This window comes from Pollutimonas sp. M17 (assembly GCF_025836975.1).
Taxonomy (GTDB): domain Bacteria; phylum Pseudomonadota; class Gammaproteobacteria; order Burkholderiales; family Burkholderiaceae_B.
The window spans coordinates 1,459,747-1,914,713 of record NZ_CP107548.1; the positions used below are offsets into that span (position 1 = coordinate 1,459,747).

Annotated in this window: 411 protein-coding genes, 5 tRNA genes, 6 pseudogenes, 2 riboswitches and 1 other annotated feature (2 of these 425 only partly in view); of the genes and pseudogenes, 240 read left to right on the forward strand and 182 right to left on the reverse strand. The window is 63.3% G+C overall.

What is annotated here, in order from left to right:
• Window positions 1–484: the start of an FMN-binding glutamate synthase family protein gene (locus tag OEG81_RS07000; protein WP_264132001.1), read on the reverse strand. Its footprint begins 1,211 nt before the window's first position; the window shows 484 of its 1,695 coding nt (coding positions 1–484); its start codon is at window positions 482–484; the stop codon falls past the left edge of the window.
• Between the two features lie 152 nt (window positions 485–636).
• Here OEG81_RS07000 and sugE point away from each other — a divergent pair, with 152 nt between their 5' ends.
• The gene (gene sugE / locus OEG81_RS07005; RefSeq protein WP_264132512.1) at window positions 637–951 is read left to right on the forward strand and encodes a quaternary ammonium compound efflux SMR transporter SugE; all 315 of its coding nucleotides are present in this window, start codon (window positions 637–639) and stop codon (window positions 949–951) included.
• 74 nt (window positions 952–1,025) lie between these two features.
• Window positions 1,026–1,403, forward strand: a complete 378-nt coding sequence (locus OEG81_RS07010; RefSeq protein WP_264132514.1) for a GNAT family N-acetyltransferase — start codon at window positions 1,026–1,028, stop codon at window positions 1,401–1,403.
• A 9-nt stretch (window positions 1,404–1,412) separates the two neighbouring features.
• Here the strand turns inward: OEG81_RS07010 and leuB are convergent, their stop codons facing one another.
• The 4 genes from leuB to OEG81_RS07030 are packed head-to-tail and all read right to left on the reverse strand — an operon-like array spanning window position 1,413 to window position 5,559.
• Entirely contained in the window at window positions 1,413–2,489 is a 1,077-nt protein-coding gene (leuB, locus tag OEG81_RS07015) for a 3-isopropylmalate dehydrogenase (RefSeq protein ID WP_264132003.1), read from the reverse strand.
• Between the two features lie 47 nt (window positions 2,490–2,536).
• Window positions 2,537–3,136 carry a 3-isopropylmalate dehydratase small subunit gene (gene leuD, locus OEG81_RS07020; protein ID WP_264132004.1) on the reverse strand — a complete coding sequence of 200 codons (600 nt, stop codon included), beginning with the start codon at window positions 3,134–3,136 and terminating at the stop codon, window positions 2,537–2,539.
• A 3-nt stretch (window positions 3,137–3,139) separates the two neighbouring features.
• On the reverse strand, window positions 3,140–4,564 hold the full coding sequence (gene leuC / locus OEG81_RS07025) for a 3-isopropylmalate dehydratase large subunit (RefSeq protein ID WP_264132005.1): 1,425 nt from the start codon (window positions 4,562–4,564) through the stop codon (window positions 3,140–3,142).
• Window positions 4,565–4,587: 23 nt separating this feature from the next.
• A complete protein-coding gene (locus OEG81_RS07030; protein ID WP_264132006.1) occupies window positions 4,588–5,559 on the reverse strand; it encodes a Bug family tripartite tricarboxylate transporter substrate binding protein in 972 nt (323 codons plus the stop codon).
• A gap of 121 nt (window positions 5,560–5,680) precedes the next feature.
• On the opposite strand from OEG81_RS07030, the gene gcvA reads away from it, so the two are divergent.
• On the forward strand, window positions 5,681–6,607 hold the full coding sequence (gcvA, locus tag OEG81_RS07035; protein WP_264132007.1) for a transcriptional regulator GcvA: 927 nt from the start codon (window positions 5,681–5,683) through the stop codon (window positions 6,605–6,607).
• Window positions 6,608–6,622: 15 nt separating this feature from the next.
• On the opposite strand, the gene OEG81_RS07040 is transcribed toward gcvA, so the two are convergent.
• Together OEG81_RS07040 and OEG81_RS07045 are read right to left on the reverse strand one after the other, a co-directional pair.
• The gene (locus OEG81_RS07040; RefSeq protein ID WP_264132008.1) at window positions 6,623–7,528 is read right to left on the reverse strand and encodes a DMT family transporter; all 906 of its coding nucleotides are present in this window, start codon (window positions 7,526–7,528) and stop codon (window positions 6,623–6,625) included.
• Between the two features lie 78 nt (window positions 7,529–7,606).
• Window positions 7,607–7,691: transfer RNA gene (locus OEG81_RS07045), tRNA-Leu, on the reverse strand.
• A 117-nt stretch (window positions 7,692–7,808) separates the two neighbouring features.
• On the opposite strand from OEG81_RS07045, the gene OEG81_RS07050 reads away from it, so the two are divergent.
• The gene (locus OEG81_RS07050) at window positions 7,809–10,703 is read left to right on the forward strand and encodes an autotransporter domain-containing protein (protein ID WP_264132009.1); all 2,895 of its coding nucleotides are present in this window, start codon (window positions 7,809–7,811) and stop codon (window positions 10,701–10,703) included.
• A 117-nt stretch (window positions 10,704–10,820) separates the two neighbouring features.
• Here the strand turns inward: OEG81_RS07050 and OEG81_RS07055 are convergent.
• A tRNA-Leu gene (locus OEG81_RS07055) sits at window positions 10,821–10,905 on the reverse strand.
• Window positions 10,906–11,006: 101 nt separating this feature from the next.
• Between OEG81_RS07055 and rnr the strand changes: the two genes are divergently transcribed.
• The 11 genes from rnr (at window position 11,007) to OEG81_RS07110 (ending at window position 22,589) form a co-directional block, all read left to right on the forward strand.
• Entirely contained in the window at window positions 11,007–13,448 is a 2,442-nt protein-coding gene (gene rnr, locus OEG81_RS07060; protein ID WP_264132011.1) for a ribonuclease R, read from the forward strand.
• Window positions 13,449–13,521: 73 nt separating this feature from the next.
• Complete coding sequence (gene rlmB / locus OEG81_RS07065; protein ID WP_264132012.1) at window positions 13,522–14,268, forward strand: 23S rRNA (guanosine(2251)-2'-O)-methyltransferase RlmB; 747 nt, start codon at window positions 13,522–13,524, stop codon at window positions 14,266–14,268.
• Between the two features lie 95 nt (window positions 14,269–14,363).
• On the forward strand, window positions 14,364–15,593 hold the full coding sequence (locus tag OEG81_RS07070; RefSeq protein ID WP_264132013.1) for a cystathionine gamma-synthase family protein: 1,230 nt from the start codon (window positions 14,364–14,366) through the stop codon (window positions 15,591–15,593).
• Between the two features lie 341 nt (window positions 15,594–15,934).
• Complete coding sequence (locus OEG81_RS07075; protein ID WP_017523731.1) at window positions 15,935–16,207, forward strand: HU family DNA-binding protein; 273 nt, start codon at window positions 15,935–15,937, stop codon at window positions 16,205–16,207.
• 117 nt (window positions 16,208–16,324) lie between these two features.
• A tRNA-Val gene (locus tag OEG81_RS07080) sits at window positions 16,325–16,400 on the forward strand.
• A 200-nt stretch (window positions 16,401–16,600) separates the two neighbouring features.
• Window positions 16,601–17,437: an energy transducer TonB gene (locus tag OEG81_RS07085; protein ID WP_264132015.1), complete on the forward strand. Its 837-nt coding sequence runs from the start codon at window positions 16,601–16,603 to the stop codon at window positions 17,435–17,437.
• A 10-nt stretch (window positions 17,438–17,447) separates the two neighbouring features.
• Entirely contained in the window at window positions 17,448–18,335 is an 888-nt protein-coding gene (locus tag OEG81_RS07090) for a MotA/TolQ/ExbB proton channel family protein (RefSeq protein WP_264132016.1), read from the forward strand.
• Window positions 18,335–18,826: an ExbD/TolR family protein gene (locus OEG81_RS07095; protein ID WP_264132017.1), complete on the forward strand. Its 492-nt coding sequence runs from the start codon at window positions 18,335–18,337 to the stop codon at window positions 18,824–18,826. Before OEG81_RS07090 ends, OEG81_RS07095 begins: the two co-directional genes overlap by 1 nt.
• A gap of 121 nt (window positions 18,827–18,947) precedes the next feature.
• Window positions 18,948–19,622, forward strand: a complete 675-nt coding sequence (locus tag OEG81_RS07100; protein ID WP_264132018.1) for a response regulator transcription factor — start codon at window positions 18,948–18,950, stop codon at window positions 19,620–19,622.
• The gene (locus OEG81_RS07105) at window positions 19,612–20,697 is read left to right on the forward strand and encodes a sensor histidine kinase (protein ID WP_264132019.1); all 1,086 of its coding nucleotides are present in this window, start codon (window positions 19,612–19,614) and stop codon (window positions 20,695–20,697) included. The genes OEG81_RS07100 and OEG81_RS07105 overlap by 11 nt, the downstream gene beginning before the upstream one ends.
• A complete protein-coding gene (locus OEG81_RS07110) occupies window positions 20,694–22,589 on the forward strand; it encodes a potassium transporter Kup (RefSeq protein ID WP_264132020.1) in 1,896 nt (631 codons plus the stop codon). Before OEG81_RS07105 ends, OEG81_RS07110 begins: the two co-directional genes overlap by 4 nt.
• Before the next feature lie 61 nt (window positions 22,590–22,650).
• On the opposite strand, the gene OEG81_RS07115 is transcribed toward OEG81_RS07110, so the two are convergent.
• The 7 genes from OEG81_RS07115 to OEG81_RS07145 form a co-directional block, all read right to left on the reverse strand.
• Complete coding sequence (locus OEG81_RS07115) at window positions 22,651–23,211, reverse strand: hypothetical protein (RefSeq protein WP_264132021.1); 561 nt, start codon at window positions 23,209–23,211, stop codon at window positions 22,651–22,653.
• Window positions 23,212–23,345: 134 nt separating this feature from the next.
• Window positions 23,346–23,744 (reverse strand): monovalent cation/H(+) antiporter subunit G, encoded by a 399-nt coding sequence (mnhG, locus tag OEG81_RS07120; RefSeq protein WP_264132022.1) that lies wholly within the window; start codon window positions 23,742–23,744, stop codon window positions 23,346–23,348.
• A complete protein-coding gene (locus OEG81_RS07125) occupies window positions 23,741–24,022 on the reverse strand; it encodes a K+/H+ antiporter subunit F (protein WP_264132023.1) in 282 nt (93 codons plus the stop codon). The genes mnhG and OEG81_RS07125 overlap by 4 nt, the downstream gene beginning before the upstream one ends.
• Complete coding sequence (locus OEG81_RS07130) at window positions 24,019–24,513, reverse strand: Na+/H+ antiporter subunit E (protein WP_264132025.1); 495 nt, start codon at window positions 24,511–24,513, stop codon at window positions 24,019–24,021. The genes OEG81_RS07125 and OEG81_RS07130 overlap by 4 nt, the downstream gene beginning before the upstream one ends.
• Complete coding sequence (locus tag OEG81_RS07135; protein ID WP_412034133.1) at window positions 24,510–26,135, reverse strand: monovalent cation/H+ antiporter subunit D; 1,626 nt, start codon at window positions 26,133–26,135, stop codon at window positions 24,510–24,512. The genes OEG81_RS07130 and OEG81_RS07135 overlap by 4 nt, the downstream gene beginning before the upstream one ends.
• An 8-nt stretch (window positions 26,136–26,143) precedes the next feature.
• Complete coding sequence (locus OEG81_RS07140) at window positions 26,144–26,488, reverse strand: Na+/H+ antiporter subunit C (protein ID WP_264132028.1); 345 nt, start codon at window positions 26,486–26,488, stop codon at window positions 26,144–26,146.
• Window positions 26,488–29,412 carry a monovalent cation/H+ antiporter subunit A gene (locus OEG81_RS07145; protein ID WP_264132029.1) on the reverse strand — a complete coding sequence of 975 codons (2,925 nt, stop codon included), beginning with the start codon at window positions 29,410–29,412 and terminating at the stop codon, window positions 26,488–26,490. The genes OEG81_RS07140 and OEG81_RS07145 overlap by 1 nt, the downstream gene beginning before the upstream one ends.
• Window positions 29,413–29,668: 256 nt before the next feature.
• Between OEG81_RS07145 and hemN the strand changes: the two genes are divergently transcribed.
• Window positions 29,669–31,096, forward strand: coding sequence for an oxygen-independent coproporphyrinogen III oxidase (hemN, locus tag OEG81_RS07150; RefSeq protein WP_264132030.1), 1,428 nt, complete (start codon window positions 29,669–29,671; stop codon window positions 31,094–31,096).
• Here the strand turns inward: hemN and OEG81_RS07155 are convergent.
• Window positions 31,089–31,487 (reverse strand): YbaN family protein, encoded by a 399-nt coding sequence (locus tag OEG81_RS07155; RefSeq protein WP_264132031.1) that lies wholly within the window; start codon window positions 31,485–31,487, stop codon window positions 31,089–31,091. The genes hemN and OEG81_RS07155 overlap by 8 nt on opposite strands.
• Window positions 31,488–31,558: 71 nt before the next feature.
• Here OEG81_RS07155 and OEG81_RS07160 point away from each other — a divergent pair, with 71 nt between their 5' ends.
• Complete coding sequence (locus OEG81_RS07160) at window positions 31,559–32,239, forward strand: Crp/Fnr family transcriptional regulator (protein ID WP_264132032.1); 681 nt, start codon at window positions 31,559–31,561, stop codon at window positions 32,237–32,239.
• Here the strand turns inward: OEG81_RS07160 and OEG81_RS07165 are convergent.
• Both OEG81_RS07165 and OEG81_RS07170 read right to left on the reverse strand, forming a co-directional pair.
• Window positions 32,230–33,546, reverse strand: coding sequence for a hypothetical protein (locus OEG81_RS07165; RefSeq protein ID WP_264132034.1), 1,317 nt, complete (start codon window positions 33,544–33,546; stop codon window positions 32,230–32,232). The genes OEG81_RS07160 and OEG81_RS07165 overlap by 10 nt on opposite strands.
• Window positions 33,546–33,779: a DUF2249 domain-containing protein gene (locus OEG81_RS07170; protein ID WP_264132035.1), complete on the reverse strand. Its 234-nt coding sequence runs from the start codon at window positions 33,777–33,779 to the stop codon at window positions 33,546–33,548. The genes OEG81_RS07165 and OEG81_RS07170 overlap by 1 nt, the downstream gene beginning before the upstream one ends.
• 144 nt (window positions 33,780–33,923) lie before the next feature.
• On the opposite strand from OEG81_RS07170, the gene OEG81_RS07175 reads away from it, so the two are divergent.
• The 6 genes from OEG81_RS07175 (at window position 33,924) to OEG81_RS07200 (ending at window position 38,778) form a co-directional block, all read left to right on the forward strand.
• Window positions 33,924–35,162: an NAD(P)H-dependent flavin oxidoreductase gene (locus tag OEG81_RS07175; RefSeq protein WP_264132515.1), complete on the forward strand. Its 1,239-nt coding sequence runs from the start codon at window positions 33,924–33,926 to the stop codon at window positions 35,160–35,162.
• 19 nt (window positions 35,163–35,181) lie between these two features.
• Complete coding sequence (gene ubiU / locus OEG81_RS07180) at window positions 35,182–36,219, forward strand: ubiquinone anaerobic biosynthesis protein UbiU (protein ID WP_264132036.1); 1,038 nt, start codon at window positions 35,182–35,184, stop codon at window positions 36,217–36,219.
• Between the two features lie 58 nt (window positions 36,220–36,277).
• Complete coding sequence (gene ubiV, locus OEG81_RS07185; RefSeq protein ID WP_264132037.1) at window positions 36,278–37,165, forward strand: ubiquinone anaerobic biosynthesis protein UbiV; 888 nt, start codon at window positions 36,278–36,280, stop codon at window positions 37,163–37,165.
• Between the two features lie 15 nt (window positions 37,166–37,180).
• Entirely contained in the window at window positions 37,181–37,798 is a 618-nt protein-coding gene (gene trhA / locus OEG81_RS07190) for a PAQR family membrane homeostasis protein TrhA (protein ID WP_264132038.1), read from the forward strand.
• Window positions 37,799–37,820: 22 nt separating this feature from the next.
• Window positions 37,821–38,303, forward strand: a complete 483-nt coding sequence (ubiT, locus tag OEG81_RS07195; protein WP_264132039.1) for a ubiquinone anaerobic biosynthesis accessory factor UbiT — start codon at window positions 37,821–37,823, stop codon at window positions 38,301–38,303.
• A 76-nt stretch (window positions 38,304–38,379) separates the two neighbouring features.
• Complete coding sequence (locus OEG81_RS07200; protein WP_264132040.1) at window positions 38,380–38,778, forward strand: putative zinc-binding protein; 399 nt, start codon at window positions 38,380–38,382, stop codon at window positions 38,776–38,778.
• A gap of 63 nt (window positions 38,779–38,841) precedes the next feature.
• Here OEG81_RS07200 and OEG81_RS07205 read toward each other — a convergent pair whose 3' ends face one another.
• The 7 genes from OEG81_RS07205 to OEG81_RS07235 all read right to left on the reverse strand — a co-directional run bounded on the left by OEG81_RS07205 (window position 38,842) and on the right by OEG81_RS07235 (window position 47,299).
• On the reverse strand, window positions 38,842–39,561 hold the full coding sequence (locus OEG81_RS07205) for an anaerobic ribonucleoside-triphosphate reductase activating protein (RefSeq protein ID WP_264132041.1): 720 nt from the start codon (window positions 39,559–39,561) through the stop codon (window positions 38,842–38,844).
• A gap of 16 nt (window positions 39,562–39,577) precedes the next feature.
• Entirely contained in the window at window positions 39,578–39,772 is a 195-nt protein-coding gene (gene nrdD, locus OEG81_RS07210) for an anaerobic ribonucleoside-triphosphate reductase (RefSeq protein WP_264132042.1), read from the reverse strand.
• Between the two features lie 58 nt (window positions 39,773–39,830).
• Window positions 39,831–41,531: a ribonucleoside triphosphate reductase gene (locus tag OEG81_RS07215; RefSeq protein ID WP_264132043.1), complete on the reverse strand. Its 1,701-nt coding sequence runs from the start codon at window positions 41,529–41,531 to the stop codon at window positions 39,831–39,833.
• A gap of 225 nt (window positions 41,532–41,756) precedes the next feature.
• Entirely contained in the window at window positions 41,757–42,020 is a 264-nt protein-coding gene (locus OEG81_RS07220; protein WP_264132044.1) for a DUF2249 domain-containing protein, read from the reverse strand.
• Between the two features lie 94 nt (window positions 42,021–42,114).
• Window positions 42,115–43,263 (reverse strand): YbfB/YjiJ family MFS transporter, encoded by a 1,149-nt coding sequence (locus tag OEG81_RS07225; RefSeq protein WP_264132045.1) that lies wholly within the window; start codon window positions 43,261–43,263, stop codon window positions 42,115–42,117.
• Window positions 43,260–45,602, reverse strand: coding sequence for an ATP-dependent DNA helicase (locus OEG81_RS07230; protein ID WP_264132047.1), 2,343 nt, complete (start codon window positions 45,600–45,602; stop codon window positions 43,260–43,262). Before OEG81_RS07230 ends, OEG81_RS07225 begins: the two co-directional genes overlap by 4 nt.
• Window positions 45,599–47,299, reverse strand: a complete 1,701-nt coding sequence (locus OEG81_RS07235; RefSeq protein ID WP_264132048.1) for a VRR-NUC domain-containing protein — start codon at window positions 47,297–47,299, stop codon at window positions 45,599–45,601. Before OEG81_RS07235 ends, OEG81_RS07230 begins: the two co-directional genes overlap by 4 nt.
• Before the next feature lie 223 nt (window positions 47,300–47,522).
• Here OEG81_RS07235 and OEG81_RS07240 point away from each other — a divergent pair, with 223 nt between their 5' ends.
• Window positions 47,523–47,723: a CsbD family protein gene (locus tag OEG81_RS07240; RefSeq protein WP_264132050.1), complete on the forward strand. Its 201-nt coding sequence runs from the start codon at window positions 47,523–47,525 to the stop codon at window positions 47,721–47,723.
• 59 nt (window positions 47,724–47,782) lie between these two features.
• A complete protein-coding gene (locus OEG81_RS07245; protein ID WP_264132051.1) occupies window positions 47,783–47,947 on the forward strand; it encodes a DUF1328 domain-containing protein in 165 nt (54 codons plus the stop codon).
• Window positions 47,948–48,029: 82 nt separating this feature from the next.
• On the opposite strand, the gene OEG81_RS07250 is transcribed toward OEG81_RS07245, so the two are convergent.
• A complete protein-coding gene (locus OEG81_RS07250; protein ID WP_264132052.1) occupies window positions 48,030–48,332 on the reverse strand; it encodes a HigA family addiction module antitoxin in 303 nt (100 codons plus the stop codon).
• Window positions 48,333–48,345: 13 nt separating this feature from the next.
• Window positions 48,346–48,624: a type II toxin-antitoxin system RelE/ParE family toxin gene (locus tag OEG81_RS07255; RefSeq protein ID WP_264132053.1), complete on the reverse strand. Its 279-nt coding sequence runs from the start codon at window positions 48,622–48,624 to the stop codon at window positions 48,346–48,348.
• A gap of 171 nt (window positions 48,625–48,795) precedes the next feature.
• On the opposite strand from OEG81_RS07255, the gene OEG81_RS07260 reads away from it, so the two are divergent.
• Window positions 48,796–49,284 carry a flagellar protein FlhE gene (locus OEG81_RS07260; RefSeq protein WP_264132054.1) on the forward strand — a complete coding sequence of 163 codons (489 nt, stop codon included), beginning with the start codon at window positions 48,796–48,798 and terminating at the stop codon, window positions 49,282–49,284.
• A 152-nt stretch (window positions 49,285–49,436) separates the two neighbouring features.
• Here OEG81_RS07260 and OEG81_RS07265 read toward each other — a convergent pair whose 3' ends face one another.
• Both OEG81_RS07265 and OEG81_RS07270 read right to left on the reverse strand, forming a co-directional pair.
• Window positions 49,437–50,144 (reverse strand): haloacid dehalogenase type II, encoded by a 708-nt coding sequence (locus OEG81_RS07265; protein WP_264132518.1) that lies wholly within the window; start codon window positions 50,142–50,144, stop codon window positions 49,437–49,439.
• Between the two features lie 67 nt (window positions 50,145–50,211).
• Window positions 50,212–51,654, reverse strand: coding sequence for a sodium:solute symporter family protein (locus OEG81_RS07270; protein WP_264132055.1), 1,443 nt, complete (start codon window positions 51,652–51,654; stop codon window positions 50,212–50,214).
• Between the two features lie 102 nt (window positions 51,655–51,756).
• A riboswitch (TPP riboswitch) is annotated at window positions 51,757–51,866 on the reverse strand.
• 120 nt (window positions 51,867–51,986) lie between these two features.
• A riboswitch (TPP riboswitch) is annotated at window positions 51,987–52,089 on the forward strand.
• A gap of 51 nt (window positions 52,090–52,140) precedes the next feature.
• On the opposite strand from OEG81_RS07270, the gene OEG81_RS07275 reads away from it, so the two are divergent.
• Together OEG81_RS07275 and OEG81_RS07280 are read left to right on the forward strand one after the other, a co-directional pair.
• Window positions 52,141–52,923 carry a 3-oxoacyl-ACP reductase gene (locus OEG81_RS07275; protein WP_264132056.1) on the forward strand — a complete coding sequence of 261 codons (783 nt, stop codon included), beginning with the start codon at window positions 52,141–52,143 and terminating at the stop codon, window positions 52,921–52,923.
• A 12-nt stretch (window positions 52,924–52,935) separates the two neighbouring features.
• Window positions 52,936–54,267: an LLM class flavin-dependent oxidoreductase gene (locus OEG81_RS07280; RefSeq protein WP_264132058.1), complete on the forward strand. Its 1,332-nt coding sequence runs from the start codon at window positions 52,936–52,938 to the stop codon at window positions 54,265–54,267.
• Between the two features lie 54 nt (window positions 54,268–54,321).
• On the opposite strand, the gene OEG81_RS07285 is transcribed toward OEG81_RS07280, so the two are convergent.
• The 10 genes and pseudogenes from OEG81_RS07285 to OEG81_RS07330 form a co-directional block, all read right to left on the reverse strand.
• The gene (locus tag OEG81_RS07285) at window positions 54,322–55,122 is read right to left on the reverse strand and encodes a MetQ/NlpA family ABC transporter substrate-binding protein (RefSeq protein ID WP_264132059.1); all 801 of its coding nucleotides are present in this window, start codon (window positions 55,120–55,122) and stop codon (window positions 54,322–54,324) included.
• A 50-nt stretch (window positions 55,123–55,172) separates the two neighbouring features.
• Window positions 55,173–55,826: a methionine ABC transporter permease gene (locus OEG81_RS07290; protein ID WP_264132060.1), complete on the reverse strand. Its 654-nt coding sequence runs from the start codon at window positions 55,824–55,826 to the stop codon at window positions 55,173–55,175.
• Window positions 55,807–56,865 carry a methionine ABC transporter ATP-binding protein gene (locus OEG81_RS07295; RefSeq protein WP_264132061.1) on the reverse strand — a complete coding sequence of 353 codons (1,059 nt, stop codon included), beginning with the start codon at window positions 56,863–56,865 and terminating at the stop codon, window positions 55,807–55,809. The genes OEG81_RS07290 and OEG81_RS07295 overlap by 20 nt, the downstream gene beginning before the upstream one ends.
• A 521-nt stretch (window positions 56,866–57,386) precedes the next feature.
• Window positions 57,387–57,632 carry a DUF2274 domain-containing protein gene (locus OEG81_RS07300; RefSeq protein WP_264132062.1) on the reverse strand — a complete coding sequence of 82 codons (246 nt, stop codon included), beginning with the start codon at window positions 57,630–57,632 and terminating at the stop codon, window positions 57,387–57,389.
• Window positions 57,629–57,904 (reverse strand): annotated as a pseudogene (locus OEG81_RS07305) (TrbI/VirB10 family protein); the annotation flags it as partial. The pseudogene OEG81_RS07305 and the gene OEG81_RS07300, both read right to left, overlap by 4 nt.
• A 199-nt stretch (window positions 57,905–58,103) precedes the next feature.
• Window positions 58,104–58,844 carry an SDR family oxidoreductase gene (locus tag OEG81_RS07310; RefSeq protein ID WP_264132063.1) on the reverse strand — a complete coding sequence of 247 codons (741 nt, stop codon included), beginning with the start codon at window positions 58,842–58,844 and terminating at the stop codon, window positions 58,104–58,106.
• A gap of 31 nt (window positions 58,845–58,875) precedes the next feature.
• The gene (locus OEG81_RS07315; RefSeq protein ID WP_264132064.1) at window positions 58,876–59,529 is read right to left on the reverse strand and encodes a flavodoxin family protein; all 654 of its coding nucleotides are present in this window, start codon (window positions 59,527–59,529) and stop codon (window positions 58,876–58,878) included.
• A gap of 29 nt (window positions 59,530–59,558) precedes the next feature.
• Window positions 59,559–60,473 (reverse strand): SDR family oxidoreductase, encoded by a 915-nt coding sequence (locus tag OEG81_RS07320; protein WP_264132065.1) that lies wholly within the window; start codon window positions 60,471–60,473, stop codon window positions 59,559–59,561.
• A 15-nt stretch (window positions 60,474–60,488) separates the two neighbouring features.
• Complete coding sequence (locus OEG81_RS07325; protein ID WP_264132066.1) at window positions 60,489–61,409, reverse strand: NADP-dependent oxidoreductase; 921 nt, start codon at window positions 61,407–61,409, stop codon at window positions 60,489–60,491.
• A 25-nt stretch (window positions 61,410–61,434) separates the two neighbouring features.
• Window positions 61,435–61,881, reverse strand: a complete 447-nt coding sequence (locus OEG81_RS07330; RefSeq protein WP_264132067.1) for an ester cyclase — start codon at window positions 61,879–61,881, stop codon at window positions 61,435–61,437.
• Window positions 61,882–61,975: 94 nt separating this feature from the next.
• Here OEG81_RS07330 and OEG81_RS07335 point away from each other — a divergent pair, with 94 nt between their 5' ends.
• Window positions 61,976–62,887, forward strand: a complete 912-nt coding sequence (locus tag OEG81_RS07335) for a LysR family transcriptional regulator (protein WP_264132068.1) — start codon at window positions 61,976–61,978, stop codon at window positions 62,885–62,887.
• Between the two features lie 213 nt (window positions 62,888–63,100).
• Here the strand turns inward: OEG81_RS07335 and OEG81_RS18150 are convergent.
• Window positions 63,101–63,316 (reverse strand): annotated as a pseudogene (locus tag OEG81_RS18150) (DUF3363 domain-containing protein); the annotation flags it as partial.
• Between the two features lie 301 nt (window positions 63,317–63,617).
• Here OEG81_RS18150 and OEG81_RS07345 point away from each other — a divergent pair.
• The 5 genes and pseudogenes from OEG81_RS07345 to OEG81_RS07365 all read left to right on the forward strand — a co-directional run.
• Window positions 63,618–63,822: pseudogene (locus OEG81_RS07345) on the forward strand (DUF3363 domain-containing protein); the annotation flags it as partial.
• A 157-nt stretch (window positions 63,823–63,979) separates the two neighbouring features.
• Window positions 63,980–65,216, forward strand: a pseudogene (locus tag OEG81_RS07350) (IS3 family transposase).
• Window positions 64,258–64,374: a sequence feature (AL1L pseudoknot), on the forward strand. (Overlaps the previous pseudogene by 117 nt.)
• Before the next feature lie 134 nt (window positions 65,217–65,350).
• A complete protein-coding gene (gene drt3a, locus OEG81_RS07355) occupies window positions 65,351–66,634 on the forward strand; it encodes an antiviral reverse transcriptase Drt3a (RefSeq protein WP_014861253.1) in 1,284 nt (427 codons plus the stop codon).
• 9 nt (window positions 66,635–66,643) lie between these two features.
• Window positions 66,644–68,599 carry an antiviral reverse transcriptase Drt3b gene (gene drt3b / locus OEG81_RS07360; RefSeq protein WP_014861254.1) on the forward strand — a complete coding sequence of 652 codons (1,956 nt, stop codon included), beginning with the start codon at window positions 66,644–66,646 and terminating at the stop codon, window positions 68,597–68,599.
• 346 nt (window positions 68,600–68,945) lie between these two features.
• Entirely contained in the window at window positions 68,946–69,308 is a 363-nt protein-coding gene (locus OEG81_RS07365; RefSeq protein WP_264130851.1) for a hypothetical protein, read from the forward strand.
• A 1-nt stretch (window position 69,309) separates the two neighbouring features.
• Here the strand turns inward: OEG81_RS07365 and tnpC are convergent, their stop codons facing one another.
• The 13 genes from tnpC to OEG81_RS07430 form a co-directional block, all read right to left on the reverse strand.
• Window positions 69,310–70,902, reverse strand: a complete 1,593-nt coding sequence (gene tnpC / locus OEG81_RS07370) for an IS66 family transposase (protein ID WP_264130850.1) — start codon at window positions 70,900–70,902, stop codon at window positions 69,310–69,312.
• Window positions 70,903–70,993: 91 nt separating this feature from the next.
• Window positions 70,994–71,338, reverse strand: a complete 345-nt coding sequence (gene tnpB, locus OEG81_RS07375) for an IS66 family insertion sequence element accessory protein TnpB (RefSeq protein WP_264130849.1) — start codon at window positions 71,336–71,338, stop codon at window positions 70,994–70,996.
• Complete coding sequence (gene tnpA, locus OEG81_RS07380; protein WP_264130848.1) at window positions 71,335–71,733, reverse strand: IS66-like element accessory protein TnpA; 399 nt, start codon at window positions 71,731–71,733, stop codon at window positions 71,335–71,337. The genes tnpB and tnpA overlap by 4 nt, the downstream gene beginning before the upstream one ends.
• 64 nt (window positions 71,734–71,797) lie before the next feature.
• Window positions 71,798–72,253, reverse strand: coding sequence for a JAB domain-containing protein (locus OEG81_RS07385; protein ID WP_317135376.1), 456 nt, complete (start codon window positions 72,251–72,253; stop codon window positions 71,798–71,800).
• Window positions 72,254–72,587: 334 nt separating this feature from the next.
• Window positions 72,588–73,754: a PDDEXK nuclease domain-containing protein gene (locus tag OEG81_RS07390; RefSeq protein ID WP_264132069.1), complete on the reverse strand. Its 1,167-nt coding sequence runs from the start codon at window positions 73,752–73,754 to the stop codon at window positions 72,588–72,590.
• A complete protein-coding gene (locus tag OEG81_RS07395) occupies window positions 73,751–74,950 on the reverse strand; it encodes a tyrosine-type recombinase/integrase (protein WP_264132070.1) in 1,200 nt (399 codons plus the stop codon). The genes OEG81_RS07390 and OEG81_RS07395 overlap by 4 nt, the downstream gene beginning before the upstream one ends.
• Window positions 74,951–75,161: 211 nt before the next feature.
• Window positions 75,162–76,562, reverse strand: coding sequence for a saccharopine dehydrogenase family protein (locus OEG81_RS07400; protein WP_264132071.1), 1,401 nt, complete (start codon window positions 76,560–76,562; stop codon window positions 75,162–75,164).
• A gap of 39 nt (window positions 76,563–76,601) precedes the next feature.
• Window positions 76,602–77,705 (reverse strand): carboxynorspermidine decarboxylase, encoded by a 1,104-nt coding sequence (locus OEG81_RS07405; RefSeq protein ID WP_264132072.1) that lies wholly within the window; start codon window positions 77,703–77,705, stop codon window positions 76,602–76,604.
• Between the two features lie 6 nt (window positions 77,706–77,711).
• Window positions 77,712–78,095, reverse strand: coding sequence for a helix-turn-helix transcriptional regulator (locus OEG81_RS07410; RefSeq protein ID WP_264132073.1), 384 nt, complete (start codon window positions 78,093–78,095; stop codon window positions 77,712–77,714).
• Window positions 78,096–78,433: 338 nt separating this feature from the next.
• Entirely contained in the window at window positions 78,434–80,380 is a 1,947-nt protein-coding gene (locus OEG81_RS07415; protein WP_264132075.1) for a PhoX family protein, read from the reverse strand.
• A 43-nt stretch (window positions 80,381–80,423) separates the two neighbouring features.
• The gene (locus OEG81_RS07420; RefSeq protein ID WP_264132077.1) at window positions 80,424–81,149 is read right to left on the reverse strand and encodes an RraA family protein; all 726 of its coding nucleotides are present in this window, start codon (window positions 81,147–81,149) and stop codon (window positions 80,424–80,426) included.
• A 28-nt stretch (window positions 81,150–81,177) separates the two neighbouring features.
• The gene (locus OEG81_RS07425; RefSeq protein ID WP_264132078.1) at window positions 81,178–81,894 is read right to left on the reverse strand and encodes a PIG-L deacetylase family protein; all 717 of its coding nucleotides are present in this window, start codon (window positions 81,892–81,894) and stop codon (window positions 81,178–81,180) included.
• 167 nt (window positions 81,895–82,061) lie between these two features.
• Window positions 82,062–82,967, reverse strand: a complete 906-nt coding sequence (locus OEG81_RS07430; protein ID WP_317135377.1) for a tripartite tricarboxylate transporter substrate binding protein — start codon at window positions 82,965–82,967, stop codon at window positions 82,062–82,064.
• A gap of 103 nt (window positions 82,968–83,070) precedes the next feature.
• Between OEG81_RS07430 and OEG81_RS07435 the strand changes: the two genes are divergently transcribed.
• The 3 genes from OEG81_RS07435 to OEG81_RS07445 are packed head-to-tail and all read left to right on the forward strand — an operon-like array spanning window position 83,071 to window position 84,854.
• A complete protein-coding gene (locus tag OEG81_RS07435) occupies window positions 83,071–84,003 on the forward strand; it encodes a LysR family transcriptional regulator (RefSeq protein ID WP_264132079.1) in 933 nt (310 codons plus the stop codon).
• Window positions 84,004–84,057: 54 nt separating this feature from the next.
• Complete coding sequence (locus tag OEG81_RS07440; RefSeq protein WP_264132080.1) at window positions 84,058–84,270, forward strand: DUF2945 domain-containing protein; 213 nt, start codon at window positions 84,058–84,060, stop codon at window positions 84,268–84,270.
• A gap of 2 nt (window positions 84,271–84,272) precedes the next feature.
• Window positions 84,273–84,854, forward strand: a complete 582-nt coding sequence (locus OEG81_RS07445) for a DUF488 family protein (protein WP_264132081.1) — start codon at window positions 84,273–84,275, stop codon at window positions 84,852–84,854.
• Here the strand turns inward: OEG81_RS07445 and OEG81_RS07450 are convergent.
• Window positions 84,818–85,732 carry a LysR family transcriptional regulator gene (locus tag OEG81_RS07450; RefSeq protein WP_264132082.1) on the reverse strand — a complete coding sequence of 305 codons (915 nt, stop codon included), beginning with the start codon at window positions 85,730–85,732 and terminating at the stop codon, window positions 84,818–84,820. The two genes, OEG81_RS07445 and OEG81_RS07450, sit on opposite strands and share 37 nt — an antisense overlap.
• A 132-nt stretch (window positions 85,733–85,864) precedes the next feature.
• Here OEG81_RS07450 and OEG81_RS07455 point away from each other — a divergent pair, with 132 nt between their 5' ends.
• The 5 genes from OEG81_RS07455 (at window position 85,865) to OEG81_RS07475 (ending at window position 90,648) form a co-directional block, all read left to right on the forward strand.
• Window positions 85,865–86,866, forward strand: coding sequence for a hydroxyacid dehydrogenase (locus tag OEG81_RS07455; protein WP_264132083.1), 1,002 nt, complete (start codon window positions 85,865–85,867; stop codon window positions 86,864–86,866).
• Window positions 86,856–87,548 (forward strand): RraA family protein, encoded by a 693-nt coding sequence (locus tag OEG81_RS07460; RefSeq protein WP_264132084.1) that lies wholly within the window; start codon window positions 86,856–86,858, stop codon window positions 87,546–87,548. Before OEG81_RS07455 ends, OEG81_RS07460 begins: the two co-directional genes overlap by 11 nt.
• A 78-nt stretch (window positions 87,549–87,626) precedes the next feature.
• The gene (locus OEG81_RS07465) at window positions 87,627–88,607 is read left to right on the forward strand and encodes a Bug family tripartite tricarboxylate transporter substrate binding protein (protein ID WP_264132085.1); all 981 of its coding nucleotides are present in this window, start codon (window positions 87,627–87,629) and stop codon (window positions 88,605–88,607) included.
• Window positions 88,608–88,615: 8 nt separating this feature from the next.
• Window positions 88,616–89,815, forward strand: coding sequence for a CaiB/BaiF CoA transferase family protein (locus OEG81_RS07470; RefSeq protein ID WP_264132086.1), 1,200 nt, complete (start codon window positions 88,616–88,618; stop codon window positions 89,813–89,815).
• Window positions 89,812–90,648 (forward strand): citryl-CoA lyase, encoded by an 837-nt coding sequence (locus OEG81_RS07475; protein WP_264132087.1) that lies wholly within the window; start codon window positions 89,812–89,814, stop codon window positions 90,646–90,648. Before OEG81_RS07470 ends, OEG81_RS07475 begins: the two co-directional genes overlap by 4 nt.
• 8 nt (window positions 90,649–90,656) lie before the next feature.
• Here OEG81_RS07475 and OEG81_RS07480 read toward each other — a convergent pair whose 3' ends face one another.
• Window positions 90,657–91,526: a LysR substrate-binding domain-containing protein gene (locus OEG81_RS07480; protein ID WP_264132088.1), complete on the reverse strand. Its 870-nt coding sequence runs from the start codon at window positions 91,524–91,526 to the stop codon at window positions 90,657–90,659.
• A gap of 154 nt (window positions 91,527–91,680) precedes the next feature.
• On the opposite strand from OEG81_RS07480, the gene OEG81_RS07485 reads away from it, so the two are divergent.
• Window positions 91,681–92,838 (forward strand): acyl-CoA dehydrogenase family protein, encoded by a 1,158-nt coding sequence (locus OEG81_RS07485; RefSeq protein WP_264132089.1) that lies wholly within the window; start codon window positions 91,681–91,683, stop codon window positions 92,836–92,838.
• 859 nt (window positions 92,839–93,697) lie between these two features.
• Here OEG81_RS07485 and OEG81_RS07490 read toward each other — a convergent pair.
• The 5 genes from OEG81_RS07490 to OEG81_RS07510 all read right to left on the reverse strand — a co-directional run bounded on the left by OEG81_RS07490 (window position 93,698) and on the right by OEG81_RS07510 (window position 100,773).
• On the reverse strand, window positions 93,698–94,699 hold the full coding sequence (locus OEG81_RS07490) for a Bug family tripartite tricarboxylate transporter substrate binding protein (RefSeq protein ID WP_264132090.1): 1,002 nt from the start codon (window positions 94,697–94,699) through the stop codon (window positions 93,698–93,700).
• A gap of 48 nt (window positions 94,700–94,747) precedes the next feature.
• Window positions 94,748–96,856 carry an acetate--CoA ligase family protein gene (locus OEG81_RS07495; RefSeq protein ID WP_264132091.1) on the reverse strand — a complete coding sequence of 703 codons (2,109 nt, stop codon included), beginning with the start codon at window positions 96,854–96,856 and terminating at the stop codon, window positions 94,748–94,750.
• Window positions 96,857–96,897: 41 nt separating this feature from the next.
• Window positions 96,898–98,241, reverse strand: coding sequence for an MmgE/PrpD family protein (locus OEG81_RS07500; protein ID WP_264132092.1), 1,344 nt, complete (start codon window positions 98,239–98,241; stop codon window positions 96,898–96,900).
• A 100-nt stretch (window positions 98,242–98,341) separates the two neighbouring features.
• Window positions 98,342–99,235: a LysR family transcriptional regulator gene (locus OEG81_RS07505; RefSeq protein ID WP_264132093.1), complete on the reverse strand. Its 894-nt coding sequence runs from the start codon at window positions 99,233–99,235 to the stop codon at window positions 98,342–98,344.
• Window positions 99,236–99,312: 77 nt separating this feature from the next.
• Complete coding sequence (locus tag OEG81_RS07510) at window positions 99,313–100,773, reverse strand: PLP-dependent aminotransferase family protein (protein WP_264132094.1); 1,461 nt, start codon at window positions 100,771–100,773, stop codon at window positions 99,313–99,315.
• 265 nt (window positions 100,774–101,038) lie between these two features.
• On the opposite strand from OEG81_RS07510, the gene OEG81_RS07515 reads away from it, so the two are divergent.
• Complete coding sequence (locus OEG81_RS07515) at window positions 101,039–101,359, forward strand: DUF1127 domain-containing protein (RefSeq protein ID WP_264132095.1); 321 nt, start codon at window positions 101,039–101,041, stop codon at window positions 101,357–101,359.
• A gap of 55 nt (window positions 101,360–101,414) precedes the next feature.
• On the opposite strand, the gene OEG81_RS07520 is transcribed toward OEG81_RS07515, so the two are convergent.
• Window positions 101,415–101,490, reverse strand: a tRNA-Ala gene (locus tag OEG81_RS07520).
• Between the two features lie 182 nt (window positions 101,491–101,672).
• Between OEG81_RS07520 and argG the strand changes: the two genes are divergently transcribed.
• Together argG and OEG81_RS07530 are read left to right on the forward strand one after the other, a co-directional pair.
• A complete protein-coding gene (argG, locus tag OEG81_RS07525) occupies window positions 101,673–103,010 on the forward strand; it encodes an argininosuccinate synthase (protein WP_264132096.1) in 1,338 nt (445 codons plus the stop codon).
• 64 nt (window positions 103,011–103,074) lie between these two features.
• Window positions 103,075–103,833, forward strand: coding sequence for an IclR family transcriptional regulator (locus OEG81_RS07530; protein WP_264132097.1), 759 nt, complete (start codon window positions 103,075–103,077; stop codon window positions 103,831–103,833).
• Between the two features lie 44 nt (window positions 103,834–103,877).
• Here OEG81_RS07530 and OEG81_RS07535 read toward each other — a convergent pair whose 3' ends face one another.
• From OEG81_RS07535 to argF, 5 genes are all read right to left on the reverse strand, one after another.
• Complete coding sequence (locus OEG81_RS07535; protein ID WP_264132098.1) at window positions 103,878–105,044, reverse strand: acyl-CoA dehydrogenase family protein; 1,167 nt, start codon at window positions 105,042–105,044, stop codon at window positions 103,878–103,880.
• Window positions 105,041–106,276 carry a CaiB/BaiF CoA transferase family protein gene (locus OEG81_RS07540; RefSeq protein ID WP_264132099.1) on the reverse strand — a complete coding sequence of 412 codons (1,236 nt, stop codon included), beginning with the start codon at window positions 106,274–106,276 and terminating at the stop codon, window positions 105,041–105,043. The genes OEG81_RS07535 and OEG81_RS07540 overlap by 4 nt, the downstream gene beginning before the upstream one ends.
• Window positions 106,273–107,172: a Bug family tripartite tricarboxylate transporter substrate binding protein gene (locus OEG81_RS07545; RefSeq protein ID WP_264132520.1), complete on the reverse strand. Its 900-nt coding sequence runs from the start codon at window positions 107,170–107,172 to the stop codon at window positions 106,273–106,275. The genes OEG81_RS07540 and OEG81_RS07545 overlap by 4 nt, the downstream gene beginning before the upstream one ends.
• A 163-nt stretch (window positions 107,173–107,335) precedes the next feature.
• Window positions 107,336–107,716: a cupin domain-containing protein gene (locus OEG81_RS07550; protein ID WP_264132100.1), complete on the reverse strand. Its 381-nt coding sequence runs from the start codon at window positions 107,714–107,716 to the stop codon at window positions 107,336–107,338.
• A 199-nt stretch (window positions 107,717–107,915) separates the two neighbouring features.
• Entirely contained in the window at window positions 107,916–108,860 is a 945-nt protein-coding gene (argF, locus tag OEG81_RS07555) for an ornithine carbamoyltransferase (RefSeq protein WP_264132101.1), read from the reverse strand.
• A gap of 202 nt (window positions 108,861–109,062) precedes the next feature.
• On the opposite strand from argF, the gene OEG81_RS07560 reads away from it, so the two are divergent.
• On the forward strand, window positions 109,063–109,371 hold the full coding sequence (locus tag OEG81_RS07560) for a DUF3579 domain-containing protein (protein WP_264132102.1): 309 nt from the start codon (window positions 109,063–109,065) through the stop codon (window positions 109,369–109,371).
• An 82-nt stretch (window positions 109,372–109,453) separates the two neighbouring features.
• Here the strand turns inward: OEG81_RS07560 and OEG81_RS07565 are convergent, their stop codons facing one another.
• The 10 genes from OEG81_RS07565 to OEG81_RS07610 form a co-directional block, all read right to left on the reverse strand.
• Window positions 109,454–110,413 carry a 2-hydroxyacid dehydrogenase gene (locus OEG81_RS07565; protein WP_264132103.1) on the reverse strand — a complete coding sequence of 320 codons (960 nt, stop codon included), beginning with the start codon at window positions 110,411–110,413 and terminating at the stop codon, window positions 109,454–109,456.
• A gap of 145 nt (window positions 110,414–110,558) precedes the next feature.
• The gene (gene rpsT, locus OEG81_RS07570) at window positions 110,559–110,822 is read right to left on the reverse strand and encodes a 30S ribosomal protein S20 (RefSeq protein ID WP_264132104.1); all 264 of its coding nucleotides are present in this window, start codon (window positions 110,820–110,822) and stop codon (window positions 110,559–110,561) included.
• Between the two features lie 56 nt (window positions 110,823–110,878).
• Window positions 110,879–112,435: a murein biosynthesis integral membrane protein MurJ gene (murJ, locus tag OEG81_RS07575; protein WP_264132106.1), complete on the reverse strand. Its 1,557-nt coding sequence runs from the start codon at window positions 112,433–112,435 to the stop codon at window positions 110,879–110,881.
• A gap of 12 nt (window positions 112,436–112,447) precedes the next feature.
• Window positions 112,448–113,206, reverse strand: a complete 759-nt coding sequence (locus tag OEG81_RS07580; protein ID WP_264132107.1) for a 3-hydroxyacyl-CoA dehydrogenase — start codon at window positions 113,204–113,206, stop codon at window positions 112,448–112,450.
• 106 nt (window positions 113,207–113,312) lie between these two features.
• Window positions 113,313–113,969 carry an adenylate kinase gene (gene adk / locus OEG81_RS07585; protein ID WP_264132108.1) on the reverse strand — a complete coding sequence of 219 codons (657 nt, stop codon included), beginning with the start codon at window positions 113,967–113,969 and terminating at the stop codon, window positions 113,313–113,315.
• 104 nt (window positions 113,970–114,073) lie between these two features.
• Window positions 114,074–114,838, reverse strand: coding sequence for a 3-deoxy-manno-octulosonate cytidylyltransferase (gene kdsB / locus OEG81_RS07590; RefSeq protein ID WP_264132109.1), 765 nt, complete (start codon window positions 114,836–114,838; stop codon window positions 114,074–114,076).
• The gene (locus tag OEG81_RS07595) at window positions 114,835–115,047 is read right to left on the reverse strand and encodes a Trm112 family protein (protein ID WP_264132110.1); all 213 of its coding nucleotides are present in this window, start codon (window positions 115,045–115,047) and stop codon (window positions 114,835–114,837) included. The genes kdsB and OEG81_RS07595 overlap by 4 nt, the downstream gene beginning before the upstream one ends.
• Before the next feature lie 37 nt (window positions 115,048–115,084).
• Entirely contained in the window at window positions 115,085–116,167 is a 1,083-nt protein-coding gene (gene lpxK, locus OEG81_RS07600) for a tetraacyldisaccharide 4'-kinase (RefSeq protein WP_264132111.1), read from the reverse strand.
• Window positions 116,164–116,574 (reverse strand): ExbD/TolR family protein, encoded by a 411-nt coding sequence (locus OEG81_RS07605; protein WP_264132112.1) that lies wholly within the window; start codon window positions 116,572–116,574, stop codon window positions 116,164–116,166. Before OEG81_RS07605 ends, lpxK begins: the two co-directional genes overlap by 4 nt.
• Window positions 116,571–117,179: a MotA/TolQ/ExbB proton channel family protein gene (locus OEG81_RS07610; protein ID WP_264132114.1), complete on the reverse strand. Its 609-nt coding sequence runs from the start codon at window positions 117,177–117,179 to the stop codon at window positions 116,571–116,573. The genes OEG81_RS07605 and OEG81_RS07610 overlap by 4 nt, the downstream gene beginning before the upstream one ends.
• Before the next feature lie 514 nt (window positions 117,180–117,693).
• Between OEG81_RS07610 and xseA the strand changes: the two genes are divergently transcribed.
• The 3 genes from xseA to pcaF all read left to right on the forward strand — a co-directional run bounded on the left by xseA (window position 117,694) and on the right by pcaF (window position 121,132).
• Window positions 117,694–119,043, forward strand: a complete 1,350-nt coding sequence (gene xseA / locus OEG81_RS07615) for an exodeoxyribonuclease VII large subunit (RefSeq protein WP_264132115.1) — start codon at window positions 117,694–117,696, stop codon at window positions 119,041–119,043.
• Between the two features lie 83 nt (window positions 119,044–119,126).
• Window positions 119,127–119,705 (forward strand): superoxide dismutase [Fe], encoded by a 579-nt coding sequence (sodB, locus tag OEG81_RS07620; protein ID WP_264132116.1) that lies wholly within the window; start codon window positions 119,127–119,129, stop codon window positions 119,703–119,705.
• 221 nt (window positions 119,706–119,926) lie between these two features.
• On the forward strand, window positions 119,927–121,132 hold the full coding sequence (gene pcaF, locus OEG81_RS07625) for a 3-oxoadipyl-CoA thiolase (protein WP_264132117.1): 1,206 nt from the start codon (window positions 119,927–119,929) through the stop codon (window positions 121,130–121,132).
• 75 nt (window positions 121,133–121,207) lie between these two features.
• Here the strand turns inward: pcaF and OEG81_RS07630 are convergent, their stop codons facing one another.
• Window positions 121,208–121,576 carry a DUF192 domain-containing protein gene (locus OEG81_RS07630; protein ID WP_264132118.1) on the reverse strand — a complete coding sequence of 123 codons (369 nt, stop codon included), beginning with the start codon at window positions 121,574–121,576 and terminating at the stop codon, window positions 121,208–121,210.
• Between the two features lie 141 nt (window positions 121,577–121,717).
• Window positions 121,718–121,963 (reverse strand): cold-shock protein, encoded by a 246-nt coding sequence (locus tag OEG81_RS07635; protein ID WP_264132119.1) that lies wholly within the window; start codon window positions 121,961–121,963, stop codon window positions 121,718–121,720.
• 162 nt (window positions 121,964–122,125) lie between these two features.
• Here OEG81_RS07635 and clpS point away from each other — a divergent pair, with 162 nt between their 5' ends.
• The 11 genes from clpS to OEG81_RS07690 all read left to right on the forward strand — a co-directional run bounded on the left by clpS (window position 122,126) and on the right by OEG81_RS07690 (window position 137,539).
• Complete coding sequence (gene clpS / locus OEG81_RS07640) at window positions 122,126–122,449, forward strand: ATP-dependent Clp protease adapter ClpS (RefSeq protein WP_264132120.1); 324 nt, start codon at window positions 122,126–122,128, stop codon at window positions 122,447–122,449.
• 199 nt (window positions 122,450–122,648) lie between these two features.
• Window positions 122,649–124,970: an ATP-dependent Clp protease ATP-binding subunit ClpA gene (gene clpA, locus OEG81_RS07645; protein WP_264132121.1), complete on the forward strand. Its 2,322-nt coding sequence runs from the start codon at window positions 122,649–122,651 to the stop codon at window positions 124,968–124,970.
• Between the two features lie 15 nt (window positions 124,971–124,985).
• Window positions 124,986–126,260, forward strand: a complete 1,275-nt coding sequence (locus OEG81_RS07650; RefSeq protein WP_264132123.1) for a paraquat-inducible protein A — start codon at window positions 124,986–124,988, stop codon at window positions 126,258–126,260.
• Window positions 126,257–127,951 (forward strand): intermembrane transport protein PqiB, encoded by a 1,695-nt coding sequence (locus OEG81_RS07655; RefSeq protein ID WP_264132124.1) that lies wholly within the window; start codon window positions 126,257–126,259, stop codon window positions 127,949–127,951. Before OEG81_RS07650 ends, OEG81_RS07655 begins: the two co-directional genes overlap by 4 nt.
• 18 nt (window positions 127,952–127,969) lie before the next feature.
• The gene (locus OEG81_RS07660; protein WP_264132125.1) at window positions 127,970–128,614 is read left to right on the forward strand and encodes a membrane integrity-associated transporter subunit PqiC; all 645 of its coding nucleotides are present in this window, start codon (window positions 127,970–127,972) and stop codon (window positions 128,612–128,614) included.
• A 134-nt stretch (window positions 128,615–128,748) separates the two neighbouring features.
• A complete protein-coding gene (putA, locus tag OEG81_RS07665) occupies window positions 128,749–132,564 on the forward strand; it encodes a trifunctional transcriptional regulator/proline dehydrogenase/L-glutamate gamma-semialdehyde dehydrogenase (RefSeq protein WP_264132126.1) in 3,816 nt (1,271 codons plus the stop codon).
• Window positions 132,565–132,691: 127 nt separating this feature from the next.
• Window positions 132,692–133,849, forward strand: a complete 1,158-nt coding sequence (locus OEG81_RS07670) for a branched-chain amino acid ABC transporter substrate-binding protein (protein WP_264132127.1) — start codon at window positions 132,692–132,694, stop codon at window positions 133,847–133,849.
• Window positions 133,850–133,906: 57 nt separating this feature from the next.
• Entirely contained in the window at window positions 133,907–134,839 is a 933-nt protein-coding gene (locus OEG81_RS07675; protein ID WP_264132128.1) for a branched-chain amino acid ABC transporter permease, read from the forward strand.
• Window positions 134,836–135,927, forward strand: a complete 1,092-nt coding sequence (locus OEG81_RS07680) for an ABC transporter permease subunit (RefSeq protein WP_264132129.1) — start codon at window positions 134,836–134,838, stop codon at window positions 135,925–135,927. The genes OEG81_RS07675 and OEG81_RS07680 overlap by 4 nt, the downstream gene beginning before the upstream one ends.
• On the forward strand, window positions 135,924–136,808 hold the full coding sequence (locus OEG81_RS07685) for an ABC transporter ATP-binding protein (RefSeq protein ID WP_412034120.1): 885 nt from the start codon (window positions 135,924–135,926) through the stop codon (window positions 136,806–136,808). The genes OEG81_RS07680 and OEG81_RS07685 overlap by 4 nt, the downstream gene beginning before the upstream one ends.
• Complete coding sequence (locus tag OEG81_RS07690; RefSeq protein WP_264132130.1) at window positions 136,805–137,539, forward strand: ABC transporter ATP-binding protein; 735 nt, start codon at window positions 136,805–136,807, stop codon at window positions 137,537–137,539. The genes OEG81_RS07685 and OEG81_RS07690 overlap by 4 nt, the downstream gene beginning before the upstream one ends.
• A 643-nt stretch (window positions 137,540–138,182) precedes the next feature.
• Here the strand turns inward: OEG81_RS07690 and dut are convergent.
• The 5 genes from dut to OEG81_RS07715 all read right to left on the reverse strand — a co-directional run bounded on the left by dut (window position 138,183) and on the right by OEG81_RS07715 (window position 144,382).
• Window positions 138,183–138,632 (reverse strand): dUTP diphosphatase, encoded by a 450-nt coding sequence (dut, locus tag OEG81_RS07695; RefSeq protein ID WP_264132131.1) that lies wholly within the window; start codon window positions 138,630–138,632, stop codon window positions 138,183–138,185.
• A 187-nt stretch (window positions 138,633–138,819) separates the two neighbouring features.
• The gene (gene coaBC, locus OEG81_RS07700; RefSeq protein ID WP_264132523.1) at window positions 138,820–140,028 is read right to left on the reverse strand and encodes a bifunctional phosphopantothenoylcysteine decarboxylase/phosphopantothenate--cysteine ligase CoaBC; all 1,209 of its coding nucleotides are present in this window, start codon (window positions 140,026–140,028) and stop codon (window positions 138,820–138,822) included.
• A gap of 29 nt (window positions 140,029–140,057) precedes the next feature.
• Entirely contained in the window at window positions 140,058–140,594 is a 537-nt protein-coding gene (lspA, locus tag OEG81_RS07705) for a signal peptidase II (RefSeq protein ID WP_264132132.1), read from the reverse strand.
• Window positions 140,587–143,427: an isoleucine--tRNA ligase gene (ileS, locus tag OEG81_RS07710; RefSeq protein ID WP_264132134.1), complete on the reverse strand. Its 2,841-nt coding sequence runs from the start codon at window positions 143,425–143,427 to the stop codon at window positions 140,587–140,589. The genes lspA and ileS overlap by 8 nt, the downstream gene beginning before the upstream one ends.
• On the reverse strand, window positions 143,417–144,382 hold the full coding sequence (locus tag OEG81_RS07715) for a bifunctional riboflavin kinase/FAD synthetase (RefSeq protein WP_264132135.1): 966 nt from the start codon (window positions 144,380–144,382) through the stop codon (window positions 143,417–143,419). Before OEG81_RS07715 ends, ileS begins: the two co-directional genes overlap by 11 nt.
• Before the next feature lie 110 nt (window positions 144,383–144,492).
• Here OEG81_RS07715 and purN point away from each other — a divergent pair, with 110 nt between their 5' ends.
• The 4 genes from purN to OEG81_RS07735 all read left to right on the forward strand — a co-directional run bounded on the left by purN (window position 144,493) and on the right by OEG81_RS07735 (window position 150,340).
• Entirely contained in the window at window positions 144,493–145,119 is a 627-nt protein-coding gene (purN, locus tag OEG81_RS07720) for a phosphoribosylglycinamide formyltransferase (protein ID WP_412034134.1), read from the forward strand.
• Between the two features lie 239 nt (window positions 145,120–145,358).
• Window positions 145,359–146,651, forward strand: a complete 1,293-nt coding sequence (locus OEG81_RS07725; RefSeq protein WP_264132524.1) for an RsmB/NOP family class I SAM-dependent RNA methyltransferase — start codon at window positions 145,359–145,361, stop codon at window positions 146,649–146,651.
• A 204-nt stretch (window positions 146,652–146,855) separates the two neighbouring features.
• On the forward strand, window positions 146,856–148,064 hold the full coding sequence (locus tag OEG81_RS07730) for a fatty acid desaturase (RefSeq protein ID WP_264132138.1): 1,209 nt from the start codon (window positions 146,856–146,858) through the stop codon (window positions 148,062–148,064).
• Complete coding sequence (locus OEG81_RS07735; protein WP_264132139.1) at window positions 148,061–150,340, forward strand: UvrD-helicase domain-containing protein; 2,280 nt, start codon at window positions 148,061–148,063, stop codon at window positions 150,338–150,340. Before OEG81_RS07730 ends, OEG81_RS07735 begins: the two co-directional genes overlap by 4 nt.
• Window positions 150,341–151,077: 737 nt before the next feature.
• Here the strand turns inward: OEG81_RS07735 and OEG81_RS07740 are convergent.
• Genes OEG81_RS07740 through OEG81_RS07765 form a run of 6 tightly spaced genes read right to left on the reverse strand, consistent with a single transcriptional unit; the run spans window position 151,078 to window position 155,768 of the window.
• The gene (locus tag OEG81_RS07740) at window positions 151,078–151,854 is read right to left on the reverse strand and encodes an ABC transporter permease (protein ID WP_264132140.1); all 777 of its coding nucleotides are present in this window, start codon (window positions 151,852–151,854) and stop codon (window positions 151,078–151,080) included.
• Window positions 151,855–151,876: 22 nt separating this feature from the next.
• Window positions 151,877–153,079: an ABC transporter substrate-binding protein gene (locus OEG81_RS07745; protein ID WP_264132141.1), complete on the reverse strand. Its 1,203-nt coding sequence runs from the start codon at window positions 153,077–153,079 to the stop codon at window positions 151,877–151,879.
• A gap of 5 nt (window positions 153,080–153,084) precedes the next feature.
• Complete coding sequence (locus OEG81_RS07750) at window positions 153,085–153,906, reverse strand: ABC transporter ATP-binding protein (RefSeq protein ID WP_264132142.1); 822 nt, start codon at window positions 153,904–153,906, stop codon at window positions 153,085–153,087.
• A gap of 9 nt (window positions 153,907–153,915) precedes the next feature.
• Complete coding sequence (locus OEG81_RS07755) at window positions 153,916–154,083, reverse strand: rubredoxin (protein WP_264132143.1); 168 nt, start codon at window positions 154,081–154,083, stop codon at window positions 153,916–153,918.
• Complete coding sequence (locus tag OEG81_RS07760) at window positions 154,083–155,207, reverse strand: acyl-CoA dehydrogenase family protein (RefSeq protein ID WP_264132144.1); 1,125 nt, start codon at window positions 155,205–155,207, stop codon at window positions 154,083–154,085. The genes OEG81_RS07755 and OEG81_RS07760 overlap by 1 nt, the downstream gene beginning before the upstream one ends.
• An 18-nt stretch (window positions 155,208–155,225) precedes the next feature.
• The gene (locus tag OEG81_RS07765) at window positions 155,226–155,768 is read right to left on the reverse strand and encodes a carboxymuconolactone decarboxylase family protein (protein ID WP_264132145.1); all 543 of its coding nucleotides are present in this window, start codon (window positions 155,766–155,768) and stop codon (window positions 155,226–155,228) included.
• 198 nt (window positions 155,769–155,966) lie between these two features.
• Between OEG81_RS07765 and OEG81_RS07770 the strand changes: the two genes are divergently transcribed.
• Window positions 155,967–156,260, forward strand: coding sequence for a DUF1330 domain-containing protein (locus tag OEG81_RS07770; RefSeq protein ID WP_264132146.1), 294 nt, complete (start codon window positions 155,967–155,969; stop codon window positions 156,258–156,260).
• A gap of 18 nt (window positions 156,261–156,278) precedes the next feature.
• On the opposite strand, the gene OEG81_RS07775 is transcribed toward OEG81_RS07770, so the two are convergent.
• The 7 genes from OEG81_RS07775 to OEG81_RS07805 all read right to left on the reverse strand — a co-directional run bounded on the left by OEG81_RS07775 (window position 156,279) and on the right by OEG81_RS07805 (window position 163,612).
• Entirely contained in the window at window positions 156,279–158,210 is a 1,932-nt protein-coding gene (locus OEG81_RS07775) for an ABC-F family ATP-binding cassette domain-containing protein (protein ID WP_264132147.1), read from the reverse strand.
• Complete coding sequence (prmB, locus tag OEG81_RS07780) at window positions 158,207–159,103, reverse strand: 50S ribosomal protein L3 N(5)-glutamine methyltransferase (RefSeq protein WP_264132148.1); 897 nt, start codon at window positions 159,101–159,103, stop codon at window positions 158,207–158,209. Before prmB ends, OEG81_RS07775 begins: the two co-directional genes overlap by 4 nt.
• A gap of 11 nt (window positions 159,104–159,114) precedes the next feature.
• Window positions 159,115–160,257 carry a succinyl-diaminopimelate desuccinylase gene (gene dapE / locus OEG81_RS07785; protein WP_264132149.1) on the reverse strand — a complete coding sequence of 381 codons (1,143 nt, stop codon included), beginning with the start codon at window positions 160,255–160,257 and terminating at the stop codon, window positions 159,115–159,117.
• Window positions 160,257–161,078 (reverse strand): 2,3,4,5-tetrahydropyridine-2,6-dicarboxylate N-succinyltransferase, encoded by an 822-nt coding sequence (gene dapD, locus OEG81_RS07790; RefSeq protein WP_264132150.1) that lies wholly within the window; start codon window positions 161,076–161,078, stop codon window positions 160,257–160,259. The genes dapE and dapD overlap by 1 nt, the downstream gene beginning before the upstream one ends.
• A 90-nt stretch (window positions 161,079–161,168) precedes the next feature.
• Window positions 161,169–162,362 (reverse strand): succinyldiaminopimelate transaminase, encoded by a 1,194-nt coding sequence (dapC, locus tag OEG81_RS07795; RefSeq protein ID WP_264132151.1) that lies wholly within the window; start codon window positions 162,360–162,362, stop codon window positions 161,169–161,171.
• A 168-nt stretch (window positions 162,363–162,530) separates the two neighbouring features.
• Window positions 162,531–162,615 (reverse strand) — tRNA-Leu (locus OEG81_RS07800).
• A 118-nt stretch (window positions 162,616–162,733) separates the two neighbouring features.
• Window positions 162,734–163,612 (reverse strand): lipid A biosynthesis lauroyl acyltransferase, encoded by an 879-nt coding sequence (locus OEG81_RS07805; protein ID WP_264132152.1) that lies wholly within the window; start codon window positions 163,610–163,612, stop codon window positions 162,734–162,736.
• A 214-nt stretch (window positions 163,613–163,826) separates the two neighbouring features.
• On the opposite strand from OEG81_RS07805, the gene tig reads away from it, so the two are divergent.
• The 4 genes from tig to lon all read left to right on the forward strand — a co-directional run bounded on the left by tig (window position 163,827) and on the right by lon (window position 169,827).
• Window positions 163,827–165,137 (forward strand): trigger factor, encoded by a 1,311-nt coding sequence (gene tig / locus OEG81_RS07810; protein ID WP_264132153.1) that lies wholly within the window; start codon window positions 163,827–163,829, stop codon window positions 165,135–165,137.
• A complete protein-coding gene (gene clpP / locus OEG81_RS07815) occupies window positions 165,138–165,794 on the forward strand; it encodes an ATP-dependent Clp endopeptidase proteolytic subunit ClpP (RefSeq protein ID WP_264132154.1) in 657 nt (218 codons plus the stop codon). It begins immediately after the preceding gene.
• A 94-nt stretch (window positions 165,795–165,888) separates the two neighbouring features.
• A complete protein-coding gene (gene clpX / locus OEG81_RS07820) occupies window positions 165,889–167,199 on the forward strand; it encodes an ATP-dependent Clp protease ATP-binding subunit ClpX (RefSeq protein WP_264132155.1) in 1,311 nt (436 codons plus the stop codon).
• A 153-nt stretch (window positions 167,200–167,352) separates the two neighbouring features.
• A complete protein-coding gene (lon, locus tag OEG81_RS07825; protein ID WP_264132156.1) occupies window positions 167,353–169,827 on the forward strand; it encodes an endopeptidase La in 2,475 nt (824 codons plus the stop codon).
• Window positions 169,828–170,598: 771 nt separating this feature from the next.
• Here lon and lexA read toward each other — a convergent pair.
• Window positions 170,599–171,261, reverse strand: coding sequence for a transcriptional repressor LexA (gene lexA, locus OEG81_RS07830; RefSeq protein ID WP_264132157.1), 663 nt, complete (start codon window positions 171,259–171,261; stop codon window positions 170,599–170,601).
• A gap of 64 nt (window positions 171,262–171,325) precedes the next feature.
• Window positions 171,326–172,528, reverse strand: coding sequence for an amino acid aminotransferase (locus tag OEG81_RS07835; protein ID WP_264132158.1), 1,203 nt, complete (start codon window positions 172,526–172,528; stop codon window positions 171,326–171,328).
• Between the two features lie 77 nt (window positions 172,529–172,605).
• Between OEG81_RS07835 and uvrB the strand changes: the two genes are divergently transcribed.
• From uvrB to OEG81_RS07885, 10 genes are all read left to right on the forward strand, one after another.
• Complete coding sequence (uvrB, locus tag OEG81_RS07840) at window positions 172,606–174,630, forward strand: excinuclease ABC subunit UvrB (RefSeq protein WP_264132159.1); 2,025 nt, start codon at window positions 172,606–172,608, stop codon at window positions 174,628–174,630.
• Window positions 174,631–175,035: 405 nt separating this feature from the next.
• Window positions 175,036–175,527, forward strand: coding sequence for a low molecular weight protein-tyrosine-phosphatase (locus OEG81_RS07845; protein WP_264132526.1), 492 nt, complete (start codon window positions 175,036–175,038; stop codon window positions 175,525–175,527).
• Window positions 175,528–175,705: 178 nt separating this feature from the next.
• The gene (iscR, locus tag OEG81_RS07850; protein WP_264132161.1) at window positions 175,706–176,212 is read left to right on the forward strand and encodes a Fe-S cluster assembly transcriptional regulator IscR; all 507 of its coding nucleotides are present in this window, start codon (window positions 175,706–175,708) and stop codon (window positions 176,210–176,212) included.
• A gap of 19 nt (window positions 176,213–176,231) precedes the next feature.
• Window positions 176,232–177,443 (forward strand): IscS subfamily cysteine desulfurase, encoded by a 1,212-nt coding sequence (locus OEG81_RS07855; RefSeq protein WP_264132162.1) that lies wholly within the window; start codon window positions 176,232–176,234, stop codon window positions 177,441–177,443.
• Between the two features lie 53 nt (window positions 177,444–177,496).
• Window positions 177,497–177,880, forward strand: coding sequence for a Fe-S cluster assembly scaffold IscU (gene iscU / locus OEG81_RS07860; protein WP_264132163.1), 384 nt, complete (start codon window positions 177,497–177,499; stop codon window positions 177,878–177,880).
• A 2-nt stretch (window positions 177,881–177,882) separates the two neighbouring features.
• Window positions 177,883–178,206, forward strand: a complete 324-nt coding sequence (gene iscA, locus OEG81_RS07865; RefSeq protein WP_264132165.1) for an iron-sulfur cluster assembly protein IscA — start codon at window positions 177,883–177,885, stop codon at window positions 178,204–178,206.
• Window positions 178,207–178,833: 627 nt separating this feature from the next.
• Entirely contained in the window at window positions 178,834–183,810 is a 4,977-nt protein-coding gene (locus tag OEG81_RS07870; protein ID WP_264132167.1) for an autotransporter domain-containing protein, read from the forward strand.
• 299 nt (window positions 183,811–184,109) lie between these two features.
• Window positions 184,110–189,269, forward strand: coding sequence for an autotransporter outer membrane beta-barrel domain-containing protein (locus OEG81_RS07875; RefSeq protein WP_264132169.1), 5,160 nt, complete (start codon window positions 184,110–184,112; stop codon window positions 189,267–189,269).
• A gap of 252 nt (window positions 189,270–189,521) precedes the next feature.
• A complete protein-coding gene (locus OEG81_RS07880) occupies window positions 189,522–190,400 on the forward strand; it encodes a methylglyoxal synthase (RefSeq protein WP_264132170.1) in 879 nt (292 codons plus the stop codon).
• 188 nt (window positions 190,401–190,588) lie between these two features.
• On the forward strand, window positions 190,589–193,402 hold the full coding sequence (locus tag OEG81_RS07885; protein ID WP_264132171.1) for an autotransporter domain-containing protein: 2,814 nt from the start codon (window positions 190,589–190,591) through the stop codon (window positions 193,400–193,402).
• 48 nt (window positions 193,403–193,450) lie between these two features.
• On the opposite strand, the gene lysS is transcribed toward OEG81_RS07885, so the two are convergent.
• The 3 genes from lysS to prfB form a co-directional block, all read right to left on the reverse strand.
• On the reverse strand, window positions 193,451–194,971 hold the full coding sequence (gene lysS / locus OEG81_RS07890; RefSeq protein WP_264132172.1) for a lysine--tRNA ligase: 1,521 nt from the start codon (window positions 194,969–194,971) through the stop codon (window positions 193,451–193,453).
• Between the two features lie 12 nt (window positions 194,972–194,983).
• Window positions 194,984–195,736: an SDR family oxidoreductase gene (locus OEG81_RS07895; RefSeq protein ID WP_264132173.1), complete on the reverse strand. Its 753-nt coding sequence runs from the start codon at window positions 195,734–195,736 to the stop codon at window positions 194,984–194,986.
• A gap of 2 nt (window positions 195,737–195,738) precedes the next feature.
• Window positions 195,739–196,843 (reverse strand): peptide chain release factor 2 gene (prfB, locus tag OEG81_RS07900; protein WP_264132174.1). Its coding sequence is split into 2 segments (ribosomal slippage): window positions 195,739–196,761 and window positions 196,763–196,843, totalling 1,104 coding nucleotides; the frame shifts between segments, so codons are not numbered across the junction.
• A gap of 355 nt (window positions 196,844–197,198) precedes the next feature.
• Between prfB and OEG81_RS07905 the strand changes: the two genes are divergently transcribed.
• Window positions 197,199–198,254: a tellurite resistance/C4-dicarboxylate transporter family protein gene (locus OEG81_RS07905; RefSeq protein ID WP_264132528.1), complete on the forward strand. Its 1,056-nt coding sequence runs from the start codon at window positions 197,199–197,201 to the stop codon at window positions 198,252–198,254.
• Window positions 198,255–199,235: 981 nt separating this feature from the next.
• On the opposite strand, the gene OEG81_RS07910 is transcribed toward OEG81_RS07905, so the two are convergent.
• The 4 genes from OEG81_RS07910 to OEG81_RS07925 all read right to left on the reverse strand — a co-directional run bounded on the left by OEG81_RS07910 (window position 199,236) and on the right by OEG81_RS07925 (window position 204,003).
• A complete protein-coding gene (locus OEG81_RS07910) occupies window positions 199,236–200,516 on the reverse strand; it encodes a TRAP transporter large permease (RefSeq protein ID WP_264132175.1) in 1,281 nt (426 codons plus the stop codon).
• Entirely contained in the window at window positions 200,513–201,058 is a 546-nt protein-coding gene (locus tag OEG81_RS07915) for a TRAP transporter small permease (protein WP_264132176.1), read from the reverse strand. Before OEG81_RS07915 ends, OEG81_RS07910 begins: the two co-directional genes overlap by 4 nt.
• A gap of 59 nt (window positions 201,059–201,117) precedes the next feature.
• Window positions 201,118–202,119 carry a TRAP transporter substrate-binding protein gene (locus tag OEG81_RS07920; protein ID WP_264132177.1) on the reverse strand — a complete coding sequence of 334 codons (1,002 nt, stop codon included), beginning with the start codon at window positions 202,117–202,119 and terminating at the stop codon, window positions 201,118–201,120.
• A gap of 159 nt (window positions 202,120–202,278) precedes the next feature.
• The gene (locus OEG81_RS07925) at window positions 202,279–204,003 is read right to left on the reverse strand and encodes a methyl-accepting chemotaxis protein (protein WP_264132178.1); all 1,725 of its coding nucleotides are present in this window, start codon (window positions 204,001–204,003) and stop codon (window positions 202,279–202,281) included.
• 211 nt (window positions 204,004–204,214) lie between these two features.
• Between OEG81_RS07925 and OEG81_RS07930 the strand changes: the two genes are divergently transcribed.
• Window positions 204,215–205,471 carry a metallophosphoesterase family protein gene (locus OEG81_RS07930; RefSeq protein ID WP_264132179.1) on the forward strand — a complete coding sequence of 419 codons (1,257 nt, stop codon included), beginning with the start codon at window positions 204,215–204,217 and terminating at the stop codon, window positions 205,469–205,471.
• 6 nt (window positions 205,472–205,477) lie between these two features.
• Window positions 205,478–209,002, forward strand: coding sequence for an ATP-binding protein (locus tag OEG81_RS07935; RefSeq protein WP_264132180.1), 3,525 nt, complete (start codon window positions 205,478–205,480; stop codon window positions 209,000–209,002).
• 7 nt (window positions 209,003–209,009) lie between these two features.
• Here the strand turns inward: OEG81_RS07935 and OEG81_RS07940 are convergent, their stop codons facing one another.
• Window positions 209,010–209,582 carry a hemerythrin domain-containing protein gene (locus OEG81_RS07940; RefSeq protein ID WP_264132181.1) on the reverse strand — a complete coding sequence of 191 codons (573 nt, stop codon included), beginning with the start codon at window positions 209,580–209,582 and terminating at the stop codon, window positions 209,010–209,012.
• Between the two features lie 100 nt (window positions 209,583–209,682).
• On the opposite strand from OEG81_RS07940, the gene OEG81_RS07945 reads away from it, so the two are divergent.
• From OEG81_RS07945 to OEG81_RS07970, 6 genes are all read left to right on the forward strand, one after another.
• Window positions 209,683–210,285, forward strand: coding sequence for a peroxidase-related enzyme (locus OEG81_RS07945; protein WP_264132182.1), 603 nt, complete (start codon window positions 209,683–209,685; stop codon window positions 210,283–210,285).
• A gap of 108 nt (window positions 210,286–210,393) precedes the next feature.
• Window positions 210,394–211,173, forward strand: coding sequence for an ABC transporter ATP-binding protein (locus tag OEG81_RS07950; protein ID WP_264132183.1), 780 nt, complete (start codon window positions 210,394–210,396; stop codon window positions 211,171–211,173).
• The gene (locus tag OEG81_RS07955; protein ID WP_264132184.1) at window positions 211,170–212,165 is read left to right on the forward strand and encodes an ABC transporter substrate-binding protein; all 996 of its coding nucleotides are present in this window, start codon (window positions 211,170–211,172) and stop codon (window positions 212,163–212,165) included. Before OEG81_RS07950 ends, OEG81_RS07955 begins: the two co-directional genes overlap by 4 nt.
• Before the next feature lie 119 nt (window positions 212,166–212,284).
• Window positions 212,285–213,058, forward strand: a complete 774-nt coding sequence (locus OEG81_RS07960) for an ABC transporter permease (protein ID WP_264132185.1) — start codon at window positions 212,285–212,287, stop codon at window positions 213,056–213,058.
• 16 nt (window positions 213,059–213,074) lie between these two features.
• Window positions 213,075–213,911: a transporter substrate-binding domain-containing protein gene (locus OEG81_RS07965; RefSeq protein WP_264132186.1), complete on the forward strand. Its 837-nt coding sequence runs from the start codon at window positions 213,075–213,077 to the stop codon at window positions 213,909–213,911.
• A 66-nt stretch (window positions 213,912–213,977) separates the two neighbouring features.
• Window positions 213,978–214,667, forward strand: a complete 690-nt coding sequence (locus OEG81_RS07970) for an aspartate/glutamate racemase family protein (protein WP_264132187.1) — start codon at window positions 213,978–213,980, stop codon at window positions 214,665–214,667.
• A gap of 28 nt (window positions 214,668–214,695) precedes the next feature.
• Here the strand turns inward: OEG81_RS07970 and epsC are convergent, their stop codons facing one another.
• Complete coding sequence (gene epsC / locus OEG81_RS07975) at window positions 214,696–215,628, reverse strand: serine O-acetyltransferase EpsC (RefSeq protein WP_264132188.1); 933 nt, start codon at window positions 215,626–215,628, stop codon at window positions 214,696–214,698.
• A gap of 123 nt (window positions 215,629–215,751) precedes the next feature.
• Between epsC and OEG81_RS07980 the strand changes: the two genes are divergently transcribed.
• On the forward strand, window positions 215,752–215,967 hold the full coding sequence (locus tag OEG81_RS07980; protein WP_264132189.1) for a putative signal transducing protein: 216 nt from the start codon (window positions 215,752–215,754) through the stop codon (window positions 215,965–215,967).
• Window positions 215,968–216,036: 69 nt separating this feature from the next.
• Window positions 216,037–216,948, forward strand: coding sequence for a DMT family transporter (locus OEG81_RS07985; RefSeq protein ID WP_264132190.1), 912 nt, complete (start codon window positions 216,037–216,039; stop codon window positions 216,946–216,948).
• On the opposite strand, the gene OEG81_RS07990 is transcribed toward OEG81_RS07985, so the two are convergent.
• Entirely contained in the window at window positions 216,879–217,601 is a 723-nt protein-coding gene (locus OEG81_RS07990) for a winged helix-turn-helix transcriptional regulator (protein ID WP_264132191.1), read from the reverse strand. The genes OEG81_RS07985 and OEG81_RS07990 overlap by 70 nt on opposite strands.
• 162 nt (window positions 217,602–217,763) lie before the next feature.
• On the opposite strand from OEG81_RS07990, the pseudogene OEG81_RS07995 reads away from it, so the two are divergent.
• From OEG81_RS07995 to OEG81_RS08005, 3 genes and pseudogenes are all read left to right on the forward strand, one after another.
• Window positions 217,764–218,153 (forward strand): annotated as a pseudogene (locus OEG81_RS07995) (YybH family protein); the annotation flags it as partial.
• Between the two features lie 15 nt (window positions 218,154–218,168).
• Entirely contained in the window at window positions 218,169–218,714 is a 546-nt protein-coding gene (locus tag OEG81_RS08000) for a VOC family protein (RefSeq protein ID WP_317135381.1), read from the forward strand.
• Between the two features lie 90 nt (window positions 218,715–218,804).
• On the forward strand, window positions 218,805–219,725 hold the full coding sequence (locus tag OEG81_RS08005; protein WP_264132193.1) for a DMT family transporter: 921 nt from the start codon (window positions 218,805–218,807) through the stop codon (window positions 219,723–219,725).
• Window positions 219,726–219,811: 86 nt separating this feature from the next.
• On the opposite strand, the gene recJ is transcribed toward OEG81_RS08005, so the two are convergent.
• A complete protein-coding gene (recJ, locus tag OEG81_RS08010; protein ID WP_264132194.1) occupies window positions 219,812–221,560 on the reverse strand; it encodes a single-stranded-DNA-specific exonuclease RecJ in 1,749 nt (582 codons plus the stop codon).
• Entirely contained in the window at window positions 221,506–222,447 is a 942-nt protein-coding gene (locus OEG81_RS08015; protein WP_264132195.1) for a hypothetical protein, read from the reverse strand. The genes recJ and OEG81_RS08015 overlap by 55 nt, the downstream gene beginning before the upstream one ends.
• Window positions 222,448–222,487: 40 nt before the next feature.
• On the opposite strand from OEG81_RS08015, the gene OEG81_RS08020 reads away from it, so the two are divergent.
• From OEG81_RS08020 to OEG81_RS08030, 3 genes are read left to right on the forward strand one after another with little or no spacing between them, the layout of a single operon-like run.
• Window positions 222,488–223,759 (forward strand): lipoprotein-releasing ABC transporter permease subunit, encoded by a 1,272-nt coding sequence (locus tag OEG81_RS08020; RefSeq protein ID WP_264132196.1) that lies wholly within the window; start codon window positions 222,488–222,490, stop codon window positions 223,757–223,759.
• The gene (gene lolD / locus OEG81_RS08025; protein WP_264132198.1) at window positions 223,752–224,468 is read left to right on the forward strand and encodes a lipoprotein-releasing ABC transporter ATP-binding protein LolD; all 717 of its coding nucleotides are present in this window, start codon (window positions 223,752–223,754) and stop codon (window positions 224,466–224,468) included. The genes OEG81_RS08020 and lolD overlap by 8 nt, the downstream gene beginning before the upstream one ends.
• 44 nt (window positions 224,469–224,512) lie before the next feature.
• Window positions 224,513–225,337 carry a TatD family hydrolase gene (locus OEG81_RS08030; protein WP_264132200.1) on the forward strand — a complete coding sequence of 275 codons (825 nt, stop codon included), beginning with the start codon at window positions 224,513–224,515 and terminating at the stop codon, window positions 225,335–225,337.
• Here the strand turns inward: OEG81_RS08030 and OEG81_RS08035 are convergent.
• The 3 genes from OEG81_RS08035 to OEG81_RS08045 are packed head-to-tail and all read right to left on the reverse strand — an operon-like array spanning window position 225,330 to window position 228,056.
• Window positions 225,330–226,301, reverse strand: a complete 972-nt coding sequence (locus OEG81_RS08035; RefSeq protein ID WP_264132201.1) for a Bug family tripartite tricarboxylate transporter substrate binding protein — start codon at window positions 226,299–226,301, stop codon at window positions 225,330–225,332. The two genes, OEG81_RS08030 and OEG81_RS08035, sit on opposite strands and share 8 nt — an antisense overlap.
• A gap of 22 nt (window positions 226,302–226,323) precedes the next feature.
• Window positions 226,324–226,794 carry a DUF3237 domain-containing protein gene (locus OEG81_RS08040; protein ID WP_264132202.1) on the reverse strand — a complete coding sequence of 157 codons (471 nt, stop codon included), beginning with the start codon at window positions 226,792–226,794 and terminating at the stop codon, window positions 226,324–226,326.
• 5 nt (window positions 226,795–226,799) lie between these two features.
• Window positions 226,800–228,056 carry a flavin-dependent oxidoreductase gene (locus tag OEG81_RS08045; protein ID WP_264132203.1) on the reverse strand — a complete coding sequence of 419 codons (1,257 nt, stop codon included), beginning with the start codon at window positions 228,054–228,056 and terminating at the stop codon, window positions 226,800–226,802.
• Window positions 228,057–228,316: 260 nt separating this feature from the next.
• Between OEG81_RS08045 and OEG81_RS08050 the strand changes: the two genes are divergently transcribed.
• From OEG81_RS08050 to guaB, 11 genes are all read left to right on the forward strand, one after another.
• On the forward strand, window positions 228,317–228,814 hold the full coding sequence (locus tag OEG81_RS08050) for a MarR family winged helix-turn-helix transcriptional regulator (RefSeq protein WP_264132204.1): 498 nt from the start codon (window positions 228,317–228,319) through the stop codon (window positions 228,812–228,814).
• 155 nt (window positions 228,815–228,969) lie between these two features.
• Window positions 228,970–231,480: a DNA internalization-related competence protein ComEC/Rec2 gene (locus tag OEG81_RS08055; RefSeq protein ID WP_317135378.1), complete on the forward strand. Its 2,511-nt coding sequence runs from the start codon at window positions 228,970–228,972 to the stop codon at window positions 231,478–231,480.
• Between the two features lie 132 nt (window positions 231,481–231,612).
• The gene (locus OEG81_RS08060; protein ID WP_264132205.1) at window positions 231,613–232,845 is read left to right on the forward strand and encodes a 3-methyl-2-oxobutanoate dehydrogenase (2-methylpropanoyl-transferring) subunit alpha; all 1,233 of its coding nucleotides are present in this window, start codon (window positions 231,613–231,615) and stop codon (window positions 232,843–232,845) included.
• A gap of 2 nt (window positions 232,846–232,847) precedes the next feature.
• Complete coding sequence (locus OEG81_RS08065) at window positions 232,848–233,936, forward strand: alpha-ketoacid dehydrogenase subunit beta (RefSeq protein WP_264132206.1); 1,089 nt, start codon at window positions 232,848–232,850, stop codon at window positions 233,934–233,936.
• A gap of 2 nt (window positions 233,937–233,938) precedes the next feature.
• Window positions 233,939–235,333 (forward strand): dihydrolipoamide acetyltransferase family protein, encoded by a 1,395-nt coding sequence (locus OEG81_RS08070; protein WP_264132208.1) that lies wholly within the window; start codon window positions 233,939–233,941, stop codon window positions 235,331–235,333.
• Between the two features lie 9 nt (window positions 235,334–235,342).
• A complete protein-coding gene (gene lpdA, locus OEG81_RS08075) occupies window positions 235,343–236,737 on the forward strand; it encodes a dihydrolipoyl dehydrogenase (RefSeq protein WP_264132209.1) in 1,395 nt (464 codons plus the stop codon).
• Window positions 236,738–236,808: 71 nt separating this feature from the next.
• Window positions 236,809–237,765: an alpha/beta fold hydrolase gene (locus OEG81_RS08080; protein ID WP_264132210.1), complete on the forward strand. Its 957-nt coding sequence runs from the start codon at window positions 236,809–236,811 to the stop codon at window positions 237,763–237,765.
• A gap of 32 nt (window positions 237,766–237,797) precedes the next feature.
• Window positions 237,798–238,628 (forward strand): 3',5'-nucleoside bisphosphate phosphatase, encoded by an 831-nt coding sequence (locus OEG81_RS08085; RefSeq protein WP_264132533.1) that lies wholly within the window; start codon window positions 237,798–237,800, stop codon window positions 238,626–238,628.
• Between the two features lie 55 nt (window positions 238,629–238,683).
• Entirely contained in the window at window positions 238,684–239,241 is a 558-nt protein-coding gene (gene greB, locus OEG81_RS08090; protein WP_264132211.1) for a transcription elongation factor GreB, read from the forward strand.
• Between the two features lie 81 nt (window positions 239,242–239,322).
• Window positions 239,323–243,378, forward strand: coding sequence for a phosphoribosylformylglycinamidine synthase (gene purL / locus OEG81_RS08095; protein WP_264132213.1), 4,056 nt, complete (start codon window positions 239,323–239,325; stop codon window positions 243,376–243,378).
• A gap of 97 nt (window positions 243,379–243,475) precedes the next feature.
• Window positions 243,476–244,936, forward strand: coding sequence for an IMP dehydrogenase (gene guaB / locus OEG81_RS08100; protein ID WP_264132214.1), 1,461 nt, complete (start codon window positions 243,476–243,478; stop codon window positions 244,934–244,936).
• Window positions 244,937–244,989: 53 nt separating this feature from the next.
• On the opposite strand, the gene OEG81_RS08105 is transcribed toward guaB, so the two are convergent.
• From OEG81_RS08105 to OEG81_RS08115, 3 genes are read right to left on the reverse strand one after another with little or no spacing between them, the layout of a single operon-like run.
• Window positions 244,990–245,463 (reverse strand): GNAT family N-acetyltransferase, encoded by a 474-nt coding sequence (locus OEG81_RS08105; protein WP_264132215.1) that lies wholly within the window; start codon window positions 245,461–245,463, stop codon window positions 244,990–244,992.
• A gap of 59 nt (window positions 245,464–245,522) precedes the next feature.
• Entirely contained in the window at window positions 245,523–246,311 is a 789-nt protein-coding gene (locus OEG81_RS08110; RefSeq protein WP_264132216.1) for an alpha/beta fold hydrolase, read from the reverse strand.
• A gap of 42 nt (window positions 246,312–246,353) precedes the next feature.
• On the reverse strand, window positions 246,354–247,538 hold the full coding sequence (locus OEG81_RS08115) for a YbfB/YjiJ family MFS transporter (protein ID WP_264132217.1): 1,185 nt from the start codon (window positions 247,536–247,538) through the stop codon (window positions 246,354–246,356).
• 109 nt (window positions 247,539–247,647) lie between these two features.
• Between OEG81_RS08115 and guaA the strand changes: the two genes are divergently transcribed.
• The 3 genes from guaA (at window position 247,648) to OEG81_RS08135 (ending at window position 250,364) form a co-directional block, all read left to right on the forward strand.
• Window positions 247,648–249,234 (forward strand): glutamine-hydrolyzing GMP synthase, encoded by a 1,587-nt coding sequence (guaA, locus tag OEG81_RS08120; protein WP_264132218.1) that lies wholly within the window; start codon window positions 247,648–247,650, stop codon window positions 249,232–249,234.
• A gap of 459 nt (window positions 249,235–249,693) precedes the next feature.
• Window positions 249,694–249,942, forward strand: a complete 249-nt coding sequence (locus OEG81_RS08130; RefSeq protein ID WP_264132219.1) for a FitA-like ribbon-helix-helix domain-containing protein — start codon at window positions 249,694–249,696, stop codon at window positions 249,940–249,942.
• Window positions 249,939–250,364: a type II toxin-antitoxin system VapC family toxin gene (locus OEG81_RS08135; protein ID WP_264132220.1), complete on the forward strand. Its 426-nt coding sequence runs from the start codon at window positions 249,939–249,941 to the stop codon at window positions 250,362–250,364. Before OEG81_RS08130 ends, OEG81_RS08135 begins: the two co-directional genes overlap by 4 nt.
• Window positions 250,365–250,490: 126 nt before the next feature.
• Here OEG81_RS08135 and OEG81_RS08140 read toward each other — a convergent pair whose 3' ends face one another.
• On the reverse strand, window positions 250,491–252,008 hold the full coding sequence (locus OEG81_RS08140; protein ID WP_264132221.1) for an FAD-dependent oxidoreductase: 1,518 nt from the start codon (window positions 252,006–252,008) through the stop codon (window positions 250,491–250,493).
• A 44-nt stretch (window positions 252,009–252,052) separates the two neighbouring features.
• Here OEG81_RS08140 and OEG81_RS08145 point away from each other — a divergent pair, with 44 nt between their 5' ends.
• On the forward strand, window positions 252,053–252,556 hold the full coding sequence (locus OEG81_RS08145) for a MarR family winged helix-turn-helix transcriptional regulator (RefSeq protein WP_264132222.1): 504 nt from the start codon (window positions 252,053–252,055) through the stop codon (window positions 252,554–252,556).
• A gap of 110 nt (window positions 252,557–252,666) precedes the next feature.
• A complete protein-coding gene (locus OEG81_RS08150) occupies window positions 252,667–253,434 on the forward strand; it encodes a DUF72 domain-containing protein (protein WP_264132223.1) in 768 nt (255 codons plus the stop codon).
• Between the two features lie 81 nt (window positions 253,435–253,515).
• On the opposite strand, the gene OEG81_RS08155 is transcribed toward OEG81_RS08150, so the two are convergent.
• Entirely contained in the window at window positions 253,516–254,322 is an 807-nt protein-coding gene (locus OEG81_RS08155; RefSeq protein ID WP_264132224.1) for a DUF72 domain-containing protein, read from the reverse strand.
• A 191-nt stretch (window positions 254,323–254,513) separates the two neighbouring features.
• Between OEG81_RS08155 and OEG81_RS08160 the strand changes: the two genes are divergently transcribed.
• The gene (locus OEG81_RS08160; RefSeq protein ID WP_412034121.1) at window positions 254,514–255,287 is read left to right on the forward strand and encodes a transporter substrate-binding domain-containing protein; all 774 of its coding nucleotides are present in this window, start codon (window positions 254,514–254,516) and stop codon (window positions 255,285–255,287) included.
• 30 nt (window positions 255,288–255,317) lie between these two features.
• Here OEG81_RS08160 and OEG81_RS08165 read toward each other — a convergent pair whose 3' ends face one another.
• From OEG81_RS08165 to OEG81_RS08180, 4 genes are read right to left on the reverse strand one after another with little or no spacing between them, the layout of a single operon-like run.
• The gene (locus OEG81_RS08165; protein ID WP_264132225.1) at window positions 255,318–255,827 is read right to left on the reverse strand and encodes a MaoC family dehydratase; all 510 of its coding nucleotides are present in this window, start codon (window positions 255,825–255,827) and stop codon (window positions 255,318–255,320) included.
• Complete coding sequence (locus OEG81_RS08170; protein ID WP_264132226.1) at window positions 255,824–256,762, reverse strand: SDR family NAD(P)-dependent oxidoreductase; 939 nt, start codon at window positions 256,760–256,762, stop codon at window positions 255,824–255,826. The genes OEG81_RS08165 and OEG81_RS08170 overlap by 4 nt, the downstream gene beginning before the upstream one ends.
• A 23-nt stretch (window positions 256,763–256,785) precedes the next feature.
• Entirely contained in the window at window positions 256,786–258,042 is a 1,257-nt protein-coding gene (locus OEG81_RS08175) for a CaiB/BaiF CoA transferase family protein (RefSeq protein WP_264132227.1), read from the reverse strand.
• A gap of 12 nt (window positions 258,043–258,054) precedes the next feature.
• Window positions 258,055–259,032: a Bug family tripartite tricarboxylate transporter substrate binding protein gene (locus OEG81_RS08180; RefSeq protein ID WP_264132228.1), complete on the reverse strand. Its 978-nt coding sequence runs from the start codon at window positions 259,030–259,032 to the stop codon at window positions 258,055–258,057.
• Window positions 259,033–259,129: 97 nt separating this feature from the next.
• Here OEG81_RS08180 and OEG81_RS08185 point away from each other — a divergent pair, with 97 nt between their 5' ends.
• Together OEG81_RS08185 and OEG81_RS08190 are read left to right on the forward strand one after the other, a co-directional pair.
• Window positions 259,130–260,065 carry a LysR family transcriptional regulator gene (locus OEG81_RS08185; protein ID WP_264132229.1) on the forward strand — a complete coding sequence of 312 codons (936 nt, stop codon included), beginning with the start codon at window positions 259,130–259,132 and terminating at the stop codon, window positions 260,063–260,065.
• Window positions 260,066–260,154: 89 nt separating this feature from the next.
• Window positions 260,155–260,526, forward strand: coding sequence for a hypothetical protein (locus OEG81_RS08190; protein ID WP_264132231.1), 372 nt, complete (start codon window positions 260,155–260,157; stop codon window positions 260,524–260,526).
• A 19-nt stretch (window positions 260,527–260,545) separates the two neighbouring features.
• Here OEG81_RS08190 and OEG81_RS08195 read toward each other — a convergent pair whose 3' ends face one another.
• Window positions 260,546–261,526 (reverse strand): Bug family tripartite tricarboxylate transporter substrate binding protein, encoded by a 981-nt coding sequence (locus OEG81_RS08195; RefSeq protein WP_264132232.1) that lies wholly within the window; start codon window positions 261,524–261,526, stop codon window positions 260,546–260,548.
• A 194-nt stretch (window positions 261,527–261,720) separates the two neighbouring features.
• Between OEG81_RS08195 and OEG81_RS08200 the strand changes: the two genes are divergently transcribed.
• The 5 genes from OEG81_RS08200 (at window position 261,721) to OEG81_RS08220 (ending at window position 269,851) form a co-directional block, all read left to right on the forward strand.
• Window positions 261,721–262,662 carry a LysR family transcriptional regulator gene (locus OEG81_RS08200; protein ID WP_264132233.1) on the forward strand — a complete coding sequence of 314 codons (942 nt, stop codon included), beginning with the start codon at window positions 261,721–261,723 and terminating at the stop codon, window positions 262,660–262,662.
• A gap of 147 nt (window positions 262,663–262,809) precedes the next feature.
• A complete protein-coding gene (locus tag OEG81_RS08205; protein ID WP_264132234.1) occupies window positions 262,810–266,154 on the forward strand; it encodes an acetate--CoA ligase family protein in 3,345 nt (1,114 codons plus the stop codon).
• A gap of 15 nt (window positions 266,155–266,169) precedes the next feature.
• Window positions 266,170–267,354: an acetyl-CoA C-acyltransferase family protein gene (locus tag OEG81_RS08210; RefSeq protein WP_264132235.1), complete on the forward strand. Its 1,185-nt coding sequence runs from the start codon at window positions 266,170–266,172 to the stop codon at window positions 267,352–267,354.
• Between the two features lie 91 nt (window positions 267,355–267,445).
• A complete protein-coding gene (locus tag OEG81_RS08215; RefSeq protein ID WP_264132236.1) occupies window positions 267,446–268,324 on the forward strand; it encodes an SDR family NAD(P)-dependent oxidoreductase in 879 nt (292 codons plus the stop codon).
• A 57-nt stretch (window positions 268,325–268,381) separates the two neighbouring features.
• Entirely contained in the window at window positions 268,382–269,851 is a 1,470-nt protein-coding gene (locus tag OEG81_RS08220) for a M20 family metallopeptidase (RefSeq protein ID WP_264132237.1), read from the forward strand.
• Between the two features lie 22 nt (window positions 269,852–269,873).
• On the opposite strand, the gene OEG81_RS08225 is transcribed toward OEG81_RS08220, so the two are convergent.
• Both OEG81_RS08225 and OEG81_RS08230 read right to left on the reverse strand, forming a co-directional pair.
• The gene (locus OEG81_RS08225) at window positions 269,874–270,719 is read right to left on the reverse strand and encodes an aldo/keto reductase (RefSeq protein WP_264132238.1); all 846 of its coding nucleotides are present in this window, start codon (window positions 270,717–270,719) and stop codon (window positions 269,874–269,876) included.
• Between the two features lie 72 nt (window positions 270,720–270,791).
• A complete protein-coding gene (locus tag OEG81_RS08230; protein ID WP_264132239.1) occupies window positions 270,792–271,664 on the reverse strand; it encodes a DUF72 domain-containing protein in 873 nt (290 codons plus the stop codon).
• Between the two features lie 116 nt (window positions 271,665–271,780).
• Here OEG81_RS08230 and OEG81_RS08235 point away from each other — a divergent pair, with 116 nt between their 5' ends.
• Complete coding sequence (locus OEG81_RS08235; protein ID WP_264132240.1) at window positions 271,781–272,470, forward strand: type 1 glutamine amidotransferase domain-containing protein; 690 nt, start codon at window positions 271,781–271,783, stop codon at window positions 272,468–272,470.
• On the opposite strand, the gene OEG81_RS08240 is transcribed toward OEG81_RS08235, so the two are convergent.
• From OEG81_RS08240 to OEG81_RS08260, 5 genes are all read right to left on the reverse strand, one after another.
• On the reverse strand, window positions 272,467–273,576 hold the full coding sequence (locus OEG81_RS08240) for an amino acid ABC transporter permease (protein WP_264132242.1): 1,110 nt from the start codon (window positions 273,574–273,576) through the stop codon (window positions 272,467–272,469). The genes OEG81_RS08235 and OEG81_RS08240 overlap by 4 nt on opposite strands.
• A 3-nt stretch (window positions 273,577–273,579) precedes the next feature.
• Window positions 273,580–274,758, reverse strand: coding sequence for an amino acid ABC transporter permease (locus tag OEG81_RS08245; RefSeq protein WP_264132243.1), 1,179 nt, complete (start codon window positions 274,756–274,758; stop codon window positions 273,580–273,582).
• A gap of 65 nt (window positions 274,759–274,823) precedes the next feature.
• A complete protein-coding gene (locus OEG81_RS08250) occupies window positions 274,824–275,852 on the reverse strand; it encodes an amino acid ABC transporter substrate-binding protein (RefSeq protein ID WP_264132244.1) in 1,029 nt (342 codons plus the stop codon).
• Window positions 275,853–275,986: 134 nt separating this feature from the next.
• Complete coding sequence (locus OEG81_RS08255) at window positions 275,987–276,718, reverse strand: hypothetical protein (protein ID WP_412034122.1); 732 nt, start codon at window positions 276,716–276,718, stop codon at window positions 275,987–275,989.
• 172 nt (window positions 276,719–276,890) lie between these two features.
• Complete coding sequence (locus tag OEG81_RS08260; protein ID WP_264132245.1) at window positions 276,891–277,340, reverse strand: Lrp/AsnC family transcriptional regulator; 450 nt, start codon at window positions 277,338–277,340, stop codon at window positions 276,891–276,893.
• 134 nt (window positions 277,341–277,474) lie between these two features.
• Here OEG81_RS08260 and OEG81_RS08265 point away from each other — a divergent pair, with 134 nt between their 5' ends.
• Window positions 277,475–278,452, forward strand: a complete 978-nt coding sequence (locus OEG81_RS08265) for a DMT family transporter (RefSeq protein ID WP_264132246.1) — start codon at window positions 277,475–277,477, stop codon at window positions 278,450–278,452.
• Here the strand turns inward: OEG81_RS08265 and OEG81_RS08270 are convergent.
• Window positions 278,360–279,577 (reverse strand): MFS transporter, encoded by a 1,218-nt coding sequence (locus OEG81_RS08270; RefSeq protein WP_264132247.1) that lies wholly within the window; start codon window positions 279,575–279,577, stop codon window positions 278,360–278,362. The genes OEG81_RS08265 and OEG81_RS08270 overlap by 93 nt on opposite strands.
• A 56-nt stretch (window positions 279,578–279,633) precedes the next feature.
• Here OEG81_RS08270 and OEG81_RS08275 point away from each other — a divergent pair, with 56 nt between their 5' ends.
• The 4 genes from OEG81_RS08275 (at window position 279,634) to OEG81_RS08290 (ending at window position 283,143) form a co-directional block, all read left to right on the forward strand.
• Entirely contained in the window at window positions 279,634–280,035 is a 402-nt protein-coding gene (locus tag OEG81_RS08275) for a CidA/LrgA family protein (protein WP_264132248.1), read from the forward strand.
• The gene (locus tag OEG81_RS08280; protein WP_264132249.1) at window positions 280,032–280,757 is read left to right on the forward strand and encodes an LrgB family protein; all 726 of its coding nucleotides are present in this window, start codon (window positions 280,032–280,034) and stop codon (window positions 280,755–280,757) included. The genes OEG81_RS08275 and OEG81_RS08280 overlap by 4 nt, the downstream gene beginning before the upstream one ends.
• 151 nt (window positions 280,758–280,908) lie before the next feature.
• Window positions 280,909–282,570 carry an acyl-CoA synthetase gene (locus OEG81_RS08285; protein WP_264132250.1) on the forward strand — a complete coding sequence of 554 codons (1,662 nt, stop codon included), beginning with the start codon at window positions 280,909–280,911 and terminating at the stop codon, window positions 282,568–282,570.
• 90 nt (window positions 282,571–282,660) lie between these two features.
• Window positions 282,661–283,143, forward strand: a complete 483-nt coding sequence (locus tag OEG81_RS08290; RefSeq protein ID WP_264132251.1) for a YajQ family cyclic di-GMP-binding protein — start codon at window positions 282,661–282,663, stop codon at window positions 283,141–283,143.
• Window positions 283,144–283,198: 55 nt separating this feature from the next.
• On the opposite strand, the gene OEG81_RS08295 is transcribed toward OEG81_RS08290, so the two are convergent.
• Both OEG81_RS08295 and OEG81_RS08300 read right to left on the reverse strand, forming a co-directional pair.
• Complete coding sequence (locus tag OEG81_RS08295; protein ID WP_264132252.1) at window positions 283,199–283,960, reverse strand: ABC transporter permease; 762 nt, start codon at window positions 283,958–283,960, stop codon at window positions 283,199–283,201.
• Window positions 283,957–284,886 carry an ABC transporter ATP-binding protein gene (locus tag OEG81_RS08300; RefSeq protein WP_264132253.1) on the reverse strand — a complete coding sequence of 310 codons (930 nt, stop codon included), beginning with the start codon at window positions 284,884–284,886 and terminating at the stop codon, window positions 283,957–283,959. The genes OEG81_RS08295 and OEG81_RS08300 overlap by 4 nt, the downstream gene beginning before the upstream one ends.
• Before the next feature lie 97 nt (window positions 284,887–284,983).
• On the opposite strand from OEG81_RS08300, the gene OEG81_RS08305 reads away from it, so the two are divergent.
• Window positions 284,984–286,510 (forward strand): NAD(P)H-hydrate dehydratase, encoded by a 1,527-nt coding sequence (locus OEG81_RS08305; protein WP_264132254.1) that lies wholly within the window; start codon window positions 284,984–284,986, stop codon window positions 286,508–286,510.
• On the opposite strand, the gene OEG81_RS08310 is transcribed toward OEG81_RS08305, so the two are convergent.
• The gene (locus OEG81_RS08310; RefSeq protein WP_264132255.1) at window positions 286,473–287,309 is read right to left on the reverse strand and encodes a universal stress protein; all 837 of its coding nucleotides are present in this window, start codon (window positions 287,307–287,309) and stop codon (window positions 286,473–286,475) included. The two genes, OEG81_RS08305 and OEG81_RS08310, sit on opposite strands and share 38 nt — an antisense overlap.
• 214 nt (window positions 287,310–287,523) lie before the next feature.
• Between OEG81_RS08310 and OEG81_RS08315 the strand changes: the two genes are divergently transcribed.
• From OEG81_RS08315 to OEG81_RS08335, 5 genes are all read left to right on the forward strand, one after another.
• The gene (locus OEG81_RS08315; RefSeq protein WP_264132256.1) at window positions 287,524–288,372 is read left to right on the forward strand and encodes an HAD family hydrolase; all 849 of its coding nucleotides are present in this window, start codon (window positions 287,524–287,526) and stop codon (window positions 288,370–288,372) included.
• A 7-nt stretch (window positions 288,373–288,379) separates the two neighbouring features.
• Window positions 288,380–288,910 (forward strand): tRNA adenosine(34) deaminase TadA, encoded by a 531-nt coding sequence (gene tadA, locus OEG81_RS08320; RefSeq protein WP_412034123.1) that lies wholly within the window; start codon window positions 288,380–288,382, stop codon window positions 288,908–288,910.
• 65 nt (window positions 288,911–288,975) lie between these two features.
• Window positions 288,976–289,944, forward strand: coding sequence for an LD-carboxypeptidase (locus OEG81_RS08325; protein ID WP_264132257.1), 969 nt, complete (start codon window positions 288,976–288,978; stop codon window positions 289,942–289,944).
• A gap of 57 nt (window positions 289,945–290,001) precedes the next feature.
• The gene (locus OEG81_RS08330) at window positions 290,002–291,603 is read left to right on the forward strand and encodes an ABC-F family ATPase (protein ID WP_264132258.1); all 1,602 of its coding nucleotides are present in this window, start codon (window positions 290,002–290,004) and stop codon (window positions 291,601–291,603) included.
• Window positions 291,604–291,615: 12 nt separating this feature from the next.
• Window positions 291,616–292,251, forward strand: a complete 636-nt coding sequence (locus OEG81_RS08335) for an IMPACT family protein (RefSeq protein WP_264132259.1) — start codon at window positions 291,616–291,618, stop codon at window positions 292,249–292,251.
• 75 nt (window positions 292,252–292,326) lie between these two features.
• On the opposite strand, the gene trxA is transcribed toward OEG81_RS08335, so the two are convergent.
• Together trxA and OEG81_RS08345 are read right to left on the reverse strand one after the other, a co-directional pair.
• Window positions 292,327–292,698 (reverse strand): thioredoxin, encoded by a 372-nt coding sequence (gene trxA / locus OEG81_RS08340; protein WP_264132260.1) that lies wholly within the window; start codon window positions 292,696–292,698, stop codon window positions 292,327–292,329.
• 114 nt (window positions 292,699–292,812) lie between these two features.
• Window positions 292,813–294,105, reverse strand: a complete 1,293-nt coding sequence (locus OEG81_RS08345) for an NCS2 family permease (protein WP_264132261.1) — start codon at window positions 294,103–294,105, stop codon at window positions 292,813–292,815.
• 98 nt (window positions 294,106–294,203) lie between these two features.
• Here OEG81_RS08345 and tsaD point away from each other — a divergent pair, with 98 nt between their 5' ends.
• Window positions 294,204–295,274: a tRNA (adenosine(37)-N6)-threonylcarbamoyltransferase complex transferase subunit TsaD gene (gene tsaD, locus OEG81_RS08350; protein ID WP_264132262.1), complete on the forward strand. Its 1,071-nt coding sequence runs from the start codon at window positions 294,204–294,206 to the stop codon at window positions 295,272–295,274.
• A 56-nt stretch (window positions 295,275–295,330) separates the two neighbouring features.
• Here tsaD and plsY read toward each other — a convergent pair whose 3' ends face one another.
• On the reverse strand, window positions 295,331–295,972 hold the full coding sequence (gene plsY / locus OEG81_RS08355) for a glycerol-3-phosphate 1-O-acyltransferase PlsY (protein ID WP_264132263.1): 642 nt from the start codon (window positions 295,970–295,972) through the stop codon (window positions 295,331–295,333).
• A gap of 107 nt (window positions 295,973–296,079) precedes the next feature.
• Between plsY and surE the strand changes: the two genes are divergently transcribed.
• From surE to OEG81_RS08380, 5 genes are all read left to right on the forward strand, one after another.
• Window positions 296,080–296,838, forward strand: a complete 759-nt coding sequence (gene surE / locus OEG81_RS08360; RefSeq protein ID WP_264132264.1) for a 5'/3'-nucleotidase SurE — start codon at window positions 296,080–296,082, stop codon at window positions 296,836–296,838.
• A complete protein-coding gene (locus OEG81_RS08365) occupies window positions 296,823–297,641 on the forward strand; it encodes a protein-L-isoaspartate(D-aspartate) O-methyltransferase (RefSeq protein ID WP_264132266.1) in 819 nt (272 codons plus the stop codon). The genes surE and OEG81_RS08365 overlap by 16 nt, the downstream gene beginning before the upstream one ends.
• A 17-nt stretch (window positions 297,642–297,658) precedes the next feature.
• Window positions 297,659–298,438 (forward strand): peptidoglycan DD-metalloendopeptidase family protein, encoded by a 780-nt coding sequence (locus tag OEG81_RS08370; protein ID WP_264132267.1) that lies wholly within the window; start codon window positions 297,659–297,661, stop codon window positions 298,436–298,438.
• A complete protein-coding gene (locus OEG81_RS08375; protein ID WP_264132268.1) occupies window positions 298,435–299,223 on the forward strand; it encodes a 3'-5' exonuclease in 789 nt (262 codons plus the stop codon). Before OEG81_RS08370 ends, OEG81_RS08375 begins: the two co-directional genes overlap by 4 nt.
• A 110-nt stretch (window positions 299,224–299,333) precedes the next feature.
• Window positions 299,334–299,960, forward strand: coding sequence for a hypothetical protein (locus OEG81_RS08380; protein WP_264132269.1), 627 nt, complete (start codon window positions 299,334–299,336; stop codon window positions 299,958–299,960).
• Between the two features lie 72 nt (window positions 299,961–300,032).
• Here OEG81_RS08380 and OEG81_RS08385 read toward each other — a convergent pair whose 3' ends face one another.
• Window positions 300,033–300,737, reverse strand: coding sequence for a 2OG-Fe(II) oxygenase (locus OEG81_RS08385; protein WP_412034135.1), 705 nt, complete (start codon window positions 300,735–300,737; stop codon window positions 300,033–300,035).
• Window positions 300,738–301,013: 276 nt separating this feature from the next.
• On the opposite strand from OEG81_RS08385, the gene rlmD reads away from it, so the two are divergent.
• Window positions 301,014–302,327, forward strand: a complete 1,314-nt coding sequence (gene rlmD, locus OEG81_RS08390; RefSeq protein ID WP_264132271.1) for a 23S rRNA (uracil(1939)-C(5))-methyltransferase RlmD — start codon at window positions 301,014–301,016, stop codon at window positions 302,325–302,327.
• A gap of 92 nt (window positions 302,328–302,419) precedes the next feature.
• Here rlmD and argH read toward each other — a convergent pair whose 3' ends face one another.
• A complete protein-coding gene (gene argH, locus OEG81_RS08395; protein ID WP_264132272.1) occupies window positions 302,420–303,844 on the reverse strand; it encodes an argininosuccinate lyase in 1,425 nt (474 codons plus the stop codon).
• Window positions 303,845–303,918: 74 nt separating this feature from the next.
• On the opposite strand from argH, the gene OEG81_RS08400 reads away from it, so the two are divergent.
• The 3 genes from OEG81_RS08400 (at window position 303,919) to OEG81_RS08410 (ending at window position 306,230) form a co-directional block, all read left to right on the forward strand.
• Window positions 303,919–305,229 carry a mechanosensitive ion channel family protein gene (locus OEG81_RS08400; protein WP_412034124.1) on the forward strand — a complete coding sequence of 437 codons (1,311 nt, stop codon included), beginning with the start codon at window positions 303,919–303,921 and terminating at the stop codon, window positions 305,227–305,229.
• 67 nt (window positions 305,230–305,296) lie between these two features.
• Complete coding sequence (locus tag OEG81_RS08405) at window positions 305,297–305,635, forward strand: P-II family nitrogen regulator (protein ID WP_180069597.1); 339 nt, start codon at window positions 305,297–305,299, stop codon at window positions 305,633–305,635.
• Between the two features lie 52 nt (window positions 305,636–305,687).
• Entirely contained in the window at window positions 305,688–306,230 is a 543-nt protein-coding gene (locus tag OEG81_RS08410; RefSeq protein WP_264132273.1) for a YaeQ family protein, read from the forward strand.
• Window positions 306,231–307,017: 787 nt separating this feature from the next.
• On the opposite strand, the gene OEG81_RS08415 is transcribed toward OEG81_RS08410, so the two are convergent.
• Window positions 307,018–307,614: a chorismate--pyruvate lyase family protein gene (locus OEG81_RS08415; protein ID WP_264132274.1), complete on the reverse strand. Its 597-nt coding sequence runs from the start codon at window positions 307,612–307,614 to the stop codon at window positions 307,018–307,020.
• 36 nt (window positions 307,615–307,650) lie between these two features.
• Here OEG81_RS08415 and OEG81_RS08420 point away from each other — a divergent pair, with 36 nt between their 5' ends.
• Window positions 307,651–308,385 (forward strand): pseudouridine synthase, encoded by a 735-nt coding sequence (locus OEG81_RS08420; RefSeq protein ID WP_264132275.1) that lies wholly within the window; start codon window positions 307,651–307,653, stop codon window positions 308,383–308,385.
• 48 nt (window positions 308,386–308,433) lie between these two features.
• On the opposite strand, the gene OEG81_RS08425 is transcribed toward OEG81_RS08420, so the two are convergent.
• Window positions 308,434–309,288, reverse strand: a complete 855-nt coding sequence (locus OEG81_RS08425; RefSeq protein WP_264132276.1) for a 23S rRNA (adenine(2030)-N(6))-methyltransferase RlmJ — start codon at window positions 309,286–309,288, stop codon at window positions 308,434–308,436.
• Window positions 309,289–309,364: 76 nt separating this feature from the next.
• Entirely contained in the window at window positions 309,365–310,123 is a 759-nt protein-coding gene (ugpQ, locus tag OEG81_RS08430) for a glycerophosphodiester phosphodiesterase (RefSeq protein ID WP_264132278.1), read from the reverse strand.
• 211 nt (window positions 310,124–310,334) lie between these two features.
• Between ugpQ and OEG81_RS08435 the strand changes: the two genes are divergently transcribed.
• Window positions 310,335–312,302, forward strand: coding sequence for a SurA N-terminal domain-containing protein (locus OEG81_RS08435; protein ID WP_264132279.1), 1,968 nt, complete (start codon window positions 310,335–310,337; stop codon window positions 312,300–312,302).
• Between the two features lie 60 nt (window positions 312,303–312,362).
• On the opposite strand, the gene OEG81_RS08440 is transcribed toward OEG81_RS08435, so the two are convergent.
• The gene (locus OEG81_RS08440; protein WP_264132280.1) at window positions 312,363–313,007 is read right to left on the reverse strand and encodes an arylesterase; all 645 of its coding nucleotides are present in this window, start codon (window positions 313,005–313,007) and stop codon (window positions 312,363–312,365) included.
• Here OEG81_RS08440 and OEG81_RS08445 point away from each other — a divergent pair.
• Window positions 313,006–313,683 carry an ABC transporter ATP-binding protein gene (locus OEG81_RS08445; protein ID WP_264132281.1) on the forward strand — a complete coding sequence of 226 codons (678 nt, stop codon included), beginning with the start codon at window positions 313,006–313,008 and terminating at the stop codon, window positions 313,681–313,683. The two genes, OEG81_RS08440 and OEG81_RS08445, sit on opposite strands and share 2 nt — an antisense overlap.
• Here the strand turns inward: OEG81_RS08445 and OEG81_RS08450 are convergent, their stop codons facing one another.
• From OEG81_RS08450 to OEG81_RS08460, 3 genes are read right to left on the reverse strand one after another with little or no spacing between them, the layout of a single operon-like run.
• Entirely contained in the window at window positions 313,684–314,985 is a 1,302-nt protein-coding gene (locus OEG81_RS08450; RefSeq protein WP_264132282.1) for a TRAP transporter large permease, read from the reverse strand.
• Window positions 314,978–315,484: a TRAP transporter small permease gene (locus OEG81_RS08455; RefSeq protein WP_264132283.1), complete on the reverse strand. Its 507-nt coding sequence runs from the start codon at window positions 315,482–315,484 to the stop codon at window positions 314,978–314,980. Before OEG81_RS08455 ends, OEG81_RS08450 begins: the two co-directional genes overlap by 8 nt.
• Before the next feature lie 3 nt (window positions 315,485–315,487).
• On the reverse strand, window positions 315,488–316,465 hold the full coding sequence (locus tag OEG81_RS08460; RefSeq protein ID WP_264132284.1) for a TRAP transporter substrate-binding protein: 978 nt from the start codon (window positions 316,463–316,465) through the stop codon (window positions 315,488–315,490).
• A gap of 271 nt (window positions 316,466–316,736) precedes the next feature.
• Between OEG81_RS08460 and OEG81_RS08465 the strand changes: the two genes are divergently transcribed.
• The 4 genes from OEG81_RS08465 (at window position 316,737) to OEG81_RS08480 (ending at window position 322,425) form a co-directional block, all read left to right on the forward strand.
• Window positions 316,737–320,369: a hydantoinase B/oxoprolinase family protein gene (locus OEG81_RS08465; protein ID WP_264132285.1), complete on the forward strand. Its 3,633-nt coding sequence runs from the start codon at window positions 316,737–316,739 to the stop codon at window positions 320,367–320,369.
• Window positions 320,370–320,498: 129 nt separating this feature from the next.
• Complete coding sequence (locus OEG81_RS08470; protein WP_264132287.1) at window positions 320,499–321,335, forward strand: peptidoglycan DD-metalloendopeptidase family protein; 837 nt, start codon at window positions 320,499–320,501, stop codon at window positions 321,333–321,335.
• A 65-nt stretch (window positions 321,336–321,400) separates the two neighbouring features.
• Window positions 321,401–322,075, forward strand: a complete 675-nt coding sequence (locus tag OEG81_RS08475; RefSeq protein WP_264132288.1) for an AzlC family ABC transporter permease — start codon at window positions 321,401–321,403, stop codon at window positions 322,073–322,075.
• Window positions 322,076–322,086: 11 nt separating this feature from the next.
• On the forward strand, window positions 322,087–322,425 hold the full coding sequence (locus OEG81_RS08480) for an AzlD domain-containing protein (protein WP_264132289.1): 339 nt from the start codon (window positions 322,087–322,089) through the stop codon (window positions 322,423–322,425).
• Between the two features lie 5 nt (window positions 322,426–322,430).
• Here OEG81_RS08480 and OEG81_RS08485 read toward each other — a convergent pair whose 3' ends face one another.
• The 6 genes from OEG81_RS08485 to xth all read right to left on the reverse strand — a co-directional run bounded on the left by OEG81_RS08485 (window position 322,431) and on the right by xth (window position 327,691).
• The gene (locus OEG81_RS08485) at window positions 322,431–324,701 is read right to left on the reverse strand and encodes a RelA/SpoT family protein (protein ID WP_264132290.1); all 2,271 of its coding nucleotides are present in this window, start codon (window positions 324,699–324,701) and stop codon (window positions 322,431–322,433) included.
• A gap of 18 nt (window positions 324,702–324,719) precedes the next feature.
• Complete coding sequence (gene rpoZ, locus OEG81_RS08490; protein ID WP_264132291.1) at window positions 324,720–324,923, reverse strand: DNA-directed RNA polymerase subunit omega; 204 nt, start codon at window positions 324,921–324,923, stop codon at window positions 324,720–324,722.
• Window positions 324,924–324,953: 30 nt separating this feature from the next.
• A complete protein-coding gene (gmk, locus tag OEG81_RS08495) occupies window positions 324,954–325,589 on the reverse strand; it encodes a guanylate kinase (protein WP_264132292.1) in 636 nt (211 codons plus the stop codon).
• Between the two features lie 113 nt (window positions 325,590–325,702).
• Entirely contained in the window at window positions 325,703–326,056 is a 354-nt protein-coding gene (locus OEG81_RS08500) for a hypothetical protein (RefSeq protein WP_264132293.1), read from the reverse strand.
• Window positions 326,025–326,624 carry a class I SAM-dependent methyltransferase gene (locus OEG81_RS08505; RefSeq protein ID WP_264132542.1) on the reverse strand — a complete coding sequence of 200 codons (600 nt, stop codon included), beginning with the start codon at window positions 326,622–326,624 and terminating at the stop codon, window positions 326,025–326,027. Before OEG81_RS08505 ends, OEG81_RS08500 begins: the two co-directional genes overlap by 32 nt.
• Before the next feature lie 269 nt (window positions 326,625–326,893).
• The gene (gene xth / locus OEG81_RS08510) at window positions 326,894–327,691 is read right to left on the reverse strand and encodes an exodeoxyribonuclease III (protein WP_264132294.1); all 798 of its coding nucleotides are present in this window, start codon (window positions 327,689–327,691) and stop codon (window positions 326,894–326,896) included.
• Window positions 327,692–327,809: 118 nt separating this feature from the next.
• On the opposite strand from xth, the gene OEG81_RS08515 reads away from it, so the two are divergent.
• The 11 genes from OEG81_RS08515 to OEG81_RS08565 all read left to right on the forward strand — a co-directional run bounded on the left by OEG81_RS08515 (window position 327,810) and on the right by OEG81_RS08565 (window position 337,128).
• Window positions 327,810–327,956, forward strand: a complete 147-nt coding sequence (locus tag OEG81_RS08515; RefSeq protein WP_264132295.1) for a hypothetical protein — start codon at window positions 327,810–327,812, stop codon at window positions 327,954–327,956.
• A 140-nt stretch (window positions 327,957–328,096) separates the two neighbouring features.
• Complete coding sequence (locus tag OEG81_RS08520) at window positions 328,097–329,278, forward strand: acetyl-CoA C-acyltransferase family protein (protein ID WP_264132296.1); 1,182 nt, start codon at window positions 328,097–328,099, stop codon at window positions 329,276–329,278.
• Complete coding sequence (locus tag OEG81_RS08525) at window positions 329,271–330,041, forward strand: spermidine synthase (protein ID WP_264132297.1); 771 nt, start codon at window positions 329,271–329,273, stop codon at window positions 330,039–330,041. The genes OEG81_RS08520 and OEG81_RS08525 overlap by 8 nt, the downstream gene beginning before the upstream one ends.
• Window positions 330,042–330,190: 149 nt before the next feature.
• Complete coding sequence (locus OEG81_RS08530; protein ID WP_264132298.1) at window positions 330,191–331,159, forward strand: ABC transporter substrate-binding protein; 969 nt, start codon at window positions 330,191–330,193, stop codon at window positions 331,157–331,159.
• A 171-nt stretch (window positions 331,160–331,330) separates the two neighbouring features.
• Window positions 331,331–332,224, forward strand: coding sequence for an ABC transporter permease (locus tag OEG81_RS08535; RefSeq protein WP_264132299.1), 894 nt, complete (start codon window positions 331,331–331,333; stop codon window positions 332,222–332,224).
• Window position 332,225: 1 nt separating this feature from the next.
• Window positions 332,226–333,020: an ABC transporter ATP-binding protein gene (locus OEG81_RS08540; RefSeq protein WP_264132300.1), complete on the forward strand. Its 795-nt coding sequence runs from the start codon at window positions 332,226–332,228 to the stop codon at window positions 333,018–333,020.
• Window positions 333,021–333,080: 60 nt separating this feature from the next.
• Window positions 333,081–333,842 carry an endonuclease/exonuclease/phosphatase family protein gene (locus tag OEG81_RS08545; protein WP_264132302.1) on the forward strand — a complete coding sequence of 254 codons (762 nt, stop codon included), beginning with the start codon at window positions 333,081–333,083 and terminating at the stop codon, window positions 333,840–333,842.
• Window positions 333,839–335,053 (forward strand): cardiolipin synthase ClsB, encoded by a 1,215-nt coding sequence (gene clsB, locus OEG81_RS08550; protein WP_264132303.1) that lies wholly within the window; start codon window positions 333,839–333,841, stop codon window positions 335,051–335,053. The genes OEG81_RS08545 and clsB overlap by 4 nt, the downstream gene beginning before the upstream one ends.
• The gene (locus OEG81_RS08555) at window positions 335,050–336,057 is read left to right on the forward strand and encodes a lysylphosphatidylglycerol synthase domain-containing protein (protein ID WP_264132304.1); all 1,008 of its coding nucleotides are present in this window, start codon (window positions 335,050–335,052) and stop codon (window positions 336,055–336,057) included. The genes clsB and OEG81_RS08555 overlap by 4 nt, the downstream gene beginning before the upstream one ends.
• A 139-nt stretch (window positions 336,058–336,196) precedes the next feature.
• Window positions 336,197–336,532: a DUF883 family protein gene (locus OEG81_RS08560; RefSeq protein ID WP_264132305.1), complete on the forward strand. Its 336-nt coding sequence runs from the start codon at window positions 336,197–336,199 to the stop codon at window positions 336,530–336,532.
• 17 nt (window positions 336,533–336,549) lie between these two features.
• Window positions 336,550–337,128 (forward strand): hypothetical protein, encoded by a 579-nt coding sequence (locus OEG81_RS08565; RefSeq protein ID WP_264132306.1) that lies wholly within the window; start codon window positions 336,550–336,552, stop codon window positions 337,126–337,128.
• A 90-nt stretch (window positions 337,129–337,218) separates the two neighbouring features.
• Here OEG81_RS08565 and OEG81_RS08570 read toward each other — a convergent pair whose 3' ends face one another.
• A complete protein-coding gene (locus OEG81_RS08570) occupies window positions 337,219–337,539 on the reverse strand; it encodes a BON domain-containing protein (protein ID WP_264132308.1) in 321 nt (106 codons plus the stop codon).
• A gap of 246 nt (window positions 337,540–337,785) precedes the next feature.
• Between OEG81_RS08570 and OEG81_RS08575 the strand changes: the two genes are divergently transcribed.
• The 6 genes from OEG81_RS08575 to OEG81_RS08600 all read left to right on the forward strand — a co-directional run bounded on the left by OEG81_RS08575 (window position 337,786) and on the right by OEG81_RS08600 (window position 346,815).
• A complete protein-coding gene (locus tag OEG81_RS08575; protein WP_264132310.1) occupies window positions 337,786–339,045 on the forward strand; it encodes an efflux RND transporter periplasmic adaptor subunit in 1,260 nt (419 codons plus the stop codon).
• 66 nt (window positions 339,046–339,111) lie between these two features.
• Window positions 339,112–342,321, forward strand: coding sequence for an efflux RND transporter permease subunit (locus OEG81_RS08580; RefSeq protein WP_264132311.1), 3,210 nt, complete (start codon window positions 339,112–339,114; stop codon window positions 342,319–342,321).
• Window positions 342,314–343,849 carry an efflux transporter outer membrane subunit gene (locus OEG81_RS08585; protein ID WP_264132313.1) on the forward strand — a complete coding sequence of 512 codons (1,536 nt, stop codon included), beginning with the start codon at window positions 342,314–342,316 and terminating at the stop codon, window positions 343,847–343,849. The genes OEG81_RS08580 and OEG81_RS08585 overlap by 8 nt, the downstream gene beginning before the upstream one ends.
• Before the next feature lie 57 nt (window positions 343,850–343,906).
• A complete protein-coding gene (locus OEG81_RS08590) occupies window positions 343,907–344,626 on the forward strand; it encodes a pyridoxine 5'-phosphate synthase (RefSeq protein ID WP_264132314.1) in 720 nt (239 codons plus the stop codon).
• Between the two features lie 2 nt (window positions 344,627–344,628).
• Window positions 344,629–345,207: a nitroreductase gene (locus OEG81_RS08595; protein WP_412034125.1), complete on the forward strand. Its 579-nt coding sequence runs from the start codon at window positions 344,629–344,631 to the stop codon at window positions 345,205–345,207.
• A gap of 168 nt (window positions 345,208–345,375) precedes the next feature.
• Window positions 345,376–346,815, forward strand: coding sequence for a dihydrolipoyl dehydrogenase (locus OEG81_RS08600; RefSeq protein ID WP_264132318.1), 1,440 nt, complete (start codon window positions 345,376–345,378; stop codon window positions 346,813–346,815).
• A 522-nt stretch (window positions 346,816–347,337) separates the two neighbouring features.
• Here the strand turns inward: OEG81_RS08600 and OEG81_RS08605 are convergent.
• From OEG81_RS08605 to OEG81_RS08625, 5 genes are read right to left on the reverse strand one after another with little or no spacing between them, the layout of a single operon-like run.
• Window positions 347,338–347,937 (reverse strand): SCO family protein, encoded by a 600-nt coding sequence (locus tag OEG81_RS08605; protein WP_264132319.1) that lies wholly within the window; start codon window positions 347,935–347,937, stop codon window positions 347,338–347,340.
• Between the two features lie 45 nt (window positions 347,938–347,982).
• Entirely contained in the window at window positions 347,983–350,064 is a 2,082-nt protein-coding gene (locus OEG81_RS08610) for a M3 family metallopeptidase (protein ID WP_264132320.1), read from the reverse strand.
• Between the two features lie 8 nt (window positions 350,065–350,072).
• Window positions 350,073–350,972 carry a bifunctional methylenetetrahydrofolate dehydrogenase/methenyltetrahydrofolate cyclohydrolase FolD gene (gene folD, locus OEG81_RS08615; RefSeq protein WP_264132321.1) on the reverse strand — a complete coding sequence of 300 codons (900 nt, stop codon included), beginning with the start codon at window positions 350,970–350,972 and terminating at the stop codon, window positions 350,073–350,075.
• On the reverse strand, window positions 350,969–351,592 hold the full coding sequence (locus OEG81_RS08620) for a response regulator transcription factor (RefSeq protein WP_264132322.1): 624 nt from the start codon (window positions 351,590–351,592) through the stop codon (window positions 350,969–350,971). Before OEG81_RS08620 ends, folD begins: the two co-directional genes overlap by 4 nt.
• A complete protein-coding gene (locus OEG81_RS08625; RefSeq protein ID WP_264132323.1) occupies window positions 351,589–353,346 on the reverse strand; it encodes a PAS domain-containing sensor histidine kinase in 1,758 nt (585 codons plus the stop codon). The genes OEG81_RS08620 and OEG81_RS08625 overlap by 4 nt, the downstream gene beginning before the upstream one ends.
• A 258-nt stretch (window positions 353,347–353,604) precedes the next feature.
• Between OEG81_RS08625 and aceE the strand changes: the two genes are divergently transcribed.
• From aceE to purF, 7 genes are all read left to right on the forward strand, one after another.
• The gene (aceE, locus tag OEG81_RS08630; protein ID WP_264132324.1) at window positions 353,605–356,316 is read left to right on the forward strand and encodes a pyruvate dehydrogenase (acetyl-transferring), homodimeric type; all 2,712 of its coding nucleotides are present in this window, start codon (window positions 353,605–353,607) and stop codon (window positions 356,314–356,316) included.
• A gap of 15 nt (window positions 356,317–356,331) precedes the next feature.
• Window positions 356,332–358,056, forward strand: a complete 1,725-nt coding sequence (gene aceF / locus OEG81_RS08635) for a dihydrolipoyllysine-residue acetyltransferase (RefSeq protein WP_264132325.1) — start codon at window positions 356,332–356,334, stop codon at window positions 358,054–358,056.
• Window positions 358,057–358,065: 9 nt separating this feature from the next.
• On the forward strand, window positions 358,066–359,868 hold the full coding sequence (gene lpdA / locus OEG81_RS08640; protein WP_264132326.1) for a dihydrolipoyl dehydrogenase: 1,803 nt from the start codon (window positions 358,066–358,068) through the stop codon (window positions 359,866–359,868).
• Window positions 359,869–359,961: 93 nt separating this feature from the next.
• Window positions 359,962–361,368, forward strand: coding sequence for a bifunctional tetrahydrofolate synthase/dihydrofolate synthase (folC, locus tag OEG81_RS08645; protein WP_264132327.1), 1,407 nt, complete (start codon window positions 359,962–359,964; stop codon window positions 361,366–361,368).
• 51 nt (window positions 361,369–361,419) lie between these two features.
• A complete protein-coding gene (locus OEG81_RS08650) occupies window positions 361,420–362,247 on the forward strand; it encodes an SPOR domain-containing protein (RefSeq protein ID WP_264132329.1) in 828 nt (275 codons plus the stop codon).
• Entirely contained in the window at window positions 362,244–362,732 is a 489-nt protein-coding gene (locus tag OEG81_RS08655) for a CvpA family protein (RefSeq protein WP_264132330.1), read from the forward strand. The genes OEG81_RS08650 and OEG81_RS08655 overlap by 4 nt, the downstream gene beginning before the upstream one ends.
• A 27-nt stretch (window positions 362,733–362,759) precedes the next feature.
• A complete protein-coding gene (gene purF / locus OEG81_RS08660; protein ID WP_264132331.1) occupies window positions 362,760–364,259 on the forward strand; it encodes an amidophosphoribosyltransferase in 1,500 nt (499 codons plus the stop codon).
• 59 nt (window positions 364,260–364,318) lie between these two features.
• Here the strand turns inward: purF and OEG81_RS08665 are convergent, their stop codons facing one another.
• The 4 genes from OEG81_RS08665 to map form a co-directional block, all read right to left on the reverse strand.
• Entirely contained in the window at window positions 364,319–364,804 is a 486-nt protein-coding gene (locus tag OEG81_RS08665) for a disulfide bond formation protein B (RefSeq protein ID WP_264132333.1), read from the reverse strand.
• Between the two features lie 68 nt (window positions 364,805–364,872).
• Entirely contained in the window at window positions 364,873–365,565 is a 693-nt protein-coding gene (locus OEG81_RS08670) for a MarC family protein (RefSeq protein WP_264132334.1), read from the reverse strand.
• A gap of 22 nt (window positions 365,566–365,587) precedes the next feature.
• Window positions 365,588–368,173, reverse strand: coding sequence for a [protein-PII] uridylyltransferase (locus tag OEG81_RS08675; RefSeq protein WP_264132544.1), 2,586 nt, complete (start codon window positions 368,171–368,173; stop codon window positions 365,588–365,590).
• 20 nt (window positions 368,174–368,193) lie between these two features.
• On the reverse strand, window positions 368,194–369,000 hold the full coding sequence (gene map / locus OEG81_RS08680) for a type I methionyl aminopeptidase (RefSeq protein ID WP_264132335.1): 807 nt from the start codon (window positions 368,998–369,000) through the stop codon (window positions 368,194–368,196).
• Window positions 369,001–369,419: 419 nt separating this feature from the next.
• Here map and rpsB point away from each other — a divergent pair, with 419 nt between their 5' ends.
• From rpsB to OEG81_RS08770, 18 genes are all read left to right on the forward strand, one after another.
• Window positions 369,420–370,172 (forward strand): 30S ribosomal protein S2, encoded by a 753-nt coding sequence (rpsB, locus tag OEG81_RS08685; RefSeq protein WP_264132336.1) that lies wholly within the window; start codon window positions 369,420–369,422, stop codon window positions 370,170–370,172.
• Between the two features lie 116 nt (window positions 370,173–370,288).
• Window positions 370,289–371,167, forward strand: coding sequence for a translation elongation factor Ts (tsf, locus tag OEG81_RS08690; protein WP_264132337.1), 879 nt, complete (start codon window positions 370,289–370,291; stop codon window positions 371,165–371,167).
• 93 nt (window positions 371,168–371,260) lie between these two features.
• Window positions 371,261–371,977 (forward strand): UMP kinase, encoded by a 717-nt coding sequence (pyrH, locus tag OEG81_RS08695; protein WP_264132338.1) that lies wholly within the window; start codon window positions 371,261–371,263, stop codon window positions 371,975–371,977.
• 14 nt (window positions 371,978–371,991) lie between these two features.
• Entirely contained in the window at window positions 371,992–372,552 is a 561-nt protein-coding gene (frr, locus tag OEG81_RS08700) for a ribosome recycling factor (RefSeq protein WP_264132340.1), read from the forward strand.
• A 32-nt stretch (window positions 372,553–372,584) separates the two neighbouring features.
• A complete protein-coding gene (gene uppS, locus OEG81_RS08705; protein ID WP_264132341.1) occupies window positions 372,585–373,343 on the forward strand; it encodes a polyprenyl diphosphate synthase in 759 nt (252 codons plus the stop codon).
• Between the two features lie 24 nt (window positions 373,344–373,367).
• The gene (locus OEG81_RS08710; RefSeq protein ID WP_264132342.1) at window positions 373,368–374,231 is read left to right on the forward strand and encodes a phosphatidate cytidylyltransferase; all 864 of its coding nucleotides are present in this window, start codon (window positions 373,368–373,370) and stop codon (window positions 374,229–374,231) included.
• Window positions 374,228–375,430, forward strand: a complete 1,203-nt coding sequence (ispC, locus tag OEG81_RS08715) for a 1-deoxy-D-xylulose-5-phosphate reductoisomerase (RefSeq protein ID WP_264132343.1) — start codon at window positions 374,228–374,230, stop codon at window positions 375,428–375,430. The genes OEG81_RS08710 and ispC overlap by 4 nt, the downstream gene beginning before the upstream one ends.
• A gap of 22 nt (window positions 375,431–375,452) precedes the next feature.
• Window positions 375,453–376,787, forward strand: coding sequence for an RIP metalloprotease RseP (rseP, locus tag OEG81_RS08720; protein ID WP_264132344.1), 1,335 nt, complete (start codon window positions 375,453–375,455; stop codon window positions 376,785–376,787).
• 53 nt (window positions 376,788–376,840) lie between these two features.
• Window positions 376,841–379,183 carry an outer membrane protein assembly factor BamA gene (gene bamA, locus OEG81_RS08725; RefSeq protein ID WP_264132345.1) on the forward strand — a complete coding sequence of 781 codons (2,343 nt, stop codon included), beginning with the start codon at window positions 376,841–376,843 and terminating at the stop codon, window positions 379,181–379,183.
• A gap of 64 nt (window positions 379,184–379,247) precedes the next feature.
• Window positions 379,248–379,802, forward strand: a complete 555-nt coding sequence (locus OEG81_RS08730) for an OmpH family outer membrane protein (RefSeq protein ID WP_264132346.1) — start codon at window positions 379,248–379,250, stop codon at window positions 379,800–379,802.
• Window positions 379,803–379,808: 6 nt separating this feature from the next.
• A complete protein-coding gene (gene lpxD / locus OEG81_RS08735) occupies window positions 379,809–380,912 on the forward strand; it encodes a UDP-3-O-(3-hydroxymyristoyl)glucosamine N-acyltransferase (protein ID WP_264132347.1) in 1,104 nt (367 codons plus the stop codon).
• Between the two features lie 37 nt (window positions 380,913–380,949).
• On the forward strand, window positions 380,950–381,402 hold the full coding sequence (gene fabZ / locus OEG81_RS08740) for a 3-hydroxyacyl-ACP dehydratase FabZ (RefSeq protein ID WP_264132349.1): 453 nt from the start codon (window positions 380,950–380,952) through the stop codon (window positions 381,400–381,402).
• Between the two features lie 2 nt (window positions 381,403–381,404).
• Entirely contained in the window at window positions 381,405–382,199 is a 795-nt protein-coding gene (gene lpxA / locus OEG81_RS08745; protein WP_264132350.1) for an acyl-ACP--UDP-N-acetylglucosamine O-acyltransferase, read from the forward strand.
• Window positions 382,196–383,479, forward strand: a complete 1,284-nt coding sequence (lpxB, locus tag OEG81_RS08750) for a lipid-A-disaccharide synthase (protein ID WP_264132351.1) — start codon at window positions 382,196–382,198, stop codon at window positions 383,477–383,479. The genes lpxA and lpxB overlap by 4 nt, the downstream gene beginning before the upstream one ends.
• Window positions 383,466–384,080: a ribonuclease HII gene (gene rnhB / locus OEG81_RS08755; protein WP_264132352.1), complete on the forward strand. Its 615-nt coding sequence runs from the start codon at window positions 383,466–383,468 to the stop codon at window positions 384,078–384,080. The genes lpxB and rnhB overlap by 14 nt, the downstream gene beginning before the upstream one ends.
• A gap of 99 nt (window positions 384,081–384,179) precedes the next feature.
• On the forward strand, window positions 384,180–384,980 hold the full coding sequence (locus tag OEG81_RS08760) for a TrmH family RNA methyltransferase (RefSeq protein ID WP_264132353.1): 801 nt from the start codon (window positions 384,180–384,182) through the stop codon (window positions 384,978–384,980).
• A gap of 313 nt (window positions 384,981–385,293) precedes the next feature.
• Window positions 385,294–386,061 (forward strand): hypothetical protein, encoded by a 768-nt coding sequence (locus OEG81_RS08765; RefSeq protein ID WP_264132354.1) that lies wholly within the window; start codon window positions 385,294–385,296, stop codon window positions 386,059–386,061.
• Complete coding sequence (locus tag OEG81_RS08770) at window positions 386,054–388,177, forward strand: UvrD-helicase domain-containing protein (protein WP_264132355.1); 2,124 nt, start codon at window positions 386,054–386,056, stop codon at window positions 388,175–388,177. The genes OEG81_RS08765 and OEG81_RS08770 overlap by 8 nt, the downstream gene beginning before the upstream one ends.
• 91 nt (window positions 388,178–388,268) lie before the next feature.
• Here the strand turns inward: OEG81_RS08770 and OEG81_RS08775 are convergent, their stop codons facing one another.
• Window positions 388,269–389,102, reverse strand: a complete 834-nt coding sequence (locus OEG81_RS08775) for a pyruvate, water dikinase regulatory protein (RefSeq protein ID WP_264132357.1) — start codon at window positions 389,100–389,102, stop codon at window positions 388,269–388,271.
• A 176-nt stretch (window positions 389,103–389,278) separates the two neighbouring features.
• Here OEG81_RS08775 and ppsA point away from each other — a divergent pair, with 176 nt between their 5' ends.
• From ppsA to OEG81_RS08790, 3 genes are all read left to right on the forward strand, one after another.
• A complete protein-coding gene (ppsA, locus tag OEG81_RS08780) occupies window positions 389,279–391,642 on the forward strand; it encodes a phosphoenolpyruvate synthase (protein ID WP_264132358.1) in 2,364 nt (787 codons plus the stop codon).
• A 169-nt stretch (window positions 391,643–391,811) separates the two neighbouring features.
• Window positions 391,812–393,131, forward strand: coding sequence for an NAD(P)/FAD-dependent oxidoreductase (locus OEG81_RS08785; protein ID WP_264132359.1), 1,320 nt, complete (start codon window positions 391,812–391,814; stop codon window positions 393,129–393,131).
• Between the two features lie 114 nt (window positions 393,132–393,245).
• Window positions 393,246–393,953 (forward strand): methylated-DNA--[protein]-cysteine S-methyltransferase, encoded by a 708-nt coding sequence (locus OEG81_RS08790; protein WP_264132360.1) that lies wholly within the window; start codon window positions 393,246–393,248, stop codon window positions 393,951–393,953.
• A 20-nt stretch (window positions 393,954–393,973) separates the two neighbouring features.
• Here the strand turns inward: OEG81_RS08790 and smpB are convergent, their stop codons facing one another.
• Window positions 393,974–394,438: an SsrA-binding protein SmpB gene (smpB, locus tag OEG81_RS08795; protein ID WP_264132361.1), complete on the reverse strand. Its 465-nt coding sequence runs from the start codon at window positions 394,436–394,438 to the stop codon at window positions 393,974–393,976.
• A gap of 57 nt (window positions 394,439–394,495) precedes the next feature.
• Between smpB and OEG81_RS08800 the strand changes: the two genes are divergently transcribed.
• From OEG81_RS08800 to mmsB, 5 genes are all read left to right on the forward strand, one after another.
• Window positions 394,496–394,930 carry a type II toxin-antitoxin system RatA family toxin gene (locus OEG81_RS08800; RefSeq protein WP_264132363.1) on the forward strand — a complete coding sequence of 145 codons (435 nt, stop codon included), beginning with the start codon at window positions 394,496–394,498 and terminating at the stop codon, window positions 394,928–394,930.
• Complete coding sequence (locus OEG81_RS08805; RefSeq protein ID WP_264132364.1) at window positions 394,920–395,282, forward strand: RnfH family protein; 363 nt, start codon at window positions 394,920–394,922, stop codon at window positions 395,280–395,282. The genes OEG81_RS08800 and OEG81_RS08805 overlap by 11 nt, the downstream gene beginning before the upstream one ends.
• Before the next feature lie 119 nt (window positions 395,283–395,401).
• Entirely contained in the window at window positions 395,402–396,556 is a 1,155-nt protein-coding gene (locus tag OEG81_RS08810; RefSeq protein ID WP_264132365.1) for an acyl-CoA dehydrogenase family protein, read from the forward strand.
• Window positions 396,553–397,689, forward strand: coding sequence for an enoyl-CoA hydratase/isomerase family protein (locus OEG81_RS08815; protein ID WP_264132366.1), 1,137 nt, complete (start codon window positions 396,553–396,555; stop codon window positions 397,687–397,689). Before OEG81_RS08810 ends, OEG81_RS08815 begins: the two co-directional genes overlap by 4 nt.
• Window positions 397,690–397,726: 37 nt before the next feature.
• The gene (gene mmsB, locus OEG81_RS08820; RefSeq protein WP_264132367.1) at window positions 397,727–398,611 is read left to right on the forward strand and encodes a 3-hydroxyisobutyrate dehydrogenase; all 885 of its coding nucleotides are present in this window, start codon (window positions 397,727–397,729) and stop codon (window positions 398,609–398,611) included.
• Window positions 398,612–398,671: 60 nt separating this feature from the next.
• Here the strand turns inward: mmsB and OEG81_RS08825 are convergent, their stop codons facing one another.
• The gene (locus tag OEG81_RS08825) at window positions 398,672–399,643 is read right to left on the reverse strand and encodes a YgfZ/GcvT domain-containing protein (protein WP_264132369.1); all 972 of its coding nucleotides are present in this window, start codon (window positions 399,641–399,643) and stop codon (window positions 398,672–398,674) included.
• Window positions 399,644–399,792: 149 nt separating this feature from the next.
• Between OEG81_RS08825 and mltG the strand changes: the two genes are divergently transcribed.
• From mltG to OEG81_RS08850, 5 genes are all read left to right on the forward strand, one after another.
• Entirely contained in the window at window positions 399,793–400,803 is a 1,011-nt protein-coding gene (gene mltG, locus OEG81_RS08830; protein WP_264132370.1) for an endolytic transglycosylase MltG, read from the forward strand.
• A 97-nt stretch (window positions 400,804–400,900) separates the two neighbouring features.
• Entirely contained in the window at window positions 400,901–401,560 is a 660-nt protein-coding gene (tmk, locus tag OEG81_RS08835) for a dTMP kinase (protein ID WP_264132371.1), read from the forward strand.
• Entirely contained in the window at window positions 401,557–402,609 is a 1,053-nt protein-coding gene (holB, locus tag OEG81_RS08840; RefSeq protein ID WP_264132373.1) for a DNA polymerase III subunit delta', read from the forward strand. The genes tmk and holB overlap by 4 nt, the downstream gene beginning before the upstream one ends.
• A 94-nt stretch (window positions 402,610–402,703) precedes the next feature.
• Window positions 402,704–403,468, forward strand: coding sequence for a TatD family hydrolase (locus OEG81_RS08845; RefSeq protein WP_264132374.1), 765 nt, complete (start codon window positions 402,704–402,706; stop codon window positions 403,466–403,468).
• A gap of 188 nt (window positions 403,469–403,656) precedes the next feature.
• Window positions 403,657–404,550 carry an ankyrin repeat domain-containing protein gene (locus OEG81_RS08850; RefSeq protein WP_264132375.1) on the forward strand — a complete coding sequence of 298 codons (894 nt, stop codon included), beginning with the start codon at window positions 403,657–403,659 and terminating at the stop codon, window positions 404,548–404,550.
• Window positions 404,551–404,625: 75 nt separating this feature from the next.
• Here OEG81_RS08850 and OEG81_RS08855 read toward each other — a convergent pair whose 3' ends face one another.
• Genes OEG81_RS08855 through OEG81_RS08870 form a run of 4 tightly spaced genes read right to left on the reverse strand, consistent with a single transcriptional unit; the run spans window position 404,626 to window position 407,229 of the window.
• Window positions 404,626–405,429, reverse strand: coding sequence for an RsiV family protein (locus OEG81_RS08855; protein WP_264132376.1), 804 nt, complete (start codon window positions 405,427–405,429; stop codon window positions 404,626–404,628).
• On the reverse strand, window positions 405,426–406,124 hold the full coding sequence (locus OEG81_RS08860) for a glutathione binding-like protein (protein ID WP_264132377.1): 699 nt from the start codon (window positions 406,122–406,124) through the stop codon (window positions 405,426–405,428). Before OEG81_RS08860 ends, OEG81_RS08855 begins: the two co-directional genes overlap by 4 nt.
• A 12-nt stretch (window positions 406,125–406,136) precedes the next feature.
• The gene (locus tag OEG81_RS08865; protein ID WP_264132546.1) at window positions 406,137–406,637 is read right to left on the reverse strand and encodes a glutathione peroxidase; all 501 of its coding nucleotides are present in this window, start codon (window positions 406,635–406,637) and stop codon (window positions 406,137–406,139) included.
• Window positions 406,638–406,665: 28 nt separating this feature from the next.
• Complete coding sequence (locus OEG81_RS08870) at window positions 406,666–407,229, reverse strand: peroxiredoxin (protein ID WP_264132378.1); 564 nt, start codon at window positions 407,227–407,229, stop codon at window positions 406,666–406,668.
• A gap of 156 nt (window positions 407,230–407,385) precedes the next feature.
• Here OEG81_RS08870 and arsC point away from each other — a divergent pair, with 156 nt between their 5' ends.
• Window positions 407,386–407,730, forward strand: coding sequence for an arsenate reductase (glutaredoxin) (gene arsC / locus OEG81_RS08875; protein WP_264132379.1), 345 nt, complete (start codon window positions 407,386–407,388; stop codon window positions 407,728–407,730).
• Window positions 407,731–407,802: 72 nt separating this feature from the next.
• On the forward strand, window positions 407,803–408,672 hold the full coding sequence (locus OEG81_RS08880; protein ID WP_264132381.1) for a DMT family transporter: 870 nt from the start codon (window positions 407,803–407,805) through the stop codon (window positions 408,670–408,672).
• A gap of 48 nt (window positions 408,673–408,720) precedes the next feature.
• On the opposite strand, the gene OEG81_RS08885 is transcribed toward OEG81_RS08880, so the two are convergent.
• The 4 genes from OEG81_RS08885 to OEG81_RS08900 form a co-directional block, all read right to left on the reverse strand.
• The gene (locus OEG81_RS08885; RefSeq protein WP_264132382.1) at window positions 408,721–409,788 is read right to left on the reverse strand and encodes a sulfate/molybdate ABC transporter ATP-binding protein; all 1,068 of its coding nucleotides are present in this window, start codon (window positions 409,786–409,788) and stop codon (window positions 408,721–408,723) included.
• 2 nt (window positions 409,789–409,790) lie between these two features.
• Entirely contained in the window at window positions 409,791–410,759 is a 969-nt protein-coding gene (cysW, locus tag OEG81_RS08890) for a sulfate ABC transporter permease subunit CysW (protein ID WP_264132384.1), read from the reverse strand.
• 2 nt (window positions 410,760–410,761) lie between these two features.
• The gene (cysT, locus tag OEG81_RS08895; RefSeq protein WP_264132385.1) at window positions 410,762–411,625 is read right to left on the reverse strand and encodes a sulfate ABC transporter permease subunit CysT; all 864 of its coding nucleotides are present in this window, start codon (window positions 411,623–411,625) and stop codon (window positions 410,762–410,764) included.
• Window positions 411,626–411,703: 78 nt separating this feature from the next.
• A complete protein-coding gene (locus OEG81_RS08900) occupies window positions 411,704–412,714 on the reverse strand; it encodes a sulfate ABC transporter substrate-binding protein (RefSeq protein WP_264132386.1) in 1,011 nt (336 codons plus the stop codon).
• A gap of 235 nt (window positions 412,715–412,949) precedes the next feature.
• Here OEG81_RS08900 and OEG81_RS08905 point away from each other — a divergent pair, with 235 nt between their 5' ends.
• The 4 genes from OEG81_RS08905 to OEG81_RS08920 all read left to right on the forward strand — a co-directional run bounded on the left by OEG81_RS08905 (window position 412,950) and on the right by OEG81_RS08920 (window position 417,561).
• On the forward strand, window positions 412,950–413,387 hold the full coding sequence (locus tag OEG81_RS08905; protein WP_264132387.1) for an MbcA/ParS/Xre antitoxin family protein: 438 nt from the start codon (window positions 412,950–412,952) through the stop codon (window positions 413,385–413,387).
• Complete coding sequence (locus OEG81_RS08910; protein WP_264132389.1) at window positions 413,388–414,110, forward strand: RES family NAD+ phosphorylase; 723 nt, start codon at window positions 413,388–413,390, stop codon at window positions 414,108–414,110.
• Between the two features lie 31 nt (window positions 414,111–414,141).
• Window positions 414,142–415,485 (forward strand): NAD(P)H-dependent oxidoreductase, encoded by a 1,344-nt coding sequence (locus tag OEG81_RS08915; RefSeq protein ID WP_264132390.1) that lies wholly within the window; start codon window positions 414,142–414,144, stop codon window positions 415,483–415,485.
• A gap of 102 nt (window positions 415,486–415,587) precedes the next feature.
• On the forward strand, window positions 415,588–417,561 hold the full coding sequence (locus tag OEG81_RS08920; protein WP_264132391.1) for a PIG-L family deacetylase: 1,974 nt from the start codon (window positions 415,588–415,590) through the stop codon (window positions 417,559–417,561).
• Here OEG81_RS08920 and OEG81_RS08925 read toward each other — a convergent pair.
• Window positions 417,558–418,337: a PRC-barrel domain-containing protein gene (locus tag OEG81_RS08925; protein WP_264132392.1), complete on the reverse strand. Its 780-nt coding sequence runs from the start codon at window positions 418,335–418,337 to the stop codon at window positions 417,558–417,560. The two genes, OEG81_RS08920 and OEG81_RS08925, sit on opposite strands and share 4 nt — an antisense overlap.
• Window positions 418,338–418,497: 160 nt before the next feature.
• Here OEG81_RS08925 and OEG81_RS08930 point away from each other — a divergent pair, with 160 nt between their 5' ends.
• The 5 genes from OEG81_RS08930 (at window position 418,498) to cueR (ending at window position 423,894) form a co-directional block, all read left to right on the forward strand.
• Window positions 418,498–419,922, forward strand: coding sequence for a cytochrome ubiquinol oxidase subunit I (locus tag OEG81_RS08930; protein ID WP_264132393.1), 1,425 nt, complete (start codon window positions 418,498–418,500; stop codon window positions 419,920–419,922).
• A 5-nt stretch (window positions 419,923–419,927) separates the two neighbouring features.
• Window positions 419,928–420,935, forward strand: a complete 1,008-nt coding sequence (gene cydB, locus OEG81_RS08935) for a cytochrome d ubiquinol oxidase subunit II (protein ID WP_264132395.1) — start codon at window positions 419,928–419,930, stop codon at window positions 420,933–420,935.
• Window positions 420,935–421,081 (forward strand): DUF2474 domain-containing protein, encoded by a 147-nt coding sequence (locus tag OEG81_RS08940; RefSeq protein ID WP_264132396.1) that lies wholly within the window; start codon window positions 420,935–420,937, stop codon window positions 421,079–421,081. The genes cydB and OEG81_RS08940 overlap by 1 nt, the downstream gene beginning before the upstream one ends.
• Window positions 421,082–421,198: 117 nt before the next feature.
• On the forward strand, window positions 421,199–423,487 hold the full coding sequence (locus OEG81_RS08945) for a heavy metal translocating P-type ATPase (RefSeq protein WP_264132397.1): 2,289 nt from the start codon (window positions 421,199–421,201) through the stop codon (window positions 423,485–423,487).
• Window positions 423,484–423,894: a Cu(I)-responsive transcriptional regulator gene (gene cueR, locus OEG81_RS08950; RefSeq protein WP_264132398.1), complete on the forward strand. Its 411-nt coding sequence runs from the start codon at window positions 423,484–423,486 to the stop codon at window positions 423,892–423,894. Before OEG81_RS08945 ends, cueR begins: the two co-directional genes overlap by 4 nt.
• Here the strand turns inward: cueR and OEG81_RS08955 are convergent.
• The 4 genes from OEG81_RS08955 to OEG81_RS08970 all read right to left on the reverse strand — a co-directional run bounded on the left by OEG81_RS08955 (window position 423,891) and on the right by OEG81_RS08970 (window position 427,598).
• Window positions 423,891–424,973: a glycosyltransferase family 4 protein gene (locus OEG81_RS08955; RefSeq protein WP_264132399.1), complete on the reverse strand. Its 1,083-nt coding sequence runs from the start codon at window positions 424,971–424,973 to the stop codon at window positions 423,891–423,893. The two genes, cueR and OEG81_RS08955, sit on opposite strands and share 4 nt — an antisense overlap.
• A 5-nt stretch (window positions 424,974–424,978) precedes the next feature.
• On the reverse strand, window positions 424,979–425,797 hold the full coding sequence (locus OEG81_RS08960; protein WP_264132400.1) for a UDP-2,3-diacylglucosamine diphosphatase: 819 nt from the start codon (window positions 425,795–425,797) through the stop codon (window positions 424,979–424,981).
• Between the two features lie 132 nt (window positions 425,798–425,929).
• On the reverse strand, window positions 425,930–427,213 hold the full coding sequence (locus OEG81_RS08965) for an arsenic transporter (RefSeq protein ID WP_264132403.1): 1,284 nt from the start codon (window positions 427,211–427,213) through the stop codon (window positions 425,930–425,932).
• A 94-nt stretch (window positions 427,214–427,307) separates the two neighbouring features.
• Entirely contained in the window at window positions 427,308–427,598 is a 291-nt protein-coding gene (locus OEG81_RS08970; RefSeq protein ID WP_264132406.1) for a hypothetical protein, read from the reverse strand.
• Between the two features lie 233 nt (window positions 427,599–427,831).
• Between OEG81_RS08970 and OEG81_RS08975 the strand changes: the two genes are divergently transcribed.
• Window positions 427,832–429,070, forward strand: coding sequence for a PQQ-dependent sugar dehydrogenase (locus tag OEG81_RS08975; RefSeq protein WP_412034126.1), 1,239 nt, complete (start codon window positions 427,832–427,834; stop codon window positions 429,068–429,070).
• Window positions 429,057–429,401, forward strand: coding sequence for a c-type cytochrome (locus OEG81_RS08980; RefSeq protein WP_264132408.1), 345 nt, complete (start codon window positions 429,057–429,059; stop codon window positions 429,399–429,401). The genes OEG81_RS08975 and OEG81_RS08980 overlap by 14 nt, the downstream gene beginning before the upstream one ends.
• 44 nt (window positions 429,402–429,445) lie before the next feature.
• Here OEG81_RS08980 and azu read toward each other — a convergent pair whose 3' ends face one another.
• Window positions 429,446–429,895: an azurin gene (azu, locus tag OEG81_RS08985; RefSeq protein ID WP_264132409.1), complete on the reverse strand. Its 450-nt coding sequence runs from the start codon at window positions 429,893–429,895 to the stop codon at window positions 429,446–429,448.
• A 184-nt stretch (window positions 429,896–430,079) separates the two neighbouring features.
• Between azu and OEG81_RS08990 the strand changes: the two genes are divergently transcribed.
• From OEG81_RS08990 to OEG81_RS09000, 3 genes and pseudogenes are all read left to right on the forward strand, one after another.
• Window positions 430,080–430,955: a pirin family protein gene (locus tag OEG81_RS08990; protein ID WP_264132411.1), complete on the forward strand. Its 876-nt coding sequence runs from the start codon at window positions 430,080–430,082 to the stop codon at window positions 430,953–430,955.
• 23 nt (window positions 430,956–430,978) lie between these two features.
• A pseudogene (locus OEG81_RS18155) lies at window positions 430,979–431,314 on the forward strand (c-type cytochrome); the annotation flags it as partial.
• A 54-nt stretch (window positions 431,315–431,368) separates the two neighbouring features.
• Window positions 431,369–432,583 (forward strand): c-type cytochrome, encoded by a 1,215-nt coding sequence (locus tag OEG81_RS09000; RefSeq protein WP_412034136.1) that lies wholly within the window; start codon window positions 431,369–431,371, stop codon window positions 432,581–432,583.
• A 22-nt stretch (window positions 432,584–432,605) separates the two neighbouring features.
• Here the strand turns inward: OEG81_RS09000 and OEG81_RS09005 are convergent, their stop codons facing one another.
• Both OEG81_RS09005 and OEG81_RS09010 read right to left on the reverse strand, forming a co-directional pair.
• Window positions 432,606–432,938 (reverse strand): chaperone modulator CbpM, encoded by a 333-nt coding sequence (locus OEG81_RS09005; RefSeq protein WP_264132413.1) that lies wholly within the window; start codon window positions 432,936–432,938, stop codon window positions 432,606–432,608.
• The gene (locus OEG81_RS09010; RefSeq protein WP_264132414.1) at window positions 432,935–433,882 is read right to left on the reverse strand and encodes a DnaJ C-terminal domain-containing protein; all 948 of its coding nucleotides are present in this window, start codon (window positions 433,880–433,882) and stop codon (window positions 432,935–432,937) included. The genes OEG81_RS09005 and OEG81_RS09010 overlap by 4 nt, the downstream gene beginning before the upstream one ends.
• Window positions 433,883–434,061: 179 nt before the next feature.
• On the opposite strand from OEG81_RS09010, the gene OEG81_RS09015 reads away from it, so the two are divergent.
• On the forward strand, window positions 434,062–435,054 hold the full coding sequence (locus tag OEG81_RS09015) for an SDR family oxidoreductase (protein ID WP_264132415.1): 993 nt from the start codon (window positions 434,062–434,064) through the stop codon (window positions 435,052–435,054).
• 105 nt (window positions 435,055–435,159) lie between these two features.
• Complete coding sequence (locus tag OEG81_RS09020) at window positions 435,160–436,659, forward strand: catalase (RefSeq protein WP_264132416.1); 1,500 nt, start codon at window positions 435,160–435,162, stop codon at window positions 436,657–436,659.
• Between the two features lie 309 nt (window positions 436,660–436,968).
• Here the strand turns inward: OEG81_RS09020 and OEG81_RS09030 are convergent, their stop codons facing one another.
• Entirely contained in the window at window positions 436,969–437,838 is an 870-nt protein-coding gene (locus tag OEG81_RS09030) for a pirin family protein (RefSeq protein ID WP_264132417.1), read from the reverse strand.
• A gap of 286 nt (window positions 437,839–438,124) precedes the next feature.
• Between OEG81_RS09030 and OEG81_RS09035 the strand changes: the two genes are divergently transcribed.
• The 17 genes from OEG81_RS09035 to OEG81_RS09115 form a co-directional block, all read left to right on the forward strand.
• A complete protein-coding gene (locus OEG81_RS09035; RefSeq protein ID WP_264132418.1) occupies window positions 438,125–438,913 on the forward strand; it encodes a gluconate 2-dehydrogenase subunit 3 family protein in 789 nt (262 codons plus the stop codon).
• Window positions 438,914–438,923: 10 nt separating this feature from the next.
• On the forward strand, window positions 438,924–440,687 hold the full coding sequence (locus OEG81_RS09040; protein ID WP_264132419.1) for a GMC family oxidoreductase: 1,764 nt from the start codon (window positions 438,924–438,926) through the stop codon (window positions 440,685–440,687).
• A gap of 70 nt (window positions 440,688–440,757) precedes the next feature.
• Entirely contained in the window at window positions 440,758–441,978 is a 1,221-nt protein-coding gene (locus OEG81_RS09045; RefSeq protein ID WP_264132420.1) for a c-type cytochrome, read from the forward strand.
• Window positions 441,979–441,987: 9 nt separating this feature from the next.
• Window positions 441,988–442,638, forward strand: a complete 651-nt coding sequence (locus OEG81_RS09050) for a cytochrome c3 family protein (RefSeq protein WP_264132421.1) — start codon at window positions 441,988–441,990, stop codon at window positions 442,636–442,638.
• Between the two features lie 13 nt (window positions 442,639–442,651).
• Window positions 442,652–445,675 (forward strand): 4Fe-4S dicluster domain-containing protein, encoded by a 3,024-nt coding sequence (locus OEG81_RS09055; protein WP_264132423.1) that lies wholly within the window; start codon window positions 442,652–442,654, stop codon window positions 445,673–445,675.
• Complete coding sequence (gene nrfD / locus OEG81_RS09060) at window positions 445,668–447,074, forward strand: NrfD/PsrC family molybdoenzyme membrane anchor subunit (protein ID WP_264132425.1); 1,407 nt, start codon at window positions 445,668–445,670, stop codon at window positions 447,072–447,074. The genes OEG81_RS09055 and nrfD overlap by 8 nt, the downstream gene beginning before the upstream one ends.
• Entirely contained in the window at window positions 447,071–447,616 is a 546-nt protein-coding gene (locus OEG81_RS09065) for a DUF3341 domain-containing protein (RefSeq protein WP_264132427.1), read from the forward strand. The genes nrfD and OEG81_RS09065 overlap by 4 nt, the downstream gene beginning before the upstream one ends.
• Window positions 447,613–448,248: a c-type cytochrome gene (locus OEG81_RS09070; protein ID WP_264132429.1), complete on the forward strand. Its 636-nt coding sequence runs from the start codon at window positions 447,613–447,615 to the stop codon at window positions 448,246–448,248. The genes OEG81_RS09065 and OEG81_RS09070 overlap by 4 nt, the downstream gene beginning before the upstream one ends.
• Window positions 448,245–449,354: a hypothetical protein gene (locus tag OEG81_RS09075; protein ID WP_264132430.1), complete on the forward strand. Its 1,110-nt coding sequence runs from the start codon at window positions 448,245–448,247 to the stop codon at window positions 449,352–449,354. The genes OEG81_RS09070 and OEG81_RS09075 overlap by 4 nt, the downstream gene beginning before the upstream one ends.
• Window positions 449,351–449,740 carry a hypothetical protein gene (locus tag OEG81_RS09080; RefSeq protein ID WP_264132431.1) on the forward strand — a complete coding sequence of 130 codons (390 nt, stop codon included), beginning with the start codon at window positions 449,351–449,353 and terminating at the stop codon, window positions 449,738–449,740. The genes OEG81_RS09075 and OEG81_RS09080 overlap by 4 nt, the downstream gene beginning before the upstream one ends.
• Complete coding sequence (locus tag OEG81_RS09085) at window positions 449,737–450,507, forward strand: SCO family protein (protein WP_264132432.1); 771 nt, start codon at window positions 449,737–449,739, stop codon at window positions 450,505–450,507. The genes OEG81_RS09080 and OEG81_RS09085 overlap by 4 nt, the downstream gene beginning before the upstream one ends.
• On the forward strand, window positions 450,504–451,457 hold the full coding sequence (coxB, locus tag OEG81_RS09090; protein WP_264132433.1) for a cytochrome c oxidase subunit II: 954 nt from the start codon (window positions 450,504–450,506) through the stop codon (window positions 451,455–451,457). The genes OEG81_RS09085 and coxB overlap by 4 nt, the downstream gene beginning before the upstream one ends.
• Window positions 451,454–453,091, forward strand: a complete 1,638-nt coding sequence (ctaD, locus tag OEG81_RS09095; RefSeq protein ID WP_264132434.1) for a cytochrome c oxidase subunit I — start codon at window positions 451,454–451,456, stop codon at window positions 453,089–453,091. Before coxB ends, ctaD begins: the two co-directional genes overlap by 4 nt.
• A gap of 5 nt (window positions 453,092–453,096) precedes the next feature.
• Window positions 453,097–453,735 carry a cytochrome c oxidase subunit 3 gene (locus tag OEG81_RS09100; RefSeq protein ID WP_264132435.1) on the forward strand — a complete coding sequence of 213 codons (639 nt, stop codon included), beginning with the start codon at window positions 453,097–453,099 and terminating at the stop codon, window positions 453,733–453,735.
• Window positions 453,736–453,787: 52 nt separating this feature from the next.
• Window positions 453,788–454,111, forward strand: a complete 324-nt coding sequence (locus OEG81_RS09105) for a cytochrome C oxidase subunit IV family protein (RefSeq protein WP_264132437.1) — start codon at window positions 453,788–453,790, stop codon at window positions 454,109–454,111.
• Between the two features lie 74 nt (window positions 454,112–454,185).
• Window positions 454,186–454,905 (forward strand): response regulator transcription factor, encoded by a 720-nt coding sequence (locus OEG81_RS09110; protein WP_264132548.1) that lies wholly within the window; start codon window positions 454,186–454,188, stop codon window positions 454,903–454,905.
• On the forward strand, window positions 454,902–454,967 hold the 5' portion of the coding sequence (locus OEG81_RS09115; protein ID WP_264132438.1) for a sensor histidine kinase. The gene runs 1,347 nt beyond the window's last position; 66 of the gene's 1,413 nt are visible here — the first part of the coding sequence; the start codon lies at window positions 454,902–454,904; the stop codon falls past the right edge of the window. The genes OEG81_RS09110 and OEG81_RS09115 overlap by 4 nt, the downstream gene beginning before the upstream one ends.

Below are 454,967 nucleotides of genomic sequence, written 5' to 3' on the forward strand. Positions count from 1 at the left end.
ATATGTTCAGTGCCGACAGGCTGTAGGGTTGCGTGCAGTCCGGCCCGCCGACCATGACGCGAAAGTCGCTGGTCTCGGGGTGGGCGGGTTCCATCGAATGGTTGATCCACTCGTAGTCGGTACGGTAGACATCGCCTTGTGTGCCGAAGGGGCGCTTGTCGATCTGGCGCTTGGCGCGCTGATACACCAGCGAACGGTCCACGCGCGAGAAGGGCAGCGAGGTCGTGTCGTCCTCGAAGAAGTATTGCCGCATCTCGGGGCGTATGAACTCGAAGAGAAAGCGCAGGTTGCCGATTACCGGGTAATTGCGCCGGATGGCGTGCCGGGTTTGCCGCAGGTCCAGGATGCCCAGCGCGGTCAGGGCGGCGAACAGGGCGGCGGCCAGCAGCCACCAGGCATCGGCAGCCATGCCCATGACGAGAAAAACCAGGGTCCCCAGTATGACCAGATAAAAGGCGGTATAGCGTGTCAGCAGGCGGTCCATGCGTTTCCTTTGTTTCAGAGTGTTGCTCCGTTCGATAGCCACAATGGTAAAATGCTTACCCTTCCAACAGCAAGGACGACCTTGCCGCTTAGGCGCCGCCAAGCGAACATGCAAGGGGACGGCCCCTGTCGGAGAATCCTATGTCGACATCCATGTCCTGGCTGATCCTGCTTGTCGCGGGCCTTTTTGAAACAGGCTGGGCCATCGGCCTGAAGTACACCGAAGGTTTCACCCGATTCTGGCCCAGCGCGGGTACATTGCTGGCCATGCTGATCAGCGTGGTGATGCTGGGCATCGCCATGAAGCAGTTGCCGGTGGGCTCGGCCTACGCCGTTTGGGTGGGGATAGGCGCCGTGGGAACGGTTATATTGGGAATCGTTCTGTTCGGCGATTCAGCCAGTCTTCCCCGATTGGTCAGCGTCGGCTTCATTATCCTGGGGATCATCGGCCTGAAGCTGGCCGGCTGAAACAAGGGGGCATTCCATTGAGTCAGAAAATCAAGGTCGTCGTGAGCGATTGGGTGTCGTGTCGGCACGACGCCATGGCCATACGGCACGAGGTCTTCGTAGTGGAGCAGCATGTGCCCCCTGAACTCGAAATGGACGACCATGACCCACACTGCATGCATGCCGTGGCTTATGACGAGCGGGGCAGGGCGCTGGGAACCGGCCGCTTGCTGCCCGATGCGCATATCGGCAGGATGGCGGTCCGGGCGGACTGCCGCGGGGCCGGAATCGGCTCGATGCTGCTGGCGGCCCTGGTTGAAGAGGCCAGGCGCCGCCATTACATGGAAGTGGTGCTTTCCGCGCAACTGCATGCCCAGGATTTCTACGCCCGACACGGTTTCGTGCCGGAGGGAAGCATCTATATGGATGCGGGCATCGAGCACGTAACCATGCGGCGCGCCCTGACCGCCTGAGCCCTTGCTCTAATCGCCGCCGGCTATGGCCGCGGCCACCGCATCGCCCATTTCCGACGTCCCTACCTGCCTGCATCCGGGCTGGGCGATGTCGGCCGTGCGGTAGCCGTCGGCCAGCACCTTGCGCACGGCGCGCTCGACGCGGTCGGCCTGGTCGGGCTGGTTGAGCGAGTATCGCAGCATCATGCCCATGGAAAGTATCGAGGCGATCGGATTGGCCAGGTTGCGGCCGGCGATATCCGGCGCGGTGCCGTGCACGGGCTCATACAGGCCTTTTTGATCGAGCGCCAGCGAGGCCGACGGCAGCATGCCGATGGAACCGGTCAGCATCGCGGCGGCGTCCGACAGGATGTCGCCGAAGATATTGCCGGTCACCATGACGTCGAACTGGCGGGGAGCCCGCATGAGCATCATCGCCGCGGCGTCCACGAACAGATGCGTCAGTTCGACGTCCGGGTACTGACTGGACACGCGCGTGACCACCTCGCGCCACAATTGCCCGGTTTCCAGGACATTGGCCTTGTCCACCGAGCAGACCTTGCCGCGGCGCTTGCGCGCCGTCTGGAACGCGACATGCGCGATGCGCTCGACTTCGGACTCCGAATAGCGCATGGTGTTATAGCCTTCGCGCTCTCCGGAGGGCAGTGTGTGGATGCCGCGCGGTTCGCCGAAGTAGATGTCGCCGGTCAGTTCGCGCAATATCATCAGATCCAGCCCCTCCACGATTTCCGGCTTCAGGCTGGATGCCCCCGCCAGTTCGGGAAACAGGAAGGCAGGGCGGAAATTGGCGAACAGCCCCAGCTTTTTGCGCAGGCGCAGCAGGCTCGCCCCGGGCCGCATGGCGTAAGGGATGGTCTCGTCGCCCGGGACGCCGGCCGCGCCGAACAGGATGGCGTCCGCGGCGCCGGCGATCTCGGCGGTTTCGGCGGGCAGCGGGTCGCCCGCGGCGTCTATGCCCGCCTGGCCTATGGGCGCTTCGATCAGCTCCAGCGCCGTATCCCGGCCCAGGACTGCGCGCAATACCTTTACGGCTTCGGTTGTCACTTCTTTGCCTATGCCGTCGCCTGGCAGGACCGCGATTTTCATTGAATGTTCCTCAAGATTGAACAGTGGGTGGCTTGTCGTGCCCGCCGCTATGGATGCGTGGCGGCGTAGCGTTGTTCGAACGCGGCGATCTGATCGGCCTTTTGCAAGGTGTAGTCCAGCTCGTTCAGGCCTTCGATCAGGCATTTCTTCGAAAAGGCGTCGATGTCGAAGCTATGGGTGGCGCCGTCGGGAGCCGTGACGGTCTGGGCGGGAAGATCCACAATCGCGCGTGCGCCCGGCTTGGCCTGCGCCATTTCCAGCAGCCGGGCGACAGCCTGGGCGGGCAGCACCACCGGCAGCAGGCCGTTCTTGAGCGCATTGGAGAAGAAGATGTCGCCGAAGCTGGGCGCGATCACGGCGCGAAAGCCATAGTCGTGCAAAGCCCATACGGCATGCTCTCGCGAGGAACCGCAGCCGAAGTTTTCTTGAGCGACCACGATGCGGGCCTGGCGGTAGGCTTGCTGGTTCAGCACGAATTCCGGATTCTCCCTGCCTTCTTTATCGAAGCGCAGATCGCGGAACAGGAACTGGCCGAAATCGTCCGAGCGCGGCTTTTGCAGGTAGCGTGCGGGAACGACCTGGTCGGTATCCACATTGGCGCGAGCAACGGGCAGCATCGCGGCGTCGAGATGGGGAAAGGGTTCCATGTTTCAGCTCCTGGCTGGAAGTTGCCGGACGTCGACCAGATGGCCGGCGATCGCCGCGGCGGCCGCCATGGCGGGGCTCATCAGATGGGTGCGCGCGCCCGGGCCCTGGCGTCCGACGAAGTTGCGGTTCGACGTCGAGGCGCAGCGCTGTTGCGGCGCCACCAGGTCGCCATTGGTGGCCAGGCACATGGAGCAGCCGGCATGGCGCCAGTCGAATCCGGCATCGCGAAATATCTTGTCCAGCCCTTCGCGCTCGGCCTGCGCCTTGACCAGGCCCGAGCCCGGAACGACCCAGGCCTGGACGCCCTTGGCGACATGGCGTCCCTCGGCCACCGCGGCCGCGCTGCGCAGGTCTTCGATGCGGCCGTTGGTACAGGAGCCGATGAAGACCCGGTCGACGGCGATATCCGTCAGGGGAGTGCCGGGCTTCAGGCCCATATAGGCCAGGGTGCGCGCCATGGCATCGCGCCGCCGGGGATCTTGCGCGGCGCTGGGGTCGGGCACGCGCCCCGAGATGGGCAAGGCGTCTTCGGGGCTGTTGCCCCAGGTGACCATGGGGCCGATTTCATCGGCGTGCAGGACGACTTCCCGATCGAACCGGGCACCGGGATCGCTGGGCAGGGTGCGCCAGCCGGCCACGGCGGCGTCCCAATCGGCGCCCTGCGGGGCGTAGGGGCGGCCCTTGAGCCAGGCGAAGGTGGTTTCGTCCGGAGCGATCATGCCGGCGCGCGCGCCGGCTTCGATCGACATATTGCAGACGGTCAGCCGCCCTTCCATCGACAGGGCCGTGATCGCGGAGCCGGCATACTCGATGACGTGCCCGGTGGCTCCTGCGGCGCCGATGCGGCTGATGATCGCCAGGATGATGTCTTTCGCCGTGACGCCGTCGGCAAGGCGCCCGTCTATGCTTACCCGCAAGGTGGCGGGCTTGTTCTGCCAGATCGATTGCGTTGCCAGCACGTGGGCGACCTCGGAAGCGCCGATTCCGAAAGCCAGTGCGCCCAGTGCGCCATGGGTGGAGGTGTGGCTGTCGCCGCAGACGATCAGCGAGCCGGGCAGGCTGAGGCCCTGCTCCGGCCCGACGACATGGACGATGCCCTGGCGCGGGTCGTCCAGCCCGAAGTACTCGATGCCCGCCCCGGTGCTGTCCTGGCGCAGCGCGTCGACCATGGCCCGTTTTTCCGGGTCGGCGATATCGGCCAGGTCGCGGCTGCCGGTCGGCACGTAATGGTCCGGCGTCGCGAACGCGCGCTGCGGGGCGCGCAGCGGCAAGCCTTGCTGGCGCAGCATTTCGAAGGCGGGCGCCGAGCCGTCCTGGACCAGGTGGCGGTCCACATACAGCAGGCTCTGGCCGTCTTCACGGCGCAGTATTTCATGGCGCGCCCAGATCTTCTCGAACAGGCTGCGGGGCGGAGGAGTCGTCTGCATGATGTCTACGGTATGGTGGGGGTTCAGTCCAGCTTGGCGCCCGACAGTTTCACGATGCTTTCATAGCGCTTGGTTTCGGAAGCCATGAAGGCGGCGAATTCTTCGGGGGTGCCGCCGCCCACTTCCGCGCCATAGTCGGCCATGAGGGTCTGCACTCTCTTGTCCGACTTGAGCACTTCATTGGCTTCGCGGTTGAGCCGCTCGATGATGGGGCGCGGCGTGCCGGCGGGCGCCATCAGGCCATACCAGGACGAGGCATATATGGGCATGCCCAATTCGTCAAAAGTCGGGACGTCGGGCAGCGCGGGGTTGCGCTTTTTTGATGCCACGGCCAGGGCCCTGAGCTTGCCTCCGGCGATCAGCGGCAGACAGGTGGTGGTGTCGAGCATCAGTGAAATCTGGCCCGCCATCAGGTCGGCTTCGGCCGGCGCCGTGCCTTTGTAGGGCACGTGAACGATGTCGATCTTCGCGGTGCTCATGAACTGCACCGCGGCCAGGTGCTGCGAGGATCCGACCCCTCCCGATCCGTAGTTCAGCTTGCCGGGATTGGCCTTGGCGTAGTCCACGACGTCCTGCACGCTCTTGAAGGGCGATGCGGTGGGAACGACCAGGATATTGGGCACCGACGACACGAACATGATGGGCGCGAAATCCTTGACGGGATCGAAGCCCAGCTTGGAATAGAGGTGGACGTTGACGGCATTGGGGCTGATCGAGCCCATCAGCAGGTTGTAGCCGTCGGGTTCGCTGCGTGCGGCGATCGCCGTGCCGATGTTGCCGCCGGCGCCGGCCTTGTTGTCCACCACGATGGACTGGCCCAGCCGTTTGGCCAGGGGTTCGGCCAGCATGCGGCCCATGGTGTCCACGCCGCCGCCCGGTGGCCAGGGCACATACATGCGGATGGCATGGTCGGGATAGTCTTGCGCCTGAACGGCGCAAGTGAAGGTGCCGCAGGCTAGCAGTATTCCGGCCAGCCAAGTATGTATCTTATTCATGATGGAAGTCTCCTTGGGTCTTGTAATAGTTCTGCCCGGCCATTCTTGAATAAAAGGAGACCCCTGGCAAACACAATTAAGGCATAATAAGCATGAGTAAAACTCATGCCTGGGCTGTCTTATGCGTCGTTTGCCTCCCTTGAATGCTTTGCGCGCTTTTGAAGCTTCCGCGCGCAACACCAGTTTTACCCGCGCCGCCCAGGAACTTTGTGTGACCCAGGGCGCGGTCAGCCGCCACGTCGGCGCGCTGGAGGACTGGCTGAAGATCAAACTGTTCGAACGCGGGCGCTATGGGATAGAGCTCACCGTCCAGGGCTCCGTGTATTTCCGCACGATCAAGAATGCGCTGGACCAGATCGAGTACGGCAGCCAGCAGCTGCGCCAGCGTCCGGATGAAAACCGGCTGCGCATCAAATTGCCGCCGACCTTCGCGATACGCTGGCTGGTGCCGCGGCTCGCCCGCTTCCACGCCTTGCATCCGGGCATCGACGTCCAGATCACCACCTCGCACCAGCGCGCCGATTTCGATCGGGAGGACGTGGACGTCAGCATCCATTCCGAAGCTCATCATCCCGGCGATTCGGCCGGTACGCGGTATCTTTATCTGTTTGGCGAAACCCTGCTGCCGGTCTGCGCTCCCGGCCTGCTCGGCAGGGAGCCGGCGCTGTCCGAACCCGGCGACCTGGCGGGCCATGTCCTGCTGTGCTCGATGAATCGCCCCATGGACTGGCCGACCTGGCTGGAGGCGGCGGATGTCGGACATATCGATGGCAACAGCGGACTGAAATTCGAGAATGCCGCGCTGGCCTACCAGGCGGCCACGGACCAGTTGGGCGTGATGGTGGCGCAGCTTGCCTTCGTCAATGACGACCTTGCTTCCGGACGCCTGGTGGCGCCTTTCGGCTTGCGGGTGGCCACCCCGGGTGCTTATTATCTGGCGTACCGCGCCGACGTCCCCAAGCCGGCCCGCATCCAGACATTCGAAGACTGGATACTCGCGGAAGCCGATGCCATGAGCCGCCAGTTCGCGGACGAGAAGGGCGGTTAGCCGCGCCTGGAAGCCCTACCGGCCGGTTGTCCGGGGCTTGCGGCGCGGCTTGAGCTCGCTGACGACGACGCTGACGACGATCAAGGCTCCACCCAGCAGGGCCAGGCCGGGAAGGCGTTCGCCCGCGATGCGCCCGACGATGCCGGCCCATACGGGTTCGCCCGCATAGATGACGGTGGCCCGGGTGGGCGCGACCGACTTTTGCGCCCAATTTATGGTCAGCTGGATCAGGGCGCTGGCGACGCCCATTCCCATCGCCAGGCCAATCAGCAGCCAGGAAAAGGCGGGCAGCGCTTCTCCGGTTGCCGGCATCAGCAGAAAGGATATCAAGGCGGTCACGGCAAGCTGCACGACCGTGACCCGCCGGCTGTCCACCGAGCCTGCAAAATGGCCGATGAGGATGATTTCGACGGCGATGGACAGCGCGCCGATCAGCGTCAGGAATTCCCCCAGGCTGAACGCCACCTGGCCGGCCTGGGGGCCGGCCAGCAGGATCAATCCCGTAAAGGCCAATGCAATGCCGACCCAGCTCATGACCAGCGGACGGCGCTTCAGCACGCCCCATTGAAGCAGGGGAACAATCGGAACGTACAGCGCGGTGATGAAGGCGGACTTGCTGCTCGAAATCGTTTGCAATCCATAGGTCTGGAGTGCGTAGCCGAAGAAAATGGTGACGCCGATGGCCGAGCCGGCCCACAACTCGCGGCGCGTCAGTCCCCGCATGACCTTGCGGGAAAAAACCGCCGCCAGCAACGCCGCCGAGGCGAATCGCAGCCCCACAAAAAACAGGGGGCCGCTGACGGTGAGCGCCTGCTGGACCGCCAGGAAGGTGCCGCCCCAGATCATGGTGATGGCAATCAGGGCCAGCTCCTGGCGGCTGATGGCAGGCTTGTTTTGGGCTAGCTGGGTGACCGTTTCCATGAAGGGCGCCGTAAATACAAAAAACCTCGTAATCCGGCGGATTACGAGGTTTCTCGAGGGCTTTCCGTAAAAAGCCTATGGTGCCCAGGAGAGGACTCGAACCTCCACACCTTGCGGCACATGGACCTGAACCATGCGCGTCTACCAATTCCGCCACCTGGGCACGACGAGGGCGAATCATACACCAAATATGCGCGCCGCACATAGCTCTTACTGGCTATATGTTTCCAAATGTATTGCATCCATAATGTGCGTCAATTTTCAACGATGAGCAGCCGCCATGACAAAACGCAGCTTTACCCTCCGTGCTGTTTTTACCGCGCTGGCCTGTGCCGGGCTTGCGGCATCTCCGGCGCAGGCCGTAAACATAAACAACGATTACCTGGACGCCTATTACGGCGGCATTCTGGGCAATTACTACGACAGCGGCGATACCATGCCCAATGTCGCGGCTATATTTCTCGACTATCAAGGGCATGGGCCCGAGCAATGGTGTACCGGCACCTTGATCAATTCGCGGGTGATATTGACGGCGGCGCATTGCGTTGCCAATGACAATGCAGAGACGATGCATTCGGGGATAGGGGGCCTGGAGGTCCGCTTTTCCCCCACGCCCGCCACGGCGTCCAGTCCTTACGATCGCCGTGTGCGTGACATCGTCTTTCACAGCGACTACTTCACCGATGACGATCGGGATATTGCCCTAATCTCGCTGGATCGCCCGGTGCATGGTCTGGATCTGGTGCAACTGGCTCCCAAGGGGTATGTGGTCGACAAAGAGACGCTCGCCACTATCGTCGGCTATGGCCTGGCGGGAACCGGAACGAATCCCGGAAGGCCTTCGGGCGGCAGCGGCATCCCCGTGCTGGACGGCTACAACGATGCCAAGCGGCGTATTGCGGTCACGCGGATCGGGGGCGTCCGGGCGGAAGGGGACATCATTGTCGCGGAGTTCCGGGATCCCGCTCGGCCGGACGAATACAACCAGTATCACCTTGATAGTCCGGTGCCGGTTAACCAGGGCGAGCCCGAGGGCGGCGACAGCGGCGGACCGCTCTTTATTGAAACGGCTTCCGGCTGGTTGCAGATCGGCACCGTCATGCGGGGCGGTGGCGGCGCATATGGCAATGCGGGGTACGGCTCTTCGGACGATTGGACCTTCGTGCCTTTCTATTCGGACTGGATCATGGGGAATTTGACAGCTTTGCTCGATGGCGGCGTCGAATCGGCCCGGGTCAACCCTTCGGCACCGGGGGTGCCACTACGTTGGAGCGATGCCGCCGCCTGGAGCGGAGCCAAGGTGCCGGGCAACCAGTCCGGCACGGTAGACGGCGCGACGGGCTTGTGGAATACCGGCACCTATTACAACGTTGCCCTGGACAGCGCCACGCACTTGCAGGTGGACCAGAACGCCAGCGTGGATGCCGTCAGCATCGATCACGCCGATGCAAGATTGGACGTGCTCACCGGCCAGGAACTGTACACGGTGCTGAACACGGATGTGCTGGCGGGCGAATTGCGGGTCGACGGCGGGCTGGACAGCGACGCCCTGAACCTGAAGGGCGGCCGCTTGTCGGGGACCGGCACGATCAAGGTCGCCGACGGCCTGCTCCAGACGGGCGGCGTGCTGGCGCCGGGTGCATCACCCGGAACACTGACAGTCATCGGCGATCTGAGCCAGGCGGCCGGCGCCCGGTTCGAGGCGGACATCGACGGGCCGGGCATCGCCAGCGGCGCGGGCAACCATGACCGCGTTCTGGTGTCGGGCACCTATACGGCGGGCGGAACCATCGCTCCGATTCTGCGGGGCATCACGGGCTCGGCCAACAATACGTTCACGCCTTCGCTTGGCCAGGGTTTCCAGGTGGTGTCCGCCGCCGGAGGCGTCAAGGGCAGCTATGCGGCGCTGGAGCAGCCGGTTGGCGGCCTTCCGGCGGGCACGCGTTTCGATACGGTCTATGGTGGCACGTCCGTCACCCTGTATGCAACGCCGTCGGCCTACGGCAACCTGGCCGCGGCGGGCGTGGATGACAACCATAACCGGCGCGAGCTGGGCAGGGCGCTGGACGCGGCGCGGCCCCAGGCCGGCGTGCGGGCGGCCGATGCCGGAATCAAACAGCTTTACGACGGACTGGCGCCCCAGACGGCCGGGAACCTGCCTGTGGCCATGGACCAGCTTGGCGGCGTGGGCTATGCGCAATTGATCCAGGCTGGATTCGAGAACAGCAAGTTCCTGGTGGAGCAGACCGAACTGGCCCTGGCCGCGCAACGCCGCGGCGATGCCTTGATGCCGCCGTCGCGCTCGATGGCCGGTCTCGAGGCACGGGCGGGGGCGGAGCCCTCCAATCCGGAGCGCCGGGCATGGGCGACGGCCATAGGGCGGATGTCGTCGCAAAAGGCCGACAACGGCGGCTACAAGACGACGGATACGCTGGCGGGCTTGATCGGAGGCGTGCAGCAGCGCCTGGACTCGGGCACCACCGTCGGCTATTCACTGGGCTATGCGCACGGCGGGCCCGACGTGAAAAGCGGCATGGGCAGCGGCCGCACGGACAATGCGCAACTGATGGTGTATGCAAGCCACGCCCTGGATTCCGGTTATTTCATGCAGGGCACCTTCGGCGCGGGTCTGGGCCGCAGCAAAGTGGCCCGCCACGTCGCCGTGACGGGGGCCAGCCACAACGGCGGCATGAACACGCGCAATGTCGCGGCGTCGGCCACGTTCGGCTGGGCCAGCGGCAAGGCGGACGAGCCGCGATTCGAACTGACGGCCGGCATGCGCTACATGGCTCATCATTACCAGGGATTCAGCGACAGCGGCTCGCGCGCGGCCAGTGCGCTGGACGTCAGCGGCGGCACCCTGCAGTCGATGGCGGCGACGCTGGGCGCGGCGGCCACGGTGCCGTTCAGCGCCGGGTCCGTCGATTGGCGCGCCTCGGCATGGGCCAATGTCGGGCATGAATTCGCCGACCGCCATGCCACGATGCGGGCACGCCTGCTGAATGTCTCGTACGAACAGCGCAGCGGGGATATCGGGCGCGACCGGCTGGCCGCGGGGCTGTCCCTGTCGGGCCAGATGTCCAGGCGCACGGTCCTCAGCCTGGGCGTGTCCGGCGAGCTTGCAAAAAACTGGAAGGCGGCCGGCGCAACGCTGGGCCTGCAGGTCGCGTTTTAAGCGGCCATGGCGCGGGCCGCCGCCCGCGCCATGGCAGGGATGGCGCCTGCAAAGCCCGTTGCAAAAGCAAAAAACCCAGCTAAACGTGCGCTTAGCTGGATTTTCTGTATTTAGCGATGGTGCCCAGGAGAGGACTCGAACCTCCACACCTTGCGGCACATGGACCTGAACCATGCGCGTCTACCAATTCCGCCACCTGGGCATAAAGTGTATGCTATCGCTTTACCGGTACTGCTGTTGCGTTAGCCACATCTTTAAGAGGCGCAAAGTATAGCGTACTTTTTAAATTTATGGAAATCACCTTTGATCAAACGATCTAAAAACGACACCAACAACAAAGAAACCGCCGCTGGCCAGCACGAGCTGCCCCCGGATTTCGATCCGGACGTGCCCAGTCGGGAAGTCATACTGCAGCACCTGCGTTCTTCTGAAACGCCCATCGACCCCAAGGGTCTGGCCAAGGCATTGGGGGCATCGCTGCCGTTGTCCGTCGGGTTCGACCGCCGCCTGAAGGCCATGGAGCGCGACGGGCAGATTTTTTTCAATCCGCAAGGTCAGTTGTTGTTGAATAGCAAGCTGGATTTCATCGCCGGGAAAGTGCAGGGCCATCGCGACGGCTTCGGTTTTCTGTTGCGCGACGACGGCGGCCCCGATCTGTTCCTGTCTCCGCGCGAGATGCTCAAGGTCTTGCACGGCGATCGTGTGCTGGCCAAGCCCGACGGCGAGTACCGCGGCAAGCCCGAAGCCACCATCGTCGAGGTGGTCGAGCGGCGCACGAACAAGCTGGTGGGGCGCTTTCTTAAAGAGCGCGGCGCCTTCATCGTGGTGCCCGAAGACCAGCGCATCAAGCATGACATCATCATCCAGGCATCGGATACGTCCGGCGCCGAGCACGGACAGGTCGTCACCGTGGAAATCGTTCAGCAACCGACCCGCCACACGCAGCCCCTGGGCAGAGTGGTCGAGGTCCTGGGCGAAATCGACGACCCGGGCATGGAGATCGAGATCGCGGTGCGCAAGTTCGATGTGCCGCACGAGTTTTCCGACGCCGCGCTGCAACAGGCCGCCAAAGTTCCGTCCACCGTCAAGCCGGCCGAGCTGAAAGGGCGCGTCGACCTGCGCGATGTGCCTTTCGTGACCATCGACGGCGAGGATGCCCGCGACTTCGACGATGCCGTATTCTGCATGCCGGTCGACCTGGGCACCGAGAAGCGCAAGAAGCCCGGCTGGCGGTTGTTGGTCGCCATCGCGGACGTCAGCCACTATGTTCAGCCGGGCGATGCCCTGGATGAAGATGCGCTCGATCGCGGCACCAGCGTTTATTTTCCGCGCCGTGTCATTCCCATGCTGCCCGAAGCGCTGTCCAACGGCATCTGCTCGCTGAATCCGGACACCGACAGGCTGGTCCTGATCTGCGACATGGCCATTGCGGCCAGCGGCGCCAAGGCCGGCGGCATCAGCGCCTACCAGTTCTACGAAGCGGTCATCCATTCGCATGCGCGCACCACGTACAACGATGTCTGGGCCGCCCTGCAGCAGCCGACGGGTCCGGCCGCGCAGTCCATGCAAGCCGTTTTGCCGCACATACAGAATCTGTACGAGCTTTACCAGCTGTTTGCCGAAGCGCGCGTAAAGCGCGGCGCCATCGATTTCGACACGGTCGAGACCCGCATCGTCTGCAATCCCCTGGGCAAGATCGAGCGCATCGAGGCCTATAGCCGCAACGATGCACACAAGCTGATCGAAGAATGCATGCTGGCCGCCAACACCTGCGCCGCCGAATTCATGACGCGCAACAAGCGCCTGGGGCTTTACCGGGTGCACGAGGGGCCCACGCCGGAGAAGCTCAAGTCCCTGCGCGACTACCTGCGCAATCTGGGCCTGACGCTGGACGGCGGCGACGATCCGTCGACCACCGATTATGCGCGCCTGATCAAGGCGGCCCGGAACCGGCCCGACTTCGAGATCATCCAGACCATGTGCCTGCGGTCCTTGCAGCAGGCCATCTACAGCCCCGAACAGGTCGGCCATTTTGGCTTGTCCTACGAACACTACGCGCACTTCACCTCGCCCATACGCCGCTACCCCGATCTGCTGACGCATCGCGTCATAAAGGGCGTCCTGCTCGGCAAGCGCTATCTGCCCGCCCTGGCCGATGTCAGCGGCGTCGCGGCCTTGCCCAAGAACGAGCGCGAACACGCGGTATGGGAAAAACTGGGCCTGCTGCTCTCGGCGCGCGAACGCCGCGCCGACGATGCCTCGCGCGATGTCGAGGCATGGCTGAAATGCTGGTTCGTCAAGGAACACGTGGGCGAGGTATTCAGCGGGCGGGTCACCGGCGTGGCCACGTTCGGCATATTCATTACGCTCGATACCCTGTTCGTGGAAGGCATGGTGCACGTGTCCGAGCTGGGCTCCGATTACTTCCAGTACAACGAGGCCATGAACGAACTGCGCGGCGAACGCACCGGCATCCGCTATCGCCTCACCGATGCGGTGCAGGTGCAGGTTTCCCGCGTCGACCTCGAGGCGCGCCGAATCGAATTCCGCCTGGTAAAGGGCACCGGATTCAAGGCGCTCAAGGCTTCCATCGAGCCCGAGGCCACCACCGAACGCAAGGTCAAGCGCGCGGCCCCGGCCAAGCCGGCCGCCTTGAAGGGCACGACCTCGCGCCAGCGCAGGGCCGCCGCCAAGCGCGGCGCCAAGTCCGAGACACCCAAGAAGTCGGGGCGCGGCCGTCGCTGACGGCCGGGGTTAAAATCCCTGCATCGGGCGCGTATGCCGAACCGCGCCCGGCTACCCAACTCTAAGGAAAATCATGTCGTCTCATCAGGTCCTCGCCGGCTTCCATGCGGTGGTTGCCCGCCTGCGCTATGCGCCGGACTCCATCAAGGAACTCTATGCCGAGGCATCGCGGCGCGACAAGCGCATGCAGGCCTTGATCGAGCAGGCGCAGGCCGCCGGGATCCGCGTTCATCCCGTGTCCGTCGACCGGCTGGACGGCCTGGCGCGCGGCACGCGCCATCAGGGCGTGGTGGCGCTGGCCCAGGCGCGCGAACTCGCGGTCGACGTGAATGAAGTGCTGGACGTGCTTGAAGACAGGGCCGAGCCGGCGCTATTGCTCATTCTCGACGGCGTGACCGATCCGCACAACCTGGGTGCATGCCTGCGCACGGCCGACGCCGCCGGCGTGCATGCGGTCATTGCCCCCCGCGACAGGGCGGTGGGGCTGAACAGCACCGTGCAGAGGGTGGCCTGCGGCGCCGCCGAAACAGTGCCGTATATCATGGTCACGAATCTTGCGCGTGCCATGCGCCAGCTGAAGGAACGCGACGTCTGGCTGGTGGGCACCGATGACCAGGCCGGCGCGAGCATGCACCAGGTGGATGCGCGGCGCGCCATGGCGTGGGTCATGGGCGCGGAAGGCGAGGGGATGCGCCGCCTCACCCGGGAGACGTGCGACGAACTGGTGGCCATTCCCATGCGGGGTTCGGTAGAGAGCCTGAACGTCAGCGTCGCCAGCGCAGTGTGCCTGTACGAGGCGGTGCGTCAACGGCAGCCGTAGAGCCGGCAAGGGCATGCTTGCCGGCCTCCGCGGCCAATGCCTGCCTTTGCGCTTCTCCCTTTTTCTTTCACTCAAATCATCGTTGTCCCGACACCATGGCTAATAACGGTTTTACCACCACCATCGTCCATTCCGACCGCCGCTCCGCGGTGGAGCACGGCGCCATCCACAAGCCCATGCATCCCTCGTCCGAATACGCATTCGCCGATTCGCGCGAGCTGGCGGCGGTGTTCCAGGGCAAGGCGGGTTTCACGTACGCGCGGCAGGGCACGCCGACCACCGCCGCATTGGAATCGAAGATCACTCAAATGGAAGAGGGTGAAGGCACGGTCAGTTTCGCCACGGGCATGGCGGCGCTGGCAGCCACCTTTTTTACCTTGCTCAAGGCCGGCGACCACCTGATCAGCAGCCAGCACATTTTCGGCAATACCAACAGCCTGCTCGGTACGCTGGCCGACCTGGGCGTGCAGGTAACGATGGTCGACGCAACGGATGCGCGCAACGTCGTGGCCGCCTTGCGGCCCGAAACCAAGATGGTGTTCACCGAATCGCTGGCCAATCCGGGCACCCAGATTGCCGACCTGAAGACCATCGGCGATTGGTGCCGCAAGGAAAACCTGGTGTATGTCGTCGACCATACCCTGGTCACGCCTTTGCTTTGCACGGGCAAAAGCGTGGGCGCTGCGCTGGTCGTCAATTCCTTGTCCAAGCACATAGGCGGACACGGCAATGCCTTGGGCGGCGCCGTGACCAGCACCGGTTTGTATGACTGGTCCGGCTATGCCAATATCGCCGAACCCTACCGCAAGGGCAAGCCGACTACATGGGGATTGACGCAGATAAAGAAGAAGGGGTTGCGCGACATGGGCGGCACGCTGTCGTCCGAGGCGGCGCACCGCCTGGCGGCCGGCGCCGAAACGCTTTCATTGCGAATGGACAAGATATGCGCGAATGCGCTGGCGCTGGCGCAGGCCTTGAGCGCTCATCCCAAGGTCGCCAAGGTCCATTACCCCGGCCTGCCCGGCCATGAGCAGCATGCGCGCGCCACGCAGCTGTTCGGCAAGCGCTACGGCGGGCTGATGGGCATAGAGCTGATCGATGAGATCGACGTGTTCGATTTCCTGAATCGCCTCAAGGTGCTGGCCCTGGCCACGCACCTGGGCGACAACCGCACGCTGGTCCTGCCGATGGCGCATACCATCTATTACGAGATGGGCCCTGAGCGCCGTGCCCTGATGGGGATTTCCGACAACTTCCTGCGCGTCTCGATAGGCATCGAAGACGCCGAAGACCTGATCGGCGATTTTGAGCAGGCCCTGGAATAGCCGGGTAGCGGCCGGCGGTTTTACCATAAATATGGCTGGGCCGAAATGCCTTTCAAAAAAGCATTGTAAATTTCCATCATGTTGGCCTGTGCAGGTAAAAAGTGAGTAACTATGCGGGTTTTGAGAGCTTTTTTGCTTGACAGGCCTGGCGTTCAAAGGCTTAATACGCGTTAGCCAGCCGCGTGCGTGTATTGTTTTGAATACGCCACATGGTTGCGCCGCATAGTCCTATGCGGGTAATACGACCAGCGCCGATCACCGTGCCTCGTATATTTTCATCAAGCGCCAAGCCAGTCTTTCAGACGACGCTTGGCTACAATAATTTTTAGGGGTAATCCTTAATGAACAAAACAGAGCTTATCGAACACATTTCCACCAAAGCCGATTTGTCCAAGGCCGATGCCGGCCGCGCACTCGAAGCCTTTATCGGCGCCGTCAAAACTACACTAAAAAAGAAAGGCTCGGTAACCTTGGTGGGCTTTGGAACGTTCGCCGTATCCGAGCGCGCTGCGCGCACCGGCCGCAACCCCCGCACGGGCGAAGCCATCAAGATCAAGAAAGCACGCGTGCCCAAGTTCCGTCCGGGCAAGGCACTGAAAGACGCCGTCAACTAAGACAGTCTTTGTTGCAACGCAAGACGCGCTGGGATATAATTTTTTTCTTATCGCGTTTTGCAGCAAGTGTAGTGGCCCCAGGGTTGCAGGCAATGAAAATTGCCAGCCCGAAAAAATGGGTGCTTAGCTCAGCTGGTAGAGCGGCGCCCTTACAAGGCGTAGGTCGGCGGTTCGAACCCGTCAGCACCCACCACTAAAACTGCAGATCGAAAAGCCGCTTAAAGTCTTAAGCGGCTTTTTTATTTGTCCGGCGTTCCGATCAGTTTTTTTCACGGCATGGTTGCAATGTTTATTGCGAATAGTTCGCATTATTGTTAATATCCTAGCCTTGTCTGAGAAACAGCCGTTTGTGCACGATACTGACGCTGTACAACTTTTTTGATTGCTGGATTCATGCCGCGTTCTCGTGTTCAACCGAAACTTCGCCCCGCCTTGATCAAGGCGGTGGGGGCTACTGCCGCAGTGGGCCTGCATCTTGCAGTATTGGGGGCGATATTGACTGCTCCTCCCGCCAAGCCTGAAATCGACATGCCTGAAACGGTTGAGGTGCGTTTCGTCGAGATTGCCGATGAGATTGTCGAGGCGGCTCCAGCCGTCGAGCCCGTTGAAGAGGTCATACCGGAACCTGTGCCCGAGCCGCCGCCTGAACCGGAGCCGGAGCCTGAACCCGAGGTCATACCCGAGCCCGAACCCCTGGTCGAGCCTGAACCGGAGCCCGAGCCCGAACCGGTCGTCGAGGAGCCCGAGCCGGAAAGCATTACCCCGGAGCCTCCTCCGGAACCCAAGCCGGAACCGAAACCAGAGCCCAAGCCTAAACCCAAGCCGAAGCCCAAACCCAAACCCAAGCCGGTGGTCAAGCCCGAGCCTGTACAGCCTCCGGCGGCGCCTGAGGGCAGGGCAGCCGCTCCGGCCGTGCCCAAGGCGCCGCCCGCGCCCGTGGATCCGGATCGGCCGCGCCTGATCGGCAAGGTCGACTATCTGGGCAAGCGGCCCAGCCCCGTTTATCCGCGGATTTCCGAGAGGCGCGGCGAGCAGGGACGTGTCGTGGTGCGTGTATTGATTTCCCCCCAGGGAAGTGTGGTGAGTGTAACGGTGCGTTCGTCGTCGGGTTACGAGCGGCTGGACGAGGCGGCGGTGAAGGCAGCCCGATCCGCGCGCTTCAAGCCTTACACAGAAAACGGCATTGCATACCAGGCCATGGCCGACATCCCTTTTGATTTCGTTTTATAGGACGCAATGAATGTTCGATCTAGTTAATAGCGCAATGCATGTGCTGGCACAGCTTGGCGAGGCCGCTCCCGCTGTGCAGTCGGGTGCGACCGCCGCAGCGGCGGCGGCCGACGTGGCGGCGGCGCCGGGGCTTGCCGCCGCCACGTCCGCCGTCGACGTCGCCCAGGGCGGAGGCATGCTGCATTTCATTTCGCAAAGCGACGTCGTCGGAAAATCGCTGTTCGGCATTCTGGTGCTGATGTCGCTGATCAGCTGGTACCTGATTTTCGTCAAGTGCTTCATCAACTGGCGCATCAGCAGCCGCTCGAAGAAGTTCCTGAACGAGTTCTGGGCGGCCAGCTCGCTGGAACAGGTCGAGAATGAAATCGCCACGCATGGCGCGAACGAACCTTTCGCGCACGTGGCCAGCCACGCCATCCATGCCAGTAACCATCATGCCAAGTATGGCGCGCTGAAGCTGGAGGAAAAGGGCTCCACCGGCGCCTTCGTGACGCGTACCATCCGCAAGGTCATCGACGAGGAAACAGCGCGCCTGGAAAACGGCCTGACGGTGCTGGCCTCCATCGGCTCCACAGCGCCGTTCGTGGGCCTGTTCGGCACGGTCTGGGGCGTGTACCATGCGCTGATCGGCATCGCGCTGTCGGACGGCGTCACGGTCAATCGCATCGCCGGCCCGGTGGGCGAAGCGCTGATCATGACCGGCCTGGGGCTGGCCGTGGCCATACCCGCCGTGTTGGCGTATAACGGCTTCGTGCGCGGCAACCGGGTTTACCTCGCCCGCCTGGATGCCTTCGCCCACGATTTATATACTTTCCTTTCAACCGGCCAGCAGGCGTACGAATCGACCGGCAAGGTGCGCCGCGTGACGCTCGCCGCCGCCAAGGCTAAAGGTGAATAATGGCTTTCGGCAGCTTCGACAACAATAAAGGGGTCAGCCATACGGTCTCCGAGATCAACATGGTGCCTCTGATCGACGTGATGCTGGTCTTGCTGGTGATCTTCATCATCACCGCGCCTCTGCTCAGCCATTCGATCAAGATCAATGTGCCGCAGGCCAGCGCCCAGCCGGTCGATCAGGAGCCCAAGGTCATCGACTTGGCCGTGGACGCGCAGGGGCAGATGTACTGGAACGAGGTGGCGGTCAACGCCGAGCAACTGACGCAGAAGTTCGCGGCCGAATCGGCGCTCGATCCCCAGCCCGAACTGCGTATCCGGGCCGATCTGAACACGCGTTACGAAGTCCTAGCCCAGGTCATGAGCAGCGCCAAGGCCGCCGGCCTGAAGCGTCTGGGCTTCATCACGCGCCCGGGATCCGACACCGCTCCCGCTCCGGCGGGGGATGCGGCGCCGGGCAGCGCGCCGCAATCCGCCGAGGCGCCGTCCCAGTGATCCGACGGGGCGGGGCAAGGCCCGCCCCATTGAAATCAGCCCGTCGTCAGGGTTGTAACCGCGGCGTCCAATATGGCGCCCGATCATAACAATCAGGCCCGCTTCGATATAGAATCACACCATGCGAGTTCTAGTTATCGAAGACGACACTACTCTTGGGCACGCCCTGCAGGAATTCCTGGTCGAGCAGGGGTATGCGGTCGACTGGCTTGCCGATGGCGACAAGGCATTGGGCGCCATCGCCGGGCAAAGCTACGATCTGCTGCTGCTCGATCTGAATCTGCCGGGGCAAAGCGGCCTTGAGATCCTGCGCAAGCTGCGCGCCGGAAACGAGCAGGTTCCAGTCCTTATCCTGACGGCGCGCGACGGCGTGGAAGACCGTGTGGCGGGGCTGGACGCCGGCGCCGACGATTACGTGACCAAGCCGTTCGAACTGGCCGAGCTGGCCGCGCGCGTGCGTGCCTTCGGCCGCCGCCGTGCCGGCCAGGCCCAGCCCTTCATCGAGGCCGGACCATTGCTGTTCGACTCCGTCGGCCGCGAGGTGCGCGTCAACGGCGAACGCCTGTCGCTGTCCGTGCGCGAGCTTTCCGTACTGGAAATGCTCATGGCCCGGGCCGGCCGCGTGGTCACCAAGCGCCAGATCGTCAACTCGCTTTCGGCATGGGATGCCGACTTCAGCGAGAACGCGGTCGAAGTCTATGTCTACCGCCTGCGCAAGCGGCTCGAGGGCACCGGCGCGGGGATACAAACGGTGCGCGGCTTCGGCTATCTCCTAGACGTGGAAAGTGCTGCGTAGATTCTGGACGGCATGGCTGCCGTCGGGCTCCCTGGCCCGCCACCTGGTTCTGCGCCTGTTTCCGGCCGTGGTCGTGCTGGTCGTCCTGGACCTGAGCGCCACCTGGGTCATGACGCGCAAGATGACCATGGAAACGTGGCTGCTGCGCGATATCTTCTGGACGATGGTGATCAGCCAGGTCCTGCTGGTGTCCGTATTCGCGTGGGTGCTGATCTCGGGCGTCCGCTCGGGGCTGGCTTCGATCAACCGCCTCTCACAGGAGATCAGCCAGCGCAGCATTGAAGACTTGCAGCCGCTGGACATGGCGGGCCTGCCGACCGAAGTCGCCCCCCTGGTCACTCATTTCAATGACCTGCTTTTGCGCCTGGACGATTCCATGCAGGCCCAGAAGCGTTTCATCGGGCATGCGGCGCACCAGATACGCACGCCCCTGACAGGCCTGAAGCTGGAGCTGGAGCTGATGCTGACGCGTCCGCTGCCCGACGATGTGAGGGAGCGCGCGGAGCGGATCAAGTCGGTCACCGACCGCATGATACGCTTGGGCCAGCAGTTGCTGGTGCTGGCGCGCGCCGATTCATCGACCCGGCCGCAGGACAGCTTCATGCGCGTGGACTTGTGCGAATGGGCGCGCGTGAGCGGGGCGGAATGGATACCCGCGGCCCGCAGCCGCCATATCGAAATACAGCTCATCGCGCCGGACGAGCCGGTATGGGTCGACGTGGATTCCCTGCTGCTCGAAGAGCTGCTGAGCAATCTGATCGACAATGCGCTTCGATACGGCGTGGGCGCCACGACCATCAAGCTGCAGGTGGCGGCCAATCCGCCATCGCTATCCATCGAGGACAATGGCCCGGGCATCGATCCCGAGGACAGCGAACGCGTATTCGAGGCCTTTTACCGCTCGCCGCGTGCCAGCGCCGAGGGGTCGGGACTGGGGCTGGCCATCGTACGCGAGATTGCGCGGGCGCACGGAGCCTGGTGGAATCTTTCCAGCCGTCCGGATTTTCCGGGTACCCGCATCACCGTGGTTTTTCCGGGGCCGCGCATAGGCGCCAAACTAAGCAGACAGGAATGAAGGCCGAGCACCAGGAACTATCCTCTTCGCATTCCTCGTCGCATGCGGGCCTTTGGCTGGGCGCGCTGGGCGTGGTCTACGGGGATATCGGCACCAGCCCCCTGTATACGGTGCGCGCCGCGCTTTCGCGCATGCCCTCGCAGGGCGCCGCGGACATCCTGGGCCTGCTTTCCCTGCTGTTCTGGATGCTGATGATCGTCGTGTCGCTGAAGTACGTGACCATCATCCTCAAGGCGGACAACCGGGGCGAGGGCGGCACCCTGGCGTTGATGGAACTGGCCCTGCGCGGCAAATCGGGCAAGACGCGCTGGCGCCTGATGTTCCTGGGCCTGATCGGCGCCTGCCTGTTCTACGGCGACAGCATGATCACGCCGGCCATATCGGTCCTTTCGGCGATCGAGGGGATCAGCATTGTGTCGCATCGCTTCGACGATTGGGTGGTGCCCATCGCCGTGGCGGTGCTGGGCGTATTGTTCGCGGTGCAGTCGCGCGGCACGGGCGCAATGGGGAAGCTTTTCGGCCCCATCATGCTGGCCTGGTTCGCCACGCTGGGCGTGCTGGGCGCATGGCGCATCGTGCTCGAGCCTTCCGTGCTGCAGGCGCTGGATCCACGGTGGGCCTGGGCGTTCATCGGAGCCGCGCCATGGGAGACTTTCTTGCTGCTCGGCGCCATCGTGCTGGCGCTGACCGGCGCGGAAACACTGTATGCCGATATGGGGCATTTCGGCCGCAAGGCCATACGGCGCGCCTGGTTCGGCGCGGTGCTGCCGGCGCTGGTCCTGTGTTATTTCGGGCAGGGAGCGCTGCTGCTGGCCGACCCCTCGGCGGTCAAGAATCCCTTCTTCCTGATGGCGCCGGCCTGGGGGCTGGCGCCGCTGGTCGGCCTGGCCACCGTGGCCACCATCATCGCCTCGCAGTCGGTGATTTCGGGCGCGTTTTCGGTGACCCGCCAGGCCGTGCAACTGGGGTTCTGGCCCCGCATGGTCATTTTGCATACGTCGGCGCAGGAAGAGGGCCAGATCTACCTGCCGCGCGTGAATCTGCTTCTTTTCATGGCCGTGCTGATTCTGGTGCTGTCCTTCGGTTCCTCCGATGGATTGGCCCACGCCTACGGCTTCGCCGTGACGGGAACCATGCTGATGACATCCCTGCTGGCCTTTGCGGTCCTGCCAGGCGAGACCACAGGTCCGCGGCGCCTGGCCTGGCTGGGGCTGGTCAGCGGCTTTTTGCTGATGGACGTCCTGCTGTTCTCCTCGAACGCCCTGAAGCTGTTCGACGGCGGATGGGTGCCCCTGCTGGTGGGCGGGGCCTTGCTGATGCTGATGGTCACCTGGAAGCAGGGCCGCGAAGCCATGCATGCGAAGCTGGCGGGCGACCATCAGCCGCTGAAGTCTTTCATGGAGTCCCTGGAGGACTATCCACCCACGCGTGTACCGGGCACCGCGGTGTTCATGAGCATGATCGTCAATACCGTGCCGCCCGCCTTGCTACACAATCTGAAGCACAACAAGGTGCTGCACGAGCAGGCTGTGTTCCTGACCGTCGAAAGCGCCGATGTGCCCTACGTCCCGTTTTCAGAGCGCTTCCAACTGGAACGAATGAGCCGGACCAGCTGGCAGGCGGTCGCGCGCTGGGGGTTCAAGCAGGAGCCCAACGTTCCGCAAGCGCTGGAGCAGATCGCTACGGCGCATCCGGAAATCAATCTGGACCCGATGCAGACATCTTATTTCCTGTCCCGCCAGACCGTGATCGTGGTGCGCAAGCTGCCGTTTCACCAAGCCTGGCGCAGGCGCCTGTTTGCCTTCATGGCCCGCAATGCCAGCCGCAGCACGCGTTTTTATCGCATACCGCCCAACCGCGTGGTTGAAATGGGCATGCAGATGGAACTGTAGAACGTGGCAGGCCGCGCGCCGGCCATGAGGCCGGCGGCGCGAAGGGATGAAGCGGACCGTGTTATTGCGTGGTGCCGGGAACCGGCGTAACGGTGGTGCCTGGAGCGGCGGGCGCCGTGGGCGCCAGGGACGGAGCCGGCACGGTGGCCGGCGGATTGGGAGTCAGGCCGGGGGCCGGAGTTACTGGCGGGGCGGCCGGCGTTGTGGCGGGTACGGGCGTACCTGGGATCGTGATGGTCGTTTCCCGCAGGACGCCGCCGGCGCCCACGCTGCCTTCCACCCTGGTGTCCTGGCCGGACATCTGCAGCATGCAGTCCTGGCGCTCGGCCACCGGCAAGGCCTGGCATCGGGATACCTGGTTCTGCTGATAGGACTCGTTGGCGTTGGTCAGGCGGTTGCGGCGCGATTCGTCGCGCGCCGCGCCGGCTTCCCGCAGGCAGGTGGCCTTGTCCTGATTGGTTTGCCCCATGTTGCAGCGCTCGACGTCCAGCTTGTAGCGGGCTTCGATATCCGCGTTGGTCCCGGTGCCGGCAGCCATGGCCATCGTTGCGGCCAGGCACATGCCGGCAAGGCTTGCGGACGCCAAAAGGCGGGGAACAGATGTCGATCGAGTAAGCATCATATACATACTCCTTTTCTTTGGAACATGGATCCGCCTGGACGGCGGAGCCTGTAAAGGAAGTATATAAGGGCTGGCAAGGGGCGGTGTAAGTGAACGTTTCCCGCCTTGCGGGGCCTGCGCCCGTTCCCGGCCTGCTAGCCCCGGGGCGCGTCGGGCTTGCGGTCTTCTGCTCGAGGCGCCGCGGCCGCGCCGGCGTCTTCTTGCGGGGCCTGCACCGCCGCTGCGGAGGGCTTCTGGCGCTTGATGGCGGCGCGCATCAGCAGCATGGCCGTCACGGGCGAGGTGATCACCAGGAAGACTGTGATGAGGATCTGATGCACCACATAGCGTTCTTCCACCGTGGAGGACACCAGGATGGACGCCAGCAGCACGCCGAACACGCCCAGGGTGTTGCCCAGGGTGGGCGCGTGGATGCGGGTGTAGAAGGTGGGCAGGCGCAGCAGGCCCAGCGAGCCGGTCAGGGTAAGGAAGCCGCTGGCTACCAACAGAAGGGCGACGGGGATGGCGACCCAGGCGGGCAAGGCGTCGATCATGGCTCGATGACCTCGCCGCGCAGCAGGAACTTGGCCATGGCGACCGATCCGACGAAGCCGAACAGGCTGATGAGCAGGGCGATGTCGAAATACAGCGTCGAACCGAACTGCAGCCCCAGCACCAGCAGGATCAGCATGCCGTTGATGTACATGGTGTCCAGCGCCAGCACGCGGTCGGTGGAGGCGGGCCCGCGCAGCAGGCGCAGGGCGGCGAAGGCCAGGCTTACCACGAAGCATCCGAGCGCGAACGTGGCGGCCCAATAGACAAGGCTGTTCATTCGAAAATCTCCATCAGGGGGCATTCATAGCGTTGTTGTATGGTGTGGAACCATTCGGCTTCGTCCTTCAGGTCGAGCACGTGCAAGGTCAGCAGGTCGTCGGCCTCGGAATAATCCGACCACACGGTTCCGGGGGTGTAGGTGACGATGCAGGCCAGGGCCGCCAGGCCGTGCGGGTCGCGTATGCGCAGCGGGATCTTCAGGAATCCCGGTGTGGCGCCGGCGCGCCGCCCCAGCCAGATCAGCCGCGCCACGGCAATGTTCGACCTGGTGATGTCGATGGCCACATGCCCGATGAGCCGCAGGATGGTCAGCGGATGCTTGGGAATGGATCGCAAGGGGCGCAATCTGGAGGCGGCCAGCGCCCAGCCCAGCAGGGCGGCCAGCAGGATCCCCAGCGCGATGTTGCCCGCGGACAGCGTATCGTTCAGCAGCAGCCACAGTATCAGCAACACCAACGGCATGACGAAAGGGGCCAGATAGCGCTTCATTGGGGGGCTCCCGGTTCGACCGCGCGGCTGGAGCTTTGCGTCAGCACGGCATTGATGTACGAGGAAGGGCGGTCGAGGTAGCTTGCGGTTTGCCCCATGTAATGCATGACGGGGCCGGCCCAGAAAGCCAGGGCGACGCAGGTCAGGATCAGCACGCCCACGGGCGCGGCTTCGTTCACGCGCAGCCGTGGCGTGATGGTTTCCTCGGAACTCCAGAACAGGCGTATGCCGGTGCGGCCCAGCGCAATGATGCCCGCCAGTCCCGAAAGCAGCACGGCGGCCACCAGAGACCAGGCCGCCACCGACGGTGTATCGGTGCTGGAGGTCTGCAGCGCCGCCGACAGCAGGGAGAACTTGGCGACGAAGCCCGAAAGCGGCGGCAGGCCGGTGATGAGCAATGCGCAGGCGATGAAGGACATGCCCAGGAAGGCCATGGCGGCCGGAATGGCCACCCCCACCACGTCGTCGGACCGGTCCGCCGATTCGGGATCTTCGAGATCGAAGGCTTCCAGGCTGACCGCCAGCAGGTCGGCGCCGAAGGTCTGGGTGCGCTCCACCATTTCCAGCAGCATGAACAAGGCGCCCAGCGCCAGCACGGAGCTGATCAGGTAGAACAGGGCGGGGCCGGTCAGCACGACGCCGGGCATGCCCAGGGCCGCCAGCAGCGTTCCGGAGGACATGATGATGCAGTAGCCGGCCTGGCGCTCGGCCTGCGGCGCGGCCAGGATGCCCACGGTGCCGAATATCAGGGTGGCCATGCCCAGTGGAAACATCCATTCGCCGCCGAAGGCGGCCGGAGCGCCCGTGGGCAGCAGCAGGGAGCCTATGCGCAGCAGGGCATAGATGCCGACCTTGGTCATGACGGCGAACACCGCGCCCACGGGCGCGCAGGCATTGGCATAGGCGGCCGGCAGCCAGAAATTGAGGGGCCAGGCGGCGGCCTTGATAAGGAAGGCGATGCCCAGTATGGCCGCCCCCGATTCGAACAGTATCCGCTCCGAACCGGTCAGCTGGCCCGCCCTGAGGGCCAGATCGGCCATGTTCAGCGTCCCCGTGATCCCGTAGATCAGGGCCATCGCGATGAGCAGCAGGAAGGAGGCCACCAGGTTGACCACGATGTAGTGCAGTCCGGCGGCCACCCGGGCCTTGCCCGATCCGTGCAGCATCAGGCCGTAGGAGGCGGCCAGCAGCACTTCGAAGAAGACGAACAGATTGAACAGGTCGCCGGTCAGGAAGGCGCCGTTCAGGCCCATCAGCAGGAACTGGAACAGCGGATGGAAATGCACCCCTGCGCGATCCCAGCGCGCCGTGGCGTAGATCCAGGTGGCGGCGCCCAGTACCGAGGTCAGCAGCAGCATGATGGTCGACAGGCGGTCGACCACGGCCACGATGCCGAAGGGCGCCGGCCAGTCGCCCAGCAGGTAGACGCCCACGCCGTCGGGCCAATTGCTGGGCAGGTAGCCCGCCGACAGGCTGAGCAGGGTGATGGCACAGTAGATCTGGGCCGCAATGGACAGGAAGCCCATGGCAAGCCGCAGATGCCGCTGCGTGTCGTTCAGCAGCAGCATGGCCGCGCCGAACATCAGCGGCACGGCCACTGGAAGAATGGGAAGATGCTGCATCCATCCGTTCACGGGCGGGCCTCCTGTCCGTCGACGTGGTCGGTATCGGAAAGCCCGCGCGAGGCCAGGAGCACGACCAGGAACAGCGCGGTCGTGGCAAAGCCGATGACGATGGCGGTCAGGACCAGCGCCTGCGGCAGCGGGTCGGCATAATGGCTCGCATCGGCGGCCCAGTCGGTATTGATCACGGGCGGCGCATCCAGGGTGATCCGGCCCATGCCGAATATGAACAGGTTGACGGCATAGGAGATCAGGGAAAGGCCCATGATCACCTGGAAGGTGCGCGGGCGCAGAAGCAGCCAGATGCCGGAGCCGGCGAGCACGCCGATGGCCAGGGCAAGCACGATTTCCATTAAGCGGCTCCTTTTTCGTTGGCGGGGGCGATGGCCGCCGGTTTCCGGTACAGCCGCAGCGATTGGTGGGCCAGCGCGACCAGCATCAGCACGGTGGCTCCGACCACCAGCATGTAGACGCCGATGTCGAACAGCAGCACGGTGGACAGGTGGACGTGGCCGATGACGGGAAGGACCAGGTCCAGGCTGTTGGCGGCCAGGAAGGGCTTGGCCGCCCACCAGACCGACATGGCGGCGGTGCCCGCGGCCAGCAGGCCCATGGCGATCCAGTACTGCGGATGGATGCGGGGCCGCGCTTCGACCCAGATGACGCCGCCGACCATGTATTGCAGGATGATGGCGGTGGCCATGATCAGCCCGCCGACGAATCCGCCGCCCGGCAGGTTGTGCCCGCGTATCAGGAAATACAGGGAGATCAGGGCGGCCATGGGCAGCAGCAGGCGCACGAGCACGGCGGGCACTTTCATGACGCCGTCCGGAATCGGCGCCTTGGGGTCGGGGTCGGCGAAGGTGTCCAGCAGCCGGTTGGCCGGCAGCGGACGCTGACGCGCCTTGGGCAGGGTCATGCTTTCGGGCGGCGGCCGGAAGCGGCGCAGCAGCGCGTAGACCGTCAGGGCCACGATGCCCAGGACGGTGATCTCGCCGAAGGTATCGAAGCCGCGGAAGTCGACCAGGATGACGTTGACCACATTGGCCCCGCCGCCCAGCGGCAGCGATTGCTCGACGAAGAAGGACGAGATGCCCCGGGGATGATGGCGGGTCAGCACGGCGTACGCGATGGCCGAAAGCCCCGCGCCGGCGATGACGGCGATGATCAGGTCGCGGAAGCGGCGCACGTAGGCGCGCACGGTGCTGGTCAGCGGCGGCGGTTCGTCGTCTCCGGCCACGCGTGGAGGCAGCCAGCGCAGGCCCAGCAGGATCAGCACCATGGTGACGACCTCGACCGCCAGCTGCGTGAGCGCCAGGTCGGGGGCGGAGAGCCAGGCGAAGGTCAGCGCGGTCACCAGGCCGGCGCCGCCCGTGAGCAGCAGCGATACGGGGCGGTGGTACTTGGCCTGGCGGGCGGCGCCGATGGCGCAGGCGCCGCCGGCCAGCCACATCAACGCAAAGAAGGGGTCGATGGGCGTGGCGATCTGCGGGTCCAGCCATTTGCCGGGCAGCAGCGGCAGCATCGCCACGAAGAAGGTGAGCAGGACCACCAGCAGCAATTGGGGTTGCAGGCGGGGCGACCGCGTCCAGTCGAGCACGAAGGCGGACGCGGTGTCCAGCGCTTCCAGCAGGAGCTCGAAGCTGCGGCGCCCGTCGAAGCGGTAGATGAGAGGCGCCTTGCCCGGACGGCTGCGGTGTCGGTGCCGCAACAGCCAGAGCAGGCAGATGCCGCCGCCCAGGGCCAGGAAGCTCATGGCCAGCGGCAGATTGAAGCCGTGCCAGATGCGCAGGTCGTAGACCGGCGTGGCTTCTCCCAGGATGGCCAGGGCGGCGTTATGCAGGAAGGGCCCCAGGGTGAAGCTGGGCAGCATGCCCACGACCAGGCAGGTCAGGACCAGGATGGCGCTGGGTATCAGCATGCGCAATGGCGGCTCGTGGGGCGCGCGAGGCAGGTCGCGCGGCGCGGGCCCGAAGAAAACCTGCATCACGAAGCGCAGCGAATAGGCCACGCTGAATGCGCTGGCAATGACGGCGGCGACGGGCAGGCCGACCCGGTTGAACCAGCTCCCGCTGACGAACACGGTTTCGGCAAAGAACATTTCTTTCGAGATGAAGCCGTTGAGCAGGGGCACGCCGGCCATGGAGGCGGCCGCCACGACGGCCAGCGTGGCGGTGATGGGCATGCTTCGGTACAGGCCCGACAGGCGGCTGAGATCGCGCGTGCCCGTTTCGTGGTCCACGATGCCCGCCGCCATGAAAAGCGAGGCTTTGAAGGTGGCATGGTTGATCATGTGGAACACGGCGGCGACCAGCGCCAGCCGGCTGTTCATGCCCAGCAGCAGCGTGATCAGGCCCAGGTGGCTGATGGTCGAATACGCCAGCACTCCCTTCATGTCCATCTGGAAGGTGGCCGCGTAGGCGCCCAGCACCAGCGAACAGAGTCCGGCACCGCCGATGATCCAGGTCCATTCGTCGGTGCCCGCCATGACGGGCCAGAACCGCGCCAGCAGGAATACGCCCGCCTTGACCATGGTGGCCGAGTGCAGATAGGCGGACACCGGCGTGGGCGCCGCCATGGCGTTGGGCAGCCATACGTGGAAAGGGAATTGCGCGCTTTTGGTCAGGGCGCCCAGCGCGACCAGCACCAGTATGGTCGTGTACCACGGGTGGTTGCGGATGACGTCGCCCGAGGACAGCACGGTATCCATGTCGTAGCTGCCCACGACATGGCCCAGCATCAGCACTCCGCCCAGCAGGCACAGGCCACCCGCGCCGGTGATGGTCAGGGACATGCGGGCGCCACGCCGGGCGTCCACCCGATGGTGCCAGTAGGCAATGAGCATGAAGGACGACAGGCTGGTCAGTTCCCAGAACACGACGAGCTGGATCAGGTTGCCCGACAGCACCACGCCCAGCATGGAACCCATGAAGGCCAGGAAGAAAGAGAAAAAGCGGGGAACAGGATCTTGCGGCGAAAGATAGTAGCGTGCGTACAGCACGATGAGCGCGCCCATGGTCGTGATGATCATGGAAAACAGCCACGAGTAGCCATCCATGCGCAAACTGAAATCGACCCCCTGCTCGGGCAGCCACGGCACGACCGCCTTGACGACATGGCCGTCGAGCACATGCGGAAACTGGGTAAACACGAGGACGGCGCAGACGACGGCGACGAATCCGGCCAGCCAGGCCTCGAGCTTGCGTGCATTCGACGGCAGCAGCGCAGCGATGATGCTGCCTGCGAAAGGCAGGGCAAGTATGAAGAATAACGACATCGAGGACGGTTGGGTTGAAATGGGTGAATCCAGCCTTAATAATACGATATGTTTTGTTCAGCTTTGAGAAAGCTTGTGCCAGATTGGCGTTGCACGCCTTTTGGGGTATCGGGCATTTGCTTGACCTAGGTCAAAAAAGATAAAGGCGTCCGGTTTCACAATAGGACATTCAAGCATAGTCTGCATGCGGCGCGCCGTACAGGCAACGTCCGCAGCGGTTTTTTTTGACGCTAACAGGCCCATATCGGAGAAAGACATGGACAGCAGCATTCCAGTCGCCAGCCATGATACGGTTTCTTTTCCGGACATCGAGATTTCCGAGGCCTTGATCCGGCGTTTCGATCATTCGGGACCTCGCTACACGTCCTATCCCACCGCCGATCGCTTCCGCTCCGGCTTCGATGAGCATGCCTACCTGGGCTATCTGGCGCAGCGGACCGGCGCGCAGCCTGGAACGAATCCGCCGCTGTCGGTTTACGTGCACCTGCCTTTTTGCGAGTCCCTCTGTTATTTCTGCGCCTGCAACAAGGTCATCACGCAGGATCATGGCCGGGCGGCCCAGTATCTCGACTACCTGGACAAGGAGATGGACCTGGTGGCTGGCCAACTGGGGCCGGATCGCAAGACGGCCCAGCTGCATCTGGGCGGCGGCACCCCCACATTTCTGAGCGCCGCCGAGCTGACCGGGCTCATGGCGTCCTTGCGCCGGCATTTCGAATTCACGCCGGATGCCGAATTGGGGGTCGAGATCGACCCGCGAACGGTGAACGAGGGAACGCTGTCCATGCTGGCCGGGCTGGGCTTCAATCGGACCAGCTTCGGGGTGCAGGATTTCGACCCGGCCGTGCAGGCGGCCGTCAACCGCATCCAGCCTCTGGAAATGGTGGAGAAGGCGCTGAGCGCCAGCCGCAAGGCGGGGTTCCAGTCGGTCAACACCGACCTGATCTACGGCCTGCCCAAGCAGACCCTGGCCAGCTTCGACCGCACGCTGGATCACGTGATACGACTGTTTCCGGACCGCATCGCACTGTACAACTACGCCCACCTGCCCAGCCGGTTCAAGGCACAGCGGCTTATTTCGGCCGGCGACCTGCCCAGCGCCGAAGAGCGCCTGCAGATATTCCTGATGTCCACGCGGCGGCTGCTGGAAGCGGGCTATGTATACATCGGCCTCGATCACTTCGCCAAGCCGGACGACGAACTGAACCTGGCGCGCCGCGACGGAAGCCTGCATCGCAATTTCCAGGGCTACACCACGCGCGCGGAGTGCGACCTGATCGGACTGGGCGTTTCGGCCATCGGCAAGGTGGGCAACTCGTACAGCCAGTCGGTGCGCAGCGTGAACGCCTATTACCAGATACTGGACGAAGGCAGGCTGCCCATTGAAAAGGGCTTTGAACTGAGTCTGGACGATGTCTTGCGCCGCGACGTCATCATGACCCTGATGTGCAGCATGCCGCTGGATTTCAGCGTGCTTGGCCGGACCTATGGCATCGACTTCACGGACTATTTCGAACCCGAGCTGCAAAGGCTGCAGACATTCAAGGATGCCGGCCTGCTGCGGATCGACGACAAGGGCATCGGCGTCACGCCTAAGGGCCGTCTGTTCGTGCGGGCCATGGGCATGGTCTTCGATAAATTCCTGGGCCAGCCCACGGTGTCGACGTACTCCAAGCTTATTTAGCCGGGTCGTCGGGGCCGGCCAGCGCATCGCTTGCGCGCAGGGTCTTCATGCGCAACAGATACACCGTAACGCAGATGCCGGGAATCAGAAGCAGCAGGCGCACCCAGGGCAGGGGCACATGCCAGGCGGAAAAGGCCAGTGTGGCCCACAGGAAGACCAGGGTAATGACCTTGGCGCGCATGGGGATGCCCCGGCCGGTTTGTATGCCTATCAGGTAGGGTCCCAGTATGCGGTGTCCGGTCAGCCAGCGGTGCATGCGTTCGGAGCCGCGTATATAGCAGGCCGACGCCAGCAGCAGGAAGGGCGTGGTGGGCAGCAGGGGCAGGAACAGCCCCAGCACGGCAAGGATCAACGCCAGGGTACCGGCGATGTTGAACAGGATTTTGATCACATGTTTTTTGAGTGGGGTAGCCGCCGCGTTTGCGCGGCGCCACAACAATATCGATACGGGATTCTAGCAATATGACGAGCGGCAAGACGCGTACCCAGGATTTCCTGGCCAGGCTACCCCTGTTCAACGAGCTGAGCGCTCATGAACTCGACAACCTGGCTTCCGGCACGACCGAAGTCCAGGTCGCGCGGGGCGAAATGGTTTTTCACCGGGGCGAGCCTTGCGTGGGGCTGCACACCGTGGTCTACGGGCAGGTCAAGCTGATGTTCGTGTCGCCGGGCGGAAGCGAGAAGGTCGTTCGGCTGATCGGCCCCGGCGACAGCTTCGGCGAAGCGCTGATGTTCATGGAAAAGGCCTACATCGTGTCGGCCCAGGCCCTTGCCGACACCTTGCTGCTGCATGTCGGCAAGGCAGTCATCTTTCATGAACTGGGTCGGCATCCGGGTTTTGCGCGCAAGATGCTGGCGGGCCTGAGCCAGCGCCTGCATAGCCTGATGGGCGACGTCGAGGCCTATTCCCTGCGGTCAGGCACCCAGCGCGTCATCGGCTATCTGCTGAAGGACGAGCAATGCAAGGACGGCCATCACTTCCGCCTGGAAACCAGCAAGACGGTGATCGCTTCGCGGCTGAACCTCACGCCGGAGCATTTCTCGCGCATCTTGCACGACTTGTGCGCCCATGAGCTGATCCGGGTCAAGGGCCGCGAAGTCACCGTCCTGGACGTTGCCCGGCTGGGCTCCTATCAGGGCTGAGGCAGTTCAGCCAGCGCCAGTGCAATCTGTTTTCGGGCCCGCAGATAAAAGCCCAGGGCCCGGGCCATGTTGAACAGCAGCCAGGCCGCCGATACGGCCAGCGCCAGGCCGGCGGCATGCGAGAACAGGGCGGGCAGCAGGCTGGCCGATAGAAGCAGCAGCAGGGCGATCAGATGAGCCCAGTACTGCCGCGCGGCGATGGCATCGGGAATGAAATCCTTCACCTTGGGCACGACGCGCAGCGCGATGGCCAGGTCTTTCTGCGCGTGATACCAAAGCAGGAAGGGGATGATCTTGTACAGCATGCCGTTGACGGCGGACCAGCCGAAACCCACGATGAATAGCAGCCCGAGACTGACGGAAAAATCCTTCGCGCCCGCCGCCTGGGCCAGCCAGACCGGTCCGCAGGCGGCCAGGGACAGCATGGCGGTGTGCCAGAATAGAGTCGTGGCATCGGCCTTGGGCCTTTTGCGCGTCCAGAGCAGCCGCAAGGTGACGATGGCATAGGCGGTGTAGGCCGCCAGCATGGCGGCGCCTATGGCCAGGTCGATTTCCATGCGCATGGCCGGTGGCGCCAGGGTATTGGCCATATAGGCCGCGAGCAGCACGAAGATCACGGGCGCCAGCCAGCGCGTCAAGGGCTTGGGATAGATTTCAGTCACCTGGAAAATGGGAATGACCTGATAGGCCATGCCGATGATCAGCAGGCCCACCCAGCCCAGCAGTCCCCACGCTCCATGCGCATTGGTGAGTACCCGGGAAAACGGCAAAGGCCAGGCGAAGCCCGCGGCCAGCATGGCGCCCAGGGCCGCGGCGGCCAGCAGCGCCGCAAGCGCCAGCCGGGTGGTGGCGAGGATCTCGGTCGAACCCTTGGTGGCCAGCCTGCGGTATTTCCATAGACCGCCCGCACAGGCGGCCAGGAAGCAGCCCAGTGCGGCGCAGAGCAGGGTCAGCGCCAGCGCGAACATCCAGGGACGGAAGGAAAGAAAGGCGGCGGCCAGCGCCAGCGTGCCCAGGTTCAGCAAGGCATGCACGGCGATGGAGGTCGCCCTGGGCGCCAGTACGCTCACACCTGTCGCGACGGGCAGTATCTGCATCAAGGCGCCCGCCATGGCATTGGCCAGGACGCCCAGTGTGAACAGGTGCGTCAATGCCAAGGCATGCCCCGTCCAGCGCGATGACAGCGCGGACGGCCCGGACCAGAGCAGCAGTGCGGCGGCCAGCAGGACGAACAGCGGCGCGGTGAACAGGAAGCGCAAAGGGACGCCGGGCGCGGGGGACTGCTGAAATGACAGGGCGCGCTGCATCAGTCTTTATGCCAGATAAGGATTTCGTATCGATGACGATCGTCGATGCGGGTGGTGTAATCGTAACGGTTGTTGCGCAGGATGCCGTACAGCGGATGCGGCTCGCGGTCGATGAGCATGCGCAGCCGGGCGCCGGCCGCAAGAACGGACAAGGCGTCCAGCACGCGCTCCAGCGGCTCTGGGGGCTCCAGTCCGCAAACGTCCAGAACGATTTCTTCCTTGCTGTTTTCCATAAGCATCACCCTACACATATACAGGCCTGCCGGGCGGCATAACCTCATTGCGAACGCTGTATTTTTACATTCGGGTAAACGCCGGAACCTTGATATTTATTAAGGAAGCTGCTGGCTTTTGCCTACATAGTGGCATCTGCGTTCATACGCCGTTATTTTCAAGCAAGGACGATTATTGTGTTGCAGACCGCATTGGAACGACTCAAGTTGAAAGGCAAGGCGCTGTTGCCTATTGTGCAGGGAGGCATGGGGGTTGGCGTGTCGGCCCACAGGCTGGCGGGCACGGTCGCTTCGCTGGGCGCGATGGGCACGATTTCCAGCGTCGATCTGCGCCGCCATCATCCCGACCTCATGGTGCAGACGGGCCGTTCGCGCAACAAGGAGCTGATCGATTCGGCCAATCTCGTCGCGCTCGACCGCGAGGTCAAGGCCGCCCACAAAATGGCTGCGGGCAAGGGCCTGGTGGCGGTCAATGTCATGCGGGCCGTGTCCGAGTATACCTCGTACGTGCGCCAGGCCTGCGAAAGCGAGGCGGACGCCGTCGTGGTGGGCGCGGGCCTGCCCCTGGACCTGCCCGAATTGACCAGCGGCTTTTCCAAGGTGGCGATCATTCCCATCTTGTCGGACGTGCGCGGCATCGGGCTGATCCTGAAAAAATGGATGCGCAAGAACCGCCTGCCGGATGCCATCGTCATCGAGAACCCCAAGTACGCGGCGGGCCACCTTGGCGCGCCGACCGCCGACAGCCTGGACAATCCTAATTTCGCCTTTGCGAATGTGCTGGAAGGCACGCTGGAGCTCTTCAAGGAACTGGATATCGAAAAAGAGAACATTCCCCTGATCACCGGCGGCGGCATTCACAGCCACGAGCAGGTCGTCAAGCTGATGGGCATGGGGGCCAGCGCGGTTCAATGCGGTTCGCCTTTCGCTGTAACAGAGGAAGGCGACGCGCATCCCAACTTCAAGAAGGTTCTGGTCGAGGCCAAGCCCGAAGACATCGTGACCTTCATGAGCGTCGCCGGCCTGCCGGCCCGCGCGGTGCGCACGCCCTGGCTGGCCAATTACCTGGAAAAGGAAGAGAAGCTGCAACGCATCGCCAAGAAGCGCCCCTGCACGGTGGGCTTCGATTGCCTGGCCGCTTGCGGCCTGCGCGACGGCATCAGCAAGCACGGACAGTTCTGCATCGACACGCAGCTGGCGTTCGCGCTGGCCGGCGACATCAAGCGCGGCCTGTTTTTCCGGGGCTCGGAAAAGCTGCCATTCGGCAACGCCATACGTCCCGTGCGCGAGCTGCTCGACTATCTGCTCAATGGCATCCGCCCCGCGCTGAACGCGGTCGCGGCGCCCACCGTGCGGGCCGCCGACGCCTTGCTTCCCGCCTGAACCGTCCAGCAGGATTTTCATGACTTTCTCCACGCCCACGATGCCAGGGGCGGCGCCCGCCGTCGAACTGGTTTGTCCGGCCGGCAGCCTGCCGGCCCTGAAGGCCGCCGTCGACAACGGCGCCGACTGCGTCTACCTGGGGTTCCGCGATGCGACCAATGCGCGCAACTTCGCCGGCCTGAATTTCGATGAGGCCGCCATCGCCGAAGGCATACGCTATGCGCATGAAAAGGGACGCAAGGTATTCCTGGCCTTGAATACCTATGCGCAGCCGCGCGCCTGGCAAGAGTGGCGAGTCGCGGTGGACCGCGCGGCGGATTCGGGTGTCGACGCCATGATCGTCGCCGATCCCGGCCTGATGGCCTACGCCAGCCGCCGGCATCCGCAATTGCGCCTGCACCTGTCGGTGCAGGGATCGGCCACCAACTACGAGGCCATCAATTTCTATCGCGAGAACTTCGGGGTGGTGCGCGCCGTGCTGCCCCGCGTGCTGTCGCTGGCCCAGGTCGAGCAGGTCACGGAAAACACGCCGGTCGAGATCGAGGTATTCGGTTTCGGCAGCCTGTGCGTCATGGTGGAGGGCCGCTGCGCCCTGTCGTCCTATGTGACCGGCGAATCGCCCAACACGCACGGCGTGTGCTCCCCCGCCAAGTCGGTGCGCTGGCAGCAGACTCCCGACGGCCTGGAGTCGCGCCTGAACGGCGTGCTCATCGACCGCTATGCCGACGGCGAGAATGCCGGCTATCCCACCCTGTGCAAGGGCCGCTTCGACGTGGCCGAGGAAAACTACTACGCCATCGAGGAGCCCACCAGCCTGAATACGCTGGAGCTCCTGCCCAGGCTGATGCAGATGGGCGTCCGGGCCATCAAGATAGAAGGGCGGCAGCGCAGCCCGGCCTACGTCGCCCAGGTGACGCGCGTATGGCGCGACGCCATCGACCAATGCCTGGCCAGCCAGCAGCGCTATTCCGTCAAGCCGGCATGGATGGCCGAATTGAACAAGGTGGCCGAGGGACAGCAGCACACCCTGGGCGCCTATCACCGTCCATGGAAATGAATAGGCCGAAGGCTGGAGGGACGGCCGTGGTCAACCGCAACACCGAAGTGGCAATACTATGAAAATCGCGTTGGGTCCCATTCAATACTACTGGTCGCGCGTGACGACGATGCAGTTCTATGAGTCCGTGAGCGATGCGCCGGTGGACATCGTCTACCTGGGCGAAACGGTGTGTTCGCGCCGGCACGAACTGCGCCTTCCGGACTGGCTGGAGATCGCGCGGATGCTGGCCGACGCCGGCAAGGAAGTCGTGCTGTCCACGCAGGTGCTGCTGGAGTCCGGGCAAGACCTGGCCACCATGCGCAAGATTGCCGCCAACGGCGACTTCCAGGTCGAGGCCAACGACATGGGGGCGGTGCATTGCCTCGAGGGCAGGCCGTTCGTGGCCGGCCCCTACCTCAACGTCTACAGCCGGCCTACGCTGGAGATTCTTGCGGAACTGGGCGCGCGGCGATGGGTGATGCCGCTGGAAATGGGGCGCGAGGGACTGGAGCAGTTGCAGCAGGATAGGCCCGGCGGAATGCAAACCGAGGTATTCGCCTATGGGCGCATGCCGCTGGCGTTTTCGGCCCGTTGCTTTACGGCCCGGCACCGCAATATTCCCAAGGACAACTGCCAATACGTGTGCATGGATCACCCCGACGGCTTGTTGCTGCGGACTCGAGAAAGCCAGCCCTTCCTGGTGCTGAACGGCATACAGACGCAGTCGGCGCTCGTCTACAACCTGGTGAACGAGTTGACGGACATGCGCGGCCTGGGGGTCGACGTCTTGCGCATCAGCCCGCAATCGGAGCATACCGTGCGGATAGCGGAACTGTTCCGGAAGGTGGTGGACGGGGCGCTTGCGGGGCCGGAGGCATTCCAGGAAATGCTGCCCCTGATGCCCGCCGGGCCCTGTAATGGATACTGGCACGGCAGGCCGGGGCTGGAACAGCTCGTGGCATAAGGGCGGGATACCTTCATGCATTATGGCGAACGGTTCAACAGCATCAGCCACCTGGCCGGCGCCGGCCTGGCCGTTGTGGGCGGCGTGCTGCTGATCGTCATGGCGGCCCGGTTGGGCGACCCATGGAAGGTCGTCAGCTTCAGCATCTACGGGGCCATGCTGCTCTGCCTGTATCTGGCGTCCACCCTGTATCACAGCCTGCGCGGCCGCGCGAAGAGAATCTGGTGCAAGTTCGATCATTGCGCCATCTACCTGTTGATCGCGGGCAGCTATACCCCCTTCACGCTGGTCAGCTTGCGCGGAGCCTGGGGCTGGTCGCTGTTCGGCACGGTATGGGGCCTGGCGATCCTGGGCATCATCCAGGAAATATGGCTGGCCAAAGGGCTGCGCATACTGTCCCTGCTCATTTACGTGCTGATGGGCTGGCTGGCGGTCGTCGCCGCCGTGCCGCTCGTCGATGCGCTGGGCTGGGAAGGCTTCCTGTGGCTGGCGGCGGGCGGCCTGATCTATACCGTGGGCATCGCGTTCTACGCCACCGACGAGAAATGGCGCTACGGCCACGGCGTATGGCATCTGTTCGTACTGGGCGGCAGCGCCTGCCATTACTTCACTGTCGCGGCCTACGTGGCTTGACGCCCGGGACGCAGGGAAATTTATGACATCCGGCAATTATCTTCTTCCAGCCCCCTTGGGCAAAATTCTTTCGCGTTTGCCCGCCTATCCCGGCTCGCTGATCTTCGCCGCGGGGCTGAACCTGGCCCTGGCGCCGCACTTGCCGGCCGATACCTTGCGCATGCTGCAGGGCAGGGCCTTGCGCATACGGCCGCGCGATGCCGGCGTGGCTTTCGACTTCATGTGGACGGACGGCCGGTTCAAGGCCATCGCTCCGGTGGCCGCGCCGTCCCTGACGATTGCCGCGAACGTGCACGACTTCTATCTGCTGATGCAGCGCAAGGAAGATCCCGACACCTTGTTCTTCAGCCGCCGCCTGAGCATGGAGGGCGATACCGAACTGGGCCTGCTGGTGAAGAATACGCTGGACGCCCTGGATATGTCGGTATTCGCGCCCAGCCACATGGCGCCGGCGCGGCTCTTCGGCCGCGAGCGGGTCCGGCGGGGACCCGGAACAGCGGCCTGAAACCGGGTGGGGCCCGTCTTGGGCCTGCGGCCCCGCTCTTGCTGTCAACAGGCCCGGGCATGCGGAGGTGAAGAAAATGATTCATGACAGAAGGAAGCTGCCGCTGGTCTATTCCTGTTCGGGATGCTCCAGCGCAGCGCAACTGGCCAACCATGTGGCGGTGCAGCTGGATCGACGCGGCCTGGCCGAGATGTCATGCATCGCCGGTGTTGGCGGCGATGTGCCGTCGCTGCTGAAAACCGCGCATTCCGGGCGGCCCATGGTCGTGATCGATGGCTGCCCTCTGGAGTGCGCCAGGAAATCCCTGGAGCGACACGGCATCGTTCCCGATGAGCATGTGCAGCTGGGCCGGGAAGGCGTCAGAAAACGCTATCACGAGGACTTCGATCCGCAGCAGGCGGAACAGCTCATCCGCAAGGTGGCGGGCACCATCGAAGAGCGAGGCCTGTACTCCGACAAGCAGGCCCTGGCCTAGCGTAAAGCCGCATGGGCCGCGGCGACTGTCCGGCGGGAGCGCGACTGCGGCGCGATGCGCGCCTTAGCTTCGTCGCAGGATGAAAGCAGGAAACAGCGAAGCCACATCGTCCAGCAATTGGTCGCTGGGATAGCCCGGCTGCGCGGACGTGTTCAAGGCCGGATTGTCGCAGCCCTGGCTGCGGAAAACCTGCAGGGTGTAGTTGCGCACGCCCATGTCCGCCAATGCCCGCGCCATCTGTTTTACCTCGTGTTCAGGCAGCAGCGCCGGATGCAGCGTGCTGCGGCATTCGTACTCCACGCCGCTGGCCAGTACGGCGTGCAAGCTGGCCAGGGCGGGCGCGCCGCTGCCGGTCACTTGCGTGATGCGGGCATAGTCGGCAAAGCCGGCCTTGATGTCCAGCCCCACCCAGTCCAGCAGCGGCAAGATGTCGGCCAGACGCCGGGGATGGGTGCCGCCGCTGTGCAGGCCTATCTTGTAGCCCAGCGCACGCGCCTGGACTATGGCCTCGGGCAGGCCGGGGTCCATGGTGGGCTCGCCGCCGCTGAACACCACGGCATCGATCAGGCCCACGCGGCGGCGCAGCAGGGCAAGCACGTCCTCCCACGGCAAGGGGCTGTGCGCCGTGCGCTCCTGCAGATGCGGGTTGTGGCAGTAGCCGCAGCGCCAGGGGCAGCCCTGCACGAACACCACCGCCGCCAATTGACCGGGGTAGTCCGTAGCGGTGAACGGCGTCACGCCGCCCACCTTCAGGCTGTGGCGGCGCTCCGCCTGTTCAGGCACGGCAACGTCCGGCGGTTCAGGCCGCAAGCCGGGCCTCGCGTTCGCTGAAATACTTGCGCTCGTGGAACTCGCCCTTCTTGCCGATGTTGAACGACGACATGGGGCGGTGATAGCCCATGACGCGCGTCCAGATTTCGCAGGGCTGGCGTTCGTCGTCGGAAAGGGCCGGGGTGGCGGTCGATGCCATGGTGTGTTGTGCAAAGGATGTCATGCTGGTTTCTCCTGGAGTGGTGTTGAAAATGGATAATGGCTTCTCGATGCCGATAGCCTCAAGCGGCCTGGCGCAGCTTTCGCGCCAGGATTTCTTCGTCGCATTTGGGGCAGAATTCATGGCTGCCGCCCAGGTAGCCGTGAACCGGGCAAATGGAAAAGGTCGGCGTTACGGTGATGTAGGGCAGCTTGAAGCGTCCCAGAGCGCGCTGCACCAGGGCGCGGCAGGCGGCGGCGCTGGACAGCGGCTCGGTCATGTACAGATGCAGCACCGTGCCGCCGGTGTATTTGCGTTGCAGTTCGTCCTGGCGCTCCAGCGCCTCGAAAGGATCGTCGGTGCAGCCCACCGGCAGTTGCGACGAGTTGGTGTAGTAGGGCATGTCCGCCGTGCCCGCTTGCAGTATGCCGGGGCAGCGCTTGCGGTCTTCCTTGGCGAAGCGATAGGTGGTGCCTTCGGCGGGCGTCGCTTCCAGGTTGTACATGTGACCGGTCTCTTCCTGGAATTCCAGCATGCGTGCGCGCACGTGATCCAGCAGGCGCAGGGCGAAGGCATGGCCCCAGGGCGTCGTGATGTCGTGGCCGTCGTGAGTGAAGTTGCGGATCATTTCATTGATGCCGTTCACACCCAGCGTCGAGAAATGATTGCGCAGCGTGCCCAGGTAGCGCCGGGTATAGGGAAACAGGCCGTCGTCCATCAGGCGCTGGATGACCTGCCGCTTGATCTCCAGGCTGTCCTTGCCCAGTTCCAGTAGTTCGTCCAGCCGGCGCAGCAGCGCCGCCTCGTCGCCGGCATGCAGATAGCCCAGCCGTGCGCAGTTGATCGTGACCACGCCCAGCGAGCCGGTTTGCTCGGCTGATCCGAACAGGCCGTTGCCGCGCTTGAGCAGCTCGCGCAGATCCAATTGCAGGCGGCAGCACATGGACCGGATCATGTTGGGCTTGAGCTCGGAGTTGATGAAGTTCTGGAAATAAGGCAGCCCGTACTTGGCCGTCATCTCGAACAGCAGCTCCGCGTTCGGGCTGTGCCAGTCGAAATCGGCGGTGATGTTGTAGGTGGGAATCGGAAACGTGAACACGCGGCCCTTGGCGTCGCCGGCCATCATGATTTCGATGTAGGCGCGATTGATCATGTCCATTTCCGCTTGCAGCTCGCCATAGGTGAACGGCATTTCCTGGCCGCCGATCAGCGGCGTCTGTTCGCGCAGGTCCTCGGGGCAGATCCAGTCGAAGGTCAAATTGGTGAAGGGCGTCTGCGTCCCCCAGCGCGACGGCACGTTCAGGTTGTAGATGAGTTCCTGTACGTATTGCTTGACGTCGGCATAGCTCAAGGCGTCCTTGCGCACGAAGGGCGCCATATAGGTGTCGAAGGAGCTGAAGGCCTGGGCGCCGGCCCATTCGTTTTGCAGCGTACCCAGAAAATTCACGATCTGGCCGACCGCGCTGGACATATGCCTGGGCGGGCTGGATTCCACCTTGCCCGGTATGCCGTTCAGGCCTTCGTTCAGCAGGGTGCGCAGCGACCATCCGGCGCAATAGCCCGACAGCATGTCCAGGTCGTGGATGTGCAGGTCGGCATCGCGGTGGGCCTGGCCTACGGCGGGCGGGTAGACGTGGTCCAGCCAGTAGTTGGCAATGACCTTGCCCGATACGTTCAAGATCAGGCCGCCCAGCGAGTAGCCCTGGTTGGCATTGGCGTTTACGCGCCAGTCGACCCGCTCCAGGTATTCATTGATCGAGGACTCGACGTCGATATGCGTCATGCTGGCTCCGTTTCGCTATATATTGTGGTGAAACGAAGGATATTTACTATATATGGTGGTGGTCAAGCATTGGGGCGGATTATTTTGGAATAGCTTGATGCAGGTTAAATGGAAGGCGCCATGCCGGCGACAGCCGGCATGGCGCCCAAAAAATGCATGATCGATGCTTGCGGCTTCAAGGCTCGCTTATCGGTGCGAGCGGTCTCCGATGGCGTCGACGGGACACTATCCGAGTATCTGGAAATCGATCACGATTTCGCCCGGCTGGCGCGATACGTAATCGATCTTGATCTGATCGCCGAAGTGGCCTTGAAGCTGCTGTAGCAATGGCAGCGGATCGTGGTCATTGCAAAAGCGCATGGTTTCGCCAGGGTGGAGCGCGGACAGCGCGCCGAAGATGGCGGCATGGCGGAAGCGCTTGGCGACGCCGCGCGCGTCGAAGGGATGCACGCCTTCGGAAAACACAGGAATGGGGGAATCAATTGACACGATCAAGTCCTTGTAAAGAGTGGAGGTCGTGTTTTGATTATAGGTAGCCGTCGCGCCGATCCGGCTCAGAACCACATTGCCAATAAGGTTGAGTTCATTGGCTTCGCAGGGGTTTCTGGGTAAGCGCGATCGCTGCGCCCAGTATCAGCATGGCGGCGGAAACAGCCAGGCCGGTCGAGAGCGAACCGGAAAGATCGCTGATCCATCCGGCCGCCACCGGACCGACGGCCTGCCCGATGGCGAAGAGGCTGGTCGCCACCGCCAGCGAGCTTCCCCAGGCGGCCTTGGGCAGATTGGTCTTGACGAAGCCGGTGGCCGCCGACGGCACCATGAAGACGCTGGAGCCCACCAGCGCGGCGGATAGCCATGCGCCCGCGATGCTGGGCACAATCAAGGGCAGCGCCGCGCCGGCGGCCAGCACGATCATGGACGCGGCCATGGGCAGGCCGTCGCGCCGGCCATTGAAGACCCGCGCCCAGATCAGCGGCGCCAGCAGCGTCATGATGCCCAGCAGGCTCCACATGATCGAGGTGGCGGCGGCGATCGACAGTGCTTGTATGTGGCTTTGGCGCAGCCAGGCCACGATGAAGGTCATGTAGGCGATGTAGCCCAGGCCGAACAGGAAGTAGGCGGTGAATTCGGGCACGCAGGGACGCCAGGGCCAGGCGGCCGTGGCGCCGCTGGCGGAAGGTTCGGCAATGGTCCGCATGGCCGCCACGGCGGCCAGCGACAGGGGGATGCACACTCCGCCCGATCCTATCCATGCCCAGGGCCAGGCGGCCGGGCCGGCGTAATCGAACAGCCAGGGCAGCAGGGCGCCGGTGGCCAGCATGCCTATGCCCCCGCCGCTGAAGAAGATGACGATGGCACGGGTGCCCAGCACGCCGGACAGCACGCCTCCGCAGATGAAGGCGCCCGCCGCGCCGAAGCCCGCCAGGAAGCGATACAGGGTCAACAGCTGGAAGTCGTGCGTCAGGCCGTTGGCCAGCAGGGCCAGCGTGGTCAGCGCCAGGCCGGCGACGAACAGCCTGCGGTTGCCGATGCGTGCGACGAAATAGATGGTCAGCAGCGCGCCCAGCAGATACCCCAGTGCATTGGCGGTATTCAGCCAGCCGGCCTGGGCGTAGTTCAGCTCCAGGTCGGTTTTCATGGCCGGCAGGATCAGCGCATAGCCGAACCGCGCAAAGCCCACTGCCACGGCCGCGCCGCCTGAAAGCGCCCACGGTATCATTGCCGGTTTCATCGATGTTCGCCGCTGGGGCTTCCGTTGTCGTTGCCGTATTCTACCCGCCACCAGGCGGGGAGCAGCGCCCTTATCCGGGGTTGTCCGTAGCGGTCGTCGATGAGATGCACAACGCCCCGATCCTCGTGGCTGCGTATCACCCGTCCGGCGGCCTGTATGACTTTCTGGATGCCGGGGTACAGATAGGCATAGTCGTAGCCGCGCCGCGCGCCGAAGGCGCCGTCCATGCATTGTTTTATCTGCTCGTTCACGGAGTTGACCTGAGGCAGCCCCAGCGTCGAGATGAAGGCGCCGATCAGCCGGCTTCCGGGAAGGTCGATGCCTTCGGAGAACGCGCCGCCCAGAACGGCGAAGCCGATGCCCCGGCCATCCGGGGCGAAGCGCTCCAGGAAATGCTCCCTGCCGCGCTCGTCCATTCCGCGCGATTGCCGCCATACCGGAATGTCCGGGCAAAGCCGGACGAATGCGTCGGCCGCCTGCTGCATGTAATCGAAGCTGCTGAAGTAGCTCAGGTAATTGCCGGGCCGCTTCCGGTACTGGGTTTGCATGAGGCGGGCGATGGGGGCCAGGGATCGCGCCCGCTGCGCGTAGCGCGTGGATATGCCGGCGGCGACGCGGACCTCAAGCTGGTCCGGCCGGAACGGGGATTCCACGTCCACCCATGCGGTGTCTTCGGGCAGCCCCAGCGTATCCCGGTAGAAGGCCCAGGGACTCAGGGTGGCCGAGAACAGCGCCGTGGCGCGGCTGGCGGCATAGCGCTGTTCCAGGAAAGGCGCCGGGATCAGGTTGCGTATGCAGAACAGGGCATCTTGCCCCCCAAGGCCTTCAGCGGCGCCATCTCTTGCCTTGGCCTTGGGGCTGCCCGCCAGCGTGATGTCGAAGACGGAGTGGCTGCCAAACGATTCCGCCATCCGGAGAAAATGCAGGATGTCGAAATGCAATCCTTGCAGCGCGCCGTCGGCGTCTTCAGGGTGATCGGCAAAATGCTCCGTCAGCGCGCCGCTAGTCCGCAAGAGCGCCGCCAGGAATTTCGGCGGCAGGCCGGTGTAGGCCTGGTAGGCGGCTTCCTGATCGCGGAAGGTTTCGCTCCACTGCCTGAGCAGGCTGCCCAGGGCCTTCTTCAGGGCGGAAGGCGAGGCGCGCTGAACGTCGCGCAGCCGGGCTTGCGAGAGCTCGGCGCTGTACATGGCGCGGGCCCTTTCAAGCAGGTTGTGGGCTTCATCGGCCAGTACGCCGACCCGCCATTCGCGGGCCACGGTCAGGCCGTGCAGCAGGGCGGAGGTGTCGAAGTAGTAGTTGTAGTCGCCCACGATGACGTCGCTCCATTGCGCCAGGTCCATGCCCAGCCAGTAAGGGCAGATCTGGTGGCGCAAGGCTGTTTCCCTGAGCCGCACCTTGTCCATCCGGGCGGTGTCTAGGGCATCCCGGCGCGCGGCGGGCAGCTTGTCGTAGAAGGCCCTGGCCAGCGGACATGAGGCGCCATGGCAGGCTTTATCGGGATGCTCGCAGGCTTTTTCTTTGGCGGTCAGTTCCAGCACGCGCAGGAAGGGCCGGACCGCTGCCGGGCCTGAACCGGCCAAGGCGTCCAGTGCATCGAGGGCCAGTTGCCGGCCCGATGTCTTGGCCGTCAGGAAGAACACCTTGTCCAGTTTGTTGCGGGGACAGGCCTTGAGCATGGGAAAGAGCGCGCCCACCGTCTTGCCGATGCCGGTGGGCGCCTGGGCCAGCAGGCTGCGCTCCTGCAGCGCGGCCTTGTATATCGTGACGGCCAGCTGCCGCTGGCCAGGCCGGAAATCGGCGTAAGGAAAAGCCAGCGCCTCCAGGGCCTGGTCTCGATGGTTACGGTGCAGCAGCTCTTGTTCGGCCCAGTCCGCGAAGCTGTCGCATAACTGCCGGAAATGCGTTTCCAGCGCCGTGGCCTCGCAGGTTTCGACAAACAGTGTTTCGCTGCGCTTCGTAATATCGAAATACACCAGCGCAACGCGGATCGCGGGCAAGGCCAGCGCCCGGCATTGCAGATGCGCGTAGATCTTCGCCTGCGCCCAATGCAGTGCGCGATGATTGTCGGGCATGGCGTCCAGCGGGCCGCGATGCGTCTTGATTTCCTCGAGCTGATTGAGGACGGGATCGTAGCCGTCGGCCCGGCCGCGCACCAGCAGATTGCGGTATTCGCGGCTCAAGGTGATTTCGGCCAGATAGGATGAAGCCCGCCGCGCCCTCACCGCCGCGTGGCCTTCGATGCCTTCCAGGCCGGTCGGCGATGGCGTGAAGCGCAAGTCCAGGTCGCCGCGCTTGGCGGTGAACTCGCAGAGCTCTCGCACGGCGACGGCGTAGCTCATGCCGCGTCCCGGCGTACGTAGCAGACATCGACCGGCAGGCCGTGAGCGCCGCAGTAGTCCAGCCATCGCAACTGGTTGTCCTGCAAACGGTCGCCGGGGCCTTTGACTTCTATCATGCGATAGCGCCGTTCGTCGGGCCAGAACTGGATCAGGTCGGGCAGCCCCGAGCGGTTGGCGCGCACATCGGCCAGCAGGCGATGGAAAGCCGCTTTCAAATGCATGGCCGGCATGCAGTCCATCGCCAGGTCCAGCAAGGAGGCGCAGAGCACGTTCCAGGCCACAAAAGGCGATTGGATGCCGGCCTTGTCCGCGAAGTTGCGGCGTATGGTCTCGCGGTATCGCCCGGTATCCAGCTGCTCCAGGCAGGTGTCGAAATGCGCGCGGCGGCGTTCGTGAAATCCGTCCAGCATCAGGTCGGCCGGACCTTGCTGGAAGGGATGGAAGAAGGCGCCTGGCACGGCGGCGAAAACGGCATCCCAGCACAGCAGCCCGAACAGGGAATTGATCAGTGTGTTTTCCACATAGTAGACGGGGGCGTTGCTGGCGGCCAGGTGGTGGCGGACTTCCTCTTCCACCCGTATGGCCGGCCAGGGCGCGGGCAGTGCAAGGTCGATGCGGCGGATATTGTTTTTCTTGCGCACGGGCGCAGCGGCCTGGCCGCATTGCCGGCGCAGGCGCGGCAGCATGCGCAACAGCGCCTGTTGTTCGGCTTCTGTACCGGGCGCCTGCAGCGCCGCTGCGGCCAGGGTGAGCGCCGCATCGGCCTGGCCGCTCAGTTCCAGCACCCTGATGCGTCGGCTGCGCGCCTCGGCGTGGCTGCTGCGCGTGTAGCAGGCCAGCGCGCCGGCCCAGTCGCGCCGGCCTTCTTGGTGGCGGCCGATACGGTACAGCAGTTTTCCGCGCCGGCCTTCCAGCCAATGGTTGGCATAAGGTGCCGCCGGAACGGCATGAAAGATGTCGGCGGGATCGTCCGCGCCGGCAAGGGCTTCCAGGCGCTCCCTGCATTGATGCAGGTGCAGGTAGTCGTCGATCTCCTGGCGGCTCTGGAAGGCACGCGCCGAGTCGGGGAAGTCGACCCGTTCGTAGACGAACAGGCCGAGGTCGGACAGCACGAATTCGGTCCAGTCTTGCCTTAGATTGCCGAAGAACATCAGCCGCAGGCGATCGCACAAGGGCCGTATGTTTATCTTGTAAATCCGCTCGCCGAGCGGCTCGCCGTCTGGGTCGCCCGTCGCGGAGGCGACGGCCTCCCATTGTTCGAGCGTGAGCGCGTCCGGGTAATGGGGACGCAGGCATTCCAGCTGTTCAGGCTTGCCGGCGCGGCGGGCGCCCAGGTCGGCAAGCGCGTTGCCGAACAAAACCTCGAGTTGGGCTTTGGTGAACAAGCCGAACAGTTCATCCAGCGCAAGCCGCGGCGCCTCCTCTATCCAGCCATTGCGCACAAGCGCCTGCGCGGCCTGTTCGGTATTGCCGATTTCGCGGTAGCGCAGCTTGCCGGCCCGGAACAGACAGCCTTTGCGCATGGTCATGCGCACCAGCAAGCCGCGCGATGCCTGCGGAAGCGCCAGGAAATCGCGCATGAAACCTTGCTCGTCGGCCAGCATCAGGTCGTTGTAGCGCAAGGAGACCCAACGCAGGACGGTTTCGAAGTTGTCCAGGTAATACCAGGGGTTTTCCGGCGGTGAATCAGGGGGCATGGACGGGCGCGATGATGATATGGATACTGGATTTATATACAGTTTATCAGCTTCGCGCGCTCCCCGGTCCTGTTACAGCCCTGCCTTATTGTTAAGCGGATGTTGCGGCCGCCCGCAGGGTGCCCCGGGCGGGCCAACGCCCGGTTACATTTCGCCGTTGTTCGCTGTTGACCGGCTTTTGAAGAAGGGGCTAGGGTAGAGGCGACCATACAAGGAGAACTCGATGAATAAAGATACTCTGGAAGGCCAATGGAAACAGTTGTCGGGCAAGGCCAAGGCGGCCTGGGGCGACCTGACCGACGATGATTTGGCGAAAGTGAACGGAAATGCCGAGCAACTGGCGGGCTTGGTGCAAGAAAAATACGGACGCACGCGTGAAGAAGCGGAACGCGAAGTCAAGGAATTCTTCGATAAAAACCGCTGACGCGGCGTTATAGGGCATCCGAAGATCAACATCAAAAACAGCAAAAAGGGGAAGTCACCATGCTTTATTACGCCGTCGTATTTTTTGTGATCGCAATCATTGCAGCTGTTCTGGGTTTCGGCGGCATTGCCGCCGGTGCCGCGTCGATCGCGCAAATACTTTTCTTTATTTTTATCGTGCTGGCGGTGCTTGCGCTGCTCAATGGCTTGTTCCGCCGACGATAAGTCCAGTGCTGCCTGACCGCCAGGTCAGGTTGTTTGGCCCGCAGGCTTCACGGCTTGCGGGCCTTTTTTATGCCGATGCAGATCAGGCATGTTCCAGCGGCTGGATCTGTTTTGCGATCAGCTTGGCGACTTTCGCTTCCGTGTTCTTCAGGTCGTAGGTTTGCTGAAGGTTCAGCCACGAACTTGCATCTCCGCCGAAAAGTGCGGCTAGCCGCAGCGCGGTATCGGGCGTGATGCCTCGGCGCTCCCGAACTATTTCATTCATGCGAGTAGCGGGGACGTGCAGCATGGCGGACAAGGCGTTGACGCTCATGCCGAGCGGCGCTAGATATTCCTCTCGTAGAATTTCGCCCGGGTGAACCGGACGCATGCCATTCTTGGACATAATCAACTCCATTTCAGTGGTAATCGACGATCTCGACGCCATCAGGTCCTTCCATGGTCCAAACGAAGCAAATGCGCCATTGGTCGTTGATTCGGATGCTGTGTTGTCCGATCCGATTGCCTTTGAGCGCTTCCAGTCGATTGCCTGGCGGCGAACGCAGAAAAATAAGCGTGTTTGCGCTATCGAGCATTTGCAGCTTTCGTTCCGCGATACTTTTGATATTTGCTAACCGGGCCACATGCCGGCCTTCAAAAAGGGCTTGAGTGTCAGCGCATCGAAAACTTTTGATCATCTTGGAGAATTATATCGCTTAACGTTAAACGTTAAAGTTGACAAGGGCTGGTCCCAGCTTCAGGCATGCATTCTTTACTCGCGTCGGCCATTTTATTTGCCGGCGCACTTCGTCGGTGGATCAGGTATGCTTTTTGTCCATGGCATTTGATTTTTCCTGGATGCGTTTCCTATGATCCGACCGGCTCTTGATCCGCGCCGCTCTTTCCTGTTGCCGGCATTGACGACAATGGTGGCGCTTGGCTGCGCGCCCGCCGCCTGGGCGGGGGATTTTTCCTGGACGCGGGACGAGGTCAGTTCCGCCATCAATCATGCCGATAGCGATGTTGTCGTTGTCTATGAGGCGCCGGGCGGGTCCGCCAAGCGGGGAAGCCGGCAAGCAGGCGGGTTGCCGCGGGGGAAGGACCGCGCGGCAAGGCCTGGAATCACACGGGTCTATGCGGGCCGGTCTTATCACGGGGACGCCATCGTTCATACTTCATTGTGCTGGAACGGTACCCAGCGCTGTGTTCCCGTGACGGGAAGCAGCGTGACGACGTCCGCATTCAATGGGCTGGACCCGACCAGGCCCATCTACCTGGTGCACAAGGCAATGGGCAAGGGGCCTTTGCCCACGCCCATATACGTCAAGGGCACTGTGATCGTCTGGTTCGGTCCCTGAGTGCACGCAGGCGTCATTGGCATGACGTCCTGCTTGGCGCCTGGCCGTCGGTGGTGTGACCCGTCCAAAGCGGCGTTTGCCCACGTACTACGCTCCCCGGCCCAGCATCAAGGCATCGATGCATTGCCGGTATTTTCAGTCGCCTCCGGCCGTCAGCATCCAGCCCGCGAAGCCAAGTCATTGAAGTCGCTGGCGACGATGTTCCAATCGCCTGCGGGCGCCAGGTCCATGGTCTGCCCGGGGCCATGCTCGGTGGGCCGGGGAATGAACGCCGTGGCCAGGCCGCATTCGTGCGCGCCGGCCAGATCGTTGTTGTGCGCGGCGGCCATGCATACCTGGGCCGGTTCGAGCCCAAGGACTTCCGCCAGGCGGAGATACGCTTGCGGAGCCGGCTTGTAGGCTTGCGTTACTTCGGCGCCCAGTATGGCGTCCCAGGGGATGCCGGCGCGCTTGGCGATGCCGACCATCAGCGCGATATTGCCATTGGATGCCGGCGCAATAATGTACTTGGCCTTCAGCCGCGTCAGGCCGGCGACGACGTCAGGCCACGGATCCAGCCTGTGCCAGGCCATATTGAGCCAGGCCAGATCGGACTCCTGGATGGCCTTGATGTCGACGCGCATCTGCGCCAGGACATATTCCAGGTTCTCGCGATGGAGCACGTCCAGACGGACGTAGGGGCGGTCGCCCGCGCGGCAGGCCTGCATGGCGGGCTGGTAGCGGCTGCGCCAGGCGTCGGCGAATTCCAGCGGATCCAGCCCGGTCAGGCCATTGCGTTCAAAGAATATCGCCGCGTCCCGCGCAACGCCGGAACGCCAGTCCACGACCGTGCCGAAGACGTCGAAACAAAAGGCTTTTATCTGATCCACGCATTGGCTCCTTTATAGGGCGGGCCGCGTCCGGCCGCTCGACACGTTTTACCACGCATCAATCATCCAGGCTGCGTATGGCCTTGCCCAGGCGGCTGAAATCGAAGAGGGATGGGCCGGGCCTGAGCTTGAGCATGGCGAGGGAGACGATGGCCGGAACCAGTGCGGCCAGCAGAAAGGATTCCAGCAGATATTCCGGCTTGGCGCCGGGGGCGGGAAACAGCGATATCCCCGCCAGCAGGCCGCAGACGGTACTGACCATGGCTCCCCGACCCTGGTGGCGGCGGTTGAACAGGCCGAAAAATACCGGGAAGGCGGCCGCCGAGCAGAACAGATCGGCCAGCAGGAACAGGTAAAGCACGCTGTAGCCTTGCGCCGCCGCGACGACCACTGGAATGGCCAGCAGGAAGATCAGCCAGCGCGACAACCCCATCAGCGTGCTTTTCGGCACGCCGGGCGCCAGGCGGCGCACGTCCACCGCGATGATGCTCGATACCGCGCTGATGACCGTGTCGGCGGTGCTCATGACCAGGGCCAGGCCCAGGGGAATCAGGGCGATGGCGAACCAGAGCGGGATTGTGGGCATGACGACGCTGAACAGGGCAACGGAGCCGTCGCCCTGGTGTCCCAGTCCGACGAAGGCCAGGCCGAACAGGCCCATCACGAAAATCACCGGCGCGGCCAGCAGCCCGCCGGTCAGGAAGCCCCGGCGCATGCTGCGCGTGTCGCGCGCCGAATAGACGCGTTGCCAGTTGCCCTGGTGGAACAGGCCCGTCAACAGGATGGCGACGAAAAACGTCAATCCAGCCTTGACCCCCACGGGGTCGGTCAGATTGAGCAGTTGCGGGGCTTTTTCCTGGAGCCCCGCCATGACCGGCCCGATGCCGCCGCTCGCCTGCCAGCCCAGGACCACCAGCACCAGCAGCAGCGGGACGATGACGGCCATCTGAACCTTGTCGGTGAAGATGGAGGCCCGCAGGCCGCCGTACGAGGTATAGAGCAGGGTGGAGCCCATGACGATGGCGGCGGTCACCCACAGCGGTACGGGCGCCAGCAGGCCGACCAGCTTGCCGATGGCCGTGATTTCCGCCGTCAGGGCGATGAACATGTAGAACAGCATGATGAGCAGTGTCAGGCCATACATGGGCCTGCCATAGCGCAGGACGACGAATTCTGTGAGGGTGTGGCCTTGCGGAATGAGTTCGCGCATGCGCCGGCCCAGCGGGATCATCAGGAAGCGCGGGGAAAGCGCGCCTATGGCGTAGCCGACGACGGCGGCGAGCCCGCCCCAGGTGGCCGCTTGCGCGGGCGAGAACAGGATCCAGGCGCCCAGTGTGCTGGCCAGCAGCGTCATCATGGTGGCGATGGAGCTCTGGCTGTTGCGTGCGATCACATAATCTTCAAGGCTGCCGCGATCGCGCCGGGAGTACAACACGCCAAGAATGGCAAAGACGGCCGAGAAAAGCAGCAGCCACAATATCGTCGAGGTACTTGTCAGCATTTCCATCCCCATGAGCCCGGCGTGGCCGGACGAAACAAAATCGCCTGGCGCATTGCATTGCAAGGCCGCGCGTGATGATCGAAAAAAGGGAAGGACGGCAAGACATGAATTGATTTCCTTCCCTTCGCCGGCATTACCCGGATCAGGTTCAAAGGGTTACCGCGACCATACGCGGAATCTCAGCCCGTTATCGGACTCCCCTAGGAACAGGCGCAAAGCTTAGGGTGGCCGCGCATGTTTGTCAATGGCCGAGCATGCATGGCGGCGGGCTCGCGATCCGGTGGGGCTAGACCCGACGCTGTCCGGATGCGGTGTTTCTGTGCTAACGTTGCAGCCACGACACGGGGTGCTTGGGCCGCATAGGTTCAAGCTGAGATAAAACCCGTCGAACCTGCCCCAGTTAATACTGGCGAAGGGATGTCAGCCCCGTGCCAGCGGCGCCACGCCGCGCGACCATGCCTTTGCCGCTTTGAAGAAAGGTATGCCATGAGCAATCCCCGCGCAGCGCTTCCCATAGCCAATCAAATCGTCCTGGTCACCGGCGGCGGCCGGGGCCTGGGCCGCCATCTTGTGCAATCCTTCCTGCGCGAAGGGGCGCGGGTCGTCATCAATTACCTGAACAGCGCCGAGGCGGCCAACGCGCTGGCCGCGCAGACTTCCGATCGCGCGATGGCCGTGCAAGCCGACGTTTCCGACCCGGTGGCGGTCGGGGCGATGATGGCTGCCGCCCGCACACGTTTTGGCCATCCCGTCACTACCGTCGTGAACAACGCCTTGCCGGCGTTCTCGTTCAATGGCGATGCCCGGCCGCATGCCGATACGCTTGCCTGGGAGGACATGAGCCGGCAATTCCAGGGCATCGTCCGCGGCGCCCTGAATACCACGCAGGCCGCCTTGCCGGGCATGCGCGAGGCGGGGTTCGGCCGCGTCATCAACGTCGGCACCAACCTGTTCCAGAATCCGGTGGTTCCCTATCATGACTATACGGCGGCCAAGGCCGCCTTGCTCTCCCTGACGCGCACGCTGTCGCAGGACCTGGGGCCTCTGGGCATTACCGTCAATATGATCTCGGGCGGCTTGCTGCGCACCACCGACGCCTCGTCCGCCACGCCGGAGGCTGTCTTCGACCTGATCGCGTCCAGCACGCCGCTGCGGCGGGTAACGACGCCGGCCGAATTCGCCGACGCCGCCCTGTTCTTCGCTTCGCCCTGGTCCCGGTCCGTGACGGGCCAGAACCTGGTGGTCGACGGCGGCCTGGTCAAGAACTAGGACGGCGCCGCAATGAGCACAGGACAAGCACGCCGGGACGACTCCGGAAAGCGCACGCTGCACCTCAATCTGTTCATCTTCGCCTGCGGTCATCATCGGGCCGCGTGGAGGCATCCCGATTCCAGTGTCGAGCGGCTGGGCGACATCGCTTACTTCGAAGAGCTGGCCCGGACGGCGGAGCGCGGCAAGCTGGACGCCGTTTTCTTTGCGGACGGGCAATCGGCGGACAATGTCGCCGACGGTCCCCGCTGGTTTCTGGAGCCCCTGACCACCCTGGCGGCCATGAGCCGGGCCACCGAAAGGATAGGCCTGATCAGCACGGTTTCCAGCACCTTCTATACGCCCTTCCATGCGGCGCGGCTGGTCGCGTCGCTGGACCACATCTCGAAGGGACGAATCGGCTGGAACGTCGTGACGTCGATGTTCGATGCCGAGGCGCGCAACCATGGCTACGACGCCATGCCGGGTCATGACTGGCGCTACGCCAGGGCCGAGGAATTCATACGGACGGTGCTGGGGCTGTGGGACTCCTGGGGCGAGGACGCGCTGCTGCATGACCGCAAGGGCGCCTACGCCGACCCGGCGGCGATACATTCCATCCATCACAAGGGCGAGCATTTCCGCGTGGACGGGCCGCTGACCGTGCCGCGTCCGCCGCAGGGTCATCCCGTCCTGTTCCAGGCGGGCGCGTCGGACCAGGGCAGGGATCTTGCAGCGCGGCGCGCCGAGGCCATCTATGCCGTGGCCTACGACCTGCCCGCGGCTCAGGAATATTATCGGGACATCAAGCGGCGCGTGCGCGAGGCGGGCCGCGGCGATCCCGTGCCCATCATGCCGGGCCTGGTGGCCTATGTGGGATCGACCGATCAGGAAGCCCGAGCCAAGCAGCGGGAGCTGGACGAGCTGCTGCCCAGCGCCGACGCGCTCAGGCAATTGGGCATGTATGTGGGCCGGGATTGCACGGCCTGGGAGCTGGACGCGCCCGTGCCGGCCTTGCCGCCGCTGGAGCAGTTTTCAGGCCCCAAGGGGCGTTATGCCACGATACTGCGCATCATCGAAACGGAGCAGCCGACGGTGCGCCAGCTATTGGGGCGGCTGGCCGCCGGTGGGGGGCATTGCACCATGGTGGGCACGCCCGAGCGCATCGCCGACGAGATGGAGCGCTGGCTCATGAACGAAGGCGCCGACGGGTTCAACCTGATGCCGCCCTCATTGCCCGGCGGCATCGACGACTTCGTGGACCACGTCGTCCCCGTCCTGCAGCGGCGCGGCCTGTTTCGCAGGAATTACGAATCAAGCACCTTGCGCGGCCATCTGGGCCTGCCCCGACCGGCCGTGCCCTGATCGCAGGGACCGGGCGCGCGCCTTGCTCCGGACGGGGCCGGCTCTGCGCCTTGCCTACCAGGAAGCGATCACCGAATTCTTGAAGGTATCGGTCACGAACTTCTTGGTTTCGGGCGAGTGGTAGGCTTTCACCAGCTTGGCCACCCAGGCCTGGTCCTTGTCTTCGCTGCGGACGGCGATGATGTTGGCATAAGGGCCTTTGGCGTCTTCGATGGCGATGGCGTCGGTCACCGGGTTCAGGCCGGCCGAGGCGGCATAGTTGCCATTGACCGCCGCGGCGTCCAGGTCGGACAGCGAGCGGGGCAGTTGGGCGGCATCCAGTTCCACGATGTTCAGTTTCTTCGGGTTCTCGACGATGTCCAGCGGAGTCGCCTTCAGGCCCGCATCGGCCTTGAGCTTCAGGATGCCTTGCGATTGCAGCACCAGCAGGGCGCGGCCGCCATTGGTCGGATCGTTCGGTATGCCGACGCGGGCGCCGTCCTTCAGCTCGTCCAGGCTCTTGACCTTCTTGGAATAGATGCCCATGGGAAAGGTAATGGTGTAGCCGACGCTGGCCAGCTTGTAGCCGCGGTCCTTGATCTGCGCATCCAGGTAGGGCAGGTGCTGGTAGCTGTTGCCGTCCAGGTCGTCGGCGGCCAGGGCCGCGTTGGGCTGCACGTAATCGCTGAATTCCACGACCTCGATCTTCAGCCCGTCCTTGGCGGCGATGTCCTTGACGAACTCCAGGATCTGGGCGTGCGGGCCGGCGGTGACGCCGATCTTGTAGGTCTTGTCCTGTGCTAGGGCGGGCGACCCGGCCAGGCCGGCCGCCAGGCCCAGGCCGGCGACGAGTTGCAATAGTTGACGACGCTTCATTCTTCTTCCTTTGAAAAAATACCCACGGGTATGTGCAGGCCGGCTCGCGGCTAGCGGTGACTTAAACGACGCACCAGGGCATCGCCCAGGGTTTGCATCAGTTGAACAAAAACAATCAGGATCAGGACGACCAGCGCCATGACTTCGGGCAGGAAGCGCTGGTAGCCGTAGCGGATTCCCAGGTCGCCCAGGCCGCCGCCGCCCACCGCTCCGGCCATGGCCGAATAGCCGACCAGGCTGACCAGGGTGATGGTCAGGCCGGCCACGATGCCCGGGAAGGCTTCCGGCACCAGGACCTTGTAGACGATCTGCCAGGTGGTCGCGCCCATGGCCTGCGCCGCCTCGACCAGCCCGCGATCGACTTCGCGCAGGGCGGTTTCGACCAGCCGCGCCACGAAGGGGGCGGCCGCGATCGTCAGCGGAACGATGGCGGCCGCCGTGCCTATGGATGTGCCGACGATGAGCCGCGTGAACGGAATGATGGCCACCAGCAGGATGATGAAGGGCGTGGAACGCACGGCATTGACCACGATGCCCAGGCCGCGGTTCAGGCTGAGCACCGGAAGCACTCCCTTGCGGTCGGTCAGGTGCAGCAGGATGCCCATGGGCACGCCCACCAGCGAGCCCACGAGGCCGGAGATGCCCACCATCACCAGCGTTTCGACGAACGACTTGATAAACAGGTCAATCAGCTGCGATGACATGATTCATTTCCTCTACCGTTACCCCGCGCGAGCGCATATAGGCTTTCGCCTGTTCCATTTTTTCTTCATCGCCCCTGGCCAGTATGGCCAGCGAGCCGAAGGCCTGCTCCTGGATTTCATCGATCTGGCCGTGCAGTATGTTGAAGTCCAGCCCGAAGCGGCGCACCACCTCGGACAGCAGCGGCTCTTCCACGCCCGTGCCGGTGAATGCCAGGCGCAGAAGGTGGTCCCGGCCTTCGCCCTCGCGCGTCTGCGCAAGTCGTGCGCGCACCCGCTGGAGCACGCCCTTGGGCAACTCCTGTGAAATCACGTCGCCTATCATGGCTCGCGTCACCGGATGCCGCGGCGCCCGGAACACGTCGATCACGGCTCCGTGCTCGATGACTTCACCGGCCTCCATGACCGCCATGCGGTCGCAGATCAGCTTGATCACCTCCATCTGGTGCGTGATCAGGACGATGGTCAGGCCCAGTTCCCGGTTGATCTTCCTCAGGAGTTCCAGGATGGACTTGGTGGTTTCCGGGTCCAGCGCGGAGGTGGCCTCGTCGGAAAGCAGGACCTTGGGATTGTTGGCCAGGGCGCGGGCGATGCCCACGCGCTGCTTTTGCCCGCCGCTGATCTGCGCCGGATAGCGGTCGGCCAGCGCCGTCAGGTCGACCAGCTCCAGCAGTTGCCGGACTTTGCGGTCTATCTCCGCTTTGCCGACGCCCGCCAGTTCCAGGGGCAGGGCGATGTTGCCGTAGACGGTCCTGGACGAGAGCAGGTTGAAATGCTGGAAGATCATGCCGATATGGCGGCGCGCTTCGCGCAAGCTGGCCGCGTTCAGCGAGGTCATGTCCTGGCCGTCCAGAACGATGCGGCCGCTGGTCGGGCGGTTCAGCAGGTTCAGCGTGCGGACCAGTGTGCTCTTGCCGGCGCCGCTGCGTCCGATGATGCCGAAGACTTCTCCCTTTCGTATTGAAATACTGACATTGCGTATCGCATCGACCGGGCCGGAAGGGCCGTCGAAACGCTGGGAAACTGCATGTATCTCTATCATGGAAATGAACAAAAAAGCAGCAGATCGGAAGTCGAACAACCGATCTGCTGCCGTAGATTTGGAGGGTTCAAGCAATTTTACGCGGCCACCCACATATGGGTGAAGTAATTTTTATGCTGTTTTATATTACCGTAAGAAATAAGTGGAGTGCCTCCTGGGCGGTATGATTTCCAGACCATGGCGGGGCCGGGCTACAGGCTCGTGCAGCGAGGGATGAACAGCCATCAAAAAAGTTCTAGCGTCAAGTCCTTCGTGCAAATCACGCAGGGCTTGAAACCGTATATGGGAAAGTAGGTTAGCTCTTTTTCAGGCCACTTCGCAGAAGTGTTGCCTCGTGGGCTAGGAGCCACATAGGAGCGTCGGGGGAAAAAGCCGCATCGCACTGTGTCGTGCTGGATTGCCGAGGAACGGCGGGTTTGTCGTTTCATCGTAGCCCAAGAAGCTTGGCGGCATCCAGCCAAAATGAAGGACGCGCAGCCTGGGGCTGCGCGTTCGATGGCTGCCGTTGGATTGCGACGCCATCATGCCGGCTTCGATGGCGCGCTCCGGGTTGCCGTGCCTTTCCTGAACCCCCGATCCCTCGCCATGAACGCCTCCAGCATGTGCGGGATCAGCGTGGCGGCATCGACTGTCTCGCCATATGCCTGCGCGTGCAGCGAGGCGTAGCGGTCGAGGTCGGCTTTCAGGCTGGCCGGGCAGGCAAAGGTCAGCTTGACGTTCTCGGTCTTGGGCAGCGGCCCGAGCCGCAGTTTCTTGGTCGCGCTCATTGCGAAGCTCCCCGATTGAAGAACAGAGGCTGGTAGGGCCGCAGCACCAGATCCCGGTTGACGATGATCCGCACCGGCAGGCCTGGCCGCTCGGTCAGCGTCGGCTGGATGTTCATGTTGCGCCGGGTGATCTCCTGGCCGACCTGATTGATGCTGTCCTGGGCGCTGACGCGCCCGGCGACGAAGATGCGGTTGCCATCCTGGCGGTTCTCCGGCGCGGCCAGCTCGGTGCTGACGCCCAGCAGCGTCGTCAGCACAGCACCGGCCGCGACAGACGTCTTCCTGACCAACGATGGTTCCAAACTCGTCAAGCGGCTGCAGACTCAGGCGCAACAGGCACTGGCGCCGCTCATCGAGCAGCTCAGTGCGTCAGATCGGCAGCTCCTTCAGGAGCTGCTTCAGCGGATGCTCGAAACCCGCAGGGGTTGATGGCCAGATGTCTCGGTGCATCGCGATCGGCCGGGTCAGGGCTCAGGCGAATCCGCCGTTGACCCGAACAACTTGGGAGTTCACCCACGCGCCGTCCGTCCCAACCAGGAAAGAGACTGCGTTGGCGATGTCCACCGGCTGGCCCAGACGCTCCATAGGAGACATCTTGGCCAGCATCGCGATCTGATCCTCGGTCTTGCCGTTGAAGAACAACTCCGTGGCGACAGGTCCCGGAGCAATCGCATTCACCGTGATGTTGCGACCACGCAGTTCATTGGCAAGCACGTGCACCAGACCTTCAACGGCGGACTTGGACGCAATGTACGGCCCATAGCCCGGCGTGGCCTTGGCGATGACGCTGGTGGACAGGGCCACGATGCGCCCCCCGTCGCCAAGCACTTCAGCGGCCTTGGCCAAAACGAGGAATGTGCCCCGCACGTTCGCCATCATCAGCCTGTCCAGCACAGCCACGTTGTCCGTCTTGATCGGTGCGAGATCCATGATGCCAGCATTGCTGACCACCGCATCCAGTCGGCCGAACGCTTGCTGGACCGATGAGAACAACCTTGTCACATCGTCGGCATCAGCGACGTTGCCCTGGACTGCAATGGCAGTGCCGCCTTTCGCCTGAATCTCTGCCACTACGGCATCGGCCTGCGGCTTGTTGTTGACGTAACCGATGGCGACGGCAAAACCATCGGCTGCGAGCCGCAGCGCAATGTCCTTGCCAATACCGCGGGATGCGCCCGTCACGATGGCTGCTTTACTGGGTTTGGTACTCATGTCATAGCTCTTGGTAGCAGTTGGAATGGTGTCAGGCGGTCGCCGGCGGCGGCAGCGAGCCGGATCTTTCGGTCCCATCAGCCGCAGTGAGACGAGTTGCTTGTCGGGTTATGCCGCTTCGGTCCAGCACGATGTCCGCGATATGACGACCGAAGCGGATGGCTGTGCCAAAGTCCTGAGGGTCTAGCTGGCCAGGCTGAGGCGAGGGGCTGATGTTCTGCCCCATCACTCCGAGGTTCGAGCCCAACCGATTGGTGCCGTCGGGTTGCCGCGGCAGTCCGTCGTAGCCGATCCAGATCATGCCGTGCTGCGCGGCAAGGACGTTGAGGTACATGAGCGTCAGCAGCTTGTCGCCGCTAGGGCTGTTGCTGATGGTCATGCCGGCGGCGAACTTGTTCCGCCACTTCTGCTGGAACCAAATCGGCGCCGTTGCGTCCGCGAAGGCTTTGAACTGCGCCGCCGGACCACCCATGAACGTTGGGGTTGCGAAAACCACGGCCGGGGACAGCGTGATCGCGTCAAGAATCCCATCGTTGGCCCAGCGGCCCGCCTGAATGTCTCGACCCTCGATACGAAGCAACTGCGCCTCGACGCCACTGGCTTCCACCACGCCTTTGGCCGCTGCTTCCACGATCTGCAGCGTGGAGCCAGACTGCGAGAAATAGATGAATGTGATCGGATTCATAGGAATGGAGGCGACAGCGGCTGATGGAGTTACGGCATCTGGCGAGGCGCCGGTGGGGCGAGGTCTTCCAGACCCATCTGGCGCAGGAAGGCGACCTGCTTTTCGTGGTACACCGCGTCGATCGCTTCGGTGCCCTTGCGCTGGCCGTCAATGACTACGCGGAAGGGACGTTGGCCGCGTGGCATGGCCAGCACATCGACAGCGGCTTGGCCGACTGCCGAAACATCCAACGCGTCACCGTTGGCCGCATCAATCGCATTGAGCCGATCACCCAAGCTCGCGATCCGATCAGGCAAATCACCATACTGCTGCTCGATCGCGAGGTACTCAGGAGCGTTGGAGTGTGCGAAGTGCTCGGTTCCAGAGGTGAAGGCACCCGGGACCAGGATCACGCTTTCGATGCCAAAGGGTCGCACCTCCATGCCCATGATCTCGGCTATTGCGTCGCCTGCGGCCTTGCTGGCGATATAAGGGCCAAGGAACGGTTCGTGCAGGCGAGCGGTCGTGCTGCCTACATACATCAGGAGGCCATATCCCTGACGACGCATTGCCGGCAGAACTGCGCGATTGACGCGCAGCCAGGAGAGTGCATTGGTGTCGATGATGCGTGCAGCTTGTTCAACAGAGAACGCCTCGGTGATGCCGGTCATCAGCATGCCGGCGTTGTTTACCACGACATCGAGGCGGCCCTGCTTGGCGAGAATCTGATTGACCGCAGCTTGACAGGCGACCTCGGACAGCACATCAAGTTCGACGACGTCCAAGGAAAGATTTTCCTTTCGCGCGACTTCCAGCAACGCATCGGTTCGTTCGCGATTCGTCTGCTGAATCTCGCGCATGCTGGCGTAGACTTGGTGCCCGGCACGCGCCAGCGACAAGGCGACCGCCCGGCCGATGCCAGATCCCGCTCCTGTTACCAGCACCACTTGCTTGTTCTGTTTCATGACGAACTCCGGGAATCACTTGCTCAGGCGCACGAGAACCTTGCCGCGTGCGTGTCCGGTGGCCAGTTTCTCCAGCGCCGAACGTGCTTCATCTAGCGGGAAGATCGAGTCGGTGATGATCTGGAGGTGCCCGGCTTGGAACTGTCGGACGGCTTCCGGCAGATAGGGTGTTGCGCTTGCGAAGAACACGAACTCACCCGCCTGTTCGCCCCTGGGCTTGATGCCGAACTCCACGAGGCTCGCGATACGTCCGCCGGCACGGAGCACCGACCAAGACTTCTCAAGCGTCTCGCCGCCGATCGTGTCGAGCACGAGGTCGATGTCGCGCACCTGGGTGAAGTCCTCCGTGCGGTAGTCGATGACTTCATCCGCCCCGAGGCTCTTCGCCAATTCGACGTTCCTGGCCGACGCCGTGGCGATGACATGGGCGCCCGCATGGTGGGCCTGCTGGACGGCCATGCTGCCGACGCCTCCCGCTGCAGCATGGATCAGAACCCGCTGCCCGCGCTGAAGCTGACCGACGTCAAAGAGACCCTGCCTTGCCGTGCCGAATGCGGTCGGCAAGGCCGCCGCCTGTTCGAAGCTCATCTCTGCCGGAAGGACGCAGAGGTCCGATGCCTCGATCACCACGGTCCTGCCGAACGCGCCACCCGCACTCGGCGCAGTGCGGCCGAACACGCGATCTCCGGGCCTGATGTTCGTCACCTTCGCGCCGACTGCATCGACCACACCGCTGAAATCGGTGCCCGGAACGTACGGAAAGTCGACCGGAAACACTTGCTGCATGTATCCGGCGATGATCTTCAAATCCAGCGGGTTCGCGCCCGCGACTTCGACGCACACAAGGGCGTCGTTCGGCCCCAGGTCACGTGAACCGATTTCGCCGACCGTGATGAGATCGGCGCCACCGAAGGCTTTGAGAAGTGCTGCTTTCATGGGATGCCTCATTGAATTGAGTTGATCAGGCTTGCTTTGGAAACTGGCCAAGCTGGAGGAAAAGGCCGAACCAGTCCTCCATGTGCCAGGTCGTGGTGATGCGCTTTCCATCGAGCGTGTGGAACTCGTGGAGACGGAAGCTCACCTTCTTTCCGGTGGGCGCGATGCCGAAGATTTCGCCCTGATGCGTGCCGCTGATCTCGGCGCGAACGCCGATCCTGCCGGGCTCCTGGATCATGTCGTGGACGGTGATGCGAACGTCCGAGAATGCCTGCGCGACCCCTTGGATGATGGGCTTGACGCCGTCCGGGCCGGCACCCTGCCCGGGGGCCAGCGGGATGTCGTCCCACGATGGAGCGAGGACGTCATCGACCAGATCGGGGTTCTTGTCGCTGAACGCCTTATAGAAGGTTTCCACGGCCTGGCGTTCAGTACGAAGTCGTTCGGAGACTTCGGTGTTGGAGGTACTCATTGCTTTTCGCTTCCAGTTGTTGTCGGTGGTGGAATTCTGGGGATGGCAGTAAAATCCGTCCAACAAATAGCCTATATATGTATTTATTCGTCATATGGATTTTCATGGCATCGATCTGAACCTGCTGGTGGCTTTCGACGCCCTGATGAACGAGCGGAACGTGACTCGCGCTGCGACCCAGGTCGGCGTAAGTCAGCCGGCGATGAGTGCAGCGCTTTCCAGGTTGCGCAAGCTCTTCGGCGACCCGCTGTTCTTACGCAGCGCCGATGGCCTGCTACCTACAGCGCGTGCACGCGACTTGTCCGGGCCTATCGCCCAAGCGTTGGGACAGATCGAGTCCACGCTCGTGAAGAAGCCCAAGTTCCTGCCCGAGAAGGCTTCGCTGACTTTCAAACTGGGACTTTCTGACTATCCAGCCTTCGTGCTGCTGCCTTCACTGCTGCAGGCCCTTGGCGAAAAGGCGCCAGGCGTGTCATTGAATGTGCATGCTTTCAACGACAGAGACCACGCGGTCGATCTGTTGGATGCGGGTGCCATTGATGCGGCCATCGGCGTGCCGCCCACACATGCTGATGGCCGAATACTGATGCAGCCTGTTCTTCGAGACGAATTCGTCACGATCGTCGCCAATGACCATCCGGCGGCCAGGCGCGGGATGAGCATGAAGAACTACCTGGAGTTGCCGCACGTCCTCGTGTCTCCCGAAGGCGAGTTGTACGGGATCGTGGATCAGGCGCTTGCGCAACAGGGCAAGAAGCGCAAGCTCGCGCTGACGTTGCCGCAGATGTTTGCGGTGCCGGCCATCGTGGCCCAAACGAGCATGACGGCTACCGTCATGAAGCGAGTCGCCCTTCACTCGCCGGTCGGCCGCAGGTTGGTGCTATTTCCGCCTCCAGTCGCATTGCCTGAAATCGCATTCGACCTGATTTGGCATCGGCGCAGTGACTCTCATCCCGCACAGCTTTGGTTCAGAGGATTTATCGCAGAGCATGCTGCATCGCTGTGACCAGTTTGCCTCTGATCGTCGCGTCACCACGCACGAGCGCACGCATCGTGATTCAACGCAAAAGTGGATCCGTAATCGGATTGTGCCCGGTGCCGCTGATCTGGGCAAACACGCGCTGTTCTAGCGATATTGAGGTTTGAGCGGCCCGCTAATCATCACCCTGATCCCAGTACCCAATTAGCAGATAAGCGGCTCCCGATGTCGTCCCCACTCCTACGGTGCCGCGCTCCCACGGATCGTCACAGCGAGCTGCTGTCCTAGCTGCTGCCCGATCACCGTCTTCCACGACACCAGCGAGAAACCCATGCCGTCGCCGAACATCGCTTAACGGCCGCTGACGAGCACGACGCTGCGTCGGTAGATGCTGGCCACGCGCTGGCCGTCCACAACGGCGCGATGCGCCAAGCCGCTTTCGGCGGCAATGTCCTTCAGATATGCGACTTCGCCTCGCAGCAGACCGAAGCCGGAGTCGATGTAGATGGAAAAGATGTTGAGGAAATGGTCGATGACCGAAACGTCGTTCATTGCTGGTCCTACGCCGAAACGCTTCTTCCGTCGAAGCTGGTCAGGATCAGCGGCAGGTCAGCCACGCTTGGTATTCCTCCGGCCCGGCCTTTCCCGAGAGAAATGGCGCAGGTCGGCCTGGACCACCCGGACGCATCACTCCTCGTCATGCACGCCACTGCGACACCACGCGTGTAGCACATGCAACTGCACCGGGTCGGCAACCGCCGACCAGAACATGCCGACTGTCGATGGCGTCTACCGCACCGATCATCAACTAGCTCGCGCGACGTCAGGCCGCGCCCGACCGCGGCCCGCGTGAGGTGGTTGCCGTGCACGTGCGCCGGCTCGATGCCCTGCGCCGCGCCGACATCGTGCAGTGCGAGGTCGAAGGTGTCTGGCAAGTGCCTGACGACTTGGCCGACCAGGGGAACGAATTATTCAAACGCTGAATGAGCAGTGTATGCCCGGCATCGCTTCGAGAGCCAGGTCCACGCCACGCGGGTGGTTGCCGACTGGACCGCCTTTTACAACCAGCTGAATCAAACCGGGTTTTGAGGAGGCTCTAATTCTTGAGAGAATGGAGCCATGAGCAAGAACAACAAGTTTTCCCCTGAAGTACGTGAACGCGCGGTGCGCCTGGTCCAGGCGCATCGTGATGAGTACCGGTCGCTGTGGGCGGCAGTCGAGTCTATTGCACCGAAGATCGGCTGCACCCCAACGACCCTACTGGATTGGATTAAGCGATCGGAAGTCAACAACGGGACCCGTCCCGGCGTGACGACAGAAGAGCGCGAGCGCCTCAAGGCGTTAGAGAAGGAGAACCGTGAATTGCGGCGGGCCAACGAGATTCTGAAGTCGGCCAGCGCTTTTTTCGCCCAGGCGGCGCTCGACCGCGAACTGAAGAAGTAAACGCCTATCTCGATCAGCACCGGGATCTGTACGGGGTCGAGCCGATCTGCAAGGTATTGCAGGTCGCTCCGTCAGCTTACAGGCGCTACGCCGCCCGGTGTCGGCAACCACAACTGCGTAGTCAGCGAGCCCAGAAGGACGAACAACTGCGCCCCCAGATCTATCGAGTCTGGGAGCAGAACTTTCGTGGCTACGGAGCCCGCAAAGTCTGGAAGCAGATGAATCGCGAGAGCATTCGCGTGGCGCGCTGTACGGTCGAACGTCTGATGGGCGACTTAGGCATTGAAGGGGTGCGTCGTGGCAAGCGGGTGCGCACCACAGTGCCCGATAGCGCAGCGGCCTGTCCGCAAGATCTGGTACGGCGCCAGTTCGAGGCAGATCGTCCAAACCGGCTCTGGGTAGCGGATTTCACCTACGTTTCCACTTGGCAAGGATGGCTGTATGTGGCCTTTATTATTGACGCTTATGCCAAACGGATTGTCGGCTGGCGCGCCTCCAGCAGCATGACGACGGACTTCGTTCTGGATGCGCTTGAGCAAGCTGTATACGACCGTCGCCCCAGTCAGGCAGACGGCCTGATTCACCATTCGGATCGCGGGTCGCCCAATACGTGTCCATTCGCTATTCCGAGCGCCTAGGTGAAGCCGGCATTAACCCTTCCGTCGGCAACACTGGAAGTGCATACGACAACGCCCTCGCTGAAACAATCAACGGTCTATACAAAACGGAAGTGATTCACCGCAGGGCACCTTGGAAGACCAAGGCTGCCGTGGAGCTGGCCACGTTGGAATGGGTGTCTTGGTTCAACCACCAGCGCTTGCTCGGATCGATCGGTGATATCCCGCCAGCCGAGGCCGAAGAGCGTTACTATCGACAACTTGCAGCACCGGCTGCGGAACCTGTTTTACTTTAACCAAACAGCCTCCGCGATTCCCGGTGTGATTCACGCTATTGATTTTCGCGATGAAGTGACATCGGCTTATGAGACACGGGCATCCGTACTAGGCTGCATTTTTGATTAACGATTTGAAGTAAGGGGAGGAGTAGATGTCGAGGTCATCTTCATTCGATCAATCTTTTTGTATCAAGACGCTTGAACGCGTGCTATGGAAGAGAGATTTCCTCGGGGTTCCTGCTGCTGGTCAAGCTGCCTTGCGAGACCAGCTCCTCAGTCAAGCACTTATATCTGCCATTTCCCATTTTGATCCCCCATCCGCACCTCTGACAGGCTTTCCTCTTAAAGGGAAAACTGTTTATCGCTTGGCCAGACATCAAGACGAGCTGGTGGAGCGAAAACTTCGACTGAACTTAAAGAGGTGTACTTCACTAGCCGTGGATGGGCGATCTCAGATCGTCAAAAACCTCAAGCTCCTTTTAGAAGAAGGAGTTCCCTATCGGGTTTATCGTCTGGATATTCGATCATTCTTCGAGTCTTTCCAGAAGGATCATGTCCTTGATGCTGTTACCAGCATCAAGAATTTGAGTCCGCATAGCAGAAAACTAATCGAGTCTCTGCTTAACGCCCATGCTGCAATTGGAGGCCGTGGCGTACCAAGGGGGCTGTCTATTAGTGCTGTCCTATCGGAAATTTTGATGCGGGATTTCGATCAGAAGGTACGCTGGGCCAGCAATACATTTTACTACTCTCGCTATGTCGATGACATAATTATTGTCTCGTCGGCAAGAGAGGAGGAGAAAGATTTTCTGCGTGATTTGTGCACTTGGCTTCCTCCCGGACTTGAATTAAATCCAGATAAGAAAAATATTGTCGCAGCGGCGGCCAGGGTGGAAAAGGAAAGTTCCGCAATCGCGCCAAACCTCCTTCAGTTCGACTATCTTGGGTATCAGTTTTTGGTCAAAAATCCCACGAAACAGGAAGCGGGAAAAACGAAGGATGGGGAGCTTTATCGAAAAGTCCACGTGGATATTGCAAGGAAAAAGATCAAACGAATGAAAACAAGAATTGTTCGATCATTTCTAAGCTATGCCAAGTCGAATGACTGGGGATTACTCCGTGATCGCGTAGCATTTTTGACGCAGAATTTCAGCGTTTACAACCCGAAAGCTGGCGGGAAGAAAATCGCTGGAATATATCATAGCTATCCATTGGTATCAGAAGGTGCTGCCGGTCTGAAGGAATTGGATAGATTTCTGAGAAATGCAGTGCTCTCGAAAAATGGCCGAGTTTTTCCGATAACGAATGCAATGCTTTCTGCGCATCAGAAACGTCAATTGCTAACGCGAAGTTTTGCAAAGGGGCACAGTAGCCGCAGCTTCGTTCACTTCTCGGCGACAAGAATATCTCAGATCCAGAGCTGCTGGATTTACTAGGGCGATAAAATGAAGAAAAATAGAATTCGTCGCAGCGACTACAACAGGGTTCTTATTACTGAGACTACCCCATTTGAAACCCCAATCGTTTTTTCAAATGATGGTCTCTATGATCAGATTGCCGCCCTAGATAGCGTCGGACACGTGCAACGTGCCGTCATCAAATCTCTGGTTTTGTATGAGGGGGTCAGTAAACCACCAAACTCGACCATACCATATACATATAAAATCAAGAAGGACTCAAAGAGCTTTCGGCGTCTTGCTCTATTGCATCCAGCTTCTCAATGGAAAGCCAGGATCTTCTATGAAAAATATGAGCAACTAATAATTCATTATTGCTCAATAAGTCCGGCATCTATCCGCGCGCCAAAAACGGTTGCAAGCAGCTTTTATTCAAAAAGCTCCTGGGAAAATATTAATAAATACAAAACCGGCTCCATCGCTCTCGATGGTCTCGATAGATATGCCAAGCATGCGCCCTCATTTTTTTCGTATCGAGGATATGACCGTCTGTATAAATTCTTCAACTCGAGAGATTATCTTGCACTGGAGAAGAGGTTTTCTTTTTTAAAGACGCTTGATGTCACAAAATGTTTTGACAGTATCTATACACACTGCCTTTCCTGGGCAGTTAAGGATAAGCCCTTCACAAAATCGCATGTCTCTGTCTCCTCGACCTTTGCCCAAGAGTTTGATGGGGTCATTCGTCACGGGAATCATAATGAAACCAATGGAATCCCAATAGGGCCTGAGGTGAGCCGGGTATTTGCTGAGATACTATTTCAGGAAATTGATAGAAGGGTAATTCAATCGCTAGCGGATTTAAAATTCAAGCAGGACTATGAATTTCGACGCTACGTAGATGATGTTTTTATATTTGCTCGAAATGAGTCCATTGCGAATAGAATTCATGATAAGTATGCAGACGTTCTAATTGATTTCAATCTTCATACAAATACAGCAAAGTCAACATGCATAGGGAGGCCGTTCTCCTCATCCAAGGCAAGGCTTGTCTATGATGCTGGGCAACAAGCCAATTCATTTTTTGACAAGTTTCTGGATCAAACTGGGATGGGGGTGCTCAGCCCCAGAGAAATTCATAACACGTGGAAATTAACCAAAAGCTACATTGATTCAGTGAAGGCTCTATGTCATTCAAATGACGCGACCTACGATGAGATTGCCTCGTTCTTAATTTCAGTAATTACTGAGCGAGTCAAGAGGCTGGTGAATCATGATGATCCCTCTGATGCCATCCAAGATAGTGGATATGTTGATGCGTTTGTTGTGCTGCTCGATGTGTTGTTCTTCCTTTACAGTGTTGCTCCCTCGGTTGGTGCGTCGTACAAACTTAGTACATCCTTGATTTTGGCCGCACGATTCAGCAAGAAACATCTATCCGCCGGATATCCAACCGTACACCAAAAGATTTTCGATCTAACCTGCTCTTTACTGCATGATCAATGTGGCATGAAACATGCCAGCGATATTGAAGGATTTGTACATCTTGAATCATTTAATATCGCGCTAGCAACGCGGGAGCTGGGGGATAATCACCTGTTGCCACCAGAGATTATTGATGAGCTTTTTGTTAGTGCGGGAAAATTGACATACTTTACCATTGTTGCCTCTCTGTTCTATGTGCGAGATTCCAACATGTACCAAGGGTTGCGAAAGAAGCTTTTGGATGCGGCAGTGGAAAAACTATCCGATCTTTCTGATATTTTGATGAATAGCGAAAAAGCCCACCTCCTACTCGATCTCCTTTCGTGCCCCTACGTGCCTGATAAGCAAAAGACCACTTGGATAAAAAGCCTATTTAAAATCCTTCAATTTACCCAGCCCAGCAAAGCGGATTTTCAGGTATTTTTGGCAGGTATTAGTACAAGCCATGCGCAAGTGGATTGGAAGGATATTGATCTCCTCAATTCTTTAGAGAAGAAGGAGCTGAAGCAGGCGTATTAGGTTACACTTCCCCTCGAAGGAAGGGTGTCCCCTCATCTTCTACTGGTTCACCAGTGGCTGAAGCCGGTTCTCGCAAGGGCGCCATTCAGCATCGACTCATGCGTATGGTCAGCAATGGCAGGAAGTACGGGGCGGTGCTTGAGCGGTGCAGAAGTCGCTTCGGTGACTTTTGCATCCACACACTCAGTGGGGCCCCTTCCTTCACCTCCATTTGTCGAAGCAAAAAGGGGCCGAAGCCCCAGGATCAGATGTAATGCTCCGGCCTGTACCGTCTTGACCGCGCGGGCTCAACAATCCATTCACAATTAAAATCGGCCTTCACCTCTTACCGACATTTAGGCCTGATATGGATCATGAGACCATCAATCGCAATTTAATTATCATTTTGCCCAAGCAACCGGCGTTAGACTGGATCATAAGCGTTGATCCGCAACCGATTCAAGGACTGACGCTGGAGGAATTGCGCCAGGAGCAAGAGGTCTATTTGTTAGCAGGTGGAACGGTCAACACCCCAGAGCAAGCCGAACAGTGGGCGTTGCAGCGCTTTAGCAATCTGTTCGCTACGTTTTTGCACGGTTGGTTTACTGACGATTCGCTATGGCCTAAGCGCCGAACCCGTAAAATGTTCAAGGAATGGTTTGAGGTGCAATACCACTCGACGATTTGGGATTTGTCGACAGACCCTCTTGAACACGAGTCGTGGGACTGATCTATTGCGTTGAGGCGCTGGGCAGGTTCACATTCCAGGGCAACAATTCGTCGACTTGATTGACCGGATGGTCAGCAATCACGGTCAAGACATGACGCAGATACGCCTGGGGATTGATGTCGTTTAACTTGGCTGTGCCAAGTAGGCTGTACATGGTGGCGGCGCGTTCACCGCCCGCGTCGGATCCCAGGAACAGGTAGTTTTTCCTGCCCAGGGCTACCCCGCGCAGCGCCCGCTCGGCGGTGTTGTTATCAATCTCGATGCGGCCATCGTCCAGATAACGCACCAGTGCCTGCCACTGGTTCATGGCATAAGTGATGGCGTCAGCCGTATTCGATTTGCGTGAGAGGGTCGCCAACTGCTCGCGCAACCAGTCATGCAGCGCGAAGACGATGGGTTTGGCGTGTTCCTGGCGAGCCCTTCGCCGTACGTCCGCTGGGCTACCGCGGATGCTGGACTCAATCTTGTAGAGTGCGGCGATCCGATCAAGCACGTGCGTCGTAATGGGCGTGGCACTTTTAACGTGGATGTCGTAGAACTTACGTCGGGCGTGCGCCCAGCATCCGGCCTCTAGCACACGGCCTGTTTCATAAATCTTGTCGTATCCGGCAAACGCATCGGCCTGTAGGATACCGATATAATCCTTCAGGTGCGTTTGCGGGTGGATGCCGCGCCGATCAGGCGAGTAACGTATCCACATGGCCGGCGCCGTCGTGTCGCCACTGGGACGATCATCGCGGGCATAGACCCACAGGCGCGCCTGACGTGTCTTACCGGTTCCCGGCGCAAGTACGTTGATCGGCGTATCGTCAGTATGCAGTTTGTCGGCACTAAAGATGTGGCGCCGTAGCGCCTCCAGTAAGGGGCGCAGCAATTGGTGCACCCCACCGACCCAGTCACCGACAGTGCTCTCACTTAAACTCACGTTCTCGCGCTCGTAGATCTGGCACTGGCGATATAGCGGCTGATGGTCCAGATATTTGCTGACCATGACATGGCTCAGTAGCCCCGGCCCCGCGAAGCTGCGGACAAGGGGGCGGCTGGGCGCGGGCGCTTGCGCCATCCGCTCGCAACAGCTGCACGCCAGGCGTGGGCGCACATGGCGAATGATTCTAAAGCTGGCCGGCACGTGCTCCAGCACGTTGCTCACGTCCTCGCCCAAGCGTGTCCACGCGCCGCCGCAATCGGGGCAGGCTGGCTCGCTCGGAAGATGTTCGTGCACGTCGCACGGCAAGTGCTCGGGTAATGGCCGACGCTGCGGGGCCGGGCGCGAGGCAGGTGCCTGGGCCGATTCGACCCTTTGCGCGCGTTCGCCCTGGTTGATGTGCAACTCTTCGAGCTCAAGCTGCAATTGATCGATCTGCGCACTGAGCTTCTCGGACTTCTGGCCGAACAGCGCGCGCCGTAGTTTATCGAGCAACAGGGTCAGACGAGCAATTTCTTGCTTATCGCCCTGCTTATCCTGACGCAGGGCTTCGCGCTCTTCCTGCCACGCCGCGCGCTCTTGCTCGAAGGCATCGATCTGGGCAGATTTGGCCGACAGCAACGCCTTCAGGGCATCGATATTGTCGGGCAGTTGGGCGCGGTTGAACATGGCCGTTATTATACTAAATAACGACTATTTTCTCTATGAATAAAAGGCTGAAAGACCAATAAAAATGCGGCTCTCAAGCGTTTTATTAACGCTAGGCCTGAGTCGGTTTATGCGTGCGAGCGGGCCGACGCCAGTCGATCCCCTCGAGCAGCATCGATAGCTGCGCGGAGGTCAGATGCACGGCCCCTGATTCGGCGCTGGGCCACACGAAATGACCGTGTTCCAAGCGCTTTGCCAGCAGACACATGCCGTCGCCACTCCACCACAGCACCTTGATGCGATCGCCCTTGCGCCCACGAAAGACAAATACGTGGCCGCTGAAGGGGTCTTCAAGCAGCGTGGCCTGGACCGTTGTCGCCAGGCCATCGAAGCCACGACGCATATCGGTCGCACCGGCTGCCAGCCAGACCCGGGTTCCTGCCGGTAAGCCGATCATTCTCGTAGCGCCTGAATGAGGCAGCGTAACGTAGACAAGTCCGCTGCGCCATGGATCACGACACGCGCGGCTGGGAAGATCAGTTCGACGCCAGAGATCGCCGGCCTATCTTGCCCGTCAATTATCTTGGCCGGTTGGCGCGGTGCGGATACCGGTGGCGCCGCTATCTGCACCGGCAGCAGCAACGGCCCTTGGCTAATTGGCCCGAAGTCGCCACGCCGATACTGCCAGCGCCAATTGTGCAATTGGTTGGCATTGATGCCGTGCGCCAGCGCAACCCGTGCAATGGACGCACCACCCGCCATCGATTCCTGCACCACCTGACGTTTGTATCCGACCGGATAGCGGCGCCGAGGGCTCGCAGAAGAACTCATTACCGAAAGAGAATCGCTCATTGAAATACGTGTACATCTGAAAAAATACATGGACACGTATCTTGATGAGATTTAACCGAGACTTCTAGACGGTACAGGGCGGGCCGTTACGGCCCAGCGCCTCCTTGAGCCGTTGGGTCAGCGCCCGGTCGGCAGCGCTTGGCTCCGGGTTCCCGCTCGGATGGTTGTGGCTGACGATCACCGCTGCCGCATTGAGCCGCAGAGCCTCTTTGACCACTTCGCGCGGATACACCGAAGCACCGTCGATGGTGCCGTGGAACATCTCCCGGTATTCGATCAGCCGATGGCGCGTGTCCATGAACAGCAACGCGAATACCTCATGCTCGAAGCCGGCCAGCTTGGTGCGCAGGTACTCCTTGACTGCCGCCGGAGAAGTGAACTCGGCACCGCGCTGCATCTTCCGGTCGATCACGTGGCGCGCCGCTTCCAGAATGTCGTCGGCCGACGCCGGCAGATAGCGCCCGTGTGCGTCGCGCACCAACAGCGAAAAATCGGATGAGGAAAAGGACAGTTGCGACATGATCGTACTCCGGTTGCTCGGGCGGAATTGCCCGGAACCGTGGCCAGCACGGCGCAGCGCAAGCAGTCAGGGATCGAAGACGGCTGACAGGCCGAAAGCGTGCGAGCACGCGCAGTCATTGACGGCGAGAACGCCGTGATACGGTGAAGGGAACAGCAAGACCGCCTATACCCCACTCAGCCACACACCCGCCGTTGGCAAGTGCGCAGCACGCGCAGGCCCGGATCAACGATCCAGGCCGAAGGCGTCAGGGATCAGCGCCGAATGGCTGTGATTCGGCACGAAGAACGGGGCGCAGCCCGCGAGCCCGACGGCGGTACGCCGGGACGCACGACTATGGCTTGTCGTCCTTGAGGGAAAGCGCTCCGCGCGATTCGAGCAGGCGCCGCGTCTTCTCCAACTCTTTTTGCAGCAACTCGGCATCCGGCAGTACCGTCCGATAGTTGGCTGCCATCACCTTGGTCGGCAAGCCATCTAGCGCATACCGCGCCAGGGCATGGCCTTTGTCTGCGCACAGGATCAGGCCCACCGGCGGATTCTCATCCGCATAGGCCCAATGCTCCTTGGCATAGTTGCAATACATATGCATCTGGCCCACGTCAGCATGGGTCAGACTGCCTAGCTTCAGGTCGATGATGACCAGGCAGCGCAGCTTCCGATGAAAGAACAGCAGATCCACCCGATACCAGGTCTGGTCGATGCGCAACCGGCGCTGCCGCCCGACGAAGGTGAAGCCTTCACCCAGCTCCAGCAGGAAGTCTTCCAGCCGCTGAATCAAGGCCGCTTCCAGGTCGGATTCCGAATACTCGTCCTTGAGGTCGAGGAACTCCAACACATACGGGTCTTTGATCGCATCGTTGGGCGTGACGGCATCCTCGGGCTTGGCCACCGAACCCTTAACCAGCATCGCCGCCTTGTCCTTGGACAAGGCCGTGCGTTCATAAAACTGGCTTCCAATCTGCCGATCGAGCTGGCGGACGCTCCAGCCGCCGCGCAGCGCCTCGGTCTCGTAGAACTGACGGGCATGGTCATCCTTGACCGACAGCAGCCGGACATAGGCCGACCACGGCAGGGTGAAGACCTGGGCCAGTTCGGAGAGGTCGAATTTCCGAGACACTGTCTCGGAATTCTCTATGGGCAGTCGGGTTCCAGATTTCCGAGACAGTGTCTCGGAAATTGCCGCAAGGGGGTAAGCGACGAAAAAGCGCCGCATGTTTTCCAAGTTGTCCGGACTGAACCCGCGCCCAAATCGCTCCGTCAGATCGGCGGACAAGCGTTCCATCAACTGCTCGCCGTAACCGGCCCGCCGCCTGCCTTTCTGCTCGGCCTCGACGATCCGGCGGCCAATCTCCCAATAGCTGGCCGTCATCAGCGCATTGACACTGCGCGCCGCTGCCTGGCGCGCTGCATCCAGCAGCTCCACGATGCCGCCGTGGATGCCGGCATAGCCAGCCGGTAAGACGGTGCGTTTCCCCGCTGCCACAGACGTCTTCCTTGTCATGCTGTCACCTCCATAGAACGTGATGCCCCGGTAATCGCCAGCCGCCGATTCGCCACCAATTCGGCGGCATCCCGCACCGGTTTGTCCTCGGTATGAACATAGTGCATAAACATCGCCACGGTCTTGTGACCTGTGAGCTTCATGCCCACCTTGGTCGGCACGCCCGAGTTGGCAATATCGGTCGTCGCCCGGTGGCGGATGCCATGCGTACCAACGTGAGGCACGCCAGCAGCCTTGAGCACGCGCGTCCAGCCTCCGTAGTGCTCACCGTGGGTCATGTGCCGGGTCGGATCGTTCGGCGACGGCAGGACGTAGGGGCAACCTTTCCGGCGCGGCGCGGTGGACAACAGTCGATAGGCTTCCTCGCTCATGGGCTTGGAGATACCGCCGGTCTTGCTGTCGGGCCAGACGACGCGGCGCTTTTCCAGATCAATCCAGCCCCATTCCAGTGGGCAGATTTCGGAGCGGCGGGCGGCAAACTCGAATTGCAGGCGGATCGCCAGCGGGATAACGTAGTTTTCCAGTCCTTCTGCCTCCAGGTGTTCCAGGTGGCGGAAGATCCGCACCAGTTCGTCGTCCACGATGAGTCGGGTTTCATTGCCGGGCGGGTACATCGGTACATGGCGGCACGGATTCGTGCCGTCAGGGCGTAGCCCCCACACTTCGGCCAGGTTGAACATCTTGCGCAGCACGCCAAAGGTGCGATTCGCCTCGGCCTGCTTGTAGGCCAGCTTCTTCATCAGCGCAGCCACGTCCGGGCGCTTCACGTCCTGCACCTTCATCCGGCCCATGATCGGGATGATGCAGCGGTCAATCACGCCCTGATAGCCGCGTTGTGTGCTGGGCTTGTTGCGCTGCTTGGAGTAGTCCTCCATGAAGGTGTAGCAATACTCCTTCATGGTCGGCGCCTTGCGGGCGGCATTCTTGGCCGCGCTGGGGTCGCCGCCCCGGCGAACCTCGGCCAGCCACTCCTGCGCCATGACGCGGGCCTGCTCGACGGTCAGTTCGCCGTATCGCCCCAGGGCGGGCTTGCGGCGCTCGCCGGCGTTTGTGCGGTACTGGAGCATGAACACCTTGCGGCCCGCCGGGGTGATCTTGCACAGGAAGCCAGGCACCACGGTATCCCGCAGTTCGACGGCCTTGTCTTGGGGTTGTGCCGCATCGACTGCGGACTTGGTGAGCTTGATCTTCGCCATGATGACTCCTCGGAAAGCCCGGTTTCCAAGAGCCGCATGGGAGCCACGCGAGGGGAAGCCGGGTCAAGTTTCGGAAAGCACCGGCATATGTTGAACTCGCCTAAGTGATTGATAAACCTGCTGTATCGAGCCTTGGCGTAGTCCAGCAAAATGCGATGCTGGAGTCATCGTGAAACAAAAAAAGCCCCAGGCTGAGCTGGGGCGGCATCGTTCAGGAGACATTGCGGGTCACGGCCATCTGGCCGCCGCCGGCCAGCGGCGGCTTGGCGAACGGCCTTTCCTTGCCCACCGCGCGTCCGGCCTTGGCGTAGTAGCCGGCGGGCGCCTTGTCGCTGCGCCTGGCCGATTCCGTAGACGTCGCGGCGGATTCTTCCCTGGGGTTCAGCACACGGTCGTCCTGTCCATCGCGTACACGGGTCACCAGACCCATGCGGTTCATCAGCTCGATGAAGGGCCGGGGGTCGAGCTCCTCGACGTTGGCCATGTGCCCGACGTCCCACACGCCGTCCGCGATCAGCATGGCCGCCGCAACCACGGGTACGCCGGCGGTGTAGGAAATGGCCTGGCTGCCGACTTCATCGTAGCTTTCCTTGTGGTCGCAGATGTTGTAGATGAGGACTTCCCGCGGCTTGCCGTTTTTCGTGCCTTTGACCAGGTCGCCTATGCAGGTCTTGCCCGTGTAGCCGGGGGCCAGCGAGGCGGGATCGGGCAGCACGGCCTTGACGACCTTGAGCGGCACGACTTCCAGGCCTTCGGCGGTAAGCACGGGTTTTTCAGAAAGCAGGCCCAGGTTCTTCAGCACCGTGAAGACATTGATGTAATGATCGCCGAAGCCCATCCAGAAGCGGATGTTGGGCACGCCCAGGTGCCTGGACATGGAATGCAGCTCGTCGTGGCCGGTCAGGTAGGTGGTGTTCTTGCCAACGACCGGCATGTCCCATTCCTGGCGGCGCTCGAACATGGCGTTGGCCTTCCATTGGCTTTTCTCCCAGGACCAGACCGTCGAGGTGAACTCGCGGAAGTTGATTTCCGGGTCGAAGTTGGTGGCGAAGTAGCGGCCGTGGCTGCCCGCGTTGATGTCGATGATGTCGATCGAGTCGACCTTGTCGAAATAGGTGTCCAGGGCGAAGCGCCCATAGGCATTGACCACGCCGGGGTCGAAGCCGGCGCCCAGTATCGCGGTGACGCCGGCCTGCCGGCAGGCCTCGCGGCGCTTCCACTCATAGTTGCCGTACCAGGGCGGCGCTTCGCAAACCTTGGCGGGGTCTTCGTGGATGGCGGTATCCAGGTAGGCGGCGCCGGTCTCTATGCAGGCCGTCATGACGGACATATTCAGGAAGGGCGAGCCGACATTGATGACGATCTGGCTGCCGGTGGAGCGGATCAGGGCTTTGGTGGCTTCGACGTCCAGGGCATCCAGCTCGTGAGCCTGCAAGCGGCCAGGACCACACTGGCTGTCTTTTTCCTTGACGGACGCAATAATCGCCTGGCATTTTTCAAGCGTGCGCGAGGCAATGTGAATGTCGCCCAGCAAAACATTGTTCTGGGCGCATTTATGTGCCGCCACATGGGCCACGCCGCCGGCGCCGATGATAAGGACATTGCGTTTCATTGGATAATCCCCTAATTCGTGAAAACAAGAGCAGTGCTGTCAGGACAGACTGTTGACGTAGTCGTCAAAGGAAAATTCGCGCACGGCGCGCACGGAGCCATCGGCTTCCCTGACGGCGATCGACGGCATGTGGACGCCGTTGAACCAGTTTTTCTTGACCATGGTGTAGGCCGCGGCGTCGCGGATCGAGATGCGGTCGCCCACTTGCAGGGGTTCGGCAAAACGGGCCTCGCCGAATATGTCGCCCGCCAGGCAGGTCTTGCCGCACACCATGTAGTGATGGTCGCCTGTTTCATCCCCCATGGGCGCGGTCTCGCGGTAGATGAGCAGATCCAGCATATGAGCCTCGGTGGAACTGTCGACCACGGCCAGGTGCTTGCCGTTGAAGCCCACGTCCAGCACGCTGACTTCCAGGGTCGTGCTGTGGCGCACCGCCGCCTCGCCCGGTTCCAGATAGACCTGCACGCCATGGTCCTGCGCGAAGCGGCGCAGGCGCTCGCAGAATGCATCCACGGGGTAGCCCGGCGCGGTAAAGCTGATGCCGCCACCCAGGCTGACCCATTTCAGCCGCTTGAAAATAGTGCCATAGCGCTGCTCGGCCTGGGTGAGCAATTCGTCGAAGCGCGCAAAATCGTTGTTTTCGCAATTGTTGTGGATCATGACGCCGTCCAGCTGATCCAGGATCGGCACGATGCGTTCGGGGTCGCCCTCGCCAAGACGGCTGTGAGCCCGGGCGGGATCGGCCAGGTCGAAACCGGCGCAACTGATGCCGGGATTGAGGCGCAGCCCGATGGGCTTGCCCTGTGCGAACGAGGCGAAGCGCTGCAACTGGCTGACCGAATTGAAAATGATCTTGTCGCAGTGCGCCACGACTTCTTCGATTTCGTGGTCGGCGAAGGCGACGCTGTAGGCATGGGTTTCGCCGCCGAATCTCTGGTGGCCCAGCTTGACCTCGTAAAGCGAGGAGGATGTGGTGCCATCCATGTGCCGGCGCATCAGGTCGAATACCGACCAGGTGGCAAAGCATTTGAGGGCCAGCAGTACCTTGGCGCCCGAATGCTCGCGTATGTGGTCTATGGTTTCGAGGTTGCGCAGCAGGGCGGGCTTGTCGATGAGATAGTAAGGGGTGGGTATGGTGTGCATCGTTGATCAGGTGGCCGGCAGGCTGCTGGAGCCGGAGGGTTCAAGGTTGATGTCTTTGTGCATTGCGCCACCTTTCTTGCCCAGCCGCTCGATGAGCAGGGGAGGGCGGTTTGGAAACGTGGCCATGATCTGCAAGGTGCCTCCGACGCTTTCTATGTAGTGCTGCAAGGTGGAAACCAGCATGTCGTCCTGCTTTTCGATCCGGGAAACCGTTCCCTGACCGACACCCAACGCATGCGCAAGGTCTTCTTGCGTATGCATCGTGGCTTTGCGCAGGTCTTTCAGCGTGGCCACTTTGGCGATGAGCGGGGCAACGCTTCCGTTCATGTCGATTTGCTTGGGTTCATTGCCAGCGGCTGCCGTTTTCGCCTTGTTGGGCTTCTTGGGCATGTTCAGTCCTTTGCCTGGTTGACCGGGGCGGGTGAATATCTGCATCGAAACGATACAGGGATATGTGTTGAATGTTATATGGTTTTAAATGAATATGCAAACTGATGCATATTTATTGGGCCCAAAGAAAGCAAGGGGCCGGCGCCTGGCATGCAGGGATACCGCGGTCGAGGTCGACATCGATGAAAGCGTGAAGCCATTGCGCAAGGCGCTGCGCAAGCGCTTGGGGCAGTCGCATGTACCCGGGCGGCTTGAAGGCTTGCTACAAGATCAAGGCTGCCGGGTTGGGGTGAATAGCGGCCTTCCCTCAACTCGGGGAAGGCCGCAGTCATTGGCGTTCAGCCGCCGATGACGCCGCCGTCGTCCCTGGTGATGATGACGGTGGCCGAGCGCGGTATTGAATTGCCGCCGTCGGGCCAGTGGCTATCTCCGGCCTCGCCCGGGTGCTGGATGTTGATGAACATCGTCTTGCTGTCGGGGGTGAAGGCGATGCCGGTCACCTCGCATTCCTTCGGACCCACGAAGAAGCGGCGTATCTCCTTGCTGGCGGGGTCGGCGCACAGCATCTGGTTGTTGCCCTGGCCTTCGTATTCGCCGCTATTGCTGTACTTGCCGTCGGTCTGTATCCACAAGCGGCCCGCGCTATCGAAGGCCAAGCCGTCGGGGCTGTTGAAGGTATTGTCGGCCGTGATATTGGCCGAGCCCGATTTCAGGTCCTTGCGGTCCGTGTATTTGACCGGGTTGCCGGCCAGCACGAAGATGTCCCACTCGAAGGCCGTGGCGGCGGCGTCGCCGCCGGCCTCGCGCCAGCGGACGATCTGGCCGTAGATGTTCGCGGGCCGCGGGTTGGCCGCATCGGGCGCCTTGCGTTTGTCGTTGTTGGTCAAGGCCACGTATACCTCGCCGCTGCCCGGATGCACGCTGACCCACTCGGGGCGATCCATCTTGGTGGCGCCCACCGCATCGGCGGCAAGGCGGGTATTGACCAGCACGTCGGCCTGGCTGGTGAAGCCGGCGTCGGCGGCCAGCGCGGCATTGGCGGCCTTGTCCAGAAGTATCCATTCCCCGGTGCCCATGAAGTCGCCGGCGGCCGCGCCATCGTTGAACCTGGCGACGTACAGCTTGCCGGCGTCCAGCAGGTCCGCATTGGCGCCGCCTTCCTGGTAGACACCGTCCGACACGAACTTGTAGATGTAGTCGTCGCGCTGGTCGTCGCCCATATAGATGGCCACCCGCTTGTCGGCGGTCAGCCGATAGGCCGCATTCTCGTGCTTGATGCGTCCCAGGGCGGTGCGCTTCCTGGGCGTGGATGCCGGATCGAAAGGATCGATTTCGACGATCCAGCCATAGCGGTTGGCTTCATTGGGCTCTTTGGCGTAATCGAAGCGGGCTTCGAATTCTTCCCAGCGATACTCGCTGCCCTGGGCCGAAAGGCCGTAGCGCTTCTGCGCAGCGCTACGCGTATCCTCGCCCGACGTGGTGCCGAAATAGTTGTTGAAGTTTTCTTCGCAGGCCAGATAGGTATTCCAGGGCGTCCAGCCATTGCCGCAGTTGTTGAACGTGCCCAGTACCCGCGTGCCGCTGGGATCGGCCTGGGTCTTGAGCAGATCGCTCCCCGCCGCCGGGCCGGTCAGTTCCATGGGAGTCGAAGCGGTGATGCGGCGGTTGTAGCGCGAATCCAGCGCTATCTCCCACTGGCCGGCCTCGTTGCGCAGGATGTGGATGACCGAGACGCCATGGGCATTCATCGCCTTGCGGGCTTTGTCGGCCGTCCAGGGCTCGGTGCCATTCGGGCCGAACAGCCAGGTATAGGCGCCCTTGTCGACGGTGGTGTATTCGTGGTTCATGACCAGCAGGCCTTCCGTACTGCTGCCGTCGATGGGAAAGAAATGGATGCCGTCATGGTTGTCGCCGACCTGCCGCGCTTGCGCGTCGGCGCCATCGCCGCCATCGGTTTTCCAGGCGGCATCGCCGGCGAAGAGCGGCGTGCCCCACGGGGCAAAGACCGTGGCGGTGTAGCCCGCCGCGATCTTCAGCGTATCGCCGGTGGAGATCGGGATGGCATTGAAGCCCAGCAGCGCCGACGCGCCTTGCCGACGGTCGTGGCCATTGCCTTTGGCGCAGGCGCTTAAAGGCCCGCCCAGGAACATCGCGGCGGACAGGCCCAGGCCTGACTTCAGAAAGCCGCGCCGGCTGTATGCGCGCTGGACGACGGCTTGGAAATGTTCGTTCGCCGACGTGTTGCTCGGCAGGTCTTCGGAATCGGCGGGACAGGGCTTTTGCACGGATACTCTCCAGTAAATGGCAAAAACCCCAAGTGTTCTCGCTTCATGTTGCGGGAGTATGAAACACGCCGGCGGCCCTGAACTGTTCCACGGCCTCGTCCAGGCTGGAACCGGCGGGCAATGCGCCGGAGGCCTTCAGCGCGCCTTCCAGCCAGCCGTATACCAGCCGCCCTTCGGTGATGTCCTGCATGCGCCGCTGCTCAGCGCGGATTTTTTCCTCCGCGGCCTCGATGAGGCGCGGCGCATCGTCCCGGGGGACGATCACGACGCCGTCGTCATCACCCACCACCAGGTCTCCGGGCGCGACGCTGACGCCGCCGGCCGAAATGGGATGGCCGATGCGGCCGCTTTGGGTCCGGGTGGGTCCATTGGGATTGGATGCGCAGGCAAACACGGCCATGGACCCCTGGCGCAGCGTTGCGACGTCGCGCACGGCGCCGTCGATGACGATGCCGGCGATGCCGGCCGCGGCGGCATGGGCGCACATCAGTTCGCCCATGAGGGCGGACGTGGTATCGGCCTTGCCGTCGATGACCAGCACGTCGCCGGGTCGGGCCAGCACCAGTGCGGCGTGGATCATGAGGTTGTCGCCCGGCCTGACTTCCACGGTAAAAGCGGGGCCGCACAAGCGCATGCCGTGGGCCACCGCGCGTATGCGTCCGTCCAGCGCGCCGCGCCGGCCCGCGACATCGGCAAGAATGGAGGCGGGTATGTCTTTGCTGCGCGACAGCGCCGCGGGGTTGACGCGTGCATAGCGGCTGTTGATCATGACTGGCTTTCCTTACGTATCAACGATATCAAAGCAACTCGTCCGTAACCCGGGGGTATACGGTCTGATAGGCTTCAGCGTACTTGATCTTGCGCCCCGAGTTGCGTGCGGCCTGGGCGCCGCGCTGCAAGCCGGCCCGCGTGTAGTATTCCCACAAATGCTCTTGCGCGTCCATGATCTGGAACGCCTGGTATTTCTTGTCCCAGACCGTGGATATGTCCAGGTAAAGCTGCGGCTTCCACTCGCATTGCTCGGGCTGGTGGGGTTCGAACAGGAAGACGGGCGGTGCGCCCAGAACCGGGACGGACGGGGTGTGTCCGTGCGCCTGGGCGATGATGCGGGCCTCCATCGCAAGATGATTGGCCAGCGGATGGTCGAAGTTGTAGGGGTCCTTGAACGAGTGCGTCAGCACGAACTCGGGCCTCAATTCCCGGTACACGCCGGCGATATGGAGCAAGGCGTCGTCATTCACCCTCAAGGGGTAGTCGCCGCAATCCATGAAGGAAATACTGGCGCCCAGGATCCCCGCCGCCTGCTCCGACTCTTGCTTGCGTGCCGCCTTGACGCGTTCCAGCGTCATGCCGGGCTGCTTCCACAGCTTGGCCGATTCGCCGCGCTCGCCGAACGACAGGCAAAGGATGTGCACATTCCAGCCGCGTTCCGCGTAAAGAGCGATTGCGCCGCCCGCCCGCCAGACGAAGTCGGCGGAATGGGCGCTGATGACAAGGGCGTTTCGTTGAGTCACTTTTCTACCTCTGTGATGCTATGCCGCGAAGCCGTGGGCCAAGGCCGCGGCTTCGCTTTTTTGACGTTGACCGGAACCGGAACAACACATTAGTCGGCGTGAATGTTTCCTTCCTTGATGACTTGCGTCAGGGTGCCGGTTTCCTTGTCCAGGAAAGCGCGGAAGGCCTAGGGCGTGCCGGGCAGCTCCTGGGCGCCCAGCTTGGCCAGGCTGGCCTTGACCTCGGGATCGCCCAGCGCGCTGTTCAGGGCGGCATTCAATTTGCCGACGATGGCGTCGGGTGTGCCGGCCGGCGCGACGATGCCCCACCACACAGTGGCTTCGAGATCGGTCAGGCCTTGGGCGCTGGCGGTCTTGAGTCCGGGAAGCAGGGGCGTGCCCTTGGCATTGAGCACGGCCAGCGCGCGCAATTTGCCCGCCTGGATGTGCGACACCACCTCCAGCGGATTGATGGACATGAAGGACAGGCGGCCGCCCAGCAGGTCGGTGATGGCGGGCGAACCGCCTTTGTAGGGAACGTGCAGGGCCTTGAATTTGCCCGCGCGCAGCAGCAGCTCGCTGGCCAGGTGGCCCGAGCTGCCGACGCCGGCCGTGCCGAAGGTCAGGTCTTCGGGATGGCTGCGGCCGTACTCGACCAGGTCCTGCAGGTTCTTGAAGGGGGAGTCCTGGTTGACGACGACCACCAGCGGCGCTTCGCCGATCCTGCCGACGGCCGCAAAGGCGGTGGCCGGGTCGAAGGTCAGCTTGGAATACAGCGCCTTGTTGGCGGTCAGCGTGTTGGACGCGGTGTAGAGGGTATAGCCATCGGGCTTGGCATTGGCCACATACGCCATGCCGATATTCGTGCCGGCGCCGGGCTTGTTGTCGACGACGAAGGACTGGCCCAGTTCGTCCGACATTTTCTTCGTGACGAGCCGGGTGACGATGTCCACGCCGCCGCCCGGGGAGTAGGGCACCACGATGGTGATGGGATGGTCGGGGTATGCGGCATCCGCGGCCTGCGCGGCGGTTGCGGCGCAAAGGCCCAGGGCTATGGCCAGCGGGAATGCGCGGCGGATAATGGGTAGTTGCATGAGGTCTCTCTCCATAAGGGTGGTAGGCCGCATTGTCGCGTCGGGGTTTCTATACCGTCCAATACTATTAAAATCTTCTACTTATTCGATTTCGAGATAAGACATGGATTTCAGACAGCTGCGGTATTTTGTCGCGGTGGCGCAAGAGCTCAGTTTCAGCCGTGCCGCGGAACTGCTGCACATGAGCCAGCCGCCCCTCAGCCAGCAGATCAAATTGCTGGAGGAGGATCTGGGCGTGCTGCTTTTCGAGCGGACGCGGCGCGTGGTCAAGCTGACCCATGCCGGCACGCTGTTCTACGAATGCGCCCGGGAGATCCTGGATCAATATGCGGCGGTGCGCGAGTTGTGCGCCCTGACCAAGGACGGCCAGGCCGGGAAGCTGCGTGTGGCCTTCACCGCTTCGGTGCCGATGTTCGAAGCGTTTCCGCGCCTGCTGCAGGACTTTCGCCGCCTCTATCCGCGCATCGAGATGGACCTGCGCCACATGTCCACCGGCGAGCAATTGCAAGCCCTGAATGCCAATGAGCTGGACCTGGGCTTCCTGCGCCCCTCGTCCAGCTTCGAGACGCCTCCCGCGCTGATCGCCCAGGACCTCTGGCACGACGAATTGATGCTGGCGGTGGGCCAGGATCATCCGCAGGCGCACCCGGACGTTGCGACCAGCCTGTATGACCTGGCCGACGAAGACTTCATCCTTTTCCCGCAAGCCCTGGGCTGCGGATTGTTCGAGCATATTTCAACCTTGACCGCGCAGGCCGGGTTCGCTCCGAACATCGTGCAGGAAGTGCGCGAGAACAGCACCACGCTGGCGCTGGTCGCGGCCGGATTGGGCGTATCCATCGTGCCCAGCATCTACACGCATACCAAACCGCCCGGCGTGGTGTTCAAGCCCCTACACGGCGCGCCGACGCAATCGCGCATCGTGATGGCCTGTTCCAGAGAGAATCCCAACGCCTCGCTGGCGCTGTTCCTGGCTCATGTCCGGGCGACGCCCGGCGAGGGCGGAAGCGCGGAGGCAGGTTTCGCAGTACAGTAATTGAAGGGACGTCGGGAAGAGCGGACGATCCATCATTGCGAAGCGAGGTTCATCATGACGATCAAATTCAAGGTCGGAGACCATGTGCGCTGGAATTCCGAGGCGGGCCATGTCAGCGGGACTATCACCAAGGTCCATGAAAAGGACACCGATTACAAGGGGCATGTCCGGCATGCCAGTCCGGACGATCCCCAGTACGAAATAAAAAGCGACAAGACTGACCACGTCGCGATGCACAAGGGATCGGCGCTGAGCAGGGTGCGCTGATCATGGCGGAGACCGCCAAGCGTCATACCGCGCCGGCCTCGGGCGTGGAAACCATCTGGACGGTGGGCCACTCGACGCATCCCATTGACGAGTTTGTCGCGATAATGGCCTCCTACGGCATAGAAACCATCGTCGACATACGCAGCCATCCCGGTTCGCGCAAGTATCCCCAGTTCGGTAAAGAGGCGTTGGCCTCGTCGCTGCGGGAGCACGGCATCGCTTATTGCTGGCTGCGCGCGCTGGGCGGCCGGCGCAAGGCGGCCGCGGACTCGCCCAACACCGCCTGGCGCAATGCCTCGTTTCGCGGGTATGCCGACTACATGTCCACGCCCGAATTCAAGCAGGGGATGGACGAGCTGCTTCATCTGGCCGGCGGATCGCGTACGGCGCTGATGTGCGCCGAGGCCGTCTGGTGGCGCTGCCATCGATCGATGGTGGCGGACGCGCTATGCGTGCAGGGCATCCAGGTATTGCATATCATGGACGCCGGCCATGCCGTCGAGCACCCCATGACCGCGCCCGCGCGGATTGAAAACGGACGCCTGACCTATTCGCCGCCAAGGGGCAGTTTGCCACTCTTGTGATGCTGGTTCAGTAATTCGATGATCCGCTGGGTGGCCGGGGTCAGCGCACCGTGCGGATAAGTGATGCCCAGCTTTCGGGTCATGGTGGTTGCCTTGAGCCTGACCTCTTTCAACAGTCCGCGGGTTTTTGGATGATCCAGCGTGAGTTTCGACAGGAAGCAAAGAAGCTCCGTGCTGGCGATCAGGTCGTGGATCGAAGGCAGTGTGTTGGCTTCGATGTGAGTGGTGGGCTTGGGCAGCTTGCTGGCGACAAACACCTTGTCCAGCCATTTCCGGCTTTCGACCGGCGGGGTGGGCAGTATCCAGTGATAGCGCAGCAGATCTTTCAGGCCGACGGAAGGCAGGGCGAAAATCGGATGATTCCTGCTCGCCGCCACCACGACGGTATCGTCGATGAAGCCCTGGTTGACGAACTCGTCGTCGCTGGACGTTACTCCGACGATCATGTCCAGCCGTTCCTGGCGAATGGCTTCCTTGAGTTCGTGATTGGTGCCTATGGTGATGTCCAGCGAGACATTGGGCGCATCGCGCAGAGCCAGCGCGCAGACAATGGGCAGAAGGTAGTCCGCCGTGATGGGTCCGCAGCCTATGCGCACCCTGCCCGCCGACCCGGCAATGAAGTCCTTCATGTCGTTCAAGTACCGATCATTGGTTTCCCGTATCTTCTTCGCGCGCAGGTAGAACTCCTTGCCCACGGCCGTCAATGCCAGGCCGCGCCCCTTTCGTTCAAACAGCGCCGCACCCAGTTCGCGTTCGAGGCGCTGGATGCATTTCGTGAGCGCCGGCTGGCTGCGATGGAGGGCCTCTGAAGCCTGTCCGAGATGCCCGATTTCCGCAATCGCTTCGAAATAGCGCAAGTCGCGGAACTCGATATTCAAACCATTCCTCATAGTTATCATTTAATCAAAATAAGCGAATAGACGTTTATATCACGATCGCTTTTAATTCAAGCGTCCGGGCGGTGCGCTTCAGGGGAATCCGCCAGTGTTGGAATACTGTTGAATCACGCCATGACATACACCGTATTTATTACCGCACGCAGGCTTGGAGCAGAAGGCCAGGCCATGCTGGATCGGGAGGGTTGCCGCAGCCTCTTCCTGGAAGGGGCGGGCGACGCCACAGAAGTCGAAGCGATCATGGCAAGAGAGAAAATCGATGCCGTCATTTCCCGTACCGTGGCGCTTTCAGAACACGCCATCGCGGCCTGTCCCGGTCTGAAAGTGGTGTCCAAACATGGCGTCGGCGTCAGCAATATCGATGTGGCGGCCTGTTCTGCGCGCGGCATTCCGGTTTTCGTTACGCCCGGCGCGAACGCCCAGTCGGTGGCCGAGCTGACGTTGGGGCTGATGCTTGCCGCGGCGCGCGGCATTGCGCACATGGATGGCGAGATTCGGGCGGAGCGCTGGACGCGCCTGCAGAATGGTGTGGAGCTCAAGGGCAAGACCTTGGGTCTGGTGGGCTTCGGGCAGATTGGACGGCTGGTTGCAAAATTCTGCCAGGCTTTGGGCATGAGGGTGTCTGTTTACGATCCCTATGCGGGCGCCGATGCGCAGCAGGATGGTGTCGAACGGGTCGACGATCTGGACACGCTGTTGCGCCGATCCAATGTCCTGAGCCTGCATATCCCGCTCACTCCGGCCACGCGCGCGCTGATCGGCGTGCCCGAACTGGCCAAATTGCCGGCGGGAGCCATTGTGATCAATACGGCGCGTGGCGAGGTGGTGGATGAAGCCGCGCTGGTCGAGGCCCTGGAAAGCGGTCGGCTTGGCGCGGCCGGCCTGGATACCACCGTGGACGAGCCTCTTGGACTCGACAGCCCGCTGCGCCGCATGAGCAATGTCGTACTGACGCCTCACGTGGGCGGTTCGACCGATGCGGCACTGGCGGCCATGGCCACGGCTGCGGCGCGAAATGTGCTCGACTATTTGCGGCACAAGGCCCTGCCCGAAGACAGGGTCGTCAATCTTGACGATTTGAAAAACGGAACTCAGGGAGAAACCGATGTCCGCTGATGGAAGCTGGCCGCCCGGCTACAGCATCAATGAAATGCCCCGCACATTGACCCCCGCGCTGATCGACGCCTTCCGCGACATTCCGGTTGCGGTGGCGGGCGATTGCATGGGCCGGTCGCTGGGCGCCGTGGGCTTGCAGGCCTATCATCGGAACCTGCATCTGGGCCTGTGCGGCCCGGCACTGACCGTGCAGGTCCGGCCCGGCGACAACCTGATGATACACAAGGCGTTCATGATGGCGCAGCCGGGCGACATCATCGTGATCGACGGCGGAGGCGACCTGACGCAGGCGTTGATCGGCGGCCTGATGCGCACCACGGCGATGACCCGGAAAATCGGCGGTTTCGTCATCGATGGGGCCATACGCGACCTGGTGGAATGGGCGGACGGGAAGGTGCCCGTCTTCGCCAAGGGACACACCCACCGAGGTCCCAGCAAGGAAGGACCGGGCCGCATCAATTGCGCGATCGCCTGCGCCGGCCTGGTGGTCCAGCCCGGCGACCTGGTCATGGGGGATGCGGATGGCGTCATCTGCGTGCCCGCCGCCGACGCGCCGGCGCTGCTGCCTCGCGTACATGCCCATCTTCAGCGGGAGCAGGCGATCCGCCTGTCCAACGAGCAGGGCACGTCGGATCCGGAACGGTTCAATGCAGTACTGCGGGCCAAGGGCCTGCCTGTCTAGGGTCCGCGGGCCCTGTGTTGTCACTTCCCGTTTTAACCATCGCCATGTCGTCAAGAACATGGAATCCAAGGAGACATAATGATCAAGCTTCATAAATTTGCGGCCACCGCCACGGTGATGTTGGGCATGCTTGCCGCCGTGCCCGTTTCCCATGCGGCCGATGCCTATCCGTCGCAACCCCTGAAACTGCTGGTGCCTTTCCCGCCCGGCGGCGGCACCGACACCATGGCGCGCTTTGTCGCCAACGCGCTTACCGAAGAATTCAAGTGGAATGTCGTTGTGGAGAACCGCCCGGGAGCGGGCGGCACGGTCGGCCTGGGCGTGTTGTCCCGCTCCGCGCCCAATGGCTACAACATCGCGCTTGGGCAGACCTCCAATCTGTCCATCAACCCCTATCTGTACAGCAATATTTCCTACGATGTCGCCAAGGACTTTGCGCCCGTCGTGTCGGTGGCCGCCCAGCCCATGGTGCTGATCGTGGGCGCCGACAAACCGTATAAAAGCGTGAAGGAGCTGGTGGCTTATGCCAAGGCGAATCCCGGCAAGCTGACCATAGGCAATGCGGGCACCGGCACCGTGGGCGACATTACCGGCCGCTTCTTTGCGCACGAAGCCGGCATCGAGGTCCTGCATGTGCCCTACAAAGGCGCGGCGCCGGCCATGAACGATCTGCTGGGAGGCCAGGTGGATGCCTTCTTCGCGTCCGCGCCGACGGTGATGTCGCAGCAGGACAATCCCAGGATCCGCGCCCTGGCCATCACCACGCTGAAATCTATTCCCCAATTGCCCAAGGTGCCGCCGCTGGCCGATACACTGGCCGGCTTCGAAGCGGCTTCCAAGACGGGGCTGATCATGCCCGCGGGCACGCCCAAGGAGATGGTAGAGGCCGTCAACAAGGCGGTGAACAAGGTGCTCGGGACCGACAAGCTGCGCAACAACATCATGGATGAAGGCAATGTGGTGCTGGGCGGCTCGGTGCAGGAGTTTGCCGATGTGATCTCCGGCGATTCGGCCAAATGGTCCAAGATCATCCGCGACGCCAACATCCAGATCAAGTAAGCAGCGCCATGCCGGGACCACTCAAGCATATCCGCGTGCTCGACCTGACGAATGTGCTGGCCGGCCCTTTTTGCTGCCATCAGCTGGCATTGATGGGGGCCGAGGTCATCAAGGTCGAGACGCCCGGCTCCGGGGACCTGGCCCGCCAGCTTGGCGCCGACGCCGAGCTGAACGGCCGGCTCATGGGCCTGTCCTTCCTGGCCCAGAACGCCGGCAAGCGGTCCATCACGGTCAATCTGAAAAGCGCCAAGGGCAAGGCGCTGTTTCTGCGGCTTGTGGAAACCGCCGACGTGGTGGTCGAGAATTTCAGGCCGGGCGTCATGGAAAGACTGGGATTGGGTTTCGAAACGCTGTGCCGGCATCAGCCCAGACTGGTCTATTGCGCGATCTCCGGTTTCGGCCAGGAAGGCCCGCTTAAAGGCCTGCCGGCCTACGATCAGATCATCCAGGGAATGTCGGGCGTCATGAGCATCACGGGAGATCCGGATACCGCGCCTTATCGTGTCGGCTATCCCATAGGAGACACCATAGGCGGCATGACGGCGGCATTTGCCGTGGCCGCCGAACTGGCCGATACGTCCCGACAGGAAGCGCGTTTCATCGATGTCTCCATGCTGGAATCGGTCATTGCGACGATGGGGTGGGTGGTATCGAACTACCTTAACGCGGCCCATGTCCCGGCTCCCATGGGCAATGAAAATTTTACGGCCAGCCCTTCGGGTACCTTCGCGACGGCCGAGGGCTTGCTCAATATCGCGGCGAACAAGCAGGAACAGTTCGAAGCCTTGTGCAAAGCCGTGGGCCGGCCTGAACTGATCGTCGACAGCCGTTTTTCGCGACGGCAGGCGCGCTTGCAGAATCGCGCGGCCTTGAAGGCGCAGTTGGAGGAGGCTTTGTCGGCTCGTCCTGCCGCCGATTGGTGGCCGCTGCTGACGGAACAAGGCATACCCTCGGGCCCGGTCTATACGGTTCCCGAGATACTGGCGCATCCGCAGATTCGGGATCGCGGAATGATAGGACGGTTCACCCGGGCGCCTGGGGTGGACCGGGATGTACAGGTTGTGCGCAGCGGTTTCAAAGTGGATGGGCATGCGCCGTCGGTGGATGAACCGCCGCCGCTGCTGGGCCAGGATACCGATGAACTGCTGTGCCAGTTGGGCTATACGGGCGATGAAATCGCCGCCATGAAAAAAGAGGGAGCGGTATGAGCGATACAAGCATGGATGATGGGTTCGCAAGCAGCAACTGGTGGCGTACCCGCATTTCGGACATCAAGCCGGGCAGCATTCGCTACCATGGCTACGCCGTCCAGGATCTGATCGGCAACATCGGCTTTGCCGAGATGATCTGGCTGATGCTGCGCGGCGAACTGCCGGCGCGGGGCCAGGGGGCGTTACTGGAAGCCGCGCTCATGTCGGCGGTCGATCATGGGCCGCAGGCGCCCAGCATCGCCATCTCGCGCATGGCCATGACCTGCGGCGTAAGCTTGAACAATGCTATGGGTTCGGCGGTGAATGTCTTGGGCGATGTGCACGGCGGAGCGGGCGAGCAGGCGGTCGGACTGTACAAGGACATTGCCGCCGCCATCGATGCGGGCGTCGAAGAACAGGCGGCGGTGAGCCAGGGGCTCGATGCTTTCATAGCGGATCATGGAAAGTATGTTTCCGGTTTCGGGCACCGTTTTCATCCCATCGATCCGCGCGCGGTCCGGCTGCTGGAACTGGTCGACCAGGCGGTTGCGGACGGGGTGGTGACGGGCCGCTACGCCGCGATCGCCAGGGCCGTGGAAAAAGAATTGCAGGCGCGCAAGAACAAGACCATACCGATGAACATCGATGGCGCCACGGCGGTCATCTACGCCGAGCTGGATTTTCCGCCGGCCCTGGCGCGCGGCTTGTTCTGCCTGTCGCGCTCCGTCGGCATCCTGGCCCATGCCTGGGAACAGGCCGAGCAGGGTGGGCGAAACAAGGGACCCATTCCGCGCCAGTACCTGCCGGCCTACGACGGCCATCCGCCGCGCGAGTTTCCGCGAGAAAACTAAACCGGGGCCTAGGCTATCGCTTCCAGAATCCAGTTCCGGAACAGACTGACCTTGCGGGAATAGCGCTGCAGCGCGGGGCGAACCAGGTAATGTCCTTTGGTCCCGTGCTGGGGGCTGGCGAACGGGCGCAGCAGCAGGCCGGTGTCCAGCTCCGTTTTCAGCAAGGGGATCTGTCCTATGGCCAGGCCCAGGCCATCCATGGCGGCCTGCCAGGTCAGGACCGAGGTACTGAAGCTCATGCGTTTCGCCTTGTCGGCCTTGTTCTTCAGATTCTGGAATTCAAGCCAGTCGTCCCAGTCGTTTCGGCGGTAGTGGGAAACCAGCAGCGGACCTTTCAGGAGCAAACTCGGATCGTCCCGCGCGCCCGCTACCCCGGCCAGGTATCCGGGCGAGCATACCGGTTCCAGTTCGTCATTGAACAATAGGTCGACCTCGGTTCCAGGCCACTGCCCATCGCCATATTGAATCGCCACATCGACGGCATCCCGGTCAAAATCGACGTCGGGAACGGCGTTGCTGACAAGGATCTCGATGTCGGGGTGCAGATTCCTGAACTGCACCAGATGGGGAATCAGCCACTTCGCCGTGAACGTGGTGTAGGTGCGCACGCGCAGCGCGCTTTGGGTGCCTTGTTTCATGGCTTTGCCCGTCGCCTCGGACAAGGTCTTGAATGCCGGGACCACGTCTTTCGCATAGCGCTGCCCGGTCGGGGTCAGGCTTATGCCTCGGCTTTCTCGCTTGATCAGCGCCGTACCGATGTACTTTTCCAGCGTCGCGATCTGCCGGCTGACCGCCGACTGGGTGACGTGCAGTTCCCTGGCCGCCGCGCTCAGGTTCTTGTGGCGGGCCACGGTCTCGAACACGCGCAGGGGATTCATAGGAGGCAGTTGCGGCAGCATCGTGGGCGGCGCCTTCAAGGAGAGCAAGCTGGAAAGATATGATTTTTAATCATATCACTGAACCAATAAGGAAGTATTCATCCCCGCGGTCTTTCTTTACTATCGATCCATTCATCAAGAACCAGGGATAGTCATGGATTTTCAACTGAATGAAGAGCACAGCGCCTTTGCCGATTCGGTAAGCCGTTTTGCACGGCAAGAATTGGCGCCGGGGGCGCTAGCCCGCGCGCATTCCACGGAGCATCCCTGGGATGCCGCCAGATTGATCGCCGACAATGGCTTGCTGGGCATTGCCTTCTCCGAAAAAGACGGCGGCCAGGGCGGGACCTTGATGCATGCCGTCCTTGCCATACAGCAAGTGGCCTTGTCTTGCCCCAAAAGTGCCGACATTGTCCAGGCGGGCAATTTCGGCCCCATACGCACCTTTGTGGAGTATGCCAGCGAAGAACAGAAGGAGCGCTTCCTTCCCGATCTTCTTGGCGGAAGAAAGCTGATCGCCCTGGGCATGACCGAGCCTGATGCCGGTTCCGCCGTCACCCAGCTCAAGACCAGCGCCCGCCAGGACGGCGGCGATTACCTGATCAACGGCAGCAAGATATTTTCCACCAATAGCCCCGAGGCGGATCTGTTCCTGATCTATGTGCGGTTCGGGCCGGGATTGGAGGGAATAGGGTCTGTGCTGATCGAGCGGGGGACGCCGGGCTTCACCATAGGCGAACCCGCCGGCTTCATGAACGGCGAACAGTGGTGCCAGCTGTATTTCGAGGATGCGCGTATTCCCGCCAGCAATCTCTTGTTGGGGCCGGGTGGGTTCAAGAAACAGATATCCGGGTTCAACGTCGAGCGCCTGGGCAATGCATCCCGCTCGCTCGCGTTGGGACGCTACGCTTTCAATCTGGCTCGCGAACATGCCTCCACCAGAAAGCAGTTCAATAAAGAGCTTTGCGAGTTCCAGGGCATTCAATGGAAATTCGCCGACATGTGGATGCAATTGGAATCCGCCCAGTTGATGCTGTACCGCGCCGCGCTGGAAGGCGAGCATGGATTGCCCTCGGCGCAAAGCACGGCCATGGCCAAGCTGGCATGCAACCAGGCCGGCTGGTTCGTGGCCAACGAGGCCTTGCAGGTGATGGGCGGCATGGGTTTCAGCCAGGAAGTGCTGGTGGAATACTGTGTGCGCCGCATCCGGGGCTGGATGATCGCGGGCGGCTCGATCGAGATACTGAAGAATCGCATTGCGGAAGGCGTGTTCGGGCGTTCGTTCTCGCAGTATCCGCCCAAGGCTGCCTGATCAAAGCCTATCAAGGCGGGACCAGTCATCACTTTCAAAAACAGACGGCCTTGCTTACCGCAAGGCCGTTTGCCTTTATGCTTGGCGACCGATGTTGTATTAGGTTCGCCGAGCCGGCGGGCAGCGCCTTGGCGCATTTCCGGTTCAGGTGTTTACCGCTATATGGCTTGTAGGCGTGTGGCTATGATCTGTGGGGGTTAGCTTATACAACCGGCGCAGCCGGTGGGCCGGGGCCGTGCTCGGATCGCTGCGCCCCTTCGGGGTCCCCTTGCAGCCGCTTTGCGCCGGGGGTCGGGTGCGAACTCGCCAGCCATCAGCCGCCTGTGGGCTGATGGCTGGCTCAAACATACGCACCCTCTTACGCCCCCGGCGCAAAACGGCTGCGGCGGCTTGCTCAAACCTCGCCCAGCCCCGGCCCACCGGCTGCGCCTTGGCAGCATAGTTAATGATGAACTCCGTCAGAGCTATAGACACTGTTGGAGATGAATCATTTGCTGAGATCGGAAGGTTCCGGTCCGCGCGGTAGGCGCGCGAGGCCGGGACGGCGCAAGAGTCATTCCAGCAGCACAGAGCGCCACACAAAAAGGCCAAGCACCTAAACCGCCCCGGCGGCGCCTCTAACGTAAAACACTGCAGCGGGACGGGTGGCGGGGGCCTGCCGCGGCGACTTTCGGGGCCGAGCAAGCCGTCGGCGAACGCAGCCCGAAGGGGCGTAGGAAGCCAGGCGTAGCGGCGTTCGGCGCGCAGGGCGCCGAACCGGGCACGAGGAGCAAGGCCGGCTCCCGCCACCCGTCCCGCGTCAGAGAATACCTTGCACAGAGCTTGTCCCGTAGCCCACAGCACCTGAACCGAAAATGCCTTAGTCCAGCGAGATGTTCATCGACTTGACCAGCTTGCCCCATTTCTCTGTTTCTTTGTCTGTAAAGGCTTTGAACTCCGCCGGGGTTCCGCCTATCGGTTCCGCGCCTTCGTTCATCAGCTTGGCTTTCACGCCCGGTTCATGGATCAGGCTATCGATATCGCGGCTGATTTTATTGACGATGGCGTCGGGCGTGCCTTTGGGGGCAAAGAAGCCGAACCATGCGCCCAGCGCGAAGTCGGGATAGCCCGCTTCCTTCATGGACGGGATGTCGGGCAGGGCGGGCGAGCGGCTGGCGGTCGAAACGGCCAGCGGCAGCAGGGCGCCGGACTTGATGTGGCCCTTGACGGACGGCAGCGTGGCAAACATGAATTGCACCCGGCCCGCGATGACGTCGGTCAATGCGCCCGCGCCCTTGTAGGGCACATGCGTAATGGGCAGGCCGGTGCTGCGGGACAGAAGTTCGCAGGACAGGTGCGCGGCGGTGCCTACCCCCGTCGATGCGCAGTTATATTTTTCGGGCTCTTTCTTGATGGCGGCGATCAGCTCTTGCACCGACTTGATATTGAGCGAGGGCGATACGACCAGGACATTGGGCACGTCGGCCACGAGCGTCAGGGGGATCAGGTCGGTTTGCGGGTTGTGGCCCAGCTTGCTGTACAGCGACGGGTTGATCGCTATCGGCCCGATGGAATTGATCAGTATGGTGTAGCCGTCCGGCTTGGAGTTGATGGCGTCGCGGGTTCCGATGTTGCCGCCCGCGCCGGGGCGGTTTTCCACGACGACGCTTTGGCCCCATTTCTTGGTCAGGCCGTGGCTGATCTCGCGGGCCAGGATGTCGGTGGTGCCGCCGGCTGTAAAAGCCACGATGACCTTGACGGGCTGGGTGGGCCAGTCGTCGGCCGCAGCGGCACTCTGGCCGACGCAGGCGGCCAGTGAGAACAGGCCGATGGCCAGTGCCGACCGTATCGGTTTTGCGGGATTGAAAGCGAAGGACTTCATTTGGGTCTCCTTGTGTTGTTTATGATCTTCAAGTGTTGATGCCTGGCGTCAGTCTTTCAATCGAATGACGCCGTCGACGGCGATGACTCGTTCGGCTTGCACGAACAGGGGGTTGATTTCCGCTTCGGTGACCGGTTGCCCGGGCACGCAGGCAAGTCGCGAGATATTGACGATGGCCTGGGCCAGCCCATCGACGTCCCCTTTGGGCAGTCCGCGGTATCCGTTTATGAGCTTGCAGTGCTGGACTTCCTTGATCATGGCGTGCGCCTCGCTCAAGCCGACGGGGGCAAGGCGGATGGCATAGTCCGGCATCAGTTCGGCCGCGATGCCACCCGTGCTCAGCAGTACGGTGGGACCGACCAGAGGATCATGCCGATAACCCAGCATGAGTTCGATCAAATGGCCTTCCATCTTCTGCACCAGAACACCGTCGATCTTCGCCTGCGGCCTGTGGCCTTGAACGGATTGCAGAAGCTCGGGCACGGCTTTTTTCAGTTCGGCATCGGTCTTGATGTTGACCTTGACGCCGCCCACATCGGTCTTGTGCAGAATGTCGCGCGACACGACTTTGAGCACCAGCGGATAGGAAATGGCATGCTGCAGGTGCGCTGGCTGCAACAGCTGGCTTGCCGCGCTTTGTATACCCAAGGCGGCAAAGGCGCGTATCGATTCCACTTCCGTGAAGTTGCCCGACCCGGGGCAATCGGCGGGCAGGTCGGCACTGCCGCTGGGCAGGTCGGTCTGTTCGATGACGGGCTTGAAGAAAGCGGCGAGCGCATCGGCACAGGCCTCCGGCGTGCGGAATGCCGCAATGCCATGCTGCTGCAGCAGCTTCAATGACTCGTTCGCCTCCGGCGCCAGGAATACCGCCAGCGGCTTGGCATCCGGCTTGGCCGATTCAATCAAGGGCTTGACCGCCAACTGCGGATGAAACTGGGCCGAGGAGCCGACCACGCTAAGCACGGCATCGCACCAGTCCGAAAGCAACAGTTGTTCGAGCAGGTCTTTGTATTGTTCGCTGGTGGCCGCCAGGGTCAGGTCGATGACCGGAGTCTGCCGGATGTTCAATCCTCGGGCGGCCATGTGCCGCAGGAATTCCAGCGGGGGCGTGGCCGCTTCGATATTTCTAAGCCCAAGGCTATCGACGACGGAAGCGGCGCCGCCGCCTGTGGTCGTAATGACAGCGACCCGGGCGGCTTGCATGGAGCGGCTTCCAGGGCGCGCCGCCGCATAGCGGCTGGCCAGGGGCGCCGCTTCGAACAGGGTTTCAAGCATCTCGATGCGCATGACGCCCATGGCATCGAAGTAGGCATCGACAGCGGCGTTGTTTCCGGCAATGGCGCCGGTATGCGATTGGGCCAGGGCATCGCCTTGTTCGGATCGCCCCAGCTTGTAGGCGATGACCGGCTTGCCCGCCTGGCGCGCCCGCCGCAGCGCGGCGGTCAGCGTGCCTGTGTCACGCAGCGTTTCAAGGAAAAGCAGGATGACATGGGTTTGCGGGTCGTCGACCAGCGCGTCCACGACTTCGCCCACGGAAATATCGCTTTCATTGCCGACCGATACGGACTTGGCGAAGCCGAATCCGCGCGCGGCCGCCCGCGACAGCAGCGAACCCATCATGGACCCGCTTTGCGATACCAGGCTGATGCTGCCCTGGATCAGTGACTCCATTTCGAATACCGCATTCACGGACAGGACGCCGCCGGTATGCGCGTTGGCCGTGCCGATGCTGTTCGGGCCCAGAATACGGATGCCCAGCTTCTTGGCCTCGGCGACCAGTTGCTCCTGGCGGGCCTGGCCTTCGGCGCCAGCCTCGGCAAAGCCGTCGGAGTATATCGTGGCGACCCGAATCCCTTTCTCGGCGCATTCCTTCAACGCCCCGATCACGTGCTTGCCGGGAATCATGATGAAGGCATGGTCGATCGCGTGCGGAACCTGGGCCACGGAGGGATAAGCCTTTACTCCCAGGATTTCCGTGGCGGCCGGATTGATGGGGTAGATGGATCCTGTGTATCCATGCTGCCGCATGAAGCGCAAGGGCCTGGATGTGTTCTTTTTTTGATCGCTGGATGCGCCTATAAGCGCAATCGATCGCGGGGTCAGCAGGGCATCCGCAAACGTGGCGGTGCTGGCAGGGGGCTTGGCTAGCGTTGACATGGATCTAAGCTTGGTAGAAGGTTGACGGCGCGTGGGTGTGCTTACGAATTCAGGGCCAGATCCTGGACGGCCAAGGCATCCAGATTCCAGACTTGCCGTTGAAGCTGCTCGGCGCGTACGCCGCCAATGACTGGAATAGTCAGTTCATTGAATTTATCGATCAGTTCGGCATCGCTCAGTGGCGCTTCGGGGTCGCCTTTTCTATACGGTGAAAAATGTTCCAGGGAGTTGCCGTTGTCCAGGAGCAGGGCAAGCCGGGCCGCCCGCTGTCCCGGAAAACGGGCGGTAAGCGCCGCGTCGGACGTCAAGGCAAGCTTTTTCATGAGCTGGCGTATGGATTTGTCGCCCAGCCGTTCGGCATCAAAGGCATTGAGCCGGACCGAGCCATGGCGCAGGGCGTGCGAGACCACATACGGCAGGCTGAACTTGCACTCGAAAACGGTCTTGGGATGAAAGTTTCCTGTCACGTCCAGCGCGGTCTGATAGCTTGCAACCCGGATCTCCTTGATTTGCTCGGGGCGGATGGCATGCTTGTTTCGCAGTTCGATGGCGGCATCGATGGCCGCGAAGGTGTGTCCGCAGCAGGCGTGATTCTTCTGGGTGATGCGGGTAATGTTGTAGTCCTTGCCCAGACCCTCGACCGCGATGCGCCAGTCGGGCTTGTCGGCCAGGGCGGCGCCAAAGCCCACCTCGCCTTCAAGAATGTCGGGGACCCCGGTAACGCCGCTGGCCGCCGCCATGCCGGATCGAACGCCCACCGCCGCGGCGTGGCCGGCATGCAGCGCCTTGGTCATGGCGTCGGAGCGGAAGGCTTGCTGCAAGCCCGAAGCGAAGGTCGTCGCCGTGGCGATGGCGTGCCGCATGACGGCGGCGTCGCCCGGTGCGTGGATGGCGGCCACGGCCGCCGCGGCGCCCATGCAGCCCACCGTTCCGGTGGTGTGGAAGTATTTGTAATGGGCCGGCTGTATGGCGGCGCCGATGCGCGTGGATATCTCGTAGCCCACGACAATGGCGTGCAGCAGCGCCTTGCCCGATGCGCCTGTGGATTCCGCCGCGGCCAGCGCGGCTGAAATGACCGGGCATCCAGGATGATAGACCGCGTCCCGATAGATATCGTCGAATTCGACGGCGTGGGAAACGCTGCCGTTTATCCAGGCGGCGGTGGCGGGCAGGGTGGTGGTCTGGTAGCCAGGCAGGCTTGCGCGGCCCAGGCCCAGTTCCTCTTTGTGGGCGCGAACCAGCTCGATGCCGGGCGACACGCGGGTCCCGGGATACAGGGCGGCCAGCCAATCCAGGAATGCTCGTTTTGCATGATGGAGAACTTGGTCGGGCAGTTCGCCCACCGTGTCTTTTGCGCCATAACCGGCTAGGGTCTCTAATAGCATCGTGCCACCTGCGCCTTGCGAAAGGAAACAATGGCCTTACTGTATTGGAGTTGCTCGCGGCGTTGTTTGAAAAAACGAGAAAGCTTCTTTCTTGAATTGGCTACGTTGGTTTTTGCAGCATGCACTGGACCAGGGCGGTGGCGGCGGGATTCCTGCTTGTCTTGTCGTTGGTACACAGAAAGAACTGGCGCTGCGCCCAATCGTCCTTCAGGCGCAGCAGCTTCAGGTTCATTTGCTGCAGGTAGTTCTGCGCGATCCGTTCCGGAACGACCCCTATCCCCAGGCCTTCCCGTATCATCTGGCAGCGCGTCTCGAAGTTGGAGACCTGCAGCTTGACGTTCGGCGGCCTGGACAGCGCCGAACCCACATGCATCAGGAACTGGTCCAGCGAATGCCTGGGAAAATAACCCAGCAAATCGTACTCCAGGGCTTCTTCCAGGTAGAGTTCAGCGCGCGCCGCAAGTGCATGGTTGCTGGGCACGACCAGCCCCACGCGATCGGTCCGGTACAAATGGGATATGACGCCGGTCGCCGGCTGCTCCGCATGATAGACGCCGATGTCGGCCAGATGTTCGGCCACGCAGCGGGGCGTGTCGTAGCTATGGCTTTCCACCAGATCGATGCTGGTGTTCTTGTGCTGCTTCAGAAAGCGGGCAATGTCGTTGGGCAGGAATTGCAGTATGGACGAGGGGTTGGACATCAGCCGTATCTTGGCGCTTCCGTGGCTGTCGTAGTCGTTGACGGCTTCTTCCGTCAGCTTGATGTTGCGCACGATGGACTTGGCGTTCTGGTACAGCACGGTACCCACTGGCGTCGGTTCCACGCCCCGGCCATGGCGCTGCAGCAATGTCTTGCCCAGGTAGCTTTCCAGCTCGGCGATACGCCGGCTGATGGCCGACGTAACCAGGTTCTCGCGCAGGCTGGCTTTTGAAAGGCTTTTTTCTTCGACGGCGGCGATGAAGGCTTCCAGCGCGGCGATATCTAGTTTTTTCATGGGTGGATCAAGATCCTGTCTCTATTCTTGTAGTGATCGCGCAATCATACCGGCCGCGAGCGTAGCGGGTGGATCGGCTAGGCGTATCTTATCGCGGGCTTGGCGCTTGTCTTGTCAAAGCCTTCCATGGCAAGCAGTTCTCGCAAGGCGGAACCCATGCACTGGATGGCCCACTCGATGCGCGGGGTCAGCGCTATGGCATGGCTTAGACGCATGCAATTCCGATACTTTCCCGCCGCCGAGAAAATGTTTCCATGCGCGATGACGATGCCGTGTTCTTTCAGCATGGGATCTAGCTTGTGCGTATCGATGGTTTCGGGCAGCTCTATCCACAAGGTGAATCCGCCCTGTGGCTGGCTGATCCGGGTTTCCTCGGGGAAGTGGCGCCGGACCCAGTCCGTCATGATGTCGCGATGGCGCTGGTATTGCCGACGCATCCTGCGCAGATGCGGCGCATAGTGTCCTTTGCGCAGGAATTCGGCGATGGCGATCTGCGGCAGCGGCGCCGTTGGACCCGAACTGGTGTATTTCATGCGCAGCACTTTGTCGAAGTAGCGGCCGGGTGCGATCCAGCCCACCCGCAGGCCGGGCGCCAAGGTCTTGGAAAACGAGCTGCACAACAGTACCCGGCCATCCTCGTCCAGAGCCTTGAGCGTGCGCGGCCGCGGCCATCCGTATGACAGGTCGCCGTAGATGTCGTCTTCTATGATGGGCACGTCGAACCGCTGCGCGAGCCGGATCAGGCCCAGCTTGCGGCTTTCGGGCATGGTGTAGCCTAGTGGATTGTTGGCGTTGGGGATGACCTGGATGGCCTTGACCGGCCAGCGTTCAAGTGCGAGTTCCAGCGCCTCGAGACTGATGCCCAGAATGGGATCCGAGGGGATTTCCACCACCTGTACCCCGGCTTCCTTGAGTATCTGCATCATGCCGTGGTAGCTGGGCGAAGCGATGGCCATGATTTCACCCGGCGCGCACAAGGCCCTGATTGCGCAGGACAGGGCTTCCTGGCATCCCGTGGTTACGATCAGTTCGTCGGGAGTGAACCGGCAGCCCGCGTCCACTGCCAAGCGGCATAGCTGTTCGCGCAAGGCGGGGACGCCCTGCATGTCGTTGTAGTGAAGACTGGCAATACCGGCATGGCGGCCTTCCCGGGCCAACGCCGCCAGCAGCGGCTTCAGGCTGGGGCTTTCCACATCGGGCATGCCCCGGCCCAATTGTATGGTTTGCCCGTCGCGCTCCAGTTCCAGCAGATCCTGGACCTGCCCCCACTCCGAAATATCCATGGGCCGCAAGGATGGCTTGCCCATCTTGGGAAGTTCGGGAAGGCGCCGGCTTTGCGGCACATACCAGCCCGACCGCGGGCGAGCCTCGACCAGGCTCGAGGTTTCCAGCCATCGATAGGCTTGCTGCACCGTGGTCAGGCTGACACCGTGTTCCAGGCTGAGCGTTCGCACGGAGGGCAGACGGGTGCCGGCTGCGTACAGGCCTTGCTCTATCCGGCTGCCGAGGATTTCAGCCAGTTCCAGGTAGCGGCTCATGTTCAGCTGTCCTTGCCGCGCGTGGCGGCTTCATGATTTTGACCACTGTACTGACTAATCTGTATGGATAAAAGATACAGATTACGGGAAATCACGGGATATTAAGCCCAATTCACCATACTGTATTTAAAAAAACATGAATTTCTGAATATTCAATACAGAAGGGATACCTGCCAAGATATCTCTGCGAGCCCATGGGGGCCCTCATTGCCCAACGGCCCACCATGCTGCTGGCTTCGCCGTACCCGGCTCAAGCATGGCCAGCATGAGGCCGGTCATCATGAACAGTCCTTTTTATGTGGTCACGGCCATGGCCTTGGAAATACTTATCCTGGAGAACAAGATGGGGCGTATGCTGCGCCGGATGGCGCAATGCTTGGCCTATTTGCATAGGTGCCGCTGGGAACGCCGCCAGTGCCTGCATGTGCTGGAATTGGAGGATTATCTGCTGGATGATATTGGACTGACGCGCTATCAGGTCGCCTGCAGGCTGCGGGAGGTACAGGGGCTTTTGCACGGCTTCCAGGACCTGAGCGGCGCCCGTGATGGACGGCGGCCTGATTGGTTCCATGGCGGCTTCTGGTAGCGTCGCGCAAGGCTAAAAAAAAATCCCAACCGGAACCCGGTCGGGATATTTCTGATGGTGGAGAAGAGGAGGATCGAACTCCCGACCTCTGCATTGCGAACGCAGCGCTCTCCCAGCTGAGCTACTCCCCCAACACGAATTATTTTAACAAAACCGAAGGCCGAAGTGGGAAGCGGCGTGCATTTTTTATATGCAAGCCGTTCAAATAGGGAATTGCCAAGACGTTGCGCCCGGGGCAAAAGCCGGGCTGCGGTTGGCGTCAGGGATATAATGCCGGGTTAGTCGAATTCATTTCCAAGGCCTTAGACCACCCATGACAACCATTCTAGAAAACGTCCCAACCGGCCATAAGGTCGGTATCGCTTTTTCCGGCGGGCTGGATACCAGCGCCGCCTTGCTCTGGATGCGCAACAAGGGCGCGATTCCCTACGCCTACACGGCGAATCTGGGCCAGCCCGATGAATCCGACTACGATGTGATCCCGCGCCGCGCCAAGGAATACGGCGCCAAGGAAGCGCGCCTCATCGATTGCCGCCAGCAGCTGGTCGCGGAGGGGATTGCCGCCTTGCAATGCGGCGCCTTCCATATCTCGACCGCGGGCGTCACCTACTTCAATACCACGCCCATAGGGCGAGCCGTGACGGGCACCATGCTGGTCGCCGCCATGAAGGAAGACGACGTCAATATCTGGGGCGACGGCAGCACTTTCAAGGGCAACGATATCGAGCGCTTCTATCGCTATGGCCTGTTGACCAATCCCGAGCTGAAAATCTACAAGCCCTGGCTGGATCAGGTCTTCATCGACGAGTTGGGCGGGCGCTCCGAGATGTCCGAATACATGCGCCAGGCCGGTTTCGACTACAAGATGTCGGCCGAGAAAGCCTATTCCACCGACTCCAACATGCTGGGCGCCACCCACGAGGCCAAGGATCTGGAGCACCTGAATTCCGGCATCAAGATCGTCCAGCCCATCATGGGCGTGGCTTTCTGGCGCGACGATGTCCAGGTCAAGAGCGAAGAGGTCACGGTCCGCTTCGAGGAAGGCCGGCCCGTGGCGCTGAACGGCGTGGAATTCAGCGATAGCGTCGAGCTGCTGCTGGAAGCCAACCGCATCGGCGGCCGCCACGGCCTGGGCATGAGCGACCAGATCGAGAACCGCATCATCGAAGCCAAAAGCCGCGGCATCTACGAGGCGCCGGGACTGGCCTTGCTGCATATCGCCTACGAGCGCCTGGTGACCGGCATCCACAACGAAGACACCATCGAGCAATACCGCATGAACGGCCTGAAGCTGGGCCGCCTGCTGTACCAGGGGCGCTGGTTCGACCCGCAATCCATCATGCTGCGCGAAACGGCCCAGCGCTGGGTCGCGCGCGCGATCACCGGCGAAGTCGCCATCGAGCTGCGCCGCGGCAACGATTATTCCATCCTGGACACCCGCTCGGCCAATCTGACCTACAAGCCCGAGCGCCTGACCATGGAAAAGGGCGAATCCACCTTCTCGCCGCGCGACCGCATCGGACAGCTCACCATGCGCAACCTGGACATCGTCGATACGCGTGAAAAGCTGTTCACTTATGTCCAGACCGGCCTGCTGGCGCCCGCCGGTGGCTCGGCCCTGCCGCAATTGAAAGACAAGAGCGACAAGTAAGGACGGCGGGGCGGCCTATAGGCCGCCCGCTTGACTTTGCGCAATGGTCGACCGCTAAGAAATCATGGCCTCCAGAAATCCGGACTCCAACGTCAAGACGGCACTGCGAGTCATCGAAATCATCGAGATCTTCGCGCGCGAGGCCAAGCCGCTGGCCCTGTCCGAGATCGCGCGCCATCTGGACGCGCCGGTCTCCAGCTGCCTGGCTTTGCTGCGCACCTTGACGAGCCTGGGTTATCTCTATGAGGCGGGGCGCAGGCAGGGCTATTACCCCACCGGACGCCTTCTGGCCATGGCCCAGCGCATTTCGCGGGCCGATCCGATACTGGAGCGGGTGCTGCCCAGCCTTGAAGAATTGCGGGACACCACCTCGGAAACGGTGGTGCTGGGCAAGCTGGACCTGAACAACCGCGTGGTGTACCTGGAGGTCCTGGCTTCGCCGCATCCCATCAGTTATGTGGGGGTGGCCGGCTCCCAGCGCGACGTCCATGCCAATTCGCTGGGCAGGGCCTTGCTGTCGACCATGGATGCCGAGGAAAGGCTCAAGCTGCTGTCCGGTGGCCCCTTGCAGAAATATAACGAGCGCACACTGGTCACGCCCGACGCGGTCGAGGCCGACATCCAGGCTTCCCTGGACCGAGGATGGTTTGCCAACCTTGGGGAAACCATGGAGGACGTCGGCGCTATCGCCTGGCCGGTAAGGGTGTCGGGCAACGCCTATGCCATCTCCATCGCCGGCCCCTTGTATCGCATCGAAGTCGACATCGAGGACAAGGCCAAGAAACTGCGCGCGGCCTGCCGCTTCATAGAACAAAGCCTATAAGGCGGCTAGCCTTCATCCGGAGTCGGCCCCGGGGCCAGGCCCGGTCAGTAGGATTTGGGCAGGCCCAGCACCTTTTCCGCGATGAAGCACATGATCAGCTGCGGACTGACGGGCGCGATGCGGGGAATGAAGCTTTCGCGCAGATAGCGTTCCACATGGTATTCCTTGGCATAGCCCATGCCGCCCAGCGTCAGCACGGCGGTCTGGCAGGCATTGAAAGCGGCTTCCCCGGCCAGGTATTTGGCGGTATTGGCGAACTCGCCGCAGGGCATGTCGCTGTCGTAGAGATAGGCGGCTTTCTTGACCATGAGATCGGCCGCTTCCAGCTGCATCCATGCCTGCGCCAGCGGATGCTGTATGCCCTGGTTCTGGCCGATGGCGCGGCCGAAGACAATACGCTCTTTGGCGTATTCGGCGGCGTGGGCCAGCGCGCAGCGGCCCAGCCCGACGGCCTCGGATGCGATCAGTATGCGTTCCGGATTCAAGCCGTGCAGGATGTATTCGAAGCCCTTGCCTTCCTCGCCGATGCGGTCTTCGACGGGAATGCGCAGGCCGTCGATGAACAGCATATTGGAATCGACCGACTTCCTGCCCATTTTTTCGATTTCCCGCACTTCCACTTTTGCGCGGTCCAGGTCGGTGTAGAACAGCGACAGGCCCTGGGTCGGCTTCTTCACCTCGGACAAGGGCGTGGTGCGTGCCAGAAGCAGCATCTTGTCGGCCACCTGGGCGGTCGATATCCATATTTTTCGGCCATGCACGATATAGCTGTCGCCCTCGCGCAGCGCGCGGGTGGAAAGCTTGGTCGTATCCAGGCCGGCATCGGGCTCGGTGACCGCGAAGCAGGCTTTCTGTTCGCCTTTGATCAGGGGCGGCAGTGCGCGCGCCCGCTGTTCGGGCGTGCCGAAAACCACCACGGGATTCAGTCCGAAGATGTTCATGTGGACAGCCGAAGCGCCCGAGAAGCCCGCGCCGGAGCGGGAAATGGCCTGCATCATCAGCGCGGCTTCCGACATGCCCAGGCCCGATCCGCCGTATTCCTCCGGCATGGCGATGCCCAGCCATCCCGCCTGCGCCAGATCGCGATGGAAATCATGGGGGTATTGCCCGTCGCGGTCGCGCTCCAGCCAGTAGTCGTCGGTGTAATGGCTGCACAGGCTTTCGACGCCTTCGAGCAGCGCCTTGTGTTCATCCGATAATACGAAGCTCATGGTGTTTCCTCGTCCTGCTGTTTTGTCTGTATGCCGGTCTGCTTGAGGACGCTGTCGACGAGCTCCTGGCGCAGGCCTGCCTCGTGCAGGATTTCCTGAGTGTGTTCTCCCAGGCGCGGCGCATGGCGCCGTATACTCAAGGGGGTCTTGGAATAGCTCCCTACGGGCGCCGGGGTGCGCATGGCGCCTTCCGAGGGGTGCTGCAGTGGCTGCAGCATATCCACCTGCCGCAAATGCGGGTCGTCGATGAGATCGTCCACGCTGTAGAGCGGCGCCGCCGGTATGTCGGCCTTGCCCAAGGCCTGCAGCCAGTATTCGCTAGTGTTGTCCGCAAGAATGCCGGCCACCAGGCTATATGCTTCGTCGATGTGCCGGGCTCTTGCCGTGTGGGTGATGAAGCGCGGGTCGGCCTGCAAATCCGGCCGGCCTATCAGCTGGAAGAAGCGCGACCAATGCTTGTCGTTGTAGATCAGGACGCTGATGTAGCCATTGGCGGTGGCATAGGGCCGGCGATGATGGACGAGCAGGCGGGCGTAGCCGGTGGGCCCCGCCGGCGGCTCAAAGGTCTGGCCGCCCAGGTGGTCGCCCAGCACCAGTTGGGCCATGGCCTCGAACATGGGTATTTCGATAGCCTGGCCCTGGCCCGAAGCGCGCGCGCGCAGGACGCCCGCGAGCATGGCGATGGCCACGTGCATGCCGACGGCGCGGTCGGCGAGCGTCAGCGGCGCGTAGCGCGGGACATCTCCGGAGTTCAATTGATAGAGCGCGGGGATGCCGGTCATTCCCTGGATCAGGTCGTCGTAGGCGGGCTTGCCCGCATAGGGCCCGCGATTGCCGAAGCCATAAGCCCCCACGTAGACAATGCGGGGGTTGGCTTGGGCTACGGCGTCATAGTCCAGGCCAAGGCGGGCCATGGCCTGGGGGCGGGTGTTGTAGAGCAGGACGTCGGCGGTCCTGGCCAGCTCCAGACAGGCCTCCCGGCCGTCGGCCGTTTTCAGGTCTAGGGCGGCCGAACGCTTGTTGCGGTTCAAGTGCAGGTAGATGGCGCCCATGCCGGGATTGCGCATGGGCCCGACCGCGCGCATGTTGTCGCCCGAGGGTGATTCCACCTTGATGACGTCGGCGCCCAGATCGCCGAGAATCTGCGTGGCGTAGGGCCCCATCACCACCGAGCTCAGGTCGAGTATCCGGATGCCATCCAGGGGGCCGGTACATGCGCGCTTCTCCGTCATTGCTGGGCGATTCCCGCTGCCTTGATCCATTTTCCCCAAAGGGCGTATTGGTCTTTGACGAAGGCGGCGAATTCCTCGGGCGTGCCGCTGAAGGCATCGAAGCCCAATTGTGCGAGACGAGCCTTGGTTGCAGGGGTGCTGACGATCTTGTTGATGGCGGTATTCAATATTTTGACCACGTCGGGCGGCATGCCCGCGGGTCCGAAATAGCCGTTCCAGGAGTTGATGTCGAAGTCGGGCATGCCGGCTTCTTCCATGGACGGCAGGTCGGGCACCAGTTCGCTGCGCTTGGCCGTGGATACGGCCATGGCGTGCAGGCGGCCCGACTTCACGAAAGGCATGCCGGACGTGAAATCGGTGAACATGAAATCGACCTGCCCGCCGACCAGGTCGGTCAGGGCTTGCGGCGTGCCTTTGTAGGGCACGTGAAGCAGTTTCAGGCCGGCCTGTACGCCGAAGGTGGCGCCCGCGACGATGCCGGTGCTGTTGCCGGAAGCATAGGTGACCGTGTCGGGATTGCTCTTGGCGTATTTCATGAGCTCTTGCACGGTCTTATAGGGCCGGCTGGGATTGGTGACCAGCAGGAAGGGCAGGTTGCCGCCGCGCGCGATGGGCGTGAAGTCCTTGATCGGATCGTAGCTGACGTTTTTCATCAGCCACGGAGCGGCCGAGTGGGACGTGTTGGTGGTGACGAAAAGCGTGTAGCCGTCCGGCTTGGCCTTGGCGACATAGTTGGCCGCGATGGTGGCATTGGCCCCGGGCTTGTTTTCGACGATGACGGGCTGGCCCAGCAGTGTGCTCAGTTCCTCGGCGAAGATCCGCCCCACGGCGTCGGTGCCCGACCCGGCCGGGAACGGCACGATCAGGCTGATGGGTTTTTCGGGGTAGGCCGCCATGGCCGTTGTGCTGAAAGCGGCCAGGCCCAGCAGTGCGCCGGCAATCAGCTTTTTGTGCGGGGCTGTGCCGGCCAGGGTGGAAAAACGCCCCTGTCTGTTGATTGTCTTCATGCTTGTCTCCTTTGGTCCGGTATCGATCCGGCCATGTTGTATTGAAGGTTGGTCAGCGTATGACCCGTGATGGGTCTTCTTCGTAAGGCGGTGAATAGATGACCAGCAGCCGGGCGGGCTCATCGCTGGTGACGGTGAATACATGCCGCTTGTCGGGCGGGAAGTAGCAGCAGTCGCCGGCCTGCATTTCGCCGCGTTCGCCCTCCACCTCGACGACGGCCGAACCCGACAGCAGATAGCAGATCTGTTCGATGCCCGGATGGGCATGGGGGAGGGCGCCCTGGTTCTTTTCTATGGTGCCGAGCAGCACTTCCACGTGCCGGGCGCCCACCGTATCCCGGCTGATCAGCCGCCGGTTGACGGTGCCGCTATGGTTGGCTGGGGAATAGCCCGCGACATCCGATTCACTGATGATCCAAGAAGGTTTTTGCATTCGATAAATTTCCTGTGTGTGCAAATAATTTTACATACATAAATAAATGGCGCAAGGCGGGACTTGCCCTAATACCGGCCGAAGGCCGGGGCGGGAGCAGGACAGCAAGGAGGCAAGCGGCTTTATGCAAGCCGGGATGAAAAAAGCCGTTTCCTGCTTCAGGCAGGAAACGGCTTCTGGATTGCTCGGCGGCGGCTGGCTAGGCGGACAGCTGTCCCAGCAGCAGGAACTCCATCAATGCCTTTTGCACATGCAGGCGGTTTTCCGCTTCGTCCCAGACGACGCTTTGCGGGCCGTCGATGACGTCGCCGGTGACTTCCTCGCCGCGATGGGCGGGCAGGCAATGCATGAAGAGGGCGTCGGGGTCGGCGGCCGCCATCATTTCGGCATCGACGCGCCAATCGGCGAACGCCTTGCGCCGCTCTTCGTTTTCAGCTTCGTAGCCCATGCTGGTCCAGACGTCGGTGGTGACCAGATGCGCGCCCTGGCAGGCCTGCATGGGATCGGAGAACTCGCGCAAAATGCCGGCGGCCGGCTGGCCTATGCGCTCGGGATCCAGCTGATACCCGGCGGGCCCGGATACATGCAGGCGGAAATCGAGCATTTCAGCCGCCTGGAGCCACGTATAGGCCATGTTGTTGGCATCCCCTATCCAGGCCACCGTTTTGCCCGCTATGGGGCCCTGGTGCTCTATAAAGGTGAAGATATCGGCCAGGATCTGGCAGGGATGGTATTCGTTGGTCAGTCCATTGATGACGGGCACGCGCGAGTGCGCGGCGAAGCGTTCGATGCGTGTCTGCTCGAAAGTGCGGATCATGACCAGATCCACCATGCGGGAGATCACGCGGGCGGTGTCTTCGATGGGTTCGGAGCGGCCCAGCTGCGAGTCGCCGGTGGTAAGATGTATGACCGAACCGCCAAGCTGGTACATCCCCGCCTCGAACGAAACGCGCGTGCGCGTGCTGGCCTTTTCAAAGACCATGGCCAGGTTCCGGTCGTGCAAGGTGTGGTGGGGCTCGTAGCGCTTGAATTTATTCTTGATGAGCCGGGCGCGATCCAGCACATACTGGATTTCGGTTTTGGATAAGTCGCGAAATTGCAGAAAATGCCGTAATGGGCCAGTTTGTGGTGTGGCGTCGGACATAGTAAGCCTTGTGTAAAAGAGCCATCTTACCTTGTCGGGTGGCCGTCGGCAAAGTAAGCGGCCGTCTGGAAACAGCCTGCCGGCGCGGAAACCCGGGCGCCGTGACGGGCGAGCGGGCCGCCGGGGAAGCTATCATATACAATTCGCGGCGCAGGGAATGCTTGGTATGCCTGAAAGGGCGACGATTTGTCCGCGGAAGTCTATGACCCATCTTGTACAGCAACTTGTTATTCACGGCCTTACGCTCGATGGCCAGCGATTCCGGCCCAGCGATTGGGCCGAGCGCCTGGCGGGCGTGATGTCGCAGTTCCGGCCGGCCGGCTCCACCGGCGGCCATCTCACCTATTCCCCTTATGTCGTCCCCGTCGTGCTCGATGGCGTGCGCTGCGTCGTGGTCGACCAGCGTCTGCGCCAGCTGGAGCCCCTGGCCTGGAAGTTCGTGTGCGATTTTGCCGCCGACAATAAATTGCGGACCAGCGAGCAGGAAACGCCAACCCTTCGCCGCCCCTGAAAAGGCGGTTTTTTTATGGGCCGGCAGCCAGGCCCTCAAGGAAGCCCTTAAGGCACTGCCTTGCCGGCCCGTTGGGCCGGGCTTACAGGGCCGGCACCGGGGTAATCAGCTTGCCTGTAGTGGCGTAGGCGTCTACGTTGTCCAGCACCAGATTCAACATGTCCAGCCGCGTTTCATTGGTGGCGCTGGCGATGTGGGGCAGGATCACCACATTGTCCAGCGTCTTCAGCGCGTCGGGCACGGTGGGTTCCGCCTCGTAGACGTCCAGGCCCGCTCCGCCCAGTTCGCCGCTGACCAGCGCCTCGACCATGGCCTGTTCGTCGATGACCGAGCCGCGCGAGATGTTGATGATGACCCCCTGGGGACCGAGCGCCCGCAGTATTTCCCGGTCGATCAGCTTCCGTGTCGAAGCGCCGCCCACTGTGGCAATGATCAGGAAGTCGGACCAGGCCGCCAGCTCCTTCAGGGATGGCTCGTAGCCCAGCTGGACGTCATCGCGCTGGCGCCGGTTGTGGTAGCGGACTTCCATGTCGAAGCCGGTGGCGCGCTGGGCAATGGCCATGCCTATGCGCCCCAGTCCGACGATGCCCAGCTTCTTGTGGCTGACTTTGCTGCCCAGCGGGAACGCGACGTCGCTGCCCCATAGGCTGGCCCGGACATAGCGCTCGGCCTGGCCGAGCTTGCGCGCGGTGGCCAGCAGCAGGCCGAAGGCGAGATCCGCCACGCAGTCATTCAGGACGTCGGGTGTGTTGCTGACCTGTATGCCTTTTTGCTGGGCATGCTTTACGTCGATGGCATCGTAGCCCACGCCCTGGCTGCAGATTGCCCGGAGCCTGGGCAACTGGTCGATCAGGTCGGCGCGGGTAGGCGTCATGGCGCTGGTGACCAGCACGACAATCTCGTCTTTTCTTGCATCGATGACGGCCTGCGCGTCGGGAGCCTTCCAAAGTTCGATGACGTCGAAGTGCTTGGCCAGGCGCTCCTGGGTGTGGGGAAATGGAAAGGGCAGAAGCTGCAGCAGGGCGGGTTTCTGTGAACTCATTGATGTCTCGGTCTCTTCCTGGTTATAGGGTGCGGGATGCAGACCGAACTATACCTCAGGACAAAAAAAACGGGACGCTGTTGCGTCCCGTTTTGCGCGGCGGCCTGTGCCTGCCGGTATTCTTTGCCTTAAACCATCGCAGTAATCAGGCTAGTGCTTTAACTGCTGCGGCAAGGCGGCTTTTATGGCGAGCAGCCTTGTTTTTGTGGATGATGTTCTTGTCGGCAACGCGATCGATGATGCTAGTGGTTTTCTGGAAAACTTCAGTAGCGGCTGCTTTGTCGCCGGCTTCGATGGCTTGGCGCACGCGTTTGATCGAGGTGCGAAGCATGGAGCGCAGGCTGGAATTGTGCTTGTTGCGCTCAACCGATTGACGGGCGCGCTTGCGGGCTTGGGCGGTATTGGCCATTTGGGTGTCTATCCGTGTATCTGTATGGTTTATTCGGCAAAGACAGCTATTCTATATTACTTGCCACGGCGTGTAAAGTCGGATGGCCGGAAACCGAACACGGCGAGCATGCCGAAATAGACCGCCATGCTGCCCAGCAAAACCCCGCCCAGCCACAGTATGCGCATGCCCGGCCGTGCGCCCAGGGCAACCCAGTCCAGCGCCTGCCCGGCCCATCCCAGCACAGCGGACATGGCCAGCAGCGCAGGCAGCATGCGCAGGGCGAATTTCAGCCATCCGGGCCTGGGCCGATAGAGCTTGCGGCGTTGTAACAAAACGACCAGGCACAGCGCGTTCACGCTGGCTCCGAGCCCGATGGACAGGGCGAGCCCCGCATGGGCGAAGTACGGCACCAGCACCAGATTGAAGCACTGGGTCAGGACGAGCACGAAGATGGCGATTCTTACCGGCGTGCGGATGTCCTGCTTGGCATAGAAGCCGGGCGCCAGGATCTTTATCGCCAGCAGGCCGATCAGGCCCACGGAATACGCCATCACGGCCAGGCGGGTCTGGGCGACATCCGGGCCGCCGAAGGCGCCGTAGTTGAAAAGCGTGGCGACCAGCCCGTCGGACAGCAGCGCCATCCCCAGCGCGGCGGGCAAGCCCAGCAGCAGGACCAGGCGCAAGCCCCAGTCCAGCAGGGCGCTGTAGCCCGAATGGTCCTGGCGCGCATGCGCGGCCGACAAACTGGGCAGCAGCACGGTGCCCAGCGCCACGCCCAGCAGCGCGGTGGGGAATTCCATCAGGCGGTCCGCGAACGACAGCCAGGTAACGCTGCCGGGGCGCAGCCAGGTGGCGATATTGGTATTGATCAGCAAAGACAGCTGCGCCACGGAAACGCCCACGATGGCGGGCAGCATCTGGCGCAGGATGCGCTTTACGGTGGGATCGTTCCAGGCCTGGCCGATGCGCGCCGAATAGCGCGGAAGCAGACCCAGCCTGGCCAGCGCAAACCACTGCACCAGCAGTTGCGCCAGGCCGCCCAGCATCACGCCGGCGGCCAGGGCGTAGATGGGGGTGTCGAAATAGGCCACCAGGAACAGGCTGGCGCCTATCATGGCCAGGTTCAGCAGCACCGGCGTGAACGCCGGTATGGCAAAACGGCTCCAGGTGTTCAGCACGCCCGAGGCGAAGGCGACCAGCGACATGCAGACGATGTAGGGAAACATCAGGCGCGTCATCCAGACGGCGGCTTCGAACTCGGTTTGCCGCTCGGCCGTCCGCATGCCGCTGGCCATGGCGGTGACCACCCATGGCGCGCCGGCGATGCCGGCCAGCGTGACCAGGGCCAGCGCGGCCGTGAGCAGCAGGGCGACCCGATCGAGCAGCACTCGCACTTCCTCGGCGCTGCGCGTGTTGCGCGCCTGCCCCAATATGGGTACGAAGGCCTGGGAGAAAGCGCCCTCGGCGAACAGCCGGCGCAACAGGTTGGGGATGCGAAAGGCGACCCAGAAGGCGTCGGTCAGCGCTCCGGCGCCGAAGGCGCCGGCGATCAGCACGTCGCGCGCCAGGCCCGTTATGCGGGAGAGCAGAGTAAAGCTGCTGACGGTGGCGGCCGACTTGAGCAGGCTCATGGCATCGGCCGGCTATCTCGGACCCATGCGGATGGCGCCGTCCAGACGTATGGTTTCGCCGTTGAGCATTTCGTTCGTGATGATGCTGTTCACCAGCTTGGCATAGTCTTCGGGCCGTCCCAGGCGCGCCGGGAAGGGAATGCTGGCGGCCAGCGAGTCCTGCACCTCCTGAGGCATGCCGAAGATCATGGGCGTGCCGAAAATGCCAGGGGCGATGGTCACGCAGCGTATGCCCGTCTTGGACAGGTCACGGGCAATGGGCAAGGTCATGCCGACCACGCCCGCCTTCGAGGCCGCATAGGCGGCCTGTCCGATCTGGCCGTCGTAGGCGGCGACCGAGGCGGTGTTGATCAGCACGCCGCGCTCGCCCGTGGGTTCGGGCGTATTCTCGCTCATGGCCGCCGCGGCGAGCCGCGACATATTGAAGGTGCCGACCAGATTGATCATGACCACTTTCTGGAACAGGTCCAGGGCGTGCGGGCCGTTCTTGCCGACTGTCCGCGAAGCGGGGGCGACACCGGCGCAATTGATCAGGCCGAACAGTGCGCCGGCCTTCAGGGCGGCGGCCACGGCGGCCTGGCCGTCGGCTTCCCGGGTGACGTCGCAATGCACATAGGTCTGTCCGAGTTCTTGCGCCAGCTGTTCGCCGGCCTCGTCCTGCACATCGGCCAGGACGACTTTCGCGCCCTCGGACACCAGCATGCGGGCGGTGCCCGCGCCCAGGCCGGACGCGCCACCGGTAACGATGAACACCTTGTTCTTGATTTCCATGTCTGTCTCTAAGTAGGGCCGGTGATCGATCTCTAGGGGAAGGAATCGGCCTGGGATGGCGGCAGGCTTCGAGAAGGGAACGCGAGGCCTGCCGTACAGCTCACTTTCAGGCCTCGAGCGCCTGGAATACGCGTTCTTTTATTTCGTCGACCGAGCCCAGCCCCGACAACTGGCGGTAGGCAGGCGCATCGGGGGCGCCGGATTCCGCCCAGCTGGAGTAGTAGTCCACCAGGGGGCGCGTCTGGTCGCGGTACACCGACAGGCGGTGTTTTACCGTTTCTTCGCGGTCGTCGTCGCGCTGCACCAGCGGTTCGCCGGTCACGTCGTCCTGGTCCGGCGTACGGGGAGGATTGAACTTGGTGTGATAGCTGCGCCCGCTGGCCGGATGCACCCTGCGTCCGCTCATGCGCTCGATGATGTTCTCTTCGGGCACGACGATTTCCACCACGAAGTCCAGCGGGATCCTTGCGTCTTTCAGGGCGTCCGCCTGCGGAATGGTGCGCGGGAAGCCATCGAAAAGGTAGCCGTCCTTGCAATCGGCCTGCTTCAGGCGATCCTGCACCAGGCCGATGATGATGTCGTCGGAGACCAGGCCGCCGCTGTCCATGATCTTCTTGGCCTCAAGGCCCAGCGGTGTCTGGGCCTTGACCGCGGCGCGCAACATGTCGCCGGTGGAAATCTGGGGGATGCCGAATTTTTCGGTGATGAATGCCGCCTGGGTTCCTTTACCGGCGCCGGGTGGGCCGAGCAGAATCAGTCGCATGAATTCCTCCTGGAGTTTTGTGTTTTTCTAACTTTTTCCGATTATGCCGCAATGCAGCAATTTCTGCACGCCATGGAGCCGGAATCAGCGAATTCGAAGTCGATTTATAACCTATTTATGACGATCTCGCGTACCCGGTCCAGGTCCTCCTGAGTGTCCACTCCCATGGCCGGATGGCCTTCGGTGACACGGACGGCAATTGAAAAACCATTCTCCAGGGCGCGCAGCTGCTCGAGCGATTCGAACGATTCGAGCGGACCGACGGGCAGATCCGGAAATCGAGCCAGAAATCCCGCGCGATAGGCATACAGGCCAATGTGATGCAAGGCGGGCAGGCCGGACGCCAGCTCGCGGGAGCCGTCGGCCAGGGCATCGCGGGCCCAGGGAACGGGGGCGCGCGAAAAATACAGCGCCCGTCCGTTCAGCGCGCAAACGACTTTGACCGCGCTGGGGTTGAACAACGTGTCCGCGTCACGGATGGGGGTGGCGCAGGTGGCGATGGCGGCGTCGGGCGCCTCGTCCAGCAAGCGGGCAACCTGGTTGATCTGTTCGGGGTCGATCAGCGGCTCGTCGCCCTGCACATTGACCACGATGGCTTCAGGCGCCAGCCCCAGCTGGCCGGCGACTTCGGCCAGCCGGTCGGTGCCGGTGGCGTGGTCGGCGCGGGTCAGCAGGGCTTCGAAGCCGTGCTCCAGCACGGTCTGTCTTATGAGCGCGTCGTCGGTGGCCACCACCACGCGGCTGGCCTGCGAACGGGCCGCCTGGGCGGCGGTGCGTATCACCATGGGCTGGCCGCCGATATCGAGCAAGGGCTTGCCGGGCAGGCGTGTCGAGGCCGCGCGCGCCGGAATGACGGCAATGAAGCTCATGCGTTCGCTTGGGTGCTGGCGGGAGGTGTGTTCCTGGCGGGCTCGGCGGGCAGTTCGCGCGCTTCACTTTCCAGCATGACGGGAATACCGTCGCGGATGGGGAAGGCCAGCTTGTCCGCCCGGCAGATCAGTTCCTGCTGTTCGCGGTCATGGCGCAAAGAACCTTTGCACAAGGGGCAGACCAGAATTTCAAGCAGGCGGGATTCCATGCACGGCTCCAGAAATCGAAATGAATAAAGACAGAGTTTAATCCCTGGGAGCCTGCTCGGCCACGGCCTTCTTGTGGCGGGCGATCATGCGCAGCATGTCATTGGCCAGGTCGATCCATTCCGGGTCGGAAAAAACGGGCGACACATGCACCGACCACAGCCTGTCGTCGTTGAAGCGCATGCACTTGACCGCGTCCTTGGCGGTCACGAGGATGGGGTGGGCAGGCAGCGCGGAGAATGGCGAAGTGCCGTAGGCGTGGTGGTCGGGCAGGGCGACCGCGTGGGCCAAGTCCAGGCCGCCGGCCCGCAGCATGGAAAAAAAGCGCTGGGGCTGGCCGATGGCGGCCACCGCGCTGACCCGTCCATCTCCGTATTCCCTCAGCCAGGACGCCCAGTCCAGCGCGAGGCCCGTGGCCAGGTGCACCGCCTTGGCGGGGACGAGGCTCATGGTCAGTTGACGGGCGGGGCTGTCGACGGCAGCGGGGCCGGATTGGCCGGCGGACAGGTTGGTAATCAGGAAGTCCACGTATTTCAGCCGGCTGGCCGGTTCGCGCAGCGGCCCGGCGGGCAGCACGCGCCCGTTGCCGATGCCTCGGCCGTCCTGCACCGCGATTTCGAGGTCGCGGCCCAGCGCCAGGTGCTGCAAACCGTCATCCGCGATGATGACGTCGACCTCGGGGTAGTCGCGCCGCAGCCGCTTCACGGCCAGGGCGCGGTTGGGATGCACGGCGACCGGCGCTTGCGTAAGCTGGGCGATCAGGGCGGGCTCGTCGCCATAGCGGGCCGGGTCCAGTGTGCCGCGGCCGGATCGGGCCCGTTCGCCGACGTCGGCTCCGTAGCCGCGGCTGATGATGCCCGGGTGCCAGCCGCGGTCCCGCAATGCCTGCGCCAGGGCGATGGTGACCGGCGTCTTGCCGGTGCCTCCGACATAGAGGTTGCCGACCACCGCCACGGGCAGCGGGCAGTGGTAGATCCGTTCCGGGTGTTTTTCATAGCGCAGGCGCTTGCGCGCGACGGCGGCTCGCACCACCCAGGACAACGGCAGCATCAGCGTGCTGAACAGGCCTTTTCTGCGCCAGGCGCCGTGCAGGACGCTCTCGAGGAGGGCGGGCGCTTTCAACGCGGGCTCTGTGTGGCGAAATTGACGCGCTCGAGTCCGGCCAGACGGGCCGCCTCCATGACGCGCACGACCGATTCATGCGTGGACTGGGCGTCGGCGTTGATGACCAGCACCGCGTCCTTGCGGCCGCCGGCCGCGGCGGCCAGCGCCTGCGCGATGTCCTCCGCGGTGCCGCCGGACAGCAGCTGGCCATTCAGCGCATAGATGCCTTCCTGGCTCACCGCCACGTTCAGGGCGTCCGCGTCCAGCGCGTCGGCCCGCGCTTCGGGCAGGGCAAGCTTCATCTGGTTGAAACGGGTGAACGAGGTCGTGGCGGCGAGAAAGATCAGGATGACCAGCAGCACGTCGATCAGCGGGATCAGGTTGATTTCCGGCTCGTCGCCGGCCTGCCGGCTGCGGAAATTCATTGCCCGGCTCCCCGGTCTATCATGCGATTGAGCGCGCCAGCCTCGCGTTCCATGCGGTGCAGGAAGTGATCCACCTTGGAGCGGAAGTAGCGGTGAAAGATCAGGGCGGGGATGGCGATGATGATGCCGAAGCCCGTGTTGTACAAGGCAATGGAAATGCCCCGGGCCAACAGGGCCGGATCGCCCCCCGCCGGTGTGTACGAGGCGAAGATCTCTATCATGCCGACCACGGTGCCGAACAGGCCCATCAGCGGCGCGACGACCGCAATGGTGGCCAGGGCGGGCAGATAGCGGTTCAGGCGGTGGGCCACGTCCTTGCCGACGTCCTCGATGGCCGCCATGCGGTAGGCGGCGGATTCGTCGCGGTTCATGAGGACTTCGGCCAGCACCCGGCCCAGGGGCGAATTGCCGGCCAGGCGGACGATGGCTTCGGGCTTATCGTTTTTTTGCCTCAGCAGCTCCAGCACCTGCCCGGGCAGGCGCGACGGGAAAACCAGTCCGGCGCGCAGCGACAGGAAGCGCTCTATGATCAGTGCCAGGCCGAGAACGGACGTGGCGATCAGCAGCCATATGGGCCACCCGGCGGCATGAATGAGTTCGAGCACTGTCTTCTCCACTCGCAGGAAGGTTGTTTAACCAAGTTCGCATTCTACAATTTCGAGGGACTTCGCCGACACTATAATCGTTCACCGGAAAATGCCGCCCGCGGGCTTTGAGCGCATGAGTGGAACCGGATCGCACGCAATGGCGGGCGGTTCGGTGTGGTGTTCCACCAAGAATGGCTGATGGTCGGCGCTGCGGCCGGCCGCGCCCCGCAAACGTAACCATACCTTCATAATTGTGCGGAAATCGGCATGGAGCATGGCTTTCGCGAGGGTATCCACAGAAACTGTGGATAATTCTGTGTACAAGTTCTCCGACATGCGCTATTTACCGGCTCTCGAGGTTCAGTGGCTAATTTGCGCTCAAGGGCCTAATATTCATTATCTATATATTTATCAATAAGTTAGGGTGCTGTTTTAAAGCGGTGTTTGATCTGTGGCTTGAATTGGGTTGATATTTCATCGATTTGACAGGATGATTTTCTCTGTGGAAAGAAATCACTAAAGGAAGGTGGTCATGCAGTCGAATGGGGCGTTCGCGGCAAGCGACGGGGTATGGACGGTAAGCCAGCTCAACCGCAGGGTGGGCGCGCTGCTGGAAGGCAATTTTTCGCGCATCTGGGTGCGCGGCGAGATATCCAACTTTACCCAGGCCGCATCGGGCCATTGGTATTTCTCCGTGAAGGACGAGGGCGCCGCCGTGCGGGCCATCATGTTCCGGGGGCGTGCACAGGCGGTGGGTTTCGTGCCCAGGCCGGGCGAAAAGTTCGAGTTCCGGGTCAATGTGACGCTGTACGAACCGCGCGGCGATTATCAATTGCAGGTCGAAAGCATGCGCCGCGCGGGGCGCGGCGATCTGCACGAGGCGTTTCTGGCGCTCAAGGAGAAGCTTGCCGCGGAAGGGCTCTTCGATCCGGGCCGCAAGCGCGACATCAATCCCATGCCGGGGGCGGTGGGCGTGGTCACTTCCCTGGCGGCGGCGGCCCTGCGCGACGTGTTGTCGGCGCTGGCCAGGCGCGCACCCCATGTATCCGTCGTGATTTATCCCGCAGCGGTGCAGGGGCTGGATGCCGCCGGAAAGTTGAATCAGGCCCTGGAGCAGGCCATCGCGCGGCGCGAGGTCGATACCATTCTTCTGGTTCGGGGCGGCGGCAGCCTGGAAGACCTTTGGAGCTTCAACGACGAGGCGCTGGCGCGCACCATCGCCCGCAGCGCCATTCCCGTCATCAGCGGAGTGGGGCACGAGACCGATTTCACGATTGCCGATTTCGTGGCCGACCTGCGCGCGCCCACGCCCACGGCGGCGGCGGAGCTTTGCTGCCGCAGCCGGGACAATTGCGTCAAGCAGCTGGGCGGCCTGAGCGCGACGCTGGCCGCCCAGCAGCGCCGCCTTCTGGAGCGCTGCGCCTTGCGCCTGGACCGGGCGGTCGCATTGCTGGTGTCGCCGCAACAGCGTCTGCGCCAGCAGAACGAGCGCCTGCAGGCCTTGAAGGGCAGGCTGGCACGGGCGGCCGCCCATCCTCATGAGCGTCATGCCGCCCGGCTGGCGGCCGCGCGGGTGCGCCTGGCACATGCCCAGCCCCGGCTGGACGGCTTGCGCGGCCAGCTCGACCGCAGGCAGCAGCAACTGGCCGATGCCGCCGTCCGCCAGATCGAGCGCAGGCGGCAGCGGCTGGACGCCGCAACGCAGACGCTGCAAGCCTTGAGTCCCCGCAACATACTGGATCGCGGCTACGCCATCGTCCGCAAGGAAAGCGGGGATATCGTGAAAAATGCGTTAGACTTGAGTGTTGGCGATCAGCTTAATGTTGAGCTTGGCCGGGGCAGGCTGCAGGTGGGTGTTCTACAGGCACATGGCTTGCTCTGAGCGCCAGGGTTCAACGTTTACCTATGCGCTAAAACGTGCTTCTCATCGGCACCCCGACTGGTTTTTTTTGAAGGAAATCGAACATGGCTTTCACGCTTCCCCCGCTTCCGTACGCACTCGACGCTTTGGCTCCGACCATCTCCAAGGAAACGCTCGAATTCCACTACGGCAAGCATCATCAAGCTTACGTCACCAACCTGAACAACCTGATCGCCGGCACGGAATTCGAATCGGCTTCCCTGGAAGACATCATCAAGAAGTCGTCGGGGGGCATCTTCAACAATGCGGCCCAGGTCTGGAATCACACCTTCTACTGGAGCAGCATGTCGCCCAACGGCGGCGGCGAACCCACCGGCGCCCTGCTGACGGCCATCAATGCCAAATGGGGCAGTGTTGCGGCCTTCAAGGAAGCCTTCAACAAATCGGCCGCCGGCAACTTCGGTTCGGGCTGGACCTGGCTGGTCAAGAAGCCCGATGGCTCGCTCGACATCGTCAACACCAGCAACGCCGCCACGCCCCTGACCACGTCCGACGTACCCCTGATGACCTGTGACGTCTGGGAACACGCCTATTACATCGACTATCGCAACGCGCGTCCCAAGTATCTGGAAAGCTTCTGGAATCTGGTCAACTGGGAATTCGCCGCATCCAACCTGGGTTGATCGCCCAGGCCGGCACAGGCCCTGTTGTCCCCGCCCCGGCAGTGCCGGGGTTTTTTTTCGTCGCGGGCCAAGAAAAACATAGGCGGCCACGGCGTGGACAGCTTGCGCCCGATGCGCGGGAATTGTGGCTGAATGCGCTAAGATAAGTTCACTGGGTGGCCGCTGACGGCGGCCGCCGCCTTTTCGGGATCCCGCTTTTTTCATTCCTTCCAGGTTCGACCATGACGACTGACGCTTTTATCTGCGATGCGATTCGCACCCCTTTCGGCCGCTACGGCGGCGCGCTGGCGCCCGTGCGCACCGATGACCTGGCCGCCATTCCCCTGAAGGCCCTGATGCAGCGCAATCCGGATGTGGACTGGACCAGGCTGGACGATGCGCTGTTCGGCTGCGCCAACCAGGCCGGCGAAGACAATCGCAACGTGGCGCGCATGGCGACCCTGCTTGCGGGCCTGCCCATCGATGTGCCGGGCGCAACCATCAATCGTCTGTGCGGATCGGGCCTGGACGCCATCGGCTCGGCCGCGCGCGCCATCCGTGCCGGCGATGCGCAATTCGTTCTGGCCGGCGGCGTGGAAAGCATGAGCCGCGCCCCCTTCGTCATGGGCAAGGCCGAAACCGCGTTTTCGCGCAATGCCGCCATTTTCGACACCACCATAGGCTGGCGCTTCATCAACAAGCAGCTCAAGGCGCAGTACGGCGTCGACTCCATGCCCGAGACGGCCGAGAATGTCGCCGACCAGTACAAGGTCTCCCGCGCCGACCAGGATGCTTTTGCGCTGGCCAGCCAGACCAAGACCGCAGCCGCTCAGAAGGCCGGATTCTTCCAGTCTGAAATCACGCCGGTCTCTATTCCGCAGCGCAAGGGCGATCCGGTGGTGGTGGACACCGACGAGCATCCCCGCGAAACGACGCTGGAGGCCCTGGCGCGCTTGAAACCCATCGTTCGGCCCAATGGCACGGTTACGGCCGGCAATGCCTCCGGTGTCAACGACGGCGCCTGCGCCTTGCTGGTCGCATCCGAATCCATGGCCCGCGAACAAGGCCTGACGCCGCGCGCGCGGGTCGTCGCCATGGCCACCGCGGGTGTGGAGCCGCGCATCATGGGCATAGGCCCCGCGCCAGCCTCGCAAAAAGTCTTGGCGCTGGCCGGTCTTTCCATAGCCCAGATGGACGTCATCGAATTGAACGAAGCCTTCGCATCCCAGGGCCTGGCCGTATTGCGCCTGCTGGGCTTGCAGGACGACGATCCGCGCGTGAACCCGAACGGCGGGGCGATTTCCCTGGGCCATCCCCTTGGCGCCAGCGGCGCCCGCCTGGCGCTGACCGCTGTGAACCAGTTGCACCAGACCGGCGGCCGCTACGCGCTTTGCACGATGTGCATCGGGGTGGGGCAGGGGATTGCCGTGATTCTGGAGCGCGTATAGATATAGAGGGCCTGCAGGCGCGCCGCCTGGCCGCGCCTCTTGCCGGGGCGCTCGGGATGCTTGTGCTTGCGGGCCCTAAGGACGCGGCAAGCCGCGGATGACGGCGCCCGCCTTGATGGAATGCGCACGGAACCAGCCTTGCTGCATTTCGAGCGCATACAGCATGGGCGCTTTCGGGCAGTGCGAATCCAGCGTGTTCGGCTGCATGTCGGCGATGTTCACGATGGCGCCCCCGGAGTCGATGAAGGCGATCGACAGGGGCAGGGGCGTGTTTTTCATCCAGAAGCAGGTGGCGGTCGGGCTGTCGAACACGAACAGCATGCCATGATTCTCGGGCAGCGATGCCCGGTTCATCAGGCCGTAAGAGCGGCTGGCATCGGTGGCCGCCACCTCGGCCTGGACCTTGTGACCCTCTATGGACAACTGGGCGGTGGGCAGCAGCATGGCCTGCCCCCGGGCTGCAAGGGGCAGGGCGGCCGCCAGCAGGAGGCAGGCGCGAAAAAAAACAGGGCTGAAAAGCCCTGTAGATCGAAACGATTTATGCATTGTTATTAACGATGGAACCAACGCCGAGGCGGCTTTGGCTCAGGCAGCCGTGATATTGAGTGCTTGTTTGCCTTTTGGTCCTTGTGCGATTTCAAAAGCGACTTTCTGGCCTTCTTTCAGGGTCTTGAAGCCGTTCATTTGGATAGATGAAAAGTGCGCGAATAGGTCTTCGCCCCCATTGTCGGGGGTAATAAATCCGAAACCCTTGGCATCGTTGAACCATTTGACGGTTCCTGTCAACTTTTGTGTATCCCCAGGCATGGAGGTTGCGGTTGAATCAGACATGCGGACTGCCTCTCGACTATAGTGTTAGATTGAAACTTGACTACAAGGTTTACCTTTAGCCTTTGGATTCTGGCATGCAGCATACTTCCAAGCACTCAGAATACTACGATAATGCGCAATTTACCCTAACATAGTCAACTATGGAAACCACTAGTATCTGCCATGGCTACACAAATCGAAAACCAACGCGACACGGTTCTTGATCGCCAGCCCGCCAAGCTGGCTCCTCCCCCCATGTACCAGGTCGTCCTGCTGAATGATGACTACACCCCGATGGAGTTCGTGGTCAACGTCCTGCAGCGTATTTTCGGTAAATCCGAGGAGGAAGCCGCCCGCATCATGCTCAAGGTGCACCATGAAGGCAGGGGCGTCTGCGGCGTCTATCCGCGCGACATCGCCGCCACCCGGGTCGAGATGGTCCGACAGCTTGCCCATGCCCGCCAGCATCCTTTGCAATGCGTGATGGAGCCGGCGCCCGACGCTTAGCCGCAACGCCTTCCGGCCTTATTTTACGGGCCGATTCGCGGCGCAAAAAAATACGGGTATAGTAAGGTTGACGATGGTGCTGAGGCTATCTGGTAACACCAAGATGACTCTTTTATTAATGTTGATACGCAAGGTCGATTTAGTCATAGAATAGGATTTATCGAATTGTTTGTCCGCTCCGATATGTGATGGAGGAAGCGTGATCTCCGAAGAACTTGAAGTCAGCCTGCACATGGCCTTTGTCGAGGCCCGCACTGCACGACACGAATTTATTACCGTAGAGCATCTGCTGCTCTCGCTGCTCGACAACGCCGCCGCCGCCGAGGTGTTGCGCGCCTGCTCCGCCAACATCGACGTCCTGCGCCAGGAACTGCGTAAATTCATCAGCGAGAACACACCGGTTTTCCCCGGTGAAGACGAAGTCGACACCCAGCCCACCCTGGGCTTCCAGCGCGTCATCCAGCGCGCCATCATGCATGTGTCCTCGGGTAATTCCAACCGTAATTCAGTCACCGGCGCCAATGTGCTGGTGGCCATGTACGGCGAGAAAGACTCCCATGCCGTCTATTTCCTGCAGCAGCAGGGCGTTACCCGCCTGGACGTGGTCAATTACCTTTCGCACGGCATCACCAAGGCCGCCGAAGAAGCGCCGGCCGAACCGGTCCGGGCCCAGGCGCCCGAAGTCGAGCCCAAGTCCGACCAGCAGAAGTCGCCGCTCGAACTGTATGCAACCGACCTGAACTCCGAGGCGCGCCAGGGGCGCATCGATCCCCTGATCGGCCGCGAGCACGAGGTCGAACGGGTCATACAGGTGCTTTGCCGCCGCCGCAAGAACAATCCCCTGCTGGTGGGCGAGGCGGGCGTGGGCAAGACGGCCATCGCCGAGGGCCTGGCCTGGCGCATCACCCAAAGCGACGTGCCCGAGATCCTGGCCGACGCCGAGGTCTATGCGCTCGATATGGGCGCCTTGCTGGCCGGCACCAAGTACCGCGGCGATTTCGAGCAGCGCCTGAAGGGCGTGCTCAAGACGCTCAAGGACAACCGCAACGCCATACTCTTCATCGACGAGATCCATACCCTCATTGGGGCGGGTTCCGCCTCGGGCGGAACGCTGGACGCGTCCAACCTGCTCAAGCCGGCGCTGTCCTCCGGCCAGCTCAAGTGCCTGGGCGCCACCACCTACACCGAGTACCGGGGTATCTTCGAGAAAGATCATGCCCTGTCGCGCCGCTTCCAGAAAATCGACGTGGCCGAGCCCACGGTCCAGCAGACCATACAGATATTGCGCGGACTGAAGGGCCACTTCGAGGCCCACCACGGCGTGCGGTATTCGTCGGCCGCCATCACGGCCGCCGCAGAGCTGTCGGCGCGCCACATCAACGACCGCTTCCTTCCGGACAAGGCCATCGACGTCATTGATGAGGCCGGCGCCGCCCAGCGCCTGCTGCCGCGTTCGCGCCAGAAGAAAATCATCGGCAAGGCCGAAGTCCAGGCCACCGTGGCCAAGATCGCCCGCATACCGCCGCAAAGCGTGTCCAACGACGACCGCAACAAGCTTGCCACGCTCGAACGAGACCTGAAAACCGTGGTCTTCGGTCAGGATCCGGCCATCGAGGCCCTTGCGGCTGCCATCAAGATGGCCCGTTCCGGCCTGGGCCGGCCCGACAAACCCATCGGTTCATTCCTGTTCTCGGGCCCGACCGGCGTCGGAAAGACCGAAGTCGCGCGGCAGCTGGCTTTCGTGCTGGGGGTCGAGCTGCTGCGTTTCGACATGTCCGAATACATGGAACGCCATACGGTGTCGCGCCTGATCGGCGCGCCTCCGGGCTACGTCGGCTTCGATCAGGGCGGCCTGCTTACCGAAGCCGTCAGCAAGCAGCCGCATTGCGTGCTGCTGCTCGACGAAATCGAAAAGGCGCACCCCGACGTCTACAACATCCTGCTGCAGGTCATGGATCACGGCACCCTGACCGACAACAACGGGCGCAAATCCGATTTCCGCAACGTCATCCTGGTCATGACCACCAACGCCGGCGCCGAGGCGCTCAATCGCAGCACGATCGGTTTCGCGGCACCGCCCAAGACCGGCGACGAAATGGCCGACATCAAGCGGCTGTTCACGCCCGAATTCCGCAATCGGCTCGACGCCATCATCGGCTTCACGCCGCTGTCGCGCGATGTCATCCTGCGGGTGGTCGACAAGTTCCTCATGCAGCTTGAAGACCAGCTGCACGAAAAGCGGGTCGATGTGGTGTTCTCGCAGGCGCTGCGCGATCACCTGGCCAAAGAAGGCTTCGATCCGGCCATGGGGGCACGCCCCATGCAGCGGCTCATCCAGGACACCATACGGCGTGCCCTGGCCGACGAGCTTCTGTTCGGGCGCCTGGTCGACGGCGGCCATGTCGAAGTCGATCTGGATCACGACGGCAAGGTTCAGCTGGCTTTTTCAGACAAGTCCGGCAAGCCGGGCGGCGCCAGGCAGGCCTCGCCGTCCCATCCGGAACCCGAGCTTGTCGACTAGAGCTCCGGGGCGCTGATGGCGGACGCCCCGGTCGTCGCCTGCCGGCACTGCGCGACGCTGCATGAGCGCGTGCCGATAGAGCCCGGCGCGGTGGCCATGTGCAGGCGCTGCGGCTATGCGCTGTTCCGCAACAGCATGATTTCACCCGATGGCTGGATTGCCCTGACGGCGACGGCCCTGATCGTTTTCGCGATCGCCAATTATTTCCCCATCGCCCGCCTGAACATCCAGGGCATGAGCATCCAGGCGTCGCTGCCCGGGGCCCTCTACCTGACCTGGCAGGAAGGGCACCGGGTTCTGGCGATCATGACGGGGCTGTTCGGATTCTGGCTGCCGCTGACGCAGCTGTTCGTCCTGCTTTGGGCATTGATGGCGGTACGGGCGCGCCGCCTGCCGGCCGATTTCCGCCATGGCATGCGTCTGCTGCGCCACGTGGAGCCCTGGAGCATGGTGCCGGTGCTGATGCTGGGCATACTCGTGGCCATCGTCAAGTTCGCCGGACTTGCCACCATACAGCCGGAGCCCGCCATCTGGGCCTTCGCGCTCCTGGCTTTTCTGATCACCGCACTGAGCAGGCTGACCGCCCATCGGCTGTGGCGCCACGCCGAAGATGCCGGGCTGGTGCCCAATGCCGCAATCGATCCGTCGGCGGGCGGTCCCGTGGCGTCCTGCGAATCCTGCGGCTTCGTCCAAAGCCTGCCATCCGCGTCCTCGCCGGTCCCTTGCGAGCGCTGCGGGGCGCGTATCCATTTTCGCAAGCCGGATTCGTTTTCCCGCGTTTGGGCGCTGGTGATCGCCGCATCGATCATCTACATTCCCGCCAACGTGCTGCCCGTCATGCGCGTGCGCACCGCAACCAGCGACGGCGCGCACACGATATTGGGCGGGGTTATCGAGCTGTGGAGGCTGGGCTCCTGGGATCTGGCCGTGATCGTATTCATTGCCAGCGTCGTCGTTCCCATGACCAAGTTGCTGGCCTTGATGGTGCTTATGGTAAAACACCACTGGCGGGGCAGCGTGGTTCAGCGCCAGCGCACACGGCTCTACGAGCTGATTGAGTTCATCGGCCAATGGTCCATGCTCGACGTGTTCGTGGTGATCCTGATGACGGCCATGGCCAATTTTCCCGGAATATCGCAGGTCATAGCCGGCCCCGGCGCGGCAAGCTTCGGCGTGGTGGTCATCCTTACCATGCTGGCCACCATGAGCTACGATCCGCGCTGCGGATGGGACAGGCGGGCCGGGCGCAGGGCCAACCCGCCTGGGCACAGGTTAAAGAGAAACGCATGACAGATCCGTCTACAACGTCGAAGTCCAACGAGGATGGCAAGGCCGGCGGCGATGATGCCGGGCTCACCGCAGGGCGCGGGGCGCCGCTCCAGCCTCATGTCCGGCCCCGGCGGGAAAGAAGGATTTCCTGGATATGGCTGGTTCCGCTGGTCGCGGCGCTGGTGGGCGCCTCGCTGCTGGTGCGCAACTGGCTGCATACAGGGCCCACCATCACCATCAGCTTCGAGTCGGCCGAGGGGCTGGAGGTGGGCCAGACCAAGATCCGCTACAAGGATGTGGTCATCGGCGTGGTATCCGGCATCAAGGTATCGTCCGACCGCTCAAAGGTATTGGTCAGCGCGGACTTGAACCGCGAGGGATCCGAATACATTACCCAGAAGGGCAGCCGTTTCTGGGTCGTGCGTCCACGCCTGGGGCTTAGCGGCGTGTCCGGCCTGGGTACGCTGCTGTCGGGCGCCTACATAAGCGTGGACGCGGCCGAATCCAGCAACGGCGACGACCCGGTGTACGCGTTCGAAGGGCTGGAAAAGCCGCCTGAGATCACCAGCGGCCGGCCCGGCACGCGCTACACGCTGTATTCAGCCGATCTGGGCTCGCTGGAGATCGGCTCGCCGGTCTATTTCCGACGCATACAGGTCGGCCGCGTCATCGGCTACGATCTGGACAAGGATGGAAAATCCGTCAACATACAGATATTCATCGACGCGCCGAACGACAAATTCGTTACGTCCGATACGCGCTTCTGGAATGCCAGCGGCATCAACCTGTCGCTGGACGCCGATGGTTTCAATGTGCAGACGGGTTCGCTGGTTTCCGTGGTGGCCGGCGGCGTGGCCTTCGCGTCCGTCAACGAAGCCAATACGGAGCCGGCCAAGGCGGACAGCCGCTACGCGCTGGGGGCAACGCGGGTCGAAGCCATGGCCGATCCGGACGGCCCCCCGTTCCCCATCGAGCTGCATTTCCATCAGTCGGTGCGCGGCCTGAAAGTGGGTGCACCGGTCGACTTCCGCGGGCTGGAACTGGGCAAGGTGGTCGACATCGACCTGGAGTTCAACCAGAAGACCAAGCGCTTCTACGCCCTGGTCAAGGCCGAGCTGTATCCCTTGCGCTTCGGCGCGGTGTACGACAACCTGATGAAACTCGATTCGGACGCCGATTACCCCGGCGCCGTCCTGCTGGCGCCCCTGGTCAAGCATGGCTTGCGCGGGCAGATACGCGCCGCCAACCTGCTGACCGGCCAGCAATACGTGGCCCTGGATTTCTTCCCCGATGCCGAGTCGGCCGACTTCGACGCCAAACAGGTGCCGGTGGTGCTGCCCACCATTGCCGGTAGCTTCGACCGCCTGCAGCAGCAGATCAGCAGCATCGTGGGCAAGCTGGACGCCATCCCCTTCGAAGGCATAGGCAAGGACCTGCGCTCCAGCCTGACGTCCATGACCAAGCTTCTGAAGCGCTTCGAGGGCGAACTGACCCCGCAGGCGACCACCATGCTGAAGACGGCGCAGAAATCGCTTGAACGCATCGACCGCGTGCTGGCCGAGGACTCCCCCTTGAGCTCGAATGTGGAGCGTACGCTGGGTGAGATCAACGCTGCGGCCAAGTCCTTGCGGGCCTTGTCCGACTACCTGCGCACGAACCCTTCGGCGCTGGTCCGCGGGCGGGCCCCTGATGCCTTGCCGGTCAGCCCATAGCCCCCTCCGGAGACAACCATGCATGGCTTGAAGACAACGGCGATTTTCCTGATGGCGGGCCTGCTTGGCGCCTGCGCATCCAGCAAGCCCAGCCAGTATTACACCTTGCTGCCGCCCCCCGCGACCAGCCAGGCGGTGCCGGAGCAGGCCCACGACCGTCCGAAGTTCGCCATCAGCGTCGAGCCGGTCCAAGTGCCGGAGCAGGTGGATCGGCCGCAGATCGTCGTCAGCGATCCGAATTCCACCCAGGTCGTGCCGCTTAACGGCTCCTTGTGGGCTTCGCCCGTGGCAGACGAGTTGCGCAATGCGCTGTTCGATGGCATCACCCGCCGTCTCGGCGTGCTGGACGTGGCGCTTGCCGGCGCGCCCGATACGCTGCCGGTATGGCGCATCGGCGTGCGTGTGCAGCGCTTCGATTCCCTGTATGGCGAGCGCGCCTTGATCGACGCCACCTGGCGCCTTTCGCCCGTTCACCAGCCGGGCAAGAAGACCCGCTTGTGCCGCGCCGAGGCCCGCGCCGCCGTGGGAGAGGGCATGTCGGCCTTGGTCGCCGGCCACCAGGCGGCCGTCGACCGGCTGGCCGCCGCCATCGCGGGCCAGCTGAACGGAACCGAACCAACGAATTCCGATGGGTTGCTCTTTAAAGGTTGTACCTTTTATTGATATTTTAATTAGGGGTTAACCTTAGTGTAAAAAAGGTGCAACCTGTGTAGTATTCCATACCGCTGGGTATCGGCGCGGCCTTGTATTGAGGCCTGGCCGGTTCCGGATGGTGGCACAGGAATACGGACACACATATGGCAACAACCACATTGGGCGTCAAGGTCGACGAATCCTTGCGCGAACGCTTGAAAACCACGGCGGCCAAGCTTGGCTGCACCCCTCACTGGCTACATAAGCAGGCCCTGCTGGCTTATGTCGAAGCCATAGAGCGGGGGCAGATGCCGGCCGAGATCGCGCATTTCGGCCAGGGCGACGGCGAAGCCGAAGCGGGAGAGCTTCCCGCGCCGGACGCCCCGCCGCCGTTCTATGAGTTCGCCCAGGACGTTCAGCCGCAGTCCGTGCTGCGCGCCGCCATCACGTCGGCCTACCGGCGCCCCGAAACCGAATGCGTGCCCTTGCTGATCGATCAGGCGCGCTGCGCGCAGCCGCAGGAAGTACATGCGCTGGCCCGCCGCCTGGTGGAAACCCTGCGCGGAAGACGCAAGGCGGGCGGGGTCGAAAGCCTGATCCAGGAATTTTCCCTGTCGAGCCAGGAGGGAGTCGCCCTGATGTGCCTGGCCGAGGCGCTGCTGCGCATACCCGACCGGGCCACGCGCGACGCGCTGATCCGCGACAAGATCAGCCATGGCGACTGGCGTTCGCACATGGGAGAGTCGCCCTCGCTGTTCGTCAATGCGGCCACCTGGGGCCTGATGCTCACGGGCAAGCTGGTCAGCGTCAACAGCGAGCAGTCCTTGTCCAGGGCTTTGACCCGGTTGATCGGCAAGGGCGGTGAACCGCTGATTCGCAAGGGCGTGAACATCGCCATGCGCATGATGGGCGAGCAGTTCGTGGCGGGCCAGACCATTTCATCGGCGATCGCCAACAGCCGCAAGCTCGAGGAAAAAGGCTTTCGCTATTCTTACGACATGCTGGGCGAAGCGGCCACCACGTCCGAGGACGCCGACCGCTATTACGCCTCGTATGTCCAGGCCATACATGCCATAGGCAAAGCCTCGCAGGGCCGCGGCATCTACGAAGGGCCCGGTATTTCGATCAAGCTTTCGGCCTTGCATCCGCGCTATTCCCGCGCGCAGCACGACAGGGTGATGGCCGAACTGCTGCCGCGCACCACAGAGCTGGCCAGGCTGGCCCGCAGCTACGACATCGGACTGAATATCGATGCGGAGGAGGCCGACCGGCTGGAGATTTCACTGGATATCCTGGAAGCCTTGTGCTTCGACCGCGAACTGTCGGGATGGAACGGCATCGGCTTCGTGGTCCAGGGCTATCAGAAGCGCGCGCCTTTCGTTATCGATTATGTCATCGACCTGGCCCAGCGCAGCGGCCACCGTCTGATGCTGCGCCTGGTCAAGGGCGCCTACTGGGACAGCGAGATCAAGCGGGCCCAGGTGGACGGGCTGGAAGGCTATCCCGTGTATACCCGCAAGGTTTATACCGATGTCGCCTACCTGGCATGCGCGCGGAAGTTGCTGGCGGCGCCCCAGGCCGTGTATCCGCAGTTCGCCACGCATAACGCCCAGACGCTGTCGGCCATCTATCACATGGCGGGCCGCAATTATTATCCCGGCCAGTACGAGTTCCAGTGCCTGCATGGCATGGGCGAGCCCCTGTACGAGCTGGTGACCGGGCCGCTGTCGCAGGGCAGGCTGAACCGTCCCTGCCGCATCTATGCGCCGGTGGGCACGCATGAAACCCTGCTGGCCTACCTGGTTCGCCGATTGCTTGAAAACGGCGCCAACACGTCCTTTGTGAACCAGATCGGGGATGAGGAAATACCCGTCGAGGTCCTGGTCGCCGATCCGGTGCAGGCCGCCGAGCGCATCCAGCCCTTGGGCGCTCCGCATGACAAGATACCCCTGCCGCGCGATCTGTACCGGCATGCCGATGGCCGGCCGAATTCCGCCGGCATCGATCTTAGCAACGAGCATCGCCTGGGTTCGCTGGCGGCGGCGCTGCTGAGCGGCGTGAGCCGCGACTGGTGCGCCTTTCCAATGCTGGCCGATGGCGGTTTCGTGTGGGACGACGCACGTGCCGCGGCCGTGCGCAATCCTTCGGATCGCCGCGATGTGGTGGGGCAGGTGATCGAGGCGACCGAGGCCGATGTGGCGGCGGCCCTGGCGGCGGCCGAGCATGCCGCGCCCATCTGGGCGGCAACGCCGGTGGCCGAGCGCGCGCAATGCCTGGTCCGCGCGGCGCGGATGCTCGAAGACGAAATGCAGCCCTTGCTGGGGCTGATCGTGCGCGAGGCGGGCAAGTCGCTCCCCAACGCGATCGCCGAGGTGCGCGAAGCGGTGGATTTCCTGCGCTACTACGCCGCGCAGATCGAGCGCTCATTTTCCAACGACACCCATCGCCCGCTGGGGCCGGTGCTGTGCATCAGTCCGTGGAACTTCCCTCTGGCCATCTTTACCGGACAGGTGGCCGCGGCCCTGGCCGCCGGCAACACGGTGCTGGCCAAGCCCGCCGAGCAGACCAGCCTGATCGCGGCGGCGGCCGTATCCGTTCTTCACAGGGCCGGCGTGCCCGCCGGCGCAGTCCAGTTGCTTCCGGGCCGCGGTGAAACCGTGGGTGCGGCGCTGGTGGCCAGCCCTGCGGTGCGCGGGGTGATGTTTACGGGGTCGACCGACGTGGCGCTGCTCATATCCCGCACACTGGCCGAGCGGCTGGACGACGCCGGACACCCCATACCGCTCATTGCGGAAACCGGCGGCCAGAATGCCATGGTGGTGGACTCCTCCGCCCTGGCCGAGCAGGTGGTGTTCGATGTGCTGGCATCGGCCTTCGATTCGGCCGGCCAGCGCTGCTCCGCGCTGCGTCTGCTTTGCGTTCAGGAAGATTGCGCCGATCGCGTGCTGACCATGTTGCGCGGGGCCATGCGCGAACTGCGCACCGGCAGGACCGATGTGCTGGCGACCGACGTCGGGCCGGTCATCGATGCCGAGGCACAGGCCGGCATACAGGCGCATATCAAGGCCATGCGCGAGGCGGGGCACAAGGTCGACCAGCTCGGCCTGGACGCCGCCTGCGCGCACGGCTATTTCGTGCCGCCGACCCTCATCGAACTCAGCGCCGTGTCCGAACTGAAAAAGGAAGTATTCGGTCCGGTGCTCCACGTCGTGCGCTACAAGCGCCAGGAGCTGGATGCGCTGGTCGATGCCGTGAATGCAACGGGCTACGGACTGACCTTCGGCGTGCACACCCGGCTGGATGAAACGGTGGCGCGCGTGTCCGAACGGATACAGGCCGGGAACATCTACGTGAACCGGAATATCGTCGGCGCGGTCGTCGGCGTCCAGCCCTTTGGCGGCGAGGGCCTGTCGGGCACGGGGCCCAAGGCGGGCGGTCCCCTGTATCTGCTGCGCCTGCTGTCGCGGCGGCCGGCCGGTCTGCCCGAGGGCTGCGAAATCGATGGCGGGCGCGCTGCGGCTAAGGCGCTGCCGGGCCCTACGGGCGAAAGCAATCTTTATCGCGTCAAGCCTCGCGGCACCGTCTTGTGCGTGCCCATGACCGGCGCGGGCGCGCATGCGCAATGGCAGGCCTGCCTCGATACGGGCAATGGCATGGTGGTCGTCGGCGACGGCGCGGGGCGGGCGTTCTTCGCCGGCCTGGACGCCGCTGCGAAGGCATCCATACGTCTTGCCGGGCCAGAAGAAATCGATGGCGGCGATTATGACGCCGTGCTTTTCGAGGGCGACAGCGATGCCCTGCGTGAACTGAATCGCAGCGTGGCCGGTCGCAATGGACCCATCGTTCCGGTTCAGGGCCTGAGCAGCGACGAGCTTGCGTCGGGCGCGGCCTATCGCCTGGAGCCTTTGCTTCGCGAGGTCTCGGTCTGCGTGAATACGGCGGCGGCCGGCGGCAATGCCAGCCTGATGATGGTGGGCTGAGCGGCCGCGCCGGAATCAATGGTTTTTCAGGGTTACGACCAATTATCGCTTGGTTGTGCTTTTGGTTTAATGCGGGGTGCAACCCGCGCTCGGGGATATTCGTATTCCCATCCACAAGGAGATAAACATGCAGTCCACCAAAGGATTCAAACTACTGGCCGCAACGGCCTCCGTCCTGGCAGGCTTCGCCTTAAGCCCGGCGCAGGCCGCCGACACCACGGTCAAGCTTGGTTTTGCCGCGCCGCTCACGGGCCCGCAGTCGCATTATGGCGAGGACATGAAAAATGGCCTGACCCTTGCGCTGGAAGAAGCCAATAAACAGAACATCCAGCTCGATGGCAAGACCGCCAAGTTCGAACTGGTGACGCGCGACGACCAGGCCGACCCCCGCACCGCCGTGCAGGTGGCGCAGCAGATCGTCGATGAAGGCGTGCAAGGCATATTGGGCCATTTCAATTCCGGCACCACCATTCCCGCTTCGCGCGTCTATAACGACGCGGGCCTGCCGCAGATCGCCATGGCGACCTCGCCCGAATACACTCAGCAGAACTACGACACCACCTTCCGCATGATGACCAGCGACACGCAGCAGGGCGCGGCGGCGGGTGAATTCATCGTCAAGGACCTGAAGGCCAAGACCGTGGCGCTGATCGACGATCGCACCGCCTACGGCCAGGGCCTGGCGGACCAGGTGGCCAAGGCTGTCGAAGCCAACGGCGGCAAGGTCATCGCGCGCGAATACACCACCGACAAGGCCAACGACTTCACGTCCATCCTGACCAACATCAAGTCCAAGGCGCCCGATGCCATCTTCTTTGGCGGCCTGGACGCGCAATCGGGCCCGATGCGCCGCCAGATGGTCACGCTGGGCATCAAGGCCCCGCTGGTCTCGGGTGAAATGACCCGCAGCGACACTTTCCTGAAACTGGCCGGCGATGCCGCCAACGGCACCTACGCCTCGCTGGCCGGCGTGCCACTGAAGCAGATGGCCGCGGGTGAAAAATTCGAAGCCGACTACAAGGCCCGCTTCAAGGTCGAGCCCGGCGTCTATGCGCCTTACGCCTATGACGGCGCATGGAACATGATCACCGCCATGAAGGAAGCCGGATCGGCCAAGCCCGAGTCCTACCTGCCCAAGCTGGCCTCCTTGCAGCGCACCGGCGCCACCAGCCAGAACATCGCCTATGACAAGAACGGCGACCTGAAGGAAATTTCCGTCACCATTTACGAAGTCAAGAACGGTAAATGGGAAATGGTCAAGACCATGGTCAGCAAGGCCAACTAAGCCTTGCCGGTTGTTCACGGGCCGGCCTCGGCCGGCCCAAGCTGCGAGTCCTAAAACATGGATATTCTTCTACAACAATTGGTCAACGGCGTCACCGTGGGCAGCGTGTATGCCCTGGTCGCCCTTGGCTACACCATGGTTTATGGGATCATAGGCCTGATCAATTTCGCCCATGGCGACGTCGTGATGGTGGGCGCCATGGTCGCGACCACGCTGGTGGTGACGCTCATCGGCGCGGATCCGGGCAGCCTGTCGGCCTGGCTGGCCGTGTCGGCCGCCTTGCTGCTGGCCATACCCGTCTGCATGGCGCTGGGCTGGATCGCCGAGCGCTTCGCCTATCGGCCACTGCGCCGCGCGCCGCGCCTGGCCGCGCTGATCACCGCCATCGGCGTGTCCATCATCATCCAGAACATCGCGATGATGGTCTGGGGACGCAACTATCTTAGCTTTCCGCACATCATCGAACCGAATATCTTTCAGCTGGGCGGCGCGCGCATCAGCTTGCTGCAGGTCATCATCATCCTGTCGGCGACCGCCATCATGGCCGGGCTGCTGCTGGTGGTGCACCGCACCCGCCTGGGCACCGCCATGCGCGCCACGGCGCAGAACCGCGAAGTGGCCGGCCTGATGGGCGTCAACATCAATACCGTGATCTCCGCCGCCTTCCTGATCGGCTCGGCGCTGGCCGCGGTGGCCGGCGTCATGATCACCACCTATTACGGAGTGGCCCAATACACCATGGGCTTCATGCTGGGCCTGAAAGCCTTTACGGCGGCCGTGCTGGGCGGCATCGGCAACCTGGGCGGGGCCATGCTGGGCGGCCTGCTGCTGGGCGTGATCGAATCGCTGGGCGCGGGCTATATCGGCGACCTGACCAACGGTGTTTTCGGCAGCAACTATCAAGATGTGTTTTCCTTTATTGTGCTTATCCTGGTCCTGGTGTTCCGTCCGTCGGGGCTTTTGGGCGAACGGGTAGGGGACCGCGCATGAGTCATTCCACTGTTTCCCGTCAAGGCGGCATTTCGCTCAAAGTGTGGCTGGGCATCGCCTTGTGCGGCCTGGTGCTGGCCGTGCTGCCCTTCGTGCTGGGCATGGCCGGCCAAAGCTGGGTGCGCACGCTGAACTTCGCCCTGCTGTACGTAATGCTGGCCCTGGGCCTGAACGTCGTCGTCGGCTTCGCGGGCCTGCTCGATCTGGGCTATATCGCTTTCTATGCCGTGGGCGCCTATGTTTGGGCCTTGCTGGCGTCTCCGCACTTCGGCCTGCACCTGCCGTTCTGGGTGGTGCTGCCCCTGGGTGTGCTGCTGGCCGCCTTCTTCGGCGCCATGCTGGGCGCGCCCACCCTGAAGCTGCGGGGCGACTACCTGGCCATCGTGACCCTGGGGTTCGGCGAAATCGTGCGCATCTTCATGAACAACCTGGATGCGCCCGTCAACATCACCAACGGTCCGCAAGGCATAAACCGCATCGATACCTTCTCCATCGGCGAGTTCGCCTTCGGGCGCTCGCAGTCGCTGTTCGGCTTCCGCATCACCGGGCCTGAAAAATATTATTATCTGCTCTTGCTGCTGACCATCATCATCGTCGTCATCTGCGTGCGCCTGCAGAACTCGCGCATAGGCCGTGCCTGGGAAGCCGTGCGCGAGGACGAGGTCGCGGCCAAGGCCATGGGCATCAATACGCGCAACATCAAGCTGCTGGCCTTTTCGATGGGCGCCAGCTTCGGCGGCGTGGCGGGCGCCATGTTCGCTTCCATGCAGGGTTTCGTCAGTCCCGAGAGCTTCAGCCTGACCGAATCCATCATGGTGCTGTGCATGGTGGTGCTGGGCGGCATGGGGCATATACCGGGCGTCATACTGGGCGCCATCATTCTTTCCGTCTTTCCGGAGCTGCTGCGGGCGGTGGTCGTGCCGGCGCAGCAGACCCTGTTCGGCGACGTGATCCTGGACCCTGAAGGCATACGCATGCTGCTCTTCGGCTTTGCGCTGGTGCTGGTCATGATCTTCCGTCCCGCCGGCCTATGGCCGTCGGCCACGCGACGGCGCGAACTCACCGCCTCCAAGGAGGGCCAGGCATGATACAGGCCAACGTGAACACCGACGCGCGCTCCATGCCCGAGCTGTTGCTGGTGGCGAACAAGCTCAGCAAACGCTTCGGCGGCTTGCAAGCCTTGTCGGATGTCAGCTTTTCCATTTGCAAGGGCGATATCTACGGTCTGATCGGACCGAACGGGGCGGGCAAGACCACGCTGTTCAATGTGCTGACCAGCCTGTATGTGCCTGAATCGGGCACATGCAATTTCATGGGACATCAGCTTACGCGCCTGAAGCCGCATGAAATCGCCATCGTCGGCTTGGCGCGCACCTTCCAGAACATACGCCTGTTCGGCAGTCTCAGCGCCATCGAGAACGTGATGATAGGGCGCCATATCCGCACTCGTGCGGGCGTGTACGGCGCCATCACGCGCAACAAGGCGACGCGCGACGAAGAGGCCGCGATCGAGCGTCGCGCGCACGAGCTGCTCGAGTACGTGGGCATCGGCGAACGGGCCAACGATGTGGCCAGTTCGCTGCCGTATGGCGATCAGCGCCGCTTGGAGATCGCCCGGGCGCTGGCCACCGATCCCGCCCTGCTGGCCCTGGACGAACCGGCGGCCGGCATGAACGCGTCGGAAACCGTGGTGCTGCGCCGCCTGATCGAGAAGATCCGCGACGACGGGGTCACGGTGCTGCTGATCGAGCACGACATGAAGCTGGTCATGGGCTTGTGCAATCGCGTGCTGGTGCTGGAATACGGCAAGGTGCTGGCCGAGGGCAAGCCGGCCGAGGTCCAGCGCAATCCCAAGGTCATCGAGGCTTATCTTGGCGCAGGCGCGGCGGAGCATACGCCCGCCGCGCCCGCGGGGCGCATTGCGGATCAGGCGCCGGCCGCGGGCGACAAGGACGGGGAGCTTTCATGAGCAATACAAATGATTTGCTGGAAATACGCCAGCTGGAAGTCGCCTATGGCGGCATTCGCGCGGTGCGCGGCATGGACCTGCGGGTGGAGCGCGGCGAACTGGTCAGCCTGATCGGCGCGAACGGGGCGGGCAAAAGCACGACCTTGCGAGCGATCTGCGGACTGGTGCCCATTGCCGGCGGCGATATCCTTTACGAAGGCAAGTCGATTGCCGGATCGCCTTCCTATATGCTGGTGCGCGAGGGCCTGGTGATGGTGCCTGAAGGGCGGGGTATCTTCGGGCAGTTGACCATCGAAGAAAACCTGACGATGGGCGGGTACAGCCGCAAGGACCCCGACGGCGTAAAGAAGGACACGGAGCACGTGTTTACGCTGTTTCCGCGCCTGGCAGAGCGCCGCCGCCAGTCGGCCGGTACCTTGTCGGGCGGCGAGCAGCAGATGCTGGCGATGGGGCGCGCGATGATTTCACGTCCCCGCCTGTTGCTGCTGGATGAGCCCTCGATGGGATTGGCGCCGCTGATGGTCGAGAAGATCTTCGAGGTGGTGCGCACGATTGCTTCCGAAGGCGTGACGATACTGTTGATCGAGCAGAACGCCAAGCTGGCGCTGGAAACGAGCAGCCGAGGGTATGTGATGGAGTCAGGGCGCGTGATTCTTGAAGGGCCGTCGGATCAGTTGCTGGATGATCCCAAGGTTCGGGCTGCTTATCTTGGGGAAGAAGAGGCGGCTTAGCCGCGTTTTCGACTGGGTTCAGGTATTGAAATCGCACATGCTTGCTGCTGTATTCGATGACGAGAAAGCTATCGATCGATGTGGGTTGGGCTTGTGCTTGTCAGGCTTGGCTGTGCCGCTTTCGTTCTTGAGCGGGCGGGATGGCGGAGGCCGGGGCCTGCTCACCGTCCGCGGTCCCGTTCCGGGACTCCTCGCGTTTCCGGCCGCTGGCGGGGCGGCCGTGAAACTCGCGCGTCGGACAGCCATCGGCTGTCCGAAAGCGTCGCGCTCAAACAGTCACGGCCTTGCATCCCCGCCAGCGGCCGGAAACGCGACGCTCCCGAATTCGCTGGCCCCGGCCTCCGCCATCCCGCCCTTGCGGCAAGTGCTGATGACGATTACTGGCATGGGTCGATATATTTCCTGATATGCGGTTTGCCACCGAGCATCATCGGGGTTTATTGAAGGGGCTAGGCCAATGAGTATTCAACACTTTGCACGTGTCAATGATGTCAGCGAAGATGCTCCGGAAATAGAGATTCCTACGGCTGAGGCTCTTGATTTCCGCGTCAGAATAAAAGCGCGATTCAAGCCAGGCCATGCAGCGCCAATTTCCAGCTAGGCGCAGAACGAGCCAGCCCTCAGCCTGATCTCCGCAACGGGATCAGCCGCGCCCCGTGCTACCGAATCCGCCAGCCCCGCGTGCGCTGTCCTCGAACTCGTCGACAATCTCGAACTCGATCTGCTGCACCGGCACCACCACCAGTTGCGCCAGGCGGTCCATCGGTTGCAGCGTAAAGTCCTGCTGGCCGCGATTCCATACCGACACCATCAGCGGGCCCTGGTAATCCGAATCGATCAGGCCCACCAAATTGCCCAGTACGATACCGTGCTTATGCCCCAGGCCAGAACGCGGCAGAATCATGGCTGCGTAGGCCGGATCGGCGATATGGATGGATAGGCCCGTGGGCACCAGTTCCGTCGCACCCGGCGGCAAGGACAGCGGGGCATCCACGCAGGCCCGCAAATCCAGGCCGGCGGAGCCGCTGGTTGCGTAGGCCGGCAGATAGTCGTTCATGCGCGGGTCCAGAATCTTCAGTGCAATTTTTCTCATGGTTTTTACTTTCTTGATGGAACTCGGTTTCTGTGATGCGCCATTGTATGCGTTGAGAGCGCCACCGGTGGTGGCGATTGCGATGCAACGCTGGCCATGGGGAAGCAAGGGCATAGGCGATCAAACCCATGCCATATGCTCCGGCGCTGGCGTTGCGTTGCGTTGCGATTCGTCGCCGTACTTCGTATCAGGGTGTGGGTTTGCCAGGCAGTTTGCGGGCAATCGCCGTGATCAACTCTCGCGCCGCCGCCAGTTTGCCAAGGATAGGCAGGGCGGTATGCCCGGCATCGTCGAACAGGACTAGCTCTGTTTCGTCGGCGTTCATCGCCTGCTGGGCCAGGTTGCCGACCAGCAGGGGCACGCCCTTGCGCTTGCGCTTGGCTTCCGCGTATTCCAGCAGGTTTTCGGTTTCGGCGGCAAAGCCCACGCAGTACGGGCCCGAGGGCATGCGGGCCACTTCGGCCAGGATGTCGGGGTTGGCCTCGAATTCCAATTGGGGCGCCTTGCCGTCCGCCTGTTTCTTCAGCTTGCTGCCGCTGGCGTTCACGACCCGCCAGTCGGCCACCGCCGCCACCGAAATGAACACGTCGGCGTCGCGGGCCTCGTTCATGACGGCGGCATGCATCTGCGCCGCGCTTTCGATGGCGACGCGCTCCACCTGGTAGGGCGCGGGCAGGGCCGTGGGGCCGGACACCAGGACGACCTGGGCGCCGGCTTCGCGGGCGGCCCGGGCGATGGCGTAGCCCATCTTGCCGGAAGAACGGTTGGTGATGACCCGGACGGGATCGATTTTTTCGGAGGTGGGGCCGGCGGTGATGAGCACCCGCTTTCCGCGCAGCGGCTTGGGCTGGAAGAAGGCGATGAGCTCCGCCAGCAACTCGTGAGGTTCCAGCATCCGGCCGCTGCCGATCTCGCCGCAAGCCTGGTTGCCTTCGGCGGGCCCGAGGATGACGGCGCCGTCCGCCTTGATCTGCGCCACATTGCGCTGAGTGGCCGGATGCAGCCACATTTCGCGGTTCATCGCCGGAGCCACCAGCAGGGGGCAGTTGCCCTTGGCCACGCACAGCGTGGACAGCAGGTCGTCGGCCAGGCCATGGGCCAGCTTGGCGATGAAATCGGTGCTGGCCGGCGCGATGACGATGGCGTCGGCGCCGCGCGTCAGGTTGATGTGCGCCATGTTGTTGGGCACCCGGGCATCCCAGGCATCCAGGTACACCGGCCGGCCCGACAGCGCCTGCATGGTGGTCGAGCCGATGAAATGCGTGGCGGCTTCCGTCATGACCACGTCTGCAACGGCGCCCTGATCCTGCGCCCGCCGCAGGAACTCGGCCACCTTGTAGCAGGCGATGCCGCCGGTCAGGCCCAGCACAATACGTTTGTCGGCAAGTTCAAGCATGGGCGTGCGCCATTCAGCGTTAAGTGGGTTCAAGCCGATTTCCGGGACTTGTTCTTTTCCTGGCGCATGCGGCGCAATTCGTCGCACACCAGCAGGACGGCCCCGCAGGTGATGGAAACGTCCGCCACGTTGAACGCCGGAAAATACCAACTATCCCAATAAAACAGCAAAAAATCAATGACGTGTCCGTGCTGGATGCGGTCGATGACATTGCCTATGGCTCCGCCCAGTATGCACATGAGGGATGCGCAAAACAGGGTTTGCCCCGGATTGCGTCGCAGCAAATGGATGATGAGCCCCGTGGCCCCCAGCGCGATGGCCGTGAACAGCCAGCGCTGCCAGCCCTGGCCATCGGCCAGGAAGCTGAATGCGGCGCCGGGGTTGTACAGCAGGGTGAAGTCGAAGAAGGGCAGCAGATGCCAGCGTTCGCCGTAGCTCAGATGGCTGTCGAAGTAGATCTTCGTGACCTGGTCAAGCGCGATGATGGCCAGCGCGCCCAGCATCCACGCCCAGAAGCGCGAGGCCTTAGGGCGTGGGGCGGGGTGGCCGGGACTTGCGCTAGGCATGCCGGCGCGGCTCGCCCTGGCCGAACAGGTTGTCGACGCAGCGTCCGCAAAGAGTGGGGTGCTGCGGGTCTGTGCCGACGTCGTGGCGATGATGCCAGCAGCGTTCGCATTTCTCTTCCCTGGTCGGCGTGACCTGTATGCGCAACTCCCCTTCGGCCGCGTGCAGCGTGGCGCGCGATACGATCAGCACGAAACGCAGGTCCTCGCCCAGGCTGGCCAGCAGCGCGTGGTCGCTGCCGGAGGCATGCACATCCAGTTCCGCCGCCAGCGACGAGCCGATGTCGCCCGTGCTGCGCACTTCCTCGATCTTGCGCATGGCTTCGGCGCGGATCTCGCGCAGGCGGGCCCACTTTTCGCGCAGCGGGACTTCGTCGGGCAGCGCCGGAACGGCGTGGAACAGCCCGGTGAATATGCTGGGGACGTCGCTGTTTCCGGTATGCAGGTCTTTCCAGGCTTCTTCCGCGGTGAAGGACAGAATGGGCGCCATCAGCTTGAGCAGCGCATGCGTGATGTGATGGATGGCCGTCTGGGCGGAGCGGCGCGCCAGGCTGGTCTTGCCGGCCGTGTACAGCCGGTCTTTTAGTACGTCCAGGTAGAAGGCGCCCAGGTCCTCGGAACAGAATATCTGCAGGCGCGACACCGCGGGATGGAATTCGTAGCGCTGGAAGTTGGCCAGGACTTCGGCCTGCATGGCGGAGGTCATGGCCAGCGCGTAGCGGTCGATTTCGATCATGTCCTCGAGCGCCACCGCATCGCTTGCCGGATCGAAGTCCCGCAGGTTGCCCAGCAGGAACTTGAGCGTATTGCGTATGCGGCGATAGCCCTCGACGACGCGCTTGAGGATTTCGTCGGAAATCGACAGCTCGCCGGAATAGTCGGTGGATGCCGTCCACAGGCGCAGGATCTCGGCGCCCAAAGAATCGGAAACCTTCTGCGGAGCGATGACGTTGCCGACCGACTTGCTCATCTTGCGGCCCTGGCCGTCGACCACGAAGCCGTGCGTCAGCAAGGCCTTGTAAGGCGGCCGCCCGTACAGCATGCAGCCCGTCAGCAGCGAGGAGTGGAACCAGCCGCGGTGCTGGTCCGAGCCTTCCAGGTAAAGGTCGGCGGGCCAGGCCAGTTCGTCGGCATGCGAACCCTTGACGCTGTGGTCCTGGCCGCCCAGCACCGTGGCGTGGGTCGTGCCGGAATCGAACCACACGTCCAGCGTGTCGCGGTTCTTTTCGTAAAGAGCGGCTTCGTCGCCCAGCAGTTCGGCCGGGTCCAGCGATTGCCAGGCCTCGATGCCGTGCTGCTCGATGCGCTGCGCGACCTGCTCCATGAGCTCGACCGTGCGCGGATGCAGTTCGCCGGTTTCCTTGTGCACGAAGAAGGCCATGGGCACGCCCCATTGGCGCTGGCGGGACAAGGTCCAGTCGGGCCGGTTGGCGATCATGGCGTGCAGGCGCGCGCGGCCCCAGGCCGGGTAGAACTCGGTGTTGTCTATGCCTTCCAGCGCCGTCTCGCGCAGAGTCCTGCCGGATTTGGGCTGGCGGTCCATGCCGGCGAACCACTGGCTGGTGGCGCGATAGATGATGGGGGTCTTGTGGCGCCAGCAATGCATGTAGCTGTGCAGCAGGGGCTCCGTGTGCAGCAGGCTGCCGGCCAGCTTCAGGGCTTCGACGATGACGGGGTTGGCTTTCCATATCATCTGGCCGCCGAACAGCGGCAGGCTTTCGGCATAGTGGCCGTCGCCCATGACCGGGCTGATGATCTGGTCGTCCTTCAGGCCGTGGGCCTTGCACGAAACAAAGTCTTCGATGCCGTAGGCGGGCGCGGAGTGCACGACGCCCGTGCCGCTATCCAGCGTCACATAGTCGCCCAGGTAGACGGGGGACAGGCGCCGATAGCCTTCGTGCGCTTCGTACAGAGGGTGCCGGAATTCCAGCCCGGACAGCGCTTCGCCTTTGGCGGTGGCAACGATGTTTCCGGACAGCTTCCATTCTGCCAGGCAGGTTTCGACGCGGTCCTTGGCCAGCAGCAGCATGGGTCCGGTGCTGCGCGCCTCGTCCAGCTTGACCAGGGCGTACTCGAAGTCCGGATGGACGTTCAGCGCCTGGTTGGCGGGTATGGTCCAGGGCGTCGTGGTCCAGATCACGATGGCCCCGTCGTCGACCTGGGGCAGGCCGAAGGCTTGCGCCAGCCTGGCCTTGTCGTCGAACTTGAAGGCCACGTGGATGGACGGGTCCTTGCGGTCGGCGTATTCGACCTCGGCTTCCGCCAGGGCGGAGCCGCAGTCGAAACACCAGTTCACCGGCTTCAGGCCGCGAAACACATAGCCCTTTTCAAGAATGCGCGCCAGGGCACGCAACTCGTCCGCTTCATTGCTGAAGTTCATGGTCAGATAGGGGCGGTCCCAGTCGCCCAGCACGCCCAGTCGCTTGAAATCCCGGCGCTGGCGGTCGATCTGCTCCAGCGCGTAGGCGCGCGCCTTGGCCTGGACTTCGGCCACCGGCAGATGCTTGCCGTATTTCTTCTCGATCTGGATCTCGATGGGCATGCCGTGGCAATCCCAGCCCGGCACATAGACGGCATCGTAGCCGGCCATGGCGCGGCTCTTGACGATGATGTCCTTGAGTATCTTGTTGACGGCGTGGCCGATATGGATGTCGCCGTTGGCATAGGGCGGGCCGTCATGCAGTACGAATTTCGGTCTTCCTTTGCTGGCAGCGCGTATGGCTGCGTAAACCTTTTTTTCTTCCCACTCGGCCACCCAGCCGGGCTCGCGCTTGGCCAGATCGCCGCGCATGGGAAAAGGAGTGTCGGGCAAATTTAAGGTGTTTCTATAGTCCATGGAAGGCGAAATAGTCGCGAGCGCTTTGCGCATCATTGTCGATGGCGGCGATCATAGTGGGAAGGTCGGGGAATTTTTCTTCGTCCCGCAGATACTCGAGGAATTCAATACACGTGAGTTTACCGTATGCGTCCACCCGGCAGTCCAGCAGGTGGGTCTCCAGCATCAGGCGCCCGCCGTGCGAAATGGTGGGCCGCACGCCCAGGCTGGCCACGCCTTTGATGGGCTGGGGTCCCAGGCCGTGGGCGCGCACGATGTACACGCCGGATCGCAGGGCGCACTGGGCGGGCACGCGCAGGTTCAGCGTGGGATAGCCTATGCTGCGGCCCAGTTTCTGGCCGTGTATGACGTGTCCGCTGATGGAATAGGGCTGGCCGAGCAGATGTTCGGCGCGGTCCAGATTGCCCACGGCCAGGGCGGTGCGCAACTCGGAGCTGGAAATGCGATGGCCGTGTTCGTCGGCCACGTCCGCGATGGTTTCGACCTGGAAGCCGAAGCGGCGGCCGGCGCTGCGCAACAGCTCGATGTCGCCGCTGCGCTTGTGGCCGTAGCGGAAGTCCTCGCCGACCAGCAGCCAGCGCGTGTTCAGTCCTTCCACCAGAAGGCGCTCGATGAAGTCCTGGGCCGACATGTCGGCCAGCGTGTGGTTGAAGCGTTCGAGCACGATCTGGTCGACATGATGCCGCGCCAGGGCGGCCACCTTGTCGCGCAAGCTGCTGACCTGCGTGGGGATGAGTTCCGGACGCTGGCCGCGCCGGGCGAAATAGGCGCGCGGATGGGGTTCGAAGGTCATGACCGTGGCGGCCAGGCCATGTTCCCGGGCGTGCTGGCGGACCCGGCGCAAAATGGCCTGGTGGCCGCGATGGACGCCGTCGAAATTGCCTATCGTCACGGCGCTGGGGCGTTGGCTATCGTAGCGGGGAAGGCTGCGGTAAAGGGCGGGAGCGTTTTTCACACCCGAGAGTTTACAATTTTGTGTTGCCTTACTCTGGAATTATCGTCTTGGATGCTTCTCTTCCTTCCGGCTGCCGCATTGTCGTCCTGATTTCGGGACGCGGTTCCAACATGCAGACCATCGTCAACACGGTGCGCGAACTCTCCCTGCCGGCGCAGGTCTGCGCCGTCGTCGCCAACAAGGCCGATGCCGGCGGGCTGGAGTGGGCCGCCGGGCAGGGCATCCCGACCCAGGTCGTGGCGCATCGCGATTACGCCACGCGCGAAGACTTCGATACCGCGCTGGCCGCCGCCGTCGATGCCCACCAGCCGCACTACGTCTTGCTGGCCGGTTTCATGCGGGTGCTGACCCCGGCCTTCGTGGAGCGCTTCAATGGGCGCCTGATCAACATCCATCCGTCCCTGCTGCCGGCTTTTCCGGGATTGCACACGCATCAGCAGGCCCTGGCGACCGGCGTGCAATGGCATGGCTGCACCATCCATTTCGTTACCCCGGTGCTGGACCACGGTCCCATCGTCGCGCAGGGCATCGTCCCCGTGCTGGCCGACGACACGCCGGACGACCTGGCCGGCCGCGTCCTGAAGGTGGAACACCGCATGTACGCGGACGTGGTACGCTGGCTGGCCGAGGGGCGCGTATCGCTCGACGCCATGCAGCGCGTGCATGTGCGCGGCGTCGCCAGCCGCTCCTTCGTCCTGACGCAGCAAGGCGTCGCATCATCGGAAAGGTCGTCATGAACAACACCGACAAGCCGCGGCGCGCTTCCCGCGGCCGCGACACGCGCGAAGAGCGCGACCCCCGGCGGGAAAGCAGTACCGCCCGGCGCGCGGGCCGTCCCGCACGGCACGAAGGCGGCGCCTCCCGTCCGGAAGGCGCTGCGCCACGGCGAGAGGCCGGCGCTCCTCGGCGCGAGGGCGCTGCGCCCGCCGGTCGCCCCTACGTCATGGCGGCCGTGCGCATCGAACAGGTCCGCAGCGTGCTGGGCGAGATCCTGCAATGGGAATACCCGGCCGATGCCGCTTTGTCGCACTGGCTGCGCGCCCATCCCAAGCTGGGCATGCGCGATCGCGGCGAGGTGGCCGAAGCCGTCTTCGATGTGCTGCGCCATTTGCGCCGCTACCGGCAGTACGCCGAAAGCGGCAGCGGGCCCGCCGCCCGCCGCCTGGCCATCCTGGGCCTGGCATCGGTATTCGACAAATCGGTGCTGAACCAGGGCTTGTCGGAACAAGAGCAGCATTGGCTGGAGCACGTGCAGAAGATAGACGTGGCGGGCTTGTCCCGGGCAGTGCGCGACAGCCTTCCCGATTGGCTGGACGAGCGCCTCGCTGCGCTGGACAATCCCGATTCCCTGGTCCGGGCCCTGAACCAGACGGCGCCGCTGGACATACGGGTCAATCCCCTTAAGGCCGACCGCAAGGACATGCTCAAGCAATTGCGCGCCGGGCCCGCGCTGCGCTACGACCCGGAACCCACGCCGCATTCTCCTTGGGGCATACGCCTGCAAGGCCGGCCCCCGGTGAATCGCTGGCCCATGTTCGAGAAGGGCGAAATCGAAGTCCAGGACGAAGGCAGCCAGATCCTGGCGGCGCTGGTCGCGCCCAAGCGCGGCGAGATGATCATCGATTATTGCGCCGGCGCCGGCGGCAAGACGCTGCTGCTGGGGGCGCTGATGCGTTCCACGGGCCGCCTCTATGCCTTCGATGTGTCGGCGGCGCGCCTGGCGCGGGCCAAGCCGCGCTTTGCCCGCAGCGGCCTGTCCAACATCGTGCCCGTGGTCATCGACCCCGACAACGATCAGCGGGTCAAGCGCCTGCGCGGCAAGGCGCACAGGGTTCTGGTCGACGCGCCGTGCAGCGGGCTGGGCACACTGCGGCGCAATCCCGACCTTAAATGGCGCCAGCATCCGGAGTCCCTGCAGGCGCTCTTGGAAACCCAGGCGCGCATCCTGCGGCAGGCGGCGCGTTGCGTCGCCCCGGGCGGCAGGCTGGTCTATGCCACCTGCAGCGTGCTGCCGGAGGAAAACGAGCAGCAGGTTGAGGCTTTTTTAGCTGAACATCCCGACTTTACCCTCCTGGATGCCGGCAAAATCGCCGCAGATCGTTGCGAAAATCTGACACAGGAAAGCCTGTATCTGCGCATGCGCCCGGACGTACACGGCACCGACGGTTTTTTCGCCGCCGTGCTGGAGCGGGCGAAGCCCGCCAATGCCGAAAAAGGCCTCACGACGCCCCAGGACGCCGCGCAAACGCCCAGCGAAGGGGAGCTGTAGTTTTATCCAGGAAAACGCCCTGGCAGCCTCCCAGGGCGTTCTACGGCGTACTGGGCCGCATCCCGGCCTGGAAAGACGCAAGGAATGGCGCGCCGAGCCGCGCCATTCTTGATTTTCATCAAAACTAAATTGAAATTCTGCTGTCATAAGCCTGACAACTGGGCTACACTTTTCTTTGTCTTAACATGAGGCCTTTACAGGTTTATGGACCAAATTATTACTTTATTATCAGGCGGTTTGCTGCAACTTTCGTGGTGGCAGGTCGTGCTGGTTACCCTTGTGCTCACTCACATCACGATCGTGGCGGTTACGGTATTTTTGCACCGTAGCCAGGCTCATCGGGGGTTGGACCTGCATCCGGGCGTCATGCATTTCTTCCGTTTCTGGCTTTGGATGACCACCGGCATGGTCACCAAGGAATGGGTGGCCATACACCGCAAGCACCACGCCAAGTGCGAGAAAGAAGGCGACCCCCATTCACCGGTCGTATTCGGCCTGGGCAAGGTGTTCTTCCGCGGTGCCGAACTGTACCGCGAGGAAGCCACCAACCCCGAAACCCTCAAGCGCTTCGGCCACGGCACGCCCGATGACTGGATAGAACGCAAGCTTTACACCCGTCACAGCCTGATGGGCATCCTCATCATGCTGGGCATCGACCTGGCCCTGTTCGGCGTGCTGGGCCTGACCGTATGGGCCATACAGATGGCCTGGATACCCTTCTGGGCCGCCGGCGTCGTCAACGGCATCGGCCACGCCTGGGGCTATCGCAACTATGCCAGTCCCGATACCAGCACCAATGTGTCGCCCTGGGGCATCATCATCGGCGGCGAAGAACTGCACAACAACCACCACGCCTACGGCACCTCGGCCAAGTTCTCCACCAAATGGTACGAGTTCGACCTGGGCTGGTGCTATATAAGCGTCTTGCGATTCTTCGGCCTGGCCAAGGTCAAGAAGCTGGCGCCCAAGCTCAAGCTCGATCCGCCCAAGGCCCTGGCCGATGCCAGCACCTTGCAGGGCGTCATCACCCACCGCTACGAAATCCTGGCGCGCTACACCGACCTGGTCAAGAAAGCGGCCAGCGACGAACTCAGCAAGCTGAAGCCCGCGCGCAAGGAAGGCAGTCCCGATTGCAGCTGGACGCTGCTCAGCCGCTGCAAAGACTGGATCAGCAGCACCGACGACACCCTTGAACCGGCTCAACGCGCCGAACTGGACACCGTTCTGGCCCAGAATCAATCCCTGTCCACGCTGGTGCAGATGCGGCGCGAACTGGTCCGCCTTTGGGAAAGCTCCAGCGCCAGCAGCGAGCAGTTGCTGGCCGACTTGCAGGCATGGTGCCAGCGGGCCCAGCAAAGCGGCATAGAAAGCCTCGAGCAGTTCGCCTACCGGTTGCGCCGCTACGCGGCATGATAGACAGCCTCAATCCGCAACAACAAGCCGCTGTCACGCTACCTCCCTCCCACGCGCTGGTCCTGGCCGGCGCGGGCAGCGGAAAAACCCGAGTTCTGACGACACGCATGGCCTGGCTGATACAAACAGGCCAGGCCAGTCCTTTTGGGCTCATGGCGGTCACGTTCACCAACAAATCGGCGCGCGAGATGCTCACGCGCCTTTCGGCCTTGCTGCCCATCAATACGCGCGGGTTGTGGGTGGGCACCTTTCATGGCCTGTGCAACCGGCTGTTGCGCGCCCATCACCGCGACGCCGGCCTGATCCAGACTTTCCAGATACTGGACAGCGCCGATCAACTGGCGGCGATCAAGCGCCTGCTGAAGGGCGCCGGGATCGACGACGAGAAATTTCCGCCGCGCGACGTCCAGCGCTTCATCAACGGCGCCAAGGAAGAAGGGCAGCGGCCGGGCGACGTCGAGGTCTGGGATGCGCACCGCCGCCGGCTGGTCGAAATCTATCAGCTGTATCAGGATCAATGCCAGCGCGAGGGGGTGGTCGACTTTGCCGAATTGCTGTTGCGCGCCTATGAGCTGCTGCAGCGCAATGCGCCCATACGCGAACATTACCAGCGCCGCTTCCAGCACATCCTGGTCGACGAGTTCCAGGACACCAACACCCTGCAGTACCGCTGGCTGACCCTGCTGGCGGGCGGCGGCGCGTCGATTTTCGCGGTCGGCGACGACGACCAGTCCATCTACGCCTTCCGTGGCGCCAACGTGGGCAATATGTCGGATTTCGAGCGCGACTACGCCCGGGGCAATGTCATCCGCCTGGAACAGAACTACCGCTCTTACGGACACATACTGGATTCGGCCAACGCCCTGATCTCCCACAACACCGCCCGCCTGGGCAAGAACCTGTGGACCGAGCAAGGCGAGGGCGAGCCGGTCCGGGTGGTGGAGCAGCCATCCGACCTGCTGGAGGCCCAGTGGATCATCGACGAGACCAAGGCGCTGATCAACGACGGCCGCCTGCGCCGGGAAATCGCCATACTGTATCGCAGCAACGCCCAGTCGCGCATCATCGAACATGCCTTGTTTTCGGCCGGCATACCCTACAAGGTGTACGGCGGACTGCGTTTCTTCGAGCGCCAGGAAGTCAAGCATGCGCTGGCCTACCTGCGGCTGATGGACAACCCGCATGATGACACCTCATGGCTGCGAGTCGTGAACTTTCCCACGCGCGGCATCGGCGCCCGCACGCTCGAACAGCTGGCCGACACGGCCCGTCAGCAGGGCAGCAGCCTGTTCCGCGCCGTGCCCCTGATGTCGGGCAAAGGCGGCGGCAATCTGGCGCGCTTCGCCGAATTGATCCAGCAAATGGCCCACGAGGCGCAGATCCTTTCCCTACCCGAGCTGATCGACCACGTGGTGCATCACAGCGGCCTGCTGGCCCACTACCAGAACGACCGGGAAGGCGCCGACCGCCTGGAGAACCTGCAGGAACTGGTCAATGCGGCGGCCGCGTTCGTGGCCGAGGAAAACTTCGAAGGCCTGCCGGCCGGGCGAATTCCCGATGGCGCGCTTGCGGCGCAGACCCTGTCCGCCGAACCCGGCGAGGGCGCCGCGCCCATGTCGCCGCTGGCCGCGTTCCTGACCCATGCCTCGCTGGAAGCCGGGGACAACCAGGCACAGGCGGGGCAGGATGCCGTCCAGCTCATGACGGTGCACGCCGCCAAGGGCCTGGAGTTCGATTCGGTCTTCATCACCGGGGTCGAGGAAGGCCTGTTCCCGCATGAGAACAGCCTGCTCGAGGTGGCCGGCCTGGAAGAGGAGCGCCGGCTGATGTACGTGGCCATTACCCGCGCGCGCGAACGCCTGTACCTGACGCTGGCGCAAAGCCGCATGCTGCACGGCCAGACCCGCTATGCCATGCGCTCGCGCTTTCTGGATGAAATACCCGATGAGCACCTGAAGTGGCTGACGCCCAAGGAAGGGCGCGTTGCCGTACGTGAAAACACCTGGAGCGGCGCTTTCCGGCGCGGCGATGCCTACAACCGGCCCGACAGCGGCTCCGTTGCGCCCCGCGTGCCGCGCAGCCTGACGACGGGCGTGACGGTGGGTGAGAAGCAATTCCGCATCGGCACCGGCGTCAGGCACGCCAAGTTCGGCGAAGGTACGGTGATAGGGCTTAGCGGTGCCGGCCAGGATGCGCAGGCGCAGATCCAGTTCCGCGAGGTGGGCACGAAGACGCTGGCGCTAGGCGTGGCCAAACTGGATATCGTGGCCGGCTAGCGCATTTTCGGTTCAGGTGTTTACAGGCTTTATGGCCTGTGAGTGTGTGGCGTCAGCTTGTCAAACCGGCACAGCCGGTGGGCCGGGGCCGGGCTCCGCTCGCTGCGCCCCTTCGGGGTTCCCTTGCAGGCGCTTTGCGCCGGGGGCCGGGCGAGAACTCGCCGGCAATCAGCCGCCTGTAGGCTGATTGCCGGCTCAAACATGCGCGCCCTCTTACGCCCCCGGCGCAAAGCACCTGCGGCGGCTTGCTCAACCGTCGCCCGTCCCCCGCCCACCGGCTGCGCCTTGGCAGCATAGTTGACGATGGACCATCCGCCAAGCCCGAATGTTCCGGCCCGCGCGGCAGGCGCGCGAGGCCGGGACGGCGCAAGACCCCGTCCAGCAGCACAGGGCGCCGCATAAAAATGCCAAGCACAAAAGCTACCCCAGCGGCGTCTCAAACGAAAAACACCGCAGCGGGTCGGGTGGCGGGGGTCGGACGCGGCGACTTTCGGGGCCGAGCCAGCCGTCGGCGAACGTAGCCCGAAGGGGCGGAGGAGCCAGGCGTAGCGGTGTTCGGCGCGCAGGGCGCCGAACCGGCCACGAGGAGCAAGGCCGGCTCCCGCCACCCGGCACGCGTCAGAAGAATACGCTGCGTGCGTCCTGCCCCGCCACCCGGCACGCGTCAGAAAATACCTTGCACGAGCCCCGCGCCCCGCAGCCCGCAGTGGCATCGCCGGGTCGCGGGGCGACGCTGTTCAGGCGGTGTGCGTCCAGCGCTGGTAGGCTTTCTGCGCCAGTGCGTCCAGCATGAAACCCAGGGCCCCGATCAGGACGATGACCGCCATCAGTTCCGAATAGGCCAGCCGGTCCCGCGTGTCCAGAATGAAATATCCCAGGCCCGAACTGACACCCAGCATTTCGCAAGGCACCAGCACGATCCAGATGATGCCGATGGCCAGGCGGGCGCCCGTCAGGATGTGCCCCAGCACGCCCGGCACGATGATCTTGAACAGGATCTCCCGGCGCGTTGCGCTCAGGCTCTTGGCCAGCATCAGCCACTTCGGATTCAATTGGCGCACGCCGGCCGAGGTGTTCAGGATGATGGGCCAGACGGCGGCGAAGGTCAGCAGGAAATAAATGGGCGCATCGCCGATGCCGAACACCATGACGGCAATCGGCATCCAGGACAGCGGGGAGATCATGCGCAGGAACTGGAATGCGCTGCTGGCGCTGTTCTCCAGGGCGCGCGAGCTGCCTATGGCCAGACCGATGGGCACACCTATCAGCAAGGCCAGGCCCAGCCCGATCAGCACGCGTTTCATGCTGGTCAGCGTATGCAGCGTCAACTGGTTTTCGACCAGCAGCGCATACAGGCTTTGAAAGGTCTCCCGCGGGCTCAGAAGGTTGGCCAGCGCGATGTTCTGTTCCAGCATGCGCGTGCCCGCGCCCCACAGCAGCAGCAGGATGAACAGACCGCCCAGGCTCAGGGCGAGCCGCACGCCGGGATTGGGTCGTTTCAGTGCCTTGTTCATATGCCGTGCTTTCCGTTATGAATTAGAGGGTGATGCTTTCGCTACGGGTGTACGTATCGGGCAGGCCGAACACCGACATGCCGCCCAGGTCCTGTATGGCCTTCTTGGCGTAACGATCGTCCACCAGGTCCTTGGCCACGAAGGCCGGATCCAGCGATTGCAGGAATTCGTTGCGGCCCGACACCAGAGTGGTCTTGAGCTTGCGGACCAGTTCTTCCGTATAGCTGGGGAAGGGATAGGGCTGGAAGTCGATGCGCTTTTCCTTCCAGTCCTTGTTCACGATGGCGCCCGATGCTTCGTACAGCGCCGTGTCCAGCAGTTCAGGCACCAGCACCTGGGCCAGTGTCTCATAGGAATGCGGCGTATAGCGCTGCGGGTTGTCCTTGGCGAGGATGCGCGCCGTTTCCTGGCGGTTTTCCTGTATCCAGGCCTGGGCCTGGACGATGCCGTTGACCACCTTCTGCGTCCATTCCGGGCGCTGTTCCAGATCGTGTTCGTGCATCAGCACGACACAGCAGGCATGGTCCTTCCAGACGTCGCCGGTGAAGCGCAGGATCTTGCCCACCTTCAGCAATTCGGCCGAGGCGTTGAAGGGTTCGGCGACGGTATAGCCGGCGATCTGCTTGTTGGCCAGCGCCGGCAGCATGTCCGATGGCGCCATGACCACCAGTTTCACCTGTTTCGGGCCTGGCTCGCCTTCGCTGATGGACTCCAAACCCTTGCTTTTCAGCAGATGCTGAAGCACCACATTGTGCAGCGAATACCAGAAAGGAATGGCCACGGTCCGGCCGCCCAGGTCGGCGACGTCGTTGATGTCGTTCAGCACGGTCAGGCCGGAGCCCGACATGTGGTTCCAGGCCACGACCTTGGCGCGCGACTGGCTGCCGTAGCGCGCCCATACCGTCATGGGCGACAGCAGGTGCACCACGTTGACCTGGCCGCTCAGGAAGGCTTCGACGATTTGCGCCCAGCTGCGGAACAGGCGGGGCTTTTCCACTTCCAGGCCCTGGGCCTCGAAAAGCTTGTTGTGGTGCGCCACCAGCAGGGGCGTGGAATCCGTGACGGCCAGATAGCCTATCCGCACGGGGGCATTGGGCTCGGCCGCCATGGCTTTCTTGTGCATCTGCAGCAGGGGCAGGGCGCCCATGGCGGTGAACAGGGTCGACAGCTTCAGGAACTGGCGGCGTGCATCCAGGGTGGCTGCGATCTCTACGGGAGGCTTCATGGCGTTCAGGAGTCCAGGTGATTGGAAGGAGATGTGGCGCGCCGCGCGTCGCGCAGCGTCTGCATGATTTCAAGGCGGATGCGGGCCAGTTCAGGCACGGCTTCGTCGCGCGGATGCGGCAGGCCGATCTCCCACTGGCCGATGAGGCGTCCCGGGTACAGGCCCAGCAGCAGCACGCGGTCGGCCAGTATCAGGGCTTCGTCGATGTCGTGGGTGACCAGCACGGCCGCGGTCTGATGGCGGCTGGTGATGCCTTGCAGCAGAGTTTGCATTTCGCTGCGCGTGATCTCGTCCAGGGCGCTGAAGGGCTCGTCCAGCAGCAGGATTTCGGGCTGGCGCACCAGGCTACGGGCCAGGGCCGCACGCTGCGCCATGCCGCCGGAAAGCTCGCTGGGGTAGCGCTCTTTGGCGCGCAGCAGGTCGACTTCGGCAATCGCCTCCTGGACACGGGCCTTTTTCTCGGCCGGGCTGATCCGGGGCTGATGCTTGAAGTCCAGGCCGAAGCCCACGTTTTCCTCCAGGTTCAGCCAGGGCAGCAGGCTGGGATCCTGGAACACGAAGCCCAGCCGGGGGTGCGGACCCTGCAGGCGCTCGCCCTTGACGTGCACCGTACCCTGGTCGGGCGCCTGCAAGCCGGCGAGCACGCGCAACAGGGACGATTTTCCGACACCGCTGGGGCCCAGTATGGCGACGGTTTCACCGCTGGCCAGGTGCAGCGAAAAATCGCGCAGCACGGTATTGGCGGCCTCGTTCGGCCGGGGGTAGCCGAGATGGATGCCGTGGGCATCCAGAACGACTTGTTTGTCGGATGACGCGGTTCTCGTCATTCAGGGCTCTTAATCGGGTATGAGAAAAAAATCGGCCTTGCCGATGCCGCAATCGGGACACACCCAGTCGTCGGGTATGTCCTCGAAGGGCGTGCCGGGCGCGATTCCGTCTTCGGGAAGGCCGGCCGATTCGTCGTAGATCAGGCCGCAGGGCCCGCACATCCATTGCCTGGCCATCACGCGGCCTCGACCACGGCCTGCTTCTGTTCAAGGTCGTGGATTTCTTTGCGCAGGTGCTTCAGGGCGGGCGTCACGATGGCCACGAAGACGGCTTCGCGCAGCCGCCGCTGCGCGGAATGACGCATCAGGTAGCCCTTGGCGCCCGCATGCAGGACGGCAGAGTTCGCCGCCTTGAGCGTCAGTTCCGAGGTTTGGGCCCGCGCTTTCAGCACATCCAGCAGCGGCGCACGGCCTTCCTGGGCCAATTGCGCCAGGGCGGCCGTCCGCGTTTTCAGATCGGCCAGTTCCTGCGCCAGCTCGTCGCCCTGATCGTCCAGGAACACATTGACGTGGGCGTGGCTGACATTGGTTTCGCGTATGGTCTTCAGGCTGGCCTGGACGATGCCGAAGCCCATGCCGGTCTGTCCCAGCACGAAGCCGCCCTTGATGCGCTTCATGTAGGCGGGGAACTGATCGGGATGAGCCAGCACGGCGGAGGCCGGGATGTGCACGTCCTTGAATCGCAGGTTCAGCGTCTGGGTGCCTTCCAGGCCCGAGAACGCGGGGCAGGGATGCTGCTCCAGGCCGGGCAGCCCTCCGTGGGCGGCGAACATGATGTAGCCTTCGCCCTCGATCGAGGCGGCCACGATCACCAGGTGGTCCGCGCCCACATTGGATACCCAGGGCAGGGATCCGCTGACCACATACTCGTCGCCTTCGCGCCGAGCCGAGAGGTGGATTCTTTCGATGCCCGCCAGATGCTTGACCGCGTTGGACATGCCGGTGCCCGACAGGAGTTCTCCTTTGGTCACCGGCGCCAGGTAGCGTTCGCGCACCGCTACATTCGGCGAGTTCAGCAGATACCAGGCGCAGCTGGACTGGCACCACACCAGGAAGGCCGTCGAGCCGCATTCGTTGCCGACCAGCGTCGTGACCTCGATCTGGCTTGTCAGATCCAGGCCTTGCCCCCCGAATTCCCTGGGAATGGCGGCGCCGAAGCCGCCCAGGGCGCCCAGGCGGCGCATGTAGTCGCCGGGGTACTGCCCCTGCTGGTCTATGGCCTGGACAAGAGGAGCGAGCTCGGCCCGGGCCTGTGCGGCCACCGCGTCGAGCAGCGAAGAACGGGTGTCGGTCTGGCTCATTTCAGTCCGTCCCCCGGCTTAAGCGTATGCCTGGAGTTCGGGATTGATGGGCGTCCTGGCCAGGTTGTTGGCGTAGTTGCACAAAGTGGCCAGGCTGACGCCCAGCACCACTTCCAGCGCATTGGCCTGGGTGTAGCCGGCGGCCAGGAAATCACTGAGATCCTCGTCGGAAACCTGGCCTTTCAGGTCCAGCACCGCCAGCGTGAACTGTGCCAGGGTATTGAGCTTGGGATCGCTCAAGGCGTCGGTGTTGCGCAGCGCCTGGATGATGTCCTCGGGCATGGCCAGCTTCTTGCGGGCCAGGGCCGTATGGCCCGCCACACAGAAGCCGCAGCCATTGCGCGTGGCGGCGGTAATCTGCACGACCTCGCGCTCGGCGGCCGTCAGGCCGGTGCGCGCATTGATGGCGCCGACCACCTGATAGGTCTCCAGAGCGGTGGGGGCATTGGCCAGGACGCCGATCAGGTTGGGCAGGAAGCCGTTGTTCTTTTGCGCCGCGAGCACGCGGTCTTTGGCTTCTTCGGGGGCGGTGTCGGCGGTTTGTATGGCAAGACGGCTCATGGATAAGGCTTCGCAAGAAATTTATATTGTTTTTTATTCTATAGAGCCGGCTCTTAAGACTGAAATACTATAAAAATATATCCTTATTCGTTTTCCGGCATGTTGCCCGCCGCGCCGACCGCCAGACGGAGCTCCACGGTGTAGCATGGCGGTGCAATAGAAAGGCCGGTGTCCAACCCCAACAACAAGCGAGACAACATGGAAAGCAAAAGCGCCTACATCATCGGGCACATCACCGTCAAAGATGCGGAAAAATGGGCGGAGTATTGCCGCCGGGTCCCGGATACGGTCGCGCCTTGGGGCGCATCCTTGGTGTTCCGGGGCGGCAATGCCCAGGTGCTGGCCGGCGACCATGCCCATACCGATACCGTGGTGATACGCTTTCCGGATCGGGCGGCGGTGAACGCCTGGCACGATTCGGCGGCCTACCGCGCGCTGGTCCCGATACGCCAGCAGGCGGCCGATGTGGTGATCGTCAGCTACGAGGAATAGCGGTACGCCCCGGCGCCGTCAGCCCGCCGACAAGGACTCCAGCTCTTCCTGGATCTCCAGCCATTGCTCTTCCAGCAGGCCGTGCCGCTTGCTCAGGTCGCCGTGTTCCTCCAGCACCTTCAGGCGCTCTTCACGGCGGGCGTCCGAATAGAATTCGGGATCGGCGATCAGCGCGTCGAGCATTTGCAGGCGCTTGCCGGCCGCCTCCATGTCCGCTTCGATTTTCTTCAATCGGGCGTCCAGCGGCTTGCGCAGGACGGCAAGGCGCTGACGCTCCTCGGCCTCCTGGCGGCGCTGCGTCTTGCGGTCCACCGCGGATTCGGGCGCCGCGGCCTGCGCCTCGTTGCGGGCCTCGGCCCGCGCGGTCGCGCTGCGCTCGGCCAGCCAGTCCCGGTAGTCCTCCAGGTCGCCGTCGAACTCCTGCACGCCGCCGTCGGCGACGATCCAGAAGCTGTCCACCGTCGTGCGCAGCAGATGCCTGTCGTGCGAGACCAGCAGCACGCTGCCGGCGAACTCGGCCAGCGCCGTCGCCAGGGCCTCGCGGGTGTCCACGTCCAGGTGGTTGCTGGGCTCATCCAGCAACAGCAGGTTGGGTTTTTGCCAGACGATCAGCGACAGGGCCAGTCGGGCTTTTTCGCCGCCGGACATGGGCGCGATCGGGCTGTTCACCGTGTCGCCGCTGAAGCCGAATCCGCCCAGGTAGTTGCGCAGTTCCTGCTCGCGGGTCTGCGGGGCCAGTCGCAGCAGATGCTGCAGCGGCGTGGATGCAGGGTCCAGCATGTCCAGTTGGTGCTGGGCGAAATAGCCGATCTCCAGTCCCCGGGATGCGCGGCGTTCGCCCGCCAGGACCGGCAGCTCGTCGGCCAGCGTCTTGATCAGGGTGCTTTTTCCGGCGCCGTTCACGCCCAGCACACCGATGCGGGCGCCGCCCCGCACCATGAGCTGTACGTCGCCGAGGATGCGGCGGCTGCCGCCGTCTTCGTTCTGGTAGCCGGTGGAAACCTTGTCCAGCACCAGCAAGGGGTCGGGCATGCTGGTGGGTTCGGGAATGCGTATGTCGATTCCCGCTTCCGCCTGCAAGGGCGCCAGGACTTCCATGCGGGCCAGCGCCTTCACGCGGCTTTGCGCCTGCTTGGCTTTGGTCGCCTTGGCCTTGAAGCGATCGATGAAGCCTTGCAGCCTGGCCGTTTCGCGCGTCTGCCTGTCCCAGGCCAGTCGGGTCTGGCGCAGGCGCTCGGCGCGCTGGGTCAGGAAGTCTTCATAGCCGCCCTTGTAGCGCAGCAGCTTCGCCTGGTCGAAATGCAATATAGCCTTGGCCACGGCGTCCAGGAATTCGGTGTCGTGCGAAATGAGCAGGACCGTGCCCTGATAGGCGCCCAGCCACCGCTCCAGCCAAAGCATGGCGTCCAGGTCCAGGTGGTTGGTGGGCTCGTCCAGCAACAGCAGTTCGGAAGGCGCCATCAGCGCCCGCGCAAGCGCCAGCCGCATTTGCCAGCCACCCGAGAAACTCTTGACGGGACTCATCCATTGCGCCGGAGCGAAGCCCAGGCCGGCCAGCAGCTGTTCGGCACGTGACGGAGCGCTCCAGGCATCGGCCTCGACCAGCGCCGATTCCAGCTCGGCGATGCGGTGGCCGTTGCTGTCGGGGATTGCGGCGCGCTCGGCCTGCAGGGCGCGCAAATGCGTGTCTCCGTCGATGACGAACTCGCGCGCGGGCATGTCGTTGTGGCTGATCTCCTGTTCGACGCTGGCGATGCGCCAGCCGGCCGGAATGAGGAGGCTGCCGGCATCAGGATCCAGCCTGCCTTGCAACAGGGAAAACAAGGTGGATTTGCCGGCTCCGTTCTTGCCGACGATGCCGACCCGCTCGCCGGGATTGACGACGAAATCGGCCTCCTCCAGCAGCACTTTGGTGCCGCGGCGCAGTGTCAAACCAGTGGCGCGGATCACGGGGCCAATTGCTCCCGCGTCAGCAACAGGATCTGGTCCTCGGTGTTTTCAGTGCTCAGCCAGACCGGTTCCAGGTCGGGAAACGCGGCGATGAAATTCGAGTATTCATTGCCGATCTCCAGGACCAGCATCCCGCCGGGAGCCAGGAAGTCCGGCGCCTGATCCAGCAGGCGGCGCACCAGATCCATGCCGTCCTCGCCGCCCGCCAGGGCCAGGGTGGGCTCGTGGCGGTACTCTTGCGGCAGGTTCTCCATGGAGTGGTTGTTGACGTAAGGCGGGTTGCAGACGATGAGCGAGTATTCGCACTGCGGCAACTGGTCGAACAGATCGCTGCAATGGGTGGTGACCCGCCCGTCCAGCCCCGACAGCTCGATGTTCTGGTCGGCCACTTCGAGAGCATGTTCGGAAATGTCCACCGCATCGACCTGGGCATTCGGGAAGGCCAGGGCGGCCAGCACCGCCAGGCAGCCCGAGCCGGTGCAAAGGTCCAGCACGAAATCGACCTCGTCCGGATCCGCCACCCAGGGGCTCAGGCCGTCGGCCAGCAGTTCGGAAATGGGCGAGCGCGGGATGATGACGCGCGGGTCGACCACGAAGCGGTGGCCCTGAAGCCAGGCTTCGCCGGTCAGGTAGGCCGCGGGCACGTGGTCCGTGATGCGGCGCTCCAGCAGCTTCAGGAAACGCTCGCGTTCTTCGGGCAGGACGCGCGCATCCAGGAAGGGATCCAGGGTGTCCAGCGGCAGGTGCAAGGTGTGCAGCAGCAGATAGGCGGCTTCGTCCCAGGCGTTGTCGCTGCCGTGCCCGAAAGACAGGCGCGAGGCGTTGAACTGGCTGACGGCATAGCGCATCAGGTCGCGCAGCGTGAACAGTTCGTGGTGGGCGGTTTCGTGCATGCTGGCTCCGGTCAGTCTGGGTCGGGCAGCAAGAGCCCGAGCGTGCGGCGATAGATATTCTTCAGCGGCTCAAGGGTATCCAGCCGGATATGCTCGTTCACCTGATGAATGCTGGCGTTGATGGGGCCGAATTCGATGACCTGCTTGCAGATCTTGGCGATGAAACGGCCGTCCGAAGTGCCGCCGGTCGTGGAAAGCTGTGTCGCTACTCCGGTTTCGTCAAGTATGGCTTGTTCCAGCGCTTTGCTCAAGCCGCCTTTCGGCGTCAGGAAGGGCTCGCCGCCCAGCGTCCAGTCCAGGCCGTAATCCAGCCCGTGGCGTTCAAGTATGGCGGCGACCCGCGCCTTCAGGCTTTCGGGCGTGCTGGCGGTGGAAAAGCGGAAATTGAAGTCCAGCACCGCCGTGCCGGGGACGACATTCGTCGCACCTGTGCCCGAATGCAGGTTGGAAACCTGGAAGGTGGTCGCCGGAAAATATTCGTTGCCGGCATCCCATTCCTGCGTCGTCAATTCGACCAGGGCGGGCGCCAGCAAATGGATGGGGTTGCGCGCCAGATGCGGATAGGCCACATGGCCCTGCCTGCCTTTCACGGTCAGCCGGCCCGACAGCGAGCCGCGCCGACCGTTCTTGACGGTGTCGCCCAGGCGGTCCACCGAGGTGGGCTCGCCCACGATGCAGTAGTCCAGTTGCTCGCCCCGCGCCGACAGCGCCTGGCAGACCTTGACCGTGCCATCCACCGACGGGCCTTCCTCGTCGGCGGTGATCAGCAGGCCTATCGAGCCGCTGTGGCCGGGATGGGCGGCCACGAATTCTTCGGCGGCGACCACAAAGGCGGCGATCGAGCCTTTCATGTCGGCCGCGCCGCGGCCGTACAGGTTTCCGTCGCGCTCGGTCGGCGTGAAAGGCGGGCTGTCCCAGCGTTCCAGCGGCCCGGTCGGAACGACGTCGGTGTGGCCGGCGAACACCAGCAAGGGACCCGCGTCGCCGCGCCGGGCCCACAGGTTCTTCACGTCGCCGTACGCCAGCGTCTCGCAGGTGAAGCCCGCCGCTTGCAGGCGGGCCGCGAGCAGGTCCTGGCAGCCCTGGTCATCGGGCGTTACGGAAGGCCGGGCAATAAGATCCCTGGTCAATTGGAGGACGGCGGAATCGGACATCAGGCCCTCAGCAGTTCGTTGATGCTGGTCTTGGACCGGGTCTGGGCGTCGACGCGCTTGACGATGACGGCGCAGGCCAGGCTGTGCGAACCGTCGGCCGAGGGCAGCGATCCGGGCACGACCACCGAGCCCGAGGGTACGCGGCCGTAGGTGATCTCGCCCGTCGCCCGGTCGTATATCTTGGTGCTTTGGGAAATGAAGACGCCCATGGCCAGCACCGAGTTCTCTTCGACGATCACGCCCTCGACGATTTCGGAGCGCGCGCCGATGAAGCAGTTGTCCTCGATGATGGTGGGGTTGGCCTGCAGGGGTTCGAGCACCCCGCCTATGCCCACGCCGCCCGACAGGTGCACATTCTTGCCGATTTGCGCGCACGAGCCCACGGTTGCCCAGGTGTCGACCATGGTGCCTTCGTCGACATAGGCGCCGACATTGACGTAGGACGGCATCAGCACCACATTCTTGCCGATGAACGCGCCTTTGCGGGCCACGGCCGGGGGAACGACGCGAAAACCGGCCGAGGCGAAGTCCTGGGCTTCGTAGCGTTCGAATTTCGTTGCCACCTTGTCATAGAAGCGCAGGCCGTCGCCGCCCATGACCCGATTGTTTTCCAGGCGGAACGAAAGCAGCACCGCCTTTTTGACCCACTGATGCACTACCCACTCGCCGCCTGTTTTCTCGGCGACACGCAAGCGGCCGCGGTCCAGGGCGTCCAGCGTAGCCTGTACGGCTTCATATACGGCGCTGTGTCCGGACGTCGGGGAGATGTCGGCACGGGCATCCCATGCTTGTTCGATTGTGCTTTGCAGGTCTGTGGTCATAGGCGTTCTACTTATATGGAGGGAAGTGCAAGAGGGTTTTGGACATCCAGGGCCGTCTTGCTGCCGGCCCGGGATGGAGGAGGCCGGTGTCTAGCTCCGTGCGCCCCGTATGAAGCCGGCGATCCGTTCGGCGGCTTCGACGCACTGCTGCTTTGGAGCGACCAAAGCGATCCGGATACGGCCGGCGCCGGGGTTCTCGCCATGCGCTTCGCGTGCCAGGAAGCTGCCCGGCAGGGCGGTGACGCCGGTGGCGCCGTAAAGATCGCGCACGAAATCGGCATCGTCGCCCGGCGTGCGGGCCCACAGGTAGAAGGCGGCGTCGGGCCAGTCCACGTCCAGCACGGGTTTCAGTATGGGCAGGACCGCCTCGAACTTTTCACGGTAGAGCCGGCGATTCTCGACGACATGGGCCTCGTCGCTCCAGGCGGCAATGCTGGCCTGCGAGACCACGGGGCTGATCGCGCTGCCGTGGTAGGTGCGGTACAGAAGGAACTGGCCGATCAGCCTGGCGTCGCCCGCGACGAAGCCGGAGCGTAATCCAGGCACGTTGGAGCGCTTGGACAGGCTGGAAAAGCAGACCAGGTTGCGGTAGTCGCTTCGGCCAAGCAGGCTAGCCGCCTGCATGGCGCCCAGTGGCTTGTCGGATTCGTCAAAGTAGATCTCCGAATAGCATTCATCCGCCGCGATGGCAAAGCCGTGTTCGTCCGACAGGGCGAACAGTGTTTTCCAGTCCTCCAGCGGCATGACGTTGCCGGCCGGATTTCCCGGCGAGCAGACAAACAGCAACTGCGTGCGGCGCCAGACGTCGGCCGGCACCGCTTTCCAGTCGTAGCCGAAACCAAGGTCGGCCCGCGAATTGATGAAATAAGGCTGGGCGCCGGCCAGCAGGGCCGCGCCTTCGTATATCTGATAGAAGGGGTTGGGGCAGACCACCAGCGCGCCGGCGCCCGGATCGATCACGGCTTGCGCGAAGGCGAAAAGCGCCTCGCGCGAACCCAGGGCGGGCAGTACCTGCGTATCGGGATCGGGGCGTTCGATGCCGTAGCGCCGGGCGATCCAGTCGGCGATCGCCGAGCGCAGGGCCGGGTCGCCCTTGGTCGGCGGATAGACCGACAGCCCGCCCATGGCTTCTTGCATGGCCTGGATCACCAAGGCCGGCGCGGCATGCTTGGGTTCGCCGATGGAAAGATTGACGGGTGCGGATTGCGGGACGGAAGCCTGGGCGAGCAAGCGCCTTAGTTTTTCGAAGGGATAAGGGTGCAGGGCGCTTAGTCGGGGATTCATTGTTGCCGGATCAAAAGGCGTGGGCCGGCGATTTTAGCAAGCGTATCCAACCTTGCCTGGCTGCGCTGCCGCCTGGCAAGCATGGGCCGGGGCAATCTCGCGCCTTTTTGTCTTTGCACCGGTAAGGCTTTAGCCGGTATTGCGCCTGATAGCACAAAAAACAATATATGGTGCGAACGGAGAGACTCGAACTCTCACACCTCTCGGCGCCAGAACCTAAATCTGGTGCGTCTACCAATTCCGCCACGTTCGCATTCATTAGGCAAGCCAAACATTATAGCTTTTTTTCAGTCCCGCGCAATGTCGGAACGGGGCTGAAAGCAGCCTGGGGCCAGCGATCGAGGATGCCGGGAGAGCCAGGCGCAGTGGTCCTAGTACACTGGCGCTTCGCCCTCGGGACGGCGCTTGAAGCGGCGGTGCACCCAATAGTACTGATCCGGTGTGCTGCGTATGCGTTCTTCCAGGAACTGGTTGGTGCGCAGCGCGTCGGCATGGGCGTCGCCGCTGGGAAAGTTTTCCAGCGCGTCGAAAATATTCAGCCTGTAGCCGCGATAGCCGGGCAGCACCTCGGCCACGAAGGGCACGACGCGCGCGCCCGATAGCTGCGCCAGCCGGGATACGGCCGTCAGGGTGCAGGCCTGGACGCCGAAGAAAGGCACGAACACGGAGTCTCGCAGGCCGAAATCCATGTCGGCCGCCAGCATGATGGGAGTTCCCGACTTGAGCACCTTGAGTATCTCGCGGGCGCTGCCGTTGCGGGGAATCATCTTCGTGCCGAAGCGGCCCCGCTGCTCGCGCGAGATCGTGTCGGTGACGACGTCCGACATGGGAGTGTAGATCGAGGCGACGGGATGCAATATGGAGTAATACATGCAGGTCGCCTCTATGGCGGCAAAGTGGAATCCCAGGAAGATGGTGGGCTGCTCGTAGCGATCGCGCAGTTCGATGGCGCTGTTCAATTCGACCAGGCGGGACAGGGCGGCCGCGCTGCCATACCACTGCATGCCTCGTTCCAGGTAGCTGCGTATGACATGCCTGAATGTCGAGCGCGCCAGCCCTTCGCGCTGGGCTTCGGAGTGTTCGGGAAAGCACAGGCGCAGATTGGTGTGCAGGATGCGCTTGCGCTTGCCGGGGATTCTGTAAAGCAGCGATCCCAGCATTTCGCCCAGTCGGGCGACCAGGCCATAGGGCAGTGTTGAAAGGACGCGAAGAAGGCCTGATGTCAATGCGTTTTGTGTGCTGTTTTTCATGAAGGGGGGCGTGCGCGATGCAGGGAGCCCGTGTCAGGCCGGTCGATCATGCTAGCACGTTCTGTGGACGGGCTTGTGAAGTTTCGATCAAGGCGGCTGCATGCCCGGCGTCCCGGCGCGCCGCGGCCCTGGAAGCGGTGTTTGGATGGGCCTTTCGACTTTCCGGTAAAATGACTCGTTTATTCGTTCAATTACTCATTTATATAGGTCCCGAATGCAACCCGAGGTTGAAATTTTGTCCGGCCTGGAGCGCCGTGTTGATCTGGCCGTTTCGATTGCCGATGTGGAAAAAGAAGTCCAGGCTCAGCTCAAGCGCGTCGCCCGCACCGCTAAAGTTCAGGGTTTTCGTCCAGGAAAAGCGCCGCTTTCCCTGATCGAGCGCAGCCATGGACCTGGCATCCGCTACGACGTGATCAACACCGAAGTCGGCCGTTCGCTGGATAAGGTCATCGGCGAGGCCAAGCTGCGCGTCGCGGGCACGCCCAATCTGGAACCCAAGACCGAAGGCGTCGAAGAGGGCGTCATGGCGTTTTCGGCCACCTTCGAAGTCTATCCCGAAGTCCAGGTGCCCGAATTGTCGGCCCTGCAGGTCAAGCGCGCCCAGACACAGGTGGGCGATGCCGAAGTGCAGCGCACGGTCGATATCCTGCGCAAGCAGCGCGCCAAGTACGAAGCGCGCGACGGCCGCGAAGCGCAAGACGATGACCGCATCACCCTGGATTTCGTGGGCACCATCGATGGCGTGGCCTTCGACGGCGGCGCCGCCGAGAAATTCCCGTTCGTCCTGGGCCAGGGCCGCATGCTGCCCGAATTCGAAACCGCCGTGCGCGGCATGAAGGCCGGCGAATCCAAGACGTTCCCGCTGACTTTCCCCGAGGAATACGGCAGCAAGGCCGTTGCCGGCAAGACGGCCGAGTTCAAGATCACCGTCACGGAAGTCGCCGAACCCGTCCTGCCCGAAGTCGATGCTGAATTCGCCAAGTCGCTGGGCCAGCCCGAAGGCGACGTCCAGAAGCTGCTGGCCGATGTACGCGCCAACATCGAGCGCGAGGTCAAGGCCCGCGCCCAGGCACGCACCAAGGCCAGCGTCATGGACGCGCTGGTGGAAGCATGCTCGTTCGAGGTGCCCAAGGCACTGGTCGAGAACGACGCGCAAGGCCGTGTCGCCGCCGCCCGCGAGGAACTCAAGCAGCGCGGCGTGCCCAATGCCGACTCCATGCCCATTCCTGCCGATGCGTTCACGGCCGAGTCCGAGCGCCGCGTGCGCCTGGGCCTGCTGGTGTCCGAACTGGTGCAAAGCGCCGACCTGCAAGCCAAGCCCGAACAGGTTCGCGCCCGCATCGAGGAATTCGCCCAGAACTACGAGCAGCCCGCGCAAGTCGTGGCCTACTACCTTTCCGACCGTCAGCGCCGCGCTGAAATCGAAGCCATCGTGCTGGAAGACAACGTGGTCGACCACGTCTTGTCCAAAGCGCAGGTCAGCGACGAGGACGTCGCCTTCGAAGAACTCATGGGGACCAACTAAATGTCACGATTTACCGATTTTTACGCCTCAATGTATGGTGGTGACTCGGTGACCCCAACGGGGCTGGGCTACGTGCCCATCGTGATAGAACAGTCCGGGCGCGGCGAGCGCTCGTACGATATTTACTCGCGCCTGCTGCGCGAGCGCGTGATCTTCTTTGTCGGCCCCGTGAATGATCATTCCGCCAATCTGGTGGTGGCCCAGCTGCTGTTCCTTGAATCGGAAAACCCCGACAAGGACATCTCGCTGTACATCAACTCGCCCGGCGGTTCGGTTTATGCGGGCATGGCCATTTACGACACGATGCAGTTCGTCAAGCCCGATGTGTCCACGCTTTGCACCGGCATTGCGGCCAGCATGGGCGCTTTCCTTCTGGCGGCGGGCACCAAGGGCAAGCGCTATACCTTGCCCAATTCGCGCATCATGATTCACCAGCCCTCGGGCGGTGCGCAGGGGCAGGCCTCCGACATCCAGATCCAGGCGCGGGAAATCCTCAGCTTGCGCGAACGCCTGAACACCATTCTGGCCAACAACACGGGGCAGCCAGTCGAACGCATCGAAGTGGACACCGAGCGCGACAATTTCATGTCGGCGGAAGATGCGGTATCGTATGGTTTGGTCGATAAAGTACTGGTCTCCCGCGCTGACGGGGCCTAGGCCAGCCGGTCGGTGGGCGCCGCGCCCACCGGTTATTACCCGACAGGCAAGTTCTAGTACTTTGTCCTGTCCACTGAACTGAACGAAGAGTTTTATGCCTGAAAAAAAAGGATCGGCGGACGATAAAGTATTGCATTGTTCATTTTGCAATAAAAGCCAGCACGAGGTTCGCAAGCTGATCGCCGGACCCTCGGTTTTCATCTGCGACGAGTGCATCGACCTGTGCAACGACATCATTGTCGAGGAAAGCCAGGAAGCGGCCCGTGACGCGATCCGCAACGAATTGCCCACGCCCCACGAAATCAAGGCTTTCCTGGATGGCTACGTCATCGGCCAGGACATTCCCAAGCGCAACCTGGCGGTGGCGGTCTACAACCATTACAAGCGCCTGCGCTACGGCGAGGCCAAGGGCGATGGCGTCGAACTGTCCAAAAGCAATATCCTGCTCATCGGTCCCACCGGGTCGGGCAAGACGCTGCTGGCGCAGACGCTGGCCCGCATGCTGGACGTGCCTTTCGTGATGGCCGACGCCACCACGCTGACCGAGGCCGGCTACGTGGGCGAAGACGTCGAGAACATCATCCAGAAGCTGCTGCAGAACTGCAGCTACGATGTCGAGAAGGCGCAGCGCGCCATCATCTACATCGATGAAATCGATAAAATTTCGCGCAAGGCCGACAATCCATCCATCACGCGCGATGTTTCCGGCGAAGGCGTGCAGCAGGCCCTGCTCAAGCTGATCGAAGGCACGGTTGCGTCAGTGCCGCCGCAGGGCGGGCGCAAGCACCCCAACCAGGACTTCGTCCAGGTCGACACCACCAACATCCTGTTCATCGTAGGCGGCGCCTTCGACGGGCTGGAAAAAATCATCCGCGACCGCAGCGAAAGGTCGGGCATCGGTTTTTCCGCCACCGTGCGCGCCAAGACCGAGCGTGGCGTGGGCGAGCTGTTCGCCGAAGTCGAGCCCGAAGACCTCATCAAGTTCGGCCTGATCCCTGAACTGGTCGGACGCCTGCCCGTCGTGGCCACCCTGGAAGAGCTCCAGGAAGACACGCTGATACGCATTCTTACCGAACCCAAGAATTCGCTGATCAAGCAGTTCCAGAAACTGTTCGAGATGGAAGAAGTCGAGCTCGAAGTGCGTCCCGCAGCGCTGGCGGCCATTGCCAAGCGCGCCATCAAGCGCCGCACAGGCGCCCGCGGGCTGCGCTCCATCGTGGAACAATCCTTGCTGGGCACCATGTACGAACTTCCTTCCCAGAAGAACGTCAAAAGGGTGGTGTTGGACGAAAATGCGGTCTCGGGCAAGGGCGCGCCCATGCTCATCTACGGGGACGAGGCCAAGGCGGCGGATGCCTCCGGCCGACAAGGGGCTTCCAAGAAGCTGAAGGATGCCGCCGCCTAGGAAATACCTTGGAATTACCGCTATGTAATCCGGAATTGCCGTTGTAGACTTGAAAACCTGGCTATCGTCACTACATACACCTACAGGTAGTACTCAAAAAGGGAGGCCTTGGCTTCCCTTTTGCATCTAGAGGTAAATTTTAAGGAAATTACTATGTCTGCGAGCCAGATTCTTACTTCAGAACCCACGGACTTGCCGCTGTTGCCCTTGCGCGACGTGGTGGTATTTCCGCACATGGTGATTCCTCTGTTTGTTGGCCGTCCGCGTTCCATCAAGGCCCTGGAGCTGGCCATGGAATCGGGCAACAACATCATGCTGGTGGCGCAGAAGTCCGCCGGCAAGGACGATCCCACTCCCGAAGATCTTTACGACATCGGTTGCGTTGCCAGCATCCTGCAAATGCTCAAGCTGCCCGACGGCACCGTCAAGGTGCTGGTGGAAGGCTTGCAACGCGCGCGTATCCAGAAGGTCACCGAGGCCGAAACACACTTCATGTCGGTCGTGGTGCCGGTCGAGCCCGAAACGGGCGAAGGCCCCGAATCCGAGGCCCTGCGCCGCGCGGTGGTGGCCCAGTTCGAGCAATACGTCAAACTGAACAAGAAGATTCCGCAAGAGATCCTGACATCCCTTACGGGCATCGACGATGCCGGCCGCCTGGCCGACACGATCTCGGCCCATTTGCCCCTGAAGCTCGAGCAGAAGCAGAAGATGCTCGAAGTCACGGGCACCGCCGAACGCCTGGAAAGCCTGCTGTCGCAGCTTGAGTCCGAAATCGACATCCTGCAGGTCGAAAAGCGCATACGCGGCCGGGTCAAGAAGCAGATGGAAAAGAGCCAGCGCGACTACTATCTGAACGAGCAGGTCAAGGCCATTCAGAAGGAGCTGGGCGAAGGCGAGGACGGCGCCGACATCGAGGAACTCGAAAAGAAGATCACCGCGGCCCAACTGCCCAAGGAAGCCCAGAAGAAGGCCGATGCCGAGCTCAAGAAGCTCAAGCTGATGTCGCCCATGTCGGCCGAAGCCACGGTCGTGCGCAATTACATCGATACGCTCATCGGCTTGCCCTGGCGCAAGAAAAGCCGCATCAACAACTCCATTTCCAATGCCGAAGACGTGCTCGACGCCGATCACTACGGCCTGGAGAAGGTGAAAGAGCGCATCATCGAATACCTGGCCGTACAGCAGCGCGTCGACAAGCTCAAGGCGCCCATCCTGTGCCTGGTCGGGCCTCCCGGCGTGGGCAAGACCTCGCTGGGGCAGTCCATCGCGCGCGCGACCAATCGCAAGTTCGTGCGCATGGCCCTGGGCGGCGTGCGCGACGAGGCCGAGATCCGCGGCCACCGCCGCACCTACATCGGCTCCATGCCGGGCAAGATCCTGCAGAACATGGCCAAGGTGTCCGTGCGCAACCCCTTGTTCCTGCTGGACGAAATCGACAAGATGGGTGCGGACTTCCGCGGCGATCCGTCCTCGGCCTTGCTGGAGGTGCTGGATCCGGAACAGAACCACACCTTCCAGGACCACTACATCGAGGTCGATTTCGACTTGTCCGACGTCATGTTCGTGGCCACCAGCAATACGCTGAACATTCCGCCGGCCCTGCTGGACCGCATGGAAGTCATACGTCTGTCGGGCTACACCGAAGACGAAAAGGTGCATATCGCCTTCGATCACCTGCTGCCCAAGCTGATGAAGAACAACGGCGTGCAGGAAGGCGAGATCACCATCGAGGAATCGGCGGTGCGCGACATCGTGCGCTACTACACGCGTGAAGCGGGTGTCCGGGCGCTGGAACGCGAGATCAGCAAGATCTGCCGCAAGGTCGTGAAGAAGCTGCTGGGCGCGAATCCCACGGTGCGCTCCGGCGGCCGGCGCAAGGCAGCGCCCGCGCAGGCGCTGGAACGTGTCACGGTCACCTCCGAGAACCTGAGCGATTTCCTGGGCGTGCGGCGTTTCAGTTTCGGCATGGCCGAGAAGGAAAACAAGGTGGGTCAGGTTACCGGCCTGGCCTGGACCGAGGTGGGCGGCGATCTGCTGACCATCGAGGTGGCCGACATGCCGGGCAAGGGCGTGGTGGTGCGCACGGGCTCGCTGGGCGACGTCATGAAGGAATCGGTCGAGGCGGCACGCACGGTTGTGCGCGCCAGGGCGCAGAAGTGGGGCATTGCCAATACGGCTTTCGAGAAGCGCGATCTGCACGTGCACTTCCCGGAAGGCGCAACCCCCAAGGACGGCCCTTCGGCGGGTATCGCCATCACGACGGCGATGGTGTCGGCACTGACGGGCATACCGGTGCGCGCCGACGTGGCCATGACGGGCGAAATCACGTTGCGCGGAGAGGTCCTGGGCATCGGCGGCCTGAAGGAAAAGCTGCTGGCGGCCCATCGCGGCGGGATCAAGGTGGTGATGATTCCGGAAGAAAACGTGAAGGATCTTGCGGATATTCCGGATAATGTGAAGAACCACCTGGAGATCATCCCGGTGCGCTGGATAGACCGGGTGCTAGAGGTCGCCTTGCAGAACATGCCTACGCCGTTGTCGGACGAGGAAGTCGCCCGTCTGGCGGCGGAAGCGGTCGCCAGCGCGAAGCAGGTCGGTGAATCGTCGGGTGGCGTCATGAAGCATTGATGCTTGTCGATCCCGGGGGCGTCTTTTGAAGCCGCCGCCTGGGCCGCTGACGCTGAAGGCTGTAGTCAAGGCTGAGTTCTGTATTGCACGGGGCTCAGCCCTTTTCTTTTTCTTGTGCCTGTTTCGTTAGGTCTAATCGCTGGGCGTGCTTGCTGTCTGCTTGCTTGCATCAGCGCAGGTGGGTGGGGCTGCGCTTGAGTCATGTAGCGATCAGACGATGAAACTTGCGATACGCGCGAATATAGATGAAATGGATCGGAAGGGACTCTGAAAAGGGTGTTGATAGCTTAGGACGATTTCACCGTTCAGACGTCGGGATTCACTATGAGCGCCGTGCAATCTGTGAAGTGCTTGTGGTATCCAGCGTTCATGAGCCGGTCGGCCAATAGACGGCTCGAACGAATCCAAGCACCTCGGATCGATAGTATCCAATCACTTTGGGCAATAATGGGCCTGGCCGATCAATGGAAGGTGTCTGCAGGCATGGCTGGCCCGGCGGTTTACGCGTGCGCCGCGCAGGCCCTTCGTTTTGGGGAGGCAAGACCGCGCCTGCTCGAGCAACAAGGGTGTTGGCAGCCCGGGGGGCTGCCAACGTTGCGAGTTTCGCGGTCGCCCCAAAACGAAGGGCCTGCGCGGGAAGTCCTGGCTTGCCAGGACCGCAACGCGTTTAGCCGGGCCAGCCATGCCTGCAGACACCGCTTGTCTTCCGAGCCAACGTCGCTACTCTTCCATGGCGTCTTGGCCAAGACGCCAGCCAACGCGCCCGCACCCTTACTGCAGCGGCGTATCCCGTATCAAGCCCACGGCGATGCCTTCCAGCGAGAATTCGTCTTCGGCCGAAACGACGATGGGCTGGAAATCGGGGTTTTCGGGCAGAAGCTGGATGACCCGGCCGTCGCGGGAGAAGCGCTTGACGGTGACCTCGTCGCCCAGGCGGGCCACGACGATCTGGCCGTTGCGCGCGTCGGGCGATTTCTTGACCGCCAGAAGGTCGCCGTCCAGGATGCCCGCGTCGCGCATGCTTAAACCGCGTACGCGAAGAAGGTAATCGGGAGTCTGGCTGAACAGCGCGGGTTCGATGCCGATTTCGCGTTCGACGTGTTCGGCGGCAAGAATGGGATTGCCCGCCGCCACGCGGCCCACCAGGGGCACCAGCAACTGCGACAGGGCGCTGCTGGCGGTTTCCAGCATGCTGGAGGACCTGTCGGCCGGCAGGTCGGGATCGACCAGCCGTATGCCCCGCGAGGCGCCTGCCGTAAGCTCGATGGCGCCTTTCCTGGCCAGTGCCTTCAGATGGTCTTCGGCGGCGTTGGCCGATTTGAAGCCCAGGGCGCGCGCGATTTCGGCCCGCGTCGGCGGAAAGCCGCTGCGGGTGATTTCGCTGCGTATGAGTTCGAGTATTTGCTGCTGACGCTCGGTAAGCTTGACGGCCATGGCAATCCAGACTGTGTTTTTATACAGTCTGGATTCTGCAATACTTTCAGTGAAAGATCAAGCCTTAAGCCAGGACTTTGGCGATCGAGGCCGCCACGTAGTCGATATTGCGGCTGTTCAGCGCGGCAACGCAGATGCGTCCGCTGCTGACCGCGTACACGCCATGTTCATCGCGCAGGCGGTCCACTTGTTCGGCGGTCAGGCCCGAGTATGAGAACATGCCGCGCTGGGCCAGGACGAAATCGAAGTTCTGGGTGACGCCGTGGGACTTGAGCTTTTCGACCAATTGCACGCGCATGCTGCGGATGCGTTCGCGCATGGCGGCCAGCTCGTTTGTCCACAGGCTGTAGAGCTCGGGCGTGTTCAGCACCGTGGCGACCACGGTGCCGCCGTGCGTGGGCGGGTTGGAGTAGTTGGTGCGGATCACGCGCTTGAGCTGGCTGAGCACGCGGCCGCTTTCTTCCTTGCTGGACGAAACCAGGGTCAGCGCGCCGACGCGCTCGCCGTACAGCGAGAAGGACTTGGAAAAGGACGAACTGATGAACATGGTCAGGTCGTGCTGCGCGAACAGGCGGACGACCGATGCGTCTTCTTCGAGGCCGTCGCCGAAGCCCTGATAGGCGATGTCTAGGAAGGGCACGAGATTGCGGGCCTTGACGGCTTCGACGATCTGCTGCCATTGCTCGAAGCTGGGGTCCACACCCGTGGGGTTGTGGCAGCAGGCGTGCAGGACGACGATGGTCTGCTCGGGCAGCGCTTGCAGCGAAGCCAGCATGCCTTCGAAGTCCAGGCCATGCGTGGCGGCGTCGTAGTAAGGATAGGTTTCCACGGTGAAACCGGCGCGCTCGAACAGGGCGCGGTGGTTTTCCCAGCTGGGGTTGCTGATGACGACCTTGGAGCCCGGCAGCAGTTGCTTCAGGAAATCGGCGCCGATCTTCAGGGCGCCCGTGCCGCCCAATGCCTGGGCGGTCAGCACGCGGCCCGCCGCGATAAGGGGCGAGCCTTCGCCCAGCAGCAGGGTTTGCGCGCCTTTGTTGTAGCCGGGTATGCCTTCGATGGGCAGGTAGCCGCGCGCGGCATGCGCTTCGATGCGCGCCGTTTCGGCCTTGCTGACCGCGTCCAGAAGGGGAATCCGCCCTTCGTCATCGTAGTACACGCCCACGCCAAGATTGACCTTGCCGGTTCGGGTATCCGCGTTATATTGTTCGTTCAGGCCTAGGATGGGGTCGCGCGGAGCGAGTTCGACGGATTCGAAGAGAGATTTCATTTTGAGGGAGTAAGGGTGGGAAGAGAAACTCGAAACATTAGTGTGATAATAAGGGGTTTACCCTGAAAGTGTCCAGCATGAACGCTCCCGCGCCCGGCTTCATAGAATACCCCGACAGTCCATTCCAGCTGTATCAGCCCTATCCCCCGGCGGGCGATCAGCCCACGGCGATCGACGCGCTGGTCGAGGGCATCGACGATGGGTTGATGTACCAGACTCTGCTGGGCGTCACCGGTTCGGGCAAGACCTATACCATGGCCAATGTCATCGCCCGCACGGGGCGCCCGGCCATCGTGCTGGCGCCCAACAAGACACTGGCGGCGCAGTTGTATGCCGAAATGCGCGAATTCTTCCCCAACAATGCGGTCGAATATTTCGTTTCCTACTATGACTACTATCAGCCCGAGGCCTATGTGGCGGCGCGCGACCTGTTCATCGAAAAGGATTCGTCCATCAATGAACACATCGAGCAGATGCGGCTGTCGGCCACCAAAAGCCTGTTGGAGCGGCGCGACACGGTCATCGTGGGTACCGTGTCGTGCATCTACGGCATCGGCAATCCCGGCGATTACCATGCCATGGTGCTGACCCTGCGCACCGGCGACCGCATCGCCCGGCAGGAGTTGCTGGGCCGCCTGGTGGCCATGCAGTATGAACGCAACGACGTGGAATTCGTCCGGGGCAATTTCCGGGCGCGCGGCGAGATCATCGATGTCTTCCCGGCGGAGCATGCCGAGCTGGCCTTGCGCATCACCTTGTTCGACGACGAGATCGAGACGCTGGAGATGTTCGATCCATTGACGGGCAAGGTCAAGCAGAAGATTCCGCGCTTCACCGTTTTCCCCAGCTCCCACTACGTCACGCCGCGCGAGACCGTGCTGCGCGCCATCGAGACCATCAAGATGGAGCTGCGCGAGCGCCTGGCCGCGCTGACGGCCGACGGCAAGCTGGTGGAAGCGCAACGGCTGGAGCAGCGCACCCGCTTCGACCTGGAAATGCTGCAGGAACTGGGTTTCTGCAAGGGTATCGAGAATTATTCCCGCCATCTGTCCGGCGCCTTGCCCGGCGAACCGCCGCCCACGCTCATCGACTACCTGCCCGCCGATGCATTGATGTTCATCGACGAAAGCCATGTCACCATGGGCCAGCTGAGCGCCATGTACCGGGGAGACCGCTCACGCAAGTCGACGCTGGTTCAGTTCGGCTTCCGCCTGCCGTCGGCCATGGACAACCGGCCGCTGCAGCTGGAGGAGTTCGAGCAGCGCATGCGCCAGTGCGTCTTCGTATCCGCCACGCCATCCACCTACGAAAAGGAGCATGCCGACAATGTGGTCGAGCAGGTGGTCCGGCCCACGGGCCTGGTCGACCCCGAGGTGGAGGTGCGGCCGGCGCTGACGCAGGTCGACGATCTGCTCGGCGAAATCAAGAAGCGGGTGGCCCGGCAGGAGAGGGTGCTGGTCACGACCCTGACCAAGCGCATGTCGGAAGACCTGACCGATTACCTGACCGAGAACGGCCTGAAGGTGCGCTATCTGCACTCGGACATCGATACCGTGGAGCGGGTGGAGATCATCCGCGACCTGCGGCTGGGGGTATTCGATGTGCTGGTGGGCATCAACCTGCTGCGCGAAGGCCTGGACATTCCGGAAGTATCGCTGGTGGCCATCCTGGATGCCGACAAAGAGGGATTCCTGCGATCCGAGCGCAGCCTGATCCAGACCATGGGCCGGGCCGCGCGCAACCTGAACGGACGAGCCATCTTGTATGCCGACCGGATCACCGACTCCATGCGCCGGGCCATGGACGAGACGGAGAGGCGGCGCGTCAAGCAACTGGAATTCAATGCCAAGCACGGCATCACGGCGCGCAGCGTCAGCAAGGCGGTGCGTGAGATGATCGATGGTGTGATGGTGGCGCCCGAAGCGGCATCGGCCGTCGACGATATTGCGCCCGAGGTATTGCGCGACGACAAGTCGCTGGCCAGGGAGATCCGCCGGCTGGAAAAGCTGATGATGGATCATGCCAAGAATCTGGAATTCGAGCAGGCGGCCGCCGCGCGGGACTCGCTGAACCGGCTCAAGCAAAAAGCCTTGCTTTCGTGAACCGTTCTGGTCGACGAGCCGATGGCGGCGATCATCCATCCTTACTGCTTGCGGTTGTATGCTTAAAACAAATTGTTGGGAAACCCCAACAATTTGTAGTTTTTAATGGCCCTGTCATCCCGCCCTGGCGGGCGGTCGACGCAGGGTCTTGCCAGCGCCCATCCTAGGGTTTACCATTACATATTTACGGGCCTAATGTTGCCGAAAACCCCTATGTTGCGGTGCATGAATATTGGCTTTTCAGCGGCTTGAAGCTGCCGTGCCGCAGTTCGCGGTTTTACACCGAAATAGCCGGTAACGTCTTATTGTGCTTCGGTTTTTCTGATTGTCAATGCTTGCAGGAACACAAATGTGGGCTTGCAAAAGGTCTTGCCTTACAACGGGTTTTCCCTCACACTCACGTCTATGATGACTAAGGTACTTTTCGTTTGCATGGGTAATATCTGTCGCTCGCCAAGCGCAGAGGGAGTGTTCCGCCGTTTAGTCGACGAAGCGGGGCTTTCCGATGTGGTTGGCGTCGATTCCGCTGGCACCCACAGCTTTCATATTGGCGAAGCGCCCGACGCGCGCGCCCAGGCGGCTGCGCGCAAGCGCGGCTACGAGCTTTCGCATTGCGTGGCCAGGCAGATCACGGCCGACGATTTCCGCGAATTCGACCTCATTCTGGCCATGGACTGGGAAAATCTTTCCGCATTGCAGCAGCAATGCCCGAAGATCTATCAGCACAAGCTCATGTTGCTCATGCGCTTTGCCAACGAATTCGAAGAAGCCACGGTGCCCGACCCGTACTACGGTGGCCCCGAAGGCTTCGGCAAGGTGCTCGACTACCTGGAAGACGCCTGTCAGGGCGTGATGGAACTCGTGCGCAAGCGCGCCTTGCAATACCAGGCCGCTTAACGTCCGTCGCCCATGCGGCATATAGCAAAACCGTGCCCCAGGCACGGTTTTTTCGTTTGGCGGCAGCACGCTTACCCTAGTGTTTTAGTCGGGAATTTGCTATACTTGACTATATTGGTCGGGTATAAAGTCGCCGGCCGATAATTTGATTGCATCAGGCTTTGGCAAGGAAATCACCATGCGTTTAACGACCAAGGGGCGTTTTGCGGTGACCGCCATGATTGATCTGGCGTTGCGGCAGCAAAGCGGGCCCGTCACTCTGGCGGCCATCAGTCAACGTCAGAATATTTCGCTGTCCTATTTGGAGCAGCTGTTCGGCAAATTGCGTCGCCACGAACTGGTTGACAGCATACGCGGTCCGGGCGGCGGTTACTCGCTGGCCCGCCTGGCGCGCAATATCACGGTGGCCGATATCATTTTCGCGGTGGACGAGCCGCTGGACGCCACCAGTTGCGGCGGCAAGGAAGACTGCAACGTCGGCCGCAATGGCAGCACGGGCAAGTGCATGACACACGAACTGTGGTCGACGCTCAATCGTAAAATGGTCGATTATCTGGATTCGGTGTCCTTGCAGGATCTGGTCGATCAGCAGCGCATGCGCCTGCTGCATGAGTCCACCCAGGCACAGGCCGCCATCCGCATCAACCGCTCGCCCGATGTGCTCATCGCGTCGTCGACGGTATAGAAACCTGGAGCTACGCCTCATGTCCCAACGTCCCGTTTATCTGGACTATTCGGCGACCACGCCCGTCGATCCGCGCGTGGTCGACAAAATGGTGCCCTGGCTGTACGAGCATTTCGGCAATCCCGCTTCGCGCAGTCACGCCTACGGCTGGGACGCCGAAGAGGCCGTCGAGCTGGCCCGGTCCCAGGTGGCGCAACTGGTCAATGCCGACCCGCGCGAGATTATCTGGACGTCCGGCGCCACCGAATCGAACAACCTGGCGCTGAAGGGCGCCGCCCAAGCCCACGCCGGGCGCGGCAAGCATATCGTCACGGTCAAGACCGAACACAAGGCGGTGCTGGACACCTGCCGCGAGCTCGAGCGACAGGGCTTCGAAGTCAGCTATCTGGATGTTCCCCAGGACGGCCTGCTGGACGTCGCCGCGTTCAAAAGCGCATTGCGGCCGGACACCATCCTGGCCTCGGTCATGCTGGTCAATAACGAGATCGGCGTCGTGCAGGACATCGCCGCGCTGGGCCAGGCCTGCCGGGAACGGGGTGTCGTATTCCATGTGGATGCGGCGCAGGCCACGGGCAAGGTCGCCATCGACCTGCAGGCGCTGCCTGTGGATCTGATGTCCTTTTCGGCACACAAAACCTACGGACCCAAAGGCGTCGGGGCCTTGTTCGCCAGGCGCAAGCCCCGCGTGCGGCTGGAGGCCCAGATACACGGCGGCGGGCACGAACGCGGTTTCCGCTCGGGCACCCTGGCCACGCATCAGATCGTCGGCATGGGCCAGGCCTTTGAGCTGGCGCGGCTCGAAATGGACGCCGAACTTCAGCGCATACGCGTCTTGCGCGATCGGCTTTGGGCCGGGCTGTCGCAGATTCCGGAAATCCATCTCAACGGGCATGCCCGCCAGCGCGTTCCGCACAACCTGAACGTCAGCTTCGACTATGTGGAAGGCGAATCGCTGATCATGTCGCTCAAGGATCTGGCGGTGTCCAGCGGATCGGCCTGCACCTCTGCCAGCCTGGAGCCTTCTTACGTATTGCGCGCCCTGGGCCGCAGCGATGAGCTCGCCCACAGTTCCATACGCTTCACCCTGGGCCGCTACACCACCCCGGAAGACGTGGATTTCGCCATACAGCTGCTTGTGCGCCAGGTGGGCAGGTTGCGCGACATGTCGCCGCTATGGGAAATGGCCCAGGAAGGCGTGGACTTGAATTCGGTTCAATGGGCCGCACATTAAGGGTATCAGTATGAAGAATCTGGAGGCCGCTGCGAAAGCGGTTGCGGGCACTCATGGCGTATAGCGACACGGTACTGGATCACTACGAAAATCCGCGCAACGTGGGATCATTCGACAAGTCCGATGCCAGTGTCGGTACGGGCATGGTCGGCGCGCCGGCGCTGGGCGACGTAATGAAGCTGCAAATCCGGGTGAACGAATCGGGTATCATTGAAGACGCACGATTCAAGACGTATGGCTGCGGTTCGGCCATCGCATCCACTTCGCTGGTCACCGAATGGATCAAGGGCAAGACGCTGGATCAGGCCATGGATATCCGCAATACGCAGATCGCCGAGGCGCTGGCCTTGCCGCCGGTCAAGATTCACTGTTCCATCCTGGCCGAGGACGCCATCAAGGCAGCCATCCGGGACTACAAGGAAAAGCATCAGGAGTAATCATGGGAATTATGCTTACACAACAAGCCGCCGATCACATCAACCGCTACATTGAAAAGCGGGGCAAGGGGCTGGGCTTGCGTCTGGGCGTTCGCACCACGGGCTGCTCGGGCATGGCCTACAAGCTGGAATACGTCGACGAGCCCAATGCCGACGACCAGGTTTTCGAGCAGCGGGGGGTCAGGGTGTATGTCGACCCCAAAAGCCTGCCTTTCCTGGAAGGCACGCAGCTCGATTATGCACGCGAGGGCCTGAACGAAGGGTTCAAGTTTTCCAACCCCAACGAAAAAGCCACTTGCGGCTGCGGCGAATCTTTTACGGTCTGATTGGCTAAGCAGCGGGGGGCTGCGCCGTTCCGGCCATAGCTTGGTAAACAATTCCACATCGTCTTGTTCGGCGGAGCGCCAGGCAGCTACGGAGTAGCGCTGCCGCTTTTGCTGTAACACTTTAAAGAACCGGACTCTTTTCAAGAAGAGTCCGGTTTTTTTATGTTCGCAGTATGTTGCCAGGTGAGTGTAGCCAGGTGAGAAGAAATTATCACGAATGAATAGGTGAAAACCCCTGGGCCGAATTGCGTAGGAGGTGCTTACAAAAAGCGGGTATTAGTGTTTAAATCCAGTCCGTAGATATATGTGTCTATATATGTCTAATGAATGTGCTCTGCGGGATGTCAATTCATATTTTGCATAAATGAAGTTGATAGCGGCGCATAAGGCGATTCTATATAAGGAATGGGTATGAAGATGGCAGCAAGGAAACACAGGGTATTGCGGACAACTGTGCTGACTGGCGCATTGCTGGGGGTTTACGCGGCTTCATATGCCGCCGGGCCGGTCGCTTATACGCCTCATAACATGAATATGGATCCTTCGGCATGGGTGAAGGATAGGGGCGGCGATCCAGGCTTGACCAGGATGACATGGGAAGGGCGTGATGCTCTTAAGCTATCCATCTTGCCGCCCGCCGAGGGCTCGTCGTTCAACAATTGGCAAGGCCATTCCCAACGTACAGCCGCGTCGGCCGGTGAATCCTTTCTGCGCGGCGATATCTGGATACAAGAAGACTGGACAAGCGGGACGGCGACCGATTTCCAGAATACCGGAATGTGGGGCTCGGCCATGCCTGAGGACATCGTAGCCGATGACAAGTACGTCGATAAAGAGACGGTATTTCCCATTATCCATTTCACTAATCAGCAAGATCCTACCGGAAACCCAGAGGGCAAGGGCATGCTACGCATCTGGGACACCACAGCCAATCCTTCGGGCGGCTGGGTCTATCTTCCGGATACGGCAGGGCAGATCAATTACGGTAGTTGGAATTCCTTCGATTTACGTCTTATCCCGGAATCAAACAAGGTCGAATATTATTTGAACGGTTCCCTGGTGTATACCTGGATCGACCCCACTTCGGAGAACAAGACCGAGCCCGGTCAGTTTTTTGCTATGTACCTGAAGGCGCGTAACAATGGCATGACGGCGTTCGACACCTTTTGGTCGCGCTTGATGTCGGGCGAGGTGCATAGCGAAGGCGTGGTGTCGGGCTCGGTCAGCGGCGATGTCATGGTCGATGCCGGTGGCTGGGTTTCAGTGGCCGACGACACGAACATTTCCGGCTCGCTGTACGGCAACGGCAGCTCCGGCGCGGCGTCGGTCGTCGATTTCGACAAGAGCGTCACCGTGGGCGGCGACCTTATCGGCAACAATACCTGGTTCAATTTCAGTTCGGCGGCGGATGCGACCGCTACCATCGCAGGCTCTGTCGAACTCGAGGGTAAGTCCCTCGCCAGTGGCGGCTCGGCGGGCAATGCTGTACGCGCAGAAAGGAATATCACCCTCAACGATTCCACGCTGAAAGGCTATTGGACCTTGCCGAATGGCAGTGTAATTGCCCAAGGTGGCGCCCGTATTGAAGATGCGGTCATTCTTGCCAGCGCCAAGGCCGCTGTCATCGCATCCGGACCCAGTTCAAGCGCCGCCATAAAGCGAAGCGATCTGCGGACGAGCGCATCAGGTGCGGGATCGGGAGGATTGCTTGCCACAGTCAATGCAAGCAATGGCTCCAGCGTAAGTATAGAAGGCGGGTCTGTGGCCGCCACGGGCGACAGCTATACACGCGGTATTCTTGCCAGCGGCAAGAGCGCGGATACCGTGGCCACCCGGGTCGTGGCAACGGGAGCCGCCATCTCCACCAGCGGAGAGCATTCCCATGCCGTCCATGCGTTCGGCCCATCAGGCAATTCAGATCCCGATAGCGTCAACGCGCCCATCATTACGGTGAATGCTGGCACGGTCGACACCAGCGGCGACGAATCCTACGGTCTGTATGCTCAGAATGGCGGAAACATCAACAGCTCTGCGCAGGTAACAACCAGCGGCAAGGCGGGCTTTGGCGCCTTTGCCTATAACGGGGGGCGAATCTCACTGCACGGCGGCTCGTTGGAAACATCGGCCGATGCGCTGGGCGGGACCATCGGTACGTTTGGCGCGCTGTCCAAGAAGAACAGCGTGATCATCCTTAACGGAACTGCCGTCAACACCGAAGGCGTCCTGGCTGAAGGCCTGCGTTCCGAAGAGGGCGCAAGCATTGACGCGACCGACTCCATCATCACCACTGCGGGGTCGAAAGCGCATGGCGTAACGGCCTACACAGGCGGAACGGTGGACCTGGTGCGCGGGTCGGTATCGGCCAGCGGAGCCAATGCCAATGGTTTGCAGGCCACGGGTGCGGAATCGAAAATCACCACCAATGGAACGGTTGTGCAAACCAGCGGTGGCAAGTACGGTGCCTATGCGAGCAGCGGCGGTGTAATCGAGCTTGAAGGCGGATCGGTCAGCAATACCAACGCCAGCCCGGGCAGCCAGGGCCTAGCTGCCGATGGCGAGGGCTCATCCATTACCGCCACCAACGTCGCGATCAGCGCCAAGGGCGAATACACGGGGCCGGGCGCGCTATCGAATGCGGTGGCGGCCAGCAATGGCGCGCATATCGAGCTTAGCGGTGGATCGGTGTCGTCGCTCAGTAACCAATTCGGCCGAGGCTTGTTGGCCAGCACCAGTTCCAGCATCGATGCCACCAACGTCGCCATCTCCACCGCTGGCGCCATGTCGAATGCGGTGCATGCCTTCAGCGCGAGGGAAACAACGGATAAAGCGGCGGATACGCCCATCATTACCTTGACGGGCGGTTCAGTCAGTACGGTTGCCAACGACGCCTACGGTCTGTCGGCTCAGAATACCGGCGCAAGGATAGATGCCAGCGGTGTTGCCATCAGTACGCAGGGCGGCAATTCTTTCGGAGCCGTCGCTTACAACGGCGCCGCGCTGAACCTGACGAATACCACGATCTCCACATCGGGAATTGGGGCGCACGGCATATCCATCAATGCCATGAGTACGGCGCAGGTGCCATCGAGGGTTTCTGAAGCCCATTATTCAAGCAGCGTCACCATGGATGGCGGGTCCATCTCGACCACGGGCGCCGACTCCGCCGGGGTGTATCTGCGCAACGACAGCAGCGTTACGTTGAATGGCGTGACGGTCAATGCGGCAGGTCCAGTGTTTTCGTCGGACTTCAGCAAGGCAGATCAGACGCAGAATATCACCGTCGGTGCAGGATCTACATTGTCCTCCATCAGCGATATATTGTTGCGGGTAGACAGGTCTACTGTGGGTGAAGATGGCGTGGTTGATTTCACGCTTGAAAAAGGAGCGTTCGCATCGGGCAATATCGTGAATTATCGGAACGGATCCGTGGACGATGTATACAGCTCGAACACACATGTCGATATCCAGGACGGCGCCCATTGGGCGGGTATCTTTATCAAGGCGAATACTCAGCAGCAAGATTCAGGCATAGTCGATGGGGCTGATTTACCAGATGGCAAAGTGGATAACGATGTAGCCACCACGGCAGGATCCAGCGTGGCCTTCCAAGGAGTATCCGAGGTGACCGGCAGCGTGTCGACCGCAGCCAATTCCAGCACGACATTCACGGGCTCCACGCCCACTACCATTACAGAGAATCTGGTTGGACAGCAGGGGTCCAGCATCACTTTCAATAGTGGTGCGAACATCAATCAATCGGTGACGGGCGTGGGCAGCACCATGTCCTTTGGTGGTGCAACAACGATAAGCCAGGGCATTGCCGGGTCGGGCTCCAGCGTGAGCTTCAGCGGCCCCACGACCATCAGCAGCACGGGGGGAGGGAATGCATTGACCGGCGCCTCGAACACCAGCTTCAGTTTCAGCCGCACAGCGCCCACGACCATCAATGGTTCGGTTGACTTGAGCGGTGGGTCAAGTACGCATGGCGGTACAACGAGTACGCCCGTGACGATTACCGGGAACGCGAATGTGTCTTCGGGTGCGGTGCTTGGAGGGAACCTTAACATCAGCGGTGCGTTGAACGGTACGGGTGGCACCTTGGGGCCAGGCAACTCCACAGGCATACAAACCTATGGCTCTTTCGGGTCATTTAGCGGCACTTACCTAGCCGAAGTGAACGCGGCGGGGCAGTCCGATCTGATACGCATCACCAGCGGCTTAGTGGACCTCACGGGCATAGCCTTGAAGGTGGGGCAAGAGAACGGCAACGGCGGTTATGTACTGAATCATGACTACACCATTGTCGAGACCGGCGAGGACAATGGCATAAGTGGCATTTCCGACAACAAGTTTGCCAGCGAAGGATTGGACAGCAGCTTTACCGGTACGTTGGTCAAGCTCGATCCGGTCAAGTATGGGGCCGACTACGTCAAGATTAGCCTGTCGCTGGATCAGTCCAAGGTCGGCGCCTTTATGCCTACACTCTCGGACAACCAGCGGGGCGTGATGTCGGGCCTGCAAGGTGTTCCATCTTTGCTGAGTGCCGTAGCGACCATGCAAGGAGATAATGCCAAGAGCGCACTTAACCAGCTGTCCGGTGAGGTCCATGGCAGCACGCAGTCGGCGCTGCACAGCGCGGGCGGGCTGTTGGTCAGCACGGTGGGCAATCGCATGCGCGGCAATGTGGGCGCCGGCATGCTGGCCGGGGCGCCGATGGCCGATGCCTCTGGTTCCGTGCCGGCGGGCGCCATGCCGCGCTCGGCGGCCTATCCGCTGTGGGCTGAAGTGGTGGGCAACTGGAATACGCTGGACGGCGGCGACAACGCCTCCAAGACCAAGAGCCACACCGCGGGCATCTACGTGGGCGGGGACGTGCCGGTGGGTGCAGGCTGGCGCGTGGGTGGCGCCTTGGGCTTTACCGACGGGCGCATCAAGGCCGACGACGTGGGGTCGCGCTCCGATGTGCGCAGCTACACCGCCACGGTCTATGGCGGCAACAGTTGGGCGGCGGGCAACGGCCAGGTCAACTTCCTGGCGGGCGCGGGCTACACGCGGCACAACATCGAAAGCCGCCGGACGATCAACGTGGGCGGCAGCCAGACGCTCAAGGCGGACTACCATGCGAATACCACGCAGTTGTTCACGGAGCTGGGCTATGCGATTCCCGTGGGGCAGGCCAGCACCATCGAGCCGTATGCGGGGCTGGCCTGGTCCAGCCAACGCAGCCAGGGCTTCAGTGAAAGCGGCGGCTCGGCGGCGCTGCGCAGCCAGGGCCAGACGGATAACGTGACGACACTGACGCTGGGCCTGCGCGGCAAGACGCTGGTGGAGCTGGGCGGCCGCGAGGCGCGGCTAAGCGCCGGGCTGGGCTGGCGCCATGCTTCGGGCGACGTGGCTTCGGCGCGCACGATGTCCTTCATCCAGGGCAATGGGGCGGCGTTCACGGTGGCCGGCTCGCCGATCGCCAAGAATGCGGCGGTGGTGGACTTGGGGGCCGAGATGAGCGTGGGCAGGAACGCGGCCATGGGCTTGGGTTACAGCGGCCAGTTCGGCCAGGGCAGCACCGACAGCACCGGGTCCCTGTATTTAAAGGTCCGGTTCTAGGCGGGGCTGCTTAGCGAAGAAGTTGTTGAAAACAGGTGTTGTTGGACAAGAAGGCTGGCTCTGGCGCCAGCCTTCTTTATGGCTGGGTGAAAGCAGCAGCAATTTCAACAGAGGGTTTAAGAAATTGCGGAGCTTTTGCCTGGCTCAAGGCTGATCAAATTTGGCACTCCTAGCCACGTTACTTATCGTTTGTATAAATTTCATTTTACTTCCCGTTAGCCAAATGATTTAATCTGAATACCCGAGTTACATATATGTATCAATATGTGTTAACAGCCGTTAGGACGGCAAGGAAGGCAATGATGGGCATACGGCATGTGCGATCGAATCGCGGGGCTTTCAGGATTGCGGCACTCAGCACCGCATTGCTGGGGGTGTATGGGACGGCCTATTCCGCTGATCCGACGGTGACCGTTACAGGTACACAAGATATTGGAGCGGGTCCGTATTCCGGCGTAATCGTCAATGGCGGTGGCGTCGCCACGGGTACCGGGACAACGGTTGCAGGAGGCTTGTATGAGCTAAATCAGGTCAAGGCAGGGGGCAGCCTTACTCTGACTAACGCGTCCATAACAAATACGATCACTCCCAATCAAAATGGACGCGCGGTGTCGGTAAGCGGAGCGGGTGCGGCCGCGACGCTTACCGACTCGACGATAGTCTTGAATGCTTTTAATGGTCACTCGGGCGGCCATGCATTTACGGCGGGCGTGGGCGCCGAGAATGGAGGACATGCCGTTATCGATGGCGGCACGATCACCGCCTCGGGCAGCAAGCGCACCGTGGGCATACAGGCCAATGATGGCGGTTCCATTGATGCCAGCAATGTTGCCATCAGTACCCATAGCACCTTCGGGCACGCCGTCAACGCCTATAGAACACCAACATCTTCCGAGACGGCAACTCTGGTCAAACTTAATAACGTCACGATCAATACCTACGACCTGAACTATGCCGACGGCATTCAATCAGCCAATAAAGGCGCCAGGGTTGAAGCGATCAATACGGATATCACTACCATAGGCACGAACAGCTTCGGCGCCGAGGTCTTCAACGGAGCGACGGCATCGTTTACGGGCGGCAGCATCACGACATCCGGTGCGACGGCGGCCGGTGTGCGTGTGTATGGCGGGTCTCTTGGGAGTGGCTCCGTCTCGATCACCGGGACGCACATCAATACCGGCGGGGTTGGCGCAGTCGGCGTCGTGGCGGCCGACATAGCCGAACAGACAGCGGGCACGATCAGCCTGGCCAATACGAACATCGAGACGCATGGCGCCAATGCCGCCGCAGTGCAAGCTTCTTACGGCAGTCAAATCACCAGCGGAGGCGGCAATACCTTCCATACGTATGGTTCTAAAAGCACGGGTGTGGCCGCGACTACAGGCGGGGGCGTCAGCCTGGGCAGCGATACGGTGACCGCCGAATTGGGCAACGGCATCAGCGCGGACGGCGCCGGCTCGACCATCACCACCAGCGGCACGACAATTTCGACCAATGGTGGTAAGTATGGGGCCTACGCAACGAACGGCGGATCGATTACCTTGGCCGGCGGTTCTGTAACGAATGCCAGCACCGCTTCTGGGGCCATGGGCATCGCCGCTGCGGGCGACGGGTCGGCGATTATCGGTACTAATGTTGCATTAAGCGCCAAGGGTGAATACACCGGCCCGGGCGAGTTGTCGAACGTGGTATCTGTTAGCAACAATGCAAACATAAACCTGACGGGCGGGTCGATTTCTTCACTAAGCAGTCAATTCGGGCGGGGTATCCTGGCTGGCACCAATGGCACGGTCACGACAACGGGGGTGGCAATCTCCACCATCGGGAATTTATCGAATGCGGTGCATGCCTACAGCAATCAGAAGACGGCGGCCGCCACGTCCGATGCGGCATCCATACAGATCAATGGAGGCTCTATCACAACCAGCGGTCAAGATGCCTACGGCCTGTCGGCGCAGAATATAAATGCGGCCATCGCTACGAACGCCACGGGTTCCGCCAGTACGACCATTACCACTACGGGCGAGAATGCCTATGGTGCAGTGGCTTATAACGGCGCAGCGCTCAATCTGAGGAACACGCAGATTTCGACCTTCGGAGCGGGCGCGTTGGGCATTGCCATCAATAAAATGAGCGCGGCACAAGTGCCGGGCAGTGTTCCCACGCCTAATGTTGCCAGCACGCTGATCATGAGCGGCGGCGGGGTGACGACCAGCGGGAATGATGCGCACGGCGTTGCACTTGCAAGCGGTTCCACAGCGACCCTGGATCAAACCAGCATTGCGGTGACAGGCGTAAATGCCTTCGGCGTACGTCTGGAAGGAGGATCCACCGCCAGCCTCACAGGCGGAGCGATTTCGTCCATAGGCGATGATTTCGGCGGTGGCTTGTACTCCACCGGCGCAGGCAGCAAGATCACCGCCACGGATGTCGTCGTGGCGGTGCAGCGTCGGCGCGTCGACAGCGCGAACAAACCAATAGGTGTGGGCGTGGAGGCGGTGCGCGGCGGCCGTGTTGAACTGACCCGAGGGTCGGTGACGACCCTGCGTGACTGGAACGACGGCTTGCTGGCCTATCGCGGCAGCATAACGACCAATGGAACAGCCATCCAGACCAACGGCCTGGCGTCGACGGGGGTCAAGTCCTGGCGCGAGGTGTCCGCTTATCCCGGCGAGGTCGCCACGACGACGATGACCGGCGGCAGCGTGACCACGTTGGGCAATGAATCCTACGGCCTGCTGGCGCAGAATGCCGGCAGCACCATCACAGCCACCAATACAACGGTCACGACATCCGGAAGCCAATCCTATGGCGCCAATGCCTACAACGGCGGTGCGCTGGTCTTGAGCAGTGTTGCGGTCAAGACATCGGGCGCTAACGCGCATGGCCTGGTAATGGGCGGCATGAGCGACACGATGCGGCCCGGTTCGGATGGACATGTGCCGACGGTGGCCAGCAGCATCGACATGACGGGCGGAAGCATCGTTGCTACGGGTAGCGGCTCGTCCGGCGTCTACCTGGAGGATAGCGGCAGCATCACGCTTAACGGCGTTCGGGTGGAGTCGAATGCCGCTTCCATTACGTCACAATTGACGCAGTCCGGCCAGATCCAAGATATCGTCATCGGCTCCGGTTCCGCGTTGAAGGTCAACAATGGCAATTTGCTGCAAGTGAACCGTTCAACGGCTGGGATGGATGGCATCGTCAACCTGACCTTGAAGGCTGGGTCGACTTCGGTAGGCAATATCGTCGATCTGGATGGCCTAAGTTCTGACGGAACCGGCTTGCGGGATGCAGTCACAGGCGGAAAGACTAACTTTACCGTTGAAACCGGGGCCTCCTGGACGGGTGTCATCAAGGGCATTAACGATGCCGGTGTAGGCGATGGTGGCTCGTTTGTGGACAATGGCGGCGGAGCGATTGCAGGGAATGTCAGCGGTGGCAGCAATAGTGTTGTTACCTTCAATAGCGGTGCCAATATTAGCGGGGGAGTAGAAGTCGGTTCGGGGTCGCGCGCCAGCTTCAACGGCACTACGGTTATCCAGCAGAACGTTGTAAACAATGGTGGGAGCATGTCGTTTACCGGGCCGGCGACAATCAATCAAAATGTGGCGGGGACGGGAGCCAATTATTCATTCTCAGGCGGTGCGAACATAGCCCAGAGCGTAAGCGGTGTGGGGAGCACGTTTTCGTTCTCTGGTGCCACTACGATAGGTCAAATGGGGACGCCGGCGACGTTGACGGGATCGTCGAACAGCAGCTTCAGCTTCAGCCGCACGGCGCCCACGATAATCAACGGTTCGGTGGATTTGAGCGGCGGGTCGAGCACGCATGGCGGGACGATAGGCACGCCAGTTGAGATTACCGGCGATGCGGCGGTCTCCTCGGGCGCGGTGCTGGGAGGCAACCTGAGAGTGACGGGAGCGTTGAGCGGTACCGGCGGCATACTGGGGCCAGGCAATTCGGTGGGCGCGCAAAGTTTCGGATCGGTTTCGGGTTTTGGCGGCACCTACCTTGCCGAAGTGAACGCCGCAGGTCAATCCGACTTGATCACGTTGACATCGTTGGTCGACAATTCCGATCTTCGTGGGATTGCCCTTAAAGTGGGTCAAGAGAACGGCAATGGTGGCTACGTCTTCAATCACGATTACACGATTCTTGAAACGGTAAAGTCTGACGGCATCAGCGCGATAACCGACAATACATTCTCCAGCGCGGCGTTGGACAATAGCTTTGCCGGCTCGCTGGTCACACTCGATCCGGTTAAGTATGGACCCAATTACGTCAGGATCAGCCTGTCTAAGAATGCTGGCGCACTGGACGCTGAAAGGGCGACCTGGTCCGGCAATCAACGGTCAGTGATGAGCGGCCTGGATGGCAACCCACTGGATTTCACGGTTGCGGCAATGCAAGCTGACCAGCGCAAAGACGCGTTGAACCAGCTGTCCGGTGAGGTCCACGGCAGTACGCAGTCGGCCCTGCACAGCGCGGGGGGCCTGCTGATCAGCACGGTGGGCAATCGCATGCGCGGCAATGTGGGCGCGGGTATGCTGGCCGGCGCGCCGATGGCCGATGCTTCTGGGACCATTCCGGCAGGCGCCATGCCGCGCTCGGCGGCCTATCCGCTGTGGGCTGAAGTGGTGGGCAACTGGAATACGCTGGACGGCGGCGACAACGCTTCCAAGACCAAGAGCCACACGGCGGGCATCTATGTGGGCGGCGACGTGGCTGTAGGCGCGGGCTGGCGCGTGGGTGGCGCCTTGGGCTTTACCGACGGGCGCATCAAGGCCGACGACGTGGGGTCGCGCTCCGATGTGCGCAGCTACACCGCCACGGTCTATGGCGGCAACAGTTGGGCGGCGGGCAACGGCCAGGTCAACTTCCTGGCGGGCGCGGGCTACACGCGGCACAACATCGAAAGCCGCCGGACGATCAACGTGGGCGGCAGCCAGACGCTCAAGGCGGACTATCATGCGAATACCACGCAGTTGTTCACGGAGCTGGGCTATGCGATTCCCGTGGGGCAGGCCAGCACCATCGAGCCGTATGCGGGGCTGGCCTGGTCCAGCCAACGCAGCCAGGGCTTCAGTGAAAGCGGCGGCTCGGCGGCGCTGCGCAGCCAGGGCCAGACGGATAACGTGACGACACTGACGCTGGGCCTGCGCGGCAAGACGCTGGTGGAGCTGGGCGGCCGCGAGGCGCGGCTAAGCGCCGGGCTGGGCTGGCGCCATGCTTCGGGCGACGTGGCTTCGGCGCGCACGATGTCCTTCATCCAGGGCAATGGGGCGGCGTTCACGGTGGCCGGCTCGCCGATCGCCAAGAATGCGGCGGTGGTGGACTTGGGGGCCGAGATGAGCGTGGGCAGGAACGCGGCCATGGGCTTGGGTTACAGCGGCCAGTTCGGCCAGGGCAGCACCGACAGCACCGGGTCCCTGTATTTAAAGGTCCGGTTCTAGGCGGGGCTGCTTAGCGAAGAAGTTGTTGAAAACAGGTGTTGTTGGACAAGAAGGCTGGCTCTGGCGCCAGCCTTCTTCTTTTTGGCGGCGTAAACCGGCGATGGGATCGATCGAAGGCCAGTGTTCCAGATCGCTTATCCAAACAAATATTCCCATGACATAATGACGCAGTAATAGTGTGATTTCATCGACCTGTGTTCGCACCAGTGTCTTTGCTGCTTGATCAATTCGCCCGATTGTTTTTGAAAATTCATGACTAGTCCTGTTCTACGCTTTGGCCTGGCTGCCAACCATCTGCATCACGAGTCCTATGGGGCCGCGCTTTTTACCTGGCTGGAGCAATCGGCCGCCGCCATTCGCGAACTGGGCATGGAGCTGTACACCGTGGGCCGCACCTGCGATGCCATCGAGCGTTCGGGCTTGCTGGCCGGTTATCCCGGCCTGATCCGCTACCCCTACGGCCGCGAGGGCGGACTGATGAAACTGGTGGCGCGGGTGACCGAAGGCCGCGATGGCGCGGCGCCCTTCGACGGCGCCATCTACCTGATTGATCCGGTGGATCCGTCGTCCATCTTTCCCGAAGCGCTGGCGCTGAAGCGGCAGTGCATCACGCATGGCCGGCCTTTCGTTTCCACGCTGATGGGAGCCATTGAATGGGTCGAAGTCGAGCGTATTGGCATGGGCCTGGCGCCCGATCCAGCCTTGGATTCGATATTCGATTTTTCCAGGCAGACGCTCGCGCTGATCGCCCACGATGCGTTGAAAGATCAAATGGTGGATTTCGCCGCCAGCCATTTCGACCTGCTGTCGCGCTTTGCGGGGCGTGTCGGCACAGGCACGACCAGCGGGCGCTTGAACGAACTTGCCTGGTCGCGCGGCTGGCCCAAGGACCGGCCATGGATTCAGCCCTATCTTAGCGGCCCTTTGGGCGGCGATGCCCAGATCGCCGAACTGGTGCTGGAACAGCGCTGCCAACGGGTCATTTTTTTCGAAGACCCGCATGTCGCGCGCCAGCACGAGGCGGACATACAGCTCCTGGAACGCGCGGTACGCGTGGTTACCGACAAGGCCGCCTGCATTGCATCGCCGGCGGTGGCTGATAAATGGGCGCGGGCGGTAAGCCGGCGCTGAGCCACGAAAACAGCGGTTGTGCCCACGCAACGTTTTACAAAAAAAAAGATACGTTACCGCTTACTTTGTCGCTACATTTCACCCCTTTGGCTCGAGCAGCTCGATAGAGCCATGCTGAAGACTCAGGGTGAAGTGTGACACGTAAAAATTATCTTCTCCGGTCCTTGGTTGGCGCAGGACTGGTCTCCATGCTGGGCTGGTCGACGGCCCAGGGCGCGGCCTCCGACTTCAAGACCGCCGAATACCTCAACCAGCAAGGCCTCGATCTGGTCAACGCCGCTGAAGCCTATGCGCTGGGCTATACCGGCGCGGGCGTCAGGGTTGGGATACTGGATTCCGGCATCGACGCCTTCCATCCCGAGTTCCGGGGCGGCAAGATTGTGGGCGGCTATGACTTCTATTCCAATACGCCTTACCGGTCGGGCCTTGGCCAAGACTACGATGGCCATGGTTCGCACGTGGCCGGAATCATCGGCGCTTTGCGCGATGGCGTGGGGATGCACGGCGTGGCTTTCGATAGTTCGCTATTCATCGTGCACGAAGATGACAGGCAATACGATTACATTACCAATCCCGATCCCGCTTACCTCAGCCCCCGGGACGAATGGCTGGATAAATCGCTGGCGCCGGCATGGCGCTATCTGGCTACCCAGAATCTGCCCATCATCAACAACAGCCTGGGGTTCAATGCCTGCGATCCCTCCGACCCCGGACCTGGACCGTGCAACGTAGTTGACTATGGCAGCTCCGCAGCCGCCGAGGCCGCCTTTCCTCAAAGCGTTGCCGCCTTTCGCGAGCTTGCCGCGGCCGGCACCCTGATGGTGTTCGCCACCGGTAATGAAGAGCAACCGAATCCGGATTTCATGGCGGGAGCGCCCTATTGGTTCGAGGATGAACTCAAGAACAATTGGCTGGCGGTCACGGCCATCAGCGAAACCGGTGAACCGGTGGCTTATGCCAACAAGTGCGGCGTGGCCATGGACTGGTGCCTGACGGCGCCGGGCGGGGGCGAAGGCAATCCGGGGCCGGGCGTGAACTCGGTCGAGGACGAGGGCGGCTATACAAGGAAGTCGGGCACATCGATGGCGGCTCCCCATGTGGCCGGCGCGGCGGCCCTGGTCAAGCAGGTATTTCCGTATTTCGGCGCCTATCATCTGCAACAGACGCTGCTGACCACGGCCACCGATATGGGCGTTTCAGGGGTGGATGCCGTCTACGGCTGGGGGCTGCTGAATGTGGGCAAGGCGGTGCGCGGCCCGGCCCAGTTCACGGGCCTGTTCGATGTGGACACCCTGGGTTACGACTCCACCTTTTCCAACGACATCGGCGGCTCGGGCAGCTTGACCAAGCGCGGGGCCGGCATGCTGCGTCTGACCGGGGCCAATACCTATTCCGGACCGACCGAAATCGAGGGCGGCAAGCTAGTGGTCGACGGTTCGCTGGCGTCCAACGTCACCGTACAGTCGGCCGGTGCCCTGGGTGGTTCGGGCACGGTTGCCAAAGTGGACAACCATGGTGTCTTGGCGCCGGGAAATTCGGTGGGTACATTGACGGTGACCGGAAACTACACTGCTTATGACGGCTCGGTGTACGAACTTGAAGTCGGTCCGGATGGCGCCACCGACAAGCTGGTGGTGGGCGGGACGGCGGCCCTGGATGGCACGCTGCGCCTGACCGGCGGCCGTTTCCGCCCGGATGCCTCCTATCAGTTCATCACTGCGGCCGGCGGCTTTACCGGTGGATTCGATACGGTGGCTTACGGCATGGCGTTTCTTACGCCAACATTGGACCTGGCCGCGGGTGCCGCCGCCTTGAAGATCGCCCGCAACGATGTTCCCATCGCGCGCTACGCCGCTACCCGAAATCAGAAGGCGGTCGGCCAGGCGCTGGATGGCGCCTCGGCCCATTCGCCTGCCGGCATGATGGACGTGTACGACGAGGTGCTCAACGCCGAAGCGGGCCAGGTGCCGGCCATCATGGAGCAATTGAGCGGCCAGGTGCATGCGGGCACGGAGTCCGCCTTGTTGAACGCGGGCGGACTGGTGACGCGCACTCTGTCCAATCGCATGCGCGCCAATATGGGGGCCGGCATGGCGCCGGGCAAGGCGCTGGCTCAGGCTTCGGCAGGGGCCGTGCCGTCAAGCGCGATGCCGTACCCGCGGGCCTTGCCCATGTGGGCGCAGGTCGTGGGAGGGCGCAGCACCCTGGATGGCGACGGCAATGCGGCCAAGGTCCGCAACGATACGACCGGCCTGTTCCTGGGCGGGGATACCCGGCTTGGCGGGGGCTGGCGCTTGGGCGGCGCCTTTGGCTATACGGAAGGCCGCATCAAGCTGGATGGTCCGTCCTCATCGTCGCGCGCGAATAGCTATACCGGAGCGTTATACGGATCCAATAGCTGGGCCGAGGGCGTGGGCAGCGTGAATTTCCTGGGCGGTATGGCCTATACCCGTCACCATGTCGACACCCGGCGTCACGTTACGGTGGGCGGCAGCCAGACGCTCAAGGCGGACTACCATGCCGATGCGCTGCAATTGTTCACGGAATTGGGTTATGGCGTGCCTGTTGGCGAATCGGCCATGCTGGAGCCGTACGCAGGCCTGTCCTGGCAGAATCTCAGGGCAGGAAGTTTCACTGAGACGGGCGGCCAGGCCGCGCTGAACGGCGAAGGCCGCCGCAGCGACCTGACGACATTCACACTGGGGCTGCGTGGCAAGACCGAATTCGAATACGGCCGCTCACAGGTCTCGCTGTCTGCCGGCTTGGGATGGCGGCATGCCATGGGCGATGTGTCGCCCAGCCGCAAGCTGTCGTTCGTGCATGGAGACGGGGCAATGTTCCGCACGAGCGGCGCGCCCATCGCCAGGAATGCCGCGGTGGCGGAGCTGGGCGCCGAGCTGCGCGTAGCCCGCAAGACCGCCGTGGGCCTGAGCTACAGCGGCCAGTTCGGCAATGGCAACACCGACAGCGCCGGCACGCTGTATCTGCGGGTCCGATTTTAGTCCCAAGCCGTGGCGCGGGACCCCGCGCCGCGTGGCCTGGCCTTCGGATCAGTCTTCGCGGCGCAGGTGCGGAAAGAGTATGACGTCGCGGATACTGGGGCTGTCGGTCAGCAGCATGACCAGTCGGTCGATGCCGATGCCGCAGCCGCCCGTCGGCGGCATGCCGTACTCCAGCGCCCGGATGTAGTCGGCGTCGTAGTACATGGCTTCTTCATCGCCCGCATCCTTGGCCTCAACCTGGGCCAGGAAGCGCGCGGCCTGGTCTTCGGGGTCGTTCAGTTCCGAGAAGCCGTTGGCGATCTCGCGGCCTGTGATGAACAGCTCGAAGCGTTCCGTGATGCCTTGCTCGGCATCCGACGCCCGGGCCAGGGGCGAGACTTCGACGGGGTAGTCGATGATGTAGGTGGGATTCCATAACAGGGATTCGGCCGTTTCCTCGAACAGCGCCAGTTGCAAGGCGCCCAGCCCGGCGCGCGCCAGGACGGGGCCGTTGACGTCGGCGCCCAGGCGCTTGAGCTCGGTCCGCAGGAAGGCCTCGTCGCGCAATTGGGCCTCGGTGTAGCCGGGTGCGTATTTAAGTATGGCCTGAGTGATGGTCAGCCGGTCGAAAGGCTGGCTGAGGTCCAGGGGTTTGCCCTGGTAGCTGAGCATGGCGCTGCCCGTTGCGGCGATGGCCGCTTCGCGTATGAGCGATTCCGTGAAATCCATCAGCCAGCGGTAGTCGGTATAGGCCGCGTAGAACTCCATCATGGTGAATTCGGGATTGTGCCGCGGGCTGACGCCTTCGTTGCGGAAATTGCGATTCACCTCGAAGACGCGGTCGAAGCCGCCCACGACCAGGCGCTTCAGGTAGAGTTCGGGCGCGATGCGCAGGAACATCTCCATGTCGAGCGCGTTATGGTGTGTAACGAACGGCTTGGCCGCCGCGCCGCCCGGTATCGGGTGCAGCATGGGCGTTTCGACTTCCAGAAAGCCCGCATTCAGCATGAACTGGCGGATGCTGCCTATGGCCTTGCTGCGCGCGACGAAGGTGTTGCGCGTCTCGTCGGTCATGATGAGGTCGACGTAGCGCTGGCGGTAGCGCAGTTCCTGATCGGACACGCCATGGAATTTATCCGGCAGCGGGCGCAGCGATTTCGTCAGCAGGCGGACCGAGGCCGCATGCACGGAAAGTTCGCCCTTGTTGGTCTTGAAGACCGTGCCTTCCACCGCCAGGATGTCGCCGATGTCCCAGGTCTTGAACCGGGCGTATAGCTCTTCGCCCACCGTGTTCTTGTCCAGGAAGACCTGGATGCGGCCCGAGCTGTCCTGCAGGGTTGCGAAGCTGGCTTTGCCCATGACGCGCTTGAGCATCATGCGGCCGGCCACTTTCACCTGCTTGCCGATTTCGGCCAGCGCTTCCTTGTCTTGTTCATCGTAGGCTTTATGTAGGTCCGCCGCGAGGCTGTCGGGGCGGAAATCATTGGGATAGGCCACGCCATCGGCGCGCAGTTTCGTCAGTTTGCCACGGCGTTCGGCGATCAGGTGGTTTTCGTCGATGGCGGGGCTGGATGGCGTAGAGTCGTTCATGTCGGGGGATGGTTAAGCGTAATTTCGGATGTCGTCGAGCACGGTTGCGCCGAAGCTGTCGTGGTCGATATAGCGCAGGATGCGGGCGGCCACGTCGGCCGGGGACGACAGTTGCCCTTGCTCGTGCATTTGCGCGAAGCGCTCCACATTGGGAAAGTCGCTGGCATGGCTGCCGCGTATCTTTTCCTGCATGCCGGTGTCGATGACGCCGGGCGCCAGGGCGGCGATGCGAACGCCGTGGTTCTCGGCGTGCAGGACCTGGGTGTAGTGGTCCAGCGCGGCTTTGGTGGCGCAGTAAACGCCCCAGCCCGGCATGGGGTTGCGGCCTGCGCCGGACGATATGTTCAATATGCGGCAGTCGGCCTGCATGGGTTTGACGGCTTGCAGGAAAGCGGCGGTCAGCAGGATGACGCTGGTGATGTTCAGGTTGAACGCGGCGGTGATGGCGGCGGCATTGTGCAGTTCGCTGGCCTGGCTTATTGGATCGACCGTGCCGGCGTTGTTGATCAACAGATAGCGTTTTGCCCCGGACGGAAGGTTGGACAGGATCTGCCGGGCCACGCGCTCGACCGCGGCGGGGCTGGCCAGGTCGGTTTGCACCTGTTGCAGCGAGCATCCCGATTCCTGGGCTTGGCGGTCCAGGACTTCGTCGTGGCTGCGCGCCACGGTAATGAGCCGGGTGCCGGACTGCAGCAGGCCCAGTGCAAGCGCCTGGCCCAGGCCGCGCGATGCGCCGGTCACGATGGCAACGGTCGTTGATTCCATGGCTATACTCCCTGTTTCAGGCTGGCCTGTATGAACGGGTCCAGATCGCCGTCAAGCACTTTCTGGGTGTTGGAAATTTCGACATTGGTGCGAAGATCCTTGATGCGGCTTTGATCCAGCACGTAGGACCGTATCTGATGGCCCCAGCCCACATCGGTCTTGGCGTCTTCCATTTTCTGCTGCTCGGCCATGCGTTGGCGCATCTCCAGCTCGTACAGGCGCGACTTGAGCATCTGCATGGCTTCGGCGCGGTTGCGGTGCTGCGAGCGGTCGTTCTGGCACTGCACGACGATGCCGGTGGGCATGTGTGTGATGCGCACGGCCGAATCGGTCTTGTTGATGTGCTGTCCGCCGGCGCCGCTGGCCCGATAGGTGTCCACGCGCAGGTCGGCCGGGTTGACCTCGATTTCGACGGAGTCGTCCACTTCGGGGTAGACGAACACGCTGGCGAACGAGGTATGGCGACCGTTGGCCGAGTCGAAGGGGCTTTTGCGAACCAGGCGGTGCACGCCGGTTTCCGTGCGCAGCAGGCCGAAAGCGTATTCGCCTTCGATCTTGATGGTGGCGGACTTGATGCCCGCCACTTCGCCGTGCGACTCTTCAAGCACCTCGGCCTTGAAGTCCTTGTTTTCGCAATAGCGCAGGTACTGGCGCAGCAGAATCGAGGCCCAGTCCTGAGCTTCGGTGCCGCCCGCGCCGGCCTGGATGTCCATGAAGCAATTGAGCGGATCGGCCGGGTTGGAGAACATGCGGCGGAATTCGAGTTCCTCCAGGCGCTTGCCTATGGCGTCGGTGTCGTGTTCGACGGCCGCCAGCGTGGCATCGTCGTCGTCCTCGGCCGCCAGATCGAACAATTCCTGCGCATCGGACAGGCCGTCGGCGATTTCCGTGAGTGTCTGGACGACGGTTTCCAGGCTTTTCTTTTCGCGCCCCAGGTCCTGGGCGTGCTTGGGGTCGTTCCAGACGTCGGGGCTTTCCAGTTCGGCGTTTACGACGTGCAGGCGCTCAGCTTTGGCATCGTAGTCAAAGATACCCCCGAAGTGCCGCCTGGCGCTCGGCGTAGTCTTCCAGGCGGGCGGCAAGTTGATTCTGGCGTTCGGCTTCCATATGTATTCCTGATCGGTCGGGCAGTACTGGGCTGCCACATTCAAATTAACCAGGCATTTTAACCTGTAGTTTCAGCCGGCCCCGGACGGCGTGCGACCCCCCAGCCCATTGCCGTCTTCGTCAAGGCCGGTTTCGGGCTCTTGCGGGTCCGCTGGCTGATCGCGGCCCGCCGCCATGCCCATTTTGATGTGGGCCGGATGCTATTGAAGGACGAGAGGCAAAGGGGATGGGGCCGCCGCGGCTTTCCTTTTCCCGTGAACAAGACCTAGAATGCGATCTGTCCGACTGAACCGGCGCGATAGCGCGCACTCCATCCATGCTTCCATCTCCCGCTGAAAACACGTCCTTGCAGGCCATGCCTTTCGATGGAGGCGGGAATCGCGGATGTGAGGGGCTGGCGGCCATGTCGCCGGCAAATTTCGGCATCGTCATGGCCACCGGCATCGTTTCGCTGGCCGCCCACCTGCTGGGAAGAAGCACCATCGCGCAGGCGCTGTTCATGCTGAACAACGTCCTGTTCGCGATACTGTGCGCCCTCAGCGTGCTGCGCGCCGTTCGCCATCCGCGTTCGTTCTTCGGCGACATGGCCGACCATCTGCGCGGCCCGGGCTTCTTCACGACCGTGGCGGCCACCGCCATCCTGGGCGGGCAGTACATGGTGCTGGCGAACGATGCGCGCGTGGGGTCCATCCTGTGGGCGGCGGCGTTGGCGCTGTGGTTCGGCCTGACCTATGCCATATTCACCATGCTGACCGTCAAGCGGGACAAGCCCACCCTGGATCGCGGCATCAATGGCGGATGGCTGCTTGCCGTGGTGGCGACGCAGTCGATAGCGGTTTCCAGCGCCTTGCTGGCGGCCACGACGGCGCAGCCGTACCGGCTGGAACTGAATTTCCTGGCGCTGTCGATGTGGCTGTGGGGCGGCATGCTGTATATCTGGATGATGTCGCTGATTTTCTACCGATACACGTATTTCCGCCTGTCCCCGGACGATCTGACTCCGCCGTACTGGATAAACATGGGAGCGATGGCCATCTCCACGCTGGCGGGATCCTTGCTGATCATAAACGCCTCGGATGCGCCGTATCTGGTTTCGTTGATGCCTTTCCTGAAGGGCTTCACGATTTTCTATTGGGCGACGGGCACGTGGTGGATACCGATGCTGCTTTTGCTGGGGGTGTGGCGTTATGTGTACAAGCGCTTTCCCTTGAGATATGACCCGCTGTACTGGGGGGCTGTTTTTCCGCTGGGAATGTATGCGGCCAGCACGTTCGAGATGAATCAGGCGATGGGTTTCAAGTTTCTGGCTTATGTGCCGGGGGTGTTCTTTACTTTGGCCATCGTGGCGTGGACGTTGACGTTTCTGGGGTTGTTGATGCGCGTGGTCGGAGGGATTCGGCGGCGCAGCTGATTGTCTGATTTATAGGCGTGTTTCAACAGCTTCTATCTCGTCGACAGGTAGTTAATTATTGGCTCTCTGGCGGAATTTAATCGATGGCCTGACTTCCAGTCTTGATGTGGCGAGTCGTTAACCTCGGTACGGTTTCTTCTTTTCGAGATGCCTTGCTTGTTCTTTAGACGTGGCTGGTGGGTTGCGGACCAGGCCGCCGTCCCCGTGACCGGTTCGGCGCGCAAGGCGCCGAACACCGCATCGCTTTGCTCGTCCGCCCATTCGGGCTTCCTTCGCCTACAGCTCGCTCGGCCCCGGAAGTCCGGCCGCCCGGCCCGCAGCCCACCAGCCACTGCATAATGGAAAATTGATGCGTTGCCGGTATACAGCTATATGTTGTTGAACCCAAATATTCTTTGGATGTAGGCATATAGAAGCTGACGTGCTTCTGTTGGTCGGAAAGATCCAAGCCGATATCCAAACGGCCCAATATGGAAATGCCCCGACGCCCGGCGCGGCCCGGCTGGCGGGCCGTGGCGGGCAAGCGTGCAACGTCCTCATACCTGCGTTCATCGATACTAGAATACCGGCGCACAGTCTCCCTCCAAACGGCCGTGCGTTCATACATTTCGCAGGCGCGGGGGTGCAAGGAGGGGGGAACGGGCCTTTGGGGCCGAGCGAGTCGTAGGCGAAGGGAGCACGTATGTGCGGACGAGCAAGGCGACGCGATGTTCGGCGCGCTGGGCGCCGAACCGGCCACGCGGGCCCGTTCCCCCCTCCTTGCACCCCCGCGCCGTGTAAAAAACGTGCGCCCCGCACCGAGTAAAAAAAATTGCAGCCATAGCGTGTAGAAACGCAGCGATACCGTGTAAAAAAACATCTGGCGCCGCCGGATAAAAACCACACCCAAGCACCATGCAAGGAAAAACCACAGCAGAATCACAGCAAAGAAAAACGCCATGCCCATAAGCAGGCATGGCGCCCAAGCAAAAAATGCTTCCGTCAGAAGAACCCCAACTCCGGCAGCCACAACGATATCGCCGGCACATACGTCACCAAAACCAGGAACGCCAGCAAAATCGACAGCCAGGGCGTTGCCGCCCGCATCACCTGGCCTATCGTCATCTTCGTGATTCCCGCCGTCACGAACAGATTCAACCCTATTGGCGGCGTCACCATGCCGATCTCCAGGTTCACCACAATGATGATTCCCAGGTGCACCGGATCGATCCCCAATTGCGTCGCAATCGGAAACAGAATCGGCGCAAGAATCAGGATGATCCCGGTCGGCTCCATGAACATTCCCGCGATAAGCAGCAGAATGTTCACAACGATCAGGAACTGCCACGCCGCCATATCCCAGGCGACGATCTGTTCCGCGATTGCCTGCGGTATGCGCTCCGTCGTCAGCACATGCGCGAACAGCAGTGCGTTGACGATGATGAACATCAGCATGATCGTCACTTTCGAGGCGTCCATCAGCACCTCTGGAACCTGCCGCATGCCGATGTCCCGGTACACGAATACCGCCACGAAGAAGGCATAGACCGCCGCCACCGCCGCCGCCTCGGTCGGCGTGAAGATGCCCCCATAGATGCCGCCGAGAATGATGATGATCAGCATCAGGCCCCAGATCGAATCGCGGCCCGCGACCAGCGCTTCCTTGAGCGATGCGCGCGGCTGGCGGGGCAGATTCTTGATGCGGGCCACAATGTATATCGCCAGCATCAGCAGGAAGCCCAGCAGCAGGCCCGGCATGACGCCCGCCATGAACAGCTTGCCCACCGACGTTTCCGTTGCCGCGCCGTATACCACCATCACGATGGATGGCGGTATGAGGATGCCCAGCGTGCCGGCGTTGCAGATCACCCCCGCGGCGAATGACTGCGGATAGCCGGAACGCACCATCCCGGCAATCACAATGGAGCCGACCGCAACCACCGTGGCGGGCGAGGAGCCGGACACGGCGGCGAACAGGCAGCAGGCCAGCACCGATGCGATGGCCAGGCCGCCGTGCAGATGGCCCACGACCGCGATGGCGAAGCGGATCATGCGCTTGGCCACGCCGCCCGTGGTCATGAATGCGCCCGCCAGCACGAAGAAGGGAATGGCCATCAGCGTGAAATGCTCGGACGTCTCGAACATCTTCAGCGACAGCGAGGCCAGGGAGTCGTGGCCGAAAAGCAGTATGGTCAGTATGGACGAGAGGCCCAGCGAAACCGCCACGGGTATGCCCATGAACATGAACACGAAGAGCATGATGAAAAGGGCGCCTGTCGTCATGGCTGCGTCCCCTTTCCGGACGATTCGTCGCTTTGATATTTAAGCGCATCCTCGACTTCGTCGCCCAGCAAATGCGCGTCCTTGCCGCGCATCAGGTCGTAAAGCACCTGCGCAAAACGGAACAGGAGCAGGGCGAAGCCTATGGGCATGACCAGCCGCGGCACCCATTGCGGTATGGGCAGGTCTTGCGCCAGGATGCCGATTTCGTAGATCTTGCTGACGTATATCCAGCTGCCGAAGAGCACGATGGCGGCATACAGCAGGCATAGCAGCGTGGCCGCCAGGGCGACCTTGTTGGCGATTGCCTTAGGCAGAGCCTTGACGAGCGCGTCGACACCGATGTGGGCGCCGACGCGGACGCCGTAGGAAATGCCCAGAAAGATCAGGGCCGCAAACAGGTAGGTGCTTAATTCGAGCGCCCACACGAAACTGTAGTTGAATACATAACGCGCAACCACCTGGCCGAAGGTGACCACGGTCATGGCCGCAAGAAGCAGGGCGATAAGCCCCTCTTCCAGCCGTTCCAGCCAGACTGATTTCATGGAGTGCTCCGTGTGCGGAAGGCCTGCGCGGCGAAAGGGGCGGCCGCGCAGGAAGCCGGTTATTTATTGGATTTGAGTGCCGACTGGATGAGTTCGGGCCCGATCTCGCCTTCGAATTTCTTCCAGACCGGTTCCATGGCCTTGCGCCAGGCGGCGACGTCTTCCTTGCTGAGCTCTTGAACCTTGGCCTTGTTGGCTTCGATGATGCGCTTGCGGTCGCGCTCGTTCAGCTCGGCGGCCATATTGTTGGCATACGTGGTGGCTTCTTCCATGGCCTGTTCCAGGCCTTTGCGCACGTCGGCGGGCAGGCCATCCCACCATTTGGCGTTGGTGACCACCATGTAGTCGATTACGCCGTGATTGGTGTTGGCGATGGTTTTCTGGACTTCATGGAATTTCTGGGAATAGATGTTGGACCAGGTGTTTTCCTGGCCGTCGACCACGCCTGTCTGGAGGGCTTGATAGACCTCGCTGAACGCCAGCTTCTGCGGATTGGCGCCCAGCTGGCGGAATTGCGCTTCAAGGACGTCGGATGCCTGTATGCGGAATTTCAGTCCCTTGACGTCTTCGGGCCGGGTGAGCTTGTCGCGGTTGGTGGACAGCTGCTTCATGCCGTTGTGCCAATAGGCCATGCCTTTCAAGCCGCGATTGGTCATGGAGTTCAGCAAAGCCTTGCCGTCCGCGCTGTGCTGGAAGCGGTCCACGGCATCCATGTCGTCGAACAGGAAGGGCAGATCGAAGAGCTGCACCTTTTTGGTGTAGCGGTCGAATTTCGACAGCGACGGAGCGATGAACTGCACGTCGCCCAGCAGGACGGCTTCCATTTCCTTGGCATCGCCGAACAGCTGCGAGTTGGGGAACACCTGAACCTTGACTTTGCCCGGAAGCAGTTTTTCGGCGACTTCCTTGAACTTGATGGCACCCTGGCCCTTGGGCGTGGCATCGGCCACGACGTGGCTGAACTTGATGGTGATGGGCTGTTGAGCTAGAGAACTTGCTGAAAACGACAGGGCGACGCTGCTGCCCAAGACGATGAAAATTCGGGATACGACTTTCTTCATTGGGTTGTCTCCATTGTTTTGATGTCGCTCGAGCTGGCCGACTACCCATCACTGTACTTAGCTGTCCGCGCAGTGTCAAAGCTTATTCTTTCAGGGTTTTTCATAGTGTGGCGCGGCAGTCGGGCCGGGTGGACGGAACGCCGCGAGCGGCGCCTGCCCTCAAGCCGGCTGGGCGTAGCCGACCAGGGCAGTCTGGGGCGAGGGCAGAAAACCCAGCCGGCGCTCGCCGCCGTGCGCCGGCTGCGCGGCCGGCGCGTCATCATCCGCATCGGCCGGGCCATCGTCGGCCAATGTGAAATGCGAGAGTGTCGCCAGCAGGCCGTCGGCCTGTTGCTGCTGCATCACCGTGGCGCTGGATGCTTCCAGCACCATGGCCAGGTTTTGCTGGGTGATGTGGTCCAGGTGGCTGACCGCCCGCGTGACCTCTTCGATGCCGCTGGCCTGCTCGCTGGAGGCATTGGCGATTTCGGACATGATGTCTTCCACCTTCTGGACCGAGGCCACGATTTCGTTCATGGCCTGGCCCGCGCCGTCCACCAGGCTGGCGCCGGCATCCAGTTGCGAGACGGTCCGGACGATCAGCTTCTCGATATCCCTGGAGGCTTCGGATGAGCGCAAGGCCAGGTTGCGCACCTCGGCGGCGACGACGGCGAAGCCCTTGCCGTGTTCGCCGGCCCGCGCGGCTTCGACCGCCGCATTGAGCGCCAGTATATTGGTCTGGAAGGCAATGTTCTTGATGAGTGCCGTGATGTCGGCGACCTTGCGCGAGTCCTGGCGCACCTGCCGCATGGTGTGGACGGCGTCCTGGACGGTCCGGCTGCCGTGCGCGGCACAGGCATTGGCCTGGGCGGCCAGGTTCTTCGACACCGCGGTGTTGTCCGCATTCTGCTTGACGGTGGCCGCCAGCTGCTCCATGGCCGCCGCGGTCTGCTGCAGATTGGCGGCCTGTTCGTTGCTGCGCTGCGACAGGTCCAGGTTGCCGCCGGAAATATGATGCGATGCCGAAGCGATCTGCACCGAACGGTCGCGCACCTCCTGCACCGCATGGCGCAGCCCCTGTCCTATGCCGTTCAGCGCTTCCAGCAATTTGCCCAGTTCGTCGCGGCGTGGCACGTCCACGTGGGCGCTCAAGTCGCCGCCGGCCAGGCGCTGCGCCAGGTGGACGCCCTGGTCCAAAGGGCGTTTGATGGACGTGTACAGACCCCATAGCGCCAGCGCGCTGCACAGCAGCAGGGCGGCGATGGCCGTCACGGCGATCCAGTAGGCTTTCCGGCTGGCGGCGCTGGCCTGTTCCACATTGCGCGCAAAGCGTTGCGCCTGCATGGTGTCGAACTCATCGATCGTGCGCGCGATGCCGGCGGCTGCTTCGGCATACTGCTGGCCGAATATCATGACCTTGGCCATCAGCGCATTGGGCAGGGCGACCTTGATCCCGCCCTGGCCATCGTCGAACTGGCCGCTGGCCGTGCTGATGGCTTCCTTTTCCGTCAGACCCAATTCCGTGATCTGCGCATGGGCCGATTCCAGCTTGGCCATTTCGTCCGCCATAAAGCCGGCATTCCGGAATCGCTCCAGCATGGCTTGCTGCACGCCGCGTTCGTCGGGCGCCTTGCCGTTCAGCACGGCCGTCAGGTGCTTGTAGCTTTCCTGGAACTCGGGCTGTTCGCTGGCCACGAAGGCCATGACGTTGCGCGTCATGGCTTGCGTCAGGCTCTTGTACGCGGTGGCCAGCTCGGTGGCCTGGTAGCGGCGCTGCTCGATCGTTTTCAGGTGTTCTATGCTGCCGGTCAGGTTGCGCAGCGCGCTGAGCACCAGGATGGACAGCAGGATGAGAATGGCCAGAAAAATGAAGAAGCTTTTTTTCAGAGTGAAGAGATTTCTCATGTGCGCTGCGTCTGCCGAAATGAGTGAGTGTCGTCGCGGACCGGCGCATTTTCCGCCGGTCATGGGGATGTGGTGCGCATATATCCATCTATGCACCAGGAATTATTGCAATGCATCATTACAGGCATGTGTCACGCATGTGGAAGGCGAAGCGAGGCTTGGTATAGTGGCGGATGCCATGACCGGCTTTCGCCAGAGTAAGGTTCGATCCTTGAGATTCATCCACGCCGCCGACATCCATCTTGACAGCCCCTTGACGGGCCTGAGCGCTTACGCCGATGCGCCGGTGGACAGGCTGCGCACCGCCACGCGCGATGCCTTTGCGCGGCTAATAGGGCTGGCCATCGACGAAGGCGTGGATTTCATGATCATTGCGGGCGACCTGTACGACGGCAACTGGAAGGATCACAACACCGGCCTGTACTTTGCCGGCCAGATGGGGCGGCTGAAGCGGGCGGGGATTCCGGTCTATCTTCTGTACGGCAATCACGATGCCGAAAGCCAGATGACCCGCAAGCTGCAGCTGCCCGACAATGTGTTCGTATTCGATACGCGCAAGGCGTCGACCTTCATACACGAAGGCTTGAACCTTGCGCTGCACGGGCGCGGGTTCAAGGTGGCCGCCACCACCGAAAACCTGGTTGCGACCTATCCGGATCCGGTTCCCGGAAAATTCAATATCGGCGTCCTGCACACCGCCCTGGAAGGCAATGCCATGCATGCCAGCTATGCGCCATGCTCGCTGGACGAACTGCATGCCAAGGGCTATCAATATTGGGCGTTGGGCCATGTCCACGAATACAGCCTTTGGCGCGGCGACTCGGTCGTGGTCTTCCCCGGCAACCTGCAAGGGCGCAACATACGCGAGACCGGTCCGCGCGGCGCCGTGCTGGTCGAGTGCGATGACGTGGGGAATGTGGCGGTCGAGCGCGTACTGGTCGACGTGCTGCGCTGGGCGCGGCTGGATGTGGATGCGTCGGCTTGCCGGTCGTTCACCGATGTCGGGCGCGCGATTGGAAGCGCGCTGGAAGGCCTGGCGCAGGGCGGCGATGAAGCCTTGCCGCTGGCCGTGCGTGTAACGGTAAGCGGCAGCACGCCGGCGCACGGCGCGCTGTTCGGCCTGGAGAGCCAGTTGCGGGCCGAGGTGCTGGCCCATGTGGCGGCGTTGGGCCACGAGCGCCTGTGGCTGGAGAAGGTGAAGATCGAAACCCGTGCCGTGACGCAGCCGGAAACCGGGGACGATCGCGCCGATGCGCTGGCCGACCTGCGGGTGCTGCTGGAAGCGGCCGAGAACGACACGCAATTCCTTGAAAGCCTGCAAGCAGGCTTGATGGGGCTGGTGGGCAAGGCGCCGCAGGAACTGCAGTCCAGCGTGCCCTGGTTTGCGGAAGTCAGGGCCGGAGACCTGGCGCCGCTGCTGCGTGAGATCGGACCCGCGCTGATGGCGCACCTGGAACAGGCGGAGTAGGGCGTCATGCGATTCAGCCGCTTCGACCTTCTACGCTACGGGAAATTCACCGACAGGCGTATTGAATTCCCGCGGGCGCCGCGCGATTTCCATCTGATCGTGGGGGCCAACGAAGCCGGGAAGTCCACCGTGCGCAGCGCCATCCTGGATCTGCTCTTCGGCTTTCCCATGCGTACGGCGCTGGATTTCCTGCACGCGAAAGCCGATATGCGGCTGGGAGCGGCCATACAGGGCGACAATGGCGACCTGGAATTCATCCGTCTGAAGGCCAACAAGAACACATTGCGCGATCCCGAAGGAAACACGCTTGCCGACACGATTCTGGATGCCTGGATGGGCCATGTCGGCCGGGGCTTCTTCGACAAGATGTTCGGCCTGGACCACCCTCGCTTGGTGGAGGGCGGCAACAGCATATTGAATGCCCAGGATGATGTCGGGCAGATACTGTTCCAGTCGGCCGCGGGGGTGGCCAGCCTGGGCGGGGTGCGGGACGCGCTGGAAGAAGAAGCGGGCAGTCTTTGGGCTCCCGTCAAGTCAAGCAAAAGAACCTATTACGCCGCGCGGGACGGCCTGGATGCCGCAAGCGCCGCGCTGAAAGCGGCAACAGTGCAGACGAAAGAGTGGGCGGAGGCCAATGAGCGCGTGCAATCGCTGGCTGCCGGCCTGGAGCGGCAGCGCGAGCAGCAGGCGGCCCGGCAGGGCGAGCGCAGCCGCCTGGAACGCATCCGGCGCATGGCGCCCATCATGCTGGCGCTGCGCGAGTATGAGGGCCGGTTGGCGGAACTGGAGCCCGTGGTCCAGTTCCCCGCCGACGCCGCCCGGATGCTTGCCGAGGTCGAGCAGGACCGGGTCCTGACCCAGCATGGCCTGGGCTTGCACCGCGCAGAAGCCGAGCGCCTGGAAAGCCTGCTCGAGGCCATATGCATCGATGACGCGACATTGAACCAGGCCGACGCGGTCGAGGCGCTGGAAAGCCTGCGCCATCAATATGGCGGCCATGCGGCGGATATGGAGCGCAGCCAGGGACAGGCCGCGCTGCTTTGGCGGGAGATCCGGTCTGCAGCCGATGAACTGGGATGGCGAACGGAGCCCGGGCGCGAAGGCGCGGCAGGCGATGGAGCCGTGGTCGAGGACGAGGCGCTGCGGACCTTGCAGGCTCGCCTGCCGGGCTTGCCGACCCGCACGCAACTCGAACAATTGCTGCGTGATTACGGCGCCATCACTATGGCGCTGGATAACGCGAGAGCGGCGGAAAGCGGCCGGCAGGCCGAACTGCGTGCGCTGGAGGCCAAGCTGGAAGGGGCGTCCGGCCACCAGATCAGTCCAGCGCTGCGCGCCGCGCTGGAGGCCGCTCAGGCACGGGGCGATCTGGATGCCGCCCTGCGCAAGGCGAGGGCAGTGGCGGACGGGTCGCAGGCAGCCCTGGATCACGCCATGGCGCGCCTGGGTGCGCAGCCGCCTTCCTTGCACGTTCTCAGAACCGCTGGTTTTCCATCCCGCCAGGCGGTTGCGGCCTGGATATCTGAACGGCAAGGCCTGGTTCAGGACCTGAAATCGGCCCGGCTGCGTTGCGAAGAGCTGGCGGGGTCGGTCGAACTCAGGTCGCTGGAGGCGCAGCAGTACCGGCAGCGGCATAGCCCGACGACCTGGGACGAGGTGGCCGGAGCGCGCCTGCGGCGCGACGCGTCGTGGCGGGAAATCCGATCGGGCCGGTTGACGCCCAACGACGGCGCGGACCGGTTCGAGGACGAGCTGCGGGCGGCGGACCAGCTTGCCGATGCGCGGCACGACAAGGCGCGCGAGGCGGCCCAATTGCAGAACCTGCAAGAGCTGTTGCAGCAGGAGAAGCATAAGCTGGAGGATGCGCATGCGCGGCACGCGGCCTGCCGGCAGGCGGTGGAGGACTTTGATGCACGATGGTCGGACACGCGCGATCGCCTCGGGCTCGCAGGCATGCCGCTGGACGAGCTGCCGGAGTGGCTGGCGCGCAAGGACGAGGTATTGGAAGCCGCCCGGGCGTTGGATGAGGCCGGGCGCGAAGTCCAGGCACTTTGCGACGAACTGAACGACATGTGCGGGGCGCTGCGCCAGACTTTGGCGGCGCTTCCGGACGGCGCGCCCGCGACGGCCGGCGGAGACAGCCTGGCTTCCTTGCGTGCGCAAGCCGGGGCGTATGTGCGGGAAGCCGACCTGGCGCATGCACGGCGCGATGCATGGACGGCGCAGGCGGCCGAGTCCCGGCCCATCTTGTTGGCCGCGCGGCAGACGGTGGAAGCCGCTCAAGCGAGGCTGGATGCCTGGCAGAGGGCGTGGGCGGCCGCGCTGGCCCAGGCGGGGCTCGACGGCGCGATGAGTACGGGCGCGGCGCAGGGCGCATTGACGCTGCTCGGACTTCTGGCCGACAGGCTGGGGCAGTTGCACCGGCTCCGCGCCGAGTGTGCGGCCTTGCAAGCCGATCTGGATGATTTCCTGGCGCAGGCCACACGGCTGGCGCAGGCGGCCGGCCTGGGGCAGTCCGCCGCCGGCATCGACGGCGCGTTCGAGCTGAGCCAGGCTCTGGCGCAGCGTCTGTCCAGGGCACGCCAGGCCAGGGACAAGGCGGCCGAGCTGAAGCGGGCCCTGGAGGCGGAACGCGTGCAGATCCGCCAGGCAGAGCAGTCCCTGGCGGAATTGCAGGCACGCTTGCAGCCTATGATGGAACGGGCCGGGGTGGCCGAAACCCGGCTGCTGGAACCGGCCATCGCGCGTTCGGACCGCCATCGCGCGCTTGCGGAGCAACTGCGGGCCATGCAGGCGCGCCTGCTGGCCGAGGGCGATGGCTATGACCGGGAACGCCTGCAGGCGGAAATCGACACGGCCGACATACCGGCGCTGCCGGCCCGGCTGGCCGCTCTCGAGGCCGAGATTGGGCAAGGGGCCGAGCAGCAGAACGCCCTGGCCGTGGAACTGGCCGAGGCGCGGCGCGAACTGGAGGCCATGGCGGGGGCCGACGCCGCGGCCCGGGCCGAAGCGCAGCGGCAGGAGGCTTTGGCGCGGATGTCCGATGCGGCCGAGCGCTATATAAAGGTCTATACGGCTTCGCGCTTGCTGCGCTGGTCCATAGACCGCTACCGCGAAGAAAAGCAAGGTCCCATGCTGGGCCGGGCCAGCGCCATTTTTGCGCAGTTGACCTTGAATTCCTTCGAGCGCCTGAGGGTGGACTTCGACAAGAACCCCATGGTGCTGGAAGGGCAGCGTCCGGACGGCCATCTGGTGGGGATTGCCGGCATGAGCGACGGCACGCGGGATCAGCTCTACCTCGCCCTGCGCCTGGCAGCGCTGGAGCTGCATTTGCGCCAGGCCCCCGCCTTGCCTTTCATTGCCGACGACCTGTTCATCAATTACGACGATGCGCGCGCCGAAGCGGGCTTGCGGGCGCTGGCCGGGCTGTCCGAGCATACACAGGTCATATTCCTCAGCCACCATCATCACCTGACGGCGCTGGCGCGCCGCGTTTTCGGCGACGGGCTGAACGTGGTGAGCCTGGACTGACGCCTTTTCAGCGTTGGCGGTCCTGAGCCAGCAAATCGTCGCCGATGCCCCGCCGTTCGCGCATGGCGCGGCCGATTTGCGTGATGGCGTCGTCGCCCAGCAGGCGCGCGGCCATCGGCAGGAGCTCGTCCTCTTCGCGCTTCATGTGGCGTTCGTACAGGCCGATGAAGGCCTCGACCTCGTCTTCGGGCAGCAGAACGGGCCGGCCTTCGCTGACGTCGGACAAGACGGGACGCAGGCGCCGCCAGCTCGCTTCCAGCTTGCGGTGATCGGCGCTCAGGCCGTCGGTAAGCTCACGTATGCAGACGGCGTCGGACCCCGCCATGGATTCGATCAGGGCGGGAAACAGATCGACCTCTTCGTCGGCGTGGTGCTGGAGGGCGGAGGTGTCGAAGTAGCGCGCGATGGCTGTGGCGGCCGCTCGCGCCTGCTCGTCGCTGCCGTGCTGGCGCAGGTGCGGCGCAAGCCGCTTCAAGGTGGAGCACTGGCGCTCGATGCGGTGATGGCAGGCCGCGAGCATTTCGAGCGGTGCCTCGGTGCTTGCCGCCGGACCGGAAAAGCCGGGAAATTCGATTGCCATGTTCTTGCCCTGGTTCTGGATATGAGGGGATGCTGCCGCTTGCCGTTATTATTATTGGTGAAATGCAACCCCCCTTGCAAGGACAGAAAAAGGAGGCTCCATGCCGCAACCCGATCATGTATCCGCCCTGGGCGCGCCCGATGCGGCTTCGCTGGACGAGGACATCCAGCAAGTGTTCAGCAAATGCGTGGACAAACTGGGTTTCGTGCCCAATGTCCTGGCCGCCTACAGCCTGCGGCCGAACAAGTTGCGCAATTTCATGGCGATGTACAACGAGTTGATGCTGGCGCCTTCGGGCCTGAGCAAGCTGGAGCGCGAAATGATCGCGGTGGTGGTGTCCAGCGCCAACCATTGCTATTACTGCCTGGTCGCCCATGGCCAGGCGGTGCGCGCGCTGTCGGGCGATCCGCAGTTGGGCGAGATGATGGTCATGAATTACCGCGTGGCGCCGCTGGACCCGCGCCAGCGCGCCATGCTGGACTTCGCCTGGAAGCTGACCAAGATGCCCGAGCAGGTCACCGAGGAAGATAGGCAGGCCTTGCGTTCCGCGGGATTGTCGACCGAGGACATCTTCGACCTGGCCGACACCGTGGCTTTTTACAACATGTCCAACCGCATGGCCATCGGCACGGACATGATCCCGAACCCCGAATATCACGGGATGAACCGCCCCGAGCCTTTCCTGCCGCCCCGCAGGGAATAGAAGGCTTTCTATATTTCCTGAAGGCATAAGTAAAGACGATAAAAATTCTTGTTGGGCATTAGAACGCTCGTTACAGTTCGATATAACCAATTGGTGAATCGAACTGTTATGAAGCTGTCTTTCAAGAATATAGAAAAGGAATTCTCTGGCCTGCGCGTCATCGAGAATTTCAGCCGCGATATCGACGATGGCGAACTCGTGGCGCTGGTGGGCCCCTCGGGCTGCGGCAAGTCGACCCTGCTGCATATTGCCGCGGGCCTGGAAAAACCCAGCGCGGGCGACATCCTTGCCGATGGCCGGACCATAGAAGGCCCGCACCCCGAGCGCACGCTCATGTTCCAGGAAAACGCGCTGTATCCCTGGCTGACCCTGGCCCAGAACGTGGCCCTGGCGCTGGAGTTCCAGAAGACGGACAAGCAGAAGGCCTTGAACCAGGCGCGCGAATGGCTGGCCAAGGTCAATCTGGCGGGCTTCGAAAACTATTATCCGCACCAGGTGTCGGGCGGCATGCGCCAGCGCGCCGCCCTGGCGCGAGCGTTCATTTCGCACCCCAAGGCGCTGTTGCTGGACGAGCCTTTCGGCGCGCTCGACGCGCTGACCCGCATGACCTTGCAGGATGCCTTGCGCACGCTGATACGCGAGGCCGGCCCCACGGTTCTGCTGGTCACCCACGATGTCGACGAAGCCTTGTTCCTGGCCGACCGCATTCTTGTTTTCAGCCCCCGGCCGGCCACGGTCCTGAAGGAATTCGAGCTGTCGCATCACGAAAAAACGCACGACTTGTCCGAGTTCGCAGCGATGCGGCGAGAAATTTTAGGCCTGCTTGGAATCCACGCCGAACAGGATCAAGTCATAGAAACACCCCTATTAGAGGAAGTCGAAGCATGAAATTGTCACGTTTGCTGCTGCCGGTACTGGCGGCGTTCGCTTTGTCGGGTACGGCCGCGGCCGCCGAGAAGTTCAAGGTCGGCTATCTGCGCGTCATGGACGACGCCCAGGCGATCGCCGCGTACGAGGGCGGCTTCTACAAGAAGCATGGCCTGGATGTTGAACTGGTCGAGTTCAAGTCGGGCACCGACCTGATCAAGGCCATCGTCGGCGGTCAGCTGGACACCGGCGTGCTGGGTTTCACCAATGCGGCATCCTGGTCGTCCAAGGGCGCCGACCTCAAGGTGGTGGGCGGCGCCCAGCACGGCTTTCACGCCATCGTCGTGCGCGACGATACGGGCATCAAGGATGTGGCCGGCCTGAAAGGCCACACCCTGGCTTCGCAGAAGGAAGGCAGCACCGCCGATACGGTCCTGAAGGGCGTGGTGCTGAAGGATGCCGGCCTGAAGCCGGATGAACTGTCCATCATGGGCGTGAGCCCGCAGGTGGCTGTGCAGTCGCTGGTGGGCAAGCGGGTCGACGCCGCCTTCCTGTTCGAGCCTCAGGCGCGCATCGCCCAGCTGATTGCGCCGGTCACGCAAATCTATGAAGTCGGCCAGGTGTGGCCCTTCCCCTGCATGGTGGTCATCACCTCGGGCGACACGCTCAAGAAGCGCAAGGACGATGTCTGGAAATCGCTGGACGCGCAGCGCGATGCCATCGACCTGCTGCAGAACAAGCCGGAAGAGGGCGCCAAGCTGATCGCGAGCTATTTCATCGCCGAGCCCTCGCTCAAGACGCTCAAGCACGGCGAACTGCCTCGCGAGGACATCATCCGCGATGCCATCAAGAGCCAGACTTTCAGCCCGATCCTGACCGACAAGGAACTGGCGCGCATGCAGGAAATCGCCGACATCATGCAGGAGCAGGGCTCGCTGAAGACGCGCGATGGCAATGCCTTCGACGTCAGCAAGATCATCGACCTGGAATGGCAGAAGACGCGCAAGCTATAAAATAGCGCCGGCTTGCCCCCGGGGGGCAAGCGCGCCTCTCGCCTGCTTTCAGCTGTTTTGCGAGATCCCATCTTTTCAAAGGTGGCCGGCACCGACCGGCCACTCTGTTTTGAGCCTACATGAGCACCCAGATTCGTATTTCCGGTTTTAGAAAGAAGCTCGCCATGGTCGTGGCGGTGCTGTCCATTTTGCTGTTCTGGCAGGTCGCCGCCTGGTTTCTGCCTGATTTCCTGATGCCGGACGTGCCCAGGGTGTTCCAGCGGCTCTGGAACGACGTCCAGACTTCGGACTTTCGCGCAAGCCTGTCGGGCAGCCTGGTCCGCCTTGGGTTCGGATACGGAGCGGCATTGCTCTTCGGCGTGGGCTTCGGCCTGATCGGCGGGGTGCTGTTCTTTTTCCGCGAGGTTCTGAAGTCGGCCATCATCATCCTGCAATCGATTCCGTCGATCGCCTGGGTGCCCCTGTTCCTGATCATGATGGGCTTCGGCAACATGCCCATCATCGTGGTCATTGCACTGGCGGCGTTTTTCCCCGCGGCGCTTTCCGTCATGAATGCGACGGAAAGCGTATTGAACGTGCATGTGTCGGCCGCGCGGGTCATGGGGGCCAGCCGCTGGGACATGCTCAAGCGCGTCTACCTGCCCGCCGTGATGCCCGAACTCATCACCGGAGCCCAACTCGCCTTCGGCAACGCCTGGCGCGCCTTGATTTCAGCTGAAATGCTGATCGGCTTCGGCCAGGGCCTGGGACGTTCGCTGGCCTACGCCGGTGAGACCGCCGACATGATGGGGGTGATGGCCAATATCCTGACCATCGCCATTCTGGCGACCTTGATCGACCAGGTCATCCTGGAAAACCTCAAGCGCCGCCTTTTGCGCTACCAGTACGTTTAGGACGGGACTTGTCATCATGAATACGGGAAGCCGGGGCAGCGTGTCGGGGTCAGCGTGCTGGTTCGCGGCGCTGCTGCTGGGTGCGGGCTCGGCCTGGGGCGCCAGCGCGGCCAGCGCGGCGGACCAGGGCGGGGCGGCCAAAAGCCTGGTGGTGGGCATGCATTATGTCGTGCCGCCTTTCGTGGGCGGATCCAAGGTCCGCACGCCGGAAGCCATCGATACCGCGCTGGCCGAAGACCTGGCGGCCAAGCTGGATGCCGACTTGCGCACGGTGCCCATGGCCGTCCCGGGCAGTGGCAATCAGGCCGGGCGGCTCGCTCTCAAGGCGGATGTTGCGCTGGCCGCCATCGGCCCCGGTCAGGTCCCGCCGCCGTCTTTTACCGCTGTGCCCACCGGCTACACCGCGCGCCCCATGGCCATCATGCGCACGGACACCGACATCAAGGCCTGGGACCAACTGAAGGGACGGACGGTCTGCCTGTCGGAGGGCGGCCTGTATGTGGGGGACATGGCGCGGCGGTACGGCGCCATTGAGATCATATTCAAGGCGCCCGCCGATTCCCTGCTGGCGCTGCGCACGGGCGGATGCGACGCCGCGGTGCACGACGATGTGATGTTGAAGGAATTGCTGAAGCTGCCCGAGTGGAAGAAGTTTTCCGCCAGCCTGCCGCCGGGGCCGGCCGCGCCGCTGGCCTTCATCGTCCCCGAGGACGATGCCGCCACCGTGTCCCTGTTGAAGAAGCTGGTGCTTGAATGGAAGCGCAAGAAGCACCTGGCGGATCTGACGCGCACCCGGGTGCGCGATATCGCCTTCGAAGTCTATCTGGACCAGGTGGTTGCCGATTGCCACTGAGTTTTCTTGCCCGCCATGGATTCTTGCGATAATGCTGCAATGCACGAACCTGTTTTGAGATAGATAATGAGAACGATAGGATTGCTTGGCGGCATGAGCTGGGAGAGCACGGCGGATTATTACCGCGAAATCAACCAGGGCATCAAGAAGGCGCTTGGCGGATTGCATTCCGCCAAACTGGTGCTTTACAGCGTGGATTTCGAAACCATAGAGAAGCTGCAGCATGCGGGCGATTGGAAGGGCGCCGAAGCCGTCCTGGTCAAGGCGGCAAAGCGCATCGAGGCGGCCGGCGCCGATTTTCTGCTGATCTGCACCAACACCATGCACAAGCTGGCCGACCCGATAGAGCAGGCCATCTGCATCCCCTTGCTGCACATCGCCGATGCCACGGCCGAGGCATTGCTGGAGCATGGCATCAAGAGCGTGGGCCTGCTGGGCACGGCGTTCACCATGGAACAGGATTTCTACAAGGGGCGGCTGGAGCAGAAATATGGCCTTGAAGTGCTGGTGCCCGACGCGCCCGACCGCAAGATCGTACACGACGTGATCTATCAGGAGCTTTGCCTGGGCAAGGTCGTTCCGGAATCCAGGGCACAGTATTTGCGCATCATCGATGCGCTGGCGGCCCGGGGCGCGCAGGCGGTGATACTGGGCTGCACGGAAATCGGCCTGCTGGTGAAGCAGGCCGACAGTTCCGTCATGCTGTTCGACACCACGCTGATCCATGCCGGGGCGGCGGTCGAACGGGCCATCTGATCGCAGGCGCCGGCGGCGCGCCCATCGCCTATAGGGTGGAGTCCGCCGCGGCGGGGTCGCAGCTGCGCGTGCCCTGCGAATCGGCCTGGGTCACGTGGGCGCCCGCCGGCACGTCGTCGATCAGCCAGACGTTCCCGCCTATGGTGCATCCGCGTCCCAGCGTCACCCGGCCCAATATGGTGGCGCCCGCGTAGATGACCACATCGTCCTCCACGATGGGGTGGCGGGGCAGGCCCTTTTCGAGCTTGCCGTTCGAATCCGTGGGAAAACGCTTGGCGCCCAGGGTGACGGCCTGGTAGATGCGCACGCGCTGGCCGATGATGGCCGTTTCGCCGATGACCACGCCCGTGCCGTGGTCGATGAAGAAGCTGGGGCCGATCTGGGCGCCGGGGTGGATGTCGATGCCGGTCTGGGAATGGGCCAGCTCGGAGGACATGCGGGCCAGCAGAGGCAGATCCAGCTTGTAGAACTGGTGCGCCACGCGGTGGTGGATCATGGCCAGCACACCCGGATAGCACAGCAGGACTTCATCGACGCTGCGCGCGGCGGGATCGCCCTGGAAGGCGGCCAGCACGTCGGCGTCGAGCTGGCGGCGGATTTCGGGCAGCGAGCCGGCAAAGGACTGCACCGCCGCGATGGCCTTTTCCTCGATCTCATCGTCGTTGCGATGCTCGTGGCGCCGCTGATAGCGCATTTCCAGCCGGACCTGATTCAGCAGGGCATGCAGGGCCGAGTCCAGGGTGTGGCCGACATAGAAGTCTTCGCTTTCCTGGCGCAGATCCAGCGGACCCAGGCGCATGGGGAACAACACGCCTTTAAGGTCGTCCAGGATATGCGAAATGGCTTGCGGCGATGGGAACTCGCGTCCGCCGGGCTCGCGCGAGCGTTTCTGGGACGCGCGCCAGTCCTGCCGGACGGCGTTCAGGTCTTGGACTATGGGATGGATATCGAAAACGGCCATGTAGAGTCTTGCTCCGGTTTGGAGATCGGCGCCGCCGGCGATGCCCGGGCTGTACAAGCTGGTATATGCTGGCATGAACCCAGGGTTGCGGCAGGCGCAGGGAAAAGAACAGGGGAAACAGGCATGATACCAATCTATTGCCCGAAATCGGAGTCCGAGGCCTCGGTCATCGCGTCGTTGATGGACGCATACGGCATCGCTTTCCTGATGCGTGGCGGCGCATTCAGTTCCATGTACCCGGGGCCGGTCGCCAACAGCCTGAATGCCCGAACCTTGATGGTGCAGGAAGACCAGGCCGAACTGGCCATGCAGTTGCTCCAGCCGTTTATCGAGGAGTAGCGCAGGCTTGCGTTACGATAGCGCTTCGCGGCGATACCCGCCGTATTTCGCCGCCGCGCCGACTTGCCCATGACTCATAGAATCACGCCTTCGACTGTCCTGCTTTTGCTTGTTCCCCCGTTTCTCTGGGCCGGCAACGCGGTATTGGGGCGCATCGTCAGCGACATGGTGCCGCCCATTACCCTGAATTTTTTGCGCTGGGCCATCGCTTTCCTCATCTTGCTGCCACTGGGCCATTCCGTCCTGAGCCGGGGCAGCGGCTTGTGGGCCCGCAGGAAGCGCTATGCGCTGCTGGGCCTGCTGGGCGTCGGGCTGTACAACACCCTGCAGTACATGGCCCTGCATACCTCCACGCCGATCAACGTGACACTGGTCGGCGCCAGCATGCCGGTATGGATGCTGGTGGTGGGCTTTTTGTTCTTCGGCGCGCGCATCGGCGGGCATCAACTGGTCGGCGCAGCCTTGTCCATGATGGGCGTGCTGGTGGTGCTCAGCCACGGTCAATGGGAGCAGCTGCTGTCCATGCGCTTCGTCGCCGGGGATGTCTTCATGATCGTGGCCACGATCGTGTGGGCCTTCTATAGCTGGCTGTTGACGCGGGGCGGCGAGGAGGGAGGTATCCGGCGCAACTGGGCCACGCTGCTGCTGGCGCAGATTTCCTTCGGTGTGGTCTGGTCGGGCGGATTCGCCGCCGGCGAATGGGCGCTGACCGACGCGCGAATCGACTGGAGCTGGGGACTTGCGGCCGCGCTGATTTATTTTGCGGTGGGCCCCGCCATCGTGGCGTTCCGGTGCTGGGGGGCGGGGGTGGGCCGGGTGGGCCCGACGATCGCCGGTTTTTTCAATAACCTTACGCCCTTGTTCGCCGCCCTGATGTCATCGGCTTTTCTTGGCGAAACCCCGCATGCCTATCATGCGGTGGCCTTTCTTTTCATTGTCGGCGGCATCGTGCTGTCGTCCCGGTCTCGTCCGGCATCCTGAGCGCGGTCGGGCAAGACGAAGCAATTGAAGAACTGCGCGATGGCCGATTTGCTGCCTGTGCAGCGCAGCCGTCCATCCTTGGCCGCCGCGTCCAGATCCGCCTTGCCATAAGCCAGCTGAAGCACGGTTTGCGGTTCGCAATGGATCGAAGCCTGGGGGTGCTCGGCCTCGCCCCGGGCGACGTCCACCTGTCCATCTCCGACCCGCGCACGAAAGGTTTCGTCGCCGAACTCGAACTGTATGCACAAGGTCAGGCCGCGGGCGCGCTGCGGATCGAACATCACCTTGAAGGAAAGCATCAGCGCGTCGGCGCCCACCTTGCCTCCGCGGATGAAGGAAGGGGATCGCACGCCCCAGCGAACCAATTGCAGCATGACCGGTTCCAGCTCTCGTCCCCAGTCGGTCAGTTCGTACACCCAGGAGGCCGCCGGAGGAGGGAGCCGGCGCCGCACTATGACCGAATCGGCCTCCAATTCGTTCAGGCGCTGTGTGAGCACATTGGGGCTGATGGAGGGAAGGCCTTTGCGCAAATCGGTAAAGCGCTTGGGCCCCAGAAGCAGTTCGCGGACCACCAGCAGCGCCCAGCGCTCGCCGATCAGGTCCAAGGCGTGCGCGGCGGCGCACGCATCGAGGTAACTGCGTTTTATTGCCATACGTAACACTCTAGCACACTCAATCCTGAATTGATTATTTTTAGTTGTTTTTTAGGACTAAAAAAGGTTAAATAAACGCTCAATGGCATACGGGGCATTCCACGCGGGCGGCGAGCCTGGCCGGTGCTTCAGTCATTTCACCTTGAAGCCAGGAGACAAATTATGGATTATGCAGGCGCCGACAAGGCACAGGAAGAAGTACGGCTGACCATAGACAGCTGGGTGAAAGCGGTGAGTGCGCGGGATGTAAAGGCCATCATGTCGCATTACGTCCCCAATGTGGTGGCGTTCGACGCCGTCCAGCAATTGCAGTTCAAGGGCGTAGAAGCCTATGGCAGGCACTGGGAGGCCTGCTTCGCCATGTGCCCGGGAGACATGATCTTCGATGCGGGCCAACTGGACATCCAGGCGGAAAACGACCTGGCGGTCGCCCATGGCCTGATCCGTTGCGGCATGAAGGACGAGAACGGCAAGGAAAATTGTTCGTGGATGCGCATGACGTCCAGCTATCGCAAGAACGGCGGCAAATGGGCCATTGCCCACGAGCATTTTTCCGCCCCTTTCGACATGCGCACGGCCAGGGCCATGTTCGACCTGGAGCCGGAGGGGGCCCCCGCCAAGATCAGGCCCATTCCCCTGGGCATGAATGCCGTCACGCCCCATCTGGTCTGCGCCGATGCGCTGGGAGCCATCGAGTTCTACAAGAAGGCGTTCGGTGCGACCGAAGAAACCCGGCTGGAGATGGCGCCGGGCAAGCTGGCTCACGCCTGCCTGAGAATCGGCGATTCCGCCATCTTCCTGGTCGATGAGGTTCCGCAATGGGGCTCGGTCAGCCCCAGGTCGCTCAAGGGCACGCCGGTAAGCATCCACTTGTACGTGGAGGACGCCGACGCCGCCCAGGCCAAGGCGGTGGCGGCGGGCGCGAAGGAAATCATGCCCGTCCAGGAAATGTTCTGGGGCGACCGCTACGGCCTGGTGGAGGATCCCTATGGCCATCGGTGGTCCGTGGCCACGCACGTGCGAGACCTGAACGCCGAGCAGATACAGGAAGCCGCAAGGCAGATGATGGATACCGCGTCCGAGTGTCCGGGCGCCAAAGCCGAAGCGTCCTAGCCGGAGGCTTTGGCTCCGCCCCGGCCAATGGCGGATTCCGGTTTCAGTCTTCGGCGATAATCGGGCGATATGAATTTTCCCGGTGGTTCGATGACCAAGCCTCCTGGCCGGCTGCTCGCCTACGTTTGCCTTGCACTCAGCATGTCTCTGGTCGGCGCCTATGTGGCGCTGACCAAGCCCCTGGCGCTGGCATTGCCTGTATTTCTCCTGGGCTGGCTGCGCTTCGGCATAGGCGGCATCGCCATGCTGCGCTGGCTGCGCAAGCCCGCGGGCGAGCCGCCCTTGTCGGGCCAGACGCGGAAACTGATTTTCCTCGAGTCCTTCCTGGGCAACTTCCTGTTCACCTTGTGCATGATCGTGGGCGTGAGCCTGACCAGCGCTGTGTCCGCGGGAGTGATCATGTCCGCCATTCCCGCCATGGTCGCCTTGATGAGCTGGATATTCCTTAAAGAAGAGATCGGCCCGCGCGTCTGGGCGGCGGTGGCTTGCGGCGCCCTGGGCATAGGCTTGCTGTCGCTGGCCCAGGCCGGCGCTCCCGATGCGCCCCAGGCATCGAGCGACGGTGGGCGGGCCTGGCTGGGCAACGTGCTGATCTTCGGCGCGGTCCTATGTGAAGCATCGTATGCGGTCATCGGCAAGAAGCTGACCGCGGTGCTCAGCCCCAAGCGCATCAGCGCCATCATCAATCTGTGGGGTTTCGTCCTGATGACGCCGCTTGGGCTGTATACGGCGCTGCAGTTCGATTTCGCGGCGGTGCGCGTCGAAATGTGGGTCCTGCTGCTGTTCTATGCGCTGGCGGCCAGTGTGTGGACGGTATGGCTATGGATGACGGGACTGAAGTCCGTTCCGGCCTCGCGCGCCGGGGTGTTCACCGTCATGCTGCCCATCAGCGCCGCCCTGGTGGGCGTGCTGGTTCTGGGCGAGACCTTGACGGCATTGCAGGTGATCGCGTTTGCCATCGCGCTGGCCGGGCTGCTGCTGGCGACCCTGCCGGCCAGGCGGACTGTGTAGCCGCGGGCCGGTGTGGTCCGCGCCATTTTCGCGCGGCCAGGCCTAGCCCAGCCCAGCCCAGCCACGGGGCCGGCCAGACCGCCGGCTCAGCCCTGTGCCCCGCAGGCGTATTCGATGATCAGCTGCGCCGAGACCATGCCGTTCCAGACGTTCTGGTCCAGCCGGTAGGCCGCGTCGATCTGTTCGGGCAGCATGTCGGCGTGGTTGAACCAGATGGCGTCGAAGCGCTGATGACCCCGTTCCAGGCTGAGCTTCAGGTGCTTTTCCTTCAGCAGCCTTTGCTGGCGCACGTGGAAAGTATCCCGGAACACGGGGGCCGGAAAGCCGGCGCCCCAAACCTGCTGTTGCAGCAGTCCCGCCACGTCGGCGTTCGCATAGCCGGTTTCCAGCGACCCGTCGGTTTCTATGATGGGATCGAAGCTCTTGCGGCCGCTCAGCTCCTGCACGGCGGCGTCGAAGCCGGCAACGAAAATGTCGTAGGCATCTTCGCGCAGGCTCAGGCCGGCCGCCATGGCATGGCCGCCGAATTTCAGGATGATGCCCGGGTGGCGCTTGGAGACCAGGTCCAGCACGTCGCGCAGGTGCACGTCGGGGATGGATCGGCCCGATCCGCGCAGCTCGCCTTCGTCGGAGCGCGCGAAGGCGAGCGTCGGGCGCCAATAGCTTTCTTTCAGGCGCGAAGCCACCAACCCCACCACGCCCTGGTGCCAGTCGGGGCTGTATACGCAAACGCTGGCGCCCATTGTGGGCAGTGAGGTTTCGATGGCGGCCAGCGCCTCTTCGCGCATGGCGGCCTCGATGCCGCGCCGTTCCTGGTTCATGGCGTCCAGTTGCCGGGCCAGCTCCAGCGCCTGGCCCTCGTCGTCCGTGGTCAGGCAATGTATGCCGATACTCATGTCGGCCAGGCGGCCGGCCGCGTTGATGCGCGGGCCCAGGGCGAAACCCAGGTCGAAGCCGCTGGCCTGGCGCGGCTCGCGCCCGGCGACGGCGAACAGGGCGCGCAGGCCGGGCTGCATGCGGCCCGCGCGCATCTTCTGCAAGCCCTGCGTGACCAGCAGGCGGTTGTTGGCGTCCAGCTTGACCACGTCGGCCACCGTGCCCAGCGCGACAAGATCGGCCAGGTTGTCCAGCCGCGGGCCGCCGTCGGCGGCATAGACTCCGCGTTGGCGCAGCTCGGCGCGCAGGGCCAGCATCAGGTAGAAGATCACGCCTACGCCCGCCAGGTTCTTGGACGGAAAACCGCAGCCGGGCTGATTGGGATTGACGATGGCCAGGGCATTGGGCAGGGTGTCGCCGGGCAGGTGATGGTCGGTGATGAGCACGTCGATGCCCGCCAGCCTTGCGGCTTCCACGCCGTCCAGGCTGGCGATGCCATTGTCCACGGTGATGAGCATGTCGGGTCTGCCGGCGTGATGCCGGGCGGCCAGCTCGACGACGGCGGGCGACAGGCCATAGCCGGTCTCGAAGCGGTTGGGAACCAGGAAGTCCACGATGGCGCCCATGCCGCGCAGGGCGCGCAGGCCCACCGCGCAGGCCGTGGCGCCATCGCAGTCGTAATCGGCGACGATCAGCAGTCTCTTGCGCGCCTGGATGGCATCGGCCAGCACCGCGGCCGCGCGCTGCACATGCGTCAACTTGCCGGGCGGGATCATGGCTGCCCAGATCAACTGCGTTTCACTGGGATGGCGCACGCCGCGCGCCGCCCACAGCCGCGAAAGCAGGGGGTGTATGCCGGCGGCTTCCAGTGCCTTGGCCGCCTCGAAATCGGCGGAACGTATGCTTAGTCTTGGTGTGACCACCACTTCCTCCATGCATTGCGGCTGCCGGGCAGCCATTGCGTCCACCGGCCCAGCGCGGCGGTCTTCAGTTCCACGTACCGGTCGTTCCCGATCAGGACGATCTCGGGCGGTTTGTTCCTGGCCAGAGGCTGGAAGACGCGCGCTTCCAATTCGCCCAGCGCGGCCAGCCATCCGCCCCAGTCGTGCGCGATGCTGCTGGCCAGCAGATCGCCATGCACCCGCGTTTCCGGATCGGGGGCCGGCGGCTTCGTCAATTGGTCCGGGCTTGCGCCGCCGAACAGCCACAGGCTGTTGATGGGAACCAGCCCCTGCCGGTAGCGTTCCTGGTTGACCGGATGCTCATACCACAGCATCTGCACTTCGTTGACCAGGCGGCGCCAGGGCCGCCCCGCCATGTCCTGCGACCACCAGTCGTTGACCGAGGTAATGGCCACCAGGGCGGGGCTGGCGCATGATGGCGCATAGCCTCCGGGCAGCTCGATGCGCCAGCGATCCGTGCCGCCGGGATGCAGCGTGAAGTCCACTTCCGAAAACAGCGCCTGTACGGATTCGAACAAGGCTACACTCTGGTCTGGCGCAATGGCCAGTTCGCGCGCAGGCAGCAATGCCGCGCCGTCGCGGGAAGGTGAAACATGCACCAGTTCGGCCAGCCATACGGGCCGGCCGGCTTCGGCGGTATCGGCCGCCAGCAAGGGGCCCAGGCCTGCGGCGCAGTTCTGTCCGGCCCTGGGCTGGAAACCATGGTGCATCAGTTGCCACTGCTCGAAAGGCGTGCAGCCGGCTCGAGCCGCATCGGCGGTGGTGGATGTTGCATGGCCGCGTTCCAGCCAGCCCATCAGTGTCGGAGCGGCGGCCGGCAGGTAGGAAATCAGTTCGCGCGCTTCGCGAGGGTCGGGCAGGGCGCCAGGTAGTACGATTCGCATTCCAGGATTGTAGTGTCAATGGGAAACGGTGGCTTTTACGATGTCTTATGAATTATGGATAGGTGCCCGCTATGCCGGCCTTGCGCGCTCCCGGCGCCGGGGCGGGCGCGGCGACCGTTTTGTTTCCTTCATTGCCGCCAGCTCCATGGCGGGCATTGCGCTGGGCGTGGCGGCGCTGATCATCGTCCTGTCGGTCATGAACGGCTTCCAGACGCAGGTCCGCGACCGCATGCTGTCGGTGCTGCCGCATATCGAGCTGTACGTGCCGCGCATGGGGCCGGAACAGGTCTTGCAGGAATGGCGGCAGATCGCCGACATGGCCGGCAAGAATCCCGAGGTCCGCGGCACGGCCCCCTTCGTGGCGGCCCAGGGCATGATCGTTCGCGGGGAAGCCCTGAGCGGCGTGCAGATACGCGGCATCGATCCCGCGCTCGAGGACGCGGTGTCCGACGTGGCGGGGCAGATGATTGCCGGCCGCCTGGACGCGCTCGCACCGGGCAGTTTTTCCATCGTCCTGGGCAACCAGATCGCCAGTTCGCTGGGCGTCGGGCCCGGGGATACGGTGCTGGTGCTGGCGCCGCAAGGGTCGATCTCGCCCGCCGGTTTCGCGCCGCGCATGCGCCAGTTCACGGTATCGGGCATTTTCTCGTCCGGCTATTACGAATATGACGCCTCGCTGGCCTTCATCAATTACGAGGACGCCGCCAAGGTGTTCCGCGACAGCGGCACCAGCGGCGTGCGCCTGCGCATCGCCGACATGCAGCAGGCGCCGCTGGTGGCCCGGCAACTGACCCGGTCCCTGCCGTCCTTCGTGCATGCGCAGGACTGGACCCAGAACAACCGCACCTGGTTTGCCGCCGTCCAGACGGAAAAGCGCATGATGTTCCTGATACTGGCGCTGATCGTGGCGGTGGCGGCATTCAACCTGCTGTCGTCCCTGGTCATGGCGGTCAAGGACAAGCGTTCCGACATCGCCATCTTGCGCACGCTGGGCGCGAGCCCGCGCGAGATTGCCCGCATCTTCCTGGTGCAGGGCTCGCTGATCGGCGTGGTGGGCACCTTGCTGGGGGTGGGCTTCGGCATGCTGGTGGCGTACAACATCGATGTGATCGTACCTTTCATCGAGCGCATGCTGGGCGTGCAATTCCTGCCGCAGCAAATCTATTTCATCAGCGAACTGCCTTCCAACCCCCAGATCGCCGACATCGCCGTCGTGGCCGCCACTTCGCTGGTGCTGTCGTTGCTGGCAACGCTGTATCCAAGTTGGCGCGCGTCCAGCCTGCAACCCGCACAGGTGCTGCGCCATGACTGATTCCACGCCCATTCATGCGCTTGCCGCGCGCAATCTGGTCAAGACCTATAACGAAGGCGGGCAGGCCATCCAGGTGCTGCGCGACGTCAGCCTGCATGTGGACCGTGGCGAAATGGTCGCCATCGTCGGCGCTTCCGGCTCCGGCAAGAGCACGCTGCTGCATACGCTGGGCCTGCTCGACCGGCCCACATCGGGAACCGTCTTCATCAACGGCGAATCGGCCGACGGGCTGTCCGAGTCGCAGCGCAGCCAGCTGCGCAACCGCAGCCTGGGCTTCGTCTATCAGTTCCACCATCTGCTGCCCGAATTTTCAGCCCTGGACAATGTGGCCATGCCGCTCATCGTGCGCCGCCAGAACCGGAACCGGGCGCGCGAACAGGCGCAGATCGTCTTGGAGCAGGTCGGCTTGGCCGAGCGCATCGACCACTATCCCGGCCAGTTGTCCGGGGGCGAAAGACAGCGTGTGGCCCTGGCGCGGGCGCTGGTCACCCGTCCGACCTGCGTGCTGGCCGACGAGCCCACCGGCAACCTGGACCGCTATACGGCTGAAAGCATGTTCGAGCTGCTGTCGCGGGTCAATCGCGAGTTCGGCACGGCGTTTGCTATCGTGACGCATGATCCGGCGCTGGCTGCGCTGGCCCATAGGCGGCTGTCCATGGACAAGGGTCGCCTGGTCGATCCCGAAACGCCGCCCCTGGCTTCGGCTTGAAAGAGGGCTGCGGGGCATCGCGCCATCAGTCAAATAGGGGAACCATGCTGATCGATACGCATTGCCATCTGGACGCCTCGGAGTTCCAGTCCGACCGTCTGGCCGTCATCCAGCGAGCCGCGGAACGGGGCGTGAACGCCATTGTGATTCCGGCCGTGGCCTCATCCAATTTCGATGTCGTTCGGGATCTGGCCCATTCCTTCAAAGGCGGCATCTATGCCTTGGGCATCCATCCCATCTGCGTGCCCGACGCCCAGGAGGCGGACCTGGAAGACCTGGAGCGGCGCATACAGCAGTCGCTGGACGATCCGCGCTTCGTGGCGATAGGCGAGATCGGACTGGACTTTTTCCTGCCCAGGCTCAAGGAGCCGGCCATGCGCGAGAAGCAGGAGCGGTTCTACGCCGCTCAGCTGGATCTGGCCGAGCGTTATGGCCTGCCGCTGCTGTTGCACGTAAGGCGTTCACAGGACATCCTGCTCAAGCACCTCAGGCCACGCGGGCCGATAGGCGGCATCGCTCATGCCTTCAACGGCAGCTTCCAGCAGGCTGGGCAGTTCATCGACCTGGGCTTCGCCCTGGGCTTCGGGGGTGCCATGACCTTCGGCCGCGCCTTGCAGATTCGACGCCTGGCGACGCAATTGCCCATGGAGGCTTTGGTGCTGGAGACCGATGCGCCGGACATCCCGCCGGCCTGGCTGGGCGCGCCCGGCCAGCCGGCCGTCCGGAACGAGCCGGGCGAAGTGGCGGGCATCGCCGAAACCCTGGCCGAGCTGCGGGGGGTGGCGCGCGAGCATATCGTGCAGGCCAGCGCCGCGAATGCACGCCGGGTACTGCCGCGCCTGGCGGCCGGCCTGCACGCCTTCAATTGATCTTGAAGCCGGTCTTCCTGACCACGTCCGCCCAGCGCTTTTGTTCAGACACCAGCAATTCGCCCAGCTTTTCCCGCGAAGAACCCACGATGGCGAAGCCGTTGCCTTCGAGCAGCTTGCGTACGCCGTCGGCCTTGAGCGCCGCGATCGTTTTCCGGTTCAGAATGTCCAGGGCCTCGCCGGGCGTGCCCTTGGGCGCGAAGAAGGCGAACCAGGCGCCGAAATCCACCTTGGGCATGCCCTGTTCACGGAAGGTGGGTATGTCGCCCAGCATCTTGGTCCGTTCCGAGCCGGTGATGGCCAGGGCGCGCATCTTTCCGGAGGCCAGCTGCGGGGCCGCCATGGCGGTGGTCACGAAGGCGCCCTGCACCTGCCCCGCGATGATGGCCGTGACCGCATCGCCGGTGGAGCGGTAATGGATGGGCTCTATCTTGAAGCCGCCCGCATCGGCCAGCATCTCGGCGCCGAAGTGGCCCGGCGTGCCGGCCCCGAAGGTGGCGATATTGAAGCGGTCGGCGCTGGTCTTGGCGGCGTCCACGAATTCCTTCAAGGTCTTGTAGGGCGAATTGGCGGGAATGACCAGCACGAAGTTGGCACGCACGGCTTCCGTGATGGGATCGAACTCCTTGAGCGGCGCGTAGCTCAGATTGGACGTGGTCTCGGGCGAGATGCTGATGGAGCCGACCTCGCCCAGCAGGATGTTGTAGCCGTTGGGCGCGCTGTGGGCGACCGAATAGGCGGCGATCTGCCCGCCCGCTCCCGCCTTGTTCTCCACCACGACGGACTGGCCCAGTTCCTTGGACAACTGTTCGCCGACCGTGCGGGCCACGATGTCGGGGCCGGTGCCGGCGGGAAAGCCCACCGTCATGCGGATGGGCTGATCGGGATAGGCGGCCAGAGCGCCCGCCGAGGCAAGAGCCATGCAGGCGGACGAGAGCAGCCCGGCAAGGGTAGAGGTCTTCATTAATTGTCTCCTGATTGTCTTATCAACGTACGGCAAAGAAATTCAATTCGACCCGATCCGGATACCGTGCGCCGGTGCCCAGGAACAGATGCGTATTCAGCCAGGCCAGCCTGGGCGCAGCCGTTTCGAATCTGGGGTAGCTGCGGAAATAGATGCGGGCCGGATCCACCGGTTGGCCTTGTGCCAGCTTGGCGATATCCTCGGCCGAGCCGGTTCGTATGCCGGTGTTCTCCACGTAGACGGTTTCACCCGCATCGGTTTCGATGACATAGCGGGCATGGATGTCTGTGAAAGTGTCCGAGCGGATGGACTGGAAGTCGGCGCCGCCGGGCAGGATGCGGCCGGACAGCAGGGCGCCCGTGACCGTGCCGCCAATAATGGGTATCACCCGGCGTCGGCCGGCGGGCGTCTGGCCGACTTCCTGCGGCGGCGCCACGTCGACCAGCAGGGTGGCCAGGTGTTCCAGCGCGGGAGCGGCAATGGATTTGGTCATATCGGCTAGCCTTTTTTGGTCTTGAGTGCGGTGGGGTCGAAGCCGGCCAGGCGTTTGTAGCGCATGGCGATCTCCTCCAGTTCCGCTTGAGGAACGACGTCGTGTATGTGCGCGTAGCCATCTGGGGCGCGTTCGTGTGCGATCTGCATCACCTGCTCGGGGCCGTTCAGGCGGTTGCGCAGGACGATGCCGGCGGTGGGCGGCAGGCGCTCGGCTTCGTATTCCTTCAAGGCAAGCTCGATGCTGCCTTTGCGCTGCATGGCCGTTGCCTGCAGCCTGTCGGCCAGACAGCGCGCATCCAGTATGGCCTGGGCCGAACCGTTGGAGCCGATGGGATACATGGGATGCGCCGCGTCGCCCAGCAGGGTGACGCGGTCCTGCGTCCAGCGCGGCAGTGGATCCTTGTCCACCAGCGGGAATTCATAGATGGCTTGTGCGCCCTGGATGATGGCGGGAATATCGATCCAGTCCCAGCGCCACGACTCGAAGCGGTCGGCGAACACCGAGGCATCCACGACACGGTTCCAGTCCGTGGCCGGCAGTTCGGGATCGGGTATGCGCAGTTCCGCGATCCAGTTGATGCGCGAGCGTCCTTGGCGGCGCATGGGCTCCGATATGGGATAACAGACGAATTTCTGGTCCTGGTGGCCGGCCATGAACATGGTCTTGCCGTCCAGGTAGGGCTCGGCATCCGTAATCGCGCGCCACAGCATGCGCCCCGAAAACCGCAATGCATCGGACTGCGGATGGAAGAAGCGCCGCACGGCCGAATGGATGCCGTCGGCGCCGATCAGCAGGTCGCCGCGAACCTCTTCAAGCTCGTTCGTTGTACGGTTTCGGAATCGGGCGGTCACGCCTTGCGCGTCCTGCGCCAGCGACTCGAAAGCCAGCCCGGTGTGCAGGCGGCCGGATCCCAGCCGCTGTGCGACCGCATCGGCCAGCAGTAGCTGGAGTTCGCCGCGGTGTATGGAGAGCTGCGGCACGGCGTAACCTGCCGCCAGGCCCCTGGCTTCCTGCCAGATGGCCTGGCCGTGGCGGTTGTAGTAGTGCAGGGCGGAGGTCGGAACCGCGCTGGCGGCCAAGATGTCCAGCAAGCCCAGTTCGTCCAGTTCAGCCACCGCATGGGGAAGCAGATTGATGCCCACGCCCAGCGGCTTCAGCTCGCGCACGCTTTCAAAGATGTCGCAGTCGATGCCGCGCCGATGCAGCATGAGCGCCAGGGTCAATCCTCCGATGCCGGCGCCCGCGATGATGACTTTCAAGAATGCCTCCTAATTTGTTATGTATCATAACAATCTGGGGTGTATCCCAGCCTATCGGGATTTACCCGAATCGGGACGGCGATCTGATCCATATCAAGGCAGGCGATTGCAGAATGGAATAGGGCCTGGATGCATCGCCCTTTGGCCGTCCTCGATCTCCGCGCGAAACATTCCTTGGCCTGTCGCGCAAGGCGTTGCGGCGCTTGCCCGCGGCCTTGCCGGTCGGTTATGGTGCCTGTGGCTTTGGAAACAGGAATGGCATGAGCAGAAAATTGAGTTCGCGTCCCAACAACCGGCGGCCCGCCCAGCGCGGCGAGAAATTCGACGCCCAGGTTCCTGGCGTGGAATACGGCGTGCTGGACGAGCTTATCGGCTATTCGATACGGCGCGCGCAGATACGGATCTATCAGGACTTCCTGGATGCGCTGGGCCCGTGGTCGATCACTCCGCCCCGGTTTTCCGCCATGACCATCATCCAGTCCAATGCGGGCATGAAGCTGACCGAGCTGGCCAACGCCATGGGTATCGCGCGTTCCGGCGCGGTCGAAGTGGTGAATTCGCTGGAGAAACTGGGGTATGCCACCCGGACCGAATCCACGGTTGACAAGCGTGCCCATGCGCTCGCGCTGACCGATGCCGGCCGCGAGGCGCTGGACGGCATTACCCAGGCCATTCGCGAGCACGATGCGCGCATCAGCGCCAGGTTGACGGCCGCCGAACAGAAAGAGTTGCGGCGCCTGCTGGACAGCCTGGGTTAGCGGACGCGAGAACGCTCGCCCGAAGCTGTTATCCGCAAGCGCGGCTTTATCCGCGTTGACGAGCTGACGTAGAAACCGAAGGGCCGTCTTTAGCCGGTTCGCGCGCCGCTGCCGCAAGTCCGCCTTTACGCTGGCCTATTTGGGAGCGTATGGGCGTGACGGGACGCATGGGTCTGCTGGCTTTCGTGGCGGCAAGCGGCGCGGTGCATGGGCTGCCCGGCTTGCCGGGCTTGGCCCATGGGTTGGCGGCGGTGGCGCTGGCTGTGCTGCTGTCCTTGCTGGTGCTTGGATTGCCGCAACGCGTCCGGGCAGGCATATGGGCGTTGCTATGGGCCGGGTTGGCGGGATTCTGGCTCACCGTCGTTCGTGCCGATCACCGTTTGGCGGACGCCTTGGCCGAACATAACGAAAACAAGGTATCGCGGGTCGTGTTGCGCGTGGCCGGCCTGCCTCGACTGGGGCCGGAGGGCCGCCAATTCCAGGCCCAGGTGCTGTCATCGCTGCCCGAGGGCGTGCCTACGCGCATCCAGGTTTCCTGGCCGCTGGCGGCCTGGTCGGGGCCCTACGGCCGGGGCAGGGATGCAGGCGGCGATGCCGCGCCGCCTGCATCCCTGCCGGATGGCGTACCCGATATTGCGCCCGGCCAGGTCTGGCGCATGGCGCTGAGCCTGAAGACGCCGCGGGGCCTGCGCAATCCGCATGCCTTCGACTACGAAGCTTATATGTTCGCACAGGGCGTGCGGGCCACGGGCAGCGTGCGCGGCACGCCCCATTATCTTCGCGACGAACCCTGGGCCAGCCTGCCCATCGCCGCCCAGCGGGCCCGGCATGCGGTGCGCGCCGCCATGCTGCCACACCTCGAGGGCAAGCGCTACGGCGCGGTGCTGCTGGCGCTGGCGATAGGGGACCAGGCCAGTGTCGAGCCGTCCGACTGGACGGTGTTCAACCGTACGGGAATAACCCATCTGGTATCGATCAGCGGATCGCACATCACGATGATCGCGGCGCTGGGCGGCGCGCTGACGTACTGGCTATGGCGGCGCCTGCGCTGGCGCGGCCATGCCCTGGCCGAGCGCCTGCCGGCCCAGGTCGCCGCCGCGCTGGCGGCCTTGCTGGTCGCCTGGCTGTACTGCCTCTTGGCCGGCTGGGGCGTGCCGGCCCGCCGCACCTTCCTGATGCTGGCCGTGATGGCCGGTGCGTATGTGCTGCGGCTGCCCGTGTGCGCATCGAGGCTGTTGTCGCTGGCGGCGTTCGCGGTGGTGCTGATGGACCCCTGGGCCTTGCTGGCCAGCGGCTTCTGGCTTTCCTTCGGCGCCGTCTATGTGCTGATGACCAGCAGCGGCTGGTGGGGCCAGCCGATAGGTCGGGCGGCCCCCGGCCGCTGGCGCCGCGCCGGGATTTTGCTGGCCAGGGCGACGCGCCTGCAACTGGCGGTCACGGCGGCATTGATGCCCTTGCTGGCGCTCATCTTCCACGAAGTCTCGCTGGCATCACCCTTGGCCAACGCCTATGCCATTCCCGTCATCAGCCTGGCCGTCACGCCGCTGGCGCTGCTGTCGGCGGGCGCGGCCGTCGTTCCCGGCCTGGATGCCATGGCCTCGGGCCTGGCCTGGCTGGGCCACGCCGCGCTGGAGCTGATGATGGCGCCCACGGTATGGCTGTCCAATTGGCGCGCCGCCAGCTTCACCGTTGCGGCCGCGCCCTGGTGGCTGACCGCGCTGGCGCTGTCGGGCCTGGTGGCGGCGATGCTGCCTTACGGCTTGCCGGGCCGGCGCCTGGCCTGGCTGTTGATGATGCCGGCCTTGTGCTGGCCGCCCAAGCGGCCCCACGAAGGGGAATGGACCTTGCATGCGCTGGATGTGGGGCAGGCCGGCGCCATCGTCATCCAGACGGCGCGCCATGCCTTTTTATTCGATACCGGCCTGCGCAGCGGGCCGGACTCGGACGACGGCGCGCGCGTCATCCGGCCTTTCCTGCATGCGCAAGGCATCGTCAAGCTGGACACGTTGATCGTCTCGCATGCGGACATCGATCATGCCGGCGGGCTGCGCAGCCTGCTGCAGGCGGTGCCGGTGCAGCAGTCCTACAGCTCCTTCGACCTGGCCGGCTACCTGAAGCGCGAGGCGGCGTTGCTGGGCATGCCGGGCCAGCTGCCGCCACTGCCCCTGGCGATGTCGCCCTGCCAGTACGGCATGACCTGGCATGTAGACGGGGTTTCGTTCGAATTTTTGTGGCCGCTCGGGAACCCGGACGGCCCCCGGGCGGGGAACGGCAGCCGTCGCAATGCGCAGGCCTGCGTCCTGCGCCTGCGCGGAGAACACCACTCGGCCTTGCTGCCGGCCGATATCGGCGCTGCGCAAGAGGCGGCGCTGGTGGACAGGGGGCTGGGCTACGTCGATGTCGTGCTGGCGCCGCATCATGGCTCCAAGTCCTCGTCCAGCCCGGCCTTCGTGAACGAAACGCAAGCCTGGCACGTCGTGGCGCAGGCGGGCGCGTGGAACCGCTACGGGCACCCCAATTCCGATGTCCAGAGCCGCTGGCAACGCAGCGGCGCGGCGTTCTGGCGCAGCGACTGGCATGGCGCGGTCACGGTGCATTCATCGGCCGGCGGCTTGCGGGCGACCAGCGCCAGGCAGGCATCGCGGCGATATTGGCAGACGCGTTGATCACCCGTTCGGGGCGGCGGGAGGAACGGCTTGCGAATTCAATCCGGATCGGCGATGATGTTTTTATCCGCCCACAAGGCGGCAAACAAAGCAGCGCAAGAAAATTCCACAAGACATTTTCACGAGCAAAACATGAGACAAGCACTTCCTTTACGGCTGCACGTGCCCGAGCCTTCCGGGCGGCCGGGCCACGCCACCGATTTTTCCTATCTGCGCCTGGCGCCCGCCGGTGCCGTCCGCAAACCTCCCGTCGACACCTCCGCCGCCGATACCGCCGACCTGGCCTACACGCTGGTGCGCGTTCTGGACGACGAGGGCAAGGCGGTGGGGCCGTGGGCGGATCCCATCGCTCCCGAACTGCTGCGCAAGGGCCTGCAGATCATGATCAAGACCCGCATCTACGATGCGCGCATGCTGATCGCCCAGCGCCAGAAGAAAATGTCGTTCTACATGCAAAGCCTGGGCGAGGAAGCCATAGGCGCGGCGCAGATGCTGGCCCTGTCGCCGGGCGACATGTGCTTCCCGTCCTACCGCCAGCAGAACCTGCTGATCGCGCAGGACGTGCCGCTGACCGAGATGATGTGTCAGCTTTTCTCCAACGAATCCGACCGCCTGAAGGGCCGGCAGCTGCCCGTCATGTATTCCATGCGCGAGCGCGGCTTCTTTTCCATATCGGGCAACCTGGCCACGCAGTTCGTGCAGGCGGTGGGCTGGGCCATGGCTTCGGCCATCCAGGGCGACACCAAGATCGCTTCCGCCTGGATAGGCGACGGAGCCACCGCCGCGGCCGACTTCCAGACCGCCCTGACCTTCGCGCACGTGTACCGGGCGCCGGTCATCCTGAATGTCATCAACAACCAGTGGGCCATCTCGACCTTCCAGGCCCTGGCCGGCGGGGAAAGCACGACCTTCGCCGCGCGCGGCATCGGCAGCGGCATTGCTTCGCTGCGGGTCGACGGCAACGATTTCCTGGCCGTATATGCCGCATCCAGATGGGCGGTTGAGCGCGCCCGCAACAATCTGGGCCCTACCCTGATCGAATGGGTCAGCTATCGCGCCGGCCCGCATTCCACCTCGGACGATCCGTCCAAGTACCGGCCGGCCGACGATTGGGCCCGTTTCCCGCTGGGCGATCCCATAGACCGCCTGAAGCGGCACCTCATCGCCCTGGGCGCCTGGTCGGAAGACGAGCACCATCGCACGCAAAAAGAATACGAAGCCGAAGTCATCGCCGCCCAGAAGCAGGCGGAAAGCCACGGCACCCTGGCCACGGGCAAGACATCCAGCGTCGCGACCATGTTCGAGGACGTGTACAAGGACATGCCCTGGCATCTGCGCCGCCAGCGCCAGCAATTGGGGGTTTGATCATGGATAATCGTTCGATACAGCAGGCCACCACGCCCATGACCATGATCCAGGCGCTGCGCTCGGCCATGGATGTCATGCTGGAGCGCGACGACAAGGTCGTCATCTTCGGGCAGGACGTGGGCTATTTCGGCGGTGTATTCCGCTGCACCGAAGGCCTGCAGGCCAAGTATGGCAAGACGCGCGTGTTCGACGCGCCCATTTCGGAAGGCGGCATCGTCGGAGCGGCGGTGGGCATGGGGGCCTACGGCTTGCGTCCCGTGGTCGAGATCCAGTTTGCCGATTACTTTTATCCCGCCACCGACCAGATCGTGTCGGAAGCGGCGCGCCTGCGCTACCGCTCGGCCGGCGAGTTCATCGCGCCGCTGACCATACGCATGCCTTGCGGCGGCGGCATCTATGGCGGCCAGACGCACAGCCAGAGCCCCGAGGCGCTATTCACCCACGTCACGGGCCTGCGCACGGTCATGCCGTCCAACCCCTACGACGCGAAGGGCCTGCTGATCGCCGCCATCGAGTGCGACGACCCGGTCATCTTTCTTGAACCCAAGCGTCTTTACAACGGGCCTTTCGACGGCCATCACGACCAGCCGGTGGTGCCCTGGTCCAAGCATCCGCTGGGCAATGTCCCCGACGGCTACTACACCGTGCCGCTGGAGTCCGCCTCCGTCTTCCGGCCGGGCTCCGACCTGACCGTGCTGACTTACGGCACCATGGTCTTCGTTGCCGAAGTCGCCGCCAGGGAGTCCGGCATCGATGCCGAAATCATCGACCTGCGCAGCCTGTGGCCGCTGGACCTGGACACCATCGTGGCATCGGTCAGGAAGACGGGGCGCTGCGTGGTGGTGCACGAGGCCACGCAAACCAGCGGCTTCGGGGCCGAGCTGGCCACCCTGATCCAGGAGCATTGCTTCTACCATCTGGAAGCGCCCATAGAACGCGTGGCCGGATGGGACACGCCTTACCCGCATGCGCACGAATGGGCCTACTTTCCCAGCCCGGCGCGCCTGGCCGGCGCATTCAGGAAAACCATGGACGGGTCGCTGGCGGCCGAGCCATCGAAATCCGCCGGACAGGGAAGGGAGGCATGAGCATGGGCACGCACATCATAAAAATGCCCGACATCGGCGAGGGCATCGCCGAGGTCGAGCTGGTCGAATGGCACGTGCAGCCCGGCGACAGCGTGGTCGAGGATCAATTGCTGGCCGACGTCATGACCGACAAGGCCACGGTGCAAGTGCCGTCGCCGGTCCATGGCAAGGTGCTGGCGCTGGGTGGCCAGGTGGGCGAAGTCATGGCCGTCGGGTCCGAACTGATACGCCTGGAGGTCGAAGGCGAGGGCAATGCCGGCAAGGCGTCCTCCGCGCGCGCGCCGGGGCCGGCGGAGGCTTCGGGGGTGGGCTCGTCATCCGCTTCCGCCGTGGCCGCCGATGATGCGGCGCGCATTGAGATGGCTGCGGCCGACGACTCGGGCATAGAAAGAGCCGCCTCGCCTGATGGCGGATCTGACGCTGATGCGCGGAACCGCCGGCCCGATGCCGATGAGGCGGCCAAACCGGCGGGCGGATCAGGCCCGTCCGTCGCCGGCTCGCCCGCCCGGCCGCAGGGCGGCAAGCCGCTGGCCTCGCCGGCGGTGCGCAAGCGCGCCTGGGACCTGGGCATCGAACTGCAGTACGTTCCGGCCACGGGCGATGCGGGCCAGATCACCCACGCCGATCTGGATGCCTATGCGGCGCGCGTCCCGGCGGCCGCCGCCGGCGCGGATCGGGCCATCGCCCATGCGCGGCGCGACGATGAGCGGCAAGTTCCCGTCATCGGCCTGCGGCGCAAGATCGCCGAGAAAATGCAGGAGTCCAAGCGCCGCATTCCCCACTTCGCCTACGTCGAGGAGATCGACGTGACCGAGCTGGAAGCCTTGCGCGCGCGACTGAACGAACAATGGGCGACTAAGCGCGGCAAGCTGACCATCCTGCCTTTGCTGGCGCGTGCCATGGTGCTGGCCTTGCGGGACTTCCCCCAGATCAACGCCCGCTACGACGACCAGGCCGGCATGGTCACGCAATACGGTGCCGTGCATCTGGGCGTTGCGGCCCAGACCGACGCGGGGCTGATGGTGCCCGTGCTGCGCCATGCCGAAACGCTGGACCTATGGGCCTGCGCCGCCGAGGTCGCCCGTCTGGCCGAGGCGGCCCGCGATGGCAGCGCAACGCGCGACGAACTTTCGGGATCGACGATCACGCTGACCAGCCTGGGCGCGCTGGGCGGCATCGCCTCCACACCGGTCATCAACCATCCGGAAGTGGCCATCGTCGGCGTCAACCGCATCGTCGAGCGCCCGATGATCGTGGGCGGCGCCATCGTCGCCCGCAAGATGATGAATCTTTCTTCCTCCTTCGATCATCGCGTCGTCGACGGCATGCACGCCGCCCAGTTCATACAACGCATCCGCGGCCTGCTCGAATGCCCGGCCCTGCTGTTCGTGGAGTAAAAGGCCGATATGCAATCGACTACTTTGCTGATCATAGGCGGCGGCCCCGGCGGCTACGTCGCCGCCATCCGCGCCGGCCAATTGGGCATACCCACCGTGCTCGTCGAAGGCGGAAACGTGGGTGGAACCTGCCTGAACATCGGCTGCATCCCCTCCAAGGCGTTGATACACGCGGCCCAGGAATTCCATCAACTGGTCCAGGCCGTGGACGGCTCGCCCCTGGGCATCCGTGCTTCGTCCCCCAGTATCGACGTCGCCCGCACGGTGGCCTGGAAAGACGGCATCGTCGGCAGGCTGACCGGCGGGGTGGCGGCGCTGCTCAAGAAAAACGGCGTGCAGCTTGTGCAGGGCTGGGCGCGCATCATCGACGGCAAGACGGTCGAGGTGGCCCGGTCCGGCAAGAACGCGGAGCAGCCATTGCGCATCGCCTGCGAACATTTGCTGCTGGCAACGGGTTCCCAGCCTGTCGAGCTGCCTTTCATGCCTTTCGGCGGCTCCGTCCTGTCGTCCACCCAGGCGCTGTCTCCGGACAGCCTGCCCGACAGCCTGGCTGTCGTGGGCGCGGGCTATATCGGCCTGGAGCTGGGCATGGCTTATCGCAAGCTGGGCGTGCAGGTCAGCGTCGTCGAGGCGCAGGGCCGCATCCTTCCGGCCTACGATGCCGATCTTTCCAGACCGGTGCTGGCCGCCTTGAAGAAGCTGGACGTCGCACTGCATCTGTCCAGCCGGGTCCTGGGCATGGACGAGGCGGGCCGGGTATTGCGCATCCGGAATGCCCAGGGCGAAGAATCGGGCTTGCCGGTGGAGCGGGTGCTGGTCGCCGTGGGCCGTCGGCCGCGCAGCGAAGGGCTGGAATCGCTGATGCTGGACATGGACGGCAGTGCCGTGCGCATCGACGACCAATGCCGGACCTCCATGCGCAATGTGTGGGCCATCGGCGACCTGACCGGCGAGCCCATGCTGGCGCACCGGGCCATGGCGCAGGGCGAGATGGTGGCGGAAATCATCGCCGGCAGGCGCCGCCGATTCACGCCCGCCGCCATTCCCGCCGTGTGCTTCACCGATCCGGAAATCGCGGTCGCCGGCCTGGCGCCGGACCAGGCCAGGCAGGCCGGCCTGGATTGCATCAGCGCCGCATTCCCGTTTTCGGCCAACGGTCGCGCCATGACGCTGGAATCCACCGACGGCTTCGTCCGCGTGGTGGCCCGGCGCGACAACCATCTGATCGTCGGGTGGCAGGCGGTAGGAAGAGGCGTGTCCGAACTCAGTGCCGCCTTCGCCCAATCGCTGGAAATGGGCGCGCGCCTCGAGGACGTCGCGGGCACCATACATGCGCATCCCTCGCTGGGGGAAGCGGTACAGGAAGCGGCGCTGCGGGCGCTGGGCCACGCCTTGCATATCTGACCCGTGCCGAAATATCTGACGCTACAATCGGCTTTCCGCTGAGAACGGCCAGAACGAGAGCGAGCATTCCCATGACCCAGGCGTCTCCATCACAAGGAACCCAGCAGCCCCGGCTGGAGTTCGTCATGTGCGCAAGCCCCGCGGGCACGCACCGCATGGCGTATTGGGAGTGGGGCGATCCGGACAACGACAGGGTCCTGCTGTGCGTGCACGGACTGACGCGCACGGGCCGCGATTTCGATCAACTGGCGCGGCGCCTGTCATCCCGCTATCGGGTGGTCTGCCCCGATGTCGTGGGCCGGGGCAAGTCCGATTGGCTGATCAATGCCGCCGGCTATGTCGTGCCGCAATACGTGGCCGACATGCTGACCCTGATCGCGCGGCTCGATCCCGCGCAGTTGGACTGGGTGGGCACGTCCATGGGCGGCCTGATCGGCATGGGCCTGGCCGGAACGCTGGCCATGTCGGCCGCGGGCAGGCCGGCGCGCGGCCCCTTCGGCCTCCCGGCCGAGCAAACCCTGCGCCTGGGCAAGATGGTGTTCAACGATATCGGACCCAGCCTCAGCTTTCCCGGGCTTGTCCGCATTGCCGAGTATGTCGGGCAGCCCATGCAGTTCGCCACATTCGCGCAGGCGGTCGATTATGTGCGCAGCGTATCGGCCGGATTCGGCCAGCACGACCGCCAGGGCTGGGAAGAACTGACCCGGCATGTATTCAATCAGCAGGGCGACCAATGGGTCAAGCATTACGACCTGCGCATCGCCGAGCCTTTCGCCGGGCAGTCCGAAGACGGGGTGAGGGCGTCCGAAGCCGTGTTGTGGGCGGCCTACGAAAGCATTGCATCGCCTATACTGATCGTTCGGGGCGAGCAATCCGACCTGCTTACCTCGGAGACCGCCAAGCGCATGCTCGAACGCAATCCTCGCGCCAGTCTGCACAGCGTGCCCAAGGTCGGCCATGCACCCACGCTGCGCAGCGACGACGAGATCGATCCCGTCGCGCATTTCCTGCTGGCGCAAGCGGCGTAAACTGTTTTAACGTATTCAACCGGAGTCCAGGTATCAAGGTCGATCTGCATTGTCATTCCACGATTTCCGACGGCGTCCTGTCGCCCGCGCAGGTCGCTGCGCGCGCGCATGCCAACGGCGTGGAGCTTTGGGCGCTGACGGATCACGACGAGCTTTCAGGCCTGGCCGAGGCCAGGCGCAGCGCCCAGGCCTTGGGCATGTCCTTCATTACCGGGGTGGAGATCTCGGTCACCTTCGCCGGCCATACCGTGCATATACTCGGCCTGGGTGTCGATGAAGGCGACACCGCCCTGCGGGCAGGGCTGGACGGCATACGGCAGGGCCGCGCCGTGCGCGCGCGCGAAATGGCCGACAGGCTGACGGCGCTGGGCATACCGGGCAGCTACGAGGGCGCCTTGCCCTATGCCGCCAACCCGTCCCTGATCAGCCGCACCCACTTCGCCCGCTTCCTGGTCGACAGCGGCCATTGCAAGACCATGCAGGCGGTGTTCGACAATTACCTGGGCGACGGCAAGCCGGCCAACGTTCCCGTCCATTGGTCCACCCTGGAGCAGGCCGTGGGCTGGATCGTCGGAGCGGGCGGCCGCGCCGCCATCGCCCATCCGGGCCGCTACGACTACACGCCCTTGCAATTCGACGCCTTGTTCGATCGGTTCAAGGAACTGGGCGGCACGGCCATCGAAGTCGTGACCGGCAGCCACACGCCGGACCAGTATGCCGAGTACGCGGGCGTTGCGCGCCGCTACGGCTTTCTGGCTTCTTGCGGATCGGATTTCCACAGCCCCAAAGAGGGCAAGCTCGACTTGGGACAAATCCCCGCCTTGCCCGCCGACCTGAAGCCCATCTGGCACGATTGGGCCTGAAGCTTCGGCTGTCGGCTCCGTCCCCTGGTTTTTCCATACCGTTTTCCGTATTGCCATGAATAAAGCCTTTGTCAAAGAGTCCGAGAACGACGATGACGACGACCTGGGCCCCGAAGCGGTGAAGCTGCCCGCGGGCACCAAGAACTACATCACCACGCAGGGCTATGGACGCCTGCGCGACGAACTGGCCCACCTGATGAATGAAGAGCGTCCCTCGGTCGTGCAGGTGGTGTCGTGGGCGGCGTCCAACGGCGACCGTTCCGAGAACGGCGACTACCTGTACGGCAAGAAGCGCCTGCGCGAGATCGACCGGCGCATGCGTTTCCTGACCAAGCGCCTGGAGATCGCCGAAGTGGTCGATCCGGCCGCCCAGCCCAACAAGGACCAGGTTTTTTTTGGGGCAACCGTGGTGTATTCCGACAAGGCCGGCGAGGAGTTCCGCGTGACCATCGTCGGCGTGGACGAGGCCGAGCCGCTGCAAGGCCGGATCAGCTGGATTTCGCCGGTGGCCCGGGCGCTGCTCAAGGCGCGCGAAGGCGATACGGTCACCTTGCGCACGCCGGCCGGCATCGACGAACTCGATATCCTGGAAGTGATCTATCCGGATCACTGAGGACACCGGCCCGCGATAAGCCTTCTGTGTACGGCAAACAGGTAAAATGGGGCATTTCCCCCTCTTTTTCCGCATTGCATTGTGACTTCTATCCAGTATTTCCTTGGTTCCCCCGTCTTGTCGCCGTTTCGCCGTGAACGCCTGCTGAAACGGTTTGCCGACCTTGGCCTGCCGGTCGCCGACATCAACGGCCTTTACGAACACTATGTCTGGACCGACGAGGCCTTGAGCCAGCCGGACCAGAACCGGCTGGAGCAATTGCTGGATTACGGTGTCGCCGGCGATACAAGCAAGGAAAGCAAGAACTCATTGGTGTTGCGGGTGATTCCCCGCCTGGGCACGGTATCGCCCTGGGCCAGCAAGGCAAGCGACATCGCGCACAACTGCGGTTTGTCGGCGGTACGCCGCATCGAACGGGGCATACGCTATGTGGTGACGCCGTCCCGCGGGCTGCTGGGCGCCAGGCCGCTGGATGCCGCGCAACTGGAAAAGATCGCCGCCTGCCTGCACGACCGCATGACCGAGACCGTGGTCGATGCCTCGTTCGATGGCAGAGCCCTGTTCGCCTCGCTCCCGGGCAAGCCCATACAGACCATAGACGTGGTCGGCAAAGGCCAGGCGGCGCTCATCGAGGCCAACGGCGCCCTGGGCCTGGCCCTTTCCGACGATGAAATCGAATACCTGGAAGCCGCCTTCCGGCAACTGGGCCGCAATCCCACCGACGTCGAATTGATGATGTTCGCGCAGGCCAACAGCGAGCACTGCCGCCACAAGATCTTCAACGCCCAATGGGTCATCGACGGCCAGGAACAGCCCAATACCCTGTTCGGAATGATACGCGCGACGCATGCCGCCCAGCCCGAGGGCACGGTGGTGGCGTATTCCGACAATGCCGCCATCATGTCGGGCGGGACGGCGACCCTGTTCCATGCAGGCAGCGATGCCGTGTCGCCGGTCTACGGCCACCATCCGGCCACCGTGCACACGCTGATGAAGGTGGAAACCCACAACCATCCCACCGCGATCGCGCCTTTTCCGGGTGCCTCGACGGGCGCCGGCGGCGAAATACGCGACGAGGGCGCAACCGGCCGGGGCTCCAAGCCCAAGGCCGGCCTGACCGGTTTCACCGTGTCCAACCTGCGCTTCGACGGCGCCATCGAACCCTGGGAGCAAGACGCCCATGGCTCGCCGGATCGCATCGCCAGCCCGTTGGACATCATGATAGAAGGGCCGATAGGAGGCGCGGCCTTCAACAATGAATTCGGCCGACCCAATCTGCTGGGTTATTTCCGTACCTTCGAACAGGCTTCGGGCGGCACGCGCTGGGGCTATCACAAGCCCATCATGATCGCGGGCGGGCTGGGCGCCATCGACGGCCGCCTGACGCATAAAGATCCGATCCCTCCGGGCGCATTGTTGATCCAGTTGGGCGGCCCGGGCATGCGCATCGGCATGGGCGGCGGAGCGGCCTCCAGCATGAGCGCCGGCACCAACAGCGCCGAGCTGGATTTCGATTCCGTGCAGCGCGGCAATCCAGAGATCGAACGGCGCGGCCAGGAGGTCATCGACCGCTGCTGGCAGCAGGGCGAACACAACCCCATCATCGCCATCCACGACGTCGGCGCGGGCGGCCTGTCCAATGCCTTTCCCGAGCTGGTCAACGACGCCGGCCGGGGCGCCTTGTTCGAACTGCAGCAGGTCCACCTTGAAGAGTCGGGCCTGTCCGCCGCCGAGATCTGGAGCAATGAATCGCAGGAGCGCTATGTCCTGGCCATCCTGCCGCAGGATCTGGCGCGCTTCGATGCGATCGCCCGGCGTGAACGCTGCCCCTATGCGGTGGTGGGCGTGGCCACCGAAGAGCGCCAATTGCGCGTCACCTACGGCGAAGGCCTGCCCGGTGTCGCCGATGCCGCGGCGCAGACGCAGCCCATGCAGCCGCGGCCCGTCGATGTGCCCATCGACGTCATCCTGGGCAAGCCGCCGCGCATGACGCGCGACGTCGAGCGCCAGGAGGCCTCGCATTCCGAGATCGATCTGGTGGGCATTCCCCTGGAGGAAGCCGTCGAGCGTGTTCTGCGCCATCCCACCGTGGCCAGCAAGAATTTCCTGATCACCATCGGCGACCGGACGGTGGGGGGCTTGAGCAGCCGCGACCAGATGGTGGGCCCGTGGCAGATTCCCGTGGCCGATTGCGCCGTCACCCTGGCCGACTACGAAGGCGTGCGCGGCGAAGCCATGGCCATGGGCGAGCGCAGTCCCTTGGCCATGATCGATGCTCCCGCGTCCGGGCGCATGGCGGTGGCCGAAGCCCTGACCAATCTGGCCGCCAGCGATGTGCGGTCGCTCAAGGACATCAAGCTGTCGGCCAACTGGATGGCCGCCTGCGGCGTGCCCGGCCAGGACGCCGCCTTGTACGACACCGTGTCCGCCGTCAGCGCATGGTGCCAGCAACTAGATCTATCCATACCCGTGGGCAAGGATTCTTTGTCCATGCGCACGGCATGGAATCACGAGGGCGAAGCGCGTCAAGTGGTGGCGCCGGTCTCGCTGATCGTGACGGCCTTCGCGCCGGTGGCCGACGTGAGGGCGACGCTGACGCCGCAATTGCGCACCGATGCCGGCGACACCGCGCTCATTCTGATCGACCTGGGCTTCGGGCGGCAGCGCCTGGGCGGTTCCATCCTGGCCCAGGCCTTCAATCAGACCGGCCAGTCGGTGCCCGATATCGACGATGCCGTGTCCCTGGGGGCCTTCTTCAAGACGGTCCGCCAACTGGCTTCGCAGGGCGATGTCCTGGCCTATCACGACCGTTCCGACGGCGGCCTGCTGGCCACCGTTTGCGAAATGGCGTTTGCGGGCCATGTCGGCGTCTCCATCAACCTGGACATGCTGACCATCGACCCGCATGCCGCCGATTGGGGCGACTACAAGATCCGCCCCGAGCAGATCTCGGTCCAGCGCGACGAGCTCACCCTGAAGGCCTTGTTCGCCGAAGAGGCGGGGGCGGTCATCCAGGTGCCGCTTGCGCAGCGCGACAAGGTGCTGCAGCAGTTGCGCGCGGCCGGTCTGTCCGCCCATTCCCACGTGATGGGCAGCCTGAACGGCACGGACGAGATACAGATCTACCGCGACGGCAAGTGCATCTACCAGAAGCCGCGCGCGGAGCTTGGGCAGATCTGGTCCGAAGTGTCGCGCCGCATCATGGCCCTGCGCGACAACCCCGCCTGCGCCCAGGCGGAGTTCGATACCTGGCAGGACAAGAATGATCCGGGCCTGTCGCCCATCGTCCCGTTCGATCCCCAGGAAGACGTTGCGGCGCCGTTCATCGCCACGGGCAAACGTCCCCGGGTTGCGATACTGCGCGAGCAGGGCTGCAACAGCCAGGTGGAAATGGCCTGGGCCTTCGACAAGGCCGGCTTCGAAGCCCTGGACGTGCACATGACCGACCTGCTGTCGGGCCGGGCCAATCTGGCCGATGTGCAGGGCCTGGTCGCCGTGGGCGGCTTCAGCTATGGCGATGTGCTGGGCGCCGGCGAAGGCTGGGCGCGCACCATACGCTTCAACGCGCAATTGGCCGATCAGTTCGCCGCCTACTTCGCACGCCCCCACACCTTCGCGCTCGGCGTGTGCAACGGCTGCCAGATGATGGCGGCCCTGGCCGGCATGATCCCCGGCGCCGAGCACTGGCCGCGCTTCACCCGCAACCAGTCCGAGAAGTACGAGGCGCGCCTGTCCCTGGTCGAGGTGGCCGACTCGCCTTCGCTGTTCATGCAGGGCATGGCGGGCGCACGTATTCCCATCGCCGTCGCCCATGGCGAGGGCTATGCCGACTTTTCCAGGCAGGGTTCGCTGGACAAGGTGCACGGCATTCTGAATTACGTGGACAATCGCGGGGCGCGCACGGAGCAGTATCCCTACAATCCCAACGGCAGTCCGCAAGGCCTGGCCGGCGTCACCACGGCGGACGGGCGATTCACCGTTCTGATGCCGCACCCGGAGCGGGTGACGCGCAATGTGGCCATGTCCTGGGCTCCCGAGCGCTGGGGCGAGCATGATTCCGGCGGCAAGGGCAGCGCCCACGGCGGATTCACACCGTGGCTGCGCATGTTCCGCAATGCGCGGGTCTGGCTGGGCTGATGGGCAACCCCGCGAAAGCGGGGTTTTTCCTTCTGGCGGCCGGCTAGGTAAATACCCTCGCTTAAGCGTATAATCTCGCTTTGCACGGAGCTAGTTTATGCGTCTAATCAAAAAAGCGCTTACCTTCGACGATGTGTTGTTGGTCCCGGCGTATTCCGAAGTCCTTCCCCGCGACACCTCGCTGACTACTCGCTTCACACGCGATATCACGCTGAACATCCCGCTGGTCTCCGCAGCCATGGATACCGTGACCGAATCGCGCCTGGCCATCGCCATGGCGCAGGAAGGCGGCATCGGCATCATCCACAAGAATCTCAGCGCCGAAGAGCAGGCCCGCGAGGTCGCCCGCGTCAAGCGCCACGAGTTCGGCATCGTCATCGACCCGGTCACCGTGACGCCCACCATGAAAGTGCGCGACGCCATCGCCTTGCAGCGCCAGCATGGCTTCTCCGGCCTGCCGGTCATCGAGGGCGGCAAGCTGGTCGGCATCGTCACCAACCGCGATCTGCGCTTCGAGGACCGGCTGGACGTACCCCTGCGCGACATCATGACGCCGCAAGAGCGCCTGATCACCATGAAGGAAGGCGCCACCCTGGACGAAGCCCAGGCGCTGATGCACAAGCATCGCCTGGAGCGCGTGCTGATCGTCAACGACGCCTTCCAGCTGCGCGGCCTGGCCACGGTCAAGGACATCGTCAAGAACACCGAACATCCCTTTGCCTCCAAAGACAGCCAGGGCCAGCTGCGTGTCGGCGCCGCGGTCGGCGTGGGCGAGGGCACCGAAGAGCGCGTGGAAAAACTGGCCAACGCCGGCGTCGACGTCATCGTCGTCGATACCGCCCATGGCCATTCCGCGGGCGTCATCGAGCGCGTGCGCTGGGTCAAGAAGAACTACCCCAAGATACAGGTCATCGGCGGCAACATCGCCACGGCTGCGGCGGCCAAGGCGCTGGTCGAGGCCGGCGCCGATTGCGTCAAGGTCGGCATAGGCCCGGGCTCCATCTGCACCACGCGCATCGTGGCCGGTGTGGGCGTCCCGCAAATCACCGCCATTGCCGACGTCGCCAAGGCGCTGGAAGGCACGGGCGTTCCCCTGATCGCCGATGGCGGCATCCGCTATTCGGGCGATGTGTCCAAGGCTCTGGCGGCCGGCGCATCCGCCTGCATGATGGGCGGCATGTTCGCGGGAACTGAAGAGTCTCCCGGCGAAGTCGTGCTGTTCCAGGGCCGCTCGTACAAGTCCTATCGCGGCATGGGCAGCCTGGGCGCCATGGCCGACGGCTCGGCCGACCGCTACTTCCAGGATCCCGCCAACAACGTCGACAAGCTCGTGCCTGAAGGCATCGAAGGCCGCGTGCCCTACAAGGGCAGTGTCATCGCCATCATCTATCAGCTTATCGGCGGCATACGCGCATCCATGGGATATTGCGGCTGCGCCTCCATCGAGGAAATGCGCACCAAGGCCGAATTCGTCGAAATCACCTCGGCGGGCGTGCGCGAATCCCACGTGCACGATGTGCAGATCACCAAGGAAGCGCCCAACTACCGCGCCGATTAAGGCTGCTTCGGTTCGGCAACGGCGCGCCATGGAAACATGGCGCGCCGTTTTTCTTAGAGTTCCCGTTTGAAGAACAGCGCGCCGGGAATGGGATTGAATACATAGGCCTCGGCCGGTTCGAAGCCCAGCGCGGTATAAAGCGCGACCGCCGCGGCCATGGTGGGCAGCGTGTCCAGGTAGATGCGGGTGTAGCCGGCTTCGCGCGCCTCCTGGCACAGGCGTTCCGCCAGCCTTCGACCCAGCCGCTCTCCACGCATATCGGGCCGTACAAACAGCCGCTTCATTTCGCAGCCGCCGTCTTGAAGGGGGCGCAGCGCAATGCAGCCCACCGCCTGGCCGCCTCGCCATGCCAGGAGTATGCGTCCGGCGGGCGCTTCGTATTTCCCGGGCAGGGCGGAGAGCTCCGCTTCAAAATCCTGGAAGCCAAGGTCGATGTCCAGGCTGTCGGCGTAGTCGCGGAACAGCGTGCGTACTATGGGAAGGTCTTGCGGTAGTCTGGCAGGCCGTATTTCTATGGGAATGGACATGGAAAGAATCGTATTGCTGAAGAGCGGCTATGGCGTTTGTTCCGGCGGCATGAAGTGTTTCAGGGTTCTTCGGATCTCTCGGTTTCAAGCCTTGCGGTGTTTGCCTGTCCCGCCTGGGCTGCGCGCAGCAATGCCTCGGTGACCAGACCGGGCGCGGAAACCATGGCGTCGTGGCCTGCGTCCAGATCCTCCCAGCGCCAGCCGGTACGATTCCGGGCCCAATTGCGTGCATCGTCCACTCCCGCAAACGATGGATTCGCACAGTTCAGATACGTGCAGGGCAGGCCATTGCCCACCGGTTGCCGCAATTGCAGCGCGGTCTCATAGCTGCGCAAAGGCTGGGGCGTAAGGCGGTGCTGCACGAAGGCGACATCGTCCGGCTCGAATAGTCCGAGGCTTTTGGGCTTGGGTGGCGGCAGCGCCGCTGCCCCGCCCGTCTGCTGTTGCGCCGCCGAGCGCAATTTGGCGACGAGTTCCACGGGCAGGGTGTCGAAGGTGCTGACGCCGCTTTCCAGTATGAAGGCATCCAGGTAGACCAGATGGCGCAGGCGCTGTGGCATGGCGTCGGCCGCTCCGGTGATCACCAGCCCGCCGAAACTGTGGCCGACCAGCACCACATCGTTCAGATCCTCCCAGGTCAGCACATTGACGATGTCGTCGATGAAGGTCTGAAGGGTGATGCCGGCATCGAGCAGGTGGCTGCGTTCGCCCAGGCCGGTCAGCGTGGGGGTGAATACCGTGTGTCCGGCGTCGCGCAGGCGAGCGGCCACACGAGACCAGCACCAGCCTCCGTGCCAGGCGCCATGCACCAGGACGAAGGTTTGAGCCGAAGGCGGGAGAGGGATCATGGGACAAACTCCGGAGTAGACGGATTCGCGGCCGGGCGGCGGTCAGCACGGCGGCGCGGCCGGATCCTTGCTTGCGCTTGCCGCCGGGACAGGCGTTCGTAGAAGGGCTGTGCCAAGCAGCAGGCCCACGGCGGCCAGGATCAGGGCGAAATCCAGACCGGCATCGAACCAGACATGAGTCATGCTGAAAAATATCGGCCCCGCCAGTTGCCCGGCGGCGAACGAGGCGGTCAGCGCCGCAATCAGCTTGCGCGCATGCCGGCCTCCGGCCGCCTGGCCTTCCTGCATGCCCAGCATGGTAACGATCATGAAGGTGCCTCCCACGAAGATTGCGGCCAGGACGATGGCGGTGACGCTGGATGCCAGGACCGGCAGCAGTACACCGGCGGCCATGGCGAACTGGGCCGCCGCCCACACCTTGCGGCGCCCATACCGGGCGGCCAGCCTGCTTGCCAACAAGGTGGAGACGGCCGCCGCCAGGCCGAACAGGGGCCAGGCCAGCCCGAAAACGGCGGGATCCTGGACCAGCAGGCGAGCCTGGGCGGGCAGGAAGGTGGCCGGCAATATATAGCCGAAGCCGAACAGGCCATAGCAGGCGATAAGCCGCCAATGCCTGCCCAGGCCCTGGTTTTCTTGGGGGCTTTCGTGGCTGGCCGGGACGCTGAAAGGCACGGCCCATAGGGGTCTGGCGGCAACCGTGCCCGCCAGCGCCACCGAGCCCAGGACCAGCCACGCTTGCGCCGAGGATGCGCCGGACAAGTCCAGGCCCAGGCATAGCAGGCCGGCCATGGCGATGCCCGTGCCTACGCCCGCAAACACCAGTCCGGCCCGCCGGGACTGGCCCAGCGCGGCAAGCCGCGCCAGGCATAGCGTTGCGGTGCTGATCAATACCCATGCGCTGGCAAGCCCCGCGATGAATCGCCAGGCCAGCCAGGCCGCCCAGCCGTCGGTGATGCCCATGAGCGCCGTGGTGGCCACCACCAGCGCCAGGCCCAGCCGCAATAGGGCGGCCGGCGAGCCGGGCACGATGGCGGCCGTCAGGGCTCCGGCCAGGTATCCCAGGTAATTGGCGCTGGCCAGCCATCCGCCCTGCGCCAGATCGAGACCGGCATCGCTTTGCATCATGGGCAGAAGGGGGGTGAAGGCGAAGCGCCCGATCCCCATGGCGACGGCCAGCGCGATGAAACCTGAAATCGACAGCAAAATGGCGGATGGCTTGTGTTGCATTGATGCTCCTTGTTACCCGAAACTGTAGCCCTTGCAGGCTGGTTTCGCCAGCGTAATCGTGCCCAATACGTTACATTAACGCCTTGCTTTCTTTTTTCCTTTTCCAGCCATGCACCAGCGTATCCTCATCCTCGATTACGGTTCACAAGTCACCCAGCTCATCGCGCGCCGCGTCCGCGAAGCCGGCGTGTATTGCGAGATACATCCGGGCGACGTCGACGATGCGTTCATTCTGGCGCAGCAGGGCTTGAAAGGCATCATCCTTTCGGGCAGCCACGCATCGGCCTATTCCGAAGAGTCGCTGAAGGTGCCGCCCAAGGTGTTCGAGGCCGGTGTGCCGGTGCTGGGCATATGCTACGGCATGCAATCCATGGCGTCCCAGCTGGGCGGCAAGGTCGAGTGGTCCGATCACCGCGAATTCGGCTATGCCGAAGTGCGCGCCCATGGCCATACCCGCCTGCTGGACGGCTTGCAGGACTTCATCACCACCGAGGGCCACGGCATGCTCAAGGTGTGGATGAGCCACGGCGACAAGGTCACTGCGCTGCCCCCCGGATTCAAGCTGATGGCCTCCACGCCGTCCTGCCCCATCGCGGGCATGGCCGATGAAGAGCGCGGCTTCTATGCCGTGCAGTTCCATCCCGAAGTCACGCATACGCTTCAGGGCGAAGCCATACTGGCGCGCTTCGTCACCGAGATCTGCGGCTGCAGCCGCGACTGGAACATGCCCGACTATGTCGAAGAGGCCGTGGCCAACATCCGCGCCCAGGTTGGAAGCGACGAGGTCATTCTTGGCTTGTCGGGCGGCGTGGATTCGTCCGTGGCCGCGGCGCTCATCCATAAGGCCATCGGCGACCAGCTTACCTGCGTATTCGTCGACCACGGTTTGCTGCGCCTGAACGAGGCCGAGCAAGTCATGGCCACCTTTGCGGATCATTTCGGCATCAAGGTGATACACGTCGACGCCACCGATGCATTCATGGGCAAGCTGGCGGGCGTGTCCGACCCTGAAGCCAAGCGCAAGATCATCGGCAAGGAGTTCGTCGAAGTCTTCCAGGCCGAGGCGGGCAAGCTGAGCAATGCACGCTGGCTGGCACAGGGCACCATCTATCCCGACGTCATCGAATCGGCCGGCGCCAAGACCGGCAAGGCTGTGGCCATCAAATCCCACCACAATGTGGGCGGACTGCCGGACACCCTGAACCTGAAGCTGCTCGAGCCCTTGCGCGAACTGTTCAAGGACGAAGTGCGCAAGCTGGGCGTTGCCCTGGGACTGCCGCCCGCCATGGTGTACCGCCATCCCTTCCCGGGTCCCGGCCTGGGCGTGCGCATCCTGGGCGAAGTCAAGAAGGAATACGCCGACCTGCTGCGCCGCGCCGACGCCATCTTCATCGAAGAGCTGCGCAAAACCGTGGACTCGACCAGCAACAAGAACTGGTACGACCTGACCTCGCAAGCCTTTGCCGTCTTTCTCCCGGTCAAGTCGGTCGGTGTGATGGGCGACGGCCGCACTTATGATTACGTGGTGGCGCTGCGCGCCGTGCAGACGTCGGACTTCATGACGGCGGATTGGGCGGAACTGCCTTATGCCTTGCTGAAGAAGGTGTCGTCGCGGATCATCAATGAGGTGCGCGGAATCAATCGGGTCACTTACGATGTGTCGAGCAAGCCGCCGGCGACGATTGAGTGGGAATGATCCCGCGTCTGGCACGGCCAGGCACCTGATGGCATGAAAAGCCGCTAAGCCCGCGTAATAGCGGGCTTTTTTGTATTTTTGGCGCTGCTGGACAGCATCGAGACCACGCAGGACGAAATGGGGCGCGTCATGAGAGCCGTGGTGCGGCCAAGGGCCGAGCCTTGAAATTTTAGCCGCTAAAAATTCGGAGGCTGGCTGATGATCGCCAATCATGTACATCTGCGTCGCTGGGCAAGTCCGACTTTGCCGTCCTGGTGAACTACGTCGCCGACGAGCAAACCAAGGATTATCGGCTGGGTCAGGTGCAGATCACCAACTGCGATGCTATGTCGGGGAAGGACGCCATCGTCGAAAGAGAGACAGGCTAAACCAGCGCAAGGGGCGGGGTCGGCAGCCCTTGAACTGCTTGAATGCAGTTTGTATAATTGATTTCACAGCAATCAAAAGGAGGCTTAGAACATGAGAGCAGTAACGATCAGGAATGTGCCGGAAGAGGTGCATCGTGCCATCCGGGTCAGGGCGGCGCAGAACGGCCGTACATTGCAAGCCGAGATGTGCGAAATATTGGCTACCGCCGTGAAACCGGAAGGCCGGGTAAAGCTGGGCGACCTGCTGGCAGACATCGGGCGCAAGGTGAAATTGACCGACGAAGAAATGGCGGTTTTTGACCGTGACCATTCACCCGCCCGCGCAGCGAGTTTTGAATGATTCTGCTGGATACAAACGTTATATCGGAGCAATTTCGAGCCGTACCCGATGAATCGGTGATTGACTGGTTGAATCGTCAGCCGCTGGAAACGCTTTATCTGGCATCCATGACCGTGGCTGAACTGCGGGCCTGTGTTGCCCTGATGCCCGCAGGTAAGCGCCGGACAGTGCTCAGTGACAACATCGAACACCAGGTGTTGCCGGTATTTGTGGGCCGGGTGCTGTCGTTTGATATGGCTTGCACACGCGCCTATGCCGATGTGCTGGCAGCCGCCCGCAAGTCTGGCAGCGGCATCGAAGCGGCTGATGCCATCATCGCGGCGATTGCTCTGGATAACGGTTTCAGCGTGGCGACAAGGGACGTAAGCCCGTTCCTGGCGGCCGGCGTGAAAGTCATCAGTCCTTGGGAAGATCAAGAGTAAAGCAGTTATTCGTGCAGGGTTGCACGACACACACCGATCTCAACAAAAAATTGCAAGGGCGTGACGGTGTCGCCCGGGCGGGTACCTTGGATTGGGTCCCCTGACTTCCAGTTCTTTTCGCGGCCCTTATTGCTTCGCTTCTTGTTCAAGTTGCGCCAACCCCATGCGGGCCAGGTAGCTTTCCAGCTCCGCGATCCGCTCCGCATCGAAAGTTACGCCGACGTAGCCGTCCGGACGGATCAGCACACATTCGCCCGGCGCCAGCCCATAGGCGTCGCGGATGTGTCCCCAGGCATCGATAACATCGCCCCTCGAGCCGATGTGGTGGATATGCAATCCTGGACGCGGCTCGATCAATGTATCGCCGGCCTCATGGATCAGCAGCGTCCAGTGCGGCCCTTGAAACAACTGGAACAGTCGCGATGGCTGGCCCGCCGCGCCCCGGATCCGGGCATCCGGTGCGCGATCCCCAGCCCGGATGCCGTCTTTGCGCTCGGGCAGTTCTTTGGAGAGAGGCGAGTCGGGGTAGCCGATATCAAGCTGGAGCACTTCGCGCCCGCGGCGCATTCCGCTCTGCTTCTGGGCATCGAGCAGCCGGGTCGAAAGCCCGAGCACGGCCTCGGCCACCGGACGACGCTCGGTCTCATAGCTGTCAAGCACGTCTTCTCTTGCCCCCTTCAGCGCGGCCGCGAGCTTCCAGCCCAGATTGTAGGCATCCTGCACGCTGGTGTTCAGTCCCTGTCCGCCGGTTGGCGGATGCACGTGCGCCGCGTCGCCTATCAAGAACACCCGCCCCACACGATAGCGCTCGGCCAGTCGCGCGTTCATTTGGTAATCCGAGGACCAGGAGACCGAATGCGCAATGATGTCCGTGCGTCCTGTTCGGTCAGCGACCAGGGCGGTCAGCCCTTCGGCCGAAAGGTCGGCCTGCGCATTCGGGGGGATCGGGGCCTGGATCTGGAAGAGGTCGGTTCCAGCCAGCGGGCAGATGGCGACCATCCGATCCATGTCGCCGCTATTGAACTGGTGCCAGGCATCGCGCTCCAGTCCCGTCAGCACGACATCCGCCACAAGGGCATGCACGCCCAGCGTCTTGCCGGAGAAGTCCATGCCCAATGTCTTCCGCACGAAACTGCGCCCGCCATCTGCGCCGATGAGATAGCGGGCGTAAAGGGTCGTCTCGCCGGATGGGCCCGCAAGGCGTGCGCTGACGCCGCTGCCGTCCTGCTCGAAGCCGATCAGTTCGCAGGCGAACTCGACCTGGTGGCCCAGCTCGTTCAGCCGCTGGCGCATGGTGCGTTCCGTCAGAAATTGCGGAATCATCAATGGCAGGTGATAGGGCTCGGCCGGAGTCGGATCGATCTGCTCGGCCATGTCTGAATCAAGGTGGCTGCCGTCGTCGCGGTAGACGCGCTGCCGTGGATAGAGTCCTCCGGCCGCCATCGTCCTGTCGAGGATGCCAAGGTCCTCGAAGATTTCCTGTGTTCGCGGCTGGACGCCCTTGCCGCGCGACCCTGGAAACGGCTCGGCCATCTTTTCGATCAATCGGAATGAGACGCCGCGTCGTGCAAGCTCGATGGCGAGGGTGAGGCCGGCCGCGCCAGCTCCGCAGATCAAAACGTCGGTCATCGGATGATTTGTCATGCCGGCTCCAATATGTGTAATATGCACCTAATAGGAGCCATGCTATGCCATCCAAGAAAAAAGTGCAAGATACACATATTTCCGAACAGATGAGGGTGCTGCACGGGGCGCTGATCAGCATCGTCAGTGCGATGAACCGGCCTCGCAATGATGAGAAGATGATCGAGAAGGCCGGTATCCGGCTCGATCGGGCGCTGTTCTCCGTGCTCGTGAGCATCGAGCGGCTGGGGCCGATCGGCGTGGTGGAGCTGGCCGAGCGTTCAGGACGCGACTACACCACGATCAGCCGGCAGGTTGCCAAGCTTGAAAGCCAGGGGCTGGTGCGGCGCCGGGAAAGCCCCCTTGATCGCCGCGTGCGCGAAGCCGTCGTCTCCGCGAAGGGAAAGGCCATGACGGACCGCATCGACGCTGCGCGCGAGCGGATGGGGAATATGATCTTCAAGGACTGGAGCAGGGAGGAGCTCGATGCTTTCGTAAGATCGATGCGCAAATTTGCCGACGCCCTGGAGGACGATCCGCTAGTGGACGTTGATCCGGAAGAGAGGTGAAGGGGCAAGAAATGGACTTCGGCCGATGGGCATGCGTATGGCTTGACCCGAGAAGAGCGGTCTAGGATGATGATTGCACGATCCGTGACCAGAACCTTTTGATGGCTACCATGACCGTCACTACCTCCACGACGAGCTGTTCCGCCGCGCCACCGGTTTACGTGGGGTGCGCCGGATGGGCGCTGTCCTCCAAGGTGGCTGCGCATTTTCCCGCCGAGGGCAGCCATCTTGAGCGGTACGCCCGGGTATTTCCCTCGGTGGAAATCAACTCTTCCTTCTACCGCCCGCATCAGGCCAAAACCTATGCCCGCTGGGCCGCGAGCGTACCCGACGCTTTCCGGTTCTGCGTCAAGATTCCACGGACCATTACGCATGAGCTCAGGCTGCGCGGCGCGGATGCCGCCGTGGCCGCGTTCGTCGAGCAGACCGCCGCGCTGGGCGGCAAGCTTGGATGCCTGCTGTTGCAGCTTCCGCCCAGCCTGGCGCTGAACATGCACCAGGCACAGAGTTTCTTTTCCATGCTGCGCGGCCTTGTCGACACGCCCATAGTATGCGAGCCGCGTCATGCAAGCTGGTTTACTCCGGAGGGCGCCGGCGTGATGAAGGACGCGGGTGTGGGCTGCGTTCAGGCGCACCCCTTGCCGATATCCGGCGTCGAGCCCATCGGCGATTCGCGCACCCTGTACATCCGCCTGCATGGCGCGCCCGAGATCTACTATTCGGCGTACAGCGATGCATTCATCGACGCTGTTGCCCTGCAGATTGCCGGCGCGCGCCGTTCAGGCCGGCAGGTTTGGTGCATTTTCGACAACACCGCGCGCGGCGAGGCCATACCCAATGCGCTGACGCTGCTGCGGCGATTGAAGCCGATGGCTTAGCACGCAGGCGACCGGGCGGTGCGCACACCATGGCATTCACCTGCGCCATCCCGGTGCGGAGGCCATGTCCGGTGACATTGCTCACTTCACGCGCTTGATGAGCGACATCGCCGCGAGAGGATTGGACACCTTGTGTCCGCTGATCACGTAAACATAGACATCGCGCCGGCCGGCGTCGGGCAAGGCGGATGCAAGCCGGGGGAGGCCGTCGGGTGTTGCGCCCGCGGCCCAGGCCTTTGCGCGCTTGGCCCAAAGCGCCAGGGTGCGCGAGGGATAACCCAGCGCCTCGCCGGGCTGTGTGCCCATCAGCCGAACATAGATGAAAGGCGCCGTGACGTCCGCGATAAGCGGGTGCTTCGAGTCGGCCCCCATCACCACCGCGACGCCGTAGCGCCGGGACAGCTCGATGAATTCAGGCGTCCGGAAGCTTTCGTGGCGGACTTCGACCGCGTGCCGCAGTGCCAGGCCGTCGATGTCCCGCGGAAGCATTTTAAGGAAGGCTTCGAAGTCCGCGGGATCAAATACCTTGGTCGGCATGAACTGCCAATTGATCGGGCCGAGCTTGTGTTTCAATTGCGCCAGGCCGCCGGTAATAAAGCGTTCGATTTTTTCTCCCGCGTCGGCAAGTACTTTTCCATGGGTCGCGTAGCGGGGCGCTTTTACAGAGAAGACGAAGTCATCGGGCGTTTGTTCGTACCATTTGGCAAAGCTTTCGGGCTTCTGGGCGCCATAGTAGGTACTGTTGATTTCTATCGAGGTAAGCCGCTGGCTGGCGTGCTCGAGTTGTCGTTTCCGAGGAAGCCCTTCGGGATAGAAGGCGCCTTGCCAGGGCTCGTAAGTCCATCCGCCTATGCCGATCCGGATCATGCCGCCGCTTTTCTGGTTCATAAGTATGCCCATGCTCGATATGCGCCGTGACGGGCGAAGCAATTAGCGATCCCGCCGCGCGCTTCCCATTGCCGGCTCCGTGCCGAAACACGGTTTGATGGATGCGGACCGAAGGGTATAGTTCCATTGCATCGGCGCGTGGAGCAGTCCGCACCGGCCAACGTTCAACCTGACATCAAAAGAGGCTTACCATGAGACATTTCCTCCGCTTTTTCATCGGCTTGGCCATGGCGGCGGCGTTTGCCGCGACGGCGCAAGCCGGCCCGCGCCTGGACCGCATTCTGGACAGCAAGGTGATCCGTGTCGGCACCCCCGGCGACTACAGGCCGTTCGCCATCAAGACGGACAAAGGTTACGAGGGCCACGACATCGACGTCATGGAAGCCATGGCGCAAGGGCTGGGTGTAAAGGTCGAGTACGTGCAGACATCCTGGCCCAATCTGATGAAGGATTTATTGGCGGACAAGTTCGATGTCGCGATCGGGGGCATCACCCGCAACGCCGCCCGCATACGCCGGGCGGCCATGCTGCCCGGCTATGCGCCGTTCGGCAAAGTCGCCCTTGTCCGCAAAGACGAGGCGTCCAAGTACAAGTCCGTCTCCGACCTGAATCAATCTTCCGTTCGCGTCATCAAGAACCCGGGCGGCACGAATGAGCAGTTCGTGCTGGAAAACCTGAAGCAAGCGCAAGTCAGCACTCATGACAAGAACGCGGAGATTCCAGCGCTGATCGCCGAAGGCAAGGGCGATGTCATGATTACCGAGACATACGAAGCGCTGCATTACAGCAAGGCCGACCCCCGCCTTTCCGCCATCTTCGTCGACCACCCCTTGACGCCCAAGAACCAGCTGGGCTTCATGCTGCCGATCGACGATGCCGACTATTTGCGGGTCATGCAGTTTGCCTGGGACCTTGCCGATGAACGCGACGTCCTTGATCAGGCGGAAGACCGCTGGCTCGAGTAGGGCTGAAGTCGGGCAGGGCGGCCTTCCGGTTCAAGCCGGCCCTGCTTCCCGATACCTGACCATGGTCTGCCAATCGGCATGCACCGATGGCCGCGGCGCATCCTTGACTTCGACCGTGACATCCCATGAGCAACGGGCCTCGCCGGGCCGCGTTTCCACAACCCGCGCCAGGGCGAAGCTGGCCCATACGAGGGAACCGGACGGGACGGGCGCGGTGTAGCGGACCTTGTCGAAACCGTAGTTCAGCACCATGGCGGCGCCGGGAAAGGCAATGCAGCTTGTCTGCCAGTACGTCAGCAGGGACAGCACGAGGAAGCCATGCGCGATGGTATGCAGGTATGGAGACTCCACCGCCGCGCGCTCCGGATTTACATGGATCCACTGGCTGTCGCGCGTGATTAGGGCAAACCGGTCTATGGTTTCCTGGTCTATCAGGACGGCCTCGGACACCAGCGCCGGCTGGCCTATGAAGTCGACGAGGGACCGGACCGAGTCGAACCGCCGGATCGCCGATGACGGATGGAGCGTGTCGATGGTCATGGCGCGCGCCTGGCCTGGATCGCCTGCGCTTCGGGCGTGCCGGACTGGCGGCATGCCTGGGCCTTGGCGATCTCGTGGCGCAGCTGGTCGAAGCCGGTGGCGGGCACGCTTTCATTTTCGCGATCGGACACCTCATCCAGACGGCCGATCAGGGCGCTTGCCGACAATTCGGCCTCGTTCAGGCATATGCCGTGGGTCATGGTGATGTTTGCCTGCTCGAAGCTTCCCGCGCCGGCCATCAGGATGGTCCGGTTCGGCGCGCTTTCCGCGACCAGGGCAATCAGGGCGGGGCTGACCGATGCGGGTGAAAGCATGTCGAGCGCCTGCGGGTCGAGCAGGCCCTCGGTCATGGCCGTGGCGGCCGTGGGCGCAAGGCAGTTCACGCGGACGCCATACCGTTCGCCCTCCAGCGCCAGGGTCTGCATCAGGCCGACCAGCGCCATCTTTGCCGCGGCGTAGTTGGACTGCCCGAAGTTGCCGTAGAGGCCCGATGAGGAAGTGGTCATCACGATGCGCCCATAGTTCTGCTCGCGCATGGCGTTCCACACGGCATGGGTGCAATGCACCGAGCCCATCAGATGGACCTCCATCACCAGCCGGAACTCCTCCAGGCTCATCTTGGCGAAGCTCTTGTCGCGCAGGACGCCTGCGTTGTTCACCAGGATATCGACGCGGCCCCATTGATCGATGGCCGACTGCGTCATCGACCGGACCTGTTCCGGATCGGTCACATCGGCGCCGTGCGCGCATGCCTGTCCGCCCGCCGCGCGAATGGCGTCCACGACGGCCTGCGCTTCGGAGCCCGGCTGGTCCGCTCCCTTGTCGTTGATCATGACCCGGGCGCCATGGCGTGCCAGTTCCAGGGCATGCGAACGGCCCAGGCCGCGGCCGGCCCCGGTCACGATGGCGTTGCGGCCTTGCAGAAGTTGCGTCATGGGTGCTCCGGTTCTTGAAATCATCAGATGGCCACAGGTGTGGCCGCATCGGCTCGCGTCCGGATGATCCCGGCACGCTCGAGTTCGGCGATGGTCTTGTCATCCAGGCCCGCTCTGGACAATACGGCGTGGGTATCCTGGCCCAGCGACGGCGCGCCGGACGGGGTGGGCTCGCCGTCCTGATCGAAGGCGAAGCCGATTCCGCGAGTCCGCAGGCCGCGCCCGCCCTGGTGGAAAATGTGGTCGGGCAGCTTCACACAGCCCGTGACATCGACCTCATCAAGGAATTCCTCGAGCTTTCTCACCCTGGCCGCGGGCACTCCGGCCCGGCTCAGGCTGTCCTCGAGCTGTGCCGCGGCACGGGTCGCGAACGCGGCGCGCAGGCGTTCCATGACGTACTCACGATCATTCGGCACGACGAATCCATTGGGAAGATTGAATGCGGCGAGGTCGAGCGCCCGCGCGTCCTCGCACAGCTCCCCGATCCCGATGATGGCCGCAAGCTTGCGGAACTGGGCCGGCGTGTTGGCGGCGACCGCCAGCCAGCCGTCCGCGCACCGGTAGGTGTCGGCCGCCGGGCTGCCCGTGTAGCCGCGGTTACCCACGCGGCGGGTGGGCGTGCCGTCGCTCAGATAGGCGCAGCTGTTGGGGTACATCAGCATCAGGGAGGCCTGGATCATGGATGCGTCGATGTACTGGCCGCTGCCTTCGCGCAATCTGCGGTGCAGCGACGCGACGATGGACAATGCGCCGAGCATGCCGACCGCCACGTCGATGACGGGAAAGCCGACCTTGAGCGGCGGCGCATCGTCGCCTTCGCCGGACATCATCATCATTCCGGTCAGCGCCTGCACGACATGGTCATAGGCGCCCCGTTGCGACCATTCGCCTTGCTGGCCGAATCCCGAGATGGAGCAGTAGACGATGTCCGGCTTGCCCGCCTTTATGGACGCATAGTCCAGCCCGTACCGGGCGACCACGCCGGGCCGGAAGTTCTCGATGAAGACGTCGGCCGAGGCGGCAAGGCCGCGCAGCAGTTCGGCGCCTTGCCGCGTTCTGATATCCAGCCCCAGCGACTGTTTGCCGGCGTTGATGGCGGCGAATCCGGTGGGCGTGTCGGTGTCCGCGCCGTCCTTCATCGAGCGCAGGACCTCGCCGGCCAGCGGCGGCTCCACCTTGATGACTTCGGCACCCAGTTGCGCAAGGTAGAAGGAGGCGAGGGGGCCGGCGATCACATGTGATAGATCCAGCACGCGTACGCCTTCGAGCGGCTTAGACATGAACGATTCCGGTCAGCCGACGGAGATGCCGGCAAGTTTGATGATTTCAGCCCATTTTTGATACTCGCTGCGCACGAACGCGGCAAAATCCTCTGGACTGTCGCTCTGGACCGCGCGGCTACCCGCGGCCTCGAACATGCTCTTGATGGAAGCGTCCTTGAGGGCCGCCGTCGTTGCGCTGTAGAGCTTGCCGACCGCCTTCGCGGGGGACTTCCGGGGCAGCCAGAACCCGAACCAGAACTCCTGGATGGCCAGGTCGCTGTGCAGGACTTCATGCAGCGTGGGGATGCCGGGCAGCTGTGGCATGGGGTCGCGGCTGGATACGGCCAGGGCGCGCAGGCTGCCGCCCTTGACTTGCGGAATGGCGGTTCCCGCAATGGTGAATGCGAAGTCCGTGTCGCCCCGCGTGAGCGAGATGGGGATTTCCACCGAGCCTTTGAACGGTACATGCACCGCTTTCGCCTTCAGCAGCGACACGAAGGTCGCGCCGCCCAGATGGGCGCCCGACCCAATGCCTCCAGAGGCGAAATTCAACTCGCCCGGGCGGGCGCGCAATGCGGCAATAAGGTCCTGCACTGTGCGATAGGGCGAGTTGGCGGCCACGACCAGCACGGTGGGAGAGGTGGCGATAAGGGTGACCGGCACAAAATCATTGACCGGATCGAACATCAGGCTCGGCTGCAGGGCCTTCTGGATCAGGTGCGAGTTCGACCCCAGCAGCGCCGTGTAGCCGTCGGCGGGCGCCTGGGCGGCGTACTGGGCAGCCAGCACGCCGCCCGCCCCGACCTTGTTTTCGATCACGACGGCTTGTCCCAGGGTGGCGGTGAGCTTGGGGCCGAACTGCCTGGCCATGATGTCGGGTCCCCCGCCCGCGGCGTAGGGCACGATGATGCGCACCGCCCTCGATGGGTAGGTTTCGGCCGCCCGCGCCCTGGTGTTGAGCATCAGGCTTGCGCCCAGGGCGCCAAGACAGAAGCTGCGGCGTTGCATATCGTCTCCTTGTAATGCATTAAGGATAGTGAATTGGAGTGAATAGAAAAAGTGATATATTTTTATATAGCGATAACTTAATGTTTTATGAGTTTGAATGAGCGCACCCATCGAGCCGGACCATCTGGTAGCCAAGCTGCGGTTTCGCCACCTTCGCCTGCTGAGGGAAGTGCAAGCCAGGGGCAGCCTCCGGGCCGCCAGCCAGGCGCTCAACCTGACCCAGCCGGCACTGAGCAAGGCGCTGACGGAAATTGAAAATGCATTCGGCTTTGCCTTGTTCTTGCGCACGGCGCGCGGCTTGACGCTGACCGCACAGGGAGAGGTGGTGCTTCGCGGTGCAAACCTGCTGCTGGAGGAACTGGGCCATCTTCGTACCGAGGCTGCGGCAGCGGATCGCTATGCGGCCAGCGTCCGGATCGGCGCGCCGCCGTTCGTGGCCCAGACTTACTTGCCCGGCGTGATTGCCAGGCTGGTGCAAGGCGAGACGCCCGTACGGGTGCAACTGCGGGAGGACCGGGTGCCCGCATTGATCCTTGCGCTCCGGCGCGGCGAGCTCGATGCGCTGATCACCACCTTCCCTTTGCGGATGCTGGAATCCGAGGCGGACGCCTTTCAGTACATCAAGCTGTTCGAGGTTCAATTCGCCGTGGTGGCGGCGGCGGGGCACCCGCTGGTCCGCTCACGGCGTGTGGACTGGACTCGCCTGTCGCGGGAGAAATGGGTGATGCCGGCCGAAGGTTCGATGGGCCGCAAGCTTATCGAGGACTGCTTTACGCATGCCGGCGTGCCTGTTCCTTTGCCCGTGATCGAATCCACGAGCCCGACGACCAGCGTCCAGTTCGTTGCCGCCAGCCTGGGCATAGGCATCGTCCCGGACGTGGCGCTGCTTCAGCACAGCGCGTTGCAAGCGGGCTCCGTCAAGCAGATACGTGTAATGCCCGAACCGCCTTCCAGTGTCGTGGCCCTGATTTTCCGGGAAGGACCATTCAGCCCCCGCATCGCTTTGTTGAAGGAGGCGCTGGGGCTCGAGTGAAGGGTGATCGCCCTGCCTGGGATGGAATCGCGCAAGGCACAAGATTTGCTGCGCTGTGGCGACGTCATTCAACCATCACCGGGAAAATCATGAACAGATCCATCGCAATCGCCCTGTGTTCGCTGCCCCTCGCACTGGCTTCGACGGTGTACGCCCAAGGCACTCAAGGTTTGTCAGGCTCGGGCGCGGCCGGCGCCGCGCAGCAGGCCGAATCCACTCATCCCAGCGGGCTGGCCGGCGGCACGGGCGCGAAGCGTGAGCCGCCTCGCAACGAGAGCTCCGCCCCTGCGCAGGACAAGCCGGCCGAGCCCGCGGCCACGACGAACCCAAGGAGCGACAGCGGCACGGCGAGCAATCGGTCGTCCAGTGGCAGCAGCACCAATACGACGGTTGAACAAGCGCCGAGTGAAACCGGAAAGTCGGCACCGTCGTCCAAGTCCAAGGCGCCGCCGCAGCGATGACGCGGTCGGCGGGCCAGTTTCATTGGCCCTTGATGCCGGCCTTCTTGATCACGTCGCCCCATTTGCTCATTTCCGCCGAAATGAATTTCTGAAATTCGGCGGCGCTGCCCGGCTGCGGTTCCATGCCTTGCGCCAGCAGGGTCTTCTTCATGTCGGGATCACGCAGTGCCTGGTTGATCTCCGAGTCCAGGCGGGCGACGATGGCGTCGGGCACGCCGGCCGGCGCCATGAAGCCGTACCAGCCCGCGGCGACCACATTGGGCAGGCCCTGGCTTTGCAAGGTGGCTGCCTGCGGATAGATCTCGCTTTGCGACTGGGAGGCGACACCGATGACCCGCAGCCTGCCGCTCTCGATATGCGGCAGCGCGGCCGTGATGGCGGTCAGGGTGGCATCGACACGGCCTGCCAGCAGATCGGTGTAGGCCGCCACGTCGCCCCGGTATTGGACCGCCAGGCCTTTTACTCCCGAATCCCTGAGCAGCAGCTCCTCGGCCAGATGGGGAAGCGAGCCATAGCCCGGGGAACCGAAGGTCAGGCCATTGGCTTGGGATTTCCCATAGGCGATCAAGTCCTGCGCCGTCTTTATCGGCGTGTCCGCATTCACCACAAGAAACAGCGGAACGGTGGCGACCATGGCGACGGGACGCAGGTCTTTCCTGGGGTCGTACCCCAGCTTGCCGTACAGCGCCTCCAGGGTCGAGTAGGGAGCCGCGGCATACAGAATGGTGTAGCCGTCGGCCTGGGCATTGGCCACGTAGGTATTGCCTACCCGCGTGCCGGCGCCTGTCTTGTTCTCGACGACGAAGGGCTGGCCCAGCCGGCGCGCCAGGTACTCGCCGATAAGCCGCGCCGAGATGTCGTTGGGGCCTCCCGCGCCGTAGGGCGAGACGATCTTCACCGCGCGGGCCGGCCATTCACCCTGTGCAAAGGCACGTGGCACGGCACCGGCGCAAAGGCTGGCTGCGGCAGCACGCAGCAGTGTCCGTCGATTCATTTTCATGCTTGTCTCCTGGGCGTTCGAATAGTAGATGAAAAGCCGGCGCGGCATCCGCGGTAGCGGTTCCGCAAGGCTTCAAGGTGCGATAATAGGTTTCCGGGTTCTATTCGGACAAGCTGCAAATTCTTGAGAACCTAAAGGTTTATCTTATAAATGCATTTTCACCTGCCCGGTAAAAAAGGCGAAAAGGATGCTTCATGGCAATTGAGGTAACGTTCAGGCAATTGCGCGCATTCGTCGCTGTGCTCGAGTGCGGAAGCTTTTCGGAGGCCGCCGACACCATGCATCTGTCGCAGGCGGCGCTCAGCGGCCTGGTCAAAGAGCTGGAGAGCCGCCTGGGCGTGCGGCTGCTGGACCGCAATACGCGCAGCGTAAGCGCATCGGTGGTCGGGGCCGAATTCGAGCCCATGGTCCGGCGGGTGCTGGCCGGCCTGGACGATGCGCTGGAAAGCGTGACCAACCTGAAGGAGCTGCGCCGTGGCCTGGTGCGCGTGGCGGCGCCCGAAACCCTGTCCTGCACTTTGCTGCCCGAACTCATCGCCCGTTACGGCGAGCGCCATCCCGGTGTCGACGTGCGCTTCGAAGACGTGCCGATAGAAGAGGTGCTGGCGGGACTGCATAGCGGCAAGGCGGATATCGGCTTCGGGCCGGCGGGCGTATTGGCCGATGACGCGGTCGAGGCCCACCTGATCCGCATCGATCCGCTTTGGGTCGCGCTGCGCCATGACGATCCGCTCGCGGCCGGCGCCTCGGTCAGCTGGAAGGAGCTGCGCGAACGGCCGCTGATCAACTACATGCCCAATCTGGCGCTCAATGTGCTCAGCAACGTGCCGTCGCGGCATCATCCGAAAGAGATCGTTCCGGTGCATCGCGTCAACACAGCCCTGTCCTTGTTGCGGGTGAGGCCCGGCTACGTGATCTGCCCCTCGATGGCGCGATCCCTGGTCGAAGGATTCGGGCTGGTTTTTCTTCCGGTGCGCCAGCCCACCGTTACCTGGCGCATCGCCATCTTCGTTCGTGGGCGGTCCTCGCTTTCCCCGGCGGTGGAGAGCTTTCTCGATTTCACCCTTGAAGCCGCAAAGAATTGGGATGAGGGCCCGTCCGCCCGTCCGGCCGCGCCACAGCGCGTCAATAAATAATTTCAACTTATAAATAGATCATAAATCTCGTCTTGTCTTATAAAAAGAGGGCGGGTATCTTTGTGTTCAGGCCCGGGCGCTCCGTGCTTGCGGACGCCGGCGGCAGTTATGCAACGGCATTTCCTGAACCTTTACCAAGTAGCCCCCATGATCTTGCCAGACCTCGATTCCTTTTTGTCCCCTCGCTCCATTGCCATCGTCGGTGCTTCATCCGTTTCCAGCAAGATCGGCGCCGTGCCCGTACGGTATCTTGTCGAGCATGGCTATGCGGGAGAGATATATCCCATCAATTCGCGGGCCCGGGAGATCGAAGGCCGCCGCGCCTACGCCTCATTGCAGGCGGTGGGCCGCCCGATCGATCTGGCCATCTTCGCCATTCCCGCCTCCAGCGCGCAGGCGGCGCTGGAAGATGCCATCGCGGCGGGGGTGAGGAATATTGTCATGTTCTCGGCGGGTTTCGCGGAGATGGGGACTCAGGGCGCCGCCGCGCAGCGCCGGTTCGCGGACAGGGCGCGGGCCACCGGCATCCGTGTGCTCGGTCCCAACTGCCTGGGCTTCATGAACGTGGCCCGATCGGTCTATGCGACGTTCTCCCCCGTGGTCTCGGTCGGCGTGGCCACGCCCGGCAAGATCGGGATCGTCAGCCAGAGCGGCGCATTCGGCGCCTATGCCTACGCCATGGCGCAGCAGCGGGGCATGGGACTGTCCTCATGGGTGACCACCGGCAATGAATCGGACATCGATGTGGCCGACTGCATCGCCTGGATGGCGGGTGATCCGGCCACGCAGGTCATCATGGCCTATCTGGAGGGATGCCGGGATGGCGGCAAGCTGCGGCAGGCGCTGGATCGGGCGCATGCGGCCGGCAAGCCGGTCGTGGTCGTAAAGGTGGGCCGGACCGAGCTGGGCGCCAAGGCGGCCGCGTCGCATACCGCCGCCCTGGCGGGCGACGATGCGGTTTACGAAACGCTATTTCGCCAGCATGGCGCCTGGCGGGCCCGAACCATCGAAGAGTTTTTCGACATCGCCCATTGCCTGGCGGTGTCCGGTATACCGGACAATACGCGGGTCGGCTTGCTGACCGTCTCCGGCGGAGTCGGGGTCATGATGGCGGACGATGCGGCCGAGGCGGGACTGGACGTGGCCGAACTGCCGGCTGCCGCCCAGGAAATCATCCGGGCCCGCGTGCCGTTCGCCGCCACGCAGAACCCGGTTGACATCACCGGCCAGGTGACGGCCGAGCCCGAGCTGCTGGAAACCGCCGCCCGTGCCATGCTGGACGAGGCGGGCCACGGCAGCCTGCTTGTTTTCCTTGCGGCATTCGGCGGCACGCCGGCCATGCAGGAAATTCAGAGGGATCTGGCGCGGGACCTGCGGCGCGATTATCCGGGGCGGCTTCTGATGTTCAGCACGCTGGCCGACACCGCCCAGCAACGGGCGCTGGAAGCATTGGGTTGCCTGTGCTTTCCAGACCCTGCCAGGGCCATCCGCGTCCTGGCCGCCATGGGCTTCTTCCGGAAGCAGGCAGAGCGGCCGGCGGCCGTCCTCGATGCCGCGCCCGAGGCCGTCGCCCTGGGGCCGGGGCCGTATAACGAGGCCGACGCGCTCGATGTGTTGCGCGGCTTCGGCATTCCCGCCGTATCCGTTCATCGCGCATCCTCCCGGAGCGACGCCATGGCTGGTGCCCGCCTGCTTGGGTTTCCCGTGGCGATGAAGGTGCTTTCGGCCGGGATCACGCACAAGAGCGACATCGGCGGCGTTGTCCTCGACATTCCCGATGCCGACGCGGCGGGCGCCGCGTATGATCGGATCATGGCTGCGGCACGGGTGGCGGCGCCCGATGCGCACATCGACGGCGTGCTGGTGGCGCCCATGGTGCGCGGCGGCGTGGAATGCATATTGGGCGTGCGCCGCGATCCCGTGCTGGGCCCCGTGGTGATGCTGGGCTCGGGCGGCGTGAATGTCGAACTCATGGGGGACGTCTCTTTCCGCCTGGCGCCGGTGGACCACGGGCAGGCCCGGGAGATGATAGGGGAACTCAAGATTGCGCCGCTGTTCAGCGGTTTCCGGGGCGCTCCCATGGCGGACGTTGATGCCCTGGCCGATGCCATTGTGCGCATTTCCCGCTATGCCCTCTCGGCCGGCACCCTGCTGGATTCCGTCGAGCTGAATCCTTTTGTCGTGCTGCCCAAGGGCCAGGGCGCGCTGGCCCTGGACGCGGTGCTGTTGACCCGTGACGAGCCCTCGGCGCCGCCGCCATCGGCCCGGCAGGCGGTGATGGCCACCCTGCCTCTGTTCGAGATGGCGCGCATGCGGGCTTCGAATACGGCGCGCAAGCATCCGACACAAGGTTTTGCCGGCGACAGCCCCGCATCGAGGATGCGCTGGGTGAATCAGTTCACCCACACCAGGCGCCTGCGCGGCCCCGAGGACAAGGAAGTCGTCACGCCCAACAATGACACGCTGTTCACCAATGCGTGGCTGGACCTGTCGGCGGGGCCGCTGGTCATCGACGTGCCCGACATGGGCGAGCGCTATTGGGTGCTGGGCTTTCTGGATGCGTGGACCAATCCGTGGGCCTATGCGGGATGCCGGACCACCGGAAGCCGCGAGCAGCGCCTGTTCGTCCATGGGCCCGGCTGGACCGGGGATGTGCCCTCGGGCATGCATCGCATCAGCGCGCCGGGCGACGATGTCTGGATCATCGGCCGGATACTGGCGGATGCCGATCCGGCCGATCTGGAACGGGCCCATGCGCTGCAGGACCGCTACGCCATCCGCAGGCCCGATGGAACGCCCGCGCTGTCCCGCATCGACTGCCTGCTGAGCGATCGCGGCACCGGGGTGCCGGACGCCGGCGACTATCGGCGCGTGCTGGCGGCGATGCTGGCACGCAATCCTTCGCCCACGCCGCTGCCCGAGCTGCCGGACGGACTCGGCGAGCTGCAGGACGCCCTGGACGATGTCTATACCGAATTGCGCGAGGTCGCGCAGCCTTCCGAACTGGGCGGCGGCTGGACGACGGCCGTCAGCGTGCGCACCAGCTTCGGCGACGATATCCTGACTCGGGCCCGGGTCGCGCGCAACTGGATAGGGACGTTGGGCATCGACGAGGCGATGTACATCATGGCCGAAGTGGATGCCCAGGGCGAAGCGCTCAGCGGCGCGCGGCGCTATGTCCTGCGCTTCCCGCCGGGCGCCAGGCCGCAAGTGGGGGCGTTCTGGTCCATTACGCTTTATCGCCGCAGCGACTGCCTGCTTGTGGCCAATCCCATAGGACGGCACTCCATCGGCGACCGGACCCGGGGCCTGGTGGACGATGCGGATGGCGGCCTGAGCATCTCCATCCAGGCCGATGATCCGGGGCCCGGCGGCAACTGGCTTCCCGCGCCGGCGGGGGAGGGCTTCTATCTGACCATGCGGCTTTACCATCCGGGACAGGCCCACCTTGAAGCCACTTTCGACTACCCGCCGCTGCGGCGAGTGGACTGAGCGGAGGGCCACGACATGGAAAAGGAAATCTATATCGTATCCGCCGTGCGCACGGCCATAGGGCGCTTTGGCGGCGCGCTGAAGGATGTCCCGGCCTGCGAGCTGGCGGCCACCGCGGTGCGCGAGGCCGTCTCGCGCAGCGGCGCGGCGCCCGATAGCGTGGGCCACGTTTCGATGGGCACCGTCATCATGACCGAGCCCCGCGACATCTACATGAGCCGCATCGCCGCGCTGGAAGCGGGGCTGCCGCCGGACGTATCGGCATTCAATGTGAATCGCCTTTGCGGATCGGGCCTGCAGGCCATCGTGTCCTCGGCGCAGGTCATTCAGGCAGGACATTGCGAGGTGGCCGTCGGCGCGGGGGCCGAGTCCATGTCCCGCGCCGGATACCTGATGCAGTCCGCGCGATGGGGCGCGCGCATGGGCGACACGCCGATGCTCGACCTGATGCTCCATGCGCTGCATGACCCCTTTCACAAAATACATATGGGCATGACGGCCGAGAACGTCGCCGAACGCTTTGGGATCACGCGGCGCATGATGGACGAGTTGGCCGTAAGCAGCCAGCAACGCGCCGCGGCGGCCATCAGGGAGGGCCGATTCGCCGCGCAGATCGTCCCCGTCGCGATTGCGTCCCGCCAGGGCAGCCGGCGGTTCGACGTGGACGAGCACGTCAAGCCCGACACCACGCTTGATATCCTGTCCGCCATGAAGCCGGCCTTCAAGAGCGACGGCGGCACCGTGACCGCGGGCAATTCCTCGGGCCTCAACGATGCCGCGGCCGCCCTGGTGCTTGCCAGCGGCGAGGCGGTCAGAGCGCAGAAGCTGACGCCCCTGGGCCGGCTGGCCGGCTACGCCTATGCCGGCGTTGAGCCGGCCATCATGGGCACGGGCCCCATACCGGCCACCCGCAAGCTGCTCAAGCGCCTGGGACTGAAAGTCGGCGACCTGGATGTCATCGAGTCGAACGAAGCCTTCGCGGCGCAAGCGTGCGCGGTCAGCCAGGAATTGGGATTCGATCCGGAAAGGGTGAATCCGAACGGTTCCGGGATATCGCTGGGCCATCCGGTGGGAGCGACGGGCGCCATCATCGCTACGAAGGCGCTCTACGAGCTGCGCCGTATCGGTGGCCGTTATGCCCTGGCGACCATGTGCATAGGCGGCGGCCAGGGCATCGCGGCCGTCTTCGAGCGGGTCTGATGGGCCGGCTGCCATATCGGTTTTCATGCCGGCCGTGCGCCGTATGGCGAGGCGGCCCGAATGCGGCGGGCCGAAAGACAAAGGAGAAAGCATGTCTGGACGATTGAAGGGCCGGGTGGCCATTGTGACCGGTGCCGGGGCGGGGCTTGGACGCGCCCATGCACTGGAGCTTGCGCGCCATGGCGCGCAGGTGGTGGTCAATGACATGGGCGGATCGGCGCAGGCGGTGGCCGACGAGATATGCAAGGCGGGAGGCGCGGCCATCGGGTGCGCCGGCGACGTTACCCGCTATGACGAGATGGAGGCCATGGCCGCCGCGGCCCTGGCGGCGTTCGGCCGCGTCGACATCCTGGTGAACAACGCCGGCATTCTTCGCGACCGGACATTCGCAAAAATGCCGCTCGATGAGTTCCGCCAGGTGCTGGACGTGCATGTCATGGGCTCCGTGAATGCGACCAAGGCGGTCTGGTCGCGAATGCAGTCACAGGATTATGGGCGCATCGTCATGACGACCTCGTCGTCCGGCCTGTACGGCAGCTTCGGGCAGTCGAACTATGCGGCGGCCAAGATGGCGCTGGTGGGCTTGATGCAGACCTTGGGGCTGGAAGGCGCAAAGCGGAATGTGCGCGTGAATTGCCTGGCGCCCAGCGCCATGACGGCAATGACCGAAGGCCTGCTGCCCGACGAGGCGGCCCAGGTAATGACCCCCGAGCGCGTCAGCCGGGGCTTGCTCGCGCTGGTGGATGAGGACGCGCCCACGCGCCTGATACTTCTGGCTGGTGGAGGCAGCTTCGAGTGCGCCCACATCACGATGACACGCGGAATCCATATCGATGACGCGGACGATCCTGCCAGAGCGCTATGCGGCAGGCTGGACCAGGTACAGGCGCAAGACGGCCAACTCATACCGGCCTCGGGCTGGGATCAGCCGCAACACGAGCTGGCGAAGGCCCTGGCCCGGCCGCGTTGACGCCATACGGCGAGGGAGGCGTAGAATCCGGATATATCCCTTCGCCAAGGACACGCCATGAACGCCCGTATACCCGATGATGCGCTGCCGCCCGCCCTGGATCCCGATGCCTTGCAGGCTTTCGTGGACGAGAAATGGGATCGCCAGATCATTCCCGCGCTGACCCATTACATCGCGGTTCCCGCCAAGAGCCCGGCCTTCGATGCCGACTGGGCGCAGAACGCCTATATCGACCGGGTGGTGCGCGATGCCGCGCAATGGGTGGAGGCCCAGAAGGTGCCGGGCTTGATGCTGGAAGTCGTGCGCCTGCCCGGCCGCACCCCGGTCATCTACTTCGAGGCGCCGGCCACGCGCAAGGATGGCGGCGACACCGTCCTGATGTACGGCCACCTGGACAAGCAGCCGGAATTCTCCGGCTGGCGCTCCGACCTGGGGCCGTGGACGCCCAAGTACGAGGACGGCAAGCTCTATGGCCGCGGCGGCGCCGATGACGGCTATGCCGTGTATGCCTCGCTGACCGCCATCATGGCGCTGGACAAGCAGGGCATACCTCGGCCGCGCTGCGTGGGCCTGATCGAGACATGCGAGGAGTCGGGCAGCTACGATCTGCTGCCTTATGTGGATGCCTTGCGCGACCGCATGGGCGAGGTGGCGCTGGTGGTCTGCCTGGATTCGGGCGCGGGCAATTACGATCAGCTTTGGATGACGACGTCTTTGCGCGGCCTGGTGGCGGGCACGCTGGAGGTTCAGGTGCTGGACGAGGGCGTGCACTCGGGCGATTCCAGCGGAGTGGTGCCATCCAGCTTCCGCATCTTGCGCCATGTGCTGGATCGCCTGGAGGACAGTGCCACAGGCCGGCTGCTGCCGCAAAGCTTCCATTGCGAAATCCCGTCCGACCGCGTCGAACAGGTCCGGGCGACCGCCCGCATCCTGGGCGACGAGGTCTGGCGCCGCTTTCCATGGAGCTGCGGCGCCGACGGCGGCTTCGTGCTGCCTATGACGACCGAGCCGCAGGAGGCCTTGCTGAACCGCACGTGGCGGCCGACGCTGTCCGTGACCGGCGCGGAGGGGCTTCCCCCACTGACGAGCGCGGGCAATGTCCTGCGTCCGCGCACGGCGTTCAAGCTGTCCCTGCGGCTGCCGCCGCTGATCGATGCCGTGGCGGCCGCCCAGGAGCTCAAGACCTTGCTGGAAGCCGACGCGCCCTACAACGCCAAGGTGGTGTTCAAGCCCGACCAGGGCGCCGCCACGGGCTGGAATGCGCCCGAGTCGGCCGCCTGGCTGAGCCAGGCGCTGGATGCCGCATCCCGGCAGTATTATGGGGCTCCTTGCGGCTACATCGGGCAGGGCGGGACCATACCGCTGATGAGCCTGCTGCAGCAAGGCTTCCCGAAGTCGCAATTCATGGTGTGCGGCGTGCTGGGGCCGCAGTCCAATGCGCACGGCCCCAATGAATTCCTGCATGTGCCCTACGGCAAGAAGCTGACCGCGGCGGTCGCGCAGACCATCGCGGCCCTGCCCGCATAGCGGGCCGCGCCGCAGGGGCGGTTCAGATCATCGGCAAATGGCGCGGCTCCTCGCCGCGAGGGAATGCGGCGTCGATGCGCGCGATCTCTTCCTCTGCCAGCACGATGCTTCCCGCCTGGGCATTGGCCTGCGCATGGGCCGCCCGGGCCGATTTCGGAATGGCGAATACCGATGCATCGCGGGTAAGGAAAGCCAGGGCGATCTGGTGTGCCGTGGCATCGTGCGCCTGCGCGATGTCGTCCAGGACGCGCCGTCCGTCCGTGCCGGGCTTGGGGAAGTCGTCGTGCCCGAAAGGGCTGTAGGCGACCAGAGCCATGTCGTGCTGCCGGCAGAACGGCAGGACCGCATGCTCTATGGCGCGCTCGTTCAGGTGGTAGAGCACCTGGTTGCAGGCCAGGCGGCCCGGGCCGGCCACGTCCAGCGCTTCCTGCAGGTCGTCGGCGTCGAAGTTGCTGACCCCGTATGAGCGTATCTTTCCGTCGCGCTGCAATTGCTCGAAGGCGGCGAAGGTTTCCTCCAGGGGGTAGGATCCGCGCCAATGGAGCAGATAGCAATCCAGCCTGTCGGTGCCCAATTGCCGGAGCGATCGCTCGCAGGCGCTGATCGTGCCGCGCCTCGACGCATTTCCGGGCAGCACTTTCGACACCAGGAAAACCTGGTCGCGCCGGCCCTGGATCGCTTCGCCGATCACATTCTCGGCGGCGCCGGAGCCGTACATCTCCGCCGTATCGATATGGTCCATGCCCAGGTCCAGCCCGAGCTGCAAGGCGTCCATGGCGAGCCTGCGGTCGGCGAGGTCGATATACCAGCTTCCCTGGCCGATGGCGGCGACGGCACGGCCCGTTGCGCCGAAGATGTTTTTTTTCATGGCATCCATCCTTCTTTCCAATCAGACCGGGGCCGCGCATCGAGCCGCGGCCGGCCGCTACAGCAGGCTGCGCTATCGCGCCAGCCGTTCCATCAGCCTGCGCGCGTCGACCGGCGCCTGGACTTTCTTGTCGTTGTCGAAATAGCAGAATACATCACGTCCCGCACGGGGGCGGGACTTCCTATGGATGCGGCGCGCGTCCTCGGGTTCGCGCCCCGATGCCCAAACGGAGATCCGGTCCGCCCATCTGTCCAGGGCGGCATCCTTGTACTCGCCGCCATACAGCGTCTCGGTGCCGTGCAGGCGCAGATAGATGAAATCGGACGTCGCGTCTTCCGCATAAGGCCAATCGGCCACCGAGTCCGATACGACCAGCGCGGCGCGGTAGCGGCGCAGCAGCTTGATGAACGCTTCGTCGCAGAAACTGGAGTGGCGTATTTCGACCGCGTGGCGCAAGCGCCTCTTCCTGCCCGGCTCCAGGTCGACTTCCTTGACATGCCTGTCATGCTTGCCCGCCAGCGCCGCCGCTGCATGCGTGTCGGATGGCAGGGCGGCCAGAATCGCCTCGAAAGCCCTTGCGTCGAACCTGAAGCTGGGCGGAAACTGCCACAGGATGGGGCCCAGCTTTTCGCGCAGGCGGAACAGGCCGGAGGCAAAGAAGTTGGCCAGGGCGATGGTGCTTTTTTCCTCGTCCCGGAAACGCAGCATATGAGTCAGGTAGCGCGGACTCTTCACGCTGAAGACGAAGCCCCTGGGCGTGGCCTCGTACCAGTTGGCATAGCTGTGCGGTGTCTGCAGGGCGTAATGCGATCCATTGACCTCGATGGTCTGCATCTGCCGGGACGCGAATTCCAGCTCGCGCGATTGCGCCAGTTTGTCGGGGTAGAAGACCTTGCGCCATCCCGCATAGCGCCAGCCCGAGATGCCGATACGAATATGAGCCATAGGTTACACGCCGTTGTACGGTTGTCATGAAGCTGTGCTAAAAGAAATGAGGCAGCCGGCATCCGGACAGCAATATCCAGGCCCGGCCGTTCCGCCCCACGACACGGAGTATTTCCATGAATATCCTGATGGTGCTCACCTCGCACGACCGCCTGGGCAATACCGGTCAGAAGACCGGCTTCTGGCTGGAGGAGTTTGCCGCTCCCTACTATGTGTTCAAGGATGCCGGCGCATCGGTGACGCTGGCTTCCCCCGAAGGAGGGCAGCCGCCTCTCGATCCCAAAAGCGAAGAGCCCGATGCCCAGACGGCGGCCACCCGGCGTTTTCACAGCGACGATCAGGCAAGGCAGGCGCTGGCGCATACCAGGGTGCTGGCCGACATGCGCGAAGCCGATTTCGATGCCGTCTTTTACCCGGGAGGCCACGGGCCGCTTTGGGACCTGGCCGAGGATGGCCATTCGATTGCCCTGCTGGAGGCTTTCGGCCGCGCCGCCAAACCCATGGGGCTGGTATGCCACGGACCGGCGGCCTTGCGCCATGTGCGGACGGAGGATGGTGCTTCCTTGCTGAGGGGCCGCAGCGTGACCGGCTTCAGCAACACCGAGGAAGCCGCCGTCAAGCTCGGCGCCGTGGTGCCGTTCTCCATCGAGGACGAGTTCCGCGGCCTGGGCGGCATCTACGAGAAAGGCCCCGATTGGGACAGCTATGTCGTGATCGACGGCCGCCTGGTTACCGGCCAGAACCCCGCTTCGTCCGACGCGGCGGCCCGGGCGCTGGTCCGGCTGCTGCGCGATGACATGCCTTAGCGCCGGCTTGCGGCGCCAAGGCGCCGTTCGACCCACTGGCTGTAGCGCGACATGCCGTAGCAGCACACCAGGTAGATGGCGGCGACGAACAGATAGCCTTCCATGAAGAAGGCCTTCCAGTTCGGGTCGCCCAGCGCCAGGCGCAGCGCTCCGGTCAGGTCGTAAAGGCTGACCACCGTTACCAGAGACGTATCCATGAAGGTGCTGATGAAGGTATTCACCAGCGGTGCGACCACGATGCGCAAGGCTTGCGGCAGGGTGATCTTGCGCACGGTCTGCCAGTAGCCCAGGCCCAGCGCCGCGGCGGCTTCGTACTGGCCGCCGGGGATCGCCTGCAGGCCGCCGCGTATGGTCTCCGCCAGATAGGCGGCCGTGAACAGGATGATGCCGATCTGAACGCGCAGCAGCACATCGATGTTGTACTCGGGCGGCAGGAAGAGCGGAAACAGGAATGAAGCCGTGAACAGGACGGTAATCAAAGGTACGCCGCGCACGATCTCCACATAGAAAATGCAGAAGCTGCGTATGGCCTTCAGCTTCGAGCGCCGCCCCAGGGCGATCAGCACGGCCAAGGGCAAGGCCAGGAAGATGCCCACGACGGTCAGCAGCAGGGTCAGGGGAAAGCCGCCCCACAGGTTCGATTCGACGTATTCCAGGCCAAAGACCCCGCCGCGCAAAATCAGGATGAATGCCAGCAGCACCAGCGCCCAGGCCGGCGCCAGCCATTTGCGCCAGAAACGCGGATAGCAGCTGATCCACAGCATGCCCGCCATGAGCAGCGTCGCCACCAGCGGGCGCCACTGCTCCAGGTAAGGATAGCGGCCGAAGAAAATAAGGCGGAACTTCTCGGCGATCATGCCCCAGCACGCGCCTTCACGCCCCACGGCGCGGCAGGACATGAAGTCGGGCTGGAAAACGGCATTGGCGATGGCCCAGCGATAGAGTTCGGGAACGATCAGGATCGCCAGCCAGAGTATGGCCAGTGTGATCAGCGAGTTCGTCCAGCTGGAAAATAGATTGGCGCGCAGCCAGCGCCCCAGGCCGCGGTCCGCCACGGGCGCGGGGCGGGCGGAAGAGAGGAGGGTGGTGTCGATATCGCGTGCCATGTCTTATCGCTCCACCAGGGCCATGCGATGGTTGTACCAATTCATGAAGGCGGCAATCAGCAGGCTGATGGTCAGATAGACCAGCATGATCAGTGAAATGCATTCCAGCGCTTGCCCGTTCTGGTTCAGCGAGGTATTGGCCACGGAGACGATGTCGGGATAGCCGACCGTAACGGCCAGCGAGGAATTTTTCGTCAGGTTCAGGTACTGGCTGGTCAGGGGCGGGACGATGACCCGCATGGCTTGGGGCAGGACCACCAGGCGCAGCGTCTGGCGCCGGCTCAGGCCCAGCGCCGAGCTGGCTTCAAGCTGGCCGGACGATACGGCCAGGATGCCCGCCCGGACGATCTCCGCGATAGAGCTGGCGGTGTACAGGGTCAGGCCGGCCAGCAGTGCCAGGAATTCGGGGGTGAGCGCCATGCCGCCGCTGATGCTGAACACCGTCGCCTCGGGCAGGTCGAACGCGGTGGGCGCGCCGCCCGCCAGCCAGCCCAGGATGGGCATGCCGACAATGACGGCGGCCATCGGCACGGCGATGCGCGGCGCATCGCCCGTCCGGTCGCGCTTGCGCTGGGCCGATTTGCGGATGAGGCGCGCGCAGACGATGCCCACGGGGAGCCCGATGAGGGCCAGCAGCCAGCCCGGCGACCAGACGGGCATGGGCAATTGCAGGCCGCTCTTGCTTAAATAAGTGTGGGGCAGAAGCTGGATCGCCTCGTGCGCCGTGGGCAGCAGTTCGGTGATGACCAGATACCAGCCCAGCAACTGGATGAGCAGGGGAATATTGCGCAGGGTTTCGACGAAGCCGTCGCACAGCTTGCGCAGAAGGAAGTTTCTGGACAGGCGGCCTATGCCCACCAGGGTGCCCAGCACCGTGGCCAGGACGATGCCCGCCAGGGCGACGCGCACGGTATTGGAGACGCCCACCAGAAAGGCGCGCAGGTAGGAGTCGCTGGACGCATAGGCGACCAGGCCTTCGCCGATGTCGAAGCCGGCGGGCTGCGAAAGAAAGCCGAAGCCGCTGCGGATCTGCATGGTCGCCAGGTTCCGGGCGGTGTTGGACAGCATGAACCAGGCGACCAGCGCCAGGATGGCCACCGCCACGACCTGATAGATCAGCGCGCGGCCTTCCTCGGTGGACCATGAAAATCGCCGTTTCGGCTTGTTCTTGTCGGGTCGCATCGGACCATCTCCAAACGCGGAAGGAACGGGAGGCCCCGTTCCTTCAAGTCAGGCTCGCACCCCGCTCAGCGGACGGGCGGAGCGTACATCAGGCCGCCGTTGTTCCACAGGTTGTTGACGCCGCGGGGCAGTTTCAACGGCGAGTTCTCACCCATGTTGCGGTCGAAGCTCTCGCCGTAGTTGCCCACTTGCTTGATGATGCGGTAGGCCCAGTCCTTGTCCAGCCCCAACTGCTTGCCCATGTCTTCGCTGGTTCCCAGCAGGCGCTGGACGTTGGGATCCTTGCTTTCGCTTTTCACCTTGTCGACATTGGCCTGGGTGATGCCCATTTCTTCCGCATTCTGCATGGCGAACAGCGCCCATTTGACGACGGCGAACCACTCGTCGTCGCCGCGGCGCACCGCGGGGCCCAGCGGCTCCTTGGAGATGACGTCGGGCAGGATGGCGTAGTCGTCGGGCTTGGGGCTTTGTGTGCGGATGCCCGCCAGTTCCGACATGTCGGTGGAAATGACCTGGCAGCGGCCGGCGAAGAAGGCGGTGTGCGCCGCTTCGGGGGAATCGAACACCACGGACTTGTAGGGTATGCCGTTGGCGCTGAAATAGTCGGCCACGTTCTTTTCGCTGGTGGTGCCCGATTGCAGGCAGATTTCCGCATTCTTCAGCTGCTTGGCGCTGGAGACGTTGAATTTCTTGGGCACCATGAAGCCTTGGCCGTCGTAGTAGTTGATGCCTGTAAAGACCACGCCCAGCGACACGTCGCGCGTCATGGACCAGGTGGTGTTACGCGCCAGCATGTCGATCTCGCCCGATTGCAGGGCGGTGAAGCGTTGCGGCGGATTCAGCGGCACGTACTTCACTTTGCCCGCATCGCCCAGCACGGCGGCGGCAACGGCGCGGCAGACGTCGACGTCCAGGCCGGCCCATTGGCCCTTGCTGTCCACCCCCGAAAAGCCCGGAGCCGATGTGTTCACCCCGCAGACCAGCTGGTCTTTGGCTTTGACGGAGTCGAAGGTTTTTCCGGCGTGCGCGATGCCGCCCGTTGCGGCCAGGGCAATGCCCAGGGCGGCGGCCGATAGGTAATGGCTGCTTGTCATGTCGTTTCCTTTTTGTCTTGTATATGGGCGGGCGGTCCGCCATGTGCATGATGATCGCCGGGCGCGGCCCGCCGCGTATGGATTTGTAGCATACGTTTCACCGAGCAGCGCATTATAGGTGACCAGGCAGCTCACTAGCGCACGGGCAGGAAATTGAAGAACAGCAGGCCCTGCATGTAATTGATGCCGACGCGCCGCAGGTTTTCGTCCAGCAAGTTGGCCACCAGGTCCAGGCGGCCGACCAGTTGCCCGAATTCGCGTTCGAAACTGAGGTTGGTGGCAACGCTGGACATTTCGTTGGCCAGCAGCAGCGGCCGTCCTGCCGCGTCCCGCCGGCTGGCCAGCAGCCAGGCCGCCACCTCGACATTGCGGGCGGCGTTGTACACGTGCTGGGCATCCAGCGCGTCCGATACGTAGAAGCGCGTCTTGCCGCCATGGGCACCGATGATCATGTTGGCCATGCCGAAGATGAAGGCGCCCACGCGGTCCCCGCGATAGGCCGGATCCAGGGCGACCGCCAGTATCTCCACATCATGCAGCGAAGCCAGCTCCGCGGGCGCCTGGCCGGTCTGTATGGCCTGCCGGCCCTGTTGCACGGCAGCCTCCAGGCTGACCGCTCCGGTCTTGCGCCATTCGGCGGGATTGCGCCGATACAGTTTTTCCAGCAGGCGCGACAGGCTGTCCAGATTGTCGCGCATGGCGATGGTGACCGTGCGGTTGAAGTCGGTCTGCGCCAATTGATCGAAGGACATTTCTTCGCTGCGCGGGCGTGAGTTTTCAGTTCCGTCCAGCGACGAGCAGCCCGCCAGCGCCGCAACGGCCATGAAGGCCATGACAATCAAGCTAGCCCTTCGAGCGCCGTTCATTCCATCGTTATCCGTTTTCTTTGTCGTGCATCGCGGCGCCGGAGCGGGATCCGGGCGTCCTCCCGGCCTAGACTTTATCAGAAAACCTTTACAGCCCGCTTCGCTTCAGACAGGCTGGCCGGGCCATGGCGTCATGCGGCCCGCCGTCCTCGATGGGCCGGGCGGCGGGTGTCTATGGGTCGGTTGGGATCAGCGGGGGCAGGCGGCGCTTCACGGGGCTGGCCTTGACGATGGCGGTATTGGTCTCGGCCTGGTCGGCCAGCTTGTCCAGGATGGCGTCGAGCTGCTCCATGGACCGGACGTTCAGGCGCGCCACGAAGCAGTCCTCGCCCGTCACCTTGTCGCATTCGGTGAATTCCGCAATGCCCTGGATCAGCCGCTCGACGGCGTGCATGCGGCCGGGAAGGGGGCGCACCCGCACGATGGCCTGCAGCATGTAGCCGAACGACCTGGGGTCCACGTTGACGGTGTAGCCGGTGAGCACGCCGCGTTCCTCCAGGCGGCGCAGTCTTTCGGCCACGCTGGGCGAGGACAGCCCGCTGGCGCGCGACAGCGCCTTGAGCGAAAGGCGGGAGTCCTCCATGAGGGCATTGATAAGAATTCGGTCGATGTCGTCGGGCATGGGCAATTCGGCAGGAAGATGTTCTTACGCGCCTTCGAAAAAAAGGAATCCGGCTTATTCTGCCTTCTTTTTTCCATGGTGGATAGTCCTCGAAAACGTCACAATTCCACTCATGGAAAACGGGAGTTCGGTAAATGGATAATCAAGTGAAGCGCGGTTCCCTGGAGATGACGGGCGCCATGCTCATCTCGGGAACCATAGGCTGGTTCGTTCTTGTATCGGGGCAGCCCGTCCTGGACGTGGTGTTCTGGCGCTGCGCGATCGGCGCGGCCACTTTGCTGGCCATTTGCGCGCTGATGGGATTCCTGCGTCCCGGCCTGATGAGCTGGGCCAGCTTCGGCTGGGCCTTGATCAGCGGCGTGGCCATCGTGGCAAACTGGGTATTGCTGTTCGCCGCCTATTCACGCGCCTCCATCGGCATTGCCACGGCGGTCTACAACACCCAGCCCTTCATGCTGGTGGGGCTGGGCGCCTTGTTCCTGGGCGAGCGCTTGAGCCTGGACAAGATGGCATGGCTGGTCCTGGCCTTTGCCGGCATGCTGGCCATCACACAGCAGCATGGCTCGCCGGCCTACGGCGAAGGCGACGCCTATCTGCCGGGGATAGCACTGGCTCTGGGAGCCGCCTTCCTGTATGCCGTCGCGGCGCTGCTGGTCAAGCGCCTGACCGGCACGCCGCCGCACCTGATCGCGCTTGTGCAGGTATGCGCCGGCGTGGCCTTGCTTGCTCCGTTTGCGCAGGTGACCGCCGTGGCCCAGGAACCCCCATCGGTCTGGCTGATCCTGGCCATGCTGGGTGTGGTGCATACCGGACTGATGTACGTGCTGCTCTACGGCGCCATCCAGAAACTGCCGACGGCCATCACCGGCGCCTTGTCCTTCATCTACCCCGTGGTCGCCATCATGGTGGACTGGTTCGCGTTCGGACATCGGCTTGAATGGCTGCAATGGCTGGGCGCGGCGGCCATCCTGCTGGCCGCGGCCGCCATGCGGCAGGGCTGGACGCTGCCGTCCCTGCGTTCACGCGGCCACCTGGCGGGAGGCGCGCATGCCGCGCCCCAGCCCGAACAAGGCCAGGCAGGCGATCAGTCCCAGCAGGCTGGACACCCATAAGGACGAGACGCCCCAGTGGTCTATCAGGATGCCGAACAGAAAGGGCGCCGCCGCCTGGGCGATGCGGGCGGGCACCATCAGCAGGCCCTGACGCAGGCCATAGCCCAGCGGCCCGAAAATGACCAGGGGCAGGGTGCCCTTGGCGATGGTGAGTATGCCGTTGCCCGCGCCGTGCAATACGGTGAACGGAACAGCGGCGGAGCCTCCCGCAATCATCAGGCAGGCGGCCCCGGCCGGATGCGCCAGCGCCGCCAGCTTGGCCGAGACCAGCGGATGCGTCCTGCGCAGCAGGCCGAACTCCATCAGGCGCGCCGCGACCTGGGCCGGCCCCACCAATGCGGAGACGGCCACGGCCGCCGCCAGCGTCATGCCGCTGGCCTGCAGCAGGTGGGGCAGGTGCGCCGCCATGGCGGTGCTGATGAACCAGGTGATGGCAAAGACCAGTGCAAGCAGCAGGCCGGCATGGCGTGGCGGTTCCGTCCCGCCGGCCGGAGCAGCTCGCGTCTGCATGGCGCCATCGGCCTGGCTTGGCGCGACGGCCTCGGGCGCCGTCGCGGAATCCGTGCGCGCCGGTAACGAGGCATTCAGCGGAAGGCCTGCGAAAAGGTGCAGGCCGGCCCATGCCAGGCAGGCGGTCCGCCAGCCGAATTCCACTTCCAGCCAGGCCGACAGGGGCCAGCCCACCGTGCTGGCAAAGCCGGCAAACAGCGTGATCCCGGTTATGGCATTGCGCGCCTGGTCGCCGTAAAGCTTCACCACCGTGGAAAAAGCCGCTTCGTACAGGCCGATGCCCATGCCCGCGCCGATCAGCAGCCACCCGATGAAAAACAGCAGCGTGCCTGGAGACCATGCCAGGCAAGACAGCCCGGCGGCGAAGATCAGATTGCTGGCCAGCAGGACGGGCCTGCCGCCGTAGCGGTCGATGCAGCGGCCCGCCAAGGGACCCAGCAGCGCCGCCAGGACCAGGGCGGCGGAGAATGCGGCGAATACGGCTTGTATGGGCAAGGCCAGTTCGCGGGCCATGGAGCCGGCAAGCATCGCGGGCAGGTAATAGGAAGAGGCCCAGGCCAGAGTCTGGGTAAGCCCCAGGCTGGTAACGGTGACTGCGCGCCGGTCTATCCGCATGATGGTTCCAGTTTTTATGGCGATGATAATCGATATCTGGATATTGGCGTCCCCGTATGCTAGTGTCCCGTCTGATTCCTTCCTGCTTCTGTGCGCCCATGCCCGTATTGCTTGCCCTCGCCGTGCTTTTCCTGATGCAGATCGCCGGCGAGGCGCTGGCCCGCCTGACCGGCCTGCCGCTACCCGGTCCCTTGATCGGCATGCTGCTCATGCTGGCCGCGCTGATGGCATACGGCCGCGTCCCGGCGGGCCTGCGCGATGCCTGTCACCATATGCTCAAGCACCTGATGCTGCTTTTCATTCCGGCGGTGGCGGGCGTCATGGTGTATTTCGGCACGCTGGAGCGTGAATGGATTCCCTTTCTGCTGGCCTGCGTCGCCGGCGTGGCGCTGACCATCGTCGTGACGGCATTGACGTTCAGGTGGATGCTGAAACGCGCGGGGGCGTCCGGTCCATGAGCGCGAATCTTCCGGCGCTTTGGGCGCACCTGGCCGATACACCGCTGTTCTGGCTCTGCTTCACCTTGCTGGCCTATATCCTGGCCGTCGCGGTTCACCGGCGCGCCGGGGGTCATCCCCTGCTGTTGCCCGTATTGACGGCGGTCATCGTGGTCGTCGCCTTCCTGGCCGCGACAGGCACCCCGTATCCGGTCTATGCCAGGCATACCTGGTTCCTGCAGTTCCTGATCGGTCCGGCCACCGTGGCGCTGGCCATACCCTTGTATGGGCAGTTGGACCGCCTGAAGCGCATGCTGGTCCCGGTCGCCGTCGCCTTGCTGGCCGGATGCCTCACGGCGGTCGTATCGGCCGTGGGCATAGCCTGGGCGCTGGGCGGATCTTTCGTCACGCAGGCTTCGGTGGCGCCCAAGTCGGCCACCATGCCCATCGCCATGGAAGTGGCCGGCCTGAACGGCGGCCTGCCCGCACTGACGACGATAGCCGTGGCCATCACAGGGATCGCCGGCGCCATCATGGCCGGCGCCTTGCTGAGGGCCTTGCGTGTGAACGATCCCGCCGTACAGGGATTTGCGCTGGGGCTGAGCGCGCACGCCATCGGCGTTGCGCGCGCCTTCCAGGCCAATGAAACGGCCGGCGCCTTTGCGGCGCTGGGCATGGGGCTGAACGGCATCGCCACGGCCCTGGCCGTACCCCTGCTGTTTGCCCTGCTGGCGCTTTTCTGAGCCTGGAGCTATGATTTTGTTACAGCGGGCGCCGGCTCGTCCGTCGCGCGAGCGTCCACGCGCCAGCATGCACGGTTGAATCGGCATGGGCGGCACAGGCGTTCATTATCGCCGGCGAGCCAGCGCAAAAAAATAATCACAGGAGACCAGGATGTCCAGCATTTACGACCAGGATTTGCCGCAAACACCGGCCAACTATGCGGCCATGTCGCCGCTGTCTTTCATCGAACGCTCCGCCCAGGTGTATCCGCAGCGTCTGGCGGTCGTGCATGGGTCGGGGCCGCAAGCCCTGCGGCGCAGCTGGAGCGAGCTCTACGCCCGCTGCCGCAGGCTGGCCAGCGCGCTGGCGAATATTGGCATCGGCAAGGGCGATACGGTGGCCGTCATGCTGCCCAACACGCCGCCCATGGTGGAGGCGCATTTCGGTATTCCCATGCTGGGCGCTGTCCTGAACGCGCTGAATACGCGGCTGGATCCTCAGATGGTCGCCTTCATGCTCGACCATGGCGAGGCCAAGGTGGTGATCGTCGATACGGAGTTCGCGCCGGTCATGAGCCGTGCGCTGGCCTTGCGCCAATCCAAGGCCCCCATTCAGGTCATCGATGTGTCCGATCCGCTGTACACGGGCGGCAACCAGCCGATTGGCGCGCGGGACTACGAAGCGTTCCTGGCCGGCGGCGATCCAGAGTTCGACTGGGATCTTCCCGCCGACGAGTGGGACGCCATTGCGCTGAACTACACCAGCGGGACGACGGGCAACCCGAAGGGCGTGGTCTACCATCATCGTGGCGCCGCCGCGGCCGCCATTTCGAATATCCTGGAATGGGACATGCCCAAGCACGCGGTCTATCTCTGGACTCTGCCCATGTTCCATTGCAACGGCTGGTGCTTCCCCTGGGCGGTGGCGGCGCGGGCGGGCGTGAACGTCTGCTTGCGCAAGATCGATGCGCAGGTCATCTTCGATTTCATGCGCGAGCACGGCGTCACGCATTATTGCGGCGCGCCCATCGTGCACAGCCTGCTGGTCAATGCCCCCGACAGCATGAAGCAGGGGGTGCCGCAGGGCATCAAGGCCATGGTGGCGGGCGCCGCGCCGCCGGCTTCCATGATAGAAGGCATGGAGCGCATGGGCTTCGATCTGTTGCACGTCTACGGCCTGACCGAGGTCTACGGCCCGGCCACGGTTTGCGCCAAGCACGAAGCCTGGGACGACCTGGACATCGGCGAGCGCGCCCGTCTGAACGCCCGGCAGGGCGTCACCTACCATCTGGAGCGCGGCATCAGCGTCATGGACCCGGAAACCATGCGCCCCGTGCCGGCCGACGGCCAGACCATGGGCGAAATCATGTTCCGCGGCAACATCACCATGAAGGGCTATCTGAAGAACCCCGCGGCCACGCAGGCATCGCTGTCGGGAGGCTGGTTCCACAGCGGCGACCTGGCCGTCATGGATCCCGACGGCTATGTAAAGATCAAGGATCGCAGCAAGGACATCATCATCTCGGGCGGCGAGAACATTTCCTCCATCGAGGTCGAAGACGTGCTGTACCGCCATCCGGCCGTCCTGGCGGCCGCCGTGGTGGCGCGGCCCGATGCCCGCTGGGGCGAAACGCCTTGCGCCTTCGTCGAGCTCAAGGACGGCTCCGAGGTGACGGCCGAATCCGTCATCGAGCATTGCAAGCAGCATATGGCGGGCTTCAAGGTGCCCCGCACCGTGGTGTTTTGCGAACTGCCCAAGACATCCACGGGCAAGATCCAGAAATTCGAGCTGCGCAAGCGGGCCGAGGCGCTGGAGCCCGCCACCGCAAGCTGATGCCCGCCCGTTCCGGGGGGCGGGCTGCCATCCTATTGCGCCATCGGCTTTTAGTACACTGGCGGTGGATTCACTAACAGGATTTGTCGTATGCCTTCTTTCGATGTCGTTTCCGAAGTCGACAAGCATGAACTGAGCAATGCGGTCGACCAGGCCAATCGCGAACTGTCCACCCGTTTCGACTTCAAGGGCACCGATGCCAAGTTCGAACTCGATGGCTTCGTGGTGACGCAATCGGCGCCCAGCGTTTTTCAATTGAACCAGATGCTGGACATCCTGCGCGGCCGCCTGTCGGCCCGCAATATCGACGTGCGTTGCATGGACGTCGGCGATCCGCTTGAAAACCTGGGCGGCGCGCGCCGCAAGGTCACCATCAAGCAAGGCATAGAGCAGGCGGTGTCCAAGAAGCTGATCGCCGAACTCAAAGCGGCCAAGATGAAGGTCGAGGCGCAGATCAACGGCGAAAAGCTGCGCATCAGCGGCAAGAAGCGCGACGACCTGCAGGCGGCCATCGCTTTGCTGCGCAAGGCCCAAGTCGATCTGCCGCTGCAATTCGATAATTTCCGCGATTAGCGGCCGGGCCCGCGTCCATGGGCCAGGGGGCCCCCGGCAGGCGGCGCGAGCCGCCTCAGTTCTTCAACCGGTACCCCGACCTGAATATCCACGCCACGATCGCCAGGCATAGCGCAAGAAAGAGCAGCGTCATGCCCAGGCTGATGTATACGTTGACGTCGGCGATGCCATAGAAGCTCCAGCGGAAGCCGCTGATCAGGTAGACCACGGGGTTGAACAGCGTGACCGTCTGCCAGAAGGGCGGCAGCATGTCGATGGAGTAAAAGCTTCCGCCCAGGAAGGTCAGCGGCGTGACGATGAGCAGGGGCACCAACTGCAGTTTTTCGAAACCGTCGGCCCAGATGCCGATGATGAAACCGAATAGGCTGAAGGTGACCGAGGTCAGCAGCAGGAAAAGCAGCATCCACAAGGGATGATCGATTTTCAGCGGGACGAAGAAACCCGCGGTCAGCAGGATGATGGCGGCCAATATGATCGATTTCGTGGCGGCGGCGCCCACATAGCTCAGGGTGATCTCGAAATACGAGACCGGAGCCGACAGCAATTCGTAGATGGTTCCCGTGAATTTCGGGAAATAGATGCCGAAGGAGGCGTTGGAGATGCTTTGCGTCAGCAGCGACAGCATGATCAGTCCCGGCACGATGAAGGCGCCGTAGCTGATGCCCTCGATCTCGGTGATGCGGTGCCCGATGGCGGCGCCGAACACCACGAAATACAGCGAAGTCGAAATGACCGGGGCGATGATGCTTTGCAGCAGGGTGCGCCACGTGCGGGCCATTTCAAAGGCATAGATGGCGCGGATTGCATGGATGTTCATCGGGCGGGGCTCCGTACCAGCTTCACGAAAATCTCTTCCAGCGAGCTTTGCTTGGTCTGCAGGTCCTTGAAGGCGATGCCGGCCTGGCCCAGGTCTTTGAACAGGTCGGCAATGTCATTGTGGCGGCGCTGCGTGTCGTAGGTGTAGACGATTTCATTGCCCTCGGCCGCCAGTTCCAGCTGGTAGGGCGCCAGTAGCGGCGGCAGCGACGGCAGGGGCTGCAGCAATTGCAGGGTCAGCTGTTTTTTGCCCAGCTTGCGCATGAGTTCGGCCTTGTTTTCCACCAGGACGATCTCGCCGTTGTTGATCACGCCCACGCGGTCGGCCATTTCCTCCGCCTCTTCGATGTAGTGGGTGGTCAGGATGATGGTGACGCCGGTGTCGCGCAGGGATCTGACCACCTGCCACATTTCCTTGCGCAGGGATACGTCCACCCCGGCGGTCGGCTCATCGAGGAAAAGTATCTGCGGCTCGTGTGACAGCGCCTTGGCGATCAGCACGCGCCGCTTCATGCCGCCGGACAGCGTGATCAGCTTGTTGTCTTTTTTGTCCCACAGGGACAGGGCCCGCAGGATTTTCTCGATGTGCCCCGGGTCGGCGGGCTTGCCGAACAGGCCCCGGCTGAAGCTGACCGTGGCCCAAACGGTCTCGAAGGCGTCGGTCGTCAGCTCCTGCGGCACCAGGCCGATTTTCGACCGCGCCGCGCGGTAGTCGCGGACGATGTCGTGCCCGTCGGCCAGGACCGTGCCGGCGCTGGGCTTGACCAGCCCGCAGATGATGCTGATGAGCGTCGTCTTGCCGGCGCCGTTCGGACCCAGAAGGGCGAATATCTCGCCCCGGTGGATGTCCAGGTTGATGTTCTTGAGCGCCCGAAAGCCCGACGAGTAGATCTTGTCCAGGCCGGATACGGAGATAATGGAGGGCATGATGATTTTCCGACTCGACTGCGTCACAATACCATAATCATGGACACCATTTTCGCGCCTGCCGTGCGCGCGACCGGTTTCAAAAGGTAGCCGTTTCATGCGCTTGAACCCGCACACCGCCTTGCTTACGCCCGGCCAGATGACCAGGGCCGATCAGGCCGCCATACAGCGCGGCGTAAGCGGCATCGCGCTGATGGAGGCGGCCGGCGCAGCGGTGGCCAATGCCGTGGCGGCCCACTGGAGCCGCCGGCCGGTGCTGATTGCCTGCGGCCCGGGCAACAACGGCGGCGATGGCTTCGTGGCGGCGCGCCACCTGCAAGGGGCGGGCTGGCCGGTCACGGTGGGTTTGCTTGGCGGCAAAAGGCCCTCATCGGGCGATGCCGCCCACCATGCCTCGCTGTGGGATGGGCCGGTCAAGCCGCTGTCCGTCGATTTGCTGGACGGCGCCGGGTTGCTGATCGACGCCCTGTTCGGCGCCGGCCTGTCGCGTCCGCTGGAAGGACAGGCCGCCGAATTCATCGCCGCCCTGAAGCAACGCGACATTCCGGTGTGCGCGGTCGATGTGCCCAGCGGCCTGGACGGCGGCAGCGGCGCCATCCTGGGCGACGCCGCGCCCGCCCGCCTGACCGTCACTTTCTTCAGAAAAAAACCCGGACACGTCCTGATGCCGGGCAAAAGCCTGTGCGGCCGATTGCTGCTGGCCGACATCGGCATACCGGCTTCCGTCCTGGACGATATCGGACCCGCCCTTTTCGAGAATGCGCCCGATCTCTGGCTGCCGCTGTTTCCCTGGCCCAGCGAGCAGGGGCACAAATACCAGCGCGGGCATGCATTGGTGGTGGGCGGCCGCATCATGACCGGCGCGGCGCGCCTTGCCGCCCAGGCGTGCGCGCGTATCGGGGCGGGGCTGGTCACGGTGGCGGCCCCGGCATCGGTCTGGCCCATTTATGCCACCGCGCTGACCGGCATCATGGTGCATCCCATGCGCGAATCGGGCGGGCTGGACGACATCCTGGCCGATGCGCGCATCAACGCGGTGATCGTGGGCCCGGGTGCGGGAATTTCCGATACGACAAGAAGGCATGCGCTTCAGGCTTTGGCCGGAAAGCGCGCCGTGGTGCTCGATGCGGACGCCATCAGCGTTTTCGGGTCCGATCCGCAATCCTTGTTCGACGCCATACAGGGGCCCTGCGTGCTGACGCCTCACGAAGGGGAGTTCAACCGCATCTTTTCAGCCAGCGGCAACAAGCTCGAGCGCGCCCGCCATGCGGCCGCGCATAGCGGGGCGGTGGTGGTGTTGAAGGGGGCCGACACCGTCATCGCCTCGCCCGACGGGCGCGCGATCGTCAACGGCAACGCGCCGCCCCAACTGGCCACGGGAGGCACCGGCGACGTGCTGGCCGGCCTGATCGCGGGCCTGATGGCCCAGGGCATGGAGGCCTTCGCCGCTGCCGCCGCCGCCGTATGGGTGCATGGCGAAGCGGCCAGGCTGTTCGGTCCGGGGCTGGTGTCCGAGGATCTGCACCATAAGGTGCCCCGGGTGCTAAGGGGCCTGCAAGCCCGATTGCGGGCCGGCGCTGCACAGGCTAGTGGGACATCAGGACCGGCACCGTCATCGAATTGAGCAGCGTGCGCGAGGCGCCGCCCATGATCCACTGCCGCATGCGGCTGTGTCCGTAGGCGCCCATGACGATCAGGTCGCTGTCTTCGTCGGTGGCCGTGTTCAGGATGATGTTGCCTACGCCGTAGTCCTCGCTTTGCTTGAAGATCTCGCGCGGCTTGGGATAGCCCAGGGCCGCGCAGTAGTCGGCAAAGTCGTTTTCGTGCAGGTCTTTTCCGGCAAGATAATCGGGATGCGGATCGACCGTCAGCACGGTCAGCCGGGAACATGCATGCAGCAGCGGCGCCGCATCCGAGAATGCCCGCGCCGCTTCGCGCCTATGGTCCCAGCAGAACAGCACCCGCCGGCCTATGGGGTTTACCTCGCCCACCGCCGGTATCATCAGCACGGGCTTGCCCGCGGCCATGATCACGGCTTCGGCCAGGTTGGGCGCCAGCGAAGCCGCCGAGTCCCTGTGGCCGGCCTTGCTCATGACAAGCAGGTCGCAATACCGCGCGTGCAGGGCAAGGACCTCTTCGGCGCTGCCTTTGGGCGCGCGCCACTGGGCGCGTACGCCGGCGGTGCCCGTTTGTTCGAGAAACGTCTTCTGCACCGATACGCGCGCCTGCTCGAACCGGCTGTCGGCCAGCTTTTGCATCTCTTCGGGGATGGGAGATGTCTCGGAGTAGTAATGCGGGACGGTTTCGGGCGGGTAGATCCCGATGAGTTCGGCCTTGTGTTCGGTGGCCAGTTGCAGGGCGGCGCGCAGGCGCCGGGGCAGGCCTTCGTCGTGGCCGAGATGGATGGCGATGCGTCCGAGCATAATGAACCTCCTGTGTAGAGTGGCCGATTGCTGCTTGCAAGACTTGTCGCTGTAGGAATGATGCGCGGTTTGCTGAACAATTGAATAGTCCCGCCGGCCGTACGGGGTTTGGCGAATGGCTTGGCGTTGGCACGCTCCAATCGCGTTAAACTCCCGGTGTTCAATATAGGGCCGGACAGACGATGACCTTCGGCCCATGCCTCGAGAACCTTGCATGTCCGACGTAATTGCCCTGATATTCGATTTCGACGATACGCTGGCCCCAGACAGCACCACCGGCTTTCTGGCCGATATGGGCGTCGACGTCGAGCGGTTCTGGAAGGATCAGGTGGGGCCCTTGCTGTTCGAGCACGATTGGGATCCCGTGCCGGCCTACCTGTACCAGATGATAGAACTGTCCCGGTCAGGCTCGCACGGCGCCATCACGCGCGAGCGCCTGGCGCAATGGGGCGCCCGCCTGCCGCTGCACGAGGGTGTGGGCTCCCTGTTCAGCCGCCTGCGCGCCATGGTGAAGGAACAGCACCCGCAGGTTCAACTGGAGTTCTATCTGATTTCCAGCGGCATCGGCGACGTGGTCCGGCATACGCCGATCGCACAGGAATTCACCGATATCTGGGCTTCGGAGTTCATCTATGACGACGCCGGCGCCATCCACTTCCCGAAACGGGTGGTGAGCTTCACCGACAAGACCCGCTACCTGTTCCACATACAGAAGGGCATCGTGGGCGCCTCGTCGCGCAACAAGCCTTTTGAAGTGAACAAGAAGATCCCCCAGGAAAAGCTGCGCATACCTTTCGAACAGATGATTTTCGTCGGCGACGGCTATACCGATATTCCCTGCTTTTCGCTGATACGGCGTTCGGGCGGGGTGGCCTTCGGCGTCTGGGATCCCAGGCACCGCGACAAGCGCAGCCGGGCCTGGGGCTTCATCCAGGAAGGACGCGTGTCCAACCTGAACCAGGCGCGCTACGACGAGCAGGCCGAACTGTATCAATGGCTGGAGGAAGCCGTGGAGAGCCTGGCCGGCCGCATTGCCCTGAACAACCGAATCTATCGCGGTTGAGGCGGCTATGAGCGATAGTGCGAACCCGAACGCCTTGCCGCGGTCCGTCGCGGGGGACCTGTCCGACGAAGCCGCCATGCGGCTGGCCCTGCAGCAGGCCGAACTGGCCTACGAAGCCGGGGAAGTGCCCGTCGGCGCCGTCGTCCTGGACGAAGGGGGCAGGGTGATAGGCCTGGGCTACAACCGCAGCATCACCGACCACGACCCCAGCAGCCACGCCGAAATCGTCGCCCTGCGGCAGGCCGCCGCCGCCCTCAAGAATTACCGGCTTCCGGGCGCAAGCCTTTTCGTGACCCTGGAACCCTGCGCCATGTGCATGGGCGCCATGCTGCATGCGCGCCTCTGCCGGGTCGTCTACGGGGCGGCCGATCCCAAGACGGGCGCTTGCGGCAGCGTTCTGAGCGTGCATGAAAGCACGCAGCTGAACCACAGGACGGTGGTGTCGGGCGGCGTCCTGGCCGATGAGTGCGGCGACATGCTGCGCCGTTTCTTCCGCGAGCGGCGCGCCAAGGCCAAAGGCGCCGGGCAGCCGCATTAAGGCAGCCGTATTAACGTATTAATATACCCAGCAAGTTTATCGTTTATTCCATCACAGGCAGAACCATGACGCATGCCGCGCACGACCACGATCACGACCATGACCACCAGAACGGCCCCCATCACGGTGGCCACGGGCATGCCGCGCCTGACGGCATTTACCTGATTTCGCCCTCGGGCGCGGTGGCCGACCCGCGGACGCTGGAGCGGGCGGTCGAACGGCTGGCCGGGTTGGGCTTCAAGACGGCCGTGGACCGTACGGCGCTGGCGGTGCACGAGCGCTTCGCGGGAACCGACAAGCAGCGCCTGGCCGCCATCGTCCGCGCCCTGAAGCAGAAGCGGCCCATCGTCATGGCCACGCGCGGCGGCTATGGCCTGAGCCGCCTGCTGCCTTTCATCGACTGGCGGGCGGTGGCCGACAGCGGCAAGATATTCATCGGGCAAAGCGATTTCACGGCGTTCAACCTGGCGCTGCTGGCTCAAACCGGCGCCTGCAGCTATGCGGGGCCGACGGCCGTTTTCGATTTCGGCGCGGCCAAGATGGACGACCTGACCGCGGACCTGTTTGCCGAAAGCATGCGCGGCGAACTGGAAATCCTTAGCTTCGAGTCGGCCGACAGCGACCCCGTCGACGCGCGGGGCGTATTGTGGGGGGGCAACCTGGCCATGGTCGCCTCGCTGGTGGGCACGCCCTATATGCCCAAGGTCCGGGGCGGCATCCTTTTCCTGGAGGATGTGGCGGAGCATCCCTTCCGCATCGAACGCATGCTGACCCAGCTTTGGCATGCCGGCATTCTCTCCCGGCAAAAAGCCATCGTGCTGGGTCGGTTCACCGACTACAAGCTGGGTAAGAACGATAAGGGCTACGACCTGCCCAGCGTCGTGGCCTGGCTGCGCGCCCATGTGAAGGTGCCGGTCGTGACCGGCCTGCCTTATGGCCACGTAAGGGTGAAGGCCACGCTGCCGGTGGGCAGGAAGGTCGGCGTTGCCACAGAGAAGGGCATGGCGCATCTGGTGCTGGAAGAGCATTTTTAAGGCCGGCTTGTTAAACTACTGGGTTGTTCTCTTTACTTACTACGCGAAAACCACCCAGTGATATCCACCGCAAATCTAACCATCCAGTTCGGCGCCAAACCTCTATTCGAGAACGTCAGCGTCAAGTTCGGCGACGGCAACCGCTACGGCCTCATCGGTGCCAACGGCTCGGGCAAATCGACCTTCATGAAAATCATCGGGGGCGATCTGGAGGCCAGCGCCGGCAACGTGTCGCTGGAGCCCGGAGTGCGCCTGGGGAAACTGCGCCAGGACCAGTTCGCGTATGAAGACACGCGCGTGCTGGACGTCGTCATGATGGGCCACGAGGAAATGTGGCAGGTCATGTCCGAAAGGGATGCGATCTACGCCAACCCGGACGCCACCGAAGACGACTACATGCATGCCGCGAACCTCGAGGCCAAGTTCTCGGAGTACGACGGCTATACCGCCGAAGCCCGGGCCGGCGAACTGCTGCTGGGGCTGGAGATTCCCGTCGAACAGCATCAGCTGCCCATGCGGGAGATCGCGCCGGGCTGGAAGCTGCGCGTATTGCTCGCCCAGGCGCTGTTCTCGAACCCGGACGTCCTGCTGCTGGACGAACCCACCAACAACCTGGACATCAACACCATACGCTGGCTCGAGGACGTGCTGAACAGCTACCAGAGCACGATGATCATCATCAGCCACGATCGCCACTTCCTGAACCAGGTCTGCACGCACATGGCCGACCTGGATTACCGCGAACTGCGCATCTACCCGGGCAATTACGACGACTATATGCTGGCCTCCACGCAGGCGCGCGAGCGCCAGAGCGCGGCCAATGCCAAGGCCAAGGAAAGGGTCGCCGAACTGCAGGACTTCGTGCGCCGCTTCGCCGCCAACAAATCCAAGGCCCGCCAGGCGACTTCCCGCCTGAAGCAGATCGACCGCATCAAGGCCAGCGCCGTCGAGGTCAAGCCGTCTTCCCGGGTGAATCCCTACATCCGCTTCGAACAGAGCAAGGTCCTGCACCGCCTGGCGGTCACCATCGAATCGATCTCCAAATCGTTCGATAAGCCGGTCATCAAGCCGTTTTCGGCCATGATAGAGGCTGGCCAGAAGGTGGCCATCATCGGCGCGAACGGCGTCGGTAAAACGACGCTGCTGCGCATGCTGGCTGGCGACCTGGAGCCCGACACGGGAACGGTCAAATGGTCCGACAGCGCCGACCTGGGCTATATGGCGCAGGACGTTTCCGAGCAATTCCAATCGGACAAGAATCTGTTCGACTGGCTGGCCGACTACCGCCAGGCCGGCGACGACGACCAGGCCATGCGTTCGGTGCTGGGCCGCCTGCTGTTCTCGGGCGACGACATCAACAAGGAGGTGCGGGTGCTGTCGGGCGGTGAAAAGAACCGCATGAGCTTCGGCCGCCTGATGCTGGGCCGCCATAACGTGATGCTGCTGGACGAGCCCACCAATCACCTGGACATGGAATCCATCGAATCCCTGCAGTTTGCGCTGGAACTCTATGCCGGCACCCTGATCTTCGTGTCCCACGACCGCGAGTTCGTATCGGGCCTGGCGACGCGGGTGATCGAGATCATGCCCAATGGCGAGATCCTGGACTATCAAGGCAATTACGACGATTACCTGTCGTCGCGCGGCATCGAAGCCTGATCGGCCGCGGTCATGTCCTTCACCTTGACCGGCCTGGCCTCCCACCAGGAAGAGATCAAGAAAAGCAGGTTCGCCGCGCTGGCCCTTCCCGTCCGGGATCCCGGCCAGGCCTTGCGGTTTTTCGCCCAGCACAGCTCGCCCGATGCCACGCACAACTGCTGGGCCTATCGCATCGGCGGCGAATACCGCTTCAATGACGATGGCGAGCCCGGGGGCACGGCGGGGCGCCCCATACTCCAGGCCATCGAAGGCCAGCAATGCGACCGGGTCGCCGTGCTGGTGCTGCGCTGGTTCGGCGGGATCAAGCTGGGGTCGGGCGGCCTGGTGCGCGCCTATGGCGGCGTTGCCGCGCAATGCCTGCGGCTGGCCGACAAGGTGGAACTGGTGGACGAGGTATTCGTGGACTGCCGCTGCGATTTCACGGATCTGGCCCTGGTGCAGTCCCGGTTTGCCTCGTTCGATGCGCGCGTCGTCGATGAGTCGTTCGACGGCTCGGGGGTGGACTGGCGCCTGGCGCTGCCCAGAAGCCGCGAGAAGGAACTGTGCGCGCTGGTGGCGGACCTGACGCGCGGGCGGGCGCTGTGGCGGCTTGCTTCAGCGACCGGGCCGGCCATGCAGCGCTGCGCATATTCATCCAAGCAGGACTAGAACGCGGTTTGCGTCCTGTCCGGGAAGCCGGAATGTCCGAATTGGAATATACGAATCAGACCGGCGGTTTGCCGTCTAGGCCTGCCCGTTCTGCTGGGCGGCGATTTCGGCGTGGACCTGCTCCATGTCCACTTCCTTGACCTGGGTGATCAATTCCTGCAGCTGGCTGGCGGACAGCGCGCCGGGCTGGGAAAACAGCAGGACGCGCTCGCGGAAGACCATCAGCGTGGGAATGGAGCGTATGCCCAGTCCGGCAGCCAGTTCCTGCTCTTCCTCGGTGTTCACCTTGGCGAAGGTGACGTCGTCATGCTGTTCAGAGGCTTGGTCGAAGATGGGCGCGAAATTGCGGCATGGTCCGCACCATGGCGCCCAAAAGTCCACGATCAGCGGCTTGCTTTCCTGTATGGCCGCTTGAAATGTGTCTTTGTTCAAATCGATGGTGCTCATAGCAATCCCCAAAATAAAAAAGCGGCTAGGGCAGCCGCTTACTCTGTTCTAACTGGATGTGAACATCCAGTGTACAGCCATTTCCGGCCCCTTGCGCGGCGTGGGGGGGCATCATCACTCAGGAAAGAAGGCGTACTTGATCACGAACAGGGCGGCCACCAGCAGGGTCGCCGGATGGATGTGGCGGAACTTGCCGGTGATGGCTTTCAGCACGACATAGCTGATGAAACCGAAAGCCAGGCCGTTGGCGATGGAATAGGTGAAGGGCATGATCATCGCCGCCAGGGCGGCCGGCGTGGCTTCGGTGATGTCGCTCCAGTCGATCTGGGTAATCTCGCGCAGCATCAGCCCGGCCACATACAGCAGGGCGGGAGCGGTGGCGTAAGCCGGCACCGAGCCGGCCAGCGGGGCCAGGAACAGGGACAGCAGGAACAGCACGGCTATGGTGAGCGCGGTCAGGCCGGTGCGCCCGCCCGCCTGGACGCCGGCGGCGCTTTCGATGTAGGCGGTCGTGCTGCTGGTGCCCAGGAAGGAGCCCGCGACGATGGCCGAGCTGTCGGCCAGCAGGGCGCGGCCCAGGCGGTTCGGCTTGCCTTCCTGGATGAGGTTGGCGCGGGTGGCCACGCCTATCATGGTTCCCGTGGCGTCGAAGACCTCGACCAGGACGAGCACCAGGATGACGTGGACGAAGCCTGTGTGCAGCGCGCCCATGATATCCAGCTGGAAGAAGGTGGGGGCCAGGCTGGGCGGCACCGAGAACACGCCGTAGAACTGACTGTTGCCGGTCAGCATGGACAGCACGGTGACGACCAGGATGCCGATGAGAATGGCGCCCCGGACCTTCAGTGCATCCAGCGCGGCGATGATGAAAAAGCCCAGTATCGCGAACAGGGCGGGCGCCGCCGTCAGGTCGCCCAGCGCCACCTTGGTTGCCGGATTGGCCACCACGATGCCCGAGCCGCCCAGGGCGATGATGGCCAGGAACAGGCCTATGCCCGCGGCGATGGCCGATCGCAATGAATGGGGGATGCCGTCGATCAGCCAGGACCGGATTCCGGTCAGTGTCAGCGCCACGAAGATTACGCCCGAAATGAACACGGCGCCCAGCGCCTGTTGCCAGCTGTAGCCCATGGCGCCCACGACGGTGAAGGCGAAGAAGGCGTTCAGGCCCATGCCGGGCGCCAGCCCGATGGGCCAGTTGGCCATGAAAGCCATGATCAGCGTGCCCAGCGCCGCGGCCAGGCAGGTGGCGACGAAAACGGCGCTCTTGTCCATGCCCGTGCTCGACAGGATTTCCGGATTGACGAAAATAATATAGGACATCGTCAGAAAAGTCGTGATGCCGGCCAGGATTTCGCTGCGGACCGATGTCCCGTGTTCGCGCAACTGGAATAATCGTTCGAGCATTTCCTTCCCCAGAAGAGTGGTGGATCGTGTTTGATGGATAAACGATAATGATGAAGCCTGAATTCTAAGTCCGTTTTGCCGACGGTAAACTAGCGTCCATGATTATTATCGGTTTTGAAAGTTCCTGCGATGAAACGGGCGTGGCCTTGGTCTGCACCGAAAAAGGCCTGCTGGCCCATGCCCTGCACAGCCAGATCGCCATGCACCAGGAGTACGGCGGGGTCGTCCCCGAACTGGCGTCGCGCGACCATATCCGGCGCATTCTTCCCCTGACGCGTGAGGTGATGGACAAGGCGGGCGTGGCCATGGAACAGATCGGCGCCGTGGCGTACACCGCCGGGCCGGGCCTGGCCGGCGCCTTGCTGGTGGGCGCCAGCGTGGCCCAGTCCTTTGCCTGGGCGCGCGGCCTGCCCGCCATCGCCATTCATCATCTCGAGGGGCATCTGCTGTCGCCGCTGCTTGCCAGCCCTCAGCCCGCCTTTCCTTTCGTGGCCCTGCTGGTCTCGGGAGGGCATACGCAGATCATGCGCGTGGGTGGCGTGGGCGACTACCGCCTGTTGGGCGAAACGCTGGACGATGCGGCCGGCGAAGCCTTCGACAAGACAGCCAAGCTGATGGGGCTGGGCTATCCGGGAGGGCCCGCCTTGTCCAGATTGGCGGAGCAGGGCGATCCGGCCGCTTACGACCTGCCGCGGCCCATGCTGCACAGCCGCGATCTGGATTTCAGCTTCAGCGGCCTGAAGACGGCGGTGCTGACGCGCCAGAAGGCGCTGGAGAAGGCGCCCGGCGGCATGACGCCGCAGCAGCGCGCCGACCTGGCGGCCTCCACGGAAGCGGCCATCGTCGACGTGCTGGCGGCCAAGGCCGTCAAGGCCATGAAGCAAACCGGATTGAAGCGCCTGGTGGTGGCGGGCGGCGTGGGCGCCAACCGGCATCTGCGCGAACGCCTGCTGCACGCCATGGGCAAGCTGGGCGGCGAGGTTTTCTTTCCGCCTCTGGAGCTTTGCACCGACAACGGCGCCATGATCGCCTATGCCGGCGCCCAGCGCGTCAAGGCGGGCCTGGCCGACCTGAGCGATGCAAGCCATGCCTTCACGGTCAGGCCGCGCTGGGATTTGCAGGACGTATGCCGGCAGGATGCCAGCGGCAAAGCCTTGCAGGCCGGCTAAGGCTTGTCCACCGGACGGCGGCATCCGCCGGAAGAGTCGGGCAATGCCGATGGAGCTTATTTTTTCTTGGCGCCGATGCGGCTTTCCTTGCCCGTCATGAGTCGGCTGATATTGGCCTGATGCCTGAACAGCAATACCACCGATATGACGACGATGGCCAGCGCCATGGCCTTGTCCAGTTCCCATGCCACGTTTCCGCCCAGCAGGTAATACAGGGGAGCGAAGATGGCGGCCACGATCGAGGCCAGGGACGAATACCGGAAGGCATAGGCCACGATCAGCCAGGTGGCCGCGGTGGCGAGCGCCAGCCAGGGGCTGGCGGCCAGTATCACCCCCAGCGCGGTGGCCACGCCTTTGCCGCCCTTGAAGCCCAGGAACACCGGGTAGACATGGCCCAGGAAGGCGGCCACGGCGCATATCGCCACCACGCTGCCGGGCAAGCCCATGCGCTGCACGACGTAGGCGGCGGCAATCACGGCCAGCCAGCCTTTCGCGGCATCGCCCAGCAGGGTCAGCGCGGCGGCCTTCTTGTTGCCGGTGCGCAACACGTTGGTGGCGCCCGGATTTTTCGAGCCGAAGCTGCGCGGATCAGCGAGCCCCATGGCGCGGCTGACGACCACGGCAAACGGCACGGAACCCAGCAGGTAGGACCCGAGCACCAGGCCCAGCGAGATGGCGATAGAGGTGGCAACTGACATAATTCAATGACTCCGATGGCTTGTGCGGCGATTCTACCCAGTGTCGCCCAAAACACCAAAACGACCGGGTACAATTCGCTACGTTCGGTTGAATTTTTTGGAAGGCAATGCGCATACTGGTATCCAACGACGATGGCTACAACGCCCCGGGGCTGGAAGCGCTGGCGCAGTCCCTTAAAGGGCTGGGCGATCTTACGGTGGTGGCCCCTGAAACCAACTGCAGCGGTTCGTCGAACTCATTGACGCTGAACCGTCCGCTGTCGGTGCGGCAGGCCAACAACGGTTTTTATTATGTCAACGGGACGCCCTCCGACTGCGTGCACATCGCCTTGACGGGCCTGCTCGATTTTCGCCCCGACCTGGTCGTGTCGGGCATCAACAACGGGGCCAATATGGGTGAAGACACCCTGTATTCGGGAACGGTCGCCGCCGCCACCGAGGGCTATCTGTTCGGCATTCCGGCCATTGCCTTTTCGCTCACGGAAAAAGGCTGGCAGCATATCGACGGCGCCGCGCGCATCGCGCGTCTCATCGTCGAGCGGCAAACCCTCGAACCCCTGTCCAGCCCGGTCCTGCTCAACGTCAATATCCCGGCCGTGCCGTTTGAAACCATCCAGGAGTTGCGCGTCACCCGGCTGGGCAAGCGCCATCCCTCCGAGCCCGTCGTCAAGAGCAGCACTCCCTATGGCGATCCGGTGTACTGGATAGGCCCCGTGGGGCGTGTGTCCGACTCCGCGTCCGACACCGACTTCGGCGCCATAGAGCAGCACGCCGTCTCGATTACGCCTTTGCGATTCGACCTGACTCATCATGAGCAGTTAAGCCAGATCAGAGACTGGGCGGAGCCGCTATGCGCAAACCGGTAGCGCCTTTCCCCTTTGCCAGCGGCACCACGAACCGCTTCGGCCGGTCCAGCCTGGGCGGTGGGGTGTCGGCCGCCAACAGCAATACCCGCATCTTCGGCCCCGGCAACCCCGCGTCCAGCGCGCCGGCGGCGGGGCGGCGAGCTTCAACAATGGTCAACTTGGGCTTGAATTCCGAGCGTTCGCGCGGCATGATGATCCAGCGCCTGCGCAACCAGGGCATACAGGACGAAAGAGTGCTGGATGCCATGATGGCCGTGCCCCGGCATGTGTTCGTCGACGAGGGCCTGGCCAGCCGGGCCTACGAAGACGCGGCGCTGCCCATCGGGCACAGCCAGACCATTTCGCAGCCCTGGGTCGTGGCCCGCATGATTTCCGCCGTGTGCGAAAATCGCGTTCCGGTTAAAGTACTGGAAGTGGGCGCAGGCTGCGGTTATCAGGCGGCGGTGCTTGCCCAGTTCATCAAGGAAGTGCACGCCATCGAGCGTATACGCGGACTGTACGAGCTCGCACGCGAGCACCTCAGGGCGCAGAAACTTATAGGTCGTGTCCGCCTCACCTTTGGCGATGGCATGGCAGGATTGCCCGGAATTGCGCCATTCGATGCCATCGTCATCGCGGCGGCCGGTATTAAAATTCCCCAGGCCTTGCTGGAACAGTTAGCCATTGGGGGTCGTTTGATCGCCCCGGAGGGGACAACGGCGCAGCGCCTGATTCTCATCGAGCGTACCGGTGCCGCCACATGGCACCGTGAAGAGCTCGAATCGGTCCGCTTTGTCCCGCTTCGGCCAGGAACACAGTCTTAAGCATTCAGGAGAGCCACATGCACGCAGGGACGTTTCGGTCTACCGCTCCGACACTTGAACACCCTAAACGCACATCCCGGTATTTGGTGCTTGGCGCCGTCATTGCCACCAGCATTCTGGCTGGATGCGCATCCCGAACCACGCAGGCGCCTGTTACCGACATGTCGGGCGGCGCCGTGGCGCCGGCCGCCGGCGGCACCTATGTCGTCAAGGCGGGCGACACGCTGTACAAGATCGCCCAGGCCAACAACATCGAGGTGGCCGAGCTCACCCGCCTGAACAACATCAGCGATCCCAGCCAGCTGCGCATCGGGCAGGTGCTGCGGCTCGATTCGTCCGGCCCTGCGCCGGCGCCCGCCGTTGCCACGCCGGTCCCCGTCACGCCCGTCAAGCCGGTCGAGCCCACCAGCAGCGTCCGTGCCAGCGATGCTAACATCATCAACTGGGCGTGGCCGGCCACCGGGAAAATCATCCAGAGCTTCAATGCCAACACCAAGGGCATCGATATCGCCGGCGCCGCCGGCGACCCCGTGCTTGCAGCCGCGGACGGCAAGGTCATGTATGCCGGCAATGGCGTGCGCGGCCTGGGCAATCTCATTCTTCTCGGACACAGCGACGGCTTCATCACCGCCTATGCCCATAATCAGACGCTGCTTGTGAAGACCGGGGAGCAGATCAAGAAGGGCGCCAAGATCGCAGCCATCGGGCAGACCGACACCAGTTCGCCGCGCCTGCACTTTGAAATCCGCCGCCGCGGCACGCCGGTCAATCCCTTGTCCTACCTGCCCGCGCGATGACGCCGACCCTGGTCTTCGACCTGGAAACCATACCCGATGCCCAGGGCCTGCGGCGCCTGAATCCCGAATGGGATGCGGGCATGTCCGATACCCAGGTCATCGAGGCGGCGCTGGCCGCCCGGCGGGAATCCCACGGCACCGACTTCCTTCCCCTGCATTTGCACAAGGTGGCGGTAGTCGGCTGCGTGTTCCGGGACGACCAGGGTTTTCGCGTCAAGACCCTGGGCAACGCCGACGATCCCGAGGCCGTGCTGCTGGCGGGCTTCTTCAAGACCATAGAGCGCTATACGCCCAGGCTGGTCAGCTGGAACGGTTCGGGCTTCGACCTGCCCGTGCTGCATTACCGCAGCCTGATCCACGCCGTTCCCGCTCCGCGCTATTGGGACACCGGCGAGGACGACCGGGATTTCAAGTTCAACAACTACATCAGCCGCTATCACAATCGCCACGTCGACCTGATGGATCTGCTGGCCAAGTACAACGGTCGCGCCAATGCGCCGCTGGACGAGCTTGCCAAGCTCTGCGGTTTTCCGGGCAAACTGGGCATGGATGGCAGCCAGGTCTGGAAGGCCTGGTCCGAAGGCAAGGCCGATGAGGTCCGGGCCTATTGCGAAACCGATGTGGTGAACACTTGGCTGGTGTATTGCCGTTTTCGCTACCTGAAAGGCGAACTGGACCGCATCGCCTACGACGCCGAAGTTCAACTGGTGCGCGATACCCTGCAGGCCAGCTCCGCGCCGCATTGGATCGAGTACATGGCCTCCTGGGGCGATGCTGCGTGTTAGAACCGGCGTTTGAAACCGGCTGAAAAAATTCCGGCATGGCTTGAAACAGGGTGGAAACCGGTAGGCCCGCACAATGAAGGCTCCTAACGTCTTAAAAGGAATCTTCCCTCATGCAGACCTCCAAGCTATCCGTATCCCTGAAGTTGGCCGCCGTGAGCGCCGCCCTGGCGGTTTGCGGCGCATCGTTTGCCGCAGCCGGCCCGGCCGCGGCCGCCTCCGGACAGGAAAACCCGGCCGCCGTGTCCGGCGCTCATGTGGACAAGGCGGGCAAGCATCACAAGTCCATGCATCGGCACATGCACCGCCATCTGCGCGACGCCGCCATGTGGGTGCCGGGCTATGGCCCCCTGGGCAAGGATTTCGTCCAATCGCTGGCCCTGAACGACAGCCAGAGCGCATTGCTGGATTCCGCAAAGGCCGAGCAGAAAGAAGTGCGCGCCCAACGGCGCCAGGCGATGAAGTCCTCCATGAAAGAGAAGGCCGAACAGGTCAAATCCGGGAAACTCGATCCTCGCGCAGCCTTGAAGCAAGGTGAACAGGCGCGGGAAAAGGCCCGTTCGGAACGCAGCAAGATCGACGAGAAATGGCTGGCCGTCTGGGATGCGCTGGACGCTACGCAGCAGCAGAAGGTGGCCGCTCACTTCAGCGAGCGCGCCGAGAAATTCGCCAAACACGCGGCGAAGCGCAAGGAGCACCGCCAGCAGGCCGCCCCGGCCGTCGAGAAAGCCTCTTCGTAGGAGCATGCAGCGATCGAACCGGCCCGAGGGCCGGTTTTTTTTACATGGAGCCGCCGTCAACGCGGCCGCATATCACGGAGCGTCATGAAACGACAGTTCCAGGCCGATTCGTTGTCCGCTGCGCACGCGGCTGACTGCGTGCTTGAGATTGACGCGGTAATAGCCCTTGCTGCCTTTGAGCGGCCGTTGCGCCGTGGCGATGACGGCGGCGTCCCCCCGCTGCAGAGGCAGAACCATCGGGCGTGACTGCATGCGCGGACGCTGTTCGGTCATCACGAACTCTCCGCCCGTGAAATCCGTGCCTGCCGCGGCCAGCAGGGCGACCACTTGCATGGGAAATACATGCTCGCCCTCGCTTTGCCGGTGCAGCGCCATGTAGTCCGATTCACCCAGTCGACTCAGGTGGCTCAAGGGCCGGGTCTGGCCCGCTTCCCGATTGCGCTGCAGGAATTCCTCCAGTAGCGCCGGGTAGCGATAGGCCGCATCCAGCGCTTCGTTCCAGCGGTTGGCGATGGGAGCCAGATGCTCATAGAAGGCTTTGCGCCATGCCGCCAGGGGGTCGGGCAGGTCGCTTTGGAAGACATACAGATCGCCACGCCCAAGGTCGAGTGACGACAGCGGTTCATGGCGCAGGGCTGCGTCGCCGCCGATCCGCTGTGCCAGGGCGTGTACCTGTTCGGGAGCGAGCAGACCGGGAAGCACGGCGTAGCCTTCGCTATCCATCTGGCCGGCGATGGCTGCCCAATCCAGGTTCTTCAATTCGGTCGAGGGTGGCATCATCGGAAAACCTTGTTCAAGCCGGGACTTCGGCGCCGGCGCTTTTGCTTCATGTCCCGACGGCAGCCCGGACAGCCATTATCGCGCCATCGCCCTGGTACGCAGTCTAGCGATCGGCGCCTACATTGAAACTCCGATTCCTGCGGTCGAGTTCGAGACCGGATGCCTGGAACCCGGAGCGAAACGGGCGATTCATTGTTCGGGCCTGCCACGGCGATGCGGGCGCCGTCCGCATCCGGGTAAAATTCGGGCCTGCTTTCTAGGATTTTCCGGATAATGACGCTTGAAGTATTTGATATAGAGTCGCTCGACCTTGAAGCGCGGGGCATTGCCCGCCGCGAGGGCAAGGTCGTATTTGTGGACGGCGCGCTGCCGGGTGAAAAGGTATTGGCCAGCATAAGCCGGCAAAAAGCCACCTACGACACGGCCAGGCTGGAGCGGGTGCTCAAGCCCTCGCCGCAGCGCACGGAACCGCCCTGTCCCTATTTCGGGGTCTGCGGGGGCTGCGCCATGCAGCATCTGGAGCCGGCCGCCCAGGTGGCGGTGAAACAGCGCGTCCTCGAGGATGCGCTGGGGCATATCGGCAAGGTGCAGCCCGCCATGGTATTGCCGCCCTTGCACGGCCCCACTTTCGGCTATCGCTATCGCGCCCGCCTGTCGGTCCGGCATGTGGCCAAGAAGGGCGGCGTCCTGGTGGGCTTTCGCGAGCGCCGCGGCAGCTACGTGGCCGACATCAGGGAATGCAGGGTCTTGCCGCCGCATGTCTCTGGCATGTTGCTGCCTTTGCGCGAGTTGATCGGCTCACTGTCGCGCCCCGACCGGTTTCCGCAGATTGAAGTCGCGGTCGGAGACCGCACAACAGCCTTGCTGCTGCGCCACATGGAAGCGCTGACGCCGTCGGACGTCGCCTTGCTGAGGGAGTTCGCCGCCCGCCACGACGTGACTTGGTGGCTGCAGTCCAAGGGGCCTGAAACAGTGCGTCCGCTGGATGCCGAAGACGCCGACAAGCTGGCCTATGCCTTGCCCGAGTTCGGCCTGCGCATGCCTTACCGCCCGACCGATTTCACCCAGGTCAACCATGCCATCAACCGCACGCTGATATCCAAGGCCATCGGCCTGCTGGATGTGCAGCCCGAGGACCGGGTCGCCGACCTGTTTTGCGGATTGGGCAATTTCACCTTGCCCCTGGCTACCCGCGCGGCCAGTGCGGTGGGGGTGGAAGGCAGCTCGGCCCTGACGGAAAGGGCCATGGAAGCGGCCCGCCGGCACGGCCTGGAGGACAAGACCCGTTTTGCGACCTTGAATCTGTTCGAGGTGGACGTGCAATGGCTGCGGGATCTGGGGCGCTTCGATCGCGTGCTGATCGATCCGCCTCGCGAAGGCGCCGAATCGGTGGCGCGGGCGCTTGCGGCGCTGGCCCCCGCGGAAAGGCCCCGGCGCATCGTCTATGTGTCCTGCAGCCCCGCCACGCTGGCGCGCGATGCGGGAATACTGGTGCACGAGGGCGGCTATAGCTTGCAGAGCGCGGGAGTGATCAATATGTTCCCGCACACCGGCCATGTGGAATCAATAGCCGTGTTCGATGCCTGAGCCCTGAGGGGCCCTTCGCCATGCTGCCTGACGCGGCGCGGCGGCTGCGGCTTCCGGCTTGACGCCTGACCGTCAAGCCGGAGGCAAAAGGCTCAGGTTTCGGCGGTGCCGTCCAGAACCCGCTGGGCTTCCAGCCTGACGCGCTCGGGCGCCGTGCCGCCTATATGCTTGCGGGCGGCCACGGAGCCTTCCAGGGTCAGCACCTGATAGACGTCTTGTTCGATCAGAGCATGGAAGCCTTGCAGTTCTTCCAGGGGCAGGTCGGCCAGATCGCAGCCGCGTTCCTCGCAGGCGCGCACGGCATGGGCGACGGTTTCATGCGCATCGCGGAAGGGCACGCCCTTTTTGACCAGGTAGTCGGCCAGGTCGGTGGCGGTGGCGAAGCCTTGCAGGGCGGCGGCGCGCATGGCGTCGGCCTTGACGCGTATGCCGCCCACCATGTCCACGAAGATGGTCAGGGTGTCGCGTATGGTGTCGGCCGAATCGAACAGGCCTTCCTTGTCTTCCTGGTTGTCCTTGTTGTAGGCCAGGGGCTGGCCTTTCATCAAGGTCAGCAGGGCGATCAGGTGGCCGTTGACGCGGCCCGTCTTGCCCCGGGCCAGTTCAGGCACGTCGGGGTTCTTCTTTTGCGGCATGATGGAGCTGCCGGTGCAGAAGCGGTCGGCCAGGTCGATGAAGCCCACGCGCGGGCTCATCCACAGCACCAGTTCTTCCGACAGCCGCGAGATATGGGTCATGATCAGGGCCGCGGCCGCGCAGAACTCGATGGCGAAGTCGCGGTCGGACACGGCGTCGAGCGAATTGCGGCAGACCTCGTCGAAGCCCAGCGTGCGCGCGACGCGTTCGCGGTCGATGGGATAAGAGGTGCCGGCCAGGGCGGCGGCGCCCAGCGGCAGGCGGTTGACGCGCTTGCGGCAGTCGGCCAGGCGCTCGGCGTCGCGGCCGAACATTTCCGCATACGCCAGCAGGTGGTGGCCGAACGTGACGGGCTGGGCCACTTGCAGGTGCGTGAAGCCCGGCAGGATGGTCGACGCGTGTTCAAGTGCCAGCTCGGCCAGCTTGCCGCGCAATTGGCGCAGCAGGCCGATGGCGATGTCGATTTCGTTGCGCAGCCACAGGCGGATGTCGGTGGCGACCTGGTCGTTGCGCGAGCGCCCGGTATGCAGGCGCTTGCCGGCATCGCCGATGAGCTCCACCAGGCGTTTTTCTATGTTCAGGTGCACGTCTTCCAGGTCCAGCGACCAGACGAAGGCGCCCGAGCCGATTTCTTCCAGGATGCGGGCCATGCCTTTCTCGATGGAAGCCTTGTCATCGCCGCTGATGATGCCTATGGATTCGAGCATGTCGGCGTGGGCCAGCGAGCCCTGGATGTCGAAGGCGGCCATGCGCTGGTCGAAATCGACCGACGCGGTATAGCGCTTGACCAGATCGGATACGGGCTCGGAGAAACGGGCGGACCAGGCCTGAGCCTTGTTCGCAAACTGGTCCTGATGTTCGGGGGAAGTGTTATTTGGCATAGTGGCAAGATTATAAGGGACGGCGCTAAGTTATATTAGATGGCCCTGGAACGACAAGAGATAAAGCGGGATCGATGCAAGAACAGACTCTGCTGGCCCAATGGATGGGCGACGGCTGGATCAACCGCCACATGCCCGACACTTTGTGGGGACAGGTGGCCCTGGGGCTGGCCGTCCTGGCTGTGCTGGTCGTCATCGCCGGCTGGATCACCTCGCGCGTCCTCACCACCGTCGCCCGGCGCACCCTGACGGCGATGGGGCACGACGACTGGTCGGTGGCGCTGGCGCGCCGGCGGGTGTTCCGCAACCTCAGCTACGCGGTTCCCCTGCTGGTCATCATGTCCAACATCGGCCTGCTTCCCATCGAGGAAAAGTATGCCGACCTCATGGCGCGCATATTCCTGTGCGGCGGCATCGTCTTCTTTTTCATGGCCCTGAACGGGGTGCTGTCGGCCTGGCAGGACATCTATGCGGCCAGCACGCGGGCCCAGACCCGTTCCATCAAGGGCTACCTGGAGCTGGGCAAGATCATCTTCTGGGCCATCTGCCTGATACTGGTCATCTCCATACTGGTCAATCGCTCGCCATTGCTGATGCTCTCCGGCCTGGGCGCGCTGTCGGCGGTGCTGCTGCTGGTGTTCAAGGACACGCTGCTGTCGCTGGTGGCCAGCACGCAAATGACGTCCAACGACATGCTGCGCATCGGCGACTGGATAGAAATGCCGCAGGCGGGCGCCGACGGCTTCGTCATCGACATCGCCCTGCACACGGTCAAGGTGCAGAACTGGGACAAGACCGTCACCACCGTTCCCACCTACAAGCTGTTTTCCGAAAGCTATCGCAACTGGCGCTATATGTTCGAATCGGGCGGGCGGCGCATCAAGCGCACCCTGCGCATCGATGCCGGCACGGTCCGTTTCCTGCGCGAAGACGAAATCGCTTCCTTGAGGCGCTTTGCGCTGCTGAAGGATTACCTGGACGGCAAGCAGCAGGAACTGGATGAAAGCAATCGGGCGCTGGGCCCGCTGGCCGACCTGGAGGGCAACCGCCGGCGCCTGACCAACCTGGGCACCTTCAGGGCCTATGCCCTGGCCTACCTGCGCCAGCAGCGCGAGCTGCACCAGGACATGCTGATGATCGTGCGCATGATGGAGCCCGACTCCCAGGGCATTCCCATCGAGGTCTATTGCTTTGCCAACAACACGGCCTGGGTCGAGTACGAGCGCATCCAGGGCAATATCTTCGATCACTTGCTGGCCATCCTGCCCGAATTGTCGCTGCGCCTTTACCAGGCGCCTTCGGGAGCCGATTTCGTACGGGCCTGGGATGCGCCGGGCCGCTCGGCGGCGGCGCAGGCATCGAACGCGGACTCCGCGAACCCATGAGTGCCGGACCGTTCCACCATTTGCGGGGCGGCCGTGCGATAATTTTTCTTTATCGTGGAGTCATGCAATGAAACTAGTCGCGGCAATCATCAAGCCGTTCAAGCTGGACGAGGTGCGCGAAGCCCTGGCCGACATCGGCGTCAACGGACTGACCGTCACTGAAGTCAAGGGCTTCGGCCGCCAGAAAGGCCATACCGAGCTGTATCGGGGCGCCGAATATGTCGTCGACTTCCTGCCCAAGATACGCGTCGAGGTCGTGCTGCCCGCGGCCATGGTCGACGCGGCCATCGACGCCATCATCAAGGCGGCGTTCACCGGCAAGATCGGCGACGGCAAGATCTTTGTCACGGCGGTCGAGCAGGCCATACGCATACGCACCGGCGAAAGCGGCATCGATGCGCTCTGACTCCGCAAGGCCGGGCGCCATGTGTGCGCCGCATCCGGCAAAGGCCTGAGGCATGGCGCTGCGAGCCACCATCTTCAAGCTGGACCTGCATGTGGCCGACATGGATCGCGGCTATTACGGCAGCCATGCGCTGACGCTGGCGCGGCATCCCTCGGAAACCGACGAGCGCATGATGCTGCGCGTCCTGGCCTTTGCGCTGTATGCCGACGAAGGCCTGGCCTTCACGCGCGGGCTCAGCACCACCGACGAGCCCGCGCTTTGGCACAAGGACCTGACGGGTTCCATCCTGAACTGGATAGAGCTGGGCCATCCGGACGAGCGGCGCCTGCTGCAGGCCGGCGGCAAATCGGAGCGGGTCGTGGTGTTCTGCTACGGAGGGCACGCCAGCCAGGTCTGGTGGCAGGGCGCGCAGGCGGCTGTGGCACGCATCAGGAACCTGAGCGTGCTGTCGGTCAGTCCGGCCGCCGTCCAGGCACTGGCAGGTTTTGCTCAGCGCGCCATGACCTTGCACGTGACCATACAAGAGGGCGCCGTGCTGGTGGCTTCGGACAGCGACAGCCTGGTCGTCGAGATCGACACCTGGCGCGCGGGCTAGAGCATTTTCGGTTCAGGTGTTTACATGTTTCAAAGCGCTGCGTCGGGCAAGTGCCACGAACACTACCTCTGCGCCAAACTTGCTCTCGTACACGCGGGCGGGGTGGGGGTGAAGGCCGTTGGGCCCGCGTGGCCGGTTCGGTGCCCCGCGCGCCGAACATCGCATCGTCTTGCTCGTCCGCCCATGCGGGCTGCCTTCGCCTACGACGCGCTCGGCCCCGAAGGGCCCGCCGGCCTTCACCCCCACCCCGCCCGCTGCATCTTGGAATAGTGCCTGGCTGTTGGGGCGTCTTGGGTGCTTGGCCTTTTTGCGTTTCGTGATCTTCAGTCAGAAAGACGTTGTGCGCTCGCCCTGGCGCGGCCCGCCAGCCGGGCCGCTTGGGGCTTCGGACTGTGATCCTCGTGCTTGCTCAAACCCGACTGCGCGCTGCCATTCCAACCCAAAGGGGCCATCGTGCCAACAGTGAAACATGCCTCATTGTCGCAGTGCGGCGGGGCTCGGGTGGCGGGCCGGGCGACTTGCGAGGCCGAGCCAGTCGTACGCGAAGGCAGCCCGGACGGGCGGACGAGCAAGACGAAGCGGTGTTCGGCGCGACGGCGCCGAACCGGTCACGTGGAGCGGGCCCGCCGCCCGAGCCCCGCCGCACGTCAGAAGAAGCAAGCAGCAGTTCAAATGAACAAGCAGCTCGAATCAGTTGGCCCACTCGTTGGGCGTAAACAGATCCAACGGCCTGTCAATCTCCACCCACAAGCGGCCCACCTCCTAGCGCCTGTTAGCATTGCAGGCCCTAGATCTGTTCCAGCGACAATCCCTGCCCATAGGCCGATCTGGCGGCCAGGGGCCAGAAGTCCGGCAGGAAGCATTCGGCCACGAGCAGGGGCTGCCCGCTGCGCCAGAACACCGAGCAGCGCGCCAGCATGCTGTTGGCCGGAGGGCACTGGTCGCCCAGCATGCGGCGGGCCGACCTGTACAGCGGGCGCTGCTCGCGCAAGCGGCAGGCCAGAAAACCCGAACGCGTGATCTGGGCATCGTGATAGAGCATGTCGGCCAGCGGCCGGGTACGCAGGCGGCGCATGCCCTGCCACAGGCCGTGCGAGGCCGCCAGCGGCGTGAAGCTGCGGGCAAATACGCTGTTTACCCCATCGATGGACATGATGATCTCGCGCACCCAGACGGGGCTGCGGACCGGCCGGTCCAGCATCCAGGCTTCAGCCGGCGGCAGGCCGGCGGCATGCTCGCGGACCACCCGCAACTGCACGGAGCCAAGGCGGCGCAGGCCCGCCGTCAGGGCGCCGGGGCGGAACAACCAGTATTTTTGCTGGCGGCTGAGGGAAGGAGAGGGCGCCGCGATCCAATCGGAGTGCTGAGGTGGGTGTAATTCCATAAACCGTATTATCGCCAAAGTCATAAAATACCGCTTATGGAAAAAATACGAATTTCAAAACTGATGGCGGAGCGCGGCCTGTGCTCGCGCCGGGAAGCCGATGCCTACATCGAGCGGGGCTGGGTGAAGGTGGATGGGCGGGTGGTTTCCGAACTGGGCAGCAAGGCCTGGCCGGATCAGCAGATCACCCTGGACAGGCAGGCGCAGCGGCGCCAGACCGCTCGCGTGACCATATTGCTGAACAAGCCGGTCGGCTATGTGTCGGGCCAGGCCGAGCAGGGCTACCGGCCCGCCGTATCGTTGATCAGCGCGGCCACGCAGTACAAGGCCGACAAGTCGTCCCTGCGCTTCGAGCCGGGCCACCTGCGCGGCCTGGCTCCGGCGGGACGGCTGGATATCGATTCGCAGGGCTTGCTGATCCTGACGCAGGACGGGCGCATCGCCCGCCAGTTGATCAGCGACGATTCCGAGATCGACAAGGAATACCTGGTGCGGGTGCAGGGCAAGATAGCGGGCAACGGACTGGCGATGCTCAACCACGGCCTCTCGCTGGACGGCAAGCCCTTGAAGCGCGCGCAGGTAAGCTGGCAGAACGAGGATCAATTGCGCTTCATCCTGCAGGAAGGCAAGAAGCGGCAGATCCGGCGCATGTGCGAACAGGTCGGCCTGAAGGTGGTGGGACTGAAGCGGGTGCGCATGGGGCGCATCGTGCTGGGCGACCTGCCGCCGGGACAGTGGCGCTACCTGAAGGAAGGCGAGCGCTTTCTTTGATCCGGGCGGCGTGTTGCCGACCCCGTCTTCGCAGGGGCCGGCCGACTTCTACGACGCCTGTTGCTTCAAGGTAAAGCCCGCCCTGTCGTCCTGTTTCAGGGTTGCGCTCAGCCAGGGCAGGGTGGCGTCCAGCTCCGCATGCAGGGTCCACGGCGGATTCAGCACGAACATGCCGCTGCCGTGCAGGCCGAAGCCATCGCCCGTCGGCTTGCGCACCGTCAGGCTGGCATGCACCCAGGGCGTTTTCAGGCGTTCCAGCGAGCGGACCAGTTCCTGGACCTCGCGCCGCTGAACCAGCGGGTACCAGACGGCGAAGCAGCCGGTGGCAAAGCGCTTCAGGCCTTCATGGACCGCCTGCAGGGTTTTGCGGTAGTCCTGCTTGTCTTCGTAGGAGGGGTCGATGATGGTGATGCCGCGCCGTGGAGGGGGCGGCAATTGGCTCTTCAGGCCATCGAAACCGTCGGCCTGGTAGAGGGTCGTTTGCCTGACGGCATCCCGGCCCTGTTGTTTCAGATTCTGCCGGAGCACATCGGCTTCGGACGGGTGCATCTCGAACAATCGCAGGCGGTCCTGGTCGCGCAGGGCGCGCAAGGCCAGCCAGGGCGAGCCGGGGTAGAAGTTGGCCACGCCGTCCGGATTGAAGTGCTGCACCTCTTCCAGATAGCGTTCTATCATCGGCGGCATGGACGCGGCGCCCAGCAGCTTGTCCAGCCCGTCGACGAATTCGCCGTTCTTGAGCGCCCAGTCGCTGCGCAGATCGTAGAGCCCGGCGCCGGCGTGCGTGTCGATGACCCAGTAGGGATTGTCCTTGCGGTTGTAGTAATCCAGGATGTGGACGAATACGGCGTGCTTCAGGACATCGGCATGGTTGCCGGCGTGGAAGGCATGGCGATAGCTGAACAAAAAAGCTCCTTAAGGCTGGCGCCGCGGCGCGCCGGGCGTGCGCGCGGAATGGTCTTGCGCCATTGTATAGGCCGGCTCAGGCCAGCCAGGCGGGTGAAATGGTCTTGATTTCGTCCGTCACGATGGCGTCGCACCCCCAGTCCAGCAGTTCGCGGGCCCGCGCCGCGTCGTTCACCGTCCAGATGGCCAGCGTATAGCCGGCCTGGCGCACCGCCTGGACGATCGCCCTTGTCGTATGTTTGTGATTCAGGTTCAGGCCCACGCATTGCAGCCGTTGCGCCCGGTCGCGCCAGTCCGCCGGCACTTCTTCCTCGATCAGCAGCGCCCTGGGAAGTTCGGGCGCCTCGTTCAGGGCCGCTTCCAGTGCGGTTTCCGAAAAAGACGAAAGCAGGGGCGGCAGGTCGGCGCCGGCCCAAAGCCGGCGCGCCAGCCTGGCCACCTGCCTGCCGGTTTCGGCCTCCAGGCCGGTATGCGGTTTGATCTCGATATTGCTGCGTATGCCGTTGGCGCGGGTATAGGCCGCGATGGAATACAGGGTGGGAATGGGCTCGCCCGCGTAGTCGCGGGAATGCCAGGCCCCGAAGTCGATCTGCGCCAATTCGGCCAGGGTCTTGTCGGCCGCATTGCCCAGGCCGTTGGACGTGCGGTCCACCGCATCGTCGTGCAGCAGGATGGCGACGCCGTCGCGGCTGAGCTTGACGTCGTACTCCATCATCAGGAAACCGTGCTGGGCGCCAAGCCGCATGGCGGCCAGCGTGTTCTCGGGGGCGTAGCGGCCCGCGCCCCGATGGGCGATGAACTGGGGATAAGGCCACGCAGGCGACGGGTTGGGCATTTTCAGGTTCCAATGATTTTGGGGGCAAACAATGCCGGCATTTTATCGCCGGCTTGCGGCTTTTCCCTGCAAATTGATGCATGTGTGGTGGTAAACTGCATGAAATTTTCGTGCTCTACTCGGGTTTTTCGTAATCTTGGCGATACTTATCGCCTTTTTTGATGTAACCGTCGCGCAGCTCAAACAGGGGCTGCGTGTCAATGGGTGATTAATGTTCGATTTCATTCGTACGCATCAACGCTTGATGCAGTTGGTCCTGCTGGTGCTGATCCTGCCGTCTTTCGTCCTGATCGGCGTCAGCGGCTATACCAATTATGTGTCCGGCGATCACGATCTCGTGAAAGTGGGCAGCGCGTCCATTACGCAGCAGAATTTCGATCAGGCACGCCGCAATCAGCTGCAGCAATTGCAGCAGAACAGCCAGGGCGGCTTCGATCCCGCCGTGCTGGATAATCCCGCCGCGCGCCGGGCCCTGCTCGAGTCGCTGATCGACCGTCAGGTGCTGGTGTCGTCGGCCACCAAGGAACGCTTCAGCGTGTCCGATGCCGTGCTGCGCCAGACCATCGCCGCGATGCCGCAGTTGCAGGTCGACGGGCAGTTCTCGCCCGAGCGCTACAACGAAGTGCTGGCCTCCGTGGGCCTGACCACCCGCGATTTCGAACAGAGCCAGCGCGCCGAACTGGCGCTGGATCGCGTCCTGGGGCCGATTGCGCTGACCGCCAGCGTGCCCGCCTCGGTGGTCCAGCAACTGGAGCTTGCGCTCACCGAGCAGCGCACGGTCAGGCTGCGGGCATTTCCGGCTTCCGATTATGAAAAAGACCTGGACATCTCCGATGCCGACATCCAGGCCTGGTACGACAAGAACAAGCAAACGCTGGAATTGCCTGAACAGGTCAGCGCGCAATACCTGCTGCTCAATGAAGAAGCCGCCATGCAGAATCTGCCGGCCGTCAGCCCGGACGAACTGAAGAAATACTACGAGCAGAACAAGGCGCGCTTCGTCCAGCCGGCCCGTGTCGACATCAGCCATATCCAGGTCAACATCCCTTCGGGCGCGTCCGACGAAGACCGCAAGCAGGCGCATGCCAAGGCCGAGGAAATCCTCAAGAAGGTCCAGGCCGATACCTCGGCCTTCGCCGAAGTCGCCAAGACCCAGTCGCAGGATGCCGGCACGGCCAAGGATGGCGGCAGGCTGGGCTGGATCACGAAAGGCTCCTGGCCCGCCAATCTTGAGCAGACCATTTTCGCCCTTCAAAAAGGCGGCGTGTCGCAGGTTGTGGAAGGCCCCGGCGGCTACCACATCTTCCTGGCCAACGACGTCCAGCCTGAAAGGGGCGAGTCCTTCGACGAGGCCAAGGAAAAGATCGAAGCCGAAGTGCGCCGCCAGCTGGGCGCCGACCGCTTTGCCGACATGGCGACGCGGCTGACCAGCCTGGTGTACGACAATCCGTCCAGCCTGCAGCCGGCCGCCGATGCGCTGGGGCTTACGGTGCGTTCGGCCGCCGGCATTGCACGCGATCGCCTTTTGCCTTCCGACGAAGTCAAGGCCGATGCGGCCTCCGCCAGCCAGGATGCCGCCTTGCTCGACGACGCCCGTGTGCGCCGCGCGCTATTCACGCCTCAGGCCCTGAACGAGAAGCAGAATTCGGGCGTCATTGAGATTTCACCCGACACCATGGTTGCGGTTCGTGTGGATACGGTCACTCCCGCCCATGTTCCCGAACTGGCCCAGGTGTCCGGACACATCCGCGAGGTGCTCAAGGCCGAGCGTGCGCAGGCGGCCGCCCAGAAGGCGGGGCAGGACGCGCTGGCCGAATTGCAGAAAGCCGATCCGGCCCAAGTGCCCGAGGCATTCGGTTCGCCGCTGACCGTCAGCCGCATCAACGCGCAAGGCCTGGCCAAGCCGGTGGCCGACGCGGCGTTCGACGCGTCGACCAAGACCCTTCCGCAGTATGTGGGCGTTCAGGGTCCGCAGGGCTATGTGCTGATACGTGTCGAAGGCTTTGAGGCCGGCAAGCCGGGCAACCCGATGCTGGCTTCCCTGCCCGTCGAGCTCGATCAGGCATGGGGCCGGGCTGAAGAGCAGGCCGTCCTGAAAGCCATGCGCATCCAGGCCAACGTGCAGATACTGCCCGAAGCCGAAAAGGCGCTGTCCGGCGAAAATACGGCCCAGGACTAGGCAGCGGTCCGGACATCTTCCTCCCGCATCCGGCGGCCCTCCACGAGGGCCGCTTGGCATTCAGGGGGTCAGCATGGGTTCCAGCTGCCGCCACACATTGCGCTCAAGTAGGGCTTGCGCCTCTTCATTGGGGTGGATGCCGTCCGGCTGGAACAGGCTGCGGTCGGTGGCCATGCCTTCCAGCAGAAAGGGAACCAGCGCGGCTCCGTGCTGCTGCGCCACTTCTGGAAACAGCTGCTGGAACTGTTCGGCGTACTTGCGGCCGTAATTGGGCGGTATCTGCATGCCCACCAGCAACACCCGCGCCCGGGCTTGCCGCGCCATGTCCATCATTTCCGCCAGGTTGTCACGGGTCATCTGCAGCGACAGTCCGCGCAAGGCATCGTTGCTGCCCAGTTCGATGATGACGATGGCCGGCTGATGGCGGCGGAGCGCCTCGGGCAGGCGGGCCACGCCGCCGCTGCTGGTGTCGCCGCTGATGCTCGTATTGCGTATCTGGTAACCTTGCTGCTCGGCGTGCAGGCGCCGGGCCAGAAGTTCGACCCAGCCCGACCCACGCCGCAAGCCGTATTCGGCCGAAAGGCTGTCCCCCACGACAAGTATGGTCTTATCCTGGCCCTTGTCCGCAACGTCGGCCTGGGCGACGGCCCCCGCGAACAGAATGCCGCTCAATGCAACAACAACAGACCTCCAGCCTATCCACATGAAAAGTTCCCATTCGATCGAAGTTGAACACCTGTCCCAGAGAGTCGCCGATTCCTCCGGCGCGCTGGATATTTTAGACAATGTCAGCTTTACCGTGGACAAGGGCCAGGCGCTGGCCATCACCGGCAGCTCGGGATCGGGCAAGTCCACGCTGCTGGGCCTGTTGGCCGGGCTGGATGTGCCCAGCTCGGGCCGGGTCCGCCTGCTGGGCCATGACCTGTTCACGCTGGATGAAGAAGCGCGTGCCGCGGTGCGCGCGGCCCATGTGGGCTTTGTTTTCCAGTCCTTCCAGTTGCTGCCCAACCTGACCGCCCTGGAAAATGTGATGCTGCCGCTGGAACTGGCGGGCAAGCCGGCCACGGAGGAAGCGCGCGCCATGCTGGAACGCGTCGGCCTGAAGGACCGCCTGCATCATTATCCGCGGACGCTCTCCGGCGGAGAGCAGCAACGGGTCTCGCTTGCGCGGGCTTTCGTGGTCCGGCCCAGCGTGCTGTTCGCCGATGAACCCACCGGCAGCCTGGACACCCAGAATGGCGCGCGCATCATCGAGCTGATGTTCGACCTGCACCGCGAACTGAATACGACGCTGATACTGGTCACGCACGACCCGCAACTGGCGGCCCTGTGCCAGCGCGAGCTGAGGCTGTCGGGCGGCCGAGTGGCGGCCGCTCCCTGATTACATCTTCATGTTCCTGGGCAGCCAGGTGGCGATCTCGGGCGCAATATAAATGAGCAGCACGCCCACGATCGTCAAGAGGAACATCGGCAGCGATACGCGCGCCAGGTAGGGCAGTTCTTTTTTTGTCATGCCCGACAGCACGAAAAGGTTGAAACCCACCGGCGGCGTGATCTGCGCCATCTCGATGACGAAGACCAGGAAGATGCCGAACCAGATCAGGTCGATGCCGGCGGCGTTGACCGTGGGCAGCAGCACGCCCATGGTCAGCACGACGATGGAAATGCCGTCCAGGAAGCAGCCCAGGACGACGTAGAACACCATCAGGGCGACGATCAGCCCGAACTGCGAGAGTCCCAGCGAAGCGATCCATTCCGCCAGGGCGCGCGGCAGGCCTATATAGCCCATGGACAGCGTCAGGAACTGCGCGCCGGCCAGGATGAGGGCGATCATGCAGTACAGGCGGGTGGCGCCCATCAGGGATTCCTTGAACACCTTCCAGCTGAGCGAGCCCTGGGTCAGGGACAGTATCAAGGCGCCCACGACGCCCACGGCAGCCGCTTCGGTGGCGGTCGCGAAGCCGGTATAGATGGTGCCCAGCACGACGGCGATCAGGATGACGACGGGAATCAGGTGGCGCGACTCGTGGATTTTCTGCGCGAAGCTGAGCGTCCGGTCGGCTTCGGGAATCTGGCCGGGATGCAGCAGCGACCAGATGGCGATATAGCCCATGAAAAGCGCCGCCAGCAGCATGCCCGGAAAGATGCCGGCGATGAACAGCTTCGAAATGGAGACGTCGGCCGCCACCCCGTACACGATCATGATGATGGATGGAGGAATCAGCAGGCCCAGCGTGCCTGCGCCCGCCAGCGTGCCGATGATCTGGTCCTGGGGATAGCCCCGCCGGGTGAGCTCCGGTATGGTCATCTTGCCTATCGTGGCGCATGTGGCCGCCGACGAGCCCGACACGGCGGCAAAGATCGCGCAACCCACGACATTGGTGTGCAGCAGGCGGCCGGGAATGCGGTCCAGCCACGGCGCAAGCCCCTTGAACAGGTCCTGCGACAGGCGCGAGCGGAACAGGATCTCACCCATCCACAGGAACAGCGGCAGCGCCGTCAGGGTCCAGCTGGATGCGGCCCCCCATATCGTGATGGCCATGGCATCGCCCGCCGGGCGGCTGGAGAACAGCTCCATGCCCAGCCAGGCCGTGCCCGCCAGCGTCAGGCCTACCCACACCCCGCAGGCCAGGAAGCCAAAGATGGAGACCACCAGCAGGAAAATGACCAGAGCTTCATTCATAGTGGGTTTCTTCAGCGTGCTTGGTTTCGGGGATGCCTTTGCAGCGCCTTATGGTCTCGTCGACGACGGCGATGAAGAAGATGAAGGTGCCGACCGCCATGGCGACCTGCGGAATCCATAAGGGAGTGGCGTCGTCGCTGGTGGAAATGTCGTTGTACGCGTAGGAGTCGAGCACCAGCTTGCCGCTGAACCAGCACAGGTTGGCGGCGATGACGCAGGCGACCAGCAAGGCGAAGATGTCGAGCCGCAGGCTGCCCTTGCCCGGCAAGGCCGACAGCAGCAGGGTGACCCGTATGTGCTCGCCGCTCTTGAAGGTGTGGGCCAGCGCCAGGAAGCCGGCGGCGGCCATGGAGTAGCCCGCGTAGGCATCCAGGCCGCCGATGTGGACACCCAGCTGGCGGGTAGCGATGGACATCACCACCGCCACCAGCACGCCGACCGTGAAAATGGCGGCCAGGCCGCCGGATACCAGGTATAGGCTGTCGAGGAAACGACGCATGCTTTACTTGTTTGCGCGGAAGGAGTCGATGACTTTCTGGCCGTCGGGGCCGGCGCGCTTGACCCATTCGCCCAGCATGGTTTCACCGACCTTGTCCAGTCCCTTCATGAGCTCGTCGCTGGGCTTGATGATTTCCATGCCGTTCTTGGCCAGGTTGTCCAGATACCACTGGGTTTTTTCCTTGGACACGGCCCAGCCGCGCTTTTCGGCTTCCTCGGCGGCCTTGAGCACGGCTTTCTTGCTTTTGTCGTCAAGCTTGTCGAAGGCCTTCTGGTTCACGATCACCGCATTCTTGGGCAGCCAGGCCTGGGTGTCGTAGAACTTCTTGATGTATTCGTAGGTCTTGGTGTCCCAGCCCGTGGAGCCCGAGGTCATGAATGCGTCGACCACGCCGGTCGCCATGGCCTGCGACAGCTCGGACTGCTGGATGGTGACCGGCTGCGCGCCCACCAGCTCGGCGATGCGGGCGGTGACCGGGCTGTAGGCGCGCCATTTCACGCCTTTCAGGTCCTCGACCTTCTGGATGTCTTTATTGGCGAAGATGCCCTGGGGAGGCCAGGCCACGGTGTACAGCAAGGTCATGCCCTGGCTGGCCAGCTTTTTGTTGAGCAGGTCTTTCTGGGCCTGGTACAGCTTCCAGGCGGCGTCATAGCCGGTGGCCAGGAAGGGCAGGCCGTCCAGCGCATAAATGGGGTCTTCGTTGGCGTAGTTCGTAAGCAGGATTTCGCCGATCTGCGCCTGGTTGCCCTGGACCGCGCGCTTGATCTCGGGTGCCTTGTACAGGGACGCATTGCTGTGCAGGGTGATGTCCAGCTCGCCGCCCGAGAGCTCCTTGACGTCTTTCACGAACTGTTCCAGGTTCTGCGTGTGCAGGTTGGACGCGGGGTAGGCGCTGGGTAGATCCCATTTGGTGGCGGCCTGCGCGTTGACGGCAAAAGCGGCGGCGCATGTGGCGGTCAGCAAAGCGAGCGATTTTTTCATTGAACTATCCTTTGATCGGAAATGCCTGAGGAAACACACACGGGCCGGGATGGGCCCCCTGCATAGCTGCCCGATTGTAGTGTGGGAGGTGTCCGCATAGACCGGCCCGGCTTCAATTTAGGGGTAATTCCTAGTGGGAAACAGGGGCGTTTGCGCGGCGGCGGCGAACCGGAGTTTAATGGCTTTCTTTTATGCTTGAACCAAGCGGCTGAAGGCGGCCGAGGCCGACCCCGCCGCGTGTTGCCGCGGGGCGGCGACAAGGAGATTTTTGATGGCGAAGTGGCAGTTCTGGGTCGATCGCGGCGGCACCTTTACGGACATCGTGGCCTTGAGCCCCGATGGGCGGATTTCCAGTTGCAAGCTCCTGTCCGAGAACCCGGAGCATTATCGCGACGCGGCGGTTGCCGGCATCAGGCAGTGTCTGGGCGTGGCGGCCGGCCAAGCTGTGCCGGCGCAACAGGTGGGCTGCGTCAAGATGGGGACGACGGTCGCCACCAATGCATTGCTGGAGCGCAAGGGCGAACGCACGGCCTTGGTCACGACACGCGGGTTTCGCGATGCCTTGCGCATCGCCTACCAGAACCGTCCGCGCCTGTTCGACCGGCGTATCGTGCTACCCGAGATGTTGTACGAACAGGTCGTTGAAATCGATGAGCGCGCCGATGCCGATGGACAGGTCGTCAAGCCGCTGGACCTTGAGGCCGTGCGCGGGCAACTGGCCCGGATCCATGCCCAGGGCATACGCGCCGTGGCCATCGTGTTCATGCATGCCTGGCGGCGGGCCGACCATGAAGCCCAGGTGGCGCAACTGGCCCGGGACATGGGCTTTACACAGGTATCGGCCTCGCACGAGGTCAGTCCGCTGATCAAGTTCGTGTCGCGCGGCGACACCACGGTGGTCGATGCCTATCTGTCGCCCATATTGCAGCGCTATGTCAGCCAGGTGGCCGGCGAGCTGCCCGGCGTGCCCTTGCTGTTCATGCAGTCCAGCGGCGGCCTGACGCACGCCGACCGGTTTCGCGGGAAGGACGCCATCCTGTCGGGCCCGGCGGGCGGCATCGTCGGAATGGCGCGCACCAGCGAGCGGGCGGGCTTCGACAAAGTCATCGGCTTTGACATGGGGGGCACGTCCACCGACGTTTCCCACTACGCGGGCCGCTTCGAGCGCGAATTCGAAACGCAGGTGGCGGGCGTGCGCATGCGCGCGCCCATGATGAGCATACATACCGTCGCGGCGGGGGGCGGCTCCATCTTGCATTTCGACGGAGCCCGCCTGCGCGTGGGGCCCGATTCGGCGGGCGCCAATCCCGGCCCGGCCAGCTACCGCCGCGGCGGGCCGCTGACGGTCACCGACTGCAATGTGATGCTGGGCAAGATACAGCCCGATTTCTTTCCCCATGTCTTCGGCCCGGGAGCCAACGAGGCGCTGGATGCCGACGCGGTGCGGCGGCAGTTCGAAGCGATGGCGCGGGATGTGGAACAGGCCACCGGCAACAGCCTGGCGCCCGAAGCGCTCGCCGAGGGATTCCTGTCCATTGCCGTGGGCAATATGGCGGAAGCCATCAAGCGGATTTCGGTGCAGCAGGGGCATGACGTCACCGCCTACGTGCTGACCGTCTTCGGCGGCGCGGGCGGGCAGCACGCCTGCCTGGTCGCCGACGCGCTGGGCATGACGCGCATCTTCTCACATCCTTATGGCGGCGTGCTGTCGGCCTACGGCATGGGGCTGGCCGACCAGATCGAGATACGCCAGCAAACGGTCGAGAAGGTCCTGGAGCCCGGATTGCTGCCCGTGCTGGATGAATACCGCGACCAGTTGGGCGCGCAGGCGGCGCAGGAGCTGTACGGACAGAACGGCGGGGGCGATGCCGCCCGGCTCGCCTGCCGCGTCCACCTGAAGTACGAAGGCACCGACACGGCGCTGGAGGTCGCGCTGAAGGATACCGTCCCGGCCATGCAGGCCGCGTTCGAGGATATCTATCGCCAGCGCTATTCCTTTCTGATGCGCCAGCGGCGTCTGGTGGTTGAATCCATTTCCGTGGAGGCCAGCCTGCCGGGCGATGCGCCGCGGGAAGCGCCCGCCGCCGGCGCGCAAAGGGCGGGCCCGCCCCGGGCCAGGGCGATGCGCGCCATGTTCAGCGGCGGGCAGTGGCGGGACACGCCGGTCTACGACAGGATGGGTCTGCAGGCCGGCGACGAAATCGATGGGCCCGCCATCATTTCCGAGCCCAACCAGACCATCGTGGTCGAGCCCGATTGGCGTGCCGTGCTGACGGCCGGGGATCACTGGGTGATTACGCGCAGTAAACCGCTCGCGGCGCAGGGCGGGGTCGATTCCAGCGTCAATCCCATCATGCTCGAAGTCTTCAACAATCTGTTCATGTCCATTGCCGACCAGATGGGCCTGCGCCTGCAGAACACGGCCTATTCCGTGAACATCAAGGAGAGGCTGGATTTTTCCTGCGCCATATTCGATGTCGAGGGCAATCTGATTGCCAACGCGCCGCACATGCCCGTGCATCTGGGCTCCATGAGCGAATCCATCAAGACGGTCATGCGCGAGAACACCGGACGCATGCAGGCCGGCGACGCCTACGTGGTGAACGACCCTTATCACGGCGGCACGCATCTGCCCGACGTCACCGTCATTACGCCGGTGTTCGACCGGGCCGGCGAGCATCTGTTGTTTTTCGTCGGATCGCGCGGCCACCACGCCGACATCGGCGGCCTGACACCGGGCTCCATGCCGCCGGATTCGCGCACGGTGGACGACGAGGGCGTCTTGTTCACCAACTTCCAGCTGGTTCGCGGCGGCGAATTCCGTGAAGACGAGGCGCGCGCCATCCTGGCCTCGGGCGCCTGGCCGGCACGCAATCCGGACCAGAACCTGGCCGACCTGCGCGCCCAGATCGCGGCCAATGAGAAGGGCGTGCGCGAATTGCTCGCCATGTGCGACCAGTTCGGCCTGGATGTGGTCAATGCCTATATGCGCCACGTGCAGGACAATGCCGAAGAGGCCGTGCGCAAGGTCATCACCCAGCTGAGCGACGGCGGCTTCGACTATGCGCTGGATAACGGCGCCCGCATAAAAGTGGCCATCAAGGTCAACCGGGAAGACCGGAGCGCCACCATCGACTTCACCGGCACGTCGCCTCAGCTGGACAACAACTTCAATGCGCCGGCCTCGATTGCGGTCGCCGCCGTCCTGTATGTGTTCCGCAGCCTGGTGGATGACGACATTCCCCTGAACGCGGGTTGCCTGAAGCCGCTGCAGATCATCGTGCCGCCCAGCTCGATGCTGAATCCCGATCCGCCCGCCGCGGTCGTGGCCGGCAATGTGGAAACGTCGATGTGCATCGTCAATGCCTTGTATGGCGCGCTGGGCGTGCTGGCCGCCAGCCAGGGCACCATGAACAACTTCACCTTCGGGAACCGGCAATATCAATATTATGAAACCATCTCCGGCGGCACGGGGGCCGGTCCCGAGCGCATCGGCGTGCCTTTCGACCAGGCCGGTGGCTTCGCGGGCACCTCGGTCGTGCAGGCCCACATGACCAATTCAAGGCTGACCGATCCCGAAGTGCTGGAGCTGCGCTTCCCCGTCCGCCTGGAGTCCTACGAGATCCGCAAGGGCTCGGGCGGGGCGGGGCGCTGGCCGGGCGGCGACGGCGGGGTGCGCAAGGTCCGCTTCCTGCAGGGCATGACGGCCGCCATCCTGTCCAATAACCGCGTCCATCCGCCGCAGGGGCTGGCGGGCGGGCAGCCCGGCGCGCTGGGCCTGAATTATGTGGAGCGGGCCGACGGCAGCGTATCCATGCTGGGGCCGCAGGACAGCACCGAATTGCAGCCCGGCGATCTGTTCGTCGTGGAAACGCCCGGAGGCGGAGGATACGGGCCGGCGTAGGAAGGCGGCGGCCCGCCATGAGGCTTTCGGCCCCTTGGGGACTCGCGCCGCAACCGAACGCCGTGGCGGCGCAAGGTAGAATCATGGTGGACGCTTTCGGGCGGTGTCGATCAGCAGCGGGAAGCATATATGCGGCGTGTCGCGGTACTTTTCATTCTTGGTTTTTTCTGGCCGGCCCTTGCTTTCGGGCAGGGCTATATGGCGCGCCTGCTGCACCATCCGGTGCCGGGCGGCGTGGCGGTCGTTCCCCTGGGTGCGGGCGATGCGGCGCCCCGCGCCTTCCTCGGCAAGGACAGGGTCATGGTCCTGCGCGACAGCGACGGGCAATGGATCGCCGTGGTCGGCATCGACCTGAAGACCGGCACAGGCAGGCAGGCGCTTCGGGTCGAAGGCGGCACGCAGGGAGACCGCTCTTTCCAGGTCGGCGGCAAGCAGTACAAATCGCAGCACATCACCCTGAAGAACAAGAGCCAGGTCAATCCGGACCCTGAGCAGGTCCGGCGCTACGAGCGCGAATACAAGGAACAGATCGATGCCTATCGCCGGTTCCGCGATGCCGGGCCCAGCAATGTTTCCCTTGACCGGCCTGTGAACGGGCGCCTGTCCAGTCCCTTCGGTTTAAGGCGGTTCTTCAACGGCCAGGAGCGCAATCCCCATTCGGGACTGGATTTCGCCGTGCCGGCGGGCACGCCGGTCAAGGCGCCCGCCGATGGGGTGGTGACCATCGTGGCCGATTATTTCTTCAACGGCAAGACGGTATTCATCGACCATGGGCAGGGCTTCATCACCATGTATTGCCACCTGTCGGCATTCCAGGTCCATGAAGGCCAGCCGGTAAGGCGCGGCGACGTCATCGGCAAAGTGGGCGCCACGGGCCGGGCGACGGGGCCGCATCTGCATTGGAACGTCAGCCTGAACAACGCGCGCGTCGACCCTGCCATCTTCATCAATGCCTTCCAGCCCTGAGTCGATCGCATGAAGCCAGGATCTTATATGCGCTGCGGCGTCGGCGCGCAGGCGGGCTCCCACTCATGAAGCCGGCCGTTTTTCGAGGCCTGGCCGACAGCCTGTCGATCGCCGTCGGCTATGTGCCCGTCGCCATCTCTTTCGGCCTGGCCGCCGTGTATGCCGATATTCCACCCTTCATGGCGGTGTTGACCTCCATCCTGGTTTATGCCGGGGCCAGCCAGTTCATACTGGTCAGCCTGATCGCCGGCGGCGGGGCGGCGGCCAGCATCGTCGGGATCGTGCTGCTGATGAACCTGCGCCATCTGTTCTACGGTCCCGCGTTGATGGCCAGGTTCGAGGGCGAACGGCGCCTGCCGCTGATTGCGATGGCCGCGGGCCTGACGGATGAAGTCTTCGCCACGGCCATCGGCAAGCTCGAGCGCCTGCCGCAAGCCCAACGCGAGGGATGGTATGTGGGCCTGCAACTGGGCGCCTATCTGTCCTGGGTGGGAGGCACGGCGGTGGGAGCGTATTTCGGTCATGACTGGGTGCGCGGTTCGGCCATCCTGTCGCAGACCCTGGGCTTCGTGCTGCCCGCCTTGTTCTTTGCCCTGCTGCTGGAAATCAAGCAACTGGTTCCCCTGAAGGTGCTGGCCGGCGCGGCGGGGGCCACGCTGCTGGGGCTGTGGCTGCTGCCTTCATATGGCGCCATCGTGCTGGGCATGCTGGCCGGGGCCTGGCTGGCGGGGCGGCGATGAAGGGGACAGGCTTGTTCTGGGTCATAGCCCTTTGCGGCGCCGGCACGCTGCTGATCCGCCTCTTGCCCATGATCTGGCAGGACAAGGGCATACGGAAGGCGGCGGGGCAAGGCGGCTTGCGCCGCGCGCTGGATGCCATAGGGCCCTCGGCCATCGTGGCGCTGCTGGCGGTGTCCTTCTGGGGCATGATCGCGCCGCAAGCTTCTTTGCAGGCCGTGGCCCCCATCGTTGCGGGCCTGGCGGGCGTGTGGCTGGGCAAGAGGCTGCTGCATACCATCGCCTGGGCGACCCTGGCCGGCGTGGCGGCCTATGGCCTGAGCTTGTGGGCATTGGGCGCGGTGGCCGTCTGACCCGGCTAGCCTTTCAGGCGGACGATTTTCTGCACCTGCGGCACGTGCCGTATGGCCCGTATCACCTGGGCCAGGTGCTTGCGGCTGTCGACCTGGACGGTAAGGTGCAGCAGGCCCGTGGAGGCGGCGTCGTCCTGCATGGTCAGGTGCATGATGTTGGAGTCCGCCTCGGTGATCTCGGCGGCCAGGCGGCCCAATACGCCGCGCTCGTTGATGACGGTGACGTCCAGGCGCGTGGACAGGTGGCGGGCGGTATTGCTGTCCCACATCACCGGTATCCAGCGCTCGGGTTCGCGCGCCCGAGCGCGCTGCGCGACGGCGCATTCTTCCATGTGGACGACCAGGCCATGCCCCAGGCGGATGCCGCCTATGATGGCGTCGCCCGGCAGCGGCCCGCAGCAGGGCGCCAGCTGAACCGCCTGTCCTTCGTTGCCATGGATGAGTATGGGGGTGCTGCTGGTCGAGGTGAGCTCGTCGACCGCCGCCGCCGTGGTGGCCAGTATGGCGTTTTCCGGGGCGAAGCGCCGGGCGACCACCGCGGCCAGCCGTTTCCCCAGGCCGATGTCGGCCAGGATTTCCTCGCGCGAGCTGGCGCCCGAGCTTTTCGCCAGTTTTTCCCATTCCGGGTCGTCTTCGGCCGGATGGGGCAGATGCAGCTGATCGAAGGCCTGGTTGAGCAGGCGCTGGCCGAAGGCGATGGACTCTTCGTACTTGACGGTGCGCAGATAGTGGCGGATCTCGGACCGGGCCCGCCCCGTGCGCACGTAATTGAGCCATTGGGCGCTGGGGCGGGAGGCGGGCGAGGTGATGATCTCGACGGCATCGCCGCTTTTCAGTTCGCTGCGCAAGGGGGCGAATTCGCCATTGATCTTCGCGGCCACGGCCTGGTTGCCGATGTCGGTGTGGATGGTATAGGCGAAGTCGACCGGCGTTGCCCCGCGCGGCAGGGAGAGGATCTTGCCCTGGGGCGTGAAGACGTAGACGGCGTCGGGAAACAGGTCGACCTTGACGTGCTCCAGGAATTCGCCCGAATCTCCGGTCTGGCTCTGGATGTCGAGCAGGGACTGCAGCCACTGATGGGTGCGCTTCTGCAGGTCGTTGAGCGTGACGTCGTCGTCTTTGTATAGCCAGTGCGAGGCCACCCCTTCTTCGGCGATATGGTCCATGTCGCGGGTGCGGAACTGGAACTCGACCGGCGTGCCGTAAGGGCCTACCAGCGTCGTGTGCAGCGACTGGTAGCCATTGAGCTTGGGGATGGCGATGTAGTCCTTGAACTTGCCGGGCACCGGCCGGTAGAGCTGATGCAGCGTGCCCAGCGCCAGGTAGCACTCGGGCAGGGTATGGACGATGACGCGGAATCCGTAAATGTCCAGCACGTCGGAAAACGACTTTTTCTGCTCGGCCATTTTCGTGTAGATGCTGTACAGCGATTTTTCACGGCCGCTGACCTCGGCCTCGATGCCGGCGGCGGGCAGCGCCACCCTGACGGCGTCGGATATCTTGCCCAATACTTCGCGGCGATTGCCGCGGGCCGCCATCATGGCCTTGTGCAGCACTTGATAGCGGTTAGGGTGGATGGCCTGAAAGCACAGATCCTGGAGCTCGCGGAACAGAGCGTTCAGGCCCAGCCGGTGGGCGATGGGCGTGTAGATTTCCAGCGTTTCGCGGGCGATGCGCCGCCGCTTTTCGGGGCTGACCGCGCCCAGGGTGCGCATATTGTGCAGGCGATCGGCCAGCTTGATGAGAATGACGCGCACGTCGCGCGCCATGGCCAGGAGCATCTTGCGAAAGCTCTCGGCCTGTTGCTCAGCCTTGGTGGCGAACTCAAGCCTGTCCAGCTTGGACAGGCCGTCGACGATTTCGGAAACATCGGCGCCGAATTTCTCGGCCAGTTCCTGCTTGCTGACTCCCTGGTCTTCGATGACGTCGTGCAGCAGCGCCGCCATCAGCGAATCGGCGTCCAGCTTCCAGCCGGCGCAGATCTCGGTGACGGTGATGGGATGGGAGATATAAGGTTCGCCGCTGGCCCGGAATTGCCCCAGGTGGGCCTGATCGGCAAAACGGTAGGCTTCCTTGATGCGCTCGACGTCTTTGGGGTCGAGATAAAGACTGATGATCTTGGTGAGCGGCGCCAGCGAGGCGATGGTGTTGGGCGGCGTTTCGGCGCCGGGCAGGGCGGCCGGTGTCTTGGGGGACTTGCGCCTGCGCAGCCTGGGGCCCTTTTTGAGGACCGCCAGCAGGCCGGAGGAAGCACCGCGAAGACCGGAAAACGCCATGAGCCGCCCCGCGGAAAATCAGGTTGGGACTTTGCGCAGCATTTCCAGGCCGGTCACACCGGCGGCAATTTCGCGTAGGGCGGTGACGGTGGGCTTGTCTTTGCTGTCCAGGCGAGGCTCGTGGCCTTGCGCCAGTTCGCGGGCGCGATAGGTGGCTGCCAGGGTCAGATTGAAGCGATTGGGGACTTTCTCGAGGCAGTCTTCAACGGTAATGCGGGCCATTTTTAACCTATAGGTGTGGGGTTGGACGAGTCAGGCGACAGTTTTACTGATGCCCAGTTGACTAAAGAGCTCGGCATTGCGCGCCGCCTGCGTGCCGTAACGCAAGCGGGTGGCGGCCAGGATTTGGCCCAATTGCAGCAGTGCGGTGCTAAATTCTTGATTAATAATAACATATTGGCACTCCGAAGCATGCGACATTTCGCTGCCCGCGGCCAGCAGCCGGCGTGAAATCACGTGGGGCGCATCCTGCCCGCGCTTGGTCAGGCGGGCTTCCAGCGCCTCGATGGAAGGCGGCAATATGAATATGCCTATGGCCTGGGGATAGTGCTCGCGCACCTGGCGGGCGCCCTGCCAGTCGATCTCGAGCAATACGTCCTTGCCCTGGTGCAGCGCCTCGTCGATGCGATCGCGGGGGGTGCCGTAGAAATTGCCATGGACTTCCGCCCATTCCAGCAACGCGTTCTGGCGGCGCAGCGTTTCGAATTGCTCGTGGCTGACGAAGCGATAGTGCTTGCCGGCTTCTTCGCCGGGCCGCGGGGCGCGGGTGGTGCAGGAAATGGACAGGACCACGGACGGATCATCGGCCAGCAAGGCGTTGACCAAGCTGGATTTGCCCGCGCCGCTGGGCGCGACGACCATGAAAATATTGCCGGAATAAGACGACATGATTAGTGGATAGTAACAAATGAGAGCGGGAAGAATAGCAAATTCCCGTCCCGTTTTTGCCCGGGCACCGGTTTCTTGGCAAAAAAAGAGGCTTCCCGCCAGCGTCGATCGGTCTAATTGAACCGGGTGGGAAGGCCTGGATGGAGATCCGGATTCTGGCCCAGTTCCTCCAGCGTGTTCCTGAAGGCGGCTTCGTCGGCGCACAGGAAAACAGCGGCGTCGCCCGGGTTCATGTTGAAGGCGATGTCCTGGATTTGTTCGCGGGCCTGGCCGGGGTCGCCGATGGCGGCCACGTGCACGTCGCCGTCCTGTTCGAATTGTTCCCTGGGCACGAAATCGGCGACGCGCTCCAGATCGGGCTCGCTTACTACCACATAGGCACGAAAGTGCAGTTCTTCGATGGTGACATCGAGGACGGCGCCCTGTTCCAGGGTGTCAACGAGGCGGCTCTGGGGATAGGTGCTCATGCGGGGCGGGCAGCTTGGCTGTTCTGAATGAAAAAGTCGTGATATTGGCGGGAGGCAGGTTGGCCCAGACGATTTTCGAACTGGTTTGCTGCGCCTGCATGTGCCTGCGCCATTTGGGGCTACGCAGATTGTACGTGAATTGAACGGCTACCCCATCCTCGTGCAGCAGTTGCTGCCACTGCTGAAGAATGGATTGCGTCATGGGCTCGGGCAGGGAGCACAAGGGCAGGCTGGACACGATGGCGTGAATCCGGCTCCCCTGGGGCACCAGTCGGCTGAGGTCGGCGGCATTGCCTTGCACTACATTGACGTGAGGAAAGCGCTTGCGCAGCCGCTGGACGAAGGGGCTGGAAAACTCCACCACCATCAGGCGTTCGGGCGGAATGCCGTGATTCAGCAGCGCCTGGGTGATGGCGCCGGTGCCGCCACCCAGCTCGATGACCAGGCCCTTGTCGTTATGGGGAACCTGCCTGGCCATATGCCGGGCCAGGTAGCGCGAACTTGGACAGATGGCGCCGATAATGCCCGGCCTGGAGCAAAGCTCCTGTAAAAAAAGGCCTGGCGCCATGTTCTTAAGATAGTCGGACACCCGCCCGACGCGCCCAAGCCCGAGTACCCGATGCATCATACGACTCCGTCCTGTTCAAGTTTGCGTTACGTTAACAGCAGAATCAGCACAGCGAATGACGAAATGTAATACCAAAATAGGCGTAGGCTAGTCGGAAGTTCCGCAAGGCGAGCGCGTTGCGGAAGTATATCGTTTCCACTTAAAAAAAGATGCAGCGTATGGGCCGGGGAAGCCCGGCTTCCCCGCGCGGGCGGACCGGTCCAGACGGTTCAGTTCGGGGCCTTCCGCTCGAAGTCCAATGTTGCGATGACGGGCGTGTGGTCCGAGGGCTGTTCATTGGCGCGCGGCGCCTTGTCGACGACGCAGCCGCTGCAATAGGGGAGCAGGGCTTCCGAAAGCAGGACATGATCGATGCGCAGGCCCGCGTTGCGCCGGAAGGCGAAACGGCGGTAGTCCCACCAGGTAAAGCTTTTCTCGGGCTGCTCGAACTGGCGGAAGGCATCGGTCAGGCCGAGCTCCAGCAGCGCGGAGAATGCTGCGCGCTCGGGTTCGGAAACCAGCACGTCGCCCACCCATTTCGCGGGGTCGTGCACGTCCTCGTCGGCCGGGGCCACGTTGTAGTCGCCCAGTATGGCCAGGCGCGGAAATCGTGCCAGTTCTTCGCGCAGCCAGTCGCGCAAGGCCTGGAACCATCTGAGCTTGTATTCATATTTCTCGCTGGCCAGGGCCTGCCCATTGGGGCAATAGGCGCTGATGACACGTATGTCGCCAATGGGGCTGGCCAGCGTCGTGGCGATGATGCGTTGCTGGTGGTCGTCGAAACCCGGTATGTTGCGCTGCACCTCAAGGCATTCCTGCGGCGCGATGACCGCCACCCCGTTATAGGTCTTCTGACCGGCCCATTGCGCCTGGTAGCCGATTTCCCGGAAGGCGTCCAGTGGAAACTTGTCGTCGGCCAGCTTCAATTCCTGCAGGCACAGAGCCTGTACGCGATTCTGTTCCAGCCATTCCAGGACTTGCGGCAAGCGCACTTTAAGGGAGTTGACATTCCATGTGGCGAGCTTCATACGGCTTCCGTTTTGTGTAAGTTATTGACGTAATTGGATTTAATCCGCTTTATAGGGTACCCTAATAGAGTACGGGGGCGCACGGGGCGCCCTTTGTAATGCATTAAGGAGAATCAGCATGTCAAGCAAAAAGCCGACTGCAAAGAAGCAGCCTTTCGTGATCGAACCGCTGAACTGGGTGGCTCCGGACACCGCCCGCGACGAGTCCGAAAAGCGGGGCGAAGACGCCAAGCAGGGTGTTCCCGCGAAAGAGGCTCAAGGCTAGGGGCTAAGGGTTTCTCCTGGGCTGACCGGACACGGCAGGACGCAAGTTCCTGCCGTGTTTCATTTCAAGGCTGGATGATAGCGCGTTAATATTGCCTGTTGGCCTTCAAGGCGGAATGGATACTGAATCAGGAGATCTCGATGGAAGATATTTTCGTGGTCGGCGCCAGCCGAACAGCCGTTGGCGATTTCGGCGGCGCCCTCAAGGACGTACCGCCCTGCGACCTGGGCTCGCTGGTCCTGCGGGCCGTGCTCGATCGAAGCAATGTGTCGCCGGCCGACGTAGGGCACGTCGTTTTCGGCCATGTCATCAACACCGAGCCGCGCGATATGTATTTGTCGCGGGTGGCGGCCATGCATGCCGGCATCGGCCACGCCACGCCTGCCTTCAATGTGAACCGCCTTTGCGGCTCCGGCCTTCAGGCCATCATCTCCGCCGCGCAGGCCCTCAAGCTCGGCGATGCCAGCATCGCCATCGGCGCGGGCGCCGAAAGCATGAGCCGGGCGCCCTATATCGCTCCGGCGCAGCGCTGGGGTGCGCGCATGGGCGACAGCGCCATGCTCGACATGATGACCGGCGCCCTGTCCGATCCCTTCGACAAAACCCATATGGGCGTGACGGCCGAGAACGTGGCGCAGAAATACTCCATCAGCCGCCAGGACCAGGACGACCTGGCGCTGGTGTCGCACCAGCGTGCCGCCGCAGCCATCAGGCAAGGCTACTTCAAAGAGCAAATCGTTCCGGTCATCCAGAAAACCCGCAAGGGGGATGTGGTGTTCGATACCGACGAACATGTGCGCATGGATGCCGTCGCCGAGAACTTCGCCGCGCTGCGGCCCGTGTTCCAGAAAGAGAACGGCACGGTCACGGCCGGCAATGCGTCGGGGCTGAACGATGGAGCAGGCGCCGTGCTGCTCATGACCGCCTCGGCCGCCAAAGAGCGGGGCGTGGCGCCGCTGGCCCGGCTGGTATCCTACGGGCATGCCGGAGTCGAGCCGAAATACATGGGCATAGGGCCGGTGCCGGCCACGCGCATCGCGCTGGAAAAGGCGGGGCTCACCGTCGGGCAGATGGACGTCATCGAAGCCAACGAGGCCTTTGCGGCCCAGGCCTGCGCGGTCAGCAAGGAACTGGGGTTCGACCCGGCCAAGGTCAACCCCAACGGCAGCGGCATCAGCCTGGGCCATCCCATCGGGGCCACCGGCGCCATCATCACCGTCAAGGCGCTGCATGAACTCCAGCGCATACAAGGGCGCTATGCCCTGGTCACCATGTGCATAGGCGGCGGGCAGGGCATCGCCGCGATTTTCGAACGTGCTTGAGCCGGACGATTTGCTGGACGACACGCCCACGCTGTCCGAGCAGGGCGGCGTGCGCTATCTGCATTTCGGCACGGAATGGATACAGGGCGCCATGCGCATGGCCAGGCCGCATGAACTGGTGCTGGCCTATACCCAGCAGATGATGGCCTGGCTGCTGTTCCTCGAGCCCCGCAAGACGGACGAGGTCGCCATCCTGGGCCTGGGCGCCGGGTCCTTGCTGCGCTACACGCTCAAGCACACGCCGGCATGGGTCCAGACCGTGGAATGGAATCCCGCCGTGACGGCGATCTGCCGCATGTATTTCCGCTTGCCCGAAACGCGCCGTTCGGCCATCGACCATTGCGATGCCGGGCTATGGGTCGGAAAGCCCGCCAACTTCGGCCGCTACATGGCGCTGATGGTGGATTTGTACGATGCCCAGGCGCAAGGCCCGGTGCGCGACTCGCTGGAGTTCTACCAAGGCTGTCACCGCGCGCTGGCCGATGCGGGAGTCATGACGGTCAATCTGTTCGGGAACCATGCCAGTTTTCCGCCCAACCTCAGGAACATCCGCAAGGCGTTCGGGGGAAGGGTGCTGGAGCTGCCCGAGATCGATGCGGGAAACCGCATCGTGCTGGCCTTCAAGGGACCCCTGCTGGACGTGTCCACATTGCAGCTGCTGCAGAGAGCGGACGAGGTCGAGTCGTCCTACGGGCTGCCGGCGCGCCGCTGGGTCCGTTCGCTGCTCGCGCAGCATGGCCCGCGCAGTTCGCTGGTGGTCTAGGAGCCGCGCGGCGCCCCGTTGGCGTCAACATGGGCCAGGGGTGTGGCGGCAGGGATTTCCCTTGAAGGCAATCGGGCCTTCAACGGGTTAGACTAACGTCCGTCCGCGACGCTTTGCTGATGTCGCTTGTATTCGTCAAGGAGCTTCACATGAGGTTTAACACGTCCGCCAAGCTGGCTTTAGGGGCCATGGCCATGATGGGCGCGATGGCGCACGCCCCGGCGTCCGCCCAGTCCGTCGCCGTCACGTCCATCGTCGAGCATCCCGCCCTGGACTCGATCAAGGACGGCGTCCACGAAGCCCTGGCCAAGGCCGGCTATACCGAAGCCAAGGGCCTGAAGTGGCAATTCCAGACGGCGCAGGGCAACACCGCCATCGCCGCCCAGATCGCACGCAAGTTCGTGGGCGACAAGCCCGACGTCATCGTCGCCATTGCCACGCCCTCGGCGCAAGCCGTGGTGGCGGCCACCAAGTCCATCCCGGTGGTGTATTCGGCCGTGACCGACCCCGTGGCCGCTCAACTGGTCAAATCCATGGAGCCTTCCGGAACCAACGTCACCGGCGTGTCCGACAGCCTGGCTCTTGAGAAGCAGGTCGATCTGATCAAGAAGGTCGTGCCCGAAGCCAAGCGCGTGGGCATGGTCTACAACCCGGGCGAAGCCAACTCGGTCGTGGTGGTCAAGCAGATGCGCGAACTCCTGCCCAAGGCCGGCATGTCGCTGGTCGAAGCGACCGCCGCGCGCACCGTCGACGTGGGGGCCGCCGCACGCAGCCTTGTCGGGAAGGTCGACGTCATCTACACCAATACCGACAACAACGTGGTGTCGGCCTACGAGGCCCTGGTCAAGGTGGGCAACGACGCCAAGATTCCCCTCATCGCCTCGGACACCGACAGCGTCAAGCGCGGCGCCATTGCCGCGCTGGGCGTCAATTACCACGACCTGGGCATCCAGACCGGGAAAATGGTCATCAAGATTCTGAAAGGCCAGAAGCCCGGCGAACTCGCCTCCGAAACCAGCGACAAGCTCGAGCTGTTCGTCAATCGGGGCGCAGCCGAGAAGCAGGGTGTGAAGCTATCCGATGCATTCGTGAAATCCGCGACCAAGGTCATCGAATAAACAGCCGCGGCGCATCGATTAAAATGCATGCGTCCATATGAACAGGCGGGTTGCCGCAGACCCCGCCTGGTTAGTTGACGGAATCAAGTTCGCCGAACTTGGCCAAGCGAATTAACCAGGCGGGGCACTGGCAGCCCGCCTGTTTCTTTTTTGGTTTTACCGGTTAGATACATGTCTATTTATTCATTGTGGGGCGCCCTGGAGATCGGCCTTATCTTCGGCCTGGTGGCTCTGGGCGTGCTGATTTCCTTCCGGATACTGCGCTTCCCCGACCTGACCGTGGACGGCAGCTTCCCGCTGGGCGGGGCCACCGCCGCCACCCTGATCAGCATGGGCATGGATCCGTTCACCTCTACGCTGGTCGCCACCCTGGCCGGGGCGGTCGCCGGCATGATCACGGGCTGGCTGAACGTTCGCCTGAAAATCATGGATCTGCTTGCCAGCATCCTGATGATGATCGCCCTGTATTCGATCAACCTGCGCATCATGGGGCGGCCCAATGTGCCCCTGATCTCCGACCCCACCGTTTTCACCGTCTTGCAGCCCGAAGGCATCAGCGACTACATCATGCGGCCGCTGATCCTGCTGGTCGTGGTCGTGGCCTGCAAGCTGGCGCTCGATTGGTATTTCTCCACCAAGACGGGCCTGGCCATGCGCGCCACCGGCTCCAATCCGCGGATGGCGCGCTCACAGGGGGTGGCCACGGGCGGACAGATCCTGGCGGGCATGGGCATATCCAATGCCTTGTGCGCGCTGGCGGGCGCGCTGTTCGCGCAATCGCAGGGCGGCGCCGATATTTCCATGGGCATAGGCACCATCGTCATCGGCCTGGCCGCCGTCATCGTGGGCGAGAGCATCATGCCTTCGCGCAGGCTGGTCATCATCACCCTGGCCGTGATCCTGGGCGCGATCCTGTACCGCTTCTTCATCGCCCTGGCCTTGAATGTCGATTTCATCGGCCTGAAGGCGCAGGACCTGAACCTGGTAACGGCTGTCCTGGTCACCATCGCTCTGGTCATTCCATTGCTGAAACAACGCCTGCGCGGCAAGAACGGAGGGCGCTGAGATGTTGAGCGCACAGAACCTGAACATCACGTTCAATGCGGGCACGCCCATCGAGACCCGCGCTTTGCGCGGCTTGTCGCTGGACATTCCGGCCGGCCAGTTCGTGACCGTCATAGGCTCCAACGGAGCGGGCAAGTCCACCTTCCTGAATGCGGTTTCGGGCGACCTGCCCATAGACAGCGGCACCATCGTCATCGACAATCAGGACGTCACCCGACAGCCCGTCTGGGAAAGGGCCAAGCGGGTGGCCAGGGTGTTCCAGGATCCCATGGCGGGTACCTGCGAGGACCTGACCATCGAAGAGAACCTGGCGCTGGCCTACAGCCGCGGCGAGCGGCGCGGCTTTGCCAAGGCCGTCAGGCATTCGATGCGCGACGAATTCCGCGAGCGCCTGTCCATTCTGGGACTGGGTCTGGAGAACCGGCTGACCGATCGCATCGGCCTGCTCTCGGGCGGTCAGCGCCAGGCGGTCAGCCTGCTCATGGCGGCCTTGCGGCCCTCACGCATTTTGCTGCTCGACGAACACACGGCGGCGCTCGATCCGCGCACGGCCCAGTTCGTGCTGGATCTGACGGCCCGCATCGTGTCCGAAAGCAGGCTGACCACCATGATGGTCACGCACAGCATGCGCCAGGCCCTGGATGTGGGCGAACGCACCGTCATGCTGCACCAGGGCAATGTCGTGCTCGACGTATCCGGACCCGAAAGGCGAGGCATGGACGTTCCCGATCTGCTGAACATGTTCGAGCGCGTTCGGGGCGAGAAACTGTCCGACGATGGCCTTCTCTTAGGGTGATGCGGGCCCTTGGGCATGGGGCTTGCTGCGCAGCTGCGGTGTTGACTGCCGCAGGCCCCTATGACTATCGAGGATCCGCTTGTTCTAAAAGTACTTACCGTAAACACGCACAAGGGCTTTACGGTTTTCAATCGTCGCTTCATCCTGCATGAATTGCGCGATGCCATACGAGCTACCCATGCGGACATCGTCTTTCTGCAGGAGGTGCTGGGGGCGCATCATCACCATGCCCAGAAGCTTGCCCGCTGGCCCGCCACCAGCCAGTATGAGTTCCTGGCCGATTCGATATGGGGAGACTACGCCTACGGGCGCAATGCCGTCTATCCCCATGGCCATCACGGCAATGCCGTGCTGTCCAAATTCCCCATCGCGCGCTACGACAACATCGATGTCTCCATAGGCCGTCACGAGAAGCGTGGCCTCTTGCATTGCGTCCTGAAGCCGCCGGGCCGGGACACGGACATACATGCGATTTGCGTGCACCTGGGCCTGCAGGAGAAACACCGGGGCAGCCAGCTGGCCTATCTGTGCCGGCTGATCGAGCAGGAGATTCCCGCCGATGCGCCGCTGGTCGTGGCGGGGGATTTCAACGATTGGCGCTTGCGCGGACAAAAGGCCCTTACGCGCTCCAGCGGCCTGAAAGAGGTGTATCGCGAGCGGCATGGCCAGGTGGCGCGCAGCTATCCGGCGCGCTTTCCCTTGCTGCGGCTGGATAGAATCTATGTCCGCAATGTAGGGGACTTCGAGCCCGTGGCGCTGGCGTCCCGGCCCTGGACCCATCTGTCGGATCATGCGCCTCTGGCCGTGGAGCTGACGCTATGACGGCGGTGGCGTGGACGTCGGGAAACTCCCTGGAGCTGCTGGAGAACGGTGAAGCCTTCTTTCCCGCTGTATTCGATGCGATACGCGCCGCCCAGCGCAGCGTGGTCCTGGAAACCTTCATCATTTTCGAAGATGCGGTGGGCCGGGAACTGCAGCGGGCGGCGATCGAGGCGGCGCAGCGCGGCGTGCGCGTCGACATCACGGTCGACGGATACGGGTCGGCCGATCTGACCGCGGAGTTCATCGACGCCATGACGTCCGCAGGCGTTGCGTTTCATGTGTTCGACCCCCGGCCCAAGCGCCTGGGCATGCGCACCAATCTGTTCAGGCGCCTGCACCGGAAGATCGTGGTGATCGACGATGCCCTTGCATTTGTCGGAGGCATCAATTTCAGCGCCGATCACCTGGCCGATTACGGTCCCACCGCCAAGCAGGATTACGCAGTCTCCATACGCGGCCCGCTGGTGGAACATATCGCGCGCTTCGAAGCCCAGATTCTGCAGCCGGTGCGTCCAAGGTTTTCATGGCGCGGGCTGCGCCGCAAGAGGGCGCCGGCCGCTGATGAACCGGGCGACAGCGCGGCCGCGCTGGTGGTCCGCGACAATGACCGGCACAAGAACGATATCGAGACCCATTACCGGATCGGCCTGCGCGCCGCGCAGCGCGAGATATTCATCGCCAACGCCTATTTCTTTCCGGGCTATCGCTTTCTGCGGGATCTGCGCAATGCGGCCAAGCGCGGCGTGCGGGTCCACCTGATTCTTCAGGGCGAGCCCGACATGCCGTTCGCGCGCTTCGTCGCCACCATGCTTTATGACTATCTCCTGTCGGGCGGCGTCCATATCTACGAATACTGCGAACGGCCCCTGCACGGAAAGGTCGCAACCATGGACGGCGTCTGGTCCACGGTCGGTTCGAGCAATCTGGATCCGCTCAGCCTGGCGCTCAACCTGGAGGCGAATGTCTTGATCAACGACAGGGAATTCAGCTCCATATTGCAGCAGCGCCTTGAAGCGCTCATTGAAAACCACTGCCAATTGATGCGGCGGCAGACAGCGCCCCGCAGGAAAATCCAGCGCGTGCTCGTAGGCGTGTTCGTCTTTCATTTTCTTCGCCGCTTCCCCTCATGGGCGGGGTGGCTGCCAGCGCGCAAGCCGGAGCTGAGGTCCGTGCCCGCGCCCATGGACGAGCAGGCCGGGGAGCAGCCATGAGCGCCGCCTGGACGAAAAGCAGCCTGGCCTGGACCCGGGCCCACTGGCCCCGCATCCGCAAGGTGGCCACCGCCGGATTCATCTGCCTGGTCATCGTGCTGCTTTGCATGGCGGCGACACGGATCGAATGGGGCGAGGTGCTTGGCGCCATCGGCGCGATGCCCGGACCCGTCCTATGGACGGCGGCATTGATTTCCGCGGCCAGCTATGTGCTCTACAGCAGCTTCGACCTGGTGGGCAAGCACTACACCGGGCATGATCTGGCATGGTGGAGGGCGATGATGGTGGGGTTCATCAGCTATGCCTTCACCATGAACCTGGGCGCGCCGGTCGGCGGCGTGGGCCTGCGCTTGCGCCTGTACACCAGACAGGGACTGAAGCAGGGCGTGGTCATGCGCGTGATGGCGCTGAGCCTTGCCAGCAATTGGATAGGCTACTCGATGCTGGCCGGCGTCGTGTTCGCGGCCGGGGCGGTCGCGCTGCCCGCCGAATGGGAGCTGGGCAATGGCGCGCTGCGCCTGATCGGCGTGGGAATGGCCCTGGCCGGGCTGGCCTACCTGGGCCTGTGCGGGTTCTCGAAGACCCGTTCGTGGACGGTATGGGGGCATGAGATCGAGCTTCCCTCGTTGGGGATGGCCGTCCTGCAAATGTGCATCGCCATGCTGAACTGGGCGCTGATCGCGGCCGTGATCTATGTGCTGCTGCAGCAGAAAGTGGCCTATCCGCTGGTGCTTGGCACCTTGCTCATCAGCGCGATCGCGGGGGCCCTGGCCCACATACCGGGCGGGCTGGGCGTCATCGAATCGCTGTTCATCGCCTTGCTGGCCTCGCCCGACCTGCCGCGCTTCAAGATACTGGGCGCCATTCTGGTCTATCGGGCCGTCTATTACATTGGTCCCTTGCTGATCGCCGGGACCTGGTATCTGGCCGCCGAGGCAAAGATGGGGCAAGGGCGAAAAACCGATAAATCCGACGTCCGCTGTACGAATTACCCCTATCGGTAATTTCTGCCCCGGCCGCGGAAACCGGGCGCAGAGCGGGATTTTCCTTTGCCCCGGCACGTTGATTGCTTGAACGATGGCATGGCCGGCGCAAGAGGCCATGCGTTTTCAGCCTTTCGCGGGGCACTGACAAGGAGTATCGATGATGATGAATAAACACCGGGCGGATATGCACAGGCAGAAAGAAAGGGTCGTCTACGACGCCAAAGAGCTGATCGCGGGCACGGAAGCGCTGCTGCGCTCGACCGCGTCGTATACAGGCGGCGAAATCGATGCGGCGCGCGAGAATCTGCGCCTGCAGCTGGAGGCGGCGAAACAGGAAACCGGGCGATTGAATCGCGCGGCCGTTGAAAAGATAAGCAGGGCCTCCACGCTGGCCGACGAGTATGCGCACAACAACCCATGGCCCCTGCTCGGGGTGGCGGCGCTTGCCGGGGCCATCGCCGGCTTCTGCCTCAACGACAGCCGGCGTCGCTGATTACTCGGAGAAAGGCCATGTCACTGATCGTAGCCGCGCGTTTCGATACCTTCGATGCCGCGCAGGGCGCCGCCTCGGCGCTCATCAAGGAGGGCGTCGCAGCCGACGCCCTGCATACTTTCTTCGTCAATCCGGCCGGAGCGCATGATCGCTATGCGCTGGGCGGCGACAGGGCCGCCGATCCCGATTCAAAGGGCGGGCAATTCGGCGCGGTCGGCGGCGCCGCCGCCGTCGGCATCGTCGGCGCACTGATCGGCGGCGTCATCGCCTTTACTTTCTCCACCTCTTTTCTGATCGTCGTGGGCGGTGCCGGAGCGGGCGCCTATATCGGCTCGCTGGCGGGTGCGATGTACGTGCTGGGAAAGTCCAGGCCGCGGCGCAGCTTGCAGGAAGCGGTCGATGCAAAGGTGAACGAAGGGCGCGCCTCGGGCGTGCTGCTGGCCGTCCATACCTCGCCCGAGCACGAAAAGAACGTGGCGCGGATACTGAAAGATGCCGGCGGGCAGGAAGTGGAACGCGCCCAGGGGCGCTGGGAAGAGGGGGGATGGGAGGATTTCGACCCTCTGGTCAGCCCGCAGCTGGAAAAGGACATTTAGGAAACGGACGGCGCCCTCAGCCCCCGGCGCTTCGGCATGGTTCCGTTGCGCCGCGAGGCCTAAAACGCGCCGATCCGGCGCGGCTTGTGGTCAGGGCTGCCCGACCTTGATGTTGTAGTCCACCTTCTTCACGCCCGCCACCTGGCGCGCCGCCTGCACAGCGTTTTGCGCCGCCAACTGGTCGTCCACGTTGCCGCGCAGCGTGACGACGCCTTCATATGTGCTGACCTGGATATTGTTCGCATGCACTCCGGGCACTGACACCACGGCTGCCTGCACATTGGTATTGATGGACGCATCATCGGTGTATTGCGCCGCGCTGCGCGGAGCCGGGTCGCCGGCGCAGGCGCCCAGCGCCAGGGTGGCGGCCGCGATCATGAGCGCGCGCGAGAATCTGTGCTTCTTGGCCATAGAGATCTCCCTTTATCGAGAATGAAGAAACCCTGGATCCAGGGCTGCCCGTTCTCCACAGCAAGACTTGTGCCGGGAGAGGCCGCCCCGGATGGCGCAACCTGCGCTGAAGCACATTGAAATAGGAGCATCTGCGTGCAATTCTGTCGTAGTGCAACATTTCCCTTTATACTCACGCTTTACTAAAAACCAGAATCATTACCGCTGCTTTCCCAAGAGGAGGGCATGCTGTACGGGAGTCTTCGAATGCCGAACCTTCGCCTGCCTTCAGGGCGGCAAGTCCGCTTTGTCCTTATATGTTCCTTGTTCGTGCTTGCGGCCTGCGGTGAAAAACCGCAGCAGGCGATGGGCGAAATGAAGGTTCCGGTCAGCGTCATCACCGTTGAACCGGCCGCGACCGAAATCTACGTCGAGCTGCCGGGGCGGGTCGAAGCGATCAAGGATGCCCAGATCCGCGCCCGCGTGAACGGCATCGTCAACGAGATCAATTTCGAGCAGGGCGGCGACGTCAAGGAAGGGCAGTTGCTGTTTACCATCGATCCCGCGCCATACGTCGCCGCGCGCGATCAGGCGGCGGCGCAGCTGAAAAACGCGGAGGCCGACGTGCGCACGGCCCGCCTGCTTGCCCAGCGCTATTCCAAGCTGATCAAGGCCAACGCGGTCAGCCGGCAGGAATACGACAACGCCGTGGCCCAGGCCGGCCAGGCGGATGCCGCCGTTGCCGCCGCCAAGGCCAACCTTAAGGCGGCCGATATCAACCTGGGCTATACCAAGGTCGTGTCCCCCATCGATGGCCGCATCGGCAAATCGCTGGTCACCGAAGGCGCCCTGGTCAGCGCCAGCGCCGCCACGCAGATGGCCACGGTGCAGCAGCTGGACCGCGTTTATGTCGACATCACGCGTTCGACCACGCAGCTGGCGCAGTTGCGCCGCGCGATGGACGAAGGAATCCTCAAGCAGGCCGGCGACCCCGCCGCGCAAGTGCTGCTGGAAGACGGCAGCGCCTACAAGCACCAGGGCAAGCTGCTCTTTTCGGGCGTCAGCGTCGATCCCACCACGGGCCAGGTGAACCTCCGGGCCGAGTTCGACAACCCCGAGCAGATCCTGCTTCCCGGCATGTACGTCCGGGTGCGCCTGCAACAGGGCGTCGATGAAAAAGCCCTGCTGGTGCCGGAACAGGCCATACAGCGCACTTCCGACGGACTGAGCAGCCTGATGGTCGTCAAGGAAGGCAAGGTGCAGCCCGTCGCGGTGTCGGTAGGCTCTCAGGTCAAGGGAAAATCCATCATCTACAAGGGACTGAATCCGGGCGACGTGGTCGTCGTGGAGGGCTTCCAGAAGATTCGCCCCGGTGCGGCGGTGCAGCCCATTCCATGGAAGGAATCACAGGCGGCCGGCCAGGGCGGGGCCGCCCAGGGCGCCGATGCGGGCAAAACCGACCCGGCGGCGCAGCAAGGCCAGCCCCAGGGCGATGCTTCCGGATCCAAACCCGCCTCCCAGGGCTGAGGCTTCCTCAGTCCCGCGGGCCGGACATGGCGGCCCGCCGCGTCAATGCTTATAAAGTGAGCGCACATGCCACAGTTTTTTATTGAACGACCGATTTTCGCCTGGGTGGTCGCCTTGGGAATCACCCTGGCCGGCTTGCTGGCCATCCCCAACATGCCGGTCTCGCAGTATCCGGAAGTCGCGCCGCCCGCCATCACGATCAATGCCACCTATCCCGGCGCATCCGCCGACGATGTGGCCAGTTCCGTCGCCAGCGTAATCGAAAACGAGCTGAACGGCGCAAAAGGGCTGTTGTACTACGAGTCGGTCAGCGATTCCTACGGCCAGGCCGAGATCACCGTGACCTTCAAGCCGGGAACCAATCCCGACCTGGCCCAGGTCGACGTGCAGAACCGGGTGTCCAATATCACGGCCAAGCTGCCCGCCGCGGTGGTGCAGCAGGGCCTGAAGGTCTCGCAAACCAATACCGGCTTCCTGATGGTGGTCACGGTGTCGTCGCGCGACGGATCGCTGAGCGAAACCGCATTGGCCGATTACATTACGCGCAACATCCAGAACCCGGTGTCGCGCGTGCCGGGCGTGGGCAAGTTCCAGTTGTTCGCGGCGGGCCGCGCCATGCGCGTCTGGGTGGATCCGGACAAGCTCACCGGTTTCAAGCTCAGCATGGCCGACGTCAATAACGCCATCAGCCGCCAGAACGTGCTGATTTCCGGCGGCATCATGGGCTCGCCGCCCAATCCCGAGGCGCAGCGCGTGGCGGCTCCCATCGTGGTGAACGGCCAGTTGTCCTCCGTCGAAGAGTTCAGCAACATCGTGCTGCGCTCCAACGTCGACGGCTCGTCCGTGCGCCTGGGCGACGTCGCGCGCATCGAGGTCGGGGCCGACAACTACCAGTTCGGCGCGCGCCTGAACGGCAAGGCCACCGCCGCGTTCGCGATCTCGCTTTCGCCCAACGCCAACGCGCTGTCCACGGCGGAAGGCGTGAAGGCGAAAATGGACGAGCTGTCCGAGTTCTTCCCGGAGAACATCACCTACGCCGTTCCCTACGACACCTCTCCCTACGTCGAGATTTCCATCGAGCAGGTCGTGCACACGCTGCTCGAAGCCATGGTCCTGGTGTTCGTGGTGATGTTCGTCTTCCTGCAGAACGTGCGCTATACACTGATCCCGGCCCTGGTGGTGCCCGTGGCCATACTTGGCGCCTTCGCCGTCATGCTGGCCCTGGGTTTCTCGATCAACGTGCTGACCATGTTCGCCATGGTGCTGGCCATCGGGATCCTGGTGGACGATGCCATCGTGGTGGTCGAGAACGTCGAGCGCATCATGGCCGAGGAGGGCCTGCCGCCCAAAGAGGCCACCAAGAAAGCCATGCCGCAGATCAGCGGCGCCATCGTCGGCATCACGCTGGTGCTGACCACGGTGTTCCTGCCGCTGGCCTTCATGTCGGGATCGGTGGGCGTCATCTACCGCCAGTTTTCGGTGGCCATGGCGGTGTCCATCCTGTTCTCGGCGCTGCTGGCGTTGACCTTCACTCCCGCCTTGTGCGCAACCATACTCAAGCCCATACCCAAGGGCCACCACGCCACCAAAAAGGGTTTCTTCGGCTGGTTCAACCGCTCCTTCGACAACACCACGCAGCGCTACGAGGGCTGGGTGGGCCGCAGCCTGAAGCGCGGCGGACGGATGATGCTGGTCTATCTGGTGCTGGTCATCGCCCTGGGCTGGCTCTACCTGCGCCTGCCCACCTCCTTCCTGCCCGAGGAAGACCAGGGCTACGTGGTCGCCAACATCGAACTGCCCGCCGGCTCCACCGCCAACCGCACCGTGGAGATCATCGAGCAGGTGGAGCAGTACTTCAGCAAGATTCCGGAAGTGGCCAACATCATCACTGTCCAGGGCTTCAGCTTCAACGGCAACGGGCTCAATTCGGCGATTGCCTTCGTCCCGCTGAAGGATTTCTCGGAACGCAAGAGCCCCGGCAGCTCCGCCCAGGCAATTTCCGGCCAGGCCATGCAGAAGCTGTTGTTCGGCTTGCCGGACGCCATGGTGTTCTCCATCGTTCCGCCGGCGATTTCATCGCTGGGCAACGCATCCGGTTTCGACATGCGCCTGGAGGATCGCGGCGGGCGAGGGCACGACGCGCTGATGGCGGCTTCCCAGCAACTGCTTCAAATGGCGGCCCAGAACCCGGTGCTGTCGCAGACGCGCATCACCGGCCTTGGGCCGGGCGCGCAGCTTAGCCTGACCATAGACCGCGACAAGGCCGCCGCCCTGGGCGTCGATTTCGCCGAAGCGGCGCAGCTTGTTTCCACCGCCATGGGCTCGTCCTATGTCGGGAAATTCACCAATCAGGGCTGGATCCAGAACGTGTGGGTGCAGGCCGACCAGGGCCATCGCATGAAGCCGGACGACGTGCTCAAGCTGAATGCGCGCAACAGCCAGGGCGAGATGGTGCCGCTGTCCTCCTTCGTGTCCTACGAGTGGGTGGAGGGGCCCGTGCAGGTCGTGCGCTACAACAGCTACGAATCCGTGCGCATAGGCGGATCGGCGGGCCCGGGCTATTCCACGGGCGAAGCCATGGCGGAAATGGAAAAGCTGGTCGGCCAGTTGCCGGCCGGCTTCGGCGTCGAATGGACCGGGCTGTCCTATCAGGAAATCCAGGCCGGCGGCCAGACGACCATCCTGCTCAGCCTGGCCGTGCTGGTCGTCTTCATGGTGCTGGCGGCGCTGTATGAAAGCTGGGCCATACCGCTGTCCGTCATGCTGGCCGTCCCGCTGGGCATGCTGGGCGCCGTCGCCATGACGACGGTCATGGGCATGTCCAACGACGTGTATTTCCAGGTCGGCATGATTACGGTCATCGGCCTGGCGGCGAAGAACGCCATCTTGATCGTCGAGTTCGCCAAGGATCTGTACGCCACCGGCAAAACCAGCCTTCTGGACGCCACGATCGAGGCGGCGCGCCTGCGCTTCCGGCCCATTCTCATGACCTCCTTCGCCTTCATCCTGGGCGTGCTGCCGCTCGCCCTGGCGACCGGCGCCGGTGCGGCCAGCCAGAACGCGGTGGGCCTGGGCGTGCTGGGCGGCATGCTGGCGGCCACGCCTCTGGCGGTCTTGTTCGTGCCGGCCTTTTTCGTCGTCGTGCTGACCCTGTTCAAGGTCAGGCCGGACAAGCTGCTTGGCGGCCATGTGCCCCATGCGGTGCATGACGCCGGCGCGCATGGCGCCACTCACCAGGAACCCCATGAGAACAAGACGGGGGACAAGCATGAATAATCGCCTTTTCCAGCGCGCCGCCTTGCCGCTGCTGATTACGCTGGCGCTGGCCGGCTGCTCGCTGGCGCCCAAGTACGAGCGCCCGGACGCGCCCGTGCCGGCCCAGTATCCGGACGCCGCGGCCGTGAACAACAGCGGACCGAACAGCGCCCAGTCCGTGGCGCCCAATGCGGTCACCAGTTCCGATCTGGGCTGGAGCGAGTTTTTCAACGACCCGCGCCTGAAAGCCCTTATCGAACTGGCGCTGGCCAACAACCGCGACATGCGCATCGCCGTCGAGCGGGTGCAGGAGGCCAAGGCGCAGTACGGCATCGCCGACAGCGACCGCTATCCCACGCTGGGCGTCGGCGGCAATGCGCAGATCACGCGCAATCCCGAGAACTTGCGTGTGAACGGCGCGGAATCTTCAAGCGTCACGCGCTATTACCAGGCGGGCGTGGGCATGACCGCGTTCGAACTGGATTTCTTCGGGCGCGTCAGAAACCTGTCCGAAGCCGCGTATCAACAGTACCTGGCCACGGCACAGGCCCGGCGCACCGTGCATATCAATCTGGTGGCCCAGGTGGCCGAGGCGTACTTCCGCCTGCGCACGGCCCAGCAACTGGAAGTGCTGATGCGCAGTACCCTGAAGTCCAGGGAAAGCACCATGTCGCTGGTGCAGGCCCGCTATGACGCCGGCGTTGCCTCGGCGCTGGATCTGAACCAGGCGCGCGGGCAGCTCGATACGGTGCGGGCCGACCTGACCGGCATCCGCCGCGCGCAGTCGCAGGCGCAGAACGCCCTGCAATTGCTGCTGGGTTCGCAGCCGCCGGCCGACCTGCCGCCGCCCGCGGTCTTCGGGCGCGACCAGGTGCTGGCCGCCATACCGGTGGGCCTGCCGTCCGAGTTGCTGACCCGGCGTCCCGACATACTGGGCGCCGAAAACGCCTTGCTCTCGGCCAATGCCAATGTGGGCGCGGCGCGGGCGGCGTTTTTCCCCAATATCTCGATTACCGGCCTGCTGGGCTTCGCCAGCCCTCAGTTGGGCGGCCTGTTCGGTTCGGGCCAGCGTTTCTGGCAGTTCTCGCCCCAATTGCAGGTGCCGATTTTCTCGGGCGGTGTCAGCGGCAATCTGGACCTGGCCAAGGCCCGGAAGAACATTGCCGTCGCCCAATACGAGAAAGCCATCCAGACGGCATTCCGCGAAGTGGCCGATGCGCTGGCCGGGGAAGCGACCTATTCAGGCCAGCTGGACGCGCTGCGCTCTTTGCAGACCTCGGCCTCCGAAAGCCTGCGATTGGCCCAACTGCGCTATGAAACCGGCATAGACAGCTTCCTTCAGGTGCAGAATGCCGAGGTCGACCTGTACACCACGCAACGCACCCTGCTGCAAACGGGCATGGATTCCCTGTTGAACCGGGTCGAGCTGTACAAGGCGCTGGGCGGGGGCTGGCTGCGGGATTCGGCCCCGCCCTTGCCGACCACGACGCAGGATACGGTGTCCGGTAGCATCGATGGCCTGCAGGGCGCCGGGACAACAAGCCAATAAAAGGTAATAATAGGGAAGAGGATTTTTTTACCGGCAACGAAGGGGTGGTGCATCGAAATGATTGAATTGGGTGTAAATATTGATCATGTCGCCACCCTGCGCCAGCAGCGCCATACCGTTTATCCCGACCCCATCCAGGCGGCCCTGCGCGCCGAGGACGCCGGCGCGGACGTCATTACCCTGCACCTGCGCGAAGATCGCCGCCACATCCAGGATGCCGATGTGACCGCGATGCGGCCTCTGCTGCGCACCCGCATGAACCTCGAATGCGCGATTACCGCTGAAATGCTGGGCATTGCCTGTCAGGTTCGTCCGCAAGACGTCTGCCTGGTGCCCGAAAAGCGCAGCGAACTGACCACGGAAGGCGGGCTCGACGTCCTGGGCCAGTTCGACGCCGTGCGGCAAGCCGTCGCCCAATTGCACGACGCCGGCATACGCGTTTCGCTGTTCATCGACCCCGAAGCCGCCCAGATCGATGCCGCCCAGCGGGCGGGGGCCACCGTCATCGAGCTTCACACCGGCGCGTATTCCGATGCGCCCGACGCGTCAAGCATCGACGCCGAGCTTGCGCGGCTGCGCGGTGCCGTGGCGGCGGGCGTGGGACTGGGCCTGCGCGTCAATGCGGGCCATGGCCTGCACTACGAGAACGTCCAGTCCATCGTGGCCATGCCCGGCATCGCCGAACTCAATATTGGACACGCCATCGTGGCGCGCGCCGTCTTCGACGGATGGGAAAAAGCCGTGCGCGACATGAAGGCGCTGCTTAGAAAAGGATGAAGATGTCTGCTGTAGCACCAATCGATTATTTGCTTTCCCGCCGTTCCGCCAAATTCGTGCAGGCTCCCGGCCCCTCTGAAGACGAGCTCGGGCGCATTCTGCAGTCGGCCATGTCGGCACCCGATCATGGGCAGTTGCGGCCCTGGCGCTTCGCGCTGATACGCGGCGACGCCATAGGGCGCCTGGCCGACATGGCGATAAGCGCCATCAAGTCGGCCGGCCTGCCGCTGGCTCCCGAGAAAGAAGCGAACAACCGCCGCTGGCTGGCCCAGGTCCCCTTGCTGATCGCCGTCGCATGCCGGCTCGATCACGCCAACACCAAGATCCCCGAGCACGAAAGACTACTTGCCACGGGCGCCGCGGTCACCAACATATTGAATGCCGCCCATATGCTGGGTTATGCGGCTTTCTGGAGCACAGGCCTGGGGACCTATGTCGACGAAGTCGGCGAAGCGCTGGGCTTCGACAGCCTGGATTACCGCTTCATGGGCTATGTGGCCATCGGCACGCCCATCAATGCGCCGGGCACTCAGCCGCGTCCCGATTATCGCCAGTTTGTCACCGAGTGGCAGGGCACCTAGCTTCTGCCCGCTGCTTGCCTGGCTGCCCGGTGTCGGGATTTGCTTCCCCCCTCGGCAGGCGGGACACCGGGTATCTCGTTTTCCGGCCGGCTCACGGATGATCGACGATTTCATTCGCGCGGCTTGCCGACCGGGTGATCGCCGTCCCCCTGATTGGAGTATCTGGAAATGAAACTACTGAAAACGGATGTGGCCATTATCGGCGCCGGCACGGCGGGGCTGTCCGCCTATCGGGCGGTGAAATCGGCCGGTTTGAATGTGCTGCTGATCGAAGGCGGGCCGCACGGGACAACCTGCGCGCGGGTGGGCTGCATGCCATCGAAGCTGCTTATCGCCGCCGCCGAGGCCGCCCATACCGCGGCATCGGCGGAGCCCTTCGGCGTTCATATCGACGGCGCGATTCGCATTGACGGAACCCAGGTCATGGATCGGGTCAAACGCGAGCGCGATCGCTTCGTGGGTTTCGTGCTTGAAAGCGTGGAAAGCATGCCGGCCGGCGACAAGATTACCGGCCATGCGCGGTTCATTTCCGATACGGTGCTGCATGTCGACGATCATACCGAGATCCAGGCGTCCCGCGTGGTCATCGCCACGGGATCCTCGCCCGTGGTGCCCGAATCCTATAAAAGCCTGGGCGATCGCATCGTGGTCAATGACGATGTATTCGAATGGAAGGATTTGCCGCGCAGCGTGATGGTGGTGGGCGCCGGCGTCATCGGCCTGGAGCTGGGCCAGGCGCTGGCCCGGCTGGGCGTCAAGACATGCATTGTGAACCGCAGCGGCAATCTGGGCGGCCTGACGGACCCCGAGGTCCGGAAGAGCGCGCTGGCCGCCTTCCAGGCGGAACTGGACTTGCGCTTGAATACGCAGATCGTGGCCTTGCGTCGGGTGGGTGAGCAGGCCGAAGTGCGCTTCCAGACGGAAGGGCAGCCGGAGGCAACCGAAACATTCGATTATGTATTGGTGGCGGCGGGCCGGCGGCCCAATGTGGCCGGGCTGGGCCTGGAGAATACGTCGGCCACGCTGGACGACGAGGGCATGCCGGAGTATGACGCGGCCACCCTGCAGCTGGGGTCGGCGCCGATTTTCATCGCGGGCGATGCGAACGGGGTTCTGCCGCTGCTGCACGAGGCGGCCGACGATGGCCGCATCGCTGGCGAGAACGCCGCTTCGTATCCTCAGGTCAATCCCGGCAAGCGCCGCGCTCCGATGGCGGTGGTGTTTTCGGACCCGCAATTGGCACAGGCGGGCTTGCGGTTCAGGGAGCTGCCCAAGCAGTGCGTGGCTTTCGGCGAGGTCGACTTCGCGAACCAGGGGCGTTCGCGGGTGATGCTGAAGAATCGCGGGAAGCTGCGGGTTTATGTCCATAAGGACGGCGGCCGCTTCCTGGGGGCCGAGATGGCGGGGCCTGGCATGGAGCACATCGCCCATTTGCTGGCCTGGGCGGTGCAGCAGGAACTGACGGTGTCGCAGATGCTGGAGATGCCGTTTTACCATCCTGTGGTCGAAGAGGGCCTGCGGACGGCGTTACGGGAGGCGGCCAAGCATCAGGTGGAGGCCAGGCTGGACGATGTTCGCAAGGAGGAGAAGGCGGTCAATAGCAATTGATGCGGTCGCCTTCCGGCTTGCCGCCGGATTAGGGGCGCGTAAATCGACGGTGTCATTGCGGCCGTTTTGCTTATAGCCAAGTCGATTGTGCTGCGGTGTTCAGCTTGCATTGCTTAGGTATTCGTTGTGTCCGTGCATGCTGTCTTTCTTGTACACATGCTTGCCGTTTTCGTACACGCTTGCTTTTTTTTTGCGCATTTGCTGTTTTTTACACGTGGGCGGGGTGGGGGTGAAGGCCGTTGGGCCCGCGTGACCGGTTCGGCGCGGCGGCGCCGAACCGGTCACGTGGAGCTGGACCGCTACCCGAGCCCCGCCGCACGTCAGAAGAAGCAAGCTGCAGCCACATGAACGAGAGATTCACATGAATGAGAGATCACATGCGATAGATCAAATGAACAAGCCGCTCAAATCGGCCAGCCGCCAAACCCGAAACAACAAGCCCAAAAGAGAAAGGGCGTGCCCATAGCACGCCCAATCCGAATATCCATCCGGCGCGCCATTCGCGCCACCACTCCTTTACCTTTAACCGTGGCCCAATAACGTTTTCACGCCCCGGGTCAGCACCTCCACAGACTCCGTATCGGCTGCCAGATAGCGCGCGCGTCCATCGTCGTCGAAGATATACACCCCCCGGCTATGAGCCACCTCGTAGTTTTCCGGATCGTTCCCCTTGGGCTTCTCGATCTGGTAGGCCACCCGATAGCGCCTTGCCACGTCGGCCACCTGCTTTTCAGTGCCCGTCAGGCCGATCGCATTGCTGTCGAAGGCCTCCACATAGGCCGCCAGGATATCCGGCGTATCGCGGTGCGGGTCCACGCTGACGAACAGGATGCGTACCTTGGACGCCTCGTCGCCCAGCTCATGCATCACCTGAGACAGCTGCGCCATGGTCGTGGGGCAGACATCGGGGCAGCTTGCGTAGCCGAAGAACATCAGCACCGTCTTGCCCTTGAAGTCGTCCTGCGTCACCGTTTTTCCGCCCGCCGCTTCCAGCGTGAAACGCAGGTCGGGCAGGAAGCCGCGCACATTGTGCAAGGCTGTATCGGCCTGAACCGCAGCGGAGGCAAACGACAGTACAAAGCAGCAGGCCAGGCCCAGCAGGAAACGGTACAAGTTACGCATGACGGACGAAATCGTTGGAATGGCAGGCGAAAGCGCCACAGGACATTATAGGTTGCATTCCTCCGCCAGGCCGCTGTGGCGCAGCAGGGCGTCGATGGAAGGGGGCCGGCCGCGGAAGGCCTGGAAGGATTCGGCGGCGGGGCGCGATCCGCCCACCGCCAGGATTTCCTTCAGGAAACGCTGGCCGGTGGCGGCGTTCAGGGTCTCGCGGGGCTGGCCGGACGGGGTGGCGCCGGCGGCGCTTTCCTCGAAGGCCGAGTAGGCGTCGGCGGACAGGACCTCGGCCCATTTGTAGCTGTAGTAGCCGGCTCCGTAGCCTCCCGCGAACAGGTGTGAAAAGTTGTGCGGGAAACGGTGCCAGGCCGGCGGGAAGAGCACGGCCACTTCCTTGCGCACCTGATCCAGCGTGTCCAGCACGGCTTGTATGGACAGGCCCTGCGCCTGGTGATGGATGCTCATGTCGAAGAGAGAGAACTCCACCTGCCGCAGCATCTGCATCCCGCTCTGGAAGTTGCGGGCGGCCAGCAGCTTGTCGTACAGACTGCGCGGCAGCGATTCTTTCGTATCCACGTGGGAAGACAGGGCCCGGACCACGGACCATTCCCAGCAGAAATTCTCCATGAACTGGGACGGAAGTTCGATGGCGTCCCACTCGACGCTGGCAAAGGCCGAGGCGCCGGGCTCGTCGACCTGGGACAGCAGGGCGTGCAGGGCGTGCCCGCTTTCGTGGAACAGCGTGATGACGTCGTCGTGGGTCAGCAGCGCTGGCTTGCCGTTCTGCGGCCTGGAGAAATTGCAGGTCAGGTAGACGACGGGGGTCCGCAGCGTGCCGGCGGTCTTGCGGCGGTTGCGTTCGCTGTCCACCCAGGCGCCGCTTTGCTTGCCCTGGCGCGCATACAGGTCGATATACAGGGTGCCCAGGACCTGGCCGTCGGATACGGCCTCCAGCGCCTGCGCATCGGCATGCCAGGTCGGCGTATCGCAGGGGCGCAACACGACGCCGAACAGTTTTTCGACGACCTGGAACAAGCCCTTCAGCACTTGGGGCTCGGTGAAGTACTGCTTGATTTCCTCTTCGGAGTAGGCGTAGCGTTCTTCGCGCAGGCGCTCGGATGCGAAGGCGACATCCCAGGGCTCCAGCTTGTCCAGATTCAGCTTCTCGCGGGCGAAATCCTGCAGTTGGGCAAGATCGCGGGTCGCATAGGGCTTGGCTTTCGAAGCCAGGTCGCGCAGGAAATCGAGCACCTGGGCGGCACTGTCGGCCATGCGGGTTTCCAGTCGCAGCTGGGCAAAGCTGGTGTAGCCCAGCAGCACGGCTTCTTCGGCGCGCAATGCCAGCAGCTGTTCGATCAGGCCCGAATTGTCCAGCGCCGGGTCGCCCTGTTCCGACGCAATGGTCGAATAGGCCTTATACATTTCCTGGCGCAGCGAACGGTCTTCCGCGTACTGCATGACGGGAAGGTAGCAGGGCATCTTCAGCACCAGCTTCCAGCCGTCCAGCCCCGTTTCCTGCGCCGCCGATCTTGCCGCGTCCACCACATCGTCCGGCAGGCCGGCCAGGCGCGATGCATCGGTGATGTGCAGGCTCCAGCGGTCGACGGAGTCCAGCACGTTTTCGGAGAATTTCTGCGAGGCCTGCGCCTGCTGGTCGGAGATCCGGGCATAGCGGTCGCGTTGCTCGCCCTGCAGTTCGACGCCGCTCAAGCGGAAGTCGCGCAGCGCCAGCTCGATGACGCGCCGGCGCACGGGTGCAAGCTGCGTGAAGCCGCCGGAGGCGGCCAGGCGCTTGTACTGTGCATACAGGCCCTCGTGCAGGCCGACCCAGGTGGAGAACTCGGTGACCAGAGGCAGGCACTGGTTGTAGGCGGCGCGCAGTTCGGGGGTGTTGACCACGGCATTCAGGTGCCCCGCCACCGACCAGGCGCGCCAGAGCTTCTCGGATGCGTCTTCCAGCGGCTCCACGATGGCTTCCCAGGTGGCGGGCAGCGACGGATCGGCGCCGCGCTCCACGGCTGCCCGGGTTTCGTCGATCAAGGCGGCGATCGCCGGTTCGATGTGTTCGGGCGTGACCCGGGAATAATCGATAAGGGACGAGATGGGGGACAGCAGGGGATTCTTCTGGGACATTGCTACGCTTATTGAGTTACGGGGGCTTGCACGGCGCTGCGTTCGGCCGGGCCGCGTTCGGCCGGGCCGCGTTCGGCGGCTTCCAGGGTATTGACCAGCAGCATGGCGATGGTCATGGGACCGACGCCGCCGGGTACCGGAGTGATGGCGCCCGCCACCTTGCTGGCCGATTCGAAATCGACGTCGCCCACCAGCTTGCCTTGTTCATTGCGGTTGATGCCGACGTCGATGACGACCGCACCGGGCTTGATCATGTCGCCGGTCACCATGCCGGGCTTGCCGGTGGCCACCACCAGCACGTCGGCGCGCCGCGTCTGGGCGCCCAGGTCGCGGGTCTTGGAGTTGCACAGGGTTACCGTGGCGCCGGCCGCCAGCATGAGCATGGCCATGGGCTTGCCCACGATGTTGCTGGCGCCGACCACGACGGCCTCGGCACCCCACAGGGAAACGTTTTCGGATTCCAGCATCTTCATGATGCCGTAGGGCGTGCAGGGTCGGAACAGCGGCTGGCCGGTCATGAGCAGGCCGGCGTTGCTGATGTGGAAGCCGTCCACGTCCTTGTCGGCCGCGATGGCTTCGATAACCTTGCTGGAATTCATGTGCTTGGGCAGCGGCAGCTGCACCAATATGCCATGCACCGTGTCATCGCGATTGAGTTCGCGCACGACGTCCAGCAGTTGCGCTTCGCTGATGCCGGCGTCCAGGCGCATGACGCGCGAGTGCAGACCGGCCTTTTCGCAGGCGGCCGCCTTGTTGCGCACATAGACTTGCGAAGCGGGGTCTTCGCCGACGAGCACCACGGCCAGGCCAGGGGTGATTCCGCGCGCCTTGAGCTCTTCCACGCGCTGGCTGACTTGCGCCTTTACCTGATCGGACAGCGCCTTGCCGTCGATGATGCGTGCCGTCATGCGACACCTTCTTTGGTCAGCGCGATCTTCATCAAGTCGGCCACCGTGGTGACTTCGAGCTTCTCCATGATGTTGGCGCGATGGGCCTCGACCGTCTTGATGCTGATGTTCAGGTCGCCCGCGATCTGCTTGTTCAGGCGGCCGGCCACGATGCGCTCCAGCACCTGCTGTTCGCGCGAGGTCAGGCGGCTCAGGACGGCTTGGTGGTTTCTTTGGGCCTGGGCCTGGCTTACGCGCTCGCCGGCCTGTTCCAGCATGCGCGCGACGATGGTGCGCAAATCGGTTTCATTGAACGGCTTCTCCAGGAAATCCACGGCGCCTTTCTTCATGGTCGATACGGCCATGGGGACGTCGCCGTGCCCGGTGATGAAGACGATGGGCAAGGGCGCTTGGCGCGCGATGAGCTCTTCCTGGAGCTCCAGGCCGCTCATGCCGGGCATGCGCACGTCGGCGATCAGCACGCCGACCTGATCGGGCTCGTAGGCATTCAGGAACTCTTCCGCACCGCTGAAGCCGCGTACCCGGTAGCCGTTGGCTTCGAGCAGCCAGCGCAGGGAATCACGTACGGCTTCGTCGTCATCGACGATAAAAATGGTGTTCGGTGCTTGAGGTGTAGTCATGCATGCAACTCCTGGGTGTCTTCGGTGGTGCTCGGGGCTTGTGGCCCGGCACAAGGCAGGGTGAAACGGAATATGGTGCCCCCGTCGGGGTTGGGGTCGGCCCAGAGCCGGCCATGATGCGATTCGATAATAGTACGGCAGATGTTCAGCCCCATGCCCAGGCCTTCCGATTTTGTACTATAAAACGGCTCGAACAGGCGCTCGGGATCTTTCAGTCCGTGGCCGCGGTCGATGACCGCGATCTCGATCAGGGGAGTCTGATCGGTGATGGTCAGATGCAGGGTCCGGTACTCGCTTTTCTCCATGGCCTCTATGCCGTTTTTAAGCAGGTTCAATAATACCTGCTCGATAAGGATGGGGTCGGCCAGGACGTCGGGCAGGGGATCGGGCAAGTGCAGTTCGATATCGATCTGGCGCTTGTGGGCATCGATTTCCGCGAAGCCCACGGCATTGTCGATGATGCGCATGAGGGGAACGCACTGGCGGCGGGGCTCGCTGCGTTTGACGAATTCGCGTATGCGGCTGATGATCTTGCCCGCGCGCTCGGCCTGGCCGGCGGCTTTCTCCAGGGCTTCCAGCAGGCGTTCCGGATTGGGGTTGCCCGACTTGAGCATGGCCACCGCGCCCATGCTGTAGTTGCTGATGGCGGTCAGCGGCTGGTTCAGCTCGTGCGCCAGCGACGAGGCCATTTCGCCCATGGTGGTCAGGCGGCTGGTGAGCTGGATTTTTTCCTGCTGCACCCGCGAGTCCTCTTCGTGCGTGCGCCGCTCGGTGATGTCGCGGGCGACCTGCAGCCGAACGCGCCGGCCGTCGGTCCAGGCCAGGATGCGATGGTGCACTTCGAACCAGCGTTGGGCCGAGTCGGAAAAGATCTCGACGGTCTCATCGGTGAAGCGGCCCAGCCGGCCGCCCAGCAATTCGCCGTGGCCATTGGACTGGGCGCCGAAGAAGCGGCGGTAGGTGCGATTGGCAAACAGAAGCTCCAGTCCGTCCGAGGTGTCGGCCACCACCGAGATGGCGTCGTCCAGGCCTTCCAGCACGGTCATGAAGCGCTCATGGGCGGCGGTCAAGGCCTCGCGTATGCGCTTGGGCTCGGTGATGTCGGTCATGGACGTCATCCAGCCTATCTGTTCGCCGTTGGGGTCGCGCAGCGGCGACACGTACATGCGCGCGGTGAAGCGCGAGCCGTCGCGGCGCTGCGCCTCGACCTCCAGGCCGCTGCTGGGCGTGCGGCCCGACAGCAGGATGTCCAGGGTTTCCTGATGCTGGGCATGGCGGCCCGGCAGCCAGTAGGGGAAGGGCGTGGTGCGGCCGATCAGGTCAGCTTCGTTCCAGCCTATCATGCGGCAGAATGCGGGGTTTACATAGGCGATGCGTCCGTGCATGTCGAAAACGCGCATGCCGGTGGACATGGAGTTTTCCATGGCGCGGCGAAAGCCCGTTTCGGCGATCAGCGCCGCCTCGGCGCGGGTGCGGAAGCGGGTATAGCGCCACAGCGCCAGCAGGCTGAGCACGATCACGCAGGACAGCGCCGCCACCACCATGATCAGGCGCTGCTGCCGGGTTTCCTGGTCGATGGTCACGAACATGACGCTGTCGTTATGCAGCTGCTGCAGCCAGATGAAGGCGCCCATGACGCACAGATACAGGACCAGGACGATGACCGGCGTCAACCAATAGAAACCGCGGCGGGTGTGATTGGCCTGGTCGTAGAACGTGGTCGGGATCAGGGATTTTTTTGAATGGCTCGCCATGTCTCTGTCGTTAGCGCATACCTATGCATCACGCATTTTAGACCGTAACAGCCCGGTATATTTTTCACATTGCGAAAACTCATATCATAAAATGAAATTTTGCTTGAACATACTCCGGGTCTTTCCTAGAATTGAAAGGCTCGCCTGGCGCCACCCTTATAACAAAGCTGCGTCCGCATCGATCCGGTATCGGGTATAACGTGACTATAGGGTAGCTTGCCGGTATCCGGATTTCACTTTCATAACAGGAGACAGTAAATGTCCTCTCTTGAACAAGTCAGCACAACGGCAAACGCCATGGACGATGAAGCCCTCGAGACGCAGGAATGGCTGGAGGCGCTCGAGGCCGTGCTCGATCGCGAAGGTCCCGAACGCGCCCACTTCCTGCTGGAACGCCTGATCGACCTTGCGCGCCGTTCAGGAGCGCACATTCCGTTTTCCCCGAATACCGCCTACGTCAACACCATTCCGCCGGGGCTGGAGCCGCCGCATCCGGGCAACATCATCCTGGAAGAGCGCATCCGCTCCTATGTTCGCTGGAACGCCATGGCCATGGTCGTCAAGGCCAACAGCCATAACCCGCCCGATGGCGGCGACCTGGGCGGCCACATCGCCTCGTTCGCCTCGCTGGCCACCATGATAGGCTGCGGCCAGAACCACTTCTGGCACGCCGAAAGCGAAGGCCATGGCGGCGACCTGGTGTACTTCCAGGGCCATTCCTCGCCCGGCATCTATGGCCGCGCCTACCTGGAAGGCCGTCTGACCGAAGACCAGCTGGATAATTTCCGCCAGGAAGTCGACGGCCATGGCCTGCCTTCCTATCCCCATCCCAAACTCATGCCGGATTTCTGGCAGTTCCCCACCGTGTCCATGGGCCTGGGGCCCCTGATGGCCATCTATCAGGCCCGCTTCCTCAAGTACCTGCATGCGCGCGGCATCGCCGACACCAGCAATCGCAAGGTCTGGGTATTCTGCGGCGACGGCGAGATGGACGAACCCGAATCCCTGGGCGCCATCAGCCTGGCTTCGCGCGAAAAGCTCGACAACCTGATCTTCGTCATCAACTGCAACCTCCAGCGCCTTGACGGCCCGGTGCGCGGCAACGGCAAGATCATCCAGGAACTCGAAGGCGATTTCCGGGGCAGCGGCTGGAACGTCATCAAGCTCATCTGGGGCGGCTACTGGGATCCCCTCCTGGCGCGCGACAAGGAAGGCATCTTGCGCCGCGTCATGGAAGAGTCCGTCGACGGCGAATACCAGGCCTACAAGGCGCACGACGGCAAGTTCGTGCGCGAGAATTTCTTCGGCAAGCATCCCAAGCTGCTCGAAATGGTCAGCCGCATGAGCGACGACGACGTCTGGCGCCTGAACCGGGGCGGCCACGATCCCTATAAGGTGTATGCGGCCTTCAAATCGGCATCCGACCACAAGGGCCAGCCTACCGTCATCCTGGCCAAGACCATCAAGGGCTACGGCATGGGCCATGTCGGCCAGGCCAAGAACCCGACCCACCAGCAGAAGAAACTGGACATGGATTCGGTGCGCGAATTCCGCGACCGCTTCAATATTCCGGTTCCCGACGACAAGATCGAGCAGCTTCCCTACTTCAAGCCGTCCGAAGATTCGCCCGAAATGAAGTACCTGCACGAACGCCGCAAGGCGCTGGGGGGCTATCTGCCGCGCCGCCGCGAAAAGGCGGACGAGCAACTGCACGCCCCGGCCCTGGAGGCCTTCAAGGCCGTGCTGGAACCCACCGCCGAAGGCCGCGAGATCTCCACGACGCAGGCTTTCGTGCGCATCCTCAATCAGATCCTGCGCGACAAGGAACTCAGTCCGCGCGTCGTGCCCATCCTGGCCGACGAATCGCGCACCTTCGGCATGGAGGGCCTGTTCCGCCAGATCGGCATCTATGCGCCGGAAGGGCAGAAGTACACCCCGGTCGACAAGGACCAGGTCATGTACTACCGCGAGACCCAGAACGGCCAGTTGCTGCAGGAAGGCATCAACGAAGCGGGCGCCTTCAGCTCATGGATGGCGGCGGCAACGTCGTATTCCACGAACAACCGCATCATGATTCCGTTCTTCATCTACTACTCGATGTTCGGCTTCCAGCGCATCGGCGATCTGGCCTGGGCGGCGGGCGACATGCAGGCGCGCGGCTTCCTGCTGGGCGGCACGGCGGGGCGCACGACCCTGAACGGCGAAGGCCTGCAGCATGAAGACGGCCATAGCCACATCATGTCCGCGCTGATCCCGAACTGCGTGTCCTACGACCCCACCTTCGGGCACGAACTGGCCGTCATCATCCAGGACGGTCTGCGGCGCATGGTCGAGAACCAGGAGAACGTGTACTACTACATCACGGTCATGAACGAGAACTACGCGCAGCCCGGCCTGAAGAAGGGCGACGAGGAAGGGATCATACGCGGGATGTACAAGTTCAAGTCCGTGGGCGACGCCAAGAAGCCGCGCGTCCAGCTCATGGGCTCGGGCACCATCCTGCGCGAAGTCCTGGCGGCGCAGGAAATGCTGGAAAGCGACTGGGGCGTGGGCTCCGACGTCTGGAGCGTGACCAGCTTCACCGAGCTGCGCCGCGACGGCCTGGATTGCGAACGCCACAGCCTGCTGAATCCCGAGGACAAGAAGGCGCCCGTGCCCTACGTCACGAAGCAGCTGGAAGGCACCTCGGGCCCCATCGTCGTCTCGACCGACTACGTCAAGGCCTACGGCGATCAGATCCGCCCCTTCGTGCCCAAGGGCCGCAACTTCAAGGTGCTGGGCACCGACGGCTTCGGCCGCTCCGATTTCCGCTCCAAGCTGCGCGAGCACTTCGAGGTCGATCGGCGCTTCGTGGTGCTGGCCGCCTTGCGCAGCCTGGCCGACGAAGGGCAGCTGCCGCTGGCCAAGGTGTCCGAAGCCATCAAGAAATACGGCATCAATACCAATAAAGCCAACCCGCATCACGCGTAAACAGGGGACAAGCACATGAGCAATACCATCGAAATCAAGGTCCCGGACATTGGCGACTTCAGTGAAGTCGAAGTCATCGAGCTGCTGGTCGCCCAAGGCGATACCGTCAGCGCCGAGCAAAGCCTCATCACTGTCGAGTCCGATAAAGCCTCGATGGAGATCCCCTCGCCCCAGGCCGGCGTGGTCAAGTCGCTGAAGGTCAAGGTCGGCGACAAGATCAAGGAAGGTTCGGTCATCCTGCAACTGGAAGCCGCCGACGCGGCCGGCGAGAAGCCGGCCGAACCGGCCGTGAAGAAGACCGAAGCCGCGCCCGAACAGGCTCCGGCCGCGCCGCAGCAAGCCAAGGGCGCCGAGTCCGCTCCCGCGCAGGCAGCGGCGCCTCAAGGGCAGGGCGAGGCGGTGACCGTTGCCGTGCCCGACATCGGCGATTCCACCGATGTCGAAGTCATCGAGATCATGGTTTCCGTGGGCGACACGATCGCGGCCGAGCAAAGCCTGATCACCGTGGAGTCCGACAAGGCTTCCATGGAAGTGCCGTCCTCGCACGCGGGGGTGGTCACCGCGATCAAGGTCAAGCTGGGCGACAAGGTCAACAAGGGCTCCGCCATTCTCGAACTGAAGGCCGACGGCGGCGCCAAGCCGGCCGCCGCGGCGGCCGGGGCACCGGCGCCCGCACAAGAGCAGGCCCCCGCACAGGAACCGGCGAGCAGCGCCGCGCAGGCGTCCGCCCCCTCCGATCCGGCCGAAGGCCAGGCACTGGCATCGGTGCCGCCCGAGCGCCATTCGCCCACCGAGGCGTTTGCCGACGCCGACGTGCCCCTGCGCAATCTGCCCCATGCCTCGCCCTCGGTGCGCAAGTTCGCGCGCGAGCTGGGCGTCAACCTGGCGTCGGTGCGCGGCTCGGGCGCGAAGAACCGCATCACCCAGGACGACGTTCGCAAGTTCGTCAAGCAGGCCCTGTCGGTCGGCGGCGGAACGGGTGCCACGGCGGCGGCCGCCGATGGCGGTTTCAGCGTGCTGGGCTGGCCCAAGGTGGATTTCGCCAAGTTCGGCCAGATCGACACCAAGCCCCTGTCTCGCATCAAGAAGATTTCCGGCGCCAATCTGCATCGCAACTGGGTGATGATTCCGCATGTCACCAACAACGATGCGGCCGACATCACCGAACTGGAAGAACTGCGCCAGACCCTGAACAAAGAGAACCAGAAGTCCGGCATCAAGGTCACCATGCTGGCCTTCCTGATCAAGGCCGTCGTGGCCGCGCTCAAGAAGTTCCCCGAGTTCAACGCCTCCATCGACGGCGACAACCTGGTCCTGAAGCACTACTACCATATCGGCTTCGCCGCGGACACGCCCAACGGCCTGGTCGTGCCGGTCATACGGGACGCCGACAAGAAGGGCATCGTCGAGCTGGCCAAGGAAACCGCCGAGCTTGCCGGCCTGGCTCGCGACGGCAAGCTGTCGCCCAGCCAGATGCAGGGCGGATGCTTTTCCATTTCCTCGCTGGGCGGCATAGGCGGTACTTCGTTCACCCCCATCATCAATGCGCCCGAGGTCGCCATATTGGGCGTGTCGCGCTCGGCGCATGCGCCGGTCTGGAACGGCAAGGAGTTCCAGCCCAGGCTGATGCTGCCTCTGTCCCTGTCCTACGATCACCGCGTCATCGACGGGGCGGCGGCGGCCCGATTCAATGCCTACCTGGGCAGCCTGCTGGCCGATTTCCGCCGCATTGCGCTATAGGAGCCGCACATGAGCACAACTGAATTGAATGTGCCCGATATCGGCGACTTTGCCGAGGTCGAGGTCATCGAGGTCCTGGTTGCCGTGGGCGACACGATCAAGGCGGAACAAAGCCTGATCACCGTGGAATCCGACAAGGCGTCCATGGAGATCCCGGCCGCCAGGGCCGGCGTGGTCAAGGCCGTGCTGGTCAAGGTCGGCGACAAGGTCACCGAGGGCTCGGCCATGGTGCAGATCGAAGAAGCCGCATCCGACGACGAGGGCAAGGCCGACGCTCCGGCGCCGTCGGCCTCCGGCACGCAGGCGTCCGGTGCGACAGCCGCCGGGAAACCGGCTGCCGAGAAGCCGACCGAAAAGCCGGCTTCCGCGCCGGCGGCGGCCAGCTTCTCGGGCTCGGCCGATGTCCAGTGCGATGTCCTGGTGCTGGGCGCCGGACCGGGCGGATACTCCGCCGCGTTCCGGGCCGCCGACCTGGGCCTGTCCGTCGTGCTGGTCGAACGGTATGCCACGCTGGGCGGTGTTTGCCTGAACGTGGGCTGCATTCCCTCCAAAGCCTTGCTGCATACGGCCGCCGTGCTGGAAGAAGCGCAGTCGCTGGCCGGCCACGGCATCAAGTTCGGCAAGCCCGAGATCGACCTGGATGCCTTGCGCGCCTACAAGGACGGCGTGGTGGCCAAGCTGACCGGCGGCCTCGCCGGCATGGCCAAGGCCCGCAAAGTCAGTGTGCTGACCGGCCTGGGGCAGTTCGCCGATCCGCAACACCTGACGGTGCAGGAAGCGGGCGGGGGCACCCGCACGGTCAAATTCGGCTCGGCCATCATCGCGGCCGGCAGCCAGTCGGTCAAACTGCCTTTCTTCCCCGAGGACGACCGCATCGTCGATTCGACCGGCGCCTTGCTGCTCAAAGGCATACCGGAAAAAATGCTCATCGTGGGCGGCGGCATCATCGGCCTGGAAATGGGCACGGTCTATTCCGCCCTGGGCACCCGCCTGGACGTCGTGGAAATGCAAAGTGGCCTGATGCAGGGCGCCGACCGCGACATGGTCAAGGTCTGGGACAAGATGAACGCCGGCCGCTTCGACCGCGTCATGCTCGACACCAAGACCGTCGGAGCCGAAGCGCGCGAAGACGGCATATGGGTCAGCTTCGAAGGCGAGAAGGCTCCCAAAGAGCCGCAGCGCTACGACCTGGTGCTGCAGGCCGTGGGCCGCAGCCCCAACGGCAAGAAGATCGCCGCCGACAAGGCGGGCGTGGCGGTGACCGACCGCGGCTTCATCGAGGTCGACAAGCAGATGCGCACCAACGTGCCGCACATCTACGCGATCGGCGACATCGTCGGCCAGCCCATGCTGGCGCACAAAGCCGTCCACGAAGGGCATGTGGCGGCCGAGGTCATCGCGGGCCAGAAGAGCTTCTTCGACGCCCGCGTCATTCCTTCCGTCGCCTATACCGATCCCGAGGTGGCCTGGGTGGGGCTGACCGAAGACGAGGCCAAAAAGGAAGGGATTGCCATCCAGAAGGGCCTCTTTCCCTGGGCGGCGTCGGGGCGCGCCATTGCCAATGGCCGCGACGAAGGCTTCACCAAGCTGCTGTTCGATGCCGAAACGCATCGCATCCTGGGCGGAGGCATCGTCGGAACCCATGCCGGCGACCTGATCGGCGAGGTGGCCCTGGCCATCGAGATGGGCGCCGACATGGTCGATATCGGCAAGACCATCCACCCCCATCCCACATTGGGCGAGTCCCTGGGCATGGCGGCCGAGGTGGCCGAGGGCGTCTGCACCGACCTTCCCCCCGCGCGGCGCAAATAACGCCGGCCCGCGCATGGGCAAGCGTTGCGGTTTTACCGGCAGGTGCTACTATCGGCACCTGCCGTTGTTTCTTTTGATCGATAAGCCTTCATCATGCCCCGTCCCCGACCCAGCGATACCGCCACCTTGCAAGAGTGGCTGGACTATCTGGAATCCCTGCATCGCACTCCCATAGACCTTGGCCTGGACCGCATACGCGCCGTCGCGGAAAAGCTGAAGCTGGAACTGCCTTTCGTGAAGATCACGGTGGGCGGGACCAACGGCAAAGGGTCCACCTGCGCCATGCTCGAAGCCATTCTGCTGGCGTCGGGCTACAAGGTCGGAACCTATACCTCGCCCCATCTCATCGACTTCAATGAGCGCATCCGGGTCAATGGCGATCAGGCCGGCGACGCGGACATCATCCGTCAGTTCCGCGAAATAGAAGACACGCGCGGCGATACGACCCTCAGCTATTTCGAATACACCACGCTTGCGGCCCTGATGCTGTTCGAACAGCAGAAGGTGGACGTGGCGGTGCTGGAAGTGGGCCTGGGCGGACGGCTGGACGCGGTGAATCTGGTGGATACCGACTGCGCCATCATCACCAGCGTGGATATCGACCACACGGCTTATCTGGGCGATACGCGTGAAAAAATAGGCTGGGAGAAAGCGCACATCTTCCGCGCCGGCCGGCCCGCGATTTGCGCCGATCCCATGCCGCCGCAAACCATACTGGACCATGCCGGGGAAATCGGCGCCGACCTGTGGCTGTTCGGCAAGGATTTCAATTATTCGGGCGACCGGCAGCAATGGGCCTACGGTGGCCGCTCGCAGCGACGCAGCGGCCTTGCCTACCCCTCTTTGCGCGGCGCCAATCAGTTGCTGAACGCCTCGGCGGCCCTGGCGGCGCTGGAGGCCCTGCGGCCCAGGCTGGTCGTGCCCCAGCAGGCCGTGCGCATAGGCCTTTCACAGGTATCGCTGCCGGGCCGCCTGCAGATACTGCCCGGAACGCCCACCATCATCCTGGACGTGGCGCACAATCCGCATGCCGCCGCCGCCCTGGGCCAGAATCTGGATAACATGGGTTACTTTCCGCATACCCATGCCGTCGTCGGCATGCTCAACGACAAGGACATAGCGGGCGTGATCGCCAAGCTGGCCCATCGAGTGGACCACTGGTATTGCGCGAGCCTGGAGGGGCCGCGCGGAACATCCGGGGCGGATCTGGCCGACGCGGTGCGCCAGGCGATCGCCGCCACCACCGGCAAGCCCACTCTGGAAGAGAGCAGCACCGAGGTCCGCCGGGCGGCATCCACGGAAGGCGGCAGGCCGGGAGTGCGTTCCGTGGCCCTTCCTCCCGTGGAGGCCAGGACGGTAAAGGTTTCCAGTTTCGAAAATCCGGTACAAGCATTTACCGAGGCTCGAAAACAGGCCGCCGAGAATGATAGAATTCTTGTGTTCGGATCTTTTGCGACCGTAGGCCCCGTGCTTGACGAGCTAGGACGCAAGGCCACATAGCATTTCGCAAGCCTCATGGCCGGCTTGTTTTTCAAGATAGGTTTCTGCCCCATGGGATTGTTCTCTCGTAAAGAACCTGCTTCGGGAACGGGGCGTCGTTCCGCGTCGCGCTCATCGCTGTCCAGCGAGGCGCAAGCCAACGAATTGCGGGGACGCGCGCGGCGCAGGCTCATCGGCGCCCTGGCGCTGGTCCTGGCCGCCGTCATCATCGTGCCCATGCTGTTCGACTCTCCGGCCCCCGAAGACGGCCAGCTGGCCACGCCGGTCGTCGTTCCGGCCATCGTCCCGCCCGAGACCACCAACGGCGTCGCCATGGCGCCCACGGCACCCGACACGCCCGCACCGGGCGCCGACACCGGCTCTACAACACCCGACGCACCCGTTCCGCCGGCCGGCCCCGAGCCGGACAGCACAGCACCTTCGGTCACAGAGCCCGCCGCCGGTCAGTCCGCCGCCGCGCCGCAGCCGGCGCCCGAGCCTCCGGCCGCGCCGGAACCGGCCCCGGCCAAGAAGCCCGAGCCCGAATCCAAACCTGAACCCAAGCCCAAGGCGGCCACCGAACGAACCGACGACGGCTCCGTGGCCATCGCGCTGCTCGAAGGCCGCAGCCCCTCCAAGCCCGCGCCCGCCGCGGCGGCCGAGAAGGGCAGCTTCGTCCTGCAGGTCGCCGCCTACACCAGCGACAAGGACGCCGAAGTCCGGCGCGACCGCCTGGTCTCGGCGGGGGTCACGAACGCCTATGTCGAGAACGCGGTGTCGGGCGGGAAAACCACTTACCGCCTGCGTGTGGGCCCTTTTCCCACGCGCGATGCGGCCCAGGCCGCGCAAGCCCGCTTGCGGGCGCTGGGCTACGATAACGGCTTCATCTCCACTAAGTGACCAGCTTCGACTACCTCGTGCTGGCCGTCCTGGGCGTGTCGGCATTTCTGGGGCTCCTGCGCGGGCTCATAAAGGAAGTCCTTTCGCTTATCGCCTATATCGTCGCCTTCCTGTCGGCCATCTGGTGGGGACCTCTGGTTTCGGGCTGGATCGCGGGCTGGATAGAGACCCCTTTGCTTCGCACCGCGGCGGCGTACGCCGGGGTGTTCATCGTTGTCTTGCTGCTGGTCGGCCTGCTGAACCTGGCCTTGGCAACGCTCATCGAGAAAACCGGCCTGACGCCCGCCGACCATGGCCTGGGCGCGCTGTTCGGCCTGCTGCGCGGCATGCTGATCGTCCTGGTGCTGGTGGCTCTGGCCGGCTATACCGAGCTGCCCAAGGAGCCCTGGTGGAGCGAGGCAAGATTGTCGGGCACCGCCGTGAAAGGCGTGCAGCGGGTCAAGCAGTTGCTGCCCCCATCGCTGTCGTCATGGCTGCCGTATTGATTTGATTGAGTCACAGGAATAGCAAACATGTGTGGAATTGTAGGGGTCGCGGGCTCTGGCCCCGTAAATCAGCTGATCTACGATAGCTTGCTGCTGCTGCAGCATCGCGGCCAGGACGCGGCGGGCATCGCCACCTCGCACGATCAGTTTTTCAATATGTACAAGGCCCATGGCCTGGTGCGCGACGTGTTCCGAACCCGCAACATGCGCTCGCTGCCCGGCAACAGCGGCCTGGGCCAGGTGCGCTATCCCACGGCCGGTTCCAGCGACAGCGTCGACGAGGCGCAGCCTTTCTACGTCAATGCGCCGTTCGGCATCACCTTTGTGCACAACGGCAACCTGACCAACTGGCGCGAGCTGCGCGAAGCGCTGTTCAAGGTCGACCGACGCCATATCAACACCAACTCCGATTCCGAAGTCCTGTTGAATGTATTCGCCCACGAGCTTCAGCTTGCGGCCAACGGCGGTTCGCTCGACGAAGAAGCCATCTTCACCGCCGTGTCATCGGTGCACAGGCGCGCAAAGGGCGCTTATGCCGTCATTGCGCAGATCGCCAGCTACGGCCTGGTGGCCTTCCGCGATCCCTACGGAATACGGCCTTTGTGCCTGGGCTCGGTAGAGACCGAGTCCGGCACCGAATGGATGGTGGCGTCCGAGTCGGTGGCGCTCACCGGCTGCGGCTTCACCCTGGTGCGCGACATTGCTCCGGGCGAAGCCGTGTTCATCGATCTGGACGGCAAGCTGGCCAGCCGCCAGTGCGCCGACCAGCCCGCGCTGACGCCCTGTGTGTTCGAGTATGTCTATTTCGCCCGGCCCGATTCGCTGATGGACGGCGTGTCCATCTACGATGCGCGCCTGAACATGGGCGAGTACCTGGGCGACAATGTGGCCAAGGCCCTGCGCCTGGGCGACATCGACGTCGTCATGCCCATACCCGATTCATCCCGTCCGTCGGCCATGCAGCTGGCCGCCCGGCTGGACCTCAGCTACCGCGAAGGCTTCATCAAGAACCGCTATGTGGGCCGCACCTTCATCATGCCCGGCCAGGCCGTGCGCAAGAAGTCGGTGCGCCAGAAGCTGAGCGCCATCGACATGGAATTCCGGGGCAAGAACGTCCTGCTGGTCGACGACTCCATCGTGCGCGGCACCACCAGCCGTGAAATCGTCGACATGGCGCGCGCGGCCGGGGCCAACAAAGTGTATTTCGCGTCGGCGGCGCCTCCGGTGCGCTTTCCCAACGTCTATGGCATCGACATGCCCACGCAGGCCGAGCTTATCGCGACGGGGCGGGACACGGCCGAGATCGCCCGCGAAATCGGCGCCGACGGGCTGGTCTATCAGGAGCTGGGCGATCTGGAACAGTCCATCCGCGACCTGAATCCCGCCATGAAGCAGTTCGAATCGTCCTGCTTCAACGGCCGCTACGTGACCGGCGATATCGACCAGGCCTATCTGGAGCGGCTCAGCCAGACGCGCGGCGCGCGACCGGCGGCGGGCGAAATGGCCACTCGCGAGAACGACGAGTAGGCCGTCGCGCGGCGCCTGGCGTGCTGCCTGGCTGATCGGTCGAATGGCCTGCCGGCCCCCTAGCCCAGGCGCCGCAGCAGGGCGAACAGCCCCATCGCGCCGATGGCGACGAACAGGCCCAGGCCCCATAGGGCGTACTCGATGCCCAGCAGGTCGACGCGCGCGTCCATGCACGAAGCATAGATGCCGAACAGCCAGGGCAGCGCGGCATCCAGGCCGCTTTTGACCATGAAGCGATCCGCAAAAGTCATGTCGCAGGAAAACAGGCTGGCGGCGACGCTGTATTGGTACCAGGCGGTCGCCACGCCGGCCGCGCTGAGCAGCACCGCGGCAAGGGCCGCGAGCCGGCGCAGGCCGGCGGCGATGCGGCCCGCCAGCAGGCCCAGCCAGCACACCGCCGCGATGACGATGAAGATCAGGCGCTGCAGGACGCACCAGGCGCAGGGCTGCATGTCGAAGACATGCTGGGATACCAGCGCTATGGCGACGGCGGCCAGGCAAAGCAGGGCCATGGCGTGCAGGAGGCGGGATGTATGGCTCGTCATGATGGAAATCGCAGTTTATTGGAAATGAGGATGTATGACCGGCGCCCGCCGGAAAAGTGCCGGCGCCGTCAGATGGCCGCTTCGCGAATCAGGCCCAGCAGTAATTCGTGCACGCCGTCCCACACGATCTGCACCCCCAGGCACAGCAGGATGAAAGCCGACAGGCGCATCAGCACGGCGGTGCCGTTGGGCCCCAGCTTGTGCATGAACTGCGCGGCGAAACGCAGGCAAAGGTAGACCACCAGCGCCGCCACGGCGATCGCCGGCAGGGAGCCGGCCAGCTTGACGGTGGTGGCCCAGGCGCGCTCGTCATGCAGCGTGGCGCCCACGGTGAGGGCCGCCGACAGGGCGCCCGGCCCGCAGATCATGGGGAAGGTCAGCGGATAGAAGGCCTTGGACCGCACCTGTTCCAGGGAATAGGCCTCGGCCATGTTCTGGGCGTGTTCGGCATCGTAGTCCGAGGCGCTGACCAGGCGCCATGCGGTGGCGATCACCAGCAGGCCGCCGCCTATCCGCACGATGGGCAGCGATATGCCGAAGAAATCCAGCACCACATTGCCGGCGAACATGGCGATGGCCAGCATGATGAGGATATTGACGGCGACCCGCTTGGCCAGCTGCGTGCGGACCTGGGTGCCCGCACCTTCCGTCAGCGTCAGGAAGATCGGGGCCACGGCGGGCGGATTGAGAATGGGCAGCAAGGTCGCCAGGGCGAACAGGAAGCTGCGTCCGAAGTTGATGATGAAGTCGTTCAATGCCATGGGCTGGGCTCTGCTCGGTGATTCATGGGTTCGCGCTGTCCAGCATGGCCAGCACCTTGCGCTCGAACTGCAATTGGCTGCGGGGATGCCCCAGCGCATCGCCTTCGATGATGAAGATATCTTCGACCCGGTCGCCCAGCGTCATGATCTTGGCCATCTTCAGGCTGATCGAATTGGCCGCGAATACGCGGGCCAGGCTATGCAGCAATCCGGGGCGGTCGGCGGCAAGGATGGTCAGGCGCCACGACGCGCTGCGCTCATCCGGTTGCAGTTCGACGTTGGGGATGATGGGGAACACGCGCGAGCGGCGCGAGCCGGGCTGCCACGCCCGGGCGCCGGCCGGCTCGGCTAGCGCGGCGCCGGACTCCATCCTCAGCTGGGCATCCAGCTCGTGCTCGACCAGCGTGGCATTGGAACGATAGTCTTTTTCGTGCGGCGGCAGGAGCACGATGAAGCTGTCCAGCGCCCAGCCATGATGGGTGGTGTGTATGCGCGCATCCTGCACGCTCAGGGAGCGGCGGTCGAAGTACCGGCACAGGGCCACGAAAAGGTCTTTGCGGTCTTTCGTGTACACCATGATCTGCAGGGCTTCGTTCTGCCCCACGATGCGCGCCTTGACCACCGGCTCGGCCGAGTTCATGCGGTGATACAGGTGCCGCGTGTGCCAGGCGATTTCCGAGGCCTCGTGGCGCAGGAAGTAGGCCACGTCCAGCTGGCTCCAGAACTCGTCGCGGCTTTCGTCGCGCAGGCCCATGAGCCGGATTTCGTTGGCCGCGGCCTCTTTGCGCTGCGCGAGCACCGTGCCGGCATCGGGCTGGGCGCCGCCCAGCGCCGATATCGTCTGCCGGTACAGGTCTTCCAGCAGCTTGCCTTTCCAGGAGTTCCACACCTTGGGGCTGGTGCCGCGTATGTCGGCCACCGTCAGCAGATAAAGGGCCGTCAGGCGGCGTTCGTCCTGCACGCATTGCGCAAACTGGTGCACGACGCCGGGATCGCTCAGATCGCGTTTCTGGGCCACCGTGGACATGGTCAGGTGCTGGCGCACCAGGAATTCGACCAGATCCCTGTCGGCGCCTTCGATGCCGTGATCGATGCAGAAGCGCCGCGCTTCAACGGCCCCCAGTTCGGAGTGGTCTCCGCCGCGTCCCTTGGCGATGTCGTGGAAAAGGGCCGCCACATACAGCAGCCAGTGGCGGTCGAAATCGGCGATCAGTTGGCTGGCCAGGGGGTATTCCTGGGCATGCTCGGGCATGGTGAAGCGGCGCAGGTTGCGCACCACCATCAGGATATGCTGGTCCACGGTGTAGGCGTGGAACAGGTCGTGCTGCATCTGGCCGACGATGCGCCGGAACACGGGCAGGTAGCGGGGCAGCAGGTTCAGCATGGTCATGCGCCGCAGCGAATGGACGATGCCGCGCGGCTGCTGCAGTATCTGTATGAACTGGCGGCGATTGACCGGATTGCGCCGGAACTGCGCATCGATGCGGCGGCGGGCGTGCCACATGGCGCGCAGCGCCTGCGCCGATATGCCGACGATCTCGGGCCTTTCCTGCATGACCAGGAAGGCCCGGAAGAGCAGGGCGGGGTTGCGCTCGAAGCCGTCGTCGCGGCACAGGCCCAGCCGGCTCCGTATCACGCAGAAATCGTCATCGATGGGATGCGCCTGCTCGCCGGGCAGGGGAAACAGCAGTTCCTCCATGCTCTGCATCAGGATGGCATTGAGCTGGCTGACCACGCGCGCCGCCCAGTAATACCGCTGCATCAGGATTTCGCTGGGCCGCCGGGTCCGGGTGGCTTCGAAGCCGTAGGTCGCCGCCAGGCCGGGCTGCAGGTCGAACAGCACGCGGTCCTCGCGCCTGCCGGTCATCAGGTGCAGCTCGATGCGCAGGCGCTTGAACGCCTGGTCGGCGCGGCGCAAGGCGCGGAATTCCGCCGCCGTCAACAAGTCGGTCTTGACGACCTCGCGCCAGGTGCCGCCCAGGCCCGCCGCCTGGGTCAGCCACAGAATGACCTGCAGATCGCGCAGGCCGCCGGGCGATTCCTTGCAGTTCGGCTCCAGCGCGTAGGGCGTGTCCTGGTAGCGGGCGTGGCGCTGCTGCATTTCCGAGCGCTTGGCCTGAAAGAAGGTCTGGGCGTCCAGCTGTTCGCGCATCAGGTCGCGCAATTCCTGCAGCAGATTCTTGCTGCCCACCAGCCACCGGGCCTCCATAAGGGCCGTCTCGACGGTGATGTCGTTGGCGGCCTCGCGCCGGCAATCCTGCAAAGTGCGCACGCTGTGGCCAGGCTCGATGCCCAAGTCCCACATGGAGGCGACCAGGGCCTCGATCATGGCCGTTTCGTCCCGGCTGGGCGGATTGCGCAGCAATACCAGAATATCGACGTCGGAATAAGGATAGAGTTCGCCGCGTCCGTAGCCGCCCACCGCGACCAGGGCGGAGCCGGACGGCAAGGGGTGCAGCCGGACCAGTTCGCGCAAGGCCTGGTCCATGATGCGGCGCAGGGTGGTCAGCAGGGTGTCGGGACGGAGGTGGCCGCGAAAGGCGGCGATGGCATCGGCCCGCTTCGCGGCCAGCTGGTCGCGCAAGGTGGTGAAGGCCTGCGCATGCATGGCGGCGCCTGCGCGCGGGATCAAGCCGCCCCGATGATTGCGGGCGGCTTGGGCATGCCGTCGGACACCGTCAGGACTTCGTAGCCATTGTCGGTAACCAGGATGCTGTGCTCCCATTGGGCCGACAGGCTGTGATCGCGGGTGACCACCGTCCAGCCGTCCGCCAGGGTGCGGATTTCCTTGCGGCCGGCATTGATCATGGGTTCGATGGTGAAGATCATCCCGGGCTCGAGCTTGACGCCCGTGCCGGGCTTGCCGTAGTGCAGCACCTGGGGATCCTGATGGAATTTTCGCCCCACCCCGTGACCGCAATATTCACGCACCACCGAAAAGCCCTGCTTTTCGGCATGCTTCTGGATGGCGCTGCCGATATCGCCCAGGGTGGCCCCCGGCCTGACCTGCTCGATGCCCAGCCACATGCACTCGTAGGTTGTTTCGGTCAGGCGCCTGGCCAGGATGGACGGCTCGCCCACGTAATACATGCGGCTGGTGTCGCCGAACCAGCCATCCTTGATGACGGTGACGTCGATGTTCATGATGTCGCCGTTCTTGAGCACCTTGTCGCCCGGTATGCCATGGCAGATGACATGGTTGACCGAAGTGCAGATCGAGGCTGGAAATGGGGTGTAGCCCGGCGGCGCATAGCCCACGGTGGCCGACTCCACCTTGAGCTCATGGGTGATGAAGTCCATGCACAACCTGTCGAGCTCGCCCGTGCTGACTCCGGCGCGCACGTGGGGCTCCAGGTAGTCCAGGGTGGCCGCCGCCGCCTGGCAGGCCGCGCGCATTTTGTTCAGATCGGAGGGGTCGGTGACTAGGGTACTCATGGCAACTTGAATAATGTAGGCTAAAAATAGTAGAATTATAGGCTTTCTTGGAATTTCCCATTTATGGGAAGCCTTGGGGAAAAGCTGTTTTGCTTTGGCAGTTATGTTAGTTGACGCTAACTAACTGCGTTGACTAACTGTTTAAGCATTGACTAACTGTTTAAGCATTGACTAACTGTTTAAGCATTGACTAACTGTTTAAGGCTTGAGGCGAAGCAGCAAGAAAGTAGTTTTAGAAAAGTAGTTTTAGAAGTTTTTGGTTTTAATCAATCTGGTTTTAAAAATCGCGTGCCCCGCAATTTGAGGGTGTCGACGTTCATAGTGTAACTGCAGCGCTGACTGCAAGGCTTGGCCGCAAGGCCGGCAGGCATGAACGGCCGATACAAGCGGGGTACAAGACTGAACCCTTGGAGAATATTATGTCTTTGATGCGTGAAATGCTGGAAGCCGGTGTCCATTTTGGCCACCAGACCCGTTACTGGAACCCCAAGATGGCTCAGTTCATCTTCGGTCAGCGTAACAAGATCCATATCGTCAACCTTGAGCAAACCGTCGTCAAGTACCAGGAAGCGGCCAAGTTCGTTCGCCAGGTTGCCGCACGCGGCGGCAACGTCCTGTTCGTCGGCACCAAGCGCGCCGCGCGCGAGCTCGTCGCCGCTGAAGCCGCCCGTTGCGGCATGCCCTACGTCGACAGCCGCTGGCTGGGCGGCATGATGACCAACTTCAAGACGGTCAAGACCTCGGTCAAGCGCCTGAAGGAAATGGAAGCGCAACTGGCCGACGGCGCCACTGAGCGCATGAGCAAGAAAGAAGCCCTGATGTTCGATCGCGAGCTGGAAAAGCTCAACAAGGCCATCGGCGGCATCAAGGACATGAACACCCTGCCCGACGCGCTGTTCGTCATCGACGTGGGCTACCACAAGATTGCCGTCGCCGAAGCGCGCACCCTGGGCATCCCCGTGGTCGCCGTGGTCGATACCAATCACTCGCCCGACGGCGTCGATTACATCATTCCGGGTAACGACGACTCCGCCAAGGCGATCGCGCTGTATGCCAAGGGCATGGCCGACGCCGTGCTGGAAGGCCGCGAACAGAACCTGAACGGCCTGGTCGAGGAAATCACCGAAGGCGACGAAGAGTTCGTCGAGGTCGAAGAAGAAGACCGCGAATAAAACGTGTGCCCCGGCCGGTCCGGGGCAGGGGCCGCCGCCCGCCGGCGACGGCCGCTCATGTCGTTTCGCACCTGCCCCGGCCCGCCGGGGCGTGTTTTAAAGAACTGGAGAAAAGAATGGCTCAAATTACCGCATCCATGGTCAAAGAACTGCGCGAGAAGACCGACGCGCCCATGATGGAGTGCAAGAAGGCATTGACCGAGGCCGAAGGCGACCTGGCACGTGCCGAAGAGATTCTCCGCGTAAAACTGGGCAACAAGGCCAGCAAGGCCGCTGCCCGCGTCACGGCCGAAGGCCTGATCGGCCTGCACGTGGCGGCCGACGGCAAGCGCGGCACGGTCATCGAAGTCAACTGCGAAACCGACTTCGTTGCCAAGAACGACGATTTCATCGGCTTCATCAATCAACTGGTCGAACTGGTTACCGAAAAGAATCCGGCCGACATTGCCGCGCTGAACGAATTGCCCATGGGCGAGGGCACGGTCGAAAGCACCCGCGCCGCCCTGGTCGGCAAAATCGGCGAGAACGTCTCGGTCCGCCGCTTCGAGCGCTTCGAGACCGCCAATCAGCTGGCCAGCTATGTGCATGGCGGCAAGATCGGCGTTCTGGTTGAATACTCCGGCCCGGAAGAAACCGGCAAGGACGTGGCCATGCACATCGCCGCCACCAAGCCCAAGGCGCTCGACGCCAACGGCGTGCCCGCCGCCGATATCGCCACCGAGCGTTCGGTCGCCGAGCAGAAGGCCGCCGAGTCCGGCAAGCCCGCCGAAATCGTCGCCAAGATGGTCGAAGGTTCGGTACAGAAGTTCCTGAAGGAAGTCACCTTGCTGTCCCAGCCCTTCGTCAAGAACGACAAGCAATCCGTCGAGCAGATGCTCAAGGAAAAGGGCGCATCCGTCGCGCGCTTTGCACTGTACGTCGTTGGTGAAGGCATCGAGAAGAAATCGGAAGATTTCGCAGCGGAAGTCGCCGCTGCGGCAGCCGGCAACGCTTAATATCGCTTTAAGCAAAAAAGTCGGGCCTGCGTTGCCACGCAGGTCCGACTCTGGCTTACACTTTCGTTGGATCGTTTACCTGGGATACTACCTATGACCACCAGATCGTACAAGCGTGTTCTTCTCAAACTTTCCGGCGAAGCGCTGATGGGAGAAGACGCCTTTGGGATCAATCGCTCTACCATATTGCGCATGACGGAAGAAATCGCCGAAGTCGCCACGCTGGGCGTGGAACTGGCGATCGTCATTGGTGGCGGGAATATTTTCCGGGGCGTCGCTCCCGGCGCCCAGGGCATGGACCGCGCCACGGCCGACTACATGGGCATGATGGCAACCGTCATGAATGCCCTGGCGCTGCAAGACGCGCTGAAGCACCGCGGCGTCGACACCCGGGTCCAGTCCGCCCTGAACATCGACCAGGTCGTCGAACCCTATATCCGCCCCAAGGCCTTGCGCTACCTCGAAGAAGGCAAGGTCGTGGTGTTCGCGGCCGGAACGGGCAATCCTTTTTTCACCACCGATACCGCCGCCGCGCTGCGCGGGGCCGAGATCGGCGCTGAAATCGTCCTGAAGGCGACCAAGGTGGACGGCATCTACAGCGCCGATCCCAACAAGGATCCCAGCGCCACGCGCTATGCGCGCATCAGCTTCGATGAAGCCATCGTGCGCCGCCTGGAGGTCATGGATGCCACCGCGTTCGCCCTGTGCCGCGACCAGAAGCTGCCCATCAAGGTGTTCTCCATCAACAAGCCGGGCGCCCTGAAGCGCGCCGTCTCGGGCCAAGACGAAGGTACACTGGTACACGTTTGATTAAAGGAATAGTAATGAGTCTTTCAGAAGTCAAGAAATCGGCCGAATCACGCATGGGCAAGTCGATTGAAACGCTCAAGACCGGCTTGTCCAAGATTCGCACCGGCCGCGCCCACGCCGGCATACTCGATCACGTCATGGTGGAATACTACGGCTCGCCGGTTCCCGTCAGCCAGGTCGCCAACGTGAACCTGGTCGACGCCCGCAACATCAGCGTGCAGGTCTGGGAAAAGAACATGGCCGGTCCCGTCGAAAAAGCCATACGCGAATCCGACCTGGGCCTGAACCCGATCTCCATGGGCGACAACATCCGCGTTCCCATGCCGGCCCTGACCGAAGAGCGCCGGCGCGACCTCACCAAGGTGGTGCGCACCGAAGGCGAGGACGCCAAGATCGCCGTTCGCAATCTGCGCCGCGACGCCAACGACACGCTCAAGAAGCTGGTCAAGGACAAGGAAATCTCCGAAGACGACGAACGCCGCATGCAGGACGACATCCAGAAACTGACCGACAAGCATGTGGCCGAGATCGACAAGCTGGTTGCGCAGAAAGAAGCCGAGATCATGACGGTCTAGCCGCCGGCCCGGCGCTACGGATTACACCTCTCATGCTCAGCAGCTCCACACTGTCCATACCTGCCTGCACCGACGTTCCGCGCCATCTGGCCGTCATCATGGACGGCAATGGCCGTTGGGCCACCAAGCGTTTTCTTCCAAGGACGGCGGGCCACGTGCGCGGGGTCCAGGCGGTGCGGCGCGTGGTCGAAGCCTGCGGCAAGCGCGGCGTCGAATACCTCACGCTGTTCGCCTTCAGTTCCGAGAACTGGCGCCGGCCCAAGGAAGAAGTATCGCTGCTGATGCGCCTGTTCATCCAGACGCTGGAAAAAGAAGTCGGCAAGCTCGAACAGCAGGGTGTGCGCCTGCGGGTCGTCGGCGACCTCGAGCCGTTCGAGCCCAAGCTGCGCGACCTGATCCGCCTGGCGGAGCAGCGCACCGAGCACAACAGCGCGCTGAACCTGACCATCGCCGCCAACTACGGCGGCCGCTGGGACATCCTGCAAGCCATGCGCCGCCTGCTCGAAAGCCGCCCCGATCTGGCCGGCACTCCGCAGGCCATCGACGAAGCCATGCTGGCCGATCACCTTTCCATGGCCTATGCGCCCGAGCCCGACCTTTTCATCCGCACCGGCGGCGAGCAGCGCATCTCGAATTTTCTCGTATGGCAACTGGCCTATACTGAACTGTATTTTTCGCAAGACTATTGGCCGGACTTCGGCGCCAAGGAAATCGACGCCGCCTTCGAGTGGTACAAGACCCGCGAACGTCGATTCGGGCGCACCAGTGCCCAGGTTTCCGGCGTGGTCTAGGGCCTGTCTAAAAAGGGAGCAGCCATGTTAAAGCAGCGCGTCGTGACGGCGATAGTCCTGCTCGCCGTATTGCTCGGGACGCTGCTGGCGCCCAGTCCGTGGCCTCTGGTCCTGCTGTTCACGCTGACGGCCGGCTGCGCCCTTTGGGAATGGCTGCGCCTGACCTGGCCCCGCGAGGGCACCCCGTTTCCGCTCATCGTCGCCGTGCTGTCCGCGCTGGGAATGCTGCTGGTCGCGCATCAGTGGCTGTCGGCCCCGCCGGCGTCCTGGGCCGTTGGCCTGCGGGCCATCGTGAATCAATGGCTGCTGCCCATCATCGCCATCATCTGGGTGGCGGGGGCCAGCGCCATGGTCTATCGCGGCCAGGCCCAGGTCCGCCAGGGCGGCGCATGCCTGAGCCTGTTCGGCATCCTGGCCGTGGCGGGCGTGTGGGCGGCCCTGGTCCAGTTGTTCCTGGGCCATGGAGCCTGGTTCCTGGTGTCCCTGCTGGCGCTGATCTGGTTTGCCGACATCGCGGCCTACTTTACCGGCAAGGCGCTGGGGCGGCGCAAGCTTGCACCCAAAGTCAGCCCGGGCAAGACCTGGGAGGGCGCGGCGGGTGGCGTGCTGGCGGCGGCCGTCTGGGTCATGGCCAGCGCCTACTGGCCGGGCAGCTTCGGCAATGCACTGGCCCAGCGCTGGCCATGGTGGCTGATGCTGATCATCGCGGTCTTTCTTGCGGCGCTGTCCATCGTCGGCGACCTGTTCGAATCCCTGCTCAAGCGGCGCGCCGGCGTCAAGGATTCCAGCGGGCTCCTGCCCGGCCACGGAGGCGTGTACGACCGCATCGATGCCTTGCTGCCGGTCGCGCCCCTGGCTTTGCTGCTGACAGGAGTCCCGGGCCAATGAAAGAGCAGCGCGTATGCGTGCTGGGTTCCACCGGCTCGATCGGCGTCAATACGCTGGACGTCATCGCCCGCCATCCCGACACGCTTTCGGTCCATGCGCTCAGCGCGCACAGCCGCATCGAGCAATTGGCCGAACAGGCCGCCAGTACGGGCGCCAAGGTTGTCATCGTGCCCGATGGCCAGGCCCGCGACCGGTTCAGGCAGGCATGGACGGGCACGCGGCCCATGCCCGAGATCCGGGTCGGCGCCCAGGCCCTGGCCGACACGGCGGCCGATCCCCAGGTGACCACCGTCATGGCGGCCATCGTGGGCGCCGCGGGCCTGCCTTCGGCCCTGGCGGCCGCGCGCGCCGGCAAGCGCGTGCTGCTGGCCAACAAAGAGGCGCTGGTCGCGGCGGGAGGGCTGTTCATGCGCACCGTGCGCGAATGCGGCGCAGAACTCCTGCCCATAGACAGCGAACACAACGCCATTTTCCAGTGCATGCCGCAATCGGGCCGCGCCCAGGCGTCGACCACCCCCGCCAGGGGGGTAAGGCGCCTGCTGCTGACCGCATCCGGAGGGCCTTTCCGCAGCACGGCGCTTGACCAGCTGTCCGACGTGACCCCGGATCAGGCCTGCGCCCATCCCAACTGGAGCATGGGCCGCAAGATTTCCGTCGATTCGGCCACCATGCTGAACAAGGGCCTGGAAGTCATCGAAGCGCACTGGCTGTTCGCCATGCCTGTCGATCGGATCCAGGTCGTGGTCCATCCGCAGAGCATGGTCCACTCCATGGTCGAGTACGAAGACGGCTCCATTCTTGCGCAGCTGGGGCAGCCCGACATGCGCACGCCCATCGCGTACGGGCTGGGCTTTCCCGAGCGCATCGCCAGCGGGGTGGGGCTGCTTGCCTTGACGGCCCTGGGCCGCCTCGATTTCGAAGAACCCGATTTCGCCCGCTTTCCCTGCCTGCGGCTGTCCTTCGATGCGCTTGAAACCGGGCAGGCGGCCTGCGTGGCCCTGAATGCCGCCAACGAGATTGCCGTCGACTGTTTCTTGAAACAGCAAATTCGCTATACTGAAATCGCCCGGGTCATCGAAGCCTGTCTGGACCGGATTGCAGGCATGCCCGCCACCGCGCTCGATTCGCTCGATGACGTGCTGGCGCTCGATGCCCGCAGCCGCCGCATCGCCTCGGAGCTTTGCCTGCTTAGGGCCTGAGCCGCCGTTTTCCTGGAACTCCATGTTTTTTACCTTGCTTGCCTTTGCCGTCGCCCTCGGCGTCCTGGTCACGTTTCATGAGCTTGGGCATTATTGGGTAGCCCGACGCTGCGGCGTGCGGGTGCTGAAGTTTTCCGTCGGTTTCGGCAAGGTGCTCGCCCAGCGGGTCGACCGCCACGGCACGCAATGGGCGCTGTCCGCCATCCCTCTGGGCGGCTATGTGAAAATGCAGGACGATCCCCAGCCGGGCGCCTCGGCCGAGCAAGCCGCGGAATCCTTCAACCGCAAGAGCCTGGCCCAGCGCAGCGCCATCGTCCTGGCCGGCCCCCTGGCCAACCTGCTGCTGGCCGCCGTGCTGTATACCGCGCTGAATCTGGCCGGCACGCAGGAGCCCGCGGCCATCCTGGCGCCGCCGCCGGCCGGCACGGCGGCCGCCCAGGCCGGCTTCCAGGCCGGCGACCGCATTACCTCCGTCAATGGGCAGGCCGTGCAATCCTGGGGCGAGGCGCGGTGGCAGTTGCTGGATGTCCTGACCAGCGGTGGCAAGGCGCAGGTGGGCGTCGACGCCGCCACGGGCATGCCGCGCGAGCGAATCCTGCAGGCCGAAGCCGGCGCCATCGAATCCGACGCCGCCGATCCGATGGCCGATGCCGGCCTTCGCCTGGCAACGCCCACGCCCATCGTAAATGGGGTCAACGCGGGCGAGCCCGGCGAGCGGGCCGGCTTGCGGGCCGGCGACACCGTGATCGCCGTGGGCGGCCTTGACAAGCCGTCGGCCGGCGCCATGGTGTCCGAAATCCAGAAGCATGCCGGCCAGTCCCTGGCCATCACCGTCCTGCGGGACGGCGCGCCGCTCACCCTGACGGTCACGCCGGCCGCTCATACGCAGGACGACGGCAGCGTCATCGGCCGCATCGGCGTCATGCTGGGCGCGGACTTCCCCATGGTGCAGGTGCGCTACGGCTTGCTGGACAGCATAGGGCGGGGCCTGTCCCGCACGGCGGATACCGTATGGTTCTCCCTGAAAATGATGGGCCGCATGGTGGTCGGCGACGTGTCGCTGCGCAACATAAGCGGGCCCGTCACCATCGCCGACTACGCCGGCCAGACCGCCCGCATCGGCCTGGCCGCCTACATAGGGTTTCTGGCACTGATCAGTGTTAGTATCGGCGTGTTAAATTTGCTACCCATACCCATGCTGGATGGCGGACATCTTCTGTACTACGCCCTTGAAGCAATCCGGGGCAAGCCCATACCCGACACATGGCTGGAAAACGGCCAGCGCATCGGGCTGGGCCTGCTGGCGGCCCTCATGAGCCTGGCGTTTTTCAATGATTTCACACGTCTTTTCAGTTAGCGCTTTTGTGCCTTACAATCTTCCACCATTTAATCGCCCAAGGATCCTCCAGGATGTCGTTTAGCCGGAAATTCCATTTTGCCAAGCGCGCCATGCCTGTTTTGTTGGCGGCCTTGCTTGCTCCCAGTATTGCAAGCGCGTTTACGCCTTTTGTGGTGCGCGATATCCAGGTCAATGGCATCCAGCGGGTCGACGCCGGCACGATCTTCAGCTATCTGCCGGTCAAGGTGGGCGAGCAGTTCACCGACGCCCAGGCCGCCGAGGCCATCCAGCGCCTGTATGCAACCGGCTTCTTCAGCGACGTGAAGATCGACACCAGCAACGACGTGCTGGTGGTCACCGTGCAAGAGCGGCCCACCATCGCCTCGGTCAGCTTCAACGGCATGCGCGAGTTCGACGCCAAGGCGATCACCAAATCGCTGGCGCAGGTCGGTTTCGGCCAGGGCAGGGTGTTCGACCGCTCCATGCTCGAACGGGCCGAATTCGAACTCAAGCAGCAGTACCTGTCCAAGGGCAAGTACGGCGTCGAAGTCAACCCCATCATCACGCCCCTGCCGCGCAATCGGGTTGGCGTCAGCTTCGATATCTTCGAGGGCGACCTGGCCAAGATCAGCGAAATCCACATCGTGGGCAACAAGGCCGTTTCCCAAGGCACCTTGCTGGATGAAATGGAGCTGACCACCTCCGGCATGATGACCTGGTACACCGGCACCGACAAATACTCCCGCGAAAAGCTGGAAGGCGATGTCGAGCGCATCCGCTCCTACTACCTGGATCGCGGCTACCTGGAATACTCCGCCGAACCTCCCCAGGTCACGATTTCGCCCGACCGCCACGATATCTTCATTACCCTGACCCTGCACGAGGGCGAGCCCTACACCGTGCGCAGCGTCAAGCTGGCGGGCGACCTGCTCGGCCTGGACGACAAGATCCAGCCCCTGGTCGAAATAAAGGAAGGCGAGAAATTCTCGGCCGCCAAGACCAATGCCACGGTCAAGGCCATTACCGAATACCTGGGCACGCTGGGCTATGCATTTGCCAACGTCAATCCCAATCCGGTCCTTGACCGCGACAATCACGAAACAGACCTGACCTTCTACGTCGATCCGGGCCGCCGCGTGTACGTGCGCCGTATACAGATCGGCGGCAATACGCGCACCCGCGACGAGGTCATACGCCGTGAAATGCGCCAGCAGGAAGCGGCCTGGTACGATTCGGCCAGCATCAAGTCCTCGCGCGACCGCGTCGACCGCCTGGGCTACTTCAACGACGTCAACGTGCACACCACGCCGGTGGCCGGCTCGCCCGACCAGGTCGACGTCAACGTCGACGTCAAGGAAAAACCCACCGGCCTGATCAACCTGGGCGTGGGCTATGGCTCCACCGACAAGCTCATCCTGTCGGCCGGCATCAGCCAGGACAACATCTTCGGCAGCGGCAACACCCTGTCCCTGCAGGTCAACACCAGCAAGACGAACCGCGCCGCGATCATTTCGCACACCAATCCGTACTGGACCCGCGACGGCATCAGCAAGACCACGTCCATCTACTATCGCCGCACCACGCCGTACGACAGCCGCGACTCCTTCGGCAACTACCGCGTCACGGCCTTTGGCGGCGGCCTGAATTTCGGCGTGCCCATTTCCGAGTTCGACCGTATATTCACAGGCGTCAGCTTCGAGCACAACAAGCTCAGCCAGCTGAGCACGCTATACACGCCGCAGGCCTACCAGGATTTCGTCAAGGAATACGGCGAAGCCACCAACTCGGTCATCTTCAATGTGGGCTGGTCCAAGGACACGCGCGATAGCGCCATCGCCCCGACCAAGGGCAGCTACACCCGCCTGTCGGCCGACCTGTCCACCATGGACCTGCGCTACTACATGTTCAGCGCGCAGCAGCAGTACTACCTGCCGCTGGGCCGCGCCTACACGCTGGCCTTCAACGGCCTGGCCGACTGGGGCAAGACCTATGGCGGCAAGACCTTCCCGGTCATCAAGAACATCTACGGCGGCGGCATAGGCTCGGTGCGCGGCTACGAGGGCGCATCCCTCGGCCCGCGCGACACGCTGACCAACGATTACCTGGGCGGCTCGCGCCGCATCGTGGGCAACGTGCAGCTGTACCTGCCTTTCCCCGGGGCCTCGCGCGACCGGACCCTGCGCTGGTTCCTGTTCACCGATGCGGGCCAGGTGGCCAACACCAGCGGCGGCAGCTGCTCGCGCGGCATAAACAATCGCTCGGAAGATCCTTGCGGCTGGAAGTATTCGGCCGGTATCGGCCTGTCGTGGCAATCGCCGCTGGGACCGCTGCAGCTGTCCTACGGCCGGGCGCTCAACGCCAAGGAAGGCGACGACAAGCAGGCATTCCAGTTCCAAATCGGAACCGGTTTTTGATGTGCGCCGTTTAATGGCACAATAACTGTTTTATCTCTGCAATTATCGCAAGGTAGATTTTTCCATGAAGTCTCAATTCGCTTTAAAACTTTCTGCATTAACCCGTAGTATCGGCCGCGGCAACCGCAGCCTGGTGCTGGCGGCAGCGCTGGGGGTCGGTGCCATGGTGGCCGCTCCGGTGTATGCGCAGGCAACCAAGATAGGCTTCGTGAGCACAGAGCGCATCTTGCGCGATTCCAAACCCGCCAAGGCAGCCCAGACCAAGATCGAATCCGAATTCAAGAAGCGCGACGACGAACTGCAGAACCTGGCCAACAGGCTGCGCAGCGAAGCCCAGAAATTCGACAAGGACGCGCCGGTGCTGTCCGAATCCGAGCGCATCAAGCGCCAGCGGCAATTGGCCGACCTGGATTCCGACCTGCAGCGCAAGCGCCGCGAATTCCAGGAAGACTTCAATCGCCGCCGCAACGAGGAATTCTCGGGCATCGTCGAGAAGGCGGATGCGGCCATCAAGAAAATCGCCGAGCAGCAAGGCTACGACCTGATCATCCAGGATGCCGTCACCGTCAGTCCTAAAGTCGATATCACCGACCAGGTCATGAAAGCGCTTGGCGGCTAAAGGAAAATGCCGGTATTGCTAGCGCCCGGTCAGGCGCCTACACTGCAGGAACTGCTGGCCCAGGCCAACACCGTCCAGCTGGATTGCAAACCGGTCAATGCAGAACACGAGCCTACGCCCCGCATACGGGGCTTGGGCTCTTTGCTTTGCGCGGGCCCGGACGAAATCAGCTTTCTATCCAATCCCAAGCTGCAGGCTCAGTTGCCCCAGTCACGGGCCGCCGCCGTCATCATGACGGAATCGGCCTACAAGGAGCTCGAAGAGGGCAGCTACGCCTTCCTGCCGGTGCTTTGCAGCCAGCCCTACCTGATGTATGCCTTGCTGGCCCAGTGGTTCGACCGGCACAGGCTGGCTCGCCTGGAAACCGGCATCCATCCCAGCGCCATCATTGCGCCGTCGGCGCAGATCGAGGCCGGGGCCAGTATAGGGCCGCACTGCGTCGTCGAAGAGGGCGTGCGCATCGGGGCGGGCACGCGCCTGGGGCCGGGCTGCGTCGTGGGCGCGCACTCCGTGATCGGCCGCGACGGCCTGCTGCATGCCCGCGTCACCCTTTATCACAATGTAATCGTGGGCGATCGCGCCATCCTGCATTCGGGCTGCGTTCTGGGGGCCGATGGCTTCGGATTCGCGCCCGACCCCAGGCAGGCGCCCGGCGCCTGGGCCAAGATCGCCCAGATCGGCGGGGTGTCCGTGGGCAACGACGTCGAGATCGGCGCCAACACCACCGTCGACCGCGGCGCGCTGGAAAACACCGTGGTCGGCAACGGGGTGAAGCTGGACAACCAGATCATGATCGGGCACAACGTCCAGATCGGCGACCACACCGCCATGGCGGCCTGCGTGGGCATCGCTGGCTCCACGATCATCGGGCAGCGGTGCACCATAGGCGGCGCCGCCATGCTGTCGGGCCATCTGGTGCTGGGCGACGACGTCCATGTGTCCGGCGGCACGGCGGTCACGTCCAGCATCGCCAAGCCGGGCCGCTACACCGGCGTGTATCCTTTTGCGGAACACGTCGCATGGCAGCGAAACGCCGCCGTCCTGTCGCAACTGGCCCAGTTGCGGCGCCGGCTCAAATCAATCGAAAGAAACGAACAGCAACCCAAATAACCGCATTGCCGGTCATTGCACGCAGGATATAGACAAGATGGAACTCGACATTAGACAAATCATGGATCGCTTGCCGCATCGCTACCCGATGCTACTGGTCGATCGTGTGCTTGAAATGGTTCCGGGCAAAAGCATCGTGGCCATCAAGAATGTGTCGATGAACGAGCCCTTTTTCACAGGCCATTTTCCGCATCATCCGGTCATGCCGGGCGTGCTCATCATCGAGGCGCTGGCCCAGGCGGCCGCCTTGTTTTCCTTCGAGGACGACAGCGGGGTGAACCCGGCCGACAAAAAGATCGCCTATTACCTGGTCGGCGTCGACGGCGCGCGCTTCCGGCGTCCGGTCGTGCCGGGCGACCAGCTTCGCCTGGAAGTCACGGCCGACCGCATCAGCCGTTCGATCTGCAAATATACGGCGCAGGCCACCGTCGACGGACAGGTGGCGGCCGAGGCAAAAATCATGTGTGCGATACGCGTGCTGGAAGAGTAGCAATGGCCAGTTTGATTCACCCCACCGCATTGGTTGCCGCCGGCGCCTCGATAGCGGACGACGTCAGCATAGGACCCTACAGCATCATCGGCGAGCACGTCACCATAGGCGCGGGTTCGGTGGTGGGCCCGCATTGCGTCATCGACGGCCACACGAACATCGGTGCCAACAACACCTTCTACCGCTTCTGCTCCATTGGCGGCATCCCGCAAGACAAGAAGTACGACGGCGAGCCCACGCGGCTCGAGATCGGCGACGGCAACACCGTGCGCGAATACGTCACGATCAACACCGGCACCGCGCAGGACGTGGGCGTGACGCGCCTGGGCGACGACAACTGGATCATGGCCTACGTGCATATTGCGCACGACTGCCAGATAGGCAGCCATACCGTCATCGCCAACAGCGTGCAACTGGCGGGCCACATCCATATCGGCGACTGGGCCATATTGGGCGGCCTGACCGCCGTCCATCAGTTCGTGCGCATCGGCGCGCACACCATGATAGGCGGCACCAGCGCGGTCCGCCAGGACATTCCTCCCTACCTCATCGGCGCGGGTGACCCTTTCCGCCCGGTGGGCATCAATTCGGAAGGCCTGAGCCGGCGCGGCTACAGCCCCGAGGCCGTCGCCGCCCTGAAGGAAGCCTACAAGCTGCTTTATCGCCGCAACCTGAAAGTCGAGGAAGCCTGCGAGCAGATGCGAGCCCTGCAAGGCGAGCGGCCCGCGGAGCATGACGCATTGCAGGTGATGATCGACTTCCTGGCCGCCTCGACACGGGGCATCGCGCGCTCATGAGCCTGCGCGTCGGCATGGTGGCGGGCGAGCCCTCGGGCGACCTGCTGGCCGCCAGGGTGATGCGGGGCATACACGGCGACCGGCCCCAAAGCCTGTGCCAGGGCATAGGCGGGCCGGCCATGGAGGGCCAGGGTTTCGATGCCTGGCATTCCATGAATGCCCTGACCGTGTTCGGCTATGTGGACGCCTTCAAGCGCCTGCCCAGCCTGCTGGCCACTTACTTCGACGTCAAGAAGCGCTGGCTGGCCGACAAGCCGGATGTCTTCGTCGGCATCGACGCGCCCGATTTCAACCTGCGCCTGGAACATCAGCTGAAGCAGGCCGGCGTTCCCACCGTGCATTTCGTGGGGCCATCCATCTGGGCCTGGCGCTACGAGCGCATACACAAGATACGCGAGGCCGTCTCGCACATGCTGGTGCTGTTTCCTTTCGAGGAGGAAATCTACCAGAAGGAAGGCGTGCCGGTGACCTATGTGGGCCATCCCCTGGCCGAGGTCATTCCCATGGAGCCCGACAAGGCCGCCGCCCGCCGCCACTTGGGCGTAGACCCGGGCGCGCGCGTGCTGGCCCTGATGCCGGGCAGCCGCGCGTCGGAGATCAAGCTGCTGGCGCCGCGCTTCCTGCAAGCCGCGCAGATCCTGCTGAAACAGGATTCCGATCTTCAGATACTGGTCCCCATGGTCAATGCGGAACGCCGACGCGAATTCCAGGCTTTGCTCGATCAGCATCCGGTCGCCAATTGCCGTATCATCGATCAGGCGCGGCCTAGCGTCGCCGCATCCGCCTCGCGCTCTGTCGGCGCGGCAGGGCGCGACAGCGGCGGCGCGGTCGAGGCGTCCATGTCCCAGCCGGGGCAAGACGATGTATTCGATTCCCGGCCGGCGGCCTGGAACGTCATGGAGGCGGCCGATGCGGTCCTGGTCGCCAGCGGCACCGCAACGCTGGAGGCCGCCTTGTTCAAGCGTCCGATGGTGATCTCTTATGTACTGTCGCCCATGATGAAACGCATGATGGAATGGAAATCCGGCCAGGCACGGCCCTACGTCCCTTGGGTGGGTCTGCCCAATGTGCTGGCGCGCGACTTCGTCGTGCCCGAGCTGTTGCAGGACGATGCCACGCCGCAGGCTCTGGCCGAAGCCACCTGGAAGGCGCTGACCGACGCGCCTTATGCAAGGCAGGTGGCCGGCCGTTTCACCGCCATCCATCAATCCTTGTGGCGCGATACGCCGGCCTTGGCCGCGCGCGCCATCATCGAGCAGGCCGGCCATGCGTCAGCCTGATTTGTTCGCGGGCATCGACGTGCCGGGCGTCCACGTTGCAGGCATCGACGAAGCCGGGCGCGGCCCCCTGGCCGGACCGGTGTTCGCCGCCGCGGTCATCCTGGATCCGGGATGCGCCATCGAAGGGCTGGACGACTCCAAGAAGTTGACGGCCGCCCGCCGCGAAGAGCTCAGCCTGGTCATACGCGAGCGCGCGGTGGCATGGTGCGTGGCCAGCGCCAGCGTGCAGGAGATCGACACCCTGAACATCCTGCAGGCCACCATGCTGGCCATGCGGCGGGCCTGCGAAGGCTTGTCCGTGGCTCCGGGCAAGGCGCTGATCGACGGCAACTGCCTGCCCAAGGGGCTGGCCTGCCTGACCGAAGCCGTGGTCGGCGGCGATGCGCTGGTGGCATCGATTTCAGCGGCGTCGATACTGGCGAAGACCTCGCGGGACGCCGATTGCCGGCTTTTGCACGAGGTCTATCCCGATTACGCCTTTGACCAGCACAAGGGATATGGCACGGCCCTGCATTTGCAGCGCCTGGAGTCACACGGGCCATGCCCGGCGCACCGGCGCAGCTTCGCGCCGGTCAGGCGGCTGCTGGACGCGGCCGCCTGATGGTGCCGAGCCTGGGCTGAGAGCTACGCCGATCTCCCTCCATCAAACAAGACCCCAACGCTTTTTTCATGGGGCAGCCCATTGAACCGGACGTTTCAAATGAAGCATATTTCCTCGCGGGACAACCCCTTGTACAAGCGGCTGCTGCGGCTGGCCGGCGGCAAGCGGGATGCAGGCGCCGACGCTGGCGCGCCGCGCGTCTTGCTTGAAGGGACGCATCTTTGCCAGGCTTGGTTGGACTATGCGGGGCCGCCGGAGCTGGCCTTGTTCGATGCGGAGAAACTGGAGGCGCAGTCGGAATTGAAGAGTCTGGCGCATGCGCTGGATTCTTCGATATGTCTGAGTTGCGATTCGCGATTAGCCAAGGGTTTGTCGCAGGTTGAGCACGGGCAGGGCGTTTATTTTGTCGTAGCGGTGCCGACGCCGCAGTTGCCGACGCGGATCGATCGCAATTGCCTGTGGCTGGACCGCATCCAGGATCCGGGGAACGTGGGCACCTTGCTGCGCACGGCGGCGGCGGCCGGCATGGACCAGGCGTATTTGTCGCCGGGCTGCGCGGCGGCCTGGTCGCCCAAGGTATTGCGCAGCGCGCAGGGGGCTCATTTCGTGATGACGATTTATGAGCATGTGGATTTGATGGCTTTGCGGGATAGGCTGGCAGTGCCGTTGGTGGCGACGGCTCTGGAGGATGCCCGGTCTTTGTACGAGGCTCCGCTGCCACGGGATTGCGCCTGGGTGCTGGGGAATGAAGGGCAGGGCGTGGCTGCCGATTTGCTGCTGGCCGCGGACAGGCGAGTATTCATTCCCCAGGCGGAGAATGTGGAGTCGCTGAACGTGGCGGTGGCGGCGGGAGTTTGCCTGTTTGAGCAGCGGCGGCAGCATGCGGCGCTGGGTTCCTAAGCGGGTTCAGCGTTTCTTGTTGAGATTGCTCGCCGGCATCGCCTATTTCTTTTTATGCTATGAGCATGGCATGTATCGCTGACGTACTCGTCCTTAGTGGTCCATGGCTAACATAAAATTATCCTGGGGTATTGATCCTATTACGCCGGTGGGCTGGTAGGGTGCAGGCTTTGCTTCTGGTGCTGATTCGGCGCCTGCGTGCCGAACATCGCATCGTCTGGCTCGTCCGCACCCTGTCTGGACAACTGCTCATAAAACATCACAAATGTTCTATACTGATTGTTATTTTAGAAAAAAAAAGTAACTCAGAGAAATGGACACTGATATTAAAGGCTGGATTCTTGATGAGTTTATCGCCCCCGGCGCAAGTTTGAAGCAAGGGGATTTAATTAAATTTGAAAACGAAGAAAGCCTTCTTAAAAAGGTTGGAATCGTTGTTACCGCAGATTGCGACTTGGAAAATAAGAAACATGCGAAGCTCGTAACGCTGGTTCCCGTGGTTCCAATTCAAACCCTTATGGAGCATTACCTTCTGCCAGAAGATTGCGAGAAAAAGAAAGAGCAAATCGCAGATTATGCATTTAGGGCATTTGACATTGACCGAAACCAGGAATTGGAATTAAAAAACACAATTCTTATAAGACTAATAGACTCTCCTCCTGCTAATTGCGAGAAATTATCTATTATTGCAGCGCAAATAGCCGCCGATCAGCTCGACTCAATTAAAATTGAAGAATACAAAGCGCTGATGATTAAGAGTGGAGCCAGCATAAAGAAAGCGAAGGACTTGGAGAAACAAGTAACGAGCAGAGGAGATCTTTTGCCACTACCAGATCCTTCTAAGCTTGGAGTAATAGGCAATATTGCGTGGGTGCGGCACATTTGGCAAGTACCGCTTGCGACAATTGCCTTGCGCACCTCCGAAGTTGGTTTTAAATCAGGTGAGAGAATAGCCCGATTAGACTCACCTTATAGGTATCGGTTAACTCAGCTTATGGCACAAGTCTTTTCTGATATTGGAGTTCCCAATATCCAGCATTCAATCGAACAAAACATTCAAGCAGCCTACGACCATGTCTAAATATATATTCATCACCGAGGCAGCCCTTGATGCCTGTCTGACAAACAGCGCATTCAATCAAGATTTTCTCCCAAAAATAGGAGAGGAAATTCGCTCCGAGGTCCTTTCCCAGGACATAGTTGGATATTTTGCAGCCAACGAGCCCGACAATCCTTATTTTGCACTCATTAAAAGAGAATGCCTTGATGAACTCAAAAAGGTGACCGACCTAGCGGATGATGTTTACAGAAGAATTGTTCGAGTTGTCATAGGTCTAAAATCGCCCCCAATTCATTTGCCTCGGCAATGGTCTGAGTATCATCATCGAAACCTTCTGGCATTCTTTGCTTTACCTAAGGGAGCGTCAACTAGACGATGGGTCGCTGACTTGAATGGCGCCTTGAAAGGGGTGCGCTTTGATGTCTTAGCGGCAACAAATGCCGAAGTTGACCTAATCAAGCATGGTCCGGAACCATGGCCAGACTCCATTCATGTTGCCATCACGTCTCTTGCGTCTCATAAGTTCGAGCCTAACCGTGCTCTTGTAGCATCAGCGCTCGCTCCGGAAGTCGATCTAAAGGCAATTGGGAGCGCTTCAGTTGCGAGCAATCGGACGTATGAGGAATGGGAAGCACATCTAACGGCATCTCAGAAAAATGTCTTGAAACACCCAATTGACTCATCTGTTCGCATAGTCGGTCCAGCAGGATCAGGAAAGACTCTTGCCCTATGCATGAGGGCCATCCAAATATCTAGAAGCCCTGATGTCCGTGCAAAAGGGAAAAGAATACTCATTGCTACTCATAGTTGGGCAATGGCAGAGAGGATTGATGGTGTGCTAAGCATGCTGAATGGAGGATATCCCGCAAGCGGAATTACTGCATTTCCGCTTTTATCTCTGCTGGAATTGCACGCAGGACATATCGGCCAACAACGCACAGATGTCATTGGTGATGACTCGAGCGATGGAAGATCAAAATCACTTGACATCATAAAACACATTCTCGAATCTTTTGATAAGAAAAACAGGGATGGAACTTCAGATTGGATTTCAAGTGGATTGCAAGCGGTGAGCGAAAGCCGCCTTCGCTTGGAATTGGTTATAAATTTATATGACGAAATAGCTGGTGTCTTAACCGCCTCGGGTGTCTCTCCCGATGATCCAGATTCAATCAGGCAATATATAAACAGCGAACGGGAAGACTGGATGCCTCCGTTTTCCACGGTGGTGGATAGGGGATTTGTTGTTGCGGTTTATCGTGAATTTATTCAGAATCTTATTGATCGCTCGTCAATTACGACCGATCAATTTGTTTTAGATTCAATTCGGGTACTGGAGACTTTTACGTGGCGAATGAGAAAGGAAACTGAAGGTTACGACTACATCATGGTTGATGAGTTGCAACTATTCGACCCTCAAGAGCGTTCAGCTTTAGAATTGTTAGGGAGATCTAAGAAGGGAGTTCCTTTTATAACTGCCGAAGATCCGTCCCAAGGCGTTTTTGCTGCTCTGAACGCCCGTCCAGGGATGTATCAAAACGAACTTGTCTATCTAGATACCGTTCATCGCTTTAACAAGGAAATCTTTGATCTAATCAGCTATATATATCAAAAATTCCCGCTTAACACACTCCCTCTTAAAATTGATTCATCAAAGGATACACAGAGAGAATCCCCCTGCTTATATACGACAGAGAATGATAGCGCGGCCGTTTCGCTGGTTGCACAACTCGCGGAAACAATAAATAATTCCACAACGCCATCTGACCGTATTTGTATTGCGACGTTGGGCGATGTCGATGCTGAACTATGCAAGGTTTTGACCACACAAAGACTGATGGTTACTCGTCTCACGAGTTTTGATGACGTCGAGCAACTTTCCTATAGCAAGCGATCCATAATTATTGCTCCGTGGCAGTTCATCGGCGGCACCCAATTTAGCCATGTAATTGTGGTGGCGGCAGCAATAACTCCCCCACAATCCCAGTTTGGAAAGCTCAGAGAGCTTATATCAGTTTATCTTTCGTGCAGCCGAGCTGCTGAATCGCTCAGTATCGTAAGCAGTGGCTATACTCCGGCGGTTATTTCAGAGGCTAAGGATCAAGGCCTGATCACTCATAAATCAAGCTCTAATTGAACCTATCCCTACAGCTAAGAACTAGAAGGAAGGAATAACCTACGCTCAACGGCAGCGCCCAAAAACAGCCAAGAGCCCAGCTTATCGCCCCTCAATACGTCCGCCGATCCAACCCCACCGCATCCAGCACCTTCGTCGAAATCTCCTCGATCGACCTGGTCGTGGTCGACAGCCACGGAATATTCTCCATCCGCATCAGGCGCTCCGCCTCGGCCACCTCGTGCCGGCACTGCTTGATCGACGCATACTGGCTATTCGGCCGGCGCTCGTTGCGCACCTCCGCCAGGCGCCCCGGCTGTATCGACAGCCCGAACAGCTTCTTCCGGTACGGCGCCAGCGTCGCCGGCAGCGAACCGCGATCGAAGTCTTCCGGAATCAAGGGGAAATTCGCCGCCTTCACCGCATATTGCATCGCCAGGTACAGGCTGGTCGGCGTCTTCCCGCAGCGGGATACGCCCACCAGGATCACGTCCGCCTGCTCCAGCCCGTGCACGAACTGCCCGTCATCGTGGGCCAGGCTGAAGTTGATGGCTTCGATTCGATTGTTGTATTGCTTGGACAGACCGCCCATGTGCGAGCGGCCCACCGAATGGCTGGACTTCAGGCCCAGCGCCGTCTCGATATGCTGCACGAAGGTGCCGAACAGGTCCAGGAAGGTGCAATTCGCATCCCGTATCTTTTGCGCGATATCCGGATTGACCAGCGTGCTGAACACCAGCGGCGGCTCGTTCTGTTCCTGCGCGCATTGATTGATGCGCAGCGCGGCCGCCTTGGCCTTCTCCAGGCTGTCCAGAAACGGAATCCGTATGGCCTGGAACTTAACCTGCTCGAACTGGGACAGGACTGAATTGCTGAAGGTTTCGGCGGTGATGCCGGTGCTGTCGGAGACGACGAAAACGGTGCGTTCGATGAGGTCGGAAGGCATGGAATAAAGTCAGTGCAGAAGGCGGCAGAAACGGTACAATCGCAAAGGTTAACAGTCACCGTACCAGCAGGCAAGGCTGGTTTGCTTAGTACACCGCAGCTTTCCCCGTCCGCCACGCCCGCGGACCAGGCGCATTAAGCAAACACGCTTTCTTTTATATCGTTATAGGTGACTTTATGTCTTATGTAGTGTCTTTCGAGCAGCTCCGCATGACGGACGTCGACTCGGTAGGGGGTAAGAACGCATCTTTAGGTGAAATGATCAGTCAGTTGGCGGAAGCCGGGGTCCGGGTTCCGGGCGGTTTCGCGACCACGGCCGACGCATTTCGCGATTTCCTGAAATCCACGCAGCTCGACAAGCGCATTGCCGACCGCCTGGAGACCCTGGACTCGGAAGACGTGCGCGAACTGGCCAACGCCGGCGCCGAAATCCGTCAATGGATCATCGACACGCCGTTCCCGGCTGAATTCGAGCAAGCCATACGCGACGCCTTTGCCCAGCTCGACGCCGACGGTAAGGGCTCTTTTGCCGTGCGCTCGTCGGCCACCGCGGAAGACCTCCCCGACGCTTCCTTTGCCGGCCAGCAGGAAACCTTCCTGAACGTGGTCGGCATCGATGACGTCCTGGAAAAGATCCGCCATGTGTTCGCCTCGCTGTACAACGACCGCGCCATTTCCTATCGCGTCCATAAAGGCTATGCACATGCTGATGTCGCCTTGTCCGCCGGCATTCAGCGCATGGTGCGCTCCGACCGCGGCAGCGCCGGCGTCATGTTCACGCTGGACACCGAATCCGGCTTCAACGACGTCGTGTTCATCACCTCGTCTTACGGCCTGGGCGAAACCGTGGTGCAGGGCGCGGTCAATCCCGATGAGTTCTACGTATTCAAGCCCACGCTGGCCTCGGGCCACTATCCCATCATCAGCCGCCGCATCGGCTCCAAGCTCATCAAGATGGAATTCGATCCCGAGCGCGTCTCGGGCCATGCCGTGCGCACCGTGGATGTTCCGGTGTCCGAGCGCAACCGCTACTCGTTGACCGACGAAGAGGTCATCGAGCTGGCCCGCTACGCCGTCATCATCGAGAAGCATTATCAGCGCCCGATGGACATCGAATGGGGCCGCGACGGCCTGGACGGCAAGATCTACATCCTTCAGGCCCGCCCTGAAACGGTCAAGTCCCAGCACGAGCACAACGACGTGCAGGAACGCTATCGCCTGAAGGCGACGGGCGAGGTCCTGATCACCGGCCGCGCCATCGGCCAGAAGATCGGTTCGGGCAAGGTTCGCGTGGTGGCCGACATCTCTGAAATGGATCAGGTCAAGGCGGGCGACATCCTGGTCACCGACATGACCGATCCCAACTGGGAGCCGGTCATGAAGCTGGCTTCGGCCATCGTCACCAACCGGGGCGGGCGCACCTGCCACGCCGCCATCATCGCGCGCGAGCTGGGCATACCCGCCGTCGTCGGCTGCGCCAACGCCACCGACATCCTGGGCAATGGCCGGGAGGTCACCGTGTCCTGCGCCGAAGGCGACGAGGGGCGCATCTACGACGGCCTGATCGAAACCGAGATCGAGGAAGTCCGCTGGGGCGAAATGCCCGAGATCGGGCTGAAGGTCATGATGAACGTGGGCAATCCTCAACTGGCCTTCGACTTTTCGCAGATTCCCAATCATGGCGTCGGCCTCGCACGCCTCGAGTTCATCATCAACAACAACATCAACGTGCATCCCAAAGCCGTGCTCGACTATCCCAACGTCGACAGCGAGCTGAAGCAGGCCGTCGAATCCGCCGCCCGCGGCTATGCCAGCCCGCGTGCGTTCTTCGTCGAGAAGCTGGCCGAAGGCGTGGGCACGCTGGCGGCGGCCTTCTACCCCAAGCCCGTCATCGTGCGCCTGTCGGACTTCAAGTCCAACGAGTACCGCAAGCTGGTGGGCGGTTCGCGCTACGAGCCCGAAGAGGAAAACCCCATGCTGGGCTTCCGCGGCGCGTCGCGCTACATCTCCGACGAATTCGAGGAGTGCTTCCGCATGGAATGCGAGGCGCTGAAGAAAGTCCGCGATGAAATGGGGCTGACCAACGTCGAGATCATGGTGCCCTTCGTGCGCACCACGACGCAGGCCAAGAAGGTGGTCGACCTGCTCGCCCGGCATGGCCTGGCTCGCGGCGAGAACGGCCTGCGCCTGATCATGATGTGCGAAGTGCCTTCCAACGCCATCCTGGCCGATGAGTTCCTGGAGTATTTCGACGGCTTCTCCATCGGCTCGAATGATATGACCCAGCTGACGCTGGGCCTGGACCGCGATTCGGGCATGGAGCTGCTGGCCGCCGATTTCGATGAGCGCGACGAAGCCGTGCAATTCATGCTCCGCCGCGCCATACAGGCATGCCTGAAGGCCGGAAAGTATGTGGGCATCTGCGGCCAGGGCCCCAGCGACCACCCCGACCTGGCCAACTGGCTGCGCGACGAGGGCATCCTGTCCATGTCGCTCAACCCGGACACGGTCGTGGACACCTGGCAGCGCCTGGCCAAGTAGTCCATACAGGCCGTGAAGCACATGGGGCGCCATTTATCGGCGCCCCAGGTGTTTTTGACAGAAGGTTCCCTGTTTTCCGGACGTATGTGATACTCATGCTGCGGGCTTATGCGTGCCGGCATGCTGGCGGATTCGCCCGACCTATGATCCCTTCACGAAGGAATGGAACATGACGGATCTCGCACACAGGGTGGTCATCGTTGGGGGCGGCGCCGGCGGCCTGGAACTGGCCGCCAAGCTGGGACGCAAATTCGGCCCCGACCATGTCTGGCTGGTGGACAAGGCTGACGGCCATATCTGGAAGCCTTCGCTGCACGAGGTGGCGGCCGGCACCCTGGACATTCACCGCGAAGGGCTCTCGTACTTCATGCTGGCCAAGGATTGCGGGTTCACCTTCATCTTCGGCGAGCTCGAGTCGCTGGACCGCCAGGGAAAGCTGCTGTTGCTCAAGCCCGTGCGTTCCCCCGGCACGGGGGAAGAGATCTTTCCCGCCCGATCCATCCGCTACGATACATTGGTTCTGGCGGTGGGCAGCAAATCGAATTTCTTCGGGACGCCCGGCGCGGCGGAATTCGCCATCGCCCTGGACTCCACCGACGAAGCCGAGCGCTTCAGGCAGCGCTTGCTCCACCAACTGGTGACGGCCGATCAACGGAAATCGGCGGAGCCCGGGTATATGCTGGACATTGCCATTGTCGGCGGCGGGGCGACCGGAGTGGAACTGGCCGCCGAACTGCTGGAGGCCTGCGCCGACGCGGCATTCTATGGGCTGAACAAGCTGGAGCCGGGCACCGACATCCGCATTACCCTGTTGGAGGGCAGCGGCCGGATACTGTCCGCCTTGCCGGAGAAAATGTCGGCGGCGGCGCAGCAGCTGCTGCTCGATCGGGGCGTGGTGGTGAAGACATCCGTACGTGTCTCCGAGGTCAGGCGAGACGAGCTGATCGACAGCGAGGGCAGGCGGTACCCGGTCGATCTGTGCGTATGGGCGGCGGGCATCGAGGCGCCGGCCTTCCTGAAGAACCTGGGCCTGGAGGTCAATCGCATCAACCAGGTGGTGGTGGATGCCGGCCTGCGCACCAGCGATCCCGATATCTATGCCCTGGGCGATTGCGCCCAGGCGCCCTGGCATGGACACGAAGGGCGGCAGGCTTTGCCGGCCCGCGCGCAGGTGGCGCACCAGCAGGCCGGCTTTCTGCTTTCGGCCATGGAGCAGCGCATCAAAGGCGGCGCCGATAGCGGACAGCGCGTATTCCGTTTCCGTGATTACGGTTCGCTGGTGTCGGTGGGGCATAGCCGCGGCGTAGGCAGTCTGATGGGCGTGCTGTCGGGCAAGAGCTGGTTTGTGGAAGGCCTGCTGGCCCGCTTGATGTACATGAGCCTGCACCTCATGCATCACCTGGCTGTGCTGGGCCCTTTGCGCACCGGATCGCTGGCGCTGGGCCGCCTGCTGGCCAAGCGCGGGGCGCCGCGCGTCAAGCTGCATTGAAGTCGGGAGCGGGAATCGACCCGCCGCCGGCCATTGCGGCTTTCCTTTTTGCGCGTGCGAGTCCTAGAATGAAATATCGCTTCGCAGCCCGGCGAAGCCATAACGGGTAGCCTCATGACTTTTCATGCTCAATTGGCCTCGCCCTTGGGGCGGATTCTGCTTTGTTCGGACGGCGCGGCGCTGACCGGACTGTATTTCGTCGGGCAGAAAGATTGCCCCCCCATGCAGGGCTTGCCCGAACCCGCGTCCAGGAAGGCCGATCCCACCGCCGGCCTGATGGACGGCGCGCCCATCAAGGACATACGGGTGCGTCGGCGCCAGGCCGAGCTGGATCTGTTCGCTGCGGACGATGTGGACAATGCGGGCGACACGCCCGAAGGGCCGGCGCAGGGCGGATGCGGCGCGGAAGAAGGCGAGGGCAGGCACATTGGGCCGTTGTCCCTAATGCAGGACGCGACGCCGCCGGAAACGGCAGCGCTTTTCAAGCAGACCCATGCCGAGCTCGACGAATATTTCCGTGGTGAGCGCCGGACGTTTTCAGTACCCTTGCGCCTGGAGGGCACCGACTTCCAGAAGAAAGTCTGGAACGCCTTGCTGGACATCCCTTATGGCGAATATGTGTCCTATGGCGACGTCGCGCGGGCGGCCGGGCTCACAGCGGGGCATGGCCGTCCGGTGGGGACGGCGGTGGGGCGCAATCCCATCACGCTCATCGTTCCCTGCCATCGCGTCCTGTCCAGCGCGGGCACGCTCAACGGCTACACAGGCGGGCTTGAACGCAAGTTCGCGCTGCTGGAACTGGAAGGCCTGGACCTGGGCTAGCGAGCCGAAGGCGCCGCCGATCAGTCGTGCTTGCGGTTGCGCGTGTCGTGCTTCATGACGCGCTCTTTTTCGCGCTGCCAGTCCTTGTCGCGCGCGGTATCGCGCTTGTCGTGCAGCTTCTTGCCCCGGCCCAGGCCGAAATCCAGCTTCACGCGGCCGTTTTTGTAATGCAGGTTCAGCGGCACCAGGGTATAGCCGCGCTGTTCGACCTTGCCGATCAGCTTGCTGATCTCTTCGGCCTTGAGCAGCAGCTTGCGTGTGCGTGTGGCATTGGGATGAATGTGGGTGGATGCGGTGGGCAGCGGGCTGATGTGCATCCCGATGATCCATATTTCGCCATCGCGTACGATAACGTAGCTTTCCTTCAACTGCACGTGCCCGGCCCGTATGGCTTTTACTTCCCAGCCTTCGAGCACGAGGCCCGCTTCATAGCGGTCTTCGATGAAGTAATCGTGCGTTGCTTTGCGGTTATCGACAATGCTCATGAATCAATGTGGTTGTAGACTGTAAAATCAATACATTCTATCCATTAACTCCTTTCGATGCATAAAGTACAACGTTCTGTCCTGGTCCCGCACAGCCGCGCTCAAATGTTCGATCTGGTCGCCGACGTGGCCAGCTATCCCGAGTTCATGCCCTGGTGCGGCGGAACCGTCGTGCACCGGCACGACGAGCATGGAATGGAAGCATCCATCACCATCAGCATCGCGGGCATCAAGCAAACCTTCACCACCCGCAACGAGCACGATTATCCCGATCGGATCACATTTCATCTGGTCGACGGCCCGTTTTCGGCGCTGACCGGCAAGTGGGAATTCCAGGAGCTGGCGGCCGATGCCTGCAAGGTGGTCTATACCATGGAGTACGCCTTTTCCAGCCGCGCGCTCGAAGCGGTGGTGGGCCCCATCTTCAACCGGATAGCCACCAGCTTCATCGACTCGTTCACCCAGCGCGCCCAGGCGAAATATGGAGACTGAGGCCATCGGCGTCCAGGTGGTGTATGCCGAGCCCGGCTCGGCATGGCAGGCCGACCTGCGCCTGCCGGCCCGGTCGACGGTGGAGCAGGCGCTGCGGGCCAGCCGCTTCGCCAGGCTTTTCCCGAACTATCCTTATGATTCGTTGAAGGTGGGTGTCTACGGCCAGGAATGCGCATTGGACCGTGTCCTGGCCGACGGCGACCGGATCGAAATCTACCGGCCCCTGGTGTTCGATCCCATGGAGTCCCGGCGCCGGCGCGCCCTGCACCGAAAGGCCTTCATGACCAAGCCGAAGAACCGGCCCAGGCGGCGCAAGGCCAGGCTGGCCGCGGCTTTGTCCGGCGATGAGTAAACGCCGATTGTCACTCATATGACAAAAAAATAAGCGGTAAAGCGCTATGGTGGGCGCTACAAGCGACAAGCGGGACCCGTCACCGTCACGGGGCCGGCCACAAAGAAGGAGACAGCACCATGGATTTTCGCCTTGACGACGAACAACTGGCATTCGCCCAGGCCGCGCGCGATTTCGCCGCCGGCGAACTTGAACCCAATGCGGCCCGCTGGGACGCGGAAAGCATTTTCCCGCGCGAGGCCTTCGCCCGTGCCGGCGAACTGGGCTTTTGCGCCATCTATGCACCCGAATCGATAGGCGGACTAGGCCTGCCGCGCCTGGACGCCACCCTGGTCTTCGAGGAAATGGCGGCCTGCGACCCGTCCACCACGGCCTTCCTGACCATACATAATATGGCCACGTGGATGATAGGGTCCTGGGCGACCGAAGCCGTCAAGCAGGCCTGGGGCCCCGCGCTCGCCGCGGGCGAGAAGCTGGCTTCGTATTGCCTGACCGAGCCGGGCGCCGGCTCGGACGCCGCCTCCTTGTCGACCCGCGCCGAGAAGCGCGGCGCCTCCTACGCGCTGAATGGTGCCAAGGCCTTCATCTCCGGCGCCGGCGACACCGATGTGCTGGTCGTCATGGCGCGGACCGGCGGGGCGGGGGCCAAGGGCGTTTCCGCTTTCGTGGTGCCCGCCGACACGCCGGGCATCAGCTATGGGCGCAAGGAAGACAAAATGGGCTGGAACAGCCAGTCCACCCGGCCCATCACCTTTGACAATGTGGAGGTCCCCGCCGAGAACCTGCTGGGCAGCGAGGGCGAAGGCTTCAAGTTCGCGATGAAGGGCCTGGACGGCGGCCGCATCAATATCGCCACCTGCTCGGTGGGCGCGGCGCAGGGGGCCTACGAGGCGGCCAGGCGCTATATGACCGAGCGCAAGCAGTTCGGCCAGACCCTGGCCGGCTTCCAGGCACTGCAGTTCAAGCTGGCCGACATGGCGACGCATATCGTGGCGTCGCGCCAGATGGTCAGGCTGGCGGCCGCCAAGCTCGATGACAACGACCCCCAGGCCTCTTCGTACTGCGCCATGGCCAAGCGGCTGGCCACCGACCTGTGTTTCCAGGCCTGCCTGGACGCACAGCAGATCCATGGCGGCTACGGCTATCTGAAGGACTATCCGCTGGAGCGCCTGGTGCGCGACACGCGCGTCCACCAGATTCTTGAAGGCACGAATGAAATCATGCGCGTCATCGTCGCGCGCCAGCTACTCGAAAAGGGAGCCGATATCCGATGAATGCCCCGGTGTTGTTTCAAGAGCGGGATACCGCCAACGGCATGAAGGTCGGGGTGGCCACGCTCAACAGCCCCCAAACCCTCAACGGCCTGTCGCTCGAGATGTGCGCCCTCCTGGCCAGTCAACTGCGGCGATGGGCGGACGATAGCCGCATTGCGATGGTCCTTCTGAACGGCGCGGGCGGAAAAGCCTTTTGCGCCGGCGGCGACCTGCACAGCCTGCACACGGCCATGCGGGAGAACACCAGCGGCGATGCCTGGAACAACGCCTACGCCCGCGAATTCTTCGCCGTCGAATACCGCCTGGACTACCAGATACACACTTATCCCAAACCGATACTCTGCTGGGGCAGCGGCATCGTCATGGGCGGCGGGGTCGGCCTGATGATGGGCGCCAGCCACCGCGTGGTCAGCGAAACCACCCGCTACGCCATGCCCGAGATATCCATCGGGCTGTTTCCAGACGTGGGCGGTACCTGGATGCTGTCCCGGCTGGCGGGAGGGATAGGACTGTTCCTGGCGCTGACCGCGGCGCAATTGGGCGCCAGCGACTGCCAACTGCTGGGCCTGGCCGATTACACCCTGGGCTCGGGCCAATGGGACGAGCTCACCGCCCGCATCGAAGCCTCGTCCTGGTCCGGCGACAGGGTGGAGAACGACGGCGCCCTGCGGCGCCTGCTGCTGGAACTCCAGGTTGCCGACGCCGCTCCGCACGGGCCGCTGCAAACCCATCATTCCCTGATCCGGCACGCCTGCGACGGCAATGACCTGGATGCCATATGCGCCAATGTCCGCGCGCTGGCCGGACACGAAGACCCTTGGCTCCAGCGCGCGGCGGCCACCTTCAGTGCCGGCTCGCCCGGCTCGGCCCGGCTTTCCTTCACCTTGCTGCGGCGGGCCCGCCTGCTCGCCCTGGCCGATGTGTTCCGCATGGAATACATCGTTTCCCTGCACTGCGGGGCGCAGGGCGATCTGCAGGAAGGCATACGCGCGCTGCTCATCGACAAGGACAGGCAGCCGCGCTGGAACCCCGCCACATTGCGGCAGGCCGACGATGCCTGGGTGCAGCGATTCTTCCAGGCGCCCTGGCCGGACACGGCGGCCCATCCGCTGGCGGATCTGGGCCGGGCGTAGAAAATCATTCACATCACTAAAAGACAGGAGACAAACAATGAGTCGCATTGCATTTATCGGCCTGGGCCACATGGGCGGACCCATGGCCTTGAACCTGCTGAAGGCGGGCCACCAGTTGGCCGTGTTCGACCTGGTTCCGGCCGCCGTGCAGGCCGCCGTCGATGCCGGCGCCACGGCGGCGCCATCGGCCCAAGAGGCGGTGAAGGGCGTGGACGCGGTGATATCGATGCTGCCGGCCAGCAAGCATGTCGAGGGGCTGTACCTGGGCGAATCCGGCCTGCTGAATCACATCGCGGCCGGCACGCTGGTCCTGGAATGCAGCACCATCGCCCCGGAGTCCGCCCGCAAGGTCGCCCAGGCCGCCCAGGATAAAGCGGTGCGCATGATCGATGCGCCGGTGTCCGGCGGCACGGGCGGGGCGGTGGCGGGCACGCTGACCTTCATCGTCGGCGGCCAGGCGGCCGACCTGGAAGCGGCGCGCCCTTATCTTGAGAAAATGGGCAAGAACATCTTCCATGCGGGGGCGGCGGGCGCGGGGCAGGTCGCCAAGATCTGCAACAACATGCTGCTGGGCATCCTGATGGCGGGCACGTCCGAAGCCCTGGCCCTGGGCGTGGCCAATGGGCTGGATCCGAACGTCCTGTCGGACATCATTTCCAAGAGCTCGGGCCGCAACTGGGCGACCGAACTGTACAACCCCTGGCCGGGCGTCATGGACCATGCGCCCGCATCCAAGGATTATGCCGGCGGCTTCGGCGTGGACCTCATGCTTAAAGACCTGGGGCTGGCGGCGGAGTCCGCGCTCAATGCGCGCGCCTCGGTTCCCCTGGGCGAACTGGCCCGCAACCTGTACTCCCTGCATAGTGCGCAAGGAAATGGCGGGCTGGATTTTTCCAGCATCCTGAACCTGTACAAGAAATGATTGTTGCCGGCCATTGCCCTTGGGGGCACAGGGCCGGCAATCGGGGCGGACGGCCCAGGTTCAGACCCCGCTTTCGATTCCGTAGGGCAGGGGTTCAAGCCTGATGGCCGGCCCGTCGGCCTGTCCCAGCCTGAAATCGGCGCCATCCAGATCGGCAAGCTGCACTTCCATAAGAACCCGCATGCCGGCCTGGTCCAGGGCGGCGTTGACGATGCGCCCGCAAGGGTTGTCGGGCCGCCGGGCATCGAAGGTGTCCGTGGCGGCCAGCGCTTCCGCGTTCAAGCCGTCGGCCGGAGCGATCAGGCCGCCGGCCATGCGCCGCTTCACCATACCGCGGTAATGGCTGCGCGCCACGACTTCCTGGCCCGGGTAGCAGCCCTTGGTGAAGCTGACCCCGTCGATCAGGTCCAGGTTGAGGGTTTGCGGAATGAACAGGTCTTGCGTGGCCGCCTGGACCCAGGGCAGGCCCGCCAGGATGTCGCCCGCCTGCCAGCGCCCGTTGTCGTCCCGGGAGGCGCCGGCTTGCGGATCGGGCTGCCGCGCGACAAACCACCAGCGCCGCAAGCCCGGGTCGGTGCTGGGAGCGGCTATCCACGTGCCGGCCGCGTCATCGACGACGGTCCATGGCAAGGCTGATGCGAGCGGGGCGGAAAGGGCGCCGGCCGGATCCGTGCCGGACAGCGGGGAATCGCCGTCCAGGGCCAGGCCGAGCACGCGGTAGTCCGTCAGGCGCAAGCGGGCCTTGGCCCGGAGCACGAACATGGAAAGGCGCTTGACCAGCGCTTCCGCGATGTCGGCCTTGACCAAGGCCAGCACGGCGGGATCCTGCGTGCCGGTCTGGCGCCAGATGACCATGCTGCCCAGCAGCCGGCCCTTGGCCGTGCAATAGCCGGCCAGCCTGGCCTGTCCGGGTTCCAACCCCTGGACGTCGTGGGTGAGCTGCCCGTGCAGGAAGTCGACCGCATCGGCGCCGGTGACTTCAATAACGGCCAGATCGGAAAGAGTTGCGACAAAGCGCTTGGAATCGTTCATGAGAAATACGGCCCGCCTCGAGAGACACGATAAAACACAGCGTTTATGATAACGGGCTTCCAGCTTCCTTGCCGGGATGCCCCCGGCCCTTCGGGGGTGGTTTCATGCGCCCGGTCCCGCCCCGCGTGCTGGGCTAAACTTCAGGTCTGATGAAAAAACTGAAATCCATCGTTCTCTCCCTGTTTCTGATCGTGGCCCTGACGGCCTTGGCGCTCAGCGCCGCCGCCTGGTACTGGACGGAGCATCCCGTCGAGCTTTCCGCGGAGCGTGTCGACTATGTGGTCGAGGCCGGCAGCCGACCGCGCAGCATTGCGCAATTGATGAACAAGGCCGGCATACGCATCAACGAAGATGCCTTCGTGATTCTGGCCCGCTTGACCGGCAATGACACGCAATTGCAGGCGGGCGCCTACGAGGCGGTCCGCGGCGATACGCCGCGCAGCCTGATGGAGCGCATGGCCAACGGCGACATGACCCAGACCCGGCTGACATTGCTGGAGGGCTGGACCTACCAGCGGATACGCCAGGCGCTGCGCGAAGCGCCGCAGGTCAGGCAGACCCTGGGCGAGGCCACCGATGCCGAGCTTCTGAAGCGGCTGGGGGCGGACGAAACCAGTCCCGAAGGCCTGTTTTACCCGGATACCTATGTTTTCGTGCCGGGAACCACCGATTTCGACATCCTGCGCCGCGCCTATCATGCCCAGCGGCAATTGCTGGACACGCTGTGGCGCGACCGAGACCCGCAACTGCCGCTGAAGACGCCCTACGAGGCGCTGATCCTGGCTTCCATCGTCGAAAAGGAAACCGGCCACAGCGCCGACCGGAACAAGGTTTCGGGCGTGTTCGTGAACCGCTTGCGCATCGGCATGCCGCTGCAAACCGACCCCACCGTCATCTACGGCATGGGCGAGGCCTATCAAGGCCGGATACGGAAAAAGGATCTCACTACCGACACACCCTGGAATACCTATACGCGCCCGGGCCTGCCGCCTACGCCCATTGCCAGCGCCGGACGCGCCGCGCTGGAGGCCACCCTGCACCCCGAGCCGCATAAATTCCTGTATTTTGTTTCCAGGGGGGATGGCACCAGCGAGTTTTCATCAAACCTTGCGGCGCATAACCGTGCCGTGGCGAAGTACATCCTGGGGCGGCGTAATTGATGGGCACGCTCGTACGCCTGGCTGGGCGCCGCGCACGGCCCATGCCCCGGATCTTCTCCCTGGGCTCAATCAGAATGAAATTTCGGGAATCGATGTAATGGGCAAAGGCTTCATGATTGTCTGCGACGGCAGCAATGGCGCGGGCAAGACGACGGTGATCAAGGCGATCGAAGCGCACCTGAACGACAGGGGGCTGCAAGCCGTGGTCACGCGCGAGCCGGGCGGCACGGTCATCGGCGAGAAGATCCGGGATATCCTGCTGTGCCCCGATACGCCCGAAATGAGCGATATCGCCGAGCTCATGCTGTTTGGCGCGGCGCGCGCCCAGCACGTCAAGGAAAAGATACTGCCCGCCATCCAGGCTGGGAAGGCGGTCGTTTCCGACCGGTTCGATGCCGCCACCCTGAGCTTCCAGCACTACGCGCGGGGCCTGGACCTGGGCCTGGTCAGGCAGATCAACGCGCTGGCGCTGGATGGCTTCAGGCCGGACATGAACATCATTCTGGACCTGGATCCGGCCATCGGACTGGAGCGCGTGCATCAGCGCGGCGAGCGGCTGGACCGCATGGAGGCGCAGAAGCTGGAGTTTCTCCAGCGGGCCCGGCAAGGCTATCTCGAACAGGCCCGTCTCGACCCCGCCTTGTTCCGCGTCCTGGATGCGGGCCGGCCTTTGGCTCAAGTGGTGGCGGACGCGCTGGGCATCGTGGACGAACTGATCCGCCGCCATGGCGGCGGCCCCTTGGACGAAACCCCATGAACGACCTGGCGCAATTCCTGCCCTGGCAGCGCGATTTCGCGTCGCGATGGCTGTCGCGCCGCGAGCGCTTCGCGCATGCCTGGCTGATTCACGGCCTGCCGGGCATCGGCAAGCGCCAGTTCGCCCTGGCCGCGGCCGGCAGCCTGCTGTGCGAATCGCCGGATCATGGCCTGGCTTGCGGCCATTGCTCCGCCTGCCTGTGGCTGGCCAGCGGCAACCATCCCGATTTGCGCCGCATACGTCCCGACGCGCTGGCGCTGGAAGAGGGCGCGGCCGGCGGCGAAGACGATGGCGAAACCGGCGCCGCGCCGGCCAAGAAGGCGCCCTCCAAGGATATACGGGTGGACCAGTTGCGCGCGCTCGGCCCCTGGTTCAACACCGCCACGCATCGCGGCGGATGGCGCGTGGCCGTGCTGTACCCGGCGCGCGCCATGAATCCCATTACGGCCAATGCCTTGCTCAAGGTGCTGGAGGAGCCGCCGGAGCATACGGTATTCCTGATGGTGGCCGATGCGCCCGATCGCCTGCTTCCCACGCTGGTGTCGCGCTGCCGCCGCCTTCCTTTGCCGGTGCCCGATGCGGCGCAGAGCCTGGCCTGGCTGAAGGGGCAGGACGTTCATGATGCGGAGCAATGGCTGGCCGCGGCCGGCGGAGCGCCTTTGCTGGCGCGGCAACTGGCGCAATCGGGCGCGCGGCCTTGCCCGCAGTGGCTGGAGGATTTGATGAGCCTGCTGGCCGATGCCAGGCAGCCCGACATCGGACCCCTGGCCGACCAGCTGGAAAAGCAGCCTCCGGAAGCCTGGATCGATGCCTTGCAGCGCCTGCTCCTGGACTTGATGCTGGCCGGGGCGGATGCCCCTTTGCGTTATTTTCCCAGCCTGGATAAGACCATACGCCGCGTGGCCCTGCGCGCATCCCCGGCTGCGCTGGCCGAAACCGGCAGGTGGCTGGCGCAACAGCGGGCCGTCGCCGGGCACCCCTTGAATGCGAAACTGTTCGTGCACAGCGCCATGCAAAGAGTGGCTTTGGCTTGCGGCCCGGCATCCTGATCCCGGCAGGCGCGATAAATTCGCTAAACTAGACGATTGAGCCGGCGCGCCTTGCGCCGCCCGGCGCATTTCACCCTGGATTGCCACCCTTATCATGTACGTAGACTCCCATTGCCATCTGGATTTTCCCGAACTCGCCCAGAACCTGCCCGATATTCTTGGCCGGATGGCGCAGAACCAGGTCAGCCACGCGCTGGTGGTCAGCGTCAACCTGCCGGACTGGCCGGGATTGATGGAGCTGGTTGGGCCGCAACCCAATCTGTACGCCTCGGTGGGCGTGCACCCGGACTATGAAGACACCCCCGAGCCGACCGTGGACGAGCTGGCCAGGCTGGCCCAGTCGCCCAAGGTGGTCGCCATAGGCGAGACCGGGCTGGATTACTTCCGCCTGTCCGAGCCGCTGGAATGGCAGCGCGAGCGCTTCCGCACCCATATCCGGGCCAGCCGGAAAAGCGGCCTGCCGCTCATCATACACACGCGCTCGGCCAGCGCCGACACGCTGCGCATCATGAAGGAAGAGGGTGCCGACCAGTACGGCGGCGTCATGCATTGCTTTACGGAATCCTGGGAGGTCGCCCAGGCCGCCATGGAGCTGAATTTCTATATTTCGCTTTCCGGCATCGTCACCTTCAAGAAAGCCGAGGATTTGCACGAGCTGGCCCGGAAGCTGCCGCTGGACCGCTTGCTGATCGAGACCGATTCACCATACCTTGCGCCTGTTCCTCATCGCGGGAAAATCAACGATCCCTCCAAGGTAATGCATGTGGCAGAGAAAATAGCCGATCTGAAGGGTATTCCAGTGGCTCAGGTAGCTGAGCACTCCACAAATAATTTTTTCAGTCTTTTCAATAAAATATAAAGATAATTTAATGTTATTTATTTAAAGTAAATTGTTTAAAGTGAATTATTTAAAGTGCTTTAGTTAAATTAATTTCTTTAATAAGGTAAATCAGGCAGCCTCCGGGCTTGAACGACAGGGCGATCCAGAGCCTGCAAAGCAGGCCGGCCCTCAGGCCAAGCCCAACGCCGCGATTTCAGGAGCACAGCGTGTCAACCACTTTCTTCCCGCCCGGCAAAGCCGGATCGACGCCTCAGGCGCGAACGGGCGCACGCCTGGCCGCTGTCCTGGCCGGCCTGTTGCTGAGCATGGCGGCCCATGCCGCCAACCCTTCCAACTGGTGGGTCGATATCGCCAACGACCGGGCCGGCAGCATCAAGACCATGCTCGCGCGCGGAGCGGATCCCAATGAAATCAGCCCCAAGGGCCAGCCCGCCATCATGCAGGCCATACGGGATGGCGCCTGGGATGTCTATGACGTTCTGGCGGCCAATCCCAAAACCGCCTTGAACGCCATCAACGTCAACCGCGAAACGCCGCTCATGTACCTGGCCGTCGTGGGGGAAACGAAACGGGCACAGGAACTCATACGGCGCGGAGCCATGGTCAATCGCCTGGGTTGGACGCCCTTGCAGTATGCGGCGTCCAAGGGGCATCTGGATACGGTGAAAATGCTGGTCGCCAACAAGGCCACGGTCAATGCTCCGGGCCCGGATGGCACGACGGCCCTGATGATGGCGGCCTATGGGGGCAGCGAACCGGTGGTGCGTTTCCTGCTGGAGTCGGGCGCCGACGCAACCATGCAGAATTTGCAGAAGCAGGACGCGGCCGACTGGGCTCGATTGAAGAAACATACGGCACTGGCCGAAAAACTGGATGAATTGAGCGCCAAGGTTCTGGCCCAGCGGGCCGCCCTGCGCAATCGCGGCGATTCGGGGGGGCAGGCGGATTCCGGCGATGGCGTCAAGACGGTGGATCTGAATGACGGCGCTGCTACCGCGCCCGCCACGGCCGCGGCGAAAAAGAAGGAGCCGGCCAAGGATGCCTCGTCGACGTCGCGCTATTTCGACCTGGACCGCTTCAACGAACCGGCCGAGCCCTGACGGGCCTTGCACGCTTACCAACGGCGCCGCCGCATTGAGCAGTGGCGCCGTGTCTCCGACGAGACTATGGAGGCTTTAGGCCGGCATATAGGCGGGTTTCAGTATGCCCCGCAACTCGCTGTAGGGCATCAGCAGTTCAGGCTGCCCCGATGAATAGGGTGCGATCAGGTAGGAATCGTACTTGACGACCAGGCCCTGATCGGTGAAGCCGAAATTCGAGCTGACCTGGAAGGGCCAGATTCGATGGTAAGTGTCGGGGTCATTCTGTGCATCGGGGTTGGTGGCCAGCCAGCGCTGGTGGGCCGCCCTCAAGGCGGCGACATAGTCGTCGCCCTTGCCTGGTTCCAGAATGTCGGCCAGGCCCAGCACCCGGCCTGCGTCGTTGTCCCAGTTGAGAAACTGGGTGGCCGAAATACCGTGAGCCGCACCTGTGTAGTATTGCCAGGTATTCAGTTCGACCACGGTCAGGTGCCGGTTGCGATAGCGCGTTTTGGCGGCAAGCAGGGTCGAATCGCGCGGCGCCGCCGTTTTCCAGAAATAATCCTGGTATTGCTGCACCGTGGCATAAGGCGGCGCGCTGCTGTCCACGCCCGTCATGGTGGCCAGGGCATGGTCGATCAGTTCGTTCAGCCGCGTCTGACCCGGGAACACAATGGAATCCAGCTTCAGTGTGGGGCAGTCGCCGGTGCAGCCGGGCTTGCGGCGCTCCCACTTGACCTCCTGGGTAAACAGGCCCTCTTTGCCGCTTTGCTGAGCGGTTTCAGCGGGTATCAGCGAGATATTGTCCTTGGGGCCGCTGGCGCAGGCGGACAGGAAGACGACGGTGGAAAGCAGGGCGGCGCGCCGCACTCTAGGGAATAAAAACGGGGATATGCTCATTTGACGGTGCCGGCATTCTGGCCAAAAAGGATTTTGCGCGATTCCTCGTCGCCGACCGAGGGAAGCGCGTTTATCTGCTGGGCTTTCTCGTAGGCCCGCAAGGTGGCGGGACGGGCGGCGATGGCATCGAACCATCGCTTCAGATGGGGAAAGTCGTCCAGGTTCTGGCTCTGGCGTTCGTGCGGAACGATCCAAGGATAGCAGGCCATGTCGGCGATGGAATAATCGCCGGCGATGAACTCGCGGTCGGCCAGGCGCTTGTTGAGCACGCCATACAGGCGGCCGGTTTCGCGCACGTAGCGGTCGATGGCGTAGGGAATCTTGTCCTGGGCGTAGGTGTTGAAGTGGTGATTCTGGCCCGCCATGGGCCCCAGTCCGCCCATCTGCCAGAACAGCCATTGCAGCACGTCGGCGCGGCCGCGCAGCGTGCCGGGTATGAATTTGCGCGTCTTGTCGGCCAGGTACAGCAGGATGGCGCCGGATTCGAACAGTGAAACGGGTTCGCCGCCGTCGGCGGGCGCACGGTCGATGATGGCGGGTATGCGGTTGTTGGGAGCGATGTCCAGAAAGTGCGGCTGGAACTGCTCTCCCTTGCCGATGTTGATCGGGAAAATCGTATAGGGCAGGCCGGCCTCTTCCAGAAACAGGGTGATCTTGTGTCCGTTGGGCGTGGTCCAGTAATACAGGTCGATCATGGGTATCCTTTGTCAGGCGGAGGCCGGCTTGGCATCCAATGCTTTTTCGATATCGGCCCGCAAGGCCTCCGGCTTGGTGGCCGGGCCGTAGCGCTTGATCACCCGGCCATCGCGCCCCAGCAGGAATTTGGTGAAATTCCACTTGATGGCCTGGCTGCCCAGCACGCCCGCCTTTTCATTCTTGAGCCAGCCGTACAAGGGATGCGCTTGCGGGCCGTTGACTTCGATTTTTTCAAACAAGGGGAAACTGACGCCGTAGTTGGCGGAGCAGAATGCGGCGATCTGTTCGGGGCTGCCCGGTTCCTGGCGGCCGAACTGGTTGCAAGGAAACGCCAGCACTGAAAAACCCCGATCCTGGTAACTGCGGTGCAAGGCTTCCAGGCCCGCGTACTGCGGCGTAAAACCGCATTCGGAGGCCACGTTCACGATGAGCAGCACTTGATTGGCGTAACGCGACAAATCGACGTTTTCGCCTTGCAGCGACTTTGCCGAGAAAGAATGCAGGGTGGTCATGGGCGATTGCTTTTCCGGGCCGGGAGGGTCAGTGTACTTTACCATTCAGCGCCCATTTCCTGACCGCGGCCAGGGTGTTGGGCACGTGGCCGTCCGGGTCGGAGCTGCTGTACTCGTAATAGATTTTATGGTCCGGCGTAATCACATAGGAAACCCGGTTGGCCATGGCGGGCATGAAGGCCATCTTGGCATCGTAGGCCTTGATGACCTTGCCGTCGGGATCGGCTCCGACGGCGAATTTTCCGCGGCATTCGCTGACCGAGAATTCCTTCAGCTTTTCCAGCCCATCGGCGGAAACACCCAGCACGGTGGCGCCGTATTGCTTGTACTCGTCGATGGCTTCGGCAAAATTATGCGCCTCGATGGTGCAGCCCTTGGTGAACGCGGCGGGATAGAAATACAGCACCACGGGGCCGTTGCGCAAGGCTTCCTGTAAGGAAAAGGGAAAGGCTTTTCCGGCCTGCGTGGCCTCCAGGGTGAAGGAAGGCGCCGGGTCGCCGGGCTTCAATTGCGCATGCGCCGTGGCCGGGGCCAGGCAGGAAAGGGCCAGTGCGGCGGATGCGGCCAGGGCGGCCCGATGAAAATAAGTCATGATCATTCCTTCAAGCTGTGGATGCGGCCCTCGGCGGAGCGGTCAGCGATGGAACAGCCATTTTCATCCAGTCCCTGCGTTTCCACAAGAAGTGCCGTCAAAGTCGGCTACTATGTCGGCTTCAGCTTCATTACACGTTTATGTCAGCCCACGGCCATGACCACGATTTATCACAATCCCCGCTGCGGCACCTCGCGCACGGTGTTGCAAACCCTGCAAGAACGCGGCCTGCAGCCCGAGATCATCGAGTATTTGAAAACGCCCTTGTCCCGCGACCAGCTGGCCGCCCTGATCAGCGCTGCCGGACTGACCGTGCGCGAGGCGATACGCGCCAAGGAAGACCTGTTCCAGGAACTGGGGCTGGACGATCCCGCGCTGGACGACGAGCGGCTGCTGCAGGCCATGGCGCAGCACCCGGTGCTGATGAACCGTCCCTTCGTCACCACGGCCAAGGGCACCCGCCTTTGCCGGCCCGCCGCCCTCGTCGACGAGCTCATTTGAACAATGCCCGGGCGGCCGCCGGCCGCGCAAGCCGCCACCCGGCGTTGACGGGCCCGGCCCCATGAGCCCCCCATGACGCTGCAGACCTTCGCTCTTGTCATCAGCGCGGCTATTCTGCACGCGGCCTGGAATCTTCTATCCAAGAAGGCCGCCGCCGCGGCCGGCCATTTCGTGTTTTCCTACCGCCTGCTGTCCTCGGTGCTGTATGCGCCGTGGGTCGTCTATATTTTCTGGGCCGACGGAATGGACTGGAGCCTGGCAGCGATCCTGTTCATCGCCTTGTCCAGCGTCCTGCATCTTTGCTACAGCCTGTGCCTGCAATGGGGCTACCATGCCGCCGACCTGTCCGTGGTGTATCCCATCGCGCGCGGCACGGGGCCGCTGCTGTCCAGCCTGGCCGCCTTCATCCTGCTGGGCGAACGGCCGTCCACCTTCGGCGTGCTCGGCATCGCCTGCGTGGTCGCGGGCATCCTGCTGATCGCCTCCGGCGGCAATCTGCGCCGTTTCGCCAACCCGCAAGCGCTGGCCGGCGTGCGCTGGGGCTTTTTCATCGGCCTGTTCATCGCCGCCTACACCGTGGCGGATGCCTACAGCGTGAAGGTCCTGCTGGTCGCTCCGGTGATCCTGGACTGGTTGTCCGCGACCGGGAATGCGCTGATCATGGCGCCTCGGGCCTGGGTGCGCCGCGCGGACATGATGGCGCAAATGCGCGGAAAATGGGGCTATGCGCTGGCGGTGGGCGCCTTGTCGCCGATGGCCTACATTCTGGTCCTCTATGCCCTGCAGCTGGGCGGCCCGGTCAGCCTGGTGGCTCCGCTGCGCGAGACCTCGCTGATGATCGCGACCGTGGCGGGATTCTTCATACTGAAGGAAAAAGTCTCGGCCGCCCGGGTCATGGGTTGCGCGGTGATCGTGGCGGGCGTGATCTTGCTGGCCCGATAGCACGCGTCGCGCTCCATGCCCGGTTGCGCAGAACGGGCATGGCCGCGCTCAGACGGTCTGTTCGGCGAAGATATGCATCTGCCTGGGCCGGGCGATCAGGGTTTCGTTTCCCTTCAGTCCCAGCTGCGAGAACCGTTCGGCTGAAATGACGGCTTCGATCCGTTCCGACGTATCGGCCCGCTTCAGTTCCAGCTGCGCCAGCGGCCCTATGGCGTGGACGTGTTCCAGCTGCACGACAATGCCCGGGGCATCCGGCGTATAGCGATCGATCTCGATGTCGTGCGGCCGCACGTAGGCGGTGCCGTGGGCCGCGCTCGCGTCCCGGTGGCCGGGCGCCTCCAGCACGGTATCGCCCGTTTCCAGCAGTCCGTCGCGGATGCGGCCATGAAACAGGTTCACATGGCCCAGGAAGCCATAGACGAAAGGCGTGGCGGGCTGGTTGTAGACCTGGGCGGGCGCGCCGGTCTGCTCCACCTTGCCCTGGTTCATCACGACGATTTCATCGGCCACTTCCAGGGCCTCTTCCTGATCGTGGGTGACGAAGATGCTGGTGACCTGCAATTCATCGTGCAGGCGCCGCAGCCAGCGCCGCAGTTCCTTGCGCACCTTGGCGTCCAGCGCGCCGAAGGGTTCGTCCAGCAGCAGCACGCGCGGTTCGACCGCCAGGGCGCGCGCCAGGGCAATGCGCTGGCGCTGGCCGCCCGACAGCGCCGAGGGCTTGCGGTCGGCGATCCAGTCCAGTTGCACCAGTTCCAGCAGGCGAGTGACTTTTTCCTTGATGGCGGCATCGGTCGGACGCTCTTTGCGCGGCTTGACGCGCAGTCCGAAAGCGATGTTCTCGAACACGCTCATGTGCTTGAAGAGCGCATAGTGCTGGAACACGAAGCCAACCTGGCGCTCGCGCACATGGCGCTCAGTGGCGCTTTCATTGTCCAGCAGTATGTCGCCCGAGTCGGGGTGCTCCAGGCCGGCGATGATGCGCAGCAAGGTGGTCTTGCCGCAGCCCGACGGCCCCAGCAGGGCCGTCAGCTTGCCGTCGGGAAATTTCAGGGATACGTCGTCCAGGGCGGTGAAGCCGCCAAACCGTTTTTGTATATTGCGTACTTCGATGCTCATGATCAGTGCTCCTGGATGGCCTGCGGGGTCGTCGTGCCGCGGGTCCGCCATTCGACCCACGATTTCAGGGCCAGCGTCACCAGCGCCAGCATCGCCAGCAGCGATGCCACGGCGAACGCCGCCGAAAAGTTGTATTCGTTGTAGAGAATTTCCACGTGCAGGGGGATGGTGTTGGTCAGGCCCCGGATGTGGCCGGAGACCACCGACACCGCCCCGAACTCGCCCATGGCGCGCGCGTTGCAGAGAATCACGCCGTACAGCAGCCCCCACTTGATGTTGGGCAGCGTGACGTGCACAAAGGTTTGCCAGCCCGTGGCGCCCAGCACCAGGGCTGCTTCCTCTTCTTCGCTGCCTTGCGATTGCATCAGCGGAATCAGTTCGCGGGCGACAAAAGGAAAGGTGACGAAGACGGTCGCCAGCACGATGCCCGGCACGGCGAACAGTATCTTGATGTCATGCTGGTACAACCAGTCTCCCATCCAGCCCTGGGCGCCGAACAACAACACGTAGATCAGGCCGGAGATCACCGGCGACACCGAGAAGGGCAGGTCGATGAGGGTGATCAGCAGGTTCTTGCCGCGGAACTCGAATTTGGCGATGCACCAGGCGGCGGATACGCCGAATGCCAGATTGAGCGGCACGGCGATGGCGGCTGTCAGCAGGGTCAGCCTGATGGCCGCCAGCGCGTCGGGCTCGACGATGGCGGCTACGTATGCGTCCCACCCTTTGCGGAAGGCCTCGGCGAAGACGGCGAACAGGGGCACGAAAAGGAAAAGCCCAAGGAAAAGGAGGGCGGCGAGTATCAACAGGCAGCGTACCCAGGGAGGCTCCAGCGTGGCCGGCGCGCTCCTGTTGCGGGCGCCGGCCACTCCCGCGCCCGGGGTTAGGGCGGCCGGCGATCCGGCGGCCGGCGATCCGGCGGCCGGCGCCCCGGTGACTGGAGCGGCAAGCGTGCCATTCAGTGTATTCATTTTCAGCTCCTGGCGGCCTGGCTGCCGCGCCGCGTCCAGGCTTGCAGCACATTGATGGCAAGCAGCAGCGCAAACGAGGCCGACAGCATGACGACGGCGATGGCGGTGGCGCCCGCATAGTCGTATTGCTCCAGCTTGGTCACGATCAGCAGGGGGGTGATTTCCGAAACCATGGGCATGTTCCCGGCAATGAAGATGACCGAGCCGTACTCGCCGGTGGCGCGGGCGAACGCCATGGCAAAGCCGGTCAGCAGGGCCGGCAGTATGGTCGGGAAGACCACCCGCAGGAAAGTCTGGAGGCGATTGGCGCCCAGGCTGGCCGCGGCTTCCTCCAGCTCCTGCTCCGCCTCTTCCAGCACCGGCTGGACGGTGCGTACGACGAAAGGCAGGCCTATGAAGGTAAGCGCCACCATCACGCCCAGCGGAGTGAATGCCACCTTCACGCCCGCCAGCTCCAGGTATCGCCCCAGCCAGCCATTGGGCGCGTACAGCGCCGTCAAGGCGATTCCGGCCACGGCGGTGGGCAGGGCGAAAGGTAGATCCACCAGCGCGTCCACCAGCTTCTTGCCGGGAAAGCGGTAGCGCACCAGCACCCAGGCGACGATGGCGCCAAAAATCAGGTTGATGGCGGCGGCCAGGAGGGAGACACCGAAACTGAGCCGGTATGAGGCGATGACCCTGGGCGAGGCGATGGCCTGCCAGAAGCCCTCCCACGTCAGGGTGAACGTCTTCAGGAAGACGGCCGACAAGGGGATCAGGACAATCAGGGCAAGATAAAGCAAGGTGAAGCCCAGGGTAATGCCAAAGCCGGGAATGACCCGGAAAGGCTTGGGGCTGCTTGCCAGGGGAAGGGCGATGCTGGACATTCGATTACTCATGCATGATGGAGGCGTCGGGCGCGATTGCGTCGGCGCCGCCCGTAAGCGGCGCCGACGCTAAGGCCGCTACTTGGCTGCCGGCTGGTATATCTGGTCGAAGACTCCGCCGTCGCCAAAGTGATGCTTTTGCGCCTTGGCCCATCCGCCCGCCACCTCGTCGATGGTGAACAGCTTTATCTTTGGATACTGCGCCGCGTACTTCGCGGCGATCTTTTCCGACGTGGGCCGGTAGTAATTCCTGCCGGCGATGTCCTGGCCCAGGTCCGAATACAGGTATTGCAGATAGGCCTGGGCCACCTTGCGCGTTCCCTTCTTGTCGACGGTCTTGTCCACGATGGCCACGGGCGGTTCGGCCAGGATGCTGACCGACGGGGCCACGATTTCAACCTTGTCCGGGCCCAGTTCCTTGATGGCCAGCAGCGCTTCGTTCTCCCAGGCCAGCAGCACGTCGCCGATGCCGCGTTCGACAAAGGTGGTGGTCGAGCCGCGCGCACCGGAATCGAGCACCGGCACCTGCTTGAACAACTGGCCCACGAACTTCCTGGCGCTTTCCTCATTTCCTCCCGGCAGGCCCAGGGCATAGCCCCAGGCGGCCAGGTAGTTCCAGCGCGCGCCGCCCGAAGTCTTGGGGTTGGGCGTGATGATGGACACGCCCGGCTTGATCAGGTCGTCCCAATCCTTGATGTGCTTGGGATTGCCCTTGCGCACCAGGAAGACAATGGTCGACGTGTAGGGGGAACTGTTCAGCGCGAATTCTTTCTGCCAACCGGGCTTGATGGCGCCCCGGGCGGCGATGGCATCGATGTCCGAAGCCAGGGCCAGCGTCACGACGTCGGCCTCCAGCCCGTCGATCACGGAGCGGGCCTGCTTGCCCGAACCGCCATGCGACTGCTTGATGGCGACCGTATCGCCGGTCCTGGCTTTCCATTCCTTGGCAAAAGCCTGGTTGAATTCCTGATAGAGCTCGCGGGTGGGGTCGTAGGAAACGTTCAAGAGCGAGATATCCGCCGCCTGGGCGGATTGCGCCGCGAAAAAGGCCAGTGCGGCGAGTGTTTTGACGACAGTGCGTAGTGCCATGCTTGCATCCTTTCTTATGATGGGCCGCGAACCAGGAATGGTTCACGGGTCCCAGGGCTCTAGACTAAGGATGAAGGACGAGAAATAGAACGATTACTTTCGCCAATGTTTATAAGCTGCGCACATTATGCGCCCGGGCTATAAGTTGAATTTCGCCCTCAAAAAAAGCCGCTCCGGAAATGGAGTATGAAATATCCGTAAATGGAGTGTAAAATGTCCATGAACGGAGAACATCATGAACCTGGCCTATGCGTACCCCCTCAGCCGCTTCGAACCGGCGGCAATGGTCGACCTGAACGACAAGCCCACGCGCGAGCGCCTTTCCGGCTCCGCCCTGAAGGGCTTCTTCAAGCTGGCCGACGCCTGGAAACTGCGCGACGAAGAGGCCTGCAATCTATTGGGGGGCCTGTCCAGCAGCGCATTCTACGAATGGAAGAAAAAACCCGACCGTGTGCTGGAGGTCGACCGCATCACGCGCATCTCCTATTTGCTGGGCATCTACAAGGCCCTGCACATCCTGTACGGCGACGAACTGGCCGACCAGTGGGTGGGCATGCCCAATCGCAACATCATTTTCAAGGGCAGGACTCCGCTGGACTACATGCAGGAAGGGGGCTTGCTGGCCATGCAGACGGTCCGGCAACTGCTGGATGCGCGCCGGGGCGGGGTGTAAGTGCGCCTGCCGCCCTTGTCGCAAATCAGGCAGCACGATACCTGCCGGCTGCTGCCTTCGCGCTTCGCCGATGCCGAAGATTCCGTGCTGGCGCCGCTGGCCGACAGCCCGGCGCATCTGGCCGATCTGTTTGCGCTCGATAACGCCACCAATCAGAGGCTGGCCGCCGAGCGCGGCCTGGCGCCGGGCATAGGAATCGACGAACTGGTCTTCGGGGTGCCCAACTTCCGCATCGTCAACGCCGCCTATACCTACCCCCGTCCCGAGGGCAGCCGCTTCAACAGCGGTCTGCGGGGCGCTTGGTATTGCGCCTTCGACGTGGATACCGCCATCGCCGAAATCGTTTTCCACAAGACAGTGGAGTATGCCGAAATCGGCCATTTCCGCGACAGCGTCGACTACCAGCTCATGCTGGCCGACTTCAGCGGTCAGTTCCACGATCTGCGCCGCGCCTCCGGCTTCAGGCAGTGCCTGGATCCCGAAAGCTATGTGGCTTCGCAGGCGCTGGCCGAATCGCTGCTGGAAAACGGATCGCTGGGACTGGTGTACCCTAGCGTCCGGCGAGCCGGCGGCGTCAACCTGGCCTGCTTTCGTCCCGCCCTGGTCAATAATGTGCGGCGCGACGCGGCATACCGGCTTAGCTGGTCGGGCACGCCGGAACCGGCAGTCAAGGCCATCAAGGCAAAAAGCAAAGGCAAGAAGATACCAAGGCGCCCAGCCTGAACGCTGCGCCATTTAACAAAGAGAGGAGCACATGAGTCTTTACGCACAGTTGCAGCAACGCGCCGCCGAACACAAGCCCATACGGGTGGGCCTGATCGGCGCGGGCAAGTTCGGGTCCATGTACCTTGCGCAGATACCGCGCACGCCAGGGGTTCACCTTGTGGGCATCGCCGATCTTTCGCCGGACGCGGCCAGAACCAACCTGGAGCGCGTGGGCTGGAAGCCGGAACAGACACAGGCCGCATCGGCCCGGGATGCGCTGCGCACGGGCGCCACCTGGATCACCGACGACTGGACCGCCCTGGTCGGCGTGGCCGAGATCGACATCATCGTTGAATGCACGGGCAATCCCATCGCGGCGGTCGAGCATTGCCTGGCGGCCTTCGATCAGGGCAAGCACGTGGTCAACGTCACCGTCGAGGCGGACGCCTTCTGCGGCCCTTTGCTGGGACGCAAGGCCAAGGATGCCGGCGTCGTCTATTCCCTGGCTTTCGGCGACCAGCCCGCGCTCATCTGCGACCTGGTCGAATGGGCGCGCACCTGCGGCTTTCCGGTGGTGGCCGCCGGCCGCGGCCACAAATGGCTGCCGCATTTTTCCGAGTCCACGCCCGAAACCGTTTGGGGCTATTACGGCCTGACACCTGAACAGGCCGCGCGCGGCGGACTGAACCCCAAGATGTTCAACAGCTTCCTGGATGGATCCAAACCCTCCATAGAAAGTTCGGCCGTGGCCAACGCCACGGGCCTGGGCGTGCCGTCGAACGGGCTGCTTTATCCTCCCGCCAGCATCGAAGACATTCCCTATGTGACCCGGCCGGTGTCCGAAGGCGGGGTGCTGGAACGCAAGGGCATGGTCGAAGTCGTTTCCTCGCTCGAGGCCGACGGCCGCCGCATCCCCTACGACATACGCATGGGTGTCTGGGTGACGGTCGAGGCCGAAACCGACTACATCAAGAACTGTTTCGAGGAATACAACGCGCATACCGATCCCAGCGGCCGCTACTTCACCTTGTACAAGCGCTGGCATCTCATCGGCCTGGAGGTCGGCATGTCGGTGGCCTCCGTGGCCTTGCGCGGCGAGCCCACGGGCGTGGCCACCTGCTGGAACGCCGATGTCGTGGCCACCGCCAAGCGCGACCTTCAGGTCGGCGAACTTCTCGATGGCGAAGGCGGCTATACCGTGTGGGGCAAGCTGCTGCCGGCGGCCGCGTCGCGCACGCTGGGCGGGCTGCCTTTGGGCCTGGCGCACAACATCAAGGTCACGCGTCCGGTCAGGAAGGGGCAAAGCCTGTCCTGGGACGATGTCGCCATCGACACCACCACGTCGGCCTACAGGATACGCCGCGAAATGGAAACGATATTCGCCGCCTCCTGACGCCTTGCGCCCGATCCGGCCTTATCGCCCGCCGCAATAAAAAGGCGTAACGGCCTTGTGAAAAAGGAATAGAATCGCAAGAAAAATTTTCACTGGAAAATCTTGAAAGCGATTCGCTGGCTGATGGCGTTATGCGGCGTGCTTGCTCTGGCGGGCGGCCCGCTTGCAAGCTGGGCCGGCCCCGCACTGGCCCAGTGCAACGGAATCAAGGATCTGGTTTTCGTGCCTCATCAGGACGACGACCTGCTTTTCATGAACCCCGACATCGAATCGGCCATCGACGCCGGCGGCTGTGTCCAGGTGGTTTACCTGACGGCCAGCGAGCGGGGCGAGGGCGAGCCCTACATGCTGGGACGCGAGCGCGGTGTGCGCGCCGCCTATGCCTATATGGCGCAAACCGCCAACGAATGGACGGAAGACACCGTTGGCGTCGGAGCCCGGACGATCGCCCGTTTCACCCTGGCCGGCAACCGGCGTGTGCAGTTGCTGCATATGCGCATCAAGGATCCCTGGCTGGGCAAGGGCTGGGGCAGCTTGACGCCCCTGAGCCAGGTCGAGTCCGTGCCCGGAACCACCGCGGATTCCCTGGGTGCGTTTGCTCAGGCCTATACACGCCAGGACCTGGTGCAGACGATAGCCGGCATCATCCGCGACTATGCGCCCTCAACGATACGGCACATGGACGACACCGTGGCAGTGCCTTATACCGCCTTGTGCTGGCGCTGCGCCGGCCATGACCATCCGGATCACATCGCCAGCGCGCGTCTGGTGCGCGATGCCTTGCGGACTTTCCCGGAAGGCCTCTTTGCCGAAGTGGCTTATGTCGACTACCCCAGCCAGGAACGGGACGCCAATCTGTCTTCCGCCGAGATCGCGGACAAGACCGAAGCCTTCAGGCGCTACGCCTGGGACGATTACCGCTATTGTTCGGGCGCCGACCATTGCAAGGAGCCGGCCGGTCCGGCGGCCTCGTGGGTGGGGCGCAGCTATTACGTGTCGCGCCGCAGCGCGCCTCCGATATTGTTGCCCGCCTTGGGCGGCGGCTACCTGCTGCTGGCCGTGGGCGAGTCCAACCGGGCGGCCAACGTCTGGACCAGCACCCTGCGCCGCTGGAACAGCCTCGGCGGCCGCAGCGCGGACCCGATCGCGGCATTCCAGTATCCGGACGGCGGCGCCGGCATCCTGGCCAGGGATGCGAATGGCCGCGTGTGGACCCAGCGCCAGGATGCGCAGGGCCGCTGGGAGGGCTGGCAAGCCATCGCGGGAGCCCGCATGAAGCGCCTGCCCGCAGTCGCCGCCCAGGAGGCGGCGGCGGTGGGCCTGGGCAACGACGGCGTATTCCACTTCAGCGCCTATAGCCCGGAAGGGCGGAACTGGCCGGCGTGGATCGCCATGCCGGCCTTGCCAGGGCCGAGGCCTGCCGCGGCGCTGGCCGTGGACGCGAATGGAGCGCATGTGGTTTTTGCCTGCGATCAGGATGGCGCCGTCTGGGCCAGCACGCAAATCGCCCATGCCCCTGCAGCGGCTTCCGTTCTCGATTCCTCGATGTGGACGGCCTGGCAGCGCTTGCCCTTGCCGCCCGCCAATGGAGGCCTGGCCGCGTTGCGCAATGCCGACGGGCTTATCGAACTGTTTCTGCGCGACCGGACCACGGGGCATCTGCTTGCCTCCGTGCAGCAGCGGCCCGGCGGGGCGCAAGGTCCATGGCGGGCCGCTGTCGACATGGGTTTTTCGTACTCGGGCCAGCCGGTGGCCGCCCTGAACGAGCACGGCAAGGTGGTCGCCGCCGCGCTGGACGGATCCAGCCTATGGCTAGTGGAAGAGGGCAAGGCCGTGCGCATCGGAACGGGAATGGCATCGGTTCCCGCTTTGTACTCGGAGGCGGGCGTCCTGCATATTGCGGCCCGGGCCGCGCAGGACGGACAGGCTTACTGGCTGCGGCTACGCCGCGGCGGGGCATGGAGCGCCGCCGTGCTGATCGACCCTCCGCCCGCAGGCGGCGGGAATTCCTTCATCGCCGCCCCGCTGCGGGCCGACGCGCCGGCCGCCCCGACGCTGGCCGCCCGTCTGCCTTAATCCCAATACGCCTCCCGGCCGTAATAGCGGTGCAGCCGCGTCTCGTAGTCGCGATCCAGCGGCAGGTTCTCGTCGTATTCGGGGCTCTCCTTGATCTGTTCGCGGGTCAGCCCCACCTGCACCGTGGAGTCGGTCCAGTCGATGCGGTCTATCCAGTGCGTGGCAAGCAGCACCTTCTTGCCGCCCGGCCACCAGTTGCGCGTATCGACGAGCAGATAGCGGATGGCCCAGTCTTCGTCGTCGCAGATGAAATCCTCGACATGGCCGATCTCGTCGTCGGTGCCGGCAATATGGTAGCCGGTGACATCCTTGCAACTGCGCAGGTGCACGTCCTCGGGACGATCCGCGGCGCGCTCCGCGACCGCATCGGGACGCAGGTCCACAGGCGGGACGGTGCCGGATTCGGGCAAAGGATAGACTGGATAGCCGCCCACCCCCCACAGGTATGGGCCGTTCCAGTAATTGCCGAAACCGTAGTACTGTGAAAATTCCCCTTCCAGTTGGCGGGAAACGGGCTGATGCGTATCGATGTCCGGGCTGTTGGCGACCTGGTCACGCGTCAGCGAGACATGCACGGTTTCTTCGAGATCGTCGACGCCCTTGATGGAATACGGGGAAATCAGCACGCTCCGCTTGGACAGCCAGCTGCCGGTTTCCACCACCAGATAGCGGATGCCCCATCGTTCGTCATCGAAGTACACGTCTTTGACGCTGCCTAGTTCATCGTCCGTGGCTTGAATTGCATAGCCCTTCAGGCTGCTGGTCTTGCGTAACATGGATACTCTCCCGGTGGTTCGTTGGAAGCCTATGGCAGCAAGCCGCATGCCCGGAAATTATCCGTTTACGCTGACCGCTTCCTTCATGTAAAGTGACTTCTTCCCGTGCGCGGCGGCGACCGGCAACATGTGCCACCGAGGCAAGAACAAGGAGCAGGGCATGGATCTCGATGCATTGATGCTGGCCCGGATTCAGTTCGGTTTCACGATTTCCTTTCACATCATTTTCCCGGCGATCACCATCGGCCTGGCCAGCTATCTGGCCGTGCTGGAAGGTTGCTGGCTGAAGACCCGGAACCCGGTCTACCGCGAACTCTACCTGTACTGGATCAAGATATTCGCGGTCAATTTCGGCATGGGCGTGGTGTCGGGCCTGGTGATGGCTTATCAGTTCGGCACCAACTGGAGCTATTTTTCCGATTTCGCCGGCGGCATCACCGGCCCCTTGCTGGCCTATGAAGTCCTGACGGCCTTTTTCCTGGAAGCGGGCTTTCTTGGCGTGATGCTGTTCGGCTGGACGCGCGTGGGGCCGGGCCTGCATTTCTTCGCCACCATCATGGTCGCGCTGGGCACGCTGTTGTCGGCGACCTGGATACTGGCCTCCAACAGCTGGATGCAGACACCCGCCGGATACGAAATCATCAACGGGCAGGTCGTCCCCACGGACTGGCTGGCCGTCATCTTCAATCCCTCCTTTCCCTACCGACTGGCGCACATGGGGATGGCCGCCTTCCTGGTGACCGCGCTGATCGTCGCCGCTTCGGCGGCATGGCATCTGCGCCGGCGCAACGACACGCCGGCCATACGCACCATGCTGTCCATGGCCATGTGGATGCTTTTGCTGGTGGCCCCCCTGCAGGCCGTGGTGGGCGATTTCCACGGCCTGAACACGCTGAAGCACCAGCCGGCCAAGATCGCCGCCATCGAAGGGCATTGGGAGAACAAGCCCGGCGAGGGCGTGCCGCTGACCCTGATAGGCTGGCCCGACATGGCCGAGGAAAAAAATCATTTCGCGGTGGAAATCCCCCGTCTGGGCAGCCTGATCCTCACGCACAGCTGGGATGGCCAGTTTGCGGGGCTGAAGGAATTCCCGCCCGAGGACCGGCCCAACTCCACCGTGGTGTTCTGGTCATTCCGCGTGATGGTCGGCCTGGGCCTGCTGATGATAGGGCTGGCGCTGTGGGCAGCCTGGGCGCGGCGGCGCGGCCAGCTGTATTCATCCATGCCTTTGTTGCGGTTCGCGCTGTACATGGGGCCGGCCGGCCTGGTCGCCATGCTGGCGGGCTGGTTCACCACCGAAATCGGCCGCCAGCCCTGGATCGTCTATAACGTCATGCGGACGGCCGACGGCGTCAGCCGGCATGGCGCGCTGGAGGTCGGCGTGACGCTGGCCCTGTTCGTGGTGATCTACTTCATCGTGTTCGGAGCCGGTACCGTCTATATCCTGCGGCTCATCGGGAAAGGGCCGCAGATCGACGCGCCCCCGGAAGGCGGGCCCGGCGAGGCGCAAACGCCCAGCCGGCCATTCTCGGCCGCGCCCGACTCCGACGACATCGCGGCGTCCGGCCGCACAGACCAAGGGTGAATGCCATGGGTATCGATCTGGCGCTGCTGTGGGCCGTCATCATTCTCTTCGGCATATTGATGTATGTCGTGATGGACGGCTTCGACCTGGGCATAGGCATACTGTTCCCCTTCATTCCGGACAAAGAGGACAGGGACGTCATGATGAACACCGTGGCGCCCGTCTGGGACGGCAACGAGACCTGGCTGGTGCTGGGCGGGGCCGGCCTGCTGGCGGCCTTTCCCCTGGCATACTCGGTCATACTCAGCGCCTTCATGCTGCCGCTCGTCTTCATGCTGCTGGGCCTCATCTTTCGCGGCGTGGCCTTCGAGTTCCGCTTCAAGGCCCATGCGCATCGCCGGCATTGGTGGGACAAGGCATTCATTTTCGGCTCGTTCACGGCCACGTTCTTCCAGGGCGTGACCCTGGGCGCCTACATGCATGGCCTGCCCGTCGCCGACCGGGGCTACGCCGGCGGGGCGCTGGACTGGATCACTCCGTTTTCCATCTTCACCGGCCTGGGACTGATCGCGGCCTATGCGCTGCTGGGCTGCACCTGGCTCATACTCAAAACCCATGGCGAGCTGTACGACCGCATGCGCCAGCTGGCGCGCCCGCTGACCCTGGTCCTGCTGGGCGTCATCGCCATCATCAGCATCTGGACTCCGCTTACGCATAGCGCCATCGCCGAGCGCTGGTTCAGCCTGCCCAATATGTTCTGGTTCGCGCCTGTGCCGGTCCTGGTGCTGCTGGCAAGCTACTATCTGCTGCGTTCCCTGAACGAAGATCCGCATGCGGGGCCGTTCCTGTTGACGCTGGCGCTGATCTTCCTGGGCTACAGCGGACTGGGCATCAGCGTATGGCCCAACATCATTCCGCCCGACATCTCGATCTGGCAGGCCTCCGGGCCGCCGCAAAGCCAGGGCTTCACGCTGGTCGGCGCCTTGCTCATCGTGCCGCTCATCCTCATGTACACGGCCTGGTCCTATTATGTGTTTCGCGGGAAGGTCGTTACCGGCGAGGGCTATCACTGATGCACGACGCGCGGGATGGACGCCGGGCGTCGTGGCGCAGGCGCATTGCATGGCTGATCGGCATCTGGGCCGCCAGCATCGCCGTCCTGGCCCTGGTGGCCTATGCCTTGAGGCTGGTCATGAACGCGGCGGGCATGACCGCCTGAATTCCGCGCCAGGGCTTGTATTCAAATTGCTGTTGACCTTACCATGATGGCAAGGTTTACATTAAACCCTGAACCGCAGCCCAGGCTGCCGACAACCATTTCAGGGATCTCATCGCAATGTCCACTCTTGATCTATCCGTAAGCGGCATGAGCTGCGCGTCCTGCGTCGGACGTGTGGAGCGGGCGCTGGCCGCCGTGCCCGGCGTCACGCAGGCCAGCGTCAATCTGGCGACCGAGCGCGCGCAGGTGGAAATGCGGCAGGACATACCCGCCGACCAACTGGTAGCAGCCGTGCGCAAAGCCGGCTACGAGGCCGCCATTGTGACCGATGGCGGGGACGCGGACGAACTTTCGGCCCGCCACGCCGCCGAGCAGGCGCTGCTCAAGCGCGACGTCCTGCTGGCCGTCGCGCTGGCCCTGCCGGTATTCGTGCTGGAAATGGGTTCGCATTTGCTGCCCGCCTTCCATCATTTCATCGAGCAGGCCATAGGCCGGCAAGCCAACTGGACCATACAGTTCCTTCTGACATCCCTGGCGCTCCTGTTTCCGGGCCGGCGCTTCTTCACCAGCGGCATTCCAGCCCTGCTGCGCCGGGCGCCCGACATGAATGCGCTGGTGGCCGTGGGCGCCGGCGCGGCCTATGCCTACTCGGTCGTGGCCACCTTCCTTCCAGGGCTGTTGCCGGCAGGGACGATCAACGTCTACTACGAGGCGGCCGCCGTCATCGTCGCCCTCATCCTGCTGGGGCGCTATCTGGAGGCCAGGGCCAAGGGCCGCACGTCCGAGGCCATCCAGCGCCTGGTCAGCCTGCAGGCCCGCAGCGCGCGGGTGTCGCGCGATGGGAGCATCGTGGAAGTGCCCATCGGGCAGGTCAAGGCCGGCGACCTGCTGGAGCTGCGTCCGGGCGAACGCGTGCCTGTCGACGGCGAAGTCGTTGACGGCAGCAGCTTTGTGGACGAATCCATGATCAGCGGCGAGCCCGTGCCCGTAGAGAAGAGCCCGGGTGCCGCCCTGACCGGCGGCACGGTAAACCAGAACGGCGCCCTGATGCTGCGCGCGACCAAGGTCGGCGGCGACACCGTGCTCTCGCAGATCATACGCATGGTCGAACAGGCGCAAGCCTCGAAGCTGCCCATTCAGGCCCTGGTGGACCGGATCACCATGTGGTTCGTGCCGGCCGTCATGGCGGCCTCCGCGCTGACCTTCGTCGTCTGGCTGGCGCTGGGCCCGTCGCCCGCGCTGACCTTTGCCCTGGTCAACGCGGTGGCGGTGCTGATCATTGCCTGCCCCTGCGCCATGGGGCTGGCCACACCCACGTCCATCATGGTGGGCACGGGCAGGGCCGCTCAAATGGGCATCTTGTTCCGCAAGGGCGAAGCCCTGCAGGCGCTCAGGGATGTCCGCGTGGTGGCGGTGGACAAGACCGGCACGCTTACGAAGGGCAGGCCCCAGCTGACCGACCTGGTCCTGGCCGAAGGCGTGCAGCGGCCCGATGTGCTGGCCGCCGTCGCCGCCGTCGAGTCCAGGTCCGAACACCCCATTGCGCGCGCCATCGTCCGGGCGGCGCAGGCGGAAGGGCTGACCCTGGATGCGGTGGACGATTTCGAGTCCGTGACCGGCTACGGCGTGCGCGCCCGCGTGGCGGGCCGGCCGGTACAGATCGGCGCGGACCGCTATATGGAAAAACTTGGCCTGGAAGTGGATGTCTTCGCCGAGGCGGCGCACCGCCTTGCCGACGAAGGCAAGACGCCCTTGTACGCGGCCCTGGACGGCCGGCTGGCCGCCATGATAGCGGTGTCCGATCCCATCAAGGAAACCACCGGCCCCGCCATTCGCGCGCTGCACGACCTGGGCCTGAAGGTCGCCATGATCACCGGCGACAACCGCCGCAGCGGCGAAGCCATCGCACGCAAGCTGGGCATAGACGAAGTCGTGGCGGAAGTGCTGCCCGAAGGCAAAGTCCAGGCCGTCAAGCGGCTCAAGCAGGAACACGGCCTGCTGGCTTTCGTGGGCGACGGCATCAACGACGCGCCCGCGCTGGCCGAAGCCGACGTGGGCATGGCCATCGGCACGGGCACCGACATCGCCATCGAAGCCGCCGACGTCGTGCTGATGTCGGGCGACATGGGAGGCATACCCAATGCCATCGCCTTGTCGAAAGCCACGATCGCCAACATACGCCAGAATCTGTTCTGGGCCTTTGCCTACAACACGGCGCTCATTCCCGTGGCGGCCGGCATGCTGTACCCGCTGAACGGCACGCTGCTTTCGCCGGTGTTCGCGGCCGGCGCCATGGCCCTGTCCAGCGTGTTCGTGCTGGGCAATGCCTTGCGGCTGCGCGGGTTCAGGGCGCCCGCGCAGCGCGGCGCCAAGGATGGCCTGCGGCTGAAGGAGCGGACACGATGAATATAGGCCAGGCGGCCGGCGCATCCGGGGTTTCCGCCAAGATGATCCGCTACTACGAGAGCATCGGACTGGTCGATGCCGCCTCGCGCAGCGATTCGGGCTACAGGCAATACGCCGACAAGGACGTGCAGACGCTGCGCTTCATAAAACGCTCGCGCGACCTGGGGTTTTCGCTGGACCGCATCAAGACCCTGGTCGGCCTGTGGCAGGACGGCACGCGCAAAAGCGCCGACGTCAAGAAGCTGGCCCGCCAGCATATCGCCGAATTGAACGCCGATATCGAAAAGCTGCAATCGATACGCGACCAGCTGGAGCATCTGGCCGATTGCTGCAAGGGCGACCAGCGGCCCGACTGCCCCATTCTGGCCGACCTGGCCCACCCGGGCGGCGGCCACGGGCCACGCTAGCGCGCTGCTTGCTTGGCCTGCGCCCGCTCCGGCACGTTGCCGGCATCCGTTTGGGCGGCTGTCCGCCGGCCGCCTCGTTCCACCGGGTGCAGGTAAGACAGAAAGGTTTCCGTGCATGCGCGCCACGAGAATCTTTCCGCATGGGCCCGCGCTTCGCTGCGCGGAATTTCCATGGCTTTCAGGCAGGCCGCCCGCAGGTCCTTGTCCAGGACGCCCGCTCCGGAGTCGCCCAGGACATCGATGGGCCCGGTGACCGGAAAGGCCGCCACCGGGCAGCCGCAAGCCATGGCTTCCAGGAGCACCAGCCCGAAGGTGTCGGATCGGCTGGGAAATACGAACACATCGGCCGCGTTATACAGGCTGGCCAGGCCCTCCTGGTCCAGCACGCCCGTGAAATGCGCATCGGGGTAGCGCTGCTTCAGCGTCTGCAGCAGGGGTCCGTCTCCGGCAACCCACTTGGTGCCGGGCAGATCCAGGTCCAGGAAGGCCTCCAGGTTCTTCTCGACCGCAACCCTGCCCACGCACAGGAAGATGGGCGGCTTCTGCACATGGGGCAATGGGGGGCCGGGCTGGAATATGTCCAGATCGACCCCGCGCGACCAAAGCACGACTTGTGGTTCGGGGAAGCCGAAGGCCAGGAGGTCGCGCTTGACGGTCGGCGTGGGCACCATGACGGCGCGGGCCGGGCCATGGAACCAGCGCAGGAAGCGGTAGGTCAGCGACAGGGGAATGCGTGTGCGGGCATGCACATATTCCGGGAAACGGGTGTGGTAGGCCGTGGTGAAAGGCAGGCCATGCCGCAGCGCATAGGCGCGGGCGGCCAGGCCCAGCGGACCTTCGGTGGCGATGTGCAGCGCCTCGGGCTGGAACGCGTCCAGGCGCGCGGCCACTTTGCGGCGGGCAAAAAGCGACAGCCGGATCTCGGGATAGGTGGGGCAGGGCAGGGTGCGGAATTCCAGCGGGGTCAGCAGGTCGACGTCATGGCCCATGCGGATCAGTTCCAGCCGCGTTTGCGTAAGCGTGCGCACTACCCCATTGACCTGGGGCTCCCAGGCATCCGTAACGATGAGAATCTTCAAGATTGCTATGCTCCTGTGTCGGCGGAACGCGGGGCGGCGGGCGCCGCCTCGACCGTCCCGGCTTTTGCCGTGGGTTCGGGTATCCAGGTAATGATTTCAAGGCGGCCGTCCAGATGCTCGACCAGTGCGGTCCGGCTTTCAACCCAGTCGCCGTCGTTGCAATAAAGCATGCCGTCCACGTCGCGGATCTGGGCTTTATGAATGTGCCCGCAGACCACGCCATCGAAGCCGCGGCGCCTGGCCTCCTTGACCAAGGCCTCTTCGAAGGCGCTAATGAACGATACGGCGTCCTTGACCTTGTGCTTCAGATATTGCGACAGGGACCAGTAGTCCAGGCCCATGCGGGCGCGGGCGCGATTGAACCAGACGTTCCAGGTCAGCGCCATGCAGTACAGCCTGTCGCCCAGATAGGCCAGCCACGGCGCGTACTGGATGACGCCGTCGAACAGATCGCCGTGAGTGATCAGCAGGCATTTCCCGTCCAGGGTGGTGTGCTCGGCTTCGTGCTGCACTTCGATGCCGCCGAAATGGTCGCCGGCATATTGCCGCGCGAAAGAGTCATGATTGCCGGGGATATACACCACGCGCGTGCCTTTGCGGGCCTTGCGCAGTATCTTTTGTATGACGTCGTTGTGCGACTGGGGCCAAAGCCATTTCTTCTTCAACTGCCAGCCGTCTATGATGTCGCCGACCAGATACAGGGTCTCGGATTCGTGCTGCTTCAGAAAGTCCAGCAGGGGTTCGGCCTGGCATCCCGCCGTGCCCAGGTGCAGGTCCGAAATCCAGATCGTCCGATAGTGGCGGCTTGTGCTGTGTTCTTCCATCGACTCCGGTACCGGGGTGCAAGTGCGCGATGGAGGGCATTACAGCAGCGTGGCATGACGGCGGCATGACAGTCGCAGGCAGCGGCCAATACTGTTGCGCCGATGCACGGCGCGGATCCCGATGGCGCCGGCTCAGGCGCCCAGGCGCAGGGCCAGCGCGGCCAGGGTAAGCAGCAGCACGGGCAGGGTCAGCACGATGCCGACCCGGAAGTAATAGCCCCAGCTTATCGCCACGCCTTTGCGCTCCAGAACGTGCAGCCACAACAGGGTGGCCAGGCTGCCTATGGGAGTGATCTTCGGTCCCAGGTCGCTGCCTATGACGTTGGCATAGACCATGGCCTCCTTCACGACGCCCGAAGCCTGGCTGGCCTCGATGGACAATGCACCCAGCAAAACCGTGGGCAGATTGTTCATGATGGAGGAAAGCAGGGCGGTCAACAGGCCGGTGCCCAGCGTGGCGGTCCAAAGGCCGCCTTCGGCGAGACGATCGAGCAGGCCGGCGATCCAGGCGGCCAGGCCCGCATTGCGCAAGCCGTATACCACCAGATACATGCCCAGCGAAAAGATCACGATATGCCAGGGCGCTTCACGGATCACCTTGCGGGTGCCTATGATGTGGCCGCGCCCCGCCACCACGAGCAGCGCGGCGGCGCCCGTGGCGGCAATGGCGCTGATCGGAATGCGCCAGCGCTCCAGAACGAAAAATCCCGCCAGCAGGAACAGAAGGACGATCCAGCCGGCCCTGAAGGTGTTCAGGTCCCGTATGGCATGCGCCGGCGCCTTCAACTGGTCCGCCCGGTAGCACGAAGGAATGTCCCGGCGGAAATACAGCAGCAGGACCAGCAGCGTGGCCAGCACCGAGACGACATTGACCGGCGCCATGACCGCCGCGTAGCGGGCAAAGGTAATGCCGAAGAAGTCGGCCGACACGATGTTGACCAGATTGGATATGAGCAGCGGCAGGCTGGCCGTATCGGCGATGAAGCCCGCGGCCATCACGAAGGCAAGTGTCGCCGCGGGCGTAAACCCCAGCGCCAGCAGCATGGCCATGACGATGGGCGTGAGAATCAGCGCCGCGCCATCGTTCGCGAACAGCGCCGATACAGCGGCCCCCAGAAGGACGGTCAGTGCAAAGAGCAGCCGCCCGCGCCCTCGGCCCCAGCGCGCCACATGCAGCGCCGCCCATTCGAAGAATCCGGCCTCATCCAGGACGAGGCTGATGACGATGATGGCGATGAAGGTGGCGGTGGCATTCCAGACTATGCTCCAGACCAGGGGGATGTCGGACGGGCTGACGACTCCGCAGGCCAGCGCCAGCAAGGCGCCGATCGAGGCGCTCCATCCTATGTTCAGGCCGCGCGGCTGCCAGATGACCAATATGAGGGTTGCAAGGAATATGAGCGCGGCGAGGGGCATGATGCGGAAAAAGAAGAGGACGGCGGGCCGAGCGGCTGTTACCCGATTGAACAGAAAGCGAAAAACAGTAACGCTTCCGCCCAGTTCCGGTTTGTTAAGGGGTCGCGTCCGCCGTGCCGGCCAGGGCCTTTTCCAGCAAGCCGTTCACCACGTCGTTGACGTCGGCGCCCTGTTCCTGCGCGCGCTTGCGGATCTCGTGGATGATTTCTTCCTTGAGCTTCAGGGGAAAGGATACCAGGCCGCGTGCTTGGTCCAGCTTGCGCTGCTCGCGGCGATCCAGCGGCGCCGCGCCGGAGGCGGCGGAGTAGCGGGCAGGGGTGCTTCCCTTCTTCATTTTCTCGACTATCTTCAGTGCTTTGTTCTTTTCCAGATCGGTTTTCTTCATGGGATTCCACGGCAAGGTTCCATGGCGCACATCGATATCGCCATCGCGGAATTATAAGCCCGGGCACCAGTTAACTTTGCTTGCAAAATAAACGCGCGGGACGCCCGCGTAAGCCGAATAACCGAGTGCAAGAAAAGCGATTGGGAGTAGCATCGAATCGCTTGCCGGAGAGCATGGCACCATAACCTCGATAATACGGGAGAGACAACATGAACATCGGAAAACGATTATCAATGATCGCTGCCGGTCTTGCCTTCGGCGTCGCGGCAGGTGGCGCGCAGGCGCAGGATAACGTCCAGAAATTGATGAACATGAGCACCACGGGCGCATCGCTGGATATCCCGCCCGTGCCGCAGACGGGGCCCGGCCCCGACTCCATCAAGGAGAACCTGAAGAACATAAAACTGCCCCCAGGCTTCAAGATCGCCCTGTATGCCATCGTTCCCGATGCGCGGCACATGGCCGTGGGGCCGTCCACCGGCGTCGTTTTCGTCGGTACCCGCAAGACCAGTATCTGGACGGTGACCGACAGGAGCAAAAGACGGGTCGCCGACGACGTCAGGCGTTTTGCCCCCTCGGTTGCGCTGAAGGTTCCAAACGGCCTGTGCTTCTCGCCCGACGGCTTCCTGTATAGCGTCGAGCACAATCGGGTATTGGTGTTTCCCGCCGCGGAGTTTTTCAACGAAGGCCCCGACGTGGCGGCCGGAGTCGTCGTGCCCCAGGGAGAACTGATTCCGGTGGCCGACGAGAGCTTCAATCACGGCGCGCGGACCTGCCGCATCGGCCCGGACAAGAAGCTGTACATCACCATGGGCAACCCGTTCAACGTGCCGCCCAGGGAAAAGCTGGAGCCCTACGGCAAAGTGGGCATGATGGGCATCATCCGCATGGACGTCGACGGCAAGAACCGCGAAGTCTTCGCGCACGGCGTGCGCAATTCGGTGGGCCTGGATTTCAACCCGAAAGACCAGACCTTGTGGTTCACCGACAACCAGGTCGACGGCATGGGCGACGACAAGCCCGCCGGAGAGCTGAACCGCGCGACCGAGGCCGGCCAGGACTTCGGCTTCCCCATCTATGGCGGCGGGCATACGCGGACCGTGGAGTACAAGGACGATCCGGAGCCCGCGAATGTCATATTCCCGCAAGTCGAAATGGACGCGCATGCGGCCGATCTCGGGCTGACTTTCTACAGCGGCAAGATGTTCCCCGAAAAATACCGGGGCGGCATTTTCTCGGCGCAGCACGGTTCGTGGAACCGGACCACGCCGATAGGCGCGCGCGTGATGTTCACCAGCCTGAAGGAGGACGGCACGGCCGACAAGACCGAGGTGTTCGCCGATGGCTGGCTGACGTCGAACAACGAGTATCTGGGCCGGCCGGTCGATGTGGCGGTGCTGCCCGATGGCTCCCTGCTCGTGTCGGACGACTATGCCGGCGCCATCTACCGGATCTCGTATGAGGGCGAGTAAGCCGGTTCTGAAACGCATGGCGGGAGGATTGGCGGGCTTGCTGCTGCTCGTGCCGGCAGCCCGTTCCACGGCGGCCGATGTGGCGGCGGGACGGGCCAAAGCGGCGCAGTGCGCCGTCTGCCACGGCGCCAACGGCATTGCGACCTTGCCCGATGCGCCCAATCTTGCCGGCCAGAGCGAAATCTACCTGGCCAAGGCCTTGCGCGACTTCAAGTCGGGCGCGCGGAAGAACGAAATGATGACCATGATGGCGGCCGGCCTGTCGGATGCCGACATCGAGAATCTCGCGGCTTACTACCAGAGCATCGAAATCACTGTAAAGCAGCCATAGAGCGCCCGCCCTTCACGATGGAAGGGCGGGTGGTGCGGGAGTAATCAGCCGGCCAGTTTCAGCGTGCCGGTCATGATGGCCCAATGCCCGGGGAAAGAGCAGAAGAAGGCATAGTTTTCGCCGGCCGCCAGTTTCGCGGTGTCGAAAGTGACCGACGCCGACTCGCCGCCGCCTATGACTTTGGTATGGGCGATGACGCGGGCGTCGCCTTCTTTTACATAGTCCTTGTCCAGGCCGGCGGCCATGCCGTCGGTGGCGACGCCTTGCTTGTCGGCTTCCTTGGTCAGCACCCAGTTATGGCCCATGGCGGCCTTGGGCAACTGGCCGACGTGCTTCAGGTGCACCGTGAATTCCTTGCAGCTTTTGTCCACCGTCATTTCCTTGGTGTTGAACTGCATGGCGTCATTGCTTTCGATGGTGGCTTCGCATTGCGCAGCCATGGCGGGTACGGCCATGATCGAAAGCAGGGCGGCGAAGGTGGCTTTGACTAACATGGGGATGATCTCCAGGAAACGAGTGGAACAAAAATCGGCATTGTTGTCGGGGATGCTGCAATGCCCTATGCTTCTCATTTAAGCGCCTAATCGTGGCACGCGTCTTGATCCAGGTCAAATCGATACGGGTTTTCCCCAGTCGGACTGCCAGCCGCCAACACACTTCGACACAAAGGTCATCCCGATGCTCGACCAGATTATCGATACCCGTATCCATGACATCGGCGGAGGCTTCGAAGTCGGCCGCGTCCTGCCTTTCCGGCAGCGGCGGATGGTGGGGCCCTTCATTTTCTTCGACCGCATGGGTCCGCACGACCTGCCGGCGCCGGTACCCATGCAAACGGATGTGCGTCCGCATCCGCATATCGGCCTGTCCACCGTGACCTATCTGTTCGAAGGCCAGATGACTCACCGCGACAGCCTGGGTGTCGAGCAGGCCATCCTGCCGGGCGCATTGAACTGGATGACGGCGGGCTCGGGAATCAGCCATTCCGAACGTTTCGATGGCATGCGCCAGGACGGCGGCCGCATCGACGGCATTCAGGCCTGGGTTGCCTTGCCCGAGGGCAACGAAGAAGACGATCCGGCTTTCGCCCACTACGCAGCCGAAACACTGCCTCAGTTCACCGACGCAGGCATCACGGGCCGCATCATCGCCGGCAGCGCGTATGGCATGGACAGCCCCGCCAAAACCCATTCGCCGCTTTTCTACCTGCATGTGGAACTTCAGGCAGGCGCGAAGCTCGAGCTGCCCGCCGGATACACGGAACGCGCAGTCTACGTGGCGCTGGGCCGCATCGAGATCGACGGAGCCCAATACCGGCCGGGCCAGATGGCGGTCTTTTCGGCGGGCGGGACGCCATACCTTGTCGCCCTGGAGGCCACGCGGATCATGCTGCTGGGCGGCGAACCCCTGGGCGCCCGCCATATCTGGTGGAATTTCGTTTCTTCGCGCAAGGACCGCATCGAACAGGCCAAGGCGGACTGGACCGCCGGCCGCATTGCCTTGCCGACACAGGATAATGCCGAATTCATTCCCTTGCCGCAGGCCGCCGCCTGATAATCCACGATAAAGGAAAACGCATGCCCAACCGGATCCGCACGCCATTCATCGGCACCCGCTTGGCATCGGCCTGTACGGCCTTGCTGCTCTCCTGGCCCGCATATGCAGCAGGCGCCAGCTTGGCCGAGTCGGGGCAATCGCTGGCCGGCGCGGGCTTGCCCGGCGTTCCCGCCTGTACGAGCTGCCATGGCGCGAAAGGCGAAGGCATGGCAGCGGCCGGCTTTCCTTACCTGGCGGGGCAGGGAGCCGCCTACCTGGAAAGCCAGCTAAGGGATTTTGCGGACGGCCAGCGGGCCAGCCCCATCATGGGTCCCATCGCCAAAGGGCTGGACGCCAGCCAGATCAAGGCGCTTGCCGCCTATTATTCGCAGTTGCCGGCGCCATTCGACAAGGAATCGCTCGCCGGCCATGTGGATACGTATCCAGCGGGAGACCCCGGCGCCTGGCTGGCCAATCGCGGCGACTGGAGCAAAGTCATTCCCGCCTGTATTCAATGCCATGGCCCGGGCGGCATCGGCGTCGGCGCCGACTTTCCCGCCCTGGCCGGGCAGCCCGCAGCCTATCTTCAGGCGCAACTGACCGCCTGGAAGGCCGGGCAGCGCCCGCCGGGGCCTCAAGGCCTGATGGGCGACATCGCGGCGCGCATGGATGCGCAGCAGATTTCCGCCGCGGCGGCCTATTTCGCGCAACTGCCCCCAACGGCCGCCGGCCAGCCGTCCGGTACCGCAGCCAATAGCGAGAAAGCCCCCATTTCTTCAGCCGGCGCCGCGCCATCCCCCGCGGAGCGCTCCAGCGGAGCGCCGCCCAGCGGATTTGCGCCGCCGCCCGCCGATGCCATCCCCGACAATGAGTTCGGCAAAGTCGTGCGGCAGGGTCAGGATATTTTTCTTCGCACCGGAGAACATGCCGGTAAGTTCGTGGGCAACAGCCTTAATTGCGTCAGCTGCCATATGGATGCCGGCAGGCGCAAAGACGCATCGCCCATGTGGGCGGCTTATGTCATGTATCCGGCCTACCGCTCCAAGAACGGGCATGTCAATACATTGGCCGAGCGTCTGCAAGGCTGTTTCGCCTACAGCATGAACGGCGCCATGCCGCCCGCGGACAGCGAAACCATCGTTGCGCTGGAAAGTTATATGTACTGGATGGCCAAAGGCGCGCCCACCGGCGTCAAGTTGGAAGGGCAGGGGTTCAAGCGCCTGCCCGCAGCGGCCCAGGCCCCGGACTACCTGCGTGGCCAGAAGGTGTTTCAAAAGAACTGTGTGCTATGCCACGGAGCCGATGGCGCGGGGCAAAAAGCACAGGGGAAAATGGTATTTCCCGCTTTGTGGGGCGACAATTCCTTCAACTGGGGCGCCGGCATGCATAGCGTTCCGACGGCCGCGGCCTTCATCAAGGCGAATATGCCGCTGGGCGGCATGGATGTCCTGACCGACCAGGAAGCCTGGGATGTGGCCTATTACATGAATGCGCACGAAAGGCCGCAAGATCCTCGATACACCGGGTCGCTGGCCGAGACTCAGCAAAAATACCACGATGCGCAAACCGATTTGTATGGCCAGACCGTCAACGGCCACGTCCTGGGTTCCGCGGCGCCGCCGCCCGGAGGTTCGCTGCGCAAGTAATTTTCGCGCCCGGGATCCGGCCTTAGCCACGCCGGACAAAGGGGTGGACGCGGCTGCGCAGGCTGGCCAGTTCGCTCTCCAGACCCTGAATGCGATCGAGCAGCTTCATGGCCAGTGCCAGCCCATGAGCGTCCAGCTCGAAATCGTCGCGCAGGCGGCGAGCCGTACGCGCCACGACGACGCATTCGGTATGAAAGAAATAATTGCCTGGATCGTCGTTCGAAGGAGTCAGGATGCCGGTTTCGACCAGGTCCAGGATATCGTCGCGGGCGAGTCCCGACACCTCGATGATGTGCTCCAGCGAGCAGATATCGGATGTGTTCAACCATACGGCTTCAACAGTGCGGATAGTCATGGCTGTTTCCCTGCATTCAGTTGGGCGCGCGGGTCGTATCCCGAGACCGCGGCCAGTTGGCTGAACAGTTCGCGTTCCTGTTCGGTGGGTGTGTGCGGCACGTCGATGCGCACGGCGGCATACAGGTCGCCCTGTGTGCCATTGGCGCCCGGCATGCCTCTTTTTGCCAGGCGCAGCTTGCGGTCGGCCACCGTGCCCGGCGGTATGGTCATTTCGACCGGGCCGCCCAGGGTAGGCACCTGAACCGTTCCTCCCAGCACCGCTTCCCACGGGCTCAAGGGCAGGTCGAGATATAGATCCTGTTTGTCCAGGCGGTATAGCTTGTGCGGGCTTATTTGTATGACCAGGTAAAGGTCGCCCGGCCTGCCGCCATGCAGGCCGCTGCCGCCTTTGCCCGGCAGCCGCAGCCGCTGGCCCTCGGCCGCGCCCTTCGGTATGCGCACCCTGAACGTCCGGGGCACGCGGTGCAACAGGCCTTGAGCGTCGTAATCCGGCACGGCGACGCTGATATCGGTTTCCGCCCCGCTATAGACTTGCTCCAGGCTTACCGGCAAGACCATCTCGAAATCCTGGCCATGCAGCGGCTGCCCCGTACGGCCTCGCCGCCCGCCGCCCTGGGCGGCTGCGAAGGCGGCGAGAAGGTCCGCCAGGTCCACATCCTCGAAGTCTTGCGGAGCTTCATGAAAGTGCTCGCGCCATTCGCGCGGCGGCACGAAGTCCTCGCCCGCCGGGCGGGTGCCCAGGGCGTCGTAGGCCGCGCGCTTCTCCGGGTCCTTCAAGGTGGCATAGGCCTCGGCCACCTGCTTGAACTTGTCCTCCGCGCCCGCTTCCTTGGATACATCGGGATGGTATTGATGGGCCAGCTTGCGGTAGGCCTTCTTGATGTCGGCTTGGGTGGCATCGCGCGCCAGGCCCAGAACCTGGTAGTAATCAATATATTTCATTGAAGCTCCCGCTATGGCAAGAACGTGGCCTGGCATAAGCCCCGGCTTCAGCAATTGTCGCGCCCAGTCGCCGGCTTGGCCAGCCCCTTTTGCCAGGCCCGGCGCGCGCCAAGCGCCATCCGCCGGGCCTGCGATTTGCTGGGATCGCCACAGTACACACTCAAACCGAGGAGATCTTCATGGGCCAGAACCACGACAGCAACGAACGCGGTAGCCACCAGACCGTGGAACGCCAACGCGCGATACAAAGGGAGCAGGAAGAGAAGGACGCCGGCAAGTCCAAAGGCCAGTCCTCCGGCGCCGTCCAGACGGGCGCGAGGGACCACCCCGAGCCGCCGCTCCCGGCCCAGCACCTGGAGAAGCCCGGCAACGAAAAGGACTTGGTGCTCGCGCCGCAATTCCAGGCGCCCGCCTACAAGGGTAGCGGCAAGCTGGAAGGGCTGTCGGCGATTGTCACCGGCGGCGATTCAGGCATAGGCAGGGCGGTGTCGGTGCTGTTCGCCCGCGAGGGAGCGGACGTCGCCGTGGTCTACCTGAATGAGCATGAGGACGCCAGGGAAACACAGCGCTGCGTCGAAGCCGAGGGCAAGCGCTGCCTGCTGATTCCCGGGGATGTGAAGGACGCCGAATTCTGCCGCGCGGCGGTGGCGCAAACCGTGCAGGCCTTCGGCAAGCTGGACGTCCTGGTCAACAATGCCGCCTTCCAGGAGCATGCCGACACGCTCCAGGACATCACCGAAGAGCGCTTCGATGAAACCATGCGCACCAATGTGTACGGCTACTTCCATATGGCCCGGGCGGCTCTGGACCACCTGAAGGAGGGCGCTGCCATCGTCAATACCGGCTCGGTCACAGGCCTTAGCGGCAATCCGCAATTGCTGGACTATTCCACGACGAAGGGTGCCATACATGCATTCACCATGTCTCTGGCCGCCAATCTGGCGAAGAAGGGGATACGGGTCAATGCCGTGGCGCCGGGACCGGTATGGACGCCTCTGAATCCCGCCGACAAGCCCGCGGAAAAAATCAAGTCGTTCGGCAGTCAAACGGCTCTGGGCCGGCCCGCGCAGCCCGAGGAAATCTCGCCGGCCTATGTTTTCCTGGCGTCCGCCGCATGCTCCAGCTATATCACCGGCATCGTGCTGCCGATTACCGGTTCGCCCGGCAGTTAGGTGCCATGCGTCATATACAGGCGGCAAGCGGCTCATGTATAGTGAATCCGCCAGATCGCCTGGATGGATCTTCACGGCAATGCCACGAGACTTGGAGGATGAGCTATGGCCGAATCGCATGACAAGGCTGCGCGCGGCGCAACCACCGGAGCTGGAGCGCCTGCGCCCAGCGATCGCAATTCCCTGACCATGGGCCCGAACGGGCCGATTTTGCTTCACGATGTTCATTTTCTTGAACAGATGGCGCACTTCAATCGCGAGAAGGTGCCCGAGCGCCAGCCGCATGCAAAGGGCGCCGGGGCGTTCGGCGTATTCGAGACCACCGCCGACGTCTCCGCCTACACGAAGGCCGCCTTGTTTCAGAAGGGCTGTAAGACCGAAATGCTGGCAAGGTTTTCGACCGTGGCCGGCGAAGCGGGCAGCCCCGACACCTGGCGCGATGTGCGCGGGTTTTCGCTCAAGTTCTATACGGAAGAGGGCAACTACGACCTCGTCGGCAACAACACCCCCATCTTTTTCCTGCGCGACCCGATGAAGTTTCCGCATTTCATCCGCAGTCAGAAACGCCTGCCGGACTCGGGATTGCGCGACAACCACATGCAGTGGGATTTCTGGACCAGCAATCCCGAATCGGCGCACCAGGTGACCTACGTGATGGGCGACCGCGGCCTGCCGCGCACATGGCGCCATATGAACGGCTACGGGTCGCACACGTATATGTGGATCAATGCCAAGGGCGACCGGTTCTGGGTGAAGTATCACTTCCACACCCGGCAAGGCATGGAGTTCTTCAATAACGAGCAGGCCAAGGAAATGGCCGGCCTGGATGCCGATTACCATCGCAGGGACTTGTTCGAGGCCATCGCCAAGGGCGATCATCCAAGCTGGACGCTGTCCGTCCAGGTCATGCCGTATGAAGAGGCCGCGGCCTATCGCTTCAATCCCTTCGACCTGACCAAGACCTGGTCGCACAAGGATTATCCACTGATTGAAGTGGGCACGATGACGCTCGATCGAAATCCCGAGAACTTCTTTGCCCAGATCGAACAGGCCGCATTTTCACCGGGCAACACGGTGCCCGGCATAGGCCTGTCGCCCGACAAGATGCTGCTGGGGCGCGCCTTTGCCTATAACGACGCGCAGCGCAATCGCATCGGCGCCAATTTCCATCAACTGCCGGTCAACAAGCCCAAAGTCCCGGTGAACACCTATATGTTCGACGGACAGATGGCCTACGAGCATAGCGGCAGCCAGCCCGTCTACGCGCCCAACTCCGAAGGCCGCAGCTGGGCCGACAACACCGGCAAGGTGGAGGACGGCTGGGAAACGGACAGCACCATGGTGCGCAGCGCCTACACCTTGCATGCCGAAGACGACGACTTCAGCCAGCCGGGCACCTTGGTGCGGGAGGTGTTCAACGATGCGCAACGTGACCGCCTTGTTGAAACCGTCGCCGGCAGCCTCTTGGGCGGGGTGCGCAGCCCGGTGCTGGAGCGCGCGTTCGAGTACTGGAAAAGCATAGACGCCGACGTGGGCCGTCGGATAGAGGAAAAAGTACGCTCGGGCAAGGCGCCGGAACCGGCGGCCGGAATGAGCGAAGCCTGATGTAGGAAGTGGCCGGGTCATCGTGTCCGGCCATTATTAAATTACGCATAATGTGTATTATGTAAAGTTAAAAAGGCGACCCCGAAGCGCCGCTTTCCGACCAGGAGCTTGATGGCAAGTTTCTGGAACTGGCCGGAGCCGTAATCGGCCATGAACAGGCCAAGACGCTACTGCAGCGCTTATGGACGCTGGAGGCCGAACCGACAGCATGCCTGTACAACATGGACCGTCTATAGCGTTGCCTCCCGGTTCAGGCTTGGGCGCGACGAGTGCGTGAAAAGCGGAAGGCAAGCAATACGACGAGGCTGTTCAGCCCTCCCGCCACTTCCCAAATCGTCCGCTGTTGAAATCCACCATCGCCTGGGCGATTTCTTCCTGGGTGTTCATGACAAAGGGCCCGTAGCCGACGATGGGCTCGTCGATGGGCTCGCCGCTTAAAAACAGCAAGATCGCATCGTTGTTCGCTTCGAGGGTCACTCGGGTGCCCGCTTTGTCCAGCACCGCCATCTGGGCCTCGCGGACGACGGCGTCGCCGTTGACCATCACCGTTCCCTGCATGACGATGACCGCGGTATTCCAGCCATCCGGAACATCCAGTTCAGCAACGCCGCCCTGGTTCAAGCGCATATCCCAGACATGCAGCGGTGAGAACGTCCTGGCCGGGCCCCTGCTTCCGGCGTACTCGCCCGCGATCACCCGCAGCGTCCCCGACCCCTTCGGCAGAGAGACCTGGGGAATATCGCTGCCGAGTATGGCCTGGTAGCCGGGCGACGCCATCTTGTCCTTGGCGGGCAGGTTCACCCAAAGCTGCGCCATATGAAGCGTGCCGCCCGAATGCGTGAATGCGTCGGAATGAAATTCTTCGTGCAGGATGCCGGCTCCGGCCGTCATCCATTGCACATCGCCGGGCCCTATCGTGCCGCCGCGGCCCGTCGAGTCGCGATGAGACACTTCGCCCTTGTATACGATGGTGACGGTCTCGAACCCGCGATGCGGATGCTGCCCCACCCCGCGCTTTTCGGCGCCGGGCGGGAATTCAGCGGGCCCCGCGTAGTCCAGCAAAAGAAAGGGACTGAGCTGCTTTCCATGGCTTTGATACGAAAACAGGGAGCGCACGGGAAACCCGTCGCCCACCCAATGAGGACGCGGAGCGTTATGAATGCCGAGCATCTTTTTCATGGCCTATCTCTGTGATTGCTCTATAGGAAACAGCATAAACCGCTAGCGAATAGCGCGATAGACCTCGAATTGAGTATCAGCGTTCCATTCATGGAACGATAAGCCGGCTTGCTCCGTTCCTGTACCGCTTGCGGCCTTCAGCAGCGCTCAGCTGACAATTTGCTTAAAAAGTAATTTCTGCATGATTCTGTAAAAAAGACAAGACGGCCCGGCAGCCTCCCAGGGGCCGTTTCAGGAATGAACTTTGCTGACTCCGCCGCATAACAGGACATGCCGGAGGCTGCAAATGGATACGCTAGAAACGAAACGAAACATTCTGGATGACAGCGCCCCTGGGGGCGGCGAGATGCCGGAATTCCCGCGCGCAACGCCGTCCCGGCATACCTTGAGTCGGCGGCGCTTCGTTCAGACAGCGCTGGCCTTGCCAGTTCTCTTTGCCCTGCCCGCCTGTGGCCAGGATAAGGCCACACCCGTCAAGCTTGCCCGCCGCTTTTTCTCGGCCGAGGAATATCGCTTCATCGTCGCGGCCACCGCCAGGCTGATACCGGGCAGCGATGAGGACCCGGGCGCCGTCCAGGCGTCGGTCCCCTTCTTCATCGACTTGCAGCTGGCCGGCCCTTATGGGCGTGCCGACCGTTGGTATATGGAGGGCCCCTGGGCAAAGGGAACCGAGCAGCAGGGCTATCAATTGCAGGAGACGCCCGCCCAGCTGTACCGCAAGGCGATTGCAGGCATGGACGACTACTGCCGCCAGCGGTTCGATGGCAAGGCCTATGCCGATCTGGGCGAAGAAGACCAGGACCAGGTTCTGCACGACATGGACCAGAAGAAGATCGAACTCAAGGACGTGCCCGCTCAGGCCTTCTTCGCTCTCCTGTGGCAGAACACGCAGGAAGGTTTCCTTTCGGACCCGATGTACGGCGGCAATCGCGGCTTTGCGGGCTGGAAGCTTATCGGTTTTCCCGGCCCCCGCTACAACTATGTGGACGATATCACCCAGTACGGCAAGCCTTATCCGATGCCGACGGTCGGCCTGCTGGGCCGGGACGGCACGCGCACAGGCACGGTCGCATAAAGGAGCAAGCATGGCGACAAGATTGAATCCGGTGGATGTGGTGCTGGTGGGTTTTGGCTGGACGGCATCCATCATCGCCCAGGAGCTGACCGACGAGGGCTTGCAGGTACTGGCCCTGGAACGCGGCGTGGACCGCGCCACGGTGCCCGATTTTTCCACCACGCACATACAGGATGAATTGAGGTATGCCGTGCGCGGCGGCTTGTTCCAGGCTCCTGTGCGCGAAACGCTGAGCTTTCGGAATACGCGGGACCAGACGGCCCTTCCCATGCGGCATCTGGGATCGTTTCGTCCGGGCGCGGGGGTCGGAGGCGCGGGCGTGCACTGGAATGGCCAGACCTGGCGTTTTCTGCCCGATGATTTCGTGCTGCGTTCGCATACCGAGGAACGCTATGGCGCCGATTTCATCGCGCCGGACATCACGATACAGGATTGGGGCGTCAGTTATGACGACCTTGAACCCTATTACGACCGTTTCGAGTATCTATGCGGCGTATCGGGAACAGCCGGCAACGTGGGGGGCTCATTGCGGCAGGAAGGCAATCCCTTCGAGGGCGCGCGCAGGCGGGACTATCCCTTGCCGCCGCTGGAGCGCAGCGCCGGATCGCTGATGTTCGACAAGGCTGCGCGCGAACTGGGCTACCATCCCTTTCCCGCCCCGGCCGCCAACACCTCGCGCCCTTACAAGAATCCGCTGGGCGTGCAAATGGGCCAATGCACGTATTGCGGCTTTTGCGAGTGGTTCGGCTGCGGCAATAATTCGAAGGCATCGCCGCAATCGACGATCTTGCCGGTGCTGCTGAAGAAGGACAACTTCTCGTACCGCAGCGGCTGCGACGTCATGCGCGTCAAGCTGGACAATACCGGCAAGAAAGCCAAGGGCGTCCTGTACCGGGACCTGGAAGGCCGCGAATACGAACAGCCTGCGCAACTGGTGATACTGTGCGCCTTTGCGCATCACAACGTCCACTTGCTGCTGCTCTCGGGCATAGGCCGGCCTTACGATCCCGTAAGCGGCACGGGCGTCACCGGCCGCAATTACGCCTATCAGATCACCTCTTCGGTCGAGGCCTTTGTCGATGAACTGATCAATCCCTATATGGGCGCCGGCGCCTTGGGGCAGGCCATCGACGAGTTCAACACCGATAATTTCGACCACGGCCCCGAAGGTTTCATAGGCGGGGGCTATATCGCGCTGTGGACCACCGGCGGCCGCCCCATAACGCAGCACCATCTTCCCAAGGACGCGCCCAAATGGGGTGCGGGCTGGAAGAAGGCGATGAGCGAGAACTACCTGAAGAGCGTGTCGGTCGCGACCCACGGCAGCGTGGTCAGTCATCGCGGCGCCTATCTGGACCTGGATCCCTCCTACAAGGATGCGTATGGCAATCCGCTGTTGCGCCTCACCTTCGACTTCCACGACAACGACTACAGGATGTCCGAGTTCCTGACCGGCAAGGCGGAGGGCATCGCCAAGGCCATGAAGCCGCGGTCCATCAACGTGAACAAGCGGAAGAAGCCCTACAGCATCGTTCCCTACCAGACCACGCACAACACCGGCGGCGCCATCATGGGGGACGATCCGCGCACCAGCGTGGTCAACCGCTATCTGCAAAGCTGGGATGTGCCCAATGTATTCGTGGTGGGGGCCTGCAACTTCCCCCAGAACGCCGGCTACAACCCGACGGGCACGGTGGGCGCCCTGGCCTTCTGGGCGGCCGATGCCATACGCAAGATGTATTTGAAGAACCCCGGGCCTCTGATCCAGACCTGAACCGGGAGACGTCATGCAAGCGATCAAACATGGTTCTCAATGTCTGGCGGCCGCGGCTTGTACCGCCCTCATGGCCGCGGCGGCCGTCCATGCGCAGGGCACGGAATTCACGAACGTCCAGCGCGGCCGCTACCTGGCCCAGGCGGGCGATTGCATTTCCTGTCATACCGTCAAGGGCGGCAAGCCTTTTGCGGGAGGCTATCCGGTGGAAACGCCCTTCGGCACCATTTTCTCCAGCAACATCACGCCCGATGTCGTGACCGGCATCGGCAATTGGAGCCGGGACGATTTTTATCGCGCCATGCATGAGGGCAGGCGCAAGGACGGCCAGTATCTTTATCCGGCTTGCCCTTATCCCTGGTTTACCAAGATGCCGCGCGAAGATGTCGACGCCCTGAAAAGCTATCTGGACACCCTGGAACCGGTACGCGCAATGGCTCCGGAGAACGAGCTGATCTGGCCGCTCGGGTGGCGCCGGCTGGTGGCGGGATGGAACCTGCTGTTCTTTGACCAGGGCGAATATGTGCACCGCGAGGACAAGCCGGACGTATGGAACCGCGGTGCCTATCTGGTCGAAGGCCCCGGGCATTGCGCGGCCTGCCATACGCCGAAGAATATGTTTGGCGCGTCGGATCGTGACAAGGCGATGCAGGGCGGCGACGCGGGCGAAGCCTGGTATGCGCCCAGCCTGACCGCCAGCGAGCGCGACGGGCTGGGGACCTGGTCGGTGAACGACATCGTCCAATACCTGAAGACGGGCGCCAACGAGGATACCGCCAGCACCGGACCCATGACGGAAGTGGTGATGAATTCCACGCAGCATCTGAGCAATGCGGATCTGATCGCCATGGCCACTTACCTGAAGGACATCCCCGCCCACAAGCCGGAAGAAGTGAAAGACATCGACGAACAGGTCATGGCGCGCGGCAAAGGGCTCTACATAGACCAGTGCATGGGCTGCCACATGGCGGATGGCAAAGGCCAGAAAGGCGCATTTCCACCGCTGGCGGACAGTCCGCCCATCCGCGCCTCGCAACCCCAGACCTTGATACAGGTGGTCCTGGCCGGCGATTTCATGGCCGATCCGCCCGAGCTTCCGACGGGATTGGCCATGCCGGGCTTTGCCTGGAAGCTGAGCGATCAGCAGGTTGCCGACGTGCTCACTTACGTGCGCAATACCTGGGGCAACCGGGCTCCTCCCGTGGACGCGGACCAGGTGGCCGAGGTGCGCACGGCGCTTCATGAGCACGGGCCGCGCTACAAGCGCCTGATCTCGCAGTCGGTGCATTGAAGCCGCGCCATGCCTCAATTGCTGGAGCGCTCGCAAGTCCTGCTGGTGAAGCTGGTGCTGCTTGCGCCAGTGTGCCTGCTGCTCTTGACGATCGCGGGGATGGTGTGGCGCACGACCTCGCCCGCGGAGCCCGCCGTGGCCGTGCCGCAGCCCATACCATTCAGCCACAAGCATCACGTGGGCGACGATGGCATCGACTGCCGTTACTGCCATACCTCGGTCGAAACTTCCGCATCGGCGGGCATGCCGTCGACCGGCATCTGCCTGACCTGCCATTCGCAGCTGTTTCGCGATGCCCCGGCGCTGGCGCCGCTGCACGAAAGCATGCGCAGCGGCAAGCCGATACAGTGGAACCGCGTATACGACCTGCCCGATTTCGTGTTCTTCAATCACAGCATCCATGTGAACAAGGGCGTGGCCTGCGTGAGCTGCCATGGAAGAGTCGACCAGATGCCTGTGCTCATGCGCCAGCAGGCGCTGGACATGCAATGGTGCCTGGGCTGCCATCGCGACCCGTCCAGGCGTGTGGTGCCGCTGGACCACGTGACGGCGATGCGGACGATGCCCGTGCTCACCAAGGCCGAGCGCGACCATTTGCTGCGCCTGCTTCAGCTGGAAGACCCCCAGCGCCTGACCGACTGCTCCAGCTGTCACCGTTGACCGGGCCGCCGCCATGAAACGACCTGCCGTCATTTTTCCCACACTTCCCGCCGCCGATCCGGTCGCCGATCCGGCGCGCCGGCGCGTGCTCAAGCTGATGGCCGCCTCCGCGGCGCTGGCGGGAACGGGATGCAGCCAGCCGCCCGCCGAAAAGATCCTGCCGTATGTGAACATGCCCGAGGGCCTGGTTCCCGGCGACCCCGTCTACTACGCCAGCACCCTGCTGCGCGGCGGCCTGGGCATGGGGATACTGGTGGAGACGAAATCGGGTCGGCCCATCAAGATAGAGGGCAACAGTGCGCACCCGGCCAGCCTGGGCGCCGCGGACGCGCAGGCCCAGGCCGCCATCCTGACCTTGTGGGACCCGGGACGATCGCGCACAGTGATGCATGCGGGGCGGCTTTCGACCTTTCCGGCCTTGCAGGAAGGGTTGCGGCGACGCATGGACGAGGAAGCGCGCAGGGGCGGCGAAGGCCTGCGCCTGCTGAGCGGACCGGTGTCATCGCCGACCTTGCTGGCCCAGATAGGCGAAGTATTGGAGCGCTGGCCGGGTGCCCGCTGGCATGTGCACGACCCCTCCGACAGCGGCGCGCGCGCCTCGGCCGCGCGGCAGGTCTTTGGGCGGCCGGCCCGCGCGGTCTATCGTCTGGAGCGCGCGCGCGTGGTGTTGAGCGTGGACGCCGATCTGTTCGGCCCGGGGGCCGATGGCGTATGCAATGCGCAAGGCTTCATGCAGGCGCGCAAGGGGTCGCCGCGCGCACGCCTGTATGCGCTGGAAAGCACTCCCGGCCTGCCCGGCGCGCTGGCGGATGCGCGCCGGGCCTTGTCTCCGGCGCAGATGGAAGCGGCGCTGCATGCGATCGGCTTGCGCCTGGGCGTGCCGGGCCTGGCGCCCTTGCCGCCCGCCGCGCCGCATCGGGCGGCCTGGCTGGACCGATTGTGCGGCCAACTGCGGGCCGCAAGGGGCGCTTGCGTCGTCGCGCCGGGCCACAGCGTGTCCCGCAGGGCTCATCTGCTTGCCTGGCGCATCAATGCGCATCTGGGCAATATCGGCCATACCGTCATTCCGATTGCCCAGGAAATGCCGCCTCGCCGCGATGCCGGGCGGCAATCCGATGAGGGACCGGCGACGGCATCTCATCCGGCGACTCTTGGCGAACTGGTTGACGAGATGCGCGCGGGCAAGGTCGAAACCTTGATCATGCTGGATGTGAATCCAGCCTATGACGCACCCGGCGAGCTGGACTTCTCGCAAGCCTTGTCCCAAGTAGGCTGCTCGGTGCACATGGGCTTGTACCGCGACGAGACCGCCCTTCTTTCCAGTTGGCATGTGCCCAAGGCGCATGAGCTCGAATCCTGGGGCGATGCGCGCAGCCACGATGGCACGGCCAGCGTCGTCCAACCGGTAATCGCGCCGATTTATGGCGGACGCTCGCTCCACGAGCTTCTTGGCATGCTGGCAACCGGGACGAGCGGCAGCGCGCACGAGCGCGTGCGTGCCACCTGGCGTTCGATCTGGGAAGAAGTGGCCGGCAAGCCGGCGAGCGCGGGCGCCGGACGCCCCATCGGGCAGAGCGGCGCGCAAGACGACAATGCGGCCGGCTTCGAGTCCTGGTGGCAGGCGACGCTGCGCCGGGGCGTGCTGGCCGGCGGCCCCGCGGCGCAGGCATTGTCACCTCTGCCCGATGCGTTCGAGGAGGAAGGCGGCCTGGCGAAGGACAAGGAGGCCTCCGGCCAAGCCGGCTTGATCGCCGTGTTCGCCAACGACAGCAATCTGATCGCGGGCGAGTATGCCGACAATGCCTGGCTGCAGGAACTGCCCCGCCCCTATAGCAAGATCGTCTGGGACAACGCCGCCCTGATCAGCCCGGCCACGGCACGCCTGCATGGACTCGAATCGGGCGACGTCGTCTCTTTGGCTGCGGAAGATTCACCGTCCCGGCTGCTGGCGCCGGTCTGGATCATGCCGGGCCAGGCCGATGGCGTCGTCACCCTGCCGCTGGGCTATGGGCGCTCCATCCCGGGCAGCGCGTCTCCGGGCCATGGTTTCGATGCCTATGTCCTGCAGCCCGTCGAGCATGGCATGCCTCGGCGTACCCGTCGGGTCGGCATGCGGGCCGCCGGCGAGCGCCATGACTTCGCCTGCGCCCAGCCCCAAAAGACCCTGCACGGCCGCAAGCCGGTGCGCACGGTGCAAGTGCGCCGGCGTCCCGAAGATGCGCAGGACGTGGCGCTGGACGCGGCAGTTTCCCATGCGGGCGCCCGGGCGGCGCGCAGCGGGCCAGGCGACCAGCCCTCGCTCTATCCGGACCGGCGATATGACGGCTACGCATGGGGCATGACGGTGGATCTGGATGCCTGCATAGGCTGCAATGCCTGCGCCATCGCCTGCCAGGCGGAGAACAACATCCCCGTGGTCGGACCGCGGGAAGTCGCGCTGGGGCGCGAGATGCACTGGATGCGCATCGATCTGTACCGCCCGGAAGACGAGGGGCGCGCACAGTTCCAGCCCATGGCTTGCCAGCATTGCGAGAACGCGCCCTGTGAGGTGGTGTGCCCGGTGGGCGCCACCATGCACGACAGTGAAGGCCTGAACGTACAGGTCTATAACCGCTGCGTCGGGACGCGCTTCTGCTCCAACAACTGCCCGTACAAGGTCAGGCATTTCAACTTCTTCCAGTACGCGGCGACCGACCCCGCCGCCGCGGCGCATGCCAATCCCGATGTCACCGTGCGCCAGCGCGGCGTAATGGAAAAGTGCACGTATTGCGTACAACGCATTTCCCATGCGCGCATACAGGCGCAGAAGGAAGGCCGCCGTATCCGGGACGGCGAAGTGGTCACGGCCTGCCAGGCCACCTGCCCCACCCATGCCATCGTATTCGGCGACCTGAACGATCCGGACAGCCTCGTCAGCCGCAGCAAGGCCTCGACGCGCAACTACACCGTGCTGGAAGAGCTGAACACGCGGCCGCGCACGAGCTATCTGGCGCGCGTCGACGATCCGGCCGCGCAGCTGGAGGAAGACGATGGCTGAAAACGACATGGACACCACCGCCGTCTCCGCAGGCACGCCCGTGCTGGGCCCGGGCTGGACGGCGGGCGGCGTCACCGACAAGATCAGCCATATCGTGCTGGGCCGGGGCGGTCCATGGACGCGTGGATGGAAGGCGCATTGGCGCTGGCGCGGCGCCCTGCTGATCAGCTTCTCGGGCGTGCTGGTGCTGCTGTCGGCCAGCGCCTGGCTGTTCATGCGCGGCGTCGGCCTGTTCGGGGTGAACATGCCGGTGGCCTGGGGATTTGCGCTGGGCAATTTCGTATGGTGGATAGGCATAGGCCACGCCGGCACCTTCATCTCGGCGATTCTGCTGCTGCTGCGCCAGCGCTGGCGCACCTCCATCAATCGCTATGCCGAAGCCATGACCCTGTTTGCGGCGGGCATCGCCGGGCTGTTCCCCATCTTCCATCTGGGCCGGCCATGGTTCGCCTATTGGTTGCTGCCCTATCCCAACAGAATGGAGCTTTGGCCACAGTGGCGCAGTCCGCTGGTCTGGGACATTTTCGCCATTTCCACCTATTTGCTGGTGTCCCTGCTGTTCTGGTATGTGGGGCTGATTCCGGACCTGGCCTCATTGCGCGACAAGGCCCGGAGCCGGGGCAAGCAGCTGGCTTATGGCCTGCTTGCCCTGGGCTGGCGCGGCGACGCGCGTCACTGGCAACGCTACGAAAGCGCCTATCTGCTGCTGGCGGGCCTGGCCACGCCGCTGGTGGTGTCCGTGCATACGGTGGTATCGCTGGATTTTGCCATAGGCAACACGCCAGGCTACCACTCCACCATTTTCCCGCCCTACTTCGTCGCGGGCGCGCTGTTCTCGGGTTTCGCCATGGTCGTGACCCTGGCCATTCCCCTGCGCCATTATCTGAATTTGAGGGACTTCATCACAATGCGGCATCTGGACCTGGCGGCCAGGGTCATGCTCGCCTGCAGCCTGTTCGTGGCCTATGGCTATGCCTCGGAGATCTTCACGGCCTACTACAGCGGAGACGCCTACGAAATCCACATGACGCAGGATCGATTCACCGGCGTCTATGCGCCGGTGTACTGGGCGTATATCTGCTGCAATGTGCTGGCGCCCCAGATTCTATGGAGCCGGCGCATGCGGCGCAATGTGCCCGCACTGCTCATCATCAGCCTGGTCATCAACGCAGGCATGTGGATGGAACGTTTCCTGATCGTGGTGCAAAGCCTGCACCAGGATTTCCTTCCGTCATCCTGGGGAGTTTTCGTTCCCTCGTTCTGGGATTGGGTCTTTCTGTTGTCGTCCATTGCCCTGTTCGTATGGCTGTTCCTGATGTTCGTCCGCTATCTGCCCCTGATCTCCATGGCCGAGATGCGCGGCCTGGTGCAGGAAACATCCGGGGAGGACGTACGATGAAGCCGATGCTGTACGGCGTCGTCGGGCGCTTCGAGACGCCCCAGGCCCTGCTGGCGGCCATACGCACATTGCGCGAGCAGGAACCAGGCCTGCGGCTGGAGGCTTACGCGCCCTATGCGGTGGAGGGACTGGCAGAGGCGCTGCGGCTGCCTCCCACGCGGGTGCCGCTGATCACGCTGCTCGCGGGCATCGCGGGGGCCCTGGGCGGGTTCTTCATGCAGTGGTACGCGGCCGTGGTTTCGTTTCCCGTGAACATCGGGGGCCGGCCGCTGGACAGCTGGCCCATGTTCATACCTGTCGCATTCGAGATGGCCATCTTGTGCGCCGCGCTGGCGGCAGTATTCGGCATGTTGTTCGCAAATGGCTTGCCACGCCTTTACCACCCCATCTTCAATGCGCCCTGCTTCGACCTGGCGACGCGCGACCGGTATTTCCTTTGCGTGCGCCCCGGTTCGGTGAAAGGCGCCGATTTCGATGTGGCACGGCGCCTGCGCCAATTGTCGCGGCTCGGCGCGAGTGATTCGGGCGAGGTCTGGTCATGAGAAGCCGTTCCATTCTGCTGCTTGGCCTGCCCGCACTGTTCCTGGCGCTGGCCGGCTGCGAGCGCGCGATGCACGATATGTACGACCAGCCCCGGGGCAAGGCCCATGGCTCGAGCTCATTGTTTTCCGATGGCGCGGCCTCGCGCACGCCGCCGCCCGGCACCATGGTCCATGCGCGGGGCGCGGGCGCCGGCTCGTCGAGCGGCCGCCTTGGAACCGAGGATGCCGCCGTCCGTGCGCGGGACGCGGCCGCCCCGGCACAGCCCTATACCCTGGACCAGGGCTTGCTGGCGCGCGGCCGTCAGCGCTATGACATTTATTGCCTGCCTTGCCACAGCCCGGTGGGCGACGGCGACGGGCGCGTGGCGCGGCGCGGCTTCCCGTCCCCGCCCTCTTACCACAGCGACCGCCTGCGCGGTGTATCGGATCGCTATATCTACGATGTCATCACCCAGGGCTATGGCGTGATGGCTTCCTATGCCGATCGTGTGGCGCCCGCCGATCGCTGGGCGATCGTGGCCTATGTGCGGGCGCTGCAGCTAAGCCAGCATGCCAGGCTGGATCGCTTGCCAGCCACCATGGCGGAACGGGCCCGGGCGGAATTGCCGCATGAACGGGAGGGCCGGCCATGAACGGACCCGAAAGCCGGCGGAGGCGGCGGTGCTGGACATGGGCCGGGACAATCGCCCTCTTGCTGTGCTGCCTGGGCATGGCGGTGGACATCCGGACGTTCTTCGCGTGCTGGCTTGCCGCATGGTGGACTTGCGCCGCTGCGGTGCTGGGGTCGCAAGCCAACGCATGGCTGCACGACCTGACAGGCGGCGCATGGGGCTTGCCGCTGCGGCCGATCTGGCGGCGCCTCGCCGCCACCCTGCCCATGCTCCTGGTCCTGATGCTGCCTCTGGCCGCGGCGGCATGGCTGTTCTATCCATGGAGCCAAGCCGGCTGGACGCCCGGAACGGACCAGCCGGCCTTCAAGGCCGCCTGGCTATCGCCCGCCTTCGTCACGGCCCGGCTGATCCTGTATGCGGGACTCTGGCAGGCATGCCTGCATCCGCGTCGGCATATGCAGGGCAAAGGCGCAAGCGCCGCCTGCCTGATCGTCTACGGCCTTACCGCGAGCCTGGCCAGCGTCGATCTGATCCTGTCGCTGATGCCGCAATGGTATTCCAGCGGCTTCGGCCTGATCGCCATCACCATGCAGATGAAGCTGGGCTTCGCACTGGGCGTGGCGGGCGCGAGCCGGCCGCCGGCGGATGCCTCCGGTTCCCGCTTCCGGCCGGACCTGGGGCGCGACTGGGGCAATCTATTGCTCATGTATGTGCTGATGTGGGCGTATCTGGCCTTTGTCCAGTTCCTCATCGTCTGGGCCGAGAACCTGCCGAACGAGATCTCCTGGTATTTGCCGCGCATGCAGACGGGCTGGATCTGGCTGGGCGGCGCGCTGGTCGCGCTGGATGTGTTCGCTCCCCTGATGCTGCTGCTGTTTCGCTCCATCAAGCAGGACCGCCAACGCCTGCTTGCTCTGGCCTGCCTGCTGTGCGTGCTGGGCTGGCTCGAGTCCATCTGGATCACGCTGCCTTCGGTTCCAGGGCTGAGCCGGCACGCCCTCTGGATGGCGCCGCTGGCGCTGGCCGGCATGGCCTTCCTGCTGCGGGCCGCCGCCACGCCCGATGGGCGCGGGGGATCATTCCGGTGGACGAGCCAGGCCACGCGGGAAGAGGGAGCACGGCAATGACCAAGTCCGACGCCGGTGAAATCCCCATGCGGCGCGTGTGGCCGCTGCTGATACTGCTACTGGCGGCGGTGGCCACGGTGCTGGTCGTCGTGGCGGCGCTGAGCCGCCTGTGGGACGTGGAGGCCACGCCGGAATGGCCAGGCCAAGCGAGTCTCGAAGGAAAGGAACCGGCGCTTGAAACCGCGCCGCAGCCCGCGCTGCGCGACTATCTGGCAGGCAAGCGGCTGATTCTGGACAGCTACGGCTGGGTGGATCCGACTCATGAGCTGGCGCGCATTCCGATCGAGGCGGCCATGCGGGCGCTGGCGGCGGATGGCGCGCTGCCGCCCGGCGCCGCCCGCCCGCAATACCTGATGGGCGTCGATCGCATGGAGGCATCGCCATGAGGCTGCTATGCGCACTCATGCTGTTCTGCGCCTGCGCCCTGGCGCAGGAGCCGCCCGCGCTCCAGTTCCGTCAGAACCTGGGCGCCGATCTGCCGCTCCAGACGATGTTCAGGGATGCCGCGGGAAACTCCGCAAGGCTGGGCGATTACTTCGGCAAATACCCCGTGGTCATGGTGTTTGGGTATTACCATTGCCCGCGCCTGTGCGATACCGTCATGGACGGCGTGCTGCAAGGCGTGCAAAACGCGGGCTTGCCCCACGTTATTGTCGGCATAGGCATAGACCCGCGTGAAAGCGCCGACGACGCCTCCCGTAAACTGGCCGCTTACCAAGGTGCCGGCGACCATGCCCGGGACCTGCACCTGCTTACCGGCGGACGGGATCAGATCGCCCGTCTTGCCCATGCGGCCGGCTTCGAATACGAATACGATGAAGAAAGCGGCCAGTACAGTCATCCGGCCGGCTTCCTCGTGGCGACCCCTGAAGGGAAGATATCGCGCTACTTCACCGGCCTGCGCTTCGATCGCCGCGACGTACGCCTGGCCCTCATCGAGGCATCGGACGAACGGGTAGGCAGCCTGGCCGAGCAGGTGCTGCTTTTGTGCAGCCATTACGATCCCCTGACCGCTCGCTACAGCGTCACGGTCATGGCGATAGTGCGCATAGCCGCCCTCTTCAGCATGGCTGCGCTGATCCTGGGCGTCTGGGCGGCCCATCGACGCACCGCGGGCCGGCGGCCGGGGCGCTCGACACGGAGGTCGGCATGAGCCAGGGCCTCGCCTTGTTTCCGCCTTCCGCATCCGCCGCCGCGCGCGACACCGATGCGCTCTACTTGGCGCTGACGGGATTTTCAACACTGATCGCCGCCGTCTTCATCGCATTGATCGCCATCTTCTGCTATCGCTATCGTAAAAACGCCAAGGCAAACCGGGCGCATGCCCCTTCTTCCGCGCGCGGGCTGGAAGCGGCCTGGACGATTGCACCGCTCATCGTTTTCCTGGGGCTCTTCGCGTGGTCCGCCCGGCAATATGCCTTGCAGTTTCACGCTCCGCGCGACGCCACGCGGGTGTTCATCGTGGCCAAGCAATGGATGTGGACAGTGGAACATCCCAACGGCCGGCGGGAGATCAATGAACTGCACATCCCGATCGATACCCCCGTCAAGCTGATCATGACCTCGCAAGATGTCATCCATAGTTTCTTCGTGCCCGCGCTGCGCAACAAGCGCGATGTGGTCCCCGGGCGCTACAGCACCCTCTGGTTCCGCGCGGACCGCCCGGGCGAGTATCTGCTGCTATGCGCCGAGTATTGCGGCACGGATCACTCGGAAATGAAAGGCCGCGTCGTCGCCATGGCGCCGCAAGACTATGCCCGGTGGATGGAAGGCGGCGCCTCGCATCCGGGACTGGCCGAGCGCGGCTTTGCGCTGTTCCGCCGGCACGGGTGCATGGGCTGCCACGCGGCGGCGTCGTCGGTGCATGCCCCCGAGCTGTCCGGACTGCTGGGCCGCCGGGTGCGATTGTCCGATGGCAGCGACGTGGTGGCCGATGAAACCTATGTGCGCGATTCCATCATGGAGCCGCAGAAAGCCATCGTGGCCGGCTACGAGGCCATCATGCCCTCGTTCAAGACCCAGCTGAACGAGGAGGACATCTCGGCCATCATCGAATACATCCGGTCGCTGGACCGTGACGAACTCGCGGGGGAACGTCCATGAGCGCGCATTCCGACGCCGCCGTGAATGCGGATCGCGCCGCTCCGGCAAGGGCGGCCAGCTATCTGCATGACGGCTATACGCTTTGGTCGTGGCTGAGCAGCCGGGATCACAAGCGCATCGCCATCCTGTACGCGGTATCGATCACCGCCTTCTTCTTCATTGGCGCAACGGCCGCGGCGCTGATGCGCCTGGAGCTTTTCACGCCCGGCGCGGACGTCGTCGACGCCGATACCTATAACCGGCTGTTCACCGCGCACGGCGTCATCATGGTGTGGATGTTCCTGATCCCGTCCATTCCCTCGGTGTTCGGCAATTTCGCCCTGCCGCTGATGATAGGGGCGCGCGACCTGGCCTTTCCCCGCCTGAATCTGCTGAGCTGGTATCTGTACGCGGGAGGAGGCCTGTTCACCATCGCCGCGCTCCTGCTGGGAGGCGTGGACACCGGCTGGACCTTCTACACGCCCTACTCCTCGGTATTCTCGAACACGCATGTGATCCTGACGCTGGCGGGCGTGCTGATCGTGGGCTTTTCTTCCATTGCGACCGGCGTCAATTTCATCGTCACCGTCCATACCCTGCGCGCACCCGGCATGGGCTGGTTCAAGCTGCCCCTGTTCGTATGGGCGATCTATGCGACCAGCGTCATCCTGGTGCTGGCCACGCCGGTGCTGGCCATCACCCTGCTGCTGCTGGCCGCGGAACGCGTGTTTCATGTCGGCCTGTTCAATCCGGCGCTGGGCGGCGACCCCTTGCTGTTCCAGCACCTGTTCTGGTTCTATTCGCACCCGGCGGTGTACATCATGATCCTGCCCGCCATGGGCGTGGCCAGCGAAATCATCCCCTGCTTTGCGCGCAAGCGCGTATTCGGCTACCGGTTCATGGCTTTCGCCATCATCGGCATCGCGGTCATCAGCTTCCTGGTGTGGGGGCACCACATGTTCGTCAGCGGCCAGTCGGCCTATGCCAGCATGGTGTTCTCGCTGCTGAGCTTCATGGTGGCTGTGCCGTCGGCGATAAAAGTGTTCAATTGGACCGCCACCCTGTACAAGGGCTCCATCTCCTTTACAGCCCCTATGCTCTATGCGCTGGGCTTCGTCGTCCTGTTCCTGCAAGGGGGCTTGACCGGACTGTTCCTGGCTTCCTTGTCGGTGGACGTCCATGTCACCGACACCTACTTCGTGGTGGCGCACTTCCATTACATCATGGTGGGCGGCGCCGTCATGGCCTACCTGGGCGCGGCGCACTACTGGTGGCCCAAGATCACCGGCAGACTCTATCCCGAATCATGGGCGCGGCTGGCCGCCCTGATCATCTTCGCGGGTTTCAACCTGACCTTCTTCCCGCAATACCTGCTGGGCTACGAAGGCATGCCGCGCCGCTACCACACCTACCCGCCCGACTTCCAGGTGCTCAACGTGCTGTCCTCCGCGGGTGCCGCCATACTGGCCGTGGGCTACCTGCTGCCGCTGGGATACTTGTTGTGGTCATGCCTGCACGGCCGGCCCGCTCCCGATAACCCCTGGGGAGCCAGCGGCCTGGAATGGAAGACCGCTACGCCGCCGCCCCAGCATAACTTCGATCGTCTTCCGGACGGCTCGGATCCGCCCTACGACTATCCACCCTTGCAGGAGTGACAGCCATGGATGCAGCCACGCCGGACAGCGAGCAAGACATCGGGCGGCAGGCAGCCCGGACCCGCCTGGGAATGTGGGCTTTCCTGGGATCCGAAGTCATGTTTTTCGGCCCGGTGTTCTTTGCCTACTTGTATGGGCGATTCATGTGGCCGCAGGCTTTCGAAGCGGCCAGCCGCGGCACCGACCTGCTTTGCGGCGCGGTGAACACCGCGGTGCTGCTGACCAGCAGCCTGGGCGTCGCCGTGGCTCACTTGCTGGCCGATCGCGGCGCATATGGGCGGGCGCGACGGGCGCTCGATGCCGTGGTGTTGCTGGGCCTGGCTTTCCTGGCGATCAAAGGCTATGAGTACGTGCAGGATTGGCGCGAACAGCTTGTGCCCGGCCCCCATTTCCATCTGCAGGGCGCCGTGAACCAGGCCGGCGCGCAGTTGTTCTACTTCGTGTACTTTTTCGCCACGGCGCTGCACGCCCTGCACCTGACCGCGGGCATCGCGCTGATGCTCCACTGCCGCCGCGCGCTGCGGCGGCGCCCGGGCCGCCCAACACTGCGGCGGCTGGAAGCGGCCGGGCTTTATTGGCACTTCGTGGATATCGTCTGGATCTTCCTGTTTCCGGCGCTCTACCTGGCGGGGAGAGCCCTATGAGCGTCGAACGTCCAGGCACGCTTCGTCACGTCCTTCCGGTCGGGAGCGCGGCATGAAACGGCTGATCGGAGTCTGGCTGGGCCTGATGCTTCTGCTTGCCATCAGCACCTTCAGCGCGCTGCTGCCCCTGGGCATTCTCAACACCATCCTGAATGTTGCCATCGCCGTGGCCAAGTCGCTCCTGGTGCTTATGTATTTCATGCAGCTGCGCCGCAGCATTGCCCTGCTGCGCCTCGTTGCCATGGTCAGCCTGCTTACCCTGACCCTGTTTTTCGTCCTGGCCGGCGCCGATTTCATCACCCGTACCATCGAACGCGCCCCATGGCAGGCCGCGCAACCCAGCGTGGCCGAGGACTACTCGCCGGCAGCACGGTAGACCCGCAATGTTGTACATTTCCAGGCTGCGGCCGTCATGACATTGACAGCCCTTGAGCCTGGAGAACACCCGTGATTTGGAATTGCCTGATCATCGAAGATGACCGCGAGAACGCCCATTACATTGCCGACGGCTTCCGCGAGTTGGGCCATTGGCCCGTCGTCTGCTATGACGGCGTGGAAGGCCTGCAGCGCGCCACGACCGAACCCTGGGACATCATTGTGCTGGACCGCATGCTGCCCAACCAGGTCGATGGACTGTCCATACTGACCACCTTGCGCGGCGTGGGCATCAAGACCCCCGTGATCGTGCTCAGCGCCCTGACCGCGCTGGACGAGCGCGTGCGCGGCCTGAAGTCTGGAGGCGACGATTACCTGACCAAGCCTTTCGCACTGATCGAACTGCTGACCCGGGCCGAGGCACTGGTCCGGCGCTCAAAAAGCAGCGATACCGACCGCATTCTGCAATATGCCGATATCCGGCTCGATCTGACGGTGCCCAGGGCCACGCGGGCGGGCCGGCCGATAGCCTTGCAGCCGCGTGAATGCCGCTTGCTGGCCTATATGCTGATGCATCCCGACCAGATACTGACCCGCGCCATGCTGCTGGGCGCGGTATGGGGCTACCAGTTCAATCCGCAGACCAACGTCATCGACGCGGCGATAAGCCGGCTGCGGCAGAAGGTGGATGGCGACTTCGCCTCCTCGTCCCCCCTGATCCATACGGTGAGAGGCGTGGGCTATACGCTGTCCAACAAGCAGGACGCTCCGGGCAAGGCGCAAGACCCGGCATGATCACTCAGCGCGCGACCGCGGCATGGCGCCGGCTGTGGGCCTCCGTGGCCTTCCGGCTGACG

Excerpts from the sequence above, each read along its gene's own strand:
- sugE (WP_264132512.1), top strand. The coding sequence starts at position 637 with ATGTCCTGGCTGATCCTGCTTGTCGCGGGCCTTTTTGAAACAGGCTGG.
- OEG81_RS07010 (WP_264132514.1), top strand. The coding sequence starts at position 1,026 with ATGGCCATACGGCACGAGGTCTTCGTAGTGGAGCAGCATGTGCCCCCT.
- leuB (WP_264132003.1), bottom strand. The coding sequence starts at position 2,489 with ATGAAAATCGCGGTCCTGCCAGGCGACGGCATAGGCAAAGAAGTGACA.
- leuD (WP_264132004.1), bottom strand. The coding sequence starts at position 3,136 with ATGGAACCCTTTCCCCATCTCGACGCCGCGATGCTGCCCGTTGCTCGC.
- leuC (WP_264132005.1), bottom strand. The coding sequence starts at position 4,564 with ATGCAGACGACTCCTCCGCCCCGCAGCCTGTTCGAGAAGATCTGGGCG.
- OEG81_RS07030 (WP_264132006.1), bottom strand. The coding sequence starts at position 5,559 with ATGAATAAGATACATACTTGGCTGGCCGGAATACTGCTAGCCTGCGGC.
- gcvA (WP_264132007.1), top strand. The coding sequence starts at position 5,681 with ATGCGTCGTTTGCCTCCCTTGAATGCTTTGCGCGCTTTTGAAGCTTCC.
- OEG81_RS07040 (WP_264132008.1), bottom strand. The coding sequence starts at position 7,528 with ATGGAAACGGTCACCCAGCTAGCCCAAAACAAGCCTGCCATCAGCCGC.
- OEG81_RS07050 (WP_264132009.1), top strand. The coding sequence starts at position 7,809 with ATGACAAAACGCAGCTTTACCCTCCGTGCTGTTTTTACCGCGCTGGCC.
- rlmB (WP_264132012.1), top strand. The coding sequence starts at position 13,522 with ATGTCGTCTCATCAGGTCCTCGCCGGCTTCCATGCGGTGGTTGCCCGC.
- OEG81_RS07070 (WP_264132013.1), top strand. The coding sequence starts at position 14,364 with ATGGCTAATAACGGTTTTACCACCACCATCGTCCATTCCGACCGCCGC.
- OEG81_RS07075 (WP_017523731.1), top strand. The coding sequence starts at position 15,935 with ATGAACAAAACAGAGCTTATCGAACACATTTCCACCAAAGCCGATTTG.
- OEG81_RS07085 (WP_264132015.1), top strand. The coding sequence starts at position 16,601 with ATGCCGCGTTCTCGTGTTCAACCGAAACTTCGCCCCGCCTTGATCAAG.
- OEG81_RS07090 (WP_264132016.1), top strand. The coding sequence starts at position 17,448 with ATGTTCGATCTAGTTAATAGCGCAATGCATGTGCTGGCACAGCTTGGC.
- OEG81_RS07095 (WP_264132017.1), top strand. The coding sequence starts at position 18,335 with ATGGCTTTCGGCAGCTTCGACAACAATAAAGGGGTCAGCCATACGGTC.
- OEG81_RS07100 (WP_264132018.1), top strand. The coding sequence starts at position 18,948 with ATGCGAGTTCTAGTTATCGAAGACGACACTACTCTTGGGCACGCCCTG.
- OEG81_RS07110 (WP_264132020.1), top strand. The coding sequence starts at position 20,694 with ATGAAGGCCGAGCACCAGGAACTATCCTCTTCGCATTCCTCGTCGCAT.
- OEG81_RS07115 (WP_264132021.1), bottom strand. The coding sequence starts at position 23,211 with ATGATGCTTACTCGATCGACATCTGTTCCCCGCCTTTTGGCGTCCGCA.
- mnhG (WP_264132022.1), bottom strand. The coding sequence starts at position 23,744 with ATGATCGACGCCTTGCCCGCCTGGGTCGCCATCCCCGTCGCCCTTCTG.
- OEG81_RS07125 (WP_264132023.1), bottom strand. The coding sequence starts at position 24,022 with ATGAACAGCCTTGTCTATTGGGCCGCCACGTTCGCGCTCGGATGCTTC.
- OEG81_RS07130 (WP_264132025.1), bottom strand. The coding sequence starts at position 24,513 with ATGAAGCGCTATCTGGCCCCTTTCGTCATGCCGTTGGTGTTGCTGATA.
- OEG81_RS07135 (WP_412034133.1), bottom strand. The coding sequence starts at position 26,135 with ATGCAGCATCTTCCCATTCTTCCAGTGGCCGTGCCGCTGATGTTCGGC.
- OEG81_RS07140 (WP_264132028.1), bottom strand. The coding sequence starts at position 26,488 with ATGGAAATCGTGCTTGCCCTGGCCATCGGCGTGCTCGCCGGCTCCGGC.
- OEG81_RS07145 (WP_264132029.1), bottom strand. The coding sequence starts at position 29,412 with ATGTCGTTATTCTTCATACTTGCCCTGCCTTTCGCAGGCAGCATCATC.
- hemN (WP_264132030.1), top strand. The coding sequence starts at position 29,669 with ATGGACAGCAGCATTCCAGTCGCCAGCCATGATACGGTTTCTTTTCCG.
- OEG81_RS07160 (WP_264132032.1), top strand. The coding sequence starts at position 31,559 with ATGACGAGCGGCAAGACGCGTACCCAGGATTTCCTGGCCAGGCTACCC.
- OEG81_RS07165 (WP_264132034.1), bottom strand. The coding sequence starts at position 33,546 with ATGCAGCGCGCCCTGTCATTTCAGCAGTCCCCCGCGCCCGGCGTCCCT.
- OEG81_RS07170 (WP_264132035.1), bottom strand. The coding sequence starts at position 33,779 with ATGGAAAACAGCAAGGAAGAAATCGTTCTGGACGTTTGCGGACTGGAG.
- ubiU (WP_264132036.1), top strand. The coding sequence starts at position 35,182 with ATGACTTTCTCCACGCCCACGATGCCAGGGGCGGCGCCCGCCGTCGAA.
- ubiV (WP_264132037.1), top strand. The coding sequence starts at position 36,278 with ATGAAAATCGCGTTGGGTCCCATTCAATACTACTGGTCGCGCGTGACG.
- trhA (WP_264132038.1), top strand. The coding sequence starts at position 37,181 with ATGCATTATGGCGAACGGTTCAACAGCATCAGCCACCTGGCCGGCGCC.
- ubiT (WP_264132039.1), top strand. The coding sequence starts at position 37,821 with ATGACATCCGGCAATTATCTTCTTCCAGCCCCCTTGGGCAAAATTCTT.
- OEG81_RS07200 (WP_264132040.1), top strand. The coding sequence starts at position 38,380 with ATGATTCATGACAGAAGGAAGCTGCCGCTGGTCTATTCCTGTTCGGGA.
- nrdD (WP_264132042.1), bottom strand. The coding sequence starts at position 39,772 with ATGACATCCTTTGCACAACACACCATGGCATCGACCGCCACCCCGGCC.
- OEG81_RS07215 (WP_264132043.1), bottom strand. The coding sequence starts at position 41,531 with ATGACGCATATCGACGTCGAGTCCTCGATCAATGAATACCTGGAGCGG.
- OEG81_RS07225 (WP_264132045.1), bottom strand. The coding sequence starts at position 43,263 with ATGAAACCGGCAATGATACCGTGGGCGCTTTCAGGCGGCGCGGCCGTG.
- OEG81_RS07230 (WP_264132047.1), bottom strand. The coding sequence starts at position 45,602 with ATGAGCTACGCCGTCGCCGTGCGAGAGCTCTGCGAGTTCACCGCCAAG.
- OEG81_RS07235 (WP_264132048.1), bottom strand. The coding sequence starts at position 47,299 with ATGCCCCCTGATTCACCGCCGGAAAACCCCTGGTATTACCTGGACAAC.
- OEG81_RS07240 (WP_264132050.1), top strand. The coding sequence starts at position 47,523 with ATGAATAAAGATACTCTGGAAGGCCAATGGAAACAGTTGTCGGGCAAG.
- OEG81_RS07245 (WP_264132051.1), top strand. The coding sequence starts at position 47,783 with ATGCTTTATTACGCCGTCGTATTTTTTGTGATCGCAATCATTGCAGCT.
- OEG81_RS07250 (WP_264132052.1), bottom strand. The coding sequence starts at position 48,332 with ATGTCCAAGAATGGCATGCGTCCGGTTCACCCGGGCGAAATTCTACGA.
- OEG81_RS07255 (WP_264132053.1), bottom strand. The coding sequence starts at position 48,624 with ATGATCAAAAGTTTTCGATGCGCTGACACTCAAGCCCTTTTTGAAGGC.
- OEG81_RS07260 (WP_264132054.1), top strand. The coding sequence starts at position 48,796 with ATGATCCGACCGGCTCTTGATCCGCGCCGCTCTTTCCTGTTGCCGGCA.
- OEG81_RS07270 (WP_264132055.1), bottom strand. The coding sequence starts at position 51,654 with ATGCTGACAAGTACCTCGACGATATTGTGGCTGCTGCTTTTCTCGGCC.
- OEG81_RS07275 (WP_264132056.1), top strand. The coding sequence starts at position 52,141 with ATGAGCAATCCCCGCGCAGCGCTTCCCATAGCCAATCAAATCGTCCTG.
- OEG81_RS07280 (WP_264132058.1), top strand. The coding sequence starts at position 52,936 with ATGAGCACAGGACAAGCACGCCGGGACGACTCCGGAAAGCGCACGCTG.
- OEG81_RS07285 (WP_264132059.1), bottom strand. The coding sequence starts at position 55,122 with ATGAAGCGTCGTCAACTATTGCAACTCGTCGCCGGCCTGGGCCTGGCG.
- OEG81_RS07290 (WP_264132060.1), bottom strand. The coding sequence starts at position 55,826 with ATGTCATCGCAGCTGATTGACCTGTTTATCAAGTCGTTCGTCGAAACG.
- OEG81_RS07295 (WP_264132061.1), bottom strand. The coding sequence starts at position 56,865 with ATGATAGAGATACATGCAGTTTCCCAGCGTTTCGACGGCCCTTCCGGC.
- OEG81_RS07300 (WP_264132062.1), bottom strand. The coding sequence starts at position 57,632 with ATGAGCGCGACCAAGAAACTGCGGCTCGGGCCGCTGCCCAAGACCGAG.
- OEG81_RS07310 (WP_264132063.1), bottom strand. The coding sequence starts at position 58,844 with ATGAGTACCAAACCCAGTAAAGCAGCCATCGTGACGGGCGCATCCCGC.
- OEG81_RS07315 (WP_264132064.1), bottom strand. The coding sequence starts at position 59,529 with ATGAATCCGATCACATTCATCTATTTCTCGCAGTCTGGCTCCACGCTG.
- OEG81_RS07320 (WP_264132065.1), bottom strand. The coding sequence starts at position 60,473 with ATGAAACAGAACAAGCAAGTGGTGCTGGTAACAGGAGCGGGATCTGGC.
- OEG81_RS07325 (WP_264132066.1), bottom strand. The coding sequence starts at position 61,409 with ATGAAAGCAGCACTTCTCAAAGCCTTCGGTGGCGCCGATCTCATCACG.
- OEG81_RS07330 (WP_264132067.1), bottom strand. The coding sequence starts at position 61,881 with ATGAGTACCTCCAACACCGAAGTCTCCGAACGACTTCGTACTGAACGC.
- OEG81_RS07335 (WP_264132068.1), top strand. The coding sequence starts at position 61,976 with ATGGATTTTCATGGCATCGATCTGAACCTGCTGGTGGCTTTCGACGCC.
- drt3a (WP_014861253.1), top strand. The coding sequence starts at position 65,351 with ATGTCGAGGTCATCTTCATTCGATCAATCTTTTTGTATCAAGACGCTT.
- drt3b (WP_014861254.1), top strand. The coding sequence starts at position 66,644 with ATGAAGAAAAATAGAATTCGTCGCAGCGACTACAACAGGGTTCTTATT.
- OEG81_RS07365 (WP_264130851.1), top strand. The coding sequence starts at position 68,946 with ATGGATCATGAGACCATCAATCGCAATTTAATTATCATTTTGCCCAAG.
- tnpC (WP_264130850.1), bottom strand. The coding sequence starts at position 70,902 with ATGTTCAACCGCGCCCAACTGCCCGACAATATCGATGCCCTGAAGGCG.
- tnpB (WP_264130849.1), bottom strand. The coding sequence starts at position 71,338 with ATGATCGGCTTACCGGCAGGAACCCGGGTCTGGCTGGCAGCCGGTGCG.
- tnpA (WP_264130848.1), bottom strand. The coding sequence starts at position 71,733 with ATGAGCGATTCTCTTTCGGTAATGAGTTCTTCTGCGAGCCCTCGGCGC.
- OEG81_RS07385 (WP_317135376.1), bottom strand. The coding sequence starts at position 72,253 with ATGTCGCAACTGTCCTTTTCCTCATCCGATTTTTCGCTGTTGGTGCGC.
- OEG81_RS07390 (WP_264132069.1), bottom strand. The coding sequence starts at position 73,754 with ATGACAAGGAAGACGTCTGTGGCAGCGGGGAAACGCACCGTCTTACCG.
- OEG81_RS07395 (WP_264132070.1), bottom strand. The coding sequence starts at position 74,950 with ATGGCGAAGATCAAGCTCACCAAGTCCGCAGTCGATGCGGCACAACCC.
- OEG81_RS07400 (WP_264132071.1), bottom strand. The coding sequence starts at position 76,562 with ATGAAACGCAATGTCCTTATCATCGGCGCCGGCGGCGTGGCCCATGTG.
- OEG81_RS07405 (WP_264132072.1), bottom strand. The coding sequence starts at position 77,705 with ATGCACACCATACCCACCCCTTACTATCTCATCGACAAGCCCGCCCTG.
- OEG81_RS07410 (WP_264132073.1), bottom strand. The coding sequence starts at position 78,095 with ATGCCCAAGAAGCCCAACAAGGCGAAAACGGCAGCCGCTGGCAATGAA.
- OEG81_RS07420 (WP_264132077.1), bottom strand. The coding sequence starts at position 81,149 with ATGATCAACAGCCGCTATGCACGCGTCAACCCCGCGGCGCTGTCGCGC.
- OEG81_RS07430 (WP_317135377.1), bottom strand. The coding sequence starts at position 82,967 with ATGCAACTACCCATTATCCGCCGCGCATTCCCGCTGGCCATAGCCCTG.
- OEG81_RS07435 (WP_264132079.1), top strand. The coding sequence starts at position 83,071 with ATGGATTTCAGACAGCTGCGGTATTTTGTCGCGGTGGCGCAAGAGCTC.
- OEG81_RS07440 (WP_264132080.1), top strand. The coding sequence starts at position 84,058 with ATGACGATCAAATTCAAGGTCGGAGACCATGTGCGCTGGAATTCCGAG.
- OEG81_RS07445 (WP_264132081.1), top strand. The coding sequence starts at position 84,273 with ATGGCGGAGACCGCCAAGCGTCATACCGCGCCGGCCTCGGGCGTGGAA.
- OEG81_RS07455 (WP_264132083.1), top strand. The coding sequence starts at position 85,865 with ATGACATACACCGTATTTATTACCGCACGCAGGCTTGGAGCAGAAGGC.
- OEG81_RS07460 (WP_264132084.1), top strand. The coding sequence starts at position 86,856 with ATGTCCGCTGATGGAAGCTGGCCGCCCGGCTACAGCATCAATGAAATG.
- OEG81_RS07465 (WP_264132085.1), top strand. The coding sequence starts at position 87,627 with ATGATCAAGCTTCATAAATTTGCGGCCACCGCCACGGTGATGTTGGGC.
- OEG81_RS07470 (WP_264132086.1), top strand. The coding sequence starts at position 88,616 with ATGCCGGGACCACTCAAGCATATCCGCGTGCTCGACCTGACGAATGTG.
- OEG81_RS07475 (WP_264132087.1), top strand. The coding sequence starts at position 89,812 with ATGAGCGATACAAGCATGGATGATGGGTTCGCAAGCAGCAACTGGTGG.
- OEG81_RS07480 (WP_264132088.1), bottom strand. The coding sequence starts at position 91,526 with ATGAATCCCCTGCGCGTGTTCGAGACCGTGGCCCGCCACAAGAACCTG.
- OEG81_RS07485 (WP_264132089.1), top strand. The coding sequence starts at position 91,681 with ATGGATTTTCAACTGAATGAAGAGCACAGCGCCTTTGCCGATTCGGTA.
- OEG81_RS07490 (WP_264132090.1), bottom strand. The coding sequence starts at position 94,699 with ATGAAGTCCTTCGCTTTCAATCCCGCAAAACCGATACGGTCGGCACTG.
- OEG81_RS07495 (WP_264132091.1), bottom strand. The coding sequence starts at position 96,856 with ATGTCAACGCTAGCCAAGCCCCCTGCCAGCACCGCCACGTTTGCGGAT.
- OEG81_RS07500 (WP_264132092.1), bottom strand. The coding sequence starts at position 98,241 with ATGCTATTAGAGACCCTAGCCGGTTATGGCGCAAAAGACACGGTGGGC.
- OEG81_RS07505 (WP_264132093.1), bottom strand. The coding sequence starts at position 99,235 with ATGAAAAAACTAGATATCGCCGCGCTGGAAGCCTTCATCGCCGCCGTC.
- OEG81_RS07510 (WP_264132094.1), bottom strand. The coding sequence starts at position 100,773 with ATGAGCCGCTACCTGGAACTGGCTGAAATCCTCGGCAGCCGGATAGAG.
- OEG81_RS07515 (WP_264132095.1), top strand. The coding sequence starts at position 101,039 with ATGAGGCCGGTCATCATGAACAGTCCTTTTTATGTGGTCACGGCCATG.
- argG (WP_264132096.1), top strand. The coding sequence starts at position 101,673 with ATGACAACCATTCTAGAAAACGTCCCAACCGGCCATAAGGTCGGTATC.
- OEG81_RS07530 (WP_264132097.1), top strand. The coding sequence starts at position 103,075 with ATGGCCTCCAGAAATCCGGACTCCAACGTCAAGACGGCACTGCGAGTC.
- OEG81_RS07535 (WP_264132098.1), bottom strand. The coding sequence starts at position 105,044 with ATGAGCTTCGTATTATCGGATGAACACAAGGCGCTGCTCGAAGGCGTC.
- OEG81_RS07540 (WP_264132099.1), bottom strand. The coding sequence starts at position 106,276 with ATGACGGAGAAGCGCGCATGTACCGGCCCCCTGGATGGCATCCGGATA.
- OEG81_RS07545 (WP_264132520.1), bottom strand. The coding sequence starts at position 107,172 with ATGGCGGCCTACCCCGAAAAACCCATCAGCCTGATCGTGCCGTTCCCG.
- OEG81_RS07550 (WP_264132100.1), bottom strand. The coding sequence starts at position 107,716 with ATGCAAAAACCTTCTTGGATCATCAGTGAATCGGATGTCGCGGGCTAT.
- argF (WP_264132101.1), bottom strand. The coding sequence starts at position 108,860 with ATGTCCGACGCCACACCACAAACTGGCCCATTACGGCATTTTCTGCAA.
- OEG81_RS07560 (WP_264132102.1), top strand. The coding sequence starts at position 109,063 with ATGACCCATCTTGTACAGCAACTTGTTATTCACGGCCTTACGCTCGAT.
- OEG81_RS07565 (WP_264132103.1), bottom strand. The coding sequence starts at position 110,413 with ATGAGTTCACAGAAACCCGCCCTGCTGCAGCTTCTGCCCTTTCCATTT.
- rpsT (WP_264132104.1), bottom strand. The coding sequence starts at position 110,822 with ATGGCCAATACCGCCCAAGCCCGCAAGCGCGCCCGTCAATCGGTTGAG.
- murJ (WP_264132106.1), bottom strand. The coding sequence starts at position 112,435 with ATGAGCCTGCTCAAGTCGGCCGCCACCGTCAGCAGCTTTACTCTGCTC.
- OEG81_RS07580 (WP_264132107.1), bottom strand. The coding sequence starts at position 113,206 with ATGGAAATCAAGAACAAGGTGTTCATCGTTACCGGTGGCGCGTCCGGC.
- adk (WP_264132108.1), bottom strand. The coding sequence starts at position 113,969 with ATGCGACTGATTCTGCTCGGCCCACCCGGCGCCGGTAAAGGAACCCAG.
- kdsB (WP_264132109.1), bottom strand. The coding sequence starts at position 114,838 with ATGAGCTTCATTGCCGTCATTCCGGCGCGCGCGGCCTCGACACGCCTG.
- OEG81_RS07595 (WP_264132110.1), bottom strand. The coding sequence starts at position 115,047 with ATGGAATCCCGCCTGCTTGAAATTCTGGTCTGCCCCTTGTGCAAAGGT.
- OEG81_RS07605 (WP_264132112.1), bottom strand. The coding sequence starts at position 116,574 with ATGAATTTCCGCAGCCGGCAGGCCGGCGACGAGCCGGAAATCAACCTG.
- xseA (WP_264132115.1), top strand. The coding sequence starts at position 117,694 with ATGCAGTCGAATGGGGCGTTCGCGGCAAGCGACGGGGTATGGACGGTA.
- sodB (WP_264132116.1), top strand. The coding sequence starts at position 119,127 with ATGGCTTTCACGCTTCCCCCGCTTCCGTACGCACTCGACGCTTTGGCT.
- pcaF (WP_264132117.1), top strand. The coding sequence starts at position 119,927 with ATGACGACTGACGCTTTTATCTGCGATGCGATTCGCACCCCTTTCGGC.
- OEG81_RS07630 (WP_264132118.1), bottom strand. The coding sequence starts at position 121,576 with ATGCTGCTGCCCACCGCCCAGTTGTCCATAGAGGGTCACAAGGTCCAG.
- OEG81_RS07635 (WP_264132119.1), bottom strand. The coding sequence starts at position 121,963 with ATGTCTGATTCAACCGCAACCTCCATGCCTGGGGATACACAAAAGTTG.
- clpS (WP_264132120.1), top strand. The coding sequence starts at position 122,126 with ATGGCTACACAAATCGAAAACCAACGCGACACGGTTCTTGATCGCCAG.
- OEG81_RS07650 (WP_264132123.1), top strand. The coding sequence starts at position 124,986 with ATGGCGGACGCCCCGGTCGTCGCCTGCCGGCACTGCGCGACGCTGCAT.
- OEG81_RS07655 (WP_264132124.1), top strand. The coding sequence starts at position 126,257 with ATGACAGATCCGTCTACAACGTCGAAGTCCAACGAGGATGGCAAGGCC.
- OEG81_RS07660 (WP_264132125.1), top strand. The coding sequence starts at position 127,970 with ATGCATGGCTTGAAGACAACGGCGATTTTCCTGATGGCGGGCCTGCTT.
- putA (WP_264132126.1), top strand. The coding sequence starts at position 128,749 with ATGGCAACAACCACATTGGGCGTCAAGGTCGACGAATCCTTGCGCGAA.
- OEG81_RS07670 (WP_264132127.1), top strand. The coding sequence starts at position 132,692 with ATGCAGTCCACCAAAGGATTCAAACTACTGGCCGCAACGGCCTCCGTC.
- OEG81_RS07675 (WP_264132128.1), top strand. The coding sequence starts at position 133,907 with ATGGATATTCTTCTACAACAATTGGTCAACGGCGTCACCGTGGGCAGC.
- OEG81_RS07680 (WP_264132129.1), top strand. The coding sequence starts at position 134,836 with ATGAGTCATTCCACTGTTTCCCGTCAAGGCGGCATTTCGCTCAAAGTG.
- OEG81_RS07685 (WP_412034120.1), top strand. The coding sequence starts at position 135,924 with ATGATACAGGCCAACGTGAACACCGACGCGCGCTCCATGCCCGAGCTG.
- OEG81_RS07690 (WP_264132130.1), top strand. The coding sequence starts at position 136,805 with ATGAGCAATACAAATGATTTGCTGGAAATACGCCAGCTGGAAGTCGCC.
- dut (WP_264132131.1), bottom strand. The coding sequence starts at position 138,632 with ATGAGAAAAATTGCACTGAAGATTCTGGACCCGCGCATGAACGACTAT.
- coaBC (WP_264132523.1), bottom strand. The coding sequence starts at position 140,028 with ATGCTTGAACTTGCCGACAAACGTATTGTGCTGGGCCTGACCGGCGGC.
- lspA (WP_264132132.1), bottom strand. The coding sequence starts at position 140,594 with ATGCCTAGCGCAAGTCCCGGCCACCCCGCCCCACGCCCTAAGGCCTCG.
- ileS (WP_264132134.1), bottom strand. The coding sequence starts at position 143,427 with ATGGACTATAGAAACACCTTAAATTTGCCCGACACTCCTTTTCCCATG.
- purN (WP_412034134.1), top strand. The coding sequence starts at position 144,493 with ATGCAGACCATCGTCAACACGGTGCGCGAACTCTCCCTGCCGGCGCAG.
- OEG81_RS07730 (WP_264132138.1), top strand. The coding sequence starts at position 146,856 with ATGGACCAAATTATTACTTTATTATCAGGCGGTTTGCTGCAACTTTCG.
- OEG81_RS07735 (WP_264132139.1), top strand. The coding sequence starts at position 148,061 with ATGATAGACAGCCTCAATCCGCAACAACAAGCCGCTGTCACGCTACCT.
- OEG81_RS07740 (WP_264132140.1), bottom strand. The coding sequence starts at position 151,854 with ATGAACAAGGCACTGAAACGACCCAATCCCGGCGTGCGGCTCGCCCTG.
- OEG81_RS07745 (WP_264132141.1), bottom strand. The coding sequence starts at position 153,079 with ATGAAGCCTCCCGTAGAGATCGCAGCCACCCTGGATGCACGCCGCCAG.
- OEG81_RS07750 (WP_264132142.1), bottom strand. The coding sequence starts at position 153,906 with ATGACGAGAACCGCGTCATCCGACAAACAAGTCGTTCTGGATGCCCAC.
- OEG81_RS07755 (WP_264132143.1), bottom strand. The coding sequence starts at position 154,083 with ATGGCCAGGCAATGGATGTGCGGGCCCTGCGGCCTGATCTACGACGAA.
- OEG81_RS07760 (WP_264132144.1), bottom strand. The coding sequence starts at position 155,207 with ATGAGCCAGACCGACACCCGTTCTTCGCTGCTCGACGCGGTGGCCGCA.
- OEG81_RS07765 (WP_264132145.1), bottom strand. The coding sequence starts at position 155,768 with ATGAGCCGTCTTGCCATACAAACCGCCGACACCGCCCCCGAAGAAGCC.
- OEG81_RS07770 (WP_264132146.1), top strand. The coding sequence starts at position 155,967 with ATGGAAAGCAAAAGCGCCTACATCATCGGGCACATCACCGTCAAAGAT.
- prmB (WP_264132148.1), bottom strand. The coding sequence starts at position 159,103 with ATGCACGAAACCGCCCACCACGAACTGTTCACGCTGCGCGACCTGATG.
- dapE (WP_264132149.1), bottom strand. The coding sequence starts at position 160,257 with ATGTCCGATTCCGCCGTCCTCCAATTGACCAGGGATCTTATTGCCCGG.
- dapD (WP_264132150.1), bottom strand. The coding sequence starts at position 161,078 with ATGACCACAGACCTGCAAAGCACAATCGAACAAGCATGGGATGCCCGT.
- dapC (WP_264132151.1), bottom strand. The coding sequence starts at position 162,362 with ATGAATCCCCGACTAAGCGCCCTGCACCCTTATCCCTTCGAAAAACTA.
- OEG81_RS07805 (WP_264132152.1), bottom strand. The coding sequence starts at position 163,612 with ATGAAAAACAGCACACAAAACGCATTGACATCAGGCCTTCTTCGCGTC.
- tig (WP_264132153.1), top strand. The coding sequence starts at position 163,827 with ATGCAACCCGAGGTTGAAATTTTGTCCGGCCTGGAGCGCCGTGTTGAT.
- clpP (WP_264132154.1), top strand. The coding sequence starts at position 165,138 with ATGTCACGATTTACCGATTTTTACGCCTCAATGTATGGTGGTGACTCG.
- clpX (WP_264132155.1), top strand. The coding sequence starts at position 165,889 with ATGCCTGAAAAAAAAGGATCGGCGGACGATAAAGTATTGCATTGTTCA.
- lon (WP_264132156.1), top strand. The coding sequence starts at position 167,353 with ATGTCTGCGAGCCAGATTCTTACTTCAGAACCCACGGACTTGCCGCTG.
- lexA (WP_264132157.1), bottom strand. The coding sequence starts at position 171,261 with ATGGCCGTCAAGCTTACCGAGCGTCAGCAGCAAATACTCGAACTCATA.
- OEG81_RS07835 (WP_264132158.1), bottom strand. The coding sequence starts at position 172,528 with ATGAAATCTCTCTTCGAATCCGTCGAACTCGCTCCGCGCGACCCCATC.
- uvrB (WP_264132159.1), top strand. The coding sequence starts at position 172,606 with ATGAACGCTCCCGCGCCCGGCTTCATAGAATACCCCGACAGTCCATTC.
- OEG81_RS07845 (WP_264132526.1), top strand. The coding sequence starts at position 175,036 with ATGATGACTAAGGTACTTTTCGTTTGCATGGGTAATATCTGTCGCTCG.
- iscR (WP_264132161.1), top strand. The coding sequence starts at position 175,706 with ATGCGTTTAACGACCAAGGGGCGTTTTGCGGTGACCGCCATGATTGAT.
- OEG81_RS07855 (WP_264132162.1), top strand. The coding sequence starts at position 176,232 with ATGTCCCAACGTCCCGTTTATCTGGACTATTCGGCGACCACGCCCGTC.
- iscU (WP_264132163.1), top strand. The coding sequence starts at position 177,497 with ATGGCGTATAGCGACACGGTACTGGATCACTACGAAAATCCGCGCAAC.
- iscA (WP_264132165.1), top strand. The coding sequence starts at position 177,883 with ATGGGAATTATGCTTACACAACAAGCCGCCGATCACATCAACCGCTAC.
- OEG81_RS07875 (WP_264132169.1), top strand. The coding sequence starts at position 184,110 with ATGATGGGCATACGGCATGTGCGATCGAATCGCGGGGCTTTCAGGATT.
- OEG81_RS07880 (WP_264132170.1), top strand. The coding sequence starts at position 189,522 with ATGACTAGTCCTGTTCTACGCTTTGGCCTGGCTGCCAACCATCTGCAT.
- OEG81_RS07885 (WP_264132171.1), top strand. The coding sequence starts at position 190,589 with ATGCTGGGCTGGTCGACGGCCCAGGGCGCGGCCTCCGACTTCAAGACC.
- lysS (WP_264132172.1), bottom strand. The coding sequence starts at position 194,971 with ATGAACGACTCTACGCCATCCAGCCCCGCCATCGACGAAAACCACCTG.
- OEG81_RS07895 (WP_264132173.1), bottom strand. The coding sequence starts at position 195,736 with ATGGAATCAACGACCGTTGCCATCGTGACCGGCGCATCGCGCGGCCTG.
- OEG81_RS07905 (WP_264132528.1), top strand. The coding sequence starts at position 197,199 with ATGCCTTTCGATGGAGGCGGGAATCGCGGATGTGAGGGGCTGGCGGCC.
- OEG81_RS07910 (WP_264132175.1), bottom strand. The coding sequence starts at position 200,516 with ATGACGACAGGCGCCCTTTTCATCATGCTCTTCGTGTTCATGTTCATG.
- OEG81_RS07915 (WP_264132176.1), bottom strand. The coding sequence starts at position 201,058 with ATGAAATCAGTCTGGCTGGAACGGCTGGAAGAGGGGCTTATCGCCCTG.
- OEG81_RS07920 (WP_264132177.1), bottom strand. The coding sequence starts at position 202,119 with ATGAAGAAAGTCGTATCCCGAATTTTCATCGTCTTGGGCAGCAGCGTC.
- OEG81_RS07925 (WP_264132178.1), bottom strand. The coding sequence starts at position 204,003 with ATGAGAAATCTCTTCACTCTGAAAAAAAGCTTCTTCATTTTTCTGGCC.
- OEG81_RS07935 (WP_264132180.1), top strand. The coding sequence starts at position 205,478 with ATGCGATTCAGCCGCTTCGACCTTCTACGCTACGGGAAATTCACCGAC.
- OEG81_RS07940 (WP_264132181.1), bottom strand. The coding sequence starts at position 209,582 with ATGGCAATCGAATTTCCCGGCTTTTCCGGTCCGGCGGCAAGCACCGAG.
- OEG81_RS07945 (WP_264132182.1), top strand. The coding sequence starts at position 209,683 with ATGCCGCAACCCGATCATGTATCCGCCCTGGGCGCGCCCGATGCGGCT.
- OEG81_RS07950 (WP_264132183.1), top strand. The coding sequence starts at position 210,394 with ATGAAGCTGTCTTTCAAGAATATAGAAAAGGAATTCTCTGGCCTGCGC.
- OEG81_RS07955 (WP_264132184.1), top strand. The coding sequence starts at position 211,170 with ATGAAATTGTCACGTTTGCTGCTGCCGGTACTGGCGGCGTTCGCTTTG.
- OEG81_RS07960 (WP_264132185.1), top strand. The coding sequence starts at position 212,285 with ATGAGCACCCAGATTCGTATTTCCGGTTTTAGAAAGAAGCTCGCCATG.
- OEG81_RS07965 (WP_264132186.1), top strand. The coding sequence starts at position 213,075 with ATGAATACGGGAAGCCGGGGCAGCGTGTCGGGGTCAGCGTGCTGGTTC.
- OEG81_RS07970 (WP_264132187.1), top strand. The coding sequence starts at position 213,978 with ATGAGAACGATAGGATTGCTTGGCGGCATGAGCTGGGAGAGCACGGCG.
- epsC (WP_264132188.1), bottom strand. The coding sequence starts at position 215,628 with ATGGCCGTTTTCGATATCCATCCCATAGTCCAAGACCTGAACGCCGTC.
- OEG81_RS07980 (WP_264132189.1), top strand. The coding sequence starts at position 215,752 with ATGATACCAATCTATTGCCCGAAATCGGAGTCCGAGGCCTCGGTCATC.
- OEG81_RS07985 (WP_264132190.1), top strand. The coding sequence starts at position 216,037 with ATGACTCATAGAATCACGCCTTCGACTGTCCTGCTTTTGCTTGTTCCC.
- OEG81_RS07990 (WP_264132191.1), bottom strand. The coding sequence starts at position 217,601 with ATGGCAATAAAACGCAGTTACCTCGATGCGTGCGCCGCCGCGCACGCC.
- OEG81_RS08000 (WP_317135381.1), top strand. The coding sequence starts at position 218,169 with ATGCGCACGGCCAGGGCCATGTTCGACCTGGAGCCGGAGGGGGCCCCC.
- OEG81_RS08005 (WP_264132193.1), top strand. The coding sequence starts at position 218,805 with ATGACCAAGCCTCCTGGCCGGCTGCTCGCCTACGTTTGCCTTGCACTC.
- recJ (WP_264132194.1), bottom strand. The coding sequence starts at position 221,560 with ATGGCTGCCCGGCAGCCGCAATGCATGGAGGAAGTGGTGGTCACACCA.
- OEG81_RS08015 (WP_264132195.1), bottom strand. The coding sequence starts at position 222,447 with ATGCGAATCGTACTACCTGGCGCCCTGCCCGACCCTCGCGAAGCGCGC.
- OEG81_RS08020 (WP_264132196.1), top strand. The coding sequence starts at position 222,488 with ATGTCTTATGAATTATGGATAGGTGCCCGCTATGCCGGCCTTGCGCGC.
- lolD (WP_264132198.1), top strand. The coding sequence starts at position 223,752 with ATGACTGATTCCACGCCCATTCATGCGCTTGCCGCGCGCAATCTGGTC.
- OEG81_RS08030 (WP_264132200.1), top strand. The coding sequence starts at position 224,513 with ATGCTGATCGATACGCATTGCCATCTGGACGCCTCGGAGTTCCAGTCC.
- OEG81_RS08035 (WP_264132201.1), bottom strand. The coding sequence starts at position 226,301 with ATGAAGACCTCTACCCTTGCCGGGCTGCTCTCGTCCGCCTGCATGGCT.
- OEG81_RS08040 (WP_264132202.1), bottom strand. The coding sequence starts at position 226,794 with ATGACCAAATCCATTGCCGCTCCCGCGCTGGAACACCTGGCCACCCTG.
- OEG81_RS08050 (WP_264132204.1), top strand. The coding sequence starts at position 228,317 with ATGAGCAGAAAATTGAGTTCGCGTCCCAACAACCGGCGGCCCGCCCAG.
- OEG81_RS08060 (WP_264132205.1), top strand. The coding sequence starts at position 231,613 with ATGAGACAAGCACTTCCTTTACGGCTGCACGTGCCCGAGCCTTCCGGG.
- OEG81_RS08065 (WP_264132206.1), top strand. The coding sequence starts at position 232,848 with ATGGATAATCGTTCGATACAGCAGGCCACCACGCCCATGACCATGATC.
- OEG81_RS08070 (WP_264132208.1), top strand. The coding sequence starts at position 233,939 with ATGGGCACGCACATCATAAAAATGCCCGACATCGGCGAGGGCATCGCC.
- lpdA (WP_264132209.1), top strand. The coding sequence starts at position 235,343 with ATGCAATCGACTACTTTGCTGATCATAGGCGGCGGCCCCGGCGGCTAC.
- OEG81_RS08080 (WP_264132210.1), top strand. The coding sequence starts at position 236,809 with ATGACCCAGGCGTCTCCATCACAAGGAACCCAGCAGCCCCGGCTGGAG.
- greB (WP_264132211.1), top strand. The coding sequence starts at position 238,684 with ATGAATAAAGCCTTTGTCAAAGAGTCCGAGAACGACGATGACGACGAC.
- guaB (WP_264132214.1), top strand. The coding sequence starts at position 243,476 with ATGCGTCTAATCAAAAAAGCGCTTACCTTCGACGATGTGTTGTTGGTC.
- OEG81_RS08105 (WP_264132215.1), bottom strand. The coding sequence starts at position 245,463 with ATGTCCATTCCCATAGAAATACGGCCTGCCAGACTACCGCAAGACCTT.
- OEG81_RS08110 (WP_264132216.1), bottom strand. The coding sequence starts at position 246,311 with ATGATCCCTCTCCCGCCTTCGGCTCAAACCTTCGTCCTGGTGCATGGC.
- OEG81_RS08115 (WP_264132217.1), bottom strand. The coding sequence starts at position 247,538 with ATGCAACACAAGCCATCCGCCATTTTGCTGTCGATTTCAGGTTTCATC.
- guaA (WP_264132218.1), top strand. The coding sequence starts at position 247,648 with ATGCACCAGCGTATCCTCATCCTCGATTACGGTTCACAAGTCACCCAG.
- OEG81_RS08130 (WP_264132219.1), top strand. The coding sequence starts at position 249,694 with ATGAGAGCAGTAACGATCAGGAATGTGCCGGAAGAGGTGCATCGTGCC.
- OEG81_RS08135 (WP_264132220.1), top strand. The coding sequence starts at position 249,939 with ATGATTCTGCTGGATACAAACGTTATATCGGAGCAATTTCGAGCCGTA.
- OEG81_RS08140 (WP_264132221.1), bottom strand. The coding sequence starts at position 252,008 with ATGACAAATCATCCGATGACCGACGTTTTGATCTGCGGAGCTGGCGCG.
- OEG81_RS08145 (WP_264132222.1), top strand. The coding sequence starts at position 252,053 with ATGCCATCCAAGAAAAAAGTGCAAGATACACATATTTCCGAACAGATG.
- OEG81_RS08150 (WP_264132223.1), top strand. The coding sequence starts at position 252,667 with ATGACCGTCACTACCTCCACGACGAGCTGTTCCGCCGCGCCACCGGTT.
- OEG81_RS08155 (WP_264132224.1), bottom strand. The coding sequence starts at position 254,322 with ATGAACCAGAAAAGCGGCGGCATGATCCGGATCGGCATAGGCGGATGG.
- OEG81_RS08160 (WP_412034121.1), top strand. The coding sequence starts at position 254,514 with ATGAGACATTTCCTCCGCTTTTTCATCGGCTTGGCCATGGCGGCGGCG.
- OEG81_RS08165 (WP_264132225.1), bottom strand. The coding sequence starts at position 255,827 with ATGACCATCGACACGCTCCATCCGTCATCGGCGATCCGGCGGTTCGAC.
- OEG81_RS08170 (WP_264132226.1), bottom strand. The coding sequence starts at position 256,762 with ATGACGCAACTTCTGCAAGGCCGCAACGCCATCGTGACCGGGGCCGGC.
- OEG81_RS08175 (WP_264132227.1), bottom strand. The coding sequence starts at position 258,042 with ATGTCTAAGCCGCTCGAAGGCGTACGCGTGCTGGATCTATCACATGTG.
- OEG81_RS08180 (WP_264132228.1), bottom strand. The coding sequence starts at position 259,032 with ATGCAACGCCGCAGCTTCTGTCTTGGCGCCCTGGGCGCAAGCCTGATG.
- OEG81_RS08185 (WP_264132229.1), top strand. The coding sequence starts at position 259,130 with ATGAGCGCACCCATCGAGCCGGACCATCTGGTAGCCAAGCTGCGGTTT.
- OEG81_RS08190 (WP_264132231.1), top strand. The coding sequence starts at position 260,155 with ATGAACAGATCCATCGCAATCGCCCTGTGTTCGCTGCCCCTCGCACTG.
- OEG81_RS08195 (WP_264132232.1), bottom strand. The coding sequence starts at position 261,526 with ATGAAAATGAATCGACGGACACTGCTGCGTGCTGCCGCAGCCAGCCTT.
- OEG81_RS08200 (WP_264132233.1), top strand. The coding sequence starts at position 261,721 with ATGGCAATTGAGGTAACGTTCAGGCAATTGCGCGCATTCGTCGCTGTG.
- OEG81_RS08205 (WP_264132234.1), top strand. The coding sequence starts at position 262,810 with ATGATCTTGCCAGACCTCGATTCCTTTTTGTCCCCTCGCTCCATTGCC.
- OEG81_RS08210 (WP_264132235.1), top strand. The coding sequence starts at position 266,170 with ATGGAAAAGGAAATCTATATCGTATCCGCCGTGCGCACGGCCATAGGG.
- OEG81_RS08215 (WP_264132236.1), top strand. The coding sequence starts at position 267,446 with ATGTCTGGACGATTGAAGGGCCGGGTGGCCATTGTGACCGGTGCCGGG.
- OEG81_RS08220 (WP_264132237.1), top strand. The coding sequence starts at position 268,382 with ATGAACGCCCGTATACCCGATGATGCGCTGCCGCCCGCCCTGGATCCC.
- OEG81_RS08225 (WP_264132238.1), bottom strand. The coding sequence starts at position 270,719 with ATGAAAAAAAACATCTTCGGCGCAACGGGCCGTGCCGTCGCCGCCATC.
- OEG81_RS08230 (WP_264132239.1), bottom strand. The coding sequence starts at position 271,664 with ATGGCTCATATTCGTATCGGCATCTCGGGCTGGCGCTATGCGGGATGG.
- OEG81_RS08235 (WP_264132240.1), top strand. The coding sequence starts at position 271,781 with ATGAATATCCTGATGGTGCTCACCTCGCACGACCGCCTGGGCAATACC.
- OEG81_RS08240 (WP_264132242.1), bottom strand. The coding sequence starts at position 273,576 with ATGGCACGCGATATCGACACCACCCTCCTCTCTTCCGCCCGCCCCGCG.
- OEG81_RS08245 (WP_264132243.1), bottom strand. The coding sequence starts at position 274,758 with ATGCGACCCGACAAGAACAAGCCGAAACGGCGATTTTCATGGTCCACC.
- OEG81_RS08250 (WP_264132244.1), bottom strand. The coding sequence starts at position 275,852 with ATGACAAGCAGCCATTACCTATCGGCCGCCGCCCTGGGCATTGCCCTG.
- OEG81_RS08255 (WP_412034122.1), bottom strand. The coding sequence starts at position 276,718 with ATGAACGGCGCTCGAAGGGCTAGCTTGATTGTCATGGCCTTCATGGCC.
- OEG81_RS08260 (WP_264132245.1), bottom strand. The coding sequence starts at position 277,340 with ATGCCCGACGACATCGACCGAATTCTTATCAATGCCCTCATGGAGGAC.
- OEG81_RS08265 (WP_264132246.1), top strand. The coding sequence starts at position 277,475 with ATGGATAATCAAGTGAAGCGCGGTTCCCTGGAGATGACGGGCGCCATG.
- OEG81_RS08270 (WP_264132247.1), bottom strand. The coding sequence starts at position 279,577 with ATGCGGATAGACCGGCGCGCAGTCACCGTTACCAGCCTGGGGCTTACC.
- OEG81_RS08275 (WP_264132248.1), top strand. The coding sequence starts at position 279,634 with ATGCTAGTGTCCCGTCTGATTCCTTCCTGCTTCTGTGCGCCCATGCCC.
- OEG81_RS08280 (WP_264132249.1), top strand. The coding sequence starts at position 280,032 with ATGAGCGCGAATCTTCCGGCGCTTTGGGCGCACCTGGCCGATACACCG.
- OEG81_RS08285 (WP_264132250.1), top strand. The coding sequence starts at position 280,909 with ATGTCCAGCATTTACGACCAGGATTTGCCGCAAACACCGGCCAACTAT.
- OEG81_RS08290 (WP_264132251.1), top strand. The coding sequence starts at position 282,661 with ATGCCTTCTTTCGATGTCGTTTCCGAAGTCGACAAGCATGAACTGAGC.
- OEG81_RS08295 (WP_264132252.1), bottom strand. The coding sequence starts at position 283,960 with ATGAACATCCATGCAATCCGCGCCATCTATGCCTTTGAAATGGCCCGC.
- OEG81_RS08300 (WP_264132253.1), bottom strand. The coding sequence starts at position 284,886 with ATGCCCTCCATTATCTCCGTATCCGGCCTGGACAAGATCTACTCGTCG.
- OEG81_RS08305 (WP_264132254.1), top strand. The coding sequence starts at position 284,984 with ATGCGCTTGAACCCGCACACCGCCTTGCTTACGCCCGGCCAGATGACC.
- OEG81_RS08310 (WP_264132255.1), bottom strand. The coding sequence starts at position 287,309 with ATGCTCGGACGCATCGCCATCCATCTCGGCCACGACGAAGGCCTGCCC.
- OEG81_RS08315 (WP_264132256.1), top strand. The coding sequence starts at position 287,524 with ATGTCCGACGTAATTGCCCTGATATTCGATTTCGACGATACGCTGGCC.
- tadA (WP_412034123.1), top strand. The coding sequence starts at position 288,380 with ATGAGCGATAGTGCGAACCCGAACGCCTTGCCGCGGTCCGTCGCGGGG.
- OEG81_RS08325 (WP_264132257.1), top strand. The coding sequence starts at position 288,976 with ATGACGCATGCCGCGCACGACCACGATCACGACCATGACCACCAGAAC.
- OEG81_RS08335 (WP_264132259.1), top strand. The coding sequence starts at position 291,616 with ATGTCCTTCACCTTGACCGGCCTGGCCTCCCACCAGGAAGAGATCAAG.
- trxA (WP_264132260.1), bottom strand. The coding sequence starts at position 292,698 with ATGAGCACCATCGATTTGAACAAAGACACATTTCAAGCGGCCATACAG.
- OEG81_RS08345 (WP_264132261.1), bottom strand. The coding sequence starts at position 294,105 with ATGCTCGAACGATTATTCCAGTTGCGCGAACACGGGACATCGGTCCGC.
- tsaD (WP_264132262.1), top strand. The coding sequence starts at position 294,204 with ATGATTATTATCGGTTTTGAAAGTTCCTGCGATGAAACGGGCGTGGCC.
- plsY (WP_264132263.1), bottom strand. The coding sequence starts at position 295,972 with ATGTCAGTTGCCACCTCTATCGCCATCTCGCTGGGCCTGGTGCTCGGG.
- surE (WP_264132264.1), top strand. The coding sequence starts at position 296,080 with ATGCGCATACTGGTATCCAACGACGATGGCTACAACGCCCCGGGGCTG.
- OEG81_RS08365 (WP_264132266.1), top strand. The coding sequence starts at position 296,823 with ATGCGCAAACCGGTAGCGCCTTTCCCCTTTGCCAGCGGCACCACGAAC.
- OEG81_RS08370 (WP_264132267.1), top strand. The coding sequence starts at position 297,659 with ATGCACGCAGGGACGTTTCGGTCTACCGCTCCGACACTTGAACACCCT.
- OEG81_RS08375 (WP_264132268.1), top strand. The coding sequence starts at position 298,435 with ATGACGCCGACCCTGGTCTTCGACCTGGAAACCATACCCGATGCCCAG.
- OEG81_RS08380 (WP_264132269.1), top strand. The coding sequence starts at position 299,334 with ATGCAGACCTCCAAGCTATCCGTATCCCTGAAGTTGGCCGCCGTGAGC.
- OEG81_RS08385 (WP_412034135.1), bottom strand. The coding sequence starts at position 300,737 with ATGCCACCCTCGACCGAATTGAAGAACCTGGATTGGGCAGCCATCGCC.
- rlmD (WP_264132271.1), top strand. The coding sequence starts at position 301,014 with ATGACGCTTGAAGTATTTGATATAGAGTCGCTCGACCTTGAAGCGCGG.
- argH (WP_264132272.1), bottom strand. The coding sequence starts at position 303,844 with ATGCCAAATAACACTTCCCCCGAACATCAGGACCAGTTTGCGAACAAG.
- OEG81_RS08400 (WP_412034124.1), top strand. The coding sequence starts at position 303,919 with ATGCAAGAACAGACTCTGCTGGCCCAATGGATGGGCGACGGCTGGATC.
- OEG81_RS08405 (WP_180069597.1), top strand. The coding sequence starts at position 305,297 with ATGAAACTAGTCGCGGCAATCATCAAGCCGTTCAAGCTGGACGAGGTG.
- OEG81_RS08410 (WP_264132273.1), top strand. The coding sequence starts at position 305,688 with ATGGCGCTGCGAGCCACCATCTTCAAGCTGGACCTGCATGTGGCCGAC.
- OEG81_RS08415 (WP_264132274.1), bottom strand. The coding sequence starts at position 307,614 with ATGGAATTACACCCACCTCAGCACTCCGATTGGATCGCGGCGCCCTCT.
- OEG81_RS08420 (WP_264132275.1), top strand. The coding sequence starts at position 307,651 with ATGGAAAAAATACGAATTTCAAAACTGATGGCGGAGCGCGGCCTGTGC.
- ugpQ (WP_264132278.1), bottom strand. The coding sequence starts at position 310,123 with ATGCCCAACCCGTCGCCTGCGTGGCCTTATCCCCAGTTCATCGCCCAT.
- OEG81_RS08435 (WP_264132279.1), top strand. The coding sequence starts at position 310,335 with ATGTTCGATTTCATTCGTACGCATCAACGCTTGATGCAGTTGGTCCTG.
- OEG81_RS08445 (WP_264132281.1), top strand. The coding sequence starts at position 313,006 with ATGAAAAGTTCCCATTCGATCGAAGTTGAACACCTGTCCCAGAGAGTC.
- OEG81_RS08440 (WP_264132280.1), bottom strand. The coding sequence starts at position 313,007 with ATGTGGATAGGCTGGAGGTCTGTTGTTGTTGCATTGAGCGGCATTCTG.
- OEG81_RS08450 (WP_264132282.1), bottom strand. The coding sequence starts at position 314,985 with ATGAATGAAGCTCTGGTCATTTTCCTGCTGGTGGTCTCCATCTTTGGC.
- OEG81_RS08455 (WP_264132283.1), bottom strand. The coding sequence starts at position 315,484 with ATGCGTCGTTTCCTCGACAGCCTATACCTGGTATCCGGCGGCCTGGCC.
- OEG81_RS08460 (WP_264132284.1), bottom strand. The coding sequence starts at position 316,465 with ATGAAAAAATCGCTCGCTTTGCTGACCGCCACATGCGCCGCCGCTTTT.
- OEG81_RS08465 (WP_264132285.1), top strand. The coding sequence starts at position 316,737 with ATGGCGAAGTGGCAGTTCTGGGTCGATCGCGGCGGCACCTTTACGGAC.
- OEG81_RS08470 (WP_264132287.1), top strand. The coding sequence starts at position 320,499 with ATGCGGCGTGTCGCGGTACTTTTCATTCTTGGTTTTTTCTGGCCGGCC.
- OEG81_RS08475 (WP_264132288.1), top strand. The coding sequence starts at position 321,401 with ATGAAGCCGGCCGTTTTTCGAGGCCTGGCCGACAGCCTGTCGATCGCC.
- OEG81_RS08485 (WP_264132290.1), bottom strand. The coding sequence starts at position 324,701 with ATGGCGTTTTCCGGTCTTCGCGGTGCTTCCTCCGGCCTGCTGGCGGTC.
- rpoZ (WP_264132291.1), bottom strand. The coding sequence starts at position 324,923 with ATGGCCCGCATTACCGTTGAAGACTGCCTCGAGAAAGTCCCCAATCGC.
- gmk (WP_264132292.1), bottom strand. The coding sequence starts at position 325,589 with ATGTCGTCTTATTCCGGCAATATTTTCATGGTCGTCGCGCCCAGCGGC.
- OEG81_RS08500 (WP_264132293.1), bottom strand. The coding sequence starts at position 326,056 with ATGAGCACCTATCCCCAGAGCCGCCTCGTTGACACCCTGGAACAGGGC.
- OEG81_RS08505 (WP_264132542.1), bottom strand. The coding sequence starts at position 326,624 with ATGGCGCCAGGCCTTTTTTTACAGGAGCTTTGCTCCAGGCCGGGCATT.
- xth (WP_264132294.1), bottom strand. The coding sequence starts at position 327,691 with ATGAAGCTCGCCACATGGAATGTCAACTCCCTTAAAGTGCGCTTGCCG.
- OEG81_RS08515 (WP_264132295.1), top strand. The coding sequence starts at position 327,810 with ATGTCAAGCAAAAAGCCGACTGCAAAGAAGCAGCCTTTCGTGATCGAA.
- OEG81_RS08520 (WP_264132296.1), top strand. The coding sequence starts at position 328,097 with ATGGAAGATATTTTCGTGGTCGGCGCCAGCCGAACAGCCGTTGGCGAT.
- OEG81_RS08530 (WP_264132298.1), top strand. The coding sequence starts at position 330,191 with ATGAGGTTTAACACGTCCGCCAAGCTGGCTTTAGGGGCCATGGCCATG.
- OEG81_RS08535 (WP_264132299.1), top strand. The coding sequence starts at position 331,331 with ATGTCTATTTATTCATTGTGGGGCGCCCTGGAGATCGGCCTTATCTTC.
- OEG81_RS08540 (WP_264132300.1), top strand. The coding sequence starts at position 332,226 with ATGTTGAGCGCACAGAACCTGAACATCACGTTCAATGCGGGCACGCCC.
- OEG81_RS08545 (WP_264132302.1), top strand. The coding sequence starts at position 333,081 with ATGACTATCGAGGATCCGCTTGTTCTAAAAGTACTTACCGTAAACACG.
- clsB (WP_264132303.1), top strand. The coding sequence starts at position 333,839 with ATGACGGCGGTGGCGTGGACGTCGGGAAACTCCCTGGAGCTGCTGGAG.
- OEG81_RS08555 (WP_264132304.1), top strand. The coding sequence starts at position 335,050 with ATGAGCGCCGCCTGGACGAAAAGCAGCCTGGCCTGGACCCGGGCCCAC.
- OEG81_RS08560 (WP_264132305.1), top strand. The coding sequence starts at position 336,197 with ATGATGATGAATAAACACCGGGCGGATATGCACAGGCAGAAAGAAAGG.
- OEG81_RS08565 (WP_264132306.1), top strand. The coding sequence starts at position 336,550 with ATGTCACTGATCGTAGCCGCGCGTTTCGATACCTTCGATGCCGCGCAG.
- OEG81_RS08570 (WP_264132308.1), bottom strand. The coding sequence starts at position 337,539 with ATGGCCAAGAAGCACAGATTCTCGCGCGCGCTCATGATCGCGGCCGCC.
- OEG81_RS08575 (WP_264132310.1), top strand. The coding sequence starts at position 337,786 with ATGCCGAACCTTCGCCTGCCTTCAGGGCGGCAAGTCCGCTTTGTCCTT.
- OEG81_RS08580 (WP_264132311.1), top strand. The coding sequence starts at position 339,112 with ATGCCACAGTTTTTTATTGAACGACCGATTTTCGCCTGGGTGGTCGCC.
- OEG81_RS08585 (WP_264132313.1), top strand. The coding sequence starts at position 342,314 with ATGAATAATCGCCTTTTCCAGCGCGCCGCCTTGCCGCTGCTGATTACG.
- OEG81_RS08590 (WP_264132314.1), top strand. The coding sequence starts at position 343,907 with ATGATTGAATTGGGTGTAAATATTGATCATGTCGCCACCCTGCGCCAG.
- OEG81_RS08595 (WP_412034125.1), top strand. The coding sequence starts at position 344,629 with ATGTCTGCTGTAGCACCAATCGATTATTTGCTTTCCCGCCGTTCCGCC.
- OEG81_RS08600 (WP_264132318.1), top strand. The coding sequence starts at position 345,376 with ATGAAACTACTGAAAACGGATGTGGCCATTATCGGCGCCGGCACGGCG.
- OEG81_RS08605 (WP_264132319.1), bottom strand. The coding sequence starts at position 347,937 with ATGCGTAACTTGTACCGTTTCCTGCTGGGCCTGGCCTGCTGCTTTGTA.
- OEG81_RS08610 (WP_264132320.1), bottom strand. The coding sequence starts at position 350,064 with ATGTCCCAGAAGAATCCCCTGCTGTCCCCCATCTCGTCCCTTATCGAT.
- folD (WP_264132321.1), bottom strand. The coding sequence starts at position 350,972 with ATGACGGCACGCATCATCGACGGCAAGGCGCTGTCCGATCAGGTAAAG.
- OEG81_RS08620 (WP_264132322.1), bottom strand. The coding sequence starts at position 351,592 with ATGACTACACCTCAAGCACCGAACACCATTTTTATCGTCGATGACGAC.
- OEG81_RS08625 (WP_264132323.1), bottom strand. The coding sequence starts at position 353,346 with ATGGCGAGCCATTCAAAAAAATCCCTGATCCCGACCACGTTCTACGAC.
- aceE (WP_264132324.1), top strand. The coding sequence starts at position 353,605 with ATGTCCTCTCTTGAACAAGTCAGCACAACGGCAAACGCCATGGACGAT.
- aceF (WP_264132325.1), top strand. The coding sequence starts at position 356,332 with ATGAGCAATACCATCGAAATCAAGGTCCCGGACATTGGCGACTTCAGT.
- lpdA (WP_264132326.1), top strand. The coding sequence starts at position 358,066 with ATGAGCACAACTGAATTGAATGTGCCCGATATCGGCGACTTTGCCGAG.
- folC (WP_264132327.1), top strand. The coding sequence starts at position 359,962 with ATGCCCCGTCCCCGACCCAGCGATACCGCCACCTTGCAAGAGTGGCTG.
- OEG81_RS08650 (WP_264132329.1), top strand. The coding sequence starts at position 361,420 with ATGGGATTGTTCTCTCGTAAAGAACCTGCTTCGGGAACGGGGCGTCGT.
- purF (WP_264132331.1), top strand. The coding sequence starts at position 362,760 with ATGTGTGGAATTGTAGGGGTCGCGGGCTCTGGCCCCGTAAATCAGCTG.
- OEG81_RS08665 (WP_264132333.1), bottom strand. The coding sequence starts at position 364,804 with ATGACGAGCCATACATCCCGCCTCCTGCACGCCATGGCCCTGCTTTGC.
- OEG81_RS08670 (WP_264132334.1), bottom strand. The coding sequence starts at position 365,565 with ATGGCATTGAACGACTTCATCATCAACTTCGGACGCAGCTTCCTGTTC.
- OEG81_RS08675 (WP_264132544.1), bottom strand. The coding sequence starts at position 368,173 with ATGCATGCGCAGGCCTTCACCACCTTGCGCGACCAGCTGGCCGCGAAG.
- map (WP_264132335.1), bottom strand. The coding sequence starts at position 369,000 with ATGAGTACCCTAGTCACCGACCCCTCCGATCTGAACAAAATGCGCGCG.
- rpsB (WP_264132336.1), top strand. The coding sequence starts at position 369,420 with ATGTCTTTGATGCGTGAAATGCTGGAAGCCGGTGTCCATTTTGGCCAC.
- tsf (WP_264132337.1), top strand. The coding sequence starts at position 370,289 with ATGGCTCAAATTACCGCATCCATGGTCAAAGAACTGCGCGAGAAGACC.
- pyrH (WP_264132338.1), top strand. The coding sequence starts at position 371,261 with ATGACCACCAGATCGTACAAGCGTGTTCTTCTCAAACTTTCCGGCGAA.
- frr (WP_264132340.1), top strand. The coding sequence starts at position 371,992 with ATGAGTCTTTCAGAAGTCAAGAAATCGGCCGAATCACGCATGGGCAAG.
- uppS (WP_264132341.1), top strand. The coding sequence starts at position 372,585 with ATGCTCAGCAGCTCCACACTGTCCATACCTGCCTGCACCGACGTTCCG.
- OEG81_RS08710 (WP_264132342.1), top strand. The coding sequence starts at position 373,368 with ATGTTAAAGCAGCGCGTCGTGACGGCGATAGTCCTGCTCGCCGTATTG.
- ispC (WP_264132343.1), top strand. The coding sequence starts at position 374,228 with ATGAAAGAGCAGCGCGTATGCGTGCTGGGTTCCACCGGCTCGATCGGC.
- rseP (WP_264132344.1), top strand. The coding sequence starts at position 375,453 with ATGTTTTTTACCTTGCTTGCCTTTGCCGTCGCCCTCGGCGTCCTGGTC.
- bamA (WP_264132345.1), top strand. The coding sequence starts at position 376,841 with ATGTCGTTTAGCCGGAAATTCCATTTTGCCAAGCGCGCCATGCCTGTT.
- OEG81_RS08730 (WP_264132346.1), top strand. The coding sequence starts at position 379,248 with ATGAAGTCTCAATTCGCTTTAAAACTTTCTGCATTAACCCGTAGTATC.
- lpxD (WP_264132347.1), top strand. The coding sequence starts at position 379,809 with ATGCCGGTATTGCTAGCGCCCGGTCAGGCGCCTACACTGCAGGAACTG.
- fabZ (WP_264132349.1), top strand. The coding sequence starts at position 380,950 with ATGGAACTCGACATTAGACAAATCATGGATCGCTTGCCGCATCGCTAC.
- lpxA (WP_264132350.1), top strand. The coding sequence starts at position 381,405 with ATGGCCAGTTTGATTCACCCCACCGCATTGGTTGCCGCCGGCGCCTCG.
- lpxB (WP_264132351.1), top strand. The coding sequence starts at position 382,196 with ATGAGCCTGCGCGTCGGCATGGTGGCGGGCGAGCCCTCGGGCGACCTG.
- rnhB (WP_264132352.1), top strand. The coding sequence starts at position 383,466 with ATGCGTCAGCCTGATTTGTTCGCGGGCATCGACGTGCCGGGCGTCCAC.
- OEG81_RS08760 (WP_264132353.1), top strand. The coding sequence starts at position 384,180 with ATGAAGCATATTTCCTCGCGGGACAACCCCTTGTACAAGCGGCTGCTG.
- OEG81_RS08765 (WP_264132354.1), top strand. The coding sequence starts at position 385,294 with ATGGACACTGATATTAAAGGCTGGATTCTTGATGAGTTTATCGCCCCC.
- OEG81_RS08770 (WP_264132355.1), top strand. The coding sequence starts at position 386,054 with ATGTCTAAATATATATTCATCACCGAGGCAGCCCTTGATGCCTGTCTG.
- OEG81_RS08775 (WP_264132357.1), bottom strand. The coding sequence starts at position 389,102 with ATGCCTTCCGACCTCATCGAACGCACCGTTTTCGTCGTCTCCGACAGC.
- ppsA (WP_264132358.1), top strand. The coding sequence starts at position 389,279 with ATGTCTTATGTAGTGTCTTTCGAGCAGCTCCGCATGACGGACGTCGAC.
- OEG81_RS08785 (WP_264132359.1), top strand. The coding sequence starts at position 391,812 with ATGACGGATCTCGCACACAGGGTGGTCATCGTTGGGGGCGGCGCCGGC.
- OEG81_RS08790 (WP_264132360.1), top strand. The coding sequence starts at position 393,246 with ATGACTTTTCATGCTCAATTGGCCTCGCCCTTGGGGCGGATTCTGCTT.
- smpB (WP_264132361.1), bottom strand. The coding sequence starts at position 394,438 with ATGAGCATTGTCGATAACCGCAAAGCAACGCACGATTACTTCATCGAA.
- OEG81_RS08800 (WP_264132363.1), top strand. The coding sequence starts at position 394,496 with ATGCATAAAGTACAACGTTCTGTCCTGGTCCCGCACAGCCGCGCTCAA.
- OEG81_RS08805 (WP_264132364.1), top strand. The coding sequence starts at position 394,920 with ATGGAGACTGAGGCCATCGGCGTCCAGGTGGTGTATGCCGAGCCCGGC.
- OEG81_RS08810 (WP_264132365.1), top strand. The coding sequence starts at position 395,402 with ATGGATTTTCGCCTTGACGACGAACAACTGGCATTCGCCCAGGCCGCG.
- OEG81_RS08815 (WP_264132366.1), top strand. The coding sequence starts at position 396,553 with ATGAATGCCCCGGTGTTGTTTCAAGAGCGGGATACCGCCAACGGCATG.
- mmsB (WP_264132367.1), top strand. The coding sequence starts at position 397,727 with ATGAGTCGCATTGCATTTATCGGCCTGGGCCACATGGGCGGACCCATG.
- OEG81_RS08825 (WP_264132369.1), bottom strand. The coding sequence starts at position 399,643 with ATGAACGATTCCAAGCGCTTTGTCGCAACTCTTTCCGATCTGGCCGTT.
- mltG (WP_264132370.1), top strand. The coding sequence starts at position 399,793 with ATGAAAAAACTGAAATCCATCGTTCTCTCCCTGTTTCTGATCGTGGCC.
- tmk (WP_264132371.1), top strand. The coding sequence starts at position 400,901 with ATGGGCAAAGGCTTCATGATTGTCTGCGACGGCAGCAATGGCGCGGGC.
- holB (WP_264132373.1), top strand. The coding sequence starts at position 401,557 with ATGAACGACCTGGCGCAATTCCTGCCCTGGCAGCGCGATTTCGCGTCG.
- OEG81_RS08845 (WP_264132374.1), top strand. The coding sequence starts at position 402,704 with ATGTACGTAGACTCCCATTGCCATCTGGATTTTCCCGAACTCGCCCAG.
- OEG81_RS08855 (WP_264132376.1), bottom strand. The coding sequence starts at position 405,429 with ATGAGCATATCCCCGTTTTTATTCCCTAGAGTGCGGCGCGCCGCCCTG.
- OEG81_RS08860 (WP_264132377.1), bottom strand. The coding sequence starts at position 406,124 with ATGATCGACCTGTATTACTGGACCACGCCCAACGGACACAAGATCACC.
- OEG81_RS08865 (WP_264132546.1), bottom strand. The coding sequence starts at position 406,637 with ATGACCACCCTGCATTCTTTCTCGGCAAAGTCGCTGCAAGGCGAAAAC.
- OEG81_RS08870 (WP_264132378.1), bottom strand. The coding sequence starts at position 407,229 with ATGACTTATTTTCATCGGGCCGCCCTGGCCGCATCCGCCGCACTGGCC.
- arsC (WP_264132379.1), top strand. The coding sequence starts at position 407,386 with ATGACCACGATTTATCACAATCCCCGCTGCGGCACCTCGCGCACGGTG.
- OEG81_RS08880 (WP_264132381.1), top strand. The coding sequence starts at position 407,803 with ATGACGCTGCAGACCTTCGCTCTTGTCATCAGCGCGGCTATTCTGCAC.
- OEG81_RS08885 (WP_264132382.1), bottom strand. The coding sequence starts at position 409,788 with ATGAGCATCGAAGTACGCAATATACAAAAACGGTTTGGCGGCTTCACC.
- cysW (WP_264132384.1), bottom strand. The coding sequence starts at position 410,759 with ATGAATACACTGAATGGCACGCTTGCCGCTCCAGTCACCGGGGCGCCG.
- cysT (WP_264132385.1), bottom strand. The coding sequence starts at position 411,625 with ATGTCCAGCATCGCCCTTCCCCTGGCAAGCAGCCCCAAGCCTTTCCGG.
- OEG81_RS08900 (WP_264132386.1), bottom strand. The coding sequence starts at position 412,714 with ATGGCACTACGCACTGTCGTCAAAACACTCGCCGCACTGGCCTTTTTC.
- OEG81_RS08905 (WP_264132387.1), top strand. The coding sequence starts at position 412,950 with ATGAACCTGGCCTATGCGTACCCCCTCAGCCGCTTCGAACCGGCGGCA.
- OEG81_RS08915 (WP_264132390.1), top strand. The coding sequence starts at position 414,142 with ATGAGTCTTTACGCACAGTTGCAGCAACGCGCCGCCGAACACAAGCCC.
- OEG81_RS08925 (WP_264132392.1), bottom strand. The coding sequence starts at position 418,337 with ATGTTACGCAAGACCAGCAGCCTGAAGGGCTATGCAATTCAAGCCACG.
- OEG81_RS08930 (WP_264132393.1), top strand. The coding sequence starts at position 418,498 with ATGGATCTCGATGCATTGATGCTGGCCCGGATTCAGTTCGGTTTCACG.
- cydB (WP_264132395.1), top strand. The coding sequence starts at position 419,928 with ATGGGTATCGATCTGGCGCTGCTGTGGGCCGTCATCATTCTCTTCGGC.
- OEG81_RS08940 (WP_264132396.1), top strand. The coding sequence starts at position 420,935 with ATGCACGACGCGCGGGATGGACGCCGGGCGTCGTGGCGCAGGCGCATT.
- OEG81_RS08945 (WP_264132397.1), top strand. The coding sequence starts at position 421,199 with ATGTCCACTCTTGATCTATCCGTAAGCGGCATGAGCTGCGCGTCCTGC.
- cueR (WP_264132398.1), top strand. The coding sequence starts at position 423,484 with ATGAATATAGGCCAGGCGGCCGGCGCATCCGGGGTTTCCGCCAAGATG.
- OEG81_RS08960 (WP_264132400.1), bottom strand. The coding sequence starts at position 425,797 with ATGGAAGAACACAGCACAAGCCGCCACTATCGGACGATCTGGATTTCG.
- OEG81_RS08965 (WP_264132403.1), bottom strand. The coding sequence starts at position 427,213 with ATGCCCCTCGCCGCGCTCATATTCCTTGCAACCCTCATATTGGTCATC.
- OEG81_RS08970 (WP_264132406.1), bottom strand. The coding sequence starts at position 427,598 with ATGAAGAAAACCGATCTGGAAAAGAACAAAGCACTGAAGATAGTCGAG.
- OEG81_RS08975 (WP_412034126.1), top strand. The coding sequence starts at position 427,832 with ATGATCGCTGCCGGTCTTGCCTTCGGCGTCGCGGCAGGTGGCGCGCAG.
- OEG81_RS08980 (WP_264132408.1), top strand. The coding sequence starts at position 429,057 with ATGAGGGCGAGTAAGCCGGTTCTGAAACGCATGGCGGGAGGATTGGCG.
- azu (WP_264132409.1), bottom strand. The coding sequence starts at position 429,895 with ATGTTAGTCAAAGCCACCTTCGCCGCCCTGCTTTCGATCATGGCCGTA.
- OEG81_RS08990 (WP_264132411.1), top strand. The coding sequence starts at position 430,080 with ATGCTCGACCAGATTATCGATACCCGTATCCATGACATCGGCGGAGGC.
- OEG81_RS09005 (WP_264132413.1), bottom strand. The coding sequence starts at position 432,938 with ATGACTATCCGCACTGTTGAAGCCGTATGGTTGAACACATCCGATATC.
- OEG81_RS09010 (WP_264132414.1), bottom strand. The coding sequence starts at position 433,882 with ATGAAATATATTGATTACTACCAGGTTCTGGGCCTGGCGCGCGATGCC.
- OEG81_RS09015 (WP_264132415.1), top strand. The coding sequence starts at position 434,062 with ATGGGCCAGAACCACGACAGCAACGAACGCGGTAGCCACCAGACCGTG.
- OEG81_RS09020 (WP_264132416.1), top strand. The coding sequence starts at position 435,160 with ATGGCCGAATCGCATGACAAGGCTGCGCGCGGCGCAACCACCGGAGCT.
- OEG81_RS09030 (WP_264132417.1), bottom strand. The coding sequence starts at position 437,838 with ATGAAAAAGATGCTCGGCATTCATAACGCTCCGCGTCCTCATTGGGTG.
- OEG81_RS09035 (WP_264132418.1), top strand. The coding sequence starts at position 438,125 with ATGGATACGCTAGAAACGAAACGAAACATTCTGGATGACAGCGCCCCT.
- OEG81_RS09040 (WP_264132419.1), top strand. The coding sequence starts at position 438,924 with ATGGCGACAAGATTGAATCCGGTGGATGTGGTGCTGGTGGGTTTTGGC.
- OEG81_RS09045 (WP_264132420.1), top strand. The coding sequence starts at position 440,758 with ATGGCCGCGGCGGCCGTCCATGCGCAGGGCACGGAATTCACGAACGTC.
- OEG81_RS09050 (WP_264132421.1), top strand. The coding sequence starts at position 441,988 with ATGCCTCAATTGCTGGAGCGCTCGCAAGTCCTGCTGGTGAAGCTGGTG.
- OEG81_RS09055 (WP_264132423.1), top strand. The coding sequence starts at position 442,652 with ATGAAACGACCTGCCGTCATTTTTCCCACACTTCCCGCCGCCGATCCG.
- nrfD (WP_264132425.1), top strand. The coding sequence starts at position 445,668 with ATGGCTGAAAACGACATGGACACCACCGCCGTCTCCGCAGGCACGCCC.
- OEG81_RS09065 (WP_264132427.1), top strand. The coding sequence starts at position 447,071 with ATGAAGCCGATGCTGTACGGCGTCGTCGGGCGCTTCGAGACGCCCCAG.
- OEG81_RS09070 (WP_264132429.1), top strand. The coding sequence starts at position 447,613 with ATGAGAAGCCGTTCCATTCTGCTGCTTGGCCTGCCCGCACTGTTCCTG.
- OEG81_RS09075 (WP_264132430.1), top strand. The coding sequence starts at position 448,245 with ATGAACGGACCCGAAAGCCGGCGGAGGCGGCGGTGCTGGACATGGGCC.
- OEG81_RS09080 (WP_264132431.1), top strand. The coding sequence starts at position 449,351 with ATGACCAAGTCCGACGCCGGTGAAATCCCCATGCGGCGCGTGTGGCCG.
- OEG81_RS09085 (WP_264132432.1), top strand. The coding sequence starts at position 449,737 with ATGAGGCTGCTATGCGCACTCATGCTGTTCTGCGCCTGCGCCCTGGCG.
- coxB (WP_264132433.1), top strand. The coding sequence starts at position 450,504 with ATGAGCCAGGGCCTCGCCTTGTTTCCGCCTTCCGCATCCGCCGCCGCG.
- ctaD (WP_264132434.1), top strand. The coding sequence starts at position 451,454 with ATGAGCGCGCATTCCGACGCCGCCGTGAATGCGGATCGCGCCGCTCCG.
- OEG81_RS09100 (WP_264132435.1), top strand. The coding sequence starts at position 453,097 with ATGGATGCAGCCACGCCGGACAGCGAGCAAGACATCGGGCGGCAGGCA.
- OEG81_RS09105 (WP_264132437.1), top strand. The coding sequence starts at position 453,788 with ATGAAACGGCTGATCGGAGTCTGGCTGGGCCTGATGCTTCTGCTTGCC.